General features: G+C 66.5%; 355 protein-coding genes, 1 rRNA gene, 1 other RNA gene, 2 pseudogenes and 3 riboswitches. Of the genes and pseudogenes, 217 read left to right on the top strand and 142 right to left on the bottom strand.

What is annotated here, in order from left to right; translation table 11 throughout:
* Positions 1 to 180: 180 nt before the first annotated feature.
* Positions 181 to 295, top strand: a 5S ribosomal RNA gene (gene rrf, locus BCL79_RS14215).
* A 585-nt stretch (positions 296 to 880) separates the two neighbouring features.
* Here rrf and BCL79_RS14220 read toward each other — a convergent pair.
* On the bottom strand, positions 881 to 2,611 hold the full coding sequence (locus BCL79_RS14220) for a M28 family metallopeptidase (protein WP_121042234.1): 1,731 nt from the start codon (positions 2,609 to 2,611) through the stop codon (positions 881 to 883).
* A gap of 54 nt (positions 2,612 to 2,665) precedes the next feature.
* Complete coding sequence (locus BCL79_RS14225; protein ID WP_121042823.1) at positions 2,666 to 3,328, bottom strand: hypothetical protein; 663 nt, start codon at positions 3,326 to 3,328, stop codon at positions 2,666 to 2,668.
* A gap of 97 nt (positions 3,329 to 3,425) precedes the next feature.
* Here BCL79_RS14225 and BCL79_RS14230 point away from each other — a divergent pair, with 97 nt between their 5' ends.
* Both BCL79_RS14230 and BCL79_RS14235 read left to right on the top strand, forming a co-directional pair.
* Entirely contained in the window at positions 3,426 to 4,751 is a 1,326-nt protein-coding gene (locus tag BCL79_RS14230) for a murein hydrolase activator EnvC family protein (protein WP_428999467.1), read from the top strand.
* Positions 4,752 to 4,876: 125 nt separating this feature from the next.
* Positions 4,877 to 6,373, top strand: coding sequence for a S41 family peptidase (locus tag BCL79_RS14235; protein ID WP_121042236.1), 1,497 nt, complete (start codon positions 4,877 to 4,879; stop codon positions 6,371 to 6,373).
* A gap of 94 nt (positions 6,374 to 6,467) precedes the next feature.
* Here BCL79_RS14235 and BCL79_RS14240 read toward each other — a convergent pair whose 3' ends face one another.
* On the bottom strand, positions 6,468 to 7,160 hold the full coding sequence (locus BCL79_RS14240; RefSeq protein WP_019186003.1) for a rhomboid family intramembrane serine protease: 693 nt from the start codon (positions 7,158 to 7,160) through the stop codon (positions 6,468 to 6,470).
* Positions 7,161 to 7,386: 226 nt separating this feature from the next.
* Here BCL79_RS14240 and BCL79_RS14245 point away from each other — a divergent pair, with 226 nt between their 5' ends.
* Complete coding sequence (locus BCL79_RS14245) at positions 7,387 to 8,736, top strand: outer membrane protein transport protein (RefSeq protein ID WP_121042238.1); 1,350 nt, start codon at positions 7,387 to 7,389, stop codon at positions 8,734 to 8,736.
* Positions 8,737 to 8,823: 87 nt separating this feature from the next.
* On the opposite strand, the gene BCL79_RS14250 is transcribed toward BCL79_RS14245, so the two are convergent.
* Positions 8,824 to 9,783: a GlxA family transcriptional regulator gene (locus BCL79_RS14250; RefSeq protein WP_121042240.1), complete on the bottom strand. Its 960-nt coding sequence runs from the start codon at positions 9,781 to 9,783 to the stop codon at positions 8,824 to 8,826.
* Between the two features lie 95 nt (positions 9,784 to 9,878).
* Between BCL79_RS14250 and BCL79_RS14255 the strand changes: the two genes are divergently transcribed.
* Positions 9,879 to 10,337, top strand: a complete 459-nt coding sequence (locus tag BCL79_RS14255; RefSeq protein WP_121042242.1) for a tautomerase family protein — start codon at positions 9,879 to 9,881, stop codon at positions 10,335 to 10,337.
* Between the two features lie 113 nt (positions 10,338 to 10,450).
* Positions 10,451 to 11,083 carry a hypothetical protein gene (locus tag BCL79_RS14260; RefSeq protein ID WP_121042244.1) on the top strand — a complete coding sequence of 211 codons (633 nt, stop codon included), beginning with the start codon at positions 10,451 to 10,453 and terminating at the stop codon, positions 11,081 to 11,083.
* Between the two features lie 55 nt (positions 11,084 to 11,138).
* On the opposite strand, the gene putA is transcribed toward BCL79_RS14260, so the two are convergent.
* Complete coding sequence (putA, locus tag BCL79_RS14265) at positions 11,139 to 14,378, bottom strand: bifunctional proline dehydrogenase/L-glutamate gamma-semialdehyde dehydrogenase PutA (RefSeq protein ID WP_121042246.1); 3,240 nt, start codon at positions 14,376 to 14,378, stop codon at positions 11,139 to 11,141.
* Between the two features lie 12 nt (positions 14,379 to 14,390).
* Here putA and BCL79_RS20120 point away from each other — a divergent pair, with 12 nt between their 5' ends.
* From BCL79_RS20120 to BCL79_RS14290, 7 genes are all read left to right on the top strand, one after another.
* Positions 14,391 to 14,570 carry a hypothetical protein gene (locus BCL79_RS20120; RefSeq protein WP_147433906.1) on the top strand — a complete coding sequence of 60 codons (180 nt, stop codon included), beginning with the start codon at positions 14,391 to 14,393 and terminating at the stop codon, positions 14,568 to 14,570.
* 85 nt (positions 14,571 to 14,655) lie between these two features.
* Positions 14,656 to 15,132, top strand: a complete 477-nt coding sequence (locus tag BCL79_RS14270; RefSeq protein WP_121042248.1) for a DUF2244 domain-containing protein — start codon at positions 14,656 to 14,658, stop codon at positions 15,130 to 15,132.
* An 11-nt stretch (positions 15,133 to 15,143) separates the two neighbouring features.
* Positions 15,144 to 16,079 (top strand): cytochrome c oxidase subunit II, encoded by a 936-nt coding sequence (gene coxB / locus BCL79_RS14275; protein WP_121042249.1) that lies wholly within the window; start codon positions 15,144 to 15,146, stop codon positions 16,077 to 16,079.
* 64 nt (positions 16,080 to 16,143) lie between these two features.
* The gene (ctaD, locus tag BCL79_RS14280; RefSeq protein WP_019185997.1) at positions 16,144 to 17,754 is read left to right on the top strand and encodes a cytochrome c oxidase subunit I; all 1,611 of its coding nucleotides are present in this window, start codon (positions 16,144 to 16,146) and stop codon (positions 17,752 to 17,754) included.
* A gap of 8 nt (positions 17,755 to 17,762) precedes the next feature.
* On the top strand, positions 17,763 to 17,897 hold the full coding sequence (locus BCL79_RS20515; protein ID WP_259462181.1) for a hypothetical protein: 135 nt from the start codon (positions 17,763 to 17,765) through the stop codon (positions 17,895 to 17,897).
* Positions 17,894 to 18,481 carry a cytochrome c oxidase assembly protein gene (locus BCL79_RS14285; protein ID WP_121042251.1) on the top strand — a complete coding sequence of 196 codons (588 nt, stop codon included), beginning with the start codon at positions 17,894 to 17,896 and terminating at the stop codon, positions 18,479 to 18,481. Before BCL79_RS20515 ends, BCL79_RS14285 begins: the two co-directional genes overlap by 4 nt.
* A 20-nt stretch (positions 18,482 to 18,501) precedes the next feature.
* Positions 18,502 to 19,377, top strand: coding sequence for a cytochrome c oxidase subunit 3 (locus tag BCL79_RS14290; protein ID WP_121042253.1), 876 nt, complete (start codon positions 18,502 to 18,504; stop codon positions 19,375 to 19,377).
* A gap of 40 nt (positions 19,378 to 19,417) precedes the next feature.
* On the opposite strand, the gene BCL79_RS14295 is transcribed toward BCL79_RS14290, so the two are convergent.
* A complete protein-coding gene (locus BCL79_RS14295) occupies positions 19,418 to 19,636 on the bottom strand; it encodes a twin transmembrane helix small protein (RefSeq protein ID WP_019185993.1) in 219 nt (72 codons plus the stop codon).
* A gap of 57 nt (positions 19,637 to 19,693) precedes the next feature.
* Here BCL79_RS14295 and BCL79_RS14300 point away from each other — a divergent pair, with 57 nt between their 5' ends.
* From BCL79_RS14300 to BCL79_RS14325, 6 genes are all read left to right on the top strand, one after another.
* Positions 19,694 to 20,428 carry an SURF1 family protein gene (locus BCL79_RS14300; protein ID WP_121042255.1) on the top strand — a complete coding sequence of 245 codons (735 nt, stop codon included), beginning with the start codon at positions 19,694 to 19,696 and terminating at the stop codon, positions 20,426 to 20,428.
* Positions 20,429 to 20,455: 27 nt separating this feature from the next.
* Positions 20,456 to 21,031 (top strand): hypothetical protein, encoded by a 576-nt coding sequence (locus tag BCL79_RS14305; RefSeq protein ID WP_121042257.1) that lies wholly within the window; start codon positions 20,456 to 20,458, stop codon positions 21,029 to 21,031.
* A gap of 11 nt (positions 21,032 to 21,042) precedes the next feature.
* Positions 21,043 to 22,254, top strand: coding sequence for a COX15/CtaA family protein (locus BCL79_RS14310; protein ID WP_121042259.1), 1,212 nt, complete (start codon positions 21,043 to 21,045; stop codon positions 22,252 to 22,254).
* 4 nt (positions 22,255 to 22,258) lie between these two features.
* Positions 22,259 to 23,149, top strand: coding sequence for a heme o synthase (gene cyoE, locus BCL79_RS14315; RefSeq protein WP_121042261.1), 891 nt, complete (start codon positions 22,259 to 22,261; stop codon positions 23,147 to 23,149).
* A 72-nt stretch (positions 23,150 to 23,221) separates the two neighbouring features.
* Entirely contained in the window at positions 23,222 to 24,046 is an 825-nt protein-coding gene (locus BCL79_RS14320; protein ID WP_226956685.1) for a calcium-binding protein, read from the top strand.
* 491 nt (positions 24,047 to 24,537) lie between these two features.
* Positions 24,538 to 25,404: a hypothetical protein gene (locus BCL79_RS14325; RefSeq protein WP_183073791.1), complete on the top strand. Its 867-nt coding sequence runs from the start codon at positions 24,538 to 24,540 to the stop codon at positions 25,402 to 25,404.
* Positions 25,405 to 25,502: 98 nt separating this feature from the next.
* On the opposite strand, the gene BCL79_RS14330 is transcribed toward BCL79_RS14325, so the two are convergent.
* The 4 genes from BCL79_RS14330 to BCL79_RS14345 form a co-directional block, all read right to left on the bottom strand.
* Positions 25,503 to 26,483 carry a bile acid:sodium symporter family protein gene (locus BCL79_RS14330; protein ID WP_121042267.1) on the bottom strand — a complete coding sequence of 327 codons (981 nt, stop codon included), beginning with the start codon at positions 26,481 to 26,483 and terminating at the stop codon, positions 25,503 to 25,505.
* A gap of 52 nt (positions 26,484 to 26,535) precedes the next feature.
* Positions 26,536 to 26,982, bottom strand: a complete 447-nt coding sequence (locus BCL79_RS14335; RefSeq protein WP_183073792.1) for a beta-lactamase hydrolase domain-containing protein — start codon at positions 26,980 to 26,982, stop codon at positions 26,536 to 26,538.
* 98 nt (positions 26,983 to 27,080) lie between these two features.
* On the bottom strand, positions 27,081 to 28,811 hold the full coding sequence (gene dnaG / locus BCL79_RS14340) for a DNA primase (protein WP_121042271.1): 1,731 nt from the start codon (positions 28,809 to 28,811) through the stop codon (positions 27,081 to 27,083).
* 63 nt (positions 28,812 to 28,874) lie between these two features.
* Positions 28,875 to 29,789, bottom strand: coding sequence for a YihY/virulence factor BrkB family protein (locus BCL79_RS14345; RefSeq protein WP_121042273.1), 915 nt, complete (start codon positions 29,787 to 29,789; stop codon positions 28,875 to 28,877).
* 147 nt (positions 29,790 to 29,936) lie between these two features.
* Here BCL79_RS14345 and BCL79_RS14350 point away from each other — a divergent pair, with 147 nt between their 5' ends.
* Positions 29,937 to 30,872 carry a hypothetical protein gene (locus BCL79_RS14350; RefSeq protein ID WP_226956686.1) on the top strand — a complete coding sequence of 312 codons (936 nt, stop codon included), beginning with the start codon at positions 29,937 to 29,939 and terminating at the stop codon, positions 30,870 to 30,872.
* A 69-nt stretch (positions 30,873 to 30,941) separates the two neighbouring features.
* Here BCL79_RS14350 and BCL79_RS14355 read toward each other — a convergent pair whose 3' ends face one another.
* Complete coding sequence (locus BCL79_RS14355; protein ID WP_121042277.1) at positions 30,942 to 31,388, bottom strand: GatB/YqeY domain-containing protein; 447 nt, start codon at positions 31,386 to 31,388, stop codon at positions 30,942 to 30,944.
* Between the two features lie 136 nt (positions 31,389 to 31,524).
* Positions 31,525 to 31,740, bottom strand: a complete 216-nt coding sequence (gene rpsU, locus BCL79_RS14360) for a 30S ribosomal protein S21 (RefSeq protein ID WP_002808376.1) — start codon at positions 31,738 to 31,740, stop codon at positions 31,525 to 31,527.
* 167 nt (positions 31,741 to 31,907) lie between these two features.
* Between rpsU and tsaD the strand changes: the two genes are divergently transcribed.
* The 5 genes from tsaD (at position 31,908) to BCL79_RS14385 (ending at position 37,772) form a co-directional block, all read left to right on the top strand.
* Positions 31,908 to 32,933 (top strand): tRNA (adenosine(37)-N6)-threonylcarbamoyltransferase complex transferase subunit TsaD, encoded by a 1,026-nt coding sequence (gene tsaD, locus BCL79_RS14365; RefSeq protein WP_121042279.1) that lies wholly within the window; start codon positions 31,908 to 31,910, stop codon positions 32,931 to 32,933.
* An 80-nt stretch (positions 32,934 to 33,013) separates the two neighbouring features.
* Positions 33,014 to 33,382 carry a dihydroneopterin aldolase gene (gene folB / locus BCL79_RS14370; protein WP_088434566.1) on the top strand — a complete coding sequence of 123 codons (369 nt, stop codon included), beginning with the start codon at positions 33,014 to 33,016 and terminating at the stop codon, positions 33,380 to 33,382.
* Positions 33,383 to 33,408: 26 nt separating this feature from the next.
* Entirely contained in the window at positions 33,409 to 34,683 is a 1,275-nt protein-coding gene (locus tag BCL79_RS14375; RefSeq protein ID WP_121042281.1) for a mechanosensitive ion channel family protein, read from the top strand.
* 137 nt (positions 34,684 to 34,820) lie between these two features.
* The gene (locus BCL79_RS14380) at positions 34,821 to 36,995 is read left to right on the top strand and encodes a glycoside hydrolase family 3 N-terminal domain-containing protein (RefSeq protein WP_121042283.1); all 2,175 of its coding nucleotides are present in this window, start codon (positions 34,821 to 34,823) and stop codon (positions 36,993 to 36,995) included.
* Positions 36,996 to 37,112: 117 nt separating this feature from the next.
* Entirely contained in the window at positions 37,113 to 37,772 is a 660-nt protein-coding gene (locus BCL79_RS14385; protein ID WP_310793645.1) for a hypothetical protein, read from the top strand.
* A gap of 69 nt (positions 37,773 to 37,841) precedes the next feature.
* Here the strand turns inward: BCL79_RS14385 and BCL79_RS14390 are convergent, their stop codons facing one another.
* The 7 genes from BCL79_RS14390 to BCL79_RS14420 form a co-directional block, all read right to left on the bottom strand.
* Complete coding sequence (locus tag BCL79_RS14390) at positions 37,842 to 38,996, bottom strand: PQQ-dependent sugar dehydrogenase (protein WP_121042285.1); 1,155 nt, start codon at positions 38,994 to 38,996, stop codon at positions 37,842 to 37,844.
* A 147-nt stretch (positions 38,997 to 39,143) separates the two neighbouring features.
* Complete coding sequence (locus tag BCL79_RS14395; protein WP_121042287.1) at positions 39,144 to 39,491, bottom strand: hypothetical protein; 348 nt, start codon at positions 39,489 to 39,491, stop codon at positions 39,144 to 39,146.
* A gap of 105 nt (positions 39,492 to 39,596) precedes the next feature.
* On the bottom strand, positions 39,597 to 40,898 hold the full coding sequence (locus BCL79_RS14400) for an APC family permease (RefSeq protein WP_121042289.1): 1,302 nt from the start codon (positions 40,896 to 40,898) through the stop codon (positions 39,597 to 39,599).
* Positions 40,895 to 41,653, bottom strand: coding sequence for a L,D-transpeptidase family protein (locus BCL79_RS14405; RefSeq protein WP_121042291.1), 759 nt, complete (start codon positions 41,651 to 41,653; stop codon positions 40,895 to 40,897). Before BCL79_RS14405 ends, BCL79_RS14400 begins: the two co-directional genes overlap by 4 nt.
* Positions 41,654 to 41,671: 18 nt before the next feature.
* Positions 41,672 to 42,520, bottom strand: coding sequence for a MurR/RpiR family transcriptional regulator (locus BCL79_RS14410; RefSeq protein WP_121042293.1), 849 nt, complete (start codon positions 42,518 to 42,520; stop codon positions 41,672 to 41,674).
* A 10-nt stretch (positions 42,521 to 42,530) separates the two neighbouring features.
* Complete coding sequence (locus tag BCL79_RS14415) at positions 42,531 to 43,640, bottom strand: dipeptide epimerase (RefSeq protein ID WP_121042295.1); 1,110 nt, start codon at positions 43,638 to 43,640, stop codon at positions 42,531 to 42,533.
* Positions 43,641 to 45,086 carry an SH3 domain-containing protein gene (locus tag BCL79_RS14420; protein WP_121042297.1) on the bottom strand — a complete coding sequence of 482 codons (1,446 nt, stop codon included), beginning with the start codon at positions 45,084 to 45,086 and terminating at the stop codon, positions 43,641 to 43,643.
* 134 nt (positions 45,087 to 45,220) lie between these two features.
* On the opposite strand from BCL79_RS14420, the gene BCL79_RS14425 reads away from it, so the two are divergent.
* The 9 genes from BCL79_RS14425 (at position 45,221) to hglS (ending at position 56,107) form a co-directional block, all read left to right on the top strand.
* Positions 45,221 to 46,705 (top strand): transglutaminase-like domain-containing protein, encoded by a 1,485-nt coding sequence (locus BCL79_RS14425; protein WP_121042299.1) that lies wholly within the window; start codon positions 45,221 to 45,223, stop codon positions 46,703 to 46,705.
* Positions 46,706 to 46,748: 43 nt separating this feature from the next.
* Positions 46,749 to 49,775, top strand: a complete 3,027-nt coding sequence (locus BCL79_RS14430; RefSeq protein ID WP_121042301.1) for a TonB-dependent receptor — start codon at positions 46,749 to 46,751, stop codon at positions 49,773 to 49,775.
* 139 nt (positions 49,776 to 49,914) lie between these two features.
* Entirely contained in the window at positions 49,915 to 51,492 is a 1,578-nt protein-coding gene (locus tag BCL79_RS14435; protein WP_121042303.1) for a serine hydrolase domain-containing protein, read from the top strand.
* Positions 51,446 to 52,183 carry a M15 family metallopeptidase gene (locus BCL79_RS14440; protein WP_259462183.1) on the top strand — a complete coding sequence of 246 codons (738 nt, stop codon included), beginning with the start codon at positions 51,446 to 51,448 and terminating at the stop codon, positions 52,181 to 52,183. The genes BCL79_RS14435 and BCL79_RS14440 overlap by 47 nt, the downstream gene beginning before the upstream one ends.
* Positions 52,184 to 52,226: 43 nt before the next feature.
* A complete protein-coding gene (locus tag BCL79_RS14445; RefSeq protein WP_121042305.1) occupies positions 52,227 to 52,604 on the top strand; it encodes a hypothetical protein in 378 nt (125 codons plus the stop codon).
* 219 nt (positions 52,605 to 52,823) lie between these two features.
* Complete coding sequence (locus BCL79_RS14450) at positions 52,824 to 53,240, top strand: EF-hand domain-containing protein (protein WP_121042307.1); 417 nt, start codon at positions 52,824 to 52,826, stop codon at positions 53,238 to 53,240.
* A gap of 109 nt (positions 53,241 to 53,349) precedes the next feature.
* Entirely contained in the window at positions 53,350 to 54,102 is a 753-nt protein-coding gene (locus BCL79_RS14455; RefSeq protein WP_121042309.1) for an HAD family hydrolase, read from the top strand.
* Positions 54,099 to 54,644: a hypothetical protein gene (locus BCL79_RS14460; protein ID WP_121042311.1), complete on the top strand. Its 546-nt coding sequence runs from the start codon at positions 54,099 to 54,101 to the stop codon at positions 54,642 to 54,644. Before BCL79_RS14455 ends, BCL79_RS14460 begins: the two co-directional genes overlap by 4 nt.
* A 95-nt stretch (positions 54,645 to 54,739) precedes the next feature.
* Entirely contained in the window at positions 54,740 to 56,107 is a 1,368-nt protein-coding gene (gene hglS / locus BCL79_RS14465) for a 2-oxoadipate dioxygenase/decarboxylase HglS (RefSeq protein ID WP_121042313.1), read from the top strand.
* 83 nt (positions 56,108 to 56,190) lie between these two features.
* Here hglS and BCL79_RS14470 read toward each other — a convergent pair whose 3' ends face one another.
* Positions 56,191 to 57,705: an acetyl-CoA hydrolase/transferase family protein gene (locus BCL79_RS14470; protein ID WP_070471520.1), complete on the bottom strand. Its 1,515-nt coding sequence runs from the start codon at positions 57,703 to 57,705 to the stop codon at positions 56,191 to 56,193.
* A gap of 380 nt (positions 57,706 to 58,085) precedes the next feature.
* Here BCL79_RS14470 and glnE point away from each other — a divergent pair, with 380 nt between their 5' ends.
* Positions 58,086 to 60,926 carry a bifunctional [glutamate--ammonia ligase]-adenylyl-L-tyrosine phosphorylase/[glutamate--ammonia-ligase] adenylyltransferase gene (glnE, locus tag BCL79_RS14475; protein ID WP_121042315.1) on the top strand — a complete coding sequence of 947 codons (2,841 nt, stop codon included), beginning with the start codon at positions 58,086 to 58,088 and terminating at the stop codon, positions 60,924 to 60,926.
* A gap of 207 nt (positions 60,927 to 61,133) precedes the next feature.
* Here glnE and BCL79_RS14480 read toward each other — a convergent pair whose 3' ends face one another.
* From BCL79_RS14480 to BCL79_RS14500, 5 genes are all read right to left on the bottom strand, one after another.
* Positions 61,134 to 61,688: a queuosine precursor transporter gene (locus BCL79_RS14480; RefSeq protein WP_046272868.1), complete on the bottom strand. Its 555-nt coding sequence runs from the start codon at positions 61,686 to 61,688 to the stop codon at positions 61,134 to 61,136.
* A 76-nt stretch (positions 61,689 to 61,764) separates the two neighbouring features.
* Complete coding sequence (locus BCL79_RS14485) at positions 61,765 to 62,292, bottom strand: hypothetical protein (RefSeq protein WP_121042318.1); 528 nt, start codon at positions 62,290 to 62,292, stop codon at positions 61,765 to 61,767.
* A gap of 34 nt (positions 62,293 to 62,326) precedes the next feature.
* The gene (locus tag BCL79_RS14490; RefSeq protein ID WP_259462184.1) at positions 62,327 to 62,848 is read right to left on the bottom strand and encodes a hypothetical protein; all 522 of its coding nucleotides are present in this window, start codon (positions 62,846 to 62,848) and stop codon (positions 62,327 to 62,329) included.
* Positions 62,849 to 62,915: 67 nt separating this feature from the next.
* Positions 62,916 to 63,779 carry a DUF2145 domain-containing protein gene (locus BCL79_RS14495; protein WP_121042320.1) on the bottom strand — a complete coding sequence of 288 codons (864 nt, stop codon included), beginning with the start codon at positions 63,777 to 63,779 and terminating at the stop codon, positions 62,916 to 62,918.
* A gap of 57 nt (positions 63,780 to 63,836) precedes the next feature.
* Positions 63,837 to 64,808 (bottom strand): mitochondrial fission ELM1 family protein, encoded by a 972-nt coding sequence (locus BCL79_RS14500; protein WP_121042321.1) that lies wholly within the window; start codon positions 64,806 to 64,808, stop codon positions 63,837 to 63,839.
* Positions 64,809 to 64,937: 129 nt separating this feature from the next.
* On the opposite strand from BCL79_RS14500, the gene BCL79_RS14505 reads away from it, so the two are divergent.
* Both BCL79_RS14505 and BCL79_RS14510 read left to right on the top strand, forming a co-directional pair.
* Positions 64,938 to 65,528, top strand: a complete 591-nt coding sequence (locus BCL79_RS14505; RefSeq protein ID WP_088434587.1) for a malonic semialdehyde reductase — start codon at positions 64,938 to 64,940, stop codon at positions 65,526 to 65,528.
* A gap of 85 nt (positions 65,529 to 65,613) precedes the next feature.
* Positions 65,614 to 66,315, top strand: a complete 702-nt coding sequence (locus tag BCL79_RS14510; protein ID WP_121042323.1) for a YceI family protein — start codon at positions 65,614 to 65,616, stop codon at positions 66,313 to 66,315.
* A gap of 97 nt (positions 66,316 to 66,412) precedes the next feature.
* On the opposite strand, the gene BCL79_RS14515 is transcribed toward BCL79_RS14510, so the two are convergent.
* From BCL79_RS14515 to BCL79_RS14525, 3 genes are all read right to left on the bottom strand, one after another.
* The gene (locus tag BCL79_RS14515) at positions 66,413 to 66,850 is read right to left on the bottom strand and encodes a hypothetical protein (RefSeq protein WP_121042325.1); all 438 of its coding nucleotides are present in this window, start codon (positions 66,848 to 66,850) and stop codon (positions 66,413 to 66,415) included.
* A gap of 57 nt (positions 66,851 to 66,907) precedes the next feature.
* Positions 66,908 to 67,705, bottom strand: coding sequence for a siderophore-interacting protein (locus BCL79_RS14520; RefSeq protein ID WP_121042327.1), 798 nt, complete (start codon positions 67,703 to 67,705; stop codon positions 66,908 to 66,910).
* A 90-nt stretch (positions 67,706 to 67,795) separates the two neighbouring features.
* The gene (locus tag BCL79_RS14525; protein ID WP_121042329.1) at positions 67,796 to 68,299 is read right to left on the bottom strand and encodes a PadR family transcriptional regulator; all 504 of its coding nucleotides are present in this window, start codon (positions 68,297 to 68,299) and stop codon (positions 67,796 to 67,798) included.
* 469 nt (positions 68,300 to 68,768) lie between these two features.
* On the opposite strand from BCL79_RS14525, the gene aceE reads away from it, so the two are divergent.
* The 4 genes from aceE to BCL79_RS20130 are packed head-to-tail and all read left to right on the top strand — an operon-like array spanning position 68,769 to position 74,495.
* Positions 68,769 to 71,456 (top strand): pyruvate dehydrogenase (acetyl-transferring), homodimeric type, encoded by a 2,688-nt coding sequence (aceE, locus tag BCL79_RS14530; RefSeq protein WP_088434592.1) that lies wholly within the window; start codon positions 68,769 to 68,771, stop codon positions 71,454 to 71,456.
* A gap of 56 nt (positions 71,457 to 71,512) precedes the next feature.
* Complete coding sequence (locus BCL79_RS14535) at positions 71,513 to 73,072, top strand: DUF262 domain-containing protein (RefSeq protein ID WP_121042331.1); 1,560 nt, start codon at positions 71,513 to 71,515, stop codon at positions 73,070 to 73,072.
* Positions 73,069 to 73,857, top strand: coding sequence for a TOPRIM nucleotidyl transferase/hydrolase domain-containing protein (locus tag BCL79_RS20125; RefSeq protein ID WP_147433908.1), 789 nt, complete (start codon positions 73,069 to 73,071; stop codon positions 73,855 to 73,857). The genes BCL79_RS14535 and BCL79_RS20125 overlap by 4 nt, the downstream gene beginning before the upstream one ends.
* A complete protein-coding gene (locus BCL79_RS20130) occupies positions 73,854 to 74,495 on the top strand; it encodes a hypothetical protein (protein ID WP_147433909.1) in 642 nt (213 codons plus the stop codon). The genes BCL79_RS20125 and BCL79_RS20130 overlap by 4 nt, the downstream gene beginning before the upstream one ends.
* Before the next feature lie 210 nt (positions 74,496 to 74,705).
* Here BCL79_RS20130 and BCL79_RS14540 read toward each other — a convergent pair whose 3' ends face one another.
* The 6 genes from BCL79_RS14540 to BCL79_RS14565 are packed head-to-tail and all read right to left on the bottom strand — an operon-like array spanning position 74,706 to position 85,727.
* Complete coding sequence (locus tag BCL79_RS14540; protein ID WP_121042333.1) at positions 74,706 to 76,508, bottom strand: AIPR family protein; 1,803 nt, start codon at positions 76,506 to 76,508, stop codon at positions 74,706 to 74,708.
* Complete coding sequence (locus BCL79_RS14545) at positions 76,499 to 77,527, bottom strand: PD-(D/E)XK motif protein (protein WP_121042335.1); 1,029 nt, start codon at positions 77,525 to 77,527, stop codon at positions 76,499 to 76,501. Before BCL79_RS14545 ends, BCL79_RS14540 begins: the two co-directional genes overlap by 10 nt.
* Positions 77,508 to 80,477, bottom strand: a complete 2,970-nt coding sequence (locus tag BCL79_RS14550; RefSeq protein WP_121042337.1) for a Z1 domain-containing protein — start codon at positions 80,475 to 80,477, stop codon at positions 77,508 to 77,510. Before BCL79_RS14550 ends, BCL79_RS14545 begins: the two co-directional genes overlap by 20 nt.
* Positions 80,478 to 80,487: 10 nt before the next feature.
* The gene (locus tag BCL79_RS14555; protein ID WP_259462185.1) at positions 80,488 to 81,945 is read right to left on the bottom strand and encodes an ATP-binding protein; all 1,458 of its coding nucleotides are present in this window, start codon (positions 81,943 to 81,945) and stop codon (positions 80,488 to 80,490) included.
* Positions 81,946 to 81,988: 43 nt separating this feature from the next.
* A complete protein-coding gene (locus BCL79_RS14560; protein ID WP_183073793.1) occupies positions 81,989 to 84,109 on the bottom strand; it encodes a sigma-70 family RNA polymerase sigma factor in 2,121 nt (706 codons plus the stop codon).
* Positions 84,110 to 84,149: 40 nt separating this feature from the next.
* Positions 84,150 to 85,727 (bottom strand): DNA cytosine methyltransferase, encoded by a 1,578-nt coding sequence (locus BCL79_RS14565; RefSeq protein WP_121042343.1) that lies wholly within the window; start codon positions 85,725 to 85,727, stop codon positions 84,150 to 84,152.
* Between the two features lie 29 nt (positions 85,728 to 85,756).
* On the opposite strand from BCL79_RS14565, the gene BCL79_RS14570 reads away from it, so the two are divergent.
* Entirely contained in the window at positions 85,757 to 86,230 is a 474-nt protein-coding gene (locus BCL79_RS14570; RefSeq protein ID WP_259462195.1) for a very short patch repair endonuclease, read from the top strand.
* A 249-nt stretch (positions 86,231 to 86,479) separates the two neighbouring features.
* On the opposite strand, the pseudogene BCL79_RS20595 reads toward BCL79_RS14570, so the two are convergent.
* Positions 86,480 to 86,582, bottom strand: a pseudogene (locus tag BCL79_RS20595) (transposase); the annotation flags it as partial.
* Positions 86,583 to 87,047: 465 nt separating this feature from the next.
* Here BCL79_RS20595 and BCL79_RS14580 point away from each other — a divergent pair.
* From BCL79_RS14580 to BCL79_RS14610, 7 genes are all read left to right on the top strand, one after another.
* The gene (locus BCL79_RS14580) at positions 87,048 to 88,187 is read left to right on the top strand and encodes a YncE family protein (RefSeq protein WP_121042347.1); all 1,140 of its coding nucleotides are present in this window, start codon (positions 87,048 to 87,050) and stop codon (positions 88,185 to 88,187) included.
* A 32-nt stretch (positions 88,188 to 88,219) separates the two neighbouring features.
* On the top strand, positions 88,220 to 88,957 hold the full coding sequence (locus tag BCL79_RS14585; RefSeq protein ID WP_147433910.1) for a DUF6988 family protein: 738 nt from the start codon (positions 88,220 to 88,222) through the stop codon (positions 88,955 to 88,957).
* Between the two features lie 657 nt (positions 88,958 to 89,614).
* Complete coding sequence (locus BCL79_RS14590) at positions 89,615 to 91,165, top strand: hypothetical protein (protein ID WP_121042351.1); 1,551 nt, start codon at positions 89,615 to 89,617, stop codon at positions 91,163 to 91,165.
* Between the two features lie 92 nt (positions 91,166 to 91,257).
* A complete protein-coding gene (locus BCL79_RS14595; protein ID WP_121042353.1) occupies positions 91,258 to 91,812 on the top strand; it encodes a hypothetical protein in 555 nt (184 codons plus the stop codon).
* 39 nt (positions 91,813 to 91,851) lie between these two features.
* A complete protein-coding gene (locus tag BCL79_RS14600; protein ID WP_220668927.1) occupies positions 91,852 to 92,850 on the top strand; it encodes a hypothetical protein in 999 nt (332 codons plus the stop codon).
* A 112-nt stretch (positions 92,851 to 92,962) separates the two neighbouring features.
* Positions 92,963 to 93,964 carry a helix-turn-helix transcriptional regulator gene (locus BCL79_RS14605; protein WP_121042357.1) on the top strand — a complete coding sequence of 334 codons (1,002 nt, stop codon included), beginning with the start codon at positions 92,963 to 92,965 and terminating at the stop codon, positions 93,962 to 93,964.
* 320 nt (positions 93,965 to 94,284) lie between these two features.
* On the top strand, positions 94,285 to 95,016 hold the full coding sequence (locus BCL79_RS14610; RefSeq protein ID WP_147433911.1) for a hypothetical protein: 732 nt from the start codon (positions 94,285 to 94,287) through the stop codon (positions 95,014 to 95,016).
* 15 nt (positions 95,017 to 95,031) lie between these two features.
* Here the strand turns inward: BCL79_RS14610 and BCL79_RS14615 are convergent, their stop codons facing one another.
* From BCL79_RS14615 to BCL79_RS14625, 3 genes are read right to left on the bottom strand one after another with little or no spacing between them, the layout of a single operon-like run.
* On the bottom strand, positions 95,032 to 96,759 hold the full coding sequence (locus BCL79_RS14615) for a serine hydrolase domain-containing protein (protein WP_147433912.1): 1,728 nt from the start codon (positions 96,757 to 96,759) through the stop codon (positions 95,032 to 95,034).
* A 9-nt stretch (positions 96,760 to 96,768) separates the two neighbouring features.
* Positions 96,769 to 98,325, bottom strand: coding sequence for a M56 family metallopeptidase (locus BCL79_RS14620; RefSeq protein ID WP_121042362.1), 1,557 nt, complete (start codon positions 98,323 to 98,325; stop codon positions 96,769 to 96,771).
* The gene (locus BCL79_RS14625) at positions 98,322 to 98,717 is read right to left on the bottom strand and encodes a BlaI/MecI/CopY family transcriptional regulator (protein WP_070426511.1); all 396 of its coding nucleotides are present in this window, start codon (positions 98,715 to 98,717) and stop codon (positions 98,322 to 98,324) included. The genes BCL79_RS14620 and BCL79_RS14625 overlap by 4 nt, the downstream gene beginning before the upstream one ends.
* A 574-nt stretch (positions 98,718 to 99,291) precedes the next feature.
* Here BCL79_RS14625 and BCL79_RS14630 point away from each other — a divergent pair.
* Positions 99,292 to 100,104 (top strand): alpha/beta fold hydrolase, encoded by an 813-nt coding sequence (locus tag BCL79_RS14630; RefSeq protein WP_121042364.1) that lies wholly within the window; start codon positions 99,292 to 99,294, stop codon positions 100,102 to 100,104.
* Positions 100,105 to 100,218: 114 nt separating this feature from the next.
* Complete coding sequence (locus BCL79_RS20335; protein WP_183073794.1) at positions 100,219 to 100,395, top strand: hypothetical protein; 177 nt, start codon at positions 100,219 to 100,221, stop codon at positions 100,393 to 100,395.
* A gap of 40 nt (positions 100,396 to 100,435) precedes the next feature.
* Here the strand turns inward: BCL79_RS20335 and BCL79_RS20135 are convergent, their stop codons facing one another.
* On the bottom strand, positions 100,436 to 101,152 hold the full coding sequence (locus BCL79_RS20135) for a hypothetical protein (RefSeq protein WP_147433913.1): 717 nt from the start codon (positions 101,150 to 101,152) through the stop codon (positions 100,436 to 100,438).
* Positions 101,153 to 101,358: 206 nt separating this feature from the next.
* Positions 101,359 to 102,201 (bottom strand): class I SAM-dependent methyltransferase, encoded by an 843-nt coding sequence (locus tag BCL79_RS14635; RefSeq protein ID WP_121042366.1) that lies wholly within the window; start codon positions 102,199 to 102,201, stop codon positions 101,359 to 101,361.
* Positions 102,202 to 102,394: 193 nt separating this feature from the next.
* Between BCL79_RS14635 and BCL79_RS14640 the strand changes: the two genes are divergently transcribed.
* Positions 102,395 to 102,880 (top strand): REP-associated tyrosine transposase, encoded by a 486-nt coding sequence (locus BCL79_RS14640; protein WP_121042368.1) that lies wholly within the window; start codon positions 102,395 to 102,397, stop codon positions 102,878 to 102,880.
* A 148-nt stretch (positions 102,881 to 103,028) separates the two neighbouring features.
* Here BCL79_RS14640 and BCL79_RS14645 read toward each other — a convergent pair whose 3' ends face one another.
* Positions 103,029 to 103,460 (bottom strand): hypothetical protein, encoded by a 432-nt coding sequence (locus BCL79_RS14645; RefSeq protein WP_121042370.1) that lies wholly within the window; start codon positions 103,458 to 103,460, stop codon positions 103,029 to 103,031.
* 113 nt (positions 103,461 to 103,573) lie between these two features.
* On the opposite strand from BCL79_RS14645, the gene BCL79_RS14650 reads away from it, so the two are divergent.
* On the top strand, positions 103,574 to 103,906 hold the full coding sequence (locus BCL79_RS14650) for a hypothetical protein (protein WP_226956649.1): 333 nt from the start codon (positions 103,574 to 103,576) through the stop codon (positions 103,904 to 103,906).
* 55 nt (positions 103,907 to 103,961) lie between these two features.
* On the opposite strand, the gene dmeF is transcribed toward BCL79_RS14650, so the two are convergent.
* Positions 103,962 to 104,981: a CDF family Co(II)/Ni(II) efflux transporter DmeF gene (dmeF, locus tag BCL79_RS14655; RefSeq protein ID WP_121042372.1), complete on the bottom strand. Its 1,020-nt coding sequence runs from the start codon at positions 104,979 to 104,981 to the stop codon at positions 103,962 to 103,964.
* 52 nt (positions 104,982 to 105,033) lie between these two features.
* Here dmeF and BCL79_RS14660 point away from each other — a divergent pair, with 52 nt between their 5' ends.
* Positions 105,034 to 105,309 (top strand): metal-sensing transcriptional repressor, encoded by a 276-nt coding sequence (locus tag BCL79_RS14660; RefSeq protein WP_121042374.1) that lies wholly within the window; start codon positions 105,034 to 105,036, stop codon positions 105,307 to 105,309.
* A gap of 22 nt (positions 105,310 to 105,331) precedes the next feature.
* Here BCL79_RS14660 and BCL79_RS14665 read toward each other — a convergent pair whose 3' ends face one another.
* Complete coding sequence (locus BCL79_RS14665; RefSeq protein WP_121042376.1) at positions 105,332 to 105,703, bottom strand: MerC domain-containing protein; 372 nt, start codon at positions 105,701 to 105,703, stop codon at positions 105,332 to 105,334.
* A 70-nt stretch (positions 105,704 to 105,773) separates the two neighbouring features.
* Here BCL79_RS14665 and BCL79_RS14670 point away from each other — a divergent pair, with 70 nt between their 5' ends.
* Positions 105,774 to 107,105: a GTP-binding protein gene (locus BCL79_RS14670; protein ID WP_121042378.1), complete on the top strand. Its 1,332-nt coding sequence runs from the start codon at positions 105,774 to 105,776 to the stop codon at positions 107,103 to 107,105.
* 10 nt (positions 107,106 to 107,115) lie between these two features.
* Here the strand turns inward: BCL79_RS14670 and BCL79_RS14675 are convergent, their stop codons facing one another.
* Positions 107,116 to 108,726 (bottom strand): ABC-F family ATP-binding cassette domain-containing protein, encoded by a 1,611-nt coding sequence (locus BCL79_RS14675; RefSeq protein ID WP_121042381.1) that lies wholly within the window; start codon positions 108,724 to 108,726, stop codon positions 107,116 to 107,118.
* A gap of 175 nt (positions 108,727 to 108,901) precedes the next feature.
* The gene (locus tag BCL79_RS14680; protein WP_121042383.1) at positions 108,902 to 109,804 is read right to left on the bottom strand and encodes a LysR family transcriptional regulator; all 903 of its coding nucleotides are present in this window, start codon (positions 109,802 to 109,804) and stop codon (positions 108,902 to 108,904) included.
* 307 nt (positions 109,805 to 110,111) lie between these two features.
* Between BCL79_RS14680 and BCL79_RS14685 the strand changes: the two genes are divergently transcribed.
* Both BCL79_RS14685 and BCL79_RS14690 read left to right on the top strand, forming a co-directional pair.
* The gene (locus BCL79_RS14685) at positions 110,112 to 111,314 is read left to right on the top strand and encodes an MFS transporter (protein WP_121042385.1); all 1,203 of its coding nucleotides are present in this window, start codon (positions 110,112 to 110,114) and stop codon (positions 111,312 to 111,314) included.
* 79 nt (positions 111,315 to 111,393) lie between these two features.
* The gene (locus BCL79_RS14690) at positions 111,394 to 112,368 is read left to right on the top strand and encodes a polysaccharide deacetylase family protein (RefSeq protein ID WP_259462186.1); all 975 of its coding nucleotides are present in this window, start codon (positions 111,394 to 111,396) and stop codon (positions 112,366 to 112,368) included.
* Between the two features lie 9 nt (positions 112,369 to 112,377).
* Here the strand turns inward: BCL79_RS14690 and BCL79_RS14695 are convergent, their stop codons facing one another.
* Positions 112,378 to 113,982 carry an EAL domain-containing protein gene (locus tag BCL79_RS14695; protein WP_121042389.1) on the bottom strand — a complete coding sequence of 535 codons (1,605 nt, stop codon included), beginning with the start codon at positions 113,980 to 113,982 and terminating at the stop codon, positions 112,378 to 112,380.
* A 282-nt stretch (positions 113,983 to 114,264) separates the two neighbouring features.
* Here BCL79_RS14695 and BCL79_RS14700 point away from each other — a divergent pair, with 282 nt between their 5' ends.
* Together BCL79_RS14700 and BCL79_RS14705 are read left to right on the top strand one after the other, a co-directional pair.
* Positions 114,265 to 115,038, top strand: coding sequence for a lytic transglycosylase domain-containing protein (locus BCL79_RS14700; RefSeq protein WP_121042391.1), 774 nt, complete (start codon positions 114,265 to 114,267; stop codon positions 115,036 to 115,038).
* Between the two features lie 204 nt (positions 115,039 to 115,242).
* Positions 115,243 to 117,327 carry an SMP-30/gluconolactonase/LRE family protein gene (locus BCL79_RS14705; protein WP_259462187.1) on the top strand — a complete coding sequence of 695 codons (2,085 nt, stop codon included), beginning with the start codon at positions 115,243 to 115,245 and terminating at the stop codon, positions 117,325 to 117,327.
* A 6-nt stretch (positions 117,328 to 117,333) separates the two neighbouring features.
* Here the strand turns inward: BCL79_RS14705 and BCL79_RS14710 are convergent, their stop codons facing one another.
* A complete protein-coding gene (locus tag BCL79_RS14710; RefSeq protein ID WP_121042395.1) occupies positions 117,334 to 117,708 on the bottom strand; it encodes a YciI family protein in 375 nt (124 codons plus the stop codon).
* 189 nt (positions 117,709 to 117,897) lie between these two features.
* Between BCL79_RS14710 and BCL79_RS14715 the strand changes: the two genes are divergently transcribed.
* The 12 genes from BCL79_RS14715 to BCL79_RS14770 all read left to right on the top strand — a co-directional run bounded on the left by BCL79_RS14715 (position 117,898) and on the right by BCL79_RS14770 (position 129,720).
* A complete protein-coding gene (locus BCL79_RS14715) occupies positions 117,898 to 118,317 on the top strand; it encodes a YciI family protein (protein ID WP_121042397.1) in 420 nt (139 codons plus the stop codon).
* A 27-nt stretch (positions 118,318 to 118,344) separates the two neighbouring features.
* A complete protein-coding gene (locus BCL79_RS14720; RefSeq protein ID WP_121042399.1) occupies positions 118,345 to 118,767 on the top strand; it encodes a VOC family protein in 423 nt (140 codons plus the stop codon).
* 27 nt (positions 118,768 to 118,794) lie between these two features.
* Positions 118,795 to 119,205 (top strand): VOC family protein, encoded by a 411-nt coding sequence (locus tag BCL79_RS14725; protein WP_121042401.1) that lies wholly within the window; start codon positions 118,795 to 118,797, stop codon positions 119,203 to 119,205.
* 55 nt (positions 119,206 to 119,260) lie between these two features.
* Positions 119,261 to 120,523, top strand: coding sequence for an RNA polymerase sigma factor (locus BCL79_RS14730; protein ID WP_121042835.1), 1,263 nt, complete (start codon positions 119,261 to 119,263; stop codon positions 120,521 to 120,523).
* A 133-nt stretch (positions 120,524 to 120,656) separates the two neighbouring features.
* Positions 120,657 to 121,814 (top strand): hypothetical protein, encoded by a 1,158-nt coding sequence (locus BCL79_RS14735; RefSeq protein ID WP_121042403.1) that lies wholly within the window; start codon positions 120,657 to 120,659, stop codon positions 121,812 to 121,814.
* A complete protein-coding gene (locus tag BCL79_RS14740; protein ID WP_121042405.1) occupies positions 121,805 to 122,905 on the top strand; it encodes a hypothetical protein in 1,101 nt (366 codons plus the stop codon). The genes BCL79_RS14735 and BCL79_RS14740 overlap by 10 nt, the downstream gene beginning before the upstream one ends.
* 103 nt (positions 122,906 to 123,008) lie before the next feature.
* A complete protein-coding gene (locus BCL79_RS14745; protein WP_121042407.1) occupies positions 123,009 to 123,677 on the top strand; it encodes a hypothetical protein in 669 nt (222 codons plus the stop codon).
* Positions 123,678 to 123,693: 16 nt separating this feature from the next.
* Positions 123,694 to 125,337, top strand: coding sequence for a CsgG/HfaB family protein (locus tag BCL79_RS14750; protein ID WP_121042409.1), 1,644 nt, complete (start codon positions 123,694 to 123,696; stop codon positions 125,335 to 125,337).
* Positions 125,338 to 125,427: 90 nt separating this feature from the next.
* On the top strand, positions 125,428 to 127,077 hold the full coding sequence (locus BCL79_RS14755) for a M28 family metallopeptidase (protein WP_121042411.1): 1,650 nt from the start codon (positions 125,428 to 125,430) through the stop codon (positions 127,075 to 127,077).
* Positions 127,078 to 127,323: 246 nt separating this feature from the next.
* Positions 127,324 to 128,583, top strand: coding sequence for a sensor histidine kinase (locus tag BCL79_RS14760; protein ID WP_121042413.1), 1,260 nt, complete (start codon positions 127,324 to 127,326; stop codon positions 128,581 to 128,583).
* Entirely contained in the window at positions 128,573 to 129,346 is a 774-nt protein-coding gene (locus BCL79_RS14765) for a LytR/AlgR family response regulator transcription factor (protein WP_121042416.1), read from the top strand. Before BCL79_RS14760 ends, BCL79_RS14765 begins: the two co-directional genes overlap by 11 nt.
* A gap of 29 nt (positions 129,347 to 129,375) precedes the next feature.
* Positions 129,376 to 129,720 (top strand): hypothetical protein, encoded by a 345-nt coding sequence (locus BCL79_RS14770; RefSeq protein WP_121042418.1) that lies wholly within the window; start codon positions 129,376 to 129,378, stop codon positions 129,718 to 129,720.
* A gap of 39 nt (positions 129,721 to 129,759) precedes the next feature.
* Here BCL79_RS14770 and BCL79_RS14775 read toward each other — a convergent pair whose 3' ends face one another.
* Positions 129,760 to 130,374: a hypothetical protein gene (locus BCL79_RS14775; protein WP_183073795.1), complete on the bottom strand. Its 615-nt coding sequence runs from the start codon at positions 130,372 to 130,374 to the stop codon at positions 129,760 to 129,762.
* A gap of 318 nt (positions 130,375 to 130,692) precedes the next feature.
* Here BCL79_RS14775 and BCL79_RS14780 point away from each other — a divergent pair, with 318 nt between their 5' ends.
* Positions 130,693 to 131,610, top strand: a complete 918-nt coding sequence (locus tag BCL79_RS14780; RefSeq protein ID WP_121042422.1) for an oxygenase MpaB family protein — start codon at positions 130,693 to 130,695, stop codon at positions 131,608 to 131,610.
* An 871-nt stretch (positions 131,611 to 132,481) separates the two neighbouring features.
* On the opposite strand, the gene BCL79_RS14785 is transcribed toward BCL79_RS14780, so the two are convergent.
* Entirely contained in the window at positions 132,482 to 134,602 is a 2,121-nt protein-coding gene (locus BCL79_RS14785) for a M13 family metallopeptidase (protein ID WP_121042424.1), read from the bottom strand.
* 305 nt (positions 134,603 to 134,907) lie between these two features.
* Between BCL79_RS14785 and BCL79_RS14790 the strand changes: the two genes are divergently transcribed.
* A complete protein-coding gene (locus BCL79_RS14790) occupies positions 134,908 to 137,862 on the top strand; it encodes a bifunctional diguanylate cyclase/phosphodiesterase (RefSeq protein WP_121042427.1) in 2,955 nt (984 codons plus the stop codon).
* 32 nt (positions 137,863 to 137,894) lie between these two features.
* Here the strand turns inward: BCL79_RS14790 and BCL79_RS14795 are convergent, their stop codons facing one another.
* Positions 137,895 to 138,779: a LysR family transcriptional regulator gene (locus BCL79_RS14795; protein ID WP_121042429.1), complete on the bottom strand. Its 885-nt coding sequence runs from the start codon at positions 138,777 to 138,779 to the stop codon at positions 137,895 to 137,897.
* A gap of 99 nt (positions 138,780 to 138,878) precedes the next feature.
* On the opposite strand from BCL79_RS14795, the gene BCL79_RS14800 reads away from it, so the two are divergent.
* The gene (locus tag BCL79_RS14800) at positions 138,879 to 139,688 is read left to right on the top strand and encodes a dioxygenase family protein (protein WP_121042431.1); all 810 of its coding nucleotides are present in this window, start codon (positions 138,879 to 138,881) and stop codon (positions 139,686 to 139,688) included.
* A 134-nt stretch (positions 139,689 to 139,822) separates the two neighbouring features.
* Positions 139,823 to 141,466 carry a Na+/H+ antiporter gene (locus BCL79_RS14805; RefSeq protein WP_121042433.1) on the top strand — a complete coding sequence of 548 codons (1,644 nt, stop codon included), beginning with the start codon at positions 139,823 to 139,825 and terminating at the stop codon, positions 141,464 to 141,466.
* Between the two features lie 119 nt (positions 141,467 to 141,585).
* Here the strand turns inward: BCL79_RS14805 and BCL79_RS14810 are convergent, their stop codons facing one another.
* On the bottom strand, positions 141,586 to 141,837 hold the full coding sequence (locus tag BCL79_RS14810; protein WP_088432755.1) for a DUF3297 family protein: 252 nt from the start codon (positions 141,835 to 141,837) through the stop codon (positions 141,586 to 141,588).
* Between the two features lie 136 nt (positions 141,838 to 141,973).
* Between BCL79_RS14810 and BCL79_RS14815 the strand changes: the two genes are divergently transcribed.
* On the top strand, positions 141,974 to 142,516 hold the full coding sequence (locus tag BCL79_RS14815) for a DUF6630 family protein (protein ID WP_121042435.1): 543 nt from the start codon (positions 141,974 to 141,976) through the stop codon (positions 142,514 to 142,516).
* A gap of 42 nt (positions 142,517 to 142,558) precedes the next feature.
* On the opposite strand, the gene BCL79_RS14820 is transcribed toward BCL79_RS14815, so the two are convergent.
* From BCL79_RS14820 to msrB (BCL79_RS14840), 5 genes are all read right to left on the bottom strand, one after another.
* The gene (locus BCL79_RS14820) at positions 142,559 to 142,834 is read right to left on the bottom strand and encodes a DUF4031 domain-containing protein (RefSeq protein WP_121042437.1); all 276 of its coding nucleotides are present in this window, start codon (positions 142,832 to 142,834) and stop codon (positions 142,559 to 142,561) included.
* Positions 142,835 to 142,848: 14 nt separating this feature from the next.
* A complete protein-coding gene (locus BCL79_RS14825) occupies positions 142,849 to 143,340 on the bottom strand; it encodes a hypothetical protein (protein ID WP_121042439.1) in 492 nt (163 codons plus the stop codon).
* 101 nt (positions 143,341 to 143,441) lie between these two features.
* Positions 143,442 to 144,389 carry a flagellar motor protein MotB gene (gene motB / locus BCL79_RS14830; protein ID WP_121042441.1) on the bottom strand — a complete coding sequence of 316 codons (948 nt, stop codon included), beginning with the start codon at positions 144,387 to 144,389 and terminating at the stop codon, positions 143,442 to 143,444.
* A 9-nt stretch (positions 144,390 to 144,398) separates the two neighbouring features.
* Positions 144,399 to 145,253, bottom strand: a complete 855-nt coding sequence (motA, locus tag BCL79_RS14835) for a flagellar motor stator protein MotA (RefSeq protein WP_088432758.1) — start codon at positions 145,251 to 145,253, stop codon at positions 144,399 to 144,401.
* A 91-nt stretch (positions 145,254 to 145,344) separates the two neighbouring features.
* Positions 145,345 to 145,812, bottom strand: coding sequence for a peptide-methionine (R)-S-oxide reductase MsrB (gene msrB, locus BCL79_RS14840; RefSeq protein WP_121042443.1), 468 nt, complete (start codon positions 145,810 to 145,812; stop codon positions 145,345 to 145,347).
* A gap of 127 nt (positions 145,813 to 145,939) precedes the next feature.
* Here msrB (BCL79_RS14840) and BCL79_RS14845 point away from each other — a divergent pair, with 127 nt between their 5' ends.
* Together BCL79_RS14845 and BCL79_RS14850 are read left to right on the top strand one after the other, a co-directional pair.
* Positions 145,940 to 146,356: a classical arabinogalactan protein 4 gene (locus BCL79_RS14845; protein WP_121042837.1), complete on the top strand. Its 417-nt coding sequence runs from the start codon at positions 145,940 to 145,942 to the stop codon at positions 146,354 to 146,356.
* Between the two features lie 174 nt (positions 146,357 to 146,530).
* Positions 146,531 to 146,701: a lana protein gene (locus BCL79_RS14850; RefSeq protein ID WP_121042445.1), complete on the top strand. Its 171-nt coding sequence runs from the start codon at positions 146,531 to 146,533 to the stop codon at positions 146,699 to 146,701.
* 85 nt (positions 146,702 to 146,786) lie between these two features.
* Here the strand turns inward: BCL79_RS14850 and BCL79_RS14855 are convergent, their stop codons facing one another.
* On the bottom strand, positions 146,787 to 147,266 hold the full coding sequence (locus tag BCL79_RS14855; RefSeq protein WP_046272909.1) for an Lrp/AsnC ligand binding domain-containing protein: 480 nt from the start codon (positions 147,264 to 147,266) through the stop codon (positions 146,787 to 146,789).
* A gap of 149 nt (positions 147,267 to 147,415) precedes the next feature.
* Between BCL79_RS14855 and BCL79_RS14860 the strand changes: the two genes are divergently transcribed.
* Together BCL79_RS14860 and alr are read left to right on the top strand one after the other, a co-directional pair.
* Positions 147,416 to 148,726 carry a D-amino acid dehydrogenase gene (locus BCL79_RS14860; protein ID WP_121042448.1) on the top strand — a complete coding sequence of 437 codons (1,311 nt, stop codon included), beginning with the start codon at positions 147,416 to 147,418 and terminating at the stop codon, positions 148,724 to 148,726.
* On the top strand, positions 148,705 to 149,775 hold the full coding sequence (alr, locus tag BCL79_RS14865) for an alanine racemase (protein ID WP_121042450.1): 1,071 nt from the start codon (positions 148,705 to 148,707) through the stop codon (positions 149,773 to 149,775). Before BCL79_RS14860 ends, alr begins: the two co-directional genes overlap by 22 nt.
* A gap of 8 nt (positions 149,776 to 149,783) precedes the next feature.
* On the opposite strand, the gene BCL79_RS14870 is transcribed toward alr, so the two are convergent.
* Complete coding sequence (locus BCL79_RS14870) at positions 149,784 to 150,350, bottom strand: DUF3016 domain-containing protein (protein WP_121042452.1); 567 nt, start codon at positions 150,348 to 150,350, stop codon at positions 149,784 to 149,786.
* A 217-nt stretch (positions 150,351 to 150,567) separates the two neighbouring features.
* On the opposite strand from BCL79_RS14870, the gene BCL79_RS14875 reads away from it, so the two are divergent.
* Complete coding sequence (locus tag BCL79_RS14875; protein ID WP_259462196.1) at positions 150,568 to 152,571, top strand: hybrid sensor histidine kinase/response regulator; 2,004 nt, start codon at positions 150,568 to 150,570, stop codon at positions 152,569 to 152,571.
* 65 nt (positions 152,572 to 152,636) lie between these two features.
* Positions 152,637 to 152,927, top strand: a complete 291-nt coding sequence (locus BCL79_RS14880) for a DUF3247 family protein (RefSeq protein ID WP_121042456.1) — start codon at positions 152,637 to 152,639, stop codon at positions 152,925 to 152,927.
* A 31-nt stretch (positions 152,928 to 152,958) separates the two neighbouring features.
* On the opposite strand, the gene BCL79_RS14885 is transcribed toward BCL79_RS14880, so the two are convergent.
* Complete coding sequence (locus tag BCL79_RS14885; RefSeq protein ID WP_121042458.1) at positions 152,959 to 153,222, bottom strand: hypothetical protein; 264 nt, start codon at positions 153,220 to 153,222, stop codon at positions 152,959 to 152,961.
* 142 nt (positions 153,223 to 153,364) lie between these two features.
* Between BCL79_RS14885 and BCL79_RS14890 the strand changes: the two genes are divergently transcribed.
* The 3 genes from BCL79_RS14890 to BCL79_RS14900 are packed head-to-tail and all read left to right on the top strand — an operon-like array spanning position 153,365 to position 155,876.
* Positions 153,365 to 154,486: a class I SAM-dependent methyltransferase gene (locus BCL79_RS14890; protein ID WP_121042460.1), complete on the top strand. Its 1,122-nt coding sequence runs from the start codon at positions 153,365 to 153,367 to the stop codon at positions 154,484 to 154,486.
* On the top strand, positions 154,483 to 155,187 hold the full coding sequence (locus tag BCL79_RS14895) for a pseudouridine synthase (RefSeq protein ID WP_121042462.1): 705 nt from the start codon (positions 154,483 to 154,485) through the stop codon (positions 155,185 to 155,187). Before BCL79_RS14890 ends, BCL79_RS14895 begins: the two co-directional genes overlap by 4 nt.
* Positions 155,184 to 155,876 carry an HAD family hydrolase gene (locus BCL79_RS14900; protein ID WP_121042464.1) on the top strand — a complete coding sequence of 231 codons (693 nt, stop codon included), beginning with the start codon at positions 155,184 to 155,186 and terminating at the stop codon, positions 155,874 to 155,876. The genes BCL79_RS14895 and BCL79_RS14900 overlap by 4 nt, the downstream gene beginning before the upstream one ends.
* A gap of 76 nt (positions 155,877 to 155,952) precedes the next feature.
* Here the strand turns inward: BCL79_RS14900 and fabB are convergent, their stop codons facing one another.
* Complete coding sequence (gene fabB / locus BCL79_RS14905; protein ID WP_121042466.1) at positions 155,953 to 157,161, bottom strand: beta-ketoacyl-ACP synthase I; 1,209 nt, start codon at positions 157,159 to 157,161, stop codon at positions 155,953 to 155,955.
* Positions 157,161 to 157,676 carry a 3-hydroxyacyl-[acyl-carrier-protein] dehydratase FabA gene (gene fabA, locus BCL79_RS14910; RefSeq protein WP_070471641.1) on the bottom strand — a complete coding sequence of 172 codons (516 nt, stop codon included), beginning with the start codon at positions 157,674 to 157,676 and terminating at the stop codon, positions 157,161 to 157,163. The genes fabB and fabA overlap by 1 nt, the downstream gene beginning before the upstream one ends.
* Positions 157,677 to 157,907: 231 nt before the next feature.
* Here fabA and dinB point away from each other — a divergent pair, with 231 nt between their 5' ends.
* Positions 157,908 to 158,990, top strand: coding sequence for a DNA polymerase IV (gene dinB, locus BCL79_RS14915; RefSeq protein WP_121042468.1), 1,083 nt, complete (start codon positions 157,908 to 157,910; stop codon positions 158,988 to 158,990).
* Between the two features lie 265 nt (positions 158,991 to 159,255).
* On the opposite strand, the gene BCL79_RS14920 is transcribed toward dinB, so the two are convergent.
* Positions 159,256 to 160,179, bottom strand: a complete 924-nt coding sequence (locus BCL79_RS14920; protein WP_121042470.1) for an MBL fold metallo-hydrolase — start codon at positions 160,177 to 160,179, stop codon at positions 159,256 to 159,258.
* A gap of 52 nt (positions 160,180 to 160,231) precedes the next feature.
* Positions 160,232 to 160,870 (bottom strand): NAD(P)-dependent oxidoreductase, encoded by a 639-nt coding sequence (locus tag BCL79_RS14925; RefSeq protein ID WP_121042472.1) that lies wholly within the window; start codon positions 160,868 to 160,870, stop codon positions 160,232 to 160,234.
* A 97-nt stretch (positions 160,871 to 160,967) separates the two neighbouring features.
* On the opposite strand from BCL79_RS14925, the gene BCL79_RS14930 reads away from it, so the two are divergent.
* Together BCL79_RS14930 and gph are read left to right on the top strand one after the other, a co-directional pair.
* Entirely contained in the window at positions 160,968 to 161,870 is a 903-nt protein-coding gene (locus BCL79_RS14930; RefSeq protein WP_121042474.1) for a LysR family transcriptional regulator, read from the top strand.
* 85 nt (positions 161,871 to 161,955) lie between these two features.
* Entirely contained in the window at positions 161,956 to 162,606 is a 651-nt protein-coding gene (gph, locus tag BCL79_RS14935; protein ID WP_121042476.1) for a phosphoglycolate phosphatase, read from the top strand.
* A 115-nt stretch (positions 162,607 to 162,721) separates the two neighbouring features.
* Here the strand turns inward: gph and btuB are convergent, their stop codons facing one another.
* Positions 162,722 to 164,563, bottom strand: coding sequence for a TonB-dependent vitamin B12 receptor (gene btuB / locus BCL79_RS14940; RefSeq protein WP_121042478.1), 1,842 nt, complete (start codon positions 164,561 to 164,563; stop codon positions 162,722 to 162,724).
* A 124-nt stretch (positions 164,564 to 164,687) separates the two neighbouring features.
* Positions 164,688 to 164,919, bottom strand: a riboswitch (cobalamin riboswitch).
* A 152-nt stretch (positions 164,920 to 165,071) separates the two neighbouring features.
* On the opposite strand from btuB, the gene BCL79_RS14945 reads away from it, so the two are divergent.
* On the top strand, positions 165,072 to 165,650 hold the full coding sequence (locus tag BCL79_RS14945) for a histidine phosphatase family protein (protein WP_121042480.1): 579 nt from the start codon (positions 165,072 to 165,074) through the stop codon (positions 165,648 to 165,650).
* Positions 165,651 to 165,687: 37 nt separating this feature from the next.
* Here the strand turns inward: BCL79_RS14945 and BCL79_RS14950 are convergent, their stop codons facing one another.
* Positions 165,688 to 166,059, bottom strand: a complete 372-nt coding sequence (locus BCL79_RS14950; RefSeq protein WP_121042482.1) for a TfoX/Sxy family protein — start codon at positions 166,057 to 166,059, stop codon at positions 165,688 to 165,690.
* The gene (locus tag BCL79_RS14955; protein ID WP_121042484.1) at positions 166,056 to 166,538 is read right to left on the bottom strand and encodes a GAF domain-containing protein; all 483 of its coding nucleotides are present in this window, start codon (positions 166,536 to 166,538) and stop codon (positions 166,056 to 166,058) included. The genes BCL79_RS14950 and BCL79_RS14955 overlap by 4 nt, the downstream gene beginning before the upstream one ends.
* A 119-nt stretch (positions 166,539 to 166,657) precedes the next feature.
* Here BCL79_RS14955 and bioD point away from each other — a divergent pair, with 119 nt between their 5' ends.
* Entirely contained in the window at positions 166,658 to 167,341 is a 684-nt protein-coding gene (gene bioD / locus BCL79_RS14960) for a dethiobiotin synthase (protein ID WP_121042486.1), read from the top strand.
* A 3-nt stretch (positions 167,342 to 167,344) separates the two neighbouring features.
* On the opposite strand, the gene BCL79_RS14965 is transcribed toward bioD, so the two are convergent.
* The 4 genes from BCL79_RS14965 to msrB (BCL79_RS14980) form a co-directional block, all read right to left on the bottom strand.
* Complete coding sequence (locus BCL79_RS14965) at positions 167,345 to 168,775, bottom strand: PLP-dependent aminotransferase family protein (RefSeq protein ID WP_259462189.1); 1,431 nt, start codon at positions 168,773 to 168,775, stop codon at positions 167,345 to 167,347.
* Positions 168,776 to 168,932: 157 nt separating this feature from the next.
* Positions 168,933 to 169,676, bottom strand: coding sequence for a peptide-methionine (S)-S-oxide reductase MsrA (gene msrA, locus BCL79_RS14970; protein WP_121042490.1), 744 nt, complete (start codon positions 169,674 to 169,676; stop codon positions 168,933 to 168,935).
* Between the two features lie 11 nt (positions 169,677 to 169,687).
* Positions 169,688 to 171,445 (bottom strand): cytochrome c biogenesis protein DipZ, encoded by a 1,758-nt coding sequence (locus tag BCL79_RS14975; protein WP_121042492.1) that lies wholly within the window; start codon positions 171,443 to 171,445, stop codon positions 169,688 to 169,690.
* A 36-nt stretch (positions 171,446 to 171,481) separates the two neighbouring features.
* Positions 171,482 to 171,988 carry a peptide-methionine (R)-S-oxide reductase MsrB gene (msrB, locus tag BCL79_RS14980; RefSeq protein ID WP_121042494.1) on the bottom strand — a complete coding sequence of 169 codons (507 nt, stop codon included), beginning with the start codon at positions 171,986 to 171,988 and terminating at the stop codon, positions 171,482 to 171,484.
* A gap of 146 nt (positions 171,989 to 172,134) precedes the next feature.
* On the opposite strand from msrB (BCL79_RS14980), the gene BCL79_RS14985 reads away from it, so the two are divergent.
* Both BCL79_RS14985 and BCL79_RS14990 read left to right on the top strand, forming a co-directional pair.
* Complete coding sequence (locus BCL79_RS14985) at positions 172,135 to 172,857, top strand: response regulator transcription factor (protein WP_121042496.1); 723 nt, start codon at positions 172,135 to 172,137, stop codon at positions 172,855 to 172,857.
* On the top strand, positions 172,854 to 174,320 hold the full coding sequence (locus BCL79_RS14990) for a sensor histidine kinase (RefSeq protein WP_121042498.1): 1,467 nt from the start codon (positions 172,854 to 172,856) through the stop codon (positions 174,318 to 174,320). Before BCL79_RS14985 ends, BCL79_RS14990 begins: the two co-directional genes overlap by 4 nt.
* 17 nt (positions 174,321 to 174,337) lie before the next feature.
* Here BCL79_RS14990 and BCL79_RS14995 read toward each other — a convergent pair whose 3' ends face one another.
* Both BCL79_RS14995 and BCL79_RS15000 read right to left on the bottom strand, forming a co-directional pair.
* Positions 174,338 to 175,783, bottom strand: coding sequence for an ATP-binding protein (locus BCL79_RS14995; RefSeq protein ID WP_121042500.1), 1,446 nt, complete (start codon positions 175,781 to 175,783; stop codon positions 174,338 to 174,340).
* Complete coding sequence (locus BCL79_RS15000; protein ID WP_121042503.1) at positions 175,671 to 176,360, bottom strand: winged helix-turn-helix domain-containing protein; 690 nt, start codon at positions 176,358 to 176,360, stop codon at positions 175,671 to 175,673. The genes BCL79_RS14995 and BCL79_RS15000 overlap by 113 nt, the downstream gene beginning before the upstream one ends.
* Positions 176,361 to 176,694: 334 nt before the next feature.
* Between BCL79_RS15000 and BCL79_RS15005 the strand changes: the two genes are divergently transcribed.
* Both BCL79_RS15005 and BCL79_RS15010 read left to right on the top strand, forming a co-directional pair.
* Positions 176,695 to 177,306, top strand: coding sequence for a porin family protein (locus BCL79_RS15005; RefSeq protein ID WP_121042505.1), 612 nt, complete (start codon positions 176,695 to 176,697; stop codon positions 177,304 to 177,306).
* 97 nt (positions 177,307 to 177,403) lie between these two features.
* On the top strand, positions 177,404 to 179,323 hold the full coding sequence (locus BCL79_RS15010; RefSeq protein ID WP_121042507.1) for an asparagine synthetase B family protein: 1,920 nt from the start codon (positions 177,404 to 177,406) through the stop codon (positions 179,321 to 179,323).
* Between the two features lie 94 nt (positions 179,324 to 179,417).
* Here the strand turns inward: BCL79_RS15010 and BCL79_RS15015 are convergent, their stop codons facing one another.
* Together BCL79_RS15015 and queD are read right to left on the bottom strand one after the other, a co-directional pair.
* A complete protein-coding gene (locus BCL79_RS15015; RefSeq protein ID WP_121042509.1) occupies positions 179,418 to 179,783 on the bottom strand; it encodes a phasin family protein in 366 nt (121 codons plus the stop codon).
* Between the two features lie 204 nt (positions 179,784 to 179,987).
* Positions 179,988 to 180,341 carry a 6-carboxytetrahydropterin synthase QueD gene (queD, locus tag BCL79_RS15020; RefSeq protein WP_121042511.1) on the bottom strand — a complete coding sequence of 118 codons (354 nt, stop codon included), beginning with the start codon at positions 180,339 to 180,341 and terminating at the stop codon, positions 179,988 to 179,990.
* A 188-nt stretch (positions 180,342 to 180,529) separates the two neighbouring features.
* Here queD and BCL79_RS15025 point away from each other — a divergent pair, with 188 nt between their 5' ends.
* From BCL79_RS15025 to BCL79_RS15040, 4 genes are all read left to right on the top strand, one after another.
* A complete protein-coding gene (locus tag BCL79_RS15025; protein ID WP_121042513.1) occupies positions 180,530 to 183,175 on the top strand; it encodes a TonB-dependent receptor in 2,646 nt (881 codons plus the stop codon).
* Positions 183,176 to 183,247: 72 nt separating this feature from the next.
* Entirely contained in the window at positions 183,248 to 185,830 is a 2,583-nt protein-coding gene (locus tag BCL79_RS15030) for a M14 family zinc carboxypeptidase (protein WP_428999464.1), read from the top strand.
* A 250-nt stretch (positions 185,831 to 186,080) separates the two neighbouring features.
* Positions 186,081 to 186,932 (top strand): EF-hand domain-containing protein, encoded by an 852-nt coding sequence (locus tag BCL79_RS15035; protein WP_183073796.1) that lies wholly within the window; start codon positions 186,081 to 186,083, stop codon positions 186,930 to 186,932.
* Positions 186,933 to 187,110: 178 nt separating this feature from the next.
* Positions 187,111 to 189,414 carry a TonB-dependent hemoglobin/transferrin/lactoferrin family receptor gene (locus BCL79_RS15040; RefSeq protein WP_121042517.1) on the top strand — a complete coding sequence of 768 codons (2,304 nt, stop codon included), beginning with the start codon at positions 187,111 to 187,113 and terminating at the stop codon, positions 189,412 to 189,414.
* 69 nt (positions 189,415 to 189,483) lie between these two features.
* Here the strand turns inward: BCL79_RS15040 and BCL79_RS15045 are convergent, their stop codons facing one another.
* Positions 189,484 to 190,884, bottom strand: coding sequence for a DEAD/DEAH box helicase (locus tag BCL79_RS15045; protein ID WP_121042519.1), 1,401 nt, complete (start codon positions 190,882 to 190,884; stop codon positions 189,484 to 189,486).
* 488 nt (positions 190,885 to 191,372) lie between these two features.
* On the opposite strand from BCL79_RS15045, the gene BCL79_RS15050 reads away from it, so the two are divergent.
* Complete coding sequence (locus BCL79_RS15050; RefSeq protein WP_121042521.1) at positions 191,373 to 192,362, top strand: fumarylacetoacetate hydrolase family protein; 990 nt, start codon at positions 191,373 to 191,375, stop codon at positions 192,360 to 192,362.
* 20 nt (positions 192,363 to 192,382) lie between these two features.
* A complete protein-coding gene (gene maiA, locus BCL79_RS15055; protein WP_121042523.1) occupies positions 192,383 to 193,036 on the top strand; it encodes a maleylacetoacetate isomerase in 654 nt (217 codons plus the stop codon).
* A 69-nt stretch (positions 193,037 to 193,105) separates the two neighbouring features.
* On the opposite strand, the gene BCL79_RS15060 is transcribed toward maiA, so the two are convergent.
* Positions 193,106 to 194,233 carry a PilT/PilU family type 4a pilus ATPase gene (locus BCL79_RS15060; protein WP_121042525.1) on the bottom strand — a complete coding sequence of 376 codons (1,128 nt, stop codon included), beginning with the start codon at positions 194,231 to 194,233 and terminating at the stop codon, positions 193,106 to 193,108.
* Between the two features lie 98 nt (positions 194,234 to 194,331).
* Here BCL79_RS15060 and BCL79_RS15065 point away from each other — a divergent pair, with 98 nt between their 5' ends.
* From BCL79_RS15065 to BCL79_RS15140, 16 genes are all read left to right on the top strand, one after another.
* A complete protein-coding gene (locus BCL79_RS15065; RefSeq protein ID WP_183073797.1) occupies positions 194,332 to 194,715 on the top strand; it encodes a DUF4398 domain-containing protein in 384 nt (127 codons plus the stop codon).
* A 14-nt stretch (positions 194,716 to 194,729) separates the two neighbouring features.
* Positions 194,730 to 195,611, top strand: coding sequence for an OmpA family protein (locus tag BCL79_RS15070; protein ID WP_121042843.1), 882 nt, complete (start codon positions 194,730 to 194,732; stop codon positions 195,609 to 195,611).
* A gap of 364 nt (positions 195,612 to 195,975) precedes the next feature.
* On the top strand, positions 195,976 to 196,194 hold the full coding sequence (locus tag BCL79_RS15075; RefSeq protein WP_121042527.1) for a YdcH family protein: 219 nt from the start codon (positions 195,976 to 195,978) through the stop codon (positions 196,192 to 196,194).
* A gap of 152 nt (positions 196,195 to 196,346) precedes the next feature.
* Positions 196,347 to 197,717, top strand: coding sequence for a pyridoxal-phosphate dependent enzyme (locus tag BCL79_RS15080; protein ID WP_102788976.1), 1,371 nt, complete (start codon positions 196,347 to 196,349; stop codon positions 197,715 to 197,717).
* Between the two features lie 118 nt (positions 197,718 to 197,835).
* On the top strand, positions 197,836 to 199,038 hold the full coding sequence (locus BCL79_RS15085; RefSeq protein ID WP_121042529.1) for a cystathionine gamma-synthase: 1,203 nt from the start codon (positions 197,836 to 197,838) through the stop codon (positions 199,036 to 199,038).
* A gap of 1 nt (position 199,039) precedes the next feature.
* Positions 199,040 to 200,449, top strand: a complete 1,410-nt coding sequence (locus tag BCL79_RS15090) for a glycosyltransferase family 4 protein (protein WP_121042531.1) — start codon at positions 199,040 to 199,042, stop codon at positions 200,447 to 200,449.
* Positions 200,449 to 201,237, top strand: coding sequence for an ABC transporter permease (locus tag BCL79_RS15095; protein ID WP_121042533.1), 789 nt, complete (start codon positions 200,449 to 200,451; stop codon positions 201,235 to 201,237). The genes BCL79_RS15090 and BCL79_RS15095 overlap by 1 nt, the downstream gene beginning before the upstream one ends.
* A 2-nt stretch (positions 201,238 to 201,239) precedes the next feature.
* Positions 201,240 to 201,998, top strand: a complete 759-nt coding sequence (locus BCL79_RS15100; RefSeq protein WP_121042535.1) for an ABC transporter ATP-binding protein — start codon at positions 201,240 to 201,242, stop codon at positions 201,996 to 201,998.
* Positions 201,973 to 204,396, top strand: a complete 2,424-nt coding sequence (locus tag BCL79_RS15105; protein WP_121042845.1) for an FkbM family methyltransferase — start codon at positions 201,973 to 201,975, stop codon at positions 204,394 to 204,396. Before BCL79_RS15100 ends, BCL79_RS15105 begins: the two co-directional genes overlap by 26 nt.
* Positions 204,393 to 205,025 carry an acetyltransferase gene (locus tag BCL79_RS15110; protein WP_121042537.1) on the top strand — a complete coding sequence of 211 codons (633 nt, stop codon included), beginning with the start codon at positions 204,393 to 204,395 and terminating at the stop codon, positions 205,023 to 205,025. Before BCL79_RS15105 ends, BCL79_RS15110 begins: the two co-directional genes overlap by 4 nt.
* 4 nt (positions 205,026 to 205,029) lie before the next feature.
* Complete coding sequence (locus BCL79_RS15115; RefSeq protein ID WP_121042539.1) at positions 205,030 to 206,154, top strand: DegT/DnrJ/EryC1/StrS family aminotransferase; 1,125 nt, start codon at positions 205,030 to 205,032, stop codon at positions 206,152 to 206,154.
* Positions 206,155 to 206,156: 2 nt separating this feature from the next.
* Entirely contained in the window at positions 206,157 to 207,197 is a 1,041-nt protein-coding gene (locus BCL79_RS15120; protein ID WP_121042541.1) for a glycosyltransferase family 4 protein, read from the top strand.
* The gene (locus tag BCL79_RS15125; protein WP_121042543.1) at positions 207,194 to 208,231 is read left to right on the top strand and encodes a glycosyltransferase family 4 protein; all 1,038 of its coding nucleotides are present in this window, start codon (positions 207,194 to 207,196) and stop codon (positions 208,229 to 208,231) included. The genes BCL79_RS15120 and BCL79_RS15125 overlap by 4 nt, the downstream gene beginning before the upstream one ends.
* Positions 208,228 to 209,523, top strand: coding sequence for a glycosyltransferase family 4 protein (locus tag BCL79_RS15130; RefSeq protein ID WP_121042545.1), 1,296 nt, complete (start codon positions 208,228 to 208,230; stop codon positions 209,521 to 209,523). The genes BCL79_RS15125 and BCL79_RS15130 overlap by 4 nt, the downstream gene beginning before the upstream one ends.
* Positions 209,524 to 209,576: 53 nt before the next feature.
* Positions 209,577 to 210,611, top strand: coding sequence for a GDP-mannose 4,6-dehydratase (gmd, locus tag BCL79_RS15135; protein WP_121042547.1), 1,035 nt, complete (start codon positions 209,577 to 209,579; stop codon positions 210,609 to 210,611).
* Positions 210,612 to 210,690: 79 nt separating this feature from the next.
* Entirely contained in the window at positions 210,691 to 211,578 is an 888-nt protein-coding gene (locus tag BCL79_RS15140) for an NAD-dependent epimerase/dehydratase family protein (RefSeq protein ID WP_121042549.1), read from the top strand.
* Between the two features lie 80 nt (positions 211,579 to 211,658).
* On the opposite strand, the gene BCL79_RS15145 is transcribed toward BCL79_RS15140, so the two are convergent.
* The 9 genes from BCL79_RS15145 to BCL79_RS15185 form a co-directional block, all read right to left on the bottom strand.
* Positions 211,659 to 212,246: a hypothetical protein gene (locus tag BCL79_RS15145; RefSeq protein ID WP_121042551.1), complete on the bottom strand. Its 588-nt coding sequence runs from the start codon at positions 212,244 to 212,246 to the stop codon at positions 211,659 to 211,661.
* Between the two features lie 53 nt (positions 212,247 to 212,299).
* The gene (locus BCL79_RS15150) at positions 212,300 to 214,486 is read right to left on the bottom strand and encodes a hypothetical protein (RefSeq protein ID WP_147433914.1); all 2,187 of its coding nucleotides are present in this window, start codon (positions 214,484 to 214,486) and stop codon (positions 212,300 to 212,302) included.
* 49 nt (positions 214,487 to 214,535) lie between these two features.
* A complete protein-coding gene (locus BCL79_RS15155; RefSeq protein ID WP_183073798.1) occupies positions 214,536 to 214,934 on the bottom strand; it encodes a GtrA family protein in 399 nt (132 codons plus the stop codon).
* A 23-nt stretch (positions 214,935 to 214,957) separates the two neighbouring features.
* Complete coding sequence (locus BCL79_RS15160; RefSeq protein ID WP_121042557.1) at positions 214,958 to 215,905, bottom strand: glycosyltransferase family 2 protein; 948 nt, start codon at positions 215,903 to 215,905, stop codon at positions 214,958 to 214,960.
* Entirely contained in the window at positions 215,898 to 216,647 is a 750-nt protein-coding gene (locus BCL79_RS15165; RefSeq protein WP_259462190.1) for an NAD-dependent epimerase/dehydratase family protein, read from the bottom strand. The genes BCL79_RS15160 and BCL79_RS15165 overlap by 8 nt, the downstream gene beginning before the upstream one ends.
* Positions 216,648 to 218,051, bottom strand: a complete 1,404-nt coding sequence (locus tag BCL79_RS15170; RefSeq protein WP_121042561.1) for a mannose-1-phosphate guanylyltransferase/mannose-6-phosphate isomerase — start codon at positions 218,049 to 218,051, stop codon at positions 216,648 to 216,650.
* A 15-nt stretch (positions 218,052 to 218,066) separates the two neighbouring features.
* Positions 218,067 to 219,425 (bottom strand): phosphomannomutase, encoded by a 1,359-nt coding sequence (locus tag BCL79_RS15175; RefSeq protein WP_121042563.1) that lies wholly within the window; start codon positions 219,423 to 219,425, stop codon positions 218,067 to 218,069.
* A gap of 148 nt (positions 219,426 to 219,573) precedes the next feature.
* Entirely contained in the window at positions 219,574 to 220,512 is a 939-nt protein-coding gene (locus tag BCL79_RS15180; RefSeq protein WP_121042565.1) for an electron transfer flavoprotein subunit alpha/FixB family protein, read from the bottom strand.
* Positions 220,512 to 221,258, bottom strand: a complete 747-nt coding sequence (locus BCL79_RS15185; RefSeq protein WP_121042567.1) for an electron transfer flavoprotein subunit beta/FixA family protein — start codon at positions 221,256 to 221,258, stop codon at positions 220,512 to 220,514. Before BCL79_RS15185 ends, BCL79_RS15180 begins: the two co-directional genes overlap by 1 nt.
* Before the next feature lie 261 nt (positions 221,259 to 221,519).
* On the opposite strand from BCL79_RS15185, the gene rfbB reads away from it, so the two are divergent.
* From rfbB to BCL79_RS15215, 6 genes are read left to right on the top strand one after another with little or no spacing between them, the layout of a single operon-like run.
* A complete protein-coding gene (rfbB, locus tag BCL79_RS15190; RefSeq protein ID WP_121042569.1) occupies positions 221,520 to 222,575 on the top strand; it encodes a dTDP-glucose 4,6-dehydratase in 1,056 nt (351 codons plus the stop codon).
* 14 nt (positions 222,576 to 222,589) lie between these two features.
* Positions 222,590 to 223,477 carry a glucose-1-phosphate thymidylyltransferase RfbA gene (rfbA, locus tag BCL79_RS15195; protein ID WP_121042571.1) on the top strand — a complete coding sequence of 296 codons (888 nt, stop codon included), beginning with the start codon at positions 222,590 to 222,592 and terminating at the stop codon, positions 223,475 to 223,477.
* A complete protein-coding gene (gene rfbC / locus BCL79_RS15200; protein WP_121042574.1) occupies positions 223,474 to 224,031 on the top strand; it encodes a dTDP-4-dehydrorhamnose 3,5-epimerase in 558 nt (185 codons plus the stop codon). The genes rfbA and rfbC overlap by 4 nt, the downstream gene beginning before the upstream one ends.
* Positions 224,028 to 224,927 (top strand): dTDP-4-dehydrorhamnose reductase, encoded by a 900-nt coding sequence (rfbD, locus tag BCL79_RS15205; RefSeq protein ID WP_121042576.1) that lies wholly within the window; start codon positions 224,028 to 224,030, stop codon positions 224,925 to 224,927. The genes rfbC and rfbD overlap by 4 nt, the downstream gene beginning before the upstream one ends.
* A gap of 59 nt (positions 224,928 to 224,986) precedes the next feature.
* Complete coding sequence (locus BCL79_RS15210) at positions 224,987 to 225,721, top strand: CoA transferase subunit A (RefSeq protein WP_121042578.1); 735 nt, start codon at positions 224,987 to 224,989, stop codon at positions 225,719 to 225,721.
* Between the two features lies 1 nt (position 225,722).
* Positions 225,723 to 226,352, top strand: coding sequence for a CoA transferase subunit B (locus tag BCL79_RS15215; RefSeq protein WP_121042580.1), 630 nt, complete (start codon positions 225,723 to 225,725; stop codon positions 226,350 to 226,352).
* Here BCL79_RS15215 and BCL79_RS15220 read toward each other — a convergent pair.
* Positions 226,342 to 229,170, bottom strand: coding sequence for a rhamnan synthesis F family protein (locus tag BCL79_RS15220; protein WP_121042582.1), 2,829 nt, complete (start codon positions 229,168 to 229,170; stop codon positions 226,342 to 226,344). The two genes, BCL79_RS15215 and BCL79_RS15220, sit on opposite strands and share 11 nt — an antisense overlap.
* Before the next feature lie 248 nt (positions 229,171 to 229,418).
* Between BCL79_RS15220 and BCL79_RS15225 the strand changes: the two genes are divergently transcribed.
* Positions 229,419 to 230,009 carry an alpha-ketoglutarate-dependent dioxygenase AlkB family protein gene (locus tag BCL79_RS15225; RefSeq protein ID WP_121042584.1) on the top strand — a complete coding sequence of 197 codons (591 nt, stop codon included), beginning with the start codon at positions 229,419 to 229,421 and terminating at the stop codon, positions 230,007 to 230,009.
* Here BCL79_RS15225 and BCL79_RS15230 read toward each other — a convergent pair.
* The 4 genes from BCL79_RS15230 to BCL79_RS15245 are packed head-to-tail and all read right to left on the bottom strand — an operon-like array spanning position 229,987 to position 233,558.
* Positions 229,987 to 230,646 carry an ABC-type transport auxiliary lipoprotein family protein gene (locus BCL79_RS15230; RefSeq protein WP_121042586.1) on the bottom strand — a complete coding sequence of 220 codons (660 nt, stop codon included), beginning with the start codon at positions 230,644 to 230,646 and terminating at the stop codon, positions 229,987 to 229,989. The genes BCL79_RS15225 and BCL79_RS15230 overlap by 23 nt on opposite strands.
* On the bottom strand, positions 230,643 to 231,569 hold the full coding sequence (locus BCL79_RS15235; protein ID WP_121042588.1) for an MlaD family protein: 927 nt from the start codon (positions 231,567 to 231,569) through the stop codon (positions 230,643 to 230,645). Before BCL79_RS15235 ends, BCL79_RS15230 begins: the two co-directional genes overlap by 4 nt.
* Before the next feature lie 3 nt (positions 231,570 to 231,572).
* Positions 231,573 to 232,403, bottom strand: a complete 831-nt coding sequence (locus tag BCL79_RS15240) for an ABC transporter ATP-binding protein (RefSeq protein WP_121042589.1) — start codon at positions 232,401 to 232,403, stop codon at positions 231,573 to 231,575.
* A 3-nt stretch (positions 232,404 to 232,406) separates the two neighbouring features.
* On the bottom strand, positions 232,407 to 233,558 hold the full coding sequence (locus BCL79_RS15245) for an MlaE family lipid ABC transporter permease subunit (RefSeq protein WP_428999465.1): 1,152 nt from the start codon (positions 233,556 to 233,558) through the stop codon (positions 232,407 to 232,409).
* Between the two features lie 121 nt (positions 233,559 to 233,679).
* Here BCL79_RS15245 and BCL79_RS15250 point away from each other — a divergent pair, with 121 nt between their 5' ends.
* Complete coding sequence (locus BCL79_RS15250) at positions 233,680 to 234,939, top strand: threonine/serine ThrE exporter family protein (RefSeq protein ID WP_121042593.1); 1,260 nt, start codon at positions 233,680 to 233,682, stop codon at positions 234,937 to 234,939.
* An 89-nt stretch (positions 234,940 to 235,028) separates the two neighbouring features.
* On the opposite strand, the pseudogene BCL79_RS15255 reads toward BCL79_RS15250, so the two are convergent.
* The 3 genes and pseudogenes from BCL79_RS15255 to BCL79_RS15265 all read right to left on the bottom strand — a co-directional run.
* Positions 235,029 to 235,403, bottom strand: a pseudogene (locus tag BCL79_RS15255) (H-NS family nucleoid-associated regulatory protein); the annotation flags it as partial.
* Positions 235,404 to 235,555: 152 nt separating this feature from the next.
* Positions 235,556 to 237,247 (bottom strand): proline--tRNA ligase, encoded by a 1,692-nt coding sequence (locus BCL79_RS15260; RefSeq protein ID WP_121042597.1) that lies wholly within the window; start codon positions 237,245 to 237,247, stop codon positions 235,556 to 235,558.
* 98 nt (positions 237,248 to 237,345) lie between these two features.
* A complete protein-coding gene (locus tag BCL79_RS15265) occupies positions 237,346 to 237,720 on the bottom strand; it encodes a DUF4124 domain-containing protein (protein WP_121042599.1) in 375 nt (124 codons plus the stop codon).
* Positions 237,721 to 237,792: 72 nt separating this feature from the next.
* On the opposite strand from BCL79_RS15265, the gene pssA reads away from it, so the two are divergent.
* From pssA to rimI, 3 genes are read left to right on the top strand one after another with little or no spacing between them, the layout of a single operon-like run.
* The gene (gene pssA, locus BCL79_RS15270) at positions 237,793 to 238,572 is read left to right on the top strand and encodes a CDP-diacylglycerol--serine O-phosphatidyltransferase (RefSeq protein ID WP_121042601.1); all 780 of its coding nucleotides are present in this window, start codon (positions 237,793 to 237,795) and stop codon (positions 238,570 to 238,572) included.
* Entirely contained in the window at positions 238,569 to 239,051 is a 483-nt protein-coding gene (locus BCL79_RS15275; protein ID WP_226956622.1) for a hypothetical protein, read from the top strand. Before pssA ends, BCL79_RS15275 begins: the two co-directional genes overlap by 4 nt.
* Positions 239,048 to 239,545 (top strand): ribosomal protein S18-alanine N-acetyltransferase, encoded by a 498-nt coding sequence (gene rimI / locus BCL79_RS15280; protein ID WP_121042847.1) that lies wholly within the window; start codon positions 239,048 to 239,050, stop codon positions 239,543 to 239,545. Before BCL79_RS15275 ends, rimI begins: the two co-directional genes overlap by 4 nt.
* 15 nt (positions 239,546 to 239,560) lie before the next feature.
* Here rimI and BCL79_RS15285 read toward each other — a convergent pair whose 3' ends face one another.
* The 5 genes from BCL79_RS15285 to BCL79_RS15305 form a co-directional block, all read right to left on the bottom strand.
* On the bottom strand, positions 239,561 to 240,385 hold the full coding sequence (locus BCL79_RS15285) for a DMT family transporter (protein WP_121042851.1): 825 nt from the start codon (positions 240,383 to 240,385) through the stop codon (positions 239,561 to 239,563).
* Positions 240,386 to 240,611: 226 nt separating this feature from the next.
* A complete protein-coding gene (locus BCL79_RS15290) occupies positions 240,612 to 243,380 on the bottom strand; it encodes a valine--tRNA ligase (protein WP_121042603.1) in 2,769 nt (922 codons plus the stop codon).
* Between the two features lie 43 nt (positions 243,381 to 243,423).
* A complete protein-coding gene (locus BCL79_RS15295) occupies positions 243,424 to 243,612 on the bottom strand; it encodes a YqaE/Pmp3 family membrane protein (RefSeq protein ID WP_121042605.1) in 189 nt (62 codons plus the stop codon).
* Between the two features lie 45 nt (positions 243,613 to 243,657).
* The gene (locus tag BCL79_RS15300) at positions 243,658 to 244,083 is read right to left on the bottom strand and encodes a DNA polymerase III subunit chi (protein WP_019182556.1); all 426 of its coding nucleotides are present in this window, start codon (positions 244,081 to 244,083) and stop codon (positions 243,658 to 243,660) included.
* Between the two features lie 85 nt (positions 244,084 to 244,168).
* Complete coding sequence (locus BCL79_RS15305) at positions 244,169 to 245,647, bottom strand: leucyl aminopeptidase (RefSeq protein WP_121042607.1); 1,479 nt, start codon at positions 245,645 to 245,647, stop codon at positions 244,169 to 244,171.
* Positions 245,648 to 245,751: 104 nt separating this feature from the next.
* On the opposite strand from BCL79_RS15305, the gene lptF reads away from it, so the two are divergent.
* Together lptF and lptG are read left to right on the top strand one after the other, a co-directional pair.
* Entirely contained in the window at positions 245,752 to 246,831 is a 1,080-nt protein-coding gene (gene lptF, locus BCL79_RS15310; RefSeq protein WP_121042609.1) for an LPS export ABC transporter permease LptF, read from the top strand.
* Positions 246,828 to 247,937: an LPS export ABC transporter permease LptG gene (gene lptG, locus BCL79_RS15315; protein WP_428999466.1), complete on the top strand. Its 1,110-nt coding sequence runs from the start codon at positions 246,828 to 246,830 to the stop codon at positions 247,935 to 247,937. Before lptF ends, lptG begins: the two co-directional genes overlap by 4 nt.
* 761 nt (positions 247,938 to 248,698) lie before the next feature.
* Here lptG and BCL79_RS15320 read toward each other — a convergent pair.
* A complete protein-coding gene (locus tag BCL79_RS15320; protein ID WP_121042611.1) occupies positions 248,699 to 249,187 on the bottom strand; it encodes an RDD family protein in 489 nt (162 codons plus the stop codon).
* 59 nt (positions 249,188 to 249,246) lie between these two features.
* Between BCL79_RS15320 and xerD the strand changes: the two genes are divergently transcribed.
* Together xerD and BCL79_RS15330 are read left to right on the top strand one after the other, a co-directional pair.
* Positions 249,247 to 250,224 (top strand): site-specific tyrosine recombinase XerD, encoded by a 978-nt coding sequence (gene xerD / locus BCL79_RS15325; RefSeq protein ID WP_121042613.1) that lies wholly within the window; start codon positions 249,247 to 249,249, stop codon positions 250,222 to 250,224.
* Positions 250,225 to 250,328: 104 nt separating this feature from the next.
* Complete coding sequence (locus BCL79_RS15330) at positions 250,329 to 251,108, top strand: thioredoxin fold domain-containing protein (RefSeq protein ID WP_121042615.1); 780 nt, start codon at positions 250,329 to 250,331, stop codon at positions 251,106 to 251,108.
* 90 nt (positions 251,109 to 251,198) lie between these two features.
* On the opposite strand, the gene BCL79_RS15335 is transcribed toward BCL79_RS15330, so the two are convergent.
* Positions 251,199 to 253,307 carry a glycosyl hydrolase family 18 protein gene (locus BCL79_RS15335; protein ID WP_121042617.1) on the bottom strand — a complete coding sequence of 703 codons (2,109 nt, stop codon included), beginning with the start codon at positions 253,305 to 253,307 and terminating at the stop codon, positions 251,199 to 251,201.
* Positions 253,308 to 253,601: 294 nt separating this feature from the next.
* On the opposite strand from BCL79_RS15335, the gene purL reads away from it, so the two are divergent.
* The 24 genes from purL to bcsZ (BCL79_RS15455) all read left to right on the top strand — a co-directional run bounded on the left by purL (position 253,602) and on the right by bcsZ (BCL79_RS15455) (position 295,152).
* Positions 253,602 to 257,486, top strand: a complete 3,885-nt coding sequence (gene purL, locus BCL79_RS15340) for a phosphoribosylformylglycinamidine synthase (protein ID WP_121042619.1) — start codon at positions 253,602 to 253,604, stop codon at positions 257,484 to 257,486.
* A 450-nt stretch (positions 257,487 to 257,936) separates the two neighbouring features.
* A complete protein-coding gene (locus tag BCL79_RS15345; RefSeq protein ID WP_121042621.1) occupies positions 257,937 to 266,579 on the top strand; it encodes an ESPR-type extended signal peptide-containing protein in 8,643 nt (2,880 codons plus the stop codon).
* Between the two features lie 157 nt (positions 266,580 to 266,736).
* Positions 266,737 to 268,590: a S8 family peptidase gene (locus BCL79_RS15350; RefSeq protein WP_121042855.1), complete on the top strand. Its 1,854-nt coding sequence runs from the start codon at positions 266,737 to 266,739 to the stop codon at positions 268,588 to 268,590.
* Positions 268,591 to 268,716: 126 nt separating this feature from the next.
* Positions 268,717 to 270,444 carry a type II secretion system ATPase GspE gene (gspE, locus tag BCL79_RS15355; RefSeq protein ID WP_183073799.1) on the top strand — a complete coding sequence of 576 codons (1,728 nt, stop codon included), beginning with the start codon at positions 268,717 to 268,719 and terminating at the stop codon, positions 270,442 to 270,444.
* A gap of 37 nt (positions 270,445 to 270,481) precedes the next feature.
* A complete protein-coding gene (gene xpsF, locus BCL79_RS15360) occupies positions 270,482 to 271,702 on the top strand; it encodes a type II secretion system protein XpsF (RefSeq protein ID WP_121042625.1) in 1,221 nt (406 codons plus the stop codon).
* A 48-nt stretch (positions 271,703 to 271,750) separates the two neighbouring features.
* Positions 271,751 to 272,182, top strand: coding sequence for a type II secretion system major pseudopilin GspG (gene gspG, locus BCL79_RS15365; RefSeq protein WP_121042627.1), 432 nt, complete (start codon positions 271,751 to 271,753; stop codon positions 272,180 to 272,182).
* Positions 272,183 to 272,272: 90 nt separating this feature from the next.
* On the top strand, positions 272,273 to 272,692 hold the full coding sequence (gene xpsH / locus BCL79_RS15370) for a type II secretion system protein XpsH (RefSeq protein ID WP_226956624.1): 420 nt from the start codon (positions 272,273 to 272,275) through the stop codon (positions 272,690 to 272,692).
* Positions 272,689 to 273,105, top strand: coding sequence for a type II secretion system protein XpsI (xpsI, locus tag BCL79_RS15375; protein ID WP_121042631.1), 417 nt, complete (start codon positions 272,689 to 272,691; stop codon positions 273,103 to 273,105). The genes xpsH and xpsI overlap by 4 nt, the downstream gene beginning before the upstream one ends.
* A complete protein-coding gene (locus BCL79_RS15380) occupies positions 273,102 to 273,740 on the top strand; it encodes a type II secretion system protein J (RefSeq protein WP_121042857.1) in 639 nt (212 codons plus the stop codon). Before xpsI ends, BCL79_RS15380 begins: the two co-directional genes overlap by 4 nt.
* Positions 273,737 to 274,600, top strand: coding sequence for a general secretion pathway protein GspK (locus BCL79_RS15385; protein WP_121042633.1), 864 nt, complete (start codon positions 273,737 to 273,739; stop codon positions 274,598 to 274,600). Before BCL79_RS15380 ends, BCL79_RS15385 begins: the two co-directional genes overlap by 4 nt.
* Positions 274,597 to 275,745, top strand: a complete 1,149-nt coding sequence (locus tag BCL79_RS15390; RefSeq protein WP_121042636.1) for a PilN domain-containing protein — start codon at positions 274,597 to 274,599, stop codon at positions 275,743 to 275,745. Before BCL79_RS15385 ends, BCL79_RS15390 begins: the two co-directional genes overlap by 4 nt.
* The gene (gene gspM, locus BCL79_RS15395; RefSeq protein WP_121042638.1) at positions 275,720 to 276,463 is read left to right on the top strand and encodes a type II secretion system protein GspM; all 744 of its coding nucleotides are present in this window, start codon (positions 275,720 to 275,722) and stop codon (positions 276,461 to 276,463) included. Before BCL79_RS15390 ends, gspM begins: the two co-directional genes overlap by 26 nt.
* A complete protein-coding gene (locus BCL79_RS15400; protein WP_121042640.1) occupies positions 276,453 to 277,241 on the top strand; it encodes a general secretion pathway protein GspN in 789 nt (262 codons plus the stop codon). The genes gspM and BCL79_RS15400 overlap by 11 nt, the downstream gene beginning before the upstream one ends.
* Before the next feature lie 9 nt (positions 277,242 to 277,250).
* Entirely contained in the window at positions 277,251 to 279,446 is a 2,196-nt protein-coding gene (gspD, locus tag BCL79_RS15405) for a type II secretion system secretin GspD (RefSeq protein WP_121042642.1), read from the top strand.
* A 115-nt stretch (positions 279,447 to 279,561) separates the two neighbouring features.
* Positions 279,562 to 280,428, top strand: coding sequence for a glycosyltransferase family 2 protein (locus BCL79_RS15410; protein ID WP_121042644.1), 867 nt, complete (start codon positions 279,562 to 279,564; stop codon positions 280,426 to 280,428).
* Positions 280,425 to 281,261 carry a glycosyltransferase family 2 protein gene (locus BCL79_RS15415; protein WP_121042646.1) on the top strand — a complete coding sequence of 279 codons (837 nt, stop codon included), beginning with the start codon at positions 280,425 to 280,427 and terminating at the stop codon, positions 281,259 to 281,261. Before BCL79_RS15410 ends, BCL79_RS15415 begins: the two co-directional genes overlap by 4 nt.
* 108 nt (positions 281,262 to 281,369) lie before the next feature.
* The gene (gene pncB, locus BCL79_RS15420) at positions 281,370 to 282,548 is read left to right on the top strand and encodes a nicotinate phosphoribosyltransferase (RefSeq protein ID WP_121042648.1); all 1,179 of its coding nucleotides are present in this window, start codon (positions 281,370 to 281,372) and stop codon (positions 282,546 to 282,548) included.
* A 299-nt stretch (positions 282,549 to 282,847) separates the two neighbouring features.
* Complete coding sequence (gene bcsD / locus BCL79_RS15425; RefSeq protein WP_226956620.1) at positions 282,848 to 283,306, top strand: cellulose biosynthesis protein BcsD; 459 nt, start codon at positions 282,848 to 282,850, stop codon at positions 283,304 to 283,306.
* 25 nt (positions 283,307 to 283,331) lie between these two features.
* Positions 283,332 to 283,691 carry a hypothetical protein gene (locus tag BCL79_RS15430; RefSeq protein ID WP_121042652.1) on the top strand — a complete coding sequence of 120 codons (360 nt, stop codon included), beginning with the start codon at positions 283,332 to 283,334 and terminating at the stop codon, positions 283,689 to 283,691.
* Positions 283,692 to 283,790: 99 nt separating this feature from the next.
* Entirely contained in the window at positions 283,791 to 285,941 is a 2,151-nt protein-coding gene (gene bcsA, locus BCL79_RS15435) for a UDP-forming cellulose synthase catalytic subunit (protein ID WP_121042859.1), read from the top strand.
* Positions 285,938 to 288,277 (top strand): cellulose biosynthesis cyclic di-GMP-binding regulatory protein BcsB, encoded by a 2,340-nt coding sequence (bcsB, locus tag BCL79_RS15440; protein ID WP_183073802.1) that lies wholly within the window; start codon positions 285,938 to 285,940, stop codon positions 288,275 to 288,277. The genes bcsA and bcsB overlap by 4 nt, the downstream gene beginning before the upstream one ends.
* Before the next feature lie 2 nt (positions 288,278 to 288,279).
* Positions 288,280 to 289,440, top strand: coding sequence for a cellulose synthase complex periplasmic endoglucanase BcsZ (gene bcsZ / locus BCL79_RS15445; RefSeq protein WP_121042654.1), 1,161 nt, complete (start codon positions 288,280 to 288,282; stop codon positions 289,438 to 289,440).
* On the top strand, positions 289,422 to 293,903 hold the full coding sequence (locus tag BCL79_RS15450; RefSeq protein ID WP_183073803.1) for a cellulose biosynthesis protein BcsC: 4,482 nt from the start codon (positions 289,422 to 289,424) through the stop codon (positions 293,901 to 293,903). Before bcsZ (BCL79_RS15445) ends, BCL79_RS15450 begins: the two co-directional genes overlap by 19 nt.
* A gap of 127 nt (positions 293,904 to 294,030) precedes the next feature.
* Complete coding sequence (bcsZ, locus tag BCL79_RS15455; protein WP_121042658.1) at positions 294,031 to 295,152, top strand: cellulose synthase complex periplasmic endoglucanase BcsZ; 1,122 nt, start codon at positions 294,031 to 294,033, stop codon at positions 295,150 to 295,152.
* Positions 295,153 to 295,189: 37 nt separating this feature from the next.
* Here the strand turns inward: bcsZ (BCL79_RS15455) and BCL79_RS15460 are convergent, their stop codons facing one another.
* Together BCL79_RS15460 and ettA are read right to left on the bottom strand one after the other, a co-directional pair.
* On the bottom strand, positions 295,190 to 296,506 hold the full coding sequence (locus BCL79_RS15460) for an NCS2 family permease (RefSeq protein WP_121042660.1): 1,317 nt from the start codon (positions 296,504 to 296,506) through the stop codon (positions 295,190 to 295,192).
* 93 nt (positions 296,507 to 296,599) lie between these two features.
* Positions 296,600 to 298,264, bottom strand: coding sequence for an energy-dependent translational throttle protein EttA (gene ettA, locus BCL79_RS15465; RefSeq protein ID WP_121042662.1), 1,665 nt, complete (start codon positions 298,262 to 298,264; stop codon positions 296,600 to 296,602).
* Positions 298,265 to 298,500: 236 nt separating this feature from the next.
* Here ettA and BCL79_RS15470 point away from each other — a divergent pair, with 236 nt between their 5' ends.
* Positions 298,501 to 298,977: an RcnB family protein gene (locus BCL79_RS15470; protein WP_121042664.1), complete on the top strand. Its 477-nt coding sequence runs from the start codon at positions 298,501 to 298,503 to the stop codon at positions 298,975 to 298,977.
* A gap of 59 nt (positions 298,978 to 299,036) precedes the next feature.
* Here BCL79_RS15470 and BCL79_RS15475 read toward each other — a convergent pair whose 3' ends face one another.
* Positions 299,037 to 305,087, bottom strand: a complete 6,051-nt coding sequence (locus BCL79_RS15475; protein ID WP_121042666.1) for an MBG domain-containing protein — start codon at positions 305,085 to 305,087, stop codon at positions 299,037 to 299,039.
* A 12-nt stretch (positions 305,088 to 305,099) separates the two neighbouring features.
* Complete coding sequence (locus BCL79_RS15480; protein ID WP_121042668.1) at positions 305,100 to 306,785, bottom strand: ShlB/FhaC/HecB family hemolysin secretion/activation protein; 1,686 nt, start codon at positions 306,783 to 306,785, stop codon at positions 305,100 to 305,102.
* A 234-nt stretch (positions 306,786 to 307,019) separates the two neighbouring features.
* On the opposite strand from BCL79_RS15480, the gene glyA reads away from it, so the two are divergent.
* The 10 genes from glyA (at position 307,020) to thiL (ending at position 315,113) form a co-directional block, all read left to right on the top strand.
* Positions 307,020 to 308,273: a serine hydroxymethyltransferase gene (glyA, locus tag BCL79_RS15485; protein ID WP_121042670.1), complete on the top strand. Its 1,254-nt coding sequence runs from the start codon at positions 307,020 to 307,022 to the stop codon at positions 308,271 to 308,273.
* 34 nt (positions 308,274 to 308,307) lie between these two features.
* Positions 308,308 to 308,700 (top strand): hypothetical protein, encoded by a 393-nt coding sequence (locus tag BCL79_RS15490; protein ID WP_183073804.1) that lies wholly within the window; start codon positions 308,308 to 308,310, stop codon positions 308,698 to 308,700.
* A 4-nt stretch (positions 308,701 to 308,704) separates the two neighbouring features.
* A complete protein-coding gene (locus BCL79_RS15495; RefSeq protein ID WP_121042674.1) occupies positions 308,705 to 309,148 on the top strand; it encodes a hypothetical protein in 444 nt (147 codons plus the stop codon).
* Between the two features lie 107 nt (positions 309,149 to 309,255).
* Positions 309,256 to 309,777: a transcriptional regulator NrdR gene (gene nrdR, locus BCL79_RS15500; RefSeq protein WP_019182518.1), complete on the top strand. Its 522-nt coding sequence runs from the start codon at positions 309,256 to 309,258 to the stop codon at positions 309,775 to 309,777.
* A gap of 70 nt (positions 309,778 to 309,847) precedes the next feature.
* Positions 309,848 to 310,930 carry a bifunctional diaminohydroxyphosphoribosylaminopyrimidine deaminase/5-amino-6-(5-phosphoribosylamino)uracil reductase RibD gene (ribD, locus tag BCL79_RS15505; RefSeq protein WP_121042676.1) on the top strand — a complete coding sequence of 361 codons (1,083 nt, stop codon included), beginning with the start codon at positions 309,848 to 309,850 and terminating at the stop codon, positions 310,928 to 310,930.
* A gap of 188 nt (positions 310,931 to 311,118) precedes the next feature.
* Positions 311,119 to 311,263, top strand: a riboswitch (FMN riboswitch).
* A gap of 75 nt (positions 311,264 to 311,338) precedes the next feature.
* Positions 311,339 to 311,941 (top strand): riboflavin synthase, encoded by a 603-nt coding sequence (locus tag BCL79_RS15510; RefSeq protein WP_070426607.1) that lies wholly within the window; start codon positions 311,339 to 311,341, stop codon positions 311,939 to 311,941.
* Positions 311,938 to 313,053 carry a 3,4-dihydroxy-2-butanone-4-phosphate synthase gene (gene ribB / locus BCL79_RS15515; RefSeq protein WP_121042678.1) on the top strand — a complete coding sequence of 372 codons (1,116 nt, stop codon included), beginning with the start codon at positions 311,938 to 311,940 and terminating at the stop codon, positions 313,051 to 313,053. The genes BCL79_RS15510 and ribB overlap by 4 nt, the downstream gene beginning before the upstream one ends.
* Positions 313,054 to 313,186: 133 nt before the next feature.
* A complete protein-coding gene (gene ribH, locus BCL79_RS15520) occupies positions 313,187 to 313,654 on the top strand; it encodes a 6,7-dimethyl-8-ribityllumazine synthase (protein ID WP_121042680.1) in 468 nt (155 codons plus the stop codon).
* Positions 313,651 to 314,130 (top strand): transcription antitermination factor NusB, encoded by a 480-nt coding sequence (gene nusB, locus BCL79_RS15525; protein ID WP_121042682.1) that lies wholly within the window; start codon positions 313,651 to 313,653, stop codon positions 314,128 to 314,130. Before ribH ends, nusB begins: the two co-directional genes overlap by 4 nt.
* Before the next feature lie 8 nt (positions 314,131 to 314,138).
* On the top strand, positions 314,139 to 315,113 hold the full coding sequence (gene thiL / locus BCL79_RS15530) for a thiamine-phosphate kinase (protein WP_121042684.1): 975 nt from the start codon (positions 314,139 to 314,141) through the stop codon (positions 315,111 to 315,113).
* A gap of 6 nt (positions 315,114 to 315,119) precedes the next feature.
* On the opposite strand, the gene BCL79_RS15535 is transcribed toward thiL, so the two are convergent.
* From BCL79_RS15535 to BCL79_RS15550, 4 genes are read right to left on the bottom strand one after another with little or no spacing between them, the layout of a single operon-like run.
* Positions 315,120 to 316,505: an FAD-binding oxidoreductase gene (locus BCL79_RS15535; RefSeq protein WP_121042686.1), complete on the bottom strand. Its 1,386-nt coding sequence runs from the start codon at positions 316,503 to 316,505 to the stop codon at positions 315,120 to 315,122.
* A gap of 2 nt (positions 316,506 to 316,507) precedes the next feature.
* Positions 316,508 to 317,044: a metal-dependent hydrolase gene (locus BCL79_RS15540; RefSeq protein ID WP_121042688.1), complete on the bottom strand. Its 537-nt coding sequence runs from the start codon at positions 317,042 to 317,044 to the stop codon at positions 316,508 to 316,510.
* The gene (locus BCL79_RS15545; protein WP_226956618.1) at positions 317,044 to 317,469 is read right to left on the bottom strand and encodes a YraN family protein; all 426 of its coding nucleotides are present in this window, start codon (positions 317,467 to 317,469) and stop codon (positions 317,044 to 317,046) included. The genes BCL79_RS15540 and BCL79_RS15545 overlap by 1 nt, the downstream gene beginning before the upstream one ends.
* Positions 317,418 to 319,139, bottom strand: a complete 1,722-nt coding sequence (locus BCL79_RS15550) for a penicillin-binding protein activator (RefSeq protein WP_121042865.1) — start codon at positions 319,137 to 319,139, stop codon at positions 317,418 to 317,420. Before BCL79_RS15550 ends, BCL79_RS15545 begins: the two co-directional genes overlap by 52 nt.
* 79 nt (positions 319,140 to 319,218) lie before the next feature.
* On the opposite strand from BCL79_RS15550, the gene rsmI reads away from it, so the two are divergent.
* Entirely contained in the window at positions 319,219 to 320,040 is an 822-nt protein-coding gene (rsmI, locus tag BCL79_RS15555) for a 16S rRNA (cytidine(1402)-2'-O)-methyltransferase (RefSeq protein ID WP_121042690.1), read from the top strand.
* A gap of 38 nt (positions 320,041 to 320,078) precedes the next feature.
* Positions 320,079 to 320,429, top strand: an RNA gene (gene rnpB / locus BCL79_RS15560) — RNase P RNA component class A.
* Between the two features lie 180 nt (positions 320,430 to 320,609).
* On the opposite strand, the gene BCL79_RS15565 is transcribed toward rnpB, so the two are convergent.
* Positions 320,610 to 321,371 (bottom strand): NRDE family protein, encoded by a 762-nt coding sequence (locus BCL79_RS15565; RefSeq protein WP_121042692.1) that lies wholly within the window; start codon positions 321,369 to 321,371, stop codon positions 320,610 to 320,612.
* A 324-nt stretch (positions 321,372 to 321,695) separates the two neighbouring features.
* On the opposite strand from BCL79_RS15565, the gene mraZ reads away from it, so the two are divergent.
* The 15 genes from mraZ (at position 321,696) to lpxC (ending at position 338,674) form a co-directional block, all read left to right on the top strand.
* Positions 321,696 to 322,142 (top strand): division/cell wall cluster transcriptional repressor MraZ, encoded by a 447-nt coding sequence (gene mraZ, locus BCL79_RS15570; RefSeq protein ID WP_019182494.1) that lies wholly within the window; start codon positions 321,696 to 321,698, stop codon positions 322,140 to 322,142.
* Positions 322,143 to 322,156: 14 nt separating this feature from the next.
* Positions 322,157 to 323,125, top strand: coding sequence for a 16S rRNA (cytosine(1402)-N(4))-methyltransferase RsmH (gene rsmH, locus BCL79_RS15575; RefSeq protein ID WP_121042694.1), 969 nt, complete (start codon positions 322,157 to 322,159; stop codon positions 323,123 to 323,125).
* Positions 323,122 to 323,385 (top strand): cell division protein FtsL, encoded by a 264-nt coding sequence (gene ftsL, locus BCL79_RS15580; RefSeq protein ID WP_019182492.1) that lies wholly within the window; start codon positions 323,122 to 323,124, stop codon positions 323,383 to 323,385. Before rsmH ends, ftsL begins: the two co-directional genes overlap by 4 nt.
* Complete coding sequence (locus BCL79_RS15585; RefSeq protein WP_121042695.1) at positions 323,382 to 325,226, top strand: peptidoglycan D,D-transpeptidase FtsI family protein; 1,845 nt, start codon at positions 323,382 to 323,384, stop codon at positions 325,224 to 325,226. The genes ftsL and BCL79_RS15585 overlap by 4 nt, the downstream gene beginning before the upstream one ends.
* Positions 325,223 to 326,725, top strand: coding sequence for a UDP-N-acetylmuramoyl-L-alanyl-D-glutamate--2,6-diaminopimelate ligase (locus BCL79_RS15590; protein WP_121042697.1), 1,503 nt, complete (start codon positions 325,223 to 325,225; stop codon positions 326,723 to 326,725). The genes BCL79_RS15585 and BCL79_RS15590 overlap by 4 nt, the downstream gene beginning before the upstream one ends.
* Positions 326,722 to 328,116, top strand: a complete 1,395-nt coding sequence (locus tag BCL79_RS15595) for a UDP-N-acetylmuramoyl-tripeptide--D-alanyl-D-alanine ligase (RefSeq protein ID WP_121042700.1) — start codon at positions 326,722 to 326,724, stop codon at positions 328,114 to 328,116. Before BCL79_RS15590 ends, BCL79_RS15595 begins: the two co-directional genes overlap by 4 nt.
* The gene (gene mraY, locus BCL79_RS15600; RefSeq protein ID WP_088433957.1) at positions 328,106 to 329,191 is read left to right on the top strand and encodes a phospho-N-acetylmuramoyl-pentapeptide-transferase; all 1,086 of its coding nucleotides are present in this window, start codon (positions 328,106 to 328,108) and stop codon (positions 329,189 to 329,191) included. Before BCL79_RS15595 ends, mraY begins: the two co-directional genes overlap by 11 nt.
* On the top strand, positions 329,191 to 330,519 hold the full coding sequence (gene ftsW / locus BCL79_RS15605; protein ID WP_121042702.1) for a putative lipid II flippase FtsW: 1,329 nt from the start codon (positions 329,191 to 329,193) through the stop codon (positions 330,517 to 330,519). Before mraY ends, ftsW begins: the two co-directional genes overlap by 1 nt.
* Positions 330,516 to 331,610: an undecaprenyldiphospho-muramoylpentapeptide beta-N-acetylglucosaminyltransferase gene (murG, locus tag BCL79_RS15610; RefSeq protein ID WP_121042704.1), complete on the top strand. Its 1,095-nt coding sequence runs from the start codon at positions 330,516 to 330,518 to the stop codon at positions 331,608 to 331,610. The genes ftsW and murG overlap by 4 nt, the downstream gene beginning before the upstream one ends.
* A 37-nt stretch (positions 331,611 to 331,647) precedes the next feature.
* Positions 331,648 to 333,084 (top strand): UDP-N-acetylmuramate--L-alanine ligase, encoded by a 1,437-nt coding sequence (gene murC, locus BCL79_RS15615; RefSeq protein WP_121042706.1) that lies wholly within the window; start codon positions 331,648 to 331,650, stop codon positions 333,082 to 333,084.
* On the top strand, positions 333,081 to 334,064 hold the full coding sequence (locus tag BCL79_RS15620; protein WP_121042708.1) for a D-alanine--D-alanine ligase: 984 nt from the start codon (positions 333,081 to 333,083) through the stop codon (positions 334,062 to 334,064). Before murC ends, BCL79_RS15620 begins: the two co-directional genes overlap by 4 nt.
* Positions 334,061 to 334,813 carry a cell division protein FtsQ/DivIB gene (locus BCL79_RS15625; RefSeq protein ID WP_121042710.1) on the top strand — a complete coding sequence of 251 codons (753 nt, stop codon included), beginning with the start codon at positions 334,061 to 334,063 and terminating at the stop codon, positions 334,811 to 334,813. The genes BCL79_RS15620 and BCL79_RS15625 overlap by 4 nt, the downstream gene beginning before the upstream one ends.
* Complete coding sequence (gene ftsA, locus BCL79_RS15630) at positions 334,810 to 336,045, top strand: cell division protein FtsA (protein WP_017355446.1); 1,236 nt, start codon at positions 334,810 to 334,812, stop codon at positions 336,043 to 336,045. The genes BCL79_RS15625 and ftsA overlap by 4 nt, the downstream gene beginning before the upstream one ends.
* A gap of 268 nt (positions 336,046 to 336,313) precedes the next feature.
* Complete coding sequence (ftsZ, locus tag BCL79_RS15635; RefSeq protein ID WP_019182482.1) at positions 336,314 to 337,546, top strand: cell division protein FtsZ; 1,233 nt, start codon at positions 336,314 to 336,316, stop codon at positions 337,544 to 337,546.
* Positions 337,547 to 337,762: 216 nt separating this feature from the next.
* Complete coding sequence (lpxC, locus tag BCL79_RS15640) at positions 337,763 to 338,674, top strand: UDP-3-O-acyl-N-acetylglucosamine deacetylase (protein ID WP_088433963.1); 912 nt, start codon at positions 337,763 to 337,765, stop codon at positions 338,672 to 338,674.
* A gap of 296 nt (positions 338,675 to 338,970) precedes the next feature.
* Here lpxC and BCL79_RS15645 read toward each other — a convergent pair whose 3' ends face one another.
* Positions 338,971 to 339,411, bottom strand: a complete 441-nt coding sequence (locus BCL79_RS15645; protein WP_026069663.1) for a DUF721 domain-containing protein — start codon at positions 339,409 to 339,411, stop codon at positions 338,971 to 338,973.
* Between the two features lie 12 nt (positions 339,412 to 339,423).
* Between BCL79_RS15645 and BCL79_RS15650 the strand changes: the two genes are divergently transcribed.
* The 3 genes from BCL79_RS15650 (at position 339,424) to BCL79_RS15660 (ending at position 344,745) form a co-directional block, all read left to right on the top strand.
* The gene (locus BCL79_RS15650) at positions 339,424 to 340,374 is read left to right on the top strand and encodes a M23 family metallopeptidase (RefSeq protein WP_019182479.1); all 951 of its coding nucleotides are present in this window, start codon (positions 339,424 to 339,426) and stop codon (positions 340,372 to 340,374) included.
* A gap of 168 nt (positions 340,375 to 340,542) precedes the next feature.
* On the top strand, positions 340,543 to 343,275 hold the full coding sequence (secA, locus tag BCL79_RS15655; RefSeq protein WP_121042712.1) for a preprotein translocase subunit SecA: 2,733 nt from the start codon (positions 340,543 to 340,545) through the stop codon (positions 343,273 to 343,275).
* Positions 343,276 to 343,785: 510 nt separating this feature from the next.
* Positions 343,786 to 344,745 carry a Nudix family hydrolase gene (locus BCL79_RS15660; protein WP_121042714.1) on the top strand — a complete coding sequence of 320 codons (960 nt, stop codon included), beginning with the start codon at positions 343,786 to 343,788 and terminating at the stop codon, positions 344,743 to 344,745.
* Here BCL79_RS15660 and BCL79_RS15665 read toward each other — a convergent pair.
* Both BCL79_RS15665 and metF read right to left on the bottom strand, forming a co-directional pair.
* On the bottom strand, positions 344,735 to 345,301 hold the full coding sequence (locus tag BCL79_RS15665) for a hypothetical protein (RefSeq protein WP_121042716.1): 567 nt from the start codon (positions 345,299 to 345,301) through the stop codon (positions 344,735 to 344,737). The two genes, BCL79_RS15660 and BCL79_RS15665, sit on opposite strands and share 11 nt — an antisense overlap.
* 50 nt (positions 345,302 to 345,351) lie before the next feature.
* On the bottom strand, positions 345,352 to 346,179 hold the full coding sequence (gene metF / locus BCL79_RS15670; protein WP_121042718.1) for a methylenetetrahydrofolate reductase [NAD(P)H]: 828 nt from the start codon (positions 346,177 to 346,179) through the stop codon (positions 345,352 to 345,354).
* A gap of 124 nt (positions 346,180 to 346,303) precedes the next feature.
* Between metF and BCL79_RS15675 the strand changes: the two genes are divergently transcribed.
* The 5 genes from BCL79_RS15675 to BCL79_RS15695 all read left to right on the top strand — a co-directional run bounded on the left by BCL79_RS15675 (position 346,304) and on the right by BCL79_RS15695 (position 350,676).
* Positions 346,304 to 347,194 carry a TIGR01777 family oxidoreductase gene (locus tag BCL79_RS15675; RefSeq protein WP_121042720.1) on the top strand — a complete coding sequence of 297 codons (891 nt, stop codon included), beginning with the start codon at positions 346,304 to 346,306 and terminating at the stop codon, positions 347,192 to 347,194.
* 121 nt (positions 347,195 to 347,315) lie between these two features.
* Entirely contained in the window at positions 347,316 to 348,236 is a 921-nt protein-coding gene (locus BCL79_RS15680) for an alpha/beta fold hydrolase (RefSeq protein WP_121042722.1), read from the top strand.
* A 20-nt stretch (positions 348,237 to 348,256) separates the two neighbouring features.
* Positions 348,257 to 349,327 carry a sensor histidine kinase gene (locus BCL79_RS15685; protein WP_259462197.1) on the top strand — a complete coding sequence of 357 codons (1,071 nt, stop codon included), beginning with the start codon at positions 348,257 to 348,259 and terminating at the stop codon, positions 349,325 to 349,327.
* Positions 349,324 to 350,064: a LytR/AlgR family response regulator transcription factor gene (locus BCL79_RS15690; RefSeq protein WP_121042726.1), complete on the top strand. Its 741-nt coding sequence runs from the start codon at positions 349,324 to 349,326 to the stop codon at positions 350,062 to 350,064. The genes BCL79_RS15685 and BCL79_RS15690 overlap by 4 nt, the downstream gene beginning before the upstream one ends.
* A gap of 54 nt (positions 350,065 to 350,118) precedes the next feature.
* Complete coding sequence (locus BCL79_RS15695) at positions 350,119 to 350,676, top strand: DUF3228 family protein (protein ID WP_121042728.1); 558 nt, start codon at positions 350,119 to 350,121, stop codon at positions 350,674 to 350,676.
* A gap of 131 nt (positions 350,677 to 350,807) precedes the next feature.
* Here the strand turns inward: BCL79_RS15695 and ybaK are convergent, their stop codons facing one another.
* Complete coding sequence (ybaK, locus tag BCL79_RS15700) at positions 350,808 to 351,281, bottom strand: Cys-tRNA(Pro) deacylase (protein ID WP_121042730.1); 474 nt, start codon at positions 351,279 to 351,281, stop codon at positions 350,808 to 350,810.
* A gap of 17 nt (positions 351,282 to 351,298) precedes the next feature.
* Between ybaK and BCL79_RS15705 the strand changes: the two genes are divergently transcribed.
* Positions 351,299 to 352,201: a tetratricopeptide repeat protein gene (locus tag BCL79_RS15705; RefSeq protein WP_147433915.1), complete on the top strand. Its 903-nt coding sequence runs from the start codon at positions 351,299 to 351,301 to the stop codon at positions 352,199 to 352,201.
* Between the two features lie 76 nt (positions 352,202 to 352,277).
* Here the strand turns inward: BCL79_RS15705 and ahcY are convergent, their stop codons facing one another.
* On the bottom strand, positions 352,278 to 353,723 hold the full coding sequence (ahcY, locus tag BCL79_RS15710) for an adenosylhomocysteinase (protein ID WP_121042734.1): 1,446 nt from the start codon (positions 353,721 to 353,723) through the stop codon (positions 352,278 to 352,280).
* 35 nt (positions 353,724 to 353,758) lie between these two features.
* A riboswitch (S-adenosyl-L-homocysteine riboswitch) is annotated at positions 353,759 to 353,848 on the bottom strand.
* Between the two features lie 126 nt (positions 353,849 to 353,974).
* Here ahcY and BCL79_RS15715 point away from each other — a divergent pair.
* Together BCL79_RS15715 and ppc are read left to right on the top strand one after the other, a co-directional pair.
* Positions 353,975 to 356,509: an alpha/beta hydrolase family protein gene (locus BCL79_RS15715; protein WP_121042736.1), complete on the top strand. Its 2,535-nt coding sequence runs from the start codon at positions 353,975 to 353,977 to the stop codon at positions 356,507 to 356,509.
* Between the two features lie 158 nt (positions 356,510 to 356,667).
* On the top strand, positions 356,668 to 359,379 hold the full coding sequence (gene ppc, locus BCL79_RS15720; protein WP_121042738.1) for a phosphoenolpyruvate carboxylase: 2,712 nt from the start codon (positions 356,668 to 356,670) through the stop codon (positions 359,377 to 359,379).
* 112 nt (positions 359,380 to 359,491) lie between these two features.
* Here the strand turns inward: ppc and BCL79_RS15725 are convergent, their stop codons facing one another.
* Positions 359,492 to 360,010, bottom strand: coding sequence for an acyl-CoA thioesterase (locus BCL79_RS15725; RefSeq protein WP_121042740.1), 519 nt, complete (start codon positions 360,008 to 360,010; stop codon positions 359,492 to 359,494).
* A 262-nt stretch (positions 360,011 to 360,272) separates the two neighbouring features.
* Entirely contained in the window at positions 360,273 to 361,484 is a 1,212-nt protein-coding gene (gene metK, locus BCL79_RS15730) for a methionine adenosyltransferase (protein WP_019182462.1), read from the bottom strand.
* Positions 361,485 to 361,812: 328 nt separating this feature from the next.
* Here metK and BCL79_RS15735 point away from each other — a divergent pair, with 328 nt between their 5' ends.
* Genes BCL79_RS15735 through BCL79_RS15745 form a run of 3 tightly spaced genes read left to right on the top strand, consistent with a single transcriptional unit; the run spans position 361,813 to position 364,217 of the window.
* A complete protein-coding gene (locus BCL79_RS15735) occupies positions 361,813 to 362,655 on the top strand; it encodes a UDP-2,3-diacylglucosamine diphosphatase (protein WP_121042742.1) in 843 nt (280 codons plus the stop codon).
* Positions 362,656 to 362,703: 48 nt separating this feature from the next.
* Positions 362,704 to 363,780 carry a metal-dependent hydrolase gene (locus BCL79_RS15740; protein ID WP_121042744.1) on the top strand — a complete coding sequence of 359 codons (1,077 nt, stop codon included), beginning with the start codon at positions 362,704 to 362,706 and terminating at the stop codon, positions 363,778 to 363,780.
* Positions 363,777 to 364,217, top strand: a complete 441-nt coding sequence (locus BCL79_RS15745) for a hypothetical protein (RefSeq protein WP_121042746.1) — start codon at positions 363,777 to 363,779, stop codon at positions 364,215 to 364,217. Before BCL79_RS15740 ends, BCL79_RS15745 begins: the two co-directional genes overlap by 4 nt.
* Positions 364,218 to 364,225: 8 nt before the next feature.
* On the opposite strand, the gene BCL79_RS15750 is transcribed toward BCL79_RS15745, so the two are convergent.
* From BCL79_RS15750 to BCL79_RS15780, 7 genes are all read right to left on the bottom strand, one after another.
* Entirely contained in the window at positions 364,226 to 365,053 is an 828-nt protein-coding gene (locus BCL79_RS15750; RefSeq protein ID WP_121042748.1) for a methyltransferase domain-containing protein, read from the bottom strand.
* Between the two features lie 9 nt (positions 365,054 to 365,062).
* On the bottom strand, positions 365,063 to 366,055 hold the full coding sequence (gene dusB / locus BCL79_RS15755) for a tRNA dihydrouridine synthase DusB (RefSeq protein ID WP_121042867.1): 993 nt from the start codon (positions 366,053 to 366,055) through the stop codon (positions 365,063 to 365,065).
* Positions 366,056 to 366,267: 212 nt separating this feature from the next.
* The gene (locus tag BCL79_RS15760; protein ID WP_183073805.1) at positions 366,268 to 366,687 is read right to left on the bottom strand and encodes a hypothetical protein; all 420 of its coding nucleotides are present in this window, start codon (positions 366,685 to 366,687) and stop codon (positions 366,268 to 366,270) included.
* A 191-nt stretch (positions 366,688 to 366,878) separates the two neighbouring features.
* Positions 366,879 to 367,625 carry a SagB/ThcOx family dehydrogenase gene (locus BCL79_RS15765; protein WP_121042750.1) on the bottom strand — a complete coding sequence of 249 codons (747 nt, stop codon included), beginning with the start codon at positions 367,623 to 367,625 and terminating at the stop codon, positions 366,879 to 366,881.
* A 14-nt stretch (positions 367,626 to 367,639) separates the two neighbouring features.
* A complete protein-coding gene (locus BCL79_RS15770; protein WP_121042752.1) occupies positions 367,640 to 368,977 on the bottom strand; it encodes a YcaO-like family protein in 1,338 nt (445 codons plus the stop codon).
* A complete protein-coding gene (locus BCL79_RS15775; RefSeq protein ID WP_121042754.1) occupies positions 368,974 to 369,552 on the bottom strand; it encodes a hypothetical protein in 579 nt (192 codons plus the stop codon). The genes BCL79_RS15770 and BCL79_RS15775 overlap by 4 nt, the downstream gene beginning before the upstream one ends.
* A gap of 51 nt (positions 369,553 to 369,603) precedes the next feature.
* Entirely contained in the window at positions 369,604 to 370,461 is an 858-nt protein-coding gene (locus BCL79_RS15780; RefSeq protein WP_121042756.1) for a hypothetical protein, read from the bottom strand.
* 76 nt (positions 370,462 to 370,537) lie between these two features.
* Here BCL79_RS15780 and BCL79_RS15785 point away from each other — a divergent pair, with 76 nt between their 5' ends.
* Entirely contained in the window at positions 370,538 to 371,194 is a 657-nt protein-coding gene (locus BCL79_RS15785) for a phosphatase PAP2 family protein (RefSeq protein WP_147433916.1), read from the top strand.
* 305 nt (positions 371,195 to 371,499) lie between these two features.
* On the opposite strand, the gene BCL79_RS15790 is transcribed toward BCL79_RS15785, so the two are convergent.
* Both BCL79_RS15790 and BCL79_RS15795 read right to left on the bottom strand, forming a co-directional pair.
* Entirely contained in the window at positions 371,500 to 372,465 is a 966-nt protein-coding gene (locus BCL79_RS15790; protein ID WP_088433986.1) for a ribokinase, read from the bottom strand.
* A 26-nt stretch (positions 372,466 to 372,491) separates the two neighbouring features.
* Positions 372,492 to 373,790, bottom strand: coding sequence for a NupC/NupG family nucleoside CNT transporter (locus BCL79_RS15795; protein WP_121042760.1), 1,299 nt, complete (start codon positions 373,788 to 373,790; stop codon positions 372,492 to 372,494).
* Between the two features lie 252 nt (positions 373,791 to 374,042).
* On the opposite strand from BCL79_RS15795, the gene BCL79_RS15800 reads away from it, so the two are divergent.
* From BCL79_RS15800 to BCL79_RS15815, 4 genes are all read left to right on the top strand, one after another.
* Complete coding sequence (locus BCL79_RS15800; protein WP_121042762.1) at positions 374,043 to 375,011, top strand: potassium channel beta subunit family protein; 969 nt, start codon at positions 374,043 to 374,045, stop codon at positions 375,009 to 375,011.
* Positions 375,012 to 375,338: 327 nt separating this feature from the next.
* Positions 375,339 to 375,536, top strand: coding sequence for a hemin uptake protein HemP (gene hemP / locus BCL79_RS15805; protein WP_019182448.1), 198 nt, complete (start codon positions 375,339 to 375,341; stop codon positions 375,534 to 375,536).
* A gap of 109 nt (positions 375,537 to 375,645) precedes the next feature.
* Entirely contained in the window at positions 375,646 to 376,236 is a 591-nt protein-coding gene (locus tag BCL79_RS15810) for a Hemin transport protein (RefSeq protein ID WP_121042764.1), read from the top strand.
* Entirely contained in the window at positions 376,236 to 377,177 is a 942-nt protein-coding gene (locus BCL79_RS15815; RefSeq protein WP_121042766.1) for a DUF6607 family protein, read from the top strand. Before BCL79_RS15810 ends, BCL79_RS15815 begins: the two co-directional genes overlap by 1 nt.
* Positions 377,178 to 377,478: 301 nt before the next feature.
* Here the strand turns inward: BCL79_RS15815 and BCL79_RS15820 are convergent, their stop codons facing one another.
* Positions 377,479 to 379,965, bottom strand: a complete 2,487-nt coding sequence (locus BCL79_RS15820; protein WP_121042768.1) for an ABC transporter permease — start codon at positions 379,963 to 379,965, stop codon at positions 377,479 to 377,481.
* Complete coding sequence (locus tag BCL79_RS15825; RefSeq protein ID WP_259462194.1) at positions 379,962 to 380,582, bottom strand: ABC transporter ATP-binding protein; 621 nt, start codon at positions 380,580 to 380,582, stop codon at positions 379,962 to 379,964. The genes BCL79_RS15820 and BCL79_RS15825 overlap by 4 nt, the downstream gene beginning before the upstream one ends.
* A 156-nt stretch (positions 380,583 to 380,738) precedes the next feature.
* Between BCL79_RS15825 and BCL79_RS15830 the strand changes: the two genes are divergently transcribed.
* The 3 genes from BCL79_RS15830 (at position 380,739) to BCL79_RS15840 (ending at position 383,590) form a co-directional block, all read left to right on the top strand.
* Positions 380,739 to 381,359: an arylesterase gene (locus BCL79_RS15830; protein WP_428999468.1), complete on the top strand. Its 621-nt coding sequence runs from the start codon at positions 380,739 to 380,741 to the stop codon at positions 381,357 to 381,359.
* A gap of 77 nt (positions 381,360 to 381,436) precedes the next feature.
* Entirely contained in the window at positions 381,437 to 382,150 is a 714-nt protein-coding gene (locus tag BCL79_RS15835) for a response regulator transcription factor (RefSeq protein WP_019182442.1), read from the top strand.
* Positions 382,151 to 382,318: 168 nt separating this feature from the next.
* Complete coding sequence (locus BCL79_RS15840; protein ID WP_121042774.1) at positions 382,319 to 383,590, top strand: sensor histidine kinase; 1,272 nt, start codon at positions 382,319 to 382,321, stop codon at positions 383,588 to 383,590.
* Between the two features lie 31 nt (positions 383,591 to 383,621).
* Here the strand turns inward: BCL79_RS15840 and BCL79_RS15845 are convergent, their stop codons facing one another.
* Positions 383,622 to 384,329 carry an SGNH/GDSL hydrolase family protein gene (locus BCL79_RS15845; RefSeq protein ID WP_121042776.1) on the bottom strand — a complete coding sequence of 236 codons (708 nt, stop codon included), beginning with the start codon at positions 384,327 to 384,329 and terminating at the stop codon, positions 383,622 to 383,624.
* A 234-nt stretch (positions 384,330 to 384,563) separates the two neighbouring features.
* Between BCL79_RS15845 and BCL79_RS15850 the strand changes: the two genes are divergently transcribed.
* From BCL79_RS15850 to BCL79_RS15885, 8 genes are all read left to right on the top strand, one after another.
* A complete protein-coding gene (locus BCL79_RS15850; protein WP_019182439.1) occupies positions 384,564 to 384,944 on the top strand; it encodes a diacylglycerol kinase in 381 nt (126 codons plus the stop codon).
* A 54-nt stretch (positions 384,945 to 384,998) separates the two neighbouring features.
* The gene (locus BCL79_RS15855) at positions 384,999 to 385,748 is read left to right on the top strand and encodes a TerC family protein (protein WP_088433998.1); all 750 of its coding nucleotides are present in this window, start codon (positions 384,999 to 385,001) and stop codon (positions 385,746 to 385,748) included.
* Between the two features lie 93 nt (positions 385,749 to 385,841).
* Positions 385,842 to 386,492, top strand: a complete 651-nt coding sequence (locus BCL79_RS15860; RefSeq protein ID WP_121042778.1) for a LemA family protein — start codon at positions 385,842 to 385,844, stop codon at positions 386,490 to 386,492.
* A 94-nt stretch (positions 386,493 to 386,586) separates the two neighbouring features.
* The gene (locus BCL79_RS15865; protein WP_428999469.1) at positions 386,587 to 387,393 is read left to right on the top strand and encodes a TPM domain-containing protein; all 807 of its coding nucleotides are present in this window, start codon (positions 386,587 to 386,589) and stop codon (positions 387,391 to 387,393) included.
* Positions 387,393 to 387,881 (top strand): TPM domain-containing protein, encoded by a 489-nt coding sequence (locus BCL79_RS15870; protein WP_121042782.1) that lies wholly within the window; start codon positions 387,393 to 387,395, stop codon positions 387,879 to 387,881. The genes BCL79_RS15865 and BCL79_RS15870 overlap by 1 nt, the downstream gene beginning before the upstream one ends.
* A gap of 84 nt (positions 387,882 to 387,965) precedes the next feature.
* Positions 387,966 to 388,856, top strand: a complete 891-nt coding sequence (gene lgt, locus BCL79_RS15875) for a prolipoprotein diacylglyceryl transferase (RefSeq protein WP_121042784.1) — start codon at positions 387,966 to 387,968, stop codon at positions 388,854 to 388,856.
* On the top strand, positions 388,853 to 389,647 hold the full coding sequence (locus BCL79_RS15880) for a thymidylate synthase (RefSeq protein ID WP_121042786.1): 795 nt from the start codon (positions 388,853 to 388,855) through the stop codon (positions 389,645 to 389,647). The genes lgt and BCL79_RS15880 overlap by 4 nt, the downstream gene beginning before the upstream one ends.
* Before the next feature lie 11 nt (positions 389,648 to 389,658).
* A complete protein-coding gene (locus BCL79_RS15885; protein ID WP_121042788.1) occupies positions 389,659 to 390,150 on the top strand; it encodes a dihydrofolate reductase in 492 nt (163 codons plus the stop codon).
* 43 nt (positions 390,151 to 390,193) lie between these two features.
* Here BCL79_RS15885 and BCL79_RS15890 read toward each other — a convergent pair whose 3' ends face one another.
* The 9 genes from BCL79_RS15890 to BCL79_RS15930 form a co-directional block, all read right to left on the bottom strand.
* Positions 390,194 to 391,237, bottom strand: a complete 1,044-nt coding sequence (locus tag BCL79_RS15890) for a symmetrical bis(5'-nucleosyl)-tetraphosphatase (protein ID WP_121042790.1) — start codon at positions 391,235 to 391,237, stop codon at positions 390,194 to 390,196.
* A gap of 13 nt (positions 391,238 to 391,250) precedes the next feature.
* Positions 391,251 to 391,634 carry a Co2+/Mg2+ efflux protein ApaG gene (gene apaG / locus BCL79_RS15895; RefSeq protein ID WP_121042792.1) on the bottom strand — a complete coding sequence of 128 codons (384 nt, stop codon included), beginning with the start codon at positions 391,632 to 391,634 and terminating at the stop codon, positions 391,251 to 391,253.
* 123 nt (positions 391,635 to 391,757) lie between these two features.
* Positions 391,758 to 392,588 (bottom strand): 16S rRNA (adenine(1518)-N(6)/adenine(1519)-N(6))-dimethyltransferase RsmA, encoded by an 831-nt coding sequence (rsmA, locus tag BCL79_RS15900; RefSeq protein WP_121042794.1) that lies wholly within the window; start codon positions 392,586 to 392,588, stop codon positions 391,758 to 391,760.
* Positions 392,585 to 393,565: a 4-hydroxythreonine-4-phosphate dehydrogenase PdxA gene (pdxA, locus tag BCL79_RS15905; RefSeq protein ID WP_121042796.1), complete on the bottom strand. Its 981-nt coding sequence runs from the start codon at positions 393,563 to 393,565 to the stop codon at positions 392,585 to 392,587. Before pdxA ends, rsmA begins: the two co-directional genes overlap by 4 nt.
* A 3-nt stretch (positions 393,566 to 393,568) precedes the next feature.
* Positions 393,569 to 394,915 carry a peptidylprolyl isomerase gene (locus BCL79_RS15910; RefSeq protein WP_121042798.1) on the bottom strand — a complete coding sequence of 449 codons (1,347 nt, stop codon included), beginning with the start codon at positions 394,913 to 394,915 and terminating at the stop codon, positions 393,569 to 393,571.
* Entirely contained in the window at positions 394,912 to 397,365 is a 2,454-nt protein-coding gene (gene lptD, locus BCL79_RS15915) for an LPS-assembly protein LptD (RefSeq protein WP_121042800.1), read from the bottom strand. Before lptD ends, BCL79_RS15910 begins: the two co-directional genes overlap by 4 nt.
* A gap of 116 nt (positions 397,366 to 397,481) precedes the next feature.
* Positions 397,482 to 398,393 carry a histone deacetylase family protein gene (locus tag BCL79_RS15920; RefSeq protein ID WP_121042801.1) on the bottom strand — a complete coding sequence of 304 codons (912 nt, stop codon included), beginning with the start codon at positions 398,391 to 398,393 and terminating at the stop codon, positions 397,482 to 397,484.
* 35 nt (positions 398,394 to 398,428) lie between these two features.
* Positions 398,429 to 398,983 (bottom strand): cob(I)yrinic acid a,c-diamide adenosyltransferase, encoded by a 555-nt coding sequence (locus tag BCL79_RS15925; RefSeq protein ID WP_121042803.1) that lies wholly within the window; start codon positions 398,981 to 398,983, stop codon positions 398,429 to 398,431.
* 18 nt (positions 398,984 to 399,001) lie between these two features.
* Complete coding sequence (locus BCL79_RS15930; protein ID WP_121042805.1) at positions 399,002 to 399,586, bottom strand: hypothetical protein; 585 nt, start codon at positions 399,584 to 399,586, stop codon at positions 399,002 to 399,004.
* 94 nt (positions 399,587 to 399,680) lie between these two features.
* On the opposite strand from BCL79_RS15930, the gene ubiH reads away from it, so the two are divergent.
* Together ubiH and BCL79_RS15940 are read left to right on the top strand one after the other, a co-directional pair.
* Complete coding sequence (gene ubiH / locus BCL79_RS15935) at positions 399,681 to 400,886, top strand: 2-octaprenyl-6-methoxyphenyl hydroxylase (RefSeq protein ID WP_121042807.1); 1,206 nt, start codon at positions 399,681 to 399,683, stop codon at positions 400,884 to 400,886.
* Complete coding sequence (locus BCL79_RS15940) at positions 400,883 to 402,058, top strand: UbiH/UbiF family hydroxylase (RefSeq protein ID WP_121042809.1); 1,176 nt, start codon at positions 400,883 to 400,885, stop codon at positions 402,056 to 402,058. Before ubiH ends, BCL79_RS15940 begins: the two co-directional genes overlap by 4 nt.
* 9 nt (positions 402,059 to 402,067) lie before the next feature.
* Here the strand turns inward: BCL79_RS15940 and BCL79_RS15945 are convergent, their stop codons facing one another.
* The 4 genes from BCL79_RS15945 to BCL79_RS15960 form a co-directional block, all read right to left on the bottom strand.
* Positions 402,068 to 402,463, bottom strand: a complete 396-nt coding sequence (locus BCL79_RS15945) for an EF-hand domain-containing protein (RefSeq protein ID WP_121042811.1) — start codon at positions 402,461 to 402,463, stop codon at positions 402,068 to 402,070.
* Between the two features lie 115 nt (positions 402,464 to 402,578).
* Positions 402,579 to 403,625, bottom strand: a complete 1,047-nt coding sequence (gene rlmM / locus BCL79_RS15950; RefSeq protein ID WP_121042813.1) for a 23S rRNA (cytidine(2498)-2'-O)-methyltransferase RlmM — start codon at positions 403,623 to 403,625, stop codon at positions 402,579 to 402,581.
* A 24-nt stretch (positions 403,626 to 403,649) separates the two neighbouring features.
* Positions 403,650 to 404,210, bottom strand: coding sequence for a nucleoside deaminase (locus tag BCL79_RS15955; RefSeq protein ID WP_121042815.1), 561 nt, complete (start codon positions 404,208 to 404,210; stop codon positions 403,650 to 403,652).
* A gap of 202 nt (positions 404,211 to 404,412) precedes the next feature.
* Entirely contained in the window at positions 404,413 to 406,161 is a 1,749-nt protein-coding gene (locus tag BCL79_RS15960) for a glutamine--tRNA ligase/YqeY domain fusion protein (protein ID WP_121042817.1), read from the bottom strand.
* Between the two features lie 191 nt (positions 406,162 to 406,352).
* Here BCL79_RS15960 and BCL79_RS15965 point away from each other — a divergent pair, with 191 nt between their 5' ends.
* Together BCL79_RS15965 and msrA (BCL79_RS15970) are read left to right on the top strand one after the other, a co-directional pair.
* Positions 406,353 to 406,619, top strand: a complete 267-nt coding sequence (locus tag BCL79_RS15965) for a DUF2007 domain-containing protein (RefSeq protein WP_121042819.1) — start codon at positions 406,353 to 406,355, stop codon at positions 406,617 to 406,619.
* A gap of 30 nt (positions 406,620 to 406,649) precedes the next feature.
* Positions 406,650 to 407,303, top strand: a complete 654-nt coding sequence (gene msrA / locus BCL79_RS15970; protein WP_183073807.1) for a peptide-methionine (S)-S-oxide reductase MsrA — start codon at positions 406,650 to 406,652, stop codon at positions 407,301 to 407,303.
* Between the two features lie 239 nt (positions 407,304 to 407,542).
* Here the strand turns inward: msrA (BCL79_RS15970) and BCL79_RS15975 are convergent.
* On the bottom strand, positions 407,543 to 408,482 hold a 940-nt coding region (locus BCL79_RS15975; RefSeq protein WP_147433917.1), incomplete at its 5' end, for a transaldolase.

Raw genomic sequence — 408,482 nt, forward strand, 5'->3', positions numbered from 1 at the left:
GCCGATGGTAGTGTGGCCTAAGCCATGCGAGAGTAGGTCATCGCCAGGGTTTTTACCCCGAAAACCCCGCTGCTCACGCAGCGGGGTTTTCTTTTATTGCAGGCACCTGGTTTTGACAGGTATCTGTTTCTCGGAAGAGACCTCTGCCGAGCTGGCGCAACGCGCTGCTCCAACCGTCTCCCTGGTGAAATTAGCGCTGTGGCACCACCCGATCCCATCCCGAACTCGGAAGTGAAACGCAGCTGCGCCGATGGTAGTGTGGCCTAAGCCATGCGAGAGTAGGTCATCGCCAGGGTTTACACCCAAAACCCCGCTGCTCACGCAGCGGGGTTTTTTTTGTCCGTCTCCCAACGGACGGGGAGCGTTTCATTACAACTGCCGCAGCAGACGCGTACGGTCGTGCGCGTGCGGACGGTACGGCCAGTGCGGCGGGTGTCGTTGGGTAGTTCTGCGTTTTGGGGATGGTGGCGTCTCCGCTTGCATCTTCCACGAGCGTGAGGGCCCCGTAGCGGCCGGCAGGCCCCTCGGCAAATGTCCCCCGGCCGCCGCCTGACGGCGACGCCCTCCTCCTTGATGTTGCCCAGGCGCCTACCGGCCGCTACGAGGCTTCGCGTGCTGTGTGCGGACTGACCAGATCAATCCCGGCACTCGCTGTCGCGCTGATGCTGGGCGGCGCCAGTTGTCTGGATACGTTGGGTCGCGATGCCCTTGTGGGCGAAATCAAGGAGGAGGGCGTCGCCGCAAGGCGGCGGCCGGGGGCGTTACCGGCAAGGGTATCGCGCCCCAAAGCCCGACCAACCCAGCCGCCGACCCAAAAAAAACGGCGCCTAGAAAGGCGCCGTTTTCATGAAGCAAAGATCACGTCACAGCAATCAACCGCTCAGCGTGCAGACTCCGCGGCCGGCGTCTCAGCGCCCTTGCCCTTCATCATCGCATCGCGTGCCGCCTTGAACGGATTGCCCTCGTACCAGTTCGGCCACCGGTCGCCGCCAGCCAGTTCCTTGCCAACCCCGTACAGCAGCTGCAGGTCCTCAACCGTGCCATCCAGCTTCCAGGTTGCGGGATCGAACTCGTCCTTCGGGCCGTGGTAACGGTGGCTGCCATAGTCTTCGGCCGCCTTGCGGCCCGCCTCGACACCGCCGTCGCGCAGATCCTCACCACCGTCCGCATAGAGCGCCGGCACACCCGCCTTGGCGAAGTTGAAGTGATCCGAACGGAAGTAGAAGCCGCTCTGCACCGCGGTCTCGCCGTGCAGCGTACGCCCCTGGTTCGCGGCCAGCGGCTTGAGGATGTCTTCCAGCTCGGAGCTGCCGAAGCCGGTCACGGTCATGTCCTTGGCACGGCCTGCCACCGACATCGCATCGATGTTGATCACACCGGCGATCTTGTCCAGCGGGAAGGTCGGGTGGCTGACGTAGTACTTCGAGCCCAGCAGGCCGGACTCTTCCAGCGTCACTGCCAGGAACACCACCGAACGCTCCGGTGCTGGCTGCTGGTGCACCATCGCATCGGCGACTTCCAGGATGCCGGCCACGCCGGTCGCGTTGTCGACGGCACCGTTGTAGATGGTGTCGCCCTGCTCACCTTCGTGCTTGCCCAGGTGATCCCAGTGCGCCATGTAGAGCACGGCTTCATCGGCACGCTTGCTGCCCGGCAGGACGCCGACCACGTTGCGCGACTTCTTCTCGGCGATGGTGCTCTTCAGATCGAAGGACACCTTGGCCTTCAGCGGGACCGGCTTGAAGCCGCGCTTGCTGGCGTCCTTGTACGCTTTGTCCAGATCCAGGCCGGCCTCGGCGAACAGCTGGCGGGCGGCGTCGGCGCTCAGCCAGCCTTGTGCCGGAAGGCGCGCTTCCGGGTCATCCTTGGCCGGAAGGTCGTACTGCGGGCCGGCCCACGAGTTCTTGACCACGTCCCAACCGTAGGAGGCACCGGCGGTGTCATGCACGATCAGCGCGGCGGCGGCGCCCTTGCGTGCGGCCTCTTCGAACTTGTACGTCCAGCGCCCGTAATAGGTCATGCGCTTGCCGTCGAACAGCTTCTCGTCGTTGACGTGGAAGCCGGGATCGTTGACGAACATCACGACCGTCTTGCCCTTCCAGTCCTGGCCGGCATAGTCGTTCCACTTCTGCTCCGGCGCATCCACGCCGTAGCCGACGAACACCAGGTCGCTGGCCTCGACCTTGACGTCCGGCTGGCCGCTGCGGGTGCCGATCACCATGTCGGTGCCGAACGTCAGCTCGCGGGTCTTGCCGGCCTGGTCCAGCGTCAGCACGGTCGACTCATCGGCCGTGGTCTCGGTCATCGCCACGTCCTGGAACCAACTGTCGCCGTTGCCTGGCTGCAGGCCGATGCGCTGCATCTGGTCGCGGATGTAATTGACGGTCAGCTCTTCGCCCTTGCTGCCCGGGGAGCGGCCTTCGAACGCATCCGAAGCCAAGGTCTTGACCAGTTCGGCGAAGTCGCCGGCATTGATCTCGGGCGAGAACGCATGGCCCGGTGCGGTCGGTGCCGCGTCGGTGGCAGGCGCCGCTGTGGGCGCGGCGGATTCGCCCTTGCATGCGGTCAACGCAGCGGCAGCGGCAAGGCACAACAGAAGTTTGCGGGGCATCATCGGTTCCTGGAACGGGAAAGGCGGGTGCGCAGCGCACCAGTGGCCACCATATCAATCCTGTGGCGCGGTGTCGGTATCGAAGGGCACTGCCACGGCGCCGCTGACCGGGCCGATGCGGGCAGTGCGGTGCACATACAGGGTGACCTCGCGCTCGAACTGCAGCGAGCCGTTGACCGACGCGTTCGGCCCGATGATCACGCGCGGTTTGCGGCCGGGCGTCAGCGACAGATTGAAGTTCGGCTTCTTGACCTCGATCCCGCCCTCGACCTGCGAGCCCACGCCGACGGTGATGTCGCCGTTGACCGTCTCGATGCCGCGCGCCACGCGCGTTTCGACCAGGCCGATGCTGCCATTGACGGTTTCCAGCCCGCCGTCGATCTGGGTGCCGCGATCCAGGAAGATGCCGCCGTTGACGGTGTCCACGCCGCCACTGGCAACCACTTCGCGCCCGACCCGCACGCTGCCATTGACCGTGGAAATGCCGCCGGTACGCGCGCGATCGGCCACGCGGATGCCGCCGTTGACGGTTTCGATGCGACCGGTGACCGCGCCTTCGGCGACCTTGATGCCGCCGTTGACCGTCTCCAGATTGCCGTAGCTCTGGCCGGCCTCGGCGGAGATGCTGCCGTTGACCTTGCTGATGTTGTCGCTTGCGAAGGCCGGCGCACAGGGCAGCGTCAGGGCCAGCAGCAGCGGAAGCAGGGAGCGTTTCATGGGAACCTCGATGGTGGAGCGCGGCTGGCAGGCCGCCTGCAGGAATGTCACCATGCATCGTTGCAATCCGCATCTGCCTGAAGTCACTGGAAAGCCCTTGCGCCACAACGCCTTTTCCTCACGCCGGGATAACAATCCGACCGACGGACGCGGTCGCACGCAGTGGCTGACCCCAGCGTTGCGTGCGCTGCTGCTGGCCGTGGCCGTTCTCGGCGCCAGCCCGCTGGCTGCACAATCCTCCAAGGAAGCCGAACGCAAGCTGCAGAAGCTGCGCAGCGAGCTCAAGGGCGTGGCCCAGGAGCGGCGGAATCTGGAAGGGCAGCGCGGGCAGGCGTCGCGCCAGCTGCGCGACGCCGATGAGAAGGTCGCCCGCACAGGGCGCGTGCTGGCCCAGACCGAAACCGCCTTGCAGCGCGAGACCCGCGCCATGAACGAACTGCAGGCCAAGCGCGATGCGCTGCAGGCCGGCCTGGAACAGCAGCGGGCGGAACTGGCCTCGCTGTTGCGCGCGGCGTACCGCATCGGCAACAACGCGCCGTTGAAGCTGCTGCTGTCGCAGGACCGTGTCGCCGATGCGAACCGCAGCCTGGCCTATCACCGGTATCTGCAGCGCGAGCGCGCGCAGCGTATCCAGTCCCTGACGGCTGATCTCACCGAACTGCAGCGCGTGGAGACGGAAATCGTCGAACGGCGCAAGGCACTTGAAGGCACCCGCCAACAGCAGAAACAGCAGGTCGCCACGCTGGCCGACGATCGTCGCGAGCGGGCGGCCACGGTCGCCTCGCTGGACGAACGGTACAAAGACCGCAGCGAACGCGAAAAAGCCTTGGGCCAGGATGCCAAGGCGCTGGAAACCCTGCTGGCCAATCTGCGCGCCGCCGCCGCCCGTGCCGAAGCAGAGCGTCGTGCTGCCGCGCGCCGCGCCGCCGCGGAGAAGGCGGCCGCCGAGAAGGCGGACCGGGCCGCCGCCGCGAATGGTACCCGGCCACCGCCGCGCGCGACCAAGACGCCCCCTGCGGTTGCCTCCGCGCCTGCGCCCAAGGTGGGCGGTCTGGGCTGGCCGTTGTCGGGCAATCTGCTCGCCCGCTACGGCGGCAAGCTGCCCGATGGCCGCACCAGCAGTGGCGTGCTGATCGGCGCGCCCGCCGGCAGCACCATCACCGCCGTCGCAGATGGCACGGTGGTGTTTTCCGATTGGATGACCGGCTACGGCATGATCCTGATCGTCGATCACGGCAACGGCTACATGAGCCTCTATGCGCACAACGACACGCTGCTGCGTGATGCCGGCGCCACGGTGAAGAAGGGCGAGGCGGTGGCCAAGGTCGGCAATTCCGGTGGCCAGGGCGTGACCGCGCTGTACTTCGAACTGCGCCGCAACGGACAGCCGGTGGACCCGGGCAGCTGGCTGCAGCGGCGATAAACCGCGCCCAACACGGGCGCGCCGCCAGGCACGGGGTTCAACGGGAATTTATCGTCGCTTCGCGCATAATCGGGCGACGCACCCCGTGCGTGGTCAACCGTCCCCCGCTCACCCTGGAGTGCTTCATGCGCGTAGCCCGTTCCGCCACCTTGCTGCTGGCCCTGTTGCCCGCGGTGTCCTGGGCGCAGCAGACCGCCGAAGCGCCGGCACGCGGGGCCGATGCGGCCACCACGGAAGAAGCGGTGACCTCACGGGTTCCGTTGGAAGAGATCCGCCGCTACGTCGCCGTCTACAACGCGGTGCGCGCCGCCTACGTGGATCCGGTGGACGACAAGAAACTGATGCAGTCCGCCATCCGCGGCCTGCTGCTGGACCTGGATCCGCACAGTACCTATTTCGACAAGGAAGACGCCGAAGCCTTCGATGAGCAGGCCAACGGCGCCTACGACGGCATCGGCGTGGAGCTGCAGCAGCAGCCCGACAACAGCAGCCTGAAAGTCATTTCGCCGATCGACGATACCCCGGCCGCACGCGCGGGCATTCTCGCCGGCGATCTGATCATCGCCATCGACGGCAAGCCGATCAGCGCGATCGAAGCCACCGAACCGCTGCGCGGCGTGGCCGGCACCAAGGTGGTGCTGACCCTGGTGCGCGAAGGCAAGCCCAAGCCGTTCGATGTCACGGTGACCCGCGAGACCATCCGCGTCACCAGCGTGCGCAGCAGGATGCTGGAACCCGGCTATGGCTACATCCGCCTGAGCACCTTCCAGGCCGACACCGGTGCCGATTTCCAGAAGCACGTTGCCCAGCTGCAGCAGCAGGCCGGGGGCAAGCTCAAGGGCCTGGTGCTGGATCTGCGCAGCAACCCGGGTGGCCTGCTCACCGCTGCCGTGCAGGTGGCCGACGATCTGCTCGAGAAGGGCAACATCGTCAGCACCCGTGGCCGCATCTCGATCAGCGATGCCCGCTTCGATGCGACCCCGGGCGATCTGCTCAAGGGCGCGCCGGTCGTGGTGCTGGCCGACGCCGGCTCGGCCAGTGCTTCCGAAGTGCTGGCCGGCGCGCTGCGCGACAACGGCCGCGCCCGCGTGGTCGGCAGCCGCACCTTCGGCAAGGGCTCGGTGCAGACCGTGCTGCCGCTGGACAACGGCGATTCGGTGAAGCTCACCACCGCGCGGTACTTCACCCCGAGCGGCAAGTCGATCCAGGCCACCGGCATCATTCCCGATGTGCTGCTGCAGCCGGAGAAGCGCGCCGGTGACGACGAGCTGCCGGCCAGCCTGACCGATTACAGCGAAGCCACGTTGCCCGGCCACCTGCGCGGTGACGAAGAAGGCACCGAAGGCTACAAGGCCGGTGATGTGCTGCCGGGCGATGGCCCGATCAATGACGCGCTGGCCGAGTTGAAGCAGCCCGGTTCGGTGCTGGCCAGGCAGAAGGCGGACGCGGCGAAGAAGCCGGCGGCCAAGCCGGCAGCGGCCGCGGTCAAGCCGGCCGACGCGAAGTCATCAGATGCGAAGCCGTCAGAAACGAAGCCGGCGGAAGCACCTGCGACTGCGCCGGCTCCTCCCGCGCCTGCCAAGCCGGATGCACCGGCGTCGACGGCGCCGATCAAGCCCTGACCGGTAGTGCCGGCCGCTGGCCGGCTCAGCAGAAATCCAACCGTACGTGGCGCCGGCCAGCGGCCGGCACTACCACAGCGCGATGGGTGTTCGCTTAGAACCCATGCCGCTTGCGCAGCCGTCTCGCGATGGCCGCACGCACATACACGCCGTAGCCCAGGCCGAACACGAAGCCGGCGATATGCGCCCACCAGGCCACCATGCCGAAGGTCGGGCCGATGTAGGCGAATACCACCTGCAGCGCTGCCCAGACCCCGATCAGCAGATAGGCCGGGGCGCGGACGAATTCCAGGAACAGGCCCAGCGGGATCACCACGCCCAGCCGCGCGCCCGGGAACAGGGCCAGGTAGGCGCCGATCAAGGCCGACACCGCGCCGCTGGCACCGATGATGATCTGGTCCGGGCTGCCCATCGTGTAGATGGCGGTCAGATTCGAGATCGCCCCACCGACCAGGAACAGCAGCATCAGCCGCCACGGCCCCAGCACGCGTTCGGCCGGCAGCCCGAAGATCAGCAGGAACACCAGGTTGCCCAGCAGGTGCGACCAGTCCGCGTGCAGGAACAGCGCAGTGAACAGCCGCAGCACGCTGCCATCCTGCAGCGTCGCCCACCAGTCCAGCGGGTGGGTCAGGCCGGTCGAGAGAGCGCCCCAGTCCATCCACAGGCTGCGGCGGGCATCGTCCGGCCGCGAGATCGACCACAGGAAGGCCACCCACAGCGCGGCGAACAGCAGGGGGGTGGCCCAGCGGTAGGCGGCTTTCTTGCGGGAGGGGGTCGACACGAACATGCGGGCACTAGCCTAGCGCGGAGGCTGAGCTGACGGGGATATGTCGCGTTCAGCATGAATAGCCACAAGGGCGACTTACGTTATTGTTTCATTAACCGCTCTCGGTATACTCGCATACGGCGTCGTATGTCGGGAGGGGAATCCGGCGCGTTGTCCTGACCCATCAAGGGGAGGGGCGGCGCAGGCGCGCGTTGCCAACATCACCGCTTTCCGGAGAGAACCAACAATGCATACCGCTTCCACTCTTGCCCGCGTCACCGCCCTGGCCGTCGGCATCGCCGGTGTCCTGGCCGTGGGCCACGTCAACGCTGCCGCCTTCCAGTTGAAGGAAAACAGCGCCAAGGGCCTCGGCCGCGCCTTCGCCGGTTCCGGCAGCGCCGCCGGCGACGCCTCGATCATGGCCGTCAACCCGGCCGGCATGCGCCAGCTCGAAGGCATGCAGGTCCAGGGCGACCTGAGCGCCATCAGCTTCTCGGCCAAGTACAAGGGCACCGGCCGCAATGGCGCAGGTCAGCCGCAGACGGGCGGTAACGGCGGCGACGCCGGCATGATCGCCCCGGTTCCGGCCGCGTACTTCCACATGCCGATCGGCGAGCAGGCCCACTTCGGCGTCTCGCTGACCGCCCCGTTCGGCTTCAAGACCGATTACGACAATGGCTGGGTCGGCCGTTACAGTGGTCTGAAGACCGACATGAAGGCCATCGACCTGGGCTTTGCCGCGTCCTACGACGTCAACCCGTACGTGTCCTTCGGCGCGTCCGTGTTCGTCGAGCACCTGACCATCGAGCTGAGCCAGGCTGTCGACTTCGGCGCCCTCTTTGCCGGTCGCGTGCCGGGCTACGCGCCGGGCAGCGCCGATGGCAAGTCGACCGTGAAGGGTGACAACAACGCTGTGGGCTGGACCGTCGGCGGCTTGTTCAGCCCGGACGAGAACACCCACATCGGCATCAGCTACCGCTCCAAGGTCGAGCACAAGATCACCGGCGGCGATGCCAACTTTGATCTGCCCAGCGATGGTGGCCGTACGGCGACGATCCTGGCAGCGACCCAGCCGGGCGTGTTCGTCAACACCAGCGGCAAGGCCACGCTGACCCTGCCGGCCTCGGCCACCCTGAGCGTCACCCACAACATCAATGACCGCTGGACCGTCATGGGTGATGTGACCCGCACCGCGTGGTCGACCGCGTTCGACACGGTCACCATCGACTTCGCTTCCAACCAGCCGAACTCGGACCTGAACTTTGGTTACCGCGACACGACCTTCGTCTCGCTGGGTACCGATTACAAGCTGAGCGACACCGTGACCCTGCGTGGCGGTGTGGCGCTTGACCAGACCCCGACCACCGACGCGCACCGCGACGTCCGCGTGCCGGATACCAGCCGCAAGTGGCTGTCGCTGGGCGTGGGCTGGACCCCGTCGGCGAACACCGAATACAACTTCGGTTACACCCACCTGTTCACCAGCGAGCCGAACATCCTGGTCAAGCCGACCCAGGGCAACCAGGGCAACTCGCTCAACGGCAAGTACAAGGTCCGTGGCGACGTGCTGGCCGCTTCGTTCAACTACAAGTTCTGATCAACGCAGCACTGATCGGTTGAACGCAGCAGCAGAAAACCCCGCGAAAGCGGGGTTTTTTGTTGCCTGCAGACAAGGCGAAAGCGGTCAGCGCAACTGCCGCGGCGTGGCGTTGAGGCGCTTGCGCATCAGCCGGCGCAGGGCGGTGGGATCGCGGTAGCCCACGCGCTCGGCCACGGTCTCCACCGAGTAGCGGCTGTTCTCCAGCAGGGTGCGCGCCTGGTTCAACTGCACACTGCGGATCAGGTGCAGCGGCCCTTGCCCGGTTGCCTTGCCCACCTGCCGCGACAGCGTGCGCGTGGACATGCCGGCGTACTTGGCGAGCGCACCGACGCTGACCGTGGCCGGCAGCGTGGCTTCGATGTGGGCGGTGAGTGAGGCGATCAGCGCGTTGCCCTGCGCCATCATCGCCGGGACCATGAACGGCGATTGCAGTTGCCGGCGATCCAGCAGCAGCGCCCGTGCCACCGCATCGGGAAGCGCCGGGCCAAAGCGTTGCCGGAGCAAATACAGCATCAGGTCGGTGTGCCCGAGCGCAGCACCGGCCGTGATCAGCGGCGCGTCGTCGATCACCATCCGGTCTGGATCGACCCGGCACTCCGGGGCTTGCCGCTGCAGCGCGCCGGCCAGCCACCAGGTGGTGGTCACGCTGCGCCCGGTCAGCAGCCCGGCATCGTGCAGCAGGAAGACGGAGGCACAGGAGGCCGCGACACGCCCGCCCGCCGCCACATGCGCGCGCAGCGCCCGCACCACACCCGGGATGTCGGGCTCGCCCAGCCGCTGTGCGATCGCGTCAGGATCCTCCACGCCCAGCCCTGGCACGATCCAGCACGCCTGCGCATCGGCGACGCGTGGCATCGGCGCGGCACGCAGCTGCAGGTGCGTGCCCAGTCGGACAGCGCCGCGTGCCGGGCTGCAGACCTGCCAGCGCGGCACCGGCAGACCCAGGCGCGGGGCGAGGGTAGCCGCCGTGGTGAGGATGTCCAAGGTGAGCGCGACGCTGGAGGCGAACGCGCCCGGCAGGACGATGACAGTGAAATCGTGCATTGGCTGATTGTGCACGAAAGATGTCGGATCGGCCGATGTTGCCCGGGGCGGCGTTCGGCTCCAATGGAGTCCCTTTGCGCAACCGGTCGATCCCCATGCCCAACATCACCCTCATCCTTCCCGCCAACGCGTTCGACGCCGCTACCCGGCAACGCCTGCTACAGGCGGTGCATGGCGCCGCCGTCCGCGCCAGCGGCTTGGGTGCCGAGCCAGCCCAGCAGCGCCTGTGCTGGGTGATGCTGCAGGAGATCGCGGCCGGCCACTGGCTGTGTGGTGGTCAGGACATCGGTGCGCACTGCATTCCCTGCCAGGTCGAGGTGCGGATACCTCACGGCGTGCTGGACGCACGTCAGCGCGCCGACTACGCCCGGCAGCTGCACGAGGCCATTGCCGGTTGCTTGCGGCCGGAGGATCCCCGCGTGCTGCTGAGTTCGATCGTGATGACCGATATCGCCGATGGCCACTGGGCGGCCAACGGCCGGCTGTGGCACTTGAACGACTTCGTACAGGCGGCCGGTTACGCGCATCTGCAATCGCAGCTCGCATCGGCATGATCACGCGCGCCGCGCGGCCGAAACGATGAACACTGGAATGACATCCAGCACGACGTACAATCCCCGCCCGGACTGCGCCCTGCCGTCCCGTGATTACTGACAAGGATCTGTATATGTCGTCTCTGTTGCTGCGCTCCACGCTCGCCATGGGTCTGGCCGGTCTCTCGCTGCCTGCCATTGCCGCGCCGGAGTTCGCCGCCTGTTTCACTTTGACCCCGGGTCTGTCCTGGTCGAATGCCGATGAAACGCTCACCATCGAAAAAGTGACCTTCGCTGGCCAGAACGCCATCAAGATGCACAGTGCCGGTGGTGGCATCGGGATGGCCACGTTCCATGACATCAGCGGCCGCCAGCTGCTGGGCCAGGAGCGTTACAGCATGTCCAGCGACGGCCCCACGCGGACCGATACCTTCAAGCCGGCGCCGACGTTCCCGCAGAGCGCCAAGCCGGGCGATCGTTTCGAGCTCACTGGCGCGGGCGAGCGCACGAACCATGTCGACGAAACCGTTGAACCGGTCGACTACGACGGTTTCTCCGACTACACCTTCGTCGGTTTCGAAGACATTGAAGCGGACGTTGACAACCAGCCGCGCACGTTCAAGGACACCTGCCACGTCACCGCGACCTTCGAAGACAGCCGCATCGAGGCGTGGTATGCCGCCGGCTTCGGCCGCATCAAGTTCGAGCGTTACATGGGTAGCGAGCTGCTGATGCAGGACCAGATCGAGTCCATCGAAAGCCCGTGACCTACAAAAAACCCCGCGTTCGCGGGGTTTTTTGTTTACCGCAGGACGCCCGGAATCAGTCGCCCAGAGTCAGCAGCGAGGCATTGCCGCCGGCCGCCGTGGTGTTCACGGTGACGGTCTTCTCGGTGGCAAAGCGCAGCAGGTAGTGCGGGCCGCCGGCCTTGGGGCCGGTGCCGGACAGGCCCTGGCCGCCGAACGGCTGCACGCCGACCACCGCACCGATCTGGTTGCGGTTGACGTACACGTTGCCCACGTTGATGCGCGAGGAAATGCGGTCGACGGTTTCATCGATGCGCGAATGCACGCCCAGGGTCAGGCCGTAGCCGGTCGCGTTGATCTGGTCGATCACCGCATCGAGCTGGTCGCCCTTCCAGCGGATCACGTGCAGCACCGGCCCGAAGATCTCCTTGTGCAGCTGGTCCAGGTTCTTCAGCTCGTAGGCACGCGGTGCGAAGAAGGTGCCGTGCGCGGCGTCGTCGCTGAGCGTGGCAGCGGCGATCAGGCGGGCGTCCTTCTCCATGCGCACCGCGTGATCCTTGAGGATCTGCAGTGCATCGGCATCGATCACCGGGCCGACGTCGGTCGACAGCAGGCCCGGGTCACCGACCTTCAGTTCGGCCATCGCGCCGGACAACATGGTCATCACCTTGTCGGCGATGTCGTCCTGCACGAACAGCACGCGTGCGGCCGAGCAGCGCTGGCCAGCGGAGGTGAAGGCCGACCCGATCGCATCCTTGACCAGCTGTTCCGGCAGCGCCGAGGAGTCGGCGATGAAGGCGTTCTGGCCGCCGGTCTCGGCGATCAGTACACCGATCGCAGCGTCGCGTGCGGCCATCGCGCGGTTGATCGCACGGGCGGTGTCGGTCGAGCCTGTGAAGGCCACGCCGGCCACGCGCGGGTCGGCGGTCAATGCGGCACCGACGGTCGCGCCGTCGCCCGGCAGGAACTGCAGCACGCCTTCCGGCACGCCGGCATCGAGCAGCAATTTCACTGCGTAATAGCCGATCAGGTTGGTCTGCTCGGCCGGCTTGGCGATCACGCTGTTGCCGGCGGCGAGCGCGGCGCTGACCTGGCCCAGGAAGATCGCCAGCGGGAAGTTCCACGGGCTGATGCAGACGAACACGCCGCGGCCGTGCAGCTGCAGTTCGTTGGATTCACCGGTCGGGCTCGGCAGCTTTTCGGCGTGGCCGAACTGCTCGCGCGCCTGCTTGGCGTAGTAGCGCAGGAAGTCGACCGCTTCGCGCACTTCGGCGATGCCGTCGGGCAGGCTCTTGCCGGCTTCCTTGACGCACAGCGCCATGAACTCGGGCATGCGCGCTTCCAGCTGGTCGGCGGCGTGTTCCAGGATCGCCGCGCGGCTGGCGGCCGGGGTGCGGTTCCAGGCCGGCTGCGCGGCCACGGCATTGGCCAGCGCCTTCTCGACGGTGGCGCTGTCGGCCGGCTGCCACTGGCCCACCACCTGGCGCGTGTCGGCCGGGTTGGTCACGTTCAACAGTGCGCCGGTCGGGTTGGCACCCGGCACCAGCGGCGCGGCGTGCCACCCGCTCTTACCCGGCGCGGGCACGGCGGCGTTGAGCTGCTCGGCCAGGGCACGCAGATCGTTGTCGTTGGCGAGATTGACGCCCATGGAGTTCTTCCTGTCATGGTTCTGGCTGCGCAGCAGATCGACCGGCAGCGGGATTTTCGGATGCGGAATGGACGCGAACGAGGAGACCACCTCGACCGGATCGCGGATCAGGTCGTCGATGGCCACGTTCTCGTCGGTGATGCGGTTGACGAAGCTGGAATTGGCGCCGTTTTCAAGCAGGCGACGCACCAGGTACGGCAGCAGGTCTTCATGCGAACCGACCGGCGCATACACGCGGCACGGCACGTTCAGACGGTCGGCCGGCACCACTTCGGCATACAGGTCATCGCCCATGCCGTGCAGCTTCTGGTGCTCGTACTGGCCGCCCTTGGCGATCGCCTGCACGGCCGCGATGGTGTGCGCGTTGTGCGTAGCGAACATCGGGTAGATCGCATCGCTGTGCGTGAACAGACGCTTGGCGCAGGCCAGGTAGGAGACGTCGGTGTTCTGCTTGCGGGTGAACACCGGGTAGGCCGGCAGACCGTCGATCTGCGCGCGCTTGATCTCCGCATCCCAGTACGCGCCCTTGACCAGGCGCACCTGCAGGCGGCGACCGATGCGACGGGCCAGGTCGGCCAGGTAGTCGATCGTGTAAGGGGTGCGCTTCTGGTAGGACTGCACGACCACACCGAAGCCTTCCCAACCGGCCAGCGAGGCATCGCTGACCACGGTCTCGATGATGTCCAGCGACAGTTCCAGGCGGTCGGTTTCTTCGGCGTCGACGGTGCAGCCGATGCCGTACGACTTGGCCAGCTGCGCCAGTTCCAGCACGCCCGGCACCAGGTCGGCCATGACGCGTGCGCGCTTGGCATGCTCGTAGCGCGGGTACAGCGCGGAGAGCTTGATCGAGATGCCCGGTGCCGAATTGACGTCGCCATCGGGACGGCCGCCGCGGGCCTTGTGGTCACCGCCGATCGAGTGGATCGCGCGACGGTAGTCTTCCAGGTAACGCTTGGCATCCTTCATGGTCAGCGCGCCTTCGCCGAGCATGTCGAACGAATAGCGGTAGCTGGCGTTGTCGCCCTTGTGCGAGCGCGACAGCGCTTCGTCGATGGTGCGGCCCATGACGAACTGGTGGCCCATGATCTTCATCGCCTGGCGCACGGCCAGGCGGATCACCGGCTCACCCACGCGGCCGATCAGGCGCTTGAACGCGCCCGGCACATCGGCGCGGGTGGCATCGTTGATCTGGACCAGGCGGCCGGTCAGCATCAGGCCCCAGGTGGAAGCGTTGACCAGCACCGAGTCGCTGCCGCCCATGTGCTTTTTCCAGTCGGCCTCGCCGAGCTTGTCGCGGATCAGTTTGTCAGCGGTCTCCTGGTCGGGAATGCGCAGCAGGGCTTCGGCCACGCACATCAGCAGCACGCCTTCCTCGCTGCCCAGATCGTACTGGCGCATGAAGGCTTCGATCGCGCCCTGGTCCTGGGCGCGCACGCGCACGCGCTTGACCAGGTCGGCAGCGGTGGCCTGCACCTTGGCCTGCTCGGCGGCCGGCAGGCGTGCCTGCTCGAGCAGCTCGCGCACATGGGTGGCCTCGTCCTTCAACCAGGCATCGGTGATCGCCTGGCGGAACGCGTCGGGAACGGCCGGCAGCTCGGGGGACAGCAGCGGCGGGCGGGCGGCGCCGGACGATGCCGGGGCAGGGGGAAGGACAGAGGATGCAGTCATGCCGGTCGGCTCGTGGAGAACTTGACCATTTTAATCGTTTTTTTGGCGAGTCAAGGGGTTTTCATGGTCGCGCCCATGCGGCGCATAGCCTTTCATACAGGGGGATTCGGCGGATTCGACCCGGCTGCCATTTATTATGCTGTTTTCGTCAAAACCGCCGCCGCAGGCAATGCTGTATTGCAACATTCCTGAAACTGTGAATGGACCCTTGCTACTCGCTGGAGAGCGGGGCTACCATCGAGACGTTTCCCGCGGCAGGAAAAAACGCGGTTGCGACATGATCGAGGTGCTCATCGCTCCGGACGGATCAGGGACGCAACTGCGGCTGCGCCCCCCACGGGCGCTCGATGCCCGGCAGTTCGTCCTGTTGTTTGTGGTGTTGGCGGGGGTGATGTGGCTGGCGGCCGGCCTGGGCTGGTTCACCGGCAATGTATTCGCCCCCGTGTTTGCTCTGCTGTACAGCGTGTTGCTGGCAGTGGCGCTGCGCACGGTGTGGCGCAGTGGAGAACGGCAGGAAGAGATCCGGGTGGTGCCGGCGTGTGTGGAAGTGATTCCCGCACCCGGGCATTCGCCGGTGTTCAGCGCCCACCCGCACTGGGTGAGGCTGATCGCCGACGAACGCAGAGTCCGGCTGGCATCCAGCGGTCGGCAGGTGGACGTGGGGAGTTTCCTCGCACCGGCCGAACGCCAGGTACTGGCTCAGAAACTAGAAGGCTTGCTCGCGGCCAATGACGGCCGCAACCGACGACGCTAAGGGTCTAGGCAATGAAGCAATGCAGAAAGTGGGGCAGGACGTTCGGGAAGTCAGTGTTGAGCGGGGTCGCGCTGCTGGCGCCGGCCATGGCGTGGGCCCAGGCGGCCGACCCCAAACCGTGGCAATTGAACATGGGCAAGGGGGTGACCCAGAGCTCGCGGTTGGCGTGGGAGTCCAACCTGTTCTCGCTGTGGGTCTGTACGGTGATCGGCGTGCTGGTGTTCGGCGCGCTGTTCTACGCGATCTTCAAATTCCGCAAATCCAAGGGCGCGGTGGCCGCCACCTTCAGCCACAACACCAAGGCCGAGGTCATCTGGACGGTGATCCCGGTGATCATCCTGGTGGTGATGGCCTGGCCGGCCACGGCCAATCTGATCAAGTTCTACGACACCCGCGATTCGGAAATGACCGTCAAGGTCACCGGGTATCAGTGGATGTGGAAGTACGACTACCTCGGCGAGAACGTCAGCTTCACCAGCCGCCTGGACCGTGAGTCCGACCGCGTGCGCCAGAGTGGCGTGGTGCCGACCCGGGACAGCCATCCGCATTACCTGCTGGATGTCGACAACCGTCTGGTGCTGCCGGTCGATACCAAGGTGCGCTTCGTGATCACCTCCGACGACGTCATCCACGCATGGTGGGTGCCGGCGCTGGGCTGGAAGCAGGATGCGATTCCCGGCTTCATCAACGAGGCCTGGACCAACATCGAACAGGTCGGCGTGTACCGCGGCCAGTGCGCCGAGCTGTGTGGCAAGGATCACGGCTTCATGCCGATCGTGGTCGAGGCGGTCTCCAAGGAGGATTACCAGAAATGGCTGGCCTCCAAAAAGCCTGCGCCGGCCCCTGCACCGCAGGCCGCTCCGGCGCCCGCGCCGGCTGCCCCGGCCGAGGCGGCCCCGGCACCTGCCGCTGAGCCTGCCGCGGCAGCAACAGACAGCAACGCCTGAAATCGAGCCGCGTCCGCCAGCCGGCGGATGCGGGTACCACCGGATACAGTGAGGTGTAGTTGCGATGGCGCATTCCGCAGTTGACCACGACGGGCATCACGGGCATCAGCAGGGGTTCTTCGAGCGTTGGTTCTTCTCGACCAACCACAAGGACATCGGCACGCTCTACCTGCTTTTCAGCTTCATCATGTTCATCATCGGTGCGGCGATGAGCGTGATCATCCGCGCCGAGCTGGCGCAACCGGGGCTGCAGTTCGTCAAGCCCGAGTTCTTCAACCAGATGACCACCGTGCATGCGCTGGTGATGATCTTCGGTGGCGTGATGCCGGCCTTCGTCGGCCTGGCCAACTGGATGATCCCGCTGCAGATCGGCGCGCCGGACATGGCGTTGCCGCGCATGAACAACTGGTCGTTCTGGCTGCTGCCGGTGGCCTTCAGCCTGCTGCTGCTGACCCTGTTCCTGCCCGGCGGCGCACCGGCCGGTGGCTGGACGCTGTACCCGCCGCTGTCGCTGCAGGGGGGCTACAACGTGGCCTTCAGCGTTTTCGCCATCCACGTGGCCGGCATCAGTTCGATCATGGGCGCGATCAACATTATCGCCACCGTGCTCAACATGCGCGCGCCCGGCATCGATCTGCTGAAGATGCCGATCTTCTGCTGGGCTTGGCTGATCACTGCCTTCCTGCTGATCGCGGTGATGCCGGTGCTGGCCGGTGCGGTGACGATGCTGCTCACCGACAAGTTCTTCGGCACCAGCTTCTTCAACGCCGCCGGTGGCGGTGACCCGGTGATGTACCAGCACATCTTCTGGTTCTTCGGGCACCCGGAGGTCTACATCATGATCCTGCCGGCGTTCGGCGTGGTCAGCGAGATCATCCCCACTTTCAGCCGCAAGCCGCTGTTCGGCTACCAGGCCATGGTCTACGCGATCGCCGCGATCGCCTTCCTGTCCTTCATCGTCTGGGCCCACCACATGTTCACCGTGGGCATGCCGCTGGGCGGCGAGATCTACTTCATGTTCGCCACGATGCTCATCTCCATCCCGACCGGGGTGAAGGTGTTCAACTGGGTCAGCACCATGTGGCGCGGCTCGCTCACCTTCGAAGCGCCGATGCTGTGGGCGGTGGCTTTCGTGATCCTGTTCACCATCGGCGGGTTCTCCGGCCTGATGCTGGCGATCGTCGTGGCCGATTTCCAATACCACGACACTTACTTCGTGGTTGCACATTTCCACTACGTACTGGTCACCGGTGCGGTGTTCGGGTTGATCGCGGCGGTGTACTACTGGTGGCCGAAGTGGACCGGGCGCATGTACAGCGAAACCTGGGCCAAGGTGCATTTCTGGTGGTCGATCGTGTTCGTGAACCTGCTGTTCTTCCCGCAGCACTTCCTCGGCCTGGCCGGCATGCCGCGGCGTATTCCCGATTACAGCGTGGCCTTCGCGGACTGGAACCTGATCAGCTCGATCGGCGCGTTCGGCATGTTCGTCACGCCCTTCATGATGGCCGCGATCCTGTGGCACTCGCTGCGTCACGGCGCGAAGGCCGCCGACCGCTGCTGGGAAGGCGCACGGGGCCTGGAGTGGACGATTCCCTCGCCCGCACCGGCGCACACCTTCACCACGCCGCCGACCATTCGTCCGGGTGATCTGGCCCATGACGACATCACCCATTGAGGCCGCTCATGACCAGTACCACCCGCACGCCGGATGAGCAGGCCCTGCAACGTCGCCGCGCGCATCGCACCGCGTGGGCGGTCGGGATCGTCGCGCTGATGGTCTATGGCGGCTTCATCCTCAGCGGGGTGATCGGGCGATGAGCGATCCGCGCCCGGCACCCGCGCGTCATGCGGGCCTGCCCCGCCTGATCGGGGTGGCGCTGGCGGTGTTCGTGCTGACCTTCTCGCTGGTGCCGCTGTACCGCATCGCCTGCGAGAAGGTGTTCGGCGTGCGCCTGGAGCGTGGCCCCGGGGCGGCGGCAGGCACTGCAGCTGCCACCGGCAAGCGCACCGTGCGGGTGGAGTTCGATGGCGGCGTGAATTCCAAGTTGCCGTGGGCGTTCCATCCCGAACAGCTGACGATGGACGTGGTGCCCGGCGAGCTCAACGAGGCGCTGTATTACGCGCGCAATGACAGCGATCGCGCGCTGGTCGGCAGTGCCGTGCCGTCGGTGGCACCGGCCAAGGCGTCGGGCTACTTCAGCAAGACCGAGTGCTTCTGCTTCACCGCGCAGACCCTGCAGGCCGGTGAGAAGCGCGACATGCCGGTGCGCTTCATCGTCGATCCCGACCTGCCGGCCAACATCACCACGATCACCCTGTCCTACACCTTCTACAAGAACGACGCCTTGTCCGCGCAGCTGGCCCCGGCCAGCCTGCCGACCGGCGCGCGTGCAGCTCCCTGATCCGGACCGGACCCAAGACCATGGCCCAGCAAAGCCCCGATGCGAACGTGTACTTCGTGCCCACGCACAGCAAATGGCCGTTCATCGGTTCCATTGCGATGATGGTGACCATGGTCGGCGTGGCCAGCTGGCTCAACGATTCCAGCTGGGGCAAGTGGACCTTCTACGCCGGCATCGCGATGCTGGTGCTGACCCTGTTCTGGTGGTTCAGCGATGTGGTGCGCGAATCGCAGGCCGGCAGCTACAACCGCCAGGTGGACGGCTCGTTCCGGATGGGGATGGTGTGGTTCATCTTCTCCGAAGTGATGTTCTTCGGCGCGTTCTTCGGGGCGCTGTTCTATACCCGCAACCTGGGCTTGCCGTGGCTGGGCGGGGCGGGCGATGGCGTGATGACCAATGAGTTGCTGTGGGACGGCTATTCGGCGGCGTGGCCGACCAATGGCCCCGGCGCGATCGGCGGGCACTTCCAGACCATCCCGGCCTGGGGCCTGCCGCTGATCAATACGCTGATCCTGCTCACCTCCGGCGTCACCCTCACCATCGCGCACCACGCGCTCAAGGCCGGTCACCGCCGCCAGCTGCTGGTCTGGCTGGGCATCACCGTGCTGCTCGGCGTGGGCTTCCTCACCCTGCAGGCGGAGGAGTACATCCACGCCTACAAGGAACTCAACCTCACCCTGGGTTCGGGCATCTACGGCTCGACCTTCTTCATGCTCACCGGTTTCCACGGCGTGCACGTGCTGCTGGGCACGGTCATGCTGGCGGTGATGTGGCTGCGCTCGTCGAAGGGGCATTTCACCCGCGACAATCACTTCGGCTTCGAAGCCGCCGCGTGGTACTGGCACTTCGTCGACGTGGTGTGGCTGATGCTGTTCCTGTTCGTCTACGTGCTGTAGCGTCGGTGCGACCTCCTGCCGCATCGACGCCGGTGCGGCCTCAGCCGCCGATGCCGTGGGGCTTGATCCAACCGCTGTAGATGCCGATGACCACCAGCACGATCAGCGCCACCGATACCGCGATGCGGCGGGTGAGGGCATTGACGGTGCGCTTGGTCTGGCCGCGATCGACCAGCAGGTAATACAGCCCGGCGCCCAGATTCCAGACGATGACGATCAGAAACGCGATTACCAGCAGGGTCTTCAACGAATCATTCATGCGCGGCTCGATGGCGTGGCGGGTGCGCCTATATCACCGCGTTTTGCCGGCGTTGTCATGATGCGCAAGCACACACGCCTGATCGGCTGGATCGCCGCGGTGCTGGTCATCCTCGCGTTCTGCCAGCTGGGCCGCTGGCAACTGCAGCGCATGCACGCCAAAGAAGCGTTGCTGGCCCAGCAGGTGCCCGCCCGCGCGCAGTCGCTCACGCTGCGCCAGGCCCAGGCCGCCCCGCCGTTGCTGCGCTGGGTGGAGGATCACGGTCGCTTCCTGCCCGGCACGATCCTGCTCGACAACCAGACCCGCGAAGGCCGCGCCGGCCTCAAGGTGTATCAGCCGTTCCAGAGTGACGACGGCGCACGCGTGCTGGTCGATCTGGGCTGGCTGCCGATGCCGCCGGATCGTGTCATCCCACCGATCACACCGCTTGCCGGCCATACGGCCATCAGCGGCCTGCTGGCGCCGTCACCGGCCACCGGGCTGGCCCTGGGGCCGGCGCTGTCGTCCGCGCCACAGCCGGGCGTCTGGCTGGCCAGCCGGATGCCACCCGACGACCTGGCCCGCGCGCTGTCACTGCCGACGGGCAGCCTTGGCGCGCGCGTGCTGCGGCTCGATCCGGCACTGCCAGGCGGTTACGCGCGCGATCTGGAGCTGCTGCCCAATACCCTGCCGCCCAGTCGCCATCTGGGCTACGCCGTGCAATGGTTCGGCCTGGCGTTGACCGTGCTGGTGGTCGCGCTGGTCCTGGAATTCCGTCGCCATCGCCGCCGGCGTGGCACTCCCCGGCGCTGACCGGCTCAACATGAGAAAATGCCGCCCATGAATGCCACTTCCCCGGCCCGGCTGCCGTCCCGTTCACGCGGCCGCTGGACCCTGATCGCGTTGTTCGGCGTGTTCTTCGGCGCCATGGCGCTGGCGGGCGTGCTGCGCTTCTCCGGCTGGCAGCCGACCTCGCACCGCAATACCGGGGAGCTGCTGCAGCCGCCGGCCGATCTGCGCGCACTGCCGCCGACCCTGGCCGATGGTCAGCCGTACCCGTGGAACCCCAACGATCGCACCTGGCGGATCCTGGTGGCCCCGTCTGCCAGCTGTACCAGCGAGTGCGTCACTTTGTCGCAGGGATTGGGCAAGGTGTGGCAGCTGTTCGGCCATAACGCCGATAATGTCGAGATCCTGTGGCTGGGCACGCCGCCGGCCGAGGTCCAGGGCATGCCCGCACTGCGCGCGCTGCGCGCCCAACCGGACCTGCGTGCCGCTTTGCCCGCCGTGGATGACGCCGCCGGCACGCCTGTGTATGTGATCGATCCCAACGGATTCGTGATCATGCGGTACGCGCCGGGATTCGATATGGCCGGTCTGCGCAAAGACCTGGCCACGCTGCTGAAACTGAAGTGAGTTCCGTTTAGATGAGCCTCTCCGCACGCCCGGTGCTGCACCGCAATTTCCACCGTCTGGCGTGGTTTGCGCTGATCATGACCGCCAGCACGATCATGTTCGGTTCGTTCGTGCGCCTGTCCGATGCGGGCCTGAGCTGCCCGGACTGGCCGACCTGCTATGGCCGTGTCACCTGGCCGCAGCACGCCGAGGAAGTGATCGGCCACGAGGCCGCCAAGATCCGCCCGCTGGAAACGCACAAGGCGTGGCGCGAGCAGGTGCACCGTTTCCTGGCCGGTGCACTCGGCATCGAGATCCTCACCCTGGCGCTGCTGGCCACGCGTCGTCGTCGCTGGGGCAACACGGCGGTGATCACCGCCTGTGTGCTGGTGGCGACCGGCATACCGCTGTACATGATGGGCATGCACGTCCCCGCGAGCATCATCGCCCTGATCGGCGAAGCGATCCTGCTGATCGCCGCGCTGCGCTGGACCAACATCGACCTGGCCCGCGCCGCGTTGCTGACGCTGGCGGTGGTGATCTTCCAGGCGCTGCTCGGCATGTGGACGGTCACCTGGCTGCTCAAGCCGATCGTGGTCATGGGCCATCTGCTCGGCGGCATGCTCATGTTCGGCCTACTGGTGTGGATGGCGTGGCGCGCCACGCATATGCCGATCACCCTGGCCGAGGCGCCCAGGCTGAAGTGGCTGATCCGCGCCGGCGTGGCCGTGCTGGTCGCGCAGATCGCCCTCGGCGGCTGGGTCAGCGCCAACTACGCCGCACTCGCCTGCGGTGGCGGCAGCGCCTCGCTGGACAATTTCCCGCGCTGCGTCAGCCAGTGGTGGCCGCCGCATGATTTCAAGGAAGGCTTCACCCTGTGGCGTGGCATCGGCGTGGATTACGAAGGGGGCGTGCTCGACGGCGCCTCGCGCATCGCGATCCAGATGGCGCACCGCGTGATGGCGATCGTGGTCGCCGTGTACCTGCTGTGGCTGTCGGTGCGCCTGTTCCGCCTGCCGAGCATGCGCGGCTGGGCGAGTGCCCTGGGTCTGCTGGTGGTGTTGCAGATCACCCTGGGCATCCTCAACGTGAAGCTGGCGGTGCCGCTGGAAGTGGCCGTCGCGCACAGCGGGGGCGCCGTGGCCCTGCTGTTCGTGCTGGTGACCTTGCTGGCGCGCCTGCGCGCGCCGGATGCCGAGGGTGGCAAGGCCAGCGCTGCGTCCACTGCCGTGCAGGCAGGCTGACGGCATGGCCAGTTACCGTCAGTACTGGGATCTGACCAAGCCCAAGGTCGTCGCCCTGATCGTGTTCACCGCGCTGGTGGGCATGTTCCTGGCCATCCCCGGGGTGCCGACCGCGCAGCAGGCGCTGGACGGCGCCCTCGGCTTCCTCGGCATCTGGCTGGCCGCTTCGGCCGCCGCAGCGATCAACCAGCTGCTGGACGCGCGCATCGATGCGCAGATGGCGCGCACCTCGTGGCGCCCGCTGGTGGTGGGCAAGGTCAAGCCTTGGCAGGTGCTCGTCTTCGCGGGCCTGCTGATCGCGCTGTCGATGACGATCCTGGTGGTCTGGGTCAACGTGATCACCGCCGTGCTGACCTTCGCCTCGCTGATCGGGTACGCGGTGATCTACACCGTGTACCTCAAGCGCGCGACCTCGCAGAACATCGTCATCGGCGGCCTCGCCGGTGCTACCCCGCCGATGCTCGGCTGGGCCGCGATCACCGGCATGCAGGGCCCGTGGGACTGGGCCTACGCGTCGCTGCTGGTGCTGATCATCTTCATCTGGACCCCGCCGCACTTCTGGGCGTTGGCGATCTTCCGCCGCGAGGATTACGCCAAGGCGGAAATCCCGATGCTGCCGGTAACCCACGGCGTGGCCTACACCCGCAAGTCGATCATGGTCTATTCGATCGCCCTGGCCATCGTCAGCCTCCTGCCGGTCGTGGTCGGCATGAGCGGCATGTTCTATCTCGGTGGCGCGATCGTGCTCAACGCGGTCTTCCTCTGGTACGCCTGGCGCATGCTGAATCCGCCGGACGAACTGTTCTCGATGAAGATGTTCGGCTACTCCATCGTCTACCTGATGGCGCTGTTCGCCTTCCTGATGGTGGACCACTGGATGTTGCCGTTCCTGTGAGCTTCCTGCGCCGGCCTTGAAACGGGCCACAGCATCGCCATTGCTTTCATGACCCCAACAGGACGTGACGGTATGAAGCGATGGCTCTGGATGGCTGTAATGGTGGCTTCGATGGTGTGCGGCACAGCCGCTGCCGTGCCGGCAGGCAGTGTCGCTGACACCGCAACGCAGATAGTGACCTTGGCGGGCAACCACCGGCTGGTGATGCTGGGCGAATACCACGGCACCGCCGAGACACCGCTGCTCGTGGCCGACCTGATGGAACGCTACAGCCGCGACACCGCACCGGTGCGGTTGGGCCTGGAACTGCCGATGAGCGAGAACGCCGCGCTGGCGCGTTACCTGCGCTCCAGCGGCGATGCTGATGCGCGGGCGGCACTGCGCACCTCGCCGTTCTGGCAGGTAAAGGACGACCAGCACGACGGGCGCCGCAGCCGGGACATGCTGGCGCTGATCGAGACGCTGCGCGTGCTGCGCCTGCAGGGGCGCGACATAGGCGTGGCCGGCTATGACATTGAAATCAGTACGTACGACAGCGATATGGATCGCGACGCTGCGATGGCCACGCACTTGCGCCAGCAGTTCAACGCACTGCCGGCCGGGGCGCGGATGGTGGTGCTCACTGGTAACGTGCACGCGATGCGCCACCCCTTCGCGGACGCGCCGCCGGAGATGAAGCACCGCACCATGGCGTCGTACCTGCTGGACCTTCCGCTGTACAGCGTGCGCGTGGAAGCGCTGCGTGGGCAGTTCTGGGGCTGCATGAACCCCTGCCGCGCGCTCACGCTGCGTGAATTGCCGGCGCAGGATCCGGTCGTCGAAACGGATCCGGAACGGTCCTACGACGTGTGGGTGCATCTGCCGGCGCTGAGCGTGGGGACGCTGACGGACCCGTAGCGAGGCCGAATGCCGAGGATGCGGTGCCCTGGTAGGGTCGCTTCCCAAATGACCGCACGCAGACACCACCAGCCCGGTAAGGCATGACCTTTACCGGAGTTCGGCTTTGTAAGCGCCGTTACGTTTGCGACCGCGCTTACCCTCCGCCAATCATCGATACCGGCGGGGCGCTTCTCCGCATCCTGCGACCGCGCCGCGCTGCATCCATGCGCGGTGTCATCTGGGAGACGACCTCCCGGCACTCCCCTCACATGGATGGCGCTTGAGGCACGGTCTCTTGTAAGGAACCCCCGCGTCGAGGGGGGGGGACAGATTGCACGACCTGCAACGATACACAGCGCTCACTTTCATCAGAAACAACCCCGTAGAAATGACGTCGCGAGACTTTGCTCGCTCAATCTCATGGTGCTCAAGTGACGTCCATAAGAGACATCGGGGTCGTAGCCGCTACGGCTACTGGCCTGCTCATCAGTGCAGAAGCATCTGCTGCGATGAAAACCCTGAGTCGTGCCAACTGTCTGTTGTCCGTCAATGAATCAATCACGTATGACAGGCCGCTTTTCAGGAGAATGCCGGGATCAGCCGCGAGCACACATCATGCGCAAGGTGTGACCTTCATGAATTCTTTGGCCGTGTCGTTGCTGATTGTCGCGTCGCTGTACAGTGCCCCGAGCTTCAGTGCCCAGAACGACGTGGATGCGGTAGGAAAGTGGTTGAATGAGCGAACCATGCGCGCCGCAATGGAAGACAGCAGCAATGGAGTGCGCCGCTCGTCGGAGCAGGGTACCTATCAGGTCATTCCCCTGTCTGAGTTGGATGCACCCGAAGAAGTCAAGCAACACTTCCGTGCCGAAATAGCGCTAAGTCGAGCCGGAGTGCGACGGGTTTCCAATGGCGAGATCCCATCGCAGGGCCAGCTGATCTCTTCGCTTCCGAGAACCGTACGTTCCAACGCAGAACTGCGTCGGCGATTGCCTTCGCCGCCATCCGATCTCCAACGCACAATTCTCGGTGCGGCGGAGCTGATCGGAATGGAGCCAAGCGGCGCACTGGATGGGCTCAAATCCACCGGTCTAACCCGTTTCTATCGCGTGAATGGCTTGGGTATCGTCGAGTTCAATGAACACAACTTTCGTGCCCCAGGCAGCAAAGTAGAGGTGATCGCAGAGTTTCAGAACATCCGCGTTAACGGTGTGCCTGCGCAGCTGGAACAAGTCTCGGATGATCTTGGGCGCAGCCGCGCAACGTTGGAATGGGCAGGGGAAAACAAGGCCTACTCGCTGATCGCTATCGGGGAAGGCGACGTGGAGCAAAAAGCCATCGTGTTGCAACAGATCGCCGCTGGTGTGAAAGATTGATACGACGGCGATAACAGCGCAACGCTTCCACGGGCTGTCCTCCGGTAGGGTCGCTCGACAGATGACTTGCGATATCGGCGGTCGTCTGTCGAGCGACCCTACCGCGGGGTGGCCGGGTCACGTGCATACCGCTGCGCGATCATCGCGCAGACGATCAACTGGATCTGGTGGTAGATCATGATCGGCAGCACGATCGCACCGAGGCTGCCGCCGGCGAACAGCACCTTGGCGATCGGCACGCCGGTGGCCAGGCTCTTCTTGGAGCCGCAGAACAGGATGGTGATCTCGTCTTCGCGGTTGAAGCCCAGCCGGCGCGCGATGAAGCGGATCAGCGGCATCGCGATGCCGAGCAGCACCGCCGCCACCACCGCCACACTGAGCAGCGACAACAGCGGCGTCTTGCTCCACAGCCCTTCGCTGACCGCTTCGCCGAAGGCGGAGTAGACCACCAGCAGGATCGTGCCCTGGTCGGTATAGCGCAGCAGCGCGCGCTGCTTCTCGACCCAGCGGGCGATCCACGGGCGCAGCAGATGGCCGGCCACGAACGGCACCAGCAACTGCAGCATGATGCTGACGATGGCCTGGCCGGGGTTGTGCATGCCGCCTTCGGTGCCGGCCAGCAGGGCCAGCAGCAGCGGGGTCAGGAAGACGCCGAGGATGCTCGACAGCGAGGCGCTGCACACCGCCGCCGGGACATTGCCACGGGCGATCGAGGTGAACGCGATCGAGGACTGCACGGTGGACGGCAGCGCGCACAGGAACAGCACGCCGATGTACAGCTCGGGCGTGAGCAGCCAGCCATCCAGCGGTTTGAACATCAGGCCCAGCAGCGGGAACATCACGAACGTGCAGGCCAGGATGGTCAGGTGCAGGCGCCAGTGCAGCAGGCCGGCGACGATCGATTCACGCGGCAGGCGCGCGCCGTGCAGGAAGAACAGCGCGGCGATGGCGACGTCAGTGACATCGTCGAGCACCATCGCGGCGGCGCCGTGCATCGGCAGGAAGGACGCCAGCAGCACGGTGCAGAGCAGGGCGAGGGTGAAGTTGTCCGGTCGCAGGCGCGACCACCAGCGGGTCATGGTGGGCAGGCTCCTGTAGAGCAGGGAAGTAAGCGGGAGAAGAAGAGCAGGGTCAACGCGCGGCGTCCTGCTCCAGCAGGGCACGGGTCGGCGCTTCCAGCGAGGTCATGCCGGCCGCGCGGCCGAACTGCAGGGCCTGATCCACCGAGGCACCGTCATGCGCCTGCAGCAGTGCCAGCAGCGCACCGGCGCGATTGCCGGAGGCGCAGTGCAGCAGCACCTGGCCCTGGCTCTGCGCCAGCGCGGTACGCAGGGCCTGCGCATTGGCGTCGGTCAGGCCGGCGGCACCGGCAACGGGGATGCGCACATAGCGCAGCCCCAGGCGTTCGGCCGCGGCGGTTTCATCGAAGCCGCGCGCTTCGTCGGGCTGGCGCAGGTCGATCAGCGTCGTGACCCCGGCCGCGGCGGCCTGCTGCAGCTGAGCGGCGCTGGGTTGTCCTGCGGTGTACAGCTGCGGCCGTGGCTGCGCGAAGGGCAGCTCCGCGGCCCAGGCGGGCATGCATAGCGCCAGCAGTGCGGAGATGACGCCAGCGCGGAGCCAGCGGAGGATCGATGCAGCGGGACGGGCGAGGTGGGATGCCACGGCGGCTCCGTTGGTCAGAAGCGGAGGGTGCTGCGCGCCTTGAGCAGTTCGCGCAGCTCGTACTTGTCAGTATCGTCCAGACCCTGCTGGCTCTGCTTTGCCTGAAGCTCATCCAGACGTTGCATCAGCAGCTGTTTCTCCAGCTGGGCCACCGCGTCATGCAGCTCCTGGGTCCACATCGCCTCATCGCCGGGCAGGGTCTGCGCGGCCAGCTTGTGCAGCGATTCCTGTTCCTCGCGGCCTTCGAAGTGCTCCAGCAACGCCCCGGTGCTGATGTCCGGGCGCTGCTCGACCAGGGTCAGCAGTTCGGTCAGCAATTCGATGCCGGGCAGGCGCAGGCCGGTGAAGTGGTGGCCTTCCAGCGTCATCGCCAGCGAGGGCTGCTGCAGCAGGATCGCGATGGCCGCGCGCACCAGGCTGCGGCGCTGTGCCGGTGCCACCGCGCGCTGCGGTTGGCGTGAGGGCTGCGCGGATGCACCGGGCTTGGCGCCCAGCCCGGTCAGCGTGGTCAGCTGCTGCTTCATCAGGTCGCCGAAGGCGCCATCGGGAATCTGCGCCAGCATCGGCTTGGCCCGTTCGGCCAGGCGTGCCTTGCCGTCGAGCGTGCCCATGTTGACCTCACGGGTGAGCTCGTCGAAGAAGAACTGCGACAGCGGCGTGGCCTGCTGCAGGCGGGCATCGAAGCCCTCGCGGCCTTCCTTGCGCACGATGGTGTCCGGGTCTTCGCCATCGGGCAGGAACAGGAAGAAGGCTTGGCGGCCGTCCTTCATGCGCGGCAGCACCGACTCCAGCGCACGCCAGCCGGCGCGCCGGCCGGCGGCATCGCCATCGAAGCAGAAGAACACGTCCGGCGCATTGCGGAACAGCAGCTCGGCGTGGTCCGGCGTGGTCGCCGTGCCCAGTGTCGCCACCGCCTGGGTGACGCCGAACTGGAACAGCGAGACCACGTCCATGTAGCCCTCGACCACGATCAGCCGCTCGATCTTCTGGTTGGCCTGGCGCACCTGCCACAGGCCGTACAGCTCGCGGCCCTTGTGGAACAGCGCGGTTTCGGGCGAGTTGAGGTACTTCGGGCCGTCGTCTTTTTCCATCACCCGGCCGCCGTAGGCGATCACGCGGCCACGGCGGTCGAAGATCGGGAACATGACCCGGTCGCGGAACTTGTCGTAGACGTGGCCACGGTCGTTCTTGGAAAACAGGCCGGCGCGGTCGAGCAGCTTCATCCGCCGCTCGTCCTTGCCCAGGGCATCCTTCAGCGCGCTGTAGCCATCCGGTGCGTAACCGATGGCGAAGCGCTCGCGGTTCTCTTCATCGACTCCGCGCTGGTCCAGGTAGGCGCGCGCCTTGTCGCTGCCCTTCAGCGCGGTCTGGAAGAAGCGCGTGGCCGCATCCAGCGCCGAGTACAGATCGCGGCTGTCGTCCTGCTGCTGGGCGGTGCGCGGCTGGGTATCGCGCGGCACTTCCATGCCCACGCGCTTGGCCAGCTCATCGACCGCGTCGAGAAACTCGAGGCGGTCGTAATTCATCAGGAAGCTGATCGCCGTGCCATGCGCGCCGCAGCCGAAGCAGTGATAGAACTGCTTGGTCGGTGAGACCGTGAACGAGGCCGAGCGCTCGTCATGGAACGGGCAGCGCGCTGCGTATTCCTTGCCCTGGCGCTTCAACGGCACGCGACTGCCCACCACCTCGACAATGTCGGAGCGGGCCAGCAGGTCGTCGATGAATGCGTCGGGGATACGGGCCATGGGCAGCAGGCGGGGGCATGGCCGCTCACGGCCACGCACGGAAGCGGGGGTACCGCTAGTCTACTAGCTGCCGGCCGGTTCGCCCGGTTTCGGTGGCTCCACCCCAGCCTCGGCGAGGACGGCATGGGCGCGCAGGCGCTCATCAATCACCGAGGTCATCAGTGCACCGACGAAGAAGACCACCGTGGCGTAGTAGATCCACACCAGCGAGATCACCAGCGCGCCCATCGAGCCATACGCGCTGCCCGGTGCGACGGTGGCGATGTACAGGCCGATGCCATAGCGGCCCAGTGCGAACAGGGCCGAGGTGATCGCACCACCGATGAAGGCCTGGCGCCACGCCACGCGGCGGTCCGGCAGGTAGTGGTAGAGGAAGGCGAAGCCCACGGTGTACAGGGCCAGGCTGGTCAGATAGCCGATCGCCGGCAGCACCGAGGGCAGGTGCGCGAACACGACCTGCAGCATCGTGGTGGCGGTCATCGAGAGGATCAGCAGGAAGCCCAGCGCCAGCACCACGCCGAACGAAAACACGCGCTTGCGCAACCAGGCCACGATGCCGTCCAGGCGCTCGCCGCTGGTGTTGAAGATCAGGTTCAGGGCGTTCTGCAGCTGCGCGAACACCGCCGTGGCACCAATGAACAGCAGCAGGGTGCTCCACACGCCGGCCAGCGTGCCGATGTCCGGCTGGTTGTTGGCGTTGCTGAGCACGGTCTCCGCCACCGAGGCGGCGCTGGTGCCGGCCACATCATTGATCTGGCCCAGCAGCGCCTGCTGCGCCGGGGGGTACAGCGAGGCGGTCAGCCACAGCAGCAGCACCAGCAGCGGCGCCATCGAGAGCAGGGCGTAGAAGGCCAGCGCGGCGGCCTGGGTCATCACGTCTGCATCGATGAAGCGGCGTAGCAGCACGGCGGGGAAGCTCTGCTCCAGCCGCGCCAGGTGTTTGCGGACGGTGGACAGGGAAGGGCGCGTATGCGGCATGGACGGCGTCAGATCGGGAGCGAGGCCTCCGTTCTAGCAAATCGCCGGGTTGAGCCGGGTGAAGTGGTTCGATCAGGTCAAGATCTTGACGGATATCGCGTTATCCTTTTGCCCGGTTTTCCACCTTCACAGCAGAAAGGACGCTTCATGAAAGGAATGGTCTACACGACGATGGTGCTGTTGGCCGCTGCAGGGCCAGCGATGGCGTCCCCGGCCTGCGAAAAGGCCTTCAAGACGGTAGGGGATCCGCGCAACGGCGCCCTTTACATGGCCGATCTCACCTTGCCGGGGTTGAAGGTTCAGAGCGCGCTGGACCAGCTGCGCAAGATCGGCGGCGATGACAAGTTCGAGGTCGGCGGCCAGCTGGTGGACGGCGACAGCGGCGATCAGTACCTGATCCAGCGAGAAGGCCTGCGCACCCCGCTGGTGATGGTTGCGACGGCCGACCGCACCGGCCGCGTCACCCTGGCGACCAAGCTGGCCCGCGGCCAGACGATCGAGCCGCAGGCGGCCAAGCAGTCGATGTGCGAGATGCTCGGCAAGCTGAAGGCAGGCAGCCAGGGCGATGCGCTCGCTGCGGCGGGGCGTTCGCAGTATCCAATGCCGGCGGTAGAGACGGTGGCCGCACCGGACCTGTCCAAGAAAATGGGCAAGGAAGTGAAAGACACCATGGCGCTGTACCGCAGTGCCGGCGCCTTCAAGGACATGTTGCTGGGGACCACCACCAACAAGGAAGACAAGGGCGATCGCTCGGCCACCTTCCTGCCGCTGTACGCGAAGTACGTGGGGCGGCGCTATCAGATCGACGGCCAGATCTATACGGTCAACACCAACACGTATTCGACCAAGCCCGGCGAGGTCGGCTCGATCAACTATCTGGTCACCCCGACCCGCGGCCTGCTGCGCGTCCGCCAGAACGACACGTTCAACAACAACAACTACACCATCCGCTGCGAATTCGCGTCGGACCAGGCCGCCAACTTCACCATGCTGCGCGAGCGCGACTGGGCCAAGCTGGAAGGCGAGATCAGTTCGATCGAGGAAAGCTCGATGACGCTGCGCAACTGTCGCCAGGCCTCGTAACAACGGACCTGTTGAAACGGAAAAGGCCCGCGAGATGCGGGCCTTTTCACTGCGGCGTGGCGGCGGGATTCAGCCAGCCAGCTGCTGCTTGACCAGCTTGGACACCAGGCCCATGTCGGCCTGACCGGCCAGGCGCGGCTTGAGGGCGCCCATCAGCTTGCCGATGTCGGCCGGGGTGGTCGCGCCGGTTTCGGCGATGGCGGCCTGGATGGCGGCCACGATCTCGGCCTCGCCCAGCTTGGCCGGCAGGTACTGGTCGATCACCACGATTTCCTCGCGCTCGATCACGGCCAGGTCTTCGCGGTTGGCGGCTTCGAACTGGGTGACCGAGTCCTTGCGCTGCTTGACCATCTTTTCCAGCACGGCGAGCACGGAGGCGTCGTCCAGCTCGATGCGCTCGTCGACTTCGCGCTGCTTGATCGCGGCGTTCATCAGGCGGATCACGCCCAGGCGGTGCTTCTCGCCGGCCTTCATGGCGGCCTTCATGTCATCGGTGAGCTGCTGCTTCAGGCTCATGGGAACACCTCGTGTCGGTGGAAAAGGAAAACGGGGCGCCGAAGCGCTGGAACGCAAAAAGCCGGTAACGCTCGCGCGTTCCGGCTTCGGCTCCGTCACGACAGGCCAAGGCCTGCCGTATCGAAGTTGCGTCCGATCAGTACAGGCGCTGACGCTTGGTGACGTCGCGCGACGAACGGCGCAGCTGACGCTTCACAGCAGCGGCAGCCTTACGCTTACGCTCCTGGGTCGGCTTTTCATAGAACTCGCGCTTGCGGGTTTCGGCCAGCACGCCGGCCTTTTCGCAGGTGCGCTTGAAGCGACGGAGCGCAAACTCGAAGGGCTCGTTCTCGCGGACTTTAACGCTGGGCATGGAATCTCCGGGACACAGTAGAACCGGGTCACGCCCGGTGAGAGCCGCACATTATAGCGGCGAGAAAAGAAGTTGCAACCCACCCCGGCGAACTTCTTGGCCACGGGTGATGCGCAGACAGGCCAGCGTACGTCTGCCGGGGCCTGAAGAGGTCCATAATACCCATTATGCGAGTCCTTGGTATCGAATCTTCCTGCGATGAGACCGGCGTGGCGGTGTATGACACCTCCCTGTCCGGGATCGACGCCCTGCGCGCCCATGCGGTCTACAGCCAGATTGCCCTTCACGCCGAGTACGGCGGGGTGGTGCCCGAGCTGGCCAGCCGCGACCACGTGCGCAAGCTGCTGCCGCTGATCCGGCAGACCCTGGCCGAGGCCGGCATGACCGTGGCCGACATCGACGGGGTGGCCTATACCGCCGGCCCCGGCCTGGTCGGCGCGCTGCTGGTCGGGGCGGGCGTGGCCCGTTCGCTGGCTTGGGCGCTGGAGGTGCCGGCGGTCGGTGTACACCATATGGAAGGGCATCTGCTGGCCCCGCTGATGGAAGACGACCCGCCGCAGGCGCCCTTCGTGGCCCTGCTGGTGTCCGGTGGGCATACCCAGCTGGTCGCCGTGGACCGGATCGGCCAGTACCGCCTGCTCGGCGAGACCCTGGACGACGCCGCCGGCGAGGCCTTCGACAAGACCGCCAAGCTGATGGGCCTGCCGTACCCCGGTGGCCCACAGTTGGCCGCCTTGGCCGAGCGCGGCACGCCGGGCCGGTTCAAGTTCACCCGCCCGATGACCGACCGCCCCGGGCTGGATTTCAGCTTCTCCGGGTTGAAGACCCAGGTCCTGCTGGCCTGGCGCGACAGCGACCAGAGCGAGCAGACCCGCGCCGACATTGCCCGTGGCTTTGAAGATGCGGTGGTCGACACCTTGGCGATCAAGTGCGAGCGCGCGCTGGAGGCGGCGGGCACCGATGTGATCGTGGTGGCCGGCGGGGTCGGGGCCAACAAGCGCCTGCGCGCCAAGCTGCAGCAGATGGCTGCCCGCCGTGGTGGCCGCGCCTGCTTCCCGCGCCCGGCGCTGTGCACGGACAACGGCGCGATGATCGCCTTCGCTGGCGCGCTGCGTCTTGAAGCGGGCCAGCACACTCCGCCCCAGGTGCAGGTCACGCCGCGCTGGGATATGGCGACGCTGCCGGCGGTGTAGGGCGCGCCCACTCACCCCGGTTCCCGGCACATTCCGGACAGCCCCGTTACCATGGTCGCCATCTTCCACGTGGCATGGCTATGGACAAGGTATTCATTGAAGGGCTCGAAATCGATGCCCTGATCGGGATCTACGACTGGGAACGGCGGATCCGCCAGACCCTGCGTTTCGATCTCGAAATGGGCTTCGACAACCGCCGCCCGGCGGCCAGCGACGACATCGCCGATACCCTCAATTACAAAGCCGTCAGCAAGCGCATCGAGCAATTCGTGCGTGACTCGGACTACGGCCTGGTCGAAACCCTGGCCGAGCGCATCGCCGAGATCGTGCTGCGTGAATTCAACGTGCAGTGGCTGCGCCTGAAGCTCAGCAAGCCCGGCGCGGTACGCGGCGCGCGCGCGGTCGGCGTGATCATCGAGCGCAGCGCGCAGGACCTGGCAACGCCCTGATACCCCTGATAGGAGAGCGATACACGATGTTGGATGCGGTAGTGGCAACCCGATGGCTGGACAGTGTCCAGCGGACCCTGGAACCCTGGCCTTGGGCCTACACCCTGCTGGTGCTGGCGGCGCTGGCCCTGGCGGCCTGGCTGGCCAACTTCGTCACCAAGAAGATCCTGCTGCGCGGTCTGCGCAAGCTGGTCAACCGCCTGCCTGGCCACAGCGCGGGCAATGAAGGTGGCAACAACCTGCGGGTGATCTCGCGGCTGTCCAACGTGGTGCCGAGCATGGTGATCGCCGCCGGCATCCGGATCGTGCCCGACCTGCCGCCGGAGCTGGTGGAGTTCGTGATCGGGGCGTGCCGGGCGTGGGCGGTGCTGACCGTGGCGCTGGCCGTCTCGCATGCGCTGGACGCCGCCAACGATCTGTACGAGCGCCGCCCGGATGCGCGCAACAAGCCGATCAAGGGCTACCTGCAGGTCGTGAAGATCATCGTCTTCGTGATCGCCGGCCTGTCGATCGTGGCGACCCTGCTGGGGGTGAAGCTCGGCCCGCTGGTCACCGGCCTCGGCGCGGCCACCGCGGTACTCATGCTGATCTTCCAGGATACGATCCTGTCGCTGGTGGCCAGCGTGCAGATCAGCGGCGATGGCCGGGTGCGGCTGGGCGACTGGATCGAAATGCCCAGCCAGAACGCCGATGGCGATGTGATCGATATCGCGCTGCACACCATTACCGTGCAGAACTTCGACAAGACCATCACCACGATCCCGACCAAGAAGCTGGTGACCGAGTCGTTCAAGAACTGGCGCGGCATGCAGGAAGCGGGCGGGCGCCGGATCAAGCGCTCGTTGTATCTGGACCAGCACAGTGTCGGCTTCGTCGATGCGCCGATGCTGGCCGAGCTGGAGCAGTTCGCGGTGCTGGGCGATTACCTGCGCGGCAAGCAGGCCGAGCTGCAGCAGTACAACGCCGAACTCCAGGCCAAGGGCGTGGCGGCCGTCAATGCGCGCCGGGTCACCAACCTGGGCACCTTCCGCGCCTATGTGGAGCGCTATCTGCAGCACCATCCGGGCATCCATACGGAGATGACCCTGCTGGTACGGCAGCTGCAGCCCACCACACAGGGCCTGCCACTGGAGATCTACTGCTTCACCCGCAGCACGGCGTGGGGTGAGTACGAGGGCGTGCAGTCGGACGTGTTCGATCACCTGCTGGCGATCCTCCCGGCCTTCGGGCTGCGGGTTTTCCAGGAATCCAGCGATGCCATGTTGATGGCGGGGCAGCAGCGCCTGGCCGCTGCGGAGTAAGCTCCTGTGCCTCCGTCGCCGCCCGCGCGGCGGCGGGGGTCTCCCTCCGGGGAAGAAAAATGAACGCAAAAGTCATTCACAACGGCTTCGGGAACGCTAGAATCCCGGGCTTGTAAACGTTTTCATAAGGACAGCCGGTGGCCGCCGATCGTATCGAAACCCTCATTGCCCAGATGACCGTCGTTGAAAAAGTCGGCCAGCTGGGTGTGTTCGCCGACATGGTCCGCCCGTTCGCGCCGGATGTGAATCCGGAAGCCAACGTCAGCAACGCCGACCAGGTGCTGCAGCAGGTGCGCGAGGGCAAGGTGGGCTCGCTGTTCAATGGCGTGGGCGTGGAAGCCGGCCGCCGCATCCAGCAGGTCGCGCTGGAAGAAAGCCGCCTGAAGATCCCGGTGATCCTGGCTGCGGACGTGATCCATGGCATGCGCACCGTGTTCCCGATCCCGCTGGGCGAGGCCGCGAGCTTCGAGCCGGATCTGGCTGAGCGCACCGCACGTGCCACCGCGGTGGAAGCCACCGCCGCCGGCCTGCACTGGACCTATGCGCCGGCCGTGGATATCGCCCGCGACCAGCGCTGGGGCCGTGGCGCCGAGGGCGCCGGTGAAGACGTGGTGCTGGGCTGTGCATTCGCCGCCGCCCGTGTGCGCGGCTTCCAGGGCCCGGACCTGCGCGCCGACGATGCGCTGCTGGCCACGCCGAAGCATTTCGCCGCTTACGGCGCGGTGATGGCCGGCATGGAATACAACATGGTGGACATCTCGCCGCAGACCCTGCGCGACGTCCACCTGCCGCCGTTCAAGGCCGCCTTCGAAGCCGGCGCCCTGACCGTGATGTCCTCGTTCAACGACATCAACGGCGTGCCGGCCAGCGCCAACGCCGAGCTGCTGACCGACATCCTGCGCGGGGAGTGGAACTTCCCGGGCGTGGTGATCTCCGATTACACCGCCGACATGGAACTGGTCGCGCACGGCTATGCCGCCGATGACCGCGACGCCACCGCCAAGGCCTTCACTGCCGGCCTGGACCTGAGCATGCAGAGCGGCTTCTACGCCGAGCACCTGCCGGGCCTGATCGAGAGCGGCGAAGTGCCGATGGCCACCCTGGACGAATCGGTGCGCCGCATCCTGCGCCTGAAGGACGCGATCGGTCTGTTTGACGACCCGTACCGCTCGCTCGATCTGGCACGCGAAGCGGACACCTCGCATATCGCTGCGCATGACGAACTCTCGCGCGATGCCGCGCGCCGCTCGATCGTGCTGCTCAAGAACGCCGAGTCGGTGCTGCCGCTGGAGAAGGCCGGGCAGAAGATCGCGCTGATCGGGCCGTTCGTGCAGGACCGCGAGAACATCGAAGGCTGCTGGACCTTGTTCGGCGACAAGTCGCGCTACGTCACCCTGGAAGCCGGCGTCCGCGCGGCGATCAGCGATGAAGCGCTGCTGGAGATCGTGCCGGGCTGCGATCTGGAAGCGGCCGTGCAGGACGGTATCGAACAGGCGGTCGCTGCCGCGCTGCGTGCCGATGTGGTGGTACTCGCGCTGGGCGAACCGCAGCGGTACAGCGGTGAAGCCCAGTCGCGCGTGGAGATCACGCTGCCGCCCGCGCAGCAGGCATTGGCCGAGGCAGTGGCGATGACCGGCAAGCCGCTGGTGGTGCTGCTGCGCAATGGCCGCGCGCTGGCCCTGCAGGGCGCCGTGCGCAATGCGCATGCCGTGGCGATCACCTGGTACCTGGGCACCCAGACCGGGCACGCCGTGGCCGATGTGCTGTTCGGTGACTACAACCCGTCCGGGCGCCTGCCGGTCAGCTTCCCGCAGGTCTCCGGCCAGCAGCCGTACTTCTACAACCACGCGCGTACCGGTCGCCCGGAGCTGCCGACCATGTCCGAGTTCAAGGCACGCTGGCGCGAGATTCCGAACGAGCCGGCATACGCCTTCGGCCACGGTATCGGCTACACCACGTTCGCCTATGGCGTGCCGCAGCTGAGCAACGCGCAGCTGGGCTGGGACGACGCCCTGACCATCACCACCACGCTGACCAACACCGGCGCGGTGGCCGGTGAGGAAGTGGTGCAGCTGTACATCCACGATCGCGTGGCCAGCCGCGTGCGGCCGGTGCGCGAGCTGAAGGGTTTCGACAAGATTGCCCTGCAGCCGGGTGAGAGCACCGAGGTGCACTTCACGCTGGACCGCCATGCGCTGGGCTTCACCGGTCGCGATGGCGTGTTCCGCGCCGAGCCGGGCCAGTTCGAGCTGTGGGTGTGCGCATCGTCGGTCAGCGGCGAGCCGGTGATCTTCGAGCTGCTGGCCGCCTGAGCCGGCCTGGCGTCATCCGGTAGTGCCGGCCGCTGGCCGGCACCACCGTGAGCCATCATCGGCGGCTGACGTTTCGGCGGGTACGCTGGCTCCCTCGTGAAACCGATGGAGCCCCCCATGCGCCTGACCCGTACCCCGTTGCTGTTGGCCCTGGCCAGCCCGTTGTGGCTGGCCGCCTGCAGTCCGTCGGCGCCGCCGCCGGCCGAGACTGCCGCCGCCGATCCCGCCCAGGGGCCGGCCACGACCATTCCGGAAGGCCGCCCGACGCCCGGTGATACTGTGCCGTCGTCCGGCCTGTCGCCGGATGCGGTCACTGCCGGCAGCCCCGCGCCGGATGCCGCTGCGCCTGCTTCGGGCGGTGCCACGACACCTGCTGCGGACGCCACCGCCACACCCGCCGCGCCGACCAGCGCTGGCACCCGCGATGTCCGTCAGCGCATCGATCAGGTCCTCGGCGATTCTGCCCAGTACGAAACGGTCTTCAACGCCTTCCAGAAAGCCGTCAATGGCGGCGATCGCGCCGCGGTGGTCGAGGAGGTTCGCTTCCCCTTGAACATCGCCAACGGCGCCAGGATCACCGGCCCCGGCGAGTTCCAGCGCAACTACGAGCGCATCCTGACCCCGGCCGTGCGCAAGGCCATCGCGGCGCAGAAATTCGACGACGTCATGGTCAACCAGCAGGGCGTGATGATCGGCGACGGTCAGGTCTGGCTCAACGGCACCTGCCTGGATCAGGCGTGCAGCCGCACCGAGGTCAAGGTCGTGACGATCCAATAAGCCGGTGCAGCGCCGGAACGCGCGTGAGTTGTGCAGGCTGCCGGCGATGCGCCGGCAGCCTGCCAAGGCTCAGGCCTTCGGCGTGAGCTTGAGCAGCTTGCCGTTGCTGCCATCTTCCAGCAGCCAGATCGCGCCATCCGGACCCTGTTCGATCTCGCGGATGCGCTCACCCATGTCGAAGCGCTCGGCCTCGCGGGCGGTGTCGCCGTCGAAGGCCACGCGGACCAGCGCCTTGGACGACAGGCCGCCGATGAAGCCGCTGCCCTTCCACGCAGGGAACTGCGTACCGTTGTAGATGATGAAACCGGCCGGGGAGATCACCGGGGTCCAGGTCACCTTGGGTGCAGCGAACTCCGGACGGGTGTCGTGGTCGGGGATGTCGCGGCCGTCGTAGTGGCTGCCGTTGGAGACGACCGGATAGCCGTAGTTGGCACCGCGTTCGATCAGGTTCAACTCGTCACCGCCGGCCGGGCCCATTTCGTGCACCCACAGCTTGCCGCGTGCATCGAAGGCGATGCCCAGCGCATTGCGATGGCCCAGCGACCACACCTGCGCGGCCACGCCCCCCTGCGAGGCGAACGGATTGTCGGCCGGCACGCTGCCGTCGTCGTTGAGGCGGATCAGCTTGCCGAGATTGCCGCTCATATCCTGGGCGGGGTCGAACTTCTGGCGCTCGCTGGAGGTGATCCACAGTTTGCCGTCCGGACCGAAGGCGAGGCGGTGGCCGTAATGGCCCTTGCCGCTGACCTTGGGGGTCTGGCGCCAGATCACCTTGAGGTCTTCCAGCCTGCCGCTGCCATCGGCCGCCAGTGCCAGGCGTGCACGCGCCACCGCAGCACCGCGGGTATCGCCGTCGCCTTCCTCGGCGTAGCTGAGATAGATCAGCTGGTTCGTCGCGAAGTCAGGGTGCGGCAGCACATCGCCGAAACCGCCCTGGCCGCCGTAGGCCACCTCGGGCACGCCGGTGATGGTGGCGGTCTTGCGGGTCTGCACGTTGAAGTGCTTCAGCGCGCCTTTCTTCTCGGTGACCAGCAGGCTGCCGTCGGGCAGGAAGCTCATCGCCCACGGTTCGTCGAAGCGGGCGAACTCGGTGGCGGCGAATGGCCACTGGGCTTTCTTGAGGACCGGTGCGGTCGGGCTGGCCGTGTCTGCCGCGACACAGGCGGTGGTGAACAAGGCGGGGGTGAGACTGATGGCGAGGGTGAGCAACAGCTTGCGGGTCATGGAAGTCTCCGTCGGGGAGGCGATGGCCAGCCCCTGTTGTACACCATGGCCATCAACGCCGCGTGGACCAGAGGTCCTGCAGACATGACAACGGCGACCCGAAGGCCGCCGTTGTCGTTTGCGCCGTTGCTCTGCGGGCAAGCGCGATCAGGTGCCGCGCGGTACGCCCTTGTCCAGGTGCGCCTGGCGCAGCGCGGTGGATTCATCCCAGCCGCGGCGCACGGCAGTGCGGGCCTGTTCCCAGCTCAGCTTGCTCTGGCCATGTTCCTGCGCCCAACGGGACTGCAGCTCGGCTTCCACTTCTTCATACGCGCGGATCATATCGTCGGCACGGGTGCGATGACCGAGTTGATACGCGGGCTCGTAATCATCGAAGAACTGATTGTTGTCGTAGTACGGTTCGCTTGGAAAGCGCTCACGCCAATAGTCCGATACGGCCTGGCGCGGGACACCGTCTTCCGGCACCCGGCCGGGAATCTGATAGTCAGTGCTCATGTGTTGGCTCCGGTTGGGTGAGGCTTCACCGTACCCAAAGCCGGGTTAACGTCATGGGCCCGCGAGGTGAATGACACATCAAGCGCCATTCACCTGCGCATCTGCTCAGCCCGGGTGATCGCGGCGCGGGAACATGTAGATCACCGCACCGACGGCGAACGCGATGCCCGCCGCAGCAATGTTCTGCCAGCTCGCACTGGCGAACAGGGCCAGGCACAACACCAGCGCCAGGATCGGAATCAACGGGCCACCCGGCAGCTTCAGTGCACCCGGGCGATCACGGAAACGACGCGCCAGCACCAGCACCGCGGCGGCCGTGCCGATGTAGGCGAACAGGCGCGTGGTCATCGACAACAGCGCCAGCTGCACGAACGAACCGGACAACGCCAGCGCCAGCGCGATCAGGCCCTGCGCGATGATCGCCGCCGCCGGTGTGCGCAAGCGCGGGTGCACCTGGGCCAGGATCTTCGGCCCGTAGCCATCGCGTGCCAAGGCGAACAGGAAGCGCGGGCCCATCATCATCGTGTTGCTGTTGGTGCCGAGGATGGAGATCGTCGCGCCCACCGTCAGGATCAAGGCGAGCGTGAGTCCACCGAAGCTGGCGGCGGCATCGGCCAGCGGCGTCGGCGAGCTGGCCAACCCGGCCAGCGTGCCCTGCGCGATGAACTGCACCGCGCCGTAGATCACGGTGACGGTGATGATCATGGTGATCAACGCGAACGGAATATCGCGGCGCGGGTTCTTGTACTCGCCGGCGGCGGCCGGAATGTTCTCGAAGCCGGCGTAGGCATACAGCAGCAGCAGCGCGGCTTCGCCCATGCGCTGCAGATCGTGCGGGTCCGGGCGCACGCCGGAGAAGGCCAGATCGGTATCGACGTAGAACACGCCGATCGCCACGAACAGTAGCAGCGGCAGCAGCTTGCCGATCACCAGAATCACCCCCGTGCGTGCCGCCGAGCGCACGCCGGCCACGTTCACCGCAGTGAGGAAACCGAGCGAGACGACGATGATCGCGACGCGGCCGATGTCATGCCCGGCCCACGGCCAGAAGCGTGCCACCGCATCGGCCAGTGCATTGCTGAGCGCGGCGGCGGAGCTGATGCGGGTCAGCCAGATCATCCAGCCGATCTCGAACCCGGCAAACCGACCGAACGCCTCACGCGCATACAGATAGCTGCCACCGGGCTCGTCGAAGTAGCTGGCGGCCTGCGCATAGCAGAGCACCAGCAGCGCGACCACGATGCCGGCGGCGACCACGCCCCACAGGCTGAAGGGGCCGAGCAGGGCAACGGTGGCGGCCGGCAGCAGGTAGATGCCACTGCCGATCACATCGTTGATCGAGAGCCCGACGATCTGCCAGCGGCTGACCGCGCGTTCGAGCTGCGGATCCGGCGGTGCGGTACTCACTGCACGGTCCCCGCCAGTACGGGCAGTTGCCACTCGGCCTGCAGGCGCTGGTACTCCGCACGCGGCAGCAGCACGAAGCGCGGCCGCGCGCTGGCATTCAACCAGGCCAGCAGCGTGGTCATCCGTGCAGGCTCCATCGCGGTGCAGCCGGCGGTGGCCTCACCGGGCGCGCGCCACAGGTGGGCGAAGATGCAGCTGCCACGGCCGGGCGTGGCCCTGGGGTTGTGCTCGATGACGAAGCCCTCGCGGTAGCGCACGTCGCCCTTGTTGTGCAGGTCCAGTCGCATCGGCTCGGTCGAGCCCTCCACGGCCTCGGCGCCGACCACCTCCGCATCGACGATGCGGTTGTAGTACGGCGAATCCGGTACATCCATGCAGTAGCTGGTATCGCGCATCGGCTGGTAGGGCAGGCCACTGGTGACGCCGGGCGCATACCCGAACGCCGGGCCGATCGCGAAGATGCCGGCCGGGCTGCGGCCGTCGCCTTCCTGCTTCTGCGGGGCTGCGGACTGGGCCGGGTGCAATCCTTCGCCCCACGCGCTGCCGCTGCGGCCCACGGCCACATCGAAGGCGGCGCCATGTGGCTGCCAGCCCGTGTCGGTGCGCTCGAAAGCCTGCAGCCTGCCCTGGGTGGCCTCCCAGCCTTCGGTGGTGACCACGACCAGCTGCGTGCTGCCCTCCAGCGTGGCGGCGAAAACGGGCGCGCTCACGACCAGCAACAAGGCGGCGGTGACGGAACGGAACAGCGACATCATCGTGGCGGACTCCAGGGATCAGCTGTCGATCAGGTGTTCGATCCGTTCCAGGTTCACCCCGAGCTGGCGGTGGCGGTCCGGGTTGGCGTGGCACAGCAGGACGAAGACAACATCCAGCAGGGACTGCAATGAGGAACGGTACAGCAGTTGCGCCACGTGCGGCGCCGGGTCGTGGGCGCACAGCACCAGGCTGGCATCGGCATGCGCGCGCAGCGGGTTGGCGCTGTGGCGGGTGATCGAGACCACCTTGCCGCCCATGTCCTGGAACTGGCGCGACAGCTGGAACAACTGCGGCAGCTTGCCGAACTCGGAAAACACCAGCATTGCATCCCCGGGTCGCGCGGCCGAGAGGTTGGCCATCATCAGGATCGGGTCGGCGTGGTGCACGGTGAGCATGCCGAGCAGCGACAGCCGCATGGCGAACTCACGCGCGTACAGGCCGTCATCGCCCAACCCGTAGACGAACACCTTGGGCGCCCCGTCGATCAGCTGCACGATGGCTTCGATGTCGGCCTGAGGATTGGCCAGCCAGGTTTCTTCTTCGGCGGCGGCCTTGCTTGCGCGCAGCCGCTCGGCGATCTGGGTGAAGCCGTCGGCCGCCTCCGGCGCGGGTGGCCGGCTGTGCGGGTCATTGCCGGCGCGCGCGACAGCCTCGCCGATGGAGTACTTGAGGTCCGGGTAGCCCTTGAAGCCGAGCTTCTGGCTGAACTTGACCACGCTGGACTGGCTGATCCCCAATGCACTGGCCAACTGCTGGGAGGAGTAATCGCGCAGGAGGTGGGCGTTGTCGAGGATGAAGTCGGCGATGCGACGTTCGATCGCCGACATGTGGTCACGCTCGGAGCGGATTTTCACCAGGGGCGGCATGGGCACGGGGTCAGGACCACCGCCGCGGCGTGATCATGTCCAGCCCACGCACCTCGGTGATGCCCAGCCCGGGCGCATCGCTGATGGTGATCTCCGATTCGTTGAAGTTGACCCCACCGGTGACCGGGTTGAACTGGCCCAGTGACGGTCCGTCGAGATCCACCTTGGTGATGATGTCGCTCTTGGCGACGGCCAGGTGCACGGCGGCGGCCACCGAGATGCTCGATTCGATCATGCAGCCGATCATGCACGGCACGCCGTAGATCGCGGCGATGTCGGCGATGCGGATCGCGTTGGACAACCCGCCGGTCTTCATCAGCTTGATGTTGATGATGTCGGCGGCGCGCTGCTGGATCAGGTCGAATACCTGGCCGGGGTTGAACACGCTTTCATCGGCCATGACCGGCGTGTTGACGCGATCGGTGACGTATTTCAGGCCACTGATGTCGGCGGCCTTGACCGGCTGCTCCAGCAGCTCCAGCACCACGCCGGCTTCTTCCAGCGCATGCATCGCGTGCACGGCCTGCTTGGCGGTCCAGCCCTGGTTGGCATCCAGCCGCAGCAGGGCGCGGCCCTGCACCGCGGCGTGGATCGCCTTGACCCGTTCGATGTCCAGGCCGATGTCCTTGCCGACCTTGATCTTCAGCGACTCGAACCCGCGTTCGATCGCCGAGAGCGAGTCGGCCACCATCTTGTCGATGTAGTCCACGCTGATGGTGATGTCGGTGGTGATCACCGGGTCGCCACCACCGAGCATGCGGTACAGCGGCGCGTTGTGCAGCTGCGCCCACAGATCGTAGATCGCGATCTCCACCGCCGCCTTGGCGCTGGTGTTGCGTTCCATCGAGGTCTGGATCAGCCCGCAGAGCCGGTTGAGGTTGGCCACGTCCTCGCCGATCAGGCGCGGCTTGATGAAGCTGTCGATGGCCTCGATGATCGAGCCGTGGGTATCGCCGGTGATCACCGCCGTGGCCGGCGCCTCACCGTAGCCGGTGTGGCCGCTGTCGGTGCGGACCAGCACCACTACGTCTTCGACGGTGTCCACGGTGCGCAGCGCGGTCTTGAACGGGGTCTTCAGCGGCACGCGCAGCATGCCGAGTTCGATGTCGGTGATCTTCATTCAGGGGGTCTGTGGCCGAAGGCGCTGGATGTTGGTGATGCGGTCGATGTAGCTCACGGTATCGCTGGCCATCATCGGCTCCAGCGGAGTGACCGACACGCCGTTGAGATGGGCCTGCACGCGCTTGCCGTCCGCGCCGATCCAGCCGCCGCCGGCGGTGTCATGGATCAGCCAGGTGCGGCCGTCGATGTGGCCGATCGCCATCATCACGTGGCCGGGGATGTAGACCAGATCGCCGACCTGCAGCTCTTTTACGGCGGCGTCGCGCGTGGGCTTGCCGTCCTTCGCGGTGAAGGCGATGCGGTCCAGCGCGGGGCTGATCGCCTGCGCGCTGGTGTTGCGTGGCATCAGCACGCCCACGCTGCGGTAGATCTCAGAGACGAAGCCGCTGCAGTCGCGGGTGTCGTAATCGTGGCCCCAGCCGTAGCGTTCGCCGAGGAACTTGAAGGCCTGGGTCAGCAGTGTGCGCGGGGTCAGCGGCAGGTAGTCATCCGCAGTGTCCTGCGAACGCGGCAGCAGCGCCGGGATCAGTGCCAGGCGACCGTCGGCTTCGCGTACCGGCAGCCGCACCACATGCGCGGCATGTGCCTGCTGGCCATTGACGGTCTTCTCCAGCGGCCAGTCGGCGATCACCGGCAGGCGCACGCCCATGTCCAGTTGAAGCCGCGACACGCGCGGTTCCTCGGGCGTGTAGGCGGTGAACGCCGTGGCGCCGGTGACCACGCGGTAAGGACCGTGCTGACCGTAGCCGAGCACGGTCTCCGCATCGCCGATACCCACGAAGCGCCTTTCGATCCACGCCGAATACCGTTCGCTGGTGATGAACAGCCAGCGCCCGTCGGCGCTTTCATGCAGCACCGCCACCGCATCGCCGGGGAACAGCGCCGACTCCTGGAAGCGGTCGATATCGGTGTCGCCCTGGCTGCTGAACACCCGCAGCGCGGTCGGGAACGCCCGCAGCGCGGCACGATGGGTCACCAGGCCGTACTGGAGGGCGCGCTGCGCCGGTATCGCGTCCAGCGCGAGATTGGCCAGCGTCTCACTGCGCTGCCCGTCGCTGATGGGCTTGCCATCCTGGCCATACAGCGTGCGCTGTGGCCACGTGGACAGGGACTGGATGCTGCCCAGCACTTGAGCGCGGGGCAGCTGCGCCGGCAGCGCGCGGAGATCGTGGATCGAGGCGTCTTCGGCACGCATGCGGGCGTTCTGCGCGGCGATAGCTGCGCGATCAAGGATCACGCGGTCCGGATCGGGCAGGCGATCGGCCCAGAAGCCGGGCGCGAGATAGGCCTCGCGCAGGGCGATGACCCCGCCGAAATCGGCGGCGGGCGCAGCACGCGGCGCCTCGGCCCATGCCGGCGCCAGCGTCGTCGCAAGGACCGCCGCCAGTAAAGTGCGCGAAAGCCAGCGGGACCGCACGGGGCGGTGGGGGGAAGCCAGGATCATCACGCGGTCACCCTCCTCGGAAGCATCAGGAATATTTATTCCTTTTTTCGACGAAAGCAAGAATAAATTATTGACCGGCTATCAGGCCCGTGTTACACAGCGATTACCCCACCCGCACCTTGGGAAGTGTCGCCGTGGATCCTGTGATGCGCAAACCGCGATTGCCTCTGCCTGCTGTCTGGTGCCTGTGCGCTGGTCTGCTGGCAACGCCGTGGGGGCTGGCCGCTGCGCCGGCCGCGCTGCCGACGGTGATAGCCGGGATCGACCGCGGTGCGTTCGCGCAGGCCGAGGCCGACATCGCGGCGGCGTTGCAGGATCCGCGCCTGCCGGCAGCCGATCGTCAGGCCTATGCCTTCGAGCGCGAACGCATGCGTCGCATGCGACTGGACTTCACCCTGGACGCGTCGGCTGCCAAAGCGCAGCTGCGCAAGCAGATCCCCGACCTTCGCGAGGACGAGTTCGCGCGCTGGGAGGCGGCCGGCCTGATCGAACACCTGGATATCGATGGCCAGCGCCGCTACTTCAAACGCGCGCCGTCCAATCTGTTCCGGATCAGCGCCGAGGCACGCGCGCGGCGGGCACCCGATGCCCCGGTGCCGAAGGATGGCCCTTACGAGCACCTGCACCCGCACCACGAGGAGATCGTCGCTGCGGCCCGCGCTACGGGCGCGACCAGCCTGGTGCCGCGCCGCATCGAGGTGACCCAGTCGCTGGTGGTCAAGCCCGATGCCGTGCCTGCCGGCGAAATCATCCGCGCGTGGATTCCGTACCCGCGCGCCATCCCCGGGCAGCAGCAAGACATCACCTGGATCGCGGGTTCACCGGCCGGCGCGCAGGTGGCGCCTGAAGCCACCCTGCAGCGGACCGCCTACCTGGAGCGCAAGGCGGTGGCCGGCACGCCCACGGAGTTCCAGATCCGCTACGCAGTGACTGTGTACGCCCGGCATATCGAGGTCGATCCGGCCAGGGTCCAGCCCACGCCGCAGGATCCTGCGCTGAAGCCGTACCTCGCCGAGCAGGCGCCGCACATCGTGTTCACCCCGGCGCTGCGCGCGTTCTCGACGAAGGTAGTCGGGACGGAGACCGATCCGTACCGGATCGTGCAGAAGCTGTTCGACGCGGTGGACGCCATTCCGTGGGCCGGTGCGCGCGAGTACGCGACGATCGCCAACATCAGCGATTACGCCCTGCACGCCGGCCATGCCGATTGTGGGCAGCAGACGCTGCTGCTGATCGCCCTGTTGCGCCTGAACGGGATTCCCGCGCGCTGGCAGTCCGGCATGGTCTATTCGGACGATGCGGTCGGCTACAACAACCTGCACGACTGGGGCGCGGTGTATCTGGCCCCATATGGCTGGGTGCCGATGGATGTCACCACCGGCCGGCTGGACAGCCCGCAGCCGGCGTTGCGCGATTTCTATCTGGGCGGGCTGGATGCCTATCGCATCGCCTTCAACGACGACTACGGCCAGCCGCTGGTGCCAGCCAAGCAGCACGTCCGCTCGGACACGGTGGATTCCCAGCGCGGTGAGGCCGAGTGGTCCGGCGGCAACCTGTACTTCGATCAATGGAATTACGACGTCCAGTCGCACGTGGTGCCACTGGAGGCAACGCGGTAAACAGCGGTATCCACGATTCCACATCTGCAGGAGAGAGCAGGGAATGAATGCAAAGCGATTGAAGCGTGCGGCGTTGTACGCCGCGCTGGGGGTGTGTCTGGGCAGCCTGGTGCCGATAGGCGCCTCGGCACAGAACGTCAGTGGTGCCGTGGCCGGCCGTGCGACGGCCGGTGACCAGGTGACGGTGGTCAGCAACGGCACCGGCCTGACCCGCACGGTCACCGCCAGTGCCGATGGCAGCTACCGCCTGGGTCAGTTGCCGGTCGGCGATTACCAGCTGCAGCTCAGCCGTGATGGCCAGAAGCTGGGTGAGCCGTTCGCGGTGAGCGTGGCAGTCGGCGGCACCACCACCGTCAATCTGGCCAGCAGCGGTGACGTGGTCAACCTCGATGCGCTGCAGGTGATCGGTGCCCGCGTGGTCAACCGCGTGGACGTGTATTCCACCGAGACCTCGTTCAACGTCAACCGCCAGGAGCTGTCGCGTCTGCCGGTGGCGCAGGATCTATCGGCAGTGGCATTGCTGGCACCCGGTGTGGTGGGCGGCAATTCCTCGTTCGGTGGCCTGTCCTTCGCCGGTTCCTCGGTGGCAGAGAACGCGGTCTTCATCAACGGCTTGAACGTCACCGACATGTACACCCGTCGTGGCTTCTCCAGCGCGCCGTTCGGCTTCTTCAACGAATTCCAGGTCAAGACCGGTGGCTACTCGGTGGAATTCGGGCGTTCCACCGGCGGCGTGATCAATGCGGTGACGCGCTCGGGCACCAACGAGTTCCAAGGCGGCGTGGAAGTCACTGCCGAACCGAGCGCGCTGCGCTCCAGCCCACGTGACCACTTCCATCGCGACGGCACGCCGCATTCCTATGCCAGCCGCGACGACAGCTCGTTCCTGAAGACCAACGTCTGGGGTTCCGGCCCGATCATCAAGGACAAGCTGTTCCTGTTCGCGATGTATGAAGACCGCGACGACACCGGCCACAACACCTCCTCCGACGCACTGAGCTGGTTCAAGAACAAGAGCGACAACGGCTTCTGGGGCGCCAAGCTGGATTGGAACATCAACGACAACCACAGCCTGGCGCTGCTGGCGTTCTCCGATGAGGGTGAGATCACCAACGGCGCGTACAACTACGATTGGGATGATGATCAGATCGGTGCGTGGGGCGGCGATTCAGTCACCGAGACCGGTGGCAAGAACTGGTCGGCAACCTACACCGGTCACTTCGGCGAGAACTTCACCGCGCGTGCCATGGTGGGCGAAAACAACCAGCGCGCCTTCACCAACTCCTCGCTGGATGAAGCGTGCAGCCCGGTGTTCACCGACGCCAGCTATGCGTCACGTCTGGGCAAGCTCAACGGCCTGCGCCCGGGCTGCCACCCCACCGGCGCCGCCGTTGCCGAGCGCGATGACACGCGCGAAGTCGCGCGGTTGGACTTCGAATGGCAGCTGGGCACGCACCTGCTGCGCTTCGGTGTGGACCGCGAGCTGATGACGACCAAGCAGTCCACGCGGTACCCGGGCCCGACCCAGCTCAGCTACACCGCCTACGTCGCCCGGCCGGGCGATGAAGTGTGGGATGGCGCCAACGCCTATGTGCCGGCCGGTGTGACCGAGATGCTGCGCGCACGCAATCGCGTGTCCGGCGGCACCTTCGAGACGGAAGCCAACGCGTTCTATCTGGAAGACATCTGGAACATCACCCCGAACCTGATGTTGAACCTCGGCGTGCGCTGGGACCGCTTCGAGAACCGCACTGCCGACGGCGATGCCTTCATCAAGATGGACGACCTGATCGCGCCGCGCTTCGGTTTCTCGTGGGACATGAAGGGCGACGGCAGCACCAAGCTGTTCGGCAACGCCGGCCGCTATTACCTGCCGGTGACCAACAACATCAACGTCAACTTCGCCGGTGGCCTCACCGACGAGTACTCCTACTACGTGCTCAACGGCTGGCAGCAGCAGGCCAACCCGGTCACCGGTGCGCCGTACATGGCCCCGGTCATCGGCCAGCAGATCGGCCCGGTCGATACCCGCATGAACACCGGTGCGGCCGACCTGCGCCAGAGCGTGGACAAGGATCTGAAGGCGGTCTACCAGGACGAGTACATCCTCGGCTTCCAGACCATGATCAACCAGGCCTGGTCGTGGGGCGTCAACGCCACCTACCGCAAGATGGACCGCGCGCTGGATGACATGCGCATCAACCACACCCCGTGCGGGCCGACCGGCACCACCCTGTGGCCGATCGCCAATCCGGGCGAGAGCCTGACGATCTGGGGCGACTCCAGCATCGGCTGCGCCACCGAGGGCTGGATCACCATTGATACCTCCAAGGATGGCTACCGCAAGGGCGGCAGCCTGGAGGTGGTGGGCTATTCCAAGCCCAAGCGCACCTACAAGGCGCTGGAATTCCAGATCGACCGCGCGTGGGATGAGAAGTGGCTGTTCAACGCGTCCTATCTGTGGTCGCGCAGCGATGGCAACTTCGAAGGTCCGGTCAATTCGGATACCAACTACGGCGACACCGGCATGGTCCAGCACTGGGATCATCCGTCCAACAACCAGCGCTATGGCCCGCTGTTCAACGACTTCCGCCATCAGTTCAAGTTCCGCGCCGCCTACGCGCTGAACGAGCAGTGGTCGTTCGGCACCACGCTGCAGGTGTTGTCCGGTGGCCCGATCACCGCCTTCGGCGTGATGTGGCCCAACGACACCGTGGCCGGCGGCAGCACCTCCAGTGAAGGCAGCGGCGGCGGTACCGGCTGGCTGTGCGTGGCCAACTGCTCGGGCGCGTACAACCAGCGCCAGTTCGAGTACAGCCCACGCGGCGCCTTCGGTCGCCTGCCGTGGACCTGGACCATGGGCGCCAACGTCACCTGGCGGCTGCCGGTGGAGGGCATCGACCTGAGCGCACGCCTGTCGGTCTACAACCTGTTCAACAACCAGACCGTCATCAACGTGCACCAGCGTTATGAAGCCCAGCCGGGCCAGGTGCGTGAGAACACCTTCAACACCGGCACCCGCTGGCAGGCACCGCGTTACACGCAGCTGATGGTGACCTGGAACTTCTGATCCGTCCCGTGCGTGGCAGGTGCCGACAGTGCGTCGGCACCTGCCGTCACCGCCATACGGTAGGTGCCGACCGGTGGTCGGTACGTGCCTTCCACGGGCGGCTTCGGTTGCACGTCCTCCGGTCATGACGAGGGAACCCATGCCGTCACGCGCTTCAACACACAGTCGATCCCGCCTTCTCACGCTTGGCTTGGCCTGCACCCTGGCCATCGCCCACAGCGCACGGGCAGCCGAGCCCACCGACACCTTCAATCGCCTGCTCGATCAGACCGTCGCCCACGAACAGCTGCCGGGCATCGCCATGGCCGTCGTCGACGATGGCAACCCCGTCTTCATCGGCACTCGTGGCGAGCGCCGCGCCGGGCAGGGCGAGGCCATCGATGCGGATACCCTGTTCAAGATCGCCTCCAACAGCAAGGCGATGACCGCCGCGCTGCTCGCCCGTCTGGTCGACCGCGGTCTCCTGCGCTGGGACGACCCGGTCATCAAGTACCTGCCGCAGTTCCGCATGCACGACCCGTGGGTCACGCAGCAGATGCAGGTGCGTGATCTGCTGATCCACAACAGCGGCCTGGGCCTTGGCGCGGGCGATCTGATGCTGTGGCCCGAGCCGAACAGGTTCACCCGCCAGGACATCATCGCCGGGCTGGCCCACCTCAAGCCGGTCACCAGCTTCCGCAGCGGCTATGCCTACGACAACCTGATGTATGTGGTCGCCGGCGAAGTCGCCGCCGCAGCCGGTGGCAAACCGTACGATCAACTGCTGCGCGAGGAAGTCTTCTCGCCGCTGGGCATGGATCGCTGCCAGGTCGGCGCGTGGTCGGTCGCAGCGGTGGGCAACGTCGCCCAGCCGCACACGCGGAAGGACGGCCGCAACGTGGTGCGTGGTGCCGATGGTGACACCAGCGCCGATCTGACCTCGATGGCCGCCGGCGGCATCCGCTGCAGCCTGCGCGACATGACCCGCTGGATGCAGGTGCTGCTCGATCCGGCGCTCGTGCTCGGTTGGCTGAGCACGGCGCAGCGCCGCGCGCTGTGGACCGCGCACATGCCGATGCCGCTGGGCGAGCGCCAACGCCGCTGGGACAACGCACATGTGTCCGCCTACGGCTACGGCTGGCGCGTGTCGGATATGGACGGCCAGTGGAAGGTGGCCCACACCGGTACGCTGTCAGGCATGTATTCCTCGCTGGCGCTGCTGCCGGACCGCAAGGTCGGCGTGGTGATCCTGATCAACAGCGACGCCGAGGATGCACGCATCGCGCTGATGCAGGCCGCGTTGAAGACCTACACCGCACCGGAGGAGACGGCCGACGTGAGCCACTACCTGGCCCTGCTGGGCCAGGAGCGCACTGGCCGCCGCGATGCCGGGCAGGTGCGCCCGGATACCGGCGCGCGCCGGGCCGCCTCGCTTCGCACGACCGCCGCCGCGCACGGCCGTTATCGCGATCCGTGGCTGGGCGAGGCGCTGCTTTGCCCGGAGCAGGGCGTGCTGCGTTTCAGCGTGGCCAAGTCGCCGATGCTGCGCGGCCAGGTCATGCAGCTCGGTGAGCGCTGGCTGGTGCAGTGGGATACGCTCGGGGCCGATGCCGAGCCGTGGTTGCAGCTGCAGCCAGGCGCGACGCCCGCCTTGACCTTGGCCGCGATCGATCCGGAGATCGACTTCAGTTATGACTACCAGGACCTGCACTTCACCCGCACCGGCGATTGCCCGTAGCGCGCTGCTGCTGGCACTGCTGGCCGGCAGTGCCCACGCGGCAGCGCCAGCGGTGACGATCTCGCCCGCCCGCGATGTGGCTGAGGCCGGACTGGTCGACATCCGCACGCTGACACCGGCGATCGAACAGGACATCCGCTACGCCGGCCCCGACAACTTCACTGGCCAGCGCGTGCCCGGCTATGACGCGCCCAAGTGCTATCTGCTCGCCCCGGCGGCTACTGCACTGGCACAGGTGGAGGCCGACCTGCGTGCGGATGGCTTCGCGCTGCGGCTCTTTGACTGCTACCGCCCGGCCCACGCGGTGAAGGCCTTCGTCGCCTGGGCACAGGATCCGCACGAGCAGTCGCGCAAGGCGCAGCAGTACCCGGACCTCGACAAGCCCGCCCTGCTCGGTGGCTACATCGCCGAGACCTCCGGCCACAGCCGCGCTGCCACGGTCGATCTGACCCTGCTCGATTGCCGCACCGGCCCCTGCGCGCCCGTGGACATGGGCACCGACTTCGATTTCTTCGGCCCGCGCGCGCATACCGATGCGCCGGAGATCAGCGCGGCGCAGCGCAGCCACCGCCAGCACCTGCGCCAGGCGATGGCGCGGCATGGCTTCGCCAACTACCCGATGGAGTGGTGGCATTTCACCCTGCAGCCCGAGCCGGCACCGACCACTGCCTACGACGTGCCGGTCCGCTGAGGCGCACCGCTACACTGTGCGCTGACCGCCGGATCGGACCACGATGAACCTGCCGCTGCACGTTGGATTGCTGGGAACGCTGGAGGCAGGGCTGATCGCGCTGTTGGTCGGGCTGCTGGTGTATGCGCTGTGGCATCGCCTGTGCCGCTGGGCAGGCTGGACCGACGGGCATGCGATCGGCTGGGCCTGCGTGATCGCGGTGGTGGCCTCGGCCGGCATCGATGCGTGGAATCTCTTCTATATGGGCATGATGCGGCTGGAGTCGCCGCTGTATGCGCGGTTGTTCCTCGCCGGTATCCATGATCCGAACGAGCTGGGCTCGCGCGTGGTGCTCGAAGTGGCCGGTGCGATCGGCGGTGTGGCGCTGGGGTGGCTTTTGTTCAGCTCCCGCTCAGGCGAAAAAAACAGCAACACCGCGTGAGATTGCGTTCGCATCCGGTTAAATGCCCGGCCAATGAATGGGCGTGTTACCAACTGCTCACCTGCGGCTAACCACTGCGGTAATGCACACGTTCGCGCAGGTGGTTAAGGCCGCGTGCGCAGCGCGGTCGAGGGGCAATATCGATTCACAAACGGGGTGGCAGTGTGGGGCCGTGCGGAAACAACAGGCCGCGCAATACCTACCAAGGAGACCACCCCAATGACTACTCGCATCCGCAAGCCCCTGATCGCCCTGATCGTCGCCGCAGGCAGTGTGCTGGCCATGCCGGCGATGGCCCAGTCGGCACAGCACAGTGCCGCGCAGGCGCAGAATCAGGCCGCCCAGGCACAGCAGGCGGCGGCGCAGGCCGGTGACGCAGCCGATACCGCGGCCAATGCCGCTGCGCAGGCCTCCGCGCAGGCCAATGGTGGCGGTGGCCAGACGTGGGCCAGCGTCGATATCGACGGGAACGGCACCATCAGCAAGGCCGAGGCGCAGGTCAACGCGGGCCTTGCCCAGGTGTTCGACCAGGCCGATACCAACAAGGACGGCGAGCTCTCGCCGGATGAATACAAGGCGTATGTGGCCGCCCAGCAGGGCAAGGCCGCCGATAACGGCGCCCAGCAGAGCAAGTAAGGACCGGGGACACCGGTAGCGCAGTGAGGGGGAAAGGGCGGCTTCGGCCGCCCTTTCTTTTTGCGCTGCCGGGGTGGGGCCGCTGGGCCGCTGTTGGTATCCTTGGCCGATGATGACTTCCCTGCCCACGCCGCAAGGCGCTATCGGCCTGGTTGGTTTTGACGGTGATGACACGCTGTGGAAGAGCGAGGATTTCTACCGCAAGGCCGAGCAGGACTACCTGGATATCCTGTCGCGCTACATCGACGTGCATGACACGCAGACCGCGCGCCATCTGCTGGAAGTGCAGCAGCGCAACCTCGGCGTGTTCGGCTACGGCGTGAAGGGCATGACCCTGTCGATGGTGGAAGCCGCCATCGAGATCACCAACCAGACCATCAGCGCCCGCGACCTGCAGCAGATGCTGGACATCGGCCACGACACTCTGCGCCACCCGGTCGAGCTGATCGACGGTGTGCGTGAGTCGGTCACCGAGATCGCCCGCGATTACCCGGTCGTGCTGATCACCAAGGGCGACCTGTTCCATCAGGAGGCCAAGATCAAGGTGGCCAACCTGCGCGACCTGTTCCCGCGCATCGAGATCGTCTCCGAGAAAGACCCGGAAACCTATGCCCGCGTGCTGGAGGAGTTCGATCTGCCGATCAAGCGCTTCGTGATGGTCGGCAATTCGCTGCGCTCGGACATCGAGCCGGTGGTCACCCTCGGCGGCTGGGGCATCCACACTCCCTACGCGGTGACCTGGGCGCACGAAACCCAGCACGGCGTGGCCGACGACGAACCGCGCATGGTCGATGCACCGACCGCCTTCGACTGGCCGCAGGCGCTGCGGACCATCGAAGCCAAGGCCGCACAGGCCGGATGATGCGCGCCGGCCTGCTCGCGCTGCTGCTGATGCTGCCCTGGGCAGCCGTGGCCGAGCAGACCCCGGAGAAGTCCGCCGCCTACGTGGTGGACACCGGCGATGCCTGGGTGGACACCCAGCTGAAGGACATCAACCACTACGCCGAGCGCTACCCGGACAGCTTTCTGGATGAAGTCTCGCGCTATGCCGGCGTCTCGCGTGGCTACATCGCCGCGCTGATGCACACCCACGGCTGGCAGGCCGGCGACATCTGCTTCGCCTGTTTCTGGGCGCATGTGATCGAACGTTCCTGCCGCGAAAGCGTGCAGACGTGGTCGCGTACGGTACCGGAGGAGGGCGAGGCCAAACGCTGGGAAGCGGTGGTGGCCCAGCTGCCGGTCACGCCGACCAACCTGCACTGGCGCGCCTTGCGCCACGCCATCGTGGCCAGCCACGACCACTGGGACCGCCCGGTGAAGCTGGACGCGACGCTGCAGCGCCAGCTGGGGAACCGCGAGCAGCGCCAGCGCACGGCGAGCAGTCCCACGCCACCTGCGCGCTGAGGGACTTCTTTGCTGCTGTGCAGATCGCGGTAACCCCCGCGCTCGGCGACAATGCGCGATTGCTGCCCCCCTCGTGATCCGTTGCCGAGTACGTAATGAGCGCCGACTGTTTCGTTTCACCCGACGATATCCGCAGCCTGTTCGCCCAGGCGATGTCCACCATGTACCGCACCGAGGTGCCGCTGTACGGCACCCTCGTCGACCTGGTGGCCGAGATCAACGACGCCGTGCTGACCGCCACTCCGGCGCTGGCCGAGCAGTTGGACCGCACCGATGAACGCGCCCGGCTGGACCACGAACGCCATGGTGCGATCCGGGTCGGCACGGCGGAAGAACTGGCCACGCTGGGCCGCCTGTTCGCGCTGATGGGCATGTACCCGATCGGCTACTACGACCTCTCGGTGGCCGGCGTGCCGGTGCATTCCACCGCCTTCCGCCCGCGCACCGCGCAGGCGCTGGCGCGCAATCCGTTCCGCGTGTTCACCTCGCTGCTGCGGCTGGAGCTGATCGAGAACGCCGCGCTGCGCGAGCAGTCCGCTGCCATTCTTGCCCAGCGCCGGATCTTCACCGACACCGCGCTGGCCCTGATCGCGCAGGCCGAACGCGAGGGTGGCCTCGACGAGGCCGATGCGCGCCGCTTCGTCATCGAAGCACTGGAGACCTTCCGTTGGCATGGCGACGCCACGGTGTCACTGGATACCTATCACGCGCTGCATGACGCGCACCGGCTGATCGCCGATGTGGTCAGCTTCCGCGGCCCGCACATCAATCACCTGACCCCGCGCACGCTGGACATCGACGCTGCGCAGGACGGCATGCTGGCCCGTGGCATCGACGCCAAGGCCGTGATCGAAGGTCCGCCACCGCGCCGCTGCCCGATCCTGCTGCGCCAGACCAGCTTCAAGGCGCTGGAAGAAACCGTGCACTTCCCCTCGGGGGAGGCAGCGGACGCCGGCACGCATACCGCGCGTTTCGGTGAGATCGAACAGCGCGGCCTCGCCCTGACGCCCAAAGGGCGCGCGCTATACGACCAGCTGCTTGCGCAGGCGCGAGACAGTGGGGGTGCCGGCAGCACCGGCCAGGATTACCCGACGCGTCTGGCCGCGGCCTTCACCGCCTTTCCGGATGACCACGACACCCTGCGCCGCGAGGTCTTGGGGTACTACCGCTACGCGCTGACCGACGCCGGTCGCGCCAACCCGGGTGCGGTGGGTGATCTGCCGGCCGAAGCGCTGATTGCCGCCGGGCTGGCCAGTGCCGATCCGATCGTCTACGAGGATTTCCTGCCGGTCAGCGCCGCGGGCATCTTCCAGTCCAATCTCGGCGGCGACGAACAGCGCGCCTACGCCGCACATGCCAACCGCGATGCCTTCGAGCAGGCGCTGGGCATGACGGTGGAGGACGAGTTCGCGATCTACGCGCGGCTGCAGGCCGAATCGCTGGCAAGCCTGCGGGGCGGCTGACGGAAGGAGCCGGCCAGCGGCCGGCACTACCCGGAAACAGAACGTCCCGGCAGGTACCGACCGTCGGTCGGTACCGTGCATCCTCAGGCTTTCATCGTTCCGGTATCCAGCCACCGCTGGTGCCACGACAGCGCTTCGGGCAGCAGATGCGGGGTGTGCTTGCCATAGCTCTCGCGGCTGGCGCGGTCGAAGTAATCGTTCAACTGATCGCGGAAATCCGGATGCGCGCAGTTGTCGATCACCACCCGCGCGCGCTTGCGCGGGGTCAGCCCGCGCAGATCGGCTAGGCCCTGTTCGGTGACGATCACCGACACATCGTGTTCGGTGTGATCCACGTGGCTGACCATCGGCACGATCGCCGAGATGCTGCCGTTCTTCGCCGTCGAAGGACTCAGGAACGCGGACAGGAAGCCGTTGCGCGCGAAGTCACCCGAGCCGCCGATGCCGTTCATGATCCGGCTGCCCATCACGTGGGTCGAGTTGACGTTGCCGTACAGGTCGGCCTCGATCATGCCGTTCATGCCGATGCAGCCCAGGCGGCGCACCAGCTCCGGATGGTTCGAGATCTCCTGCGTGCGCATGATGATGCGCTCGCGGTAGAAATCGATGTGTTCCTTGAAGGTCTCGTTCGCCTGCGGGCTCAGCGCGAAGCCGGTGCACGAGGCGTAACTCAGCACGCCATCGCGCAGCAGATCGAGCATGCCGTCCTGGATCACCTCGGTGAACGCGCTCAGATCGCGGAAGCCGCTCTTGGCCAGCCCGGCCAGCACCGCGTTGGGGATGTTGCCCACGCCGCTCTGCAGCGGCAGCAGATTGGCCGGCAGGCGGCCCTTGGCCACTTCGTGCTTGAGGAATTCGATCAGGTATTGCGCGATCTGCTCGCTGGTGGTGTCGATCGGGCTGAACGGACTGTTGCGGTCCGGGCCGTTGGTACGCACCACGGCGACGATCTTGTCCGGGTCGCAGCGCAGCGCGGTCTCACCGATGCGGTCGTTGGCGTGCACCAGCGGGATCGGCTTGCGGTGCGGCGGCAGCGCGGTGCCGTAGTAGATGTCATGCATGCCGTCCACGCCGGCCGGCTGCCATTCGTTGACCTCGACGATCACCTTCTTGGCCAGGTCCAGCCAGGTCTTGTTGTTGCCGACCGAGGTGGAGGGCACCAGCGAGCCGTCCTCGCGGATCGCCGAGACCTCGATCACCGCAGTATCGATATCGCCATAGAAGCCGAACCACACGTGCTGGGCGACATGGCTGAGGTGGATATCGATGTAATCCAGCTTGCCCTCGTTGATGCGGTTGCGCGCATCCGGGTCGCTCTGGAAGGGCATGCGCATCGCGATGCCATCGGCCTTGGCCAGCGCGCCATCCAGCTCCGGCGCGGTCGAGGCGCCGGTCATCAGGCTGATCTGGAAGGGCAGGCCCTGGGCGTGCACCGCTTCGATGCGCTGCGCCAGCGCGACCGGCACCGCCTTGGGATAACCTGAACCGGTAAAGCCGCTCATGGCGACGGTTTCACCCGGCTGGATCAGGGCGGCGGCGGCTTCAGCGGAGACAACGCGGTCACGCAGACGCGCGTTTGCAATGCGATCGACAGACATGACGACAACGTTTTTGGGGGGATCGCCATTATCGGCGATCCATGCAGCGGGAGGGGTTCTACCTTGGTGGGATGGCGTTTTCACATCGGCGCCTCCCTGTTCAGGTTTGCCGCCTACTTCTGTACCCGCAAGTATTGTTTTGCAGTGCAGCGTGCAAGTTCGTCGCCGACCCTAGAAGATCGACCTGCATCCCGACGTGGGGGAGGGAGCAGAGCCCGCTGGCAGTTCGCTGCAAGCGGGCTTTTTTATGCTCGCCGTTCGGGCAAAGGCACGCCGCTCCGCTCCGCCCGATGCCTCGCTACGCGTCCGTTGGTTCCCGCGCGTCACCGGCATGGCGCCTGGCCGGGAAACACCACGCCGCGATGCCACATAATCCCCTCATGCCGATTTCCGACCTCGCCGCGCCCGCGCGCGTCCCCGACGCCCTTGTTCCCCTGGTTGATCGCGCCCTGGCGCGTCTGGCCCTGTCGCTGACCGATGGCGGCCACTGGCCGCCTCCGGCACCCGTACTGGCGACCCTGCACGCGCTGGCCGTCACCAGCGATTTCGCCATCGACACCCTGTGCCGCCAGCCGGCGCTGTTGTCGCATCTCACCCAGGAAGGCTGCCCACCGCTGCCCCTGCCGGAACTGGACCCGCTGCAGCCCAGCGAATGGCAGCAGCGCCTGCGCCGCTACCGCACCGCCGCCTCCACCCGCCTGATCTGGCGCGACCTGACCGGGCAGGATGACGTGCCTGCCACGCTTGCCGGTGCCACCCGCCTGGCGGAGGAGTGCCTGCAGCTCGCGCTCTCCGCGCTGGAGCAGGAATTCACCGGCCGCCATGGCGTGGTCCGTGCGGCGGACGGCAGCGCGCAGCAGCTGGTCGTGTTCGGGCTGGGCAAGTTGGGCGGTGGGGAACTCAATTTCAGTTCGGACGTGGATCTGGTCTACGCCTACCCGCAGGGCGGCGAATCCGATGGCGCGCGCCCGCTCGCCGCCGAGGAATACTTCGCACGCCTTGGCCAGCGCCTCGCGCGGTTGCTCGATGACACCACCGTGGATGGCTTCAGCCACCGCGTCGATCTGCGCCTGCGCCCCTTCGGCAATGCCGGGCGCGTGGCGCTGTCGTTCGCCGGCATGGACCAGTACTTCCAGCGCGAAGGCCGTGACTGGGAGCGCTATGCCTGGCTGAAGGCGCGTGCCGTCGCCGGGGATATCGCCGCCGGCGAAGCGTGGCTGCAGACCCTGCGCCCGTTCGTCTACCGCCGCTATCTGGATTTCACCGCGCTCGATGGCCTGCGCGAAATGAAGGCCGCGATCACCGCCGAGGTCTCGCGCCGCGAGATGCACGATGACATCAAGCGCGGCCCCGGCGGCATCCGCGAAATCGAGTTCCTCGCGCAGGCGCTGCAGCTGATCCGCGGGGGCCGCGAAGCGCCGCTGCGCGAGCGTCGCCTGCTGCATGCGCTGCCCGCGCTGGTCGCCGCCGGCCAGATGGCCGAACAGGACGGCGCCGACCTGCTGCATGCCTACGGTTTCCTGCGTCGCCTGGAAAACCGCCTGCAGATGCTGCGCGATGCACAGACGCATGCACTGCCCACCGACACCACTGACCGCCTGCGCATCGCCAGCGGACTCGGTTACGACGACTGGGACGCGCTGGTTGCCGCGCTGGATGTGCAGCGCGAGCGCGTCAGCACCGAGTTCGCCGCGCTGCTCGCACCGCGCCGGGGCCAGGCCGCGCCGGATGCACTGGCCAGCTACTGGCGTGGCCTGCCCGACAACGGCAGCGCCGAGGTGCTGGCCGAGGCCGGCTTCTTCGATGCCGGCAGCGCCGATCAATCCCTGCGCGACTTCGCGCAGAGCTCCGGGGTGAAGTCCTTGTCCGATGCCGCGCGTGCGCGCCTGGACCGCGTGCTGCCGGCGCTGCTGCACGCCGCCACGCGCTCACCGCAGCCGGATGCCGCGCTCAAGCGCGTACTCGGCCTGCTGCAGGCGGTCCTGCGCCGGACCAGTTATCTCGCCCTGCTCGACGAACAGCCCAGCGCATTGGCGCGCCTGGTCGATGTACTTGCACGCAGCGCATTGCTGGCCGAGCGCCTGGCGGCGTATCCGCTGCTGCTCGATGAACTGCTGGACGTGCGCGTCTCCGGCCCGATGCCGGACGCCGCGGGCATGCAGGCCGAGTGCGCTGTCGCGCTGACCATCGATGATCCCGAAGCCGCGCTGCGGCTGCTCAACGAGATCCGGCTGGCGCTGAGCTTCCGCATGGCGATGGCCACGCTGGATGGTCGCCAGCGCGCCGTCGACACCACCCGGCAACTGGCCGAACTCGCGCAGGCGGTGGTCGTCACGGTACTCGCGCTGGTGCAGGCCGACATGCAGCGCCAGCACGGTGGCATTCCCGGCGGGCGTTTCGCCATCATCGGCTACGGCAGTCTGGGCGGGTTGGAGCTGGGCTTCGGCTCGGATCTGGATCTGGTCTTCCTGCACGATCACCCGGCCGATCAGGACAGCAGCGACGGTCCACGCCCGCTGGACCCCGGCCGCTGGTATGCGCGCCTGGCGCAGAAGGTGATGGCGATGCTCGGCGCGGTCACCGCCGCCGGCCGCCTGTACGACATCGACGTGCGGCTGCGCCCGGATGGCGGCAAAGGCGCGCTGGTGTCCTCGCTGGCCAGCTATACCGAATACCAGCGCGAACGCGCCTGGACCTGGGAGCACCAGGCACTGGTGCGTGCCCGTGCCATCGCCGGCGATGACTCGCTGTTGGCCGACTTCGAACGGGTGCGCGCGCAGACGCTGGCGCGCCCGCGCGACAACACCGTGCTCTACACCGATGTGCTGAAGATGCGGGCGCGCATGCGTGCCGAACTGGACCGCAGCGATGCCGCACGGCTCGATCTCAAGCAGGGCGCAGGTGGCATTGTCGATCTCGAATTCCTGCTGCAGACCGGCGTGCTCGACAGCGCCGGCACACATCCGCAGGCGGTGCTGCCGCGGGATACCCCCAGCCTGATCGATGTACTCGCCGACATCGCCTGGCTGCCCGGCGGCACCCGCGATGGTCTGCACGAGGCGCACGCAGCGCTGCTGGATGTGGGCCTGGCCTGCACGCTGGACCGCCGCCCGCGCCTGGCGCCACCGACCCCTGCATTGGAGGCGGCGCGCGCGATGATCACCGCCGCAAGCGATGCGGCGGGGTTGCCGTTCCAACAACGGATCGATGTCGTCAGCTGACGGCGGTTTGCACCGTCATCGACCTCGCACCGCTCTGGCACCGGTAGTGCCGGCCGCTGGCCGGCTCCCATGAACTCTGCTGAGCCGGCCAGCGGCCGGCACTACCCATCGTGATGCCCGACCGATAGCGATACCCGGCCGAGAGCGATGCCCGACCCAGGGTGATACCCGACCGCCAGCGCTACACCGGACGATCGGCGCCCGATGTCACACCGCGCGCGGTGCCATCTTCCACAGCAACGCGCGGAACGGCGCCAGCAGGAACACGCCGATCGTCAGCTTCACCGCCAGATCGCCCAGCGCCCAGCTCACCCACGGCAGGCTGGAACCGGCGAAGGCGATGCTCCAGAAAATCGTCGTATCCAGCGTCGCGCTGCAGGTCGTTGCGACCATCGGCGCGCGCCACCAGTGCCCGCGGCGCAGCCGGTCGAACACGGTGATGTCCAGCAGCTGCGCGGCGATGAAGGCCAGGCACGAGGCCACCGCGATCCGCGGCGTGGCGATCCAGATCGACAGCAGTACCGCCAACGCGAACCCGGCCCAGGCCACCCGCCGCGCCGCCGCCGGGCCGAAGCGGCGATTGATCAGGTTGCTGACCAGGAATGCCACCGGGTAGCTGAAGGCACCCCAGGTCAGCCAGTCATTGATCGGGTACTGCACCAGCACGTTCGAGCCCAGCACCACCGCGCCCATGGCCAGCACCGCCAGCAGCAGCGAGCGCGGGGTCAACGGGGCAAAGGCAATGGCAGGACGCGCGGACATGGCGAGCCGGGGAAGTCGGGGGAAGCGGCGGATTATCCGGGCTTGGCCGGCCCAGGGCCAGCCCGGACCGGTTCAGTCAGAAGCGTTCGCTCATGCTGGTGGCCGCCGCATCCTGGGTCGGCAGGAACGCCAGCGCGGCGCCTTTGGCATCGGCCACCATCCAGCCCGCGCCGGCCGGGGTCGGCGTGAACGCCAGCACATCGCCCACCTTCACCCCTGCCGCCGGGTTGTCGGCACGCGCCGGCCAGGCCACCACGGCCGGTGCATCCGGGGCCTGCGGGTTCTTCAGCGCCACCTGGTAGCTGCCGTCGGGCTGGTGCGCCACGCGCTCCACGGTGAGCGGCGGTAGCGGGCCGGCCTTCTGCCGCTTCGCGGCCCGGGCGGTCAGGTTGTGCGGCATGGAGGCGTCATGCAGTTCGCTGACCCCCAACGCACTGAGCCAGACCGGTGCGGTGATCACCGCCAGGCTCACCACCGAGGTGGTGAGGACGCTGCTGGTGACCGGCGAGGCATTGCTGAGGTTCTGGGCGCTGACCGGCAGGCTGGTCGCGAGCAAGGCCAGCGCCAGCAGTGGCGCAACGGCAGGACGGGATATCCGGTTCATTCAATAGCTCCGCGAGACGGTGGACAGCAAGGGGTTACCAACGTGCACTCGGCTGCGCCGCCGCCGCATCGATGGGCAGGAAGGCCAAGGCCGTGCCTTCGGCCGTGGTCACGGTCCAGCCGGCGCCGCCCTGGGTGGGCGTCAGCGCCAGTACGTCGCCCACCGCCACCGCGGCTGCCGGGTTGTCCTCGCGCGCGGGCCAGGCAATCACGGCCAGGTCGTCCGGTGCCTGCGGATTCTGCAGGGCCATCTCGATGCCGCCTTCTGGCGTGTGCTCCACCTTCTCCACGGTGAGCGGCGGCAGCGGCCCGGCTTTGCCACGTGCGTCCTTGGCCGCGCGGCTGCGTCGGGCCGAAGCGTCGCTGGCCTTGCTCAGGCCGGCCGAGACCAGCCACACCGGTGCGGTCACCACCACCACGCTCACCACCGAGGTGACGATGACGCTGCTGGTCACCGGGTGATTGATGCCCACCACCTGCGCGGGCGCGGGCAGGCTGGCCGCGCACACGGCAATGGCCAGCAGCGGTGCAACGACTCTGCGCGAAACACGTGTCATCGAAGATCCTTCTGATGTCTCAACTTGGGTCCGCAGTATGCCCGCTGGCGGGCTGCCCGCTGCTGACTCACGGTTTGGGGGCGGTAATGCCTTTCACCGGTACATGCGGCACGGCCAGCTCCTGCTGCAGGCTGCTGCGCAGTTGCAGGAAATCAAAGATCGATTCCACCGTCACCACCGAGTAATTGCCGGAAATGCGCTCGCTGGCCGGGTGGTCGGTAACGGCCGCATTGGGCACGAAGAAGCGCGCGCCGAGCCGCTTGGCCACGCCGATGTGCAGCGTGCTGGGCGTATACATGTGCCGCTGCAGCCATTGCTGCGCCTGGGTGCGGTTGACAATCAGGGTGCGCTCTTCCACCTGCGCCATCGCCGCGCCCAGTACTTCCAGGATCCACTGGTTGGAATTCTGGTACTCGGTGCGGAACGGATACGCCACCACGCTGTAGCGCGCTTCATGCAGCGCCTTGGCCTGGATCGCCGGCTGGGTGAGCATCGCCTTGAGTGCATCGCGCAGCGCAGGCGTCGGCACGCCGATGCGCAGGTCGGTATGGCTGGAGGTCTCGCCGATGAAGGTGGCGACCCCTTCGCGGAACAGGTGCGACTCAGCGGTCTTGCACGGATTGAGCAGGTGCACCGCGCGCCACTGCCCATCGTCTTCGCGCAGCAGGAAGGCCAGATGGCTGTGGCGGAGGCCGTACTTGCTCAGGTCCTGGCCACCGCGGGCGATCAGCACCACGTCCACGCCATCGAGTGCATCCAATGCGTCGGTGGTGGCCAGGGCCACATCGAACATGGAGGCCAACGCAGCCGGTGTGGGATAGCGTTCGGTGCACTGCGGTTCGGCGTGTGCGGTCAGCGCAGCGCCCAGCAATACACCACACAGCAGAACGGGGTGCAGGCGCTTGATCAGTGCAGCGAAGGGTACATCCATGTCACACAGTCTCCGGCGGCACCGGCCGCGGCCGCATCATAACGCTGTGCGATGCCGTCAGGCCTGAATCTCCAACCGCGCGCGTACGTCCTCGGCAACGCGCGTGGTCTCGCGCAGCGGCTCGATGCGGCCCTGCGTCTGCCAGTCCAGCCAGCGCGCCTGCAACCGGCCACGGTCGCGCAGCGCGTGCTGGAAGTGCGCCAGCCGTCCCTGCGCCTGGTCGGCCAGGGCCACGGCGACCGGCATGCGCGTGGCGCACGCTTCAGAGAGCAGGTTCACCGAATCCGGCGAGACCACCACGCGGTTGGCCCAGCCGAGCAGCCCGGCATACGGGTTCACGCCGTCGCCGCCATCGCCCCAGATCACATTCGGCACATCGGCAAACGCACTGCGCAGCGCCCCGACCAGGGCCGGTGGGGTACGTCGCGAGGTCGTGGCCAGCAGGCTGCCGCCTTCCTCGCGCAGCTGGGAGGCGAGCTGTTGGAACACCTGCACCATGTCCGGCTCATGCCACGGGGCATGCGGGGTAGGGCCACCGACCAGCAGCGCGGTGCGCGGGCCAGGCAGGGCGCTGAATGCTGCAAAGGCGGCACGGCCGCAGGCCAGCCAGTCATCGTTGACCGGATTCAGGCTGCCGAGCAGAGTGAGCACGTTGCTGCCGCGCAGCCGGTCATGCTCAGGCACCACCAGCAGGTCCCAGTGGCGCGGGCTGAGGCGGGGGTCGAGGATCTGGACGACCTTGGTGCCACGGCGGCGCAGTTCGCGCAGCGCACCGGCCGCCTGGCGGCCACAACCGACGGCCAGCTCAGGGGCGTCGGTGGCCAGGGCTGCGAAAGCGTCACCGTAGCCCTTGGCGGCACCGGGCAGCCACCGCGGGGCCAGCCAGCGCCAGGGCGCGCGCGGGGTGAGCACCAGCGGACGATGCGCCCCCAGCTTCAATGCCGTGGCCAGGGCCACCGCCTGCCGCACATTGCCGGCACGGCCGTCAGTGATCGTCCAGGGCGGACTCCATCGTTTCACGTATGGCATTAATTCGTTTCAGTCAGGCTGGGTGTTGCAACTGTCGCGACACTCTACACTGCCAGCCTTCGCCGATCGCGCGGTCGCCCTGCCACGGTAGCCGATGCGCGAACGATTCCCCTTGTTTCCGGAGGCTTCATGTCCCACGTCCTTGACGATGCTGCGCTCGATCAGTTGTTCCGTACCGCCCGCACCCAGAACGCCTTCCTTGATAAGCCGGTCGACGACAGCCAGCTGAAGGCGCTGTACGAGCTGCTGAAGTGGGGCCCGACCGCCGCCAACGGCAGCCCGGCGCGCTTCGTGTTCGTGAAATCCCCGGAAGCCAAGGCCAAGCTCGCCCCGGCCCTGTCCGAAGGCAACCACGACAAGACCCTGGCCGCCCCGGTCACGGTGATCGTCGCCTTCGACGAAGACTTCCACGAGAAGCTGCCGTTCCTGTTCCCGCACACCGATGCCAAGGCGTGGTTCGACGGCCCGCGTGAAGGCCGCACCGAAGGCGCGTTCCGCAATGGCAGCCTGCAGGGCGCCTACCTGATCCTGGCCGCCCGCGCGCTGGGTCTGGATGCCGGCCCGATGTCCGGCTTCGACAACGCCAAGGTCGACGAAGCCTTCTTCAAGGGCACCGCGATCAAGTCGAATTTCCTCGTCAACCTGGGGTACGGTGACGCCTCGGGCCTGTTCCCGCGGCTGCCTCGCCTGTCCTTCGACGAAGCCGCCCGCATCGCATAAGCGTTACCGCCGGATCGTGGCCCGTCCGTGCGGATGGGCTGCATGAATTTTTTTCTTTTCCCTTCGATTACGAGAGAGACCTGACATGACCGTGACCCGCAAACTGCTGCTGCCGCTCGCCCTGACCCTGGCCATCGCCGCCTGCTCCAAGCCGGCCGACGAAGCCGCTGCCCCGGCTGCTGACGCGCCGGCCGCCACCGAAACCGCCGCCCCGGCTGCGGACGCCGCGGCTGCCGCCCCGGCCGCCGAGGCCATCCAGATCGCCTCGGGCACCTACAAGCTCGACCCGACCCACACCGACGTGCTGGTCCAGTGGAGCCACTTCGGCTTCTCGCACCCGACCGCGCATTTCGGCAGCGCCGAAGGCACCCTGGTGTATGACGCCGCTGACGTGACCAAGTCCACCGTGGAAGTGAAGCTGCCGCTGACCGGCCTGAACAGCTTCACCGCCAAGTTCGACGAGCACCTGAAGAGCGCCGATTTCTTCGACGCCGCCAAGTTCCCGGCCGCCACCTTCAAGAGCACCAAGGTTGAGGCCAACGGCACCAACAAGCTGACCGTGACCGGCGATCTGACCATCAAGGACATCACCAAGCCGGTGACCCTGGATGTCACCATCAATGGCGGCGGCGAGCACCCGATGGCCAAGGTGCCGGCGGCGGGCTTCGATGCCACCACCACCATCAAGCGCAGCGACTTCGGCGTCGGCGCGTACGCCCCGAACGTCAGCGATGAAGTGAACATCCGCATCACCACCGAGGCCACTGGCGAGAAGCCGGCTGCCTGAGTTTCTCCTCACTCGTCGTGAGAAGGCAGAAAGCCCGCCAATTGGCGGGCTTTCTTTATAGGGCGAGCCGGCCAGCGGCCGGCACTACCGTACCTGATCAACCCGCCGCCACCTGCGCGCTCACCTTGCCCAGCCACAGCGTGGTGAAATCGGTCGGCGTGCGCCGTGCCGGCGCGGTCAAGCCGCTCTCACGCAGGAACGCATGGGTGGCCTGCGCGAACGCCTGGCGGGCCAGCAGCGCGGCCTGCTTCACCGAGGCCTGCTGCTTGCGCAGCTGCACGATCTGCAGGCTCGGCTTACCGGGCATCGCGTACTTCTGGTAACGGCGCAGGTCATCGGCGACCAGGTCGATATCGATGTTCGCCTGCACCAGCGCCGCCTGCGCGCGGGCCAGCGGCACCAGGGCGGTGCGCAGCGGGGCGATGTTCTCGCCCACGGAAGGCGCCAGCGCCGCCAGGGCGGCATCCAGCGCGGGATCGGCCCGCTCGGCGCGGTCGATCAGATCGGTCAGTGCCGAAAGAGGAGAGACTTGCATGAAAGGCACCGGCACAAAACGCGATTGTCGCATTCGCGGCCGGTGCCCGTCGCGGGCTCAGTCGTCGTGGTGCTCGCTGCCGTGGGCCTTCCAGTAGCCGGTCGAGCGGATCCAGTCCTTGGGCACACCCAGGTGACCCTCGATGTACTTGCGCATCATCCGGGCCCGGCGCGATTCGGCCGCGATCCAGTAGAAGGTGTCGCCGTCCGGTTCCTCGAAATCGGTCAGCACGTCCTCCAGCAGGGTGCTGCTGGCGGCGTCGAAGCCGTTGCGCTCCAGCCACGAGATGCGGATGCGGTCGTCCTCCGGCAGTTCCTGGCGGTCGCCGGATTCGGGGATCTCGATGTAAACATCGGCATTCGCGCCGTCCGGCAGCGTCTCCAGCCAGCGGCCGATCGCCGGCAGCGCGGTTTCATCGCCGATCAGCACGTAGGTATCGAAGTCATCGGCGGTCATGTGCGAGCCACGCGGTCCGCCCACGGCGATCGCATCGCCCGGCTGCGCGTTGGCGGCCCAGGTCGAGGCCAGGCCGTCACCGTGCATGACGAAATCCAGCGCCAGCTCGTGGGTCTCCAGATCCCACCAGCGCGGGGTGTAATCGCGCGAGGGGGAGGGCGTCTCCCCGTCCGGGTAGCGCGGGCCTTCCGGGGTCATCGTCGGGACCACGAACTGGCCCTCGGCGTTGGGGAAGAACAGCTTGACGTGGTCATCCGGCGAGGGCGAATCGAAGCCTTCCAGCGCCTCGCCCCCGACGATCACCCGGCGCATGCACGGGCTGATCTCTTCGGTGCGCAGCACCTGCAGCGGGCGGAACTTCACGGTATGACGGAGCAGTCGGTTTTCATGCAGAGCCATGGGAATACCTGGATCAGTGCCGCAGCGCGGCGTTGAGAGAGAAGGACCTGGCGGGCGGTGGCTGGCTGGGTCTGAAAGGAAGAAGGGAGGTCAGCGGCCCTGCGCACGGATCCGCGCGGCGGCCTCGCGCAGCGCCTCGGCGACGGCCGCGGCGTTGTCGTCCTGCCAGCGGCCGTGGCACAGGCCCAGCGCGTGCTTGAGCTCGCGCAACGCATCGCGCACGGGTGGCGGCAGGTTGGCCTTGGTGATCGTGCGCGCGCTGTCGCGCACCCGGTGCACCGCGGCATCGACCTCGTCGCGCTGTGCCTCCAGCTCGGCCTGGCCCAGCGCGCTGAGCGCGTAACGCTTGCGCCCACCGTCCTCGACTGCGCCCACCCAGCCAGCCGCCTCGAACTGCGCCAGCACCGGGTAGATCGAGCCGGCGCTGGGCGTGTAGACCCGCACGAACATGTCACTGATCAGCTGGATCAGCTCATAGCCGTGGCGCGGCTGGTCGGCGAGCAGGGACAGCACCAGCAGGCGCAGGTCGCCACGGCTGAGGGGCCGGGCGGTCAGCGGCCGGGCAGGGCGGTCGAGGTCGCGCGGAGAGGTCATTTCGATATATCGAATGCAGTGGCGGAACGATATATCGAAAACTCCGGTTCGGCCAGCATCTGCGCGCGCATGGCAGGGATGCGTTCAGGTCTATTTCTCCTGTGACGGTGCGTGCTTGTGGTGGAACACTGCACCCGGTTGCCGCCTCCCAAGAGCACCGATGATCCACGCCGATGGGCGCTCCAACGCCGTCGCTTCGCGCACGTTCCGCGCCAATCGCCTGCGCCGCAGCGGCTGCGCTGTCCATCGGTGTCCTGCTGACGCGCCGGTGTCATCGCCACCGGGCAGGCTGAAATGCAGCGTGGAACCTTCCGGCGCGGCCCTCGCGCTGTCGCCTGCTGTCCTTCCGGACACGCCGGGATGGTTCCATACGCAACCGTAGCGAAGTAAGCAAACCCCTTGGTGCGCTACACTTTGCGGCTAGAAATCTAAAACAGTCGCGCGCGTGCGTGCGGTCATGGGAGCGCAAATGAACTGGTTGAACGAGGTGCTGAACAACGACCCGAATCCTGTGGAAACCCAGGAATGGATCGAGTCGCTGAAGGCCGTAATTGATGTCGAGGGCCCCGAGCGCGCGCATCAGCTGTTGGAAGGCATGGTGGAACTGACCCGTCGTTCGGGTGCTTACCTGCCGTTCTCTCCCACCACCGAGTACGTGAACACCATCGCGCCGACCCTGGAGGCCAAGAGCCCGGGCAACGCCGAACTGGAATGGCGCATTCGTTCCATCATCCGCTGGAACGCGATGGCGACCGTCGTGCGCGCCAACCGCAAGCCGGGCGACCTGGGCGGCCACATCGCCTCCTTCGCCTCCGGCGCCACGCTGTATGACGTGGGCTTCAACCACTTCTGGCGCGCCCCGAGCGAAGACCACCCGGGCGACCTGCTCTTCATCCAGGGCCACAGTGCCCCGGGCATCTATGCGCGTTCCTTCCTGGAAGGCCGCATCGACGAAGCCCAGCTGGACAAGTTCCGCATGGAAGTCGACGGCGGTGGCCTCTCCAGCTACCCGCATCCGTGGCTGATGCCCGATTACTGGCAGACCCCGACCGTCTCGATGGGCCTGGGCCCGCTCGCCGCGATCTACCAGGCGCAGTTCCTGCGTTACCTGGAAAACCGTGGCCTGATCGAGAAGTCCGACCGCAAGGTGTGGTGCTTCATCGGCGACGGCGAGAGCGATGAGCCGGAAACCCTCGGCGCGATCGCGCTGGCCGGCCGCGAAGGCCTGGACAACTTGATCTTCGTGGTCAACTGCAACCTGCAGCGCCTGGACGGCCCGGTGCGTGGCAATGGCAAGATCATCCAGGAACTGGAAGGGGTATTCCGTGGTGGCGGCTGGAATGTCATCAAGCTGCTGTGGGGCGGTTACTGGGATGCCCTGCTGGCCAAGGACACCAATGGCGTCCTGCGCAAGCTGATGATGGAAACCGTCGACGGCGAATACCAGAACTGCAAGGCCTTCGGTGGCGCGTATACCCGCGAGCATTTCTTCGGCAAGTACCCGGAAACCGCTGCGATGGTCGCCGGCCTGTCCGACGACGACATCTGGCGCCTCAACCGTGGTGGCCACGATCCGCACAAGGTGTACGCCGCCTACCACCAGGCCGTGAACACCAAGGGCATGCCGACCGTGATCCTGGCCAAGACGGTCAAGGGCTACGGCATGGGCAGCGCGGGTGAAGCACTCAACCCGACCCACCAGACCAAGAAGCTGGACGACGATGCCGTCCGCCACTTCCGCGACCGCTTCAACATCCCGGTGACCGATGCGCAGCTGGCCGATGGCCAGGTGCCGTTCTACCACCCGGGCCCGGATTCGCCGGAAGTGAAGTACCTGCAGGAACGCCGCGCCGCCCTGGGTGGCTACCTGCCGCAGCGCCGCCGTAAGGCGACCAAGAGCTTCAACGCACCGAAGCTGGAAAGCTACGAGCGCCTGCTCAAGAGCAGCGGCGAGCGCAGCTACTCCACCACCATGGCCTTCGTGCAGAGCCTCAACATCACCCTGCGCGACAAGGAACTGGGCCCGCACATCGTGCCGATCGTGGCCGACGAAGCCCGTACCTTCGGCATGGAAGGCCTGTTCCGCCAGATCGGCATCTACGCCCCGTTCGGCCAGAAGTACAAGCCGGTCGATGCGGACCAGCTGATGTTCTACCGCGAAGACCAGAGCGGCCAGGTGCTGCAGCAGGGCATCAGCGAGCCGGGCGCGATCAGCTCCTGGATGGCCGCCGGTACCAGCTACTCGGTCAGCAACGTGCCGATGCTGCCGTTCTACATCTACTACTCGATGTTCGGCTTCCAGCGCGTGGGCGACATCGCCTGGCAGGCTGCGGACATGCGTACCCGTGGCTTCCTGCTCGGCGGCACCGCCGGCCGCACCACGCTGAACGGTGAAGGCCTGCAGCACGAAGATGGCTTCAGCCATATCGTCGCCGGTGGCATCCCGAACGTGCGCAGCTATGACCCGACCTTCGGCTTCGAAGTGACGGTGATCCTGCAGCACGGCACCAAGGCCATGATGGAAGATCAGATTGATGAGTACTACTACATCACCCTGATGAACGAAAACTACACCCACCCGGAAATGCCGGAAGGCGCGGCCGACGGCATCGTCAAGGGCATGTACCTGCTCACCGACGCCGGCAAGCCGAAGAAGGGTGAGCTGCGCGTGCAGCTGCTGGGTTCGGGCACCATCCTGCGTGAAGCCATTGCTGCCGCCGAGCTGCTGGACAAGGACTTCGGCGTCACCGCCGATATCTGGAGCTGCCCGAGCATCAACGAACTGCGTCGCGATGGTTTCGATGCCGAGCGCTACAACCGCTTCCACCCGGAAGCCGAACCGCGCAAGGCCTACGTGACCGAGCTGCTGGAAGGCCGCCAGGGCCCGGCGATTGCCGCGACCGACTATGTGCGTGCGTATGCGGACCAGATCCGCGCGTTCGTGCCGATGTCGTACACGGTGCTGGGTACGGATGGCTTTGGTCGTTCGGATACCCGTGCGAACCTGCGTCGCTTCTTCGAGGTTGACCGGTACTACATCGCGCATGCCGCGATTGCGGCGCTGGCGAAGGAAGGGAAGATGACGGGTAAGGATGTGGCCCGGGCGATCAAGCAGTACAAGATTGATCCTGAGAAGGCTAACCCTGTAGGGGTTTGAAGTCGAAGCCCCCTCATCGAGGGGGCTTTTTTTTGGACAATAGATAGGGATGTTAAATGGCCAAGAAAGTTACATTGGATGCCATGATTCAGCGTGCGGACTTTGCTGTGGCAGATGAGAACTTTGAGCTCGAGCTAATTAGGGATTTTCCGCTGGCCAATCTCGCGCCTGGCTCACACATCTTGCGCATGTTGCGAAAGCCAGATTTTCAGCGGGAAACGAATCAGTGGACCCCGGATCAGCTATCAACTTTCATCGCCAGCTTCCTGGACAACGAGGTTATTCCATCTCTAATTCTATGGAAGTCGCCGACTTACATATTTGTTATTGATGGCGGTCATAGACTGAGTGCGCTCAGGGCGTGGGTTGAAGACGACTACGGTGACGGGGCGATCTCCTATGAATTTTATAAGGGTGAAATCTCTGCAGAGCAACGCGCGGTCGCAAGGCGAACGCGAGCGCTAGTTGAGAAGGAGGTTGGCAGATATACGTCGCTAGCAGGTTTAGTTGGTCAGCCCAATGTAGGGGAAGAGAGGTCTAAAATCCGCGCTGGACGCCTTGCCACCCGGCCCCTTAATCTTCAATGGGTGCAAGGGAGCGCGGAGACTGCGGAAACCTCTTTCTTTAAGATTAACTCCCAAGGCACCCCTCTCGATGACATCGAAGAGTTGCTCATTAGGCATAGGAGGAAGCCCACTGCTATTGCCGCGCGGGCAGTGCTGCGGGCTGGCACGGGCCATCAGTACTGGTCCGGCTTCGAGGAAAAGGTGAGGAGTAAAATTGAATCCGCGGCCGAGGAGCTTTACAAGCTTCTTTTTCAGCCTGAAGCCGTTCCTCCAATTAGAACGTTGGAGGTGCCGTTTGGAGGATCCGTTTCTCCGGTTGACGCACACGCACTATTGATTGACTACCTTTCCATCACTGGTAGTCCCAGCTCCACTCCGGACCCTATAGATGCCCAAACTGAGGATTTGGTGGGGAACAAGGTCGTGGACATCCTTCGGCGTGCCAAAGATGTGACAAGTCGCATCACAGGGAATAGCGCGGGAAGTCTTGGGGTGCACCCTGCAGTTTATTTTTACAACGAGAAGGGGCGTTACAACAGATTTCTGTTCCTAGGCTTCGCGACTGTGATTTCGGCCGCAGTAAAAAACTCAAACGGAGAGTTTTTTAAGCGATTTACTGAAGCTAGAAGCGGTGTGGAAGCATTTCTTATCGAAAACAAGAATACCTTGGGCTTGATTCTGCAGAATACCAATAAGAATCAGCGAATCGTTAGGATGCAAAAGCTCTTTAATTTTCTCGTCCAATATTATTACCTTAACAAAGGGATTCCCGCCCTTAATATTGTCATGGAGCATATTCAGGTTCGAGGTCGAATGTTGGATCTCGGTGATCAGGCTCAAGGCGCGTCATTCAGTGACGAAGTTAAGGTGCAGGTTTTTATTTCCGAGTCTCTGAAGTCTGCGCTGAAATGCCCGATTTGCTCTGGATACATGATGCCAACAAAATCCGTTTCCTTTGATCATAAGCGTCGTAAACGTGAGGGTGGAATGGGTAATTCAGCTAACGCGCAGATGACGCACCCGTACTGCAACACGGGGTATAAATCATGACCACAGCGAATGATGAGGTTGGGGGGAAATTATTGATTTTAGTGGAGGCTGATTCCGATCGGATAATTGTAGAGGATATACTGCGCGAAATCGCAAGCGTCGGTGATCGAGTTGGCGTGATCGCGTGTGGTGGAAAGCAGAAGGTTGCTGAACGGTTCGCATTCCTGAGAGAGCAGGGTCAGCGCGTGGCCGCATTGGTAGATGCCGATCAAGTTTCAGTAGCAGACTCGGTTGAGTTGGCGCGTATCCAGTTGAGAGCCGAGTGCGGGCCGGTATTTTGCGCGGTTCCGACTATCGAGGCCTGGCTCTTTGCGGATCCCCAGGTTCCCAAGATGTATGCGCGATCCAAGCTGGCGCGGCAGACCGCCGAGCGCCTCCCTCTACCCGACCTCATTCCGTATCCGAAATATGTTGCCCGTCAGATTTTCAAGGGAGGGGCGAGCGTCTACCCTGCGGGTATCGCCAGCGCGATTGACTTGACCGTGGCGGCTGGAAGAAGTCCCTCCTTTGCTGCATTTGTGGCTGGAATATTCGATGAGCTCGGAATTGAGTCGAAAATTAGAGAGAAATCCCTCTCGGCAAGTATAAGCCGCGACGCGATCTCATCGATCGTTCGAGAGCTTCCGGCTTCTTCACTTGTATGGAAGACAGTGGGTGGAAAGGCGCTGAACGCGGCAGATCTCGCTATCGAGATTTCCGAAGGCACCCCAATAGGAATGCAATACTCTACGGAGCTTCTCCGCGTCTCACGGGACCTGATTGCAAGGTCGGCACGAAAGAAATGAGTACCATCGTATTTGCTACCGAGCACGATGAGGCAACAGCCGCAAATGCTGCAGTTGCTCGCGGCCTTGTGTCGCTTTTGGATATCGCCCTGATCGGCAAGGACGCTACGCGGCACTCATTATTGACCGCGATGGATGACAATCGTGGATTGGCTGTGCTGTTGATGGCCCATGGTAGTAGGGAAGCGGTGTTTGAGAACTCTGCGAGCCATGCCTTCGCGGTTACCGATTGCGAAGATTTGCGAGGACGACGGGTGTTCGCATGGGCCTGCAACACTTCACTTGAACTTGGCGTAGCAGCGGCCGTGGCGGGCGCCACTTGGATCGGATATAGGTGCGCGGTCACTGCACCCAGCGACCATCCTTCTTTCCTTCCCGGATTCTGTAGTATTTTTGCCGAAATCAAGTCGCGCTTTCAATACGTACAGTGCGCAGAAAGCGCTGCTGATTTCATTGTCTGGCTCAAGGTGGAATGCGAGAAATTAATCGAGGTCTTCGACGAGGCGCTTCAGGGGTGTGACGAATTCAGTGCTCTCTCTTGCTGTGGTCAGCTTTGGCAGCAGGTCGATATACACCTGCCAGGTGTGGCAGCTCCAATAAGACATCCTCACGCTCCGAAACCGTATCTGATTTTTTGAGATTCTGGGATCATAGTCATTCGGAAGGTCTTCCCGTTAAGCGTTTCGATGAGATTAGCGACTGCTCAGGTCGTAAGTGATCGTTATCCATTGGTGATCCGAGATATGCTGGGATAATTCCTCCACAGCTTGCGCCAGAGGCGCAGGCTGTGGACATATCCAAAAATCCCCTCTGTCTTCAGACTCAGCTCCCTCTCTTTGCTGCACTGTTTACTCCCGCTGCTTAAGTTCTGGCAGCGCTTGGACGAGCTGGCTGAGGGGTAGTTTCTCAAGAGCCAGCCAGCACTCCTCCTTCTTTGCCCACTCGCTGATCATTTTTCCCTTCGCCGAGGAATGTAGTGCCGCATTCACCTCCTTGGCCCATATCCGGATCTGATCCTTGAAGGCATCAGAGAGGCCTTGTTGCTCCCAGACCCTCATCAGATCAATATCCAAACCGTGCTGCCGCGACAGCAGTGCGACCAAGTAGATGGCAACGTTGCCTTGAAACGCAGGAAGTAGCGGACGTACCAGCGACTGAACCTGCTTGAATATGATGACTTTGGCAATCATCTGCTTGAACCCGGTTGCATCCGGGACCACGGACTCTCCATGCTCTTCCCGTTCTTTCACATCGTCCATGAAGCGGGCGAAGTTCTTCTGACCGCCGAGGCTAGCTTGGTCTGGTCGCCCATCCCAAGAGTTCAGGAACTTGGCGAGGTCTGTCTTGACCAAGCGCCGGGCCGGGGGAATGACTGCGGTCTTGAGGGCCCGGTACTTGGCGGGCGTACTGCCTTCGCGTGCCAGCTTGGTGTTGTAGCTACCTGACGCACGTTCATAGAACCAGCGGCCGACACCATCTGGGAGGTAGACGGTATCCGACAGCTTCTCGAGTTCAACGTGGAATGGCGAGTTTGCAGACAAATCGGACTGCTTGACAGTGTTCTGGCTGTTCGCGAACCGCGAGATGTCGCTGATAAGCGCTTCTTCCGCAGCCGAGTTTTCAGTCTTAAGAATTACGACCTTCGCCGGAACCTGAACCTTTGACAAGTCTGTGTCCGCAAACTTCTTCTTCGTGAAGTAGATGGATGCAGTGGTCTGACCACCGTTGACGATCTGCATGCCCTTCAGCCACGCAATGCCAGGGCCACCATCGCTGGTCTTTCCAAGGCTCACTTCGTCGGCGACCACCACAATGCCATTGTTGTAGGCGACAAACTTCTCTGGCTCTGAGCGTAGCGTGGCCTGGATGCCTTTGTTGACCTTTCCAGTGGCGCTCAGGAATGAGCGCACATTTGCCTCAAGAAGACGGGCGCCGTACTTGTCATACAGGTGGCGAAGCACGTCGGCCGGGAATACCGTCATCGCGTAGTCATAGCTGTCCTCCTCGCCCCGGATATAGACGCACGGGAGCGGGGTGCCTGCTACTTCTGCAAAATTGACTACCAGCTCGTCCCTCGGCTTTCCCTCTGACAGGTGGCGGTTGAGCCTCTCGATGTCCATCACCTCAAGTCGTACGGTCCGGCCTCCGACCTCCTGCGACTTGAAGTTCTTGGTCTTTACCTGGCCATCCGTCAGCACGTAGATCCGGATTTCCTCGAAGTCCCGATAGCCACGCTCAATATGCACCGCGAGTTCGTACGCATCGTTCGATGGATCGAGCGTCTTCGTCATTTTTCCCTGGGCAGATTGGGAAAGAAATCGGAAGCAGTACTCCGCTGCTTGCTTTGCTTCAGAGTCCGGAACCGCCTGGACCATGTCCGAATCCTTGTAGGACGTCACGAACAGGTCAAGGCGTTCCCCGTCCTCAGAGATGGAGTATCCGCTTAGCCTGATGTTTCCCACATGGACGCGTGTATCGACGTGGCAGACCTGTGGCTCGTACGTCATGCCCACTTCTTCCATGTGGCGCATCGTAATCTCGGCGAAAACCAGCTCCGGATAGGGATAGGCGGCCCCCGAAACGGACATGCGATCCTCTATTTCATCCTGTACTTCCGCGCGAATCTGCGAAAGGAAATCGGTCAATTCCATTGATTCTTCACTCCAAGACTAGTCGAAATTTCAGCGTAAGTGGACGCCGCAATCGGAAATGCATCCAGATCGAGCGAGTAACGTGCCTCATGGATTGCTGCGGGCACGCTGGAACGAGTGAGGCGAGGCGAGTCAGCGCATACGATTCGATATGTGAGCTCACTGGACCGGAAGCGCCTTGTGTACTCGGCTCGAGTTATGTCCATGTAGCCAGCCGAGACGAGCCGACTGTTCAGCAAGGCAGATGCGCCAGGATCGTGGATTCGTCCAGCCACTTGGTCAATCAGGTCGGGAAGGGTTGATCCCTCACTCAGTTGAGCCAGACGAACCGCCGCAACAAAGAGGGGCTGGTGCAGGCTGTCATCCAACTGATCAAGGTTGGAAATTATTGCGATAAATCCTGCCGGTGCCAAGGTTGTCTTCACTTCGATTGCGCCATCACCAAGCAGGAAGTCGTGCAGCCCGTCGTCAGGCCCAGCCCAGCTGTCGAGAGCGTCGAACTCTGAAACTCCATCGTCCAGAAGGTTCTGAAGAACCAAGAGTTCTCCAAAGAGCCCAATCTCTTCCTCCGTGGAAAGAACGCCATCGCTGTCGCGCTTCATGAAGGCTTGCCAGGCACGGATCCTGGAGATCATTGCACTATGAATTCGCAGACCATCCTGAACTGACGTGCTCTCCATAAGGTTCACAAGATCTACCGCCACTTTCGTAAAAAGCTCAAGCGATCCCGATTCCTGTCGAACCAAGGCAAACCACGAGTGGCCCGCAGGGTAGCCCTGAAGCTCAGTGCTGATGAGGCTGAACCCCTGGCCGCGCGGGAGTTGAAATGGCTGGGATGGCACGTTTCCCCTGATGCCGACCAAGACGCTCTCTTCATTCCGCGCGCCACGACGGCCTGCCATCACGCAGCAGTTGCCGATACTGAAAAGCTCGATAACCTTCCAGCCATCCCCTGTGGCAATGCCGCTCAGGGCGCGCCACGCGGTGACCAGCTCTGTGTCACTGCCGGAGCGGAGCATTCATATCCTCCCAGCCTACATTGTTGATGACGTACTCGGGGATGTCGGAATACTCGCTCTCCCAACCGACGTTGTTCACCTTGTAGGGAACCTTGATATCGGAGCTGCTTCCAGGGAAGCTCACGGCAAACGCCAACACGGGTGGGGCGCCTGCAAGGTTCTTCGGGCGCTCCCAATCCTCCCCAATCTTGGCACCCGCACGAGCTGGATCGAGAACATACAGAATCAGGAGGCCCTTCTCTGGTTCCGCCGTTACGGTTGAAGTTCCCTTGCCTCGAACTCGGCGCAGTGCCACGCCACTGGGGGTGTCCGGAGGCGAAGCACTTTTCTTCTCCTCCTTCTTCTCCCAAGTGGACACGGTGAGCGCCAGTGCGGCGTCCCATTGATCCTGGCTTACGTCAATTGACTCGTCGGTTGGATCAAGGAGGACGCCAATCGAGTATCGGCTCCCCTCCATCGAATCCGCTTTTCTGCGCGCCATGCCAACACTGATCCCTGGAGCAAGCTCATAGGGCTCACCCGATTGAGTCCCCAAAACAACCACTGTCCACTCCGTGAGCTCATTTGTTCCCGCCATCTTGCGGATGAACTGAGCAAGCACGTTGCTGTTCACCCGGTGGGCGGCTGACAGCGTGCTGTAGCTGTCAAGGAAGTCGGCTATGGTTGTGAAGTCGACACCTCGCCAGAGATGCCCCTGCCACTCCTTGGAGCCCCCTTGGTATGCCGCCTTTATGGGGTTGCTCTCGTCAGGTTTCCCCATTTGCACAGCAAGTCGATTACCTGCATCCAGGTTTCGATTCAGAGTCGGTTGATCAGTCGGGAAGCTGACTGTCTGAACAAGCTCACCACTGTACGAAAGGTGCAGTGTCTTCGCGCTCCGCATCTTGATCTGCGACGTAACCATCATCTCGGGATGCGACTGGACCTTCAGGCCAAACTCCCTCGGCGTGGCCCCAGAGTTGGCCATGAGATCGAACTCTTCTCTCAGCTCTGCTGATGCATCAGATATGTGCTTGAACCAGCGGATGAGGTCCGGGGATGTATAGAGACGGCAGAGATCAAGGTAGCCCGGACGGTATCCGAACCACCGCCCCATCTGCATCAGCGTGTCGTACATCTTTGATGCGCGCAGGAAGTAGCTGGTGCAGAGGCCCTCCAACGTAAGGCCGCGCGCAAGCTTGTCGCCACCGATGGCGATGACTTTGAGGCCTCGGTCCTTGTTCTGCTCGTAATCCAAGGCATCCTTGGCAGTTCCGTTGATCATTCGAACTTCGATGTCATCGAGTACTCCCGGTAGCGCAGACGCGACGTCTTGCCAAGTAGCATCTGCGCTGGGAAGGTCACCCAACCCAAGCTCACGAACCGCGGCAGAAGCAGGAAGGAAGTCACGGTTCCACAGGTCCTGCAGGCTGGATAGGGCGTCGGCGTGTTCAATCCCGCGCCCAATCGCTTGTCGGGCATGCTTGACGTAATCGTCAATGTCAGCCTTTACCACCTTCTGGACGTTGTTGAATCGTGTGACGTGAACGAGCATCGAGCTATGCTTCTTTCCTTGGCCACGGAGCTTCCTGACAGTGCATGCCAGGATAAAGGAGTCGACTGCCTCTCTTAGGCTTGGTGGCAGCGCGTGTTCATTGCTCCACACCGGAACATGGTCGATCTTGTGGCCCGCAGGCATCCATCCCGTTGTTTTGTCGTCTGATTGATAGTCACCCACAGGTTGGGTCAGTGGAAGCTGTCCCTTGCGACCCTCCGGGGACGCGCGCCCAAACATCGTCGTAGGGCCGACGTAATTGTCCGGTGCCGCCAGATTCTGGATGAACGCGGAGGGGAAGAGATCAGGGCCTTCGTTCCGTGTCTCACCGCGCTCATGAATGAAGATGTTTGCGAAAGGAGTGGCGGTGTAGCCCACGTACGCTGAGCGCGAGAATGAATTCAATATGCGCCGGATCAGTTTGTTGATCGTTGTTGGGTCATGTTCTTCATCGGCCTTCCCTTCTTCGTCGACTACCATTTCACCTGTGTCAACCGAGGCATTGTCAGCTTCGTCATCAATGATGAGCAATGGGAACTTGGTAGCTCTTCTGGCCACGATGGGGAGTTCTTTCGTGTTCGCGGAGGCCGGCTCCGCGCCTGGAACAGGAGCGTCGGCGACGTGCGACTGAATCCACTTGAGAAGCCTGACAAGTATCGACTTGTTCTTCTTGACGACAAAAAGCCAAGGCCGCTGTTCGGGACTGATCGAAAATTGTTTTCCAGCTAGCCCACCAAAATCACCGTTATCAGCTCGTGTTGTAGCGCAATTGGGCTTGATGGACATGTCGCTATCGATCAAGCCGACGCCCACGCGCTTGAGTGCATCATGCGTAGAGTTGGTCTCATACCCCAGGAAGCCTTCCTCAAGACGTATCTGGGTCTGGGATCGCAGGTTGTTATGAAGACCGGCGAGGACGATGATTATCTTGTATTGCGCGTCCGCCGCCTTGCATACGAGGCCGGTATAGCTCGCTGTCTTGCCCGACTGCACGTGCCCGACAACCAGCCCCCGGCGACTCCACTGCCCAGAACGCAGAGGATCCTCAAGCATCCCCAGAATCTTGTCGGTTGATTTGTCCAGTTTGTCAGCGATGTCCCAAGACAAGTCCTTCTCGATCATCTCCCGGTACCGCTGCCAGTAACGCCAGTCCTCTTTCCTAGAGGAGTCGAGCCAGGGTTCATGACCGCGATCGTCGGAGAGACTGACGTCATCACCGATCCACACACTGAATCGACGGATAAGCTCGTCTGTAACAGCGTCACGATCAAGGTCGGCTGCCCACTTTCGATTCATCATCAGCACCAGGCTAATCTTCTCGTCAATCAATGCGGGAGTGATCGGTCCTGAATCTTTCTCGCCAGCCAAAAGCTCCTGGACAATCTTGATAACGCTGCTTTCGCTTGAGTCACTCATGGGTCTCTCTTCAGTCCTTGGAGATGTTGTCCGGCAAATTCTTGACCAGATCTGAGTGGAGATCGAAGGGTTCGGTTCTTAGAAGTTGTCGTTTTGCCATGCTTGGCGACATTCCCTTCTTCTCCACCAGGCTCCGGTAGATCACATTGAGAACCTCTCGAACTGAATCGTCGGGCTCCCCTGTGAATCCCCCCTTTGCATGCTCTCCGCTTTCCGCAGCTTCAAGCCATATTCTCTGCACGGGGATGGTTTCTTCGAGGACGCGCAGCATCGCTTCAACCTTGGTGCCGTACGCGGAGTCATCCAGAAGCTCTTTCACCGCCGCATGTGTACGGTCGACACGGTAGCGCCGCCCTGTGGCCGTCTCTCTCGACTGCCAAACGGGTACGACCTCGTCGCGGCGGCCCAGCGATGAATTCGAATGCGCGCGATGCAGGAAAACCTTGCGCGCTCTATCTCGGGCGTCTTCGGCTAGTCGATAGAGCTGATCCCGCAGTGCAGCGGGAGGATGGGCGGATGATTTGCGGATGTCGATCTTCCATTGCGCATCAAGATCGTTGGGCAGGTCCAGCCGGATGCGTGCGAGCCTGTGGGCCTCGTCCTTGGACCAGGAGCGTCCACGCCCAAGGCCGAGCCAGCTGCCTGCAACCAGGAGTCTCCGTCCCCGATAGATGTAGAAGCCTTGCTGGCTTGACCAGCCCTCGATTCCGCCCGCTTCAGCGTAGGCCTTGTCGTTGAGGCGGTCCTTGTGTGGAAGTACGAAAGCCTGGCTGGTGATTCTCAGGCTACCTTCGCCAACGCTCGATTCGGGTGACCTCCAGGTCGCCGGATTCGACGATAGGAATGGGTCCCATGGCCTGACAGGTTTCCCGTTGAGCCGCAGCTTAATGCCGGGGCCGCTGCCGTCAAGGTAGCGGTGGAAGATCATTGCGAGGTGGAGCTCCACGTCATCAATGAGGTCTAGGAAATGCCTGGCCGAGAAGCCTTCAGTGATAATCCGATCAAGCTGTTCCCACAGGACCACTGTTCCTGATGGCTGAGCATTGTGCTGGACCAGGCGTGCCTCGGAGGATGAGTCGGGCCCATCAAGAAGGTGCCATTCGCCGTTCGGATCGGAAGCCAGGACATCCAGATCCCAGCGCAGGCAGCTCGATTGACCATCCTTGATGCTCAGAACAGTCAGCCTTCTGGCCTGTGAGAACGATGCTGTCTTCAATCCCAAGCCAAAGCGACCCAAGTCCGAGGCCCCCCGTACGTCCAAGGGGTTGCGGTCGCCGAGGCGCATAGCGCTGAAGAGCTCATCATCGTTCATGCCTCTGCCGTCATCTGCAATGGAAATCCAGCTGTCGACGCCCGACCAATTGAACCCGATTTCCACTTGGCCGGAGCCAGCGGAAATGCTGTTATCCACCAGGTCTGCCAGTGCCGTGGCCGTCGTGTAGCCCAGTCCGCGCAGGGCCTCAACCATGGCGTCAGCCCTGGGGGGAGCATTTCTTCCTTGTGGCCTTCCCTTACTGCTCTGCTGCATCGTCAGCCTCCGGCTTTCCATTGACCAACTCCCTGAGACGTCGCGCCGGATGGCGCATCAGTCTCAGCGCCTTGGCCTCAATCTGACGTATCCGCTCTCGAGTCACGCCAAAGATCTGGCCGACTTCCTCCAACGTCTTGTCGTTGCCGTCGATCAACCCAAACCGATGTCGGATGACTTCGGCTTCCTTTGAGCCGAGTGCGCTGAGGCACTCATCGATTGCTCGCTTACGCAGGTAGACATCCGTGACTTCCTCCGGCGACTGGAAGGTGTCTGGCGTGGCGAGGACCAGATCCGCTATCTCGTGCTGCTGATCCCAAGAGACCGCGTCGTGCGCCACATTCATTAACTTTGCTACATCCCCGACTGAGAGATCGCAGTTCTTGGCGATGTCCTCGGCGCGCATGTCATCGAAAGACTCCTCACGGAGGATTCTGACTGCCTTTGAAACCTTGTTGATCTTTTCCATGACGTGTATGGGCAACCTTATGACACGTGCCGTGTCACCGATGGCCCGTCCAACGGACTGTTTCAACCACCACATAGCGTAGGTAGAGAACTTGTTGCCCCTCGCGTAATCGAATCTGTCGATGGCCTTGAGCAGGCCGATCAGGGACTCCTGAATGCGATCCATACGTGACAGGGTGCTCCACGCGTGGCTGTCTGCCACGTGCACCGCGAGTCGAACGTTGGCATGGAACATCTCGAGCTCAAGGCGTGATAGACGCTGCACTGCTCTACGCAGTAGTGCGCTTGTGCACCCAGCCGCGTCGAACTCCTTGTCAAATCGCTTAACGGTTGATGAGCTCAGCTCCAACGCAGATACTGCGGCCAAGGCATTCCTCGCCAGGCCTTGGTTGTCTGGACTTTCCTGGAAGGCAAAACATACGCAGCGTGCCCTGTCCAGCATGTCGCTCAGGTTCAGTCCAGTGACGGGCCGGGCCAGGGGGACATCATCATCGGCGTCATCCGAGGCATCGAGAAGATCACTGGCGCGCTCATCGTCCTCGCTGCTGATGTGGCTGATCTGGCCGACGGAGACGCGTCCCCGCTCAAAGTCTGTCGCTAGGCCTGCTATCGACGCGACAGCGTGGGGGCTTTCAGCGATGGCTCGATACGCGTCCTTGAGGGACAAGTCCAGCAGAAGCCCAATACGCTCTTCGCCCATACGGTCCAGCAGAACAGACGACTGGGCAATCTTTGCGAAGTGGAAGTAGGGATCGTTCGTTGTGGACGAGAGATCCTGCATGTACTGCTCCAATTCACCGATATCGCTATCCGATGTTGGTTCGCTATCCTGTTGTAGATGCAGAGGAAGCAGCCACCCATCATCCTCTTCTGGTACGGCGTCAATCTGGCCCATGAGGATGGTGAGCTGGCGAAGTAAATCGCCGTTCTCATCGCCTTTAATCTCACGAGAGATGACCTCGAGGTCCTGAGAACTGAAGTTGCCCTCCACTTGGCCGCGGTGGACTACCGCTTCGAAGAGTGCATGGGTTGAACTGTGATTTAGCTCCCGGATCAGTGAGATTTCGGCGTGACTTGGGAGTTGCTTCGCCAGATCATTCCAGTCCTCATCGTTATCGACAATCACGTGCTTGGAAATAACTTCCTGCACGACCTGTATTGTCGATCGAAGCGTGGGATCCTCCATTGGCACTTCGGTTGCGACTTCTTCCTCCCAGGCCGCAAAGAACTCGGGCTCGAATTCGTGACCTTCGGGAGAGGAGCTCGGTGTGGAATCAGTCGCTGGCATTTGAGCAGAGTTGTCGGCTACACCGACGCGCTCATTGCTCCGGGCCCCGTCCAGCGTGGCTGCTGAATCGACGTTCTTCTGGAGTGCCAGCCGCTCAATCTCGAGAGAGTGCTCCAAAATCAGGCGGCAGAGATCCACGTGCCCTTTGGAAGCGGCAAGCATGTGCAGTGTCCGCCCTTGCTGGTCACGTGCCTCCACGTCACCCCCAAGTTGTAGGTAGCGCAACACATGCTCCGCATCGCCGCGAAGCGCGGCGAGTCGAAGGAGTGGCTTCAGCGATGAATGCCGCTCTTCCCCGGCGCTGGCTTCACTGCCAGCCCGGGTACCTGTAGAGCCCAGGGACTCCATTTCCCCTTGATTCATTGGTTCCCCCTGTTGAACCCTTCGCCTAGCTGAGTATCGACCACACGACTCTGGCGATCTGTCTGGCAATCAAAGGCGGAACTGCATTTCCGACCTGTACAAATTGTTGAGTCCTGTTGCCGAGGAAAACATAGTCGTCGGGGAACGACTGCAACCGAGCGGCCTCTCTGACGGTGAGACTTCGGCATTGGCGAGGATCCCAATGGATGAACGCGTGACCATCTCTTGAAAGGTGGCTAGTAACCGTGTTTGACGGCTTGGCCTTGAGCTGAACGCGGAAGCGATCCGAGAACGAACCACTTTCCCAGTTCAAGTGATCAGGCGCGAGCTTCTTTGGGAAGTCACGGCTGGTCGGTGATCTGTCGTGCTCCCGGGCAAAGGTCGCGCAAAAAAGGTAGCGTCCGAGGTCGGTTTTCATGTGGCCCCGAGTCTCATGGTTTAGCACGGATTTCTGAGAGTCGCTCCTGAGTTGCTTAACGTAAGGATTGCTGTCCTGGGTGTACTTGATCGAGCCGCGCGGAAGCCCGCCGGAAGGCAAAATTGAGCTGAGCTTGGCGATCAGCTCTGGATGGGAGTTACCCAGAATCCGGACCAAGCGATCCCTTTCCGATTCCATGGCCTTTCGCCATTCGTCGGGATCGTCCTGTTTGCGGCTCAGTCCGCTTCTTAGCCTGGGAAGCCCCGCGAGGGCCTTCTTGACACTGACTGGCTCTGCGGCATTGAGGCCGGGCAAGTCCTCGATTCCGCAGGGAAGAAGGTCTTCCCGGACGCCCATGATGATGACCCGGTGTCTCGCCTGAGGAATTCCGTGGTTCTCACATTTGATGATAAATGCAGAGGGATCTTGTGCGACAAGTTCGCTGGTCCGCTTCTGATTCTCCTCAACGTGGATAGGAAGAAGCACATAGCGATACCCGTTCTTTCCCTCCTTCTTTTCCCTTTTCAGGGCTGCAGCAGGGTCGGAGAGATCGCGCATGATTGCAGCGAACATCTCCTTGTTGCCAACTTTGGAAGTCAGGATTCCCTTGACGTTCTCCATAATGAAGACAGCGGGGGAGAACTCGTCAAGAAGACCCAGGTACTGCTTGTAGAGGAAATGCTTCTTGTCCCCTTTTGAGGAGAATCCCTCCACATGCCGCTGGCGAGCCCGGCCCACGACGGAATAAGCCTGGCACGGGGGGCCTCCGATGAGGATCATCTTTTCGTACTGATCCTTGACCTCGTTGATCCGTGAATAGAGGGCCTGATTGTCCCGTTCTTCTCCAAGGGTTAGGTTGAGCGCCTCCCGCTCGGCCTCAGCCCACAGGTCGCTCCATCGACCGTTTCCGAAATGTGCTGCCGGAGGAAGGGCCTCGCCCTTCGCAATTTCATCCAGATAGTCGTAGTACTCTCTCGGGACCTGGCCTTCCTGCCGGATGAGTAGGCGATAGAAGGCCCTGAGACGGAGAGTAGAGTGCGCAGACTTCTCCATTTCAGCGGATACCGCGAGTTCGAAGGGGTACTTGGCACCTTCTTCGGGGTTGAAGCTGCTGAACCCTTCGCCGAGGCCACCGGGGCCGGCAAAGATGTCAATTACACCGATGGGCTTACGTACTGCGGTCAAGACGGAGTCTCTGCTAGATGGTTGATGTGATGAGCCCGGCTGTTCGATCAGCGCTGATGTCGAGAATCAGGGCCAGGAACACTAAGCCGGAGGTCACTGTCCGAAGGCAACTTTGGGCGCGTGGGTTCCGCTTTCGACTTCATGCGAAGGGCCTCGCAGGAAAGCCTGACCTTGTGCTTCCAAAATGGAAGGCCGCGGTGTTCGTACACGGATGCTTCTGGCATCGCCATGAGGGTTGCCCTCTCTTCAGACTGCCGGAGACACGAGCAGACTTCTGGGATGCAAAACTCTCCGCCAATCGACAGCGCGACCTGGCGGTAGTCAGGTCGCTTCTGGGCATGAGCTGGCGCGTGGCAGTTGTATGGGAGTGCGCTATCCGACTCGACTCCAGTGCCGCGAGTGATTGCCTTTCGGAATGGATATCCAGTGACCGAAAGGGAATAGAGATCCGGACCAGCGACGGCACAGTAATCTGTGGAGACTTGGATGGTGGTCAGTCGTGAAAAATCCATCTGTCTACGATCATTCCCTTGGTCATTTTCGCGTTCAAAAAGGGCGTCGCTCCTGATCCAGGATGTCGGCCCCAATCTGTCTGCGGCAGGGTTCTGTGCTCCACTCTAAATGCCTGAGCCGCGCCCCCCGACGCCTGACGGGATCATACCAGGGTAGAAGCCCCTGTCGCTGATTCTTTAGTCGCGCCGGGTGCCCGTAGGAGCAATTGCCGAATGCCTGAGCCGCAGGAGTCAGCGGCTGAGCCGCTTGGCGTCGACACACTCATGCCGCCGAACTTGCTGCGCCACAGATAGTACGAAGCCTCGCTGAAGCCGTGCTGGCGGCACAGGACTTGATGGCCATGCGCGCCTCAACTTCGCGCACGAAGCCGATGATCTGTTCCTGGGAAAGGCTTTCTTCATGTCCAATCTCCCTGTCATTGAGGATTGGACTCCAAATTGTTCCGCTACTCAAACTCGGGCGCGTCGGCCCTTGCAATCATCGTGGCCGGTAGCACTAGCAGCGGCAGCAGTGCTTACCGGTTCCCTCTTCACTGGCATCAGCGTAATAGCAGTAGTCAGCGTCGGCGATCCTGCCTTCTTCCCGAAGCACAAGCGCTCTTCCGTTGACACCACCTTCAAGCTGCATGGCAGCCGCGGCCCCGTCCTGGCGACTACATGGCCTGTGGCTGCACCCGCCCTCCCGCCCTGATACCATTCCCCCGCAAACCCAGCCAGCCCACCCAGCGCAGACAGATGCGGGGCCGGCCGTCACATGTACGGCCCAGCGAGCCAGGACACCCTCCCGTGCCCCTTCAAGGAAGCTCGCATGCTCCGCAATTCCGTAATCCGCTCGGCCGCTCTGGCCGTCGCCATCTCCCTGACCCTTGGCGCGCCGTCCGCGTTCGCCGCTGACCAGACGACCGCATCCGCCAGCACCGCCGCCGTCCAGCGCAAAGCCGTCGCCCAGGGCCTTTATGAGCTGGCCTTCAGCCCCAAGCAGAACGCCGTGTTCGTCGCCTCCTCGGGCGGCTTCGGTGACGCCGCCGGTCCGTCCCAGGTCCTGCGCCTGAATCCGGAAACGTTGGCCGTCGAAACCGCCATCCCGCTGGAGCGCAAGGCGTTCGGTGTGGTGCTGGACGATGCCAACAACCGCCTGTACGTCGGCAACACGGTCGATACCTCGGTCACCGTGGTCGACACTGCCACCAATAAATCGGTCGGCATCGTGCAGCTGATGGAAAAGAAGGTCGGCAAGGATGGCAAGGCGGCCTACACCCACGATCTGCGCGAGCTGGTCGTTGATGGCGCCAACAGCCGCCTGTACGTCACCGGTCACTCGGGTGAGGGCAGCGTCTTGTTCGTGGTGGATACGCAGTCGCTGAAGGTCATCAACACCATTCCGGGCCTGGGCAACGCCAAGGCACCGGGTCTGGCGCTGGATGCCAAGGCCAAGCGCGTGTACACCTCCAACCTGCTGGCCGAGGTCGTCACCGTCGGCACCGACAGCGGTAAGGTCGAGCAGCGCTTCAAGGTCAGTGCCGAGCAACCGATGAACATCGCGCTTGATCCGGCCGGCAAGCGCCTGTTCGTGACCGACCAGGGCTCGGAGATGATCCGCAAGTATCAGGCCAGCAGCTCGGGCTTCGAATCGAAGCATCCGGGTCAGCGCGTGCTGGTGCTGGACCGTACCACCGGCAAGGAGCTGGCCAGCATCCCGACCGACGCCGGCCCGCTGGGCATCCTGCTGGATGCGCCGCGCAAGCGTCTCTACGTCACCAATCGCGATGGTGGCACTGTCACCGCATACAACAGCGACACCTACAAGCAGGTGGCCACGTACGCGGTGCCGACCCACCCGAACAGCCTGGCGCTGGATGCCAAGAAGAACGTGCTGTACGTGACCGTCAAGAACGGTGACAGCGAGCCGAAGGGCAGCGAAGAGTCTGTTGCGCGGATTGCGCTGTAAGGCTCACCTGGCTGAAGCCGTCCGGTAGCCTCATGGCACCGGACGGCGGCGTCTTCACAGATCGTCGTAATGTCCGCACACTGGAGGAAACGTCACAGACGAAAGGTCGTGCGGCCATGGAGATTGAACGGCTGGTCAATCGCTCCGAGCTCCTCATGCAGAACCTGAGCGAGCTGCTGGCGCATCCTCTTTACGATGACAGTACACGCCTTGGTGTCTCTGCTCAGGCAACGTGTCTGAGTCTGGAGCATGCTGCCGCTGTGAGAGTGCTCGTCTGCAGTGGCATGACGCTCAGTGCGCCAGCGATGCTGCGATGTCAGTTTGAAGCGCTGGCAAGAGGCATTTGGTCTCTCTACTGTGCAAGCGAAGCGCAACTGGAATCGTTGAATAAGCCGTTGGATAACGAGTCGGCTGATGCCAGTCGTTCGTTGCCAGCCGTCGGGGCCATGCTGGATCAGCTGGGCAAAGTTCCGGTGGCCAATGAAGCCGTCAGGTGCCTTTCGGAATTCAAACTGCACTCGTGGAAGGCACTGAATTCCTACGTCCATTCGGGCCTTCATCCACTTCGCCGTCAAGCCGATGGCTATCCCTCGGAGTTGGCAATTGCAACGGTGAGGCAAAGCAACGGCCTCGCAATGCTTGCGGCCATGCAGATAGCCATTCTTACCGGCGTGCCGGGGCTGCAGAAGACGGTGGTCGCATTGAATTGTCGTTTTGGTAGCTGCCTGCCCATTGTCGCCGAAGAAACCATGAGCACTCGCATCAGTTAACTCGCATGTCGTAATTGACCTAAGTACAGATAAACTCCATCGCCGAGATGGCGCCGGACAGTGCGTCCCGGCGCGGCTCGAGTGACATAATTTCAACGCGTCTTGAGAAGCGTGACGCTGTGCGTTTCCTCAGCAAAGTGTGTGCGAATATACTTAATCGCACGCCCTGCCGTGTCCCAGAATCAGCCTGATGGCAACTGGCAGAATGCAACGGAATCAAGGGCATTCATCCTGGCGAGTACGGCACCAACGGTAGCCAGAGGCCAACCTCCGAGATGCAGCTGAACTGAGGAAACTGAAACGTTAGTGACGGCGCTCTGCAGCGTCCTGTTGATCGCACACCCACTGCCCCAGTCCATACAGAGCAAAGCCGTATACAACTACCGCACCAATGATCTTGAACATGGTCGTCCTTTAAGAGTGTCTAAGAAAAGGGGCATCCCTGCCCAGCGCTACTCCATCCACAGCCATTCTTCTCTTCCGTGCGACAAGCCATGTCGCACCGATGCAAGTGAAGCGGACATCTGGTATTCACTCTAAAGATCACAAGAGACCTGCCGATTACACGTGGTACGGCGTGCTGCGACACCAACTGTCGCGATGCACGATGAAGATGGAACTCCCGCAACATGCCACGCTCCATGGAGGACTCGGCAAATGGAACAGGACGAGAGCGATCAGGCCGCAGCGCCCGTGAGCAAGGAATCACTCAACGCCGCCGTGGCGGCTTCGACGATCGAAGTGGTGCAGCGTTATGGCAACGCCGGCGCCGAGTACATCAAGGGCTATACCGGCAAGGACGCGCTCACCGGCCAGAAGTTTGCACTGGGGCTGAAGACCATCGCCGGGTACAAAGTGCCGGCCGAACATGCCGCCAAGGTTCTGGCTAGCCAGGCTGGGTATGCTGCCGAAGTGGCGGCTACCAGCCGCGACAATGCTGAAGCGATCATCAACGGCTCACCCGTGCGTACTGTACGTAGCGACGACCACCCCAGTTACAAGCGCAATCACAATGTGGTGGATCGCTTGCAAGTGCTTGATGGCCAGGTAGTCATGGGCAGCGAGGGTCAGATGAAGTTCGTTGCAGGCAAGAACTGCGATGCGCTGTTGAACAAGATTGCAAAGCCGGACGGCGATTTCGCGCGCTACCGAGGCATTAAGCTGGAGCTGCCCTCTGAGCAGATGGCCTCAGCCGAGGCAACTTGCCGCACGGAAGCCGCCAAGCTGCGCACGAATGCGGAGGCCGTTGATGCGCTGGGCAAGCCTGACGTGGCGGCCCGCCTGCGCGAACATGCCGACAACTACGATCAGCTGGCCGCGAACCTGAAAGATTCCGGCCTGACCAGCGAAGACGCGCTTTTCTACCGCACGCACCCGCGCATCGCCACGCTGCGGGATATGGCACACACCAGCCATCGGGCCGGTGTTGAGGGCGCCAAGGGAGGTGCCGTGATCGGTGCTGCCATCAGCTTGGCCACCAGTGCCTTTCTGGTGGCCACAGAGCGCCAGCAGATGAGCGCAGCCATGACGAATGTGGCCATGGACACCGTCAAGGCGGGCGCGATGGGCTATGCCTCCGCCTCCGCTGGCTCAACGCTGACCTCGGTGATGCAGCAGTCTGGTCATCAAGGACTGCAAACGCTCTCGCGCACCGCTGCGCCGGCGATGGTGGTCAACGTCTGCATCACCATGGGCGTGAGCATCAAGCGCTACGCCAACGGCGAGATCGATGGCTTGGAGTTCATGGAGGAGATTGGTGAGAAGGGGAGCGGCATGTTGGCCGCCGGGATGATGGCAGCCCTCGGGCAGATTGCCATTCCGATTCCTCTGGTTGGGGCTGCCATTGGCGGCATGATTGGCTGCACGTTGTCATCGATGTTCTATCGCGAATCGATGTTGGCGGGGCGGAATGCGACGCTGGCCAAGGAGGCTCTAGACCTGGCGATTGAACTGCATGAGGCAGCGCGCGAGGAGGTACAGCGGCAACGCACTGCACTCGCAGACTTCATGGCCGCCGAACTTCCGGCGATGCAGCGTGCAACCGCCGAGTTGGTATCAGCGTTGGACGCTACAGAAGCCGCCCTGGAGGCAGATGCATTCGCTGTTGCGATCAACAGCTACGCCACGCTGCTAGGCGCGAGGTTGGAGTTCAGCTGCGTGGGCGAGTTCGAATGCTTCATGGCCAGTGACCGCCCACTTAGGCTCTGACCGCACCCGAATCCTCTTTCGGGCGGTCAATATACACGCGCCTTGGCCGCCATTACATTTCCTGCGCGTTATCCAGAAATTCCGGAGAGACGATGTTCCTGTATTTGCTGCCCGACGCCGAGCAGGCGACCTTCCTCAAGGTTGCTCGTCTGATGAGCGTCAGTGACAACCCGATGCTGTGGGATGGCAAGGCCCACGATGAACTGACTGGCGACACAGATCTGAGCAACGTCTCGCTGGCCGAGTCCGAGCACGAGCGTGCGATCTTCGACAGTTTTGCGCGTGAGTGCGGCAAGGTGTACCGCTCGGACGGCGTTACCAAAGAGCTGCTGTCGCGCCTGAAGCTGCTGCCACTGGTGCGACAGGCTGAACCGGCTGAGCGCGCGCGGGTGGCATGTGAAGTCCTTGGCACACTGGTTGATCAAGCGCTGGCCGACTCCGTTCAGCCTTCGGTGCCGAAGGTGATGTTGTACGAACTGATGCTACTCGCCCTCGCCGATGGCGAAGTCTCCCTTGTGGAGGAGGCGCAGCTGCGATGGCTCGCAGATAAGTTCGGTATCGACGAATACACCTATGCCGATCTGTTGGAGCGCGCGAAGAGCATCAGCGCCGAAGCAAGCCGAACCATTGCCATCATCCTTGAGTAACCGGAGCAGAACATGATTCCTATTGTTGTGGGCGCGGCCATGGCCGCCAGCGCGATCTACGGGTTGTACAAGGGCGGCAAGGCCGTGTCTGACCACAAGGATGCGAACGTTGCAAATGCCGATGCTGGTCAGCTGATCAGCCGCGGCACCAGCCTGCTGGACGACCAGCGCAAGAAAACCAATGCTGTGCTGGAGGACTACGGTGCGCGCAAGCTTCGCTCCTTCAATGGTCCTATAAAAGACTTCGTCGAAGCGTTCGGTCAGCTGAAGAATGTGGAGAGTCTGAGGTCGCCGGAGCTGGAACGGCTGGTGGATGGTGATTTCTCCGTTGTTTCCCTGGAGGGCCTGCGCCGTGACTATCAGTTGCTGATGGAATCCGGGCTGGGCGTTGGCGCCGGGCTGGGCAGTGGCGCAGCCCTGGCATTTGGCGCCTACAACGGCACTTTCCTGCTGGCCAGCGCGAGTACGGGAACCGCAATTTCCACATTGAGCGGCGCAGCGGCAACCAACGCAACGTTGGCGTGGCTGGGAGGCGGCGCACTATCGGCGGGCGGCTTTGGCATGGCCGGCGGTACCATGGTGCTCGGCGGCTTGGTGGCGGGCCCGGCATTGGCCGTGTTTGGCTTTGTGGTGGGTGCCAAGGCGGAAGCGACCCTGGCCAATGCCAAACGCAACAAGCAGGTGGCACGCACGCACTACGACGAAGCCGTGCTGGCTGCAGAGCGCCTCTCAGCGGTCCAGGTGGTGACCACGCTTGCGAACAAGACCTTCTCCAAGCTCGGCGTACCTTTGCGCCGCGGCGTTGCAGACATCCGTGCCGCCATCGGTGAGTATGGCCCGGACTTCAGCAACTATCCCGAGCAGACCCGCGAGAAGATCTTCCGCGCCGTCAAGACCGCTCAGTTGATCAAGCTGATGGTCGATACGCCGATCCTGGATAAGGACGGCGCGCTGGTGCTTTCCACCGAGAAGACGGTGCGTGATGTGGATGGTGTGATCGTCCAGTTGCAGCAGCAGGCTTCGCCGACGGCAGCCTGACAGATGGCATCCGGGCGCATCGGCATGTGCTGAGCGCCTGGTTCCCGCTCACATTCTCATTACTCGTACTGCCGTTCCGCCATGCGGCACGGCTGGGCCAAAGGTTGCACGAATGAAGGATCGTTCCAGCGACACGTTGATGCGCCAGTGGGAGATGCTGCGGCTGATCCCGCGTGCGCCCAGGCGCATAACAGTTAAACAGATCCGTCACGCGCTGGTTGAACTGGGCTTTACGACCAGCAGTCGCACAATTGAGCGGGATCTGCAGAACCTCTCATCGCGCTTTCAGCTGGTAGTGGACGAGGCGGAGAAGCCGTTCGGCTGGAGCTGGGCCAAGAACGCGAACTTTGCCTTTACGCCACGATTGTCCACCACGCAGAGCGTCGCTCTGTTGCTCTCGCAAGCTCACCTTCGCAGTTTGCTTCCAGCTACGGCAATGAACGAGTTGATGCCCGTGTTCGACATGGCGCGTGGCGAGGTTGCCGCCACCGGCTGGAGCGAGTGGCACCGCCGGACCGCCATTCTCCCAACGGGTATGCCGCTAAAAGCGCCGGAAGTGGCAATGAACGTACAGGTGGATGTTCACCGGGCGCTCCTGTTGCAGCGGCGTCTGATGGGTTGGTACCGCAGCAAGGGGACTGATGAGCCAAAGGAAATGGTAATGCACCCACTGGGCTTGATAGTAAGGGGCCCGGCGCAGTATCTCGTGTGCACGCTGCGCGACTATCCAGATGTGCGACACCTTGCGCTGCATCGGCTTTCCCGCACGCAGGTGCTGGACGAGGATGCCAAGCCGCCTGTGGATTTTGAGTTCCAGCGCTATGCGTCCACTGTGGCGACATCGTTCAAGGGTCGCGGACAGGTGTCGCTGGTTGTTCGCTTTCATGCGACGGCCGCCGAGCACCTGCGCGACACGCCCTTGTCGGATGACCAGGTAATTGAAGTTCTAGAGCGCGACCAGGTTCGGTTGACAGCGACGGTAGAGGATGACCAATCGTTGCGCTGGTGGCTGATGGGTTTTGGCCGCCATGTGCAGGTAGAGGCGCCAGTGCACCTGCGCGAGGAAATTGCTGAGGAGCTGCGGCTGGCGCTGGAAGGTTATGGCAGTGCCTGACCAACCAGGGGCTGCCCTGAAGCCTCTTGTTGGTTTCGGCCACTCCGATCTCCCAGTCGATCTACCCGTCTCTTCGAAAGAGCGTTATCCATTGGGGTTCGCACCGAAAGCCATTGATGTGGAGCTTCTGATCTGGGAGCAGAATGTCCACCCGTCGATTCGTGTATTTCTGATTCCGGCGTCGCCACGGATCGGCCACACCGCCCCTTCACCTCTCACTGGGCCCGCGAATGGAAACCGACTCGACCCCTGATTCCTCGTCGCCTTGGTACCGGAGGTGGCGGACGGATTCCACGCTGTACATCACGGGCGCCGCGCTCATGCTTATCGGCTTTTTTGGCCCGATGATGCAATGGGGGAAATGGGGGAAATGGGGGCAGGTGGTGGTGTTTGCTGGCGTCGTCTTCATGGGCGCCGGCCTGCTGGTCCGTCTCGTACCGGCCTTTCGTCGGGCCTGGAAGAGCGTGGTTGTCCGCCGACTAGTGTTCCTTGGGCATATCGGCGTGCTCGTCCTTGCCGCGATGTACGCCCGTAACCTGATGACCAGCGCCACTGGCTTACCGGGTCAGGACTTCACGCTCGGGACCAGTGCATTGTCTCTCCTGCTGTATCCATTCGCGTGGCTTTGGGTGTTTGTTGTGGTGGCTGGCTTGGGCGTTATGATCTGGCAAGTGGTTGTCTTCGCCAGAATGATCCTGCACAGCGTGCTCAAAGTGGTGCCCTCGGCGATTGTCCGTCGGTGGGCACAGCATGCTGCCAAAGGCATGCACCGCAACTTTGCGCACCTGCTCGGCGGTTTCGGGATACTGCTGGGGTTGGCGTTGCCGCACGACCACCTGCGGGTGTATCAGCCAGCGGTCGAGGGCTTGGCGAGGTGGGCGGCGTTCTATGGCGACTATCAGGCGGTGACCCGCTATCCAGGCATCGCCCCAGGCACGCGCGTGCTGCTGCATGCCAATGGCGTGTACTCCACCGCGACAGTGCAACCAGACCGCAGCATCAGGATCGATGTCGGCATGTGGAAGGCACCGCCTGCAGTACGGGCAGAATGACGCAGGCGTCAGACGTCAATGCGCATCCCGCTTCCGCCGCACGTAATACCCCCGCCCCTCCCCAAACACCACACTCAACGCATCCACCTTCCCGAACGCATCCCGATGGAACTCGATCTCCAGCCCATCGATATCCGGCGACACAAACCGATTCGGTGATACCGGCAACACGCGACCATCGCGTTTCGTCCCCACCACACCCACTCGCACCTCCCCATCAGCCACCTTCACCTGCAGCGCGGGCACATCGAAGATGTCGGCCAACGCGCGGCGATGCGCCATCGGCACGTTCTTGTCCTGTTCGAAGACCCCGGCGTAGTCCGCGTAGCGCGGCTCGCGCAGGTCCAGCGCAACCGTACGCACGGCAGAATTCACCCCACGCCCGATTGCATCGGACAGCGCATTGCGGATTTCCGTCGCCAGCGCAGCGCCGTTCTCCCCGTTGGTAAGAATGACGAAGCCATCGCCCGTCTCCAGATATCCCTCGATCCACGCCCGGTAACTGTCGTTGGAGCCACCATGGTGGAAGATCCGGGTCTGCCCGGCACCGTCCAGGCGCGGGCCAAGGCCGTGCCAGCTTGGCGACACCTCGGTCATCATCTCGGTCGCGATGGGCCGCGGCAGGAACTCGCCCTGGCCGCGGTAGCTGGCTGTGAGGGCGGCGACGAACGCGGCCAGGTCGTTGGCGTTGGTCCACAGGCCGGAGGCGCCCTGTTCGGGGAAGGACTGCCAGCCGCGCGGCAGGGCGGTGGGCTTGCCGTCGCCGTCATGCGCTTTGGCAATGTTGTCGGTGGTGGTGGGCGGATCGGTGAAACGACTGCGCTGCATATGCAGTGGCTCGAAGACCTGCCTGCGTGCGAGCGTGTCCAGCGGCTGGCCGGTCACGTCTTCGAGCACGAGCTGTTCCACCATCACGCCGCCACCAGAGTAGTCGCCCCGTTCGCCGGGCGTATGGATCAGACGTACCGGTTTGTTCTTGGCCGGGGCGACGCCGTCCAATGTCTGCAGCAGTGTGGGCAACGGTTCGCCGGGCAGGTAGTCGGCGAAGCCGTGCACGCCCAGCCCTGACGTGTGCGACATCAACATGCGCAGCGTCAGATGCGGTGCTGGGAGGGTTACGGTGGGGGGTACTTTCCAGCTGCGCAGGTAGGTAGCGATGTCCTGGTCCAGTGCGAGGGTGCCATCGGCGGCCAAGCGCAGTGAGGTGGCGGCGGTGACCACCTTGCTGACCGAGCCGACCGAAAACAACGTGTCGGCATTCACGGCAGCCTGCCTGCCCACCTCGCGCGTCCCGTAGCCGGCGCTGTGCACGAGCTTGCCATCTCGTAGGACAGCGATGGCCACACCGGGCACATGGTGCTGGGCCATGCGTTCCTGCAGCGACCAGTGCGGCAGCCCGGTATCGGCCGGCACCACGGTGGGGCGCAGGCCGGAGGCGAGCGCCGTGCGGATCGTCGCGTCTTCGCGGTCCGCCGCCGCTGCAGGGCCGGCAAGCAGCAGTAGCATCGCGGCACACAGTGACGCGCGCAGCAGGCCGTTCTGAGCGCGGTTGAATCGCAATGGGGTTGGTGCCTGCGGAGTGGATGCGTAAGCCATGCGATACCTCATGAGGGGGCGATGCGCGAAAGACAGGCGTGCGCGTGCACGCCGAAGAGAGGGCGAAACGGTGCAGCGAAAGAGGGAACTGCGTGGCGGGCGATGGCGACGAAGGCCATCGCACCGATCAGCGTCAACCTTGGGCAATGCGTCCGCTCAGCGTCTGCCGGCGACCGCACCACGCTGGGTGAGGTAGTCACGGACGCGATCGTTGCGTGCCTGGTTCAGTGGCGAGCGCCATTGCCCGAAGTCGGCCACCACGCCCAGGTTGACGTCGGCACCTTGCTCGACCAGATAGGCCACGGTGTCGACGTCACCGGAGCGGGCGGCATTGATCAGCGGGGTTTCGTCCAAGGCGACGATACGGTTGACGTCGGCCCCGGCGCCGACCAGACGCTCGACGATCGGCAGATGACCGCGACGTGCCGCAGCGATCAGCGGATTGCCATCGCCGCGCGAGGCCAGGTCGGGCTGCGCGCCTAGGACGAGGAGGGCGTCGACCATCGCCAGTTCGCCGTGCTTGGCGGCGATGATCAGCGCGGTGCCGTCGCCACCGACCTGCGTGTCCACGGCAATACCCATCTTGACCAGCTGCTGCACGCGGGAGATGTCGCCGTTGCCGGCCGCGCTGAGCAGCTGCTCGGCGTGCGGCGAAACGGTACGCGACGTAGTGGCGGTTTCGTTCTCTGCAACGATGATCGCGTTGCCCAACCGCGGCGTAGCGGCCACGGTGACACCAACATGCGCGACCAGCGCAGCCGCACACAGTGCGCCCCAGCCGAAGCGCGTTGTCCAGCGGGTCGAGCGCGTGTCCAGGCGCAGCAGCCCATCGATGCGCTGGCTCAAGCCACTGCGGGTGGCGGACATGCCGACGGCCAGAGGCGCGCTGCGCCCGCGCTGTGTCATCAGTCCGGCGATACCGGTCAGCAGGGAATCGGCATAGCCGCGGCCACTGCCGGTGCGCAGGGCCGCCTGCTCATCGCAAGCCATCTCGCGTGCGAGATCCAGCCGACGGCCCAGCAGGTGCAGGAACGGGCTCCACCAGTACACGGCGAGCAGTGCACGCTGTGCAGCCGTGATCCACAGATCATGCCGACGAATATGCGCGGCTTCATGCAGCAGCAGATCATGCAGCGCGGCCGGGGGCAGGGTGGATGCCATCGTGGTCGGCACCAGAATGCGCGGCGACCACAGGCCAACCACCATCGGGCCCGGGGCGATATCGGATAGTGCAACGCTGGCACCCGCAGGCAGTTCTTCACCCAGAAGTGCTTCGTGCTGGGGCGACTGCCGCGCGCAGCGATGCAGGCGACGCGCTTGCCATGCGCCTTGGCCCAAGCGGGTCAGGCCCCATAGCGTGCCGAGCAACCAGATCAGCACGGCGCCGTGCAGCAGGGTAGGCGTGGTGGAGGCGGGGATCGTGTTGGTGATGCCGTCCACTTTCTGCGCGACAACCCGCACTGAAGCCCCAGTCGCTGAGGGCGGTAGGGCCTGCTGCGCGACCTCAACAGTCGTCGGTGCAGTGCGAGGCAGCAGGACCAACAGCGGTGACGCCGCGGCCAGCACAAAGGCCGCGCAGAGCGCCCAGGAGCGCGCTTCCGCACTGAGCCGGCTGCGCCCCAGCACCAAGGCCGCAAGTGCGAACAGCAGGGCGCTCTGCCAGAGATGTTGCGCGGCCATCGTTGCCAGGGCCTGGGTCCAATGCACGGTCATTTGGGCGTCCTCGAAGGAGATGCGTCGTCCACGCGCTGCTGGAGCGCTTTAAGCTCGTCAGCGTCCATGTCGTGCTCATCGATCAGGTGCTGGGCCAGCACGCTGGGCGAATCGTTGAAGAAGGACTTGAGCAGATTCTCCAACGCCTGTTTGCGCGCCTCGCTGCGGGTGATCGCGGCGCTGTAGATGAAGGCGCGACCCTCGCTGCGATGGTGGACCAGGCCTTTCTTGTCCAGCACCTTGAACATGGTCAGCACGGTCGTATAGGCGACCGGCTTCTTCTTGGACAGCTCGTCGGCGACCTCGCGCACGGACGCCTCCTTCTTCTTCCAGAGCACCTCCAGAATGCGGCGTTCGGCGTCGGTCAGGGCAGGCGATACGGGGCGGGCCATGGCTATCTACTGGTTCGTTAGTTGATGGCCGCATCGTGCGCCCGACGAATCGGTCGTGTCAACTATGTAATTAGTAATGGCCGGCCTGCACGGTGGACGATGGCGCCGCGCATGCCACGTCGCCGGCGCGTATCTATGAATCGTCATGGCCACGCAACAGCCCACAGCTGGCACAGCACTCGCTCAGCGGCCTCTGCCGCAGAGCAGCACGCAATGCCGCATGGGCTGCAGGATGCGCACCAAGGCCATGCAACAACAACGTAAGTGCCAGCCCACAGCAGACGCTTCCGGACGCGCTTGGCTTCCCACGTTGCGCAGCTTCCGGTGTGATCTCATGACAGTCCATGTACCGGTTCCCAGCGTCGACGATGCCCCATGGCAACTATCGTCCGCCGCCGTCTCAGATGCTGAGATCGTGGCCGAGTGAATCCAGCATCGCACCGCTGAACACCCCGGCCGGTATCAGTCAGCCCCGTGCACGTCACGTCAGCGACATCGCGCTTTCTTTCACGGCTCACCCAACCCCCTCTCCCTAGGATCGAACATTCCTTCCCCATCGCTCCAAGGAGTTCCCATGGCTGCTTCCCGCGTTCGTCTGCACGTTGAAGATTCCGGTGGTACCGGCCGCCCGGTGGTGCTGATCCATGGCTGGCCGCTGTCGGCCGAATCGTGGAAGGCCCAGGTCCCCGCGCTGCGCGAGGCGGGGTACCGCGTGGTGGCTTACGACCGCCGTGGTTTCGGGCGCTCGGACAAGCCGTCCGATGGTTACGAGTACGACACGCTCGCCGATGATCTGGCCGGTGTGATCGAGGATCTGGATCTGAAGGACGCCACCCTGGTCGGCTTCTCCATGGGCGGTGGTGAAGTGGCGCGCTATGTCGCCAAGCACGGCGAATCGCGCCTGCACAGCGTGGTGTTCGCCTCGGCGGTGCCGCCCTACATGCTCAAGACCAGCGACAACCCCGAGGGCCCGCTGACCCAGGAAAAGGCCGATGAGATGCGCGAAGGCCTGGAGAAGGACCGCGACACCTTCTTCGATGGCTTTACCAAGGATTTCTTCAGTGCCAACGGCGAGCTCAAGGTCAGCGAAGAAGAACGCCAGGCCGCGATCAAGCTGTGCCAGCAGTCCGACCAGACCGCCGCGCTGGGCTGCATGAAGGCGTTCGGCACGACCGACTTCCGCGGCGACCTCAAGAAGGTCACGGTGCCGACCCTGGTGCTGCACGGCGACAGCGATGGCACGGTCCCGTTCGAGGGCTCGGGCAAGCGCACCCATGCGGCCATCGCGGGCAGTGAAGTGGTGGTCCTGAAGGACGCGCCGCACGGCTGCAATGCCAGCCATGCCGATGCGTTCAACAAGGCACTGTTGGACTTCCTGAAGAAGTAAGTCGCAGGTCGCTCTCCGCCATGCGCGCCCGGCACGTTGAGATCACGTGTCGGGCGTTCTTGTACGCTGTACCCGCTGAGCTGGAATCCAGCGCCCGCCCATACGAGATCGTCCATGCGCCAGTCCCAGACACCGCCCTGGAAGAAGCCCAGTCCCAATGGGAAGAAGAAGTCGCAGCCGCTCTCCGAGGCGCAGAAGAGCGCGGCCCGTCAGCGCGCCGAGGAAAACGGGCGGCGCTATCCTAATCTGGTCGACAACATGTGGGCGGCTAAACTGCCACGCGGCAGTTGATCGCTCGCGCTTCTATGCTTTCTCGTTGTGGCACAGCTGACTAATAGGCGACAACCCGTCCACGGTCGGTGGCGCATCCCCAAGGTATACATCCGACTGTCTCTGTGGGGACAGTAGTGGGTACATGTACGATGCAATTCACCCAAGGTGCGAAGCTTCCGGTTGTACCTGCCGAGTAGTATCGAGATACTCTGTAGACACAACGCCTGTTGTCGACGCCAATCAGGGCCTCCGCGTTGCCGGCGCGGGTTGTGCGAAAACGAACGCTACCGTGAGCGCGGAAGTTCTCACTCACTCCCACGTTGCCAGACGGCGCGTAGGCGAACACGTAGTCCGCTGAGCGGTCGTCATGCAAAAGCGTTCCTTCTGACGATGATGTCGACTCTGGATCCTGCTCCAGTCGGGGCACGGGGAGATCTTCGTCGTCGTCTTGTTCGCATGACCAACCTCCGATTGCATCGGGGCCGCTTAAAATGCCTTCGCCTTGGCCCGCTGTCATTCCATCCTGCTCACATAGTGCGTGGTGGTACAACTGGGTCGCGATTGATTGCTCTGAGAAAAAATAGGAAAAGGAGCCATCTGGATTGGGTCGAAGCTTCTGCTCCACAGGGAGTAAACCGCCGTCCAGATCAGACCATTGTGCGGTGCGCACGATGCGCTTGGTGCCGTCGCGCTCTTGGGTGTGTTCATCACGATAGGCAGCGGGCGGGGGCGTGACCGGCATGGTGACTGCTGCGGAAAGCAGAAGAATAAACATGGGCATCGGCGTTCTCTGGTGAACGAGCTCAGCTCGGTCAGATCATGCTGCCCACTATCATTTTCTTGAACTGTGCGCTGCTCTACGCATTAGACAGACGTAACGCACTAAGACCTATCTATTGTTTCTGTTGTAAAGATAATCCCAATCTGCTCGACAACATGTGGGCGGCCAAACTGCCACGCGGCAGTTAATCAGCACCCTGCTCAGCGCTTGACCGCGAGCACGCCATCCATCGCCAGCTCGGCCTTGAAGCCCGCCTTTTCCAGACGCTTGGCGACCTCGCGCGGTACATCGCGGCCGCTGGTCAGCTTGTTCGGCGCACCGGTGTAGTGGAACATCCGGCCGCCCTTGCGGATGACGCGTGCGAGCTCGTCATAGAACACCTGTGAATACAGCTCACCGGCGATGCCGAAGCGCGGCGGATCGTGCAGGATCGCATCGACCGAGGCAGTCTCCAGCCCTTCAATCTCCTGCGACACGTCACCTTGGCTCAGCGCCAGCCGACCCCCGCTGCTTTCCGCGTCCGGATCCGGCGACCACGGGTTGAGCGTGCGCAGCCACAGCACGTCCGGATTCTTCTCGAACGAGCGGATACGGGTCACCCCACCTTCCAGGCAACACGCGGCGAAGTAGCCCAGGCCGCCACAGGTATCCAGAACGGTTTTGCCGGCCGGCGCGATCAGCGCGACCTTGCGGCGGGCATCCTCGAACGGGGAGACCTGCGCGCTGGGCAGCATCTTGATGCCGTCGATCTCGAACGTCGGCGCGTCCCAGTCGGTCGGCACCAGCTTGATCAACGCCGAGCCGAAGCGCGAGATGGCCAGGAACTCCTCGCCATCCCAGTAGTACAGGGTGCGGTCCTTGGTCTTGCCGGGATAGGCATAGGTCTCCCCCTTCCACTGCCAGTGGTCGGCCGCCAGCGTGGCGGTGCCGGTGGAGCGGCCGAGGTCGAGCGAGCCGGTCCATTCCCCGGTGCCGGCATCGCGGGCGCGGGTCAGGCTCTCGGCGAGCGGGCGGGTCAGCAGGGGGCCGGTGTAGTGGGGCACGGGATCTAAGTCCGCGGCGCGAGCGCCAGACGGTATGGCAGTCAGGGGTGGGCATCGTACCTGAGAAGCCGCTGGCCGGCCGTCATGGGGCCCCGAGCTGCGGGGATTCCGACCCACGTGTGGGCGGGTATCCGAGGCGCCGGCGGGGAGTGCGCTGATCGAACTGCGCAGGGACGCTTCGGATACTTGGGTCATGTCCTACGACCACATCCTCTGGCCGACCGGTACCACCTATTTCTTCAGCGCGCACCTGCGCGATCGCAGCAGCAGCCTGCTGGTGGAACAGGCGCAGATCCTGCGGCTGGCGTTCCGGGTGGCGCAGCAGGCGCGGCCGTTCCGGATCAACGCGATCGTGGTGCTGCCAGACCATCTGCACGGCGTGTGGACGCTGCCGGAGGGCGACGAGGAGGGCCATCGCCGCTGGGCGCAGATCCAGGCGATCTTCGACCGCCAGCTGCCGATGACTGATCCACGGCTGCAGCTCCGGCGTGATCGCAGCCTGCGGCCGCTTTGGCACAACGCCTTTCGCGAGCATCGGATCGTAGATGCCGAGGACCTGCAGCGGCATGTGGCGTATGTGCATCACAACCCGGTCAAGCACGGGCATGTGCGTGACGCGACGCAATGGCCGTACAGCTCGATCCATCGCGGCCGCCGCGAGTCGGAAGAGCCATGTTGAAGTACGGGGATGGGATCCCCGCCTGCGTGGGGTTGCGGGTGGGGCGATGCAGGGGATGGGTGTTGCGGGCCGGGCCACCGGTGCGGGCGGTCGGTCGGTCGCCGCCGGTATCAGTGGCTCGGTGGGAGGGGGAAACAGGCATTGGCCATCAGGGGCACTTCACCGGAAAGACCGGCCCGGCGCCGATCAGGACCAGTGCCATGTAGTCGCTGTCCTTTGCTTTGCCTTTGAGTGTGGCGCCCGGGTTGAACTTGAAGATGCCGAAGCCGCCACCGGGGCGCACCAGGGCCTTATTGATCTGGTCGGCTTCGTCGCGGAAGAACTGGGCGATCTCGGCACGGCTGGATTCCTGCAGCGGCGTGGCGTCGCGCTGCCATTGCTCATCGCGGTTGAAGGACACGTAGTACTGGCCCTGCTGCTGCTCGATACGGAACTCCGCGGGCTTGCGCGCGTGGGTGGCATAGCAGCCGAGCATTGGATCGGAGGAGAACACGCCGGCGCTGTTGTCGTTGCCGCAACCGGTCAGCAAGAGCGGGGACAGGAGGAGCAGGCTGGAGAACAAGCTGGGCAACAAGCGCATGGCGGTTCCTGTCGGCGGATGTTGACGGCATTGTCCAACACGGCATGAAAAGATCCCGTCTGTGTGTACCGCGGGCGATGGTGTACGGTGATGCGATTCTCAGGAGACACCCCGTGCTGCCCGATTCTCCGCAAGCGCCGCGCTCACCGTCGACGGTGCCGATCTCGGCCCAGCGACTGCCGCTGCTCGGCCTGGTCAGCTTCCTCGGCCTCCCCGTCGGTGCCGCCGCCGCCCACATCGCCACCGCTGCCAACCACGGGGTCACCGCGGGGGCCAGCACCACAGGCGTCTCCATCGGCGTACTCGCCTCGGCCGCCGTGGGTCTGATCGCCACGGTGGGCTCGCGCGTCCGTCAGGAGCGCTGGCCGTGGCTGGGCATCATCGGCGCGGTGCTCAGTGCTGCGCCGCTGGTGCTGTTCCTGGTCGGGATGATGTTCAAGCACTGAGGCAGCCAGTGAGGCACGGCTGCCGACGTGGCCACTCCGTGCGGTGGTGCGTCGATCAAGCAGGCAGCGCTGCGTCCAGGCGGTGTACTTCCACGGTCACGTGCACCAGCTCTTCATGCACAGACAGCGCCTCACGGATCTGATCGGCACTGAGCGGATCGGCGCTCACCAGGCTGGCCACGACCGCGTACTTGCCGCGGCCTACCTGCCAGACGTGCAGGTCGGACAGCTGCGCCGACCACGGCCCCTGTTCGATCACCTCGCGTACCTCCGCCACCACCGGTGCGTCCATCTGCGCATCCAGCAACACGCGGCTGGTGTCGCGCAGCAGGCCGATCGCCCAGACGGTGACCAGTACTGCGCCCACCAGGCCCATCACCGGGTCCAGCCACGCTGCCCCCCAGACCTTGCCGCCGATCAGGGCGGCGATCGCGAGCACCGAGGTGGCGGCGTCGGCGATGACGTGCAGGTAGGCCGAGCGCAGGTTGAGGTCCTGTGTGCCATGGGCGCCATGACCGTGGTCGTGGTGGTCTGCGTGACCGCCGTGACCGCTCTGCTCATGCGCGTGGTGGTGCCCATGCCCATGGTGTTGGCCATGCGGGTGATGCCCGTGGTCATGGTTGTCGCGCAGCCACCATGCGCACAGCAGATTGACCGCCAGCCCGACCACCGCGATCGCAATGGCCTCGTTGTAGTGGATGGCACTGGGCACGAACAGCCGCTGCCCGGACTGCACGGCCATCAGCAGCGCGACGCCGAGCAGGGCAATGGCACTGGTGTAACCCGCCAGGATCTCGACCTTCCAGGTGCCGAAGGTGAAGCGATGGTCGTGTGCATGGCGGCGTGCGAAACCGTACGCGAACACAGACAGCCCCAGCGCCAGTGCGTGCGAGCTCATGTGCCAGCCGTCGGCGAGCACGGCCATGGAGTTGAACCACCACCCGCCGATGATCTCCACGATCATCATCGCCGTGGTCAGCCAGAGCGCGCGCTGCGTGCTGCGCTCGGCCAGGGGATTGCCACCGTCGAAGCGATGGGTGTGGCGGCGGGCGTCGGCGGCAGCGTTGAGGATCATGGGGCAATCCAACCATTGGACTATACCCCCATAGGGTATATGCTCCGGCCCCATGTCGCACGTTCAACACCACCGCAGACCCTTGCTCGCCCGGGTCCGCCGCATGGCGGGCCAGGTCGCCGCACTCGAAGCCTCCCTGCAGTCGGCCGAGGCCGATTGCACCGATGTCCTGATGCAGGCCTCGGCCGTGCGCGGGGCGGCACACGCACTGTTGATGGCGCTGCTCGATGAGCACCTGCAGGAGCACGTGGTCGGCCCAGACGATCCGGTCGAGCGCGCGGCCGAGGCCCAGGTGCTGGTCAAGCTGCTGCGCGCCTACGGCAAGTAGGCGACGCAGCGCTCGCGCCGGCTCAGTGCCGGTGCCGCCGCCAGGCGTTCCACACGTGCGTGCTGGCCAACAGCAGGCTGCCGACCACGGTCATCGGGGTTTCGGCCTCGTGGCTCGGCCAGCCCATGGCGCCGGCCAGCAGCAACAGCAGCCCGACCAACGCGGCGGCCATCGCCAGCACGGGCAGACGGTGCTGGCGGTGCGCGCGCCACAGCGCGAAGCCGGTCACCGGCGCGGCAATCGCTACGAACAGGGCATGCACCCACTCGGCTTCGGCCCACACCCCCATCAGCGGGAGCATCGCCGCGAGCAGCGGCAGGGCCAGGCAGTGCAGCAGGCATAGGCCGGACAGCGCGATGGCGCCGGCATCCAACAGGGCAGAGGATCGCTTCATGGGGCGTGGGGGTCTTGGTCTGTGAATGTTATATAGTAACATTTCACTTCCCCTCCAGACCTGCTCCGCCATGACTGCCTCTGCTGCCCTTCATGATTCCCGTCTTCCGGTGACGGTGCTGTCCGGCTTCCTCGGTGCCGGCAAGACCACCCTGCTCAATCAGCTGCTGCGCAACCGCGAGGGCCGCCGGGTGGCGGTGATCGTCAACGACATGAGCGAGATCAATGTCGATGCGCAGCTGGTCCGCGATGGCGGCGCGGCGCTGAGCCGCACCGAGGAGACGCTGGTGGAGTTCAGCAACGGCTGCATCTGCTGCACGCTGCGCGATGACCTGCTGCACGAGGTGCGCAGGCTTGCGGCGGAGGGGCGCTATGACTACCTGCTGATCGAGTCGACCGGGATCGCCGAGCCGATGCCGGTCGCGGCGACCTTCTCGGTACGCGATGAGGATGGCTTCAGTCTGAGCGACATCGCGCGGCTGGATACGCTGGTGACGGTGGTCGATGGCGCGCAGTTTCTGCAGGATTTCGGCTCAAGCGACCGGCTGATCGACCGCGGCCAGCAGGCCGGTGAGGACGACGACCGTGGCGTGGTCAATCTGCTTGCCGAACAGATCGAGTTCGCCAACGTGATCGTGGTGAGCAAGTGCGATCTGATCGACGACGACACGCTGCAATCCACGCTGGCCGTGCTGCGCGCGATGAACCGCGATGCGCGGCTGGTGCTGTCCGAACACGGCAACGTGCCGCTGCACGAGGTGCTCGATACCGGCCGCTACGACTTCGTCAAAGCGCAGCTGGCACCGGGCTGGATGCAGGCGCTGCGTGGCCAGCACACGCCGGAGACCGAGGAATACGGCATCACCAGTTTCGTCTACCGCTCGCGCCGGCCGTTCCATCCGCAACGCTTTGCGCGCTTGCTGGAGACCGGGCTGGGCAGCGTGATCCGCAGCAAGGGCTTCTTCTGGCTGGCCAACCGCATGGACTCGGTGGGCGAGCTCTCCAGTGTCGGTGCGGCCACGCAGACCTCGGTCGCGGGGGTCTGGTACGCCTCGCGCGAGCGCATGGAGGCGGGCCTGGAGAACACCGTGCCCGAGCTGCCGCCCACGCGCGTGCCCTACACGGATATCGGCTGGGCACGCCAGCAGGCGTCGTGCTGGACCGCGCCGCTGCCCACCGTGGATCAGGTCGGCGATGCGGGCGAGTACCAGGCGATGCGCAGGCTGTGGCATCCGTGGTGGGGCGACCGCCGCCAGGAGCTGGCGGTGATCGGCGTGGCGATGGACGAGCACGCGGTGCGTGCCGAGCTGGATGCCTGCCTGCTCAACGATGAGGAACTGCGCGCCGGACCGCTGTTGTGGCAGTTGCTGCCGGATGCGTTCCCGGCGTGGGCGCGCGCATGAGCCGAACGCTTTACACCGGCGTCAGCTGCCACCCCTGATCGGATGCGCGCAGGGTATGGCTCAAGCCGACCGCCTGCAGCAGCGCGTCATCGTGTGACACGATCATCAACGTGCCGCTGTACTGGCGGAGCATCTGCTCCAGCGCGGCCAGCGAGGGCAGGTCGAGGTGATTGCCGGGTTCGTCGAGCAGCAGCAGTTGCGGCGGCGTCTGTGCGTACAGCACCGACGCCAGCGCCGCCTTCAGGCGTTCGCCACCGCTGAGCGTGGCCAACGGCCGCAGGCTGCGCTCGGCATCCAGGCCGAGCAGGGCCAACTGCGTGCGCAGCGTGCCTTCGCTGGCCAACGGATGCGCGCGCTGCAGCAGTGACAGGGCCGAGGCGTCGCCGGGCAGCATCGTGAGCGACTGATCGAGCAGGGCGACGCTCGCCGCCACATCGACGTGCCCCGACACCGGCTGCAACGTGCCCGCCAACACCTTCAAGAGCGTGGATTTGCCACTGCCGTTGCGGCCCTGCACGCCGATCCGCTGGCCGCGCTGCACCGTGAGGTCCAGCGTCATCCAAGGTGCCTGCACCCACGGTAGTTCGGCGGCGATGAGCTCGGCCACGCGCTGGGGCCCGGGCTGGTGGATCACCGGGGCGAGCAGGGCGATCTCGATGTCCTGTTCCACCTCGCCGGCAGCCTCGCGCACGCGCGCATCCAGTTCGGTGCGGCGCTCGTGCTGCTGTGTTTGCAAGCGGCCGGCGCTGTGCTCGCTGCGGTTCTTCATGCCACCGAGCAGGATCGGTGCCTGGTTGGCGGTGCGTGCCTCGCGTGTGGCGCGCGCCTGCCGATGCGCCATCTTTTCGCGCTGATCGCGCAGCTCGGTCTGCTGCTGGCGGCGCTCGCGCTTGCGCAGGGCCAGTTGGGCATCCGCGCTGCGCCGCTGGTCCTGCTTCTGTTCGGTGTAGAGATCGTAGTTGCCGCCGTACTGGCGCAGCCCGCCGGGCGACAGTTCGACGGTGCGCGCCATGTGCCGCAGCAGCGTGCGGTCGTGGCTGATCACGATCAGGCCGCCGTGCCAGCGCTGCAGCGCCTCGATCAGGCGTGCGCGATGGGCGGCGTCAAGGTGGTTGCTGGGTTCATCCAGGATCAGGCCCTCGGCACCGGACAGGAACGCACCGGCCAGCGCGACCTGCATCGCCTGGCCACCACTGAGCGTGGCCGCCGGCCGCAGGGGATCCAGCGCGGGCAGCCCGAGCAGCTGCCATTGCGCCTGCAACTGCTCGCGGAGGTCCCAGCGCTCCCCCACACGGGTGAAGTCGTCCGGATCGACGCTGCCGGCTTCGATGCGGTGCAGGGCGTCGAGCACTGCGCCGACACCGGCCAGATCGGCGATACGGCCTGCGGGCACGCCGCTGTGCTGCGTGAGCAGGTGCACCGGCCCGCTGCGCACGATGCGGCCGGCCGTGGGCGTGAGATCGCCACTGAGCAGGTGCGCGAGCAGGCTTTTGCCCACGCCGTTGCGCCCGACCAGGCCGGTCGGGGTGCCGTCGAACGCGGCGGACAGTTCGGAAAACAGAACCCGGCCGTCGGGCAGGGTATGCGTCACGCGATCGAGCGTGAGAGCGAATGCGGTCATGCGACCTCCATTGGATGCCAAAGACTCCCCTCCTGCGGAACAGGTGGGTGGAGACGGGCCGTCAGACGACGGCGGCATCAATGGCGCATGTAGGCCTACCTCGGCAACAAAGGCGGCTGACTGCCGCGCGGCCAGTATAAAACCGCCCGGCGGCAGGGCGATGAACGCCGCCTGCTCAGCAGCTGACGCCGGTCAGCCGGGCGCTGATGAAATCGATGAAGACCCGCAGCTTGGGCAGCACATGGCGGCCGGAGGGCCACAGCAGGTAGAAGGTGCCGCAGGCATGGATACGGTCGGCCATCACCCGCTGCAGGCGGCCGTCGGCCAGTGCCTCGCGCACCGAGTGCTCGGGGATGTAGGCGATGCCGCGCCCGGCCAGCGCGAAGGCCAGCCGCGCTTCGATCGTATTGCTGACCATCGAGACCGGCAGTGCGAGCGGCGCGGCGCCCGGCGTCTGCGGCAGCGGCCACGGCTCCAGCTTGCCGCTGCTGGGGAAGCGGTAGTGCAGGCAGTCGTGGTGCAACAGATCCTCAGGCGCGCATGGGGTGCCGCGGCGGGCCAGGTAATCCGGGGAGGCGACCAGATAGCGCGGAAACACGCCGAGCTGTCGGGCGCTCAGGCGCGAGTCGGTCGGCTCGCTGACCCGCAGCACGGCGTCGAAGCCTTCCTCGATCACATCCACCAGCCGGTCATCGAAATCCAGCTCCAGGCGGATGCCGGGATACGCGGCCATGAACTCGGTGAGCAGCGGCAGCGAGATGTCGCCGACCAGCGGCAGACTGACCCGCAGCACCCCCGTGGGCGCCTCGGTCTGCTGGACCAGCTCGTCACGGGCGGCGTCACGCTCATCGAGGATGCGCCGGCACCGGACCAGGAAGCGCTCGCCCTCGGCGGTGAGGGTGACGCTGCGGGTGCTGCGATGAAACAGCCGCACGCCGAGTGCCTGCTCCAGCCGCGACACCGTCTTGCCGGCCGCCGAGGCGGAGATGCCGAGCATGCGGCCGGTCTCGACGAAGCTGCGGGTGTCGGCGACCTGCACGAAGGTCTGCAGGTTGCCGAGATTGTCCAAGGCTGACATGGGCGGTTGCACGGGGGGGGAAGGGGGGAACTGTAGCGGTCGGCAGCGCTGGCGGGGCGGGAGGCGGGGGCATCGGCCCGCAACACTGCGGTGCGCCGGTGCTTGGTTCCGGCCGAAGACCTTGGCGGGAGGGCACTTCACCGATTGCGGCCTGGCCGGTCCGGAATGTGCGGAGCGCCAACCGGCTGTTTCCCTGGCGGCTCAACGCCTACCGTGGCGCTCCCCCTTCTGCTGGTGCCCCCATGTCCTCCCTACCAGAGCTCCGCGAGCCCACCTCCTTCGATGCGCTACCCACCCAGGCGCGCCCATGAGCGGGCACGCGGTCGGTTCCACCGCCATCCCCCAGCCCAACGCCGCCAGCCGGTTGCCGTTCGGCGGGCTGCTGGCGCTGGCCTGCGCGGGTTTCATCACCATCCTCACCGAGGCGCTTCCGGCCGGCCTGCTTTCGCCGATGAGCGCCGATCTCGGCGTCAGCCGCGCGCTGGTCGGCCAGCTGGTCACGATCTACGCGCTGGGCTCGCTGGTCGCCGCGCTGCCGATGACCGCGCTGACCCGGCGCTGGCCGCGCCGCCCGCTGCTGCTGACCGCGATCGCCGGCTTCGTGGTGGTCAACACCATCACCGCGATGACGCACCACTACGGCCTGATGCTGGTCGCGCGCTTCTGCGCGGGCATCAGCGCGGGCCTGCTGTGGTCGCTGGTGGCCGGTTATGCCAGCCGCATGGTGGTGCCGCAGCTGCAGGGCCGCGCGATCGCGGTGGCGATGGTCGGCACGCCGCTGGCACTGTCGTTGGGCATCCCCGCCGGCACGCTGCTCGGCCAGACCATCGGCTGGCGCTGGGCGTTCGGGTTGATGTCGCTGCTCAGCGTCGGCCTGCTGGTGTGGGCGCGGCTGGTGCTGCCGCCCTTGCCGGCCCCGGGCGCGGCGGCCCAGCAGCCGCTGGGCAACGTACTGCGGCTGCGCGGCATGCGCACCGCGTTGCTGACGATGTTCCTGTACGTGCTGGCGCACAACGTGCTCTACACCTACATCGAACCGTTTGCGGCGCTGTCCGGCGCGGCGGCCTGGCTGGATCGCCTGCTGCTGGTGTTCGGCGTGGCCGCGCTGGTCGGCATCTGGATCACCGGGCTGCTGGTGGACCGCTGGCTGCGCGCGCTGGTGGTCGCCAGCACGGTAGCCTTTGCACTCTCGGCCGTGGCGTTCGGCCTGTGGCCGGGCTCGCCGTGGGTGCTGGTGATCGGCACGGTGGTCTGGGGAATCTCCTTCGGTGGCGTCCCCACGCTGTTCCAGACTGCCGTGGCGCGTCGTGCCGATGAGGCCGGGGACATCGCGCAGTCGTTCGTGGTGACGGGCTGGAATCTGGCCATCGCGCTGGCGGGCATCGTCGGCGGCGTGATGCTGGAAACCGTCGGTGAACGCTGGCTGCCCGCGGTCCTGCTGGTGCTGCTGCTGGCCACGTTGGTGGCGGTGCTGCGCCAGCCGCGTGCGTGGGCCCCGATCGCGCACTGAGCCCAGCCGCCGCACACGGCAAGGTGGGCCGCGATACCCGGCGCTATGCTGGGGCCGGGTATCGCGATGGGAGCAGCGGGTGCGCAAGGGATTCGTTCGATGGGGTGTGCTGGCACTGCTGTGCGTGGCCGGCAGCGCGTACGCAGTCGAGCCGGAGCGACGCATCGCGCTGACGATCGATGATCTGCCCTGGCAGCGTCTGGACGAACGCGCCGATCCCGCGCTTGCCGCCCGTCATGCGCAGTTGATCGCAGCCCTGAAGCGGGCCGACGTGCCGGTGGTGGGGTTCGTCAATGAGGTCAAACTCGAGGTGGATGGACAGGTGCAACCTGCGCGCGTGCAGATGCTGCGCGACTGGCGCGATGCCGGTTTCGAACTGGGCAACCACACCTACGGCCATGTGGATCTGCACGCGATCGGCTTGCCCGCGTATGAGCAGGACATCCTGCGCGGTGAAGCTACCCTGCGCCCACTGCTGGCCGAAACCGGGCAGGCACCGCGCTGGTTCCGGCATCCCTATCTGCGTGCCGGGCAATCCCCGGTAGAACGTGCTGCGCTGGGCGTGTTCCTGCAGCAGCACGGCTATCAGGTCGCGCCGGTGACGGTCGACAACAGCGAGTGGATCTGGGCGTTCGCCTACGATCACGTGCGCGATACCGAGAGCGATCCCATCGCGCGGGAGGCCCGCCTGCGCCAGCTGCGCCGTGGCTATGTGCCCTACATGCTCAACAAGCTGGACTACTACGAGCAGCAGGGGCAGCAATTGCTGGGCCGGTTGCCTGCACAGGTGTGGTTGATCCACGCCAATGCGCTCAGCGCGGACTGTGTGGAAGAACTGGTCGCAGCCACGCGCCGGCGCGGCTATCGCTTCATCTCGCTGGAGGTGGCCCTGCAGGATCCGGCGTATCAGCATGCCGATGGCTACAACGGGGCCGGCGGCATCAGCTGGATCCAGCGCTGGGCGATGGCGGAGAACGCACCGAAGGCCTTCTACGCAGGCGAGCCCCAGGTACCGGCGTGGGTGATGACGCTGGCCGGCCTGGAGGCGGAATAACGCAAGGGCTCAGGCCGGCGTGTCGCTGTTGGGGTTCTGCATGTCCTCCGGTGCCTGCCCGTACTGCTGCTGACGCTGCTGGTGGAACGCGATGAACTCGGCCGGCGGCAGGGCCTTGGAGAACAGCCAGCCCTGCCCGAACTCCACCTGGCGCGCCTGCAGGTAGGCAAGCTGGGCCGGGGTTTCCACGCCCTCCGCCACGGTGAACAGCCCGAGGGTCTTGGCCATGTCGATGATGTGCGAGGTGACCGGGCTGGTGGCGCTGTCGGTCCCGATCGCATCAATGAACGACTTGTCGATCTTCAGCGCATCCAGCGGCAGTTGCTGGAGGTACTGCAGGCTGGAATAGCCGACACCGAAGTCGTCGATCGCCACGCAGTGCCCCATCCGCCGTGCATTGGCCAGGCTGGTGCGCGCCCGGCGGATATCGATGAAACCGCGCTCGGTCGCCTCCAGCCAGATCTGCTGGGGATGGATGCCTGTCCCGTGCAGCTTGGTGCTCAGCACCTTCAGTGCCCGTCCGCTGCTGACATCCTCGGCGGCCAGATTGATCGCGATGTGCGCGCTGCGGTCCTGCACCAGCAACGCGCGCATGTCCGCGATCACGTGGTCGATGACCTGGTCGGTCAGCGCCTCGATCAGCCCGGCCTCCTCGGCCAGCGGGATGAACAGATCCGGCCGCACCAGGCTGCCGTCGGGACGGCGCCAGCGCACCAGCGATTCGGCGCCCACGCAGATGCCGGTATCCAGCTCGATGATCGGCTGGTAGTGCATGAAGAACTCACGCCTGCGGACGGCTGTGGCCAGTTCGCCTCGCAGCGACAGCCGCCGCCGCGACAGCCACACCACGCCGCCGATCGCCGCCAGCGCGCCCAGCACCCCCAGCGGAATGAACTGCCCGATCTGGTGGCGGAATGCGGCAACCAGATCGGTGCGTGGGGCGGTGGCGATGGCCAGCCATTCCTGGTCCTGCGCGGTGGCATACAGCGTCTGCCCTTCGATACCGCTTGCCGGCTCGCGCAACAGCCGTTGCAGCAGGGCCTGGTCCTGGATGTCCTGCTGGGCGATCAGCCGTCCGTCGGGGCTGGCGACGGCCAGCCGCACGTTGGGATCGACGATCACATCGATCAACCGCGCCGGATCCATCAGGATGTCGTAGTGGCCGTAACTCAGGGCCATCAAGGGCTGCTGCGGCGTGCCGGCGAGCGGACGGATGTCCAGCGTAATGCCGGCGCCCTCGGCGGTGACATAGGTCGGTGGGGGCTGCACGACCCCGGGGTCCATCGGCCCCCACGAGGTGCAGGCCAGCCGGCCGTTCTCGAAGTACCCGATCTGCTCGGCCGAGTGGGTGCGCATCACCAGTCCGCGCATCACCTGCAGGTGCTCGGGCGAGCAGGGCACCAGGGTGCTGCGGTTGAGTTCACGCAGGGTGTTCAACGCGCCCTCGTAGGCGCGGTGCGCGCGCTGCAGGGTGCGCTCGGCGGTGGTCTGCAGCCGCACCTGTTCGAACTCGCTGGCGCGGCTCCAGGTGAAATAGAACACCGTGGCGATCGGCACCAGGGCGCCAAGCAGGGCGAGCACTACAGTGACGGCAATGATCCTGACGCGGTTCAAGCAGACCTCGATGCCTAGTCGAAAAGGGGTTCCATGGCAGCCCGGCGGGCCAGGGGACTCACCGCCCCGAGCCGCTATATGACCATCAGTGCGCGGGGATTGAAACAATGCCGCGCGCCGGGACGGGCGGGATAGGAGGCGGGACGCTCCATTAGGGGTTGAATCCGTCACCCTTGGGCAGGTCGCCGGCGCTTGCCGGCATAGCGACCCGGTATTCACCTTCGGTTCGCGCCCCCGGCCGGATCATCGCGCCGCACCCTTCCGTGCCCCGATCCGAGCCCGATGAATCCGACCCTGCCTGCCGCGTTGGCCCTGTTGTCGTTGCTGTTGCCTGGCCTGGCATCGGCGCGCACGGTCTATCGCTGCGTGCAGAGCAACACGGTCAGCCTGGCCACCGCACCGGAACCGGGCTCCAGATGCACGCCGCAGCAGATCGACGACAACGCCGTGCAGACCCCCAACCTGTGGGGCAACATGGGCGTCTTCAGCGGCACGCTGTATGAGCGTGAGCAGGACGGTGCGCTGGTCTACTCCACCCGCAACCTGCCCGGCTCGCGCGTGTTCCTGAAGTTCACCGTGGCCACGCCCCCGGGCGAGCCGGCGCACGAAGGCCTGGGCAAGGTCGGCACGCCGCAGTTGAACCGGCATGCCAAGCAGTTCAAGGCGGCCGCGAAGGCCACCGGCGTGGACGATGCCTGGCTGCGCGCGATCGCCCATGCCGAGAGCGGCTTCGATGCGGGCGCGATCTCGCCCAAGGGCGCCCAGGGCGTGATGCAGCTGATGCCCGATACCGCCACCGAATACGGCGTGGCCGATCCCCTCTCGGCCGAACAGTCGATCAGCGGTGGCGCGCGTTACATGAAGGCCTTGCTGCGCCGCTACAAGGGCGACCGCGTGCTGGCGGCCGCCGCGTACAACGCCGGCATCGGTGCGGTGACGCGCTACAGGGGCGTGCCGCCGTATGCGGAAACGCTGGCCTACGTGGAGAAGGTCAGTGCGCTGTACGTGCGCTACCGCGAAGCGATGGGGTTCAAGGTGGAAACGCCGGCGAAATAGCGCGGCGTTTCAGGGCGGAACGTCCGCGCTGGGCACGCGCTGTGCCGCACATCACTGGTTTCATGCGGTACGTCCTTCCATGGCGTCAGCCCGTATTGAAACAGGAACGAGGCATCCACACAGGTCGCTGTCGCCGCGCAGGGTTTGCAGGCACGCCACGAGCGGCTAAGGTCGTGTCCCGAACAGCAGCAGGCAAGGACAGCGATGACGCGCGGACGATGGGCAATGGTGGTGCTGATAGCAGCCCTGATGGCGGCGGCCCTGGCATGGACTTTCCTGCGCGAACCGGCCGCGCCCGCGCCGCCGCCGGGCCCGGTGGCGACCGTGCTCGGCTGGACGCCGCAGTTCAGCGTGCTGGCCGGCGACGGTGTCGGTGGCAGCACCGAAGGCCCCGCCGCCCAGGCGCGCTTCGCCGATCCCTACGGGCTGGCGGTGGACGCGCACGGCGTGGTCTACATCGCCGATGCCGGCGACAACAACCGCATCCGCCGCGTTCACCCCGACGGCCGCGTGGACACGCTGGCCGGGCACGGCGAGGGCTGGCGCGATGGCGCCGCGCTGCAGGCGCAGTTCAATACACCGTCCGGCATCGCGTTGGATGCGGCCGGCAACGTCTTCGTCGCCGATACCGGCAATCACGTGATCCGCCGCATCGCGGTGGACGGCACGGTGAGCACGCTGGCCGGTGATGGCCAGCGGGGGTTCGTCGATGGCCCGGCCGCGCAGGCGCGCTTCGATGGGCCGATGGGCGTGGCGGTGGATGCCGGCGGCCGCGTGTACGTGGCCGATACCTACAACGACCGCATCCGCGTCATCGAACCCGACGGACGGGTGCATACCGTCGCCGGTGGTGAGCGCCCAGGGCTGGTGGAGGGCATCGGCGCGGCCACCCGCCTGGATACGCCGGTGGCGCTGGCGTTGGATCCGCAGGGCAACCTGCTGATCGCCGACCTGTTCAACAACGCGATCCGCCAGCTTGCGCCGGATGGCACGCTGAGCACGCGCGTGGCCGACGGCGGTCTGCTCAGTGGGCCCCTGTCCGTGGCAGTAACCCATGACGGGGTGATCTACGCCAGCGACATCAACGGCAAGGTGGTGCAGATCTCGGCGCAGGGCCACCAGCTCGCGCTGGCGGGTGTGCCGCCGCAGCCGCGCTTTGCCCGGCCGACCGCACTCGCACTGGATGCCGATGGCGGGCTGTATCTGGCCGATGCCGCGTCCTACCGGGTGCACCGGCTGCGTGCGCTGGCCGCGGGCCAGACTGCGCCGCCGGCCCTGATCGGCCCGGCACCGGACGCGCCGTTGCCCGACACCGCCGGCCGTTGGCCACTGGCCCCGCAGGACGGGTGGCATGAGGTGGTCGGCACGCTGGGTGAAGTGCGCGGGGATTTCAAGGGCGAGAGTCGCCACCACCTGCACGGTGGCTTCGACATCCGCGGCGATGTCGGTCAGCCGGTGCTGGCGATTGCCGACGGCAAGGTCGATACGCCGTTCGCGGCGTGGTCGGTCGGCGGCCAGGCCGAAGGCCTTTCGCTGGGCCGGCTCAAGTACATCCACATGAAGGTCGGCCGTGACCCGCGCGATCGTCCGTTCGATCCGCGCTGGCAGCAGGTGTCCGGTGAGGACGGCACGTTGGAGCGCATCCGCGTGCGTCGCGGCACCCGTTTCGCCGCCGGCGAAGCGCTGGGCAGCATCAACCGCATGGCGCATGTCCACCTGAGCGTGGGCGCCAGTGGCTTCGAGCGCAATGCGGTGGCGCTGGGCTTCATCGATTACGCCGACACCTTCGCGCCGCGCATCACCGAGGTGGCCGTGCTGGACGATCTGGATCAGCCGATCCAGGCCGGCGCCGATGGCCGCGTTGCGGTCCCGCGCCAGGGCCCGGGCGTGCAGATCGTCGTGGAGGCGTGGGACCAGGTGGACCGCAATCTGCCACGGCGGCGGTTGGGGCTGTACCAGGTCGGCTACCAAGTGCTGGATGCGCAGGGCCAGCCGTTGGCCGGCTACGAGCAGCCGCGCTTCAACATCGTGTTCAACCGGATGCCGCGCGAAGACAGCGCCACCCGCGTGGCCTATGCGCCGGACAGTGGCATCACCGTGCATGGCAGCGCGGTCACCCGGTTCCGCTATCTGGTCACCAACACCGTGCGCGATGGGCTGGTCGAGACCGGGCGCTGGCAGCCGGATGCGTTGCCGGCCGGCGAGTACACCCTGCGTGCCAGTGCGCGCGACTACAGTGGCAATGAGGCGGTCGGCCCGCGCGATCTGAAGATCACGCTGCTTCCCTGAGCGACATCAGGCGCCGACGCGCACGCGCTCGGCGTCCATGTCGGCCAGGGGCCGCACCTCGATGCTGCCGAAACGCGACCACGGGAATTGCTGGGCGATGCGCATCGCCTCGGTGTGGTCCGGCGCGTTGATCAGGTTGAAGCCGGCCAGCAGTTCGTGGGTCTCGGCGAACGGGCCATCGGTGATCCGGGTCTGGCCCTGACGCACACGTACGGTGCGCGCGCTGTCGACCGGTTCCAGCTTCTGCGCGAGCACCAGCGTGCCCTCGGCCTGCAACCGGTCGGCGTGCTGCAGGCAGTCGTGCATCAGGCGGTCGTATTCGTCGCCGGGCAGGGCGTGCAACAGGCCCTCGTCGATATAGATCAGCAGAAGAAATTGCATGGCCGGACCGGGGTGGGCGGGGGAATCCGCATGATGCCCCAGCCCGCGCCCGTGGCGTGTTGCAACGCCGCAGCGGTGCCCTGTTCAGCGATGGAAAAATAAATCGGTCGGGCCTGTCGATTTCCGCCTCGCCGGCACGTTGTATCCAGTGAACGGCCCGGGTTACGGGCTGGCACACAGGAGCACCCCGTGAAAGTCATGGTATTGGTCAAGGCGACGCCGGCCACCGAGGCCGGTCAACTGCCTACCGAGCAGGACATCCGCGCCATGGGCGCCTACAACGAGCAGTTGGTCCAGGCCGGGATCATGTTGGCCGGCGAGGGCCTGCACCCGACCTCGCGCGCCCGCCGGGTGGCGTTCGGCAGCGAACCGCCGCGGGTCATCGATGGGCCATTCGCTGAAACGCGCGAGCTCGTCTGCGGGTTCTGGCTCTGGCAGGTGCGCTCGCTGGACGAGGCCACCGAATGGCTCAAGCGCGCCCCGTTCGCCCCGGGCGATGTGGTCGAGCTCCGCCCGATTCTCAGCGCCGAGGATTTCGGCGATGCCTTCACTCCTGAATTACAGGCGCAGGAACAACGTCTGCGCGACCAGATCGGCACGGCCGATTGATCCATCCCGCATGCCTGGAGCATTCCCATGAAACTGATTCCGTTCCTCGGCTTCAACGGCAAGACCCATGAGGCCACGGCTTTCTACGCGCAGGTGCTCGGCGGCAAGGTCACCTCGGAGATGAAGTACCGCGATATGCCACCGATGGAGAGCAAGGAGGGCTGTGGCGAGATGCCGCCGGAAACGCTGGACCACGTTGCCCACAGCCAGCTGGAGGTTGGCTCGGCGGTGCTGATGGCCGCCGATGGCCCGTCGCCGGACGGTCAGGGCAGCACCACGATCAACATCGAGGTCGACTCGATCGACGAGGCCGAGCGCGTATTCAAGGCGCTGGCCGACGGGGGTGAGATCAAGATGCCGATGACCGAAACCTTCTGGGCCCATCGCTGGGGCTTTCTGATCGACCGCTACGGCAAGCCGTGGATGGTCAACTGCATGAAGCAGCCTTGATTCTTCCGCTCAACAGGAACCGTCCACATGTCCAACGCGACGCAGCAGATGATCTTCGTCAATCTCCCGGTGCGTGATCTGGAGGTCTCCAAGGCATTCTTCGCCGCCCTCGGCTACACCTTCAACCCGACTTTCACCGATGAGAAAGCGGCCTGCATGATCATCAGCGACAGCATCTTCGTGATGTTGCTGGTGGAGACCTTCTTCGCGCAGTTCACGACCCAACCGATCAGCGATGCACGCCGCCAGACCGAGGTGATCACCTGCCTGTCGGCCGAGAGCCGCAAGGCGGTCGATGTGCTGGTGGACACGGCGCTGAAGGCCGGTGCCCGTGAGCCGCAGCCCGCGCGTGACTACGGTTTCATGTACCAGCGCGGCTTCCAGGACCTGGATGGGCACCTGTGGGAGATCGCGCACATGGAGGGCGAACCCGGGTGACGGCACGCCGCGGTGCGGCTTGTGCCACGGCCGCACCGGTGCTCTGATCGGCCGCATGGACACGGCACTGACGCAACGACTGGAGACGATCTGGCGCATGGAATCGCCAGTGTTGACCGCCCGCCTGACCCGCCTGCTTGGCGGCGATGTCGGCCGTGCCGAAGAGCTGGTCCAGGACACCTGGCTGGACGCGCTGGAGCGCTGGCCCAGCCAGGGCGTGCCGGACAACCCCGGAGCGTGGCTGATGACCACCGCGCGCAACCGCGCCATCGATGTGCTGCGCCAGCACCAGCGCGTCGCCGGCCAGCATGCGCAGTACGGCAGTGCGCTGGAGCCGCTGCCATTGCCGGCGCCGGACGACAGCGACGCACTGGAAGACGATATCGGCGATGACCTGCTGCGGTTGATGTTCGTCGCCTGCCATCCGGTGCTGGCCGCCGATGCGCGTGTGGCGTTGACGCTGCGGCTGCTCGGCGGGCTGACCACCGAGGAGATCGCGCGCGCGTTCCTCGCCCCGGAGCCGACCATCGCCCAGCGCATCGTGCGTGCCAAACGCACCCTGGCGCAGAAGCAGGTCCCGTTCGAAGTGCCGCGCCAGGCCGCCTTGCCGGAGCGGTTGGCTTCGGTACTGGAGGTGGTCTACCTGATCTTCAACGAAGGCTATGCGGCCAGCGCCGGCGACGACTGGATGCGCCCGGCCTTGTGCGATGAAGCGCTGCGGCTCGGCCGCGTGTTGGCCAGCCGCCTGCCGACCTGGCCACAGGTGCACGGACTGCTCGCCCTGATGGAACTGCAGGCATCGCGCACCGCCGCACGCACCGATGCGACCGGCACACCGATCCTGCTGCCCGACCAGGACCGCACGCGCTGGGACTGGCTGCAGATCGCTCGTGGCCAGGCGGCCCTGCAGCAGGCGATTGCGCTCGGTGGTGGTGACGATCCCTATGCACTGCAGGCGGCCATCGCCGAGTGCCACGCACGCGCACGCCGCGCCGAAGACACCGATTGGGCAAGGATGGCGGCGCTTTACGCGCGGCTTGCGCAGGTGCAGCCTTCGCCGGTGGTGGACCTCAATCGGGCCGTTGCCGTGTCGCGTGCGCAGGGAGCTGCGGCGGCCTGGCCGCTGGTCGAGCAGCTCAGCGCTGATGCGCGCCTTCGCGACTATGCGCCGCTGGCCGTAGTGCAGGGCGACCTGCTGGCCCAGCTGGGCCGTGCGGCCGACGCACGGGCGGCGTTCGAGCGGGCAGCAGCGCTGACCGCCAACGGCCGCGAACGCGCGCTGTTGCAGGCGCGCGCGGAGGCTCTGGCACAAGGCTGACGCAATCTCATCTTGTCGGTCTGCATGGTTGCGGCTATCGTTGCGCCCTTCACAAGCATGACTGGGGCTGACCCCCGGTCAGCAACCACAGGGACAAAGGCTGATGCCGTCAGGGAAGAAACCGCCACGCGCGATGCGCGCGTGGTTGCTGCTGTGCGTGTTCCTCATCACCCCGTTCGCGCATGCGGCCGACAAGGTACAGCAGGCGTACTGGGCTGGCTTCGCCTATACCGGCGAGCAGGCTGCCCGCAGCGAGGTTGCGCCTCATAGCACCCGGGTCATCGACCGGCGCGGTGCGGAGGCCTTGAACCAACAGCTTGCCGGTGCCCTGCGCCGCCAGCCGCCGAGTCACCTGCAGCTGATCAGCGACCAGCTTGCCAAGCTGGATGGCACCACCAGCGCCACCGTGCTCGCCGCGGCGCTGGACCGTGAACTGGTCTCGGTCGAGCCGATCGGCGAGCAGTACAAGGTGCTGGTGGAGGTAGCACTGCAGGCGCTGTTCTTCGATTTCCGCGAGCGCCAGGTCATCGCCTCCTACCCGGTGACGCTGCAGCGTATCGACCTGCAGGACGACCGCCCGTCCGAAGGGGATATCGACGCGATCATCGCCGATCTGCTCTATGGCACTGCTGCCACCGCACTGCCGCAGGTACTCGCACAGACCCTGGCCAACGCGCAGCTTCCCAACGCCTCGATGCGGCGGCTGCAGGTGGGTGGGGTGACGTTGTCCGATGCGGCCCGGGTCAAGCTGCCCGACCCTGCGATGGAAGGCACCCTGCGCGCCACGCTGGCCCATGAGCTGTCCAAGACGCTGTCGTCCAACACCGGTATCGGCCTGTTGCCACCGGCCACCGGGGAAGCGATCGGCGGTGCGATGGCCGCGCGCTTTGCCGACGGAAAGGTGTATCAGCTCAAGATTCCCGAACCCGATTACGTGGTCACGCTGACGCTCGACGCAATGAAGAGCGGCGTCGTCAATGAAACCGCGGCCATGAAGACGATGCTGTTCGGCGCGTTCTTCCAGGTAAAGGTGACCGAGCCCTTCTCCGGCAAGGTGTATTTCGACCAGCCCCTGCGCAAGGGTGCCACCAAGGTGGTGCCGGTCACGCAGTGGCGGGTGGACCAGTGGTCGGCCAACTACGAAACCGTGTTGGCCGGCTTTGATGCGTTCGCTGGCGCTGCTGCCAAACGGGCGGATTCGCGCGCCTGGCTGGATGAGCAGAAGCCGGGCGGACGCCCCCTGCAACAACAGATCCAGGCCCTCCAGGAGTTGATCAAGTCATGTCGTTGATTCGTGCTGTACTGCTGATTCTCATTGCATTGATGGTCACCGCGCCGGTCGCGGCGCAGACCGCCAGTTCCCGCGGCATGGGCTCGGCCAGCTATGGTCTGCGCCTGAGCGCCGATACCCGTGCCCAGGCCCTGAACAAAGCCAAGGTCAACGCACTGGAAGCCTATATCGCCGAATCGGGCGCGGCCAAGCTGCGCCTGTTCGAGTCGCGCCGTCCGGAGTTCATCGGCGAGATCGACCGCTTCGTGCTCTCCACCGTGACCCTGTCGGAGAACGAGGACAAGAAGGCCAAGACCTACACGATCAGCGTTCGCGCCGAGATCAACACCACGCTGCTGCAGACCAAGCTGGATGCCGGCTCGGCCGTGGCCGGCGCACGCAGCAACGAACGCTCGCTGCTGACCTTCCTGTTCATGGCGCGCTCGCAGGACACCGTGCAGTCGTTCCAGGACAAGGAATACCGCCGCGTTGACGCCAGCCGCAGCTATGACGAAAACACCCGCGAAGGCGACTCCTTCCGTGGCAACTCGGTCAGCACCAACGGCAGCGTCAACCAGAACGCGTCGGTGTCGGTGACCAGCGGCGGCAGCACCACTGCGCGCAGCGACACCATCAGCTGGAAGGTGGCCAACGCCGCCGAGGTCAACACCGCGATGACCGGTGCCTTCAGCAGCGCCGGCTACGAAGTGGTTGAAGCGGAGTACGTCGAAGGCGAAAGCGGCGGCCTGCTCAGCATCGATCGCATCCGCAAGGATTTCAGCACCGGCAACGACCTGTCTGCCGCCACCCTGCGTGATACCGCCAACGGCATCCGCGCCGCGAACATTCCGTACATCGCGGTCGGCACCCTGGATATCGGCATGCGTGACCGCGATCCGGCCTCGGGCAATACCCGCGTGTACGTCACGGTGACCGGCAAAGTGCTGGACGTGACCGGCCGCTTCCCGCGCACCGTCTCTTCGGTCGGCCCGGTGCAGTACGCCGGCCTGGGCCCGAACGAAACCGTCGCCCGTACCAATGCGTTGCGCGAGGCTGCCGAACAGGCCGCCCAGCAGATGATCAACGAGCTGAACGTCAAAGCCGTTCGTTGACGCCGTGCGGCGAACATCGGTGCGCCGCACGCCCCATTGCCTCCAGATCGTTTTTTTCGCCCGTGCCTGCACGGGCGTTCTTCCCTCACACAGGACCCATCCCATGATCCGTACTACCGTCATCGCACTCGCCGTCGCTGCCTCCTTCGCCGCGCCCGCGCATGCTCAGTTGAGCAAGCTCAAGGGTCTGGTCGGCGGCGCGACCGCCACCGAAGCCAGCGCCGCCGGCGCCCCGGACGAAGCCGCGCAGGACGCACTGGTGCGCCGTTTTGTCGCGTCGCAGTCGCATTCGCTGGCCGCGCAGACCTCCTTCGCCAAGGCCTTCGGTCTGGCCGAGCAGGTGCAGCTGCTGGAAGCCGAGCGTCAGGCGCTGTCGTCCGGTGCGGTGGACGTGAGCAAAATGAAGAAGTCCGTGTCTGTCAGCGAAGCCGCCCAAGCGGCGATCGATGAGCGCGTTGCCGCGCAGCCGGAACTCAGCGCCGAATCCAAGCAGTACTACACCGAAGGCCTGGTCTCGCTGATCGCCTCGGCGGCTGAAGGCCAGAAGCTGAGTGGCGAAGCCAGCAACTTCGCCGGTGGCATGAAGAACCTCGGCGCGGCGCAGATGGCCACGCTGGGCCGCAAGCTGGTCGCCGGTGCGTGGGTCGCCAAGGAATCCCCGGGCTACCTCAAGGGCCTGTACGACACCTCCAAGTCGGCGATGACGTTCGCCCGCGCCAGCAAGATCAAGGTGCCGGGCAATGCAGATGCGATGCTCGACGGCCTGAACTGATCCGGGACGGCCACGCATGCAGATTTCTACCCGACTGCTGAGCCTGGCCATCGCCGCTACCCTGCTTGCCGCGTGCGGCAAGCAGGAGGCGCCGGTGGACGAGGTTGCCAGCAAGACTGAATCCAAGGTGCTTTCGGCTGCGAATGCCGACACCGAGCCGTTGCGCGGTACGCCTGATTTCGGCGGCACCACCCAGGTCGCGCGGGAAGCCGACGGTATCGGCAGCACGCCGGAACTGGCTGTACTGGCTGCGCTGCAGTCGGCCGTGGCGCAGGTCAACGGCGTCCGTGTCGCCAGCCAGATGCAGACGCTCCGCGCCGGTCTGGATGTCGATGTCGACGGTCACCACGTCGGCAGCCTCCAGGCCAATGCCTTCGCCCAGCAGGCGATCGCGGCGTCGCAGGGAGCCGTGCTGGGCTACGAGATCCTCTCGCAGGAGGAAATCCGTCAGATTGATGAGGAAGTGATTGAACGCGTGCGGGCCAGCGATGCCGGCTTCACGTACGCCGCCTCGGCGTCGGCCAGTGGCTCGGCACAGGCGCAGGCCGACGCGAGCGGACAAGGCGGTTCGGCTTCGGCCAGCGTCAAGCAAAGCTACAAGGAAAGCGCGAAGGTCGATGCCAAGCGGGGGGCGAGTTCGTACGAGTCCGACGTCAGCCATCGCACCATGCGCAGCTACTGGAAGGTCCGCATCCGTGCCGACATCGCCAAGTACCGCGCACCGGACGAGCAGGGCCGGCCGAAGATCGTCGTCGCCCTGCCGCACGTCCGGTCGGGTAGCTATGCCGTCGGCGATGGCCGGGTAAGCAGCGAAGAGGTGGCGCGTGCCATCCGTGCACGCCTGTCCGACACGCTGACCCAGACCAAGCGTTTCATCGTGCTCGATCGTGAGTTCGGCGATGAAATGCAGGCCGAGATCGATCACATCAACAGCGGCAACGTGCGCCTGCAGGACACCGCACGCCTGGGCCAGCAGCTGGCGACGGATCTGATCCTGATTCCGAGCATCGAGCGTTTCGAGTACCCGCGCAGCGTGCGTCAGCTGCGCATGTCCGATCGCCAGGTGAGCTCGTACTCCGGCGGCGGTCGCATCACGTTGCGGCTGATAAACGCGGCCACCGGTGAAGTGGTGATGTCCGACAGTTTCGACCACCAGTTGGCCTCGACCGGGCCGAGCACGCTGCCGCGTGTGGTGGACGGCAAAGGCATGGCCGCGACGATGATGGATTCGCTGTCCGGCCAGATCGGGACCGCGATCATCACCGAGATCTTCCCGGTCTCGGTCGTATCGTTGAGCGGTGACCAGGTGGTGCTGAGCCAGGGCGGCGACGCGCTGCAGGTCGGCCAGCGCTGGCAGGCGGTGATGCTGGGCGAGGCCCTGAAGGACCCGCAGACCGGCCGCTCGCTGGGGCGCAATGAGACCCCGTGCTGCACGATCCGCATTGATCGCGTTGCCGCGCAGACCTCGTACGGGACGCTGGAAGAAGGTGCGGATCTCGGCGGCGCAGGCTTCCGCCCGGGTGCCATTGAACTGCGCAAGCAATTGGGTGCGGTGAAGCCGGCCACGACCGCTGCGGCGCCGTCGGGTAGCGGCAAGGCACCAGTCCGTGCCGCCAAGCCTGCCGCGGCGGCCAAGCCGGCAGATGATCCGAACTGGTAAACGATGGCGCCGGGCCTTGGCCCGGCGCCTGTCCAGCTGCGGCATCGCCTACACTCGGGGTCCAGGTTTGGTCCCGTTGTGGAGAGAGCGATGAAGCGAGTAGTACTGAGCGTGCTGGCCCTGTCGGTGTCTGGCGCCCTGATGGCGGCGACGCCCAAATTCGACGGCGCGCGGATCTCCGCCGACGTCAAGGAGCTGGCCTCCGATGCCTACGAAGGCCGCTCGCCGGCCACGGCCGGTGAAGGAAAGACCATCGCCTTCCTGAGCAAGCAGTTCGCCGCGGCCGGCCTGCAGCCGGGCGGCGACCTCAAGGACGGCAAGCGCCTGTGGACACAGGCCGTGCCGCTGCTCAAAGGCGATATCGTCGGCACCCCGAGCCTGTCGCTGAGCAGCAAGGGCACGCCGCAGACGCTGAGCCAGGGCAAGGAAATCGCCGTGCGTGCCGCCATGAACGGTGCCAGCGAGGTGGACATCAAGAACGCGCCGCTGGTTTTCCTGGGCTACGGCGTCAAAGCCGGCGAGCGCAACTGGGACGACTTCAAGGGCGTGGACCTGAAGGGCAAGATCGCGGTCGTGCTGATCAACGATCCGGACTTCGAAACCGGCCAGGGCGATTTCGACGGCAAGGGCATGACCTACTACGGCCGTTGGACCTACAAGTACGAAGAAGGCGCGCGCCAGGGCGCCCTGGGTGTGCTGATCGTGCACGAGACCGCACCGGCCTCGTATGGCTGGGCCACCGTGGCCGGCTCCAACACCAACACCATGTTCGACGTGGTCCGCGACAACCCGGCCGAAGCGCATCCGCTGCTGGAAGGCTGGATCCAGCGCGATCTGGCGGTGGAACTGTTCAAGCGCTCGGGCCTGGATTTCGAGGCGCTGAAGAAGCAGGCGCAGACCCGCGACTTCAAGCCGGTCGAGCTGAAGGGCGAGACCTTCTCGGCCAAGTACGCGGTCAAGACCGAGGTGATCACCTCGCACAACGTGGCCGCGCGCCTGGAAGGCAGCAAGCATCCCGACGAGACCGTGATCTACAGCGCGCACTGGGATCACATCGGCGTGGGCAAGCCCGACGCCAACGGCGACACCATCTTCAACGGTGCGCTGGACAACGCCAGCGGCACCGCCTCGCTGGTCGAGCTGGCGCGCGGCTTCGCCAAGGCCAAGCGTCCGGAGCGTTCGGTGCTGTTCCTGGCCGTCACCGCCGAGGAAAAGGGCCTGCTCGGCTCGGAGTACTACGCCAGCCACCCGCTGTATCCGCTCGGCAAGACCGTGGCGCTGATCAACATGGATGGCATGGCGCCCTTCAGCCCGTCGCGTGATTTCGGCATCTACGGCTCGGCCAAGCTGGAACTGCTGGACCAGCTCAAGGACGTCGCCAAGGGCTGGGACATCCGCTACACCCCCGATCCGAAGCCGGAAGCCGGCCTGTTCTTCCGCTCCGATCACTTCCCGTTCGCCAAGCGCGGCGTGCCGGCGGTGTCGTACTCGGCGGGCCAGGATTGGGTGGAAGGCGGCGTCGCCGCGGGCAAGGCGGCGTCGGATGACTACACCGCCAAGCGCTATCACCAGCAGGGTGACGAATGGCAGCCGGACTGGACCTTCGCCGGTGCCTCGCGCGATCTGGAAGTGCTGTACACGCTGGGCAACCAGCTGGCCAACTCGCGCGCCTGGCCGAACTGGAGCGAAGACTCCCAGTTCCGCGCCCCGCGTGACGCCAGCGCCGCCGAGCGGAAGTAAGACCGCGTCCGGCCGGTATCGCCGGCCGGACCCCCAACCCGGCGCCATGCCAAGCGTGGCTGGCAGTCCCGGATCCCGATGTAGAGCCACGTCATGCGTGGCTTCGCGATCCCGGAACGAACGCCAGCCACCCATGGGGTGGCGCTACGCGGCTTCATCCCCCCAAACCCCGCCTTCGTCGCATGCCGCTTGTTCGCACTCGCGGCAGGGCTATGCTCGCCTCACTCCCTATGTGATGACGCCGCCGTGTTCGCCAGCCTCTCCCTGATCTTCCGCATTCTGTTGGCCTGGGCCGCCGCCATCGTGGTGGCGGGGTTTGTCTGGAGTGGCTTCTTCCATGGCATGGACGAAGGCCCCGGCTGGGTGTTCGGCTTGTTGGCCCTGTTCGTGATGGTGACGGCCCTGGGCAGCTGCATCGCCCATATCCGCCGGGTCCAGCATGCGGCCGGGCGCCTGGACGCGGCCACCCTGTCCAGCCGCCAGCGGCGCCAGATCGAGGTCCCAATGGATGCGGGCCCCGCCTTCGCCTTGGTCGAAGCCGCCATCGCCGAGCTGCCGCGGGTGGAAGACATCGAAAGCGCTCCGGGCAGCCTGCAGGTCCGTGCCTACGTGCGCCGCGTGGATCCCTACAACGGCCGCCCGCCGTCACGCTGGAACCTGCCTGCGCGGCTGGCAATCAAGCGCAACAGCGTGCTCGCCACGGTCACGCCGGGGCAGGGCACCAGCAGCGTGACGCTGCTGTTCGAGCCCGATGCCGGGGTCTGGGCCGATCTGCTCGCCGTCGACGAAGGCAGCAACCATGAGAACGCCGAAGCGGTCGGCCGTGCGATCACCCGTCGGGTGGCCGAGCAGCGCCGCGATGAGCAGGCCGCCGCCGAGCAGACAGCGACCGAGAAGGAACTCTCGGTGGCCAAACTCAACCTGCTGCATGCCCAGGTCGAGCCGCACTTCCTCTACAACACCCTGGCCAACGCGCAGGTGCTGACTCGCACCGATCCACCGCGCGCGGATCAGATGCTCGGGCACCTGATCCAGTACCTGCGCAGTTCGCTGCCCAGCGTGGACGAATCGATGTCCACCCTGGGCGTGGAGCTGGAGCGCACCCAGGCCTACCTGGAAATCCTCAAGATCCGCATGGGTGCACGCCTGGCCCTGCAGGTGGATGTGCCGCCGGCGCTGACCAGCCTGCCGCTGCCGTCGATGGCGCTGCAGACCCTGGTGGAGAATGCGATCAAACACGGGCTGGAACCCAAGCCCGGTGGTGGCACGGTGTGGATCATCGCGCGCGCCTTCGAGGACCATGTCACCCTCACCGTGGCCGATGACGGCCTCGGCTTCGGGCAGGGCACCAGCGGTACCGGGATCGGCCTGAAGAACCTGCGCGAGCGCCTGCGTCTGACCTGCGGTGAGCGCGCCGGCGTGGCCATCGTGTCCAATTTCCCCAGCGGCGTGGCGGCAACGATCACCCTGCCGCGCGATGCCCGGGAGGCGATCCATGCAGCTTGATGCACTCATTGCCGAAGACGAAGACCTGCTGCGCCAGTCGCTGGTCGCCCAGCTGCAGCGGCTATGGCCCGAGCTGCGGCTGGTGGCCGAATGCGAGGATGGCGCCAGTGCGCTGGAGCGCTTGGCCGAGCTGAAGCCGGACCTGGCCCTGCTCGACATCCGCATGCCGGGCATCACCGGCATCGAGGTGGCCCGCGCGCTGCCCGAGATCAGCCCGCGCACCCAGGTGGTGTTCGTCACCGCTTACGACCAGTATGCGATCGATGCCTTCGAACAAGGCGCGATCGACTACCTGCTCAAGCCGGTCAGCGATGAGCGTCTGCTCGCCACGCGCGAGCGGATCCTGGCCCGCATGCAGCTGGGCCGACCGGACAGCGGGATGCTCGAGCAGCTGCTGCAGCGCCTCGGCAATCAGCCCGCCGCCGCCTCAAGCGCGCCGCCACTGGCCTGGATCACGGCCAGCAACGGACGCGACACGCAGCTGATCATGCTCGAAGACGTGATCTACTTCCGTGCCGACAGCAAATACACCACCGTGGTCACCGAGCAGGGCGAAAGCCTGCTGCGTACCTCACTGCGCGAACTGCTCGATGCGCTCGACCCACAACGGTTCCGCCAGATCCACCGCTCCACCATCGTCAACATGAAAGCCGTCGCCGCGGTCACCCGCGATGACACCGGCCGCGGCCAGCTGCGCTTGAAGCACCGCGCCGAAGTGCTCAATGTCAGCCAGCCCTTCATGAGTCTGTTCCGCGGGATGTAACGCGCCTTTTCTTTCGTCTGGAGCCTGCCATGCGTATCGCCGTTGTCGCCAGTCTCTGCGTGCTGGTGCTGGCTGCCTGCCAGCAATCGAGCAACACCTCCGTCACCCGCATCCGCGCCAATGGCGTGGATACGCTGTACAGCAAGACCACGGTCGACAACGGGGTGGCCAACTTCGATTGCATCGCCAGCAGCAGCGGCCACTGCCATTACCTGGTGCTGGACGCGCGCTGCGGGAAGGACACCGACTGCCCCTATCCGCCTCTGCACCGGCTGTCGGTGGCGGTCGGCAAGACCGAGCAGATGGCCGGGCTGCCGGCCGGCTTCCGGCACTGCGTCAGCGCAGTCCAGAAAGAACAATGCCACCGTGAATGATCACGGTGGCATCGTGGCTCCTCCCGCTTTTCAGTAGGGTCAGAACGCGGGCTGCAGATGCAGGTTGGTGCCGTTGGGCTGCTCGCCGACGTGGTTGAGCTGCCCGACCAGTTCGGTGTGCTGCTTCATCCGGCCGATCTCGCGCATGATGCGGATGTCCTCGTGGCGCAGCTCGCGCTTGGCGCTCACGGCCTGCTTGTAATCCAGGACTTCCGGATAGTGATGGGCCATGTCCAGCGCTTCGGCCACGCATTCCACCGTATCGGCATCGGAGGTGATCCGGGCGCGGCTGTTGAAGGCCTTCATCCAGCGCTCGAAGCCGGCGGTGTGATCGAACATGTTGGCCATGAACCAGATCACGAACAGGATCGAGACCCATGACCCGAACACGATCACCACGCGGGTGAAGGTGATATGGAAGTCATCCTTCCACAGGTAGTTGCTGATCAGGCCCAGGATCAGCAGCGAGGACGCCTGCCACCCGACGATCGAGGCCATCAGCCATTGGCCCTTGGCCTTGGCGAGCACCGCGACTTCTTCGCGGATCTGCTGTTCACTCTTGTTACGCCAATGCGCGACCTGTTTTTCGAACGGGCTGCTGTACAGCTCGTTGTCCTGCAACAGCAAACCCAAACCTTTGAACAAAGCGATCATGACGAGCTCCTTCTGGAACGTGCGGCAGCGCATTGGACGACGTTGTGGCACGACCAGTTCTAGCACTTTCACGGCGCTTGGCAATGGGCAAAGCGCAAAGATCCGGCGTCATTCCTGCCTGAATGGGCAAACTCGCAGCGGATTTGCGCACTGCGGCACGTAAATCACCGGGTAAATAGGCCGCGGACGCCGGTTCTCATGCTGCAGTTGCACAATGCGCAGGCCCAGCGCCACCGTGCCCTCGCCAGCCCCGGCGGTATCACGCAGAATTGACGCATCCGCGCGAAACGCCGGTCCGCTCCGCCCTCGGTACTGTTGATGTCTTCCCTGCTGCGTTCGCTTGCCCGCCCTGCCACCGCCCCGATCCGCCGCTGGGTGCTGGGCGCCTTCCCCCGCGGCCAGAGCGGGATCGATTACGACCATCCGCTGGGCGATCCCGGCTGGTTCGGCCCGGACAGCATCACCTGGCGCGTGCACTCCGAGTTTCCCGGCATGCTCGCCGGCGGCCTGTGTGCCCTGATGCTGCAGACCCTGCATCCATTGGCACTGGCCGGGGTGTACGACCACTCGAACTTCCGCGATGACCTGGTGGGCCGCCTGCGCCGCACCACCGCGTTCGTCGCCGGCACCACGTACGCACCGAGCGCGGAAGTGGAGGCGCTGATCGCCAAGGTGACCCGCATCCATGCACAGGTACGCGGGCACACCGCCGACGGCCGCGCGTATTCCGCCGACGATCCGGCGCTGCTCACCTGGGTGCACGTCACCGAAGCCTACGGCTTCCTGCAGGGCTGCCGACGCTATTGCCGCGACGTGCCCACGGCGGTCGCCGACCGGTATTACCGCGAGTACAAGCGCGTGGCCGAGGCGCTCGGCGCCACCGATGTACCCGCCTCGGAAGCGGAGGTCGACGCGTACTTCGCGCGCCAGCAATCCGGGCTGGTGTTCGATGCCCGTTCGCAAGAAGTACTGGCGGTGTTGTCCGGCATCCGCTTGCCGGTACCGATGGCGGGGTTGTCGCGCGAGCTGTTCCTCGGTGCGGGCGCGGCGCTGTTGCCGGACTGGGCTACGACGATGCTGGCGCGCACGCCGATGCAGCGTGCGCAGTCGCGTGCCTCTGCGGTGATGTTGAGAGGCATGGCGCCTTTGTTCCGACGTGCCCTGCAGGATGGCCTGGCGACGCGCGCATGCACGCGTATGGATGTGCCGGCTGGCGTGCTTGCTGATTGGCCTTGAAGCGGTAGGTGCCGATCGTTGGTCGGTACTCGCGAGTGCCTGTGTCTGATGGTTAGGTCGGACACGTGCAGGCTTCCGGGACCCGCTGCAAGTCCCGCTCCGCGGCCCGGCCCAGCCGCTGGCGGCTGTGCGTTCAGTCGCATGCGAGGCAGTGCCTCGCAAGCAATGCGCCTTCACCCAAGTAAGCTCGTATGCCGCCATCCATGGCGGCATACGGTCTCTCCAGCCTGCACGTGCCCGCCCCCTGACAATTGGCTGGTGGCCATGCTGAGGTCAAAAGCCAGCGAACAGCGCTGAGCGGCAAGGCTGAGTGGTAGCGCCGGGGTGCACGTCCAAGTGCCAATCCGCTGTGCGGATGCTGAGCAGCGAAGTACGCAGCTGCTCAGAGCAGAAGTGCAGAGCATCAAGGCGATGCCGTGCAGCCGAGTAGCCAAGCACAGAGCAAAGCCACAGAGCAAAGCCAGAGAGCAAAGCCACAGAGCAAAGCCGACACCATCACTGTCGGAGCCGCAGAGCCCGCGCCTGCTCTTCCCCTTGCGCACCAGCCCACTGTCAAAGGGTGGACATGGGTGGGGTGGCGGCATACGAGCTTACTTGGGTGAAGGCGCATTGCTTGCGAGGCACTGCCTCGCATGCGACTGAACGCACAGCCGCCAGCGGCTGGGCCGGGCCGCGGAGCGGGACTTGCAGCGGGTCCCGGCACCCCACCCATGCCCACCCAAACCAGCGCAAACGCAAACCCCAGCCGTGGCTCTGCTCCAGCTCTGCAGCTCTGCAGCTCTGTAGCTCTGTAGCTCTGTAGCTCTACAGCAAAAAAAAACGGGCGCCGAAGCGCCCGTTCTCTCATCTCAGCAAAACGCGATGAAAAGCCTCACCACACCTTGACCCGCTTCTCCGGCGCCAGATACAGCTTCTGGCCTTCCTTCACCTCGAAGGCCGGATACCAGGCATCCAGATTGCGAACCGTCAACGCACGGAACTGCCCCGGCGCATGCACATTCGTCAACAGCGAATTACGCAACGCCTGCTCGCGCGCCTTGCTGCGCCACGCCTGCGCAAAGCCCAGGAAGAACCGCTGATCCGGCGTAAAGCCCTCCAGCGTCTGGCCCGGCTTGCCCTGCAGCGACAACTGATACGCATCGTAGGCCGTCGACAGACCCGCCACGTCCGCAATGTTCTCGCCCAGCGTCAAACGACCATTCACCGATACCCCCGGGAACGGACTGTAGCTGCTGAACTGCGCCGCCAGCGCATCCCCGGCCGCGTTGAACTTCTTCAGATCTTCCGCCGTCCACCAGTTCTGCAGCTTGCCCGTCTCATCGAACAGCGCACCGGCGTTGTCGAAGCCGTGGCTGATCTCATGGCCGATCACGGCACCGATCGCACCGTAGTTCACCGCATCATCGGCCGCACCGTCGAAGAACGGCGGCTGCAGGATCGCGGCGGGGAACACCAGGCGGTTTTCCAGCGGCACGTTCATCGCATTGATGGTCTGCGGCAGCATCGCCCACTCGCTGTGGTCCACCGGCTTGCCCAGCTTGGCGATGTTGCGGCGGTACTCGAACATCTCTGCACGCTCGGCATTGCCCAGCGCGTCATCGCGCTTGATCTCCAGGCCCGTGTAATCGCGCCACTTGTCCGGGTAGCCCATGCCCACCGTCAGGCCGTCGACCTTAGCCTTGGCACGCGCCTTGGTCTGCGGCGACATCCACGCCAGCGCATCGATGCGCTTGGCGAAGGCGGCAATGATGTTCTTGGCCATCTCGTCCGCACGGGCCTTGGTGGCCGGGTCGAAATGACGCTCGACGTACAGCTTGCCGATCGCTTCACCGACGGCATGGTTGCTGTCATCCACCGCACGCTTCCAGCGCTCGCTCTGCTGCGGGGTGCCGTTGAGCGTGGTGCCGTGGAAGGCGAAGCGCGCATCGGCGAACGACTTGGGCAGGTACGGGGCGGCGCGGTCCAAAGCATGGAAGGCGAGGTAGTCCTTCCAGACTTCCAGCGGCTCGGTCGCGACCAGGCGCGAAATGCCGGCCACGGCCTTGGGCTGCCACACGATGAAGTCCTGCTGGGCGTCCAGGCCGGCCGAGGCCAGGAAGGCGCTCCAGTCCATCCCCGGCGCCTTGGCGCTCAGGTCGGCCTGCTTCCAGGCGTTGGCGCCCTTGGCGACGTCGTTGGTGTCTTCCTGGGTGGCGTGGGCCTGGGCGATCTTGATCTCCAGCGCGAGGATGCGCTGCGCCTTGGCCGCCGGATCGGCGACGCCGGCCAGCTGCAGCACCTGGGCGATATACGCCTGGTACTGCTTGCGGATCTCGGCCATGCGGCCGCCCTGCAGGTAGAAGTCGCGGTCCGGCAGGCCCAGGCCGCCCTGCACCAGGTAGGGCGCGGTGCGGTCCGGCTGCAGCAGATCCACCGAGACCCACACGCCGAACAGGCGGTCGGTGTAGAAGTTGGTGGCGTTGAGCAGGTCCACATCGGCGCGCAGGGTGCCGCCCAGCGCGGTGGCCAGCGCGGCCTTGTCGCCGATGCCCGCGATGGCGTCCAGCGCTGGCTTGACCGGGGCGGCACCGCGTGACTCGATGCCGGTCTCGTCCATGAAGGCGGCGTAGTAATCGCCGATCAGCTTGGTCTCGCCCTCGGCCGTGGTATCGGCCGCGGCGCCTTCGAGGATCGCGCGGGTGTCGGCCAGGGTCTTTTCGGAAATGACGTTGAAGCTGCCGTAGCTGGAACGGTCGGCCGGGATCTCGGTGTTCTTGACCCAGGTGCCGTTGGCGAAGCCGAAGAAGTCATCGCCGGCGGCGATGCTGCGGTCCATGCCGGCGGCGTCGAAGCCGAAACTGCCGAGCTGCGGCTTGGGCGCGGCCGGTTCGGCCGGAGCGGCGTCGGGCGCGGCCGCGGCCGGCGCAGTCGCCTGGCGGTCACAGGCGGCCAGGCTCAGCGACAGGCTGGCGGCAATGGCGAGCATCAGGGTGGGGCGGCGCAGCTTGGACATTGAGCTTCTCTGCAACGGAAACATCCAAGTCTAATCCTGTCCCGGGCGCACGGTTATGCCGGCTTCGGCGGCATCGGGTACCGGATCTGCCCGTCCCCGGATTCACCGAGGTGAACGGCCTATTGCGGTGCTTCCCGTCCTGCGCGTGCTCGTGCATGCTGGTACGGCACGGATTCCGCGCGCGCCCGTCGGCGCCCGCGTGACGATCATGGCGTCAAGAATCCCGGGCAGCGGCCGCTCAGGTTTGGGGAAACCAGGAAGCGTGTACAGATGAAGTCAGCCTGTCGTTCGGGAAAAGGGTTGCGATGCCCGCGTTGAACCGTGCCCTGGCGCGGCCACTGCGGACGTTCGTGTGGCTGGGGGTTTCCCTGGGCGCGCTGCTGGCTGGCGGGCTGGTGGCGACACTGGTCAATGATGGCCAGCGCCGACAGGAAGCCGCGCAGCGCCAGAGTTCGGCGCTGGCGACCGGCGCCCAGCGCCTGCTGCGGCTGGAGCTGCGCAATCTGGAGCGGGTGATGCAGGGCATTTCCCGGGATGGTGCGTTGCTGTTCCAGCGCGTGCCGGCGCAGGCTCCCGATCTGCTCGATGCCAGCATCGCCGGCGCCCTGCAGCGGCATGCAGAACTGCACAGCATCGTGGTGGTCGACCAGTACGGGCGCGCCCTGACCAGTGGCAGTGGCGACCTGCAGCTGCCGTTATGGGCGGTGGATGACAACCGCGGCCACGGCAGCCAGGTGTTCCTCGGCCCGCCCCAAGCGCTGGATGCCGCGCAGTGGATCCTGCCGCTGGCGCTGCCCATGGGCGGCGACCGCTGGCTGCTGGCGCGGCTGCGCACGGCCGAACTGCAGTCGATCATCGGCGGTATGGACACCGGCGATGCCGGCGTGATCTCCATCACCGACCCGCATGGCTATGTGCTGGCGCGCAGTCCGGACCCGGCCGGGGTGGTGGGGCGTCGTTTCGGCCTGGCCAAGCGCGAGCTGCTGCGCCGGGACGCGTTGACCCCACTGGGGACCGAGATCAGCGCGGTCGATGGCATCGAGCGGATTTCCAGCCTCAGCACGCTGGCGCAGTACCCGCTGGCGGTCTACGCCGGGTTGGGCCGGCGCGATGTGCTGGCAGCGTGGTGGCCGTATGTGCAGGCCTCGATCGGCGTCTACCTGCTGTACTGGGCGCTGTTCGGCGCGGTGTATGTGAGCCTGCGCCGTGCCACCCGCGATCAGGACACGCTGAGCGAGGAGCTGCGCACCGGCCATGCCGAACTGCGCATGGCGCACCAGGTCGGCAAGGTCTGCACCTGGTACGTGGATGAGGATGCCTGCCTGCTGCGCTGGTCACCGCTGGCGCGCGAGATTTTCGGCATCGACATCGAGAGCCTGCCGGTCGCCGATTTCTTCGCACGCGTGCACCACGAAGATACCGTACGCATGCAGCAGGCCTTCGACGCCGCGTTTGCCGGCAGCGGCGTGCTCGATGAAATGTTCCGCCTGGTGTTGCCGGGGGGCGCGATCCGCTGGGTGTCCGCGCGTGGCCAGCGGGTGGCGGTGGTGGACCGTGAGCGCCGCATGATCGGTGCATTGACCGATGTCAGCGAGCGGGTCGATGCGCTGGCCAGGGTGCAGCAGGCCGAGCGGCAGTTCCGGCTGCTGTTCGACCGCAACCCGGCGCCGTTCTGGGTGTTCGATCCGGACACGCTGCGCTTCCTGGAAGTCAACGAAGCGGCGGTGCGCCAGTACGGCTACAGCCGCGATGAATTCCTGGCAATGAGCATCCTGGATATCCGCCCGCGCGAAGGCTGGGAGGAGATCCGCGGGGCGATTGCACAGGCCCGCATCGGCGACGTGCAGGATGCGCAGGTGCGCCTGCACCAGCGCAAGGACGGCACCGTGTTCGAGGTCCGCGCGCATCTGGCCCGGCTGGATTTCGACGGGCGCCAGGCCTGCCTGGTGCTGGCCGAGGATGTCAGCGAGCGGTTGGCCTACGAGCGCGATCTGGCGTATCACGCCACCCACAACCCGGCGACCGGCCTGCTCAATACGCGTGCGCTGGCCGCGCAGCTGGACGAGGAGGGCGGGGCGTACACCATTGCCTACGTGCAGTTCCGTGGCCTGCAGCTGGTCGCCGATACGCTCGGCCGGGAGGTCGGCGACGTAGTGCTGCAGGCGATGGCCAAGCGCCTGGGCGGGCTCGGCGTGCGCTATGGGCTGCTGGCCTTCCAGCCGGCCGAGGATTTCATCTTCGCCATCCGCGACGACCATCAACGCCAGACTGCGCTGGATACGCTGGTGCAGACCGTCTCAGAGCCGGTGCGCGGGCAGGACTGGCTGCATCAGTTCGAGCCGCGCATTGGCGTGGCGGTCAAGGCCGACGCCGACACCAGCACCAGCACCGCCGAGCAGGTGATCGGCATGGCCGCGCAGGCCGCGCATGCGGCGCGCGACGAAGGCAACGTGATCGCTTGGTATGACGCGACGGTGAGTTCGCGTTTGTCCGAACGCCTGCGCCTGGCCGGGCGCATCCACAGCGCGATCGACACCGAGTTCGAGCTGTATTACCAGCCGATCTGCCACGCAGGCGACAGCAGTCCAGCCGCGCTGGAAGCCCTGCTGCGCTGGCCGCAGGCCGACGGCAGTTTCATTCCACCGGGTGAGTTCATCCAGCTGTGCGAAGACACCGGCCTGATCCTGGCGCTGGGCCGCTGGGTGATCCGCGCCGCCGCGCAGGCACAGCGGCAACTGGTCGATGCCGGTTGGGACCTGCCGATCGCGGTGAATGTCTCGGCGGTGCAGTTCTTCAACAGCGACCTGGTGGCCGAGTTCACCCGCGCCAGCCAGGAATACGGGCTGGCCCGCGGTGCGCTGCAGGTCGAGCTGACCGAGAGCAGCCTGATGCGCAAACCCGGCCAGGCCAAGCAGACCATGCAGCGGCTGCACGAGCAGGGCATCTGCATCTCGCTGGACGACTTCGGTACCGGCTATTCCAATATGTCCTACCTGCAGCACCTGCCACTGGACATCCTCAAGATCGACCGCAGCTTCGTGGCCGACGTGGAAACCAATCCGCGTAATGCCTCGATCTGCCGTGCACTGCTGTCACTGGGGCACAGCATGGGCCTGACCATCATCGCCGAAGGCGTGGAGACCCCCGGGCAGCACCAGTGGCTGGCTGCGCATGGCTGTGACCAGGTGCAGGGCTATCTGCTCGGCCGCCCGATGCCGCTGGCCAACGTCATCGCGCAGTTGGAGGCGGTGGAGGCGTAGTGCGCCGGGCGTTGCCCGGCCGCCGCCACGCATCATCCGCCCAGAGCTTCCACCAGGTAGTCGATGAAGCTGCGCACCTTCGGCGCCAGATGGCTGCGGCTGGTGTATACCGCATGGATGCCGATGCCCGGCACCGTCCACTCCGGCAGGACGCGCTCCAGCCGCCCGTCGGCGAGCGCGTCGGCGACCAGGAAATCCGGCTGCACGATGATGCCCATCCCGGCGATCGCGGCCTCGCGCAGCACATCGCCGTTGTTGGCACGCACACCGCCACGTACCGGCACGGAGACCTCCCCGCGTGGCCCCTGCAGCTGCCACGCATCCCCGCCGCCCCAGTAGCTGTACTGCAGGCACTCGTGCGCGGCGAGATCTTCGGGTTGCTGCGGCCGGCCATGCGCATCCAGATATGCCGGCGCCGCGCACAGGCTGATCTGCGCGTCGGCCAGCTTGCGGGCGATCAGTGCCGGGCTGGGCTGGCGGGTGATGCGGATCGCCACGTCGTAGCCTTCTTCGACCATGTCCACCAGGCGGTCGGACAGCGACAGGTCCAGCTCCACCTGCGGGTAGCGCGCGCGGTAGCCGGCCAGCAGTGGGCCCAACCGGGCGATGCCATAGCTGACCGGCGCGTTGATGCGCAGCCGCCCCGAGGGCTCCAGGGCCTGCGCGCTGATGCCGGCCTCCAGCGCATCGAACTCGGCCAGCAGCCGCACGCACTCGGCGTAATAGGCCGCGCCCGTGCTGGTCGGGCTCACGCGGCGGGTCGTACGGTTGAGCAGCCGGGTCGAGAGGCGCTTTTCCAGCGCGGCGATCTGCCGGGTCACTCCCGCGGTGGACAGGTCCAGGGCCTGCGCGGCGGCACTGAAGCCGTTGCGCTCGACCACGGCGACAAACACACGCATGGCATCCAGAGTGTCCATTGTTTCTATTTCCGAAATAAACAGCGTCGATACATCGTATTTATTGGTAAGGCTGCGCGCAATAAGCTCAGGGCCGTCGTCGCGCTATTGGAGTCCGTGATGTCCCGCTTGCCCTCCCTGTATATCTCCCACGGCTCGCCGATGACCGCGCTCAACCCCGGTCTGGTCGGCGAGCGCCTGGCGGCCCTGGCGGCGCGCCTGCCGCGTCCGCGGGCGATCATCATGGCCTCGGCGCACTGGCTGAGCCATGAGCCTGTGGTCGGCGGGCATGCCCAGCCCCCCACCCTCCATGATTTCGGCGGTTTTCCGCAGGCGCTGTTCGATCTGAAGTACCCGGCGCCGGGCGACCCCGCGCTGGCGCAGGAGATCGCGCAGCGGCTGACCGCGGCCGGCCTGCCGACCGCGATCGACCCGCAGCGCGGTCTCGACCACGGTGCCTGGGTGCCGCTGCGCTTTCTGTACCCGCAGGCGGAGATCCCGGTCGTGCCGCTGGCGATCCAGCCGTTGCTTGGGCCGGCCCATCAGTTCGCACTGGGCCGCGCGCTGGCACCGCTGCGCGAGCAGGGCGTGCTGTTGATCGGCTCGGGCAGCATCACCCACAACCTGCACGATTGGCGCAGCTACCCGGACGGCAAGGAAGCGCCGTATGTGCGGCCCTTCATCGAGTGGGTGGAGCAGCGCCTGCAGGCCGATGACAGTGCCGCCTTGCTGGACTACCGCCGTCAGGCCCCGTACGCCGTGCAGGCGCACCCTAGCGACGAGCACCTGCAACCGCTGCACGTCGCGATGGGCGCGGCCGGTGGCGATGCGCTCGGCGCGCAGCGTATCGATGCCGGGATTGATGCCGGCTTCCTGGCGATGGACATCTATCGCTTCGACGGCGCCGACGCGCAGCAGCGCGCCGCATGAGTGCCGTGCTGTCCGCGAACTGAGCCTGGCGCGCCCCGCGCATTCGCGTGGCGGCGCACGTGTGGTACGTTTTTTCCTGTTTCCGGCGCCGGCTGCCTGCAGCCCCCCCCCCCGCGCTGCTTACTGGAAAATGCATGCATACCATTGAAGTCGTCCTGGCGATGCTGGTGGCGGTGGTCGCCAGCGGCTACCTGGTCCGCGTATTGCCGTTGTCGCTGCCGCTGCCGCTGGTGCAGATCGGGCTGGGCGCGGTCATAGCCGGGGTGTTCAACCGCGGCCACGCGCTGGAGCCGGAGATGTTCTTCCTGCTGTTTCTGCCGCCGCTGCTGTTCCTGGATGGCTGGCGCATCCCCAAGCAGGGCCTGTTCCGCGATAAAGGCGTGATCCTGGAGCTGGCCTTCGGGTTGGTGGTGTTCACCGTGATCGGGGCCGGCTTCCTGATCCATTGGATGATCCCGGTGATGCCGCTGGCGGTGGCGTTCGCGCTGGCCGCGATCATCTCGCCGACGGACCCGGTGGCGGTCAGTTCGATCGCCTCGCGCGCGCCGATCCCCAAACGGCTGATGCACATCCTGGAAGGCGAGTCGTTGCTCAACGATGCCTCCGGCCTGGTCTGCTTCCGCTTCGCGGTGGCGGCGGTGATGACCGGCTCGTTCTCGCTGGCCACCGCCTCGCTGACGTTCCTGTGGGTGGCCGTGGCTGGGCTGGCGATCGGTGTCGCGGTGACGCTGGGCGTGTCCACCTTCCAGCGCTGGCTGTGGCGGCGCTTCGGCGAGGAGCCGGGCGCGGCGCTGCTGGTCAACCTGTTGATTCCCTTCGCGGCCTACCTGCTGGCCGAAGAGTTCAACGCCTCGGGCATCCTCTCGGCGGTCGCTGCCGGCATCACGATGAGCTATGTGGAACTGAGCGGCCGCGTGTCCGGCAGCATGCGCGTGCAGCGCACGGCCGTGTGGAACATGCTGCAGTTCAGCTTCAACGGCATCATGTTCGTGCTGCTCGGCGAGCAGCTGCCGGGCATCGTGGAGCGCGCGATCAAGACGGTCAGCGAAAGCGGGCATCACAGCGCGTGGTGGCTGCTGGTCTACGTGGTGGTGATCAATCTGGCGCTGGTACTGCTGCGCCTGGCCTGGGTGTGGCTGTCGCTGCGCTGGAGCCTGCTGCGCGCGCGCCATCGTGGCGAGGCGCGGCAGGGCACGTCCTGGCGGATCGTGGTGGCCACCTCGGTGGCGGGTGTGCGCGGTGCGATCACCCTGGCCGGCGTGCTGACGCTGCCGCTGTTCCTGCCCGATGGCAGTGCCTTCCCGGCGCGCGATCTGGTGATCTTCCTGGCCGCGGCGGTGATCCTGATCTCGCTGGTCGGCGCCAGCATCGCGCTGCCCCGCCTGCTCAAAGGGCTGGAACTGCCGGCCGATTCGGGCGAACGCAAGGAAGAGGATCTTGCCCGCAAGCTCGCCGCCAAGGCCGCGCTGGCCGGTGTGGAGCGCACGCGCCAGCAGCTGGTGCAGAACCAGACCACCGAGAACGTGCAGCTCTACAACGACGCCGCCTCACGGGTGAGCCTGCTGTACCAGCGCAACCTGGAGAAGGACGCCGGGCCGGATGCCGATCCGGACAAGGTGAAGCGGATGGAGCAGGGCTACCGCCAGCTGCGCACCGCCGGGCTCACCGCCGAGCGCGAAGAGCTGTTCCGCCTGACCCGGCGCGGCAAGATCTCCGATGAGATCTCGCGCAGGCTGATCCGCAATCTGGATCTGCTGGAGACGCGGCAACGCGATTGAGGCCGCACCGTGCCACGGGTGGAGCCACCCCATGGGTGGCTGCGCGGACCCACTGGAACCCACGCGTCCGGGACGAAGGGCAGCCACCCATGGGGTGGCTCTACCCCGGCACACGTGGATCAGGCGTCCGGCTTCTGATCCAGGAAGTAGGCCACCACGGTGCCCTTGATCTTGATCGTCATCGGGTTGCCGCGGCGGTCGCGGGCCTTGCCGGCCTGCACGCGGATCCAGCCTTCGCTGACCGAATACTCTTCAACGTTGTCGCGCTCGACATCGTTGAAACGGATGCCCACGCCGCGCTCCAGCGCAGCGGCATCGTGGAAGGGGCTGGCCGGGTTGATCGCCAGGTGATCGGGAGGGGTATCGCTCATGGTCACAGGATGCTGACGACCACCAAGGCCGCCTTCTGCCGTACAGGATAAACCGCAGCGGGCCCTGCGCCGAATTTCGCTTCCTGCCAACGCCCTTGCACGGCAGAATGCGCCCCTGTCTCCAGGAATACCGGCCATGCCCGACAACAGCGATTATTTCGACTTCGAAGAAGAGGAACGCGATTTCGACGAGGACGATTTCGAGGCGCGGATCTGGAATCTGTTCGTGCTGATCAACCCGGGCGATGAAGAACTGGCCCTGCAGCAGTTCAACCGCTGGCGCGAGGCGCTGCTGGAGAGCGGCGAAGGCATCGATGAGGACGCCGACTGGCTGCCGCCGATGATGGCGGCGATCGCCTGGCAGTCCGGGTTCGAGGTGGAGCGCAGCGATGCCGATGCGCTGATGTCGGCGGTCAACGAGCTGTCCGCGCGCTGGAACCTGCAGATCGACTGGGGCGGCGACCTGGACGATGAGGATTTCGCCGCCGGGGTGGATGCCCCGATGCTGATGGGCACCGCCCATGACCGCCTGCGCGAGCACAACTACGCGCTGTGGAGCGTGGATACCGGCAATGACACCCTGGCCGGGTGGATGGCGCTGAACCGCGATGACGATGCGATGCTGGCGCTGTGCTCGCTGCTGGGCGTGGAAGTGCGGCCGGGCAGCGATCCGTTCTGAGGGCGCGATTGCGGTCTGCGTGTGCCGACCAACGGTCGGCACCTACGCCTGATACTGGCCGCGCGCGTTTGAGATCACGGCTTTGACCAGCGCACGGTCCGTATGCCGTGAAATGGCCTGTGCGCCCAGGGCAATCGCCTGCAGGCGCAAGGGGGCGGGCACGTCGTAATGCGCCCCGCTGCGGCGGTTCTGGAACGCCCGCCGCGGAATCCCGAGCTGCGCCGCCATGGCGTGCAGCTCGGGCAGGGTGTCGGCCATCAGATGCGCCCAGCGCTCGCCGCGCCAGGGATGTACCGCATCGTCGATATAGACCGTCACCGGATCGCCGTGGCTCAGGCCTGCGGCTTGTCGTCGCTGGCGGCCGGGGCCGGCTCGCCATCGGCTTCGGCAGCAGCGTCGGTCACGATCTCGGCGTCTTCGGCCTCGTCGTCACCTTCGCCTTCCACGCCTTCGAACTCGGAGACCAGCTGCGACAGGTACTCGTCGGCGGTCTTGCCTTCGTCAGCGGCCAGGTCGTCGATCAGCTGCTGCAGCTGGGTCGAGTACTCCAGGTTGACCTTGCGGCCTTCCTTTTCCTGGACGTTGGACAGGTGCTTGAGCATGGCCAGCATCGGGACCGGGTTGTCGGCGTTGCCCATGGTCTGGCCGCCGATGGCCAGCAGCCACTCGGTGCCCTGCAGGCCGATCGCAGCGACGACCTGGCCTTCTTCGTTGGTCAGCACGGCATGGTTCTGCACCGGCTGCTGGGCGTTGAGGCGGTTGATCGGGCGCTTGGGCTGCTGCTTCTTGCGCTTGTCGCGCTTGGCCTTGGACTGCTTGGACATGGGTGCGGTCTATCTACAAAAGGAAGACCCCATTGTAGTGCCGGCCGCCGGCCGGCTCCACGGATTCCCTGAATTTCCCTCTGCCGCTGCCGCCGCGCCGCTCAAGGCGCGACAGCCGGCGCCAGCGTCGCCTGGATATCGGCGTCGGCAGCGGTGGGCGACAGCGCCACTTCCTGCCCGGCACCGGCCAGGGCCGCCGCTTCGGCCGCCTTGGTCATCACCACGATGCTGATCCGGCGGTTGATCGGGTTGTCCGGCTGGGTCTTGTCGAACAGCACCGAGGAGGACAGGCCGACCACACGGGTCACCTTGTCTTCGGTCATGCCGCCATCCAGCAGTGCACGCCGGGCGGCGTTGGCGCGATCGGCACTGAGCTCCCAGTTGCTGTAGCCGTGGGCGGCGTTGTAGGCGGTGATATCGGTATGGCCGGTGATGCTGATCCGGTTCGGCACGTGATTGATGAACTGCGACAGCTCGCGCAGGATCTCGCGCGTATACGGCTTGAGCGAGGCGCTGCCCATGTCGAACATCGGGCGGTTCTGCTTGTCCACGATCTGGATGCGCAGGCCTTCGGGAGTGAGGTCGAGCAGCAGCTGGTCCTTGAACGGCTCCAGTGCCTGGCTCTTGCTGATCGCTTCTTCCAGCTCCTGCTTGAGCGCTTCCAGCTGGCGTTTTTCGCGCTGGCGCTCGTCTTCCTGCGGCACCGGCCTGGAGGCCTGCTGGTTCTGGAAGGGATCGTTGCTGTTGCCGCGCGAGATGTCGGTCGCGCCGCCCAGCTTGATCATCGAGGTACTGGCGCCGCCCGGGCCGGCCATGCCCGGGGCCGGGGTGGAACTGCTGCCGGCCAGCGGGCTGGGGTTGCGGAAGTACTCGGAGATCGCTGCGCGCTCGGGCTTGCTGGTGGCGGCCATCAGCCACAGCACCAGGAAGAAGGCCATCATCGCGGTCACGAAGTCGGCATAGGCCACCTTCCAGGCACCGCCATGGTGCGCGGCGTGGCCGGCCTTCTTGACCCGGCGGACGATGACGGTGGGTTTGGTCTCGGCCATGGCGCTGCCTTACTTGACCGTCTTGAGGTGCTGTTCGAACTCGCTGAAGCCCGGGCGCACGTTGGACGGCAGGGTCTTGCGGGCGAATTCCAGGGCGATCTTCGGGTTGTAGCCGCGCAGGCAGGCCAGCAGGGCGGTCTTGACCGATTCGTAGATGCGCGCGTCCTGTTCGGCACGGGCTTCCACGGCCGAGGCCAGCGGGCCGACGAAGCCATAGGCCAGCAGGATGCCCAGGAAGGTACCGACCAGCGCGCCGGCGACGTGCGCACCGACCTCGGTGATTTCCCCGCCGATCGAACCCATCGTGATCACGATGCCCAGCACTGCGGCGACGATGCCGAAGCCAGGCAGGCCGTCGGCGACCTTGTTGAGCACGGCGGCCGGCTGCATCGCCTCGCCGTGGTGCTTCTCCAGCTCCAGCTCCAGCAGCGGTTCCAGCTCGTGCGGCTCGATGTTGCTGCCGATCATCAGGCGCAGGCAATCGGTGATGAAGTCGACCAGGTGGTGGTCGGCCTGCACCTTGGGGTAATTGGCGAAGATGCTGCTCTCGGCCGGGCGCTCGACGTGGTCTTCCAGCGCCATGAAGCCTTCGCGCCGCGCCTTGTTGAGCAGTTCGTAGAGCAGGCTGAGGACGTCGATGTAGTCCTGCTGCTTGTAGCGCGGGCCCTTGAACACGCCCACGGTGGCCTGCAGGGTCTGCTTCACGGTTTTGACCGGGGTGCCGACCAGGAACGCGCCCAGCGCCGCACCGCCGATGATCACCAGTTCATAGGGCTGCCACAGCGCGCCGAGTTTGCCGTGCGCGCCGACATAGCCGCCCAGCACGCTGAGGATGACGACGAGAAGTCCAACGATGATGAGCATGGGGCCGACGCGGGAAGGGGATACCTCCATGTCGGCCCCTTCACACCTTTTCTGAAGGGGGGCGGTCGCTCGATGTCACACTTTTCCTGATTCAGGCGGCCGGCTCGGCTTCCGCACCACCGCGCTGCAACGGATCCGGATAGGCCTGCCCGTTGGGCGTGAACGATAGCGAGACCGAGTTCAGGCAGTGGCGTTCATGGGTCGGCGGCGGGCCATCCGGGAAAACATGGCCGAGATGGCTGTCACACCGCGCACAGACGATCTCGGTGCGGACCATGCCATGGCTGGCGTCGCGGATCTCGCGGACATGGGCCGGATCGAAGGGCGCGAAGAAGCTCGGCCAGCCGGTGCCGGAGTCGAACTTGGTGCTGGAGCGGAACAGCGGCAGGCCGCACAACCGGCAGCCGTAGACCCCGTCCTGCTTGTTGTCCAGGAAGACCCCGCAGAACGGTGCTTCGGTGCCGTGATGCAGCAGCACGCGCTGCTCATCGGCGCTGAGGCCGGCCACCAAGGCCTGGCGCTGGGCGTCGGTAGGCGGGGAAAGGTCGAAAACGGTCATGGGCAGTCCTCGTGGGGATGCACTCTACATTGGGTCGTGGGCGGGGCGTTCCAAGCGGGCGACATTCATCGTGCTGATACCCGTGGCGGTGCATGGTGAAGACCTGAACCGCCGCCGGGAGATCGCCATGTACCGCCCACGTCGCCTCGCCGCTGCCTTGCTGGTGCTGCTGCCGTTGACCGCGGCCGCGCAGATCGGCCCGCCGCCCACCCCCACCGCGACGCGGCCGGTGGTCACGCCGCAGCGCGCGCCACAGCCCCCGGCCGTGCAACCGGTGCCGGTCGACAGCCTGTCCGACAGGATGGCCCCGGTGAAGTCGTCCTCGCAGACCCAGCAGCAACTGCGCACGCACCCGATCCAAAGCAAAGGCCCGGCGCAGCCCGCACCGATGCAGGGTCCGGCCGTGCAGAGCAAGGTCTACGACCGCCACGGCCGGATCCTTCCGGGGGTCAAGCAGGTAGGCCCGAACCGCGTGCTTGATACCCGCACCGGCCGCTATTACGACGCCGTCCCCAGCGGTGACGGTCAACAGATCAAGCCCTGACTGTTGGAGTGGCAGGCCGGCAACATGAATGGTTTACATCGCTGCCCGCGCAGTCATCCCCGTCAACGCAAGACCTCACTGTTTTTTCGCCTGTGATTAACCGGATCGGCGGGACCCTGTACACGCGCCGCAACACAGGCGCATCCCCCGAGGTTTTTCGAGAAGAGTGCAATCATGGCTAACCAGCAGAACCGCAGTCCCGGCAAGACGCCGCAGGAGCAGCAGGGCAGTCAGCAACAGAACCAGAAGCCCGGCCAGCAGAACCAGCAGCAGTGGGACCAGCAGAATCAGAAGGGCGGCAAGCAGCAGGACCAGAAGCATCAGGACCAGAAACAGCAGCGCTGATGCGCTTGGCGCAATGAACGAAGGCGGTGCGCACATGCGCGCCGCCTTTTTGCGTTTCAGCCACGCAGCTCAGCACGCGACCGGCTCAATCGGGAATCGGCAGGGTCAAGGTTTCCTTGACCTCTTCCATCACGATGTAGCTCTTGGATTCACGCACGTGCGGCAGGGTCAGCAGCGTGCTGCCGAGCAGCTTGCGGTACGAGGCCATCTCGCTGATGCGCGCCTTGAGCAGGTAGTCGAAGTCGCCCGAGACCAGATGGCATTCCAGCACATTGGGCAGCTTCAACGCCGCGCGCCGGAACTCTTCGAAGATGTCGCCGGATTTGTAGGCCAGGCTGATCTCCACGAACACCAGCAGGCTGGCCTTGAGGTAATGCGGATCGAGCTTGGCGTAGTAGCCGGTGATGGCCCCGTCGCGCTCCAGCCGGCGCACGCGCTCGGTGCACGGCGTGGTCGACAACCCGACCCGCTCGCCCAGTTCGGTGAAGGAGATCCGGCCCTCGGCCTGCAGGATGCGCAGGATCTTGCGGTCGATCTTGTCCAGTTCGCGGGCGCGCGTGGCCATCGGCGTCAGCCTCTCGAGGATGTTGGCGAGACAATACCCTGCCTGATGCTGGAAAAACAGGCGAATTGATTGGTTGCGGCTGACTATACTTCCTCAATTATGGTCCCGGCGTGCTCCTGCGCAGGGAATGATCGGGTTGGAGGGGTGTCATGCGCGTTCTAGTCCTTGGCAGCGGTGTGATCGGCACGACCAGTGCCTGGTACCTGCGGCAGGCCGGGTTTGAAGTCACGGTCGTCGACCGCCAGCCCGGTCCGGCGCTGGAAACCAGTTTCGCCAACGCAGGCCAGCTGTCGTTCGGCTACACCTCGCCGTGGGCCGCGCCCGGCGTGCCGCTCAAGGCGGTCAAGTGGCTGTTCTCCGAACATGCCCCGCTGGCGATCCGCCCGGGCCTGGACTGGCACCAGTACCGTTGGCTGGCGCAGATGCTGCGCAACTGCACGCATGAGCGTTATGCGATCAACAAAGCGCGCATGGTGCGCATGTCCGAATACAGCCGCGATTGCCTCAACGAGCTGCGCCGAGAGACCGGTATCGCGTTCGAAGGCCGCGACCTGGGCACGACCCAGCTGTTCCGTACCCAGCAGCAGCTGGATGCCTCCGCGCAGGACATCGAAGTGCTGGCCCAGTACGGCGTGCCGTATGAGGTGCTCGACCGCGACGGCATCATCGCTTACGAACCGGCACTGGCGGGCGTGGCCGACAAGCTGGTCGGCGCGCTGCGCCTGCCGCGCGACCAGACCGGCGATTGCCAGCTGTTCACCCGTCGCCTGGCGCAGATGTGCGTCGATGCCGGGGTCGAATTCCGTTTCGACCAGGACATCGCGGGCCTGCAGAGCGATGGCGACCGCATCACCGGTGTACGCATCGACGGCAGGCTGGAAACCGCCGATCACTACGTGGTCGCACTGGGCAGCTATTCGCCGTCGCTGGTTGCGCCGCTGGGCCTGCAGCTGCCGGTGTACCCGCTCAAGGGCTACTCGCTGACGCTGCCGATCACGGATCCTGCGATGGCCCCGACCTCGACCATCCTGGATGAAAGCTACAAGGTGGCCGTGACCCGTTTCGACGACCGCATCCGCGTGGGTGGCATGGCCGAGGTGGGCGGGTTCGACCTGTCGCTCTCGCCGCGCCGCCGCGCCACGCTGGAGAAGGTCGTGCGCGACCTCTATCCGGACGGCGGCGACCTGTCGCGCGCTGAGTTCTGGACCGGCCTGCGCCCCGCCACGCCGGACGGTACCCCGGTGGTCGGCGCCACGCCGTACCGCAACCTGTTCCTCAATACCGGCCACGGCACCCTGGGGTGGACCATGGCCTGCGGCTCCGGCCGCTACCTGGCCGACCTGATGGATGCCCGCCAGCCGCAGATCAGCACCGAAGGCCTGGATATCTTCCGCTACACCCACCATGCCGCGTCCGTCCGTCACCGTGAGCCGAGTTCATGCGCCCAGCCCGTGCGTTGATTGATCTGGACGCGCTGCGCAGCAATTACCGGCTGGCACGCGAACTGGGAGGCGGCAAGGCTGTGGCCGTGATCAAGGCCGATGCCTACGGGCACGGTGCAGTGCGCTGCGCGCGCGCGCTGCAGGCCGATGCCGATGCGTTCGGCGTGGCCTGCATCGAGGAAGCGCTGGAACTACGGGCGGCCGGCATCACCGGCCCGATCCTGCTGCTGGAGGGCTTCTTCGATGCCGGCGAACTGCCGCTGATCGTCGAGCACGACCTGTGGTTCGCCGTTGGCGCACCGTGGCAGGTCGAGGCGGTCGCCGCGTTCCAGACCACCGCCACGCTCACCGTGTGGTTGAAGCTGGACAGTGGCATGCATCGCCTGGGCCTGTGGCCTGACGAGTTCCGCGCCGCGCACGCCACGCTCAGTGCGCTGGCGCATGTCGGGCCGATGGTGCTGATGACCCACATGGCGCGTGCCGACGAACTGGACAGCCCGCGCACCCGCGAGCAGGCCGACGTCTTTGCCGCCGCCATCGAAGGCCTGGCCGGGCAGACCAGCCTGTGCAACTCGCCGGCGCTGCTGGGCTGGCCGGAGGTGCGCAGTGACTGGGTGCGCCCGGGCCTGATGCTGTACGGGATCAACCCGATGCCGGCGCATACGGCGCTGACCGAGCGGCTGCGCCCGGTGATGACCATGCGGTCGAAAATCTTTGCCGTGCGCGACATCGCGGTCGGCGAGCCGGTCGGCTATGGCGCGCGCTTCGTCGCGCAGCGGCCGACCCGGGTCGGCGTCGTGGCACTCGGCTATGCCGATGGCTACCCGCAGTTCGCGCCCAACGGCACCCCGGTGCGCATCGACGGCCAGTCCGGCATCGTGATCGGTCGTGTCTCGATGGACATGCTCACCGTGGATCTCACCCACCTGCCGCAGGCCGGGATCGGCAGCACGGTGACACTGTGGGGCGATGCGCCGCGCATCGAGGCCCTGGCGCCGCTGTGCGGGGTCAGTGCCTACCAGCTGCCGTGCGGCGTGAAGCGGGTGGTGCGCGAGTACACCGGCTGAGGGATGGCTCAGGTATTCGCCGTGGCCTCATTGCGCAGATCGCGCCGGATCCAATCATCCAGCAGGCGCTTCTCGTAGCGCAGCGGATCGGTGTCGCTCTGCTGGCCGATGTTGTGCAGGTAGCCGGTGTCCTGCAGCTTGCGCTCGCCTTCGCCGATCACCTTGCCCTGTGCATCCTTCAGGATGTAGGTCAGGGTCACGCGCGGGGGGTAGATATCGCGCATCACCCGGATGTCATTGGCGCGCGGGCCGTGCCACGGCTCGTAATCGCCGGCGCGCTTGATGTCGGTGAAGGTCACCTCCAGCGTCTGGCCGGGCTGCAGCGCCTTGCTGGCGGTGGTCTGCACGTATTTGGCCAGCTGCTGCACCCAGTCACCGCGTTCGGCTTCAAAGCGGTTGTTGCTCAGGCGGATCTCGGTGAACTGGGCCGGGTCGGTCCACGTCACCTGGACAGGACCCTCCGCCTTGAGGGCGCGCGGGGCCTGCGGGTCGGTCACGGTGCGCGGGGCCGCCGCGGCGCTGCCGATGAGCAGCAGGCCGGCCAGGGCCCCGGCGATCAGGGATGTGCGGTTCATGACAACTCCTGGGTCGCGATCACAAGTGGGATCAGGCACCCAGTGTGATCCTGATCCGGGTGAGGGACAATCCACGCGTGTATGCTCCGCCTCTGCGGTTGGCGCCAATTCACCCAGGCCGCCCCCGACCCACGGCGCTTGACGCTGCGAATACGCGCGTTGGCCGATCCTGTCCTCCTCTGTTTCGCCAGTTGCCTCATTGACGCCCTTGCCCAGCCTGCCCACCTCTACGTTGGAACGCGCCTCCTTCCTGGCTTCATCGCCGGATCCGGCCCTGTATCGCACGGTACTTGAGCGCCTGAATGCGGGGTTCTGCATCATCGAAGTGATCTTCGACGATGCCGGGGTGGGTGTGGACTACCGGTTTGTCGAGGTCAACGAGGCCTTTTCACGCAATACCGGGCTGAGCAACGTCTGCGGACAGCGGATGAGCAGCCTGCAACCCGGCCATGAATCCGACTGGTACCGCACCTATGGCGAGGTGGCGCGTAGCGGGCAGGCACGGCAGTTCGAGATGGAAGCGCGCGCGCTGAACCGGTGGTACTCGGTGGAAGCGGTCAGCGTGGGCGAGCCGGACGAGCCTCTGGTGGCCGTGGTGTTCTTCGACATCACCAATCGCAAGCACATCGAGGTGGAACTGGCCGAAAGCGAGGCGCGCTTCAGCGCGCTGGCCGATGGCCTGCCGATGCCGGTCTGGGTGCTGGATGAGCGCGGCCATTCGCGCTTCGTCAATAGTGCCTTCAGCGAGTTTTTTGGAGGCGATGAGCAGCGCGTGCCGGATGATGTCTGGCGTGGCCTGGTGCATCCCGACGATGCTTCGGTGTTCGATTACGAACTGCAGGAGGCGCTGAAATCGCAGCGCTCCATGCATGCGCTGGTCCGCGGCCGCCGCGCCGATGGCCAATGGCGCTGGCTGGAAATGAACGCGCGGCCGCGCTTCTCGCGGATGGGCCGTTTTATCGGCCTGGCCGGCAGCAGTCCGGATGTGACCGAGCGCCGCGAGATCGAAATGGCGCGCGAGGAACTGCTGCAGTCCGAACGTGCGGCGCGCAGCGCGGCCGAGAACATGGCGCGGTTGAAGGATGAATTCCTGGCCACGCTCTCGCACGAGCTGCGTACCCCGCTGACCACCATCCTGGGCTGGAGCGAACTGCTGCTGCAGCGCATCGACAACACCAGCCCGATGTACAAGGGCCTGGGCGTGATCGCCAACAGTGCGATGGCGCAGAAGCGGCTGATCTCGGACATGCTGGACCTCAGCAGCATGTTGCTGGGCAAGGTGCAGCTGGAAGTGGAAATGCTGGATCTGCGTGCGCAGCTGGAAGAGGCGATGCGCGCGCAGGAGCTGGTCGCCGAAGGCAAAGCGTTGTCGATGGAGCTGGTGATGCCTGACGAGCCCTGCCTGGTGCTCGGCGACGCCACCCGCCTGCAGCAGGTGCTGTGGAACCTGCTCTCCAACGCGATCAAATTCACCCCGGCCGAGGGGCGCGTGGTGCTGACCCTGGCTGCCGATGGCGGGCATTGGTCGATCACCGTGACCGATTCCGGTGACGGCATTGCGCCGGAGTTCCTGCGCCATCTGTTCAGCCGGTTCCGCCAGGCCGACGGCACCACCACACGCCGCCACGGCGGATTGGGGCTGGGGCTGGCGATCGTGCAACAGCTGGTGGAACTGCACGGCGGCGCGGTGGCGGCCAGCAGCGACGGCCACGGGCACGGGGCCAGCTTCAACGTGCGCCTGCCGCGCTATCAGCCGCAGGCCGATGGCCGCCCGTTGCGCGAAGTATTCAGCGGCCCGATCACCGAGCAGATCATCGAGCCGTATCCGCTCAAGGGCCTGCATCTGCTGGCCGTGGAAGACCAGCCCGAAGTGCTGGAGTACCTGCGGCGGCTGCTGGAAGAGCAGGGGGCCTCGGTCACCACGGCCTCCTCCGCCGGCGAGGCGCTGGCGCTGCTCAATGAGAATGGCCATGACGGCATCGATGCGCTGCTGACCGATATCGGCATGCCCGGCATGGATGGTTACGGGCTGGTACGCACCCTGCGCGACAACATGGGCGTCGAGCCGGAGGCATTGCCTGCTGTCGCGGTGACGGCGCTGGCACGTGCGGACGACCGCAAGCGTGCGTTGGCGTCGGGCTTCCAGGAGCATGTGGCCAAGCCGTATTCGGTGGCGCAGCTGGTCGCCGCTGTACGCGGTGTCCTGAGCGGTACGCGCTGAGTCCTGCGTTGGCGGCGTGTTGACGCCGCCGCGGGCACACTGGGGCGTACGCCACAGGAGTCGCCATGTCCCGTTACGCCCCCCGCATCCATACCGATCCGGCCGCCATCGCGGCGCTGGAAGCCCTGCTGCCACAGCTGCACGGCCAGACCCAGGTCGAACTCACGCTTGAGGATGGCAGCCGCCTGCTGGGCACCGTCGCGGTGCAGCCGACGCTGCAGCAGTACCGCGACGCCGAGGAGAACGAAGGGAGCAATGGCCAACTGCGGTTGGACGATCTGGATACCCCTGTGCAGCAGCACGTGGTGTGGCTGGACCAGATCACCGCCATCCGGCAGCTGCCCTACCGCGAGTGATCGCGGCGGGCAGGTGCGGGTGGGGCAGGGCTCAGTGGGTGAATTCGCTGGGTTCGGCCTCGAAGCGGCGCGCGTAGGCCCGTTCATCGGCGATCCGGGCTACCTCTTCATCGGCCAGGTCCGGGGCGCCATACACCGCATAGGCCACGCTGCCATCGGCGGTCTTGCCGACCTGGTGCAGGCGGTAGCGGGAATGGCCGCCGCCGGTGTCTTCGGGGTAATGCACCGGTGGCTGGCTGCCCTCCATGTCCATCTCGCTGTTGTCGACTACGCCACCGACAAACAATGCACGCATGAGCCATCTCCACGGGAAGTGAGGCTCCACCCTGCCGGTTTGGATGTTGTCAGGGCATCAACAGGACGTTGAATAAACGCAAATCCGGGTGGGGCGGGGCGAACCGGTAGAATGGCGGCCTCTTTTCAAGATGTGCCCCCGCATGGCTGCCCAGCACGACGCTCCCCTGGAAACCCTGTTCCTGCCGTTCGCCAGTGGCGCACTGTCCTGGCCGGCCGGCCCCGTGCTGTTCCTGCGCGCCCGCGATGGCGCACCGCTGCGCGAGCACGCCCAGCCGGCGCAGCTGGTCTGCGAGCAGAGCTTCCGTCCGTTTGCCGACGCCCTGGAAGCCAGCGGCTGGACCGTGCGTGACGAGCAGCAGCTGGCCGGTGATGCCACCCGCTACGCCGTGGTGCTGGTGCTGCCGCCGCGCCAGCGCGAGGAAGCCAAGGCCCTGTTCGCCCGTGCGCTGGCCCTGACCGCCCCGGGCGGCATCGTGGTGGCCTGCCAGCACAACAACGAAGGCGCCCGCTCCGGCGAAGGCGACCTGCAGCAGCTGGCCGGCCTCGGCGGCAAGCTGACCAAGAACCACTGCCGTGCCTACTGGACGGCGCCGCTCAACGGCCAGCACGACGCCGCGCTCGCGCAGCGCTGGGCAACCCTGGACGCGCCGCGCGCGATCCTTGGCGGCCGCTTCCAGAGCCGCCCGGGCATCTTCGCCTGGGACCGCATCGACCCCGCCTCGGCGCTGCTGGTGGAGCAGCTGCCGGCCGATCTGGCCGGGCGTGGCGCCGATCTGGGCGCCGGCTTCGGTTATCTCTCGGCCGAAGTGCTGGCGCGCTGCCCGAACGTGACCGCGCTGGACCTGTATGAGGCCGAAGGCCGCGCGCTGGCGCTGGCCCGCGAGAACCTCGCCGCGCTCGGCAAGCCGGCCGCGCTGGCCTATCACTGGCAGGACGTCACCGCCGGGATCGAGGGCGAGTACGACTTCATCGTGACCAACCCGCCGTTCCACACCCCGTCGCGCGCGGATCGCCCCGACATCGGCCAGCGCTTCATCGCCGTGGCCGCGCGGGCGCTGCGCCCCGGGGGCCGGATGTGGCTGGTGGCCAACCGCCACCTGCCGTACGAGCAGATCCTCAACGAGAGCTTCGGCCAGGTCCGCGTGGCCGCCGAGCGCGATGGCTTCAAGCTGATCGAAGCCACCAAGGCCAGCAAGAGCGCCACGCCGGTCCGCACGCCGCGCAGCACCGAGCCGAAGTGGGGCCGCGGAGGCCGCGCATGAAGCTGGTCAAGCTGTTGGCCAACCTGGGCTATGGCAGCCGCAAGCAGGTGCAGGGGATGTTCCGTGCCGGCCTGATCACCGATGCCGAGGGCGAGGTGCTGTACGCCGATGACGCGGTCGCGCATGAGGCGATCCGGGTCGAAGGCGAGCCGCTGGACCCGCCGCAGGGGCTGACCCTGCTGCTGCACAAGCCGCGCGGCTACACCTGTTCGACCAAGGACAAAGGCCGGCTGATCTACGACCTGCTGCCACCACGTTACCGCGACCGCGCGCCGGTGTTGTCTTCAGTGGGCCGCCTGGACCGCGACACCAGCGGCATGCTGCTGATGACCGACGATGGCGCGCTGCTGCACCGGATCGTGTCGCCCAAGTCGCGCCTGGACAAGGCCTACGAGGTCACCCTGGCCGAAGACCTGCGCGGTGATGAAGCCGCGCGCTTCGCCAGCGGCGGTCTGCTGCTGGAATCGGACGACAAGCCGTTGCTGCCGGCCGAGCTGCACGTGAACGGCCCGCGCCAGGCGCAGCTGGTCCTGCACGAGGGCCGCTACCACCAGGCCCGCCGGATGTTCGCGGCGGTCGGCAACCACGTCGAGGCGCTGCACCGCAGCCGCATCGGCGGGCTGTCGCTGGGCGAACTGCCTGAAGGCGAGTGGCGCAGGCTGGATGCGGCCGATCTCGAGACGCTGTTCAACGTCCCATGAGTGCTTTCGCCGCGCTGCCGTTCCTGCCCGACGCCGTCATCTTCGACATGGACGGTCTGATGATCGACAGCGAACGGGTCTCGATCGCGTGCTGGTCGCAGGCCGCACAGGAACTGGCGCTGCCGTTCCCGGAGGGGTTCTGGCTGCGCATGGTGGGCCTGGGCGATCGCGACTGCGAGCGTCTGCTGCTGCAGACGGTGAATGCCGAGCAGGTCGCCGCGCTGTTCGCGCGCTGCCACGACCTGTACGAAGCGCGCACGCAGCAGGGGCTGCCGTTGCGCCCCGGCATCCTGGAGATCCTGCAGCTGCTGCACGAGCACGGCGTTCCGCGTGCGGTGGCGACCTCCACCCGCCAGCCGCGTGCCTCGCGCAAGCTGGCCGCCGCTGGGCTGCTGCCGTTCTTCGAGGTGGTGGTGACCAGCAGCGATGTGTCCCATCCCAAGCCCGCCCCGGACATCTACCTGCTGGCCGCGCAGAAGCTGGGCAAGGACCCGGCGCGCTGCCTGGCGCTGGAAGACTCCCCGGCGGGCATCCGCGCGGCGGTGGGTGCGGGCATGACCGCCATCCAGGTGCCGGACCTGGTGCATCCGGATGAGGAACTGCGTGCGCTGGGGCACCGCATCGTGGATTCGCTGCTGGATGCACGGCAGTTGTTGGTGCCGCTGCTGCCGGTGACCGGCGCGCGGTAACGAACGGCGTTGCCCGTTTGGACCACGAAAAAGCCCGGCACATGGCCGGGCTTTTTCATGCGGACACGGGCTGCAGTCAGAGGCGACTGAACACCAGCGCCGCATTCGTGCCGCCAAAGCCAAAGCTGTTGGACATCACGGTGTTCAGCTGTGCCGGCTGCGTCTCGCGCACGATCGGGAAGCCTTCCACCAGCGGGTCCAGTTCGCCGATGTTGGCCGAGCCGGCAATGAAGCCATCGCGCATCATCAGCAGGCAGTAGATCGCTTCGTGCACGCTCGCCGCACCCAGCGAGTGGCCCGACAGCGCCTTGGTCGAGGACAGCGGCGGAATGCTCTCGCCGAACACTTCACGCACCGCCTTCAGCTCGGTGACGTCGCCCAGCGGGGTCGAGGTGCCATGCGTGTTGAGGTAGTCGATCGGGGCGGTGATGTGCTCCATCGCCATGTTCATGCAGCGCACCGCGCCTTCACCGGAGGGGGCGACCATGTCGGCACCGTCGGAGGTGACGCCGTAACCGACCAGCTCGGCATAGATGCGTGCGCCACGGGCCACGGCGTGGTCGTAGTCTTCCAGCACCAGCATGCCGCCGCCACCGGCGATGACGAAGCCGTCGCGGTCCTTGTCGTACGGGCGCGAGGCCGAGGCCGGGGTCTCGTTGAAGCGGGTCGACAGGGCGCCCATCGCATCGAACATCACGCTCATCGACCAGTGCAGGTCTTCACCGCCACCGGCGAACATCACATCCTGTGCGCCATGGCGGATCAGATCCGCGGCAGCGCCGATGCAGTGGGCGGAGGTGGCGCAGGCGGCCGACAGCGAGTAGCTCAGGCCCTTGATCTGGAACGCGGTGGCCAGGCAGGCCGACACGGTGGAGCACATCGTGCGCGGCACCATGTACGGGCCGACCTTGCGCACGCCACGGGCGCGCAGGATGTCGGCCGATTCCACCTGCCACTGGCTGGAGCCGCCGCCGGAGCCGGCGATCAGGCCGGTCCGCGGGTTGGCGACCTGCGCCTCGTCCAGACCGGCATCGGCGATCGCATCGCGCATGGCGATGTACGCATACGCCGAGGCATCGCTCATGAAGCGCTTCACCTTGCGGTCGATCTGCGCGTCCAGGTCCAGCTCGATGTTGCCGCCAACGTGGCTGCGCAGGCCGGCTTCGGCGTGATCAGGCAGGTGGCGGATGCCGGCGCGGCCTTCACGCAGTGCCGAGGACACGGTGTCCAGATCGTTGCCCAGGCACGAGGTGATGCCCATTCCGGTAATGACGACGCGACGCATCAGAAGTTCTCAGTGGAAGTGAACAGACCTACACGCAGGTCTTTGGCAGAGTAGATTTCGCGACCGTCCACCAGCATGCGGGCGTCGGACTGCGCCATCACCAGCTTGCGGTTGATGACGCGCGAGATGTCGATTTCGTAGGTAACGCGCTTGGCGCTCGGCAGTACCTGGCCGGTGAATTTGACTTCGCCGCAGCCCAGGGCGCGGCCACGGCCGGGCGCACCGATCCAGGTCAGGAAGAAGCCGGTCAGCTGCCACATGGCATCCAGGCCGAGGCAGCCAGGCATGACCGGGTCGCCGAGGAAGTGGCAGTCGAAGAACCACAGGTCAGGGCGGATATCCAGTTCCGCGCGTACCATGCCTTTGCCGTGTGGGCCGCCGTCCTCGCGGATATCGGTGATGCGATCGAACATCAGCATCGGATCATTGGGCAGGCGGCCGCTGCCCGGGCCGAACAGTTCACCGCGGGCGCTGGCCAGCAGCTGGTCGCGCGAGAACGCGTTGAGACGAGTCATGGAAAACGCAATCCTGAGGAAGTTGTCATCGGGGTGAGCCGACCACAGGTCGACTGCTCTTGCATGAAGCAAGTGCTCAAGAGTGCATGAGAAAAAGTGATTCAATCAAACGTTTTAACCGTACGCCGCCGTAGTGTTTTCAGGTTCAAAAACGCATGTTGTTGTTATCCAACAACCATACTGCGGCGTGTGGCTGTAATCTTGTTCATCTGAATTCGAGTGCCAACGCCCGTGTCCCGCCCCCGCAAGATCATTCACGTCGACATGGATGCGTTTTACGCGTCCGTGGAGCAGCGTGACGACCCTTCGTTGCGGGGCAAACCGGTGGTGGTGGCGTGGCGGGGCATGCGCTCGGTGGTGTGCGCAGCCTCGTACGAGGCGCGTGTGTTTGGCGTGCGTTCGGCGATGCCTGCGGTGCGTGCGGAGCGGCTGTGTCCGGATGCGGTGTTCGTGCCGCCGGATTTCGCCCGCTACAAGGCGGTGTCACGCCAGGTACGCGAGATTTTCCTGCGGCATACGGATCTGGTGGAACCGTTGTCGCTGGATGAGGCCTATCTGGATGTGACCGAGCACAAGGGCGGGATGACGGTGGCGACGGAGATCGCGCAGATCATCCGCGCGCAGATCCGCGAGGAGACGCAGCTGACGGCGTCGGCGGGGATCGCGCCGAACAAGTTCCTGGCCAAGATCGCCTCGGATTGGCGCAAGCCGGACGGGCAGTTCGTGGTGCCACCGCATCGTATCGAGCAGTTTCTGACGCCGTTGCCGGTGAACCGTGTGCCGGGCGTGGGCAAGGTGATGGCAGCGAAGCTGGCAGAGCTGGGCGTGGCGACGGTGGGTGATCTGCGTGCGCTGCCGCTGGAGGAACTGGAGGCGCGGTTCGGGACGTTTGGGGGACGGTTGTTCAATCGTGCGCGCGGTGTGGATGAGCGGCCGGTGGAGCCGGATCAGCCGGTGCAGTCGATTTCGTCGGAGGATACGTTCGCCGAGGATCTGCTGCTGGAGGATCTGGCGCCGGCGATCGTGCAGTTGGCGGAGAAGACCTGGCTGGCGACGCGCAGGACGGACCGCGTGGGGCATACGGTGGTGTTGAAGTTGAAGACGTCGCAGTTCCGGATCATTACGCGCAGTTTTACGCCGGAGTCGCCGCCGGATTCGGTGGAGGCGCTGCGCGATATTGCATTGGGGTTGCGGGCGCGGGTGGAGTTGCCGTTGGAGACGCGGTATCGGTTGGTGGGGGTGGGGTTGGGGGGATTCCGGGAGCGGGAGGTGGTGCGCCAGCCGGGGTTGTTTGATCATCTTGGTGATGGCTGACGGTTTTACTGTTTGCGGCAACGGCAACGGCAACGGCAACGGCGGATGCGCTGGTGTTCGGGTGATGAGGGTTTGGGACGACGCGGGTGGGGTACCGGGACCCGCTGCAAGTACGTCCCTGTAAGCTCGTGTGTTGCCATCCATGGCAACACACGGTCCCGATACCCCACCCGCGTCGTCCCCCCGACACAGGTCGGTGCGCAGAGAGGAAACGCCTCGCGCTTTTCAATGTGCGCAATGACGTTGGGCTTCTACGAATGCGCCCTTACGGCCACTGCATTTCACCCTTGGCTACTTTCGCGCTCAGTTCCAGTGAACTCTCGCCGGCCAGGGTCGGATAGCGCTTTTTCATCGCGGCGATGAGTGCGTTGGCATCTTTTCTGCGTGCGGTTTCTTCGTCGAACGCGCGGATGTAGTTGGCGGTGAAATCCACGGCGCTGATGTCCAGGGCGGCATCGGCTGCGTAGTGGCCCGGGATGACGCGGGTGGGGTTCAGTGCCTTGATGGTGGCGAGGGTCTGCAGCCAGTGCGCGTGTGATTGGGCGCTTTGGGTGTCGGCCATCCAGACGTGTTCGCCGGCGACGATGGGGATGCCGCCGAGGAGGGTGCGCAGGGCGGGGATCCACAGGACGGTGCGGTCCGGGGTGGGGCCGGTGAGGCCGATGATCTTGATCGGTTGGCCTTCGAGGGTGAGGGTGTCGCCGTCCAGCGGTTCGGGGACGACGATGCGGCTCGGCTTGCCTGCGCCCATCTGGGGGCCCCAGAACGCGAGTTTGGCGGCCTGGGTGGCGTTGATGTGGGCGACGGTGGCGGGGGTGGCGAGGATGCGGGCGTCGGGGAAGGCGTCCTGCAGGGTGGCCAGGCCGAAGTAGTAGTCGGGGTCGCCGTGGCTGATGTAGATCGTGGTCAGGCGTTTGCCCGAGTCACGGATGCGCTGGACCAGCTGCGCGGCATCGGTGGCGGCGAACTGGGCATCCACGAGCATGGCGTCATGGCGGCCGGTGATCAGGGTGGAGGAAACCGCGAAGAGGGCGTCGTCTCCGGGGTGGTAGGGCTGCACTGCCAAGGGGGCGTCCTGCGCGGGTGCGTTCGCGGCGGGGCGGGCAGGGCTGGTGACCGGGGTGAGGGCGGTGAGGCCGGTGATCAGGGCCAGGCTGAGGGCCAGGGTGGTGCGGGAGAGCGTGGGCATTGGGGGCGGTTCCATCCAGGGCCCCGGCGGGGATCGCCGGGGCGGGCAGGGCTCAGTAGGCGACGGTGGCGATCTGGCGCAGGTACTGCGGGGTTTCGATCTCGCTGACGAAGGCGTCGGCGTAGTCGGGGTAGCTGATCCGGCTGTGGCCGTCATCGCCGACCAGGAAGTTCTTCGCCTGGGTGCGGAAGCCGCCGCGCTGCGGGCCGGGGCCGATTTCGGCGGCCGGGGAGTAGAAGGTCCAGTCGAGGTCGTCGACGGCGCGCAGCTGCTTCAGCGTCTCGCGGGCGGCCAGGGCGACCGGCTTGTAGGCGTCGGGGAAGCCCTCGGTGTCCACCAGCTGCACGCCGGGGGCGACTTCCAGGCTGCCGGCACCGCCGACCATGATGAAGCGGGGCACGCCGGCCTGGCGGGCGGCGGCGACCAGGGCGGCACTGGTGGTGGTCACCGTGCTCGGGGCGTCGCCCGGGCGCGGGCCGAAGGCGCTGGCCAGGACGTCATGGCCGGCGATCACGGCGGCCAGTGCGTCGGTGTCATCCAGCGCGGCCACGGCCAGCTGGGCGCCGTCCAGTTCCGCCGGGAGGTCGGTTTCACGGCGGACGATGGCAGTGACCTGGTGGCCGCGGGCGAGGGCTTGGCGGGTGATTTCACGGCCGATGTTGCCGGTGGCACCAACGAGAGCGATTTTCATGGGGGAAGGTCCGTTGAGGAAGGAAGGCCAGCGTATGCCCCTGGAATCGAACGAAAAACCGCGTATAACGGCCTAATTTGTTGCACGGATCGATCAAATGGACCGGATGACGGCGATGAACGTGTTCGTCGAGGTGGCCGAGCGTGGCAGCCTGACCGCTGCGGCCGAGGCGCTGGAGATGTCGCGGGCGATGGTGACGCGCTATCTGGCCGAGGTGGAGCGCTGGCTGGGCGCGCGGCTGCTGCACCGGACCACGCGCCGGATCAGCCTGACCGGGCCCGGAGAGGCGGCGCTGCTGCGCTTCCGGCAGATGCTGGCGATCGGCGATGAACTGCACGCTGAGCTGGCTACTGACAACCCCGAGCCTCACGGGTTGATCCGGGTGACTGCGAGTGTTTCTTTCGGGCAGCTCCACCTGGCCGCGGCGGTGGCCGAGTTCGTCAAACGCCATCCGCTGACGCGGGTGGAACTGCTACTCGTCGATCGGGTGGTGAATCTGGTGGAAGAGCGGGTGGACATCGCCGTACGCATCTCGCGTGCGATCGACCCGAGTCTGATCGCGCGCCATCTTGGGCCGTGCCGGTCGGTGTTGTGTGCGGCGCCGTCGTACGTGGCCGAGCGCGGTGCGCCGGGCACGGCCGATGCACTGGCCGCGCATAACTGCCTGACCCACCACTACGTCGGCAAGAGTGTGTGGCACCTGCAGCGCGACGGACGGCAGATCGCGGTGGCGGTGGGTGGCAACATCAGCGCCAACGAAGCATCGTTGCTGCTGGAAGCCGTACGCGCCGGGGCGGGTATCGCCATGTTGCCGATGTACCAGATCGCGCCGCTGCTGCGTTCGGGCGAGCTGGTGGCCGTGCTGCCCGACTACACGGTGGAGACGCTGGGGCTGCACGCCGTGTACGCCTCGCGCCGGCAGCTGCCGACGATCATGCGCAGCTTCCTGGATTTCCTGGTGGAGCGTTTCAGCAGCCCGCAGTTTCTGGCGTTGCTTTGAGTGCCTGGGGTCAACGGCGCATGAGCAGAGCCGTTGCGGTGCCGCCGTACAATGGGGCTCCCACGTCGTTGAAGTGAGTGTCGTCTTGTCGTATCCGTATCCGTTGGTGGTGTTCGATCTGGATGGCACGCTGGTGGACAGCGCGGCCGATATCGCCGAAGCGCTCAACCGCACGCTGCAGGACTGGCAGTTGCCGCGCGTGCCGGAGGCGACGGTGTTGACGTGGATCGGTGATGGCGTGCGTCGGCTTGTCGAGCAGGCGTTTACTGCGGCCGGCAGTGATATCGATCTGGACAAAGTGATGCCCGGTTTCATGCGGCACTACGAGGCGTGCCTGTTGCGCAGCCCGCGCCTGTTTGATGGCGTGACCGAGACGTTGGCTGCCTTGCGCGAGCGTTCGGTGACGCTGGCGATCTGCACCAACAAGCCCTCCGCACTGGTGGCGCCGCTGCTGCAGCATTTCGGTCTGCAGGACGTGTTCGCACTGGTGCTGGGTGGGGATTCCCTGCCGGAGCGCAAGCCGAGTGGTGCGCCGTTGCGGCATATCGCGGCGCACTTCGACGTAGCCGTCGAGGCCGCATTGATGGTGGGCGATTCGATCACGGATTACCGAGCGGCCGTGGATGCTGGCATGCCGGTGGCGCTGGTGCGCTATGGGTATCCGCGTGGGCTGGACCTGGACCACGTCGAGGCGGTTGCCGTGGTGGATGATCTGCGGGAATTGCTGGTGTTGTAAGGCGTTCGAGCGTGTGCCGACCAACGGTCGGCACCTGCCAGGTTCAATGATTGTGTCGACCAACGGTCGGCACCTACCGAGGGTGGGACGGCGGCAGTGCCGCCGTCCAGATCCCTTATTTCGGCTGGTAACGCACGCTCAGGCGGTACTCGCGGCCGGGCTGGTTGTACCAGGCGACGGTTTCGTACTCGCGGTCGAACACGTTGCTGACCCGGCCCAGTACGGACCAATCACGGGTCAGGGCGTATTCCAGGCGCAGATCCACGGTGCCGTAGCCGCCCAGGCGCACCGTGTTCGCTGCATCGTCGTACCGCTTGCCGGCGCCGTTGGCGGTGAGGCCGGCGCGGAAGTCACCGAAACGGCGATCGACGTCCAGACGCGCGGTGTTCTGTGCGCGGCGGGCCAGCCAGTTGTCGAACTGCGCGCTGCCGTCGGTGCGGTTGCGCGGGTCGGTGTGGCTGAGCTGTGCGTTGAGGTCGAACCCGGCGACGGTGATCGCACCGGTCAATTCGGCGCCGCGGATGCGGGCCTTTTCGACCTGCGACATCATGAAGGTGGTGGCATCGTAGGTGATCAGGTCATCGATGCGCGTTTCGTACACATCCAGGCCCCAGCGCCAGCCATTACCCTGCTGGGCGATGCCGATGTTCGCGCTCTTGGATTTTTCCGGGTCCAGGGTCGGCACGCCGCTCCACGGGTCGTAAAGGTCGCTGAAGGTCGGGGCCTTGAACGCGGTGCCGTAGCTGGCGTTGAGGCGGAACCCGCTGCCCAGCTCCAGGCCCCAGCCGAGGCTGCCGGTGGTGTGGTTGCCGAACTGCTCGTTGTCGTCGTTGCGCACACTGGCCTGCAGGTGGTGCGCGCCGAAGCGGCCCTGGTACTGCACGAACACGCCGGTGTTGTCGCGGCTGTCGACCAGGTAGCCGGCGCTGCTGCCGTCCAGGTTGTCCTGGCTCCAGTCCACACCGGCGCTCAGCAGCTGGCCATCAGCGATGCTGATGTCGGCCTGCACCGAGGCACTGTCGCGGTGGGTCTGTGCATTGCCCAGCCAGGTATCACCGTTGAAGTTGTCCGATTCGTTATCGGCGCGGCCGACGTTGACCGTCAGGTTCAAGCGCTCGCTCGGCGTGTAGCGCAGCTTGCCGCCGAGTACCTGCTGCAGCGTTTCGGAGTAGTTGTAATAGCCGTCGTAATGGTTCTCGCCTTCGGCGCGCAGGGCGGTGCCCTCCACGCTCAACGTGTCCGTCAGGGCATAGCCACCGCGCAGGCTCATGGACAGGTTGCGGTAGCCATCGCGGTCGGGCTCGTCGGCGCCGCAGCCGGCGAAGGGCGACACCGAGCCACGGCAGGCGTTGATGCCATCGGTGTGCTGGTAGGCGATGTCGGTGCCGAACCAGCCACGCTCACCGCTGCCGCCGAAGCCACCGCTGGCCTCGCGCAGGCCGTTGCTGCCACCGCCGAGCTGCAGGTGCGGCGCGAACTGGCCGGCGTTGCGGCGGGTGAAAATCTGGATCACGCCGCCGATCGCATCGGCGCCGTACAGGCTGGACTGCGGGCCACGCACGATTTCGATGCGCTCGATCTGTGCCAGCGGCAGATCCTGGATCATCGCCAGGCCGAGGTCGCCGGTGTTGATGCGCACGCCATCGACCAGCACCAGGGTGTGGGCCGAGTTGGTGCCACGCAGGAACAGCGAGCTCTGCTTGCCCAGGCCGCCGCTGTTGTTGAGGTTGATGCCGGCACGGCCGCGCAGCAGATCCTGCAGCGACGGCGCCTGGCTGCGCTCGATCTCGGCGCGGTCGATCACCTGCGCCGGTGAGATGCTGTCCTGTAGGGCGATCGGGGTACGCGTGGCGGTGACCAGCACCTGGTCCAGCGCGGTGGCGTCGTCCTGTGCGGCGGCCAGCAGGGGCAGGGCCGAGAGCACGGCCAGGGAAAGAACGCGGGTTTGCAGCTTCATCGATGACTCCATGCACCGCGCACGCCCGCGCGGCAAGGGGTGGGGATGATCGCGCTGCAGGGAGGTTCGACGGTGGGCGGGCGCGCGCAGGCGCCAGCTTGCCGCCGCCATGCCCGCCGCATCGCAACCAGTCGTCTTCCAGGCCGGTCTCCGGGCTCGCGGGTCGATGGCGGTGCCATCGTGCCAGGCGCCTTCCCATGCCGGAGCACAGTGGCGTATTGCCTGGTGTTTCCACGCTTACCGTTGCGGGGGCAGCGCCGGAGTGGCGGCGTGGCACAGGGCCTGACGCGTCACCGGCTTCCCGTTTCAACCTGGCGGCATTGCAGCCCCAGGTCACCTGAAAGTGGGCGCAGTCTAAGGCATCCGCCGGGCCCATGGCGCGCACCGGTTAGAATGCGCCTCGCTTTTTCGATGTGATCTCCATGACCCCAACGTGGTTGCAGCACCCCGGCACCGACGCCCGTGACCCGCACCGGCCGGACGCAGCGGGCAGCAGACGGGGCGCGGCATGATCCTCGATCTGATCCGCCACGCCAGCACGGGCCGCGACGATCATCTTGATGGCCGCACCGATCCGCCGCTGCACGAGGGCGCGACCGACGCCCTGTGCGCGCGCTACGCCGGGCTGCCCTGGCAGCGGGTGCTGTCCTCGCCTCGGCTGCGAGCGCTGTTGACCGCCGAGGCATTGGCCTTGCCCCACGCGGTGGACGTGGAGGCCGATGAGGAATGGGAAGAACTGGATTTCGGCGACTGGGACGGGCTCGCGCTGGAGGCGCTGCCGATGGATGCGCTGTCAGCGTTCCATCTGGACCCGCACGCCAACCCGCCGCCGCATGGCGAAAGCTGGGGCCACTTCGAGCGCCGCATCGCGCGTGGACTGCACCGGCTGCTGGATGAGCCCGAGCCGGTCCCGACCCTGATCGTCAGCCATGGCGGACCGCTGCGGATGGTGCTGTCGCAGGTATGCGGCCTGCCGATGGCGATGTGCTGGGCGCTGCGCATCGATCACGGCACGCGGCTGCGCCTGCGCGTGGAGCGCGAGGACGACCGGCTGTGGGGCGAACTGCTGGAGCTGCAGCAGGTATGAGGCGCGCGGCTACCGACGGTGTGTCGGTAGCCGTGGATCAGCGGTTGTCATCGTCCATCTCGAACGGCGGCGCTTCGTCGCCGTCATCGTCGCGATGCTCCACGGTGCGGTCGTAGACCGGGCCGGAGGCGGGCGGCGCCTTCTTCAGCGGCTGGTCGGCGATGATCGCTTCGTACTCGGCCACCAGCACGGTGCGGCGCGCCTCCGGCAGTTCCTGCCAGTGGCAGTCCTGCAGCGCACCTTCCAGCGAGTAGAGCAGGTTCAAGCTGGGCTTGAAGCCGGCGCGGCGCACTTTGACGAAGGCACCGACCGCGCCGACCGCCACCAGATCTTCCGGCGTACGCAGACCGACCTGGCGCAGCCATGCTGCGCTCTTCGGGCCGATGTTGCGCAGCTTGACGCCACTCATCCCAAAGCCTCGACGAACACCGCGGCGATGGCTTCCAGCCCGGCCTGGTCCTCGGCATCGAAGCGCGCCAGCGAGGGGCTGTCCAGATCGAACACGCCGACCAGCTCGCCGTGGTGGACCAACGGCACCACCAGTTCCGAGCGCGAGGCCGAGTCGCAGGCGATGTGGCCCGGGAATGCATCGACGTCTTCGATACGCTGGGTCACCCGCTGCGAAGCCGCGGCGCCACACACGCCCTTGTCGAGTGGAATGCGCACGCAGGCGGGCAGACCCTGGAACGGGCCGACGACCAGCTCCTTGCCATCGAAGAAATAGAAGCCGACCCAGTTCAGGTGCGGCAGGGCGTGGTAGACCAGCGCCGACAGGTTGGCCGCATTGGCGATGCGGTCGCGCTCGCCGTGCACCAGGGCGCGGGCCTGGGCCAGCAGCTGGCCGTACTGTTCCGGCTTGCTGCCGGTGAGCGTGGAGGTATCGAACATGGCCGCAGTCTACCAAGCGCAGCGGTTGGGTGCCCCCGGGGCCGGCCGAACACAGCGGACCGCACCGCAGCGCTGCCGGGACGGCGGATAATGGCGCGTTTCCGCCCCCGGTCGTCCCCATGCCCCTGCCTGCGCCGCGCCCTGCCGCCCTGTTCGTCACCGGTACCGACACCGGCATCGGCAAGACCTTCAGCAGCTGTGTGCTGCTGCATGCCCTGCGCCGCCACGGCGGCACCGCGGTGGGCATGAAGCCGGTCGCCAGTGGCTGCGAGCGCACGCCCGAGGGCCTGCGCAACGAGGACGCCACGGCCCTGCTGGCCGCCAGCATGCCGATGCCCGCATATGACGACCTCAACCCGTTCGCGCTCGAGCAGCCGCTGGCCCCGGAGATCGCCGCGGCGGAGGCTGGCGTGCAACTGTCGCTGGCGCCGATCGAGGCCGCCTTCGCGCGCCTGCGCGCCAGCGCGGACACGGTGGTGGTCGAGGGCGTCGGCGGCTGGCTGGCGCCGCTGTCGGCCAGGCTGGACCAGAGTGATCTGGTGCACGCGCTGGCGCTGCCCGTGGTGATGGTGGTCGGGCTGCGGCTGGGCTGCCTCAACCATGCGCGGCTGACTGCCGAGGCGATCGCGGCCCGTGGCGCGCGCTGCATCGGCTGGATTGCCAACGACGTGGACCCGAGCATGGCACGCCGCGACGAGAACGTCGCACTGCTCACCGCGCGGCTGCCGATGCCATGTTGGGGGCGCCTGCCGTATGCGCCGGGCGTGGACCCGGCCCGCCTGGCGGACCGGCTGGTGTTCTGAGTGTCAGGTGCCTGCGCGCGTCTGCAGGGCGGTCGCCAACCGGCCGACCGTGGCGATCGCGCGGAGGAAACGCGCGTCGAGTTCCTGGCAGCATGACAGGCGCAGGCAATGCCGGTAGCGGGCACCGCGCGAGTAAACCTGGCCGGGCATGAACACCACGCCCTCGGCCAAGGCCTGCTCGAACAGCTCCCCGGCATCGATCGCGGCAGGCAGCTCCACCCACAGCAGGAACCCGCCGGTAGGCTGGGTGGCCGACGTGCCGGGCGGGAAGTGCTGCGCGATCAGGCCACGCACGTGGCTGACCTGGTCGCTGTAGAGCCGACGCAAGCCCCGCAGATGATGCTCGTAGTTGCCGGCCTCCAGGAACGCGGCGACCGCGTCGCCGAGCAGGCGTGATTCGGCACCGGAGGAGTGGAACTTCAGCAGCTGGATATCGGCGGCGAAGCGGCCACCGTCGAGCCAGCCGATGCGGTAGTCCGGCGCCAGCGTTTTGGAGAAGCCGCTGCAGACCATGATCCAGCCATCGCGGTCAAAGCTCTTGGCCAACGGCTCCAGCGGTTCCTTGAACTGCAGTTCGGCGTAGACCGCGTCTTCGATCAACGGCACCTGGTAATGGTTCACCAGCGCGGCAAGGCGCTGCTTGTTCGGCACGGGCATGCTGCCGCCGAGCGGATTGTGCACGGTCGGCATGGCCATGATCGCGGCGATGCCGCCGGCGGCGAGCAGCGCTTCCAGTGCATCCAGATCGAGTCCGTCGCGCGGATGGGTGGGCAGCTCGATCGCGCGCAGGCCCAGGCTGCGCAGCAGCGGGTAGATGTTGAAGTAGGAGGGCGCTTCGATCGCCACCGCATCGCCGGGTTCGGTCACCACGCGCAGCGCCAGCTGCAGGGCTTCCATCGCGCCATGCGTGAGCACCAGCCGGTCCGTGGTGGTGTGCAGCCCCAGCCGTGGCCCACGCTGCACGATCTGCGTCAGCAGCCGTGCCGCACCGTTGGGACGTGCGTAGGTCTCCACCGTGGTGGCGGCCCGGCGCAGTACCTGCGCGGTGGTGCGTGCCAGCTGGGCACCGGGATAGAAACGCTTGCCGCGCGGGCCGGCGAACGCCAGATCGACGATGTCCGGTTGCTGCTGTGCGGCCAGTACGCGGGCCATCATCGCCTGCTGCGCGGGTGCGGTCGGTGGTGAGGGTGCCTGCCGCAGCGACTGGGTCGGTTCGGGCAGGCGCGGGCTCACCACGAAGCCCGCCTTGGGCCGCGGCAGCACCAGCCCGGCATCTTCCAGCTGCCGATACGCGGCGATCACTGTGTTGAGGCTGAGGCTGCGCTGTGTCGCCAGGCCGCGCAGCGACGGCAGCCGGGTGCCGACCGGCAAGCGACCACTGCGGATCGCATCGGCCATTTCATCGGCCAGGGACTGGTAGAGGTTGGTCGCCATCGGCATCTGCATCCACGGGTATCTGTAACCGTGCGGATGCCAGCCATCTGCATCTGTATCCGCCTCGGGACGCAGCCTACCATGGGGCTCGATGACTTCCCTCGCGCACGGCAGAGCGATGTGTGCCGTGCGTCTTTTCTTCTGGTTCCCCGCGTGATCAGCGCGCCGAAATGGTGGTGCTCACCAGGCGCGGCTGCTCGCGGTACAGCGCCGGGTACTGCTGCTTCAGCGCGGCCACCTTGGGCAGGTCGTTGATCCGGATGTACAGCGATTCCGGATGCAGCGTGAGGTAGTTCTGGTGATACCCCTCGGCGGCGAAGAACGGCTTGCCGCCATCGACCTGGGTCACCACCGGCGCGGCGTAGGTCCTGGCCTGCTGCAACTGGGCGATATAGGCGCGGGTGGCATCGCGCTGCGCCGCGTCGTCGGCATAGACCGCCGAGCGGTACTGCGTGCCTCGGTCCGGGCCCTGCCGGTTGAGCTGGGTCGGATCATGCGCCACCGAGAAGAACACCTGCATCAGTTGGCCATAGCTGACCTGGGCCGGATCGTAGGTGACCTGCACCGCTTCGGCATGGCCGGTACCGCCGCCGCCGACGCGCGGGTAGGTGGCATTCGCCGCACTGCCGCCGATGTAGCCGGAGAGCGCGTTGTCCACGCCCTTGATGTGCTGGAACACGCCCTGCACACCCCAGAAGCAGCCACCGGCGAATACCACCTGTGCACGCTTCACACCGGGTTGGCGCAGGTCGGCCTTGCCGGCAGGTGGCGGCATCGCCGCGGCTGTGATGGCTGCGGCGGCGTGTGCCGGTCGATCCAGACCCAGCACCACGCTGGCGGTGAGTGCCGCGATGGCGACAGCGATGCCGCCTGCAACGAGTTTGTCGACTGCGATCTTCATGCGATGGCTCCTCACCCAAACGTAAAGGCGTAGGCGTGCACGCCCGGATCGAGGAACTCGATCTCGAAGGTGCGCTCCTGCACGGCGCCGGACTGGCGGATCAGCTGATACAGACGGTTTTCATCCACGCGGCCGTCGCCGTCGGCGGAGATGTCTCCACCGGCCGCAGCGCCGGGTGCCTGCCCATCGATGCGCACGCGGAACCGGACCGGCTTGCCGTCCTCGCCCGGCGCCAGCACCAGGTGCAGGTCACGCGCATGGAAGCGGAAGGCGATGCGGCCGCCGCGTGTCTCCAGCCGGGCGTCTTCGTTGCCCACGGTCCAGCGCCCGGCCAAGGCCCACTGGTTGTGCTGAAGGGTGGCAGGCACGCTGTAGTCGGCAGGCTTATCCTGGTGCAGGCCACCGGGCGAGGCGAAGTTCTCGGCACGCGCATGGCCGAGGTAGGTCTCCGGCGATTTGAGGTTGCCCATGTCGGCCTGGCGCGCCACGCCGTCCAGCGTCATCGCTACCGGTGCATCGTCACCGGGCAGGGTGTTGCCGGCCTCGCGCAGCAGCTGGCGGATGATCTGCTCGGACTGCGCATAGTTGCCCTCGCCGAAGTGATGCGCGCGGATCCGGCCCTGCGCATCGATGAAGTAGTGCGCCGGCCAGTACTTGTTGTTGAAGCCGCGCCAGATGGCGAAGTCGTTGTCGATCGCGACCGGGTAGGTGACCTTCAGGTCCTTTACCGCCCGCTGCACGTTGGGAAGATTGCGCTCGAAGGCGAACTCCGGCGCATGCACGCCGATCACCACCAGGCCGTGATCGCGATAGCGCTCGGCCCACTCACGCACGTAGGGCATCGCGCGCAGGCAGTTGATGCAGGAGTAGGTCCAGAAGTCGACCAGCACCACCTTGCCGCGCAACGCCTGCGCATCCAGCGGCGGGCTGTTGAGCCAACCGGTCGCGCCGGCCAGCGAGGGCAGGGTGCCTTCCACCGGCAGCGGCTGCCCAGGGGCACCGGCGGTGCTCATCATCGCCGCACCGGCCGCGGGCTGCTGCGCCGGAAGTACATCGAGCAGGCCCTGCTCCAGCTTGGCGGTGCTGACCGTGGAGAGCCGGGTCAGCACGCCGGTATCCCACCCCATCGCGATGGCGACCACCGCCAGCAACGCGGCGATGCCGAGCCCGCGGCGCACCCACTCCCCCACGCCGAGGCGGCGCTTGAGCGCGGCGAACACGCGCCCGCCGATCCAGATCGCCAGGGCCAGCGAGGTGGCCGCGCCCAGTGCGTAGGCCAGCAGCAGCCCGCTGGTGCCGACGCTGGCGCCCTGCAGCGCCGCGCCGGTGAGGATCAGGCCGAGGATCGGCCCCGCACACGGCGCCCACAGCAGGCCGGTGGCGATGCCGATCAGCAGCGAGGTGCCCACGCCCCCCCGCCCCGCGTCACTGGCCGCATCGGCCGAGGCGCTGAGCCGTGCGCCCAGCCGCTGGAACGGCGACAGCAGGCGGTCGGCCAGCGCCGGCCACAGCAGCGCCAGCGCGAACACTGCCATCACCACCAGCGCGATCCAGCGCCCGATCTGGTTGGCCTGCGCCACCCATTGGCTGCTCACCGCCGCCAGGCTGGCGACCACGGCGAACATCAACGCCATGCCGATCAGCAGCGGCAGGCCACTGCGCAGGAACGGGCGGTCCGAGCGGGCGAACACGAACGGCAGCACCGGCAGGATGCAGGGGCTGAGGATGGTGAGCACGCCACCGAGGTAGGCCAGCACGAGCAGAAGCATGGAGAGGTCCTTCTATGACGCAGGGGAGTGCGGCGCTCAGGCCGCGACGAAATTCATGGCCACGCCGTTCATGCAGTAGCGCAGGCCGGTGGGCCGCGGGCCGTCATCGAACACGTGGCCGAGATGACCACCGCAGCGCCGGCAGTGCGCCTCGACGCGGACCATGCCCAGGGTGGTGTCGCGGTCTTCGCCGACGGCATCGTGCAGCGGCGCCCAGAAGCTTGGCCAACCGGTGCCGCTGTCGAACTTGGTGGAGGAGGAGAACAACGGCAGCGCGCAGCCGGCACAGCTGAAGGTGCCACGCCGATGCTCTTTGTTGAGGGGGCTGCTGAACGGCCGCTCGGTACTCTGCCGCCGCAGCACGCTGTATTGGGCGGGCGTGAGCTGCTCGCGCCACTGCGCATCGCTGCGCATCACCTCGAACTGGCGTGCGGGTGCGGCGGGCGCCGCCGGGGCAGGGTTGCTGCAGGCGGTCAGGCCAAACAGACCGGCGGCGGCCGTCATGCCACCCATTCCAAGCACTTTGCGACGTGTGAAGCGCATGACCGATCTCCGGGCACGGGGACGATGCGGCCATGCTGCGCCCGGCCCGGTCAACGAATCCTCACGCAGGGTTAAATTTTCCGTGACACATTCAGGTCGCGATCCGTCGACAATGCCGCCATGCCCTCCTGCCGCCCCCTGAGCCGATGAGCAGTGCCAAGCGTGTCCTGATCGTCGAAGACGATGTCCACATCGCCAACCTGCTGCGCATGCACCTGCGCGATGAAGGCTATGAGGTCACCCATGCCGCCGCCGGCGATGAGGGCCTGGCCCTGCTGGAGGCGCAGCCGTGGAGCGCGCTGGTGCTGGACCTGATGCTGCCCGGCGTGGACGGCCTGGAGATCTGCAAGCGTGCCCGGGCGATGACGCGCTACACCCCGATCATCATCACCAGTGCGCGCGCCAGTGAAGTGCACCGCATTCTCGGCCTGGAGCTGGGTGCGGACGATTATCTGGCCAAGCCCTTCTCGATGCTGGAACTGGTGGCACGCGTGAAGGCGCTGCTGCGCCGTGTCGAGGCGATGGCGCAGAACGCACGCATCGACGCCGGCGAGATCGAGGTGGCCGGGCTGCGCATCGACCCGGTCGCACGCACGGCACTGGTCGACGGCCGGCCCCTGGAACTGACCCCGCGCGAGTTCGACCTGCTTTACTTCTTCGCCCGTCATCCGGACCAGGTCTATTCGCGGATGGACCTGCTCAACCAGGTCTGGGGCTATCAACACGACGGCTACGAGCACACCGTCAACACCCACATCAACCGGCTGCGCAACAAGATCGAGCGCGATGCGGCCAACCCGCAGCGTATCCAGACGGTGTGGGGGCGCGGCTACAAACTGGTCGATGGCCACGAGGGGGCAGACACATGATCCGCCTCACCTTGTCCCAGCGCCTGTCCGCGGTGTTCTTCGCGCTGTTGCTGCTGTGCTGTGGCGCACTGGTCTGGATCCAGATGCGCAGCACCACTGTGCATGAGCAGGAAACCGTGCAGCGCCTCTCACGCGGGCTGGCCGAGCACATCGCGCGCAGCGGTGAGTTGATGGATGGTCGCGGCATGCGCAATGGTGAAGTGCGCGCTTTGTTCGGCAAGCTGATGGCGGTCAACCCGAGCGTGGAGGTGTATCTGCTCGATGACCAGGGCCGCATCCTTGGCCATGACGCGCCGGACGGTCACCTCAAGCGCAGCCGTGTCGATCTGGCGCCTGTGCAGGCGCTGCTGCGCGACGAGCCGTTGCCGATCCTCGGCGATGACCCACGCAGCGCGACCGGCCGCAAGGTGTTCAACGCGGCGCCGCTGTGGGTGCAGGGGCATCAGGCGGGCTACATCTACGTGGTGCTGGTGGGTGAACAGCGCGAGGCGCTCGCCGCCAATATCGCGGCCAACAGTACGCTGCGCACCACGTTGTGGTCGCTGGCGATCGTGGCCGTGGTGGGGCTGCTGGCTGGCCTGGTCGCGTTCCGCTGGGTGACCCGCCCGTTGCGCCAGCTGACCCGGCGCATCCAGTCCTTCGATGTGGATAGCGCTACCCCGGACGCCGCGCCGCCACCGGCACCGGTGCGTCCCGGCGAGCGCGACGAACTGGCGATCCTGCAGCACAGCTTCGGGCACATGGCCCAGCGCCTGGGCGAGCAGTGGCAACAGCTGCGCCAGCAGGATCTGCAGCGGCGCGAACTGGTCGCCAACATCTCGCACGATCTGCGCACGCCGCTGTCGTCGCTGCACGGGTATCTGGAAACCCTGGCGCTCAAGGACGCCACGCTCAGCGCCGAGGAGCGCCAGCGCTATCTCTCCATCGCCTTGTCGCAGAGCCACAAGGTCGGCCGGCTGGCCCAGGCGCTGTTCGAGCTGGCCCGCCTTGAACACGGCGGCGTGGTGCTGGACCGCCAGACCTTCTCGCTGCCCGATCTCGTGCAGGATGTGTTCCAGAAGTTCGAGCTGGCGGCGCAGTCGCGTCGGCAGACGTTGAGTGCCGACATTCCGGCGGGCGTGCCGCCGGTGATCGCGGATCTGGCGTTGATCGAGCGGGTGCTGACCAACCTGCTCGACAATGCGATCCGCCACACACCCGAAGGTGGCCGTATCGCGGTGACGCTGCGCGCGGCCAGTGGCGAGGTGCAGATCAGCATCGCCGACAGTGGTCCGGGCATCGCCCCGGAGCGGCGCGACACATTGTTCACCGCCATGCCGGCGCTGGGCAGCCAGCGGCCGGACAGCGGCGGGCTGGGCCTGCTGATCGTGCATCGCATCCTGCAACTGCATGGGCGCGATATACGCCTGCTGGAGAGTCGCGAGGGGGCGCTGTTCGTGTTCTCGTTGCCGGCCGCGCGCTGAGCGCCCGCGGGAGCGCGTCAGGCATCTGGCAGCAACAGCCGGAACCTTGCACCGCCGAGAACCGAGTCGCAGACGTCCGCGCGGCCACCGTGTTTGATGGCGATGATATGGACCAGGGCCAGCCCCAGTCCGAAGCCATCGGGGTGCCGCTGCAGCTGCACGTACGGCTGGAAAATGCGTTCGCGGTCTGCCGGGGCGACGCCAGGTCCGTCATCGTCCACGGCGATGACCACCCATTGCTCGACCGTGGATGCGCTTACCACCACCTCGCTGGCCGCATGGCGGCACGCGTTGCCGATCAGGTTGCCCAGTGCCAGCAGCAGCGCATCGCGGTTGGCGACGAGGGTGCGTTGATGCGAGGGCAGGAAGCGCAGGCGCCGCACCCTGCCGCCGGGCGGAAGACGCTGGTCGAGCGCGTCGAACACCTCGGCAACCTCCAATCGTTGGGTGCTGATCCGCAGGCTGCGCCCGAACTGCGCATAGGTCACGCCAGCCGAGGCAAGTTGCTCCAACCGGGTGACATCGGCTTTCAGACCTTCGAGCAGCTCAGTGCCTTCCGGGTCCTCGTCACCTACCTGCATCATGGCCAGTGCGAAACGCATCCGCGCCAGCGGGGTGCGGGTTTCGTGCGCAACCGCCTGGGACAGGATCCGCTGCCCTTCCATGACGTCCTGCAGTTGGGTGGCCATCCTGGACAATGCTTCGCGCAGGGGTCGCACCAGGTGCGTGCCGACCGCCGGTGCACCGACGGCGAGGTCGCCCTGCTGTATCGCCAGCGCCATGTGGCCCAGCGCATAGACATCACGCCAGAGCCGATACACCAGAAAATAGAGCGGCAGTGCGATGGCGATGACGAAAATGCCGACCATTACCAGCGTGTCCACGCTCGGGCTGTCGTACCAGGCGACATCGGCCTTGTCGGGTTTGGAGAAATCGCCCAGCACCAGCACCTCGCTGGAGCCAGGCAGCCGCTGATAGCTGAAATGGGCATCGTCGGTCACCACGAGTCCCCCCTGTTCGAGATGTTGCAGCGATTGGGGATAGAGCGTGTGCGGTGCCTCGGCCATTGGTATCACCCGCACTGGGTAGGCGAACTGCGTCTGCAGCAGCCGGGTCAGTTGCGGCCATTGCGCCTGCGGGGTATCGGCATAGCGAGCCTGCAGGAGATGATGGATGCCTTGCAGCTGTGTGCGGATCTGCTGGTCTTCGCCCTGCTCGGTGAGCGCGGCCCATAGGTACAGTCCGGAGCCGATAAGGATGAGGTAGGCCAGTACGAAGCCCAGGCAATAGCGCAGGAAGAGGCGGAAATGCCCGGCGTGGTGAATGGCCGTACCAGAGGACGCCATCGGGTCAGTCCCACCCGGCCCGGTTGAACAGATAGCCCTTGCTGCGGATCGTTTTGATGCGATCCGGCACCTCGCCAAGGTCGCCGAGCTTGCGGCGCAGCCGTGAGATGCGGGCATCGATCGAGCGATCCAGTCCGTCAAATCCGATGCCGCGCAGGTCGCGCAACAGATCGTCCCGGCTGAGTATCGTTCCGGCGCTCTCGGCCAGGCACAGCAGCAGATCGAATTCGGCCGTCGTCAATTCGATGCGTTTGGACTGCAGGGTCACCTCGCGGATATCGCGCTCGATGCGCAGCTGCCCGAAGCACAGTGTCGGGCGGGTCTGTCGTTGGCCGCTGTCGCGACGCAGATGCGCACGGATACGTGCCAGCAGCACGCGCGGCTCGATCGGCTTGCCGATGTAATCGTCGGCACCCAGCTCAAGCCCCAGGACCTGATCGATATCATCGGTACGGGCGCTCAGCATGCATATCACGCCGGGATAGCGGGGACGCAGCGCTGCGCACACCGCAAAGCCATCGATGCCCGGCAGGGTCACGTCGAGCAGCACCACGGCCGGATCCAGCGCAGGAATCCGCTCCACGGCACGCTCGCCAGTGAGTTCATGCAGTACGTCATAGCCGTGTCTGGCCAGATAGCCGCTCACCAGCCTGCCCAGACGCTCGTCATCCTCCACCAGTACGATATCGACCATCGCTGCATCGCCTGCCTGACCTGACGCGATCGTAAAGCAGTACGGCAAGGCATCGCCCGTCACACGCAATGCGGTGGGCCGTTCGTGAGCCGTGGTGCCGCCACGCTGAAACAAAGGACGTCAATTGGTGCAGACAACGACTGCCCGTGGCGTATACAGCAGCTTCAGTGGTGCGGCGATGGATCCGGGACGGACACTGCTGCAGTGTCGCATTCTGCACGTTGTCACGCGCGGTTACACACAGTCGACAACGGTTTCGACAGGCACACGCGCACGCCACTGACATGCGGCCGGCAGGGATCCACGCTGTGTACTCCCAACCACGGAGTCACCCATGTACATCAAGCGTTCCCTCATTGCCCTGTCGCTCGCCCTGGTCGCCACCACCGCCCACGCTTCTTCCCCTGATCGCGAAGGTGCCTATGTTTACGGTGGTCTCGGCAAGACGCACGTCAAGTCGAAGACCCCTGCAGCGGACGTGGTGCCCGGTGAAAAGCGCAAGCAGAGCGATTCGGGGAGCAGCTACGCCAGCGGCGCCGGATATCGCTTCGGGCCATTCCTGGCCGCAGAAGCTTCGTTCGAGAACACACTCAAGAACAGCCGCAGCAAGGACGTGTCGCGACTGACGAACCGCTCGCTCAATGTCGGCGGGCTTGCATTGCTGCCGATTGGCGACCGTGTCGAAGTGTTCGGCAAGGCAGCGGTCGGCAGTCGCCAGCAGAGCTTGGCCCCGCCCAAGAACGCGGTGGGGGATACCAAGCGAATCCGCCAGAGCAAGTTCGGCGTCACGCCCAGCGTCGGTGCCAACGTGTACCTGACCGAGGCACTTGCCGTGCGCGCGGAGTACAGCATTCCACAGTCGGTCAACAAGAAGGTGACGCAGGCCTCGGGGGACGAAAAAATGCGCCTGAACACCTGGAACGTGGGTATGTCCTACCGCTTCTGATTCGAGCGACCGCCGCCGATCCGTGCGGATCGGTGGCGGCTTCCCAAAGTGAGCGGGTGCAGTGCCGCGCGCTCACATCCCGGTAGGAGAAAGACCCATGAGTGGTATCTGTGGCGCGGTCCTGCGTCCTGGACGGTGCGCAGCGGAACTGTCGCGGCACGTGCAAGCCATGAGTGTGACACCACGCCATCGTGACAGCGTGCCACCTGCGCCCTGGTGTGAAGAGGATGACGGCGTGGCACTGGCCCAGTTGCACGCCGGCCCGGCGCGGCATGGCTCGCCCCGCAGGTCCCGGTGCGGGCGCTACGTGCTGTGCATGGATGGCAGGTTGAACGTGCGCACCGCCCTTGAGCGCGAGTACGCCACGAGCGTCCATCCAGGTGCGGATGATGCGACCCTGCTGTTGCTGTCCATCGCGGCGCGCGGGGTGCAGCGTACGCTGCACGATTGCGATGGCACGCTTGCGCTGGCGGTATGGGACTGCCAGGACAAGGTGCTCTGGCTGGCCCGCGACCGGGTGGGGGGCCGTCCGCTCTATTACGGGTGGTGCCATGGCGACGTGTTGTTCGGCTCCAGTGTTACATCGCTGCACGGCTATCCCGGCTTTCAGGCGCCCATCAGTCGCGATGCACTCACCCTGTTGCTTCGCTATGGCTACATCCCCGCCCCGCACAGCATTCAACAGGGCATTTTCAAGGTTTCAGCGGGCTGCGTGGTCCGTCTCAACCTGGCCGCGCGCGAAGCCGGCGCAACTGCGCATGTCGATCACGCAGGAGGTCGCCGCTACTGGGATGCCCGAGAGGACATGTGCGCCGCGATCGACGAGCGGGCCTACTCAACACTGAGTTTCGACGATGCGACGGGAAAACTGGAGCTGCTCCTGCACCAGGCTGTCTCGCGATGCAGGCCTCACGGCGCTCCGGCGGCCGCATTTCTTTCCGGCGGGACCGATTCATCGCTGGTGACCGCCGTGCTGCAGTCCCAATCCACGCTGCCGGTGGAGACCTTCACGGTCGGCTTCGATGATCCGCGTCATGACGAATCGGACTGGGCGGATCAAGTTGCTGGACGCCTGAGGACGCGGCATACCCGGCACATCCTGCGTTGGAACGAGGCTGCGGCGCTGGTGGCGTCCCTGCCGGACGTCTGGTGTGAGCCCTTTGCCGATGCCTCCCAGATGCCGACGCTGCTCGCGTGCGCGCTGGTCGCCAAAGACCACAGCAGCGTGTTCACCGGCGATGGGGGCGATGAACTCTTCCATGGCCATGGGGCCTATCAGCGGGCCCTGCGTAATGCGGCCTGGACGGCGCGCATGCCTGCGCCCTTGCGGCGGATGCTGCAGCAATGGCCGCAGCGTGACGGCGAGCGTGCCCGGCTGGGGGGATGGCCCGCGCTGCGCTCGGAGCTGCAGGCAGACAGTCTGGAAGCACATTACCTGCTGCGCGTATCGCGTTGGCGCGATCCCTGCCGTGCCGTGCTGCATGCAAGTGAGCCTCTTACGCTCTTTACCGACTGCCAGCGCTGGCTCCCTGCGGGCGATCCGGCCGACCGCGTCCAGTACCTGGATTTCATGATGGATCTCGGCAACGGGATCATGACCAAGATCGATCGTGCCGGTGCCGCACATGGGCTGGACACGCGCTCGCCACTACTCGATGCCGCCGTCGCACGCTTTGCCTGGTCGCTCCCCAGCCCGCTCAAATACGCCGGTGGCGAGCACAAGCGCATCCTCAAGCGGCTGTTGTGCCGGCATCTGCCGGAGCACCTGGTCCACCGTCCGAAAATGGGCTTCGGTCCACCCGTGGCGGCCTGGCTGGCCGGCCCACTGCTTCCGTGGGCCGACGCGCTGCTCGACGAGGAACGCCTGCGCCGGGAGGGGTACTTCGATGCGGCCGTGGTCGGGCGTATCTGGGCCGAATTCCGTGAGGGGCGGCGCAAGTGGCACACCCACCTGTGGCCGATCCTGATGTTCCAGGCGTGGCTGGAGCGCCATCGGCGCGCCATTGCCGAGGCCTGATCGCCGCCCAAAAAAAGACCCGACAGAGGGAGGGTTCTGTCGGGTCTGGGATTGCGTGGGGGGAGGGACCCACGCAAATTCGATGTTGTCCGGCTCAGCCGCGGGTCTTGCCTGCGCTGGGCGTGGCGGCCGCGAACGGCTGCCGGGCGAGTTCGCCGAAGGCTTCGGAGGCCTTCAGCCCCAGGCCGGCCACTTCCTGGCTGGCGCTGGTCCAACGGGCGAGGTTGTCACGTGCCAGTTGCGCGCCTTTGGGCAGCAGCGACTGCAGCGTGCCAGCATCCTGTGACTGCACCATTTCACCGAAGAACCCGCTGGTGGCGGTGATGTTCTTTTCCAGCGTCTTCAACTGCACCCCGAACATGCTCTCGGCATTCTCCAGTGCGAGCCGGTTGGCACGCGTGGCCGTGGCGGCCAACTGGCGGGTGTAGTCACTGAAGGAATCGGTGAACGCGGACGCCATGGTCAGGACGGCTCGAGAACGTTGATGCAATGCAGCATACGCCGAAAATATTGCATTGCAACATTCCGTTGACCGTTGTCGTCCGGATTCAGTCGAATGGTTTACATATCAATGGGTTGCGCAGTTTTTCGGGCGGTAGCTTATGGCCCGGAGCCGGCCAGGGGCCGGCACTACCGCGCCGTATGATGCCCGCGTGCCATCGGATCAGCCGCGGTAGCGGCAGCCGGAGGTGCAGGTCTCGTGCACGGTGACTTCGCTCAGCGCGGGCAGGGCCGGCTTGAGTTCGTCCCAGATCCACATCGCCAGGCGCTCGCTGGTCGGGTTTTCCAGGCCGGGGATGTCGTTGAGGTAGTGGTGGTCCAGACGGTCGTAGATCGGCTGGAAGGCAGCTTTGACGTCGCCGAAATCCATGATCCAGCCGGTCTGCTCGCCGGGTTCGCCTTCCACTTTGAGTTCCACCCGGAACGAGTGGCCGTGCAGGCGTGCGCACTTGTGGCCCGGCGGCACGTTGGGGAGGTGGTGAGCGGCCTCGAGGGTAAAGACTTTGAAGATTTCCATGGCCGCATTGTAGCGGTGGGCCGGGGCTCCAGCAGGGGTCGGGCGTTAATTGTTGCTAACGAAAACATTTCCATCCGGATGAAGAGATGTTAGTTTCTCTTATATCCGTATGAAGAGATGTTATTGGCCGTGGTTCAGCCAGGCATGGACTACTGCGGAACTTGTCGTCCACCACCCCACTGAAGTTCATGCCCAAGCACACTCTTCTTGTAGCGGCGTTGTCCGTCGCTCTGGCAACGCCTTTGACCGCGTTCGCCGACGCCGCCCCCGATGCCGCCGCCGCCGGCGACAGCAAGACCCTCGCCGCCGTGCGGGTCACCGGGTCCAACATCAAGCGCACGGATACCGAGTCGGCCAACCCGGTGCAGGTGATCGAGCGCCAGCAGCTGGAGGAGACCGGCAAGGCCACCGTCGCCGACCTGCTGCGCTCGATCTCGGCCAACACCGGCAACGCCGCCAACGAAACCACCAACAACGGCTGGGCGTCCGGTTCGGCCGGCATCGGCCTGCGCGGCCTGTCGCAGAAGAACACGCTGGTGCTGCTCAACGGCCGCCGCCTGGCCAACTACGGGTTCCCGGCCGGCGGCCTGTCGGACACGTTCGTCAACCTCAACGCGCTGCCGCTGGTTGCGGTCGAACGCATCGAAGTGCTCAAGGACGGCGCCTCGGCCGTGTACGGTTCGGATGCCGTGGCCGGCGTGGTCAACATCATCACCCGGCAGAATTTCGAAGGTGCCGAACTCGGTGGCAGCCTGGGCACCGCCGATCAGGGCGGGCTGGACGAGCAGAACCTGAAGTTCATCGGCGGCATCGGTGATCTGGACACGGACGGCTACAACATCCTGGTCAGCCTGGAAGGCTACAACCGCGAGCGCCTGGACCAGGACCAGCGCGACCTGACCAAGTCCGGCATCTACACCGACAAGCCCGGCGGCCGCTGGAACGGCTGGTCGGCCAAGGGCGCACGCTATCTGGTCAATGGCACGTCGGTACCGATGCTCGATGCCAGCGGCAACTGCCCGGACGGCACCACCCTGGTCGCCAGCGCACCGATCGACGGCCTGGCCGGCAACACCTGCGGCTTCAACCAGGCGCCTTACACCACGCTAATCCCCTCGACCAAGCGCTACCAGGCCTACGTCAACGGCACCTTCCGGGTGAACGACAACGTCGAAGCGTTCGGCGAAGTGCTCTACAGCGACATCAAGGGCGTCTCCTGGTTCGGCAGCAGCCCGTTCTTCACCCTGGAAAGCGGCCGCTTCGCGCTCAACGCCGATACCGGGCTGGCCGAGCCGGTGTCGTCCAACCTGCCCGCCAGCAGCCCGTACAACCCGTATGGCCGCGCGGTGCCGATCGAGTACACCTTCTTCAACCTCGGTGCGACCATCAAGACCAACCGCTCGCAGGCCTACCGCGGCCTGGTCGGGCTGCGCGGCAGCCTGCAGAGCTGGGATTGGGAAGTGGGTGCGTTCGGCGCCCGCAGCAGTGAGCGCGAGACCGTCTCCGGCGGCTTCGCCAACCGCTATGCGCTGGCCGATGCGCTCGCCACCGGCAGCTACAACCTGCTCAATCCGTCGGCAACCTCGCAGGACGTGCTCAACGCGATCAACATCAGCACGCTGCGCCCGGCCGAGTCGGTGCTGCAGGGCGTGGATGCCAAGATCTCCGGTGCGGTCGGCCATACCTGGGCCGGCGAGATCGGGTTCGCCGCCGGTGCCGAATGGCGCCGCGAGAAGCTCGATTCCAACAACCCCTGGCAGATCGACGCGGGCCTGCAGATCCGCCCGGCGATCGCCGAGGTGCACGGTGAGCGCAAGGTCACCGCGGCCTATGCCGAAGTGAACGTGCCGCTGGCCGACCGCCTCGAACTGCAGGCCGCGGCGCGTGCCGATCACTACAGCGATTTCGGCGATGCGTTCTCGCCCAAGCTGAGCCTGCGCTGGCAGCCGTGGGACATCCTGCTGGTGCGTGCCGCCGCCTCCAAGGGCTTCCGCGCGCCGTCACTGTCGGAGAACTCCAACAGCACCAGCATCGCCTACGGCAGCGTGATCGATCCGCGCGACCCGGACGTGCCGGGCTCGCGGCAGAACCCGACCTTCTTCACTGTCGGCAACAACGATCTCAAGCCCGAGCGCACCAAGAGCTTCAATGCCGGCATCGTGCTCTCGCCGTGGTCCAACACCAGCCTGAGCGTGGACTACTACCGCATCGAGCTGGAAAACCTGGTGGGCACCAACAACACCCAGACCCTGGTCACCGACAACGTGCCGGGTGCGGTCAGCCGCGATGAGCGCGGCAAACTGCTGGCGGTGTTCAACCGCTACCAGAACCTGAGCGAGCTGAAGACCTCCGGCTTTGATGTCGAACTGCGCCAGCGCTTCCCGACCACGCAGGCCGGCGACTTCGGCCTGAGCACCGCCTTCACCCACGTGCGCGACTACAGCCGCCCCACCGTGGTCGGTGGCCCGCTGGTGGATTACGCCGGCAGCAACCTCGGCGCCACCCTGCCCAAGAACAAGGCCACCACCACCTTCGACTGGAGCTATGGCGACTTCCGCACCGCGCTGACCTGGTACTACACCAGCGGGTACGACCAGAAGGCCAGCGCCGCGGCCACTGCCGTGCAGGATCGGGTGGATGCGTACAACCAGTTCGATCTGTACCTGGGCTACACCGGTATCGACAAGCTGACCGTGTACGCGAAGATCCAGAACCTGGCCGATGAGGAACCGCCGTACGACGCCTCGTTCCCGGGCATCCGCGCGCCGTACGACTTCAGTCAGTACGACCTGCGTGGTCGCTACTTCACGGTCGGCTTCGACTACCGCTTCTGACCTCATCCACTGCACCGGAGCGTGCGTAGCCACAGGGCCGGAAGGAACCGGCCCGTCTTTCGGGAAATCGCTGTGTCTTTGCAACGTCGTCTGTTCTCTCCCATCGCCTGGGTGGCGCTGGTGCTGTCTGTGTTCGCTGCGCCTGTCTCCGCGCAGAGCGCGTACTTCTTTCCGGGCAGTGGTGATTTTGATCCCGCCGTGCCCACGCCCCAGCAGTTCCTCGGCTATGAGATCGGCAGCCGCTATACGCGGCACGACCAGCTGGTGGCCTACTTCAACGAACTGGCCAAACACTCGGACAAGATCAAGGTCGAAGAAATCGGCCGCAGCTACGAGGGCCGCCCGCTGCTGATTGCCACGGTGACCTCGGCGCAGAATCTCCAGAACCTGGACGCGCTGCGCCGCCAGCACGTCACCCTGGCCGATCCGGCGCAGCCGCTCTCGGCCGCCGGCAGCAGCCCGGTGGTGGTGTGGCTGGGGTACAGCGTGCACGGCAATGAAACCTCCAGCGGTGAAGCGGCGATGCTCACCGCCTACTACCTGGTCGCCAGCCGCAGCGCGGAGACCGCGCAGTGGCTGCAGCAGGCGGTGGTGCTGTTCGATCCGGCGCAGAACCCGGATGGGCGCGACCGCGCGGCGAGCTGGCACAACGCCTATGCATCCTCGCCTGCCTCGGCCGATCCGGCCGACAAGGAACATGTCGAACCGTTCCCGCAGGGCCGCAACAATCACTACTTCACCGATCTCAACCGCGACTGGCTGGCGCTGACCCAGCAGGACACGCGGCCGAAGATCGCCTATTTCCACCAGTGGTACCCCAACGTCCAGATCGATTTCCACGAGATGGGCAAGGACAGCACCTACTACTTCGAGCCGTCGCCGGCGAGCATGCACAGCCCGCTGATTCCGGCGGCATCGTATGACTTCAACAAGACCCTGGCCAAATACCACGCCCAGTCGCTGGATGCACTGGGCTCGCTGTATTACACCGGGGAGAACTTCGACAACTTCTCGCCGGTGTACGGCTCGACCTACCCGGACTTCCACGGTGCGGTCGGCGTGACCGTGGAGCAGGCCAGTTCCCGCGGCCGCGTGCAGGAATCGGTCAATGGTCTGCTGACCTTCGGCTTCACCATCCGCAATCAGGTCGCCACCGGACTGGGCACGGTGCGTGGCGCAGTGACCGAGCGCGACGGGCTGCTGAAGCTGCAGAAGGAGTTCTTCCAGTCCGCACTGAAGCAGGCCAACCAGCAGCCGGTGAAATCCTTCGTGTTTGGTGATGCCGCCGACCCGGGCTTGACCCAGCGGCTGCTGGATCTGCTGCTGCAGCACCAGATCACGGTGCAGGCGCTGACCGCCCCGGTCACCGTGGACGGGCTGCGCTTCGAGCCGGGCAGCGCGTACGTCATCCAGGCCGCGCAGCCGCAGTTCCGCCTCGTGCATTCGATCTTCGCCGACACCCCACCGATCAAGGGCGATGTGTTCTACGGCAGCACCTCCTACGCGATCGCGCCGGCCTACGGCATCGCCTTTGCCGCGAGCCGCGGCCGGATTGCCGGTGGCGAGCGCGTGGCCAGCGTGCCGGCCGCCAACGGTGGCGTGGTCGGCGGTCAAGCGGGCTACGCCTACGTGTTCGATTGGCGCGATTACAACGCCAGCCGCGCGCTGTATGCGCTCCAGGCCAAGGGTGTATTGACCCGAGCGGCTTTCCAGCCGTTCACCGCAGCCACCGCCCAGGGCGAGCAGTCATTCGGCTATGGCAGCGTGGTGGTGCCGGTCGCCGGACAGCCGCTGGCCGGTGCCGAGCTGCTTGCCGCGGTCGATGCGGTGGCACGCAGCAGTGGCGTGCACATCCAGGCGCTGTCCAGCGGGCAGAGCCGTGGTGGCATCGACTTGGGCAGTGACAGCGTCAAGGCGCTGCGCAAACCGGCGGTGGCGCTGGTGATGGGCGAGGGCGTCAGTGCCACCGAGATCGGCTCGGCGTGGTTCCTGCTTGATCAGCACGTGCAGTTACCGGCCAGCAAGATCGACCCGGCGCAACTGGGCAAGATCACGCTGGACCGCTACACCACGATTGTCCTGGCCGGCGGTACCTATGCCGGCGTGGACGCCACCGCCGTGGCGGCGCTCAAGCGCTGGATCAACGCCGGTGGCTCGCTGATCACCTACGGCACGGCCGCGCGCTGGGCGATCGAGCAGAAGCTCAGCGACGAAGTGCTGGGGCCGGAGGAGAAGGAACCGGAAGCCGCCCGACGTGCGTTCGGCGATCAGCGCGACATCGCGGCGATCGAACGGGTGAGCGGCAACATCCTCAGCGCGGACGTGGACAACACGCATCCGCTGGGCTTCGGCGTACCGCGTCGGCAGCTGGCGGTGAACAAGGAAAACGGCCTGAGCTTCCAGCCCAGCCGCAACCCCTTCTCCACCGTGGTGCGCATCGACGAGGCGCCCAAGGTCAACGGTTACCTCTCCGAGCGCAACCGCAGCCGCGTCGCCGGTGCCGCGTGGCTGGTGGTGTCGCCGCAGGGGCAGGGCAATGTGGTGCTGTTCGCCGATGATCCGGCGCACCGCAAGTACTGGCACGGCACCGAGCGCCTGCTGTTGAACGCGATCTTCTTCGGCAACCAGCTCAACCCGACCAAGCCGCGCGGCTGACACCCCGGGTACCGGTAGTGCCGGCCGCCGGCCGGCTCCGGACCGTTCCCACCGCGACGCGCCGCTCCGCCACACTCACCTGATGGCGGGGCTTCCAACCCCCAAACAACAGCCGACCAACGTCGGCTGTTTCCGTTTGTCAGACACCCATCACACCCTATGTGAAATTTCCGTATTGCGAATCATTCGCAATACGCATAGGATGGCGCCCGCCGGCTCGACCCGCAGCCGTCCCTCCAGGGGAACCACCATGAAGATCGTTCCGCTCACCGCTGCCCTGATGGCACTGGTGTGGGCCCCGGCCGTCCTCGCGCAGCCGGCCAGCAAGACCGCCACCGCCTCGCCGACCGCCACCGCTTTCCTCACGCAGTTCGCCACCGATGGGACCGACAGCGTCAGCTGGGCCCAGTTCGAGGCCTTCCGTAAACAGCGTTATGCCGAGACCGACCGCAACCACGACGGTCATGTCGACGAACAGGAATACGTCGACGAGTACCTGCAGCGCTTCGACGTGCGTCTGGCCGACGCACGCGCCGGCCATCTGCGCCAGACCGACACCCGCTTCAAGGCGTTGGACCGCGACAAGAACGGCGCGGTCAGCCGAGCCGAGTACGATGCCGCCGGCGAACGTACCTGGGCCGGCTACGAGACGTCGCAGAACGCCACGCAGGAGACCGCCGCGGCGTCTTCGCGCGATCCGCTGAAGATGCCGACCTCGCATACCGCCAACGGCATGCTGGAACTCTACGACCGCAACAAGGATGGCGCGGTGGATCGCGAGGAGTTCGACGCGGTGCGTGCAGCGAGCTTCGCCGCCACCGACACCGACGGCAACGGCAAGCTGTCGCTGGCTGAGTACACCGCCGAATTCGAAGGCCGCCTGGACCAGCAGCGCCAGCGCGTGCGCGCCGATGCCGAGCGCCAGGCACGCGTGCGCTTCGCCTCGCTGGACAAGGACGCCGATGGCCGCATGACGTTCGCCGAGTACCAGCTCTCGGGCAAGCGCATGTTTGATCGTGCCGACAGCAACGGCGATGGCATCGTCGACGCACGCGATCCCGAGCCGGTCGCCGGCGCGCACTCGGCCAACGGCAACCGCTAGCGGCCAGGACGTGCCGTGAACGTCCCACGTATCAGCCAACGATGATTCCGGCGCGCGATTCCCCGCGCGTCCTTGCGCCTCCCAGCCCCGCTCGGTCCACCGATCGCCGCAGCCAGGAACGGCCCGCCGCCAACCGCGGCGCTCACGCCATTCCCTACCTCTCCTGCGGAGCCTGATCATGACGTCGTCCCTCACCCTGCTGGCCATGGCGGTTGCCGCCAGCCTGTCCGTTACCGTGCACGCTGAAACCTTCAACGATGCCAGCACGCTGGATACCGTGCGTGTGCAGGCCGAGCGCGCCAGGAAAACGCGCTCGGCCAACCAGAACGTCACCGTGCTGACCGCGGCCGATCTCGACAACGAGATGGCCAACACGATGGAAGAGGCGATCCGCTACATCCCCGGTGTCAGCATCGTGGACATGGGCCGCTTCGGCGATAACGGCTTCAACATCCGTGGCCTGGAAAGCGACCGCGTGGCGATCACCGTCGATGGCCTGAGCCTGGGTGAATCGGTGGAAACCGCGCGCTCCTACGAGTTCTTCCGCGGTGGCCGCGGCGACGTGGATATCGATACGCTCAAGAGCCTGGCGGTGATCAAGGGTGCCGATTCGATCAGCGCCGGCAGCGGCGCACTGGGCGGCGCGGTGGTGTTCACCACCAAGGACCCGGCTGACTATCTCAAGGCGAGCGGCAACGATACCCACCTCGGGTTCAAGGCGGGGTACTCCGGTGCCAACGACGAAACCATGGGCACGCTGACCTTCGCCAACCGCACCGGCATCGTCGAATCGATGCTGGTCTACACCCGTCGCGAAGGCCATGAATCCGAGTCGTGGTACGACACCACGAACGATCGCATCGGGGTCGGCCGCCGCACGCCGGACCCGGTCGACAGCACGCGCGACAACCTGCTCGGCAAGCTCGACCTGCAGCTCGACGACGCCAACACGCTGGGCTTCCTCTACGAGCGTGGCCGCGCCACCAACGACGTGGACAACCTGTCGCGCGTCTATGCACCGGGTTACCTGTCGCGCAAAGGCCATGACACCAACGATCGCGACCGCTACGGCGTGAACTACCAGTGGCGGGCCGACACCGCGCTGTTCGATACCCTGGATGCGCAGGTGGACCGCCAGGTGACCGACAGCCGTGGCATCACCACCATCGTGGCCGGCAGCGGCTGCCCGGGCGGTACTACGCCCTGCCTGCGCAGCGAGAACCGCTCGACCAAGCAGACGCTGGACCGCGCCGCGGCCGATTTCAGCAAGGTGTTCGCCACCGCCGGCGCGCGCCATGATGTCGTCTACGGCCTGGCCTGGCAGCAGCGCGACATCGACTTCACCGCGGTTGATACGCGCTGGAATGCGGCGGGCGCCGTGGCCTCGGTCGAGATCGATCCGCGCCAGGTCCCCAAGACCGATGTGACCGCCTGGAACCTGTACCTGCGCGACAGCGTGCAGCTGCTGGACGAACGGCTCACCCTCAGTGCCGGCGCACGCTATGACCGCTACGACTATTCGCCGCAGGTGGACGCCACCTTCGTGGATCGCACCGGCACCGTGCGCGATGTGAGCTTCGCCGCGCCGAGCTGGCAGGCCGGCGTCGAGTATCGCTTCCTGCCCGACCACGCGCTGTGGGCGCAGGTGGGTCGCGGCTTCCGTGCGCCGACCGTGGCGGACATGTATTCGCCGACCAGCGCCACCCAGGTGATCAATGCGCAGAATGGCCAACCGCTGCTGCTCAACGACACCGTGTCCAATCCGGACCTGGACGCAGAGAAGAGCCTGAATCTCGAGTTCGGCTACCGCTGGAGCACGGATCGGGCGCAGCTGGGCCTGTCGCTGTTCCGCGACCGCTACGAGAACTTCATCGAGTACACCAACCTGGCGCAGTCGGTGCCGGGTGGCTTCCGCACGACGGCGACCGGTCCGGTGCTGTACTCGCGCAACTACACGATGCCGACCAACGCGGGCGAAGTGACGGTCAAGGGGGTGGAACTGGAAGGACGCTGGCAGATCAGCGATGCCTGGTCCTCGCGCCTGGCCGCCTCGTACAGCGAAGGCGAGAAGCGCAACGGCGATCCGCTGGAGAGCATCGTGCCGGCCAGTGCCGTGCTGGGCGTGCGCTATGCACCGTCGCCGGTGTGGAACCTCACCGCCAGCGTGACCCATGCCGTGGCCAAGAAGGCCAAGGACGCCTACACCACCGACGCCACCGGCAAGGTCACCACGCCGGCCTTCGTCGACAAGGCCGACGGCTACACCGTGCTGGATCTGTACGGCACCTGGAACGTCACTCCGCAGTGGAAGCTCAGCGCCGGCCTCTACAACCTGACCAACGAGGAGTACTACCTCTGGCAGCGCGTGCGCAACATCAACAAGGGCAGCAATACGCTCTACGGCTACGTCAACGATGAAGGCATCGGCCGTTACAGCGAGCCGGGCCGCAATGCGCGGATCACGGTGGCCTACAGCTTCTGACGCAGCGACACAAAAAAAGGGCGACGCAGATGCGTCGCCCTTGTTGCGTTTCAGCGATGCCCGAAGGAATCAGCTGGCGCGGCCGCCACCGCCGCCCTGGCTGCGACCGCCGCCGGCGTTGCCACCGCCACGACGCTGGCCCTGCGGCTGGCCACCGCGCGGTGCACCGCGGCCGGCGCCATCACGCTGACCGCCACCGGCCTTCTTCGGGCCGGCATGGGCGTGGCGCGGGGCCTCGGCGTGCGGGCGACGTGCATGCTTGCGCGGCGAACGATCGCCACCCGGCAGTTCGGCCTTGCCCGGCGCGCTGTTGCCCCAGCGGATCGGGGTCTGCGGCTCGAAGCCCGGCACGTCGCGGATGTCCATGTCCTTGTCGAGCAGGCGCACGATCTGGCGCAGCAGCTTGGCTTCGTCCTGCGCCACCAGCGAGATCGCCTGGCCGGTCGAGCCGTTACGGCCGGTACGGCCGATGCGGTGCACGTAATCCTCGGCCACCATCGGCAGGTCGTAGTTGATGACCTTCGGCAGCTCGTTGATGTCGATGCCACGCGCGGCGATGTCGGTGGCGACCAGCACGGTCACGCGGCCGGCCTTGAAGTCACCCAGCGCACGCAGGCGCTGGCCCTGGCTCTTGTTGCCGTGGATCGCCGCGGTCTTGATGCCGGACTTGTCAAGGAACATGGCCAGCTTGTCGCAGCCGTGCTTGGTACGGCCGAACACCAGGGTCTGCTCACGGCTGTCCTGGGCCAGAAGATGCAGCAGCAGCTCGCGCTTGCGCGGGCCATCGACCGGGTGCACGCGGTGGCTGATGTTCTCGGCAACGGTGTTCTTCGGCGTGACCTGGATCTGCTCCGGGTTGCGCATGAACTCCAGCGCCAGCTGCTTGATGCTCTCTTCGAAGGTCGCCGAGAACAGCAGGGTCTGGCGGTTCTGGCGCGGCAGCTTGGCGAGGATCTTCTTGATCGACGGCAGGAAGCCCATGTCGAGCATGCGGTCGGCTTCGTCCAGCACCAGGATTTCGATGCCGGAGAGGTCGACGCTGCGACGCTCGATGTGATCGATCAGGCGGCCCGGGCAGGCGACCAGCAGGTCCACGCCACGGCGCAGCACGTCGAACTGGTTGCCCATGCCGACGCCGCCGTAGATGCAGGCGCTCGGGATCCGCAGGTACTTGCTGTAGCCGCGCAGGCTGTCATGCACCTGGGTGGCCAGCTCGCGGGTCGGGGTCAGCACCAGTGCACGCGGGCGGCGCGGGCCATCGACGGCCTGCGGGTTGGTGCCCAGGTGCTGCAGCAGCGGCAGGCCGAACGCGGCGGTCTTGCCGGTACCGGTCTGTGCGCCGGCCAGCAGGTCGCGGCCTTCCAGGGCGAGCGGGATGGCCTGCTCCTGGATCGGGGTGGGGGTTTCGTAGCCCTGCTCGGCCAACGCGCGCAGCAGGAACGGGGCAAGGCCCAAGGATTCAAAAGACATCGGGTGGAAGCTCCAAAGACAAAGTAACGCCAGGCCGAATGGCCGGACGCGAGGCAGATCAATGTGATCGGCTGACTCGGAGCGTTCCCGTAAACCGCGCTGCGAGAATTGGGTGCAGTCGACGCGGTGCGCAGACTGGAATGCATGACGAATGGCGTCGGAGTGGGGGCGGGCGACGGATCGTTTGATCCATATCGCCGGCGATCCCGAAGGGAAACGGACGGCCGCTGCAGACCCGGATAGTCTAACGGATGTTTGAGACCCATACCAAACCCCCCTGTTCAGCTTGGGAGGATCTGCGGACGTATCCGGATCTGCCCGGGACCCCTAGCAATCCGTAGCGACCGGCCGTTGGCCGGGCGGCCTTCGCAAGCGACACCGTCAGCATCATTCGCATGAGCTATCGTCGTTCTGGCGCAGTGCGACTTGGATTGACCGCGCATTTGATTACACTTGAAACCTATTTTCGCGATCCCGGATACCCACCCATGAAGCTTGGTTCTTTGAAGGAAGGCGGCCGCGACGGCACCCTGATCGTGGTCTCGCGCGATCTGCGCCAAGGCGTGCGCGCCACCGGCATCGCCGTGACCCTGCAGCAGGCACTGGAAGACTGGAGTCACCTGGCGCCGCGCCTGAACGCGCTGTACGAATCGCTGAACGACGGCGACGCCGACGGCGTGTTCGATATCGACCTGCAGGCACTGGCCGCCCCGCTGCCGCGTTCCTATGAGTTCGTCGACGGCAGCGCCTACCTGCCGCACGTGGCCCGCGTGCGCCGCGCCCGTGGCGCCGAGGTGCCGGAAAGCTTCTACACCGATCCGCTGATGTACCAGGCCACCAGCGCTGGCTTTTACGGCCCGCGCGATGCGGTCAAGGTGGTCAGCGAGGACTACGGCATCGATCTGGAAGCCGAACTGGTGGTGATCACCGACGACGTGCCGATGGCCGTGACCCCGGAGCAGGCGGCCGGCCACATCCAGCTGATCGGCCTGGTCAACGATGTCTCGCTGCGCAACCTGATCCCGGGCGAGCTGGCCAAGGGCTTCGGCTTCCTCCAGTCCAAGCCGCGCTCGGCGCTGTCGCCGGTGTTCGTCACCCCGGATGAGCTGGGCGAGGCCTGGCAGGACAGCAAGGTCCACCTGCCGCTGGTCACGCACATCAATGGCACCTGGTTCGGCGCGCCGGAAGCAGGCGTGGACATGCAGTTCAACTTCGCCCAGCTGGTCGCGCATGCGGCCAGGACCCGCCCGCTGGGCGCCGGTGCGATCGTCGGCTCGGGCACCATCGCCAACGAAGACACCAGCAAGGGCGCCTCCTGCTTCGCCGAACAGCGCACCGTGGAAACCCTGCGCGACGGCAAGCCGAGCACCCCGTTCATGTCCTTCGGTGATGTGGTGCGGATCGAGATGTTCGACGCGGCCGGCGAGAGCATCTTCGGTGCGATCGAGCAGCGCATCGAGCAGGCGGCCAAGCCCTGATCGCGGGGGCGGAGACCGTCATGGAACCGATCGAACTCTTCAGTTACTGGCGGTCCAGCGCGGCCTACCGCGTGCGCATCGGGCTGAACCTCAAGGGCCTGCCGCACCGGATCACCCCGGTGCACCTGGTCCGCGAGGGCGGGGAGCAGCACAGCGCGGCCTATGCCGCGCTCAACCCGCAGGAACTGGTGCCGACGCTGCGCCATGGCGAGCGGGTGCTGCAGCAGTCGATGGCGATCCTGGACTACCTGGACGAGGTGTTTCCGGCCACGCCGTTGCTGCCCGGCGATGCCGAGGGCAGGGCGCGCGTGCGTGCGCTGGCCCAGCTGGTGGCCTGTGACATCCACCCGCTGAACAACCTGCGGGTGATGCAGTACCTGGAGCGCACCTTGCAGGCCAGCGCCGAGGCGCGCACGCAATGGACGCTGCACTGGATGGCGGAGGGGCTGGCGGCGATGGAAACGCTGCTGGCCGGCCATGCCGCGACGGGGACGTTCTGCCATGGCGAGCAGCCCGGGCTGGCCGATGCCTGCCTGGTGCCGCAGCTGTACAACGCGCACCGGTTCGGCCTGGGGCTGGCGCCGTACCCGACCCTGCAGCGGATCGAGGTGGCGTGCCTGGCGTTACCGGCATTCGACGCGGCGCGGCCGGAGAACCAGATCGACGCAGGGTGAGGGGCAGGCATCGACCGTTGCTCGATGCGCCGTGTCAATTGCCCCCACCAACGGTGGAGGCCTACACCGTCAGAACCCGTGCGTGATCGCCGGTGCCGAGCTGGCTGAGTAATCCGCGTACGGATCGTGCTCGTTGCCGCCCTCGGACAGCCGGAACTTCAGCGCCAGGCCATCGCGCGAGTCGGCCGCGCGCAGCGCTTCCTCCTGCTCGATGATGCCGTTCTTGGCCATCCGGAACAGGCACTGGTCGAAGCTCTCCATGCCTTCTTCCAGCGAGGCTTCCATCGCCGCCTTGATCTCGTGCACCTGGCCGCGGCGCAGCAGGTCGCGGATCATCGGGGTGTTGATCAACACCTCGGTGGCCGGCAGGCGACGCCCGTCCTTGCCCTTGACCAGGCGCTGGGACACGACCGCGCGCAGGTTCAGCGAGAGGTTCATCAGCACGTTGCGGTGCGCGCTCTCAGGGAAGAAGTTGAGGATGCGCTCGATGGTCTGGTCGGCGTTGTTGGAGTGCAGGGTGGCCAGGCACAGGTGCCCGGTTTCGGCGAAGGCGATCGCCGCTTCCATGGTTTCCGCATCCAGGATTTCGCCGATCAGGATGACATCGGGCGCTTCACGCATCGCGTTCTTCAGCGCGTGGTGGAAGGTATGTGTGTCCAGCCCGACCTCGCGCTGGTTCACGATCGACATCTTGTGCTTGTGCAGGTACTCGATCGGGTCCTCGATGGTGAGGATGTGCCCGGTCGTGGTGCTGTTGCGGTGGTCGATCATCGAGGCCAGCGAGGTGGACTTGCCCGAGCCGGTCGAGCCGACCACCAGCACCAGCCCGCGCGGGGTCATGATGACGTCCTTGAGCACCTGCGGCAGGTTGAGCTCTTCGATGCTGGGGATCTTGCTGCGGATCGCACGGATCACCATGCCGACCTCGCCGCGCTGCTTGAACACGTTGACGCGGAAGCGCCCGGCATCGGGCAGGGCAATGGCCATGTTGAGCTCGAGCTCGCGCTCGAACTGCGGGGCCTGGCCTTCATCCATCAACGAGTAGGCGATCTTCTTGACCATCCCGGGCGGCAGCCCGGTATTGCCCAGCGGATAGAGTTTCCCCTCGATCTTGATGTATACCGGTGCTCCGGTCGTCAAGAACATGTCCGACGCGTTCTTTTCGGTCATCAGCTTCAGGAAATAGCCGATATCCATGCGAAATGTTTCCCCAACAATCAGCGGCTTGCCATTGCAAGCGCACCGCAGGCTTCCGACAATGGCCGTGCACACAACTTCTGGCGACGGCACCCCCAATGAAACCTAGCTTCGCACAAATACGACGGGCCCTGTATGTGACGGTGTGCGCATTCGCGCTCTCTGGTGCCGCACAAGCGCAGGATGGCGCCCTGGAACTGATGCAGGCCCGGCAGGCGGTCGACAAGGCCACCCAGGCCGATGCCGACCAGTACGCCCCGGACCTGATCGCCGTGGCCCGCCAAGGGCTCGAGCAGGCCCAGCGTGCCGCTGGCGACCGCCGGGAGCGCAAGAACGCGCCGATGCTGGCCGTTCGCGCCACCGTCGATGCCGACCTGGCCCGCGCCCGCAGCGAAGAAGCCACCGCCACCGCCCAGCTGCAGCTGCGCCGCAATGAAGTCAGCCAGCTGCAGCGCCAGCTCGCCACCGGGGAAGACCGCTGATGATGTCCACCAAGATGCGCCTGCCCTGCCTGCTGCTGGCCGCCAGCCTCAGCCTGCCGCTGATGGTCCAGGCCGCCGACGACCCGGCCGTGGCCCAGCTGACCCAGCGCCTGATGGCGATCCAGGCCAATCCGGATGCGGCCCAGCTGGCCGCCTTCGAGCGCCTGCAGGCCCAGCAGGCCGTGGCCGATCTGGCCAAGGCCAAGCGCCGGGATCTGGACCAGGCCCGCTACCTGGCCGAGCGCCGGGTCGAGATCGCCGAAACCAGCGTCCGCGCCGCGCTGGCCCAGCGTGAGGTCGATCAGCTTGAACGCACCCGCAGCGAGCTGCTGATCGAAGCCAGCCGCCGCGACGCCCAGCGGGCCCGCCAGGAAGCCGAGCGCCTGCGCGTGCAGGCCCAGATCCAGGCCGAGGAAAGCGAACGCCTGCGCCAGGCGGCCGAACAGGAAGCCCTGGCCCGCCAGGACGCCGAAACCGCGCTGACCAGCGTGGCCGGCAAGCAGACCGCCCGCCTGAGCGCGGCCCAGCAGAACGCGGCCAAGCTGGCCCGCGAAGAAGCCGAGCTGGTGGCAGGCAGCAAGCTGCCGGGCTCCAAATTCGACAGCCGTGGCGAAGTATTCACCTTCAATGGCGACGCCTTCGCAGCCGGCAAGGGCAGCCTGTCCGGCGGCGCCAAGGGCCAGGCCAAGGCCTTGGCCGAGTACCTGAACATCGGCAAGAAGGGCCGGGTCCGGATCGAGGCGTACGACGCTGCGGCCGGTGTCGGGCAGCAGCGCGCCGAGGCGCTGCGCGATGCGCTCGTGGCTGCCGGTGTCAGTGCCAGCCGGCTGCAGGTCAGCGGCAAGAAGGCCGCCGCGACCAAGGCCCGCTCGGCGGAGGTCATCATCGCGCCCTGATGCCGGGCCGGTGCTGCGTCATGATCGGGGGTCATGACGCAACTGGTTGTTTTTGTTTAATTTTCGTTGTTCTGCGCGTTCAGCCTGAACCCCGCTTAGGCGAGGCCGACGATATCGTTTGAAAGGGTTGAACCGGCCCCGAAGCAAGCGTAGGGTCAGTTGTCCGGGTCGCCTTCCGCGGCCCGGACGATAGGAGGGCCGGCAATGCACCAGCGCCACGAATCACAGCAGTCGCAGGTCCAGGCGCTACTGGACGCCGCTGCGGGTTCGCAGGTCAGGGTTGCCCGTCACTCCGCCCCAAGCAGCGCCCCGTGCCGTCAGGCCGGGGCGTTCTTGTTTCTGCAGAAGCGATAGGAGGTTCATCATGTTTGAAGGTCAGCCCCAGAGCGATATCGACGCACGGCGCAAGCAGGATCCGGAATTCAAGGCGCTCTACGAACGGCACCAGAAGTTGAACAAGAAGTGCATGGATGCCGAGCTGGGTGTGCTTCCGATAGACAGCCTCACCCTGGGACAGATGAAGCGTGAAAAGCTGCTGGCCAAGCAGAGACTGGAACGGATGTACGCCTCCCCCGTGCACTGACCCCCCTTACCGCCCTACGTCGCGGGCGGTTCCGGTCTCCTCGTCGACCGGTGCCGTCCGCGCCGCTTATGAACGCGGCAACCTGACTTTCGCCGCCAACCGTCGGATAATCACCGGTCCGGCCGCCTTGCGGCGCGAATCGATGTGAACCGATGGCAATCCACTCCTCCGTACTCGAACTCATTGGCCAGACCCCGATCGTCAAGGCCCAGCGCCTGGATACCGGTGTCTGCGAGCTTTACCTGAAGCTCGAGAGTGCCAATCCCGGAGGATCGATCAAGGACCGCATCGGCCTGTCGATGATTGAAGCCGCCGAGCAGCGTGGCGACCTCAAGCCGGGCGCGACCCTGGTCGAGGGCACCGCCGGCAACACTGGCCTGGGCCTGGCGCTGGTCGCCCAGCAGAAGGGCTACAAGCTGATCCTGGTCGTGCCGGACAAGATGAGCCGCGAGAAGATCTTCAATCTCAAGGCGATGGGCGCCGAAGTGCGGCTGACCCGTTCGGACGTGGCCAAGGGCCACCCGGAGTACTACCAGGACATGGCCAAGCGCGTGGCCGAGGAAACCCCTGGCGCGTACTTCATCAACCAGTTCGGCAACCCGGACAACCCGGCCGCCCATGAATTCGGCACCGGCCCGGAAATCCTGGCGCAGATGGACGGCGACCTGGACGCGATCGTGTTCGGCTGTGGCAGCTCCGGCACCATGACCGGCCTGTCGCGCGCCTTCTCCACCCTCTCGCCGAAGACCGAACTGGTCCTGGCCGACCCGGTCGGCTCGATCCTGGCCGAGTACATCAATGACGGCGTGCTCAACGACAAGTCGGGCAGCTGGCTGGTGGAAGGCATCGGCGAGGACTTCCTGCCCTCGATCGCCGATTTCAGCCGCGTCACCAAGGCCTACGCGATCAGCGATGCCGAGAGCTTCCATACCGCACGCGAGCTGCTGGGCAAGGAAGGCATCCTCGGCGGTTCCTCGACCGGCACCCTGCTGGCCGCGGCGCTGAAGTACTGCAAAGAGCAGACCACCCCGAAGAAGGTGCTGGTGCTGGTCTGCGATACCGGCAACAAGTACCTGTCCAAGATGTACAACGACTACTGGATGCTGGACAACGGCTTCCTGGAGCGCCCGCAGTCGGGCGACCTGCGCGACCTGATCCTGCGCCCGTACGGGCAGCGCGACACCGTCGTGATCGGTCCTAATGATCTACTCACCACCGCCTACCAGCGCATGAAGCTCTACGACGTCTCGCAGCTGCCGGTGATGGACGGCGACCAGCTGGTCGGCATCGTCGATGAAAGCGACGTGCTGCTGCATGTGTACGGCGACGAAGCCCGCTTCCGCGACCCGGTTGCCACCGCGATGGTCAGCAAGCTGGATCGCCTGGACGTGAAATCCCCGATCGAGGCCCTGCTGCCGGTGTTCGACCGCGGCCAGGTCGCCATCGTCATGGACGGCGCCAATTTCCTCGGCCTGATCACCCGCATCGATCTGCTGAACTACCTGCGCCGGCGCGTACAGTAAGCGTCTGCGTCGCAATGAATTCCTGTTTATCCGCGTCAACGGCCGATTAAGCCGCCGCTGATAGACTTCCGCTCCTTTTGCGGAGCCCCCATGGGGGCTTCTATTGCTGGGAAACAACATGTCCGATCACGCTTCTTCCGGGCACGGCGACCGCTCGCTCGCCCTGGCCACGCTGGCGATCCATGGCGGCCAGTCGCCGGATCCGAGCACCGGCGCGGTGATGCCGCCGATCTATGCGACCTCCACCTATGCCCAGTCCAGCCCCGGTGAGCATCAGGGCTTCGAGTACTCGCGTACCCACAATCCCACACGCTTCGCCTACGAGCGTTGCGTGGCCTCCCTGGAAGGCGGCAGCCGCGGTTACGCGTTCGCCTCGGGCATGGCCGCCAGCTCCACGGTGATGGAGCTGCTGGATGCCGGCAGCCACGTGGTGGCGATGGACGATATCTACGGCGGGACCTTCCGCCTGTTCGAGCGCGTGCGTAAGCGCACCGCCGGCCTGCAGTTCAGTTTCGTCGACCTGACCGACCTGGCCGCGTTCGAGGCCTCGATCACCCCGCAGACAAAGATGGTCTGGATCGAGACGCCGACCAACCCGATGCTGAAGATCGTGGACATCGCCGCAGTCGCTGCGATCGCCAAGCGCCACAACCTGCTGGTGGTGGTGGACAACACCTTCGCCTCGCCGATGCTGCAGCGCCCGCTGGAGCAGGGCGCGGACCTGGTCCTGCACTCGGCCACCAAGTACCTCAACGGGCACTCGGACATGGTCGGTGGCATGGTCGTGGTCGGCGACAACGCCGAACTGGCCGAGCAGATGGCCTTCCTGCAGAACTCCATCGGCGCCGTGCAGGGCCCGTTCGACAGCTTCCTGGCGCTGCGCGGCCTGAAGACCCTGCCGCTGCGCATGAAGGCGCACTGCGCCAACGCGCTGGCCCTGGCCCAGTGGCTGGAAAAGCACCCGGCCGTGGAGAAGGTCATCTATCCCGGCCTGACTTCGCACCCGCAGCACGAGCTGGCGACCCGCCAGATGAACGGCTACGGCGGCATCGTCTCGATCGTCCTCAAGGGCGGTTACGCGGCGGCCAAGCGTTTCTGCGAGAAGACCGAACTGTTCACCTTGGCCGAGTCGCTGGGTGGCGTGGAAAGCCTGGTGAATCATCCGGCGGTGATGACGCATGCGTCGATTCCGGTGGAACGTCGGGAAAAGCTGGGCATCAGTGATGCGCTGGTGCGGCTGAGCGTGGGCGTGGAAGACCTGGGTGATCTGCAGGTGGATCTGGAGACGGCTCTGTCGGCCGGATCGGGCGGCGTCGGCTGAGATGGCCGATCCCACTGTCATGGTTCCGCTGCGCCATCGCCTGGTGCAGTGGGTGGTCAGCCAGGCCTGGTTGAGGGCGATATACCGGCTCGTGCCGGCCGCGCTGCGCAACCGGGTGACCGGGCGGCTGATGGCGCCCCCGGAGCCGGTGTACTGTCGCTTTGAGAATGAAGACCGCTGGGAACAGCGCCGGCACGCGGTTCCCGATGCGCCGGTGCACTTCTTCGGGCAGGCCGACCCCGCCTGGGCGGGACACGGTGTCAACGTGTTCGCCTACCTGCGCGGTCAATTCGGCCTGGCCGAGTGCGCGCGTCTGTACTCCCGCGCGCTGCTGGGGGCACGTTATCCCGCCGCGCTGGTGGACGTGGACATCAACTTGCCGCACGGTTGGAATGATCGCAGTCTCGACGCATACATCAGCGACGCGGCGCCACATCGGGTGCATCTGGTCTTCATCAATCCTGATTTCCTGGACGCTGCACTTGATCAGATTGGCAAGGCCCGCCTGGAGGGTGGCTACATCATTGCGTGCTGGTTCTGGGAACTTGAGAACATCCCCTCGACCTGGCTGCCGGCGCTGCAGCAGGTCGACGAAGTCCTAGTTGCATCGCGCTACGTCGGCGAGGCCTTCGCGCGGGTTACCGACAAGCCCATCCTGTGCGTTCCGCTGCCTCTCAGTGATGTCGGCGACAGTGGCCTGCAGCGCGAGGACTTCGGCATTGCGTCGGGCGACTTCGTGTTCCTGACTTCGTTCGACTTCAACTCCTACGTACACCGGAAGAACCCGTTCGCTGCGATCCAGGCCTTCCAGCAGGCGTTCCCGGCCGAGCGCAAGGGCGTGCAGCTGCTGATCAAAACCAGCAACGGTTATCGTCGCCCCGAGCGCCTGCAGCTGTTGCTGGACGCGACGTCGGGCGATCCGCGCATCGTGGTGCGCGACCAGGTGCTTGACCGCGCTGACGTGCAGGCGCTGCAGCGCTGCGCCGACGTCTATGTATCGCTGCACCATGCGGAAGGATTTGGCCTCGGCCTGGCCGAGTGCATGGCCCAGGGCAAGCCGGTCATCGGCACTGGCTGGTCCGGCAACATGGAGTTCATGGATGCCAAGAACAGCGCTCTGGTCGACTACACCTTGGTACCGGTCATGGAAGGCGAATATGCGCACCATGAAGGCCAGCGCTGGGCAGCGGCGGACGTGGTCGACGCGGCGCGCTGGATGCGCCGGCTGGCCGACGAGCCCCAGCTTGCTCTGGCCATGGGCGAACGCGCCCGTGAGTCGGTATTGCAGACGCTGTCGCCCGAACGCGCAGCGCGCGCGCTTATCGCCCGGATCGAACAGATCCACCAGCAGCGCGGACTGATCTCCACCCCGTCCACCGTTCCCCCCTCCCGCCAGGAAGGATCAAACTGATGCACAGCTATTCCGCCACCTTCAAGGACCTTCGTGAAGGTATCCAGGGGGCCAAAGTTTCATTCCATATTGCCAAGGGGGACATCCAGGCGCGCTACCGGCGCAGTGTGCTAGGGCCGTTCTGGCAGTCGCTGGCCACCGCCGTCGGCGTGGTCGGTCTGGGCCTGCTGTGGAGCCAGCTGCTCAACATTGACCGGGAAAAATTCATTCCTACCCTTACCGCCGGCCTGATCATCTGGCAGATGCTGGCAGGGGTACTGATCGAAAGCTGCGGGCTGTTCGTCCGGCAGGCGTCGATCATCCGTAACGTGGTCATGCCCTTGTCGGTCCATCCGATGAGCATCGTGATTCGCTATGTGGTCAACTTCGCGCACAGCCTGATCGTCTTCGTGATCGTGGCAGTGTTCATGAAGATCGAGGTGAACTGGAACACGCTGCTGTTCATTCCCGGCCTGCTGCTGGTCATGGCCAACATGCTCTGGCTCTCGTTCGCGTTCGGCGTGATGGGCGCTCGTTACCGCGACCTCGAGTACGGCGTGGCATCGATCATGCCGATGCTGTTCCTGATCAGTCCGGTCATGTACCGCTTGGAGAACCTTCCGTTCTCCTCGATGATCCTTGAGTTCAATCCCTTTACTTACCTGATCGAAGTGCTGCGCGCCCCGATGCTGGGTCACGTACCGTCCCTGACCACGTACGTGGTGTTGGTCGTCGGCGCTGTCGTCGGCTGGATCGTGGCGTTCTGGTTCCTGCACAAAGCCAAGCTGCGCCTGCCTTTCTGGATCTGATGATGACCGCCAAGCTCAATTTCGAGAACGTTACCCTCCGCTATCCCATCTACAACTCGCACAGCCTGTCGCTGCGCCGGAAGATGATGGGCATCGCCACCGGTGGCCGCCTGCAGGCCGGCAGTGGTCAGATTACCCAGGTCACCGCACTGGACAATGTGTCCTTCTCCCTCAAGCAGGGCGATGCGATTGGTATCGTCGGCCACAACGGCGCAGGCAAGAGCACTTTGTTGCGAACCATGGCCGGCATCTACACCCCGCTGGAAGGCCGTATCGAGCGCGTTGGCCGGGTCGCCACCATGCTCGAAGTCGGTGCCGGCATGGACCCGGAACTGTCCGGGTATGAAAACATCCGCCGGATGGGCTTGATGCTCGGGCTCACCCTGAAGGAAATCAACGCGCGCATTCCGGAAATCGAGGAGTTCACCGACTTGGGCGATTTCCTCCAGCTGGCGGTGCGCACCTATTCGGCCGGCATGGCCATGCGCCTGATGTTTGCCGTGGCGACCTGCACCACACCCGATATCCTGCTCGTTGACGAGGTTTTCGATGTTGGCGATGAAGCGTTCAAGGAGCGTGCTTCGGCGCGCATGCACAACTTCATCAAGTCCTCCCAGATCTTCTGCCTGGCCTCGCATTCGATGGACACAATCGCCGAATATTGCAACCGCGTATTCGTGCTCAACCACGGCACGCTTCGCGAAATCCCGGTCTCACAGCTGACAACGGAAGGTTATGGCATTGAATCTCAGGCTGGGTAACGCGGTCAGATCCGCGGCGGACAAGGCGGTGCAGTCGCGCGCCACCGACGGTTTCCTTGCGCCCGGGCAGGAGGTCGAGATCTCCAATGCTCGCTACTCGGGAACGGAGGCATTGACCATGCGCGGCTTCGCGGTTCCGGAGGAAGACGGCGTATGGTCAACCGCGGCAGTAGCCAGGGTGGACGTCCGCATGCGTGCTGCCAAGGTCAATCGGCGCTACCGCGTTGTGATAGGCGCCATGCTCTTCCAGGTGCCCGGTCATCGCGCGCTGGTGGCGATCAGCGTCAATGGCGGGCCGCCGAACCAGGTGCTTGGCAGCGGGGCCGGATGGATGCAGATCGAAGCCGATTGCCAACTTGGCAAAGTCGGTCGGTCACCGGGCGTTTCCATTGAGTTTCAGATCGCCAATCCGATGTCCCCCAACGCACTGAACATGGGCGATGATCATCGATTGCTGGGGCTTAAGCTCAGGTCCATTCGGATCGTGGACATCGGCCTTTCCGCGGGTGCTGAGTCGGACGAGGAGGAGGATGCTGCGCCGGTGGTCAACCCGTCGGGTGTTGACGTTCCCAGCGCTGCAGCAGTCGAAGAGCTGTCGCCGCCCCGCTCGCCGGGTGAGGTGATCCATGCGCTGGCCAGCCGTGGTCCCCTATGGCGAAAGGTTCTGATCGACAGGAATCCGCTGGTTCGAATCGCGCGCTGGATGCGTCGCGTCACGCGTTCACTGCAGGGAATGCAGCAGCAGTTGGACCTGATTCGCCTGGATTCCGCGCGGCAGACCCGCGAACTGGCCCAACGGGTCAGTGAGATTGAACTCGACGCGGCGGCCAAGCGGGCCGAACATGAGCGCGTCATGTCAGGCGGCGATGCCATCATGCAGCAGCTGCAGCAGAACCACGCGCGCCTGATGTCGATCGATACCGCGCGTGGGGACCATGCCCAGGGGCTAGGCGCGCTTGCGAGCAGTACGTCGGACTTGGCGCGCAATTACGACCAGTTCGTCGAAACACTGCGCAAGAAACAGCAGACCCAGCAGGCCCTGGTGGAAGCTTTCGACGCCGTGGATGCCCGCATGCGCACGTTGGACGAGCGTATGGCGCAGCTGCGCACCGATCACGAACGGCGGTTCGGGATGGGTGTGGGAGAGCTGACTGCCCGCCAGGCTGACCTTCTGGATCTCATGAATGCCGTCGACCACCGTTGGCGTGAATCCCATGCGGCGTTGCACGACTCGATGCAGAAAGTGGTTGATGTCTCCATAAGCAAGGGTCGTTCGAATGACGATGCTGCGGCACTGGCCAGGCTGGACGACCTGGTGCGTTCAATCGCCGTGGCCCAGACGGGGCTTGGCGAGAGTCTGCAGGAACAGGCCGATCAGCTAAGCAACCTGATTGCACACGGTGGCGCAGCTGACCCGGAGGCAGCCAGCCTGCCGGCGATGTTCATTGCCGCCCACGAAAAACTGGATGCAATCGGGTTGCAGACGGCACAAGCGGTAGACGTTCTGGTGGCTGCGCATGAAAAACTCGATGCCCAGCGTCGCGGGCTGGAAGCTTTGCCCGCGATGGTTTCGAGCCATGCCACAGGCAATAGGCGGGTGCTGCGTGCCCAGCATGGCTGGCTCATCGCGACCGGCTTCGGGTACTTCTCATGCGACGAGCACGATGACCTCTTGGCGATGTGCCTGGCGGAGTTCGGGGACGTGGAGCGGGGCCTTCGCCTCTTCCTGGAGGCAGTGCTCGCCCCCGGCGATTTCTTCGTGGACGTCGGCGCCAATATCGGCCTGCACACCGTGGTTGCGGCGCGTCGCGTCGGGAGGGAAGGACGGGTGGTAGCGGTGGAGGCGATGCCGCGTACTGTGCAGCATCTGCGTACGTCGCTGCGCCTGAGCGGAGTGGAGGATCGGGTCACGGTGTTCCCCTTCGCAGCAGGTGCCCGCGATGAGGTTGGTCACGCATTCCACATTGCATCTGTGGCAGGGCACAGCTCCCTGTATCCCCTGGATGAGGAAACCGTCGAAGAGGTACGGGTGGACATCCGGACCCTTGATGGATTGGTGCCCGCAGGTACGGTGAAGTTGGTCAAAATCGATGTCGAAGGGGCCGAGCTGGACGTCATTGCCGGCATGACCCGTTTGATCGAGCAGAATCCACACGTTGGCATCATTGCAGAATATGCGGAATCCCATCTCGCACGCGTGGGGACGGCGCCCGACCATTGGGAGCAGATGCGTGCCGAGCATGGGTTCGAGCTGTATCTCATCGACGACCTGAATGGGCACTGCCAGCGCCTCTCCGCGTTCGGAGAACTCGCGGGGCGAGTAAGTTCCAACATTCTGCTCTGTCGTGATGGCAGCGATGTGGCATGGCCCGGAATTCCCGGTCGGGCGGGCACATGACCAGGGTCGCCGTGGTGGGCGCCGGCGGGCATGCCAAGGTCATTATCGATCTTCTGCGCGCGGGAGGGCACGAGGTGGTTGCCTGCCTTGATGCCGGGCGGGAAGGCCAGGTTGTCAATGGGGTGCCCGTACTCGGTGCCGAGGCAGCCGTACTGCCCGTGCTGGCCGCCGATGGAGTTGCGGCTGCCTTCGTCGCGCTAGGAGATAACCGGCTGCGCCGCAAGGTGGCTGCAACAGTGGAGGCGATGGGCTTTGAAATCGTCAACGCCATTGGGAAAACCGCGGTCATCTCCCCGTCGGCGTCGCTGGGAAAAGGCTGCGCCATCATGGAAGGGACCGTGATCAATGCGGATGCGCGTATCGGCGATTTCGCTATAATCAATACAAATGCGTCAATCGATCATGATTGCCAGATTGGCGCATTCGCCCATATTGCCCCCGGTAGTGCGCTGGCTGGCACCGTGACGGTCGGTGACGCAGTGTTCATGGGGGTCGGTTCACGCGCGATCCCAGGGATCACCATTGCAGAAGGTGCCATCGTTGGCGCCGGCGCTGTGGTTGTCCGGGACATTGGCTCGCCAAGCACGTGGGTGGGAGTACCGGCCCGACAAATTTCGAAAAAGGATTGATCCAATGTTGTCGACAAAGCGGATCCCCGTTGCCGTTCCTAGTCTGAACGGAAACGAGAAAAAATATGTGAACGAATGTCTCGATTCGACCTGGATCTCATCGGCCGGCGAGTTCATTGGAAGGTTCGAGAAGAGTTTCGCTGACTTCTGCGGCGTCCGCCACGCTGTAGCCATCAACAATGGCACCACGGCAATTCACCTGGCTTTGGTGGCGCTGGGCATTGGCGAAGGTGACGAGGTTCTGATCCCGACCCTTACCTATATCGCCACCGCCAATGCTGTCGCCTACTGCAATGCGAAGCCGGTGCTGGTGGATTCCGAACCGGGCACGATGAACATTGACCCGGCTAAGCTCGAAGCTAAGATCACGCCCCGCACCAAGGCCATCATCGTGGTTCACCTGTATGGCCACCCGACGGACATGGGCCCGGTGATGGAGATCGCGCGCCGACACAACCTCAAAGTGATCGAAGACGCTGCGGAGGCGCATGGCGCCGAGTACAACGGCAAGCGTGTCGGTGGTATCGGCGACTGCGCAACCTTCAGCTTCTTCGGCAATAAGATTGTCACCACCGGCGAAGGAGGGATGGTAACCACCGATGACGACGATCTGGCCGCGCGCCTACGCCTGTATCGTGGGCAGGGCATGGATCCCAAGCGTCGTTACTGGTTCCCGGTGGTGGGTTACAACTACCGGATGACCAACGTCGCCGCGGCGATCGGGCTGGCGCAGATGGAGCGGATCGAAGAAGCGCTGGAAACGCGCCAGAAGATCGCAGGCTGGTACGACCAGGCCTTTGCCGCGCACACAAACATCATCGAACGCCCCGTGGTGGCCAGTTACGCCCACCACGTGTACTGGATGTATACCGTGCTGCTCACGGGACTGTCCGACGCCCAGCGCGATGAGGTCATGCGCCTCATGGATGCAGATGGCGTTGAAACCCGACCGGTGTTTTACCCGATGCACGTGCTTCCTCCCTACCTTCAGGACGGCGCCGAATTCGCAGTGGCCAATGACCACGCTGCGCGCGGCGTGAACCTGCCCACTCATGCCCAGCTGGACGCCGGGGACATCGAAAGGATTGTCGCCTCGCTGGTATCGGCCATCCGCCAAGCAGGTCGCTGACGTTGCGTATCGCGATCTGTTCATCGTTCGTACCCTTCGTCAACGGCGGCGCGCGTTTCATCGTCGAATGGCTGGAGCAGCGTCTGCGCGAGCACGGGCACACAGTGGAGCTGATCTACCTGCCCATGAGCGAAGAGCGTCCGGAGACGCTGCTTCGCCAGATGAGCGCGTACCGGATGATGGACCTGAGTCAGTCGGTGGATCGCATCATCACCACGCGACCACCGTCCCACCTGATCCAGCACCCCAAAAAGGTGATCTGGTTCATTCATCATTTCCGGCGCTTCTACGACCTTTGGGAAACCCCACACCGCGGGTTCCCGGACGACGCACGCCATCGCGCCCTGCGCGACGCAATCGTTCGCGCTGACACCGTGGGCCTGTCCGAAGCGCATCGCCTGTTCTCCAACTCGCAGGTCGTTGCTGACCGTGTCAAGCGCTACAACGGGCTGGAGCCGGAGGTGTTGTACCCGCCGCTGCACGACACCCGCCGTTTCAGCGACGCCGGCCAAGGCGACGAGATCGTTTACATCTGTCGAACCGAAGGTCACAAGCGCCAGCACCTGCTCCTGGAGGCTTTTTCCCATGTGCGTACGCCGGTTCGGCTGCGAATCTGCGGAACGGGCAGCAATCCAGCGTACGGCGAGACTATGCGCCAGTACATTGCCGAGAATGGGCTGGAGAGCAAGGTTACGTTCGTTGAGCGTTGGATCACCGAGGATGAAAAGGCGGGCTGGCTGTCGACTGCGCTTGCCGCCGCGTACCTGCCCGAGGACGAAGATTCGTACGGCTATCCCTCTCTCGAGGCGGCCCACTCGCACAAGCCTCTGCTGACGACCACAGACTCCGGCGGCGTCCTCGAATTCGTCCAGCACGGACGCAATGGCCTGGTGGCAGAGCCGGATCCGCGGGCCTTGGCCGAGGCGATCGATCAGTTGTGGACGGATCGCCAGAAAACCCGGGCGATGGGAGAAGAGGCCCATTCCCGCGTCAGCGAGCTGAAAATCGACTGGAGCCATGTGGTGGAGCGCTTGCTGTCATGAAGATTCTGGTTGTTAACAATATGGTTCCGGGCATGCGTGGCGGTGCGGAGGAACTGGCGGACCAACTGGTCCTCAACCTGCGCAAGGCCGGCCATGAGTCCGAATTGTTGCGCGTCCCGTTCACGTGGGAGCCGGCCGAGCGCATCGTCGAAGAGATGGTGATGTGCCGGAACATGCAGATAAACAACGTGGACCGTGTTATTGCGATGAAGTTTCCCGCATACATGATTCCATTCCCGGAGAAAGTGCTGTGGCTGGCGCACCAGTATCGGCAGGCCTATGACCTGTGGGATGCGGGGCAAAGCAACATCGCGGACACGCCGGAAGGGCGCCAGATCCGTGCAGCCATCATGGAGGCCGACAACGCGGCTTTCGAGCCGGTCAAGGACATCTTCGTGGTTGGGCGCACCGTGCAGGAACGGCTGTTGCACTACAACCGGCTGCAATCTACGGTACTTCGCGCGCCCTTGAACGACGAGACGATGTATCCCGGTGGACCATACGGCGACTATGTCTTTGCGGGTGGACGAATCAACTCGGGCAAGCGCCAGCACCGCTTGATTGAAGCCATGGCGCGGTTGCCCGGCACGGGGCGGCTGGTGATCGCCGGTCCGGCCGATACACCGGGGGACGCTGATCGTCTGCGGGCCTTGGTTGAGAAGCATCGGCTGGGCGATCGGGTCACCTTGGACATCGGCTTCCTGCCCCGACAGAAGATTGCCGACTACGCGAACAATGCGCTGGCCTGCGCCTATCTTCCGTTCGCGGAGGATTCCTATGGCTACGTCACGATGGAGGCCTGCCAAGCCCGCAAGGCGGTGCTCACCGTCAACGATTCAGGCGACCTCACCGAACTCATCCATGATGGCGTGCATGGGTGGGTCTGCGACGATGATACCGACCAGCTTGCTGCGGCGCTTTCTGAGCTGTTCGCCAACCGCGCGCGCACTGTCGAGCTGGGCAATGCTGCGCATGCGCACTGGACAGGCAAGAACATCAACTGGACGACGACCGTGGAGGCGCTTGCCCGATGAAGATCATCTGGGCCACCCCATACTCCGAGCACTCGGCCATCGCACGCTACAGCCAGGCGGTGGTTACCGAGTTGCGTGGTCGAGGCCACCATGTTGCGATCTACCGCACCGAAGTCGGTGCCGATGCGGAGCTTCCCCCGCGTGAGAATGCGTGCGTGCTCGTGCACGGATCGGAGGAAGAACACCATTGGCTGCACGAGGCGGACCTGGTGATTGCCAATGTTGGCGATCACTTTGCCTATCACGGTGGCCTGTTCGAACTTGCGCAGAAGCGACCTTATGTTGCGGTACTACACGACTGGTGCGTGCTCAATTTCTTCTGGGGTTGGCTGCTCGCCAATCATCGTTCGCATCACGCTGCGCGCCTGATCACCGGGATGTACGGCGAGAAGGCCGGGGAGTTGTGCGCAACTGCGACGTGGGAAAACCTCCTTGAGCGCGCCACCCAGCACTTTCCACTGACCGAATGGATCACCAGCGACACGCTCGGCTGCATCATCCACTCCGAGTTCTATGGCGAGCGGGTGCGGAACTCGTGTGCTGGTCCGGTGCACAAACTGTCGTTGGCATACCCGGTCGAGGCATTTGACCTTGATAGCCGGGCTGTAACGCCTGCTGGCGGCCCGCTGGCGGTTCGCACCTTTGGCATGGTCAATCCGAACAAGCGTATCGACCGGGTCATTCGCGCGTTGGCGCGTGATCCTGCGCTGGCCGCGCGCACCGACTATCGTGTGCTGGGCCCGGTCGACGATGGCGAACGCCGACGGCTTGAGCAGGTCTGTAGTGAAGTCGGGTTCACCGGCCTTACCTTTGAAGGGAGGGTGAGCAATGAACGCCTGCACGAAGGCATGGCGGAGGCGGATGTTATCTGCTGCCTTCGCGACCCAGCCCTTGAGGGCGCATCCGCGTCCGCTATCGAGGGCATGCAATCCGGCGCACCGGTGATTGTCAGCGACGCTGGGTTTTACGCTGAATTGCCTGATGAATACGTTCTCAAGGTGGGCACTCACGAGCCGGAAGGCGCACTGCTTGGCCACCTCCAGTTCGTTGACCGCGAGCGCGAGCATGCCCGCAGGATAGGTTTGGCCGCTGCGGCCTGGGCGGCCCGTGAGTTTTCCGCATCCAATTACGTAGACGGCCTAGAGCAGGTCATTCCCGGGTTCATCGCAGCCGAGCCCTACCTGTTCAATGCGCAGGAACTGGGCCGGGAGCTGGGTAGAATGGGCCTGCCCGGCAACAGCAAGGCTGCTGCCAACGTCACCAACACCCTGGAGCGCATGTTTTCCCTGTGAACCCCTACAGGACAGCATGCCCGCCACCGCATTTTTTCGAGGAACGAAAAGCCATGAAATCAGCAGTAATCACCGGTATCTCCGGCCAAGATGGCGCTTACCTAGCGCAGTTGCTCTTGGAGAAGGGCTACAAGGTCTACGGCACCTACCGCCGCACCAGCTCCGTAAACTTCTGGCGTATCGAAGAGCTGGGCATTGAAAAGCACCCTAACCTCCACCTGGTTGAGCACGACCTGCAGGACCTGGGTTCGTCGATCCGCCTGCTGCAGGATAGTCAGGCAACTGAGGTGTATAACCTCGCTGCCCAGAGCTTCGTTGGCGTCTCCTTTGACCAGCCGGTGCTGACCGCGCAGATCACCGCGCTGGGCGCGCTGAACCTGCTCGAGGCCATCCGTGCGGTCAACCCGAAAATCCGCTTCTACCAGGCCTCGACCTCCGAGATGTTCGGCCTGGTGCAGCAGGTGCCGCAGACCGAAGACACGTCGTTCTATCCGCGCAGCCCCTATGGCGTGGCCAAGCTCTACGCGCACTGGATGACGGTCAACTACCGTGAGTCCTACGACATGTTCGCGTCCAGCGGCATCCTGTTCAACCACGAATCGCCACTGCGTGGGCGTGAGTTCGTGACCCGCAAGATCACCGACTCGGTAGCCAAGATCAAGCTGGGCAAGCTGGACGTGATCGAATTGGGCAACCTGGATGCCAAGCGCGACTGGGGCTTTGCCAAGGAGTACGTCGAGGGCATGTGGCGCATGCTGCAGGCCGACAAGCCGGACACTTACGTGCTGGCAACCAACCGGACCGAAACGGTGCGTGACTTCGTCACGATGGCCTTCAAGGCAGCTGACATCACAATCGCATGGGCTGGTGAAGGTCTGGATGAAACCGGTACCTGCACCCAATCGGGCAGGGTTCTGGTCAAGATCAACCCGAAGTTCCACCGCCCGGCGGAAGTGGATCTGTTGATTGGCAATCCTGAGAAAGCCAAGCGTGAGCTGGGCTGGGAGCCGAGCACGACACTGGAAGAGCTTTGCGAAATGATGGTAAAGGCCGACCTGCGTCGCAACGAAGCCGGCGCATCGTTCTGATGCAGGGCCTGTATGTGGGCTACCCCAGGGCAGCCTGGCGTGCGGGCGGCACCTGCACTACAACAAGAGAACCATACCGATGACACCGATTGCTCTGGTCACCGGAATCGAAGGGTTCACCGGGCCGTACATGGCCCGGGAACTCGAGCAGCTTGGCTACCGCGTTCATGGTCTGCGGCGTTCCGGCGAGTCGACTGCAACTGTATCCGCAGTGGACCTTCTCGATGCCGAAGACGTCGCCCACGTAGTGGAACGGGTCAAGCCCGACGTGATCGTGCATCTGGCCGGGATCTCAAATGTCGCGCACCGCGACGTTTCTGCGATTTACCAGTCGAACGTGGTAGGAACCCGCAACCTGCTCGATGCGGCCGCGCAACTTCAGCGCCCGCCGTCAGGTGTTCTGGTGGCGAGCAGCGCGCTCGTGTACGGGCCGTCGTCCCATACGCTGCTTTCGGAGCAGTCGCCGATGGCGCCCTTCAACGATTATGCCGTCAGCAAGGTGGCAGCCGAGTACGTATGCAGGTTGTACACGGACCGGTTACCGATCGTGATCGCGCGCCCGTTCAATTACATCGGCATCGGCCAGGCACTGTCTTTCTTCGTCGCCAAGGTCGTTGACCACGCGCTGCGCGGGGAGCGGGTTCTGCGGCTGGGAAACCTGGACGTAGAGCGCGACTTCACCGACGTTCGCGACCTCGTCCACTGCTACGGTCTTCTGATCGAACAGAAGCAGGGCGGTGAGGCAGTGAACATCTGCAGTGGTCGTTCCGTCAGCCTGCGTGCGGTCATCGCACTGATCGAAGAACTGTCTGGTATCCGCTTCGAGATCCACAGCGATACAGAGTTCGTTCGCGATAATGAGGTGAACCGGCTGGCAGGTTCAAACGAGCATCTACTGCAATTGACCGGCGGTTACGCGTTCCGGCCTCTGCGCGAAACAATCGAGTGGATGCTGCAGGCCCGGTGAGCCTGCAGGCCAAGGTCGGAAACAAGAACGCCCGGGTCAGTCGACCCGGGCGTTTTCAATTGCATGCCGGGAATACGGGCTTACTTGGCGGGAACGGGGTTGCCCTGACCGTCGCACAGGCCCTTGCCATCGGCGCAGCGTGCAAACGGACCGATTACCGCCGTCGGCTGCTTCAGGTCGTAGCCGAACCATACGACGTTCTCCTGAAGCGGCTCGAACTCGACCTTGTGGGCAACGGCAAAATCAGCGGGAAGGCTGACATCTGCTTCCCCGGTGGCGCCCGGCTTGATATCTTCCTTGAAGGCAGCGCGGGTATCGCTCGCTCGCGTATCCGGCTGGCCGCCCTGGCCCGGCACCTTCTGAACCACGCCCAGGGTGACAGCGTTTATGCCGGTCACCGGGTACACCACACTGCCCGTGTTCTTGACGGCGATCTTCACAATCAGCTGGTCAGACGCAGCGTCATAGTACGGGCCTTCCAGCACGCTTGCCGACGCACTGACCTGCTCTGGCTTGAGCGGGGTGTTGACCTTGTCATTGCTCGGGGCGGCCGGCTTCGGGCTGGCGCCAATCGGTGTTTCTTCGTTGTTCGACGAGCAGCCGGCAAGGGTGGCCGCAGCAACGGCGACGACGAGGGCCAACTTGAGCGAAGCGATACTGCGGGTCATGCGGGTTCCTTTTTTTGAGGGATGAGGTCGGATCTGTGTCCGGCGTGCTGGGCTTAATGGCGCGGGGAGAATCGGACCCAATCCATGGCGACCCCGACGCCGTAGAAATTCATGTCCACCGGTACGTGGAAGACGGCCTCGTTCCGCCCATTCACCAGCTCACCAGCGGGGATATAAGTATAGAACTCGTTGTCGGTAATCCACACCAAGGGGTGCTCTTGGCTGCCGTTGATCGAGATCGTCAGGGAGTTGCGATCGGTGTTGCCCGCAATGGCCTGGACGCGCCCCTTGACGACATAGGGCGCCTTGCGAGGTTGCATGTTAAACACCAGCGACGCCTCGGGCATATTAGCCCACGCCGTGGAGACCTTCTTGAACCTCCCATCATTGGTCCATTGGCTGTCCTGCCAGCCTCGGCCGTGCACGGCCGCTTCCAGGCTCCACCATCTGCCGAAGTCCCACCGGAACGAATCAGACCCTTCCTGGCTGCGGAACTGATGGAAAGCCAGCGGCCACGGCCTGTCAGCCACAACGTTAGCATAGCGGCGCGACAGGGTGTCCTCACCCCGCTTCAGGCGGGCCAGCTGTGCTGGAACCGGCACGACATTGCCATCCTTGTCGACCCGGACCACGACAGCGTTGGGGTCGGCGACGTTAATGCTGACCTGCGGCTGACGGGTTCCCTGTCCGGGCGCTGCGACGGTCGGTCCATCGGTGAACAGCCAGCCATCGGTCGATCGGGCACAGCTGCCTGGACGACCGAAGGCATCCAGGCGCTGCCAGTAATCGCCTGGCACCGTACAGGTGTACACCAGATTGACGGGCGCCCCGTAAAGATAGGTCAGCGCATGGAACATGTTGTCGCGGAGCATCCAGACGCTGCTGATCCGTTCGCTGCCATCAAGGATCACGACATTGGTTTCCGGACCGATCGCAGGTACGGTGGTGACGACGTTGGCCAGTACCTGACGTTCCGTATCGGAGAGTTTCTGGTAGTGCTGGAACTGGAACATCTGCGCCGCCAGGCCGAGCGTTACCAGCGCCGTTCCCGCAGCGAGGCTGACGCGTGGACGCCTGTTGCCAAACAAAAGCGCAAGCAGGCCAACCGTGGCTAGACCAGCGCCAAAGGTCGCAAACAGGAAGGTGCGCTGCGAAATGGCCATGTGGGCGGGCGAGGAGAGAAACGGCAGATAGCCGAAGGCCGCCATCACCAGGCCGATCAGGACCACGCGCGCACTCAACCCACGCATAGCCACGGCCGGTTCCGGCGTGGTCGTGGCAGGCGGGCCACGACGAGCGGCATAGGCAAGGAGCGCGGCGATGATCGCCCCGGTCACGACCACGTAGATGTAGTTCCTGAACTCCTCGATCAGGATCATCACCGCATCGACCCAGCCACCGACCAGCGCCCGGCCCATCCCGGTGAACGTCAGGACCCAGAGCCGTTCCTGGACCATCTGCATGCTCGTGCTTTGGCCACCGACGACACTGCTCTGGTAGGTCGACCCGTGCGCCAGGACGGTGTAGATGTAGCCGAGGCAGACGGCGACTGCCAAGCCCCAGCAAAGCGTCACTGGCAGCTGCTTGAAGGCGATGCGCAGGGTGCCACGAACGCCATGGCGTGCCCACAGCATCAGGAACGGGAAGGGCACGAAGATTAGCGCTACCTCGTAGATCTGGATGGCAACGCCCAGGCCGACTGCGGACAGCAGCGACAGGACCAGCCCGCCACGGCCCAGAGCCTCCCGACGTTCATAGGCGTACAGCAGTCCGGCCACGCCCGCCATGCCAAGCGCAACGGCACAGTTGATGTGGAACGAGCGGAACGAAAGCTGCATGGTGTCTGCGGGAAGCACGATCACCAACAGGGCCAGCATCACCGCGTACAGGCGCGACCTGAGCAGCCAATAACCCATCAGGCCGGCAGCGGTGCCCTTGACGATCAGCGATGCCATCTGCAGCAGATGCATGCCGACGAAGGAATCGGGCGAGAGGAGGTACGCAACCGCGTTGGGTGCTGCGGTCAATGGTCGCAGCCGGTGGCTGGCCAACGGGCTGTTTTCACCGGCGAAGAAAAACACGCCATGGCGAGTAAGCAGGCTAAGGATGTCCCACTCCTCGATGTTGCCGACCATGCCAAAGCCAAAGGGCAGCCATAGCAGGCAGACAAGTATGGTGGAGGCGAGGGCGAAATAGCCCGCCGCCCTCATCGTGTCTCTACGGTCGGTCGGAGAAATCATGGAATACATCCTGTGGTTGTGTGATGCAGCCTGCGCGCAGTGGGCAGGCTCAATGCGAGGGCGGTACGGCATGGTCGTCGCGCTGGGGCCGGAAAACCCAATAGTTCATCACGATGAAGACGACCACAGGAACGATGACCGCCGAGAACGCGATGCCCCAACGATAATCCAGGCCGAACACGTCGGCTATCAGCTTCATGCCGACCGTGGACAGCGTGAGATTGAACGCATGCAGGCAGATGAAACGCATGCCTTCGCGGCTGATGTGGCCGCTGGAAACGAAGGTGAAGCTGCGATGGGCGAAGAAGTTCGGCGGAACGAGCAGTAGGTAGCACGCCACGGTGGCCCAGGTGGGATCCATGCCGAGCCTGCTCACCGCCAGCCAGGTCAGTACGCTGAAAGCAACAGTGCTGATGCCCCCGACCACGCAGAAGCGCAGGAATTTCATGACTAGCGCACGGTCGGCCTGCATCATCGGGCCGACTCAGCATCGGCCGTGCCGTTCAACACCGTGCCCCGCACGTACTGCGGCCGGTTGCTCACATTGAGCAGCACCCGGCCCACGTATTCACCGACCACGCCGAGCGCCAGCAGCTGGATCCCGCCCATGATCAGCACCGCGACAATCAGTGACGTCCAGCCGACCGCAGTCTGCGGCCAGATGAGCTTCTGGACCACGAGCCCGGCTGCGGCAAGGAAGCCAAGCCCTGAAGCTGCGACGCCCATCAGCGACGCCACGCGCAGCGGCTTGATGGAGAAGCTGGTCGCCATCTGCATCCACAATGAAATCGACTTGGACAGGCTGTAGCCTGATTTGCCGTCGTCGCGATCGTGGTGGTCGGCCTGCAGCGTGGCGATGTTTGACGTGCTCTGCACGATCAGTCCATCAAGATACACAAACGGGCCTTCGTAACGCAGCATTTCGTCGCGTATGTCGCGGACGAAACCGCGGAACGGGGATAGGTACAGGCCCTTGGGTTTGCGCAGCAGCCAGGAGGCCACTTGGTCGTTGAATCGGCTTCCCATGCGCTTCCACAGCGCATGCCGGCGCCGCTTGAACTGCACGTAGCAGACATCGGCACCGCCATCGAGCACCTCGACGATGCGGGCGATGTCGTTGGGCGAATGCTGCAGGTCATCGTCCATGGTCACGATGTAGCGACCCGCACAGACGCCAAGGCCCGCCATGATCGCGTTGTGCTGCCCTGCGTTCTTGCGCAGGCGGACGCCCTTCAGCCACGGGCGGCTGGCGCACAGCCCGGCGATGACGTTCCAGGAATCGTCCGGGCTGCAATCGTAGACAAGCACCACTTCGTAGCTGCGACCCAGCGCATCCAACGCCTGTTCCAGGCGCTCGGCCAGGCGGGGTAGGATAGGGGCGCTTCCGTAGACCGGAATCACCACCGAAACATCAATCATGTCCAGCTCCGTAATACTTGCGCAGCAGGCGGCGGGTATAGCCCGGGGAGGCATCGATCCCCGCAGGCCCGGCGTAGATGCAGAAGGTCGCTGAATCCGGCGTGGCGCCGCCGCCGCGATCTATCAGGGTGTATACGGCCTGCTGACCGAGCGTTTCTTCCACCAGCGGCAACAGTTGCTGCAAGGTTAGGCTTTCCGGAGGCGCAAGGTCGAGCTTACGGTCCCGCTCCAGCCCGCCCCTGAGCAGGTGCATCGTGATCGCGGCGACGTGGTCGACATCCACCAAACAGCGTACTGCGTGGGACCACAGCTGCAGCGGATCACCGGCGCGGATGTGCGAAACCAGGTGGTTGACCAGGGTGTGCGGATTGTCGGTGTTGCCGACAACCTGGGGCAGGCGCAGGATCAGGTGGTTGCCGCGCGCCTGGATCAACGCCTCCATTTTCCGCTTGTGCACCGCGTAGGGCGTCCCCGCGCGGTCATCATCGGTGACGCTGCAGGTACTGAAGTACACGAACCGCCCCGGGCAGGCCCGCAGCGCGTCGGCCAGCAGGTCGGCCTCGCGCTGGTACTGCGCCGGATCCGATTCCTGTGAATTGGAAACACCGGATGCAAACACAGTCGTGTCGAGCTGCTGAAGCTCGGCGGCATTGAAGGCGCGCGCAAGCAGGCCACGCCCAATGATCGCAACGTGTGCGAGTTGGTTGTCAGCCTGCCTGACTGTCGGCACGGGGCCAGTCACTCAGCTGCGCCCATACTGGTCTTCAAAACGCACGATGTCGTCCTCGCCAAGATAACTGCCCGACTGCACTTCGATCAGTTCCAGCGGCAGCTTGCCCGGATTCTTGAGGCGATGGGTCACGCCTAGCGGAATGTAAGTGCTCTGGTTCTCGGTGAGCAGGATCACGTCGTCGCCGCGGGTGACCTCGGCGGTGCCGCTGACCACGATCCAGTGCTCGGCGCGGTGGTGGTGCATCTGCAGGCTGAGCGTCGCGCCGGGCTTGACCGTGATTCGCTTGACCTGGAAACGGGCGCCATTGTCGATCGAGTCGTAGGCACCCCACGGGCGGTATACCTTGCGGTGGGCGGCCGCTTCGCTGCGGCCATCACGCTTGATCTGGCCAACGATTTCCTTGACGTCCTGGACGCGGTCCTTGTGGCCCACGAACACCGCGTCATCCGTTTCAACTACCACTACGTCCTGCAACCCAACCATTGCGATGAGGCGGGTGCCATAGGCATAGCTGTTACGGCAGTCGAGCGCGATCACATCGCCATGGCAGGCGTTGCCGTCAGCGTCCTTGTCCGAGACTTCCCAAAGCGCGGACCATGAGCCCACGTCGTTCCAGCCGGCATCCAGCGGAACCACAGCGGCATCGGCTGTCTTTTCCATCACCGCGTAGTCGATCGAGTCATTGGGGCTGGCGGCGAACGCGTCGGCATCCAAGCGGATGAAATCAGTATCGCGCGAGGCCTTGTCCAGCGCGGTTCGGCAGGCGGACAGGATCGCCGGCTGCAGCGCCTCCAGCTCCTCCAGGTAGCGCGAGGCCTTGAACAGGAACATGCCGCTGTTCCAGTAGTATTCGCCGGAGGCGACATACTGTTGTGCGGTGGCCAGATCGGGCTTTTCCACGAACCGATCAACCGCGCGCACGCCTACGCCTGCCTGCGCCTTGATGTAACCGTAGCCGGTCTCCGGCGCCGTCGGCACGATACCGAAGGTGACCAGCTTGCCGGCGTCGGCCGCGATAGCGGCCTGCCCGACCGCGGCATGGAACGCCGCATCATCGCGCACGACGTGGTCGGACGGCAGCACCAGCAGCAGTGCATCCTCACCCGTCGCCAGCGCCTGCAGCGCGGCGATGGCGATGGCCGGTGCGGTATTGCGGCCGATCGGCTCCAGGATCAGCGCCTGCGGGGTCACGTTGCATTCGCGCAGCTGTTCGGCGGCCATGAAACGGTGTTCCTGGTTGGCCACCACGATCGGGGCTTTGCCCGCGATGGCGGCCACGCGGTTCCAGGTGGCCTGCAGCATCGTGACATCGCCCACCAGTGGCAGGAACTGCTTCGGATACGCCTCGCGCGAAAGCGGCCACAGGCGGGTGCCGGAACCACCGGAAAGGATGACGGGGAGAATGGGCAACATGAAAATCGTCCTGAATCAGTGTTGGGGGGCTTGGCCGCCGATCAGGGCGGTGAGCTCTTCGGTCCGGTCGCGCAGCAGCGCAGCGTCGCCACGGGTTTCGACATTCAGCCGCAGAAGTGGCTCGGTGTTGGAGCTGCGCAGGTTGAAGCGCCACGTGTCGAATTCGACGCTGACACCATCGGTGTAGTCCAGCGCCGGCGTCTGGTCCGCGTAGTGCGCCATCACGCGTGCCACGGTTGCTTTGGCATCGTCGACGCGGAAGTTGATCTCGCCACTGCATGGGAAAGCCTTCATGCGGTCGGCCACCAAATCGCCAAGCGAGGTGCCGGTCTGCGAAACCAGCTCGGCAATCAGCAGCCACGGGATCATTCCGGAATCGCAGTACGCGAAATCACGGAAATAATGGTGCGCGCTCATCTCGCCGCCGTAGATCGCATCTTCGGCGCGCATGCGCTCCTTGATGAAGGCATGACCGGTCTTGCTCATGACCGGCACGCCACCGGCCTGTTCCACCATTTCCACCGTGTTCCAGGTCAGGCGCGGATCATGGATGACCTTGCCGCCCGGGGCGCGCTTGAGCAGCGCCACGGCCAGCAGGCCCACCAGGTAGTAGCCTTCAATGAACTCGCCTTGGCTGTCGAAGAAGAAGCAGCGGTCGAAATCGCCGTCCCAGGCAATGCCGAAGTCTGCGCCGTGGGCGCGGACGGCATCGGCGGTCGCGGCACGGTTTTCGGGCAGCAGCGGGTTGGGAATGCCGTTCGGGAAGGAGCCGTCAGGCTCGTGCTGGATACGGACGAACTCGAAGGGCAGGTGGGGCGCCAGTTCATCGATCACGATGCCCGCGCCACCATTGCCGGCATTGACCACGATCTTCAGTGGCTTGAGCTGATTCACATCCACATACCCCAGCAGGTGCTGGATGTACGCGGTTTTGTCGGCATCGGTGCGGACCTGTCCCGTGCCGGAGGGCAGGGGGGTATCGCCGGCGGCAAAATCGCGCACGTCGAACAGGCCGGTATCGCCGCTGATCGGCCGAGCGTGCTCACGCACCAGCTTCATGCCGTTGTAGCCCATCGGGTTGTGGCTGGCGGTAACCATCACGCCACCAGCGGCTTGGCGGTGGAAGGTCTGGAAATACACCTCCTCGGTACCGCACAGCCCGATATCGATTACATCGCGCCCGGACGCAGTGAAGCCTTTCTCCAGCGCGGCTTGCAGCTCCGGGCTGCTGAGGCGGATGTCGCGTCCCAGAACGACGGGGCCAGGTCCCAGAAGGGACGCAGTGCCGGCGCCAATGCGCTCGGCGAGGGCAGCGTCCAGTTCTTCCGGAACGCGGCCGCGAATGTCGTATGCCTTGAAGCAGGGGAGCGTCATCAATGCAATCCTTACGGGGGTGACCGCCGATTATAGCGACAGCGTTCTGAGGAACGTGTCGCTTTTTCCAGCAGAGGGCCTTCCAGGGCCCGGCAGCAAAACGCCGCGCAGCGACACGTCGCCGCGCGGCCCCGACTTCACGCAGTACTTACAGCGCCTTTTCCAGCTCCGGCAGCAACGTGAACAGGTCCCCCACCAGGCCGATGTCGGCGATCTCGAAGATCGGCGAATCCGGGTCCTTGTTGATCGCCACGATGGTGCCGGCGTCCTTGATACCGGTCAGGTGCTGGATCGCGCCGCTGATGCCCACGGCCACGTACAGCTCCGGCGAGATGATCTTGCCGGTCTGGCCGACCTGCAGGTCGCTGGGCACGTAGCCGGCATCGACCGCGGCGCGCGAGGCGCCGACGGCGGCACCGAGCTTGTCGGCCAGCTGGAAGATCACCTTGAAGTTCTCTTCCGAGCCCACGCCACGGCCGCCAGAGACCACACGCTTGGCGCTCTGCAGGTCCGGACGGTCGGTCGCGCCAGCGGCCAGGCCGACGAAGCGGGTGTGGCTCGGCAGTGCCGCATCCACGCTGGCCGCTTCCACAGCAGCGCTGCCGCCCTTGGCCGCTTCCGGCCAGGAGGCCGCACGCACGGTCGCGACCACGATCTGGTCGGCCGGCACCTCCACGGTGATGATGGCGTTGCCGGCGTAGATCGGGCGCTTGAAGCTGTGGCTGCCTTCGACGGTCATCAGATCGGAGACCTGGTTGACGCCCAGCAGGGCGGCCACGCACGGCATCAGGTCCTTGCCGAAGGTGGTCGAGGGGCCGAATACGTGGGTGTAGCCGGTGGCCAGCTGCGCGATCTGCGGGGCCAGCACCTGGGCCAGCGCCTGGGCATTGGCGGCGTTGGTCACGGTCAGCACCTTGGCGACGCCGGCCAGCTGGGCGGCCTCGGCAGCCACGGCGGCCGGATCGGCGGCCAGCACCAGCACATCGATGCTGGCGCCGCTGATCGCGGCGGCCGCACTGACGGTCTTGGCGGTGGCGGCATTGAGCTTGCCATCGTGGTGTTCAGCGACAACGAGGATCTTGGTCATTACAGCAACCCCTTCTGCTTGAGTGCGGCGACCAGTTCGGCCGCGTCCTTGACCATCACGCCCTTGCTGCGCTTGACCGGCGCGGCGTACTGGGTGGTCTTGAAGGTATCAGCGGCATCCACGCCGAGGTCGGCCAGCTGCAGGGTCTCCAGCGGCTTGGCCTTGGCCTTCATGATGTCCGGCAGCTTGATGAAGCGCGGCTCGTTCAGGCGCAGATCGGTGGTGACCACGGCCGGCAGGTCCACTTCCAGCGTTTCCAGGCCGGCATCGACTTCACGGGTGACCGTGGCCTTGCCGTCGGCGATGTCCAGCTTGCTGGCGAAGGTCGCCTGCGGGCGGCCCCACAGCGTGGCCAGCATCTGGCCGGTCTGGTTGGCATCGTCATCGATGGCCTGCTTGCCCAGGATCACCAGGTCCGGCTGTTCCTTCTCGACCAGCTTGAGCAGGGTGCGCGCAGCGGTCAGCGGCTGGATGGCCTGGTCGGTCACCACATGGATCGCGCGGTTGGCGCCCATGGCCAGGCCGTTGCGCAGGTGCGCCTGCGCATCGGCCGGTGCGATCGTGGCCACCACGACCTCGGTGGCGATGCCCTTGTCGCGCAGGCGCAGCGCTTCTTCCAGCGCGATTTCATCGAACGGGTTGGGGGACAGCTTGACGCCGTCGGTGACCACGCCGGAACCGTCCGGCTTGACCTGAATGCGGACGTTGTAGTCCACCACGCGCTTGTACGCGACGAGGATTTTCATCTGGAGCTGGATCCTTCAATAACGGGAGAACGTCCGGTTCTTTGACTAGCAACCGGTTCGGGGGTGGGACAGCGATTCTAACTGGCGCAAGGGCACCATGCGAATGCGTATGGTTGTGCTGCAGCGCGTCATGAAATCGACGGAAGACGCCTGCTGTTAACGCTGGACGGGCAGTCGTGACGACGGCCGCCATGTATCCTGTTGCGCTGAGCCAGGGCGCCAGCAGGCCCCCTGCACGCATATCGAACAGGAGAACGGGTAGTGCCCACATGGCTTGTCACCGGCGGAGCCGGATTCATTGGCGGTAACTTTGTCCTCGAAGCAGTCGCCAAAGGCGTGCGCGTCATCAACCTCGATGCGCTGACCTACGCGGGCAATCTGAAGACCCTGGCCACGCTGGAGGGCAATCCGGACCATGTGTTCGTCGAGGGCGACATCGGTGACCAGGCGCTTGTTTCCCGTCTGCTTGCCGAGCATCAGCCGGACGCCGTGCTGAACTTCGCCGCCGAAAGCCACGTGGACCGCTCCATCGATGGCCCCGGCGCGTTCATCCAGACCAACGTGGTCGGCACCCTGGCACTGCTGGAAGCCGTGCGCGATTACTGGAAGGCGCTGCCGGCCGACAAGGGCCAGGCGTTCCGCTTCCTGCACGTGTCCACGGATGAGGTATACGGCACCCTCGGCGAGACCGGCAAGTTCAGCGAAACCACCCCGTATGCCCCCAACTCGCCGTACTCGGCGTCCAAGGCGGCCTCGGACCATCTGGTGCGCGCGTTCCACCACACCTACGGGTTGCCGGTGTTGACCACCAATTGCTCCAACAATTACGGCCCGTACCACTTCCCCGAAAAGCTGATCCCGCTGGTGATCGCCAAGGCCCTGGCCGGCGAGCCGCTGCCGGTGTATGGCGATGGCAAGCAGGTGCGCGACTGGCTGTTCGTGAGCGACCACTGCGAAGCAATCCGCACCGTGCTGGCCAAGGGCCAGGTGGGCGAGACCTACAACGTCGGCGGCAACTCCGAAAAAGAGAATATCGAAGTGGTGCACGCCATCTGCGCGCTGCTCGATGCGCGACGCCCGCGCGAGGATGGCCAGCCGCGCAGCAGCCAGATCACCTACGTCGCCGATCGTCCGGGGCATGACCGCCGCTACGCGATCGACGCCTCCAAGTTGAAGGACCAGCTGGGCTGGGAGCCGAAGTACACCTTTGAGCAGGGCATCGGCTTCACCGTGAACTGGTATCTGGACAACCAGGACTGGGTGAACGGCGTGCTCGACGGCAGTTATCGGCTGCAGCGCATCGGTACCACCGCATGAACCAAGGATTCAATATGACCCAGCGTAAAGGCATCATCCTCGCCGGCGGTTCGGGCACGCGCTTGTATCCGATCACAAAGGGGGTCAGCAAGCAGTTGCTGCCCGTGTACGACAAGCCGATGATCTATTACCCGCTCAGCGTGCTGATGCTGGCGGGGATCCGCGATGTGCTGATCATCAACACGCCGCACGAGCAGGCGCTTTTCCAGAGCCTGCTTGGCGATGGTTCGCAGTGGGGCATGAACATCGAATACGCCGTACAACCTAGCCCGGACGGGTTGGCGCAGGCGTACTTGATCGGCAAGGACTTCATTGGCGGCAAGCCGAGCTGCCTGGTACTGGGCGACAACATCTTCCATGGCCACGGGCTGAGCGATGTACTGCGCAGTGCTGACCAGCGCGAGCAGGGCGCAACGGTGTTCGGGTACTGGGTCAACGATCCAGAGCGCTACGGTGTCGCGGAATTCGACAAGCATGGCAAAGTGGTGGACCTGGTCGAGAAGCCGGAGAAGCCGCGGTCGAACTATGCGGTTACCGGCTTGTACTTCTACGACGGCAACGCCAGCAAGTACGCGGCCGAGCTCAAGCCTTCGCCGCGCGGCGAACTGGAGATCACCGACCTTAACCAGCGCTATCTGCGCGATGGGCAACTGCACCTGGAAGCCCTCGGGCGCGGGTTCGCCTGGCTGGACACCGGTACCCACCAGTCATTGCTGGAGGCATCGAATTTCATCGAGACCATCCAGACACGCCAAGGACTGCAGGTGTGCTGTCCCGAGGAGATCGCGTTCGGGCGGGGCTGGATCGATGCCGCGCAGCTGGAAGCGCTGGCTGCGCCGCTGATCAAGAACGGTTACGGCCAGTACCTGCAGAAACTGCTGCAGCGGGGCGTCGTGCCTTGAAACTCATTCCATCCTCGCTGCCAGGCTGCGTGTTGATCGAGCCGGCGGTATTCGGGGATTCGCGCGGCTTCTTCTTCGAGACGTGGAACGCTGAGCGCTATGCCGCGCAGGGGCTGCCTAGCACGTTCGTGCAGAGCAATGTCTCCAGTTCGGCCAAAGGCGTGCTGCGCGGCCTGCATTACCAGTGGCCGCGCCCGCAGGGCAAGCTGGTGACGGTGCTGCAGGGTGAGGTGTACGACGTGGCGGTGGACATCCGCCGCGGTTCGCCCACCTTCGGCCGCTGGGAGGCGTTCATGCTCAGCGGCGAGAACCGCCGCCAGTTGTGGATACCGCCCGGCTTCGCGCATGGATTTGCGGTGCTCTCCGAGACGGCTTTGTTCAATTACCTGTGTACCGATGTGTATGTCAAAGACGCCGATGCGGCGATCCGCTGGAACGATGCCGACCTGGCGGTCGACTGGCCGATCAGCGCGCCTTCGCTGTCAGCCAAGGATGAGCAGGCGCCGTTTCTGAACGACGTCGCGGAGGAACGTCTGCCGGTCTACCTGCCATGACGCTGCTCGTGCTGGGGGGCAACGGGCAGCTCGGCCAGGAACTGCGGCGCGCGCTTGCGCCGCTCGGCCCCGTGATCCCGACGACCCGCACCGGTCTGCTCGCAGATGGCATTGCCTGCGAGAGGGCCGACTTCGATGAGCCCGCGTCGCTGGCGTCCTTGCTGGACCGCCTGCTGCCGTCGGTGGTGGTCAACGCCGCCGCGTACACGGCGGTGGACCGGGCAGAGCAGGAGCCGGAAGCGGCACGTCGCGCCAATACCGAGGCACCCGGCGTGCTTGCGCGCTGGTGTGCGCGGCGTGGCGTGCCATACGTGCACTACTCCACCGACTACGTGTTCGATGGCCAGTCGCGCGTGCCGTACCGCGAAGATGCGCCGACCGCACCGCTCAACGTGTATGGGATGACCAAGCGGGATGGCGAAGACGCCATTCGTGCTGCCGCCGGCCATCATCTGATCTTCCGCACCGCGTGGGTATATGCCGAACACAGCGCCAACTTCCTGAGTACGATGCTTCGCGTGGGCGCCGAGCGCGACGTAGTGCGCGTGGTCGCCGACCAGATAGGTACCCCCACGCCCGCAGCGTTGATCGCAGATGTCACCGCGCACGCGTTGCGGCATGCCGGGCGCCTGTCCGGTACCTGGCACCTTACCGCCACCGGTGAGACGAGTTGGTACGGCTTTGCCGAAGCGATCTTCGCCGAAGCCATCGCCAGGGGCGTGTTGCCGCGAGCTCCCCGGGTGGAAGCGATCACCACCGCCGAGTACCCCACGCCCGCGCCACGGCCGGCGTACTCGCGCTTGGACGTATCGCGGCTGCAGAGAGATTTCGATCTCACTCTGCCGAGTTGGCAGGAAGGCCTTGCGCAGGTAATGGCGCACCTGCAACCGCGCTGAGGGGCATGCGGCAGCGAGGGGCTACAATGGCGGCTTACATCAACGAGGTGAGGGCGTAGATGAGCAAGTCCCCAGACAACGCCGTGCGACCTGGCAAGCGGTACGCCAGTGCAGCCGAGGCGCTGCAAGGTGCCATCGCCGATGGCCAGACGTTGGCGGTCGGCGGGTTCGGCCTGTGCGGTATTCCCGAGGCCCTGATCGCTGCGTTGCGCGATACCGGGGCCAAGGATCTGACCGTGATCTCCAACAATGCGGGCGTGGATGGCTTTGGCCTCGGCCAACTGCTGGCGACCCGTCAGATCCGGAAAATGATCTCGTCCTATGTGGGTGAGAACAAGGAATTCGAGCGCCAGTATCTGGCCGGGGAGCTGGAGCTGGAGTTCAATCCGCAGGGCACCCTGGCCGAGCGGCTGCGCGCCGGTGGCGCGGGCATCCCGGCCTTCTTCACTGCAACCGGCTACGGCACGGTGGTGGCCGAGGGCAAGGAAACCCGCGCGTTCGATGGCAAACACTATGTGATGGAAACCGCGCTGCGCGCGGACGTCGCACTGGTCAAAGCCTGGAAGGCCGACGAGGCCGGCAACCTGGTGTTCCGCAAGACCGCGCGCAACTTCAACCCGGCCTGCGCGATGGCCGGCAAGCTGTGCATCGTGGAAGTGGAGGAGGTGGTGCCGGTGGGCAGCATCGACCCGGACCAGGTCCACCTGCCAGGCATCTACGTGCACCGCATCGTGCACAACCCGCATCCCGAGAAGCGTATCGAACAGCGTACCGTGCGCCAGGAGGCGAACTGAGATGGCCTGGACCCGCGATGAAATGGCACAGCGCGCCGCGCGCGAACTGACCGACGGCGCCTACGTGAACCTGGGCATCGGCCTGCCAACCCTGGTCGCCAACCACATTCCCGACGGCGTGGATGTGTGGCTGCAGTCCGAAAATGGCCTGCTGGGCATCGGCCCGTTCCCGACCGAGGCCGAGGTGGACGCCGACCTGATCAACGCTGGCAAGCAGACGGTGACCGCACGTGCGGGTGCCAGCTACTTCGGCAGCCACGACAGCTTCGCGATGATCCGCGGTGGTCACATCAACCTGGCCATCCTTGGCGCGATGCAGGTCACCGACAAGGGCGACCTGGCCAACTGGATGGTGCCGGGCAAGATGGTCAAGGGCATGGGCGGGGCGATGGATCTGGTCGCCGGCGTGCAGCGCGTGGTGGTGCTGATGGAGCACACCGCCAAGAGCGGCGAGCACAAGATTCTGCCCGAGTGCACGCTGCCGCTGACTGGCGTGGGCGTGGTCGATCGCATCATCACCGAACTGGCCGTGTTCGATGTCACCGATAAGGGGTTGGTGCTGGTCGAGGCTGCCCCGGGTGTGGGTATCGATGAGTTGAAGGAAAAGACCGGCGTGGCGTTCAGCGATTGACCGATCCGGCGACACCGGCCGCGACTCTGCCGCGGCCGGTGAAGCTGTCCTCCGTGGCGAGCGTCTGCAGCCATGGGCCCGCTGACCAATGGCCATTGGCCAGGCACTGAAGCGGCAGCAGCACACCTTCGGGGTCCAAGCTCAGGTGTTGCACATCCTCTCCCAGTGCCGCGCACGCGTCGGCGATGAAGCTCAATGCGCCCTGATGGACCTGGGCCAGGGATGCCTGGCCCGTGGCGGACAGCTCGGGCGGCGCGAACATCGGCTCGCGTCCACTGCCGGTGCCGCGGAAGCCGCAGAACTGACCGGACGGTGCTGCCAGCAGCGCTTCAAGCAGCAGGTCATGCGCCAAAATGGGGGATGCCTCCTCCGGTACCGTGCGCCCATCGTGATACCGGGCCACGGCCCAGCCATGTCCTTCCACCTTCCGCGCAGTGGCACGTAATGCGAAGTACGCTCCCCCCACGGGGCGGTCAATGATGCTCGACAGATAGGTCTGGATAGTGCCGGCATAGCCGATATCCGCGACCAGGGCAGCATCGTCGCCAACCGTCTCGCGCCAGTAGTCCAGGTAGGCGTCGCATTCGCGTGCTGAGATGTTGAGCAAGGAGGGGAGCGCCGGCGCCAGCGTCGCGATGGCCTGATCCAGCATTTCAGGTAAATAGATGTCGCGGTCTGCCAGGGTGCCCACCTGCTCACGTACGGCCACCGCGGCTTCTTCACCCAAGCGCGAGGCAACAAGGTTCACCAGGGGGCCGGTGTACGTACCATGCAGGAGCCGCTCAAGATCGTTCGCTTCACGCAGGCTGGCCATGCCCGCGGCGCGTCGGGATACCAGAAGATAGGACGACCTCAGCGATCGCAGAGCCGGGGCGCTGCCGGCCAGGACGTCCCATGCTTGCTGCAGCAGGAATCCCTCGCGGCTGAGGAAGAGCACCGTTCCGATCTCGCGCTCTTTCGCGAGGTTCGCCAGCCACACCAGGTAATCCAGAACGACAGGTCCCAAGACCGTATAGCCCGCACTGTAGGCATCCAGTGTGGGCCGCGGCGAGAGATGGGACGGAGTCCAATCGCCTACTGCGGCGAAATGGTTGGCTAGCAGACCCCGCCACAACTGCTCGGGCCACGGTGCGTTGAGCCCGGCTGGATGTCGAAGCGGGCGCAGTGCCGGCACCATGTCCAGCAACGCTGAAGGGCGCACGATATGGACGGGGGAAAGGAGGCCGCACAACTGTGGAATCTGCACATCCGCGTGTTCGTTGTCGCCTACGTGCAGCCAGCGTTTCATCGGAATGCCTTCGCGCTGTGAGATCGCCGCCCACGTGGCGGGATCGTCCTTGCGCATCGCTGTCTCGCACGACACCCACCATTCCGATGTGAGTGCCACCACGGCGGGCGGCAGCACCTGCCGGAGCACTGCGGCCGGCAGGTACATGTCCGATAGGGCTACAACGCGTTTGCCTCGCAACGCCTGCATGGCCGCCAACACACCTTTGCGCGGACGCAGCAGGCGCTGCTCGGTGGTGATTTCCAATTCCAGGAGCGCCTGCGGATCCACGGTGGATGCCAGTGCAGGGAAGTGCGCGTAGATCTCATCAAGTGTGGGGTCGCGCCCACTCGAAATGCGCGCGCGTTCCTCGGCGAGCTGGCGCGCCGCCGAGAAATCATCGACGCCGAACCGGGCCAGGGCCCTGAAGGAGAGGTAGTCGCGCGCGGCGTGTGGTGACAGGAACGGACGGGTCACCAACGTATCGAATACATCGGTAGTGACCAGGTCCGCATCCAGCGCAGAGAGCTGGATGCGGGGGGCAACCGGTGTGGCGAATGCCTCTGTCCAGTTGCGCTGCCCTTCGCTGATCAGGTGCGGTGTATCGCCCGGGGCAAGTACACCGACAAGCAGACCTTGGTGGCGCGTAATGGTGGCCAGAAGGCGCTCCACTGCATGTTGCAGGGTGCCATCCACCTGGCCGGTTTCGGCGGGGAAATCGCTGGTAGTCAGATTCAATGCGAAGAGGGGGCGCAGCGCATCGACCCGTGCCCAGAACATGGAGCCTGCCGGATAATCGATGTAGGCAGTGCGGTCTATTTCCAGGCCCAGCCGTGCCGCCAATGCTGCGCAGACCTCGGCGTTGCTCAGCCATGTGTGTGCCCAGGGCGGGAGGCTTTCATGGGTTTCCGGGTAGACCATGCCCAGACGCGGCTCGGCAGCGAACATGCCCAGAATCCAGGCGACCCGCGTTTCGCTGCCCAGCAGCGAACGCAGCAGGTAGCGCCGCCACTGCTCCTGCTCGCTGCCCGTGTACAGCGACTTCTTGGTGTGGATATGGCCGACGATATCCAAGGCCGTGATCTCATCGCGGAATGTCACCAGCAGCGGCGCGATATCGCGGCCCCGATTGGGCACGACGCGGACGTGCAATGCAGAAAGACGCGGAACCCTTGCAAAGCGTTCTTCGGCCTGGAGCTTGGCCGAGTCGTCCATCACTGACACGAGCAACTCGAACGGCACCGGGATGTGCGCCAGCAGCCCAGCGAACTCCTCTATCAGGTCCGGGTAGTACACATGGGCCATGAGCCCGACGCGCTGCTGGAGCTGGGCGAGGGGCACCGGCGCGGGAAACAGGTGCTCGACTGGCTGTGCCACCTGGATGCGTGACGCGCTGGCCTGCTTGAGCCGATTGACGAGCCCACGAACACCCATCGCAGAGGCGACCTTGAAAATGCGTCGCAGTACCGACCACAGCCCGACCAGCCCACCGCCATGCCGGGAGACCGCCTGGCGGGCTGCACGGACCGCGCGGGTCACAGAGGAGGTCATCGCGTCACATCCTGATGGCGCGCAGCGAGCGGCGTGGGTGCAGTGAAGTGGCGCGCGCTGGTCACGGCCTCGCTGGCAGCCGGCGCGGTGTTTGAAGCGCTGAGGCGAAGTGGGGCCATGGAATGCTCTTTCAACGATGCCGGTCCGGCAGGCGGTCATTTTCGATCTTTGGTGGACAGGGGGCAAATCCACAGGGTCCTGCCATGGTCGGGATACGCACACCGGCGAAGGAATGCTAGCGTCACCCCATGGATCTCCACCTCCCCGACGCCCAGGTGCACTGGCACCGCCACTGGCTATCCCGTGACGCCGCCGACACCCTCCAGCGCACGCTCCGCGAGGACGTCCCGTGGGAGGTGCACAAGATTCGCATGTTCGGCCGTCAGGTCGATTCCCCGCGCCTGAGCTGCTGGATGGGCGACCCGGCCGCGCGCTACCGCTATTCCGGTACCGAATTCGTGCCGCAGCCCTGGCATCCGGCGCTGCTGCCGCTGCGCGATCAGCTGGGCGAATTCTGTGGTCACGCCTTCAACAGCGTGCTGCTCAACCGCTACCGCGATGGCGATGATGGGATGGGCTGGCACAGCGACAATGAGCCCGAGTTGGGGCCGGCGCCGGTGATCGCGTCAGTGAGCCTGGGCGCGGCGCGGCGGTTCCTGCTGCGGCGCCGGGACGACCATGCCAAGAAGGCCGAGGTACTGCTGGACCATGGCGACCTGCTGGTCATGGGCGGTCAGACCCAGCGCCATTACCAGCATTCCCTGCCCAAGAGCGCCCGGCCGCTGGCCGAGCGCCTGAATCTCACGTTCCGCTGGATTACCGCACCCGGGTCGGCGTGACTGCAGCGCGGGCGTGATCCTGCTCGCCGGTCACCAGCGTCCAGCCCACCACGTTCGTGGTCAGTGTCTGCAGCCCCTGTTCCAGCGCGGCGGTGACCTGGGCGACGTCGCTGCTGCCGACCGGGTTTTCCTGGCGGAAGGTGCGGTCGGCGACCACGCGCTGGTCGATCACGTGGATCAGCTTGGCGTTCACCTCGATCAGCGCGGTGGGCGTGGCCTGGCCGCGGTAGTCCGCTTCGAAACGACGCACGTCCATGGCCAGCTTGTAGTCGGCGCGGATGCCGGTGGTGACCCGGGCCACGCCGTTGATGCGGCCGGAATCCTCGAAGCCGCGCACCAGCGCGTCATCGAGCATGTCGGTGGCCGGCTGGGCCCAGCTCACGCCCTTGTAGACCTCCAGTTCGGAGGGGGTCGGGCGCACGTTGATGCGCGGGCTGTCGACCACGCGCGCGGCGCTGGGCTTGACCAGCACCAGCTGCCAATCGACGGTCGGCCAGCTCGGGTCGGCCTGGATGCGGACCACGGGCGAATAGATGGTCACCGCGCTGCGTTCGTTGCTGCCCAGCAGCGAGCAGCCACCAAGCGCGGCGATCAGGGCGATCGGCAGCAGGGGCCGGAAGAAGGTCGGGTGGCTCATTTGGGTTCGAACTCCTTGGGTGCGTCACGGCCGAGCAGGTAGCGTGCCGGGTTGTTGTCCAGGCGGTCGCTGACCCGGCGCAGATCGCGGATCAGGCCGCGCAGCTCGGTCAGGGTCGGGCCGAGCTGGGCCAGGCCATCGTTGGCGAAGCTGTTGATCGCGGCGCGGTTCTCGCCAAGGATCGAATCGGCATTGCCGGCGGCCGAATCCAGCTTGCTCAGCGTGGTTTCCAGCTTGTCCAGGATCGGCGGCAGCTGCTGCACCAGGTTCTTGTCCAGGCGTTGGATGGTGCCATTGGTGCTCTTCAGGGTGACATCCAGGCTGCGGGCGGCATCGCGCGCGCTGAGCAGCAGCGCCTGGGTGCCCTGGTCGCGGTCGGCCAGGCCGCCGCTGATGGTTTCCAGGTTGGCCAGGGTCGCGTTGATGCTGGCCACGTTGCGGTCGCTGAGCACCTGGTCCATGCGCTCGACGATGCGGTTGGCCACGTCGGTGATGTTCTGCAGCGCAGACGGGGTAGTCGGGATGATCGGGGCCGGGTCCTTGTTGACCGCGGTCAGTGCGGCGGACTGCGGGGTACCACCACTGAGCTGGATGATCGACGGGCCGGTCAGGCTGGTGATCGCCAGCTTGGCGCGGGTGTCGGTCTTGACCGGCGTATTGGAGTTCAGCCGGATCCGCGCGACCACCTGGCGCGGGTCATCCGGCACCAGGTTCAGTTCGGTGATCGAGCCGACCGCGATGCCGTTGTACTGCACCGGGCTGCCCACCGACAGGCCGGTGACGGCCTCGCGGAACACCACGCGGTATTCCGTCCAGGTGCGATCGGATGAGTACTTGGCGGCCCACAGGCCGAAGGCCAGCAGCGCCAGTCCCACCACCAGGGTGAAGGCGCCGATCAGGACGTAATTGGCTTTGGTTTCCATGGCTTACTCGCTCTCGTGCTTTGCATCGCGCGCAGCACGCGCGCGCGGTCCGTGGAAGTACTCCTGGATCCACGGGTGGTCCAGTTGTTCGATCTCGTGCAGCGGGGCATTGGCGATGACCTTCCTGTCGGCCAGCACCGCCACCCGGTCACAGATCGCATACAGCGTGTCCAGATCATGTGTGATCAGGAAGACAGTCAGGCCCAGCGCTTCCTGCAGGGTCTTGATCAGGCGGTCGAAGGCGGCCGCGCCGATCGGGTCCAGCCCGGCGGTGGGCTCATCCAGGAACAGCAGCGGCGGGTCCAGCGCCAGCGCCCGGGCCAGGCCGGCGCGCTTGCGCATGCCACCGGACAGCTGCGAGGGCAGCTTGTTGATCGCATCGGCGGGCAGGCCGGCCAGCTTGACCTTGAGCAGGGCCAGTTCGTAATGCCAGCGCTCGGGCAGCTCGCTGTGATGTTCCTTCAGCGGTACCTGCACGTTCTCGCCCACGGTCAGCGACGAGAACAGCGCACCATCCTGGAACAGCACGCCGGTGTTGCGTTCGATATGCAGGCGGTTGGCCGGGTCGCTGGAGCGGGCATCGACGCCCAGCACCTCGATCTGGCCATCGTCCGGCGTGCGCAGGCCCAGGATGCTGCGCATCAACACCGATTTGCCGGTACCCGAGCCGCCGACCACGCCCAGGATCTCGCCGCGTCGGACATCAAGATCCAAGCCGTCGTGTACCACCTGGGCGCCGAAACGGTTGGTCAGCCCGCGCACGCGGATCAGCAGTTCACCTTCATCCGTGGCGGCGTCGTCGCGGTCAGGGGCCGGGGCGGTGTCGGTGATCATCGGTTACCAGCCCATCTTCATGAACCACAGCGCGGCGAACGCGTCGAGGATGATCACCAGCGAAATGGCCTGCACCACGCTGGAGGTGGTGCGCTCGCCGACCGACTGCGCGGTGCCTTCCACCTTCAGGCCCTCCAGGCAGCCGATCAGGCCGATCACCAGCGCGAACACCGGCGCCTTGGACAGGCCGACCAGCATGTTGCGTACTTCCATGGTGTCGTGCATGCGCGCGATATACATCTGCGGCGGGATATCCAGATCGAAGGCGCCGACGGTGATGCCACCGGCCAGGCCGGCGATCATTGCGATGAAGGTCAGCAGCGGCAACGTGATCAACAGCGCGATCAAGCGCGGCAGCACCAGCAGATCGACCGGGTCCAGGCCCAGCGTTTTCATTGCGTCGATTTCTTCGCGCGCCTTCATCGCACCTATCTGCGCGGTGAACGCACTGGCGGTGCGGCCGGCCAGCACGATCGCGGTCAACAACACGGCGAACTCACGCAGGAAGGCGATGCTGACCAGTTCGACCACGTAGATCTCGGCGCCGAAGTCGCGCAGGATCGTGGAGCCGAGGAAGGCGATCACCGCGCCCACCAGATAGGACAGCAGGGCGACCAGGGGCACTGCATCCAAGCCGACCTGTTCCATCTGGGCGACCGTGGCAGTGAGCCGGAAACGGCGCGGCTCCTTGATCAGGCGCGCACCCTTGACCAGGTTCTCGCCAAGGAAACTGGCCAGTGCCACGATGTTGTGGCCCATGCCGTGCACGCTGACACCGAGCCGCTCCAGCGCGGCCAGCACGCCGAAGTCCCGCTTGGCCTTGGGCCGGTCGTCGGCGACTTCCTCGATGGTCGAGACCAGCGCACGATGTTCCTCGCGGAACGTCACCGCATCCTCGCCGAGATCGGCGCGGTGGGCCACGCGCAGCAACTGCAGCACACCGGCCGAGTCGAGCAGGGTGATCCCGCTGGCATCCAGGCCGGTCACGTTCTCCGGAAGGCCACGCAGCACTTCGGCCGCGTCCAGCGCGGTGCGTAAAGTCCAATGGCCAGACAACCGGATCAGGCCGGGGTCCTGGGCATCCTGCTCGAGATGGGGGGCTTGGTCTGAGGTCATGTAGGCGTCCTGCGCGCAGCATACCCTGTCCGGGTGCATGGCTCGCGTATGCGCCGGGACGGGCTGAACGCGTCGGTCAGTGCGCCCCGTTCCTGCACGCAGGCGCACGATGACACCGGGATTCTTCAGGCCGGGGCGTGTTCGGGTAATACTACGGCGCATGTCTGCCGACGCCCCCACCATCGTTGCACCACCGGCCACCTACGCACAGCGCGTGGCCTTCGTTTCGGAAATGGCCGGGCGCCTGCACAGCTATGGCACCACCGCGCAGCGGCTGGAAGCAGCCGTGGTCGCGCTGGCGCAGCGCCTGGACCTGGATTGCGAGCCGTGGTCGAACCCGACTGGCCTGATCCTGAGTTTCAGCGACCCGACCAAGGCGATCGGTTCATCGGACATCACCCGTGTGATCCGGTTGGCACCGGGCGAGAATGACCTGCATAAACTCAGCATCGCCGACCAGATCACCGATGCGGTGGCCAACGGCGCCATGAGCATCGCGCAGGGCCATACCGCGCTGCGCCAGCTGGACAAGGATCCTGGCCGTTGGGGCAAGATCCGCACCATCCTTTCCTACAGCCTCGGCGCAGCGGGCGTGGCCGGCCTGTGGAAACTGCCGTGGCTGGATATCGCCACCGCCGGCGTGATCGGTCTGCTGATCGGCGTCATGGGCATGTATACCGACCGTCGCCCGGCCACGCGCGAAGCCAACGAGGCGTTGGCGGCCCTGCTGGCCGGCTCGGTGGCGACGCTGGTGGCCTCCTTCATCGGCGCGCTCAACCTCAACACGGTGATCATCGCCTCGCTGGTGGTGCTGCTGCCCGGGATGTCGCTGACCAATGCGGTCAATGAGCTGGCGAGCCAGCATTGGGTTTCGGGCACGGCGCGGTTTGCCGGTGCGGTGACCACGATCCTGAAACTGACGGTGGGCGCGGTGATCGCGGTGACGCTGTCGGGCATCGTCGGGCTGGAGCCGCTGGTCCGCGCTTCGCGGCCGCAGGCCGATTGGGTCGAATGGGGCGCGTTGCTGCTGGCCGCGTTCGCGTTCGCGATGTTGTTCAAGGCCAACCGCCGCGATTTCCCCTGGGTGATGGCGGCGGCCGTCGCCGGTTATGCGATATCGAAATTCGCCGGACAGGCGTGGGGCATCCCGGCCGGCATTTTCATGTCCGCGATGCTGCTGACCGCCGCCGGCAATCTGTTCGGTCGGCTGGCGCAGCGACCGGGCGCGATCATCCGCCTGCCCGGCATCATCATGCTGGTGCCCGGCAGTACCAGCCTGCGCGGCGTGCTGACGCTGGTCCAGCAGCAGGACATGAGCGCCGGGCAGACCGTGCTGATGACGGTGCTCAACGTGGTGATGGCGCTGGTGGCCGGCCTGCTGTTCGGTAATCTGCTGATCCCGGCGCGCAAGAATCTTTGACCGCCCGGTCACCGCGCGCGCCATCAACGGGTACGAAAACGCCGGCGCGAAGCCGGCGTTTTCATGTGCAGCAGTGACTGACCGGCTTACTTCTTGATCAGGAACTCTTCGACCTTCTTGCCCTTGGCGGTATGCGCGGCCAGCCAGCGCGGCTGCTTGCCACGGCCGGTCCAGGTTTCCTTCGGGTTGGCCGGGTTGCGATACTTCGGGGCGACCTTGCCGAGCTTGCGCACGGCCTTGGCCGGGGCCTTGGTGGCCTTGCTCGCGGCGCGGCCACGTGCGGCCGGGGCAGCGCCGCCGAACAGTTCTTCCACCGAATAGCCCTGGGCCTTGGCCAGCTTGGTCAGCTGTGCGCGGACTTTGGTGATCGCCGGACGCTTGGCCACGATGGTCTGCTGCTTCTTGGCGTTCTTGATCAGCGCGCCCAGCTCTTTGGCGGACAGGCCGCTCAGGTCAATGCTCATCTACTACTCCGCAATATATTAAGGACAGGGTGAGCCGGTCCTTGGCGTCGGAAACAGCATACATTCTCTTTTGCGAAATACACAAACAAACCGGAGATATTGAAACCGGGTCCACCATTGAAAAGGCCGGGTTATTCACCCGGCCTTTGTCTTTACTTCGTCAATTTTGCCAGCAGTGTGTCCTTGTCGAGGACCTCCGCTTCGGCGGCATTGCGCGCGCGGTACTCGAACGTGCCGGCGGCGACGCCGCGCTCGGAGACCACGATGCGGTGCGGCACGCCGATCAGTTCCATGTCGGCGAACATCGCGCCCGGGCGCAGGCCGCGGTCGTCCAGCGCCACATCCAGGCCGGCGGCCTGCAACTGTGCAAGCAGCTCGGCGGCGGTGGCCGCTACGGTCTCGTCCTGCTTCGGGTTGATCATGCAGACCACCACCTGCCACGGCGCCATCGCGTCGGGCCAGATAATGCCGGCGTCGTCATGATTCTGCTCGATCGCCGCGGCGACGATGCGCGAAATACCGATGCCGTAGCAGCCCATCGCCAATACCGCGGCCTTGCCGTTCTCGTCGAGGACGGTCGCATTCAACGCCTGCGCATACTGGCGGCCGAGCTGGAACACATGGCCAACTTCGATGCCGCGGGCGATCTTGAGTTCACCGCCATCGGCGGCACGATCACCGGCCTTGGCGTTGCGGATGTCCGCCACTTCCGGTTCGGGCAGGTCGCGGCCCCAGTTGACGCCGGCGATATGGAAGCCGGCTTCATTGGCACCGATGACGAAATCGGCCAGCGCGGCGACGTCGCGGTCGGCCACGATGCGGATCGGCAGGGCCGGATTGAGCGGGCCGAGGAAGCCCGGCTCGCTGCCCAGGTGCGTGGCAATCTCCGCCTCGCTGGCCATGCGGTAGCCCTGCAGGCCCTCGACCTTGCCGAGCTTGATTTCATTGACGTCGTGATCGCCGCGCACCAGCGCCAGCACGAAACCGGCTTCGCTCATGATCGCGATCGACTTGACCGTGCGCTCCAGGCCCAGGCCAAGCAGGGCGGCCACGGCTTCACAGGTTTTCTGCGTGGGCGTATCGATTTTGCGCAGCGCTTCGCTGGCGGCCGGGCGCTCGCCCGGGGCCGCGGCGATGGCCGCTTCCATATTGGCCGCGTAATCCGAGCCGGTGGAAAACACCAGTGCGTCTTCGCCGGACTCGGCGATCACGTGGAATTCCTGCGAGGCATCGCCACCGATCGCGCCCGAGTCGGCCTGCACCATGCGGAAATCCAGGCCCAGGCGGGTGAAGATGCGGCTGTAGGCCGCCTTCATGTTCTCGTACTCGCGCACCAGGCAGTCATCGTGCAGGTGGAAGGAGTAGGCGTCCTTCATCAGGAATTCGCGCGAGCGCATCACGCCGAAGCGCGGCCGGATCTCATCGCGGAACTTGGTCTGGATCTGGAAGAAATTGACCGGCAGCTGCTTGTAGCTGGACAGCTCCTGGCGCGCGAAATCCGCGGCGGCTTCTTCAGCGGTCGGGCTGTAGCAGAACACCTGCTCCTTGCGATCCTTGATCTTCAGCAGCTGCGGGCCGAACTTTTCCCAGCGGCCGGTGGCTTCCCACAGTTCCTTGGGCTGGAGGGTCGGAATCTGGAATTCCACCGCGCCGGCACGCTCCATTTCCTCACGCACGATGCGCTCGACCTTGCGCAGCACGCGCAGGCCCAGCGGCGACCAGGTGTACAGCCCCGAGGCCAGCTTGCGGATCATGCCCGCGCGCAGCATCAAGCGGTGGCTGGTCAGCTCCGCGTCGCTGGGGGTTTCCTTGGTGGTGTGCAGGTGGAACTGGGAGAGGCGCATCGTCGGCTTCGCTGAACGGCAGAAGCCGATATTCTGCCAGTCCGGCCGCCGCGATGGGTGTTGCCGTTGGTTTTGGCTGCCTCGACGGGGCCGGTGGCTCAGGCCTTGGGGGTGCAGTAGGCCTGGATGGCGGCCTCGGCCAAGGTCTTCTGGGCGCTGCGCTGCTCGTCGGTCAGGGCGGTATCGGCCGTGCCGTCGCCATCGGCGTCCTGCATGACCTTGCCCGGCCCGTTGAGCAGGGTGAGATTGCCGCGGGCGTCGGTACAGGCCTTGTTCTCGGCCGGGGCGGTGGCGGTCTCGCGCGGGAGCGGGTCCCGGTTCTCGACCTGGCGGGCCTCGTACTTCTGCCCGGCCGGCGGCTTCTCCGAATACTGGGTGACGCCGTTGGCGTCTTTCCACTTATAGACAGTGCCGGCGCTGGCCGTGGCGCTGGCGAGCAGCAGCAGGGCGCTCAGACGGGACAGGGCACGCATGGCAACTCCGGGAACGGGGCAGAACCGCGATTGCAGCACCCCGCGCCGGTGCTGGCAAGCTAAACTGGCCGCATGGATCAGATGAAACCCCCGCCGCGCTCGCGCAGCATTTACCTGCTGCCCAACCTGTTCACCACCGCAGGCCTGTTCGCCGGCTTCTACGCGATCATCGCCGCGGCCAACGGCGACTTCGTGAATGCCGCAGTCGCGGTGTTTGTCGCGGCGGTCATGGATGGCCTGGACGGCCGTGTGGCCCGCCTGACCGGCACCAGCAGCGAATTCGGCGTGCAGTACGACTCGCTGGCCGATCTGGTCAGCTTCGGCATGGCCCCGGCCCTGGTGATGTACCACTGGTCGTTGTCCTGGCTGAAGTTCGACGACCCGGTGCTCGGCCGCGTTGGCTGGGCGGTCGCCTTCCTGTATGCCGCCTGCGCCGCGCTGCGCCTGGCCCGCTTCAATACCCAGGTAACCGTGGTCGACAAGCGCTGGTTCATCGGCTTGGCCAGCCCGGCTGCGGCCGGCCTGATGATGTCCTTCGTCTGGGCTTTCGCTGATGGCAACCTCGGCTGGGACGGCAACCAGCTGCGCTATGTCGCGCTGGGCGTGACCCTGGTGTCGGCACTGCTGATGGTCAGCCGGATCCGCTTCTGGAGCTTCAAGGGCAGTGGCGAGAAAGGACCGCGCGCGGATCGCGTGCCGTTCCTGGCGCTGGCCCTGGTGCCGATCGCCATCGCGATCATGGTCATTGATCTGCCGCGCGTGCTGTTCGCGGTGGGCGTGGTGTATGCCTTGTCCGGCCCGTGCTACTGGGCGTGGCAGCGCACCCGCAAGACGGTCGAGCCGAACGCGTGAGCGGGCAGGCGCTGCCGCCATTGTGGTCGCCGGCGCAGCAGTCCTGGCTGCAGGCGATGGGTTATACGGTGTTCGTCGACGGCAGCGTCGAGCCGGAAGCCGCTGCGGTACCTGATGTCCAGCTCAGCGCGGCGCCGCTCGCCGAGTCGTCCGCGCCGGTGCGCCAGTCGCGGCCAGCACCGGCGGTGGATGCGCCCGCGCCGGTACGCCGAAGCGCGCCGCGCACGGTCGAAGAAGGCGCGCCGCCATCCGTCCCGGCGGCCACGCCGGCACGCGGAGGCGGAGGCCGCCGCGCGGCGGTCCGGATGCCCGATCGCCTGCAGATCGCCCTGTTGCGCGCCTCCGGCTGCAACCCGGCCGAGCCGGACACCCAGGCCTTGATGGCCAGCTGGAACCTGGATGAACTGCGCAGCAGTGCCGCCGCCAAGCGCGCGTTGTGGCCGCAGCTGCGCGCCCTGCGCAAGCGGGGCCGACCGTGAGCGCGGTGAGCTCGCCGCGGCCGTTGTCGTTGCGCGCGCTGCGCGAAAGCGACCTCAATGCGGTGATGGCCATCGAGGTGCGCGGTTACCCGTACCCGTGGACCCGCGGCATCTTCCAGGACTGCCTGCGTGCCGGTTATCCCGGCCTGGCGATGGAAGAGGACGGTCTGCTGATGGGCTATGGCCTGCTCAGCATCGCCGCCGATGAAGCGCATATCCTCAACATCTGTGTGGACCCGCTGTGCCAATCGCGCGGCCACGGCCGCTACCTGCTGCGCGCGCTGGTGAAGCTGGCGCGTGACCACGGTGCGCACCGGGTGTTCCTGGAAGTGCGCCCGTCCAATACCTCGGCGGTGGCGCTGTACCACAGCGAAGGGTTCAACGAGATCGGCCGCCGGCCGCGCTATTACCCTGCCCGCGACGGGCGCGAGGATGCGCTGGTGATGGCCATCGAGCTGGTTGACGACGACATCCAGGTGATGCCGCCGCTCTGACAGCGTGGGGGGGTGCTACGCCAACCGCAGCACCACTGCCCCGAGCACGATCAGGCCGGCGGCGATCCAGCGTTGGCGGGTAACGCGTTCGCGCAGGAGCCACGCCGAGATCAGGATGCCGAACAAGATCGAGGTTTCGCGCAGTGCGGCGATCATCGCGATCGGCGCGACCGTCATGGCCCACAGCGCCAGCCCGTAGGAGACCAGCGTGCCGATGCCGCCGGTGATGCCGTAGCCCCAGTTGCGGCGCGCATAGTCACGCAGCGCGCTGGCGCGTGTGCACACCGCCCACAGTGGCAAAGGCAGGCCGGAAAGCAGAAACAGCCACAACGTGTAGCTCACCACGGCACCCGAGTGACGCGCGCCCCAACCATCGACCAAGGTGTAGGTGGCGATGACACCGGCATTGAGCAGCGGCAGCCACAGATGCTGGCGCGAGGTGCCGCGGGTCATGCACAGGATGCCCAGGCAGATCAGCCCGATGCCGGCCCACGCGATCCATGCCAGGCGCTCACCCAGAAACAGCGTGCTGATCAGCGCGACCAGGATCGGCGCGCAGCCGCGCATCAGCGGGTAGGACGCGCTCATGTCGGTCACTTGGTAAGTACGCGCGACAAGCACGTAGTACCCGACCTGGAGCAGGGTCGAGGCGGCCAGCCATGGCCAGCTCTGCGCGGCGGGTGTGGGCACGAACGGCAGCGCGATCGCGGCAATCACCGCCGCCGAGCCGGTGACCAGGATCGTGGTCAGCAGCGTGTCGGTGCCACGTTTGACGATCGCGTTCCAGCTGGCATGCAGCAGGGCGGCCAACAGCACGATGCAGAAGAGGGACAGCGACATCGTGTCGGCGGTCATTCAATCCGTGGACGAACCCGCATCATGCCGCAGATGGGCAGGCATCGGGCCCGTAACCGCGCGGGCGGGCCCTACCTACGTTATCGGCCCAGGGTAGAGCCACCCCATGGGTGGCTGCACGCCATCCCGCCCCGGAAGGCAGCCACCCATGGGGTCGCTCTACCCTGGCCCCGCAGAAGCAGCCACGCATGGCGTGGCTCTACCCGTGCGCTTACAGCTTCGCGCGCTGCGAACGCAGACCGTCCAGCTGGGCGGTCCATTCGACCAGGCGCACGCGCTCCTGCTCGACCACAGCCGCCGGCACCTTGTCGGTGAACTTGGCCAGCTTGGTCCCGCTCTTTTCCTTCTCCGATTCCACCCGGGCGATTTCCTTGTCCAGGCGCGCGCGCTCGGCACCCAGATCGACCAGGCCCTCCAGCGGCACCAGCAAGGTGAGATCGCCCACGATCGCGGCGGCGGCCGGCGGCGTGTCGCTGCCGTTGGCCAGCCACTCGATGCGCTCCAGCTTGAGCAGGAACGACAGCGAGGAGGTGAAGCGGGTCATGCGCGCGCGGTCGTCGTCGCTGCCACCCTGCAGCAGCAGCGGCACCAGCTTGGACGGCGGCACGTTCAACTCGCTGCGCACTCGGCGCAGCGCGTTGACCATCGACTTCAGCCATTCCACGTCGGCTTCGGCGCGGGCGAAATCACCGGCGAACTCTTCGGCGGTCGGGTACGGCCGCAGCGAGATGGTGTCGTCGGTGAGGCCCAGGCGCGGGGCGACCTGGCGCCACAGCTGCTCGGTGACGAACGGGGTCAGCGGGTGCAGCAGGCGCAGCAGCGCTTCGAGCACGTACAGCAGGGTGTGGCGGGTGCTGTTGGCATCGTCGGCATCGGCGCCGTTGAGGGCCGGCTTGGTCAGTTCCAGGAACCAATCGCAGAACTCGTTCCAGGCAAATTCGTACAGGCACTGCGCCAGCAGATCGAAGCGGTAGTTGGCGTAATGCGTCTGCGCTTCGGCCGAGACCGCGGCCAGGCGCGCGAGGATCCAGCGCTCGGCATCGGTGCGCGGCTGCGGCACGCCGGTGAAGCTGCTGCCCTCAGTGTTCATCAGGGTGAAGCGGCTGGCGTTCCACAGCTTGTTGCAGAAGTTCTTGTAGCCCTCGGCGCGGTTCATGTCGAACTTGATATCGCGGCCGTGGGTGGCGAGCGCGGCGATGGTGAAGCGCAGCGCATCCGCACCGTGGGCGATGATGCCCTCGGGGAATTCGCGGCGCGTCGCCTTCTCGATCTTCGGCGCGTCCTTGGGCTTCATCAGGCCGGTGGTGCGCTTGGCGACCAGGTCCTCGATGGAGATGCCATCGATGATGTCCAGCGGGTCCAGCACGTTGCCCTTGGACTTGGACATCTTCTGGCCCTGCGCATCGCGGATCAGGCCGGTGATGTAGACGTCCTTGAACGGGATCTTCCCGGTGAAGCTGTCGGTGGCCATGATCATGCGGGCCACCCAGAAGAAGATGATGTCGAACCCGGTGATCAGCACCGACGACGGCAGGTAGCGCTCGAAACCGCGCGCGTCCATCGCCTGCTCGTTCGGCCAGCCCAGGGTGGAGAACGGCCACAGCTGCGAGGAGAACCAGGTCTCCAGCACGTCACTGTCCTGGTGCAGGGCGAGGTCGGCGGCGAGGTTGTTCTTCGCGCGCGCTTCGGCTTCATCACGGCCGACATAGCAGTTGCCCGCATCGTCGAACCACGCCGGAATGCGGTGGCCCCACCACAGCTGGCGGCTGATGCACCAATCCTGGATGTTCTCCATCCAGTGGCGGTAGGTGTTGATCCAGTTGGCCGGGACGAACTGGATGCTGCCGTTCTCGACCAGCTCCAGGCCGCGCTTGGCCAGCACGTCCATCTTCACGAACCACTGGTCGGTCAGGTACGGCTCGATCACCTGCTGGGTACGATCGCCACGCGGCACCTGCAGCTTGTGCGCCTTGGTTTCGACCAGGATGCCCAGGTCTTCCAGCTCGGCCAGGATCACCTTGCGCGCTTCGTAACGGTCCAGCCCGCGGTATTTCTCCGGGGCGTTGTCGTTGATTGCCGCCACCGGGGTGAACAGGTTGATCATCGGCAGGTTGTGGCGCAGGCCGACCTGGTAATCGTTGAAATCGTGCGCGGGGGTGACCTTGACCACGCCGGTGCCGAACTCGCGGTCGACGTAATCATCGGCGATCACCGGGATCTCGCGGTCGGTCAGCGGCAGCTTCACCATTTTGCCGATCAGGTGCGCGTAGCGCTCGTCTTCGGGGTGCACCATCACCGCGGTGTCGCCGAGCATGGTTTCCGGGCGGGTGGTGGCCACGGTCAGGGTGCCGCTGCCATCGGCCAGCGGGTAGCTGATCGACCACAGGAAGCCGTCTTCCTCCACGCTCTCCACTTCCAGATCGGAAATGGCCGTCTTCAGCACCGGATCCCAGTTGACCAGGCGCTGGCCACGGTAGATCAGGCCCTGCTCGTGCCAGCGCACGAACGCCTCGACCACCGCTTCGGACGGCTGCGGGTCCATGGTGAAGGTGCTGCGCGACCAGTCGCTGGAGGTGCCCAGACGGCGCATCTGGCGCTCGATGGTGTCACCGGACTGCGCCTTCCACTCCCACACCTTCTCGATGAAGCCGTCGCGGCCCAGCGAATCGCGGGTCTCACCGGTGTTGGCCAGCGCCAGGTTGCGCGACACCACCATCTCGGTGGCGATGCCGGCGTGGTCGGTGCCGACCTGCCACAACGTGTCGTAGCCACGCATGCGGTGGTAACGCACCAGTGCATCCATCAGGGTCTGCTGGAAGGCATGGCCCATGTGCAGCGTGCCGGTCACGTTCGGCGGCGGCAGCAGGATGGTGTACGGCTCGCCCTTGCCGGACGGCTTGAAATGGCCGGCCTTCTCCCACGCGTCGTACAGCGCGGTTTCAAAGGTTTTCGGGTCGTAGCTGGAGGCGAGTTGGGTCATGCGGGAACCAGGATCGAATACGGAAGGTGGGGGTGCCGGAAGCTCAGCGCCCGAAGGCGCGGCGGATCTTCTGGTCGGTATGGAACTGTGAGACCGCGTAGGCGGCCCAGATCGCGGCGGGCAGCCAGCCGATCAGCGTGATCTGCAGGATCAGGCAGAGGATGCCTGCGATCGGGCGGCCGATGGTGAAGAAGGCGAACCAGGGAAAGATCAGGGCGATCAACAGGCGCATCAAGGGTCTCCGGGGGCGGCGGCGACCGGACGGGCGCCGCGCGGGTTACATGTCGTATTTGTTCAGGTCAAAGCCCAGTGCCTTGTACTGGCGCCAGCGCTCGCGCAGCGGTTCGCGCGCTTCCGGGTCGGCCGGCACCACTTCCAGCACGCGGTCGCAGGCGGCCAGGTAGGGATCGTCGCGCAGGTTGATCACCAGCGGCCGGGCCGGGGCCTCGGTGCCGGGAACGGCGATCAGCACCAGCGCCTCTTCCTCGTCCATGTCTTCGCCGGCGATCTGGTGCGGGATGTAGGCATCGTTGTCGAACGCCCACAGCAGCTCGTCCAGCTCTTCGGCCTGGGCCTGGTCGCGTGCCAGCACCAGGGTGAACAGCCCGGCGTCATTGGCCTTGCGGGCCAGTTCGCAGACCAGGCGCAATGGCTCGGTCAGGAAGCGGGGCTTGGCGATCAGGTAGAAATCAGCACGGGACATGGCAGGGCCTGGAGCGGAGGGAGAACCCGGCGCCAGGCCGGGCGGGATCGCGGCCACCCGCAGGCGGCCGCGATCGGGCAGGGCATCAGGCGCGGGCGGCCTGGTCCAGCAGCCACTGGCTCAGCAGGCCGACCGGACGGCCGGTGGCCATGCCGCGCTTGCCTTCGTCGCTGGCCACGCCGGCGATGTCCAGATGAGCCCAGCGCTGGCCTTCGGCGAAGCGCGACAGGAAGCAGCCGGCGGTGATCGCACCGGCCCAGCGGCCGCCGATGTTGTAGATATCGGCGAAGCTGGAATCCAGCATCGGCTGGTACTCGTCCCACAGCGGCAGGCGCCAGGCGCGGTCGAACACGTGCTCACCGGCGGCCAGCAGCTCGTTGGCGAGGTCGTCGTGCTTGCTCATCAGGCCGGCGGTCTGGTGGCCCAGCGCCACCAGGCAGGCACCGGTCAGGGTGGCCACGTCGATCAGCGCGGCCGGCTCGAAGCGCTGCGCGTAGGTCAGCGCGTCGCACAGGATCAGGCGGCCTTCGGCGTCGGTGTTGCCCACTTCGATGGTCTTGCCCGACATCGAGGTGATCACGTCCGACGGGCGGTAGGCATTGCCGTCGATGGCGTTCTCGACCGCCGGCACCACCACCACCAGGTTGAGCGGCAGCTTGGCCGTCACGGCCGCGACGAAGGTGCCGATGACGTTGGCGCCACCGCACATGTCGTACTTCATCTCTTCGATGCCGCCCTGGGTCTTCAGATTGACGCCACCGGTATCGAAGGTGATGCCCTTGCCGACCAGCACATAGGGCTTGGCGTCGCCGCCGTTGTTCCACTTCAGCACGACCAGGTGCGGGCGGTTGGCCGAGCCACGGGCCACGGCCAGCAGCGAGCCCATGCCCAGCGCTTCCATCTGGTGCTCGTCCAGCACCTCCGCTTCGGCGCCTGCATGCGCCTGCGCGAACGCGACCGAGGACTCGGCCAGGTAGGCCGGGGTGCAGACGTTCGGCGGCAGGTTGCCCAGCTCGCGGGCGTACTGCACGCCGGCGGCGATGGCCTGGCCCTGGGCCAGCGCCTGGGTGTCGGTGCCGGCGATGGCCAGCGTGGTCAGGCCCGGCTCGTCGGCCTTCTTCTTGCCCAGCGTGGCGCTGTAGCGGTAGGCGGCGTGGTCGGCGGTGATGATGGCCTGGCGGATGTTCCAGGCGGCATCGCGGCCCTTGACCTCGATCTCGGTCAGGGTGAACAGCGCCTGATGGTTGACGCCGCTCTTGAGGGCGCGGCTGGCATCGCCGACCGCCTTGAGGTACTGCGCCACGCCGAACTTGGCCGGCTCGCCCAGCCCGACCACGAGCACGCGTGCGGCGGTGACGCCGGGCAGATCGTGCAGCAGGGTCGTATTGCCGGTCTTGCCGCCCACGTCGCCGCGGGCGATCAGGGCCGACAGACGGCCACCGGACGCGGTGTCCAAGGCCTGTGCCGCGGGGCTCAGGGTCTGGTCGGCATAGGCGCCGACGATGACGCAATCGCACTCGGCCGAGGCCGGCGCTGCGTGGTTCAGGGTGAATTCCAGGGCCATTGATCAGATTCCGTTGGCAAAACCGTACAATCGCGAGCTGTTTACGTCCCGTCAGTAGACTGGGCAGCACCGCGAACGAATCCGAGAGTTTAAACCACCGCCCCATGTCGAAGCTCGATCGCTATCTCCTGCGTGATTTCGTCCAGAGTTTCCTGGCCACCCTCATCGTGTTGCTGGTGGTGAGTGTCGGCGGGGTCCTGGTGGACATCCTCGGCAACATCGCCGACGGCCGTCTGCCTGCCCGCCTGCTGTTCTCCCAGTTGGGCCTGCAGTTCATCGTCTACATGCCGCTGATCCTGCCGCTGGCGCTGATGCTGGGCCTGCTGCTGGCCACCGCGCGGCTCTACCGGGACTCGGAAATGGCGGTCATCACCGCCATCGGTGTCGGCCCCAAGCGCCTGCTGCGGCCCCTGATGATGCTGGTGGTGCCGGTGGTCGGCCTGATCGGGCTGTGCTCGCTGTGGCTGGGCCCGTGGGCCGACCGCACCAGCGAGACCATGATCGACGAGGCCAACCGCAGCGTGGTCATGGCCGGCCTGGAGGCCGGCAAGTTCACCCCGCTGCCCAACGGCGGCGTGGTCTACCTGGCCTCGGTCTCCCCCGACGGCACCCAGTTGGGCAAGGTGTTCCTGCAGCGCCAGAAGGAAGACCGCATCGAAGTGATCTCTGCCGACCACGGCCGGATGTACTTCGAGGGCGCCAAGCAGCGCTATCTGGAGCTGGATGACGGCCACCAGGTCGAGGGCCCGGCCAACGGTGCGCTGGATTACAAGCTGATGACCTTCGCCCGCAACGACGTGGCCATGCCCGACGGTGCCGAGACCCGCAAAGACGATGACCCCGAACTGCTGCGCACCACCGAGCTGTTCGGCGATGAGCGCCCGGAGGCCCAGGCCCAGCTTCACTCGCGCATCGCCCCGCCGCTGATCGCGCTCGCCTTCGCCCTGATGACCCTGCCGCTGGCCCGCAGTTCGCCGCGGCAGCAGCGCTACGGCCGGATGATGCTGGCCTTCATGGCCTACATGGTGGGCATGAACCTGATGTTCATCGGCACCCGCTGGATCGCCGATGGCAAGATCCCCGCCGTGGCGGGCCTGTGGTGGCTGACGCTGCCGTTGCTTGCCCTCGCCCTATGGATGTATTTCCGCGACGGCAAACTGTCGCGTCCCCGGAGGACCGCATGAACGTGTTGCGCCCCATGCGGTTTGATCTGTACCTGGGCCGTGCCGTGTTCGGCACCGTCCTGCTGACCTGGGCGGTGCTGGTCGGCCTGGACGTGGTGATGGCCTTCTCCGGGGAGTTCAAGGACGTTGGCAAGGGCAGCTACACCGTCGGCCACGCGGCCGCCTGGGTGCTCTACACCGTGCCTCGCCGCGCCTATACTTTCTTCCCGACCGCCGCCGTGATCGGCGCGCTGATGGGCCTGGGCCAGCTGGCCGCCACCTCCGAACTCACCGCACTGCGCGCGCTGGGCCTGTCGCGCAAGCGCCTGAGCGTCTCGGTCGCGATCGCGCTGTCGCTGATGACCGCGGTCATGGTGTTCAGCGGCGAAACGCTGGGCCCCTGGGGCCAGAGCAAGGCCGATGACGTCAAGATCAGCGCCAGGTGGGGCAGCAGCCTGAGCGCGGCCCGCTATTCGGGCGTGTGGGCGCGGGAAGGCGATACCTTCCTCAACGCGATCAGCGGCGACGAGCAGCTGCAGGCCGGGGGCGGCACGCGCCTGATCCTGCACGACGTGCGTCTGTACAAGATCGCCGACGACGGCCGCTTGGCCTCGATGACGTATGCCACCACCGCCGAACATGACGCCAGAGGCTGGGTGTTGAACAAGGTGCGCCGCGATATCTTCGGTGAGCGTTCGGCAACGCGCGAGACGGCCGAGTCCGAGCCATGGGATTCACGCTTGGATGCGGCGGCGCTGGCCAGCGGCATTTCCAAGCCACGCAATCTGACGGCGATGGATCTGCGTAACAGCATCGAGTACCGCAAGCGCAACGGGCTGGATGCGCGCGATTACGAGGATGTGTACTGGAGCCGTTGGTTCTATCCGATCAACGTGTTGGCGTTGTGCCTGGCGGCGATACCGTTCGCGTTCGGTTCGCTGCGCAGTGGCGGTATGGGCAAGCGGTTGTTCCTGGGCATTCTGTTCGCGTTGGGCTTCTGGTTGCTGCAGTTGTTCTTCGGCCGCATGGCCGGTGCGCTGAAGTTCGATTACCGGATTGCGTATGCGTTGCCGCCGATCGTGATGATGGTGGTGTCCGGGTTGTTGTTCCGACGTAAGTCGGGCTGATTCATCCGGCCGGCCTGGCGGCAAACGCCGAAGCCAAAGCCAAAGCGGCCACCATGTGCTGTCGAGCTAGGCGCGACGGGCTCGCCATTCCGGGACGCGCCGCAAGTACGTCCCTGTAGGCTCGTGTGCTGCCATCCATGGCAGCACACGGTCCCGGCCTGGCAATCCCGCCGCGCCTCCGACAGTGTGCTGGTGGGGGAGGGGAGAGCAGCCGGGCTTCGCCCGTTCTGATGGATTGGAGAAGTGCCGGTGTTCGTGTTCAATCTTGGCGACTGAGCGACTGAGCGACTGAGCGACTGAGCGACTAAGCGACTGAGCAGTTGATCGACTAAGGGATTGATCGATTGAGCGAAGGTTCGACTGCGCGATGGAGGTTGCGCTCCTGAAGGTGTCTCGATCGCGAGAGCCGGTATTCAGTGCGAAACGTCAGCCAAGCAAAAAATCCGCTTTCACCCACCGCACTTCGCAATCTGTCAATGCGGAGAGGCGCAGCCCATTTCAGGACCGTGGTGCGCCATGGATGGCGCACTACGAGCTACATGGGTGAGGGCGGATGGCTTGCGAGGCACTGCCTCGCATCCGACCGAACGCACAGCCGCCAGCGGCTGGGCCGGGCCGCGGAGCGGGACTTGCGGCGGGCCCAGAAATGGGGTGCGCCTCTCCGCAAACGCAGAGAGAGTGGAAACGCTGCTTTTCGCGTTGTCTGTAAGGCGTCAGAGCGTCAGAGCTTTAGAGCGTCAGCACATCAGCACGTCAGCACGTCAGAGCTTCGGCAGCCGAACAACCCGCGTTCCGCTGGCCCGGTCATGCCAGGTCAACCGCTGCCGATCCAGCAGCGCCCACCAGAACCCCAGGCCGGCCGCCAACACCGACAGCGACCCCACCGCATAGCGCCGCCACAACTGCCCGCGCGTCGGCACCGTGCCGTCCAGCGACACCACCCGCAACCGCCACGGGCGCATCCCCAGCGTCTGCCCGCCGCGGCGCCAACTCATCGTCGCGTACAGGCCCGTCACGACCCAGCAGCAGGCCCACAACGCCCACTGCCACGCACTGAACGGCGCGATGTTCTCGCGCTCCGCATGACCGCTCAACGTGTAGACCGCTACGAACACCGCACCGAGCAGCATCCACAGCGCCAGCGCCGGGAAGACGTCGTACAACAGCGACAACCACCGCCACAGCAGCAACGATGCAGGGCGATCAGCAGGGGGGGGCGACAGCGCGGTATCGGTCATGACCCGGAGCATACCCGGCCGGCCGCCCGCGTTCGATGGCCCACGCGCGGTCTGCTCCGTATGCTGTCCGCATGTCCGATGCCACTACCCCCGCCCTGCGTCGCCAGCTCATCCAGCACCTGCCCGAGCTGCGCGAGGATGACAACGTCCGCATCCAGCGTTTCCTCGACACCGCCTGGGCCGAGCACGGCCTCGCGCGTGCCAGCCTGGACAGTTACCGGCGCGATCTCGAAGGGCTCGCGCGCTGGCGTGATGGCGCCGCCGGCGGGCTGGCTGGCCTCGATCGCGCCGGGCTGTTCGATTACCTCGCCTGGCGCTCCCGCCATGGCTGGTCGCCGCGCAGCAATGCCCGCCTGCTGTCCGCGCTGCGGGCCTTCTTCGCCGATGCGGTTCGCCGCGGCGAGCGCGGCGATGACCCCAGCGCGTTGCTGGATCCGCCCAAGCTGCCGCGGCTGCTGCCCAAGGCGCTGGCCGAAAGCCAGATCGATGCGCTGTTGGCCAGCCCCGATATCGAGACGCCGCTCGGGCTGCGCGACCGCGCCATGCTGGAACTGATGTATGCCGCCGGCCTGCGCGTCAGCGAACTGGTCAACCTGCCGGCCAATGCCGTGAACCTGCGGCAGGGGGTGCTGCGCGTGACCGGCAAGGGCAGCAAGGAACGGCTGGTTCCGCTGGGGGAAGAATCCCAGCACTGGCTTGAGCGCTACCTGGCTGAATCGCGCCCGCAGCTCACCGGCAAGCGCAACGTGCCGACGCCGCAGGAGGGCGCCGTGCCGATGTTCCTGGCGCCCTCGCTGCACCCGCTCAGCCGCCAGCAGTTCTGGGGGCTGGTGAAGACGTACGCGGTGCTGGCCGGGATCGACCCCGCCCGGATCAGTCCCCACGGCCTGCGCCACAGCTTTGCCACGCACCTGCTCAACCGGGGCGCGGATCTGCGCGCCCTGCAGATGCTGCTCGGCCACAGTTCGCTGTCCACCACCCAGATCTACACGCTGGTGGCCCGCGAGCACCTGCAGAAGCTGCACGCCAAGCACCACCCGCGCGGCTGAGAGGGTGCCAACCCCGGCCGCGCATCACCGTTCCACTGCGGTCCAGCTGTGTGAGCAGGCAGCTGTGCGAGAATCCAGCCTGACTCCTTACACCGGAATGCTCGATGCTCCGTGTTGCCATTGCGGCGCTCTTCGGCGCGCTCAGCCTGTCTGCCTGCGCGCAGCAACCGTCCGCTCCGGCGGCCAAGACCACTGCCGCCACCCCGGCCGCTGCCGGTGATGCTGACCAGCGCGTGCGTACCGCGCTGCAGCAGCTGGACCCCACCTTCAAGCCTGATTTCATCGGGGCCGCGCCGTTTGCCGGTTTCCGCGAGGTGCTGGTCGGTGGCCAGGTGCTGTATGTCTCCGATGACGGCCGCTACCTGATGCAGTCCCAGCCGTACGACATCCAGAACAAGGCGCCGGTCAGCAGCCAGGGCCTGCTCACCTACCGCCGCAAGCTGCTCGATGGCGTGCCGCACACCGAGCGCATCGTGTTTGCCGCGCCGAATGCCAAGTACACCGTCAGCGTCTTCACCGACATCGAGTGCGGCTACTGCCGCAAGCTGCACCAGGACATCGCCGAGCTCAACCGCAACGGCATCACTGTGGAATATCTGGCGTTCCCGCGCATGGGCCTGGGCAGCCAGGACTACACCGACATGATCTCGGTCTGGTGCGCGGCCGATCGCAAGCAGGCCCTGACCGCCGCCAAGACCGGCAAGGCCGTCACCCCGAAGAACTGCACCAATCCGGTGGCCATGCAGTACAAGCTTGGCCAGCAGATGGGCGTCAACGGCACCCCGGCCATCTTCGCCGCCGACGGCACCCAGCTCGGTGGCTACCTGCCGCCGGCCCAACTCAAGGCCGCGCTGGAGCGCGTCTCGGCAGGCGGCAGCCGCTGAAAACAGAACGCCCCGGCCAGGCCGGGGCGTTTTTCTGTCAGCGGAGGAGCGGCCTGCTCGATCAGCGAGGCAGTGCCCCGCGCGACGGTGTCACTTCAAGCCGTCACTGATCGCCTTGGTCAGGGTGCCCTGCGCATCATCGCCGCTGAACTCCCAGAAGAATGCGCCGCCCAGGCCCTGTGCTTTCACATAGCCCATCTTCTCGGTGATCATGGCCGGCGTATCCAGACTCCAGAACGTGGTGCCGTTGGAGATCCACGTGGCCTTGGCGATGTTGTCGGTGTACACCGGCCAGTTGAGGTTCTTGAGCACCTTCCAATCTTCGATACCGGCTTCGTAGGTGCCCGGTGCCGCGCCGCTGGCGCTCTTGTAGAGCCCGTTGTTGCCGCTGGCCACGCCAGTCCAGCCACGCCCGTAGTAGCCGATGCCCAGGTTCAACTTGCTGGCCGGCACCCCGCGGCTGAGGAAGGCTTCCATCGCATCGTTGCTGTTGTAGAGCTTCTGGTCGCCGGTGGAGGGATCAGCCGGTGAATCGAACAGGGCCGAGTGATGGTTGGTCTGCGGATCCCACGCGCCGTGGAAGTCGTAGGTCATCACGTTGATGAAATCCAGGTACGGGTGGTAGCTGGCCGGATCGGTCACGCGCACCTTGTCCACGCCGGCACCGACGGCCACCGTCAGCAGCAGGCCGGGCCGCACTGCATCGAGTTGGCGGCGGAATTCGGCCAGCAGCGCGGTGAAGTTGGCGTTGTCGGCCGGCGTCCCGCAGCTCAGCCCGCAGGCCACCGGATACTCCCAGTCGATGTCGATGCCGTCGAACACGCCGAGCGCCGCACCCGCACCGCCCGCACCGTCGGCCACCGGCAGGTTGCCTTTGATGTAGGCATCGATGCATGAGGCCACGAACGCCTGCCGGTTGGCCGGCTGCGCCGCGCTGGAGAAGCCGCGCGACCAGGTCCAGCCGCCCAGCGAGATCAGCACTTTTACGTTCGGGTGTTTGGCTTTGAGCTGCTTGAGCTGGTTCCAGTTGCCCCGCAGTGGCTGGTCCCAGGTGTCGCCCGTGCCGCTGACGCTATCGCCGGCAGCGAAGGACTTGCCGTAATCGGCGTAGGCATCGCCGCCCACGCCGGTGTTCGAATCGGAGGCCTGGGTCACGCCCACTTCGCAGCGGTTGTTGCGCACGTTGCCGAAGGCGTAATTGATGTGGGTCAGCTTCGCCGCCGAGCCGCTGGTGTCGATGTTCTTGACCTGGTAATTGCGGCCGTAGATGCCCCACTGGGTGAAGTAGCCGATCACCCGCTTGGTGCTACCCCCGCCGCCACCGGCGGCCGTGGTCACGCTGATCGAGCCGCTCTGCGCCGAGGCATTGCCGGCGTTGTCGCGTGCCCGCACCGTGTAGGTATAGGCCGTGCTCGCGGTAAGGCCGCCATCGGTGTACTGGGTGGCGCTGGGCGAACCGACCAGGCTGCCGTTGCGGTACACGTCGTAGCCGGCCACACCGCTGCCGCCGCTGTTGTCGGTGGCCGCGTTCCAGGCCAGGTTCACCGTCGTGGCGGTCCTGGACGGGGAAGCCAGTCCGCCCGGGATGCTGGGGGGCGATGTGTCGTTGCTGGCCGCGGTGACGGTCACATTGACGGTGGCCGAGGAGGTCACCGCGTTGTTGTTGTCGGTCGCCACCGCCTTGAAGGTGTGGCTGCCGGCCGAGGCATTGCTCCAGACCACGCTGTAGGGCGCGCTGGTGTCGATGCCCAGCGAGGTACCGCCGCGGAAGAACTCGACCTTGCTGATGCTGCCGTCGGTATCGCTGGCATTGGCGCTGACCGTGATGCTGCTGCCGGCGGTGAAGCTGGCCCCGGCGGCGGGCGAGGTCAGCGCGACGCTGGGCGGCTGGTTGCTGCCGCTGCCATCGCAGGCACCGAGGTTGGTGTAGTAGGGCGCACCGGCCGGGTGGTCGGGGGGGGCGTTCCAGATGTCCTGGTTGGCGCGGTACAGCACGCCGCCTTTCTGCAGGGTCTGGCCGGCCAGATAGATGGCCGCGCCATTCCACTCGGGCGCCCCGGTACAGTTCGCGGCCTGCACCAGTGTGGGCGTGCCGGCGGCGGCGGCCAAGGCCAGCGCCAGCAACCAGCGCCGTCGGCGCGGAAGCAGGGCGGGGGAGGAAAACGATGTCACTGCACGGCGCGCAATCGGGTCTGGCATGGTCGGTCTCCGATCAGGTGGTGTGCGCATGCCGCCGGGATGGCGGCATGCGTGCAGCAGGTCCGGGCGCCGGTGAGAGAGGCCGGCAACGACGTGGGGGACGGACGGCACCTGGCGCTGGGCCAGGTGGTGATAACGTTGTCATGTAATCGACATGCAATCCGTGAACCAGTCGATGGTTCGCGTGTGAACGGTGTCGTCCGCGGCCCCAGGCCGACCGATCCCCCGGGCCGGGCCGGGGCGGCCGACTTGGGTACAATAGTGGGCCCCGTTCCCAACCACGGTTCCCCGGACATGATGGTCCTCGAGGGCACATCCGCCCTTTCGCCGTTCCGCCGCGAACGTCTTGAATCCCGCCTGCAGTCCCTGGCCGCCGATCTGCGCATCACCGGTGCCTGGCATGTCTACTTCATCCAGACCGAGGGCGATGCGGCCCCGGACCCGGCGATCCTGAGCCGGATCCTGGAAGCGCAGCCGGCGCTGGCCGGGCGTGAGGACGGGGCGGTATCGCGCTTCGTGGTGCCGCGGTTGGGCACGCTGTCGCCGTGGTCGAGCAAGGCCACCGAGCTGGTCCGCGGTGCCGGGCAACCGATCCGCCGGGTCGAACGTGGCCTGCGCATCGATCTGGCCGGCTGGCCGGCCGATGCGGCCGCACAGGAAGCGGTGATCCGCGCGCTGCACGACCCGATGACCCAGTCCGTGCTGGCCGAGACCGCCCAGGCGCAGGCGCTGTTCAGCGCCCCGGCGCGTGGTGAGCTGGAACGGATCGCCCTGGAAGATCTGGAGGCAGCCAACAGCCGCCTCGGCCTGGCCATGGCCCAGGACGAGATCGACTACCTGCGCCAGCGCTTCGGCGCGTTGGGCCGCAAGCCGTCGGACGTGGAACTGATGATGTTCGCGCAGGCCAACTCCGAGCACTGCCGCCACAAGATCTTCAATGCCAGCTGGACCATCGACGGTGCCGACCAGTCGCACTCGCTGTTCCGGATGATCAAGAACACCCACCAGCAGACCCCGCAGCACACGTTGAGCGCCTACAGCGACAACGCTGCGGTGGTGGCCGGCTTCCCGGCCGCGCGCTATCGCCCGGATCCGGCCACCGGCCAGTACCGCAGCGAGGCCGTGGTCGATTCGGCGTTCTGCATCAAGGTGGAAACACACAACCACCCGACCGCGATCGCCCCGTTCCCAGGTGCGGCCACCGGTGCGGGCGGTGAGATCCGCGATGAAGGCGCGACCGGCCGCGGCGGCAAGCCCAAGGCCGGCCTGACCGGTTTCTCGGTCTCGCACCTGCGCATCCCGACCCTGCCGCAGCCGTGGGAGGCACCGCGCGCGCTGAACCCGCGCATGGCCCCGGCGCTGGACATCATGCTGGACGGCCCGCTCGGCGGCGCCGCGTTCAACAACGAGTTCGGCCGCCCGAACCTGCTCGGCTACTTCCGCAGCTTCGAACTGCCCGAAGGCGAGGGCCTGACCCGCGCCTACGACAAGCCGATCATGCTGGCCGGTGGCCTCGGCGCGATCGACCAGAACCAGGTCGAGAAGCTGCGCCTGCAGCCCGGCGATGCGGTGATCGTGCTGGGTGGCCCGGCGATGCTGATCGGTCTCGGCGGCGGTGCCGCCAGTTCGGTGGCCTCCGGTGAGAGCGCCGAAGACCTCGATTTCGCCAGCGTGCAGCGCGACAACCCGGAAATGGAGCGTCGCTGCCAGGAAGTGATCGACCGCTGCGTCGCGCTCGGTCTGGACAACCCGATCCGCTGGTTCCATGACGTGGGCGCCGGTGGCCTGTCCAACGCGATTCCCGAGCTGCTGCATGACTCCGGCGTGGGCGGTGTGATCGATCTGGGCAAGGTGCCCGCCGATGACCCGTCACTGTCGCCGATGCAGTTGTGGTGCAACGAATCGCAGGAACGCTACGTGCTCGGTGTGCCGCAGGCACGCCTGGCCGAGTTCGCCGCGCTGTGCGCGCGCGAACGTTGCCCGTTCGCCGCCGTTGGTGTCGCCACCGCTGAAGAGCGGCTCGTCGTGGCGTACGGCGCCACCGTGGGCAATACCCCGGCGGATGCCCCGATCGATCTGCCGATGGACGTGCTGTTCGGCAAGGCGCCGAAGATGCACCGCGACACCGTGCACCCGGCGGCACCGCGCTGGCCGGCGCTGAAGACCGCCGGGCTTGACCTGCATGAGGCCGGTCTGCGCGTGCTGGCCCATCCCTCGGTGGCCTCGAAGAACTTCCTGGTCACCATCGGCGACCGCAGCGTCGGTGGCCTGACCGCGCGCGAACAGATGATCGGCCCGTGGCAGCTGCCGCTGGCCAACGTCGCCATCACCTTGGCCGGGTTCGACAGCGTCGCCGGTGAAGCGATGTCGATCGGCGAGCGCACCCCGCTGGCGCTGCTGGACGCGGCCGCGTCGGCGCGCATGGCGGTCGGTGAAGCGATCACCAACCTGTGTGCGGCGCCGGTGGATGCACTGGAAACGGTGAAGCTGTCGGCCAACTGGATGGCCGCGGCTGGCCATCACGGTGAAGACGCGCTGCTGTATGACGCGGTGCGTGCGGTCGGCATGGAGCTGTGCCCGCAGCTGGACCTGAGCATTCCGGTCGGCAAGGACTCGTTGTCCATGCAGGCGCAGTGGCAGGCCGACGGCCAGGCGCACAAGTCGGTGTCGCCGGTGTCGCTGGTGATCTCGGCGTTCGCGCCGGTTGCCGATGCGACCGGCCAGCTGACCCCGCTGCTGGACCGTGACGCCGACAGCGAGCTGTGGCTGATCGGCCTGGGGGCGGGCAAACAGCGCCTGGGCGGCTCGATCCTGGCCCAGGTGCACGCCGACCATTCCGCACTGCCGGCCTTCGCCGGTGCCGTGCCGGATCTGGACGATGCACAGCGCCTGCGTGCCTTCTTCGAACTGATCCGCGATGCGCGCCAGGCCGGCCTGCTGCTGGCCTATCACGACCGCAGCGATGGCGGTGCGTTTGCCGCGCTGTGCGAAATGGCTTTCGCCTCGCGCCTGGGCCTGGATATCACCCTGGACGCCTGGGGCGATGATCCGTTCCGCAGCCTGTTCAATGAAGAGCTGGGTGCGGTGGTGCAGATCGCCAAGGAAGACCGTGCCGCGTTTGCTGATCTGGTCGAGCGTCATGCACTGACCGAATGCGCGCAGCGCATCGCGCGTCCGACCACCGCCCCGGTGGTGCGTGTCTCGCTGCAGGGCGAAAGCCTGGTCGAGTGGCGCTGGGAAGCGCTGTTCGATGCCTGGTGGTCGGTCACCCACGCCATGCAGAAGCTGCGCGACAACCCGGACAACGCCGACCAGGAGCGTGCGATCGCGCGCAACTTCAACGCGCCGGGCCTGAAGCCCAAGCTGACCTTCGATATCAGCGAAGACGTGGCGATGCCCTTCATCAACACCGGCGCGCGTCCGCGTGTGGCGGTGCTGCGCGAGCAGGGCGTCAACGGCCAGATCGAAATGGCGAACGTCTTCGAACGTGCTGGCTTCAGTTCGTTCGACGTGCATATGAGCGACCTGATCGAAGGCCGTGTCGCACTGTCCGATTTCACCGGTCTGGTGGCCTGTGGCGGCTTCAGCTACGGCGACGTGCTCGGTGCCGGCCGCGGTTGGGCCACCTCGGTGCTGGAGCGCAGCGCGCTGCGGGATGCCTTCGCCGCATTCTTCGCCCGCGAGGACAGCTTCGCCTTGGGCGTGTGCAACGGCTGCCAGATGATGAGCCAGCTGAAGGACATCATCCCCGGTGCCGAGCACTGGCCGCAGTTCCGCCGCAACCGCAGCGAGCAGTTCGAAGCGCGCACCGCGTTGCTGGAAGTGGTGGAATCGCCGTCGATCCTGCTGCGTGGCATGGCCGGCTCGCGCCTGCCGGTCGCGGTGGCGCACGGCGAAGGCCAGGCGGTGTTCGCCAATGCAATCGATCAGGCCGCGGCGCGCGTATCGCTGCGTTACATCGATGGCGATGGCAACGTGGCCACCCAGTACCCGCTGAATCCGAACGGCTCGCCCGACGGCATCACCGGCCTGACCACCACCGATGGCCGCACCACGATCATGATGCCGCACCCGGAGCGTACCCCGCGTGCGATCAACCACAGCTGGCATCCGGATGACTGGAACGGTGATTCACCGTGGCTGCGGATGTTCCGCAACGCAAGAGTATGGTGCGGCTGATACTGCGCACCGCATCAAAATCGATGCAGTGAAAATCGCGTGAAGAAACCGCCGGCCTGTCCGGCGGTTTTTCTTTTGTGTGGGGCACAAACTGATCGGGAGCAATGAGTTACACGGCGTTACAACGTGAAAATCCGTTATATCGTTTGCTCACATGCAGCTAACAAAAATGCGCAATAACGCGGCGTTTTTGTGACGCGCGACACGGTCATATGAAAATCAACGTCAAAGTCTTGACGTTATTGAAACTGTACGTTAACACTGCATCCTCATTTCGACAGCGTTCAGTTCCACAGTAACCGCATGGATGGCGAGCACGCTGTAGGTATCTGCCAGCCATTGCGCACAACGCAGTAAATCAAGCGAAAAACGCCCCCAGGGGACGTTGGACCACGCGGTCCGGCGTTGGCGTCGCTTTGCCTAAAACCAGCCTAATCAGGAGCCGCATCGATGAATCGGATTTATCGCAAGGTCTGGAACAAAGCACTGGGGCAGATGGTCGTCGCCTCGGAATTGGCCAGCAGCCAGTCCTCGGGTGTCGTCATCGATCAACGCCGAACCTCTGGCGGACGCAACACCGCACTGCTCTCGGCCGCCATCGCGTTGACGCTCGGATTGGGCACGGCAGGCGCCACGCTGACAGCGCACGCGCAGTCGGTGGAAGTGGGTGGGAATGCGAACTGCCTGGTGCTCAACAGCGGCATCGTCGACAGCTGCGTGGTCGATGGCAACGCCACGGCATCGGGCACGAATGCGGTCGCGATCGGCAGCAACAGCACCGCCTCCGGGGCGAACAGCGTGGCGCTCGGCGCCGGCTCGAAGACCAACCGTGCCAACACGGTTTCGGTGGGTGACGCAGGCAAGGAACGGCAGGTCACCAACGTGGCCGCAGGGACCACGGCAACGGATGCGGTGAACAAGGCGCAGCTGGACAAGGTTGCGGTCGCTGCCGAAGGCGCGACCCGCTATTTCAAGGCCGATGGTGACGGCAACGACAGCGACGCGGCGAAGATCGATGGCGAGGGTGCACTGGCCGCTGGGGCCAGTGCCAACGCCGATGGCGACGGCGCAACGGCACTGGGCCGCGGCAGCCAGGCCATCGGCAATGCGACCACCGCAGTGGGCGGCGAGGCCTTGGCCGTCGGCCTCGGGGCGAGTTCGTTCGGGCAGGGCAGCATGGCTTTCGGTGATGCCAGCATCGCGCTCGGCCAGAGCGCCGCAGCGTTTGGTCTGGGTGATGTCGCCCTGGGTGCATCGGCGGTGGCCGCCAGCGAGAACGGCGCAGCAACGGCGATCGGTGGTCTGGCCGAAGCCAGCGCCGACGGTGCGACCGCGATCGGTGGCGGTGCACTGGCCATCGGGCCGGGCAGCACCTCGCTCGGCCGCGGTGCGGCCAGCGCAGGCGAAGCCTCGGTGGCGGTGGGTGCGTTCAGCGTCGCGGTCGCGGATTTCAGCGCGACGCTCGGCGCGAATTCGGCGGCGGTTGCGGTGGGTAGCGTGGCACTCGGTGCCGGCTCGTACGCCGATCGGGTCGACACGGTGTCGGTCGGCAATGCGGAAAATGGCCTGCGTCGCCAGATCACCAACCTTGCCGATGGCACCGAAGACAGCGATGCGGTGAACAAGGCACAGCTCGATGAGGTCGGTGCGGTCGCCGCCAACACGAACAAGTACTTCCAGGCCACCGGCAGCAGCGACAGCGATGCCGGTGCGCTTGCGGCAGGCGACAACGCGACCGCGATCGGTGAAGCATCCAACGCGCTGGCCGACGGCGCGACCGCGCTCGGCAGCGGCGCCACGGTCACTGCGCAGAACGCGACGGCCGTCGGCTACAACGCCAGCGCCACCGGTCAGAACAGTGCAGCCTTCGGCACCAACGCGCAGGCCAATGGCCCGGGCAGCGTGGCCGTGGGTGGGGCGGCGGTGGATGCCGACGGCAACCCGCTGATCACCAATGGCGGGGTGCCGGTCGATACCGGCGCAACCAGCGCTGGCGTGGGCGGCACCGCAGTCGGCGCGAGTGCGGAAGCCGCAGGCTTCGCATCGTCCTCGTATGGTGTGGGCGCTTACGCCGCCGGTGCACAGGCCTCGGCGTTCGGCGCGGTGGCCAATGCCACCGGCGACTATTCCACGGCGGTCGGTACGCAGAGCGTGGCGACCGGCAACAGCAGTACCGCCATCGGGGGGCCGGCGGATCTGCTGCCGGGCCTGGGCTTCTTCGTGCAGACCCAGGCCAGTGGCGAAGCCGCCACCGCGGTGGGGGCCGGTGCGATCGCCAGCGGCGATTACGCCGTGGCCAACGGTACGTTGAGCGAAGCCTCGGGCACCGAAGCGACGGCCGTGGGCTACTTTGCCTACGCTCCGGGCGAGGGCGCCACCGCACTCGGCGCAGAGACCTGGGCCAGCGGTGAACTGAGCACGGCGGTGGGCTTCTACAGCACTGCGCGCGGCGCGAACAGCGTCGCCCTCGGCGCCAACTCCACCGCCACCCGGGACAACACGGTCTCGGTAGGTGACGTCGGCAACGAACGTCAGATCACCAGCGTCGCGGCCGGTACCGAAGCCACGGATGCGGTCAACAAGGCGCAGCTTGATGCGGTTGCGACCTCGGCCTCGGCGACCTCGGCGCAGTTCAAGGCGAACGGTGCGGCCAGCGGTGCGGTCGGTGCATTCGCCGATGGCGAGGATGCGCTGGCGGCCGGTGAAGCCAGCAATGCGCTGGGGGCCGGGGCAACGGCGGTCGGCGGTGGTGCGACCGCGGTCGGCGATGACACCGTCGCGCTGGGCCGCAACAGCAGCGCCACCGGCAACGGCAGCGTGGCCATTGGTGGCCTGGGCCAGGCGTATGACGAGTACAACCAGCCGCTGGTGGATGACCAGGGCAATGCGATCCTGATCGGTGCCACCGCGGCGCCGGACAGCGTGGCGGTCGGTGCCGGTGCACAGGCTACCGGCACCACCAGCAATGCGTTCGGTAGCGGCGCACAGGCCACTGGCAGCAACAGCCTGGCCAGTGGCTACAAGGCACGCGCCACCGGCGATTACAGTGTGGCGCAGGGCGACAACGCCTTCGCCAGTGGTGAAGAAACCACGGCAACCGGCGCGTACGCGTGGGCCACTGCCGATGGCGCCACCGCCTTCGGTTCCAGTGCGTGGGCCACCGAAGCCAACGCCACGGCAGTGGGTCAGTCGGCGTGGGCCAGCGGTACCGGGTCCACCTCGATCGGCTACAACAGCTGGGCACGCGGCAGCAGTTCCACCGCGCTTGGCCGCGGTGCCTTCGGCTACGGCGACAACAGCGTCGCCGTCGGCTTCCAGGCCTTGGGCAACAGCATCAACAGCATCGCCATCGGCACCAACGTGGTCGCCGGCGGGGAAAGCGCGATCGGTATCGGTGCGGGCAGCAATGCCAGCGCATCCAATACCGTGGCGCTCGGCGCGGGTTCGGTCGCCGACCGTGCCTACACCGTCTCGGTCGGCAACGATGGCCGGCAGCGCCAGATCACCCAGGTTGCCGCCGGTACCGAGGGCAGCGATGCCGTCAATCTGGATCAGCTGACCGCCGCGACGGACCGGTTCCAGGCCAGCGGTGACGGTGTTGCCGTCGCAGGTGGCGAGGAGAGTGTGGCCGCCGGTGCAAACGCGGCGACCGATGGCGACTACGCCACCGCGGTCGGTTCGAGCAGCTTTGCAGCCGGCACCGGTGCATCGGCGATCGGCAGCGGCGCCTTCGCCTTGGCCGACAACGCCAGTGCCGTCGGCTTCAACGCCGTCGCCAGCGCTGCCAATGCAAGCGCAACGGGCGCCAACGCACAGGCGACCGCCGAGTACGCGACGGCGACTGGTGCAGAGAGTCTGGCTTCCGGCGAGCAGAGCACCGCGACGGGTGCGGCCAGCGTCGCCTCCGGCGCCGGCAGCCTGGCCGGTGGTGCACTGTCCGACGCGGCCGGTGAGGAGTCGGTGGCCCTGGGCTACTTCAGCAGCGCCAGCGGTGAGGGTGCGACGGCCGTCGGCGCGGAAAGCGTGGTCAGCGGCACGCTCTCCGCGGGGTACGGGTTCGCTTCCGAAGCGACTGCCAATTACACCACCGCGATCGGCGGTTACGCGGTGGCCTCCGCCTTCAACGCGACCGCGTTGGGCAGCTTCGCGCAGGCGACCGGCTCCAACAGCGTCGCACTCGGTGGCGATGCCGAAGCCTCCGGCGCGTACAGCACCGCGACCGGCCAGGGCAGCCTGGCCAGCGGCACCAACAGCGTGGCCGTCGGTGGCGCGCTGTTCGGCCTGCTGCCCACCGAAGCCTCGGGCAACTACTCCACGGCCGTCGGTGGTGGGGCGTGGTCGTCGGGCGTGAACAGCACCGCACTCGGCAACGCAGCGACTTCCAGTGGCGCCAACAGCGTGGCGCTGGGTGCCGACTCGATCGCCGACCGCGACGACAGCGTCTCGGTGGGCAGTGCCGATGCGCAGCGCCAGATCACCAACGTCGCTGCCGGTACGGACGGCACCGATGCGGTGAACGTGAATCAGTTGAATGCAGTAGCCGATGCGGCGGCGACGACCAGCAAGTATTTCCAGGCCAGTGGCAGCGCCGACAGCGATGCCGGTGCCTATGTGGAAGGTGACAACGCGCTGGCCGCCGGTGAGGCCGCCAACGCCATCGGCAACGGTGCCACCGCGCTTGGCAGTGGCAGCACCGTGATCGCCAACGAATCCACGGCACTGGGCTTCAATGCCACGGTCACCGCAGACAACGCCGTGGCGATCGGCAGCAATGCCAACAGCAGCGCCGCTGGCGCGGTGGCGATCGGCGATCTGAGTGCGGCGTCCGGTGCGGCGTCGGTCGCCATCGGCGGCGGCTCGCTGTCGCAGGGCTTTGGTGCCGTCGCGGTCGGTGCTGGCGCCGAGGCCAGCGGTCTGGCCGCCACGGCGGTGGGGTATGGCGCCTGGGCGCTGGGGCGCGAGTCCACCGCGATCGGCAACTTCGCCACGGCGGACGGCTGGCAGGCCAGTGCGTTCGGTGCCAACGCCAACGCGGGCTTCTTCGGTACCGCACTGGGCAGCAATACGCAGGCCGCCGATGTTGCCACCGCCGTGGGTCAGGGCACGCGTGCGGATATCGCTGGCGCCGCCTTTGGCGTGCAGGCCAACGCCGGGTTGTACGGCGTGGCCGTGGGCAACAACGCCGCCACCGCCGAGGATGGCGTGGCCGTGGGCTTCAATGCGCTGGCCGGTGCAGATGCCGGCAGCGCGACCCAGGGCATCCAGACCACTGCCATTGGCAGTGAAGCCTGGGCGACCGAAGATGGTGCCACCGTGGTGGGCTACAACAGCTACGCGCAGGCGGTGAATTCCACCGTGGTCGGCAGCAACTCCTGGACCACCAAGGACGCCGACAACAGCGTCGCGCTCGGCGCCGGTTCGCTGGCCGATCGTGCCAATGCGGTGTCGGTGGGCGCCGCACAGGCCTGGACCGATGCGGCGGGCGTGGTGCATCAGGCCATCGACCGGCAGATCACCAACGTCGGTGCCGGTACTGACGACACCGATGCGGTCAACGTCGCGCAGCTGAAGGAGGTGGCGGCCACCGCCGAGGCCACCAGCAAGTACTTCCAGGCCAGCGGCAGCGCAGACAGTGATGCCGGTGCGTATGTGGAAGGCGACAACGCGCTGGCTGCCGGTGAGGCCGCCAACGCCATCGGCGATGGCGCCAGCGCGCTCGGCAGTGGCGCCACCGCCATCGCCGACAATGCCACCGCGGTCGGCTTCAACGCATTGGCAAGCGCCGAAGGTGCCGCAGCACTGGGTAGCGACGCGCAGGCCACCGGCGAAGACAGCGTCGCCATCGGTAACGGCGCCAGCGCCAGCGATATCGGCGCCACTGCCACGGGTGCAGGCGCGCAGGCCGCGGGCGCCTACGCCACGGCCACCGGCAGCCAGGCCACCGCAGAGGGCCAGCAGGCGACCGCCAATGGCTTCCGCGCCAGCGCGTCCGAAGCCGGTGCCTCGGCCTTCGGCAGCTACAGCGAAGCAACCGGCCAGCTCTCGTCGGCGCTGGGCTATGGTGCGGTGGCCTCCAATGCCTACGCCGTAGCGGTCGGTGCGGCCTCGACTGCGTCCGGTTCGGGTGCGGTGGCGGTCGGCGAGTACTCCGAAGCCACCGGCGATGAGAGCGTGGCGATCGGTGGCACGACCTTCTTCGGTCTGCTGCCGTCGCGCGCCTCGGGTACGGGGGCATCGGCCTTCGGTGCAGGCGCCTGGGCGACCGATGACTACGCCACCGCGATCGGCTGGAACTCGTGGGCCGATGCAGGCAGTGCCACCGCGTTGGGCGCCAGCGCCAGCGCAGAAGGCGTGAACAGCGTGGCACTGGGTGCCGGGTCCGTCGCCGACCGTGACAATTCCGTCTCCGTCGGCACGGCCACCGCACAACGCCAGATCACCAACGTCGCCGCGGGTACGGAAGGCACCGACGCGGTCAATGTCGATCAGCTCAATGCAGTCGCCGATGTCGCCGAAACCACCAGCCGCTTCTTCCAGGCGTCGGGCAGCGGTAACGGCGACGACGTCGGCAGCTATGTCGACGGTGCGTATGCCACCGCCGCGGGTGAGGCCGCCAACGCGTTCGGCACCGGGGCCTCGGCCTATGGCAGCGGTTCGCTTGCCTCCGGTCGCAATGCCTCGGCATCGGGCTTCAACGCTTCGGCCACGGCGGATTCGGCCACCGCGATCGGCGGGGCGCTGTACTACGAGGATGAGAACGGCAACGTGCTGCTCGACCAGGCCACCAGCGCCAGTGGTGTGGGTGCGACGGCACTGGGCGCCGGCGCACAGGCCGAGGGCAGCTTCAGCACCGCCACCGGCGCCGGCGCGACTGCCGCAGGATTGCAGTCCTCGGCCTTCGGCTACAGCGCCGAGGCTGGCAGTGACTACAGCACCGCCGTCGGTACCTTCAGCGCGGCCAGTGGCGTCCGCACCACGGCGCTGGGCTACGGGGCCGAGGCCAGTGGTGATTACGCCTCCGCACTGGGCTGGGGCAGTGCCGCGTCGGGCAGCTACGCCAATGCGATCGGCTACGCATCTCAGGCCAGTGGCGACAACAGCGTCGCGGCCGGTTCCAACGCCTGGGCCACCGCCGCACGCACCACCGCGGTAGGGCAGTTGGCGTGGGCAACCTCGCAGGGCGCGACGGCCATCGGCCAGGACAGCTACGCCTACAGCGGCCTGAACGCCACGGCGGTCGGTACCGGTTCGTCGGCCAGTGGCGCAGGCAGCGTTGCGCTCGGCGCCGGTGCCCGCACCAGCGAGGCCAATGTGGTCTCGGTCGGCGGCGGCAACGGCACCACCGCCCCGGCCACGCGCCGCATCACCAATGTCGGTGACGCGGTCAATGGCAGTGACGCGGTGACCAAGTCGCAGCTCGATTCGGTCGCTGCCACTGCCGATGCGGTGGGCAAGCACTTCCAGGCCAGCGGCAGCGGTGTCGCCACGGCCAGCGGCAGTGACGCACTTGCCGCCGGCTCCGGTGCCACCGCCAGTGCGACACGCAGCAGTGCGCTGGGGACCGCGGCCGTCGCCTCGGCGACCGGGGCCACGGCGGTCGGTGCCGATGCCTCGGCACGCGGTGCCAACAGCACCGTGCTGGGCCGCCAGGCATCGACCAATGCGACCAACGGTGTGGCGATCGGCAACGGTGCGTTCGCCAGCAACGGGGCCAACAGCATCGCGATCGGTTCGGCGGCAGGTGTCTCCGGTGCCAACGCGGTGGCGCTGGGTGCCGGTTCGCGCGCGGTGGAAACCAATGTGGTGTCGGTCGGTGGCGGCAACGGCACGGACGGCCCGGCCACGCGCCGCATCGTCAATGTCGGTGCCGGTCGCATCGCCGCGGGCAGCACGGATGCCGTAACCGGCGGCCAGCTCAACACCACCAACCAGCGGGTCGGCGCGGTGGAAACCCAGGTGGGCGACATCGACACCCGCATCGGCTCGGTCGAGAACGTCACCGCCAATGCGCTGACCTATGACGACAGCAGTCGCGACACGCTGACCCTGTCGGGTCTGCAGGGCACCACGCTGGACAACGTCGGCAGCGGCTCGATCGCGTCCGGCAGCCGCCAGGCCATCAACGGTGGGCAGTTGTTCCAATCGCTCACCGATGTCGCCACCTTCCTCGGTGGCGGTGCCAGCGTCGGCATGCAGGGCGTGTTTGTCGCGCCGAACTATGTAATCCAGGGCGCGACGTACAGCAATGTCGGCGATGCACTTGGCGCGCTGGACCGCAAGGTCAGCGATCTCGATCAGCGGGTTGCTGGCGGCAGCAGCAGTGCGCGTGCACGCACGGCGTCGCTGTCGACCGCCAGGGTGGCAGCGGACACCAGCGCAGAGCCGGACACCGGCGCTGCGCCGGAGGCCAGCGTCGTCACTGCCGCCAGCGACACCGCCGTCGCCAGCGTGCAAGGGGCGCCGACCGCTGCGAATGTCGGCAGCAGTCAGCCGATCAACGTGCCGACTGCCGCACCTGCCGCCGTCAATGCGGTGGTGATGGGGGACGGTGCGGTAGCCAGCGGCGCATCGGCCACAGCGATCGGCCAGGGCGCCACCGCGTCAGCCGCCAACTCGGTCGCGCTGGGCCAGGGCTCGGTCGCCGACCGCGCCGACACGGTCTCGGTCGGCAGTGCCGGCAACGAGCGGCAGGTCGCCAACGTCGCCGCCGGTACGCAGGCCACCGATGCGGTCAACAAGGGCCAGCTGGATGGCGGCATCGCGACCGCCAACAGCTACACCGACCAGCGCTTCACCTCGATGGCCGACAGCTTCGACATCTACAAGGGCGAGATCGATCAGCGCCTGCGTCACCAGGACCGTCGCATTGATCGCCAGGGCGCGATGAGCGCGGCCATGCTCAACATGGCCACCAGTGCCGCCGGTGTGCGTACCCAGAACCGCGTCGGTGTCGGCGTCGGCTTCCAGGGCGGCGAATCGGCGCTCTCGCTGGGCTACCAGCGCGCCCTCAGCGAGCGCGCCACGGTGACCCTGGGCGGTGCCTTCAGCAGTGATGACAGCTCGGTCGGCGTGGGCGCCGGCTTTGGCTGGTAAGCCGTTCCAACGCGGGGCCGTGCGCGGCCCCGCTGCAACGCAATGCAAGGCCTGAGGGGGCGGGTCACGGGAACCCTGGCCAGGGCCGGCCAGGGAGCTCGCATGGAGTGTTGGCCTGAACAGTCGTTTGATCCATGACCTTGAAGAGGACGTCAACGTGACCAGTAAGCAGAACCTTCGCATCAATGTGCTGGCAGCCGCCGTGCTGTCGTTGTCCGCAGGCGCCAGCGCCTATGCAGCGGGCCTGCCGGCCAAGGAGCCGGTGCGCCAGCCGGCTGCCGCCCAAGGCGCAGAGCGCATCATCGTCAAGTACCGCGCCGGCACCGCTGCGGCCACGGATCGTTCGGCCAAGCTGACGGCCGTGCAGTCGGCGGTCGCCCGCGCCAGTGTCGGTGGCTCCGCCGCCGGCCGTGCCAGTGCCGTGAACCCGCAGATCGTGCGCAAGCTCGGTGTCGGGGCCGATCTGATCCGCCTGCAGGGCCGCTTGAGCCCGGCCGAACTGCAGAAGGTGCTGGCCGAGATCAAGGCCGATCCCTCGGTGCAGTACGCCGAAGTGGACGTGAAGCTGCAGCGCACCGATGTGCGCCCGCGCGACGCGACCCCGCAGCTCGTGCCGAACGATCCGTACTACGCGCAGTACCAGTGGCATCTGAACAGCGCCACCGGCGGCATCAATGCGCCGGCGGCGTGGGACATCGCCCAGGGCGAAGGCGTGGTGGTGGCGGTGCTCGATACCGGCATCCTGCCGCAGCATCCGGACTTCTCCGGCAATCTGCTGGCCGGTTACGACTTCATCAGCGATGCGGAAACCTCGCGCCGTCCGACCGACGAGCGCGTGCCGGGTGCGCTGGATTACGGTGATTGGGTCGAGAACGACAACGAGTGCTATGCCGGCTCGCTGGCCGATGACAGCTCCTGGCACGGCACCCACGTCGCAGGCACGATCGCCGAGTCGACCAACAACGGTGTGGGCATGGCTGGCGTTGCGTACAAGGCGCGCGTGCTGCCGGTCCGCGTCCTGGGCAAGTGCGGTGGCTACCTGTCCGACATCGCCGATGCGATCACCTGGGCCTCCGGTGGCACGGTGGCCGGCATCCCGGCCAACGCCAATCCGGCCGAAGTCATCAACATGAGCCTGGGCGGCGGCGGCGCGTGTGATGCGCTGTACCAGGATGCGATCAATGGTGCCGTGTCGCGCGGCACCACCGTGGTGGTCGCCGCCGGCAACTCGGCTTCCAACGCGTCCAATTTCCGGCCGGCCAGCTGCGCCAACGTGGTGGCGGTCGGCGCCACCCGCATCACCGGTGGGATCGCCTACTACTCCAACTTCGGCACCGTGGTGGACCTGTCCGGCCCGGGCGGCGGTGGCAGCGTGGACGGCAATCCGGGCGGCTACGTGTGGCAGTCCGGTTACAACGGCCTGACCACGCCGACCTCCGGCGCCTACAGCTACATGGGCATGGCCGGCACCTCGATGGCCTCCCCGCATGTCGCGGCGGTGGCAGCGCTGGTGCAGGGCGCGGTCGCGGCGGCCGGCAAGGATCCACTCACCCCGGCAGCGCTGGAAGCCCTGCTCAAGCAGACCGCACGGGCCTTCCCGGTCACCATCCCGACCGCCACCCCGATCGGCACCGGCATCGTCGATGCCAAGGCCGCCCTGGACAAGGCGCTGGAAGAAGAGTGCACCGAGAACTGCGGCCCGGTGGCCACGCCGCTGACCAACAAAGTGGCCGTGGGCGGCCTGAGCGGCGCCGGTGGCAGCGAAGTGCTGTACAGCTTCGAGGCGCAGGCCGGCAAGGTGTTGAGCCTGCTCACCTACGGTGGCAGCGGCAATGTGTCGGTGTATGTGAGCCAGGGCAAGGAGCCGACCGCGACGGCGTTCGATGCCAAGTCCACGCGTCCGGGCAATAGTGAAACGGTGCGCTTCACTGCACCGGTGGCCGGCACGTATTACATCAAGGTGGTCGGTGAGTCCGCGTTCAGCGGTGTGAGCATCCTCGCCAACCAGTAAGACCGGTAAAACCCCAACGGGAGTCCGTCATGTGACGGGCTCCCGTTTTTACATCTGGACCGCGTGCAATCCCGCGTACGATCGCAGTGAACTGCTAAAGTCGCAGCGGTTGCCAGGAGAATGTTCTTGAACGCGGTTGCCCAGGATCCCACTGCAGAAGCCACCGCAGAATCCCGCATCGTCGGGGTATTGCTGGAGAAAGGTCGGCTCAAGGACAGCGACCTGGCCCGCGCGCGTCCGCTGCACCGTGAGTCCGGCGGCAGCCTGCTCGGTCTGCTGGTGCGGCTGGGGCTGGTCTCCGAACGCGACCATGCACAGACCTGTGCCGAGGTGCTCGGCCTGCCTTTGCTCGATGCCAAGGCTGTGCCGGAGGCACCGCCCGAAACGCTGCTCGATGGCTTGCCGCTGACGCTGCGTTTCCTCAAACAATTCCATGTCTGTCCGCTGGTACTCCAGGACGGCATGCTCGATCTGTGGCTGTCCGATCCGCAGGACCCGTATGCGGCCGATGCGGTGCAGTTGGCGGTGGGCCTGCCGGTGCGGCTGCACGTGGGCCTGCGCTCGGAGATCGACGATCTGATCGAGCGCTGGTTCGGCCAGGGCCGCAGCGCGATGGGCGCGATCATCGAGACCGCCGACGGGGAGGGCGCTGCGGTCGACGACATCGAACACCTGCGCGATCTGGCCTCCGAAGCGCCGGTGATCCGGCTGGTCAACCTCGTCATCCAGCGGGCGGTGGAACTGCGCGCCTCGGATATCCATATCGAACCGTTCGAGAATCGCCTGAAAGTGCGTTACCGCGTGGATGGCGTGCTGATTGAAGGAGAAAGCCCGCCGGTCAATCTTACCGCTGCGGTGATCAGCCGCATCAAGATCATGGCGCGGCTCAACATCGCCGAACGCCGCCTGCCGCAGGACGGCCGCATCATGCTGCGCGTGCAGGGCAAGGAGCTCGATCTGCGTGTCAGCAGCGTGCCCACCGCGCATGGCGAAAGCGTGGTGATGCGCCTGCTCGACCGCGACACGGTGGTGTTCGATTTCCATCGGCTGGGTTTCACCGAAGCGTTACTGCCGCAGTTCCGCAAGGTGCTCGAGCAGCCGCATGGCATCCTGCTGGTGACCGGCCCCACCGGCTCGGGCAAGACCACCACGCTGTACACCGCGCTGAGCCAGCTCAATACCGCCGACGTCAAGATCATCACTGTCGAAGACCCGGTCGAGTACCAGATCGAAGGCATCAACCAGATCCAGGCCAAACCGCAGATCGGGCTGGATTTCGCCAATGCGCTGCGCAGCATCGTGCGCCAGGATCCGGACATCATCATGATCGGCGAAATGCGCGATCTGGAAACGGCCCGCATCGCGATCCAGTCCGCGCTCACCGGCCACCTGGTGCTCTCCACGCTGCACACCAACAACGCCGCCGGTGGCATCACCCGCCTGCTGGACATGGGCGTGGAAGATTATCTGCTGACCTCCACCATCAACGGCATCCTCGCCCAGCGCCTGGTGCGCCGGCTGGAGCCGCAGCATGCGCAGCGCTACCGTGCCTCGCCGGAAGAGATCGACAAGTTCGGCCTGCGCCGGCTGCAGCCGGAGGGGGAGATTTTCCTGTACCGCGCACAGCCCTCGGCGATAGCGCCCACCGGGTATCTCGGCCGCACCACCATCGTCGAGTTCCTGGTGATGAACGATGCGCTGCGCAGCGCGGTGATGCGTCGCGCCGGGATGGGCGAGATCGAACAGATCGCGCGCGCGACCGGCATGCGCACCATGTATGAGGATGGCCTGTCCAAAGCCCTGCAGGGCCACACCACGCTGGAAGAAGTACTGCGCGTGACGGAGGAATCCTGATGCGCGCACGCGGCCGGCACCCGGTGAGCGGCTGAGCATGGCCCAGTACCGCTACAAGGCGCTCAACGCGCATGGCGAACTGTTCGATGGCCAGATGGAAGCGGCCAGCGAAGCCGAGGTTGCCGCGCGCCTGCAGGACCAGGGCCACATGCCGATGGAGGCGCGCCTGGCCAGCGAGGGTGTCGCGGGGGCGTCGTCCTGGGCGGCGCTGCTGCGCCGCAAACCGTTCGACGGCGGCGGGCTGGTGCAGTTCACCCAGCAACTGGCGACGCTTCTCGGTGCCGGGCAGCCATTGGACCGTGCGCTCAGCATCCTGCTGGAACTGCCCGAAGACGAGCGCACGCGCCGGGTGGTCACCGACATCCGCGACATCGTGCGCGGCGGTGCGCCGCTCTCCACCGCGCTGGAACGCCAGCACGGGCTGTTCTCGCGGCTGTACATCAACATGGTGCGCGCCGGTGAGGCCGGTGGCAGCCTGCATGACACCCTGCAGCGGCTGGCGGATTACCTCGAGCGCAGTGCTGAACTGAAAGGCCGCGTCATCAATGCGCTGATCTACCCGGCGATCCTGCTGGCGGTGGTCGGCGGTGCGCTGCTGTTCCTGCTGGGCTACGTGGTGCCCCAGTTCGCGCTGATGTACGAAAGCCTGGATGTCGCGTTGCCGTGGTTCACCCAGTGGGTGCTCACTGCCGGCCTGGTCGTGCGCGAAGGCTGGATCATCATGATCGTGGTGCCTGCGGTGATCGCGCTGGTGGTGGAGCGGCGGCTGCGGCAACCGGCCACGCGCCTGGCCGTGGACGGCTGGCTGCTGCAGCGCAACGGCATCGGCCCGCTGCTGGCCAAGCTGGAAACCGCGCGCCTGGCCCGTACCCTGGGCACGTTGCTGCGCAACGGCGTGCCGCTGCTGTCCGGCCTGGGCATCGCGCGCAACGTGCTGAGCAACCGCGCGCTGGCCGCCGATGTCGATGCCGCCAGTGACGAGGTCAAGAACGGCAACGGCCTGTCGGCGTCGTTGGCGCGTGGCAAGCGTTTCCCGCGCCTGGCGCTGCAGATGATCCAGGTCGGCGAGGAATCCGGCGCGCTGGATACGATGCTGCTCAAGACCGCCGATACGTTCGAACAGGAAAGCGCGCGCGCGATCGACCGGCTGCTGTCGGCGCTGGTGCCGGTGATCACCCTGGTGCTGGCCTCGGTGGTCGGCCTGGTGATCGTGGCCGTGCTGGTGCCGTTGTACGACCTGACCAATGCCATCGGCTGACCGGCCGCTGGTGAATACCCCAACGATTCGATGCAAGGAGCCTGCCATATGCAACGCCGTCGCCTGACCCGCTTTTCTTCCGCGCGCCACCAGTCCGGCATGAGCCTGTTGGAAATCATCATCGTGATCGTGTTGATCGGGGCGGTGCTGACCCTGGTCGGCAGCCGCGTGCTCGGCGGTGCCGATCGTGGCAAGGCCAACATCGCCAAGGCGCAGGTGCAGACCATGGCCGGCAAGATCGACAACTACCAGCTCGATACCGGCAAGCTGCCGGCCAAACTGGATGATCTGGTCACCCAGCCCGGCGGCAGCGCGGGTTGGCTCGGCCCGTACGCCAAGCCGGCCGACCTCAATGACCCGTGGGGTCATGCACTGGAGTACCGCGTGCCGGGCGAGGGCCAGCCGTACGACCTGATCAGCCTGGGCAAGGACGGCAAGGTGGGTGGCAGCAGTTATGACGCGGACATCCGGTACGAGTAATCGGCATTGGGAGCGCCGTGGCCCGTGTCGAGCAGACCGCCGCATCGCGTGCCCGCGGGCAGCCGTGCACGCGGTCTGTCGTTGCTGGAGATGCTGCTGGTGGTCGCCCTGATCGCGATCATCGGCGTGGTCACCGCCACCGCGATGAACGGTGGCATCGATGGCCTGCGGCTGCGCAATGCCGGCAAGGAGATCGCCACCCAGCTGCGCTACACCCGCACGCAGGCCATCGCTACCGGCCAGACGCAGCGCTTCGTGATCGACCCACGTGCGCGGACGTGGCAGGCGGCCAATGGTCGTCACGGCCAGATTCCCGCCGCGCTGGACGTCCGCTTCCGCGGGGCGAGCCAGCTCAGCACCGCGCCGGGGCAGGGCAGCATCGCCTTCTTCGCCGACGGCGCGGCCAGTGGCGGCAGCATCGACCTCAGCACGCGCGGCGCGGTGTGGGAGATCCACGTCGGCTGGATCACCGGCGAAGTCCGTGCCGGCCCGCGCCGGGAGGGCGGATGAAGCGTCAGCGCGGCTATTCACTGCTGGAGGTGATCATCGCCTTTGCGCTGCTGGCGTTGGCGTTGACCCTGCTGCTGGGCAGCCTGTCCGGTGCGGCCCGTCAGGTCGGTCAGGCCGACGTGCGCAGCCGGGCCACGCTGTATGCGCAGTCGCTGCTGGCCAGCACGGGCGTGGAGACGCCGCTTCAGGAAGGCAGCACGCAGGGCGAGTGGGAGCAGGGCAGGTACCGCTGGCGATTGCAGGTGGAACCGTACGCGGAGCCGCGCACGACCACCGCGCCGGTGACCACCGATGTCGGCGGCCCGACCCTGGCGCAGATCACCCTGCAGGTGCGCTGGGGCGAAGGCAACGGCGAGCAGTTGCAATGGCGCAGCCTGCGCTTGTTGCCGCCGGTACCGGGCGCACCGCGATGACGCTGCGCGCGCGCCGCGCCCGCGGCTTCACCCTTATCGAAATCCTGCTGGCGACCGCGCTGCTGGTCGGCGGCCTGGCGCTGGCCTTCGCCACCGTGCGCTCGGCCATGGCAATCAGCCAGCGCGGCGAGCGCATGGCCGCCCAGAACGAGCGCATGCGCGCGGTCGAAGGCTTTCTGCGGCGTCGCCTGTCCACCGCGCTGGTCATCGCGACCTCGCCCCCGGATCCCACCCGTGACCCGGTGTACTTCATTGGCGAGCCGCAGCGGATGCTGTTCGTCTCCGATCTGCCCGGCTACCTCGGCCGGGGCGGGCCGTATGCGCATGAGCTGCAGGTCCGTCGTGCGGGTGGGCAGGAACAGCTGGAGATCGGGCTGACCCTGCTGCAGAACGGCGAGGCGATCGAAGAAGACCCGCCGCGCCCGCCGGAGATGCTGGCCGATCAATTGCGCGAGGTGCGCTTCCGCTATCGCGGCACCGATCCACGCACCGGCCAGCTCACGCCGTGGCTGGACCGCTGGGACGATACCCGGCGGCTGCCGCTGCTGGTGTCGATCGAGATCGCACCGCTGCAGGGGCCGGCGTGGCCACCGATGATCGCAGCGCTCCCGCCGCCGCGCGGGGATCGCCGATGAGGCCGGCGCGCGGTGCCGCGCTGGTGCTGGTGCTGTGGTTGATCGCGCTGCTCACGGCGGTGATCGGCGCATTCGCGCTGAGCGCGCGCGTGGAGCACATGCAGCAGCGCGTGATCGGCGACGACGCCATCGGCCAGGAGTACGCGCGCGCGGGGCTCGAATATGCGCTGCATCGTCTGCAGCCCCGCGCCAGTCAGCCGGCGTGGGTGGCTGACGGTCGCCGCTACCGCTGGACCTTCGACGACCGCCGGATCGACCTGGCGATCCTCGATGAGAACGGCAAGGTGAACCTGAATCTGGCCGATGCCAGCTTCCTCGCTGCTTTCCTGCGTGCGATGGGAGAGGCGCCGGGAAGGGCCCAGCAGCTGGCCGGCGCCATCGTCGACTGGCGCGATGCCGACAGCCTCAAACAGCCCGGTGGCGGCGCGGAGACGCCGGATTACGTCGCGGCCGGCCTGCCCTATGGCGCACGCAACGCGCGCTTCGAGACCGTGGGCGAGCTGCAGCGCGTGCTGGGGATGGATGCGGACCTGTATGCGCGGGTCGAGCCGATGCTGACCCTGTACAGCCGCCAGGCGCGGCCCGACCCGCGTTTTGCAGCCGGCCCGGTATTGACCGCGCTGGGGCTGGATGCCGAACGCCTGCTGGCCGAGCGGGAACGTGCGGTGACGGCCGATCAGGCCGGATTGCCTGCCGCACCGCTTGCAGGTGGCAGCGGCACCTATAGTATCGAGAGTCGCGCCACGGACGAACGCGGCCGGATATCGGTACTGCGCGCCGTGGTGAGGACGGGGTCGGCAGGCACGCCGGGAACGGCATACACAGTACTTCGCTGGGAACAGGGAATGGCAGCAAGATGACGGCATGGCGTGACAGTCTGGTGCGGGCCCGCGGGCGCTTGTCGCCTGGCGTGGGCAGCAGCCTGCGCTGGTGGCGGCAGTCCTTGCTGGCCTGGCTGCCGGTGCGGTGGCAATGGGCGATGGGCTGGTCGCGCTCGCGGCTGCTGTTGCAGCGCGATGGTGAGGTGCTGCGCCTGCAACGCCAGACGGGCGAGCAGATCGAGGCGATCGCCGAGCTGCCTTGGCCGGTATCGCCGGCCACCCTGGATACCGTGCTGGATGCGCGCCTGCGCAGCTTGCCGCGGCATTGGTTGCTGCCTGCCGGCAGCGTGTTGCGGCGCCCGCTGCGGCTGCCCGCCGCGGCCGCGGAGCGGCTGCGCGATGTGGTCGGTTTTGAAATTGATCGGCAGACCCCCTTCGATGCCAGCCAGGTCAGCTACGACGTGCGCGAGCTGGGGGCGCTGCCGGATGGCCAGTTGCAGGTGGAGCTGGTGGTGATCCCGCGCGTGCAGCTGGAGCAGTGGGCGCAGCAGGCCGGGCCGTGGGCGCAGGCCGTGGCCGGCATCGATGCGGTGGATGCCACTGGCCAGCCGCTGGATGTCAATCTGCTGCCGGTCGCGCAGCGGCAGCCGTATCGCGACCCGATGGCGCGCTGGAACGGGCTCCTGGCCGTGGGCGCGATCGTGCTGCTTGCGCTGGCCGGCCATCAGCTGATCGACAATCGCCAGGCCGCGGCGGACCAGTTGCGTGAGCAGGTCGATGCCGCCGCGCGTGATGCGCGTCGGGTTGCCGCCGAACGGCAGCAACTGCAGCGTCTGGTCGAAGGCGCCGCGTTCCTGGAGGGCAAGCGTGCCGAGCATGCGAGCACGGTGGAGATCTGGAATGAGCTTACCCGCCTGCTGCCCGATGGCACGTATCTGGAAAAGATGTCGATCGAAGGCAGCACGCTGCAGTTGATCGGGCTCAGCCGCGAAGCCTCGCAACTGGTGCCGCTGCTGCAGGACTCGCCGCTATGGCGCAAGGTCAACCTGACCGGCGTGCTGCAGGCCGATGGGGCGACCAGCGGCCGCGACCGTTTCACGCTGACTGCCGAGCTGCAGCCGCTGCCTGGTGCGACACCGCCTGCCAAGGAGGTTGCCGATGGCAGCACACCCGACGCGCCGTGATCGCTGGCTGGCACTGGGGCTGCTGTTGGCGGTGATCGCCGTGGCCTACCTGCTGCTGGTGCATCCGTGGTTGACCCGCCCGTTGCTGGCGATCAACGCCGACATCACTGCCGTGCAGGAGCGCCAGCAACGCGTGGAGGCGCAGTTGGCCCAGCGCGGCCAGATCGCCACCCAGCTGGGCGAGGTGCAGGCGGCGCTCGAAGGCCGCCCCGGCTTCCTGCGCGAGGCCACGGCCGAATCGGCCGCTGCCGCGCTTTCCAGCCGCCTGCAGGATGCGGTGGCCTCCGCCAGCCCGGGCAATCGCAGCTGCACGATCAGCAATCGCACGCCACTGCCTGATGCCAGTCGCGAACCGGCCTTCCCGCGCGTGGCCCTGCAGGTGCGCCTGCGGTGCGGCGTGCCGGAGATGGCCGCCGTGCTGCACACGCTGGAGACGGGGACACCGCGCCTGTTCGTGGACAACCTCAATCTGCTGGCGCAGCGCTTCCAGCAATCGCCGAGTGAAACCGGCACCGGCCTGGATGTGTCGTTCGAGCTGGTCGGCTACCTGCGTCCGGGCGCCGCACTGGAGCCCGGTGCGCCTGCGCCGGTACCCCTTCCGCTGCCGGCGGGACAGGACGCTGGGCAGAGCGCTGACCCAGGTGCGGCCCTGCCCAGCGATGCGGCCGAACCCGCGCCGGTATCGGACGCTGCGGAGGAGGTTGAGCATGAAGCTTGAGGCAGCCGGCCTGCGCACCTGGTGGCTGGGGGGCATCGCGCTGTGGGCACTGGCGATCTGGATCGCCACGCTGTTCGGGCTGGGCAGCCGTATCGCGCCGGCCACGGATGGCGATATCGGCCCCGCGCCGTTGCCGCAGCTGGCACCGGCCGCGCCGGAGCGCATGGCCTCGGCCAGCACCTATGCGCAGATCGGTACGCGGCCGCTGTTCGCCGAAGACCGGCAGCCGCGCCCGTATCTGCTCGGCGGCACCGAGCAGGGCACCGCCAGCAGCGTCTCGTTGACCGGCGTACTGCTCACGCCTGACTTCGCCATGGCCATCCTGACCACCGATCAGCGCCAGTCGCTGCGGTTGCGCTTGAACGGTGAGGCGGTGAACGGCTGGCAGCTGCTGGCGCTGGAACCACGCCGGGCCACGGTCAGCGGGCCGGGTGGCACCCAGACGCTGGAACTGCCGGTGTTCAACGGCCAAGGTGGCGAACCGCCGACGGTACTGGGCAGCCCACAGCTCACCACGGTTCCACCGGCCGGTACCGGGGCCCGCCCGATCAATGGCGCAGCCGCCCCGGTGCCCGCACCACCGCCGGCTGCACCCCCTGCGCCGCAGGCAGGAACGCCCTCGAATGCGGCGGCCCCCGCGCAGAACGCGCAGGGCCCCAGCGAAGACCAGATGAAGGCGATCCGCGAGCGCATCCAGGCGCGCCGCCAGCAATTGCAGCAACAACAGCAACAGCAGTCGCAGCAACCGCCCGCGGGCGGCTCCGGCCACAACCCTTAGAGTGACAGCATGACCCTGCGCCTTTTCCCCGTGTCTTTCCTTGTCGCCCTGCTGGTGGGCTGCACCACCGTGCCCGCGCCGGAGGTGCGCCGCGATGCGGTCCTCGACAGCCACCAGGTGGTCGCCGGCGATGGATCCCACGCAGGCGTCGATGCCGAGCCACTGGGAACCAGCAGTGCACCGCAGGCGGTGATCCGCCGCGGCACCGGCACGATGATCAACCGCAGCGCCGCCGCCGCGCCGCAGCCATCGCTGGGCAATGCCTCCACCGGCAATGCGACCTTCAACTTCGAAGGCGAATCGGTGCACGCCGTGGTCAAGGCGATCCTCGGCGACTTCCTCGGCCAGAACTACGTGATCGCGCCGGGCGTGCAAGGGACCGTGACCCTGGCCACGCCCAAGCCGGTGTCCTCGGCGCAGGCCTTGAACCTGCTGGAAATGGTGCTGGGCTGGAACAACGCACGCATGGTCTACAGCGCAGGCCGCTACAACATCGTGGCCGCCGATCAGGCGCTGGCGGGCACCGTGTCACCCAGCACCGCCTCGCCGGCCAATGCGCGTGGCTTCGAAGTGCGCGTGGTGCCGCTGCAGTACATCTCCGCCACCGAGATGAAGAAAGTGCTGGAGCCGTACGCGCGCCCGAACGCGATCGTCAACGTCGACAACGGCCGCAACGTGATCACCCTCGGTGGCACCCGCAGCGAGCTGGAAAACTACCTGCGCACGGTGGAGATCTTCGACGTGGACTGGCTCTCGGGCATGTCCGTGGGCGTGTTCCCGATCCAGTCCGGCAAGGCCGAGCAGGTGGCCGCCGATCTGGAGAAGGTGTTCGGCGAGGAAAGCAAGACTCCCAGCGCCGGCATGTTCCGCTTCCTGCCGCTGGAGAATGCCAACGCGGTACTGGTGATCACCCCGCAGGCGCGTTACCTCGACCAGATCCAGCAGTGGCTGGACCGCATCGATACCGCCGGTGGCAGTGCGCGGCTGTTCTCCTACGAGCTGCGTTACGTCAAGGCCAAGGACCTGGCCGAGCGCCTGGCCGAGGCCTTCGCCAACGAGAACGGCCGCAGCGGCCGTGGCAGCAGTTCGCTGGCGCCGGGCGCGTCGCCGATGGACCTTGGCAGCCGCGATGGCAACAGCAACAGCAATTTCTCCAACACCGGCAGCAGCAACGGCGGCAGCCGCGGCGGGTTGGGCGATGGCACGATGAACCTGCCGCAGCGTCAGTCCGGCAACGCCAGCTTCAGCCTGGAAGTGCAGGGCGATACGGTCGGCGTGTCGGCGGTGGAGGAAACCAACACCTTGCTGGTGCGCTCCACCCCGCAGGCCTGGCGCTCGATCCGCGAAGTGATCGAAAAGCTCGACGTGATGCCGATGCAGGTCCACATCGAAGCGCAGGTGGCCGAGGTCGCGCTGACCGGTGACCTCAGCTACGGCGTGAACTGGTTCTTCGAGCAGGCTGTGGCCACCGGCAAGACCGAGAGCGGCATCGACCTGCCCAGCGCGCTTGGCCGTTCGATCTGGGGCAGCATCTCCGGCTCGGTTGGCAGTGATGGGGTCGGCTGGACCTTCCTCGGCAAGAACGCCGCCGCAGTGGTCAGTGCGCTGGACAAGGTCAGCAACCTGCGCCTGCTGCAGACCCCCTCGCTGTTCGTGCGCAACAACGCCGAAGCTACCCTCAACGTGGGCACCCAGATTCCGATCAACTCGGTGTCGGTCAATACCGGCGTGGGCGGCGACAACACTTACAGCCAGGTCCAGTACCTGGATACCGGCGTGATCCTCAAAGTGCGCCCGCGCATCACCCGCGATGGCGTGGTGTTCCTGGACATCGTGCAGGAGGTCAGCTCGGCCGGCGCGATCCCGAGCGGCTGCGACCCGACCCGCACCACCTGCAACCCGCCGATCAATACCCGCAAGATCTCCACCGAAGCGGCGGTGCAGAGCGGTGACACCATCATGCTCGCCGGCCTGATCACCGATTCCGGCGAAGACGGCTCCAGTGGCGTACCGGGCTTGAGCAAGCTGCCGGTGATCGGTGCGCTGTTTGGCCGGAAGACGTTGAAGTCAGAACGCTCCGAAGTGATCGTGCTGCTGACCCCGACCATCGTGCGCAACGCGCAGGAGTCGCGGAACCTGACCGACGAATACAGCAGCCGCTTCCGTGCGATGGAGCCATTCCCCGAGCGCAAGGGCAAGCGCTGAGCGATGCCAGGCCCCTGCTGTCATCGCAGGGGCCGATCTTGTTACGCTGGCCGTGCCCAAGGGAGCCTGCGATGACACAGCGACACGGCGAAGACGGCAGCACGCAGAGGTCGGCATGAGCACGGTCATCCTGCTGCCGATCGGGGTCGACGATGCCGCGCTGGACCGCTGCCTGGCCGCGCTCGATGCTGGCACCGCGCCAGGCACCGCGATCTGGCTGGCCGACGATGGCCAGGCCGGCCCGCGCGCCCAGGCCGTGATCGAACATTGGCTTGCACAGACGCCGCTGCAGGCCGAGTACACCCGCCGCGCCCGCGCGATCGGCGAAGTCGCCCATCTGGATGAAATGCTCGCAGCGTGTACCGGCGCCGATGTGGTGGTGCTCGCCCCGGATGCGATCCCGGCACCGGGTTGGTTGCAGCAGTTGGAAGCCTGCCTGGCCCGCGATGCCTCGATCGGCTCGACCACGCCGTGGTGCAACGCCGGTGAGACGGCCGCCTGGCCGCGTCTGGGCGAGATCAATCCGCTGCCGGACGATCTGGATCTGGCCCCGCTGGCCCAGGCCTGCGCGGCGATGCCGCCGCTGCATCCCGAGCTTCCCTCGGCGGTGACGCACGCCGTGTTGTTGCGCGGCAACGCCCGGCGCAAGGCCGGTGGGCTGGACATGCACAGTTACGCCTCATGGAATGCGGCCCTGATCGACCTCAGCCTGCGCATGGCCGGGCTCGGCTGGCGCAACGCCCTGTGCGAGACCGCCTTCGTCGCCCGCGTGGCCGAAGGTGTAACCGGCGAGGGCGACATGGAGGCGTTGGCGTCGCGCTGGCCGGCCTGGCCGCCGCGGCTGGCCGGCTTCCTGATGGTCGATCCATTGCAGCAGGCACGCCACGACCTGCAGCAACACCACCGGCAGGCGATAATGCCCAAGGCGCAGGGCGATCTGTTCGCGCCGCCTGTCATTGCTGCCCCGGAGTCGCCCGTTTGAGCCCTGCCATCGCCGCCATCATCGTCAGCTACCAGAGCGCCAGCACGCTGGACGCCTGCCTGCTGCGCCTGCGCGAGGCGCGCGACATCGCCGAGATCCGCGTGGTCGACAACGATTCCACCGACGGCACTCTGGAGATCGTGCAGCGCCATGCCAGCGCCGATCCGCGGGTGCGCTTCATCGCCAATCCGGACAACCCCGGCTTTGCCGCCGCCAACAACCAGGGCGTGGCCGACAGCCAGGCACCGTGGCTGGCCTTCATCAACCCGGATCTGATGGTCGGCCCGGAGACCCTGGCCCAACTGCGCGCACGCGCGCTGCCGCTGGGTGACTGTCTGCTGGGGGTCGAGCAGGTGGACGAGGAGGGCCTGCCGGACGCTGCGGTGCGCCGCCGTGATCCGGATTTCGCCGCGATGCTGCGCAACCCCGGGCAGGGCGGCAAGCTGGCGATCCCGGTCGACCGCAGCCAGCCGCTGCAGGTGGTGCCGGCCCTGTCCGGCGCATTGCTGCTGATGCCGCGCGCCCTGTTCGAGCGGATCGGCGGCTGGGATGCGGGCTACCGCCTGCACGCCGAGGACCTGGACCTGTGCCGGCGCGCACGCGAGGCCGGCGCGGTGATCGCGATCGCCAACGACCTGCAGGTCACCCATGTGCGCGGTGTCTCCAGCCGCTCACGGCCGTTCTTCGTGGAATGGCACAAGCACCGCGGGCTGTGGCGGTACTTCCGGAAATTCGAGGCGCCGCAACGTGCCTGGCCGGTGCGCTGCGCGGTGTGGGGCGCGATCTGGGCGCATGCGCTGGTGCAGGTCCCGCGACTGCTCCGCCGCCGGTGAGCATCCGCGCACCCACTTCGGCACCGGGGCGATACGTGCCGTGAACGCATTCCACGCTGAGGGCACTGGCCGTTGGTCGGGCACGGTGGCAGGCGCATAATCTCCAGCATGATCATCCAGTCCCTGCTCGACACCGACCTGTACAAGTTCACCATGATGCAGGCGGTGCTGCATCAGTACCCCGGCGCGCAGGTGCAGTACCGGTTCAAGTGCCGGACCCCGGGCATCGACCTGGCGCAGTTCATCGACCAGATCAACGCCGAGATCGACCACCTGTGCAGCCTGCGCTTCAGCGCCGAAGAGCTGGACTACGTGCGCGGCCTGCGCTTCGTCAAACCGGATTTCGCCGATTTCCTCGGCCTGTTCCACCTGGACCGCAAGTACATCGCGCTGCGCCCCTCGACCACCGTGCCCGGTGAGATCGATCTGGACATCACCGGGCCGTGGCTGCACACCATCCTGTTCGAAGTCCCGCTGCTGGCGATCATCAACGAGGTCTGGTTCCGCAACACCACCGACTCGGATTTCAGCGAGGGCGAGCGCCGCCTGCAGGCCAAGACCGCGCTGCTGCGCGATACCCCCGGCTTCGAGCTGTGCCGGATCGCCGATTACGGCAGCCGCCGCCGTTACTCGCGTGAGTGGCACGGGCGGATGCTGCCGATGCTGCGCGACGCGCTCGGTGCGCAGTTCGTGGGCACCAGCAACGTGCATTTCGCCCGGCTCTACGGCATGACCCCGCACGGCACGATGGCCCATGAGTACCTGCAGGCCTTCCAGGCACTCGGCCCGCGCCTGCGTGACTCGCAGGTGGCCGCGCTGGAATCCTGGGCACGCGAGTACCGCGGCGATCTGGGCATCGCGTTGTCGGACGTGGTCGGGCTGGAGGCCTTCCTGCGCGACTTCGATATGTACTTCTGCAAGCTGTTCGACGGCGTCCGCCACGATTCCGGGGATCCCTTCACCTGGGGCGACCGCATGCTGGCCCACTTTGAAAGCCGCCGGGTGGATCCACGCAGCAAGGTGCTGGTCTTCAGCGACGGGCTGAACATCGAAAAGGTGATGCAGCTGTTCGATTACTTCCGCGGCCGCTGCCAGGTGGCCTTCGGGGTCGGCACGCACCTGACCAACGACCTGGGCCCGACCCCGCTCAACATCGTCATCAAGATGGTCCGCTGCAACGGCCAGCCGGTCGCCAAGCTGAGCGATTCGCCGGGCAAGAGCATGTGTGATGACCCGGGGTATCTGGCGTATCTGCGCCAGGTGTTCGAGTTGCCGGCCGAGGGCTGAGTGCTGCGGCTCGGCGGTCGCCCCGCCGTGGTGTCACACTTTTCGGGAGGGTCGGCCGGGGGCATCCCAGGCCTGTGATTGCCCTCACGGCCGCCCGGCGTGTCGGGTATCCCACGTTTCCGTTCAGCCCGGCCGCCGCGGGTGACGCGGCGCGTCAGGAAACGACGCAGCGCGCTTGCTATGCAGGAAAGCCAGATGTGCCACAATATTGTGAGGCGTAGTTCACACTTTTGACCGACATCGATGCCGGTAATTGCCCGTATACCGCCTCTGCATCGTGGTTCGTCTAGGCTTTTCAGATGAATTCATCAGCATTGCTTGATTACTACCGTGCCCATGCGTGCTCTACTCAGTGGCGCGGCTTCCTGCTCGCGCTCTGTGAAGAGTTCGACAGCGCGTTGCCCGATGCCGAACTGGCCCGGCTGATGGCGCGTATCGGTGAGCGCTTCGGCCGTGACCACGCACTGCCGGCGGTCGCCACGCTGGACGAACTGCAGCATGCGGCCAACGCCGTGTGGTCGTCGACGGAGTGGGGACAGGTCGTGTTCGAGGAAGCGCCCGAACAGGTGCGCATCCATCACGCGGCGTCGCCGTTGTCGGCGGTGCTCGGCACCCGCGCCGGGTGGGAGACCGGGTTTCTCGAAGGTGTGTACCGGCAGTGGTTCCGCGCCGCCGGGATGATGTCGGTGCTGGATGTGCGCTATCTGCAGAGCGACCATCCCGATGTAGCCACGTACACGCTGTCGCGTGTGTTCTGAATCTCTCCCCCCTTTCGATGGTGCCATGAGCAAGCTTCAGCAACCTGCCGATTCAGAGAGCCACGACGACGTGGCCGGTCTCTTCAACCGCCTGGGGGACCGCGATGACACGCGTGCTTACCGGGATTTCTCTCATAGCCAGTCCCGCGTCAGCACGGTAGCCAAGCCGCGCGACGAGGTGCCGCCGCCGATTCCGGCCGTGGTCCTGCCGCCGGTGCCCAATGCCGCAGCGGTGATCGCGCCGGCCCAGACTGCTCCGGTGGAGACGCCGGCCAGTGCCGCACCGGCACAGAAAACACCGCTGGAACAGCTGTTCCAGCGACTGGCCGGTGCGCGTAGCGCGACGCCGGGGCACAGCCCGCTGAGCCGGCTGCGCGGGGCGTGAAACGTAGCCGGTGATCGCTCGCCGCGCCCTTCGGGGTGGGGCGGGAGTGCCGGCTGATGCAAGGGGATGCCGCTGCGTGCGGCCGTGTTGGGGAACATCATGAGCAAAACTTCCACCCCGAGAGGGGATGCCGTTCTGGCCCGCTTGGCGCTGCTTGCGCTGGTGGTCGGCGGCGCCATGCTGCTGGCCTTCGTGATCACCGTGCCCATGGAGATCGGTCAGCAGTTCCTGTTCTCGGCCGTGGTGTTCCTGATCGCCCTGTGCCTGCGCAACCGCGAAAGCCGGTTGATTCCGCTGGTGTTGATGGGCCTGTCGCTGGTGATGTCCACGCGCTACATGTACTGGCGCCTGACCGACACGATGGGCATGAGCAGCTTCGTCGATCTCACTCTGGGCCTGGGCCTGGTGGCCGCCGAGGTGTACTCGTTCATCGTGCTGGTGCTGGGCTACTTCCAGGTGGCCTGGCCGCTGCATCGCAAGCCGATGCCGTTGCCCGAAGACCAGTCGCTGTGGCCCACCGTGGATGTGCTCATCCCGACCTACAACGAGCCGCTGTCGGTGGTACGCACCACCGTGCTGGCGGCCACCGTGCTGGACTGGCCGGCGGACAAGCTCAACATCTACCTGCTCGATGATGGCCGCCGCGAGGAATTCCGTGAATTCTGCGAGGAGGTCGGGGTGCAGTACATCACCCGGACCAACAACAGCCACGCCAAGGCCGGCAACATCAATGCGGCGCTGAAGAAGACCACGGGCGAATACGTGGCCATCTTCGATTGCGACCACATGCCGACCCGCTCGTTCCTGCAGATGTCGATGGGCTGGTTCCTGTTCGACGAGAAGATGGCCGTGGTGCAGACGCCCCACTACTTCTTCTCGGCCGATCCGTTCGAGCGCAACCTGGGCAACTTCGGGCGCGTGCCCAACGAAGGCGAGCTGTTCTACGGCTTGCTGCAGGATGGCAACGACCAGTGGAACGCGACCTTCTTCTGTGGCTCCTGCGCAGTGATCAAGCGCGGCCCGCTGGAGGAAGTGGGTGGCGTGGCCATCGAAACCGTCACCGAGGATGCGCACACCGCGATCCGTCTGCACCGTGCCGGATACCGCAGTGCCTACATCCCGGTGCCGCAGGCGGCCGGCCTGGCTACCGAGAGCCTGTCGGCACACGTCGGCCAGCGCATCCGCTGGGCCCGTGGCATGGCGCAGATCCTGCGGGTGGACAACCCCATGTTCGCCAAGGGGTTGAGCCTGATGCAGCGCATCTGCTACACCAACGCGATGCTGCACTTCTTCTATGGTCTGCCACGGATCATCTTCCTGACCGCGCCGCTGGCCTTCCTGTTCTTCGGCGCCCACGTCATCCACGCCTCGGCGCTGATGATCCTGGCCTACGCGCTGCCGCACATCGTGATGGCCAACCTGACCAACCTGCGCGTGCAGGGCAAGCATCGCCATCTGCTGTGGAACGAGGTGTACGAGACCACGCTGGCCTGGTACATCCTGCGCCCGACCCTGATGGCGGTGATCAATCCCAAGCTGGGCAAGTTCAACGTCACCGCCAAGGGCGGCCTGGTCCAGCGCAGCTACTTCGATGCGCAGATCGCCCGCCCGTACCTGTTGCTGCTGTTGTTGAACCTGCTGGGCGTGGTGGCCGGCATCGTGCGGATGGTGATGGCCGATACCAGCGGCGAGGTCAACACGATCTGGTTGAACCTGGGCTGGACCGTCTACAACATGATCATGCTGGGCGCGGTCATCGCCACCTCCAGCGAACAGCGTCAGATCCGACGCTCGCACCGCGTGCCGCTGAACATGCGGGCAGTCCTGCACCTGCCCGATGGCCAGGCATTGCCGTGCCGCACGCTGAACTTCTCCACCGGTGGCATGGCGCTGCGGCTGGATCAGTCCCAGCCCGTGCAGCCGGGTACGTGCGTGGAGGTTGAACTGGCCCATCGCCAGCGCAGCGAGCGCCTGCCGGCCGAAGTGCGGCACGATCGCGACGACCAGGGCATCAGCATCCAGTTCGGCGAGCTGACCTTGGAGCAGGAACGCTGGCTGGTCACCTCCACCTTCGCCCGTGCCGACATCTGGGTGAAGCTGTGGGGTCGTCATGACCGCGATACGTTCCTGCGTTCCACCACCGACGTCCTCAAGGCCAGCATGCGCGGCTTCCACCGCCTGGGCAGTTTCGTTCTTGCGGGAGGCCGCAAGGATGGCCCCACCCCGCCGCGCACCGGAGATTCCGCATGACCCGTCGTGACCGTTCCCTGTTCCGCCCGGTGCGCGTGCCGCGTCCGTCCGCCGCAGCGGTGGCGTTCACCCTGACCCTGCTGTGTGGCGCGGTCTACGCGCAGGATCCTGCGGTTCCCGCAACGGCCACGCCCGTCGTTGCACCCGCCGATGCCGCCCCGGCAGTGCCCGTGCCGCCTGCCGCGCCAGCGGCTGGTTCGCGGCAGAGCCGCTCCACGCTCAAGCAGCTCGGCATCGATTACGAGATCACCCTGCGCGGCATCCAGGGCACCGCTGGCGTGCCGTTCTCGGTGCGCAACGACCAGGTGGTCGATCGCGCCTCGCTGCATCTGAAATACAGCTATTCACCGGCGCTGTTGCCGGATCTGTCGCACCTGAAGGTCACCGTCAACGACGTCACCGTGGCGACGTTGCCCACGCCGGTCGAGCAGGCCGGGCGGATGATCGAGCGCGACATCGATATCGATCCGCGCATGATCATCGATTACAACCGCATCAACCTGCAGTTGATCGGCCACTACACCCGCGAATGCGAGGATCCGGACCACACCAGCCTGTGGGCCAACATCGACGCCGGCAGCTATCTGGAACTGGGCTGGGCGCCACTGCAGCTGACCAATGATCTGTCGCTGCTGCCGGTGCCGTTCTTCGATGCCCGTGACACCAACCGGCTTGAACTGCCGTTCGTGTTCACTGGTCAGCCGGGGCAGGGGCTGCTGCAGTCGGCCGGTATCGTCTCTTCGTGGTTCGGCGCGCTGGCCGGCTATCGCGGTGCGCTGTTCCCGGCCTCGATCGATACCGTGCCGCTGGAAGGCAATGCGGTGGTCGTGGCCACCCCGCGCAACCCGCCGGCCGGCCTGGTGCTGCCCGACATCAGCGGGCCGACCCTGGCCGTGATCGCCAATCCGAACGATGCCAACGGCAAGTTGTTGCTGGTGCTCGGCCGCGATGACGGTGAGCTGCGCATCGCGGCCACCGCGCTGACCCTGGGCACGCCGTTGTCCGGACCGACCGCCAGCATCGGCGATTTCAAGGAGATCGCGCCGCGCAAGCCGTACGACGCGCCAAAGTGGGTGCCCAGCGATCGCCCGGTGCGAGTCTCCGAACTGGTCCAGCAGACCAGCGAGTTGAATGTGGTCGGTTACCACCCGGACCTGATCCGGATCGGCCTGCAGCTGCCGCCGGATCTGTTCACGTGGCGCCGTGATGGCATCCCGCTGGATCTGCGCTACCGCTACACGCTGCCGGAAGGCGCGAACAAGTCGGCGCTTAACATCAGCATCAACGATGCTTTCGTCACCACGCTGCCCTTGAACGGCCGCCCCGCACCGCGCTCGGTGTCGGAGATGCTGTGGAACAAGATGAAGGCACCGGGCGTGATGCCGATCCAGCAGAAGGTGATGCTGCCGACCGGCCCGTTCTCGTCCAACAGCCAGCTGCGCTTCCACTTCTTCTTTGATCGCCCGCAGGCGGCCGAATGCAAGAACACCTTCCCGGATGTGTCCGCGGCGATCGACGGCGACACCAGCATCGATCTGAGCGGCTTCGACCATTACATGGCGATGCCCAACCTGGCCGCCTTCGGAAATGCCGGTTATCCGTTCACGCGTCTGGCCGATCTTTCCGAGACCGTGCTGGTGCTGCCCAACAACCCCAACGCCGATGACGTCGGCAATGTGCTGACCCTGCTCGGCCGCATGGGGGCCTCGACCGGTTACCCGGCGCTGCGCAACCGCATCATCGCTGCCGGCCAGGTAGGCGAGCACGCCGACCAGGATCTGGTGGTGCTGGGGTCGCGTCGCAGCCAGCCGCTGTTCGGCGAGTGGGCCGCGCACCTGCCGATCGGCGAGGCGGGGCAGTCGCGCCGTTTCCAGCTGTCGGACTGGGTGTTCGAGCGGATGCCCTCGTTCCTGTCGCCGGATGCGCGCCGCACCGATCTGCCGACCACCGCCGAAGTGTCGGTGCGTCCGGACGCTGGCGATGTCGTGCTGATGGGCTTTGAGTCGCCCCTGCGCAAGGGGCGCAGCGTGATCGCGGTGATGGCCGATGATCCGGCGCAGGTCAACCGCCTGTTCGAGGCGTGGTTCGACCCGGACCGTCTGCGTGACTTCCAGGGCAGCGTGGTGCTGCTGCAGAAGGACAAAGTGCGCAGCCTGGCCGGCAACCAGACGTATTACGTCGGCCACCTGCCGCCGCTGACCTGGCTGCGCTGGTACTTCTCGCAGAGTCCGCTGCTGTTGGCTGGCTTCGTCGGTCTGGCCTGCCTGCTGTTGGCCCTGATCGCGCGCTGGCTGCTCAAGCGCAACGCCAAGTCCCGCATCGGGCTGTCAGGCTGAGCATGCGCGACACGTCCGTCCCCGCGCCGGCGCTCGCGCGCCGCCGCTTTCTGCAGGCACTCGCGGCAGCCGGTGCTGCCGCCGCGTTGCCGCTGGACGCATGGGCGCAGGCCTGTGGCACGCCGTGGCGTGAGTGGCGCACGTTCGTGGATCGGCACATCGAGCCCGACGGGCGCGTGGTCGATCACCTCAACACGGACCTGCGCAGCACCTCCGAATCGCAGTCCTACGGGTTGTTCTTCGCGCTGGTCGACAACGATCCGGTGCTGTTCGACCGCATTCTGGCCTGGACCCGCCGCCACCTCTGCCGCGGCCGCGCCGATCTCAATCTGCCGGCGTGGCTGTGGGGCCGGGCCGCCGACGGCCAGTTCCGCGTGCTCGACCCCAACACCGCCTCCGATGGCGAGTTGTGGATCGCTTATGCGCTGCTTGAAGCCGGCCGCCTGTGGAAGCGCCCGGGCCTGGTCGAGGCCGGGCGCCAGACGCTCGCGCTGATGCGCACGGCCGAAATCGTCGAGCTGCCCGGATTCGGGCCGATGCTGCTGCCCGGCAACCGCGGCTTCGTGCAGGCCGACCGCTGGACGCTCAACCCCAGTTACCTGCCGCTGTTCGTGCTGCGCCGCTTCGCCGCCGTCGATGCACGCGGCCCGTGGGCGCGGCTGGCCGAGCGCAGCGTGGCGATGACCCGCGCCAGCGCCCCGGTCGGGTTCGCGCCGGACTGGATTGCCTGGAACGGCAAGGCCTTCGTGGTCGACGCCGGCAAGGGCGCGCTCGGCAGCTACGATGCCATCCGCTGCTATCTCTGGGCCGGGATGACCGACCCGGCCGATCCGCTGCGGCGCAGCTTGCTTGATGGCCTGTCCGGCCCGCTGTCGATGCTGCGCGCGCAGACCGGCTTTGCCGAGAAGATCGACACGCGTCTGGGGGTCGGCACCGGCGCACCCTCGCCGGGCTTTGCCGCCGCACTGCTGCCGTATCTCAGTGCGCTTGGCCAGCCTGCACTGGCCAAGGCACAGCTGGCGCGGATCCCGGCCGGCACCCTCAACTATTACGATCGTGCCCTGGTGCTGTTCGGCAAGGGCTGGATGGATCGCCGCTACCGTTTTTCTGCCGATGGGCGACTGCTGCCCGCGTGGAGTTCGCCATGTTCCGCAAGACCCTGACCCCCCTTTGCCTGGTTGGCCTGTGCGTGTTGACCGTGCCGGCCTTCGCGCAGAACGCGTCCTCGACGCAGCAGCTGGTCAGCCAGGGCAATTACTGGCAGGACCAGGGCCGTGAAGATCTGGCGGCCGATGCCTGGCGCAAGTTGCTGGCGACCGATCCCAACCAGGCCGACGCACTGCTCGGCCTGGGCCTGATCGACCTCAACCAGGGCCGCCGTGCCGAGGCACAGAAGCGGCTGCAGCAGCTGCAGGCACGCCACCCGTCCTCGGCGCAGACCACGCGCCTGCGCATGGCGCTTGGTGGCGGCGGCGGTGGCAACCAGCTGCAGACCGCGCGCCGTGCGGCGGCGGCCGGTCGATACGTCGAGGCGGTACGCGCCTATGACGAGGCCTTCGGTGCGGGCGGCCCGCCCAACGATCTGGCGCTGGAGTACTACCAGGTGCTGGCCGGTACGCCGGAAGGCTGGACCCGCGCGCGCGATGGCTTGCGCCGTATCGCCACCGGCAACAACAACCCGGCCAAGCTCGCACTGGCCCAGGTGCTGACCTACCGCGAGCCGACCCGCCGCGAGGGCATCGCCCAGCTGCGTACGCTCAGCCAGGCCACCGACACCGCCGGCCCCGCGCGTGCGGCCTGGCGCCAGGCGCTGCTGTGGCTCAACGCCACCGCCGCCGATGCCGGGCTGTACCAGGCCTTCCTGGACGTGGTGCCGAATGATCGTGAAGTGGCGGCCAAGCAGGCGCAGCTGCGCGAGCAGGCCGTGGCCAACCGTCCCGTGCCGCAGGATCCGAACCAGCGCCTGCTCGGCGAGGGCTTCCGCGCGCTGGACGGCAACAATCTGGCGCAGGCCGAAGCGCGCTTTGCGCAGGTACTGCGCGCGCGGCCGCGCGATGCCGAGGCACTCGGCGGTCTGGGTTCGGTACGTCTGCGCCAGGAACGTTTCGGCGAAGCCAATGAACTGCTGCGCCCGGCGGCTGCGATCAACGGCAAGTGGCGCAGCGCGGCCGATGCCGCGCGCTACTGGCTGACCCTGCAGGAGGTGCGTCGCCAGCCCAGCGGCGATGCCATCGCCCGTGTGCAGCAGGTCATCGCGCTGCAGCCCAAGGAGCCCGCCGGCTACGTCGCGCTGGCCGACCTGCAGAGCGGCAGCGATCCGGCCGCGGCAGAACGCAGCTACCGCAAGGCACTGGAACTGGATGCCGGCAACGCCGGTGCGCTGCAGGGCCTGGTCGGCCTGCTCGGCCGTCTCGGCCGCGCCGATGAAGCGGCCGCGTTGTTCGACCGGCTGACCCCGGCCCAGCAGGAAAGCGCCGGTGGCCAGTCCGTGCTGCGTGCCAACCTCGCCCGCGCGCGCGCGCAGCAGGCGCTGGCCGAGGGCAGCATCGAGATGGCGCAGATCGAATTGGAAGACGCGCTGCTGGTGCAGCCGCGCGATCCGTGGCTGCGGCTGGAATTGGCGCGGCTGTATACGCGCGCGGGCCGTCCGGATCAGGCCAACGGTGTGATCGAAGGGCTGCGCGCGCTGGACGACAGCTCGGCAACGTCGCTGTATGCGCAGGCCCTGTTCGCCCAGGAAAGCAGTGATTGGCCGCGGGCCTATGCGCTGCTCGAACGCATTCCCACCGCCTCGCGGGATTCTGAAATGACTGCGCTGCATGACACCGCGTGGGTGCAGGTGCAGGCCGCCCAGGCGCGCTCGCTCATGCAGCGCCAGCGCAGTGGCGAAGCGCAGCTGTTGCTGGCCCGCGCCGAAGCCGCACTCGGCGACCGGGTCAAGAATCCGTCCATCGTGGCCGCGTTGGCCGGTGCCTACGCCGACATCGGCAGCCAGCAGCGCGCCCTCGTGCTCGCGCAGCGCCTGATCGAAGGCGGTTCGCCCAGCGTCGACAATCGCCTGGAATATGCCTCGGTGCTGTTGCGCGCCGGTCGCGATGGCGAAGTCGCCGCGATCCTGCGCCAGCTCGCCGACGTGCCGCTCTCGGCGAGCCAGCAGACCCGCTTGAACGATCTGCGCAGCGGTTACGTGCTGCGCCAGGTCGATGCGCTGCGTGAGCTGGGCAATCTGGAAGGTGCATATGCGGTGCTGGCCCCGGCCTTGGCCGAGCGCCCGCAGGATCCGCGCAACATCGCTGCGCTGGCACGGCTGTACGCCGCCGCGGGCGACAACGGCCAGGCGCTGGCGCTGTATCAGCAGCAGCTGCAGTTGGCGCCGGGCGATCTGGATGCGATGGTCGCCGCTGCCGGCAGTGCCGCGGCGATGCGCGACATGGACCTGGCCGAACAGTATCTGGAGCGCGCGCTGAAGCAGGCGCCGGAATCGCCGGATGTGTTGGCGGCCGCCGGCCGTGTGTACCGCGCGGCCGGCAAGAACCGCCGTGCTGAAAGCTACTTCCGCGCGTCGCTGGCGGCTGCCGCGAAGGGCAGTGGCCAGCTCGACAACGGCTACCCGCAGGCCAGCACCGCGATGCTGGCAGGCGGTGGCAGCTTCAATCCCTTCGCTGGCCTCAACCGTGGCGGTGGCACCCGTACCGCAGCGCTGCGCGACGGGGGGCTGCCATTGCCGGCCGCGACTGCCCGTCTGGCTGCCGAACCGCTGCCGATGGACGCCGGTCCGGCGATGGGCATGAGTCTGGGCCCGGCAAGCGTCACCCCGGTGATCGATGCCGATGGCCTGCCGGAGCCGGTCATGGCCACGGCCGCGGCCAGCGGCGGCGTCGGCCTGCCGTTGCCGGTGCCCGGCTCGCGCCAGGTGCCCGGCCAGGCGAGTGCGCCGCGCGCCTCGCGCAACACCGCGCTTGGCCCGCTGCCGCCGGCCACCACCGGCAACGGCGTGCTCGATGAACTGCGCGCGCTCAAGGCCGAGAACAGCAGCAGCCTGGCCGTGGGCGCGGCGTATCGCACCCGCGCCGGCGAAGCCGGCATGGGCCAGCTCGATGACCTGCAGGTGCCGCTGGAAGGGCAGTTCGCGGTCGGCGACGGCAAGCTCAAGGTGGCCATCACCCCGACCGTGCTCGATGCCGGTCGCCCGGATCCCGAGTACACCAGTGCCAGCCGTTTCGGCGGTGGCCCGCAGGCGGCTCTGGCCGGCGCACTGGCGGCTGATCGCACGCCGGTCGATGATCTGGTCGGCTCGTCGCTCTACCAGACCCTGCTGACCCGTGGCGAGAGCAACGCGACCCGCAATCTGATCTACGACCGAGCACTGGACAACGGCCGTTACCAGGAACTGTTCAACCAGACCGATGGCTCGCTGACGCAGGCCGAACGTGCGGCTGCCGCGCGTGCGCTGCTGTTCGCCGATCCGCTGCCCAGCTACATCCTCAGCCGCGATCTGGCCAATACGCCGATCAGCGATATCGCCACGCAGGTGTTGGGCAATGCCGGCCTGGTGCGCGGGCTGAGCGCGGCCGAGCAGGCCCAGCTCAAGACCCTGTCCCAGGGCGGCGGCGGTTCGCAGACCCCGCAGGCCTTCCAGGACACGCTCTATGCGATGGTGGCCAATGCCGCCGGTGCGCGCCGCATGAGCTCCCAGGATGCCAGCGGTGCCGGCGTCTCGGTCGGCTACGAGCGCGGTGGCTTCCGCGCCGATGTCGGCAGCACCCCGCTCGGCTTCGATGACACCCAGATCGTCGGTGGCATCGGCTACCGCGGCCAGATCGGCGATGCGCTGACCTGGTCCGGCGAAGCCTCGCGCCGCGCCGTGACCGACAGCCTGCTGTCGTTCGCTGGGGTGGAAGACGGGCGCAACGGGCTGCGCTGGGGCGGGGTGACCGCCAGCGGCGCCAAGCTCGCCGCGACCGTCGACAACGGTCAGTTGGGCGGCTACGCCAGTGCGTCGTGGCACCGCCTGGAAGGCGAGAACGTGGCCGACAACGATCGCCAGGAAGTCGGCGTGGGCGTGTACGTACACGCGCTGGAAACCGACAACCAATCGCTGACCGCCGGCCTGAACCTGACCGCGATGCAGTACGACCGCAACCTCAGCGGCTTCACCTACGGCCACGGCGGCTACTTCAGCCCGCAGCGTTATGTGGATGTCGGCTTCCCGGTGCACTGGAACGGCCGCACCGCCAGCGGCCGCGTGGCCTGGCAGCTGGATACCAGCGTCGGCGTGCAGCACTTCAAGGAAGAGGCGGCGCCTTACTTCCCGACCGATCCGGCGATGCAGCAGGCCGCCTACGATGCCGCCTCGATGGCCGCGCTGCTGGGCCTGACCACCGAGTATGTCGATCCGGTCTACACCGGCCAGACCAAGACCGGTGTGTCCTACAACCTCAGCGCTGCGGCCGAATGGCAGCTGTCCTCGCAGCTGTTCCTGGGCGGGCGCATGGAGTTCAACAACGCGCGTGACTACCGGCAGTTCGGCACCAGCCTGTACCTGCGCTTCCTGCTCGACCGCCTCGGCGCCGGGCTGGGCAAGCAGCCGCAGCCGCTGCGCTCGCCGTACGCGTCGGGTGAATGATCGCCGTCATGCGCTGATGACCGGCCCGCTGCCAGGCTTTACCTGGCCGCGGGTGTCCCGCAGGCTTGGCCCGTTCCTGCTGCGAAGAGGCTGATGTCCCGTGACTGATTCCCCATCGTTCCACCCGATGCGCCGCCGCCTGCTGCAGGCGCTGGCCGTGACCCCGTTGTTGGCGTGTTCTGCCAACGGTCCAGCGCGTGGCCCCGGCCCGTGGACGGCGTGGCAGGTGATGCGCGCCTCCAGCGTGACCCCGGACGGCCGCATGGTCGACCACAACAACGCCGACCAGCGCTCGACCTCTGAAGGCCAGTCCTACGCGCTGTTCTTCGCGCTGGTGGACAACGATCAGCCGCTGTTCGACCGCATCCTGCGCTGGACCGAGGACAACCTCGCCGGCGGCAGCATGGCCCAGCGCCTGCCGGCTTGGCTGTGGGGGCGCGATGCCGCCGCCAGCGCCTGGAAGGTGCTGGACGACAACCCGGCCAGCGACTCGGACGTGTGGCTGGCCTACACCCTGCACGAAGCGGCCCGGTTGTGGAAACGGCCCGCACTGCGGCAGACCGCCGAGGCGATGCTGGCCGCGATCCTGGCCCAGGAAGTGGTGAATGTGCCGGGCCTGGGCACGATGCTGATGCCGGGGCCGAACGGGTTTGCGACCGAAGATACCTGGCGCTTCAATCCCAGCTACGTACCGTTGCCGCTGCTGCGCCGGTTCGCCGCACTGGACCCGACCGGGCCGTGGACCACCGTGATCGGCAACAGCATGCGTCTGTTGCGCGACACCGCACCGCACGGCTTCGCGCCGGACTGGACCGCATGGCGCGACGGCAGCTTCATCGCCGATCCGGACAAGGGCCCGCTCGGCAGTTATGACGCGATCCGCTGTTACCTGTGGGCGGGCATGACCGCGGTCAACGATCCCAGCTTCCGCCCGGTGCTGGAGGCGCTGCATGGTCCGCTGACGGTGTTGCGCGACGGCCAGCCGATACCCGAGAAGGTCAACACACTCACCGGCGCGCGCGAGGGCACCGGCAACTACGGTTTCGAAGCGGCGTTGGTGCCGTACCTGCAGGTGCAGGGTGAAACGGATCGTGCGAAGGCACTGGCCGCGGCGCTGCCGACGCCGGAACAGCAGCGTGCCGCGCCGCCGCGCTATTACGAGCAGGTGCTCAGCCTGTTCGCCCTGGGCTGGTACGAAGGTCGCTATCGCTTCGCCGCCGACGGCCAATTGCGGCCGGCCTGGGCCTGATCCGCCGCCTACCGACCGCGGGTCGGTAGGCACACCCTCATTCCAGCGCGTAACGCAGCACGAACAACCCGGCCACCAGCCAGACCGCCGGGTGCACCTCGCGCCAGCGCCCGGTGCCGGCCTTGAGCACCGCATACGCGATGAAGCCGAAGGCCAGGCCATTGGCGATGGAGTAGGTGAACGGCATCGCCAACGCGCACAGCGCGGCCGGCACCGATTCGGTCAGGTCGCCCCAGTCCACATCCACCAGCTCACGCAGCATCAGCCCGGCCACGAACAGCAGGGCAGGGGCGGTGGCATAGCCGGGCACCATCGCCGCCAGCGGCGAGAACAACAGGGCGGCCAGAAACAGCGCGGCCACCACCAACGCGGTCAACCCGGTGCGGCCACCGGCCTGCACGCCCGAAGCGCTTTCAGCGAAGGCGGTGGTGCTGCTGGTCCCGAGCAGCGAGCCGGCCACGATCGCGGTGCTGTCGGCCAGCAGCGCGCGGCCGAACCGCTTCTGTGCGCCCGGTAGTTTCAGCAGCCCCGCACGACCGACCACGCCGTACAGCGTGCCGGTGGCATCGAACACTTCCACCAGCACGAACACCAGCACTACCTGCAGCAACACTGCGATCGGCGCACCGCCGTCGTGGTGCAGCAGGCCGGGCAGGTCCAGCTGCAGGAAGGTCGGGGCCAGACTCGGTGGCAGCGAGATCAGGCCGTGGAACTGCACATCACCGAGCAGCCACGCCGCACCGGTGACGGCCAGAATCCCGATCAGGATCGCGCCACGCACCTTGCGCGCCTCCAGGATGGCGATCAGCAGGAAGCCGGCCAGCGCCAGCAGCGGCGGCGCCGTATTGAGCGGACCGAGTGCGACCAGTGTGTCGGTGTTGGCGATGATCACCCCGGATTTCTGCAGCGCGATGATCGCCAGGAACAGCCCGATGCCGGCCACGATCGCCGCACGCAGCGAGGGCGGGATGCCCGCCACCAGCCACGCGCGTACGCCGGTGAGCGACAGCACCAGGAACACCAGACCGGATATGAAGACGGCGGCCAACGCCTGCTGCCAGGGCAGGCCGGCGGCGCCGACCACGGTGAAGGCGAAAAACGCATTCAAGCCCATGCCCGGGGCCATGCCGACCGGGAAGTTGGCGGCGAACGCCATCACCATCGAGCCCAGTGCAGCGGCCAGGCAGGTGGCGACGAATACCGCACCCGGGTCCATGCCGGTGGTGCCCAGGATGTCCGGGTTGACGAACACGATGTAGGACATCGTCAGGAAGGTGGTCAGGCCGGCCAGCAGTTCGGTGCGCACGGAGGTGCCGTGCTGCTTCAGCTGGAACAGGCGCTCGGGGAGGGACATGGTGGTTATCTCGCGACGATAAGGCGTCACGACCAACGGTCGTGACCTACCGGAATGCAAACGGCCGCGCAGTGCGCGGCCGTTTTTCCTTTCTTATTTCAGCGCCTTGAAGCGCAGGCGCTTCGGCGCGGCGTCGTCGCCCATGCGGCGGCGCTTGTCTTCTTCGTACTCGCGGTAGTTGCCCTGGAAGAACTCCACGTGCGAATCGCCTTCGAACGCCAGGATGTGGGTCGCGATGCGATCCAGGAACCAGCGGTCATGCGAAATCACGAAGGTGTTGCCCGGGAACTCCAGCAGCGCATCTTCCAGCGCACGCAGGGTTTCGATGTCCAGATCGTTGGACGGTTCATCGAGCAGCAGCACGTTGCCACCCTGCAGCAGGGTCTTGGCCATGTGCAGGCGGCCACGCTCACCACCGGACAGCGAGCCGACCAGCTTCTGCTGATCCTGGCCCTTGAAGTTGAAGCGGCCGATGTAAGCGCGCGACTGGATCTCCACACCGTTGATGTTGAGGATGTCCAGGCCGCCGGCGATTTCCTGGAAGACGTTGTGGTTGCCTTCCAGCGCGTCGCGGCTCTGATCCACGTAGGACAGCTTGACGGTCGGGCCGACCACGATCTCGCCGGTATCCGGCTTTTCCTGGCCGGTGATCATCTTGAACAGGGTCGACTTACCGGCACCGTTGGGGCCGATGATGCCGACGATCGCGCCACCCGGAACCAGGAAGTTGAGGTTGTCGAACAGCAGGCGGTCACCGAACTTCTTGGAGACGTTCTTGAACTCCATCACCGCATTGCCCAGGCGCTCGCCCGGCGGGATGAAGATTTCATTGGTCTCGTTGCGCTTCTGGTAATCCACCGACTGCAGCTCTTCCAGGCGGGCCAGACGGGCCTTGCCCTTGGTGCGGCCGCCCTTGGCGTTCTGGCGCGACCACTCCAGTTCCTTCTGGATCGCCTTCTGGCGGGACTTCTCCTGGTTGTCTTCCTGACGCAGGCGGTCGTCCTTCTGGGTCAGCCAGTCGGTGTAGTTGCCCTTCCACGGAATGCCGCGGCCGCGATCCAGTTCCAGGATCCACTCGGCGGCGTTGTCCAGGAAGTAGCGATCATGGGTGACGGCCACGACGGTGCCGGTGTAGCGGGCCAGGAACTGCTCCAGCCATTCCACGGACTCGGCGTCCAGATGGTTGGTCGGTTCATCGAGCAGCAGCATGTCCGGCTTCTGCAACAGCAGGCGGCACAGCGCCACACGGCGCTTTTCACCACCGGACAGGGTGCCCACGATGGCTTCCCACGGCGGCAGGCGCAGCGCATCGGCGGCCACGTCCAGCTGGTTTTCCAGGGTATGTGCATCGCCTGCGGCGAGGATCGCCTCCAGGCGCTCCTGCTCCTTGGCCAGCTTGTCGAAGTCCGCGCCTTCCTCGGCATAGGCCAGGTAGACGGCGTCCAGCTGGGCCTGGGCCTGCAGCACTTCGCCCACGCCTTCCTCGACCGATTCACGCACGGTCTTGGTCGGGTCCAGTTCCGGTTCCTGGGCCAGGTAGCCGACCTTGATGCCGGCCTGCGGGCGGGCTTCGCCCTCGAAATCGGTGTCCACGCCGGCCATGATCTTGAGCACCGTCGACTTGCCGGAGCCGTTCAGGCCCAACAGGCCGATCTTGGCACCCGGGAAGAACGACAGCGAGATGTCCTTGATGATCTGCCGCTTGGGCGGGACCACCTTGCTGACGCGGTTCATGGTGTAGATGTATTGCGAGGACATGAGGTCTCCGAAGGCGCAACCCTGCGCCCGTTCCGGACGGAACAGGAACAGATGGAAGAAAAGGATGCCCCGATTATAGCCGGAAGCGATCAGTGCCGCCGGGAGCCACGAGCCCCGGGGCTTGCCGCCGCCTGAATGCGGGGTCAAAGCCCTTGAATTGGAAACCGTTTCCAGCCGGAGACCGTTCAGACGGCGTGCGCATGATGGAGCCATCAATCCACCAAGCGAGGCCAATCATGCGCATGAATCGATTTGTGGTCGGGGCCGTTGCCTCGCTGCTGGCCTTGGGCACCGTGGCCCCGGCCTTCGCCGATGACCATCGTGGCCGCGGTCACGACCGCCGGGAGTGGCGTGATGACCGTCGTGACAACCGCCACGATCGCCATGACCGGCACGATCGTCATGACCGTCGCGAGGTCCGCCACGACCGCCGTTACGACCATCGCTACGACAACCGTGGTTACTACCGTCCGGGCCCGCCGCCGCCGCGTGTGGTCTATCGCCCGGCCCCGGGGTATGGCTCCTACGGCTGGGCGCGTGGCCACCGCTACCGTGAGTACTACGGCGGCCCGGTCTACGTGGTCAACGATTACAGCCGCTATTCGGTGCGCCGCCCGCCGCGTGACCACCAGTGGATCCGCGATGATCGCGGCAACCTGCTGCTGGTCGCCATCGCCACCGGGATCATTGCGGACTACGTGATCAACCGGTAAGCAGGATGACAAGAAGGCGCATCCGGTGGATGCGCCTTCTTGCTATCGCACGCCGGCGATCATTCCGGCGGCTGGCGCAGGCAACCTCCGCGCAGGGACGTGCAGCGATCCTCGACGGGACGGATGGCCGCTTCGCTCAGGCGGTACAGCGGCGGGGTGGATGGCTCTGCCAATGGGATCACCGCGAGCGCAGGTAGATTGGCCGCGACCTCGCGCGCCACCTGCCGTGCCTGTTCTGGCCACACTCCAACGATGTCCAGCGTACCGGGGCGGTAGCGGATGTCGTAGTTGCCCAAGCGGGCACCCTGCGCATCGCCGGCGTGGATCGCATAGCGGCCGGGGCGCGCACCGGCATCATCCCCCTCGATGCGCAACACAACACTGTCGATGGCATCGCCGGTGAGCAGCCCTTCGGCGGTATGGCCATTCAGTACAGCGATCTGGCCGATGTTGCTGCGGGCATCGTTGGCGGTGATGGTCAATCCGGCCTTGCCGATGGACAGCACGCCGTTGACGTAGGTGATGTCGTAGTTGGACAAGCCGTTGCCGTCGGCGTTGCTGGCGGTGATGGTGTAGTTGCCGACGTTGGCACTAGCGCTGGCTCCGGAGCTCGCCAGATCGACCTTGCCCACCGTATCACCATGGAGCAGACCATCGACGTTGTAACCGGCCAGGCCGCCGGTTTGCCCATACGTCCTGCTGCCATCATTGGCGGTGATGGTCAATCCGGCCTTGCCGATGCTCAGGACGCCGTCGACATAGGTGATGTCGTAGTTGGACAGACCGGTGCCGTCGGCGTTGCTGACGGTGATGGCGTAGCCGCCGACGTTGGCTGTCGCCGACGCGCCATTGCTGCCCAGTGCGACCGAAGAAACGGCATCGCTATTGAGCAGGCCATCTACGCTGTAGCCGGCCAGGACGAGGCTCTGGCCATAGGTCTTGCTGCCACTATCGGCGGTGATGGTCAGCCCGGCTTTGCCGATGCTCAGGATCCCGTCGACATAGGTGATGTCGTAGTTCGACAGCCCCGTGCCATCCGCGTTGCTGGCGGCGATCAGGTAGTTGCCGACGTTGGCCGTCGCCACCATGCCGGTGGATACCAGATCTACTGAAGACACGGTGTCGCCGTTGACCAGACCATGGCTGCCAAAGCCGTCGAGGCCACCGGACTGGCCATAGGTCTTGCCGCCGTTGTTGGCGGTGATCGTCAGTGCCCGTGGATCCACCTGCAGGGTGCCATCGATGAAGCGCAGTGCATAGCCGGCCTGCGAGCTGTCGAGTGATCCCTTTCCGACCCACAGCGCATAGGGTGTGGTGGACACATTGGCCATCGCAGTGGAGCCGGCTGAGGTGATCAACGGAGCGCCACCCAATACGCCGCCGATCCGATCCGCTTCATAAGCGCCGGCTACGCCCTGCATCGCCCCGCTCACGATGTAAGCCTGGCTCAGATCGACGGTATCGCCATAGATCTTGCTCAGGTTTGCACCGGTGACGGTCAAAAGAGGCTGGTAAGCGAACAGGTAGCGGTTGCCGCTGGCCGTTGGCGTTGCGAATGCCGGGGTGTTCCAGAGTGCGGTATTGCCGCTGTCGAGGCCATTGAACTGGTGGTTCAGCATTGGGCTGTCGAGGAAGATGCGCCACTGGCCATTGCCGCCGCTGACATCGAGTGCGGTAGAGCCAACGTCATTGACGAAGCGACCCGCTGTTGCGAGGTCGATTGTGTCGGCACGGATCATGCCGGTGAGGCGCAGCTCGCCATCGCTGCTGGCGCGCAGTGCACCCGTCGTGACGGAGCCCAATCTCAGCGCGTTGGCGGCGTTGATAGCGATATCGCGGCCAGACAGATCGACTGCTCCAGTGAAATGGTTGCCGGCATCTTTCAACGCGATATCCGCGCCATTGGCATTGAACGAAGACGCGCCGCCTACCCGGAATGCATCGGCTTGGGTAATGCCGCCGGTATCCACGTCGACCGATAGATTTCCGGTAACGTGGAGGCTCGAGCCCAGCGCGGTGAGGTTGGCATCGATGTTCAGATGACTCAACGCGCCAGCCCCCCCGACCGCGCCTGCGATACCCACCTGCCCGCCGGCGTTGATGTCCAACGCGTGCGTCCCGTCGACCGTGCCACCGAACGCGACGCTGCGACCGGCGGCGAGCGCCACATCACGATCCAGCCGCACCGCGCCGGCGTACTCCTGATCCTCGTCGGTGGTGACGTCGCCGCGCAGGGCGATCGTGTCCGCCGTTGCACGCAGGTTGCGTGCATCGACGGTGCCCAGCGGCAGGGTGTTGGCAGCACGGATCGTGATGTCACGACCGGCAAGTGCGACTGAGCCGGCGAACTGGTTGCCCGCGTGGGTCAGCGTGATGTCGCCGATGCCTGCAGCGAGCGTGCTGGCGCCGCCGACCATCAACGCGCCCGTCTGCGTGATCGCGCCCCCATTCGAGCGCGCATCCAACGCACCGGCAAGCGTCATGGCGCCGAGGTTGAGCGCACCGTGGCTGGTCGCGGCCAACGAGGACGCAGACACGCCGCCGAACGCCAGCGCATTTCGATCCGTGATCGCCACCGCGCCGGCACCGACGAGGTCGATCTCGCCTCCGAAATCGTTGTCGGTTCGCGTCAGGGTGATCGCGCCGCCGTTCGTCGCCAGGCGCGTGTCGCCCGTGACCTGGAACGCAGCCGACTGGGTGATGCCATCCCTGTCGCTCGCAAGCGACAGGGTGCCACCGCCGTTGCCGTCGTCGATGGTCAGCGCACCGCCGATCACGATCCGCGCTGCATCGGCATCCAGCCCGGCGAGCGCATGGCTGCCGCCGACCGCGCCCCCGAAGCGTATGTCGCCGTCGCCGGCGCGCGCGGTCAGGGTATGCCGGCCACTGGCGGTCGAGTCGACTGTGCCGGTGAACGCAATGTCGCCCGACGCGCTGTCCAGCGCGGTGTCGGCATCGAGCACAACGCTGCCCCGATAGGTCTGGTCACCCGAGGTGGTCATGGCGGGCGCCAGGTGGATCGTCGTCGCCTGCGCATCGAGGCTGGCCGCGTCCACCTGGCCGAGCACCAGGGTATTGCTGTCGCGGAGCGCGACGTTGCGACCGCGCATGTGGACCCGACCACTGAAGTCGTTGCCGGCGCCGCGCAGATCCATGTCGCGACCCGCATCGAGGGTCGTTGTGCCGCCTGCATCGATGCGGCCACCGGTCTGCACGATGTCCACGCCGCTCGACAGCGCGAGCGCGCCCGCCGCGGAGGCATCGGCTCCGAGCACCAGACCGTTCGCGCCATACAGGGACACGGCACCGCCGCCGAGTGTGTGGCCCAGGGCCAATGCGCCGGTCTCCGAGCGCAGGGTCAAGCGCCCCATGCCCGTGTTGACAGCGGTGGCGAGTTCCAGAGTGCCGCCTGCGAGATCGACACTGCTTCCAGCGCCGCTGGCGAGGTCGACGACCCGCAGGGTGTCCTGGCCGCGCAGGACCACGCCTGCACCGGCGCGCGCGCCCACATCGCCGCCGAAGCGGTTGCCGGCATGTGCCACTGCGATCGCGCCGACGGCATCGAAGGATGCGACCGCTGCGACGACGAGTGCGCCGGCCTGGCCGATCGCCGCGCCGCTGTCCGCAGTGAGGCTGCCGCCGACGCGGCCGGCACCGAACACGAGGCCGCCGGTGCCTGCATGCGCGCCCAGGTCGCCGTCGATGTCGAAGGTCCCCAGGGAAAGCGCGCTGCCGGTCAGCGTGGCATCACCCGCGACCCTCGCGTCGGCCAGCGTCAGTCCGGCCACGCTGGTCGCGCGCAGGCTGTCCACGTCGATCCCTTCAAGCGTCAGCGCCGAGGCGGCATCGACGATCGCAGCGCCGCCATCGAGCGACAGCACGCCGCCGAAGCGGTTGGACGCATTGGCCAGGGTGATGTTGCCATTCGCCACGAAGCGGGCGTTGCCTCCGATGTCGTAGGCGCCCTGCTGGGTGTACGCGCTGCCGCTGTCCACGGTCAGCGTATTGGCCACGCGGATGCCGCGGGCGGACACCGTCGCGCCCTTGAGCGCCAGCGACTGCAGACGACGGGACGCACCGGCATCGGCGCCCAGCAAGACCCCGTTGAGGGCGGCGAGTGTCAGCTGGCCGCGGGCGTCGGTTTCCGCGTCGAGGGCACCGGTCACGGCGATCGAGCCGCCCGTGCTGCGCACCGTGTAGTTTCCGCTGCGCACCCCGGTCACGCCGAATGCGATGTTGCCCGCGGTGGTGAGGTTGCCACCGATCGTCGTCAGGTCGCGGACACCACGTGTATCGAACGACGACAGCGCAGTCGCGCCGCCGATGTTGCCCGCGAATGTCGACCAGCGGCCGGTGACGCCGAGTGCGTACGCGCCATCCACGCGACCGCCGAAGTCGACGGCGCCGACGGTACTGGTCAACTGCGTGTCGCGCTCGAGCAGCAGATCGCCACCGTAGAACTGGTAGCCCGCCGTGGTGACCGGTCCGGACAGCCGCAGTTGCGGCGCCCTCGCAAACAGGGCGCCGACGTTCAACGTGCCGAAGCGCAGCATCGCGGCGTCGCTGATGTACGCGTTGTTTCCGCCCAGCGACACGATGCCGCCGAAGGCATTGCCGGGGTTGTCGAATCGGATGTCGCCGTTGGCCTGCAGCGTTGTCGCGCCTGCCACACGCAGCGCGCCCGTCTGGAAGATGGCGCCAGTCGACGTCGCCGACAGCGCGCCACGGACGCTGCCGCCGCCGAAGCTGAGTGCGCTGGACACCGCCGGGCCTGAGGTGGTCGCGTCGAGGCTGCCTACATCCAGCTGCCCCAGTGTGAGAGCACCGGTATTGCGGATGCGGGCATCGCCACCCGAGGTGAGGCTGACCGCGCCCCCGAACCCGTTGTTCGGGTTGGTCAGGGTGATCGCATTGCCGCCGGTGTTGATCGTGCTGGTGCCGCCCACGTTGAGCGGTGCGACCTGCTCCAGCGCGATGCTGTTGCCCACCACCAGATTGCCCTGCACGGTGCCGCCAAGGTTACCGATGCGGTTGCTGGGTGACCCCAGCGTCACGTTCCGCAGGGGGCCGGCAAACTGCAGGGTCCCGGCCGACAGGGTTCCGGAGTTCTGGGTGACATCACCTTCGGCGTACAGCGTGGTGACACCGGCACTGACGTTGCCGGTCTGCACGATGCCCCCGCCGTGGGCCTGTACCACCAGGCTGCCATCGTTGCCCAAGACACTGCTGGCGGTGACCACGCCGCCCAGGTTGATCAGGGACGGCAGCAGGCCCGGCGCTACCGCCGCCTGCAGGTTGATCGCCCCGGCCTGCAGGGTGCCGGTGTTGTGGATGGCGCTGTTGCCGAACGCAGTGGCGGGGGAATTGCTGATGCTGGCCAAGTAGACGCTGATGCCGGTGCCGGGCTCGTAGAGCTGCAGCCGTACCGGGTTGCCCGCCATCAGGTTGATCTGCGCGGCCTGGATGCTGCCGCCATTGGTGACCGCCGCGCCCAGCAGCGATATCGATCCGTTGGTCGCGGTCAGGTTGCCCAGGTTGATGATCTGCGCACCGGTCTGGGCACTGCCCTGGAAATCGTAGACGTCATTGGCCACGCCTCCGTCCAGCGCCATCGTGCTGGCCACCAGGCCGCCGACGTTGGCGCTGGATCCTGAGCTGAACATGATCCCGGCCGGATTGATCAGGAACACCTGGCCGTTGCCGTTGAGCAGGCCGGCGATGGTGCTCGGCGTACCAGAATTGATCTTGTTGACGGTGACCGCGCTGCTACCGGGCACCACGAAGTTCACGGTACCGGTACTGCTGATGTCGAAGCTGTTCCAGTCAATCAGCGCCTTGGTCGATGTCTGGTTGACGGTGAGCGCATCGACACCGGAGGGGGTGATGTTGCCAGCTCCTGTGGTCCAGATGCCGCCGGTGGGCAGGGTCGCGGCAAGCCCGGCCGGCGCCCATAGCGCCAGCAGCAGCGGCAGCCAGAGTGGGCGCAGTGCCGGCTGCCGCTGCGAGGACAGGGCAGCACCGGAACCGGCCACGCTGCCACTGGCCAGCTCCGAAGCAACCTGGACGCGGCCCAACGCACGATTGAAGACAAGGCGATAGATACGATTCATGGTCTGTGGTCCTCAGAACGTCAGGCTGATGCCGGCCCAGACGCGCATATCGTCTTGATCGGCAGGTTGGGTGCGGCCGGTCGGGGTGGCAGCGGTCAGGTTGAACTGCAGGCCCTGCGGCAGCCGCAGCTGCAGGCCCAGCCCCGCGCCTTCAAGCGTGAGGGGCTGCAGCCCGAGCCGGCGGTTCTGCGCCACGGGCGAGGTCCTGCCCCAGTCGTAGAACAGCTGGAGCGACAACACGTCTCCCCAGTTGCGGCCTTGGAACGGTGAGGGCAGGGTGGCGAAGCCGGGCGCATCGACCTGGTACTCGAAGGTGGCCTGCACGCCACGATCGCCCAGCGCGGCCGAGAGCGGGAAGGCGCGCACGCTGTTGGGGCCGCCGATGCTGAACTGCTCCATCGGTGTGAGCGCGTTGTCGGTGAACTGGCCAGTGCCACGCAGGTAGAGGCGCTGGTTGCCGGGCAGGGCCTGCAGGCGAGCCGCCGACAGTCGCGTCACCCAGTAGTAGCTGTCGTGGTTGGGATACAGCCAATCGAACGGCGCTGACTCGTCGTTGATCGACTTGCGCGTGCTCAGCTGCACCAGGTTGATGCCGCGCAACCGGCGGTCGGTATGCCGCATCGACAGGCCGGCTTCAAGCACGTCGAACGTATGACGTGAGAGCTGCATGCCGAGGCCATCAAGACGGGATTCCTGGTGGATCCAGCGGCTGGAGACCTGCAGCAGCAGATCGGTACGGTTGACGAATTTCCAGTCCAGCCCGGCTTGCCCGACCGTGGTGGGGCCATGGATTTCCAGCGCCGCGAACGGGCCGTTGTTGAGCTCGATCTCGCTGCGGCTCACGCCGGCCGTCAGGCTCAGACCGTCGATGGCGGAGGAGGGAATGCTCAGCGATAACGCCCCCTGCCAGCTGTCGGCCGGATCCAGCCCGTAGGCGACACTGGCGCCCAGTACATCGGCCGCGCCAAGCGCGTTGAAGGCACTGATACCGAGTTCGGCGCGGTACTTGCCCGTGCTGTCGGTGCCATGGTTGTTCAGCCCGGCGGTGATTTCATACGGATGCGCGCTGTCCTGGGCGACCAGCACGATGTCCGTTTCACCGGCTTGCTGACCGGGCTGCAGCACCGAGGTAACCGACACCCCGGGCAGGTCACGCGCATACAGCAGGGCGCGGTCCAGTTCGGCGCGGCGCAGGGGACGGCCGATCAGCCCCAGGCTGCTGGCGCTGAGCTGGTGGTCGCGGTAGCGCTGGCTGCCCTGCACCAGCACCCGGCCCACCCGGCCTTCCAGGACATTCAGGGTGAGCATCTGGCGCTCGCCGATGTCCTGCGGCGGCACATAGGCCACCGAGACCAGAAACCCTGCCTCGCGATACGTCTGGGTGATCCGCGCGCTGATCTGCTGGATCTGCTCGAAATCCAGCGCGCCGGGCAGCGTTGGGCTGATCTCACGCAGTGCCTGGTTGGCGACGGCCTCCACGGCGGCGCGGCTGATGCCGCTGGCGGGGTGATCACCCACGCCCTCCACGGTGATCCGCGCGATCAGTACGGTCGCGCTTGCGGTGGCGGCCGGTGGCGCAGTGTCGGCGGCCAAGGCGACCTGGCCGAGGGGCGCGGCCAGGGCCAGGACGAGCAGGCCTGCCCGCCGTGGCAGGCAGCACTGACGGAGGGCGGGGGGCGAGAAGCCGGAGCAGCGCATTGGAGCGTTTCCTTACGGTGATAGGCCCCAGGACGGGAAAAACCAGGGCTGATCCTGTTAACCGTCAAAAGTGCGTGACCGCCATCACCGAATCCAGCGTATGTCTCAAAAAATGGGGGCAGGGCGCCTTTGACCGGGCCGGCCGCGCGCAGCCAGGGCGCCGAAGCAGGGCAGCCCCAGCCTGGGAACGGGCTACAATCGACGCCTTTCCTCCCTGTCCTGGAGTACCACCCGATGTTCCCGCGCGACGTCCGCATCGAAAGCTACGATCCCGAACTGGCCAAGGCCATTGCCGCCGAAACCCAGCGCCAGGAAGACCATGTCGAGCTGATTGCCAGCGAGAACTACACCAGCCCGGCGGTGATGGAAGCCCAGGGCAGCCAGCTGACCAACAAGTACGCCGAGGGCTATCCGGGCAAGCGTTACTACGGTGGCTGCGAATACGTGGACATCGCCGAGCAGCTGGCCATCGATCGCCTCAAGCAGCTGTTCGATGCCGACTATGCCAACGTGCAGCCGCACAGCGGTTCGCAGGCCAACCAGGCGGTGTACTTCGCGCTGCTGCAGCCGGGCGACACCATCCTGGGCATGAGCCTGGCCCATGGCGGCCACCTGACCCACGGTGCCAAGGTCAATGCCTCGGGCAAGCTGTTCAACGCCGTCCAGTACGGTGTCGACGAAGCCGGCCTGATCGACTATGACGAGGTCGAGCGCCTGGCCCTGGAGCACAAGCCGAAGATGGTCGTCGCCGGGTTCTCGGCTTACTCGCAGGTGGTGGACTGGGCGCGCTTCCGCGCCATCGCCGACAAGGTCGGTGCCTACCTGTTCGTGGATATGGCGCACGTGGCCGGTCTGGTCGCCGCCGGGGTCTACCCGAGCCCGCTGCCGCACGCCCACGTGGTCACCTCGACCACCCACAAGACCCTGCGCGGCCCGCGTGGCGGCATCATCATCGCCAAGGGGGCAAGCGAAGAACTGCAGAAGAAGCTGCAGTCCATCGTGTTCCCGGGCATCCAGGGCGGTCCGCTGATGCACGTCATCGCCGGCAAGGCCGTGGCCTTCAAGGAGGCGCTGGAGCCGGGATTCAAGGCCTACCAGCAGCAGGTGGTCAAGAACGCCCAGGCGATGGCGGATACGCTGATCGCGCGCGGCTACAAGATCGTCTCTGGCGGTACCCAGAACCACCTGATGCTGGTCGACATGATCGGCAAGGATGTCTCGGGCAAGGATGCTGAAGCCGCGCTCGGCCTGGCCCACATCACCGTCAACAAGAATTCCGTGCCGAACGACCCGCGTTCGCCGTTCGTGACCTCGGGCCTGCGCCTGGGTACGCCGGCGGTCACCACGCGCGGTTACGTGGAGCAGGACTGCGTGGAGCTGGCCAACTGGATCGCCGACGTGCTAGACGCCCCGGCAGATGAGGCCGTGATCGCCCGCGTCCGCGACGCGGTCAGCGCGCAGTGCCGCAAGTACCCGGTCTACGGCTGATATGGACGAGGGCCGGCAACGGCGTATCTACGCCGTGCTGGCCCTGATCTGCGGCATCGTGGGGATGGCCGGCGGCGGCACGTTCGCCGCCATCGGGGTCTGGGTCGCGTTCGTCGAGCCGGCCTATCTGGACCGGGCCTCGCGCCTGTTGATCGGTGGCTGGGGCAGTGCGGGCCTGAGCGGGGTGGCGGGCTGGCTGTGGTTGAGCAGCCGCTATCTCCGACAGGGACGCACCGGCCTGCGCGATGCCGGGCCTTGGCCGTGGGTTGCATTGGGCCTTGGCGTCCTTGCCGCCCTGGCGGTGGTCGGCATGGCATTCTGGCAGGCCGCCGCGAGTCCGATGGCACTGGTTCTGCTGCTGGCAGGGCCGCCGCTGATGTTGCCGGCTGTCATGCTGGTGCGGCTGCGGTGCACGCAAGGCGCCTGACGGGATGAAACCCCTGGGCAGGCAGCGGTGGGGTCTGCTGCTGCATATGGCGTTGTTTGGACTCCCGCATGCCGTGGCGGCGTTTGTCGTGGTTGGGCTGTGCGTGCGCGATGTGCTCCATCAATACGGTGGGCCAGGCGATGCGCCGGGGTGGGCGGCCGCGTGGTTCGTCGCCGCCAGTCTGGTGCTGATCATCTGGTGGGGCCTTGCCCGGCGCTGGTGGCAGGGCGGCTCGGGCGAACTTCTTGCGGCCTCATCGGTGTGGTGGGCTGGCTTGGTGGCCGCCCCCGTGGCAACCGGCATTGCCTGGGCGGGTCTGGTGCGGTCGATCGTCCACCATCATCTGTTCGAAGGGCCCGCGCCAGCGGCCGCCCTGCTCCTGATGGCGGGCCTCCCGCTGCTCTCCTGCGCGGCGCACCTGCTATGGCTGCGTTGGCGCGCCAGGTAGGCGGGCGGGCCTTTCCGGGCCGCTATTTGCTGTAGCTGGTCCCTCTCAGGTACCGTTGCGACGCTGCCGTGACCACGGCATGACGTTTTCCCGATGTAAGGCGTTCCATGTACTGTCCGTTCTGCCAGCATGCCGATACCCGTGTGATCGACTCGCGCGTCTCTGAAGACGGCGCGACGATCCGGCGTCGCCGCGAGTGCGAGGCCTGCAACGAGCGCTTCAGCACCCTGGAAACCATCGAACTGAAACTGCCGGCGATCGTGAAAAGCGACGGCAGCCGGGAGGCGTTCGATGCCCGCAAGGTCCGCAGTGGTTTCGACCGCGCGCTGCAGAAGCGCCCGGTCCCCGAGGACAAGATCGAGCTGGCGGTGCGCGCGGTGATGCAGCAGGCGCGTATCTGCGGCGAACGCGAAATCCCCTCGATCAAGGTCGGTGAGTTCGTGATGAACGAGCTGCGCAAGCTCGACCATGTCGGCTACGTGCGGTTTGCCTCGGTGTACCGCAGCTTCGAAGACGTGGCCGATTTCCGCGAGGAAATCGAGAAGCTTGAACGGGAGTTGCCCTCCAGCACCGAACAGCTGCAGCTGCTCGGCGATGTGATCGCGCTGACCAAGAAAAAGAAAGGCTGAGCCTGCGCCGCATCGCGGCCACCACGGCTGAGCTACCATCGCGGCTGCCTGCCGCCGGACGCTCACCGCCATGACTGACTTCACCGCTCTCGACCACCAGCACATGGCGCATGCGCTGCGCCTGGCCGAGCGCGCCGCGTACACCGCGCGGCCCAATCCGATGGTGGGTTGCGTCATCGCACGCGACGAGGTGGTGGTCGGCGAGGGCTGGCACCAGCGCACCGGCGGCCCCCACGCGGAAGTATTCGCGCTGCGCCAGGCGGGCGAACAGGCGCGCGGCGCCACCGCCTACGTGACCCTGGAGCCGTGCGCGCACCACGGTCGCACGCCCCCGTGCGCACTGGCCTTGATCGAGGCAGGGGTGACACGCGTGGTCGCGGCGATGCGCGACCCCTTCCCGAAGGTCGACGGCGGCGGTTTCGTGCTGCTGCGCGAGGCCGGTATCGCGGTGGCCGAAGGGTTGATGGCTGCGCAGGCGCGCGAGCTCAACCACGGGTTCCTGTCACGCATCGAACGCGGGCGCCCCTGGGTGCGGGTGAAGCTCGCGGCCAGTCTGGACGGGCGTACCGCGATGGCCGATGGCAGCTCCAAATGGATCACCGGTGCGGCCGCCCGCGAGGACGTGCAGCACTGGCGGGCGCGGGCGGGCGCGATTCTTACCGGCGCGGCCACCGTGTTGGCCGATGACCCGATGTTGACCGTGCGGCTGGCCGATACCGAGGTAGTGCCGCCGTTGCGGGTGGTGCTCGATGCACGCCTGCGCTCGCTGGAATGTGCGCGGGTGCGCGAGGGCGGGGCGCCGACGCTCTACGTGCATGACGCCGCGGTCAGCCCGCCGGATGCCGCCGATGCGGAGTTCGCCAGCGTGCCCAGCCATGACGGTCGTCTGGATCTGGGCGCGGTGCTGGCGCTGCTCGCTGAGCGCGGCATCAACGAAGTGCATACCGAAGCCGGCGCCACCTTGGCCGGTGCGTTGCTGGCCGGTGGCTGGGTCGACGAACTGCTGCTGTACCAGGCGCCCACGCTGCTCGGCGAGCATGGGCTGCCGCTGCTGTCCGGTCTGGGTATCCACGCGATGGACCAGCAGCGGCAGATGCGGGTGGTGGACAGGCGCCAGGTGGGTGAGGACCTGCGCCTGTTGCTGCGCCCATAAAAAACGGGCCCCTTGCGGGACCCGTTCGATCATGGCGCGGCGCGGACGCCGCAGCCCGATCAGTAACCAACGTGTGTGCCCTCATATCCACGGGCGCAGCACTCAGCGGGCTAGCTTAACACTTATTTAACTTAAAGCCCCCAGTCAGGGTGCCCTGTTACACTAGCCGCGCCGGTTCGCCGGTACACAAACGTCTTCAGGGCGGGGTGCGATTCCCCACCGGCGGTAGGTGCGCAAGCACGAGCCCGCGAGCGCTTCCCGGTCCCCGGGAAGGTCAGCAGATCCGGTCCGATGCCGGAGCCGACGGTATAGTCCGGATGAAAGAAGACGGTGCGGCCGGGCCTTGTGCTCGGCGTGCACCTATATGCCTTGCGGCGTTTTTCGCTCACTTTCCGCGGAGAACGTTCCTTGTTTACTGGAATCATCGAAGGCGTCGGCCGTCTGGCCGCACGCGACACCCTTGGCGGCGATGTCCGCTTCACCTTTGACGTGGGCACCCTGCCGTTCGAGAACGTGCAGATGGGCGAGAGCATCGCCATCAACGGGGTCTGCCTCACCGTCATCGCGTATGACGCCACCCGCTTCCAGGCCGACGCCTCCACCGAGACGCTGGGCCTGACCACGCTGGGGCAGCTGGCCGACGGCGCCGTCATCAATCTCGAACGCGCGATGCGCCCGACCGATCGCCTGGGTGGCCATCTGGTCAGCGGCCATGTCGATGGCCTGGGCCAGGTGCTGTCGGTGCATGACGATGCACGTGCCCAGCGCTGGCGCTTCGCCGCGCCGGCCGCGCTGCTGCGCTACATCGCCAAGAAAGGCTCGATCTGCGTGGACGGGGTCAGTCTGACCGTCAACGAAGTGGACGAACAAGGCTTCGAGGTCGCCCTCATCCCGCACACCGTCGCCAACACCGCCTTCGCCGCTACTGCCGTGGGCAGCGCGGTCAATCTTGAAATCGATCTGGTCGCCCGTTACGTCGAACGTTTGTTGGGTGCAGGAGCACGCGCATGAATTTCGCCCCCATTCCCGAGATCCTCGAGGACATCCGCCTCGGCCGCATGGTCGTCATCGTCGATGACGAAGACCGTGAGAACGAAGGCGACCTGATCATGGCCGCCGAGCTGGTCAAGCCCTCGGACATCAACTTCATGGTCACCCATGGCCGTGGCCTGGTGTGCCTGCCGCTGACCCGCGAGCGTGCGGCCGACCTGGGCCTGGCCCCGATGGTGCAGGCCAATACCGCGCAGTTCCAGACCAACTTCACGGTCAGCATCGAGGCCGCCGAAGGCGTGACCACCGGCATCTCGGCCTACGACCGTGCGCACACCATCCGCACCGCAGTGAAGCCCGATGCCAAGCCGGCCGACCTGCACCAGCCGGGCCACATCTTCCCGCTGATCGCCCAGCCGGGCGGCGTGCTGACCCGCGCCGGGCATACCGAGGCCGGCGTCGATCTGGCCATGCTGGCGGGCCTGGAGCCGGCGGGCGTGCTGGTGGAGATCCTCAACCCGGATGGCAGCATGGCGCGCCGCCCGGAGTTGGAGGTGTTCGCCCGCGAGCACGGCCTGAAGATGGGCTCCATCGCCGACCTGATCGCGTACCGTCTGGCCACCGAGAAGACGGTCGAGCGCGTCGACGAGCGCGAGATCGAGACCGAGTTCGGCCCCTTCACGCTGGTCACCTACCGCGATCGGATCGCCCACGACCTGCACTTCGCGCTGGTCCGCGGCACCCCGGATGCCGAGCCGACCCTGGTCCGCGTGCAGGTGGAAAACCCGCTGGCTGATCTGCTGCACTGGCGCCGCGATGATTTCGGCGTGGCCTCCACCGATGCCCTGCGCGCCATCGCCGCCGCCGAGCGCGGCGTGATGGTGGTGCTGTCGGCGCCGCGCGACACCAACAGCCTGCTGGCCCGCCTGCGCCAGCAGCCGGTGCCGGTCGTGCCGGGCAAGGACAAGGACGTGAGCCAGTGGCGCCGCAACGGCGCCGGGGCGCAGATCCTGTCCGACCTGGGCCTGGGCAAGCTGCGCGTGCTGGGCACCCCCCGCCGCCAGATCGGCCTGGCCGGGTATGGCCTGGAAGTGGTCGAGACGGTGGAGAACACGTCATCGCAGGCGCGCTGACGTCGCGCCGCTTCGCGGCAGCCCCCTGACTCAGGGGGCTTTTGCACCCGACCCGTCCCGTAACGCGCGGCGACCCGGCTACACGCGGCCATGCGCTAGAATATTCACCTATTAAATGGACCCCACGCCGAACATGAGCCATTACGAAGGCGACCTCCGTACTCCGGAAAAGGCCCGTTTCGCCATCCTCGCCAGCCGCTGGAACGCCCGCATCACCGACGTGCTGGTGGCCGGTGCGCGGCAGAGCCTGGCCGGCAACGGGATCGACGAGTCCGCCATCGACGTGATCCGCGTGCCCGGCGCATGGGAACTGCCGCTGGTCGCCGCGCGTCTCGCGGCCGCCCATCAGCATGCCGCGATCATCACCCTGGGCTGCGTGATCCGGGGCGATACCCGCCATTACGAACACGTGGCCGACCGCTGCGCCGAAGGCCTGATGCGCGTGCAGCTGGATTTCGGCGTGCCGGTGCTCAATGGCGTGCTGGCGGTGGAACGTGTCGAGGATGCCGACGCCCGCGCGGGTGGCAGCCACGGCAACAAGGGTGAGGAAGCCGCACTGACGGCGTTGGAAATGGTCAATCTTCTGGAGCAGCTGCCATGAACAAGTCAAACCCGGGCAAGCCCTCCGGTAAGCCCGTCCGCCGTGATGGCGTCGACCCCGTGCTGCGTTCGCGCGCGCGTCGTCGTGCCCTGCAGGCGATCTATGCGTGGCAGATCTCCGGTGGCAACGCGCAGAGCGTGATCGCCCAGTTCGCCCATGAACAGGCCCGCGAAATCGCGGATCTGGCCTACTTCGAAGCGCTGGTGCATGGCGTGCTCGACAACCGCAAGGATCTGGATGCGGCGCTGGACCCGTACCTGGATCGTGGGATCGAGGAAGTGGATGCGATCGAACGCGCCGCGCTGCGCGTGGCCGCCTATGAGATGCGCTTCCGCCTGGACGTGCCGTACCGCGTCGTGATCAACGAAGCGATCGAGTCGGCCAAGCGTTTCGGTTCCGAGCATGGCCACACCTACGTCAATGGCGTGCTCGACCGGGCCGCGGTGGAGTGGCGCAAGGTCGAATCGGGTCACTGATCCGCCCCGTGTCCCTTGCCGAATTTGCTCTGATCGACCGCATCCGTGCGCGCACCACCGCGCGCGCCGATGTCGTGCTCGGCATCGGCGATGACGCCGCGCTGCTGCAGCCGCGTGCGGGCGAACAGTTGGTGATCACCACCGATACGCTCAACAGCGGCGTGCATTTCCCGGTCGAAACCCCGGCCTACGAGATCGGCTGGAAAACCCTCGCGGTGAACCTCTCCGATCTCGCCGCCATGGGCGCCCGTCCGGCGTGGTGCACCTTGGCGCTGTCCTTGCCGGACGCCGACGCGGACTGGATCGAAGCCTTCGCCGATGGTTTCTTCGCATTGGCCGACGAGCACGACATCGTGCTGGTTGGCGGCGACACCACGCGCGGGCCGCTGTCGCTCTCGGTGACCGCGATCGGGCAGGTTGCGCCCGGCCAGGCGCTGCGTCGCGATCGTGCCCAGTTGGGGGATGACATCTGGGTCAGTGGCACGCTGGGCGATGCCGCCGGTGCCCTGCGCCTGTGGCAGCAGAACCGGTTGAAGGTGGCGGTCGCCACGCTGCTCAGCGATGACGAAACGCTGCGCGAGCGCCTGCTGCGTCCGATCCCGCGCGTAACGCTTGGCCTGCGCCTGCGTGCCTACGCACATGCGGCCGTGGATATCTCCGATGGTCTGCTCGCTGATCTGGGCCACATCGCGGCACGCAGCGGCGTGCGCGCGGAAGTGGAGGCCGATGCATTGCCGATCTCGTCGGCCCTGCGCGAGCAGCTCGGGCGCGAGGGTGCCCGCGACTGCGCGCTGCGTGGCGGCGACGACTACGAGCTGTGCTTCACCGTCGCGCCGTCGCAGCGTGACGCGATCCATGCCTTGTCGGCGTCCCTGGGCTTGCCGCTGACCCGGATCGGCCGGATCGTGGAAGGACAGGGCGTGCACTGCGCTGATGCCGACGCCACCGACGGTGGCTACCAGCACTTCTCCGAACGTCGCTGACGCCCATCACACCGGCGGCAGCACCTTCCCCGGATTGAGAATCCCCTCCGGATCCAGCGCACCCTTGATCGCGCGCATCGCCGCCAGCGTGGCCGGGGTGAACGCCTGTGCCATGAAATCGCGCTTGGCCAGGCCGATGCCGTGTTCGCCGGAGAGCGTGCCGCCCAGTGCCAGGGTCAGCGCGAACACGCGCGGCAGCGCCGCATGGGCGCGTGCGTTCTCGCCGGCATCGTCCGGGTGGTAGAGGATGTTGACGTGCAGGTTGCCGTTGCCGGCATGGCCGAAGGTGACGATCGGCAGAGCGAACTCCGCCGATAGTGCCTGCACCCCGGCGACCAGCGCGGGAATGCGCGAGACCGGTACCACCACGTCTTCGTTGATCTTGCCCGGTGCGATGCTGCGCAGCGCCGGTGACAGCGCCTTGCGCGCGGCCCACAGGGTTTCGCGCGCGCTGCCTTCCATCGCCACATCCAGCGCGATCAGACCGTCGCCTTCGGCGGCCGCCGCGAGGGCCTGCAGCAGGTAGGGCAGGGTGTCGTGGTCGCCGTCCGCCTCCACCAGCAGCATCGCGCCGGCCTCGGGCACGTCAGCCCCATTGCGACGCAGCAGCTCAAGGCTGCGCGCATCCATGAACTCCAGGCGCGTGGGCACCACCGGCTGCGCCATCAGGCGCGACACCGCCTGCGCGGCGGCGTCCGCATCGCGGTAGAGCACGCGCAGCCCGGCCTGCGTCACTGGCAGCGGGGTCAGCTTCAGGGTCGCTTCCACGATCAGGGCCAGCGTGCCTTCGCTGCCGACCAGTAGATGGGTCAAGTCGTAGCCGGTGGCGTCCTTCGTGTACGGCCCGCCGCAGGTGATCAGTTCACCGGCACCGGTGACGGCAACCAGACCGAGCACGTTGTCGCGGCTGGTGCCGTACTTCACCGCGCGCGGGCCACCGGCATTGCAGGCGAGGTTGCCGCCGATGCTGCAGATCTCCGCACTGGAAGGGTCCGGCGGCCAGAACAGGCCGTGCGGCATCAGCGCCTGCTGCAGGTCGCCGTTGAGCACGCCGGGTTCGACCACCGCGCAGCGGTCGCCGGGCTGGATGGCGAGGATACGGTTCATCCGCGCGAACGAGAGCACGATGCTGCCTTCCATCGGCACGGCAGCGCCGGTGGTGCCGGTGCCTGCGCCGCGCGCGACCAGGGCGATGCGATGTTCGCGGCAGGCGCGGACCAGGGCGACGACCTGCTCGCGATCGCGCGGGAAGGCGACACCGGCCGGCAGCGTGTGCCGCCACGAGTTGTCCTGGGCATGTGCGTTGCGTGCGCTGTCATCCGTTCGCCAGCCGTCGTCGCCGAGCAGCGCATGCAGGGTGGCAACGAACGCCGTGGGCAGGGCAGGGGTCATCATCAGGTCCGGGAATCAACAGGGGCACGTTGGATCGCGCGCCAGCCGATCACGGCCAGCGCCAGTGGCAGCCACACCCAACGCAGTTCGGAAAGGACGGTCGCCATCCCGCGCGCGCTGAAGAACTGCGGCGCGAAGGGCGAGACGCGGATCGGGCGCCAAGGGGCGAAGACGCGTTCGCCGCTCCAGGGCCACCACAGTGCGACGCCAAGGCCACCGGAGGTCAGTGCATCCAGCAGCGGGTGCGACAGCGCGCAGAGGCCGACGAACGCGCCCGCCTGCACGGGCGTGGCGCGCAGGCGCCGGTGCAGCAGTGCGGCGAGCACGGCCATCAGCGCGGCGAACAGCATCGAATGGCTGGCGCCCCGATGGCCGAAGCTGTCGGCGTAGGGAATGTGCAACGCGAAGGCGAGCACGTCCGCATCCGGCAGCATGGCCGCGACCACGCCGGCGGTGAGTAACGGCGTGGAGATGCGGCCGCGATCCGCGGCGCACCACAGCGCCAGCGGAATGGCGGCGTGGGTAAAGATCGAGGGCATCAGCAGTCTTCCAGCCGGAACGCGTCCCGCAGCCAGTTCAGCTGCGGGGGCTCGCCACTGGCTTCAACCACGTCGAAGCGGCAGGGCTGCTCGGCCAGCCAGGGATGGGATTGCAGGAACAGCTGCGCGGCGATCACCAGCTTGCGTCGCTTGCGCAGATCCACCGAAGCCGCGCCACCGCCGAAGCGGGCACTGGCGCGGTAGCGGACTTCCACGAACACGACGACCTCGCCGTCGCGCATGATCAGGTCGATCTCACCGCGGCGATACCGCGCATTGGTGGTGACCGGGCGCAGCCCGGCCTCACGGAGATGGTGCTGCGCGGCGGCTTCCACCGCCGCACCGCGTACCGCGCGCCCGGTGGGCACGTGGCTCAGTTGCTGCTGGCGATCGGCATCGGCCGGCCGCCGCTGAAGGTCGACCATGCCGGCACCCGCAGTACGTTGCCGTTGCTGTCCAGGAACAGGGTGCCGGTGGCGCCGGCCAGGCCGCCTTCGGTGGCGACCTTGTCCAGGTAGGCGCTGATCTTCCACGCATCGAAACCGAACGCGAACAGGCGACCAGACGCGCCACGCGCCGAGGGCAGGATCTGCCCGGCGGTGGAGGCGGCCGGCAGGCCGGGCACGCCGCGCACGTTCCAGGCTTCGTTGGGGTAGACGATGCCGTCCAGCGCCATGTCTTCTTCCGGCTTGCCGGCACCGACGGTCAGCTGCGAGGTGCCGACGCGGCTCGCGCCACCGGCACCGGCCAGCGCCAGCTGCGGGGTCAGTGCACGCGCCTGCGGCGCCTTCACCGCCAGCAGTACGCCGTCGATGGCGCCTGCCGCGCGCACCTGCGCACCGATGTCGCCGACGGTGTCGCTCACGCCGATGGTGGCCACCACCTGCCCGCCACGCTGCGCGAAGCGCTCGCGGAACGCGGCCGCGGCGCGGCGGCCGTTGTCGTCGTTGCTGTGGATCACCAGCACCTTGCTGCGCTCGCGGCCGCGCAGGTATTCGGCGGCGATGATGCCGTCGTCTTCCGGGGCCAGCGAGAAACCGGCGCTGCCGGCCGGCGGGGTGTCCTTGCCGCGGTTCAGGGCGAGCACCGGTACGGGCAGCTCGCGGCGGCCGAACACGGCATCCACTTCGTCGCGCCCCAGCGGGCCGACGATGAAATCGGCACCGGCGGTGACGGCCTTGTCGTAGGCGGCCAAGGCACCGGCGGCGGTACCGGCGGTGTCGATGAACTGGATGTCCGGGCGACGGCGGGTTTCGCCGTAGTAGCCGCTGAGCAGGCCATCGCGGACCGGCTGCGCGGCGGTGGCCAGGCGGCCGCTGAGCGGCAACAGCACCGCCATCTTCACCGGCGGGCGGTAGCCATCGCTCATCGCCGGCGGGCGCTTGCTGGTATCGAACTGCGAGGCAACTTCGCGATCGAACGGACGCGGCAGCGGCAGGCCACGGGCGATCAGCGCACGGCCGGCGAAGTTGTACAGCGGTTCATTGGCCGGCAGCGCCGCCGCGCGCGCGCGCAGGGTGGCATCGTCCAGCGTGCCGAGCAGGCCGGCGATGGCCTGCTGGTTGTCGCTGCGGGCCTTGCCGGTCAGTGCGGCGTGCGCACGGGCGCGCTCAAGCGCCGCACCGAGGTTGTCGCCGGTGGCCTGCAATGCGTTGGCGCGGGCCAGGTGCCAGCGGGTTTGCAGCGAGGGGGTGACCGCGTCGGCCGGTTCTTTCAGCGCGGCCAGCGCCTGCGCCGGCTGCTTGTCGGCCAGCGCGAGTTCGGCGGTGGTCAGCTGGTAGCGCTGGAGGCTGGCGCCGCTGAGCTGGCGCGCGGTGAGCTGGGCCAGCAGGGTGCGGGCGCGGGTGGCATCGCCGGCTTCGTGCCAGGCAAAGGCGGCATCGGCCAGGGCGGCGCTGCGGGCACTGCCGCGCAGGGTGTTGGCCAGCGCTTCCAGCTGGACCGCCGCATCGCGCGGCTTGCCCTGCTCGATCAGCGCCAGGGCCTGGCTCTGGGCCGGCGAATCCGGCGCACTGGTGAAGCTGGTCGTGGCGCAGCCGGCAAGCAGCATCAGCGACAACGAAAGGGCGGAGATCCGTACGACGGGCTTGTTCATGATCAGGTCCATTCGATGGGGGCAGCGGCCGTGGCCGGGGAACGGTACGATTCTACCCTTGACCACGGAAGAGCCGCTGATGAGTGCTGTCCCCACGCTGTATGTCGTTGCCACCCCGATCGGCAACCTCGCCGATCTGACCCCGCGCGCGCAGGACGTGCTGCGTTCGGTGGCCGCGATCTGCGCCGAGGACACCCGCCGCAGCGGCCAGCTGTTGGCCCACTTCGGCATCCAGCAGCCGCTGGTGGCCCTGCATGACCACAATGAAGAGGCGTTGTCGCAGCGGATCGTGGCGCGCCTGCTGGCGGGCGAGTCGCTGGCGCTGGTCAGTGATGCCGGCACCCCGCTGGTCAGCGACCCGGGCTACCGCCTGGTCCGCGCCGCGCGCGAAGCCGGGATCAAGGTCAGCCCGATTCCCGGCGCCTGTGCGGCGATCGCCGCACTCAGCGTGGCCGGCCTGCCCAGCGACCGCTTCACGTTCGAAGGCTTTCTGCCGGCCAAGGCGTCCGGCCGCCGCGAGCGGCTGCATGCGCTGGCCGGTGAAACCCGCACGCTGGTGTTCTACGAATCCTCGCACCGGATCACCGAATCGCTGGCGGACATGGTCGCCGCGTTCGGGCCCGAGCGGCCCGCGGTGCTGGCGCGTGAGCTGACCAAGCTGTTCGAGACCGTGCTGGATGGCGATCTGGCCTCGCTGCTGCAGCAGGTCGAGGCGGACGACAACCAGCGCAAGGGCGAGTTCGTGGTGATGGTGCAGGGCGCGGCCGACGATGAGGAGGCTCAGCTGGTTCAGGGCCGGCGCCTGTACGCCAAGCTGAGCGAGCACCTGCCGCCCTCGACCGCAGCCAAGCTGGCGGCGGAAATCACCGGTGCCCCGCGCAAGGCGTTGTACGGCGGGTAACCGCGATCGTCCTTGTTTTGTGGGACAATGCGCGCGGCGGAGTCGGCCAGACAGTCGCGTCATCCCTTGCGGATGCCGAGGAAAGTCCGGGCTCCACAGGGCAAGGTGCCAGGTAACGCCTGGGCGGCGCGAGCCGACGGAAAGTGCAACAGAAAGATACCGCCTACGTTCCCTTCGGGGAGCCGGTAAGGGTGAAATGGTGCGGTAAGAGCGCACCGCGAGTCTGGTAACAGACCGGCACGGCAAACCCCACCTGGAGCAAGACCAAATAGGGACCTAATGGCGTGGCCCGCGTCGGGTCCGGGTAGGTTGCTTGAGCGCTGCGGTGACGCAGCGCCTAGAAGAATGACTGTCCACGACAAAACCCGGCTTATCGGCCGGCTCCGCCGCTTTTTTCGCGGACTCGCGAAAAAAGCCCCAAGGTTTGCAGCGCAAACCTTGGGCCCCGGGCTACCAGCCTCCAATTCCCCGCGCCTGACGGCGCGCCCCCTTTACTAAAGGGGGCTGTTACTCGGCTTGATTGTCCTGGGCGTTGAGTACCTGTTGATCACGGCGCTGTCCCTACCGGCTTAGCCGTGCGTTGCCAGCGTCGTTTCACCCACACAGACACCCTCTGCATCGAACCGCCGCTCGGTGATGAAGCCGTGGCCGGTGGCGTCCAGCACGATGATCGTGCTGGCGCGGGTGCCGTACTCGGGGCTGCGGATGAAGGGGGACGACAGCCAGCGCTCGCGCTCCAGGCCGATGCCGGTATCCGGCAGGGTGCTGTCCTCAGCGCGGGTTTCATCACGCAGGGCCTTCCACAGGGGGGCCAGATCATCGTCGCCGTGGTCCACCCACGCGCGCAGCGCTGCGTTCAATGTCACGGTTTTCGGCCACGGCGCATCCAGCGGCCCGTTGGACATGCCATGGATGCCCGGCGCCAGCGACTGGCGGTGCAGGGGGTGGTTGCCCAGGAACTGGCAGCTGTCGCGATCGGCCAGTAACAGATTGAAGGGGGCGAATTCGACTGCCCGCCGCGCGAGCTCGTCCGCGAACAGTGCGGCCGGCGCGGCATCACGCAGATAGTCGGCCACCAGTGCGCCGCGGGAGGGGCCGGTCTGCCGGGCTTGCGGATCGCGGACGTTGGTCACCACCGCCATCCGCCCCGCCGGGCCGATCCCGGCCCAGGTCCCTCCCGAGCGCAGGTCGCGGCCGGCGGCCACTCCGTCATCCGGTGCGGGCCATAGGCGCAGGGCGGCGGTCGGCCGCGCGTGGAACTCATCGCGGTTACCGGCCATCACCAACGGCCAGCGGGGGTGGGTTTTCCAGGCAAGCGCGAGCAGACACATGCCTCACAGTGTGCCGGTTCTGCGCAGCGCCGGGGCGATGGCGACCCCGTCAGGGATGAATACGGGCGGATGTTTCACGCGGTCTCCACAGGCCTGAACTTCGGCGAAATCTCAAAAAATGAGACGAAACAGCAACTTGTGGATAAGCCTTGAACAAGTCTCTAAACATTGCTGCAAGCCCTTGATGTTCAAAGTGATTTCCCCTTCGCAAAGTTGTTGACAACCCAATCGGCACTGCTAAGGTGGGCATCAGAGGGGAAACCGGGTTTTTTGTGGTTTTTCGTGGTTCAATGTTTCACCGGGCGAAGGAAAGGTGAAAACGTCGTGTTTCAAGGCGAGACGGCCATCACTGTTGACGACAAAGGGCGCATGGCGGTTCCGACCGCGCATCGCGACCTTGTCGCGCGTGTGAGCAACAACCGTCTGGTCCTGACCTACAACCCGTTCGAGTCCGGCTGCCTCTGGTTGTACGCCGAACAGGAATGGGAACGCGTCCGTGATGACGTCATGTCCAAGCCCAACACACAGCGCGTCGTGCGCCTCCTGCAACAGAAGCTGGTCGGTTCGGCCGCGCATCTGGAGTTGGACGGCAACGGCCGCATCAGTATTCCCGCCAGCCACCGTGGTGCCGTTGGCATTGAAAAGAAGGCGGTGCTGCTCGGTATGGGCGACAAATTCGAATTGTGGAGCGAGCAGGCTCATCGCGCGTTGATCCAGCAGACGTTGTCTGACGAGGATCTCGGCGATGGGTTGCTCGACCTGAAGTTGTGAGCCGGGGTGCCCGGATGCGCGGAGCAGCGCAGACCGGTCACCTTCCGGTGTCGCAGCCGCCGGCAGGCCACCTGCCGGTCCTGTACACGCAGGTCCTGGACGGCCTGAAGGTGATCGAAAACGGAGTGTATCTCGATGGCACGTTTGGTCGTGGCGGTCACGCCCGCGGCGTGCTCGAGCAACTCGGTCCTGGAGGCCGGCTGCTGGTCATGGACAAGGATCCGGAGGCGATTGCGGTAGCCGAGCGTGATTTCGCGCCGGACCCGCGCGTCTCGATCTTCCGTGGCAGCTTTGCTGATCTGCTGCACTGGGAGGCCACCGCGCAGGGCCTGGATGGCGTGCTGTTCGACCTGGGCGTGTCCTCGCCCCAGCTGGATGTCGCCGAGCGCGGTTTCAGCTTCGGCAAGGACGGCCCGCTGGACATGCGCATGGATCCGGACAGCGGTGAAAGCGCGGCGCAGTGGCTCAACCGTGTTGAAGAGCGCGAGCTGATGGACGTGCTGTGGACCTACGGCGAAGAGCGCCAGGGTCGCCGCATCGCCAAGGCCATCGTCGCCCGCCGCGACAAGCAACCCTTCACCCGCACCGCCGAGCTGGCGGAGTTGATCGCCTCGGTGATGCCGCGTGGCAAGGACAAGATCCACCCGGCCACGCGCAGCTTCCAGGCGATCCGCATCCATATCAACCGCGAACTGGCCGACCTTGAGGCCGGCCTGGACGCGGCACTGGCACGCCTCAAGCCCGGTGGCCGGCTGGCGGTGATCAGCTTCCATTCGCTGGAAGACCGCATCGTCAAGCAGTTCATGAACCGCTACGCCAAGGCACCGCCGAGCAACCGCCGGTTGCCGGAGCTGGCTGCGTTCGTGCCGACGCTGGACCTGCACGGTGGCGCCATCAAGGCCGAAGACGACGAGCTGGCAGTCAATCCGCGCTCGCGCAGCGCCGTACTGCGTGTCGCCGAAAAGCGCGAGGTGGCTGGATGAGCCGCCTGCTGTTGATCGTGCTGCTGGCCTGCACCGTCGCCTCGGCGATCGGTGTGGTGTTCATGCGCCATCGCCACCGCCAGACCTTCGTGGAGCTGTCCCGGGTCGAGCGTGCGCGCGATGAGATCAACATCGAGTTCGGTCGCCTGCAGCTTGAGCAGGCCACCCTGGCCGAGGCCACCCGGGTCGACCGCGTCGCCCGCGAGCGCCTGGGCATGAAGTTTCCCGAAGCGGCCGATGTCGTGGTGATCCGGCCATGAACAAGTCCGGCCGCAACCGTGCGCGCAACAGCTTCAACCTCCGCCAGCGCCTGAAGTGGGTGGGGCTGGCGCTCGGCCTGTGCTCGGTCTCGCTGGTCGGCCGTGCCGCCTACGTGCAGATCATCAACAGCGAGTTCTACCAACGCCAGGGCGAAGCCCGTTACCTGCGCGAACTGCCGATCAACACCTCGCGCGGCATGATCACCGACCGCAATGGCGAGCCGGTCGCGGTGTCCACCCCGGTCGCCTCGATCTGGGTCAACCCGCAGGAACTGCTGCGTTCGCCGGACCGTATCCCCGAGCTGGCAACCGCGCTGGGCATGCCGCTGGATGAGCTGACCTCCAAGCTCTCGCAGAAGGCCGATAAAGAATTCATGTACCTGCGCCGCCGGATCAATCCGGACGACGCGGAAAAAGTGGTCGCGATGAAGATCCCGGGCGTGGCCTCGCAGCGCGAGTTCCGTCGTTTCTACCCGCAGGGTGAGGCGATGGCGCACGTGCTCGGCTTCACCAACATCGACGACCGCGGCCAGGAAGGGCTGGAGCTGGCCTTCGACGAATGGCTGCGCGGCAAGGCCGGCGCCAAGCGCGTGATCCGCAACCGCAAGGGCGATACGGTGGAGAGCGATCTGCTGCGCGCCGCCGAGCCGGGCAAGGACCTCACTCTCAGCATCGACCGCCGCATCCAGTTCCTGGCCTTCAAGGAGCTGCGCAACGCGCTGATCGAGAACAAGGCCGCGGGCGGCTCGATGGTGATCATGGATGTGGCCACCGGCGAGATCCTGGCCATGGTCAACCTGCCGACCTACAACCCCAATGCCGTCGGTGGCGCTGCGCCGGACACCCGCCGCAACCGCGCGGTGACCGATCTGGTCGAGCCGGGTTCGACCATGAAGCCGCTGACCATCGCCTCGGCGTTGCAGTCCGGCGTGGTCACCAAAGACACTACGGTGGACACCAACCCGGGCTACATGGCGCTGGGCCGCTACACGATCAAGGACGTGCCGCGGAACAATGGCGTGCTCAACGTCACCGGCGTGATCACCCGCAGCTCGAACATCGGGGCGGCCAAGATCGCCGCCAAGATGCCGGACCAGGTCTTCTACGACCACATTCACAGCTTCGGTTATGGCGTTGCCCCGCACAGCGGCTTCCCGGGCGAATCGGCCGGCGTGCTGCCGCGCCCGGCGCGCTGGAGTGGTCCCTCCAAGACCACCATGTCCTACGGCTACGGCCTGAATGTCAGCCCGCTGCAGATCGCGACCGCCTACTCGGCGCTGGGCAACGGCGGCAAGCTGATCGCGCCGACCTTCGTCAAGGGCCAGCGCAACGAAGGCAAGCAGATCATCGACGAGAAGATCGCCAAGGAAGTCGTGGCGATGATGGAAACCGTGGTCACCCAGGGCGGCGCCAAGCAGGCGGCGGTGCTGGGTTACCACGTGGCCGGCAAGACCGGCACCGCCCGCAAGGCCGGCCCCGGCGGTTACGAGCGTGGCCATTACAACGCGCTGTTCGCCGGCGTGGTGCCCGCCACCAACCCGCGCTTCGCCACGGTGATCGTCATCAACGACCCGCAGGGCGGCAAGTATTACGGCGGCCTGGTCTCCGCGCCGGTGTTCCACAACGTGATGGAGGGCGCGCTGCGCCTGATGGACGTGCCGCCGGACGACATCGAGTCGTGGCTGGCCGCCCAGCAGTCCGGAAAGATGGGCCACTCGGCCTCGGTGCTGCCGATGCCGCCGCCGGAAACGGTGATCGCGCCCGATGCCGCCGCAGAATTCGATGCCGCGCTGCCCAGCGCGCACGCCACAGTGCCGCCCGCGCAGGGAGGCACGCAATGAGCCAGATGATGTTGCTGTCGCAGTTGCTTCCCGATGTGGTGCTGAGCCACGACCCGACCATCACCGGCCTGGTGCTGGACAGCCGTGCGGTGCGCCCGGGAAATGCCTTCGTGGCGATCGCCGGCTTCGGCGCGCACGGCCTGGGCTTCGTCGATCAGGCCCGCGCCAACGGCGCCGGGGCGATCCTGTTCGAGCCGCCGGCCCCGGCCGAGCTGCCGGCCCCGGCCGATGCGATTGCCGTGCCGGGCCTGCGCCACCGCATGGGCGCGATGGCCGATCAGTTCCACGGCCACCCCTCGCGCGCGATGACGATGGTCGGGGTGACCGGCACCAACGGTAAAACCTCCACCGTGCAGTTGCTGGCCCAGGCCTGGCACCTGCTCGGCACCCGCAGCGGCAGCATCGGCACGTTGGGCGTCGGCCTTTATGGCGACGTGGTGCCGACCGGCTTCACCACGCCGCTGGTGCTGCAGATGCATGAGGTGCTGGCGCAGCTGCGCGACGGGGGGGGCCAGGCCGTGGCGATGGAAGTCAGCTCGCACGCGCTCGATCAGGGCCGCGTGGATGCCGTGCATTACGACGTTGCGGTGTTCACCAATCTCACCCGCGACCATCTCGACTATCACGGCGACATGGCGCAGTACGGTGCGGCCAAGGCCAAGCTGTTCCACCGCGACGGGCTCACGGCCGCCGTGGTCAACCTCGATGACAGCTTCGGCAGCGAACTGCTGCGCACCGTCGGGGAGACCGTGCGTCCGATCGGCGTGAGCTCGCGCGGTGCCGCACAGGCCACCGTACGCGCTGATTCACTGACCCTGGATGGCCGCGGCATCGCCTTCGATCTGGTCGTGGACGGTCAGCGCCACCCGGTGCAGTCGCCGCTGCTCGGCCGGTTCAATGTGGACAATCTGCTGGCCGTGGCCGGTGCGCTGTATGCGCTGGATCACGCCCCAGCCGCGATCGGCGCGCTGCTCTCGCAGCTGCAGCCGATCGCCGGGCGCATGAACCGCCTGGGCGGCGAGGGTGGCCTGCCCACCGTCGTGATCGATTACGCGCACACCCCGGATGCGCTGGAACAGGCGCTGACCAGCGTGCAGGGCCATCTGGCCGGGCGCCTGATCTGCGTGTTCGGCTGCGGCGGCGAGCGCGATACCGGCAAGCGCCCGCAGATGGCCGCCATCGCCGAGCAACACGCCGACGTGGTGATCGTCACCGACGACAATCCGCGCGGCGAAGACGGCGACGTGATCGTGGCCGACATCCTGAAGGGATTTGATGCACCCGCTGCCGTCACCGTGCAGCGCGACCGAGCCGTCGCGATCGCCACCGCGATCGGCCAGGCCGGTGCGGGCGATATCGTGCTGATCGCCGGCAAGGGTCACGAGCCCTATCAGGAGATCCACGGGGTCAAGCACACCTTCGATGACACCGAGGTGGCCGGCCGTGTGCTGGCCGCGCGCGTAGACAACGCGGGCACGCCGCGCATGGAGGCACCATGAAGCGCACCCCCCTGTCGCTGATCGCTCACTGGGCCGGTGGCGAGATCCATGGCGAGGATACCGCCATCGATGCCATCAGCAATGACACCCGTACGCTCGCGCCGGGCAGCCTGTATGTGGCGCTGCGTGGCGAGCGTTTCGATGGCCATGACTTCGCGGCCGACGCGCTCGCGCGCGGTGCCTCGGCGATGCTGGTCGAGCGCCTGCTCGATGTCGCCCTGCCGCAGATCGTGGTCGCCGACAGCGAACACGCCCTGGGCCGCATTGCCGCCGGCATGCAGCGTGACCGCGACACCGCGGTCTTCGCGATCACCGGCAGCAACGGCAAGACCAGCGTCAAGAGCCTGCTGCTGGCGATCCTGGAACAGGTGGCACGTGACGACCGCAAGGTGGTCTACGCCAACCCGGGCAACCGCAACAACGAGATCGGCCTGCCGCTGGCAGTGCTCGATGCCCCGGAAGATGCCGACTACGCCGTCTACGAGATGGGCGCCGGCAAGCCGGGCGACATCGCCTACCTCACCGAGATCGTGCGCCCGCACTACGCGCTGGTGAACAACATCGCCCCGGCGCATCTGGAACGCATGGGCAGCCTGCAGGGCGTGGCCACCACCAAGGGCGCGATCTACGCGGCGCTGCCTTCCGATGGCGTGGCCGTGATCAATGCCGATGACGCCTTCGGGATCTGGTTCGAGCAGCACATCGTCGGCCAGCCGCCACGCTGCCGCGTGCTGCGTTACGGCCTGGAGCACACCGCCGATGTCACCGCGCGTGCGATCCGCCCGGCCGCGCAGGGCAGCCAGTTCGTGCTGTGCACGCCCGCGGGCGATGCCGAGATCACGCTGGGCCTGCCGGGCCGGCACAACATCAGCAACGCGCTGGCCGCTGCCTCGCTGGCGCTGGCCGCGGGCATTGCGGTGGCGCAGATCGCCGCCGGCCTGGCCCGCGCCGAGCCGGTGCCCGGCCGCCAGATCGCGCACCAGCTGCCCAGCGGCGCGGTGCTGATCGATGACAGCTACAACGCCAACCCCGGTTCGCTGGCCGCCGCCATCGATGCCCTGGCTGCCTCGAAGGACGAGGGCTGGCTGGTACTGGGCGACATGCGCGAACTCGGCCCGGACGGCGAGGCGCTGCATGCCCAGGCAGGTCGCCGCGCCCGCGATGCCGGCCTGAAGCGGCTGTACACGCTCGGCCCGCTGAGCGCCGCCGCCTCGACCGCCTTCGGTGAAGGCGGCCAGCAGTTCCAGAGCCATCAGGCCTTGGCCACCGCGCTCGCCGCCGAACTGCATGCCGGCGTGCGCTGCCTGGTCAAGGGCTCGCGTGGCAGCGCCATGGACACGATCGTCAAAGCGCTGCTCGCGCAAGGAGAGGAAACCCCCAATGTTGCTTGAACTGGCCCGATGGCTGCAGCAGTTGGAGAGCCTGTTCGGGCTGTTCGGCTACCTGACCCTGCGCGGCATCCTCGCGGCGCTGACCGCCCTGTTCCTGTCGCTGTGGCTCGGCCCGGCGATGATCCGCAAGCTGGCCCAGTTCAAGGGCGGCCAGCCGATCCGTACGGATGGTCCGCAGACCCATTTCGCCAAGGCCGGCACGCCGACCATGGGCGGCTCGCTGATCCTGCTGACGATCACGCTGTCGGTGCTGCTGTGGGCTGACCTGCGCAACCGTTACGTCTGGCTGGTGCTGGCCGTGATGCTGTGCTTCGGCGCGATCGGCTGGTACGACGACTGGATCAAGATCGTCCGCCGCGACCCGAACGGCCTGAAGTCGCGCTGGAAGTACCTGCTGCAGTCGATCTTCGGTCTGGCGGCCGGTCTGTTCCTGTTCTACACCGCCGATGTCCCGGCGGCGATGACGTTCTACATCCCGATGTTCAAATCGATCGCGCTGCCGCTGGCCGGCATCAGCTTCGTGGCCATCGCGTATTTCTGGATCGTCGGCTTCTCCAACGCGGTCAACCTGACCGACGGCCTGGACGGGCTGGCGATCATGCCGACCGTGCTGGTCGCCTGCGCGCTGGGCGTGTTCGCCTATGCCTCGGGCAACGTGGTGTTCTCCAGCTACCTGCAGATCCCGCAGATCCCGGGCGCCGGTGAGCTGGTCATCATCTGCGCGGCGATCGCCGGCGCAGGCCTGGGCTTCCTCTGGTTCAACACCTATCCGGCCATGGTCTTCATGGGCGATATCGGCGCGCTGGCGCTGGGTGCGGTGCTGGGCACGATCGCGGTGATCACCCGCCAGGAACTGGTGCTGGTGGTGATGGGCGGCGTGTTCGTGATCGAGACGCTGTCGGTGATGATCCAGGTCGCTTCGTTCAAGCTGACCGGCAAGCGCGTGTTCCGCATGGCGCCGATCCACCACCACTTCGAACTGAAGGGCTGGCCGGAGCCGCGCGTGATCGTGCGCTTCTGGATCATCTCCGTCGTGCTGGTCCTGATCGGCCTGGCCACGTTGAAGGTCCGCTGATGAACGACCTGTCGCGCCAAGCCACCCGCCTGGAAGCCATCGGAGGCCACTTCGACAAGTGGCTGCTGGGTGCGATCATCGCGCTCACCGGGCTGGGCGTGGTGATGGTCGCGTCGAGCTCGATCGCGTTGATGAGCAGCCCGTTCTATTACCTCAACCGCCACCTGATCTTCCTGGCGGTGGGTATCGGCCTGGCGATCATCGCCATGCGCACCGAGCTCAAGAGCATCGAGCAGTACAACCAGATCCTGCTGCTGGGCTGCTTCGCGCTGCTGGTGGTGGTGTTCATCCCGGGCCTGGGCAGCAGCGTCAACGGTGCCCGCCGCTGGATCAACCTGGGCATCTCCAAGTTCCAGACCGTCGAAGCGGTGAAGGTGCTCTACATCGTGTGGCTGTCCAGCTATCTGGTCCGCTTCCGCGATGAGGTCAACGCGACCTGGCCGGCAATGCTCAAGCCGCTCGGCGTGGCCGGCGCGCTGGTGGTGCTGCTGCTGCTGCAGCCGGACTTCGGCTCGTCCACGCTGCTGCTGGCGATCACCGCCGGCATGCTGGTGCTGGGCGGGGTCAACATGCCGCGCATGTCCATGCCGGTGATCATCGGCATGGTCGGCATGAGCGCGCTGGCGATCATCGAGCCGTACCGCATGCGCCGCATCACCTCCTTCCTGGATCCGTGGGCCGATCAGCAGGGCGACGGCTACCAGCTCTCCAATGCGCTGATGGCCGTGGGCCGTGGCGAGTGGACCGGCGTGGGCCTGGGCAACTCGGTGCAGAAGCTCTATTACCTGCCCGAAGCGCATACCGACTTCATCTTTTCGGTCACCGCCGAGGAGCTGGGCTTCCTCGGCACCTGCCTGATCATCTCGCTGTATGCGCTGCTGGTCGGCCGCACCTTCTGGCTGGGCATGCGCTGCGTGGAAATGAAGCGCCACTTCTCCGGCTACATCGCTTTTGGCATCGGCCTGTGGATCAGCATGCAGAGCTTCGTTTCGATCGGGGTCAACCTCGGCATCCTGCCGACCAAGGGCCTGACCCTGCCGCTGATCTCCTCCGGCGGCTCCAGCGTGCTGATGACCTGCGTGGCGATGGGCCTGCTGCTGCGCGTTTCCTATGAACTGGACCGCGCCGAGCGCCGCCAGGCCGTGCGCATGGGCGCCGACCAGGATGGCCCGTTGCCCGGCGATGTTCCCAAGGCCGACAGCGCCAGCGCGGTCGCCGCGGCGATGCAGGACAGCGGCAACCGCGACACCGCACCGCGTGACAGCGCCACCCGTGGCACCAGCCGCATGCAGCAGCGCATCGAACCGACGCTGGGGAGAATGGGATGAGCACGCCTCGCCTCGATCCGTCCCAGCGCCCGGTCATGATCATGGCCGGCGGTACCGGTGGGCACATCTTCCCCGGCCTGGCCGTGGCCAAGGTACTGCGCGAACGTGGCGTGCCGGTCACCTGGCTCGGTGCCGATGGCGCGATGGAAACGCGCCTGGTGCCGCAGCACGATATCCACATTGATACGCTGGCCATCGCCGGCCTGCGTGGCAAGGGCAAGCTGGCCCTGATCGGCGCACCGCTGCGGCTGCTGCGTGCGATCCGTGCGGCCGGCTTCCTGATCCGCGATCGCCAGCCGCGGGCGGTGATCGCCTTCGGCGGCTTCGCCTCCGGCCCCGGCGGTATCGCCGCGCGCCTGCATGGCCTGCCGCTGCTGGTGCACGAACAGAACCGCGCACCGGGCCTGACCAACCGCGTGCTGTCGCGCTTCGCCCGTCGCGTGCTGGCCGGTTTTCCGGGCAGCTTCGCCAAACGCGAGGAAGCGGTCGGTAACCCGGTGCGTGCCGAGATCGCTGCGATCACGCCGCCGGAGCTGCGCCTGGCCAACCGTCAGGGGCCGCTGCGTCTGCTGGTGCTCGGCGGCAGCCAGGGCGCACGCGCGCTCAACAACGCGGTGCCCAAGGCACTGGCCGCACTGGGCGCTGGCATGCCGGTGCAGGTGCGCCACCAGAGCGGCGAGAAGCTGCATGCCGAAGCGCTGCAGGCGTATGCCGATGCCGGTGTGCAGGCCAGCGTGGAACCGTTCATTGCCGATATGGCCGAGGCGTTCGCCTGGGCCGATCTGGTGGTGTGCCGCTCCGGCGCCTCCACCCTGGCCGAGCTGTGCGCCGTCGGTGTGGGCAGCGTGCTGGTGCCGTTCGCTGCGGCCGTCGACGATCACCAGACCCGCAACGCGGAGTATCTGGTCGAGCGCGGCGCCGCGGTGTTGCTGAAGCAGGATGAAACGCTGGCGACGCAGCTGGAAGGCGTGTTGCGCGATTTGTCCGAACATTCCGCCCGACGCATGCAGATGGCCAACGCCGCGCGTGCCCTGGCCAAGGTCGATGCCGCTGAGCGCATTGCCGACATCATTCTCGAGGAATCCAAATGAACACCGCTACGCGCGCCAGCCTGGCGCGAGGCCGCGCATGATCCGCCGCCTCCACGACACCAACGACCTGGTACGCGCGTTCCCGCGCGTGCACTTCGTCGGCATCGGCGGCACCGGCATGAGCGGCATCGCCGAAGTGATGCTGACGCTGGGCTATGAAGTGTCCGGTTCGGACAATGCCGACAACGCCGCGACCCGCCGCCTGGCCGGCCTGGGTGCGCGCGTGATGCGTGGCCACTCGGCCGCCAACGTGCTTGGCACCGACTGCGTGGTCGTCTCCAGCGCGATCCGCGATGACAACCCGGAACTGATGGAAGCGCGCAGCCAGCGCATTCCGATCATGCCGCGCGCGGCGATGCTGGCCGAACTGATGCGCTTCCGCCGCGGCATCGCGGTGGCCGGCACGCACGGCAAGACCACCACCACCAGCCTCACCGCCGCGGTGCTGAGCGAAGGCGGGCTGGACCCGACCTTCGTGATCGGCGGCCAGCTGCTCGCCGCCGGTGCCAACGCCAAGCTCGGCGGTGGCCAGTGGCTGGTGGCCGAAGCCGACGAAAGCGATGGCAGCTTCCTGCGCCTGAACCCGCTGGTCTCGGTGATCACCAACATCGATTCGGACCACCTGGAAAACTACGGCAACGATTTTGCCCGCGTCCAGGCCGCGTTCGCCGAGTTCCTGCAGCGCCTGCCGTTCTACGGGCTGGCGGTGCTGTGCATCGACGATCCGGAAGTGGCCGCATTGGCCGCGCAGACGCCACGCCATGTCATGAGCTATGGCATGAGCAGCAACGCTGACGTGCGTGCCGAGGATGTGGTCCAGGACGGGCCGCGCATGCATTTCACCCTGCGCCTGCCGGAAGGCAGCAGCCACCCGGTGACGCTGGCCCTGCCGGGCGAGCACAACGTGCTCAACGCGCTGGCCGCCGCCGCCGTGGGCTGGCAGCTGGGCGTGGCGCCGGAGGCGATCGCGCGTGCGCTGGAGAGCTTTGCCGGCATCGGCCGCCGCTTCAATGACCTGGGCATCGTCACCACGCACACCGGTGCCAAGGTCCGCGTGATCGACGATTACGGCCACCACCCGCGTGAGCTGGCCGCCGTGTTCGCTGCTGCCCGGGGTGGCTGGCCGAGCCAGCGCCTGGTCGTGGCGTTCCAGCCACACCGTTACAGCCGCACCCGCGATCAGTTCGATGCCTTTGCCGCGGTGCTGTCCGAAGTGGATGCGCTGGTGCTGAGCGAGGTGTACCCGGCCGGCGAAGCGCCGATCCCGGGCGCCGATTCGCGTTCGCTGGCCCGCGCCATCCGTGCGCGCGGCCGCAGCGAGCCGGTCGTGGTCGGCAACGCCGCCGAACTGGCCCACGTGCTGCCCGACGTGCTGCAGGACGGTGACCTGCTGCTGATGATGGGGGCCGGTGACATCGGCTACATCGCCCAGCAGATCGCCGGCGAAGGTTTCCAGGAGACCCCGGCGGCATGAACGCGCTGACCTTCCCGCCGCTGCGCCTCACCGACCCGGCCATGTTCGGCCGCGTCGCCGTGCTGCTGGGTGGTACCTCCAGCGAGCGCAACGTCTCGCTGGATTCCGGCCGCAACGTGATCGAAGCGCTGCGCGCGCGCGGCGTCGATGCGATCGCGGTCGACGGCATCCCGGCCCTGGCGCTCGCGCTGGTCGAGAAGCGCTTCGACCGCGTCTTCAACATTCTCCACGGCCATAACGGCGGTGGCGAAGATGGCATCGTGCAGGGCCTGATGGAAGCCTTCGGCGTGCCCTACACCGGCTCGGACGTGCTGGGCTCGGCGTTGAGCATGGACAAGATCCGCACCAAGCAGGTGTGGCTGTCGCACGGCCTGCCGACCCCGCGCTTCATCGCGCTGGACCAGGCCTCCGACGTCCACGCCGCCGCGGCCGAGCTCGGCCTGCCGGTGGTGGTCAAGCCGGCCAATGAAGGCTCCAGCGTTGGCATCAGCCGCGTGGTGGAAGAGGCCGGCCTGGATGAGGCGGTCGCGCTGGCGGTGCGCTATGACGGCCAGCTGCTGATGGAGCAGATGGTGGTCGGCGACGAGTTGACCGTGGCGATCCTGGGCGACCAGGCGCTGCCGTCGATCCGCATCGTGCCCAAGGGCCAGTGGTACGACTACAACGCCAAATACATCGCCGAGGACACCCAGTACCTGTGCCCGGGCCTGGAGGGCGAGGATGAAATCGAGATCCGCCGCCTCGCGCTGGCCGCGTTCCGCGCCGCCGGTTGCCGTGGCTGGGGCCGGGTGGACGTGATGCGCGACCGCAGCAGCGGCCGCTTCTACCTGTTGGAAGTGAACACCGCGCCGGGCATGACCAGCCATTCGCTGGTGCCCAAGGCGGCCAGCCAGGCCGGGATCGGCTTTGAAGAGCTGGTCTGGCGCGTGCTGGAACAGACCCTGCCGGGTCACGCCGCACAGGAGCACCGCCACGCATGAACGCGGTGCTGCGCATCTTCGTCTGGTTGCTGGCCCTGTCGGTCGTGGCACTGCCGGTGGTGGCGGTGCTCAACGGCTGGGTCGGTGCCGAGCGGTGGCCGTTGGCCAAGCTGCGCGTGCACGGTGAGTTCAAGCGGGTGCCGGCCGAGCAGCTGCAGCAGGTGGTGCTGCCCTATGCGAAGTCCGGCTTCTTCGCGGTCAAGCTGCAGGATGCGCAGGACGCCATCGAAACGTTGCCGTGGGTGGAAAGCGCGCAGGTCCGCAAGCAGTGGCCGGACGTGCTGGAAATCACCCTGGTCGAGCACAAGCCGTTCGCGCGCTGGGGCCATGACCGCCTGCTCTCCGAGCAGGGCAAGTTGTTCGCCACGCCGAAGAAGCTGCAGGACCTGGAACTGCCCGACCTGGATGGGCCGGACAGCCAGACCGAAGAAGTGGTGGCGCTCTACAACGATGCGCGCGCGCTGTTCGCGCCGGCCGGCGTGGACGTCAAGCGGGTCACCATGGACGCACGCGGCAGCTGGTCGCTGGTGCTGAGCAATGGCACCGAAGTCGTCGTCGGCCGCGACGATGCCCGTTCGCGCCTCCAGCGCTTCGTACGCGTGCTGCCGCAGCTGGCCAATCAAGCGGCGCCGATCGAGCGCGCCGACCTCCGATACACCAATGGTTTCACGCTGAGCTGGGGTACCCCGGTTCCGGCCGCACCGGCCACGCCGGCCACTGTGGCGCACAGGACGCAGGACAGGACATGAATCGCAAGGGTGACAAATCACTGATCGTTGGTCTGGATATCGGCACCTCCAAGGTGGTGGCGCTGGTCGGCGAGTATTCGCCCGGCAATCCGATCGAGGTCATCGGCATCGGCTCGCACGAATCGCGCGGTCTCAAGCGCGGCGTGGTGGTGGATATCGAATCGACCGTGCAGTCCATCCAGCGTGCGGTCGAAGAGGCCGAGCTGATGGCCGGCTGCGAGATCCGCTCGGTGTATGCCTCGATCTCCGGCAACCACGTGCAGTGCAAGAACTCGCCCGGCATCGTGCCGATCCGCGACGGCGAAGTGACCTGGGGCGACCTGGATCGCGTGCTGGATGCGGCCAAGGCGGTGGCGATCCCGGCCGACCAGAAGATCCTGCATGCGATCCCGCGCGAGTACGTGCTGGACGATTCGCAGGAAGGCATCCGCAACCCGGTCGGCATGACCGGCGTGCGCCTGGAAGTGCATGCCCACCTGGTGGTGTGCGCACAGTCGGCCGCGGCCAACATCTCCAAGTGCGTGCAGCGCTGCGGCCTGCAGGTCGATGACCTGGTGCTGTCCTCGCTGGCCTCCAGCGTGGCCGTGCTGACCGCCGACGAGCGCGAGCTGGGCGTGGTACTGGTCGACATGGGCGCCGGCACCACCGACCTGGCCGTGTTCGTGCAGGGCGCGATCTGCCACACCGCCTCGCTGCCGATCGCCGGCGACCACGTCACCAACGACATCGCGCACATGCTGCGCACGCCGACCCCGGAAGCCGAGCAGATCAAGGTGCGCTATGCCTGCGCCCTGGCCCAGCTGGCCACCGCCGAGGAGAGCATCCAGGTGCCCAGCGTCGGCGATCGTCCGCCGCGCCGGATGCCGCGCCACGCACTCGCCCAGGCGGTGCAGGGCCGTTACGAGGAAATCTTCGAGATGGTGCAGGCCGAACTGCGCCGTTCCGGTTTCGAGGAACTGGTGCGCGCCGGCATGGTGCTCACCGGTGGCGCCTCGAAGATGGAAGGCGTGGTCGAACTGGCCGAGGAAATGCTGCAGATGCCGGTGCGCGTGGGCATTCCGCAGCACGTCACCGGGCTGGGCGAAGTAGTGGGCAACCCGGTGCATGCCACCGGCGTGGGCCTGCTGCTGATGGGCAGCCAGATCGAACACCCGCGTCGCCCGTCGCTGCCCACCGGCCGCGCCGGCAGCATGTTCAAGAAGCTCAAAACCTGGTTCCGCGGCGAGTTCTGATCGCGGTTCGCAACACGCAGTACACATGCAATACGCGATAAGCAGTTCCCGAAAAATCCACGTAGTCCACGCAACACAGGCAACACCCCGCAGTGCGAAGTAGCAACACCGGCCCACGGGTCGTTCTTTGAAGCAGGCAATACCGCCGCGGTTGGCTCTATCCAGCCGGGCATACCAACTACAACTCGCCGGTACGACGGTGGGGAGGACAGGAGAAGGAATCTCCGAAGCCCCCGTCCCGCGTAAACGGCAACACGAGGACACGGACATGGCGCATTTCGAACTGATTGAAAAGATGGCACCCAATGCGGTGATCAAGGTGATCGGCGTGGGCGGCGGCGGCGGCAACGCCGTGGCGCACATGGTCAGCACCAGTGTGGACGGCGTGGAATTCATCACCGCCAACACCGACTCGCAGGCCATCAAGAATTGTGGTGCCAAGCTGCAGCTGCAGCTGGGTACCAACGTCACCAAGGGCCTGGGCGCAGGCGCGAACCCGGAAGTCGGCCGCCAGGCCGCGCTGGAAGACCGTGAGCGCATCATGGACGCCCTGCAGGGGGCGGATATGGTGTTCATCACCGCCGGCATGGGCGGCGGCACCGGCACCGGTGCAGCCCCGGTCGTGGCCCAGCTGGCCAAGGAGATGGGCATCCTGACCGTCGCCGTGGTCACCAAGCCGTTCCCGTTCGAAGGCCGTCGCCGCATGCAGGTCGCGCTGAAGGGCATCGAAGAACTGAGCCAGCATTGCGATTCGCTGATCACCATCCCGAACGAAAAGCTGATCACCGTGCTGGGCCGCAACGCCACCATGATCCAGGCCTTCCGTGCCGCCAACGACGTCCTCCAGGGCGCCGTGCAGGGCATCGCCGACCTGATCGTGCGGCCGGGCCTGATCAACGTCGACTTCGCCGACGTGCGCACCGTCATGTCCGAAATGGGCCTGGCGATGATGGGCACCGGCACCGCGCGTGGCGATGACCGCGCCCAGGCCGCTGCCGAAGCCGCCATCCAGAACCCGCTGCTGGACGATGTGAACCTGGCCGGTGCCAACGGCATCCTGGTCAACATCACCGCCGGCGCCGACTTCACGATGGCCGAGTTCGACGAGATCGGCCGCACCATCGATGGCTTCGCTTCGGAAGATGCCACCGTGGTCGTGGGTACCGTGCTGGATCCGGACATGCAGGACGAAGTCCGCGTGACCGTGGTCGCCACTGGCCTGAACCGTGCCGTCACCGCCAAGACCCAGCGTCCGGGCGAGCGCGCACCGATCAAGCTGGTCCGCAACGCCACCACCGGCCAGCCGGAGTTCGGCGAGTTCGACAACGGCGGCGATGCGGTCTCCAAGGCCGTGGGCGGGATGGGCATGGGCATGGGCCTGCGTCGTCCGAGCGCCGACACCGTGGCCCCGTCGGCCCCGAGCGCATCGGGTCCGGCCGCCGCTGAACTGCCGAACGATTACCTGGACATCCCGGCGTTCCTGCGCCGCCAGGCGGACTGAGTACTGCGTGCCGGGGCCTTGTCCTCCCCGGTAAGCACCTCCATGTCCCATGCTGCCGGGCCAGGATCGGCCCGGCAGTCTGACCGCCGTCGTGCATCGCGCACGTCCGGGCAGTGCTGTCGACGCACCACGGTTCACGGAAGGGACAGCGGTAGTGCGTGTTATTCTTGTTTGTCACAGCCGCGCTGACCGCGCGCTTTCTGGTCCTGCACCCCGATGATTCCGCAACGCACCCTCAAGAACACGATCCGCGCCACCGGCGTTGGCCTTCACAGTGGTGACAAGGTCTACATGACCCTGCGCCCGGCCCCGGTCAACCACGGCATCGTCTTCCGTCGCGTCGATATGGACCCGGTGGTGGAAGTGCCTGCGCGTGCGGATCTGGTCACCGAAGTCACCCTGTGCACCGGCCTGACCTATCACGAGGCCAAGATCCAGACCGTCGAACACCTGATGTCGGCCCTGGCCGGCCTGGGTGTGGACAACATCATCGTGGAACTGTCCTCGGCCGAGCTGCCGATCATGGACGGTTCCTCCGGCCCGTTCGTCTTCCTGCTGCAGTCGGCGGGCATCGCCGAGCAGGACGCGCCGAAACGCTTCATCCGCATTCTCAAGACGGTGGAAGTCACCGATGGCGACAAGGTCGCCCGCTTCGAGCCGTACGAAGGCTACAAGCTCGGTTTCACCATCCAGTTCAACCACCCGATGATCCCGGCCAAGCAGTCGCGGGCGGAAATCGAGTTCTCGACCCTGGCCTACACCAAGGAAATCTCGCGCGCCCGGACCTTCGGCTTCATGCGGGATCTGGAGTACATGCGCGAGCGCAACCTGGGCCTGGGCGGTTCGATGGACAACGCCATCGTGCTCGACGAGTTCCGCGTGCTCAACGACGACGGCCTGCGCTACGCCGATGAGTTCGTGCGCCACAAGATCCTCGATGCGATCGGCGATCTGTATCTGGCCGGCGGCCAGGTGCTGGGCGCGTACGAAGGCTTCAAGTCGGGCCACGCGCTCAACAACAAGCTGGTGCGCGCGCTGCTGGCCGATGCCAGTGCATGGGAGTGGGTCAGCTATGACTCGCCCGCGGCCGCCGCACCGGTCGTCTACGGTCTGCCGGCGTACGCCTGAGTCAGGTGTGGGCGCAAGCCATTGATTTAAAAGGAAACGAGACGGCGCCCACGGCGCCGTTTCTGCGTTCAGGGCTGCGCAGGCGCGGAGCGCGGCGTGACCTTGACGTCAATGAACCGTGGGGGTGCACAGCGCACAGATTTGTGAACCTCATCAAGGTTTCTACCGAATTTAACGTTAATTTAATAAAACACTAACGACTGGCGGCGGTTCCGCCGCTACAGTGCAGACCGGCTCCCAGCCAAAGTTCACGTGATCGTGACGCGGCCGGGAAGGGGCGGGATGCCCCGATGGCTTCACGATTTGGAGGAATCCACATCGCGCAGACAAGCCAACGCGTCGCGTAGCCCTTTGTGCGTGGCGGCTGAAACAGCGTGGGGGCCATTCCTGTTGTCGATCGCTGGGGAGCGTGGGGGAGGGGCAGATGCTGTTTTGACGGTCACCTTGGTGACCTTCAGCCCGATGGACCGGGCCGCGTCGATCAACTGTGCTTCGGCAAGCCGGACCTTGGCGTGCCACACGGGAGATTCGACGAGAAAAACGAGGTGCTCGCCGTTTACATTCGCCAGCCGGCAACGGGTGGCCAGTGCAGGCGGCAAATGGGGGCGCAATTGACGGTCCAGCGCGTCGAGCCACAAGGCACGACGCAGCGGGTTACCGGCTTTGTCCGCCATGACCGCATCCAGCGCCGGCTTCGGCGTGGATGGGGAACGGGCACTGGATTTCGGCTCAGACATGAAAACTCACTGATGGCATTCAAAAAGATCGTAATCAAAACGCGTGAAGGACAGGCCAAGACGCCGCTGGCGCGTTTGCGTTTCTACTTCGAAGATTCCCCCCGGGCCCTGCTGGGCAGTGTGCTGGGGGTGGGCTGCCTGATCGGCTTCGGTGCCGGTATCGGTGGCAGCATGTTCAACGATTCCCGGCTCCACGCCAAGGTCGCACAGCAGGAACGCGAGCTGGCGCAGGCCCAGAAGGACGCTCAGACCCAGGTCAACGCGCTGGCTGCGCGGATGGGCGAGCTGCAGGCGCAGGCCACCCGTCTCAATGCGCTGGGCGAACGCCTCACCCAGATGGGCAAACTGGAAGACGGTGAATTCGACTTCAACGAGACCCCCGGCCTCGGTGAAGGCGAGCCCGGCCCGACCCAGGACATCCCGGTCAGCGCGGTCAACGCCGACTTACAGGTGCTGGAGCAGCGCTTTGCTGCTTCAGGCCGCCAGCTGTCGGTGATGGAGTCGCTGATGTTCGACCACCAGCTCGAACAGAACGCCGTGCCCTCGCGCATGCCGATCCGCAACACCTACATCACCTCCAACTTCGGGACCCGCAGCGATCCGTTCGGTCGTGGTGCGGCCACCCACAAGGGCATGGATTTCCACGCCAAGGTCGGTGACCCGGTGATGTCGGTGGCCGACGGCGTGGTCAGCTTCGCCGGTGTGAAAGGCGGCTACGGCAATGTGGTCGATGTGGACCATGGCAATGGCTATGTGACCCGCTATGCGCATAATTCGCGCCTGGTGGTGAAGCCGGGCGATCTGGTCCGGGCCGGCCAGGAAGTGGCCAAGGCCGGTTCCACGGGCCGTTCCACCGGTGCCCACGTGCACTTCGAGGTCTGGGAACGCGGCCAGGTGGTCAATCCGCGCAAGTTCCTCGGTGATGGCGGCAATACCCCGGTCGGCCGCGTTTCGCGGGGCTGATCACGGTAACGAACTTGAACGGGGGTGCTTGAAACGCCGGACCCCCGTCCCAAGCTACAATGGGTGTTGCCATAGACAGGGCGCGGTGCGCCCTGTTTCGTTTGCGGCGTGCGCATCCCCTGGGGAGAGCGCCGCCGTTGGGGCGTCTCATTCCAACCGGTTCCTTCAATGATCAACAGCCTGCTTACCCGCGTCTTCGGCAGTCGTAATGAACGACAGCTGCGCCAGCTCAACCGCATCGTCGCCAAGATCAATGCGTTGGAGCCGGAAATCGAAAAGCTCTCCGACGAGCAGCTCAAGGCCAAGACCCCGGAATTCAAGCAGCGCATCGCTGACGGTGAGGCCCTGGACAAGGTGCTTCCCGAAGCGTTCGCGGTCTGCCGTGAAGCCAGCCGCCGTGTGCTGGGCATGCGCCATTACGATGTACAGCTGATCGGCGGCATGGTCCTGCACCTGGGCAAGATCGCGGAAATGCGCACCGGTGAAGGCAAGACCCTGGTCGCCACGCTGCCGGTGTATCTGAACGCGCTGGAAGGCAAGGGCGTCCACGTGGTCACCGTGAACGACTACCTGGCCCGCCGTGACTCGGCGCAGATGGGCAAGCTCTACAACTGGCTGGGCATGAGCGTGGGCGTGGTCTACCCGGGCATGCCGCATGGCGACAAGCGCGAGGCGTATGCCAGCGACATCACCTACGGCACCAACAACGAGTTCGGTTTCGATTACCTGCGCGACAACATGGCGCTGTCCCGTGCGGACCGCTACCAGCGCGGCCTGCATTACGCGATCGTCGATGAAGTCGACTCGATCCTGATCGATGAAGCCCGTACCCCGCTGATCATCTCCGGCCCGGCCGATGATTCCCCGGAGCTGTACATCCGTGTCAACCGCGTCGTTCCGCACCTGATCAAGCAGGAGGCCGAGGAAGGCGAAGGCGATTTCTGGGTGGACGAGAAGGGCAAGCAGGTCCATCTGTCCGAAGCGGGCATGGAACATGCCGAGGCACTGCTGGTGGAAGCCGGCATCCTCAATGCCGAGACCGAAGGCCTCTACGCCGCGCAGAACCTGACCGTGGTGCACCACCTCAACGCGGCGCTGCGTGCGCATGCGATCTACCAGCGCGACGTGGATTACATCGTGCGCGATGGCGAAGTGGTGATCGTGGATGAATTCACCGGCCGTACCCTGGCCGGCCGCCGCTGGTCCGATGGCCTGCACCAGGCGGTGGAAGCGAAGGAAGGCGTGCCGGTCCAGCGTGAGAACCAGACGCTGGCGAGCATCACCTTCCAGAACCTGTTCCGCATGTACAAGAAGCTGTCCGGCATGACCGGTACGGCCGATACGGAAGCCTACGAGTTCCAGAGCATCTACAACCTGGAAGTGGTGGTGATCCCGACCAACCGCCCGACCATCCGCAAGGACGGTTCGGACCAGGTGTTCCTCAACCGCAACGGCAAGTTCAACGCCGTGCTGGCCGATATCCAGGCCTGCAACGAGCGCGGCCAGCCGGTGCTGGTGGGTACCACCTCGATCGAAACCTCGGAGATGCTGTCCGAGCATCTGCGCAAGGCCGGTGTGCACCACGAAGTGCTCAACGCCAAGCAGCATGACCGCGAAGCGACCATCATCGCCAACGCCGGCATGCCGGGCGCGGTGACCATCGCCACCAACATGGCCGGCCGTGGTACCGACATCGTGCTGGGCGGTTCGCTGGAAGCGCAGCTGCATGAGCTGGGCGAAGAGGCGACGCCGGAACAGCGTGCCAAGGTCAAGGCCGAATGGCAGGTCCGCCACGATGCGGTCAAGGCGGCCGGTGGCCTGCACATCGTCGGCACCGAGCGCCATGAGTCGCGCCGTATCGATAACCAGCTGCGTGGCCGTTCGGGCCGCCAGGGCGATCCGGGTTCGTCCCGCTTCTACCTGTCGCTGGAAGACAACCTGATGCGCATCTTCGCCTCGGACTGGGTCCAGAAGGCGATGCGCATGATGGGCATGAAGGAAGACGACGTCATCGAGGATCGTCTGGTCAGCCGCCAGATCGAAAAGGCGCAGCGCAAGGTCGAAGCGCACAACTTCGATATCCGCAAGAATCTGCTGGACTTCGACGACGTCAACAACGATCAGCGCAAGGTGATCTACAGCCAGCGCGATGAGCTGCTGGATGCCGAATCGGTGAAGGACAACGTGGATGGCATCCGTGGCGATGTGATCTTCGATGTGGTGGCGCGCTTCGTGCCGCCGAACTCGATCGACGAGCAGTGGGACCTGCAGGGTCTGGAAGCAACGCTGGCATCGGACTTCGGCATCGACATGTCGCTGACCGAACTGGTCAAGGCACACGAAGAGCTGGATGCCGAGGGCATCGCCGAGAAGGTGCAGGCCAAGGTCGACGAGCATTTCGCGGCGAAGGAAGCCGGCGTGGGCGACGAGACCATGCGCGCGCTGGAGAAGCACGTGATGCTGACCGTGCTGGACCAGAGCTGGAAGGAGCACCTGGCACGCATGGATTACCTGCGCCAGGGCATCTACCTGCGCGGCTATGCGCAGAAGCAGCCGAAGCAGGAGTACAAGAAGGAAGCCTTCGAACTGTTCTCGGAGATGCTGGAGAACGTGAAGCGCGAAGTGGTGACGTTGCTGGCGCGCGTGCGTATCCGCAGCGAAGAGGAAGTGGCGGCGCTGGAGCAGGCCGAGCGCCAGCAGGCGGAGGCACGTCTGCTGCAGTCGCAGTTCCAGCACCAGGACGCGGGCGGTTACGGTGCGGACGAAGAGGCTGCGCAGGTGGAGGCGGCGCAGAACGGCGTGGCGCAGGTCAGCCGCGATGAGCCGAAGGTCGGCCGCAACGATCCGTGCCCGTGCGGCAGCGGCAAGAAGTACAAGCACTGCCATGGTCAGCTGAGCTGATCGGTTGATTGGCTGATCGACTGATCGGCTGTTTGGAAGTGCTGAAGAAGCCCCGCCTGGTGCGGGGCTTTTTTGTGGTTCGTCGCCAACGGCGTGGCGCCTCGAATGTCCATGGCGTGAGGCGACCGGGCAGCCCCGTCCAGGACACGCCGTAAATACCTCCTTGTAGGCTCGACACCCGCATCCATGCGGGTGACGGTCCTTCCCGGAGCAGCCCGGTCGCCTCGTGACAGTGGGTTGCGATAGCGGTGGGCAGATCAAGGGCCGCTTTGCGAACCCACCACATGCGAGCTCCGTAGCGACCGATAGGCCCCTGGGCAAAATCAAGGAGGAGGCCGTCGCCGCCAGGCGGCGGCCGGGGGACATTTGCCGAGGGGCCTATCGGTCGCTGCGGGGCCCTCACGCTCGCGGTAGACCTGAGCGAAGACACCACCACGAAATCCGCACTCCACCTCGACGGTACCCGCAGGGGCATTGCGTCACCCGGCCCGGTTTGGGCATTCTCCGGGTATGTCATCTCCCCTTCGTTCGATCCATGTCGTGGCCGGCGTCATCACCGATGCCCGTGGCCGCATTCTGCTCAACCGTCGTACCGAGAACCGCGATATGGCCGGCCTGTGGGAATTCCCGGGCGGCAAGCGGGAAGCCGGCGAGACCTCCGATGAGGCGCTGGTGCGGGAGCTGCGCGAGGAGCTGGGGATCGAGGCGGAGATCGGTGAGTGGATCATGGAGGTGCCGCAGATCTACCCGGACAAGCGGCTCCGTCTTGAGGTGCGCCGGGTCCAGGGTTGGAAGGGCTCGCCGCGGGGCCGCGAGGGGCAGGCGATCACCTGGGTGGCGCCGGACAAGCTCCACCGGTATTCGATGCCGCCGGCGGACCTGCCGGTGGTCGCGGCGTTGCGGCAGCCGGACCGGTACCTGATCACCCCCGAGCTGGAGGGCGAGGAGGACAGCGTCCACCAGGCTTGGCTGGGACGCTTGGCGCAGGCACTGGAGAGCGGGGTGCGCCGCGTACAGCTGCGCACGCCGTCCAGCCCGGCGCGGGTGGCGCTGGCCGAGCGCGTGATCCAGCAGCATGGACCACGGACCCAGTGGCTGGTGAACCGGGACATCGACCTGGCCCGGCGGCTGGGGGTCGGGGTGCATCTTGGCAGTGAGCAGCTGCTGGCGCTGGGCGAGCGGCCGCTGCCGGCGGGTCAGCTGGTGGCGGCGTCCTGCCACGATCTGGCGCAGTTGCAGGCGGCGCAGCGGCTGGGATGTGATTTCGCGGTGCTGGGCCCGGTGCAGGTGACGACCAGCCACCCGGATGCCACGCCGCTGGGCTGGGCGGCCTTCGAGGCGCTGCGCGAGCAGGTGTCGTTGCCGCTGTATGCGCTGGGCGGGATGACACCCGGCGATATCGAGCAGGCGCGCCGCCATGGGGCGCAGGGCATCGCGGCGATCCGGTCGCTGTGGCCGGCTACAGCGTGATCCAGAAGCAGCCGTACTGACGGCGCAGGCCGAATACCGTACGGGCCGGGGTGGCGGCGCTGCCGAGGGTCTGTTCGATGCGCAGGCCGACCGGACGGGGACGTGAGGGGGGCTCGGCACTGCCCGCCGTGGCGAGTGCCGGATCGACCAGCGGCGGAGCCGTATCCGGGTAGACCGGCGCGATGTCGATCAGCGGGCGTTTCACCACCGATTCCAGCCGACCGATGATGGTGTTGGCGGTCGCGTTGGAGACGTTGCTCCAGAGGTAGATCGACGACAGCCGGTTGACGTCCTGCGCGCTCACCGCGTCGCGGATCTGCCCGGTCAGTTCACTGAGCCGGCGCGCGCAGCCGGCGCGGTAGATGCCGGTGTTGCCGACGCTCGCGGTGCGCGGGGGCATACGGGAGGTCGCCCCCAGTGCATCGCAGCGGCGATCGGTGAAGACGGTTTCGCCTTGGGCCGTGGTGCAGCGGTTCACGCGCTGCGGCGCCTGCGCCAGGACGGGGGGCGAGGGCAGGCACAGCGCACTCAGCAGGAGCCACACGAACGGTTTCATCGCAGCAGCGTAGCGGCGTGGGCGTTATCTGCAAGCGATGCGTGGCGGCCTCACCCGCGCAGCAGTTTCAGCACCTGGGTGGTCGGCTTGGCCAGGTTGAGCGTGTAGAAGTGCAGGCCCGGCGCGCCGCCAGCGACCAGGCGTTCGCAAAGGCTGGCCACCACCTCGGCACCGAACGCGCGGACCGCTTCGGCATCGTCACCGTAGGCCTGCATGCGCTTGCCGATCCAACGCGGGATCTCCGCACCGCACTGCTCGGAGAAGCGCCGCAGCTGGCTGAAATTGGAGATCGGCATGATGCCTGGCACGATCGGCACGGTGACCCCCAGCTTGCGTACCGCATCGACGAAGTGGAAGTAGGCATCGGCGTTGAAGAAGTATTGGGTGATCGCCGCATCGGCACCGGCGTCGATCTTGGTCTTGAAGTGCTTCAGGTCCAGCAGCGCGTCATTGGCCTGCGGGTGGGTCTCCGGATACGCGCCTACTTCGATCCGGAACGCATCACCATGCTCGGCGCGGATGAAGCTGATCAGCTCGGAGGCATACCGCAGGTCGCCGGGGTGGCCCATGCCCGAGGGCAGGTCACCGCGCAGGGCGACGATGCGGCGGCAGCCGATCGCGCGGTACAGCTTGAGCAGTTCGCGGATCTCCTCGCGGCTGCCACCGACGCAGGACAGGTGCGGTGCCGCCTCGAAGCCATGGTGCTGCTTGAGGTGACGCACCGTCTCGGAGGTGTAGCTGAGCGTCGAGCCGCCGGCACCGAACGTACACGACACGTACTCCGGCGCGAACACCTTCAGCTTGGCCGCGGTCCGGTCCAGCTGGGCACGCTGCTCGTCGGTCTTGGGCGGATAGAACTCGAAGCTGATGGCGGTCATGGGCGGGGCGCGTCGGCGGGTGTGGTTTAATCATATCTCTTCATCGCGATGAATGTGAAGTGCGTGACAGTCGTCTGCACATCGCGCCGCCTACACTGAGCGTGACTTCATCGGAGCACCCGCCATGCAGATTCTCGTCACCGGTGGCACCGGCTTCATCGGCAGCCGCCTGTGCACGCGGCTGCTGGCCGCGGGCCATGACCCCATCGTCCTCACCCGCCGGCCCGGCCGGAACCCGCAGAAGGGCGTGCGCAGCGTTGCAGCGCTGGAGGAAGTCGGTCCGGTCCAGGCGGTGGTCAACCTGGCAGGCGAGCCGTTGATGGAGGGCCGCTGGACCGATGAACGCAAACAGGCGCTGCGCGATTCCCGGATCGGCACGACGCAGGCGCTGCTGGCCTGGATGGCCGCGCTGCCTGAACGGCCGAAGGTGCTGGTGTCCGGCTCGGCGATCGGTTGGTACGGTCCCCGCGACAGCGCGCCGCTGGATGAGACCGCCTCGCCCGGCCACGACTTCGCCGCGATGCTGTGCCGGCAGTGGGAGGCCGAGGCGCTCAAGGCCGAGGACCTCAGCGTGCGCACCTGCGTGCTGCGGACCGGCATCGTGCTCGAACGTGAGGGCGGCGCACTGCAGAAGATGCTGCCGCCGTTCCGGATGGGGCTCGGCGGGCCGATGGGCGATGGGCGGCAGTGGATGAGCTGGATCCATCGCGAGGACCTGGTCGGGATGATCCTGTGGCTGCTCACCACCGACCGGGCACGCGGCGCCTACAACGGCACGGCGCCCGGCACGGTCAGCAACCGGACCTTCGCCACCACGCTGGGCGAGGTGCTGCACCGTCCGGCGCGGCTGACCACCCCGGCATTCGCCTTGAAACTGGGCTTCGGCGAAATGAGCGGGCTGCTGCTGACCGGGCAGAACGTGCAGCCGGTGCACGCCTTGGCGGAGGGATTTGTCTTCCAGTATCCATCGCTGCCGGCGGCCTTGCAGGCCATCGTGGGCGCGCCGGATCGCTGAGGCGCGGATGTTCATCCGCCGCTGCCGACCGCTCATCGCCGGTCTGCGGCCGCTGCTCATGTAATTGCCCCTGCCGCGTCGACCCGCGCCACGCTTCATGCTCACCCAGCAGGAGCCTGCCATGTCGACCGTCCGTCCCCGCCGCATCTACTCCATCGCCCCGTTGGCTGCGCTTGCGCTGACCGCATGGGCCACCTTGGTCAGCCCCGCCCATGCGGGCACCGGGCGCTTCCAGGATCTGCAGGTCGAGGTGAGCGGCAGCGGCCGGCCGGTGCTGATGATCCCGGGCCTCAACAGCGGTGCCGACGTCTGGCGCGAGACCTGCGCCGCGCTGCAGCCGCAGGTGCAATGCCACCTGATCCAGCTGCCGGGCTTTGCCGGTGCGCCTGCGGTGGCCAGCGATGACTTTCTGAGCGCCATGCGCGATCGCCTGCTGGCCTACAGTGCGGACCGCAAGCTCGATCATCCGGCCGTGATCGGCCATAGCCTCGGTGGTGTGCTGGCGCTGCAGATGGCGATCGCGGCGCCGCAGAAGGTCGGGCCACTGGTGATCGTCGATGCCTTGCCGTACTTCGGCGCGGTCCAGAATCCGGCCGCGACACCGGCCACGCTCACGCCGATGGCAGAGCAGATGCGGGCCGGCATGCTTGCCGCCGACGCCACGCGGTACGCGGCGCAGACCGACGCGGCGGTCGCCAACATGGCGCACGCCCCCGAGCATGTTGCGACCTTGAAGCAGTGGGGACGCGACAGCGATCGCGCCACCACCGCCAACGCGATGTACTCCATGACGATGACCGACCTGCGCCAGCCGATCGCCGGCATCACGGCCCCGGTGCTGGTGCTGGGCGCGTGGGCAGCCTATCAGCCGTTCGGTGCGACCGAAGCCAGTACGCGGCAGGTATTCGCCACCCAGTACGCCGCGCTGCCCGGTGTGCGGATCGAAATGAGCCGCGCGGGCTACCACTTCCTGATGTGGGATGATCCGCGCTGGCTGCAGACGCAGATCCGGGGCTTCCTCGAGCTGCCTGCAGCGCCCTGATCGAGACCGGCGTGGAGACGATGAGCGAGAAGCGGGCAGCACGCGATACCGGTTTCTGGTGGCGCAACAGCGCGGTCTGGTTGGCCTACCTTGGCGTGAGCCTGCTGCTGGGGTTCACCTACGGCGGGCACTGGTCCGGCATCGTCCTGATCTCTGTGATGGTGTCGCTTTCCCTGTGGGTGGGCAGCGCGGTCATCCGCGGCTATGCGCTGCGGCATGACTGGTTGCAGCGCGATCTGCTGGGATTGACGTGGCGGCTGCTGCTCGCGGTGGTGATCGTGGCGGTGGCCACCCAGGTGCTCACCGCCGCCGCGCTGTTGCCCGCGTTGGCCTGGGACTGGGTGCAGCTGCCGGGACAGCGCGCAAACTATCGCCCGGCCGCTGTCTTCGGCTACTGGTTCAATACCGCCATCGTGCTGAGCGTGTGGTGCGCGCTGTGGACCGGCCGCCGCGCGCTGCAGCGTGCCCGGCACAGCGAGATGGCGCAGCTGCGCGCCGAAGCGCAGCGGGCGACGCTGGAGCATCAGGCGCTGCGTGCGCGGCTCAATCCCCATTTCGTGTTCAATGCGCTCAACAACCTGCGTGCACTGATCAATGAAGACCCGGCGCGTGCGCGCGACATGGTCACCCATCTATCCAGTACGCTGCGCCACGCCCTGGTGCATACCGACGGGGGCTGGGTCACCTTGGCCGAGGAGTGGCGCGTGGTGCAGGACTACCTGGCGGTGGAAGCGATCCACTACGAAGACCGCCTGCGGGTGCACACCGACATCGAGCCGGCCGCGCTGTCCGCGCGGTTGCCGCCGATGGCACTGCAGCTGCTGGTGGAGAATGCGATCAAGCACGGCATCGCAGTCCATCCCGGCGGCGGCGAGCTGACGATCCGCGTGCGCCTCGATGGTGGCTGGCTGCGGGTGGCGGTGGACAATCCGGCCGCGCACGACGCCACCAGCGAAGGCCACGGCATCGGGCTGGCCTATCTGCGCGCGCAGCTGGGCAGCGACGCGGCGCCCTCTTCATCCAGCCGGGGCACGTTCCTGCTGGAGCGTCAGGGCGAGCGCATGCTGGCCCGCCTGGAGGTGCAGCAATGAGTGCTTCACTTCGCGTGTTGATCGTGGATGACGCGCGACTGGCGCGCCGCGAGCTGCGCACCCTGCTGGCGGCGATCCCGTGGGTGGCGTGTGTCGGCGAGGCCGACGACGTGCCCGCGGCACGCGAGGCGATCCTGCGCGAACAGCCCGATCTGGTGTTGCTCGATGTGCAGATGCCCTCGGGCGAGGGCTTCGATGTGCTCGACGGACTGGAGACGGTGCCGATGGTGGTGTTCGTCACCGCTTACGACCAGTACGCGGTGCGCGCCTTCGAAACCAACGCGCTCGACTACCTGGTCAAGCCGGTGGAGGCAGGCCGCCTGCAGGCGGCGCTGGAACGCGGTCGGGAGCGCCTCTCGGCACCGGCCGCCCCCGCTGCGACGGACAGCGTGCGCGATGCGCTGGGTGCCGAGGATCAGGTGTTCCTGCGCGATGGGGAGCGCTGCTGGTTCGTGGCGCTCGGGGAGATCCGCAAGGTCGTCGTCGACGGCAACTACGCGCGGCTGTGGTTCCGCGACCAGAACGCGGTGCTGGCGCGCAGCCTCAGCACGCTGGAGGCACGGCTGTCGCCGGCGCTGTTCTTCCGCGCCAACCGCAACACCCTGGTCAACCTGCGTCGCGTGCGTGCGATCGAGCCCTCGCTGAGTGACGGATATGACTTGACCCTCGATGATGGCAGCCAGGTGGAGGTCTCGCGGCGGCAGGCCCGCGAGCTGCGTGAGCGGCTGGCGCTGTAGGGCGCGTGCCGCACGCGTTACCCTGTGTGGGATCTCCGCCGCCTGATTGTGCCCATGTCCATCGTCCTCACTGCGTTCGCCCGGCCCCGACTGTTTCCCCGCGTGCCGCGCGGCAACACCATCCAGGACTGTAGCGCCGAGCAGTTCGAACAGCACCTCAACACGCATGCGCCGTTCAAGGTGCTCGATGGCTACGCGCCCTTCTGCAAACTGCATGTGTACGAAAACTGGACCTCCACGCGCTGCCTGACCGTACCGATCACGGAGGCCAACCGTCACCAGCTGCGCAGTGGTTATGAAGCGCGCAACCGCGAGGAACTGCCGGTGCTGGTGCGCTGGTTTGAAGGCGTGGAATCGCCGCGCGCGAACTACCTGGTGGTGATCCTGTACAGCGCCGGGCAGTTGGCCAAAGAGGGCTCCCCCATCGATGCGGAGTGGGGCATCGTCGGCTGCATCTACACCGCCGAGCCGGAGGAAGTGCCGATGGCCCCGATCACCATGATGCGCAACGCGCTGGGGGTGGAAGAGGGTGGCTCCGGCGTGCCGCTGGATCGCGAGGCGTATCAGCGCGCGGTGGCGTTCTGGGACCGCAACGCCAATTGGCGGCCCTGAGGCGCTGGAGCCGCAGCGATGGCACGTTGATCGAAGACGACGGGGTAGTGCCGGCCGCTGGCCGGCTCTTCAGTCTGTCTGACGCATGAGGCAAGCGTCACGGGGAGCCGGCCAGCGGCCGGCACTACCGGTCAACGGGCTTTGCCGATGCTTGCGTAGCTGCCGCCGGTGAGCTGCATCAGATCGGCCGGTGCCAGCGCCACCTCCAGCCCACGCCGCCCGGCACTGACGTGCACGGTCGGCAGCATCTGCGCGCTCGCCTCCAGGAAGGTGCGGTGCTTCTTTTTCTGCCCCAGCGGGCTGATCCCCCCGACCAGGTAACCGGTCGCGCGCTGCGCCGCCTCGGCGTTGGCCATCTCGCACTTCCGGCAGCCGGCCGCTGCGGCGAGTGCCTTGAGGTCCAGGGTGCCGCTCACCGGCACGATCGCCACCAGCAGCTCGTGCTTCTCGGTGCTTGCCAGCAGTGTCTTGAACACCTGCGCCGGATCCAGCCCGAGCTGCTCTACTGCCTCGCCACCATAGGACGTGGCGGTGGCGTCATGGTGGTAGGACAGCACGCTGTGCGCGATGCCGAGCGTCTTGAGCAGGTTGATGGCAGGGGTCATGGCGGCATCGTAGCCCGGTGCGGACCGGCTGCCTTGACCGAGGCTACTGCGGTCGCTGCGATAATGGCGGCGTTCCCGTCTGGAAAGATCCCATGCGCCTCTCTGGCCAATTCAACGCGCTCAGCTTCGACAGCGATGTGGCGCGCGGACCGTATCCCCCTCAGGGGTTTGTGTCGATCGCGGAAGGCGCGCTCGGCAATGGCGATTGTTTCGGGCTGTATTGGCCGTTGGGGCGTGAGGGATATGCGCCCTTCGTCTGCGAGATGTTCCATGACGAATGGCGTATGGAACTGCGCCATTCCTCGGTACAGGTGTTTTCGCGCTGGCTGGAGCTGAACGAAGGCGAGTATGGCGAGCATGAGGTCGAAGATCCCGGTTCGCCAACCGGGCAGTTGGAGCAGGCGCGCGCGCAGGTGCTCGCAGGGCAGGTCGAGCAGGCGATTGAACTGCTGCGCGCAGCATGCACCGCCTTCCCGGAGCTTCAGCAGGGCTGGGCGCTGCTGGCAAGCCAGTACATGCGGCAGGGGCAGCGCGATGCGGCGATCGATGCGGCACGTTCGGCGGTGCTGGCCAACTGGGCGTTTGGCATTCCCGAGGCCGGCGTGCTGCGCATCCTGCGCGCTGCCCCGGCCAGCACTGACCCGGTGATCGCGATGGTGCAGCGGATGGGCTTCGCTTTCGGCGGCGCCAAGACCAATCCGGATTACGCGCTGATGCAGGCCTGCATCGACGAATGCTGGGCTGCCGGTGACACCCTGACGGCGCTGCGACTATCGCAGAACCGCTGCTACGTGCTTGCTGGCGAAACGGTCTCTTTTCAGCAACGGGAGGGGTTCATGCTGTCGCGCTGGCAAGCGGACTTCGCCGGGCAGTGCCAGGCTGTCCTCAACGACGACCGCAGGGGTTTCAGCCAGGACTGAAGGGCATCGCGCCACAAAAAAAACGGGCGCCTTCCGGCGCCCGTCTGTTTTCAACGCAACTGGACCGGCATGCCGATCAGTAGCGGTAATGCTCCGGCTTGAACGGACCTTCCACCGGCACGCCGATGTAATCGGCCTGTTCCTGGCTCAGGGTGGTCAGCTTCACGCCGATCTTTTCCAGATGCAGGCGCGCCACTTCTTCGTCCAGCTTCTTCGGCAGCAGGTACACCTTCTTCTCGTAGCTGTCCTTGTTCGCCCACAGGTCGATCTGTGCGAGCGTCTGGTTGGCGAACGAGTTGGACATCACGAAGCTCGGGTGGCCGGTGGCGCAGCCCAGGTTGACCAGACGGCCGTCGGCCAGCAGGAAGATCGCATTGCCGTTGTCGAAGATGTACTTGTCGACCTGCGGCTTGATGTTGATCTTCTGCACGCCGGCCAGCGCGTTCAGCGCATCGACCTGGATCTCGTTGTCGAAGTGGCCGATGTTGCAGACGATGGCCTGGTCCTTCATCGCGCTCAGGTGCTCGATGCGGATGATGTCCTTGTTGCCGGTGGTGGTGACGTAGATGTCGCCACGGCCCAGGGTGGATTCCAGGGTGTTGACCTCGAAGCCTTCCATCGCGGCCTGCAGGGCGCAGATCGGATCGATCTCGGTGACCACGACGCGCGCGCCGTAAGCGCGCAGCGAAGCGGCGCAGCCCTTGCCCACGTCACCGTAGCCGCAGACCACGGCGACCTTGCCGGCCAGCATCACGTCCATCGCGCGCTTGAGGCCATCGGCCAGCGACTCGCGGCAGCCGTACAGGTTGTCGAACTTGCTCTTGGTGACCGAGTCGTTGACGTTGATCGCCGGGATCAGCAGGGTGCCGGCCTGGGCCAGCTGGTACAGGCGGTGCACGCCGGTGGTGGTCTCTTCGGAGACGCCCTTCCAGTCCTTGACCACACGGGCCCAGTAACCCGGGCGCTCGGTGGCTACGCGCTTGAGCAGGTTCTTGATGACCTGCTCTTCGTGCGAGGCGGCCTTTTCATCGACCCAGGTGCTGCCGTTTTCGAGCTCATAGCCCTTGTGGATCAGCAGGGTCACGTCGCCGCCGTCGTCCACCACCAGCTCCGGGCCGGTCAGGGTGCCGTCGGGCAGGGTGAAGGTCAGCGCGTCCAGGGTGCAGTCCCAGTACTCTTCCAGGGTCTCGCCCTTCCAGGCGAACACCGGGGTGCCCGAGGCGGCGATCGCCGCAGCCGCGTGGTCCTGGGTCGAGAAGATGTTGCACGAGGCCCAGCGCACGTCGGCGCCGATGTCCTTCAGGGTCTCGATCAGCACCGCGGTCTGGATGGTCATGTGCAGCGAGCCGGTCACGCGCACGCCCCTCAGCGGCAGGGTGGCGGCGTGCTTGCGACGGATCGACATCAGGCCCGGCATTTCATGCTCGGCGATGTCCAGCTCCTTGCGGCCCCAATCGGCCAGGGAGATATCGGCAATCTTGTAATCGCCTTCGGTGGAGAAGGTCTTGGCAACAGCGTTCATTCAAAGCTCCGGTGTAATGACGAGTCGATACTCGTGTTCGCCGGGCGCCGTTGGAACCAATCCTGGCCACCGAGCCTGGCCGCCCCCGGACAAGGTCCGGCACGGTCGCAGCGCCCCTCGGTGGAGGGTCACCCATTATATCGTGGCCAGTTGCATTGGCATGAATCGGTCCCTGCCCCCAACCATCGGCAGGGGGGCGATCGGCGCGCGGCTGTTAAGGTCGGGGGTTCGTATCAGCACAGGCACAAAACATGACACGCACCCCCGGTCGACGCGCTCCACAGTGGCGCCATACCTTGATCCTCGGCCTGGCCCTGCTGGCGGTGCCGCCGTTGGCGCTGGCCGCCGCCCCGGCCGCGAAGACCACTGCGCCGACCGTGGCTGCCGCCAAGGGCGATCAGGGCGGCTACCAGCTGCCTTCGCCGGCCCTGCAGGCTGTTGTCGATGCACCGCGTGCCCCGACCCTGAGCCTGTCCCCGCGCCGTGATCTGGCCGCGCTGCTGCAGACGCCGCCGCTGCCGTCGATTGGCGACGTCGCCCAGCCCGAACTGAAGCTGGCCGGCCTGCGCATCAACCCGGCCACGCATTCGGCCAGCCGCTTCAGCTTCGCCGACAAGCTGTGGCTGATGAGCGTGGCCGATGGCAAGGAGCGCCAGATCAGCGGGCTGCCGCAGCCGTTGTCGATCGCCACCTTTGCCTGGTCGCCGGACCAGAAGTACATCGCCTTCAATCAGGTGCACGCGGCCACCCACACCAATGAACTGTGGATCGTTGATGTCGACGCCGGTTCGGCGCGCCGCCTGGTCGGTGATCTGAACACGGTGATGGGCGATGGCTACAGCTGGCAGCCCGACAGCCGTGGCCTGCTGGTGATGCAGCAGCTCAAGGGCCAGGGTGCGGCACCGGCTGCTGGCGGCATTCCGACCGGCCCGGCGATCCAGCAGACCGAGGCCGACGCCGGTGTGCGCACGATCCGCACCTACCAGGACATGCTCAAGAACGAGGCCGATGCCCGCCTCTTCGACTACTACGCCAGCGCGCAGCCGGCCAAGGTCGCGCTCAACAGCATGACCACGCCGCTGTCCACCGGTGGGGTGTACTGGGATGTCACCCTCTCCCCGGATGGCCGTTACCTGCTGAGCGAGCGGGTGGTGCGTCCGTACTCCTACCTGGTGCCCGCCAGCGCGTTCGCGCGTCGCATTGAAGTGCTGTCCGCGGTGGACGGCAAGCTCGAACACACCGTCGCCGACCTGCCGCTGAAGGAAGGCCTGCCGACCGGCAACGATGCGGTGGCCACCGGCGTGCGCCGGATCGACTGGCGCGCCGATGCCCCGGCGACCCTGGTCTGGGCCGAAGCCCAGGATGGCGGCGACCCGAACCGCGAGGCCAAGGTGCGCGACGCGGTGCTGATGCAGGCGGCCCCGTTCGATAAGCCGCCGGTCACGCTGGCGCAGCTGGGCAGCCGTTATGCGGGCATCCAGTGGGGCCGTGGCGATCTGGCGCTGCTCAACGAATCGTGGTGGAAGAACCGCGAGGTCAAGCAGTGGCGGATCGCGCCTGACCAGCCGGAGAAGGCGGCCGAGCTGTTGTCGGCGCGTTCCTCGCAGGACCGCTACAACGACCCGGGCCGCCCGGGCCTGGTGCGCGACGTCAACGGTCGCTCGCGCCTGCAGGTCAGCGCAGATGGCCGCAGCATCTTCCTGTACGGGCTGGGCGCCTCGCCGGAAGGCGACCGTCCGTTCGTGGATCGCCTTGATCTGGACAGCAAGCAGACCACCCGCCTGTTCCACTCGCAGGCGCCGTCCTACGCCGCGCCGGTGGCGCTGCTCGACCAGGAAGGCACCTCGCTGCTGTTGACCCGCGAGTCGCCCGATGAGCCGGCCAACTTCTACGTGCAGTCGCTGGCCGATGCCACCGCCGCCCCGACGGCGTTGACCCACTTCCAGCACCCGCTGCCGCAGCTGCGTGGGGTGAGCAAGGAGCAGATCCGCTACAAGCGCAACGATGGCGTCGACCTGACGGCCACGCTGATGCTGCCGCCGGGCTACAACGCGAAGAAGGACGGTCCGTTGCCGCTGCTGATGTGGGCCTACCCGGGCGAGTTCAAGACCGCCGAAGCGGCCAGCCAGGTCACCGATTCCCCGTACCGCTTCAACGCGATCAGCTACTGGGGCCCGCAGGCGTTCCTGGCCAAGGGCTACGCGGTGCTGGTCAGCCCCTCGATGCCGATCATCGGCGAGGGTGACAAGGAGCCGAACGACACCTACCTGCCGCAGCTGATCGCCAATGCCGAGGCGGCCGTGAATGAAGTAGTGCGGCGTGGCGTGACCGATCGTGAGCACATCGCGATCGGCGGCCACTCCTACGGTGCGTTCATGACCGCCAACCTGCTCGCGCATACCCGCCTGTTCAAGGCCGGCATCGCGCGCAGCGGTGCGTACAACCGCACGCTGACCCCGTTCGGCTTCCAGGCCGAAGAGCGCAACTACTGGCAGGCGCAGGACGTCTACCAGAAGATGTCGCCGTTCAACTACGCCGACAAGATCAAGGACCCGATCCTCTTCATCCACGGCGTGGACGACAACAACTCCGGCACGTTCCCGATCCAGAGCGAGCGCATGTTCGCCGCGGTGAAGGGGCTGGGCGGTACCTCGCGCCTGGTGATGCTGCCCAATGAATCGCATGCTTACCGTGCACGCGAATCGATCATGACCATGCTGGCCGAGAGCGAGCGCTGGCTGGAGCAGACCGTCGGTCCGGGCAAGCCGATCAAGAAGCAGCGCTGAGGCGGGAGGTACCGGCCGTTGGCCGGTACGGGAAAGGATGGGGAGTGCCGGCCGTTGGCGGCCGGCACTACCAGATGTAACTATTTGCGCGACGCAGCAATGACCCCATTGTGGGTTAGGCTTGAGCGGATTCCGTTCCCGAGGCCAGTGCGTCGCAGATGAACGAGTACCGTAGCAGCATCGTTTTTGCCACTCCCGATATTCCCCTGCGTGACGATGTACGCCGACTCGGCGCACTGGTCGGCGACCTGCTCGCCGAGCAGGTCTCCACGCAGTTTTTCGATGATGTGGAACAGGTGCGTACGCGCGCCATCGCCCGCCGCGAAAGCGACGCCCCGCTGTCCGATCTCAACGATGCCCTGACCGGCCTGCCGCCGGCGCGCGCCGAAGCGATGGTGCGTGCCTTCAGCACCTACTTCCAGGTGGTGAACATCGCCGAGCGCGTGCACCGCATCCGCCGCCGCCGCGACTACCAGCGTGCCGGTACGGCCACGCCGCAGCCGGATGGCCTGCAGGACGCACTGGTCAAGCTCAAAGCGCAGGGCGTGACCCTGGCCGAGTTGGCGCAGTGGCTGCCGCGCATCGATATCGAGCCGGTGTTCACCGCGCATCCGACCGAAGCGGTCCGCCGCGCGCTGCTGGAAAAAGAGCAGTTGATGGTCGCCAGCCTGGTCGACAACCTGGACGGCCAGCGCACGCCGGGTGAAGCCGCCGCCGACGCGGCGCGTTTCCGCATGGCCCTGACGGCGTCGTGGCAGACCACCGATTCCTCGCCCGTGCGCCCCACCGTGGACGACGAGCGGGAGCATGTCGGCTTCTATCTGATGCAGGTGCTGTACCGGGTGATTCCGGTGCTGTACGAATCGCTGCAGCAGGCGCTGCTGGATACGTATGGCGAAGAACTGCCGCTGCCACGCCTGCTGCGCTTCGGCACGTGGGTGGGCGGCGACATGGACGGCAATCCGAACGTCGATGCCGGCACCATCCGCAATACGCTCGATGCGCAGCGCCAGGCCGTGCTCGGCCGCTACCAGAAAGACCTGCTGCAGCTGGCCAGTCTGCTCAGCCAGTCCACCGAACGAGTCGCGGTCAGCGATGAGCTGCAGGCGCGCGTGGATCATTACAAGGCATTGCTGCCCAAGGTCACCTCGCGGCCGCGTCACGCCGATATGCCCTATCGCCTGCTCAACGACCGCATGCGCGCACGCGTGCAGGCGACGATGGAGGACGCGGACGGTGCGTATGCATCGCCACAGGAACTGACCGACGACATCGAGCTGATCCTGCGCAGCCTGCACGACAACAAGGGCGACCATGCCGGCGGTTTCGCGGTGCGTCGCCTGTTGTGGCGGGTACGCACCTTCGGCTTCCACCTGGCGCGGTTGGATGTGCGCCAGGAGTCCAGCGTGCACGGCCGGGCGCTGGCCAGCGTGCTGGATGGGCAGGAGGCCTGGGACGGCGCTGATGCGGTCACCCGCGCGGCGCGCCTGGCCCCGTTCGCCAGTGGCGAGCAGGCGCTGCCCGCGAGCAACGAAGAAGGCGGCGAACGGCTGGATGCAGTGTTCGCGGCGCTGGCCGATGCCCGTCACCGGCACGGCGCCGACGCGTTGGGCAGCTACATCATCTCGATGGCGCATGACCGCAGCGATGTGCTCGCCGTGCTTGCACTGGCGCGGCGCGGTGGCCTGGTGGATGACGCCGGCGCGGTGCCGCTGGACATCGCGCCGCTGTTCGAAACGGTGGACGATCTCAAGCGCGGTACCGACACCCTGCGCGATCTGCTGGCCGACCCGGTCTACCGCACCCATCTGGCCTCGCGCGGCGATGTGCAGATGGTGATGCTCGGCTATTCGGACAGTGGCAAGGACGGTGGTATCGCGGCCTCGCGCTGGGGCCTGCAACGTGCCCAGGTGGAACTGCTGGATGTGGCCGCCGAGAACGACATCCGGCTGACCTTCTTCCACGGCCGTGGCGGCTCGATCAGCCGCGGCGGCGGCAAGACCACGCACGCCGTGGATGCCTCGCCGCGTGGCAGCATCGACGGCCGTCTGCGCGTGACCGAGCAGGGCGAAGTGATCCATCGCAAGTACGGCATCCGTGCACTGGCGCTGCGCTCGCTGGAACAGTCCACCGGTGCGGTGCTGCGCTCCAGCCTGCGCCCGCGCGCAGCGGAACCGCGCGAGGAACAGTGGCGCCCGGTGATGGACCTGGTCGCGCAGAAGAGTTCGGAGGCGTACCGCGCCTTCGTCGGCCAGAAAGACTTCATGCAGTACTTCCGCCTGGCCACGCCCATCGACGTGATCGAGCGGATGACCTTGGGCTCACGCCCTTCGCGCCGTCTGGGCGAGGATGCCGCACTGACCAACCTGCGCGCGATTCCGTGGGTGTTCGCGTGGAGCCAGGCGCGGGCCGTGATCCCGGGCTGGTATGGCGTCGGCAGTGGCCTGCAGGCGGCGATCGACGCTGGTCACGAAGGCCTCCTGAAAGAGATGGCGCGCGACTGGCCGTTCTTCAGCACCTTCCTGGACGACATCGCGATGGTGCTGTCCAAGGGCGACCTGACCATCGCCGAACAGTTCTCGCAGCTGTCCGGTGCGTTGCATGGCCGCTTCTTCCCGCAGATCCAGGGCGAGCTCGAGCTCACCTCGCAGTGGATCCTGGCGTTGACCGGGCAGGATGAACTGCTGCAGCACGATCAGCGCCTGGCACTGTCGATCCGCCTGCGTAACCCCTACATCGATCCGATCAGCGTGTTGCAGGTGGACCTGCTGCGCCGCTGGCGTGAAAGCGGGGGCGAAGACGATGACGTACTGCGCGCGCTGGTGGCGTGTGTGAACGGTGTTTCTCAGGGCGTACAGAACACCGGGTAGGCCATGACGGGGTAGTGCCGGCCGCTGGCTGGCAGCGCGCGCCATCTGGCAGGTATCGACCCACGGTCGATACCTGCCCGGCAGGCCATGACCGTGGGTCATGGCGCAGGGTTCAGACCTGCTCGACCAGATCGCCCGGTGCGGGCGGATTGGATGCCAGCAGCTCCAGGTGGCGCTGCTCCATCTCCTCGCGCAGCTGGCGGCGGATCAACGCGGCGGCATGCCGGCGGCGTTCGTCGGCAGTTTCCAGCACCAATGGCGGCACCGGGGTCGGCTTGCCGTCGTCATCCACCGCGACCATGGTGAAGAAGCAGCTGTTGGCGTGGCGCACGCTGCGCTTGAGGATGTCCTCGGCCACCACCTTGACCCCGATTTCCATCGAGGAGGTGCCGGTGTAGTTCACCGAGGCCAGGAAGGTGACCAGCTCGCCGACCGCGATCGGCTGGCGGAACATCACCTGGTCCACCGACAGGGTGACCACGTAGCTGCCGGCATAGCGGCTGGCGCACGCGTAGGCGACCTGGTCGAGCAGGCGCAGCACCGCGCCGCCGTGCACCTTGCCGGAGAAATTGGCCATGTCCGGCGACATCAGCACCGTCATGGACAGCTGGTTGGATTTGAATTCGGGCATGGGGGGAGTGTAGCGGGCGATGGCAGGCCCGGTAGTGCCGGCCGCTGGCCGGCAGGCTGAAACGACGACGGGCCGCTATCGCGGCCCGTCGTTGCTTCTTCGATAGTTGCCGCGCTGCGCGCGGCCAGCCGGCCAGCGGCCGGCACTACCTACAAAGCGGCCAGCCGGCCAGCGGCCGGCACTACCTACAAAGCGGCCAGCCGGCCAGCGGCCGGCACTACCTACAAAGTGAAAGGGCCGCTTTCGCGGCCCTTTCGAGGTCTTACTTCAGCTTCGCATCCGCGCGCAGGGCGGCGGCGCGATCGGTCTTCTCCCAAGAGAAGGCGGTCGCGTTGACCTGTTCGCCAGCACCGTTGGTGTAGCTGAACTCCTTGGCCTTGCGGCCGAAGTGGCCGTAGGCCGCAGTCTGCTGGTACATCGGGTGGATCAGGTCCAGCATCTGGATGATGCCGTACGGGCGCAGGTCGAAATGCTTGCGGATCAGCTTCTCGATCTTGTCATCGCTGATCTTGCCGGTGCCGAAGGTGGTGACCGAGATCGAGGTCGGCTCGGCCACGCCGATGGCGTAGGAGACCTGCACTTCGCAACGGTCGGCCAGGCCGGCGGCAACGACGTTCTTGGCGACGTAACGGGCCGCGTAAGCCGCCGAACGGTCGACCTTGGACGGATCCTTGCCCGAGAACGCGCCACCACCGTGACGGGCCCAGCCGCCGTAGGTGTCGACGATGATCTTGCGGCCGGTCAGGCCACAGTCGCCCACCGGGCCGCCGATCTCGAACTTGCCGGTCGGGTTGATGTGGAACTTGGTGCCCTTGTGCAGCCACTTGGCCGGCAGCACCGGCTTGATGATCTCTTCGCGGACGGCCTCGATGAGGTCCTTCTGCTTCACGCCCGGGGCGTGCTGGGTCGACAGCACCACCGCGTCGATGGCCGAGACGGCGCCGTTTTCATAGCGCAGGGTGACCTGGCTCTTGGCATCCGGACGCAGCCAGGACAGCGGCGAGTTCTTCTTCTTGCGGATCTTGGCCTGCTGCTCGACCAGACGGTGCGACAGGTGGATCGCGGCCGGCATGTAGCTGTCGGTCTCGTTGGTGGCATAACCGAACATCAGGCCCTGGTCGCCAGCGCCCATTTCTTCGGGCTTCTTGCGGTCCACGCCCTGGGCGATGTGCGGCGACTGCTTGCCGATCAGGTTCAACACGCCGCAGGTCGCGCCGTCGAAGCCGACGTCGGAGCTGTCGTAGCCGATGTCCAGGATCACCTTGCGGGTCAAGGCTTCCAGGTCGATCCAGGCGCTGGTGGTGATTTCACCGGCGACGATGGCCACGCCAGTCTTGACCATGGTTTCGCAGGCCACGCGCGCACGCTTGTCCTGGGTCAGGATCGCGTCCAGCACCGCATCGGAGATCTGGTCGGCAATCTTGTCCGGATGGCCTTCGGAGACCGATTCGGAGGTGAACAGGTAGCTGGACATCAGGCGTAATATCCTTTGATTCGGATGGAAAGATGGCCGCGAATGATACACGGCAAGTCGCGCACTTGCATTGTGCGTCAGCACGGGTTGCCCGTGGTTAAGCCCGCGTGCCCGTCGCAGGGCCCTGTGTGACGGGATTGGGGCCCAGCGTCGCCGCCCAGTGCTCCACGGGCGTGACAAATGGCCTGCAGCCAACGCCGATGCGCCGGCGCCCGGATGCTCGCGAGGCCGGAGTCGTGTCACCGGCCCGTCGTCAAACCGCCATCGGGCTGTCGCCGGGGCCGTGCAGGCTTCGGCGCATCCGGCCGCCGGACCTGAGGAGCACGCCATGCACGCATTCGAGCAGCGCGACGCGCGGGAGGCTGCCACGCGGCCCGTGACGACCCTGGCGCCCCATCGGCGGGCCGTCTTCCTGTCTGACGTGCACCTGGGCTCACGCCACTGCCATGCCGCCGAACTGGCCCGGTTCCTGGCCGAGCTGCGCTGCGAACGCCTGTATCTGGTGGGCGACATCATCGACCTGTGGTGGATGGCGCACCGCCGGGCCGCCTGGCGGCCGGCCCACAGCGAGGTGATCCAGGCGCTGCACGCGCTGCAGCGCACCGGCACCGAGATCATCTACATCCCGGGCAACCACGATGCCTCGCTGCGCAAGGTCTGCGGGCTGATGCTGCCGGCCATGCAGGTGCGTCGGCGGGCGATCCACGTGACCGCGGACGGGCGCCGGCTGCTGGTCGTGCACGGCGATGACTACGACGGTGTCACCCACTTCGGAGGTCTGCAGGAGAAGTTCGGGGACTGGCTGTACTACCGCATCCTCACCGGCAACCACCTGCTCAACGCCGCGCGACGACGGCTCGGCCAGCGCTACTGGTCGCTCTCCGAATTCCTCAAGAAGCGCAGCGGCGCGGCCGAGCGTTACATCGAACGTTTCGTCCAGGCCGGGCTTGCGGATGTGCGGCGGCGTGGACTGGACGGGATCGTCTGCGGGCATATCCACCGCGCCGCGCTGGTCGAACGCGACGGGCTGATCTATGCCAACGACGGCGACTGGGTGGAAAGCCTGACCGCGTTGGCCGAAGAGCCGGATGGGAGCCTGCGGCTGCTGGATCACACCGGGCAGACCCTGGCGGCGCTTCCCGGCAGCGCCGCACTGGCCAGAGCGGCCTGAGCAGAAGGGCAGAGGCGCAGGGCCAGTCCCGGCTGCTAGCATCGGCCGATGGACTCCTTTACCCAGATCGTTCTCGGCGGCGCGGTCGCCGCCGCCATCGCCCCGGCCGGCCATCGCCGCGCTGCCCTGTTGGCCGGTGCCGCACTCGGCACCCTGCCGGACCTGGATGCGCTGGTCTTGGCCGTCACGGCTGCCGATCCCGTGGCGCTGATGGTCGAGCACCGCAGCTACAGCCACTCGCTGCTGGTGCTGCCGTGGGTGGCCGCGCTGATCTGGTGGCTGTTCAAACGGTTCGGTCACGGCCGCGTGGCGCAGGCGCCGGGGCGCTGGTTCTGGGCGATGCTGCTGGCGCTGATCACCCATCCGCTGCTGGATGCCTTCACCGTTTACGGCACCCAGCTGTGGTGGCCGTTCACCCCGCACCCGACGATGTGGGCCAGCGTCTTCATCATCGACCCGCTGTACACCGTGTGGCTGCTGCTCGCCTGCGCAGTGGCGTGGTTCGCGCGGGCGCGCCCGCTGGCGCAGAAGGCACTGGTGGCCGGGCTGGTGCTCAGCAGTGGCTACCTGGGCTGGTCGTTGCTGGCCAAGCACACCGTCGATCGCGAAGCCGACCGCGCACTGGCGGCGATGGGGCTGGGCGATGCGCCGCGCTTCTCGGTGGCGATGCCGTTCAACACGCTGCTCTGGCAGGTGGTGGCGATGACGCCCAACGGCTACGTGATCGGCGAGCGTTCGCTGATCGCCGACCACGGCCCGATGACCTTCGAGGGCCATCCCTCCCATGTGCAGGCCCTGCGCCAGGCGGCTGAGCTGCCGGCCGTGCAGCGGCTGAACTGGTTCAACCGCGGCTTCATGCGTGCCCAGGTGGTCGATGGCGAACTGCGGCTCAGCGATCTGCGCATGGGCCTGGAGCCGGAGTACACCTTCACCTTCGCGGTTGCGCGGGCCGAGGGCGAGGGCTGGGCCGCGATCACACCGCGACAGCTGCGCCCGGCGTATGAAGGGGAGCAGGGCAGGACGATGCTGAAGCGCCGGTTCGCGGCCCTGTGGCAGCGCATCTGGCATGCGCCGCCGGGCACCGACGTGATGGCACCGAAGGCAGGTTGGACGGAGGCACCGTGACCGAGCGGTTCGACATGGAAATCAATGGCACGCGCTACACCCGGCTGGCCGATGTGCCGCCGGAGTATCGCGCGCTGCTGCTGGAGCTGGCGCCGGGCCGCTCCGCCGAGCAGCCGGCGGTGCCGTTGCGCGAGATCCTGCACAAGGCCAAGGCGCAGCCGGACCGCGCGCGCCAGCAGCAGGTGCTGCTGGACGAGCTGCGCAAGGTCGATCCCGAGCGCGCGCGGCGCATGCAGAACAAGATCACCGAACGCAGCCAGCGGCCGGCCACCGGTACCCTGGAAGTGGGCAACACACCCACCGCACGCCCGCGCGAAGGCGCCCGCAACACCGCCGGTGGCAGCACGGTGGCCCCGGGGGATCGGGGCGGACTGGGTATCTGGGTGTTGCTGGCGGCAGCGGTCGTGGTGACCCTGGTCGCCTGGGCAACGCGCTAGCGCCGCGATCAATACACCGTTGCACGGGCCTGCACGAAGGAGAAGAAGAACACCGCGTTCGGGTCGTTCTGGACCAGGCTGAATTCGCGGCGCATGCCGTCCACCGTTTCCTGGTCGACCAGGCCGGCCTCCAGCAACGGATCGGCGGCCGACAACAGCAGCTGCTCCCAGAACGCGATCATGGTCTTGCGACGGGCCGGTTCGCGGTTGTCCAGGTGGATGGTCTTGATCTCGGTGTGCACATCGCGGAAGCCACCGGCCAGCAGCAGATTGCCGAGCTTGGCGCCGACGAACGGATCGCCACCGTGGTCGTACTGGAAATCGTTGAAGGCCATCCAGTAGCGCCAGATATGCGGCGAGTACGGGTCGAGCAGGAACGAGGCATTCATCACTTCGGTGACGTACACCGGCGAACCCGGCACCAGCACGCGGCGCACTTCGTTGAGCACCCGCGCCGGTGACGGCACATGCTCCAGCACCCAGCACAGGAAGGCCGAATCGAACTCGCGCGCGCCGAACGGCAGGTTGCCGGCATCGGCCTGCAGCAGCGTGTAGCGCTCGCGGCACCATGGCGTCCTGGCCAGGTTGGTGGCGGCGGTGGCCAGCTGCGCCTCGCTCAGGTCCACGCCGGTGACGTGCAGCTCCGGGAACCGCCGCAGCAGGATGTCCGTCTGTGCGCCCACGCCGCTGCCGACTTCCAGCAGGCGCGTGGCACCGCCGTAATCGATGCCGCTGAAGATGCTCGATTCGAACAGGCGCGACTGGGTGACCAGGCGGTGCTGCTCGGTATCGGAGAAGCCGTGGAGATAGGTCGGTGCAGTGATGGGCGGGGTCATGGCGAAGGCTCAGGCAGCGGACGACAACGATTCGCCGGCGGCGAGGGCGTCGAAATATTCGGTGGTCAGGGCGACCTGGCTGGCGGCATCCTCGGCGCGATTGACCACCGCACGGAAGGCGGCGTTTTCCGGCCGGTCCTTGGCGTACCAGCCCAGGTGCTTGCGCGCGATGCGCACGCCCTGCTGCTCGCCATAGAAATCATGCAGCGCATGCAGGTGGCCCAGCAGCAGATCGCGTACCTCGGCGACCGACGGCGGCGCCAGCAGCGCGCCGGTGGCCAGGTAATGCGCCACCTCGCGGAAGATCCACGGGCGGCCCTGCGCGGCGCGGCCGATCATCACCGCATCCACGCCGGTCTGCTTGAGCACCTGCGCGGCCTTCTGCGGCGAATCGATGTCGCCGTTGGCGATCACCGGAATGCGCAGCGCCGCCTTGATCGCGGCGATGGTCTCGTACTCGGCGGTGCCGGTGTAATGCTGGTCGCGGGTACGGCCGTGCACGGCCAGCGCGGCGATGCCGCTGTCTTCGGCGATGCGGGCGATCCGCGGGCCATTGCGGTGGTCGCAGTCCCAGCCGGTGCGGATCTTCAGGGTGACTGGCACGTCCACCGCGTTGACCACCGCGGTCAGGATGCGCGCGACCAGATCCTCATCGCGCATCAGCGCCGAACCTGCCCAGGCGTTGCACACCTTCTTGGCCGGGCAGCCCATGTTGATGTCGATGATCTGCGCGCCGTGGTCCACGTTGTAGCGCGCCGCCTCGGCCAGCTGCTGCGGCTCGGTACCGGCGATCTGCACGCTGATCGGGTCCGGTTCGCCGGCATGGTCCATGCGGTGGAGCGATTTGCGGGTGTTCCAGAAGCGCGGATCGGAGATGGTCATCTCCGAGGCAGCCAAGCCTGCACCCAGCTGTTTGCACAGCAGGCGGAAGGGCTTGTCGGTGACACCGGCCATCGGCGCCAGCACCACGTTGGGCTGGATGTTGTAGGGGCCAATCTGCATGCGCCCATTGTAGAGCGCTGCGCCGGTGCCGGCCGCCCCCACCGCGCGCCTGTTCAGGCCGATCCGGAAGGGCCTGATGCGCACCGGTCATGAGCATATGCTTGACGATTGCTTCCGTCGTCCCCAGCGGCGGCGGATGCTGGCCGGTTACCGGTAGCGCCGGCCGCTGGCCGCTGGCCGGCCATCGCGTGCTCAGGGGCTGCCGGCGGGTACTACCACGTCAGGGTGCCGGCGACGTACAGGGCGGCCAGCGCCAGGCAGGTCAGGGAACTGGCATACCAGAAGCGCGCACCGTTGTAGCCCGGGCGGACCCGGCCGATGATCAGCCCGGCCAGGCCCCGGCCGCCGAGGATGCCGATGATCCCCAGCAGCACCCAGCGGGTGCCGGGCAGCGGGCGGACCCAGCCGGCGGCCGACAAGGCGTACAGCGTCCAGATGCCCAGCACGAGGGTGATCGCGGCCGTGATCACGGCGGGTTCGGCACGCCCGGCCCGGGCCAGTCGCACCATGCGTTGGCCGGCGCCGAAAAATTCATACCACGGCGCGCCGAAGGCGATGCAGCCAATGTGCAGCAGCACGGCAAGCGCGGTGCCGGTGGCGGCCAGCAGCATCCAGAAGGGGGTGTTGGTCATAACGTGCGTCGTCCGTGAGCGGGGGAGCTCATGGTCGAGTGGCTGCAGCATCGGGGCAATCCAGCCAGCGGCCATTCGCTGGCAATTTCCGGTCGCGGTCGCACGCGGGAAGGCACAACGACCAACAGTCGATACGCAGCGCAGACGGTCCGGCCACGGCCGTCAACGCTCTCCGCGATTCCGGCGAGCGTTCAGGGCGCCGGACCACACGCATAGGCCAACACCGCCAGATGCCGCCGCGGGTCGAGCCCGAGCAGGGCCAGCACGGCGGCGTCCTCGAACGAGCCGATCGCGCAGCCGGCGGCGTTCATCGACGCCACCTGCTGCCCCAGCGCCCCCAGCCAGACCCCGGCCTCGATCAACACGAAGCGGCCACCACGCTCGCCGTACTTGGCCAGCGTGCCGGCCGGCTCGGCGATCAGGAACAGCACGACTGCAGGGCGTTCGGGCCAGTCCACGCCCAGCAGCCTGGACAGCGCCGGCCATGCGGGGCAGGGCGCTACCGGCACCAGCGCGTGCTCGAGCGGGTCGTACCAATGGATGCCCGGCGCTGCCGCGGTCGCATCGTCGTTGCCGTACAGCGCGGCATAGGCCTGGATCGGGTACTTGGCCCCACCGGATGGCAGACGCCGCGTGTCACTGTCGCCGGGCCGGGCCCGCAGCGGGGCCAGCACGCGCCCCAGTTCCTTGGCGCCCCAGCGCGCGTCACCGAAGCGGCGGCCACTGTGGCGCTGCGCGAGGGCATCGCCGGGGTGTACCGGGTCCGGCAAGGCGACGCCGGCGGCTGCATGCAACGGCCGTGGCGGCGACCAGGCGCGTGCGGCATCTTCGGCGATCCGCGCGCGCATCACGTCCGCGCGCGCGGGATTGAGTTCGCCGTTGTGCCAGAACAGATGGAACAGCGGGGCATCGTCCCAGGGGGAAGGCGGTGACGGCATGCGGTCCTCGGGGGTCAGCCCAATGGATGCGGAAAGGGGTTGGGAAACGCGCCGCCGTGCGGGACGCCGGGATAACGCCAGGCCACGTCCCGGCAGCGGCCACCAAGGAACGGCGCACGCTCGTCGGCGTGCAGGCCGCTGAGCTGCGGCGACACCACCCGCATCACCCGCAGGCCGGCCGCGGCCACATCGGCGGTGGTCAACTCGCGGTAGTACAGCGCGATGCCGGCACGGCCCAGCCGGCGCCGCAGCAGATCCAGCTCGGCGATGGCGCGCGGTGCGGCGGGCCGGAGCGCTGCGCTTGGCGGGGGCAGCTGCAAGGTGCTGTCGCCCGCCTCCCCGAACAGCGGCAGCTGCGGCCATAGCTCGGGGCGCAGGGTGTAGAACGCGGCATGTTCATCGAAACTGCGCAGTGCTGCGGCATCGCGCGGCAGCCGGGCGCTTTCGCGGCCACACAGATGCGCGGCAAAGGTCAGCGCCTGCTGCCATTCCAGCAGCGCTTTGTGCAGCGCCTCGCCCGGCTCGGCGCGGCAGGCGATGCCCAGCACATGGCGGGGGCGGCCTTCGAACGGGATGCCGCCCGCGACCGCAATCACCGGGTGCGGGTTCCAGTGCTGGGTCAGATCGAAGGCCTGCAGTTCGCCACCGCGCTCGTGCGCGAAGGCCTGCCATTGGGCCGGCAACGCGATCCGCCGGCCGGCCACGCCATTGAGCCATGTTACCGCCAGTGCATCGCGCTCCAGCAGCTCCTGGGCGGCCCGCAACAGCGCCAGCCAGGCGCCATCGCGGCCATCGCGCCACGCTGCCAGCCCACTGGACGTCGACGGCAGACGCGCCAGGCCGCGGCGCGGCCCCAGTCCGACCAGTTCCTGCGGCACCCAGACCCTGCGGTTGTCATCCAGCGCATGCACCGCCGCGAACAGATCGTCATCGTGTTCGGGCATCGGCCACGGGAAGCCCGGCGTGGCGCGTTGGCGTGCCGAGAACAGGGCGAAGGCCGATTCGTCCAGGCGGTGTGCGGGTGTCAGCGCATGACGAGGACGCACCTCCACGCTCGCCTGCGCCGCCGCCAGCCGCTCCAGTGCCTCGGCGACCGCGCCATCGGCGGCCGCATCGGCATCCAGGGCGACCGCGCCCGAAACCCCCTGCCAGGGATTGGCCGGGTCGGCCGGCGTGGCGGCATTGTGCACGCGCCGTCCCTGGAACAAGGGCCCGGTTGCATCGCAGGGGCTGGCCTCGATCGGCTGCGCCGGGCGCACCAGACCACAACGCGAACGCGCCGCGCCATGCAGCAGGTGCGAGGACAGCGTGGGCGTTTCCGGCTGCGCCGCCTGCACGGCGGCGCGGCTCATTTCATCACGCTCAGCCAGAGCATCATCTCGAGGGCGCCGACGGCGAACAGGCCCAGCAGCAGGGCGATGCCGATCCCGATGCCGCGCCCGAGCGATCGCCCCGAGCGCTCGTAGACGAGGGCGTAAATCCCGACATACAGCCCGACGGCAACGAACAGGCCGAAGATCGGGTTGGCGGTGCTCATGAAGATGCCTCCGCCCAGCGCGGCCAGCGGCAAGGCGAACAGCCCCAGCAACACTCGACTGGTGCGGCTCAACCCGGCCGCCGGTACAACGGGGACGGTCGTCTCCGGAGCGTGCGGATTCGCAGCATCAGGCGGCGCCTGCGGCAACGCAGGTGGCTGGGGGTGGAGGTCCGTACGGGTGTCGACGCTGGTGGCCGCGGGGTGTGTGTCGCTGCTGACGGCTGCCGGTATTACGGGGTCCAGCTTGCCAAGCACCACCGCCGACAGCACCGAGGTACCGAGCAGGGTGACGATGCAGGAACTGCAGGTGGTCGACGTCGAGCCGCCGCCTGCCGCGGCAAGGTCCTGGCGTGAGGCACTGGCATCGAACTGGGTCGGCAGGCGATACATGAGGTCACTCCATTGACCGGGGCGGAAACGCCCGGCGCGTGGCGCACATTATCACGGGCGCCCGGTGTCCCAAGGCAAGGACAGCGGTGGCGGCAGCGACACTTCGCCGCCCTGGCAGGCGGGGCACCACGGCAGCCGCAGCACCCGGTCGCGCTCGCCGTGCAGGCGATGCAGGTCGAGCCAGACGCTGCGTTCGAGATAGCCCAGCAACAGCGGCGGCTGATCCAGCAACGGCGCGACCAGCGCCGCGATCCGTGCCGGTTGCGCGGCGACCGCCGGCATCGCCGGCACGGGTGCTTCGCCCCAGCGGCGCAGCACCCGGTTGCCCAGGCAATACACACAGGCGCTCTGGCCGGGCACCACATAGGGGCCCAGCGCGAGCGTGTGGTGATAACTGAGGTCGAGCAGCAGATGCGGTTGTGCCGGCATCTGCGTGCGGTAGCGGGCCAAGGCCTGTTCCCAGCCCAGCCCGTGCCGGACCAGCACAAGGAGGTCGGCATCGGCGACCGCATCGACGCGCTGCAGATCCGCGCTGGAATGCTGGTCGAAAGCGTCGGCCAACCCGGGCAGCGGTTCGCCGAGCCAGTCGAGTGCGTAGCGCTTCACTCTGCGCGCGGCGCGCAACGGCACCAGCACACCGAGACGTATCAGCTGGCGGACCGCCGGGCCGCACTCGGCATCGTCCTGCAGGATCGCCAGGGTGTCGTTTTCCCAGTGGCCGAGGATCCGTTCGATGACCGTCGGGGTATCGGCCTCATCGACCACATACAGTTCGTCGGCGCCACCGGACACCAGCAGCAGCTGGCGCTGCGCATGGGTCTGCGCAAACAGCGCCCACGCCGGATTGCGCGTCCAGCGTGGTTCGCCCGCGTGTGGGCGTGCGTGTTGCTGACTGCCTGCTGCTGCCACTGCGTACAGTCCGTGTATCCGCGAAAACGCAAGGATAGCGGCAAACAGGCGGGCCACGTTCTGCTACGGTGCGCGCGTGCCCACGCCGCCTGTTGCCACCGCGTCCGTCCCCCAGCCGCCCTGGCGCGAGGCGATGCTGTGGATGCTGCTGCTCGGCGCGATGTTCATCCATGGCTACAGTTGGACCAACCATTGGGCCGCCAGCCAGGCCCAGACCTGCAGCCTGCATGGTCGCTGGGACGAGGCGATCCCGTTCTGGGCGTGGACGATCTGGCCGTACCTGGCGCTGAACCTGCTGTACCCGCTGACGTTCTTCCTCTGCCCGACCCGATCCGCCCTGCGCCGCCATGCGCTGGCCATCGCGCTGGTGCAGGCTGCCTGCATGCTCGCGTTCGTGTGCTGGCCGACCGGCAATGTGCGTGTGCTGCCGCAGCCGGAGGGCGCGAGCGGCCTGCTGTTCGCACAACTGCGCGCGTTCGAAGCGCCCTTCAACATGGCGCCGTCGCTGCACGCTGCGGTACTGGTGGTGGTCTGGCAGACATGGCGGCAGTCGCTGCAGGCGAATGCGGCAGCGGTGCGCTGGCTGTGGCACGGCGCCTGTGGCCTGATCCTGGTCTCGACGCTCACTACCTGGCAGCACGATCTGCTGGATGTGCTTGCCGGGCTGCTGGTCGGCGCGCTGGCGCTGTGGATCACGCGCTGCATGCCGCCCACGTTGGGGCGTACCGGCTGACTGCAGGCGACTGCGATTCCGGGTGCGGCGGCGGCCGGTGGGTCGAGCGCTGGGGCGCGATGCCCTTGCCGGCGAATGTCCCCCGGTGCCGGCCTGCGGCCGACCCCTCCTCCTTGATTTCGCCCACAAGGACATCGCGCCCCACGTGTCCAGACCACTGGCGCTGCAGGGAGAGCGCCGGTTTCCCTTCGGCTCGCGGCAGACCCCAGCGGAGACACGCCCAGATCCACAGCGAGATGCTGGGAGAAAAACCAAAAAAAAGGCCAGCGCGAACGCTGGCCTCTTGGTATCCACACCGGTGACGCTTACTTGTTCTCGGCATCACCCGGGGTGAAGTGCGGCATCGCCGCGGCGGCGCCTTCCTTCTCGGTCGAACGACCGGCGAACTGATTGGCGAAACGCACGTGGCGGGCAAACGCCGCGTCCGGATCCTGCGCGATCGAGGCCACCAGCGCACCGTTGAACGCATCGCCCGCACCGGTCGTGTCCAGCACCTGCACCTGCTCTGCGCCGACGCGGTAGTACGGCTGGGTATCGCCACGCAGGTTCTCTTCGGCGTGCGACACGAACACACCGACCGAACCCAGCGTCACCACCACGGTGCCGTTGCCGACCAGCTTGCGGCACAGCGCATGCAGGCTGGCGCCATCCAGCGCGGCGACGTCATTGGCATCCACGCGCTCGCCGACATGACGGCCGAGCAGGGCAGCGAACTCGGTCTCGTTCGGGGTCAGCACATCGGCCAGCTTGAGCAGGCCGATGCTGGACGGCGCATCGGCAGGCGCCACGTTGAGCACGGTGGTGGCACCGGCCTCACGCGCGATCGCCAGCGCCGCTTCGATGGTTTCCACCGGCGATTCCAGCTGCGCCAGCACCACCTTGGCGCCGGCCAGCAGCGCGCGCTGCTGTTCGACGAAGTCCAGGCTCAACGCGGCGTTGGCGCCCGGGCCGATCACGATGGTGTTGCGGCCGCGGCTGTCGACATAGATGCCGCCGGTGCCGGTCGGCTCGCTGCTGGCCTCGGCGGTCAGCGCGAAGCCGTCCTGCTCGGCCAGGCCGCGGGCCATCGCACCGCCGGCGTCATCGCCCAGCGCGCACAGGAACGTGGTCGGCGCGCCGGCACGGCGGGCGGCCACGGCCTGGTTGAAGCCCTTGCCGCCGGGACCGGTGCTGTAGCGGCCGGCGATGGTCGCACCCGGGGCCGGGAGCGACTCACAACGCCAGACATGATCCACATTGAAGGAACCGATTACGACGACACTGCTACTCATAAAGACTGTTTCTCAGGGAACGGATATCAGCTGAAATGCGTCAGCACGCCGGCGATAGTCGCCGTCATGAAGGTGGCAATGGTACCGCCGAGCACGGCACGCAGGCCGAACTTGGCCAGATCGTGGCGACGCTCCGGCGCCAGCCCACCAATACCACCGATCTGGATCGCGATGGAGCTGAAGTTGGCAAAACCGCACAGCGCGTAGGTGGCGACCAGGCGGCCCTCGGCCGACAGCACCGTGCCCGGTACCTCGCCTCGGATGATCTTGGCCAGTTCCGAATACGCCACGAACTCATTGATCACGACCTTCTGGCCGATCAGCGAGCCCACGGTGGTGGCATCGGCCCACGGGGTACCGATCACCCAGGCGATCGGGGCCAGCAGGAAGCCGAACAGGGTGGACAGGTCGGTCGGGCGGCCGATGAGCGCGGCCAGGCCGGTGATGTCACCCAGCCAGGTCAGCGGGGCGTTGATCAGGGCGATCAGGGCGATGAAGGCCAGCAGCATCGCACCGATGTTCAGTGCCAGCTTGAGGCCGTCGCCGGCACCGGCGGCAGCCGCGTCGATGATGTTGCTGGAGGTCTTCTCCACTTCCATCTTGACCGTGCCGCGGGTCAGCGGGGTACCGGTCTCGGGCACCAGCAGCTTGGCCACCACCAGGGTCGCCGGGGCGGCCATGATGCTCGCGGCCAGCAGATGCTTGGCGTAGAAGGCCTGCTCGACCGGATCGCCGGCGCCAAGCATGCCCACATACGCGGCCAGCACGCCGCCGGCAATGTGCGCCATGCCGCCGATCATCATGGTGATCAGCTCGGACTGGGTCATCTTGGCGATGTAGGGGCGCACCGTCAGCGGCGCTTCGGTCTGGCCGATGAACACGCTGGCGCAGACGCTGGTGGTTTCAGCACCGGACACGCGCATGATCTTGGTGATCGCCCAGGCCATGCCGCGCACGATCATCTGCATCACGTTGAGGTGGTACATGACCCCCATCAGCGCTGAGAAGAAGATGATGGTCGGCAGCACCTGGAAGGCGAAGATGAAACCGAACTGGCTGGTGTCCATCAGGCTGCCGAAGATGAAGCCCGAGCCGGCGTTGACGAACTCCAGGATCTTGACGAAGCCCTTGCCCAGCGCGTCGAACACATCACGGCCACCCGGGACCAGCAGCACCACCGCCGCGAAGGCGATCTGCAGTGCGATACCGGTGACGACCAGGCGCCAGTCGACAGCCCGCTTGTTGTTCGAGAACAACCAGGCAATGCCGATCAGCACTGCCAACCCGAACAGGCCGAAGCCAATCCTGCCCAAACCTTCGACCATGAGACTTCCCTTGGGGCGCCGCGAAAAACGGGAAGCCTAGAGCAGCGGCAGGGGCGGGGCAAGGAAAAGCAGCGTCCGCGAGCCGATCGGTCGTGATCGGGCCTGTATCGGCAAGGCATGGCGTGCTTTCCGTGCGGCGTGTCATGGGCCGTGAGACCGCTGCCGCGGTAAGCCGCGCGGAACTGTGCCGCCCCGCTCTACACTTACCGGCATCAATCCGGCCCGGTCGCGGGCCCGCAGCAGGAGAACCACATGCTCTATCGCCGTCTTGGCTCCACCGGCCTGAAGCTCTCGGCCCTGTCCTTCGGCGCCTGGGTGACCTTCGGCGACCAGATCGGCCGCGATGAGGCCCGCAAGCTGATCGCCACCGCCTGGGATGCCGGGGTCAACTTCTTCGACAACGCCGAAGGCTATGCCCGCGGCCGCGCCGAGCAGGTGATGGGCGATGTGATCGCCGACCTGCGCCTGCCGCGCGATGGCTTCTGCGTCTCCAGCAAGGTGTTCTTCGGCGCCGTCGACGACCCGCGCCCGACCCAGCACGGATTGTCGCGCAAGCATGTCACCGACGCCTGCCACGCTGCGCTCAAGCGCCTGCGGGTGGAGTATCTGGACCTTTACTATTGCCATCGCCCGGACCCGGATACCCCGATCGCCGAAACCGTGCAGGCCATGGATACCCTGATCCGCCAGGGCAAGGTGCTGTACTGGGGCACGTCGGAGTGGTCGGCCGCGCAGATCCAGGAGGCGGTGGACATCGCCGGCGCGCGCAACCTGCATGCGCCCTCGATGGAGCAGCCGCAGTACAACCTGCTGCACCGCGAGCGGGTGGAACGCGAGTACGCGCCGCTGTATGCCGAGGCTGGCCTGGGCACCACCATCTGGTCGCCGCTGGCCTCGGGCCTGTTGACCGGCAAGTACAACGCCGGCGTGGACCCGCAGTCGCGGCTGGGCCAGGAACAGCTGGGCTGGCTGAAGGCGCAGGTGCTGGACGATGGCAGCGACCGCCTGGAGCGGGTCCGTCGCTATACCGCGCTGGCTGCGCAGCTGGGCGTCTCGCCGGCGCAGCTGGCGATCGCCTGGTGCCTGCGCAATCCCAACGTCTCCAGCGTGATCCTCGGCGCCAGCCGGGTCAGCCAGCTGGAAGAAAACCTGGGCGCACTGGCGCTGTTCGAGCAGCTTGATGAGAGCATCTGGCAGCAGGTGGAAGCGGTCTTTGCCTGATCCCGTCTGCCGGGATCCGGGGGAGCCGGCCAGCGGCCGGCACTACCGATCCTGCGGCGGCGGTAGATAGAACGGGACCCCAGCAGCGCCCGGATGGCTGGCAGAACGGGGCACGGCGCTTGGAACAGGCGCCGTCCATCCAGGGTAGTGCCGGCCGCTGGCCGGCTCTGCAATCCTCGCGCGGGACGCGAGCGCACTATGCGATTGATGGTAACTATCGAAAGCTGATGTTCGATCATTAATGTCATCTATCAAAGTGAGAATGGTTGTTGATTGTCAACTGAGAATCATTATCATTTGACTCGCCCCTCGCAACGAGTCCAGACGATGAACACTCAAGCTGCTGTACTGCTGCGCCCCGAAACGCTGACCCTCCGCGACCGTCCGGTCCGCGTGGTCCCGCCGGAAGAAGTGATCGACAGCGAAGCCCTGCTCAAGGGGCGCCGCGAAATCCTGATCCAGCACGGCGATCGTTTCTATCGCCTGCGTCATACCAGCAACGACAAGCTGATCCTGACCAAGTAACGGCCTTTCCTCCCCCAGCTCTCTCCCCCTCGACACTCCGCCGTCGACTCCGGTCCACGGCGTGGGTCGAGGGTCTCCCCTCGCAACCGTCGATTGCAGGTAGACCGCCATGAGCCGTGCCCTTTCCGTCGGCCGCCCACCGGGCCGCCATCCCATCGCCGGCCTGCCATCGGCCGCGCAACTGGCCTCGCTGGGTACCGTGCTGTGCCTGTACCGCCCGGACAGCAGTGAACTCGGTGGCTGGAAACACGCTGTCTCCGCGCATGCCTGCCAGGGCATGGACAGCGAAGGCATCCGCGAAAGCCTCTGCTTCGTCGACGCCCGCGGCCGCTGCTGCTGGCGCCTGTATCTGCTGCCCGACAGCGATTTCCTCGCTTGGGATCGCCTCGTGTCCGCGTTTCCCGCACGGCCCGAACCGGTCAACGACGCCGGTGTCGCCGAGCGCCTGTGGCGACGCCTCGCCGTGCGCCTGGGCAACGACGCGTGGCGCATGTGCGCGCTGCGCCTGCAGGTCGGCGAAGGCCGCGAACTGGCCGCCAGCCTGGCCTCGTTGTCGTCCCTGGGCGCCACCACCGCGCGCCGGATCGGCAACGTTGAAGGTGCCGAAGGCGAGCTCTGGGTCGACGACTGCTGCTGCGCCGCCGCGGCCCGCCGCAGCGGACCATGGACGGCCGACGGCATGCCGGTGATCCAGCTGTAATGACGGACTTGCTCGCCCTGGCAGCGCTGCTGCTCGCGCTCACCGCCAGTGCGCATGCCACACCGGCCGACCCCGCGCGCGACCGCGCCAGCATCCTGGCCATGCAGGGCGAATACACCGTCGATTTCGCCTTCGACGAGACCGTCCTGCTCAAACCCGGCTACGAACGCGCCCCGGCCGTGCGCACCGGTGGCAACGAAGTGGTGATCGTGGTCGAAGACACCCCGAAGCGGGTGGTGCTGCAGCACCTGCTGGTCGAACCGAAGAGCGGCCACGTCACCAAGCACTGGCGCCAGGACTGGGTCTACCAGGCACCGACACGGTTCGAGTTCAGCGCCGACCAGACCTGGCAGGTGCGTCCGATACCGGCAGCGCTCACCATCGGCGCTTGGACCCAATGCGTCTACGAAGTCAGCGACGCACCGCGTTACTGCGGCACCGGCGCTTGGCGCTACGACAACGGCATCGCCGCGTGGACCAGCGACCTCAGCTGGCGCCCCTTGCCGCGCCGCGAATACACCCGCCGCAGCGACTACAACGCCCTGGCCGTGATCAACCGGCACACGCGCACGCCCAACGGTTGGACCCACGAGCAGTTCAACACCAAGATCCAGCGGCGCCCCGACGGCACGCAGACACCGATCGCGCGCGAATTCGGCTTCAACGAGTACAACAAAACCACCGAGGTGGACTTCACCCCCGCCTACGCCTACTGGACCGCCACCGCAGGTTACTGGGCGAAGGTGCGCCAGCGCTGGGACGACTTCCTCGGGCAGGCACCGGGCGTGCACCTGAAAACCAAACCCGACGGCATGGCCATGATCATCCCGCTGTTCACCCAGGCCCAGGACATCCAGGACGGCAAGACCGTGGTGGACACAGAGATCGACGCCGTCTTCCAACAGTGGGTAGAAAAAGCACCGCCAGAAAGCGCGCGCTGACACCGACGCCATCGGTGGCGCACGCGTCCATCGCCAAACCTCGAAGCAGCACATTGCCGCATCGATGGTCGTGCCAACTCGAGCCCAACGGTAGACCCGCCGCTCTCCCCTCCGCCCAAGGCCATCCCTCGAGAAGGATGGCGGGTAGCCCTGCCCAGGACCGTCAGGGCGCCAAGGATGGCGCCCACGAGCCCCCAGGGATGGGTTTACGGCGCGTCCTGGGCGGGGCTGCCCGCCAGCCTTCAGGCAGTGGACGCATGGACGCCGTCGCTTTCGCTTTCAATGCAACGGCGCCCCAAACTCACGCCTCCCGAAGCGCCAACGCCGGCGGCGTATGCAGAATCCGTCGCGTCCCCCACCAGCCGGCCGCCATGCTCAACAGCACACCCAACCCACCGCCCACCAACAACGGGCCCCACGGCGGGCTCAGCGTCAACTCGAACACCTGCCGCGCCACCACCGTGCCCAGCAGCGCTGCCGCGCCCACTGCCAACAACGCCGACAACAGCCCCAGCGCACCGAACTCCACCAGCACCGCACCGCGCAGCTGACGGCGCGTCGCCCCCAGCGTACGCAGCACCGCACTGTCGTAGCGCCGCTCACCGGCCGTCGCCTGCAACGCCGCCAGCAGCACCAGCAGCCCGGCCAGCAGACTGAACCCCATCACCAGCTGCACCGCCTGGCTCACCCGATCCACCACCTCGCGCACCCGCTCAAGGATGCCGTCGATATCCAACAGTGAAATGTTCGGGTACTCCCGCGTCAGCCCAGCCAGCGCCGGTGCCTGCGCGCGTGGCAGATGGAAGGCGGTGATCAGGTTGTACGGCGCATCGGCAACCGCGCCTTCGTTGAGCAGCAGGAAGAAGTTGACCCGGAACGAATCCCAGTCCGCCTTGCGGATGCTGGTGATCGTGAAACTGCGCTCCTGATCGCCCATCTGCAGCGTCACCGTGTCGCCCAGCGTCATCCCGTAGCGCTCGGCCCAGCCCTGCTCGATCGAGGCCTCTGCCGCCGTGCTGCCCGCCTTCCAGAACGTCCCGCTGAGCAGCGTATTGGCCGGCGGGAAATCATGCCGCCACGAGAAATTGACCGGCCGGTTGGCATCGTCATCCTCGTTGCTGTTGTCCTCGCGCGCCTGTCGCTGCGGCGGCCGATCATTGACCGCCAGCAGGCGGCCGGTACTGAACGGTTCAATGCCCGGCGAAGCTACGCCCAGCCCACCCAGCGTGGCCAGCACGGCATCGCGCTGCTCGGGCTGGATGTTCATCAGGAAGTAGTTCGGCGTATCGGTCGGCAAGCGATCGCGCCACTGCGCCAACAGCCCCGGACCGATCACCGACAGCAGCAGCAGCGAACACAGCGACAGCGACAGGCCGACCAGCTGCATCACCGCCAGACCGCGGCGGCGCGTCAACGAGGCGAGCCCCAGCTTCCAGCGCCCGCGCAGGCGCGGCTGCAGCCCGCGCAGCAGCCACAGCAGCAGCGCACCGAGCGCGCCGGCCAGGGCGGCCAGTGCAGCCAGCCCGCCGAGCACCCACGCGGCCAGCTTTACATCGCCGGTGGCCTGCACGGTGAGTGCCACGGTGGCCGCCAATGCTGCGGCATAGACCAGCATCGAACTCGGCGGCAGCGCGGCGAAGCTGCGGTTGAGCACGCGCATCGGCGGCACGCTGCGCAGGCGCAGCAGCGGCGGCAGACCAAAGCCCAGCAGCAGCACCAGCCCGATGCCGGCTCCACTCAGTGCCGGCGTGGCTTGCGGCAGGGGCAGGCGGTTCGGGATCAATCCCCCCAGCGCCTGCACCAGCCCGGCCTGCGCGGCCATGCCCAGCCCGATACCGACCAGGCAGGCCGGTATCGCCAGCATCACCAGCTGCAGTGCCATCGCAGTGAGGATGTCGCGCTGGCGCGCGCCCAGGCAGCGCAGGATCGCGACCTGGTCGATGCGTCGCATCGCGAAGCGGTTGGCGGCCAGCGCGGTGGCGACACCGGCCAGCAACACCGCCAGCAGCGCGGCCAGCGACAGGAAGCGACCGGCCAGATCGAACGCGCCACGCACACCGCGCTGGGCATCGGCGATGCCGACAATGCGGTAGCCCTTGGCCTGCGGTGTGAGCCATTCGCGGAACGCCTCGATCTGCGCCTGGTCACCCGCGAACATCATGCGATAGGACGCGCGGCTGCCCGGCCCGAGCAGGCCGGCGCGATCCACATCGATGCGGTTCACCAGCAGCGGCGGCGACAGCTGCATCAGCTCACCGGAGGTGTCCGGCTCGGCCTGCAGCACGCGGGTCACGTTCAACGTGCCCGCGCCGAATTCCAGTGCATCGCCCACCTGCAGGCCCAGCGCCTGCATCAGGCGGGGATCGGCATACGCTTCGCCCGGCGGCGGCGTTCCCGCGGTTTCGCTGGCGCTGTCATGCAGCGTGCGGCTGACCTGCAGTTCACCGCGCAGCGGGTAGCCATCGGCCACCGCCTTGATGTTGGCCATCTGGCTGTCATCACCATGGAACAGCACGCTGGGGAAGCTGACCATGCGCGTGTTGGCCAAGCCGCGCTCGCGCGCTGCATCGGCGAAGGTCTGCGGGATGTCTTCACGGCCGCTCAGGCCCAGATCACCGCCAAGCATCTCCGCCGCGCTGCCGGTCAGTGCCAGGGTCACGCGGTTGACCAATGTCCCGACGGCGGTCATCACCGCCACGCCCAATACCAGCGCAGCGAACACCGTCAGCAGATCGCCGGCCAGGAATTCGCGACGCAGCGCACGCGCCGCATGGCGCACGACATTCACGCGCCTGCACCTGCACCTGCACCGGCACCGGCAACGGTGTCGGCCAGGCGGCCACCGTCGAGCTGGTAGATGCGCTCGCAGCGCTGCGCCAGGCGCAGGTCATGGGTGACCAGCACCAGGGTGGTATCGCTGGTGGCGTTGAGCGCGAACAACAGGTCGCTGATCTGCTGCCCGGTGGTCTGGTCCAGGCTGCCGGTCGGCTCATCGGCGAACAGGATGCGCGGCCGCGCCACGAACGCACGCGCGAGTGCGACACGCTGCTGCTCGCCACCGGAAAGCTGGCGCGGGTAGTGACGTGCACGATGGCCCAGGCCGACCTGTTCCAGCACCTCGCGAACCCGCGCGGGATCCTCGCGGCCGGCCAGTTCCAGCGGCAGCGCGATGTTCTCTTCGGCGGTCAGTGCCGGCAGCAGGTGGAAGCTCTGGAACACAAAGCCGACCTCGCGTGCGCGCAGCTGCGCGCGGGCTTCCTCATCGAGCGTGTTGAGCTCGGCACCGGCCAGCGCGATGGTGCCGTGGGTGGGCAGGTCCAGCCCGGCGAGCAGGCCGAGCAGGGTGGTCTTGCCCGAACCTGAAGCGCCGACGATGGCCACGCTCTCGCCTTCATGGACGGTCATGTCAATGTTGTCCAGTATGTGGACTTCACCCTCCGGGCCACGTGCGGACTTGCCCACGTTGTGGGCGGCGATGGCGACGGGCGCGCTGCGGGGGGACAGGCTGTCGATGAGGATTCTCCAATGAACCAAGCAAGTGGAATGGGCCGCGTGGCCTCGATGGGCTGGCTGCTGGCAGGGTTGCTGCTGATGCTGATGCCGATGCTGGCCTGTGCCAAAGCTCCGGACACCCGTGCGGCGGTGCTGGTGGTCGGCGACAGCCTCAGTGCCGCCCACAATATCCCGGCCGCGTCGGGCTGGGTAAACCTGCTTCAGCAGCGGGTCAAACAACAGATCAAGGCGCCGCCGGCGATCATCAACGCCAGCATCAGCGGCGAAACCACCGCCGGCGCGCTGACTCGCCTGCCAGGGCTGCTGGAGAAGCACCGGCCCTCCGTGGTGGTGATCGAACTGGGCGGCAACGATGCGTTGCGCGGGCTCACCCCGGCGCAACTGCGCGGTAACCTGGAAAAGATGATCGTGGCCAGCCAGAAGGCGGGCGCCAAGGTGCTGCTGCTGGGCATCGACGTGCCGCCCAACTATGGCCCGGCCTACCGCCAGCGCCTGCGCCAGACCTATGCCGAGCTCGCCAAACAGTACGGCGTGCCGCTGCTGCCGTTCCTGCTTGAGGGGGTGGCCTTGAAGCCGAACCTGATGCAGGCCGACGGGCTGCACCCCACCGCCGCTGCGCAGCCGCAGGTGCTGGACAACGTCTGGCCGTTGCTAAAACCCTTGCTTTGATCGGTGTGTGAGGAACTTCACACCGCGTCCACTGGCGATGCGGCATGTTTCACAAAGCTGAAGAAAGAGGGAATCCCATGCGTCAGACAAAGGAGACCTCCGGCCTGGTGCTGGTGGTCGAAGACAACCGTAATATTTCCGAGATGATCGGCGAGTACCTGGAAGGGCGCGGCTTCGAAGTCGACTACGCCCAGGATGGGCTGGACGGTTATCGTCTGGCGGCCGAGAACAGCTACGACGTGGTCGTGCTGGACCTGATGCTGCCGCGTCTGGACGGCATCGAAGTCTGTCGCCGCCTGCGCAACGACGCGCGCAAGTCCACGCCGGTGCTGATGCTGACCGCGCGCGACACGCTGGACGACAAGCTCACCGGCCTGGGGTTCGGCGCCGATGACTACCTGACCAAGCCGTTCGCGATCCAGGAACTGGAAGCCCGCCTGCGCGCGCTGATCCGCCGCGAGCGTCGCCAGGTCGGCTCGGAAGTGCTCAAGGTCGCCGACCTCGTGCTCGATCCGGTCAGCATGCGCGCGACGCGTGCCGGCACCGAACTGCAGCTCTCGCCGATCGGCCTGCGCCTGCTGACGATCCTCATGCGCGAATCGCCGCGTGTGGTGACCCGCCAGGAAATCGAACGCGAGATCTGGGGCAATGGCCTGCCCGACTCGGACACCCTGCGCAGCCATCTGTACAACCTGCGCAAGATCATCGACAAGCCGTTCGACCGCCCGCTGCTGCACACCGTGCAGAGCGCCGGCTACCGTATTGCCGATATCGCCCAGCCGATGAGCTGATGGGCGGTCGATCGCCGCTCGGCCGCCTGCGGGCGGCATGAGCGATCCGATCCTCCGGTACCCTCTGGAGCATGACGGCCCGGCCTCTGCCGGGCCGTTGTCATGGTTTGCACGATGGACTCACGGCAAGCTTTCCTATAATCGCCGCGAACCGCCCTGGACCCCGTAATGCCGCACGGTCTGCCGCGCAAGATCCGCATCGTCTTCATCCTCCAAGCCGTGCTCGCCAGCCTGGGCATCCTGCTGGGCGCCTGGCTGGTGTCGTTGGTGATCAAGCACAGCCTGGTCAGCAGCGCGCTGCAGGAGGAGGCCGGCTACTACTGGCAACTGCACGAGGCCTCGCCGGTGCAGCCCCCGCCCAATACCCAGAACATCCGCGGTTACCTGCTCGAGACCGGGCAGTCGCCGCTGAGCCTGCCGGCCAACCTGCGCACGCTCCCCCCCGGCTTCCATGAGCTCAAGGACGACGACCAGCTGGTGCTGGTCGATGCGCGTCCGGAAGGCCGCCTCTATCTGGTGTTCCTGCGTTCGCGCGCGGAGATGCTGGCGTTCTGGTTCGGCATCGTGCCGGTGCTGCTGACCCTGCTGGCCGTCTACGGCGCCTCATGGATCACCTACCGCGCCTCCAAACGCCTGGTATCACCGGTGAACTGGCTGGCCAGGCGCGTCTCGCGCTGGGACCCCGGGCATCCGGAAGCGGCCGATCTGGCCCCGGCCAAGCTGCCGGCCGACATGCAGGGCGAGACCCGCCAGCTGGCCGCCGCGCTGCACTCGCTGGCCACCAAGGTCACCGCGCACGTCGCGCGCGAGCGCAACTTCACCCGCGATGCCAGCCATGAGCTGCGCACCCCGCTGACCGTGATCCGGGTGGCCAGCGACATGGCGCTGGGCGACCAGGACATGACCCCGCGCCTGCGCCGCGGCCTGCAGCGCATCCAGCGCGCCGGGCGTGACATGGAGGCGGTGATCGATGCCTTCCTGATCCTCGCCCGCGAGGCCGATGTCGAGCCGCAGGTCGAGCTGTTCGACGTCAACGAGATCGTCCGCTACGAGGTCGACAACGCCCGCGAGCTGATCGCCGGGCGGCCCGTGGAGATCCACCTGCACAGCAATGGCCCGGTGATGCTGCACGCGCCACCGCGGGTGCTGCAGGTGGTGGTCAGCAACCTGCTGCGCAATGCCTGCAGCTATACCGACGAAGGCCGGATCGACGTCGATGTCGAAGACGATCGCGTGGTCGTGCGCGATACCGGCATCGGCATGTCCGCCGAAGCACTCGGGCGCGCGTTCGAGCCGTTCTATCGTGCCGAGCCCAGCCGCCCACAGGGCACCGGGCTGGGGCTGTCGATCGTGCGCCGGCTGTGCGACCGCTTCGGCTGGAAGATCGCCCTGACCAGCGAGCCCGGGCAGGGTACCCAGGCCACGATCCACTACCGCTGAGTCGGGGAGGCGCTGCGCCTCCCGGCGTGGCTCAGTTGCACTGCACCTTGGGTGCCAGCGCTTTGCGCCAGATCGCATAGCCTTCCGGCGTCATGTGCAGCATGTCCTCGCGGAACAGCGCGGCGCGCGGCTGGCCGTCGGCACCGAGCATAGGCGTGTAGACATCGGTGTAGCCGGTGTTGGGCAGCGTGGCCAGCGTGGCCTTGATCATCGCGTTGGCCTCGTTGATCGCCGGCAGCAGGTTGGCGCGTGAGGGGCTGGGCTTTATCGAGATGTACTCCACCGTGGTCCTGGGCAGATCGCGGTGCACGCGCTTGACGAAGGCGACCACGTCGTCGTGGACCTGGTCCGGGCTGCGGCCGCTGTTGAGGTCGTTGTCGCCGGCGTAGAAGAACACCTTGCACGGCGCATACGGGATCACGATGCGATCGGCATACCAGGTGCTGTCGCGCACCTCCGAGCCGCCGAAGCCGCGGTTGAACACCGGCTGGCCCGGGAAATCAGCTGCCAGGCTCTCCCACATGCGGATCGAGGAGCTGCCGATGAATTCGATGCCACCGCGCGGCGGCGGGTTAGCCGCATCCTGGGCCGCGAACTGCGCCATGTCGCCGGCCCAGGCCACGTTGGAGACCTGGGTGGGTACCTGCGGTGCAGCGGGGCCCCGGGTACGGGCCGACGCGGGCAGGGCGGCGCCCAGGGCAAGGGCGAGCAGAACGGGGCGGGCGCAGCGATGCAGCATGGGCAACTCCTGGGGTGGGGCACCCGCTCGGGTGCCCGGACGGGCAGGCGTCCATCATAAAAGCTGCCGCCAGGCCGCGCTTTACCACGGACGGGCGTTGGCCGCCTTCGACAATGCCTTGGCCGGCTTATGGCAAAATGAGCGATTGCCTGCCCCATTCAGCGATGCCCATGACTGTCTGCCGTGTGCTGTTCCTGCCGTTCCGGCCCGCGTTGCCGACCGGGGTGCGTGCCCATGGCGGATGAAATCGGCCACCTGCCGCGCGGCCCCAAGCGCATCTTCAAGGCCGCGGTCTGGTCCTGGCAGGGGCTGCGTGCGGCCTGGCTGCACGAGTCCTCGTTCCGGCTGGAGGTCTACCTGCTGATCGTGCTCGCCCCGCTGGCGCTCTGGCTCGGCCAGACTCCGGTGGAGCGTGCGCTGATGATCGGCTCGGTGTTGCTGGTGCTGGCCATGGAACTGGCCAACTCGGCGATCGAGGCGGTGATCGAACGCTACGGCGCCGAGTTCCATGAGCTCGCCGGGCGTGCCAAGGACATGGGCTCGGCCGCCGTGTTCGTGCTGATGATGAACGTACTGGTGTGCTGGGTCCTGATCCTGCTGCCGCAGATCTTCTGACGTAACACTTCTGGCGCGTCACGCGCGTCATCCCCCCTGTAAGGATGGAAGTCCATGTTCCTTGAGTTGTTGTCCGACCCCAATGTCTGGTTGACCCTGTTTACGCTGAGCGCGCTGGAAATCGTGCTGGGCATCGACAACCTGGTCTTCATCTCGATCGCGGTGAGCAAGCTGCCCGAGGCGCGCCGTCCGTTCGCGCGCAAGCTCGGCATCGCGGTGGCCTGCATCACCCGCATCCTGCTGCTGGTCTCGCTGGCCTATCTGGCCCACATGGAAGCCAACCTGTTCACCATCGCCGGCATGGGCATCTCCATCCGCGACCTGGTGCTGATCCTCGGTGGCCTGTTCCTGATCATCAAGGGCACCATGGAGATCCGCGAGCTGATCACCGGCGGCGAAGACGAAGACCCCACCACCACCAAGGCCTCGGCCGTGTTCGGCATGGTGATCGCGCAGATCGCCGTGATCGACATCGTGTTCTCGCTGGATTCGGTGATCACCGCCGTGGGCATCGCCGACCACATCCCGGTGATGGTCGCTGCGATCCTGCTGTCGGTCGCCGTGATGCTGCTGGCCGCCAACCCGCTGGGCCGCTTCATCGATGCCAACCCCACCGTGAAGATGCTGGCCCTGGCCTTCATCCTGCTGATCGGCGTGGTCCTGATCCTGGACGGCCTGAGCGTGCACGTGCCCAAGCCCTACATCTACGCCGCGATGGGCTTCTCGGTGCTGGTGGAATGGCTGAACCTGCTGATGCGCCGCCGCGCCGTGGCGCACAACGTGCCGGGTGCCGGCAACTGGTAAGGGGGAGGTGCCGACCGTCGGTCGGTACCCACATCCGCTTTACCCGGAACATGGCATGCTCCGGATCCCGTTCATCGAGATCCGGAGCCGGCCATGCGATCGTTCTCCCGTTTGTTGTGCCTGGCCGTGCTGGCCTCCCTGTTGTCCGGTTGTGGCTACAACGCCATCCAGCAGAAGGATGAGCAGGTCAAGGCCGGTTGGGCCGAGGTGCTCAACCAGTACAAGCGCCGCGCCGATCTGATCCCCAACCTGGTGCAGACCGTGGAAGGCTATGCCAACCAGGAACGCCAGGTGCTGACCGATGTCACCAACGCCCGTGCGCGCGTGGGGCAGGTCAACGTCAATGCCGACGATGCCGACTCCCTCAAGCAGTTCCAGCAGGCCCAGGGCGAGCTGAGCGGTGCGCTGTCGCGCCTGCTGGTGGTCACCGAGAACTACCCGAACCTGAAGTCCGACCAGGGCTTCCGCGATCTGCAGGCACAGCTGGAAGGCACCGAGAACCGCATCACCGTGGCGCGCGGCCGCTATATCCAGATGGTGCAGGACTACAACACCTACATCCGCCAGTTCCCGCAGGTGATCACCGCCAAGCTGTTCGGCTATGCGACCAAGCCGAACTTCACGGTGGAGAACGAAGCGCAGATCTCGCAGCCGCCGGCGGTCAAGTTCGGTTCGCAGCCACCGGCCCCGGCCCCGGCACCCGCACCGCAGGCGCCGCCGCAGCAGCCGCAGCCGGCGAACTGAGCCCGTGACCACGCGCCTGCTGCGTTGCCTGCTGCTGTTCTGCCTGGCGCTGGCGCTGCCGGCCTGGGCGCAGACCCAGGCCGCGATCCCGGCGATGTCCTCGCCGGTGGTGGATACCACCGGCACCCTGGATGCGGCGCAGATCCAGGCCCTGGAAGCGCAGGCGTTGGCGTTGCAGCAGCGCAAGGGCAGCCAGCTGCAGATCCTGATGGTGCCGACCACCGCGCCGGAAACCATCGAGCAGTACACCCAGCGGGTGTTCGAGCAGTGGTCCATCGGCCGCAAGGGCGTGGATGACGGCGTGCTGCTGGTGGTGGCCAAGGACGATCGCCGGGTCCGCATCGAGCCGGGCTATGGCCTGGAAGGCGCGATTCCGGATGCGATCGCCAACCGGGTGATCCAGGAGTACCTGGCCCCGCGTTTCCGCACCAATGACTATGCCGGTGGCCTCACCGACGCCAGCGCCGCGCTGGTCAAGCTGATCGACGGCGAGGCGCTGCCCGCGCCGGTCAGTACACATCGCGCCCAGGACACCCCGGCCGGTGGCAACTGGACGATGGCGCTGGGCATCGGCCTGTTTGCCGGTCTGTTCCTGCGCGGCATCCTGGGCTGGCTGCCGCGACCGCTGCGCGCGCTGGCGAGCGGTGCCGGGGCCGGGGTGGCCGCGTTCCTGTTCACCTCGCTGGTGGTCGCCAGTGGCGCGGCCGCCGTGGTGGGCCTGCTGGTCGGTCTGACGTCGGCCGGTCGCGGCGGCGTGTTCGCGCGCAGTGGCGGCTGGGGTGGGGGTGGCTGGGGCGGTGGCGGGTTCGGTGGCGGCGGCGGGGGCTTCGGCGGCGGTGGAGGCGGCTGGGGTGGAGGGGGTGGACGTTCGGGAGGCGGTGGCGCCTCGGGAGGCTGGTGATGCGCTGGCTCCGGCACGTGTTTTCCCCGTCGGTGCGGCGCGCCTTCCCACCCGCACATCTGCAGGCGATCACCGATGCGATCACTGCCGGCGAGCGGCGCCACGGTGGCCAGGTGATGTTCGCGGTGGAAGCGGCTCTGCCGCTGGCCGCGTTGTGGCAGGGCATCACCGCACAGCAGCGCGCACAGCAGGCCTTCGCACAGCTGCACACCTGGGATACCGAACACAACAACGGCGTGCTGATCTACCTGCTGCTGGCCGACCATGCCATCGAGCTGGTCGCCGACCGCGGGCTGCGTGGGCGCATCGGTGAGGCGCAGTGGCAGGCGATCTGCGCGCACATGCAGCAGCGGCTGCGCGAGGGCGCGCTGCAGGAGGGCGTGCTGCTGGCGATCGAAGAGGTTTCCGACCTGCTGGCCGGGCACTATCCGCCCGTTACGGGGTCACAGGATGACGGCCTGCCGGACACGCCGCAGATGCTGGGCTGAAGCCCGGCAATCGCGTGATCGGGGCCACCGCGAGGCCGCTCCCGGGCGGCGCTAGAATATCGGCATCCCTGCAAGGCATCGCCCATGATCTATTTCCACGACATCGACCCCATCGCCATCTCGCTTGGGCCGATCAAGGTGCATTGGTACGGCATCATGTACCTGCTCGGCTTCACCGCCGCCTGGTGGCTGGGGCGCAAGCGGATCGCGGCCGGGCGCCTGCCCGGGGTCGATGCCAACGGCTTCTCCGATCTGCTGTTCTACGCGATGCTCGGCGTGGTCGTCGGTGGCCGCGTGGGCTACATGCTGTTCTACGCCACCTCGGAATTCCTGCACAACCCGCTGCTGCTGTTCAAGGTCTGGGACGGCGGCATGAGCTTCCACGGTGGCCTGCTCGGCGTGCTGTTCGCCGCGTGGTGGTGGTCGCGCAAGCATCGCCTGCACCTGTTCGATACCCTCGATTTCATGTCCCCGCTGGTGCCGCTGGGCCTGGGCTTCGGCCGCATCGGCAACTTCATCGGCGCCGAGCTGTGGGGCAAGTACACCGATGGCACCTGGGGCGTGGTGTTCCCGAGCGGCCTGCCGGCGCCGTTGAACGGGCTGGACCTGGCCACGCTCAAGGCCGAGTTCGCCACCGGCGCGCTCAACCCGTACGCCCGCCATCCCTCGCAGCTGTATGAAGCGCTGCTGGAAGGCCTGGTGATGTTCGTGGTGCTGTGGGCGGTATCGGCCAAGCCGCGCCATCGCTATGTGATCGCCGGCCTGTTCGCGCTGATGTACGGCATCTTCCGCTTCGCGGTGGAGTTCGTGCGCATGCCCGACAACGGCGTCTACCTCGCCTTCGACTGGTTCACCCGTGGCCAGCTGCTCAGCCTGCCGCTGGTGGCCTTCGGCCTGGTGTTGCTGGCGCTGTCGCGCCGTGCGCCGGTGCTGCAGCCGGTCCTGCCGGTCGCTACCGCGGGCGCCAAGGCATGAAGGCCTACCTGGAGCTGCTTGAGCATGTGCTGGAGCACGGCACGGAAAAGTCCGATCGCACCGGCACCGGCACGCGCAGCGTGTTCGGCTGGCAGATGCGCTTCAATCTCAATGACGGCTTCCCGTTGGTCACCACCAAGAAGCTGCACCTGCGCTCGATCATCCATGAGCTGCTGTGGTTCCTGAAGGGCGATACCAACATCGGGTATCTCAAGGAGCACCAGGTGCGGATCTGGGACGAATGGGCCGATGCCAACGGCGACCTCGGCCCGATCTACGGCAAGCAGTGGCGCAGCTGGGCCACCGCCGATGGCGGGGCGATCGACCAGGTGCAGTGGCTGGTGGACGAGATCAAGCGCAACCCGGATTCGCGCCGGCTGGTGGTCAGTGCCTGGAACGTGGGCGAGCTGTCGCAGATGGCGTTGATGCCGTGCCACAACCTGTTCCAGTTCTACGTGGTGGACGGCAAGCTCAGCTGCCAGCTGTACCAGCGCAGCGGCGACATCTTCCTCGGCGTGCCGTTCAACATCGCCAGCTACGCGCTGCTGACCCACATGGTGGCGCAGGCGACCGGGCTGGGCGTCGGCGATTTCGTACACACCCTGGGCGATGCGCACCTGTACTCCAACCATTTCGAGCAGGCCCGCGAACAGCTCGCACGTGAGCCGCGCGCGCTGCCGAATCTCTGGTTGAACCCCGACGTGACCGATCTGTTCGGTTTCCAGTTCGATGACATCCGCATCGATGGTTACGACCCGCACCCGGCGATCAAGGCCCCGGTGGCGGTGTGAGCAACACGCGCATGAGGCTCTCCCTGATCGCCGCGCTGGACACCGACCACGGCATCGGCCGTGACAACGACCTGCCATGGAAGCTGCCGGACGATCTCAAGCGCTTCAAAGCGCTGACCGTCGGCAAGCCGATCCTGATGGGGCGCAAGACCGCGCAGTCGCTCGGCCGTGCCTTGCCGGGCCGGTTGAATCTGGTGCTGACCCGCAGTGGGCAGGTGCCGTTCGACGGCATGCAGGCGGTGGCCTCGATCGAGCAGGCGCTGCAGGCAGCGGGCGCTGCGGGGGCCGAAGAGCTGTGCGTCATCGGTGGCGGCGAGATCTATCGCCTGGCCATGGCCCAGGCCACCGATCTGCACCTGACGTGGGTACAGACCACTGTACCGGCCGATACCCATTTCCCGCCGGTCGATCCGGCGCTGTGGGTGGAGGTGGCGCGCGAACACCACGCGGCCGACGAGCGGCACGCGTTCGCGTTCGATTTCGTGGATTACCGCCGCGCCTGAGCGCGCGCTGCAGGCAGGCCGGTCGTACTGACCGGCCTGCGGCTCATTCGGCGTCGCTGGTGACGTCGTTGTTCTGCGGCTGTTGCTGTTGCTGCGGCTGCTGCTCGGCGTTCTGCGCGGGCTTCGCACCGCCGCCCTGTCGGCCCTGGCCGCCCCGGCCACGGTCGCGCCCCTGGCCTTGGCCCTGGCGCGGTGGACGCCCATTCGGCTGCGCACCCTCGGCGGCCGGGCGGCGAGCCGGCGGACGCGGCGCGGACACCGGCTTGGGCACATCGCGGCCCGGCACCTGCACCACGCGCAGTTCTTCGGTATCCAGCTGCAGTGCGGTGAGCTTGCCACCCCAGACCGCGCCGGTATCGATCGCATGCACGCCCTGGGTGATGGTCAGACCGAGGGCGGACCAATGCCCGCAGACGATCTTCAGGTCGCGCTCGGCGCGGCCCGGCACTTCGAACCAGGGGTACAGGCCCTGTTCCTGCGTACCCGGCGTGCCCTTGTCTTCGATCCCGATCCGGCCCCGCGGCGTGCAGTAACGCATACGGGTGAACAGATTGATGATCGCGCGGGAGCGGTCGTAGCCGGCCAGCCCGGGGGACCAGCTGGGCTTGTCACCGTACATGTTGCGGAACAGCTTGCGGTAGCCGCTGCCGTGCAGCTGCTGCTCGACCTCGCGGGCATGCTTTTCGGCCAGCTGGGTGGTCCACTTCGGGGCCAGCCCGGCATGGATCATCATCCAGCCCAGCTCGCGGTCCACATGGGCCAGCTTCTGCAGACGCAGCCAGTCCAGCAGCTCGTCGCGGTCCTCGGCCTGCACGATGCGCAGCAGGTCCGGGTTGACCTTGCGCTGCTCTTCCTCGGTGCGTGCACCGACCGCGAGCAGGGACAGGTCGTGGTTGCCCAGCACGATCACGCTGCTCTCGCGCAGCGAATGGACCAGGCGCAGGGTTTCCAGCGACTGCCCACCGCGGTTGACCAGATCGCCGCAGAACCACAGCGTGTCGACGGCGGGGTCGAAGTTGATTTTTTCCAGCAACCGCTGGGTGACGTCGTAGCAGCCCTGCAGGTCGCCGATGGCCCAGACACTCATGCGTGCGCCTCCATCAGTGCAGTGTGCGCGGAACGGTCAGGACGAACGGCGCGATGGGGGCGGCGAACTCGGTGCCGTCGTCGGCCACCATGTCGTAGTGCCCCTGCATCGTGCCGTGCTCGGTCTCCAGCATGACACCGGAGGTGTAACGGAAGTCTTCACCGGGGCGCAGCCGCGGCTGCTCGCCGATCACCCCGTCGCCGTCGACATGCTCGATGCGGCCATTGGCATCGGTGATCCGCCAGTGGCGCGCCACCAGCCGTGCCGCGACGCGGCCCCGGTTGAGGATGCGGATCGTATAGGCGAACGCGTAGCGGCCGTCCTCCGGGGTGGACTGGTCATCGAGGAAGCGGGGGGCGACCTCGACGGAGATCGCGTAGTTTGCAGCGTCGTTCATGCAGGCAGTTTAGTGAATGTTGTGCACGATGAGATGAGTGCTGCCCAAGCTGGCAGCGCCCCCGTCATGGATGTCAGGCGGTTCCACGTGCGCGCGGCCGGTGCTGGCCACGAGGTGGCGCGCTCAACCTTGCGGCGCGTCAGCCTCGTACGGGACGTTGGCCAGCGCGATGAACTGCGCCACGTCCAGCTGCTCGGCGCGGGCATCGCTGCGCACGCCGGCCGCTTCGAACTGCTCGGGCGTGCACACGTTCTGCAGCGCGTTGCGCAGGGTCTTGCGGCGCTGACCAAAGGCGGCCTTGACCACATGGGCGAAGCGCTTGCGGTCCAGGATGCCGACCGTGGCCGGATCGCGCGGGACCAGCCGCACCACCGCCGAATCGACCTTGGGCGGCGGGCGGAACGCACCCGGCGGCACCACGAACAGCGAGGTCACCTTGCAGAACGCCTGCAGCATCACGCTCAGCCGGCCATACACCTTGCTGCCCGGATCGGCGGCCATGCGGTCGACCACTTCCTTCTGCAGCATGAAGTGCATGTCGGTGATCATCGCGGCGTGGTCCAGCGCATGGAACAGGATCGGCGAGGAGATGTTGTAGGGCAGGTTGCCGACCAGGCGGATCGGGCTGCCGGCAGCCAGCTCGGTGAAGTCCACCTGCAGCACGTCGCGGTGGATGATGGTCATCTCGCCCAGCGGTTCGGCGGCGGCGGCCAGCGGGCCGACCAGATCCCGATCGAACTCGATCACGGTCAGCTTCGGGTGGCGGCGCAGCAGCGGCAAGGTGATCGCGCCCTGGCCCGGGCCGATCTCGACCAGGCGGTCGCCGTCTTTCGGGCTGACCGCCAGCACGATCTTGTCGATGTAGCTGCGGTCGGCGAGGAAGTGCTGGCCGAGCTGCTTCTTGGCGGGGCCGGAAAAACCGGGCGCGCCGGAGGAGGAATACGAAGAAGTCATGGCACCAGTGTACGTTGGCGCGCCAGCCGGGCACACAGCGCGGTGGCAGCGAGGAGGCTGGACGGGTCGGCCAGGCCGCGGCCGGCCAGATCCAGGGCGGTGCCATGGTCGACCGCGACGCGCGGGTAGGGCAGGCCCAGGGTGATGTTGACGGCCTGCTCGAAGCCGCTGTACTTGAGCACCGGCAGGCCCTGGTCGTGGTACATGGCCAGCACCGTGTCGAACCCGGCCAGCTTGGCCGGCAGGAAGGCGGTGTCGGCCGGCAGCGGCCCGGCCAGGTCCATGCCCTGGGCGCGCAGGCGCGCCAGCAGCGGGATGATCAGGTCCAGTTCTTCGCGCCCCAGATGACCGTCTTCGCCGGCGTGCGGGTTGAGCCCGAGCACGGCGATGCGCGGCGAGGCCAGCCCGAAATCGCGCTGCAGGGCGTCGTGGATGATCTTCAGGGTGAGTGCCAGGCCATCGGCCGTGATCGCATCGGCCACCGCGCGCAACGGCAGGTGGGTGGTGGCCAGGGCGACCCGGACGATGTCATTGGCGAGCATCATCACCACCGGGGTGCGGGCCTGGTCGGCCAGCAGTTCGGTGGTGCCGCTGTAGGCGATGCCGCCCTCGTTGATGACCGCCTTGTGCACCGGGCCGGTGACCACGCCAGCAAGTTCACCGGACAGGCAGGCCTGCCCGGCCTGGCGCAGTGCGCCGATCACGGCCCCGGCGTTGGCTGGATCCGGCGTGCCGAAGCGCGAGGGCACGGCATTGGGGACCGCGCGCAACGGCAGATCGCCCGGCTGACGGGCGATGGTGTCTTCAGGCAGGAGCTGCAGGGGCAGCGACAGCGCAGCGGCGGCAGCCTGCAGCGTGTCCGGGTCGGCGAAGGCCAGCAGCCGGCAATCGGTGCGCGGCTGCTGGATCAGACGGAGGCAGAGCTCCGGGCCGATCCCCGCCGGCTCGCCCGGTACCAGCGCGAGCTGCGGGAGCATGGATCAGGACTGCGGCGGCGTGGTCGCCGCGGCACCCGGGGCATAGCCGCGCATATCCACGTAGGCTTCGCCACGCAGTTCCTGCAGGAAGCGGTTGTACTCTTCCTCCAGCTTGCGGCGGCCGATCGTTTCACGGATCTGGGCGCGCTGGTTGTCGGTGGTGGCATCGGTCTGGCGCGTGGCGACGCGCTGGACGATGTGCCAGCCGGCATCGGTACGGAACGGCGGGCTCACGCCGCCGTCGGTGATGCCCTCAACCTGCTTGCCGAAATCCGGGCCGAAGGCATCGGCCGGGAACCAGCCCAGATCGCCGCCCTGGCCCTTGCTGTTGTTGTCTTCCGAGGATTCCTTGGCCACTGCATCGAACTCGGCGCCGCCGGCGATGCGGGCACGCAGGGTGTCGATCTTGGCCTTGGCCGCGGCATTGTCCTGCTGGTCGGTGATGCGGACCAGGATATGACGGGCGTGGTATTCGGTGATGGTGTGACCGCCGTCAGCGGCCGCGCTGGCATCACGCACCTCGACCAGCTTCAGCAGCTGGAAGCCACTGGGGCCACGCAGCGGGCCGACCACGTCGCCGGACTTCATCTCTTTCATCATCTGCGCGAAGGCATTCGGGATTTCATCCAGCGAACGCCAGCCCAGGTCGCCGCCTTCCAGCGCGTTGGGGCTGTCCGAATAACGGACGGCGGCGGCGTTGAAGTCGATCTCGCCCTTGTCCAGCAGCGCCTTGACGCCATCGGCCTTCTTCTGGCCGGTGGTGATCTGCTCGGCGGTGGCGCCTTCCGGCAGGCCGATCAGGATGTGGGCCAGGTGGTACTGGGTGCCCACGGTGGCCTGCTGCTTGAGCGCGCCATCCACTTCGCCTTCGCTGACGGTGATGCGGCTCTGCGCGAAGCTCTGGCGCAGGCGCTGGACGGTGATCTCGTCACGCACCGAATCGCGGAAATCGTTGAAATCCAGGCCATCGCTGGCCAGACGCTGGCGCAGGGCATCCAGGGTGGAGCCGTTCTGCTGGGCGATGGCGTTGATGGCCTGGTTCAGTTCCTGATCGCTGACCTTGATGCCACTGCTCTCGGCACGCGCCACCTGCAGCTTCACCAGCACCAGGCGCTCGAGCACCTGGCGGCTGAGCACATCATCGGGCGGCAGCTGGTTTTCACGACCGGCGTACTGGGCCTTGATGTTCTGGACGGCGCGGTCCAGTTCGCTCTGCAGCACGACGTCCTCATCGACGATCGCCGCGATGCGGTCCAGCGGCTGACCCTGCTGGGCCAGCACCTGCAACGGGGCCGTCGCGGAGGAGACCGCCAGCAGGGAGGCGAGGAGTACGGGAAGGGTCTTGGTCATGGGATCTGATTCGGATCGTAGTCGTCGCGGGCTGCACCGGTGTTGCTGGGCGGCACCAGATAGAGGTCGTCTCGGTAGTACCCGAGAATAGCACGGCGCAAGGTGCGGTCCGTGTTCTGGCCGATGGAGCTCAGGCCCTTGAGCACGAACTCGATCTGGAAGGAGTTGTTGAGTTCACCTTCGCGATTGCGCACGTAGCGGCGGGCGATGGCGCGAACGGCCAGACAGCAGCTGTCCCACTGCACGCCACCGATGATTTCCAGCGGGGCGCGGTCCTGGATGGAGTAGTAATAGCGTCCGACCAGGCTCCAGCGCTCGTTCAGCGGGTACAGGAAGGACAGGTCGGCCTGCTCCAGCAGCGTCCGGTCGCGGCGGGTCGCCGTGGTCGAGGCCTGGGGATTCAAGCGGCTGCGGTAGGTCAGGTTGACGATGCCGTCGTTGGACATGAGGTAGCGCGCGCGCACGCTGGCCAGATCCTCACGCTTGTACTTGGGATCCCACTGATAGGTGGCGCCCAGGGTCCAGCGGTCGTTGATCATGTAGTTCGTATCGGCGATCCAGGCCGACTTGCCCTGCTCGACCGGCGTTTCACTGCTGTTGAGCGTGACCCGCGAATCATCGAAGTACAGGATCTGGCCGAGGCTCCCCGAGAAGCGCTCTTTGCCGGTGTCCTGGTCGATGAAGCGGGTGCTCACCGCCATGGTCAGCTGGTTGGCGTCATTCTGGCGATCGGCGCCGGAGTAGCGCGAATCGCGGAACAGCTGGCCCCAGCTGAAGGTGAAGTCACGCGTATCGAACACCGGCAGGTCGCTCTGGTCGCGGTAAGGCGTACGCAGGTAGAACAGGCGCGGTTCCAGTGTGTGCAGGAAGCGAGTGTCGCCGATGGTGGTCTCGCGGTCGAAGAACAGGCCGGCGTCGATGGTGCCGATCGGCAGGCTGCGGCTCGGCGAGGTGTTGCCGCGCAGCTGGTCCGGGGTCGCGGTGGCCGGATCGATACCGGCCGCGATCAGGTTCTGCCGGCGGATGTCATCGGCCAGCCCGCGCTCCAGGTCATACCCGGTGTAGCGGTAGGCCAGGGTCGGGGTGACATACCAGGCCGCGCCGCTGAACGGCATCGAGACATACGGCTTGACGTCCAGGCGTGAGCCGCCATCCACGGCGCGTGACACGCCGGTGCGCTCGTATTCCTGTTCCACGCCGAACTTCTCGTGCACGTCCAGATGGGTGAAGTTCACCGCTTCGGCATACACGCCGGTTTCCAGCCACGGCAGCAGCGGCTTGTCCCAGTTGACGAACAGGCGCGGCTGGCGGGCATACGGCAGGGACGTTTCGGTCAGCGTGTAATCGGTGAGCTGCCAATAGTCGGCCATCAGGCCGCCGGTCCAGTTCTCACCGGTACCGTAGATGCCGATCTGGCTCTGCAGGTTTGAGGTGGTCACGCCGAGCAGCCGGTTGGAGAAATCCTCCAGATAGCGCTCATCGCTGACCCAGGCCAGGCTGGCACGGGCCTGCCAGTTGGCGTTGATGTTGTGGTACCCGCTGAATTCCACGCGGCCGCGATCTTTGTCGCGCAGCTTGTCGTTGGGCAGGTAGGCGGTCAGCAGCTCGCCGCGGCCGCCGTCGTAGAGATAGCGGAATTCGTTGTCCAGCATGAAACCGCGCTTGCTCATGTAGCGCGGCATCAGCGTGTCGTCGAAGTTCGGCGCCAGATTCAGATAGATCGGCTGGGTGTAGTCGAAGCCGTTGCGGCCGGACAGGCCGATCTGCGGGTAGAGCAGGCCGGTCTGGCGGCGGTCGTCGATCGGGAACTTGAAGTACGGCGCCCACAGCACCGGCACCTTGCCGATGCGCAGCACCGCGTTGCGCGCCGTGCCGAAGCCGGCGTCGTTATCGACCTCGATCTGCGGTGCCGAGAGCTTCCACACCGGCTGCGAGGGATCGCAGGTGGTGTAGGTGGAGCGATGCATCTGGCCCACCGCGCCCTGCAGGTCGATTGACTCGGCACCGCCATTGCCCCGGCGGGACACCAGCTGGTACTGGATGTCGCTGATCTTGTGGGTATCGCTTTCCTGGTTGCCCTCGGCACGACGGGCCTTCATCCGGATCGAGGAGTCCTGGTAGCGGACGTTGCCCTCGGCGACGTAATTGCCGCTCTCGGTATCGAAGCTCAGGTTGTCGGTCCCCAGGAACTGGTCGCCACGCTTGAGCGCGACATTGCCCTGGTAGTTGGGCACCACGGAGGTACCGGAAAGTTGGTCACCCTCGATATCGGTCGGCTGCTGGCCACGCGTGGCGGCCGCGGCTTTGTCGGCCTTGGGCGCATCGTCGAACACGGGCAGCACGTCGGTTACCGGGCACAGGCCCCAGTTGACCGGCTTGTCGTCGGCCAGGGCCGGCAAGCAGATGGCGATACTGAGGGGGAGAGGCAGCAGGCGGAGGGCTCGGCGCACGCGGTATCGGATTCGGGAGAAAACGGATCGTAGCTTGCCCCATCCCTTGCATAGGGGCAATGAAGGTCGCGCCGATGCAGGGGGCCGGGTTCATTCGCAACCCGGGCCGGGCCGCCTCAGCGCAGCTCGCCGACGTGCGCCACGCTGCACTCGGCCAAGGCCTGCAGGTCGTATCCGCCCTCGAGCATGGAGACGATCCGGCCGGCGCCGTGGCGGCGGGCGAGCCCGCGCAGCTCGGCGGTGATCCAGGCGAAATCCTCGGTTTCCAGCATCAGGTCGGCCTGCGGGTCGCGCATGTGCGCATCGAAGCCGGCCGAGATCAGCAGCAGCTGCGGGCGGAAATCATCGATGGCCGGCAGCATCTCGTCGGCCCAGGTGTTGCGGAAGCGGAAGCCGCCGCTGCCCGGGGGCAGCAGGATGTTCATCAGGTTGCCGGCCCCACGGTCGCGGCGAAGGCCGGAATTGGGGAACAACCCGGCCTGGTGGGTGCTGTAGTAGGCCACCCCGGGATCGGCGATGAAGATGTCCTGGGTGCCGTTGCCGTGGTGCACGTCGAAATCGACGATGGCGATCCGCTCCAGTCCATAGCGGTCGCGGGCATAGGCCGCGGCGATGGCGATGTTGTTGAACAGGCAGAAGCCCATCGCCGTGTTGGCGCTGGCATGGTGGCCCGGCGGGCGCACGGCGCAGAACGCGACCGGGTCTTCGCCGAGCATCACCGCATCGACCGCCGCCACGCCGGCACCGGCCGCGTGAAGGGCCGCACTGGCCGAGCCGGGCGAGGTCATGGTGTCCATGTCGATCAGCCGCAGCGGCTCGGTCTGCGGCGTGAGGACCAGGTCGATCAGTTCGCTGTCATGGACCCGGGCCAGCTCACCGAGCTTGGCCGGGGGCGCCTGCCGCCAGTCCAGCTGGTCCGGATAGGCCGCCTTGAGCGCATCGAGCACGCCCTGCAGGCGCGCCGGGCATTCGGGGTGGCCCCGGCCGGGATCGTGTTGCAGACAGGCGGGGGGGGGGAAAACCAGCATGCGGGCAGGATATCCGGGTGGGGCGGCAGGGCCGCTCAGGCGTGGCGGCGCTCGTGGCGCCAGAGCACCTCGCCGTGGCCGTCGGCGCGGGCCAGCACGCGCGCGAGCACGAACAGCAGGTCCGACAGGCGGTTGAGGTAGTGCAGCGCTTCCGGGCGGACCGTCTCCCGGCGCGCCAGCGTGACCGTCTCACGCTCGGCCCGGCGCACGATGGTGCGGGCCAGGTGGCAGCGGGCGGCCGCTTCGCCACCGGCCGGCAGGATGAATTCCTTCAACACCGGTAGATCGGCGTTGTAGTGGTCCAGCTGCTGCTCCAGCGCCTGGATGTCGGCGGCGTGGATGGCGGCATGGCCGGGAATGCACAGCTCGCCGCCCAGATCGAACAGCTGATGCTGGATCACCGTCAGCAGGGCGCGGACGTCGTCGGGCAGCGGTGCCGCGAGCAGCACCCCGAGCGCAGAGTTGGCCTCATCGACCGTACCGTAGGCGGCGACGCGGGCGTCGTCCTTGGCCACGCGGCTGCCATCGCCCAGCCCGGTACTGCCATCGTCACCGGTGCACGTATAGATACGGGAAAGGCGGTTGCCCATCGGGGAACCCTGCCGCGCTCAGTGCAGCACGTCGCGGCGCGCCTGCAGCAGCTTGCCGACCTGTTCGGTCGCCAGCTGCAGGGCGGCGGCCAGGCCGACGTAGACCGCGGCGGTGCGCAGGTAGGGCAGGAACCAGTCGCTGTAGTTTTTCGCCCAGCCACCGAGGGTGGGGGCGGCCACGTTGTCACTGGTCCAGTAGAAGCCGCCCTGGGCGAACAGATGGCAGACCGCCACCGCCGCGACCAGCAACAGCGCGCCCTTGCCCAGCGCGGCCCAGGTGGCACCGTGATAGCCGCCGCGCAGCAGCATGCCGCCGCCCCACATGGCGAAGTACGCCGGCAGCAGCATCCAGTAGCCGGGGGAGACGCAGTAGTGCTGCCAGAAATCCAGGCCACTGCGGCGGATCACGATCCAGTCGACCACTACCGCCAACGCCATCAGCAGCGGGAACGCCCAGCGGGTCCACTGGCGCAGGTAGAAGCCGCCGATGAAGAACACCGCCCAGGACGCATCCGGAATCGCCGCGAAATGATTGACCCGGGTCGCCGCCATCAGCAGCACGAGCACGGACAGGACGAAGGCGCGTTGGGCAGTGGAGGTCATGGCGGTGACGGGTAAGGGCAGGCATTCATTCTAGCGCCTGCTGCGGCAGCCCGCCGCACGCCGCCGGAACGGGCGAACCCTTATCATGGCGGGCATGAGTGAACGACATGATGTAGTGATCGTAGGTGGCGGGCTGGTCGGTGCCAGCCTGGCCATTGCCCTGGACCGTGCCGGCCGCGATGTCGGCCTGGTCGAGGCCTCGCCGCTGGGTACGCTGCCGGCGGTGTTCGACCAGCGCAACCTCAGCTTTGCTGCGGCCACCGTCAATGCGCTGACCGCGCTGGGCGTGATGCAGGCGCTGGCCGCTGCGCCGGGCGCGATCACCCGTATCCATGTCAGCCGTGCCGGCGATTTCGGCCGGGTGCAGATGGAGGCCGCGCAGTACCAGCGCCCGTGGTTCGGCCAGGTGGTCGTGGCCCGCGATTTCGGCCAGGCGCTGGAGGCGCGGCTGCAGACGCTGACCCATCTGACCCGCTATCGTCCGGCCCGGTTCGTGCGCCTGGGCGCCACGGTGGACGGCTACCGCCAGGTGTTCATCGCCGATGACAGCGGTGAGCGCTGCCTGTCGGCCCGCCTGGTGGTGGGTGCCGATGGCACCCGCAGTGGCGTGCGCGACGCGCTGGGCATCGGCGTGGACGAGCATGATTTCCGACAGACCCTGTTTGTGTCGCGGGTGCGTGCCGCCCGTGCGCCGGACGGCACCGCGTACGAGCGCTTCACCGACACCGGCCCGACCGCGTTGCTGCCACGGGGTGATCGTCACTTCGGCGCGGTGCACGGCGTTGCCCGCGATCAGGCCGAGGCGGTGATGGCGCTGGACGATGCCGGCTGGGTGAGCCGCCTGCAGAGCGCGATCGGCTGGCGTGCCGGCCGCCTGCTGGAGAGCGGGCCGCGCAGCGCGTATCCGTTGATCCAAGTGTTGTCGCAGGCGTTGGTCGGCGAGCGCGCCGTCCTGCTTGGCAATGCCGCGCAGACCATCCATCCGCTGGGCGCACAGGGCTTCAACCTGGGCCTGCGCGATGCGCTGACCCTGGCCGAGCTGGTCGCCGGGGCTGACGATGCCGGCAGCGATGCGTTGCTGCGCGAACATGTGGCACGACGTCTGGAAGACCGCGAGCAGACCATCGCCTTCTCCGGCGGTCTGGCACGCCTGACCAGCAACCCGGCGCCACTGATGCGGCCCTTGCGGTCGCTCGGCTTGCTGGCTGCGCAGGCGACGCCGATGCAGTCGATGCTGGTCGGCGGCGCGATGGGCTTCCGTGGCCAGGTGCCGGCGCTGTGCCGCGGAGCCGGCCTGTGAGCCGGCGCCCGCAGGATGTCGTGGTGGTCGGCGGCGGCGTGGTCGGCGCGGCCTGTGCCTTGGCGTTGGCCGATGCCGGGTTGACGGTGACGCTGGTCGAAGGTCGCGAGCCAGCCGCCTGGCAGCCGCAGCAACCGGATCTGCGCGTGTATGCGTTCGCGCCGGACAACGCCCAGCTGCTGGCCGCGCTCGGCGTGTGGCCGGCGGTGACTGCCGCACGCGCCTGTGCCTACCGCCGCATGCGGGTCTGGGATGCGGCCGGCGGCGATGAACTGCGTTTCGATGCCGATACGCTCGGCCGCGAACACCTGGGCTGGATCGTCGAGAACGATCTGCTGGTGGACCGCTTGTGGGCGGCACTGCCCGCGGCCGGCGTGCAGCTGTGCTGCCCGGCGCGGGTGGAAGCGCTGGAGCAGGACGCCAACGGGGTACGCCTGCGCCTGGACGACGGCCGTCGGCTCGACGCGTCGCTGGCGATCGCCGCCGACGGGGCCGAATCCACCCTGCGCCGCCTGGCCGGGCTGGAGGTGACCCGCCAGGATTACGGCCAGCGTGGCGTGGTTGCCTACGTGGATACCGAAAAGAACAATGAAGCCACGGCGTGGCAGCGCTTCCTGGTGACCGGCCCGCTGGCGGTCCTGCCGATCAGCGCGCAGCGCAGTTCGATCGTGTGGACGCTGCCCGAGGCCGAGGCCGAGCGCGTGCTGGCACTCGACGAGGCCGCCTTCGGCCGTGAGCTCACCCATGCCTTTGCCGGGCGGCTGGGGGCGATGACCCTGGCCTCCAGGCGCGCGGCCTTCCCGCTGCGCCGCCAATTGGCGACCGGCTACGTCGCTGGCCGCGTGCTCGCGCTCGGCGATGCGGCGCATGTGGTGCATCCGTTGGCCGGGCAGGGCGTCAATCTGGGCCTGCGCGATGTCGCCGCGTTGCGGACGATGGTGCTGGCCGCACAGCAGCGCCGCCAGGATTGGATGTCACCGCACCGGCTGCAGCGCTGGGCACGCGAGCGCCGCAGTGAAAACACCGTCGCTGCGTACAGCTTCGATGCGATCAACACGGTGTTCTCCAATGATGAGATGCACCTGACCTTGGCGCGCGGTCGCGCGCTGGGCTGCGCCGGAAAGCTGCCGCCGCTGGTATCGATGTTCTGGAAACGCGCGGCGGGGCTGTGACCGGCGCGCTCAGTCGATCAGCCAGCCGGCCAGATCGGCGCGGTCCAGCGTGCCGCGCCGCTTCACGTCCAGCGCGTTGAATTCATCGGCCAGCGCCGGGTTGGCCTGCGCCTCGGCGCGGCTGATGAAGCCATCGCCGTCGACATCCAGCGCCGCGAACGCGATGCGGTACTGACCGACCACGCTCACCGGCTGCACCGAACGCACCGTCACCGCGGCTTCGCCGGCCGGTGCGGCCAGCGTCACCTGATGGGTCACCTCTCCCTGCGAGAGCGGCTGCGCGCGCACGCTGGCCGGCACCTCGCGCAGCGGTTCGCTGACCGCCGGCGGCGGGGTGCGGACCTGGGCCAGGGCGAGCGTGGGCAGCAGGGACAGCAGCACGGTGAGGCTGGATATGCGTCGCATGGGAACTCCGTATATCTGAAGTGGGGGCGCCGGGTGCCCGGCGCGTGCTTCGATCATTGCCGCGCGTTGCGCGGCCAGCCGGGCATGGCCCGGCGCTACCGGTGGTGCGCGTGGGTCAGCGCAGCGGCGAAGCCAGCACCGTGATTTCTTCGCGGTCGTGATACAGCTGCTTGGCGCGCAGGTGCAGCGGTTTGCCGGCCTGCTCCTGGAACAGCTCCAGGCACAGGCGGGTTTCATCCCAGCGCTTTTTCATCGGCAGCTTGAGGTTGAAGATCGCATGCTTGCACCAGCCCTCGCGGAACCAGGTGGCCATGCGCTCGGCCACGCGGCGCGGCTGTTCGACCATGTCGCAGACCATCCAGTCCAGCGGGGTCTCCGGCTGCCAGTGGAAGCCATCGGCGCGCAGATGTTCAACCAGGCCGGTCTCCAGCACATGCTCGCGCAACGGGCCGTTGTCCACGCTGATCACCTTCACGTGCTGGCGGGTCAACACCCACGTCCAGCCACCCGGTGCAGCGCCCAGATCGGCCGCGCGCATGCCCGGCTTGACCAGCAGCTCGCGCTCTTCCGGCGTCATCAGGGTGAGCAGGGCTTCATCCAGCTTCAGCGCCGAGCGCGAAGGCGCATCGGGCAGCAGCTTCAGGCGCGGGATGCCCAGCGGCCACGGCGCGCTGTCGCGGGTATCGGCCACGCAGACAAACGCATGGCGACCATCGACGAACACGATGTGCAGGCGCGGCAGGCCGGTGTTCGGCTTGTCGGTCAGCAGGCCGGCCTTGCGCAGCGCCGGGCGCAGTGCATTGCCGAATGCGCGGGCCAGGCCGGCCAGCGGCTTGCCTTCATCCGAGTCCGGATGCTCGACCCACATGTCGCCGAAGCGTTGCTGCCCCTGAAGCGCGGCAATGATCGGGGTGATGCGGTCGGCGGCATCGAGCTGCGGCAGCTCGGCCAGCACCTGCAGCTTCTGCCGGGCGAAGATCAGCGAGCGCCAGGACAAGGCCTTGGACAACGCCGCACCTTCCTCGGTGACGAACACCACGTAGCCGTCATTGCGCTGGGTGCGCGCATAGCCGGCGACGTTGGCATACGCCGCGCGCTCGGACAGCTCGGCGGCCAGTTCCGGTTCAAAGCCCTGGCGGCACAGACACAGCAGGCCGCTCATCGCATCGCGCCCGAAGCGCGGATATCAGTAATGGGCACCGTTGATCTCTCCGTACTGGCGCAGGACCGCGCGTGCAGCGTCGCGCTCGATGTCGCGCACGACCTCGATGCCACGCGTGTTGAGTTCGCCGACCCAGTCCGCCGGCAGCGGACCCTCGTCGAACGGGGTCAGTTCTTCCACGTCCTGCGCGCTGGCACCGATCAGCAGCCGATCGATACCGGCCCAGATGGTGGCGCCGTAACACTGGCAGCACGGCTGGGAGGAGGTCGCCAGGGTGATCGGCGACAGCACATCGTTCAGGCGCGGGGTCTGCAGGCGTTGCTGGGCCAGCATGTAGGCCATGTTCTCGGCGTGCGCCAGCGAGGTCGTATGCGGGACCACGCGGTTCACGCCGGCGGCGATCACACGATGGTCCGGCCCAAACACCACGGCGCCGAACGGGCCACCGGTCTGCGCCTCGACATTCAGGCGCGACAATTCGATCGCCAGCGCGACCTTGTCGGCATCCTCGGGATAGACACGGCCCAGATCGATCTGGTCGTGGATCCAGGCGGGCAGGGTGAGATGGACTTGCGCGTACAGCATCGGGACATGAACCTCTTCAAAGATGGCGCAGCGGCAGTGTATCGGGCCGCGCGTAGGGATGCCGTGCCCGCGCTGAACACGGCCACGCGCACGCCGGCGCAGGGCTGCGCCGGTCGCAGGGGAGCTGGAGCGCAGGCCCTGCCATGGCAGGGCTGCGCAGGTGAGATCGGGCGGCCGGTGCCTGGCACCGGCCGGGTGCAGCTTACGCCGACCAGGTATCGCGCAGGGTCACGCTGCGGTTGAACACCGGCGTTGCCGCGGTGTGATCGCGGCGATCGGCGACGAAGTAGCCGGTCCGCTCGAACTGGAACGACTGCTCCGGGGCCGCAGTGGCTGCGGCCGGCTCGACATAGCCGGTGACGGTGCGGCGCGAGTCCGGATTGAGGTAATCGCGGTAGGTCTTGCCCTCGGATTCGTCGTCCGGGTTGGCCACCGAGAACAGACGGTCGTACAGGCGGATCTCGGCCGGCACCGCGTGCACGGCGCTGACCCAATGGATGGTGCCCTTGACCTTGCGGTTGGCGCCTTCCATGCCCGGGCGCGATTCCGGATCCAGCCAGCCACGCAGTTCGGTGATGGTGCCGTCGGCATCCTTGATCACGTCATCGCAGCGGATGATGCCGGCCCCGCGCAGGCGCACTTCGCCGCCGGGCACCAGGCGCTTCCAGCCCTTTGGCGGGACTTCAGCGAAATCCTCGCGCTCGATCCACAGCTCACGTGCGAACGGTACTTCGCGGGTCCCGAACGCCTCGTCCTTGGGGTGGTTGGAGAAGGTCAGGGTCTCTTCGTGACCCTCGGGCAGGTTGGTCAGCACCAGCTTGACCGGATCGACCACCGCCATGCGGCGTGCGGCAGCACTGTCGAGGTCTTCGCGCAGCGCGCCTTCGAGCACGCTGAAATCGATCAGCGAGTTCTGCTTGCTGATGCCCACGCGCTCGGCGAACAGGCGCATCGCGGCCGGGGTATAGCCACGACGACGCAGGCCCTGCAGGGTCGGCATGCGCGGATCCTCCCAGCCATCCACCAGCTGCTCGGTGACCAGCGCCATCAGCTTGCGCTTGCTCATCACCGTGTAGTTGATGTTCAACCGCGAGAATTCGATCTGGCGCGGCTTGGCGGCTTCACGCGGCAGGCCGCGATCGACCAGCGGCTGGGTCAGTGCATCGTGATGGGCGAAATCGACGTTGTCCACGCACCAGTCGTACAGCGGGCGGTGATCTTCGAACTCCAGCGTGCACAGCGAATGGGTGATGCCTTCGATGGAATCGCCCAGCGCGTGCGCGAAGTCGTACATCGGGTAGATCGGCCACGCAGTGCCGGTGTTCTGGTGTTCGACATGCTTGATCCGGTACAGCGCCGGGTCGCGCAGGTTGATGTTGCCGCTGGCCATGTCGATCTTGGCGCGCACGGTGCGCGCACCATCCGGGAACTCGCCCGCGCGCATGCGGCGGAACAGATCCAGGTTCTCTTCGACGCTACGGTCGCGGAACGGCGACGGACGGCCCGGCTCGGTGAGCGTGCCGCGGTAGGCGCGCACTTCCTCGGCCGACAGGTCGCACACATACGCCTTGCCATCGGTGATCAGCTTCTGCGCGGCCAGGTAGTAGGCATCGAAGTAATCCGAGGCATGGCGCAGCTCGTTCCATTCAAAACCCAGCCAGCGCACGTCATCCTGGATCGCGGCCACGTACTCCGGATCTTCCTTGGCCGGGTTGGTGTCGTCGAAGCGCAGGTTGCACACGCCGTTGAACTCACCGGCGATGCCGAAGTTCAGGCAGATCGACTTGGCGTGGCCGATGTGCAGGTAGCCGTTGGGCTCGGGCGGGAAGCGCGTCTTGATCGCGGCATGCTTGCCGGCGGCCAGGTCCTCGCGGACGATCTGACGGATGAAATCCCGTTTTTCCTGGGCTTCCGGAAGGGCGTCGGTGGGGGCGGCGGTAGGCTCGGACATGATGCGCGGTCGCAGTTAAAAGGCAGAAAGACCAACAGTTTAGCCTGTCGCAAGGCGACAGGCTAAACGGGTAGGTGCCGACCGTTGGTCGGCACGCCTTTCGCAGACCGGCACCACCCGACTCCTTCGCTGGGTCGGCACGCCTTCAGCCCCCGGGCGTATGCTGGGCCCATGCCCTCCGGAGCCCATCCATGCACGTGATCTACCAGGCCGATAACCTGTTCGACGCCCATCTGGTCAAACACGCCCTGGAGGACGCCGGCATCCCCGCCTTCGTCTTCGGTGAATCGCTGCTGGGTGGCATGGGCGAGCTCCCGCTGTTCGGCGTCCTGCGCGTGTGTGTCCCCGATCTGGCCCGTCCCGAAGCGGAAGACATCGTCGCCCGGCTGGACTTGGGCGCGGCCCCGGACGACCCCATATTCGACGGAGACGAAAGCGCCGGCCTGTTGCCGGCCTAGGAGAACGCCATGTTGGGTATTGGAAACGGTCTGTTGGGCATCGGCGCCTTCAAGCAGCGCCTGCCGCGCCCGGAAGAAGCGTTGCCCGGCCGCGAGCAGCCCCTGCCGTTGCTGCACAACCAGCATTACGTCAACAGCCACCCGCTGAAAGACAGCTTCACCGGCCTGGAGCGCATCCGCTTCGCTATGGGCTGTTTCTGGGGCGCGGAGCGCAAATTCTGGACCATCCCGGGCGTCTACTCGACCTCGGTCGGCTACGCCGGCGGCGTCACCCCGAACCCCACCTACGAAGAAGTCTGCTCCGGCCTCACCGGGCACACCGAAATCGTCGAGGTCGTCTACGACCCCGCCATCGTCACCCTCGAACGCCTTCTCCAGGTCTTCTGGGAAAGCCACGACCCCACCCAGGGCATGCGCCAGGGCAACGACACCGGCACCCAGTACCGCTCCGCCATCCACGCCACCACCCAGGCCCAGCACGACGCCGCTCTGACCAGCCGCGACGCCTACCAGCAGCGCCTCAACGACAGCGGTTACGGCCCCATCACCACCGATATCGTTTTCCCCGCGCCCGCGTACTACTACGCCGAGGACTACCACCAGCAGTACCTGGCCAAGAACCCCAACGGCTACTGCGGCATCGGCGGCACTGGCGTCAGCTGCCCCATCGGCGTGGACGCCTGATACCCCAGAGCCGACCAACGGTCGGCTCTACCAGGTCCAGCAGACAGCCCTAGGCTCGCCGCGCTACTGCTCTCCCCAACGCACCAGCCATGTGTCGACGGCGCGTCCAGCAAACCCACCCACACCGCGCCAACCCCAACGAGAGTGAGCCGTTGCCGTTGCCGTTGCCGTACGCGCCAAAAACAAAAGGCCCCGCATGAGCGGGGCCTTTTGTCGTGCAGCCATCCAACCGCCAGCGCTTACAGCCGCTCGCGGATCGTCTGCCGCAACGCCTCCAGATCCTTGGCGAACGCATCGATACCGCTCGCCAGCTTCTCCGTCGCCATCGGATCGGCCGCCAGATCCGCCGCAAACCGCGCACCATCGATCGGCGTCACCTGCACAGACTCGGCCGCACCGGCCACCAGCCTGCGCGGCAACTCACCGTGATCGGCGTCCAGCTTTTCCAGCAGATCCGGTGAAATCGTCAGGCGATCGCAGCCTGCCAGCGCCTCGATCTGCGCCGTCGAACGGAACGACGCGCCCATCACCACCGTCGGCGAACCGCGGCGCTTGAACTCGGCATACACGCCGCGCACGAACACCACGCCCGGGTCTTCATCGATGCTGGCCGGCGCCTGGCCGTTGGCCACGTACCAATCCAGGATGCGGCCCACGAACGGCGAGATCAGGAACGCCCCGGCCTCGCTGCAGGCCAGCGCCTGGGTCGGATTGAAGATCAGCGTCAGGTTGCAGTCGATCCCTTCGGCCTGCAGCTGGCGCGCCGCTTCCACGCCTTCCCAGGTTGCCGCGATCTTGATCAGCACCTTGCTGCGCGGCACGCCGGCCGCTTCGTACATGGCGATGAACTGGCGCGCCTTGGCCACCGTGGCCGCGGTGTCATGTGCCTGGTCGGCATCGACCTCGGTCGAGACCCGGCCCGGCACCAGCGTGCTGAGCAGGGTGCCCACGCCCACGGTCAGGCGATCGGCCACCGCGTGCACGATGGTCTCGCGTTCGCCCGCCTGCCCGCGGCCCCAGGCCAGCGCGCGCTCGATCAGATCGGCATATACCGGCAGGTCCAGCGCTTTCTTCACCAGGGTGGGGTTGGTCGTGCAGTCGACCGGCTTCAAGCGCTTGATCGCCTCGTAGTCGCCGGTATCGGCAACCACCACGGACAGATCACGCAGCTGGGAGAGT

This window comes from Stenotrophomonas rhizophila, from assembly GCF_003651185.1.
Classification (GTDB): Bacteria; Pseudomonadota; Gammaproteobacteria; order Xanthomonadales; family Xanthomonadaceae; genus Stenotrophomonas; species Stenotrophomonas maltophilia_Z.

What these genes read in the sequence shown, in the direction of transcription:
- BCL79_RS15290 (WP_121042603.1), bottom strand. Translation starts at nt 243,380, where the DNA reads ATGACCCAACTCGCCTCCAGCTACGACCCGAAAACCTTTGAAACCGCG.
- glnE (WP_121042315.1), top strand. Translation starts at nt 58,086, where the DNA reads ATGCCGATTTCCGACCTCGCCGCGCCCGCGCGCGTCCCCGACGCCCTT.
- BCL79_RS15220 (WP_121042582.1), bottom strand. Translation starts at nt 229,170, where the DNA reads ATGACCTCCTCTGTGACCCGCGCGGTCCGTGCAGCCCGCCAGGCGGTC.
- BCL79_RS15300 (WP_019182556.1), bottom strand. Translation starts at nt 244,083, where the DNA reads ATGTCCCGTGCTGATTTCTACCTGATCGCCAAGCCCCGCTTCCTGACC.
- metK (WP_019182462.1), bottom strand. Translation starts at nt 361,484, where the DNA reads ATGTCCAGCTACCTGTTCACCTCCGAATCGGTCTCCGAAGGCCATCCG.
- mraY (WP_088433957.1), top strand. Translation starts at nt 328,106, where the DNA reads ATGTTGCTTGAACTGGCCCGATGGCTGCAGCAGTTGGAGAGCCTGTTC.
- BCL79_RS14435 (WP_121042303.1), top strand. Translation starts at nt 49,915, where the DNA reads ATGCCGTCACGCGCTTCAACACACAGTCGATCCCGCCTTCTCACGCTT.
- folB (WP_088434566.1), top strand. Translation starts at nt 33,014, where the DNA reads ATGGACAAGGTATTCATTGAAGGGCTCGAAATCGATGCCCTGATCGGG.
- ftsA (WP_017355446.1), top strand. Translation starts at nt 334,810, where the DNA reads ATGAATCGCAAGGGTGACAAATCACTGATCGTTGGTCTGGATATCGGC.
- BCL79_RS14510 (WP_121042323.1), top strand. Translation starts at nt 65,614, where the DNA reads ATGACCGTGACCCGCAAACTGCTGCTGCCGCTCGCCCTGACCCTGGCC.
- BCL79_RS15855 (WP_088433998.1), top strand. Translation starts at nt 384,999, where the DNA reads ATGTTCCTTGAGTTGTTGTCCGACCCCAATGTCTGGTTGACCCTGTTT.
- BCL79_RS15015 (WP_121042509.1), bottom strand. Translation starts at nt 179,783, where the DNA reads ATGGCGTCCGCGTTCACCGATTCCTTCAGTGACTACACCCGCCAGTTG.
- BCL79_RS14420 (WP_121042297.1), bottom strand. Translation starts at nt 45,086, where the DNA reads ATGATCCTGGCTTCCCCCCACCGCCCCGTGCGGTCCCGCTGGCTTTCG.
- BCL79_RS14430 (WP_121042301.1), top strand. Translation starts at nt 46,749, where the DNA reads ATGAATGCAAAGCGATTGAAGCGTGCGGCGTTGTACGCCGCGCTGGGG.
- BCL79_RS14290 (WP_121042253.1), top strand. Translation starts at nt 18,502, where the DNA reads ATGGCCCAGCAAAGCCCCGATGCGAACGTGTACTTCGTGCCCACGCAC.
- metF (WP_121042718.1), bottom strand. Translation starts at nt 346,179, where the DNA reads ATGACCGCCATCAGCTTCGAGTTCTATCCGCCCAAGACCGACGAGCAG.
- BCL79_RS15650 (WP_019182479.1), top strand. Translation starts at nt 339,424, where the DNA reads ATGGCATTCAAAAAGATCGTAATCAAAACGCGTGAAGGACAGGCCAAG.
- BCL79_RS15180 (WP_121042565.1), bottom strand. Translation starts at nt 220,512, where the DNA reads ATGACCAAGATCCTCGTTGTCGCTGAACACCACGATGGCAAGCTCAAT.
- gmd (WP_121042547.1), top strand. Translation starts at nt 209,577, where the DNA reads ATGAAATCAGCAGTAATCACCGGTATCTCCGGCCAAGATGGCGCTTAC.
- BCL79_RS15335 (WP_121042617.1), bottom strand. Translation starts at nt 253,307, where the DNA reads ATGCCAGACCCGATTGCGCGCCGTGCAGTGACATCGTTTTCCTCCCCC.
- BCL79_RS15725 (WP_121042740.1), bottom strand. Translation starts at nt 360,010, where the DNA reads ATGCCCGAATTCAAATCCAACCAGCTGTCCATGACGGTGCTGATGTCG.
- maiA (WP_121042523.1), top strand. Translation starts at nt 192,383, where the DNA reads ATGGAACCGATCGAACTCTTCAGTTACTGGCGGTCCAGCGCGGCCTAC.
- bcsZ (WP_121042654.1), top strand. Translation starts at nt 288,280, where the DNA reads ATGCGCGACACGTCCGTCCCCGCGCCGGCGCTCGCGCGCCGCCGCTTT.
- BCL79_RS15660 (WP_121042714.1), top strand. Translation starts at nt 343,786, where the DNA reads ATGTCATCTCCCCTTCGTTCGATCCATGTCGTGGCCGGCGTCATCACC.
- lptF (WP_121042609.1), top strand. Translation starts at nt 245,752, where the DNA reads ATGTCGAAGCTCGATCGCTATCTCCTGCGTGATTTCGTCCAGAGTTTC.
- BCL79_RS15460 (WP_121042660.1), bottom strand. Translation starts at nt 296,506, where the DNA reads ATGTCCCTCCCCGAGCGCCTGTTCCAGCTGAAGCAGCACGGCACCTCC.
- BCL79_RS14405 (WP_121042291.1), bottom strand. Translation starts at nt 41,653, where the DNA reads ATGATGTCGCTGTTCCGTTCCGTCACCGCCGCCTTGTTGCTGGTCGTG.
- BCL79_RS14775 (WP_183073795.1), bottom strand. Translation starts at nt 130,374, where the DNA reads ATGATCGCTTTGTTCAAAGGTTTGGGTTTGCTGTTGCAGGACAACGAG.
- xpsI (WP_121042631.1), top strand. Translation starts at nt 272,689, where the DNA reads ATGAAGCGTCAGCGCGGCTATTCACTGCTGGAGGTGATCATCGCCTTT.
- BCL79_RS14855 (WP_046272909.1), bottom strand. Translation starts at nt 147,266, where the DNA reads ATGGCCACGCGCGCCCGCGAACTGGACAAGATCGACCGCAAGATCCTG.
- BCL79_RS15235 (WP_121042588.1), bottom strand. Translation starts at nt 231,569, where the DNA reads ATGGAAACCAAAGCCAATTACGTCCTGATCGGCGCCTTCACCCTGGTG.
- ftsZ (WP_019182482.1), top strand. Translation starts at nt 336,314, where the DNA reads ATGGCGCATTTCGAACTGATTGAAAAGATGGCACCCAATGCGGTGATC.
- BCL79_RS15210 (WP_121042578.1), top strand. Translation starts at nt 224,987, where the DNA reads ATGAGCAAGTCCCCAGACAACGCCGTGCGACCTGGCAAGCGGTACGCC.
- bcsD (WP_226956620.1), top strand. Translation starts at nt 282,848, where the DNA reads ATGAATTCATCAGCATTGCTTGATTACTACCGTGCCCATGCGTGCTCT.
- BCL79_RS14515 (WP_121042325.1), bottom strand. Translation starts at nt 66,850, where the DNA reads ATGCAAGTCTCTCCTCTTTCGGCACTGACCGATCTGATCGACCGCGCC.
- bcsB (WP_183073802.1), top strand. Translation starts at nt 285,938, where the DNA reads ATGACCCGTCGTGACCGTTCCCTGTTCCGCCCGGTGCGCGTGCCGCGT.
- msrA (WP_121042490.1), bottom strand. Translation starts at nt 169,676, where the DNA reads ATGAAGATCGCAGTCGACAAACTCGTTGCAGGCGGCATCGCTGTCGCC.
- BCL79_RS15770 (WP_121042752.1), bottom strand. Translation starts at nt 368,977, where the DNA reads ATGAGCCGCGCCGCCGTGCAGGCGGCGCAGCCGGAAACGCCCACGCTG.
- BCL79_RS15695 (WP_121042728.1), top strand. Translation starts at nt 350,119, where the DNA reads ATGTCCATCGTCCTCACTGCGTTCGCCCGGCCCCGACTGTTTCCCCGC.
- BCL79_RS15060 (WP_121042525.1), bottom strand. Translation starts at nt 194,233, where the DNA reads ATGGATATCGGCTATTTCCTGAAGCTGATGACCGAAAAGAACGCGTCG.
- BCL79_RS15865 (WP_428999469.1), top strand. Translation starts at nt 386,587, where the DNA reads ATGTCCTCGCCGGTGGTGGATACCACCGGCACCCTGGATGCGGCGCAG.
- BCL79_RS15960 (WP_121042817.1), bottom strand. Translation starts at nt 406,161, where the DNA reads ATGTCCGAGCCTACCGCCGCCCCCACCGACGCCCTTCCGGAAGCCCAG.
- BCL79_RS14805 (WP_121042433.1), top strand. Translation starts at nt 139,823, where the DNA reads ATGCATACCATTGAAGTCGTCCTGGCGATGCTGGTGGCGGTGGTCGCC.
- bcsZ (WP_121042658.1), top strand. Translation starts at nt 294,031, where the DNA reads ATGCGCCGCCGCCTGCTGCAGGCGCTGGCCGTGACCCCGTTGTTGGCG.
- murG (WP_121042704.1), top strand. Translation starts at nt 330,516, where the DNA reads ATGAGCACGCCTCGCCTCGATCCGTCCCAGCGCCCGGTCATGATCATG.
- BCL79_RS15155 (WP_183073798.1), bottom strand. Translation starts at nt 214,934, where the DNA reads ATGAAATTCCTGCGCTTCTGCGTGGTCGGGGGCATCAGCACTGTTGCT.
- BCL79_RS15810 (WP_121042764.1), top strand. Translation starts at nt 375,646, where the DNA reads ATGAGCCGTGCCCTTTCCGTCGGCCGCCCACCGGGCCGCCATCCCATC.
- BCL79_RS15795 (WP_121042760.1), bottom strand. Translation starts at nt 373,790, where the DNA reads ATGGTCGAAGGTTTGGGCAGGATTGGCTTCGGCCTGTTCGGGTTGGCA.
- BCL79_RS14845 (WP_121042837.1), top strand. Translation starts at nt 145,940, where the DNA reads ATGTACCGCCCACGTCGCCTCGCCGCTGCCTTGCTGGTGCTGCTGCCG.
- BCL79_RS14410 (WP_121042293.1), bottom strand. Translation starts at nt 42,520, where the DNA reads ATGCCGCCCCTGGTGAAAATCCGCTCCGAGCGTGACCACATGTCGGCG.
- bcsA (WP_121042859.1), top strand. Translation starts at nt 283,791, where the DNA reads ATGAGCAAAACTTCCACCCCGAGAGGGGATGCCGTTCTGGCCCGCTTG.
- BCL79_RS14535 (WP_121042331.1), top strand. Translation starts at nt 71,513, where the DNA reads ATGGCCAAGAAAGTTACATTGGATGCCATGATTCAGCGTGCGGACTTT.
- BCL79_RS15185 (WP_121042567.1), bottom strand. Translation starts at nt 221,258, where the DNA reads ATGAAAATCCTCGTCGCGTACAAGCGCGTGGTGGACTACAACGTCCGC.
- BCL79_RS14440 (WP_259462183.1), top strand. Translation starts at nt 51,446, where the DNA reads ATGACTACCAGGACCTGCACTTCACCCGCACCGGCGATTGCCCGTAGC.
- BCL79_RS14975 (WP_121042492.1), bottom strand. Translation starts at nt 171,445, where the DNA reads ATGCTTCTGCTCGTGCTGGCCTACCTCGGTGGCGTGCTCACCATCCTC.
- xerD (WP_121042613.1), top strand. Translation starts at nt 249,247, where the DNA reads ATGTCCGATGCCACTACCCCCGCCCTGCGTCGCCAGCTCATCCAGCAC.
- dusB (WP_121042867.1), bottom strand. Translation starts at nt 366,055, where the DNA reads ATGCAGATTGGCCCCTACAACATCCAGCCCAACGTGGTGCTGGCGCCG.
- BCL79_RS14925 (WP_121042472.1), bottom strand. Translation starts at nt 160,870, where the DNA reads ATGAAAATCGCTCTCGTTGGTGCCACCGGCAACATCGGCCGTGAAATC.
- BCL79_RS14350 (WP_226956686.1), top strand. Translation starts at nt 29,937, where the DNA reads ATGAAAGGAATGGTCTACACGACGATGGTGCTGTTGGCCGCTGCAGGG.
- BCL79_RS14785 (WP_121042424.1), bottom strand. Translation starts at nt 134,602, where the DNA reads ATGTCCAAGCTGCGCCGCCCCACCCTGATGCTCGCCATTGCCGCCAGC.
- hemP (WP_019182448.1), top strand. Translation starts at nt 375,339, where the DNA reads ATGAACACTCAAGCTGCTGTACTGCTGCGCCCCGAAACGCTGACCCTC.
- BCL79_RS20125 (WP_147433908.1), top strand. Translation starts at nt 73,069, where the DNA reads ATGACCACAGCGAATGATGAGGTTGGGGGGAAATTATTGATTTTAGTG.
- BCL79_RS15045 (WP_121042519.1), bottom strand. Translation starts at nt 190,884, where the DNA reads ATGTCTTTTGAATCCTTGGGCCTTGCCCCGTTCCTGCTGCGCGCGTTG.
- lgt (WP_121042784.1), top strand. Translation starts at nt 387,966, where the DNA reads ATGATCTATTTCCACGACATCGACCCCATCGCCATCTCGCTTGGGCCG.
- xpsF (WP_121042625.1), top strand. Translation starts at nt 270,482, where the DNA reads ATGGCCCAGTACCGCTACAAGGCGCTCAACGCGCATGGCGAACTGTTC.
- BCL79_RS15680 (WP_121042722.1), top strand. Translation starts at nt 347,316, where the DNA reads ATGTCGACCGTCCGTCCCCGCCGCATCTACTCCATCGCCCCGTTGGCT.
- msrB (WP_121042494.1), bottom strand. Translation starts at nt 171,988, where the DNA reads ATGCGCTTCACACGTCGCAAAGTGCTTGGAATGGGTGGCATGACGGCC.
- rlmM (WP_121042813.1), bottom strand. Translation starts at nt 403,625, where the DNA reads ATGAGCGGCCTGCTGTGTCTGTGCCGCCAGGGCTTTGAACCGGAACTG.
- BCL79_RS15750 (WP_121042748.1), bottom strand. Translation starts at nt 365,053, where the DNA reads ATGACCCCGCCCATCACTGCACCGACCTATCTCCACGGCTTCTCCGAT.
- BCL79_RS14490 (WP_259462184.1), bottom strand. Translation starts at nt 62,848, where the DNA reads ATGACACGTGTTTCGCGCAGAGTCGTTGCACCGCTGCTGGCCATTGCC.
- BCL79_RS14890 (WP_121042460.1), top strand. Translation starts at nt 153,365, where the DNA reads ATGGCTGCCCAGCACGACGCTCCCCTGGAAACCCTGTTCCTGCCGTTC.
- BCL79_RS15260 (WP_121042597.1), bottom strand. Translation starts at nt 237,247, where the DNA reads ATGCGCCTCTCCCAGTTCCACCTGCACACCACCAAGGAAACCCCCAGC.
- msrB (WP_121042443.1), bottom strand. Translation starts at nt 145,812, where the DNA reads ATGACCGTTTTCGACCTTTCCCCGCCTACCGACGCCCAGCGCCAGGCC.
- BCL79_RS14470 (WP_070471520.1), bottom strand. Translation starts at nt 57,705, where the DNA reads ATGTCTGTCGATCGCATTGCAAACGCGCGTCTGCGTGACCGCGTTGTC.
- BCL79_RS14325 (WP_183073791.1), top strand. Translation starts at nt 24,538, where the DNA reads ATGAAAACCCTGAGTCGTGCCAACTGTCTGTTGTCCGTCAATGAATCA.
- BCL79_RS14630 (WP_121042364.1), top strand. Translation starts at nt 99,292, where the DNA reads ATGGCTGCTTCCCGCGTTCGTCTGCACGTTGAAGATTCCGGTGGTACC.
- BCL79_RS20335 (WP_183073794.1), top strand. Translation starts at nt 100,219, where the DNA reads ATGCGCCAGTCCCAGACACCGCCCTGGAAGAAGCCCAGTCCCAATGGG.
- ftsL (WP_019182492.1), top strand. Translation starts at nt 323,122, where the DNA reads ATGAGCCGCCTGCTGTTGATCGTGCTGCTGGCCTGCACCGTCGCCTCG.
- BCL79_RS14880 (WP_121042456.1), top strand. Translation starts at nt 152,637, where the DNA reads ATGTCCCGTTACGCCCCCCGCATCCATACCGATCCGGCCGCCATCGCG.
- ribH (WP_121042680.1), top strand. Translation starts at nt 313,187, where the DNA reads ATGAGCCATTACGAAGGCGACCTCCGTACTCCGGAAAAGGCCCGTTTC.
- BCL79_RS15965 (WP_121042819.1), top strand. Translation starts at nt 406,353, where the DNA reads ATGCACGTGATCTACCAGGCCGATAACCTGTTCGACGCCCATCTGGTC.
- BCL79_RS14870 (WP_121042452.1), bottom strand. Translation starts at nt 150,350, where the DNA reads ATGAACCGCACATCCCTGATCGCCGGGGCCCTGGCCGGCCTGCTGCTC.
- glyA (WP_121042670.1), top strand. Translation starts at nt 307,020, where the DNA reads ATGTTCCCGCGCGACGTCCGCATCGAAAGCTACGATCCCGAACTGGCC.
- BCL79_RS15400 (WP_121042640.1), top strand. Translation starts at nt 276,453, where the DNA reads ATGAAGCTTGAGGCAGCCGGCCTGCGCACCTGGTGGCTGGGGGGCATC.
- BCL79_RS15095 (WP_121042533.1), top strand. Translation starts at nt 200,449, where the DNA reads ATGCACAGCTATTCCGCCACCTTCAAGGACCTTCGTGAAGGTATCCAG.
- bioD (WP_121042486.1), top strand. Translation starts at nt 166,658, where the DNA reads ATGCCCCTGCCTGCGCCGCGCCCTGCCGCCCTGTTCGTCACCGGTACC.
- rfbA (WP_121042571.1), top strand. Translation starts at nt 222,590, where the DNA reads ATGACCCAGCGTAAAGGCATCATCCTCGCCGGCGGTTCGGGCACGCGC.
- BCL79_RS14245 (WP_121042238.1), top strand. Translation starts at nt 7,387, where the DNA reads ATGCATACCGCTTCCACTCTTGCCCGCGTCACCGCCCTGGCCGTCGGC.
- tsaD (WP_121042279.1), top strand. Translation starts at nt 31,908, where the DNA reads ATGCGAGTCCTTGGTATCGAATCTTCCTGCGATGAGACCGGCGTGGCG.
- btuB (WP_121042478.1), bottom strand. Translation starts at nt 164,563, where the DNA reads ATGAAGCTGCAAACCCGCGTTCTTTCCCTGGCCGTGCTCTCGGCCCTG.
- BCL79_RS15140 (WP_121042549.1), top strand. Translation starts at nt 210,691, where the DNA reads ATGACACCGATTGCTCTGGTCACCGGAATCGAAGGGTTCACCGGGCCG.
- BCL79_RS14730 (WP_121042835.1), top strand. Translation starts at nt 119,261, where the DNA reads ATGGACACGGCACTGACGCAACGACTGGAGACGATCTGGCGCATGGAA.
- BCL79_RS15675 (WP_121042720.1), top strand. Translation starts at nt 346,304, where the DNA reads ATGCAGATTCTCGTCACCGGTGGCACCGGCTTCATCGGCAGCCGCCTG.
- BCL79_RS14355 (WP_121042277.1), bottom strand. Translation starts at nt 31,388, where the DNA reads ATGAGCCTGAAGCAGCAGCTCACCGATGACATGAAGGCCGCCATGAAG.
- BCL79_RS14570 (WP_259462195.1), top strand. Translation starts at nt 85,757, where the DNA reads ATGAGCCCGGCTGTTCGATCAGCGCTGATGTCGAGAATCAGGGCCAGG.
- BCL79_RS14965 (WP_259462189.1), bottom strand. Translation starts at nt 168,775, where the DNA reads ATGGCGACCAACCTCTACCAGTCCCTGGCCGATGAAATGGCCGATGCG.
- BCL79_RS14680 (WP_121042383.1), bottom strand. Translation starts at nt 109,804, where the DNA reads ATGTCAGCCTTGGACAATCTCGGCAACCTGCAGACCTTCGTGCAGGTC.
- BCL79_RS15955 (WP_121042815.1), bottom strand. Translation starts at nt 404,210, where the DNA reads ATGCTGTACGCGCAAGTCCATCTCACCCTGCCCGCCTGGATCCACGAC.
- BCL79_RS15925 (WP_121042803.1), bottom strand. Translation starts at nt 398,983, where the DNA reads ATGGGCAACCGCCTTTCCCGTATCTATACGTGCACCGGTGACGATGGC.
- BCL79_RS15815 (WP_121042766.1), top strand. Translation starts at nt 376,236, where the DNA reads ATGACGGACTTGCTCGCCCTGGCAGCGCTGCTGCTCGCGCTCACCGCC.
- BCL79_RS15320 (WP_121042611.1), bottom strand. Translation starts at nt 249,187, where the DNA reads ATGCTCCGGGTCATGACCGATACCGCGCTGTCGCCCCCCCCTGCTGAT.
- BCL79_RS15685 (WP_259462197.1), top strand. Translation starts at nt 348,257, where the DNA reads ATGAGCGAGAAGCGGGCAGCACGCGATACCGGTTTCTGGTGGCGCAAC.
- BCL79_RS15080 (WP_102788976.1), top strand. Translation starts at nt 196,347, where the DNA reads ATGGCAATCCACTCCTCCGTACTCGAACTCATTGGCCAGACCCCGATC.
- BCL79_RS14825 (WP_121042439.1), bottom strand. Translation starts at nt 143,340, where the DNA reads ATGTCCAAGCAGTCCAAGGCCAAGCGCGACAAGCGCAAGAAGCAGCAG.
- BCL79_RS15090 (WP_121042531.1), top strand. Translation starts at nt 199,040, where the DNA reads ATGGCCGATCCCACTGTCATGGTTCCGCTGCGCCATCGCCTGGTGCAG.
- BCL79_RS14810 (WP_088432755.1), bottom strand. Translation starts at nt 141,837, where the DNA reads ATGAGCGATACCCCTCCCGATCACCTGGCGATCAACCCGGCCAGCCCC.
- BCL79_RS14385 (WP_310793645.1), top strand. Translation starts at nt 37,113, where the DNA reads ATGCGCCTGACCCGTACCCCGTTGCTGTTGGCCCTGGCCAGCCCGTTG.
- BCL79_RS14625 (WP_070426511.1), bottom strand. Translation starts at nt 98,717, where the DNA reads ATGGCCCGCCCCGTATCGCCTGCCCTGACCGACGCCGAACGCCGCATT.
- BCL79_RS15295 (WP_121042605.1), bottom strand. Translation starts at nt 243,612, where the DNA reads ATGCGCCTGTTGATCGCCCTGATCTTTCCCTGGTTCGCCTTCTTCACC.
- BCL79_RS14640 (WP_121042368.1), top strand. Translation starts at nt 102,395, where the DNA reads ATGTCCTACGACCACATCCTCTGGCCGACCGGTACCACCTATTTCTTC.
- BCL79_RS15145 (WP_121042551.1), bottom strand. Translation starts at nt 212,246, where the DNA reads ATGACCCGCAGTATCGCTTCGCTCAAGTTGGCCCTCGTCGTCGCCGTT.
- BCL79_RS15000 (WP_121042503.1), bottom strand. Translation starts at nt 176,360, where the DNA reads ATGGTCGATATCGTACTGGTGGAGGATGACGAGCGTCTGGGCAGGCTG.
- BCL79_RS15225 (WP_121042584.1), top strand. Translation starts at nt 229,419, where the DNA reads ATGGATCTCCACCTCCCCGACGCCCAGGTGCACTGGCACCGCCACTGG.
- BCL79_RS15735 (WP_121042742.1), top strand. Translation starts at nt 361,813, where the DNA reads ATGCACGCATTCGAGCAGCGCGACGCGCGGGAGGCTGCCACGCGGCCC.
- BCL79_RS20515 (WP_259462181.1), top strand. Translation starts at nt 17,763, where the DNA reads ATGACCAGTACCACCCGCACGCCGGATGAGCAGGCCCTGCAACGTCGC.
- BCL79_RS15410 (WP_121042644.1), top strand. Translation starts at nt 279,562, where the DNA reads ATGAGCACGGTCATCCTGCTGCCGATCGGGGTCGACGATGCCGCGCTG.
- BCL79_RS15590 (WP_121042697.1), top strand. Translation starts at nt 325,223, where the DNA reads ATGAGCCAGATGATGTTGCTGTCGCAGTTGCTTCCCGATGTGGTGCTG.
- BCL79_RS15265 (WP_121042599.1), bottom strand. Translation starts at nt 237,720, where the DNA reads ATGCGTGCCCTGTCCCGTCTGAGCGCCCTGCTGCTGCTCGCCAGCGCC.
- rsmA (WP_121042794.1), bottom strand. Translation starts at nt 392,588, where the DNA reads ATGACTTCTTCGTATTCCTCCTCCGGCGCGCCCGGTTTTTCCGGCCCC.
- BCL79_RS15345 (WP_121042621.1), top strand. Translation starts at nt 257,937, where the DNA reads ATGAATCGGATTTATCGCAAGGTCTGGAACAAAGCACTGGGGCAGATG.
- BCL79_RS14495 (WP_121042320.1), bottom strand. Translation starts at nt 63,779, where the DNA reads ATGGATGTACCCTTCGCTGCACTGATCAAGCGCCTGCACCCCGTTCTG.
- BCL79_RS14885 (WP_121042458.1), bottom strand. Translation starts at nt 153,222, where the DNA reads ATGCGTGCATTGTTTGTCGGTGGCGTAGTCGACAACAGCGAGATGGAC.
- BCL79_RS14550 (WP_121042337.1), bottom strand. Translation starts at nt 80,477, where the DNA reads ATGAGTGACTCAAGCGAAAGCAGCGTTATCAAGATTGTCCAGGAGCTT.
- BCL79_RS14790 (WP_121042427.1), top strand. Translation starts at nt 134,908, where the DNA reads ATGCCCGCGTTGAACCGTGCCCTGGCGCGGCCACTGCGGACGTTCGTG.
- pssA (WP_121042601.1), top strand. Translation starts at nt 237,793, where the DNA reads ATGGATCAGATGAAACCCCCGCCGCGCTCGCGCAGCATTTACCTGCTG.
- BCL79_RS15665 (WP_121042716.1), bottom strand. Translation starts at nt 345,301, where the DNA reads ATGAAACCGTTCGTGTGGCTCCTGCTGAGTGCGCTGTGCCTGCCCTCG.
- BCL79_RS14700 (WP_121042391.1), top strand. Translation starts at nt 114,265, where the DNA reads ATGAATCCGACCCTGCCTGCCGCGTTGGCCCTGTTGTCGTTGCTGTTG.
- gspM (WP_121042638.1), top strand. Translation starts at nt 275,720, where the DNA reads ATGGCAGCACACCCGACGCGCCGTGATCGCTGGCTGGCACTGGGGCTG.
- BCL79_RS15860 (WP_121042778.1), top strand. Translation starts at nt 385,842, where the DNA reads ATGCGATCGTTCTCCCGTTTGTTGTGCCTGGCCGTGCTGGCCTCCCTG.
- ribB (WP_121042678.1), top strand. Translation starts at nt 311,938, where the DNA reads ATGAATTTCGCCCCCATTCCCGAGATCCTCGAGGACATCCGCCTCGGC.
- BCL79_RS14610 (WP_147433911.1), top strand. Translation starts at nt 94,285, where the DNA reads ATGCTTATCGGCTTTTTTGGCCCGATGATGCAATGGGGGAAATGGGGG.
- BCL79_RS14320 (WP_226956685.1), top strand. Translation starts at nt 23,222, where the DNA reads ATGAAGCGATGGCTCTGGATGGCTGTAATGGTGGCTTCGATGGTGTGC.
- BCL79_RS14860 (WP_121042448.1), top strand. Translation starts at nt 147,416, where the DNA reads ATGCGCGTTCTAGTCCTTGGCAGCGGTGTGATCGGCACGACCAGTGCC.
- BCL79_RS14305 (WP_121042257.1), top strand. Translation starts at nt 20,456, where the DNA reads ATGAATGCCACTTCCCCGGCCCGGCTGCCGTCCCGTTCACGCGGCCGC.
- BCL79_RS14735 (WP_121042403.1), top strand. Translation starts at nt 120,657, where the DNA reads ATGCGCGCGTGGTTGCTGCTGTGCGTGTTCCTCATCACCCCGTTCGCG.
- BCL79_RS14580 (WP_121042347.1), top strand. Translation starts at nt 87,048, where the DNA reads ATGCTCCGCAATTCCGTAATCCGCTCGGCCGCTCTGGCCGTCGCCATC.
- BCL79_RS14795 (WP_121042429.1), bottom strand. Translation starts at nt 138,779, where the DNA reads ATGGACACTCTGGATGCCATGCGTGTGTTTGTCGCCGTGGTCGAGCGC.
- BCL79_RS15065 (WP_183073797.1), top strand. Translation starts at nt 194,332, where the DNA reads ATGAAACCTAGCTTCGCACAAATACGACGGGCCCTGTATGTGACGGTG.
- BCL79_RS15715 (WP_121042736.1), top strand. Translation starts at nt 353,975, where the DNA reads ATGACACGCACCCCCGGTCGACGCGCTCCACAGTGGCGCCATACCTTG.
- BCL79_RS15245 (WP_428999465.1), bottom strand. Translation starts at nt 233,558, where the DNA reads ATGCACCCGGACAGGGTATGCTGCGCGCAGGACGCCTACATGACCTCA.
- BCL79_RS15050 (WP_121042521.1), top strand. Translation starts at nt 191,373, where the DNA reads ATGAAGCTTGGTTCTTTGAAGGAAGGCGGCCGCGACGGCACCCTGATC.
- BCL79_RS14710 (WP_121042395.1), bottom strand. Translation starts at nt 117,708, where the DNA reads ATGCAATTTCTTCTGCTGATCTATATCGACGAGGGCCTGTTGCACGCC.
- BCL79_RS14270 (WP_121042248.1), top strand. Translation starts at nt 14,656, where the DNA reads ATGATCGAGGTGCTCATCGCTCCGGACGGATCAGGGACGCAACTGCGG.
- BCL79_RS14685 (WP_121042385.1), top strand. Translation starts at nt 110,112, where the DNA reads ATGAGCGGGCACGCGGTCGGTTCCACCGCCATCCCCCAGCCCAACGCC.
- BCL79_RS14300 (WP_121042255.1), top strand. Translation starts at nt 19,694, where the DNA reads ATGATGCGCAAGCACACACGCCTGATCGGCTGGATCGCCGCGGTGCTG.
- BCL79_RS14720 (WP_121042399.1), top strand. Translation starts at nt 118,345, where the DNA reads ATGAAACTGATTCCGTTCCTCGGCTTCAACGGCAAGACCCATGAGGCC.
- ribD (WP_121042676.1), top strand. Translation starts at nt 309,848, where the DNA reads ATGACTGACTTCACCGCTCTCGACCACCAGCACATGGCGCATGCGCTG.
- rpsU (WP_002808376.1), bottom strand. Translation starts at nt 31,740, where the DNA reads ATGCCCAGCGTTAAAGTCCGCGAGAACGAGCCCTTCGAGTTTGCGCTC.
- murC (WP_121042706.1), top strand. Translation starts at nt 331,648, where the DNA reads ATGATCCGCCGCCTCCACGACACCAACGACCTGGTACGCGCGTTCCCG.
- BCL79_RS14520 (WP_121042327.1), bottom strand. Translation starts at nt 67,705, where the DNA reads ATGGCTCTGCATGAAAACCGACTGCTCCGTCATACCGTGAAGTTCCGC.
- BCL79_RS15035 (WP_183073796.1), top strand. Translation starts at nt 186,081, where the DNA reads ATGAAGATCGTTCCGCTCACCGCTGCCCTGATGGCACTGGTGTGGGCC.
- BCL79_RS14240 (WP_019186003.1), bottom strand. Translation starts at nt 7,160, where the DNA reads ATGTTCGTGTCGACCCCCTCCCGCAAGAAAGCCGCCTACCGCTGGGCC.
- dnaG (WP_121042271.1), bottom strand. Translation starts at nt 28,811, where the DNA reads ATGGCCCGTATCCCCGACGCATTCATCGACGACCTGCTGGCCCGCTCC.
- BCL79_RS15765 (WP_121042750.1), bottom strand. Translation starts at nt 367,625, where the DNA reads ATGCCGTCACCGCCTTCCCCCTGGGACGATGCCCCGCTGTTCCATCTG.
- BCL79_RS14950 (WP_121042482.1), bottom strand. Translation starts at nt 166,059, where the DNA reads ATGAGTGGCGTCAAGCTGCGCAACATCGGCCCGAAGAGCGCAGCATGG.
- BCL79_RS20130 (WP_147433909.1), top strand. Translation starts at nt 73,854, where the DNA reads ATGAGTACCATCGTATTTGCTACCGAGCACGATGAGGCAACAGCCGCA.
- BCL79_RS14725 (WP_121042401.1), top strand. Translation starts at nt 118,795, where the DNA reads ATGTCCAACGCGACGCAGCAGATGATCTTCGTCAATCTCCCGGTGCGT.
- BCL79_RS14335 (WP_183073792.1), bottom strand. Translation starts at nt 26,982, where the DNA reads ATGCCCGCCTGGGCCGCGGAGCTGCCCTTCGCGCAGCCACGGCCGCAG.
- BCL79_RS15240 (WP_121042589.1), bottom strand. Translation starts at nt 232,403, where the DNA reads ATGATCACCGACACCGCCCCGGCCCCTGACCGCGACGACGCCGCCACG.
- BCL79_RS15775 (WP_121042754.1), bottom strand. Translation starts at nt 369,552, where the DNA reads ATGTATCGCCTGCCGACCCAGTTCGATGCCAGTGCCTCACGCCAGGAC.
- BCL79_RS15430 (WP_121042652.1), top strand. Translation starts at nt 283,332, where the DNA reads ATGAGCAAGCTTCAGCAACCTGCCGATTCAGAGAGCCACGACGACGTG.
- BCL79_RS15480 (WP_121042668.1), bottom strand. Translation starts at nt 306,785, where the DNA reads ATGCGCTGCTCCGGCTTCTCGCCCCCCGCCCTCCGTCAGTGCTGCCTG.
- ettA (WP_121042662.1), bottom strand. Translation starts at nt 298,264, where the DNA reads ATGTCCTCGCAATACATCTACACCATGAACCGCGTCAGCAAGGTGGTC.
- BCL79_RS14780 (WP_121042422.1), top strand. Translation starts at nt 130,693, where the DNA reads ATGTCTTCCCTGCTGCGTTCGCTTGCCCGCCCTGCCACCGCCCCGATC.
- BCL79_RS15175 (WP_121042563.1), bottom strand. Translation starts at nt 219,425, where the DNA reads ATGACGCTCCCCTGCTTCAAGGCATACGACATTCGCGGCCGCGTTCCG.
- BCL79_RS14590 (WP_121042351.1), top strand. Translation starts at nt 89,615, where the DNA reads ATGGAACAGGACGAGAGCGATCAGGCCGCAGCGCCCGTGAGCAAGGAA.
- BCL79_RS15230 (WP_121042586.1), bottom strand. Translation starts at nt 230,646, where the DNA reads ATGAGCCACCCGACCTTCTTCCGGCCCCTGCTGCCGATCGCCCTGATC.
- BCL79_RS15010 (WP_121042507.1), top strand. Translation starts at nt 177,404, where the DNA reads ATGAGTGGTATCTGTGGCGCGGTCCTGCGTCCTGGACGGTGCGCAGCG.
- BCL79_RS14480 (WP_046272868.1), bottom strand. Translation starts at nt 61,688, where the DNA reads ATGTCCGCGCGTCCTGCCATTGCCTTTGCCCCGTTGACCCCGCGCTCG.
- BCL79_RS15550 (WP_121042865.1), bottom strand. Translation starts at nt 319,139, where the DNA reads ATGAACAAGCCCGTCGTACGGATCTCCGCCCTTTCGTTGTCGCTGATG.
- BCL79_RS15385 (WP_121042633.1), top strand. Translation starts at nt 273,737, where the DNA reads ATGAGGCCGGCGCGCGGTGCCGCGCTGGTGCTGGTGCTGTGGTTGATC.
- BCL79_RS14485 (WP_121042318.1), bottom strand. Translation starts at nt 62,292, where the DNA reads ATGAACCGGATATCCCGTCCTGCCGTTGCGCCACTGCTGGCGCTGGCC.
- BCL79_RS14505 (WP_088434587.1), top strand. Translation starts at nt 64,938, where the DNA reads ATGTCCCACGTCCTTGACGATGCTGCGCTCGATCAGTTGTTCCGTACC.
- BCL79_RS15285 (WP_121042851.1), bottom strand. Translation starts at nt 240,385, where the DNA reads ATGTCGCTGTCCCTCTTCTGCATCGTGCTGTTGGCCGCCCTGCTGCAT.
- rsmI (WP_121042690.1), top strand. Translation starts at nt 319,219, where the DNA reads ATGAGTGCTGTCCCCACGCTGTATGTCGTTGCCACCCCGATCGGCAAC.
- BCL79_RS14745 (WP_121042407.1), top strand. Translation starts at nt 123,009, where the DNA reads ATGATCCGTACTACCGTCATCGCACTCGCCGTCGCTGCCTCCTTCGCC.
- BCL79_RS15585 (WP_121042695.1), top strand. Translation starts at nt 323,382, where the DNA reads ATGAACAAGTCCGGCCGCAACCGTGCGCGCAACAGCTTCAACCTCCGC.
- BCL79_RS15625 (WP_121042710.1), top strand. Translation starts at nt 334,061, where the DNA reads ATGAACGCGGTGCTGCGCATCTTCGTCTGGTTGCTGGCCCTGTCGGTC.
- BCL79_RS14670 (WP_121042378.1), top strand. Translation starts at nt 105,774, where the DNA reads ATGACTGCCTCTGCTGCCCTTCATGATTCCCGTCTTCCGGTGACGGTG.
- BCL79_RS14585 (WP_147433910.1), top strand. Translation starts at nt 88,220, where the DNA reads ATGGCACCGGACGGCGGCGTCTTCACAGATCGTCGTAATGTCCGCACA.
- BCL79_RS14850 (WP_121042445.1), top strand. Translation starts at nt 146,531, where the DNA reads ATGGCTAACCAGCAGAACCGCAGTCCCGGCAAGACGCCGCAGGAGCAG.
- BCL79_RS14945 (WP_121042480.1), top strand. Translation starts at nt 165,072, where the DNA reads ATGATCCTCGATCTGATCCGCCACGCCAGCACGGGCCGCGACGATCAT.
- ybaK (WP_121042730.1), bottom strand. Translation starts at nt 351,281, where the DNA reads ATGACCCCTGCCATCAACCTGCTCAAGACGCTCGGCATCGCGCACAGC.
- BCL79_RS15830 (WP_428999468.1), top strand. Translation starts at nt 380,739, where the DNA reads ATGGGCTGGCTGCTGGCAGGGTTGCTGCTGATGCTGATGCCGATGCTG.
- BCL79_RS15075 (WP_121042527.1), top strand. Translation starts at nt 195,976, where the DNA reads ATGTTTGAAGGTCAGCCCCAGAGCGATATCGACGCACGGCGCAAGCAG.
- ftsW (WP_121042702.1), top strand. Translation starts at nt 329,191, where the DNA reads ATGAACGACCTGTCGCGCCAAGCCACCCGCCTGGAAGCCATCGGAGGC.
- BCL79_RS15250 (WP_121042593.1), top strand. Translation starts at nt 233,680, where the DNA reads ATGTCTGCCGACGCCCCCACCATCGTTGCACCACCGGCCACCTACGCA.
- BCL79_RS14800 (WP_121042431.1), top strand. Translation starts at nt 138,879, where the DNA reads ATGTCCCGCTTGCCCTCCCTGTATATCTCCCACGGCTCGCCGATGACC.
- BCL79_RS15690 (WP_121042726.1), top strand. Translation starts at nt 349,324, where the DNA reads ATGAGTGCTTCACTTCGCGTGTTGATCGTGGATGACGCGCGACTGGCG.
- BCL79_RS14220 (WP_121042234.1), bottom strand. Translation starts at nt 2,611, where the DNA reads ATGCCCCGCAAACTTCTGTTGTGCCTTGCCGCTGCCGCTGCGTTGACC.
- ahcY (WP_121042734.1), bottom strand. Translation starts at nt 353,723, where the DNA reads ATGAACGCTGTTGCCAAGACCTTCTCCACCGAAGGCGATTACAAGATT.
- BCL79_RS14755 (WP_121042411.1), top strand. Translation starts at nt 125,428, where the DNA reads ATGAAGCGAGTAGTACTGAGCGTGCTGGCCCTGTCGGTGTCTGGCGCC.
- ubiH (WP_121042807.1), top strand. Translation starts at nt 399,681, where the DNA reads ATGAGTGAACGACATGATGTAGTGATCGTAGGTGGCGGGCTGGTCGGT.
- BCL79_RS15645 (WP_026069663.1), bottom strand. Translation starts at nt 339,411, where the DNA reads ATGTCTGAGCCGAAATCCAGTGCCCGTTCCCCATCCACGCCGAAGCCG.
- BCL79_RS15835 (WP_019182442.1), top strand. Translation starts at nt 381,437, where the DNA reads ATGCGTCAGACAAAGGAGACCTCCGGCCTGGTGCTGGTGGTCGAAGAC.
- BCL79_RS15910 (WP_121042798.1), bottom strand. Translation starts at nt 394,915, where the DNA reads ATGACCAAGACCCTTCCCGTACTCCTCGCCTCCCTGCTGGCGGTCTCC.
- BCL79_RS15920 (WP_121042801.1), bottom strand. Translation starts at nt 398,393, where the DNA reads ATGCTGGTTTTCCCCCCCCCCGCCTGTCTGCAACACGATCCCGGCCGG.
- BCL79_RS15870 (WP_121042782.1), top strand. Translation starts at nt 387,393, where the DNA reads ATGCGCTGGCTCCGGCACGTGTTTTCCCCGTCGGTGCGGCGCGCCTTC.
- BCL79_RS15825 (WP_259462194.1), bottom strand. Translation starts at nt 380,582, where the DNA reads ATGACCGTCCATGAAGGCGAGAGCGTGGCCATCGTCGGCGCTTCAGGT.
- BCL79_RS15215 (WP_121042580.1), top strand. Translation starts at nt 225,723, where the DNA reads ATGGCCTGGACCCGCGATGAAATGGCACAGCGCGCCGCGCGCGAACTG.
- BCL79_RS14255 (WP_121042242.1), top strand. Translation starts at nt 9,879, where the DNA reads ATGCCCAACATCACCCTCATCCTTCCCGCCAACGCGTTCGACGCCGCT.
- BCL79_RS14295 (WP_019185993.1), bottom strand. Translation starts at nt 19,636, where the DNA reads ATGAATGATTCGTTGAAGACCCTGCTGGTAATCGCGTTTCTGATCGTC.
- BCL79_RS14750 (WP_121042409.1), top strand. Translation starts at nt 123,694, where the DNA reads ATGCAGATTTCTACCCGACTGCTGAGCCTGGCCATCGCCGCTACCCTG.
- BCL79_RS14525 (WP_121042329.1), bottom strand. Translation starts at nt 68,299, where the DNA reads ATGACCTCTCCGCGCGACCTCGACCGCCCTGCCCGGCCGCTGACCGCC.
- BCL79_RS15170 (WP_121042561.1), bottom strand. Translation starts at nt 218,051, where the DNA reads ATGTTGCCCATTCTCCCCGTCATCCTTTCCGGTGGTTCCGGCACCCGC.
- BCL79_RS15495 (WP_121042674.1), top strand. Translation starts at nt 308,705, where the DNA reads ATGAAACCCCTGGGCAGGCAGCGGTGGGGTCTGCTGCTGCATATGGCG.
- BCL79_RS15130 (WP_121042545.1), top strand. Translation starts at nt 208,228, where the DNA reads ATGAAGATCATCTGGGCCACCCCATACTCCGAGCACTCGGCCATCGCA.
- pncB (WP_121042648.1), top strand. Translation starts at nt 281,370, where the DNA reads ATGATCATCCAGTCCCTGCTCGACACCGACCTGTACAAGTTCACCATG.
- BCL79_RS14665 (WP_121042376.1), bottom strand. Translation starts at nt 105,703, where the DNA reads ATGAAGCGATCCTCTGCCCTGTTGGATGCCGGCGCCATCGCGCTGTCC.
- nusB (WP_121042682.1), top strand. Translation starts at nt 313,651, where the DNA reads ATGAACAAGTCAAACCCGGGCAAGCCCTCCGGTAAGCCCGTCCGCCGT.
- BCL79_RS14310 (WP_121042259.1), top strand. Translation starts at nt 21,043, where the DNA reads ATGAGCCTCTCCGCACGCCCGGTGCTGCACCGCAATTTCCACCGTCTG.
- lpxC (WP_088433963.1), top strand. Translation starts at nt 337,763, where the DNA reads ATGATTCCGCAACGCACCCTCAAGAACACGATCCGCGCCACCGGCGTT.
- BCL79_RS15305 (WP_121042607.1), bottom strand. Translation starts at nt 245,647, where the DNA reads ATGGCCCTGGAATTCACCCTGAACCACGCAGCGCCGGCCTCGGCCGAG.
- secA (WP_121042712.1), top strand. Translation starts at nt 340,543, where the DNA reads ATGATCAACAGCCTGCTTACCCGCGTCTTCGGCAGTCGTAATGAACGA.
- BCL79_RS15390 (WP_121042636.1), top strand. Translation starts at nt 274,597, where the DNA reads ATGACGGCATGGCGTGACAGTCTGGTGCGGGCCCGCGGGCGCTTGTCG.
- lptG (WP_428999466.1), top strand. Translation starts at nt 246,828, where the DNA reads ATGAACGTGTTGCGCCCCATGCGGTTTGATCTGTACCTGGGCCGTGCC.
- BCL79_RS14395 (WP_121042287.1), bottom strand. Translation starts at nt 39,491, where the DNA reads ATGAGCACTGACTATCAGATTCCCGGCCGGGTGCCGGAAGACGGTGTC.
- BCL79_RS15450 (WP_183073803.1), top strand. Translation starts at nt 289,422, where the DNA reads ATGTTCCGCAAGACCCTGACCCCCCTTTGCCTGGTTGGCCTGTGCGTG.
- BCL79_RS14620 (WP_121042362.1), bottom strand. Translation starts at nt 98,325, where the DNA reads ATGACCGTGCATTGGACCCAGGCCCTGGCAACGATGGCCGCGCAACAT.
- BCL79_RS15070 (WP_121042843.1), top strand. Translation starts at nt 194,730, where the DNA reads ATGCGCCTGCCCTGCCTGCTGCTGGCCGCCAGCCTCAGCCTGCCGCTG.
- BCL79_RS15380 (WP_121042857.1), top strand. Translation starts at nt 273,102, where the DNA reads ATGACGCTGCGCGCGCGCCGCGCCCGCGGCTTCACCCTTATCGAAATC.
- BCL79_RS14770 (WP_121042418.1), top strand. Translation starts at nt 129,376, where the DNA reads ATGCGTATCGCCGTTGTCGCCAGTCTCTGCGTGCTGGTGCTGGCTGCC.
- BCL79_RS14600 (WP_220668927.1), top strand. Translation starts at nt 91,852, where the DNA reads ATGGCCGCCAGCGCGATCTACGGGTTGTACAAGGGCGGCAAGGCCGTG.
- BCL79_RS15890 (WP_121042790.1), bottom strand. Translation starts at nt 391,237, where the DNA reads ATGAGTGTCTGGGCCATCGGCGACCTGCAGGGCTGCTACGACGTCACC.
- purL (WP_121042619.1), top strand. Translation starts at nt 253,602, where the DNA reads ATGATGGTCCTCGAGGGCACATCCGCCCTTTCGCCGTTCCGCCGCGAA.
- BCL79_RS15540 (WP_121042688.1), bottom strand. Translation starts at nt 317,044, where the DNA reads ATGCCCTCGATCTTTACCCACGCCGCCATTCCGCTGGCGCTGTGGTGC.
- fabB (WP_121042466.1), bottom strand. Translation starts at nt 157,161, where the DNA reads ATGCGTCGCGTCGTCATTACCGGAATGGGCATCACCTCGTGCCTGGGC.
- BCL79_RS15085 (WP_121042529.1), top strand. Translation starts at nt 197,836, where the DNA reads ATGTCCGATCACGCTTCTTCCGGGCACGGCGACCGCTCGCTCGCCCTG.
- BCL79_RS14765 (WP_121042416.1), top strand. Translation starts at nt 128,573, where the DNA reads ATGCAGCTTGATGCACTCATTGCCGAAGACGAAGACCTGCTGCGCCAG.
- BCL79_RS14500 (WP_121042321.1), bottom strand. Translation starts at nt 64,808, where the DNA reads ATGCCATACGTGAAACGATGGAGTCCGCCCTGGACGATCACTGACGGC.
- BCL79_RS15470 (WP_121042664.1), top strand. Translation starts at nt 298,501, where the DNA reads ATGCGCATGAATCGATTTGTGGTCGGGGCCGTTGCCTCGCTGCTGGCC.
- gspG (WP_121042627.1), top strand. Translation starts at nt 271,751, where the DNA reads ATGCAACGCCGTCGCCTGACCCGCTTTTCTTCCGCGCGCCACCAGTCC.
- BCL79_RS14930 (WP_121042474.1), top strand. Translation starts at nt 160,968, where the DNA reads ATGGACCGGATGACGGCGATGAACGTGTTCGTCGAGGTGGCCGAGCGT.
- ctaD (WP_019185997.1), top strand. Translation starts at nt 16,144, where the DNA reads ATGGCGCATTCCGCAGTTGACCACGACGGGCATCACGGGCATCAGCAG.
- BCL79_RS14985 (WP_121042496.1), top strand. Translation starts at nt 172,135, where the DNA reads ATGAGCAGTGCCAAGCGTGTCCTGATCGTCGAAGACGATGTCCACATC.
- rsmH (WP_121042694.1), top strand. Translation starts at nt 322,157, where the DNA reads ATGCGCGGAGCAGCGCAGACCGGTCACCTTCCGGTGTCGCAGCCGCCG.
- BCL79_RS15800 (WP_121042762.1), top strand. Translation starts at nt 374,043, where the DNA reads ATGCTCTATCGCCGTCTTGGCTCCACCGGCCTGAAGCTCTCGGCCCTG.
- BCL79_RS14990 (WP_121042498.1), top strand. Translation starts at nt 172,854, where the DNA reads ATGATCCGCCTCACCTTGTCCCAGCGCCTGTCCGCGGTGTTCTTCGCG.
- BCL79_RS15620 (WP_121042708.1), top strand. Translation starts at nt 333,081, where the DNA reads ATGAACGCGCTGACCTTCCCGCCGCTGCGCCTCACCGACCCGGCCATG.
- cyoE (WP_121042261.1), top strand. Translation starts at nt 22,259, where the DNA reads ATGGCCAGTTACCGTCAGTACTGGGATCTGACCAAGCCCAAGGTCGTC.
- BCL79_RS14390 (WP_121042285.1), bottom strand. Translation starts at nt 38,996, where the DNA reads ATGACCCGCAAGCTGTTGCTCACCCTCGCCATCAGTCTCACCCCCGCC.
- BCL79_RS14815 (WP_121042435.1), top strand. Translation starts at nt 141,974, where the DNA reads ATGCCCGACAACAGCGATTATTTCGACTTCGAAGAAGAGGAACGCGAT.
- coxB (WP_121042249.1), top strand. Translation starts at nt 15,144, where the DNA reads ATGAAGCAATGCAGAAAGTGGGGCAGGACGTTCGGGAAGTCAGTGTTG.
- BCL79_RS14250 (WP_121042240.1), bottom strand. Translation starts at nt 9,783, where the DNA reads ATGCACGATTTCACTGTCATCGTCCTGCCGGGCGCGTTCGCCTCCAGC.
- BCL79_RS15790 (WP_088433986.1), bottom strand. Translation starts at nt 372,465, where the DNA reads ATGAGTAGCAGTGTCGTCGTAATCGGTTCCTTCAATGTGGATCATGTC.
- dmeF (WP_121042372.1), bottom strand. Translation starts at nt 104,981, where the DNA reads ATGATCCTCAACGCTGCCGCCGACGCCCGCCGCCACACCCATCGCTTC.
- BCL79_RS14545 (WP_121042335.1), bottom strand. Translation starts at nt 77,527, where the DNA reads ATGCTCCGCTCCGGCAGTGACACAGAGCTGGTCACCGCGTGGCGCGCC.
- BCL79_RS14645 (WP_121042370.1), bottom strand. Translation starts at nt 103,460, where the DNA reads ATGCGCTTGTTGCCCAGCTTGTTCTCCAGCCTGCTCCTCCTGTCCCCG.
- motA (WP_088432758.1), bottom strand. Translation starts at nt 145,253, where the DNA reads ATGCTCATCATCGTTGGACTTCTCGTCGTCATCCTCAGCGTGCTGGGC.
- BCL79_RS15565 (WP_121042692.1), bottom strand. Translation starts at nt 321,371, where the DNA reads ATGTGTCTGCTCGCGCTTGCCTGGAAAACCCACCCCCGCTGGCCGTTG.
- BCL79_RS14560 (WP_183073793.1), bottom strand. Translation starts at nt 84,109, where the DNA reads ATGGAGTCCCTGGGCTCTACAGGTACCCGGGCTGGCAGTGAAGCCAGC.
- BCL79_RS15845 (WP_121042776.1), bottom strand. Translation starts at nt 384,329, where the DNA reads ATGCTGCATCGCTGCGCCCGCCCCGTTCTGCTCGCCCTTGCCCTGGGC.
- BCL79_RS15150 (WP_147433914.1), bottom strand. Translation starts at nt 214,486, where the DNA reads ATGATTTCTCCGACCGACCGTAGAGACACGATGAGGGCGGCGGGCTAT.
- fabA (WP_070471641.1), bottom strand. Translation starts at nt 157,676, where the DNA reads ATGACTCGTCTCAACGCGTTCTCGCGCGACCAGCTGCTGGCCAGCGCC.
- BCL79_RS15330 (WP_121042615.1), top strand. Translation starts at nt 250,329, where the DNA reads ATGCTCCGTGTTGCCATTGCGGCGCTCTTCGGCGCGCTCAGCCTGTCT.
- BCL79_RS15160 (WP_121042557.1), bottom strand. Translation starts at nt 215,905, where the DNA reads ATGATTGATGTTTCGGTGGTGATTCCGGTCTACGGAAGCGCCCCTATC.
- BCL79_RS14260 (WP_121042244.1), top strand. Translation starts at nt 10,451, where the DNA reads ATGTCGTCTCTGTTGCTGCGCTCCACGCTCGCCATGGGTCTGGCCGGT.
- BCL79_RS14660 (WP_121042374.1), top strand. Translation starts at nt 105,034, where the DNA reads ATGTCGCACGTTCAACACCACCGCAGACCCTTGCTCGCCCGGGTCCGC.
- BCL79_RS15115 (WP_121042539.1), top strand. Translation starts at nt 205,030, where the DNA reads ATGTTGTCGACAAAGCGGATCCCCGTTGCCGTTCCTAGTCTGAACGGA.
- BCL79_RS14225 (WP_121042823.1), bottom strand. Translation starts at nt 3,328, where the DNA reads ATGAAACGCTCCCTGCTTCCGCTGCTGCTGGCCCTGACGCTGCCCTGT.
- BCL79_RS15740 (WP_121042744.1), top strand. Translation starts at nt 362,704, where the DNA reads ATGGACTCCTTTACCCAGATCGTTCTCGGCGGCGCGGTCGCCGCCGCC.
- BCL79_RS15545 (WP_226956618.1), bottom strand. Translation starts at nt 317,469, where the DNA reads ATGGTCGACCTTCAGCGGCGGCCGGCCGATGCCGATCGCCAGCAGCAA.
- BCL79_RS14445 (WP_121042305.1), top strand. Translation starts at nt 52,227, where the DNA reads ATGAACCTGCCGCTGCACGTTGGATTGCTGGGAACGCTGGAGGCAGGG.
- BCL79_RS15880 (WP_121042786.1), top strand. Translation starts at nt 388,853, where the DNA reads ATGAAGGCCTACCTGGAGCTGCTTGAGCATGTGCTGGAGCACGGCACG.
- BCL79_RS15930 (WP_121042805.1), bottom strand. Translation starts at nt 399,586, where the DNA reads ATGACCTCCACTGCCCAACGCGCCTTCGTCCTGTCCGTGCTCGTGCTG.
- BCL79_RS14450 (WP_121042307.1), top strand. Translation starts at nt 52,824, where the DNA reads ATGACTACTCGCATCCGCAAGCCCCTGATCGCCCTGATCGTCGCCGCA.
- gspD (WP_121042642.1), top strand. Translation starts at nt 277,251, where the DNA reads ATGACCCTGCGCCTTTTCCCCGTGTCTTTCCTTGTCGCCCTGCTGGTG.
- BCL79_RS14595 (WP_121042353.1), top strand. Translation starts at nt 91,258, where the DNA reads ATGTTCCTGTATTTGCTGCCCGACGCCGAGCAGGCGACCTTCCTCAAG.
- BCL79_RS15040 (WP_121042517.1), top strand. Translation starts at nt 187,111, where the DNA reads ATGACGTCGTCCCTCACCCTGCTGGCCATGGCGGTTGCCGCCAGCCTG.
- queD (WP_121042511.1), bottom strand. Translation starts at nt 180,341, where the DNA reads ATGGAAATCTTCAAAGTCTTTACCCTCGAGGCCGCTCACCACCTCCCC.
- BCL79_RS15025 (WP_121042513.1), top strand. Translation starts at nt 180,530, where the DNA reads ATGCCCAAGCACACTCTTCTTGTAGCGGCGTTGTCCGTCGCTCTGGCA.
- BCL79_RS14895 (WP_121042462.1), top strand. Translation starts at nt 154,483, where the DNA reads ATGAAGCTGGTCAAGCTGTTGGCCAACCTGGGCTATGGCAGCCGCAAG.
- BCL79_RS14995 (WP_121042500.1), bottom strand. Translation starts at nt 175,783, where the DNA reads ATGCCCGCATCTCACGGCTGCGCCGCAAGCTCGGCGACCTTGGCGAGG.
- BCL79_RS14955 (WP_121042484.1), bottom strand. Translation starts at nt 166,538, where the DNA reads ATGTTCGATACCTCCACGCTCACCGGCAGCAAGCCGGAACAGTACGGC.
- BCL79_RS14540 (WP_121042333.1), bottom strand. Translation starts at nt 76,508, where the DNA reads ATGGAATTGACCGATTTCCTTTCGCAGATTCGCGCGGAAGTACAGGAT.
- xpsH (WP_226956624.1), top strand. Translation starts at nt 272,273, where the DNA reads ATGCTGCTGGTGGTCGCCCTGATCGCGATCATCGGCGTGGTCACCGCC.
- BCL79_RS14455 (WP_121042309.1), top strand. Translation starts at nt 53,350, where the DNA reads ATGATGACTTCCCTGCCCACGCCGCAAGGCGCTATCGGCCTGGTTGGT.
- BCL79_RS14740 (WP_121042405.1), top strand. Translation starts at nt 121,805, where the DNA reads ATGTCGTTGATTCGTGCTGTACTGCTGATTCTCATTGCATTGATGGTC.
- BCL79_RS15885 (WP_121042788.1), top strand. Translation starts at nt 389,659, where the DNA reads ATGAGGCTCTCCCTGATCGCCGCGCTGGACACCGACCACGGCATCGGC.
- BCL79_RS14235 (WP_121042236.1), top strand. Translation starts at nt 4,877, where the DNA reads ATGCGCGTAGCCCGTTCCGCCACCTTGCTGCTGGCCCTGTTGCCCGCG.
- BCL79_RS14345 (WP_121042273.1), bottom strand. Translation starts at nt 29,789, where the DNA reads ATGCCGCATACGCGCCCTTCCCTGTCCACCGTCCGCAAACACCTGGCG.
- BCL79_RS14330 (WP_121042267.1), bottom strand. Translation starts at nt 26,483, where the DNA reads ATGACCCGCTGGTGGTCGCGCCTGCGACCGGACAACTTCACCCTCGCC.
- BCL79_RS15475 (WP_121042666.1), bottom strand. Translation starts at nt 305,087, where the DNA reads ATGAATCGTATCTATCGCCTTGTCTTCAATCGTGCGTTGGGCCGCGTC.
- BCL79_RS14555 (WP_259462185.1), bottom strand. Translation starts at nt 81,945, where the DNA reads ATGGTTGAGGCCCTGCGCGGACTGGGCTACACGACGGCCACGGCACTG.
- hglS (WP_121042313.1), top strand. Translation starts at nt 54,740, where the DNA reads ATGAGCGCCGACTGTTTCGTTTCACCCGACGATATCCGCAGCCTGTTC.
- BCL79_RS15125 (WP_121042543.1), top strand. Translation starts at nt 207,194, where the DNA reads ATGAAGATTCTGGTTGTTAACAATATGGTTCCGGGCATGCGTGGCGGT.
- BCL79_RS14900 (WP_121042464.1), top strand. Translation starts at nt 155,184, where the DNA reads ATGAGTGCTTTCGCCGCGCTGCCGTTCCTGCCCGACGCCGTCATCTTC.
- putA (WP_121042246.1), bottom strand. Translation starts at nt 14,378, where the DNA reads ATGACTGCATCCTCTGTCCTTCCCCCTGCCCCGGCATCGTCCGGCGCC.
- apaG (WP_121042792.1), bottom strand. Translation starts at nt 391,634, where the DNA reads ATGAACGACGCTGCAAACTACGCGATCTCCGTCGAGGTCGCCCCCCGC.
- BCL79_RS15100 (WP_121042535.1), top strand. Translation starts at nt 201,240, where the DNA reads ATGACCGCCAAGCTCAATTTCGAGAACGTTACCCTCCGCTATCCCATC.
- BCL79_RS15595 (WP_121042700.1), top strand. Translation starts at nt 326,722, where the DNA reads ATGAAGCGCACCCCCCTGTCGCTGATCGCTCACTGGGCCGGTGGCGAG.
- pdxA (WP_121042796.1), bottom strand. Translation starts at nt 393,565, where the DNA reads ATGCTCCCGCAGCTCGCGCTGGTACCGGGCGAGCCGGCGGGGATCGGC.
- BCL79_RS20135 (WP_147433913.1), bottom strand. Translation starts at nt 101,152, where the DNA reads ATGTTTATTCTTCTGCTTTCCGCAGCAGTCACCATGCCGGTCACGCCC.
- BCL79_RS14705 (WP_259462187.1), top strand. Translation starts at nt 115,243, where the DNA reads ATGACGCGCGGACGATGGGCAATGGTGGTGCTGATAGCAGCCCTGATG.
- aceE (WP_088434592.1), top strand. Translation starts at nt 68,769, where the DNA reads ATGAACTGGTTGAACGAGGTGCTGAACAACGACCCGAATCCTGTGGAA.
- BCL79_RS14605 (WP_121042357.1), top strand. Translation starts at nt 92,963, where the DNA reads ATGAAGGATCGTTCCAGCGACACGTTGATGCGCCAGTGGGAGATGCTG.
- BCL79_RS14920 (WP_121042470.1), bottom strand. Translation starts at nt 160,179, where the DNA reads ATGCCCACGCTCTCCCGCACCACCCTGGCCCTCAGCCTGGCCCTGATC.
- rfbD (WP_121042576.1), top strand. Translation starts at nt 224,028, where the DNA reads ATGACGCTGCTCGTGCTGGGGGGCAACGGGCAGCTCGGCCAGGAACTG.
- BCL79_RS15850 (WP_019182439.1), top strand. Translation starts at nt 384,564, where the DNA reads ATGGCGGATGAAATCGGCCACCTGCCGCGCGGCCCCAAGCGCATCTTC.
- BCL79_RS14375 (WP_121042281.1), top strand. Translation starts at nt 33,409, where the DNA reads ATGTTGGATGCGGTAGTGGCAACCCGATGGCTGGACAGTGTCCAGCGG.
- BCL79_RS14415 (WP_121042295.1), bottom strand. Translation starts at nt 43,640, where the DNA reads ATGAAGATCACCGACATCGAACTCGGCATGCTGCGCGTGCCGCTGAAG.
- BCL79_RS14285 (WP_121042251.1), top strand. Translation starts at nt 17,894, where the DNA reads ATGAGCGATCCGCGCCCGGCACCCGCGCGTCATGCGGGCCTGCCCCGC.
- alr (WP_121042450.1), top strand. Translation starts at nt 148,705, where the DNA reads ATGCGCCCAGCCCGTGCGTTGATTGATCTGGACGCGCTGCGCAGCAAT.
- BCL79_RS15840 (WP_121042774.1), top strand. Translation starts at nt 382,319, where the DNA reads ATGCCGCACGGTCTGCCGCGCAAGATCCGCATCGTCTTCATCCTCCAA.
- BCL79_RS15760 (WP_183073805.1), bottom strand. Translation starts at nt 366,687, where the DNA reads ATGACCAACACCCCCTTCTGGATGCTGCTGGCCGCCACCGGCACCGCG.
- motB (WP_121042441.1), bottom strand. Translation starts at nt 144,389, where the DNA reads ATGGCCGAGACCAAACCCACCGTCATCGTCCGCCGGGTCAAGAAGGCC.
- BCL79_RS15005 (WP_121042505.1), top strand. Translation starts at nt 176,695, where the DNA reads ATGTACATCAAGCGTTCCCTCATTGCCCTGTCGCTCGCCCTGGTCGCC.
- BCL79_RS15105 (WP_121042845.1), top strand. Translation starts at nt 201,973, where the DNA reads ATGGCATTGAATCTCAGGCTGGGTAACGCGGTCAGATCCGCGGCGGAC.
- BCL79_RS15945 (WP_121042811.1), bottom strand. Translation starts at nt 402,463, where the DNA reads ATGCGACGCATATCCAGCCTCACCGTGCTGCTGTCCCTGCTGCCCACG.
- BCL79_RS14460 (WP_121042311.1), top strand. Translation starts at nt 54,099, where the DNA reads ATGATGCGCGCCGGCCTGCTCGCGCTGCTGCTGATGCTGCCCTGGGCA.
- BCL79_RS14675 (WP_121042381.1), bottom strand. Translation starts at nt 108,726, where the DNA reads ATGACCGCATTCGCTCTCACGCTCGATCGCGTGACGCATACCCTGCCC.
- ppc (WP_121042738.1), top strand. Translation starts at nt 356,668, where the DNA reads ATGAACGAGTACCGTAGCAGCATCGTTTTTGCCACTCCCGATATTCCC.
- BCL79_RS15110 (WP_121042537.1), top strand. Translation starts at nt 204,393, where the DNA reads ATGACCAGGGTCGCCGTGGTGGGCGCCGGCGGGCATGCCAAGGTCATT.
- nrdR (WP_019182518.1), top strand. Translation starts at nt 309,256, where the DNA reads ATGTACTGTCCGTTCTGCCAGCATGCCGATACCCGTGTGATCGACTCG.
- BCL79_RS15535 (WP_121042686.1), bottom strand. Translation starts at nt 316,505, where the DNA reads ATGACCCCTGCCCTGCCCACGGCGTTCGTTGCCACCCTGCATGCGCTG.